Source organism: Aliarcobacter cryaerophilus ATCC 43158 (genome assembly GCF_003660105.1).
GTDB lineage: Bacteria > Campylobacterota > Campylobacteria > Campylobacterales > Arcobacteraceae > Aliarcobacter > Aliarcobacter cryaerophilus.
In genome coordinates this window covers 403,700-865,072 of sequence record NZ_CP032823.1, presented here as the reverse complement: position 1 = coordinate 865,072, position 461,373 = coordinate 403,700, and the positions used below count along the sequence as shown (strand labels likewise).

The window sequence follows — 461,373 nt, the reverse complement described above, 5'->3', positions numbered from 1 at the left end:
CAATAGCAAGAGCTTTATACAAAAATCCGAAAATATTAATTTTAGATGAAGCAACATCTGCATTAGATAATAAAAGTGAGTCTTTAATAAGTCAAGTAATAGAAGAAGTTAGCAAACAAAGAGTTACTTTTGTAATAGCTCACAGATTAAGTACTATTAAAAATGCTTCAAAAATTGCAGTCTTTAAAAATGGAGAAATTGTTGATATTGGAACTCAAAACGAACTTTTAGAAAATAGTAAAGAGTATCAAAGATTATATAATTCAGCAAATATTTGATTATTTTTTGCTACTATATTTGAATTTTGAAAAAAGGAAAGTCTTTGTTTAGTTATGAAAATTTGAAAAAAATACTATTCTTGTTTGAACCTGAAAAGGCTCATAATATTGCTGAATATGGTTTAAAATTTGTTGGAAAATGTAAGTTACTAAAGAACTATTATGAAAAAAAGAATTTTATAAGTGATGAAAGACTTCATCAAAAAATTTTTAATGTGAAATTTGAAAATCCTGTAGGTCTTGCAGCTGGATTTGATAAAAATGCAACAATGGTTAAAGCTATGAAAAGTATGGGATTTGGTTTTACAGAGATTGGAACAACTACTCCTATGCCACAAGATGGAAATCCAAAACCTAGAATGTTTAGATATCCAAATGAAAAATCTGTTCAAAATGCGATGGGTTTCAATAATTTAGGAGCTCACGAGGTTTTAAAAAATCTAAAAAAAGTTTACCCTTTTTCTATTCCTATTGGAGTAAATATTGGTAAAAACAAAACAACTCCAGAAGAGTATGCTTTAAATGACTATAAAAATTTAATCAAAAAGCTAGAAGCTTATGGTGATTATATTGTTATAAATATATCAAGCCCAAATACTCCAAATTTGAGAGATTTACAAAATGAAAAATTTATAAATGAACTTTTTTCTATGGCAAAAACTTTTACAAATAAACCAATTTTATTAAAAATTGCACCTGATATGGAAGTACAAACAGCTATAGAGCTATGCAAAACTGCTGTAAATAGTGGAGCAGCTGGTATTATTGCAACAAACACAACTATTGATTATAGTTTAGTTCCAAATTGTAAAGATTTTGGAGGATTAAGTGGTGCTTGTTTAAGTGAAAAATCGGCATTTTTATTTAAAGAAATTGCTCGTGAGCTTTATGGAAAAGCTATCTTAATAAGTGTTGGTGGAATTTCAAATGCAAATCAAGCTTATGAAAGAATAAAAAATGGAGCTTCTTTGGTACAAGTATATTCTAGTTTAATTTTTGAAGGACCTTCGATGGTTAGAAAAATAAATCAAGAGTTACTAGAACTTTTAAAAGCTGATGGTTATGATAATATTTCTGAAGCTATTGGAGCAAATTTAAGATAATGAGAAAATTCTTAAAAATTTTTATAATTTATATTTTTATTGGAGAGTTTATGAGTGCAAATAGTTTGCCAAATTATTATACAAAAAACTTAGACAATGGATTACAAATTGTTGCAATTCCTATGGATAACAACACAAATGTAGTCTCTGTTGATGTTTTTTACAAAGTTGGAAGTAGAAATGAGGTTATGGGGAAGAGTGGAATTGCTCATATGTTAGAACATTTAAACTTCAAATCAACAAAAAATCTAAAAGCTGGAGAGTTTGATGAGATTGTAAAGGGTTTTGGTGGAGTAAACAATGCAGGTACAAGCTTTGATTACACTCACTATTTTATAAAAACTTCATCAAAAAATACAGATAAATCTCTTGAACTTTTTAGTGAACTTATGCAAAATTTAACTTTAAACGATGAAGAATTTCAACCAGAACGTGATGTTGTAGCAGAAGAGAGACGTTGGAGAACAGATAATAATCCAATGGGATATTTACAATTTAGAGTTTTTAATAATACTTTTGTGTATCACCCATATCACTGGACTCCAATCGGATTTATGGATGATATTAAAAATTGGAGTATTGAAGATATAAAAGATTTTCACTCAACATATTATCAACCAAAAAATGCAATAGTAATAGTTGCTGGAGATATAAAAAAAGATGATGTTTTTTCAATGGTTGAAAAACACTTCAAAGATATAAAAAATACAAAAGATATTCCAAGTTCTATTCACACAGTAGAACCAAAGCAAGATGGTGAAAGAAGAGCTGTTATAAATAAAGAATCAAATGTACAAATGCTTGCTATGACTTATCATATTCCAAATTTTGAACATGAAGATCAATTAGCTTTAAGTGCTTTATCTCAACTTTTAAGTAGTGGTAAAAGCTCAATTTTACAACAGGTTTTAATAGATAAAAAAAGATTAGCAAATAGTGTTTATGCTTACAATATGGAGTTAAAAGATCCTGGAGTTTTTATGTTTATGGCTGTTGCAAATGAAAATGTTGATGCTTTAAAAATAGAAAAAGAGATTTTAGATATAATATCGAAAATTCAAAAAGGTGAAATACAAGAAAAAGAGTTAGATAAGCTTAAAATAAATACAAAAGCTGATTTTATCTACTCCTTAGAAAGCTCTAGTGATGTAGCTTCTCTTTTTGGAACTTATCTAGTTCGTGACAATATAAAACCACTTTTAGAATATGAAGCAAATTTAGAGAAACTAAAAGTTGAAGATATTGTAAATGTTGCAAAAAAATATTTAGTAAAAGAGAACTCAACAACTCTCATACTAAAAGAAAATAAACAATAAAAGGAAAAAGATGGATACCATTATTGGCTCTATGACTGCTTTGATTACACCATTTAAAAATGGAAAACTTGATTTAGAAAAATATGAAACTCTTATAAAAAGACAAATTGCAAATGGTGTAGATGCTGTTTCTCCAGTAGGAACAACAGGAGAAAGTGCTACACTTTCACATAAAGAGCACAAAGAGTGTATTGAAGTAGCAGTTGCTACTTGTAAAAATACAAGAGTAAAAGTTCTTGCAGGTGCTGGTTCAAATGCAACTAGTGAAGCATGTGATATTGCAAAATTTGCTCAAGAAATTGGTGCAAATGGAATTTTATCAATAGCTCCATACTATAATAAACCAACTCAAGAAGGACTTTATGCTCACTATAAAACGATAGCACAAGCAGTTGAAATTCCTTTTATGTTATACAATGTTCCAGGTAGAACTGGTGTTGATTTATTACCAGAGACTGCTATTAGACTTTTTGATGATGTAAAAAATATTTATGGTATAAAAGAGGCAACAGGTTCTTTAGAAAGAGCGACTGCAATAATATCTCAAAGAGAAGATTTTGTAGTTGTTTCAGGTGATGATAGTGTTGATTTTGCAATGTTAGCAAGTGGTGCAAAAGGTATTATATCTGTAACTTCAAATTTAGTTCCAGATTTAAAATCAAAACTTGTAAGCTCTGTTATGAGTGGTGATTTCAAAACAGCTTTAAGAATTCATAATGATTTGTTTGAATTAAACAAAGTATTATTTTGCGAAAGTAACCCTATTCCAATAAAAGCGGCTATGTATTTAAGTGGTTTATTAGATAGCTTAGAGTTTAGATTACCATTAACAAAACCAAGTAATGAAACTTTAGAAAAATTAGAAAAAATCTTAAAAAAATATGAGGTAGTAAAATAATGAATTGCAATATGAAAGGTAAAACTTTAGTAATTTCAGGTGGTACAAAAGGTATCGGTAAAGAGTGTGTATATAAATTTGCAAGTAATGGTGTAGATGTAGCTTTTACATATAATTCAAATGGTGATGTAGCTCGTGAAATTTGTAAAGATGTCGAAGCAAAATTTGGAGTTAAATGTCGTGCATACCCTTTTAATATCTTAGAGCCAGAATTTTATAAAGACCTTTTTGAAGAGATAGATAAAGATTTTGATAGAGTTGATTTTTTTATATCAAATGCTATGATTTACGGGCGTGCTGTTGTAGGTGGATATGGTAAATTTATGAAATTAAAACCTAGAGGACTTAACAATATCTACACAGCAACTGTAAATGCTTTTGTATGTGGTTCTCAACAAGCTGCAAAAAGAATGCAAAAAGTTGGTGGAGGGGCTATTGTATCCTTATCTTCAACTGGAAATTTAGTATATATTGAAAACTATGCGGGTCATGGAACAAATAAAGCTGCTGTTGAAACAATGGTAAGATATGCTGCAAATGAACTTGGTGAATTTGGAATTAGAGTAAATGCAGTTTCAGGTGGTCCTATTGATACAGATGCTCTAAAAGCATTTACAAACTATGAAGAGGTAAAAGCAAAAACAGCTGAATACTCTCCATTAAATAGAATTGGTCAACCAGAAGATTTAGCACAATCTTGTTATTTCTTATGTACAAGTGATGCTTCTTGGATTACTGGACACACATTAATAGTTGATGGTGGGACAACTTTTAGATAATGTCAAAAAATCTAAATCTTCCAAATATTTTAGCTCTGTTTAGAATAGCACTAGCTCCATTAATGTTATGGTTTTTTATTGATAGGAACAATTCATTATTCTCATCTTGGCATCCATCTTGGTTTGACTATTTTGCAGGACTTATATTTGTAATTGCTTCAGTTACTGATTTTTTTGATGGATTTATAGCAAGAGCTTGGAATCAAATGACAAAGCTTGGTGGTATTTTAGATCCACTTGCAGATAAAATGTTAGTTCTTGCTGGATTTTTAGGACTTATGGTTCTTGATAGAGCTAGCGTTTGGGCTGTATTTTTGATACTTTCTAGAGAATTTTTCATTACAGGGCTACGAGTTGTTGCAGTTAGTGAAGGTAAAAATGTAGAAAGTACTATGGCTGGAAAAATAAAAACAGTAGCTCAAATGTTTGCTATTGGATTTCTAATTATGAACTGGCCATATGCAACTACTCTTTTATGGTTTGCAGTAGCTTTAACTCTATACTCTGGTTTTGAATATACTAGAGATTACTTCAAAGCTTAAGGATTTTTTTGGGTACTATTACTTTTTTACTGGTTTTATCTTTTTTAGTATTTTTTCATGAGCTAGGACACTTCCTAGCAGCAAGATTTTTTGGTGTAAAGGTTGAAAAATTTTCAATTGGATTTGGAAAAGCAATTTATAGTAAATACTGGGCAGGTACTACTTGGCAGTTTGCAATTATACCACTTGGTGGATATGTACAAATGAAAGGTCAAAATGATTCAAAACCTACTTTAGTAGAGAGTGGAGATGACTCATACAATACAAAAAAACCTTGGCAAAGAATTATAATACTATTTGCTGGTCCATTTGCAAACTTTATTTTAGCAGCTATTTTATACTTTAGTATTGCGATTATGGGTGCAAAAACTTTGGCTCCTGTTATTGGAAATATTAGCCCTAACTCAGTTGCAGCAATTGCTGGTTTACAAACTAATGATGAAATTATAAGAATAAATGACAAAGATATAAAATCTTGGGATGAAATAGGTAAGGTTATCACAAGTTCAGAAGGTTCTTTACAGTTTTATTTAAAAAGAGATAATCAAATTATCCTAAAAACAATTAATCCTGTAATTAGTGATAGTCAAAATATGTTTAATGAAAATATTAAAAAAAGAATGATAGGAATAGCACCAAAAGGGGAAGTAGTAACTTTAGAATTAAGTTTTTTTGACTCTTTAACTTATGCTTATGAAAAAACAATTTTTGCTTCAACTATGATTTTTCAAGGTGTTCAAAAACTAATTTCTGGAGTAATTCCTAGCAGTGAGATTGGTGGAGTTATTACTATTGGAAAAGTTATAAGCGATGCTAGTGAAAGTTCTTTAATAGCACTTTTAACAATTACAGCTTTAATATCTGTAAATTTAGGGGTTTTAAATCTTCTTCCAATTCCAGCACTTGATGGTGGACATATTATGTTTAATCTATACGAAATGATTATGAGAAAAAAACCTAGTGATCAAGTTTTTATGTTTCTTACAATAATGGGATGGTTAATTTTAGGAAGCTTAATGTTACTTGGAATTTACAACGATATTAATAGAATATTTTTAAATAACTAAAGGCATTTTATGGAAAAAACTATTGCAACAAAAAATCTGGATAACTTAATTACAAAAGTTGAAGCGGCAAGACTTAAGGTTAGTGAGCATCATATAGTAAAAATTGTTGGTATTTCAAAATACTCAACGATTGAAGATATTACAACTCTTTATGAAGTTGGTCAGCGAGCTTTTGGAGAAAATAAAGTTCAAGATTTAAGAGATAAATCTCAAGCTTTAGAAGAATTTCCAATAGAATGGCACTTTGTTGGTACTTTACAAAAAAATAAAATAAATAATCTACTAGAGCTAAACCCTACTTTGGTTCACTCTTTAGACTCTTTACCTCTGGCTATTGAACTAAATAAAAAATTAGTTGAAAAAAATAAAAAACTATCTTGTCTTCTTCAAATAAACTCAAGTTATGAAGATAGCAAAAGTGGAGTTGATCCAAAAGATGCAATAGAAATATATAAAAATATTATTAATATGTGTCCAAATATTATTTTAAAAGGTGTTATGACTATTGGAGCAAATAGTGAAGATGAAAAAATAATAAAAGATAGTTTCATTATTACTAAAGAGATTTTCGATTCACTAAAACCTTTTGGTGCAAGATACTGTTCTATGGGGATGAGTGGAGATTTTGAACTTGCTATTGCATGTGGCTCAAACTTAATAAGAGTTGGATCAACTTTATTTAAAAACTCTTAAAACATCTATTTTATGGTAACTTTATAAATTTTACTTAAGATATATTTAAAAGTTATTTATCTATACTTCCAAATCTTACAAAAAAGGTTTTTAAATGTTTATGAATCTTACCTCAAAACAACGTTTTTTCTTAAATATGTTTTTAAGTCAAATTGGTTTTGCTGCTATTAGTACTGTTGCGATTTTAAGTGATCACAAAATATCTGCTATTATTGCTGTAAACATTGTCTTTGCTATTATAGTTGGCTATATAAACTACAACTCAATGCAAAGAGTTGTAGGTGGTATTAATAGAATAAAAGAGTACATAGAGAATCTTATGGATTATATGTTTTTTAAAACAAATAATATTAGAAAAGCTGAATATATAAAAAATGATGATATAGGAGCTATTCTTAAAGAACTGAACGAATATTTTGATAAGTATGACAGAATGAGAAAAGATGATATGCATGTTTTGGGAGAATTAGTAATAGCTCTTGATAAAGTAGCTCAAGGTATCTACTCTACACAAATAAATTCAAGTACTTCAAACTTTATGGTACATACTTTAAAAGAAGTTGTAAACAAAATGCTAGTTCGTGCAAATACAAATATTGAAGATTTGGTTGAGATTATAGGACTTTATTCTGAGCATGATTATAGAAAGCAAGTAAATATAAATCCTATTTTAAAAGGCAAAATGAAGCTTGCTATGGAACAGATTAATCAATTAGGTAGAGAATTAAACAGCAATGCAAAACACAATTTAGAAAATGGTACATTATTAGAGAAAAACTCTTTAACTATGAATAGAAGTGTTGAAAATTTAGCAAATAAAGCAAATGCACAAGCTGCAAGTCTTGAAGAGACAGCTGCTGCTCTTGAAGAGATTACAGGTATAACAAAAAATAACACTCAAAATGCTCATAAGATGTCAAATTTAAGTAAAGATGTAAAAGATAGTGTAGTTTTAGGTGAAAATCTAGCAAATAAAACAGCTTTTTCTATGGATGAGATAAATGCAAAAGTAGAAGCTATAAATGAAGCTATTGAAGTAATCGACCAAATAGCATTCCAAACAAATATTTTAAGTCTAAATGCAGCGGTAGAAGCTGCAACTGCAGGAGAAGCTGGAAAAGGTTTTGCAGTTGTTGCTCAAGAGGTTCGAAATTTAGCAAATAGAAGTGCAGAAGCTGCAAAAGAGATAAAAGATTTAGTTGAAAATGCAACAAGCAAAACAAATGATGGTAAAAAAATATCAGATGAGATGAAAATTGGATATAGTAATTTAAATAAATTAATCTCTGAAACTATAGATATTATCCAAGATGTAAGTATTGCTTCTAGTGAGCAACTAAAAGGGATAGAGCAGATAAATGATGCTGTATCTATTTTGGATAGAGTAACTCAAGAAAATGCCTCAGAAGCTAGTAATGTTGCATTAATTGCAAATGAAACTTTGGATATGGCAAAAATTTTAGTGGAAGATGCAAAAACAAAAAAAGTAAGTTGAACTAAGGAGTAAATTATGTCAAAAGAGATAGTACTTAATGATTACACTTTTTTAGTAAGTGAAACAGATGAAAAAGGTACCATAATGTTCGCAAATGATGATTTTTGCAAGATTGCTGGTTATGATATAGATGAGTTAATTGGACAACCACATAATATAATAAGACATAAAGATATGCCAAAAATTGCCTTCAAAGATTTATGGGAAACTATCAAAAAAGGAAATATTTGGACAGGATATGTAAAAAATAGTGCAAAAAATGGAGATTTTTATTGGGTTTATGCCACAGTATTTCCAACAGTTACTAGTGAAAACACAAAAGGTTTTTTATCTTGTAGAAGAAAAGCTAATGCCATTGAGATAGAAACTCACGAAAAACTATATAAGGAACTTCTAGAAAAAGAGAGATAAACTCTCTTTTACTTTAACTTATCAAAAAGATTATACTCACTCCAATAAATATCCAAGGCCTCTTTTAATTCAGTATCACTTAATCTTGTTTTTTTCTTTAAACCAAATCTTTTTATAATTGATTCAGACATTAAGCTCTTCTCTTTTGTAGGATTTTTTAAAAACTCAAACATAGCTTCTTTAACATCTTTTTCACTACTATACTCAAGTAAATATCTATAGAAATATTTATCTATACTAACAGGAATTCGATTGTGACAAGTAATACAATTTCTTTCATAGATATTTTTTGGATTTGAAAAAGAAAAAACAGAAATTAAACATAGAAAAATTACTAATCTTGCCATTTTATTTTTATCCTTGTTCCTACATCAATTTTTGAAATAACATCAATTTTAAAATCATACTCTTTTGCTATAAGAGATACAATATTAAGCCCTATTCCAAAGCCTCCTACACTTTTATCAAATCTTTTATATCTTGTAAAAAGATTTGATAAGTTATCTTTACTCATACCTTTTCCACTATCTTCAATTATTAAAATTTTATCTTTTAAAGTGACCTTTATAAAGCCTTGAAACTTATTGTATTTTATTGCATTTGAAAGAATATTATCTATTAGTTTTGATAATTTTTTTATATCACAAACTATAAAAATATTATCTTTTATATCTAAAATAAACTCAACTTTTTTACTAATAGCAATTGATTTAAAAAAATCAACTCTTTGATTTAAAACTTGAGAAAAATTCAACTTTTCATTATTTGAAATTATCTGATTATTCAAAGAGACAAAAGTTAAATCTTCATATATATTTGAAATTGTTTTTGCTCCTATTTCTATTCTGTTTATCTTTTTTGCTAATTTTTCATCAATATTATTTTTATTTATCATCTGTATATTTGATAAAATTGCAGCAATTGGAGTGTTTAACTCATGCGTTGTATCTTTGATAAATCTATCAAGCATTTCTATAGACTCTCTCATTGGTTTTAAAAATAGTTTTGCAATAAAATATCCAACAAAAAGAAGTAAAATAAATGAAAATAAAAACCAAAAAAGCATTTTATATTTAATATTTGTAAACCAAATATTATCATCTTCAATCTCTACGATAACATATTTACTACCTAAATAGTAAGATTCAGGCTCTTTTATTAAATGAATATATCCATCTTTTAAATATATAACTTCATCAAGTTTTACATCATTCATAAGTAGAGTTGAAAAAATTTTCTTTTTTGAGCTATCAAAAATAGCAGAATTAAATCTTTCATCTCTTGGATAAATATCTGATTTATCAATATTAATATGCAACTCTTTTAAATTTGCAATTTGAGTATTTGAGTAGTTCTGAAGAGTTTGCCTTTTATCTTGGAGCATTAAATCTTTTTTAAATTGATAATATAAAAAAGTAATAACACCCAAAATAACTAAAACTAATATTGAGTAAATTAAACTAAACCCAATAATGGTTCTAGTTTCACTCTTGGATAAATCTATACCCGAGCTTTTTAAAACTAACAATTTTATCTTTTCCCAAAATCTTTCTAAGGTTTTTTATATATGTTCTCAAGGAGTTATCACTATAATCTTCATCATAATCCCAAACAAAATCATAAATTCTATCGTGCGACAGTAGCTCATTTGGATTTTGAAGAAAAAATTTCAAAAGCTTCAACTCTTTTAGATTTAATTTTATCTCTTCATTATTTGATTTTAGTTCATTTGAGATTGTATTAAATGTAACATTAGCAGAAATTTCAACTACCTCATTTTTATTTGCAAACTCTTTTTTTATCAAAGTTTGGACTCTTAATAATAACTCTTTTATCTCAAAAGGTTTTCTAATATAATCATCACAACCACTTTCAAAACCCTCTTCTAATGAACTCATTGAGTTTAAAGATGTTATAAATATCGCTGGAGTTGTTTTTCCAGTAGCTCTAGCCTCTTTTAAGACTTCAAATCCACTTTTGTTTGGAACATTTACATCTAAAAGAAGTAAATCAAAGTTTTGTTCATATATTTTCGATAAAGCTTCATCTCCATCATGAACACAAACTACATCAAAACCCTCTTCTTCAAAATATTCGCAAACTGTTTCGCTTAAGTTATAATCATCTTCAAGCAGTAAAATTTTACTCTTCATCTTCAATTATCTTTCTTTCAGGTGTTTCAACTAATCTTTTTTCATATTGAGCTTTTTCATGAGTATTCATCTTTCCCAATCTTATTTCTAGCTCTTTTTGAAAATCTGCCATATCTTTCTCATCAACAAACCCTATAATTTCTATTAGCTCCTGATTACTCATTTGGCTAAAATTCTCTTTTGCAAAACCAAAAGTTATTAAAATAAAAAAACACAAAATCAACTTCCGCATAAATCCAACTCTTTTTTATTTTTACTTTACTCAAGAACTGTAGAATAATTGTTTATTGTAGCTAAAAATTGATATAATGGCTCTATGAATAATAAAATATCTTTAAAATCTATATATAAACTTCTATTAAAAAACAAGAAAGCTCTTATTTTTGGACAAATTTTCACAGTAATAGGAATTTTAATAAGTGTCCCTATTCCACTTTTACTTCCACTTTTAGTTGATGAAGTTTTACTCAACAAACCAGACTTTTTTGTAAATAATATAAATGAGTTCTTTGGTAGTGGAAGTGCTTTTTATTATGTTGCTATTGTTACAGTTGTTGTAATTACTTTAAGAGCTTTGCACTTTATTTTTGGAGTAATAAACACGAAAATATTTACAAAAATATCAAAAATAGTAATCTTTGATATTAGAGTAAAACTCTTAAATCATCTAAAAAAAGTAAATATGAATGAGTATGAAAGCTTAGGAAGTGGAAAGATATCTGCAAATTTAATAACAGATGTAAACACTCTTGATAGTTTTATTGTAAATGTTTCAAGTAAACTCATAACATCTTCTTTGACTCTTTTAGCTGTTGGTTTTATAATTATAAAAATAGATTTTATGTTGGGATTAATGATACTTTTAACACAACCAACAATTGCAATAATATCAAGAAGAATTGCTAAAAAAACAGGTGAGCTTAAAAAAGAGGAAAATGCTACTATTGAAGCTTTTCAAAATAATATAAATGAAACTTTAGATCTATTTTCTCAAATAAAAGCGAGCAATAAAGAAGATAGCTTTTTTAATACATCTATACAAAAAGCTGAAAATATAAAAATAGCTTCAAATGAATTTAACTACAAAAGTGTAGCGTATGAAAAGTTTTCATATACAATTTTTCTTTTTGCTTTTGAAATATTTAGAGCAACTGGTCTTTTATTAGTAGCTTATAGTGATTTATCAATAGGACTTATGTTTGCTATGTTTGGATATATTTGGTTTATAATGACTCCTGTTCAAGAAATTTTATCTATTCAATACTCTCTTGCTAGTGCAAAAGCAGCTATTGGAAGAATTAACAAAGTTTTAGAACTCAAAACTGAAAGTGATGGTAATAAAGAGTTAAAAGATAAAAAAATAGATATAACTCTTAAAAATCTTACTTTTTCTTATACAAAAGATAAAATAACACTAAAAGATATTAGTTTTTCTATAAAAAGTGGTGAAAAAGTTGCAATAATTGGAGCTAGTGGAAGTGGAAAAACTACTATTTCACAACTTATCGCTGGATTTTATGCAAAAAATAGTGGTGATATTTTATACAACGATATAAGTATTGATAATATTTCAAAAAAAAGTTTAAGAGAACATGTATTTTTAGTGCTTCAAATGCCTATTTTATTTAATAATACTTTACGATTTAATCTTACAATGGGTGAAAATATAAGTAATGAAAAAATAAAAGAAGCTTTAAAAATAGCTCAATTAAACTCTATGCTTGAAAATTTACCAGATGGTTTAGATACTGTTGTTGGAAAAATGGGAATAAGACTAAGTGGGGGTCAGCGACAAAGATTATCAATTGCTAGAATGATTTTGGCAAATCCTAGTGTAGTTATTTTTGATGAATCAACTTCAGCTTTAGATGTACAAACAGAGACAAAACTTTTTGAAAATCTTGAAAATATTTTAAAAGATAAAACAGTAATTACAATAGCTCACAGATTAAGCACTGTAAAAAATGCTTCAAAGATTTTTGTACTTGAAGATGGAGAACTAGTACAAAGTGGAACACATATGGAACTTGAAGATGAAATAGGACATTATAAAGAGTTTGTAAAACATCAACTACTAAATTAGATTTTTTTGTATTATATGAAAATTTTATATTTTTTTAGGGTTTAGGATATAGATAAAACTACTATACCCTATTTTATTTTTTAAGCTATATTTGTATAAACAGCTTGTACATCGTCATCATCTTCTAATTTTTCTATAAGCTTTCCAATATCTTCTTGTTGTGTTTCAGTAAACTCTTGTGGATTATTTGGAATTCTTTTTAACTCTGCTTTTGTAAGTTCAATTCCAATCTCTTCAAATTTTTGGTTCATATTTCCAAAATCAGTATAATTTGCATAAGCCAAACACAAACCATCTTCTTCTTCAAGCTCTTCAAGTCCTGCATCTATTAGTTCTAATTCAAGCTCTTCTAATTCATAATTAGCTGGTTTTGGGAACTCAAAAATAGCCTTTCTATCAAAGAAAAACTCTAATGAACCTGTAGGTACTACTTGTCCTTGTGTTTTATTAAAATACATTTTGATATTTGCAACTGTTCTTGTATTATTATCTGTTGCTGTTTCAACAAAAATCAAAACTCCATGAGGTCCTTTTCCTTCAAAGTTTACTTCAGAAAAGTTTGCAGAATCTTTTCCAGATGCTCTTTTAATAGCTGCATCTATATTTGCTTTTGGCATATTTTCAGCTTTTGCATTTAAAATAGCAGTTCTTAGTGCTGAATTTGTATCAGGATCTGGAACTCCCGCTTTTGCTGCAACTTCAATAGCTCTTGCTAACTTGGGAAATACTCTTGACATATTTCCCCATCTTTTCATCTTTGCTGCTTTTCTATACTCAAAAGCTCTTCCCATAAAAAACTCCATAAATTAATATTTTTTAGGAAATATTGTACCTAAAAGTAGATTAATAAAATAGTTAAAGTTTTCTCTTTATAAACTTTGGATACAATTTTATTTTTATTTTAAAAGGACATTTTTGAGAAAAGTATTATTTACATTATTATTATCAATTTTTTGCTTTGCTGATGAGGGAAATTTTCCTGAAGATTTAGAAAATGAGTTTAAACCAACAAACAGTGTGGTTTTTGACCCACTAAGTGGTTACAACAGAGTTATCACATCTTTTAATGATAGTTTTTATACTTATGTTCTAACGCCAACAGCAAAAGGTTATGCCTATGTTGTACCAGAAGTTGCAAGAACTGGTATAAATAATTTTTTCACAAACCTATTTTTTCCTATTAGATTTGTAAATAATCTTTTACAGTTTAAATTTGAGAATGCAGGAAAAGAAGTAGGAAGATTTTTAGTAAATACTATTTGGGGTTTTGGTGGATTTATGGATCAAGCAACAAATACTTTAGGTATGAAAATTTATAGAGAAGATTTTGGACAAACTTTAGGATATTGGGGAGTTGGTCAAGGTTTTCATATAGTTTTACCACTTTTAGGACCTTCAAATCCTAGAGATATATTAGGTCTTGGTGTTGATTTGATTTTAGCACCTACAAGTCAATTAGGGCATAACACCATACCTTATAAAATCCCACAAAATGCTCTACAAGAGTTTGGTATAGACGTATTGTATAAAGTAAATGAGTACTCTTTTAATCCTAATATGTATGAAATTATTAAAAAAGATGCTATTGATTTATATCCATATTTAAGAGATGCTTACAATCAAAAAAGAGAAAGAGAAATAAATGAGTAATATATTTAAAAATAGTTTATTAAAACTTTTAATAATTTTATTAACAATAACTTCAAGTAGTTATGGAATTCAAAAAGATGATATAAAAGCTCACATGGAGAGTAAAATTGACAATGTATTGTTAGTTTTAAAAAATAAAAGTTTGTCAAAAGAGGAGATGAAAAAAGAAGTTATTACTATTGTAGGTGATACTTTTGATTTTGATCTTATGGCAAAAATAGCTCTTGGAAAAGATGCTTGGAATAGCATAGATGAAGCAAAACAAAAAGAGTTTAGTGAAGTATTTGAAGATAAAATAAAAAAATCTTATAGTGATAAACTAGAACTTTATAATGATCAAAAAGTAAAAATCTTAACTCTTGAACCATATAATAATACAAGACTTCAACTAAAAACTGAGCTTGTAGGAAAAGAGGGAAATTATAGTATAAACTACAATTTTTATGAAAAAAATGGTGAATGGTTTATATACGATATTGATTTAATAGGTGTTAGTATTATACAAACTTATAGACAACAATTTGCTGGACTTCTAAAAGAGAAATCTTTTGACGAAATGTTTAAACAGTTTAAAAATCAGTAGTTTATGTATAAAAAAATCTATGATACTTTGATTTTTAAGTATCCTTTTTTATTTTTGATAGTATCTTCACTTTTTGTGGGATACTTATCTTACAATGCAAAAGATATGCAAATAGATGCAAGTGCAGAAACACTACTTCTTGAAGATGATGAGGATTTAAAGTTTTTTAGAGAGAGTTTTAAAAAATATGAAAGCTCAAATTTTTTGATAGTTACTTTTAGTCCAAAAAAGAATCTTTTGGATGATGAAACTTTAAAGATTATAAAAAATATTTCTGATGATTTTGCTAAAGTTGAAAATATTGAAAAAGTTGATTCAATCCTTACTGTTCCACTTCTTCAATCCCCAATCCGCCCTATTTCAGACTTAGTTGCAGGAGTTGATAGTTTAAGTTCAAAAGAGTTTGATAAATCTTTAGTTGAAAAAGAGTTTTTAAACTCTCCTTTGTACAAAAATGCTCTTGTGAGTTCAGATTTTAAAACAACTGCTTTGATACTTCATCTAAAAGATGATGAAAAATATTTTGAATTTATTGCAAAAAGAGAAAATCTTTTACAAAAACAAAATATTAAAGATTTAAGTGAAAATGAAAAAGAAGAGTTAGAAAAAAATAACTTAGAATTTAAAGAGTATAGAGCTAATTCAAGAGTAAAAGATAGCAAAAACATTGAAGAGATAAGAAATATTATCAAAAACTATGAAGGAGATGCAAAAATATTCTTAGGTGGAGTTAGCATGATAGCTAACGATGCTGTGCATTTTGTAAAAAATGATTTATTGATTTATGGTGTTAGTCTTGTTTTTATTTTTATTTTTATCTTATACTATATTTTTAGAAGCTTTAGATGGGTTTTTATAGTTTTATTTATCTGTTTTATATCAATATTAAGTACTTCTGGTATTTTAGGAATATTCTCTTGGGAAGTTACAGTAATATCTTCAAATTTTGTTGCATTGCAACTAATAATAACAATGTCCATGGTTGTTCACTTAGTTGAGAGATACAAAGAACTATACTTTAAATACAAAAATGCAAGTCAATATAAGCTAATTATAAATACAGTTTTATCAAAAATAATTCCATCTTTTTTTGCAATCATTACTACAGTTGTTGGATTTTCATCTTTGGTTTTATCAAATATTGAACCTGTTATAAATCTAGGACTTATGATGAGTGTTGGGATTTTGGTTTCTTTGGTTTTAACTTTTATATATTTTCCAATTTTTTTGCTACTTATTGGAAAAAAAGAAGAAGTTGAAAAAAAAGAAAAAAGAATATCTTTTATACAAAAACTACCAAATATTATAATTTATCGTGGAAAAATTATAATTATCATAGCAATTTTAACTACAGTTTTTTCTATTATTGGAAGTTCAAAAATTTTTGTTGAGAACTCTTTTATAAACTATTTCAAATCAAATACAGAGATTTATAAAGGTATGAAAGTAATTGATGAAAATCTAGGAGGAACTACTCCTCTTGATATTATTATAAAATTTAAAGAAGATAAAAATATAGTAAAAATAGAAGAAAATAGTGATTTTGATAATTTTGAAAATGAGTTTATATTAAAAAACGATGATAAACAATATTGGTTTTCACAAGATAAAATGGAATTAATCACAAAAGTACATGATTATCTTGATAATATTCCAGAGGTTGGAAAAGTTCAATCTTTAGCAACTTTACTTAAAATTGGAAAAACTTTAAATGACAATAGAGATTTAGATGGAATAACTCTAGCACTTATTTACAATCAACTTCCAGAAGATTATAAAAAACTCATATTAAGCCCTTTTGTAAATATTGAAGCTAACGAAGCTAGAATTAGTATGAGAATAATTGATTCAAATGATGAATTAAGAAGAAATGAGCTTATCAAAAAAATTAATAAAGATTTAGAAGAAATTATCACAAACAAAGATACAACTTTTAGACTTACAAACCTTATGATTTTGTACAACAATATGCTTCAATCGCTATTTGAGTCTCAAATTTCAACTGCTGGAGCTTCTATTTTTGTTTTAGGAATTATGTTTTTAATACTTTTTAAAAATATAAAAATGGCTTTAATAGCTTTAATTACAAATCTAATTCCTATTTCTCTTGTTTTTGGGATTATGGGTTGGCTTTTTATTCCACTAGATATTATGACTATTACAATTGCTGCTATTGCTTTAGGAATTGCTGTTGATGATACTATTCATTTTATGCATAGATTTGATTTTGAGTATAAACAAAGCCATGGAAACTATAAAATAGCAATAAATAAAGCAATAAATACAGTTGGTCATCCTATGTATCATACGACTATTATTGTTGTTATTGGATTTTCAATACTTATGCTTTCAAATCTAGTTCCAACTATATATTTTGGACTTCTAACAGCAGTTGTAATGATTAGTGTTTTAATAGCAAATCTTATTTTACTTCCAAGATTGATATTTATATTTAAACCATTTAAAACAAAAAATGAGGAGGATAGCTTATGAATGTAGCAATTTATTGCGGTTCTGCTTTTGGAAATAGTAAAATATATGAAGAAAAAACTATAGAACTTGCAGAAAAATTATATAAAAACAATATAAATATTGTTTATGGTGGTTCAAAACAAGGATTAATGGGAGTTATCTCAAATAAATCTTTAAGTTTAGGAAACAAAGTAACAGGTGTAATAACTTTTGATTTAGTTGGAAAAGAACTTGAAAATACAAATATTTCAAAAATCTATAAAGTAAATAGTATGAGAGAGAGAAAAGCAAAAATGGAAGAACTAAGTGATGCTTTTATAGCTCTTCCAGGTGGTTATGGAACATTTGAAGAGATTATTGATGTTATAGCTTCTTCACAAATTGGTTATCATAAGAAACCTTGCGCTTTTGTAAACATAAACGGATATTATGATAAATTAATTGAATTTTTCTACTCTTGTGCAAATAGTGGTTTTATGGATAGAAGATTTGTTGATATGTTGATTGTTAGTGATAATATTGATGAAATTATAGAGAAAATAAAAAATTATGAAGCTCCAAAAGCAAAATGGGACAAATAAGATAATATTGCTCTTATTTACTATTTATTAATTTTGTATTTATAAGAGGTTAATTATGAATTTATATAATTCTTTCGTAAGTTAATTAATTTTAACTTTTTCTCCTCCTATAAAAACAAAGGAAGCTTTAAACAGCTTCCTTTTTTTATTCTCTTTTTTAAAGGTTGTATATGAAAAATTTAAAAAAATATATTCTTTTTGATAATGATGGTGTTTTAGTTGAAACTGAAAAATGGTACTTTGAAGCAAATAAAAAATCTCTTGCTCTTTTAGGATTAAATCTTGAGATGGATTTTTATCAAAATATTATGGTAAAAGGCGGAAGTGCTTTTGAACTAGCACTTCTTCATAATATTGAAAAAGATATTATAGAAAAACATAGAAATCTAAGAGATGGTTTTTATCAAGAGTTTTTACAAACAAAAGATATAAATATACCAAAAGTAAAAGATATTTTAAAAAATCTATCAAAAAAATATAAAATGGCAATAATAACAACTTCAAGAAGAGTTGATTTTGAGTTAATTCACAAAAATAGAGGAATCACTGATTTTATGGATTTTGTACTTTGTGTTGAAGATTATGCAAAAGCAAAACCAAATCCAGAACCATATCTAAAAGGTTTAGAAAAGTTTTGTTCAAAACCTTTTGAAGCAATAGTTGTAGAGGATTCTCAAAGAGGATTAGAGAGTGCAAAAAGAGCAAATCTTGATTGTATTGTTGTAAAAAATGAGTTTACAATAAATCAAGATTTTAAAAAAGCAGATTTTTTTATAAATAACCTAGACGAGCTTGAAAAATTATTATGAATTATTACCCAAACAACTTTGAATTGAAACCTTTTATAAATTCTATTGATTTATCTTTATCTATATCCTCTTTTTTATCTGTAAGATAGTAGAAAAAACTTCCAGTTTTAACTTTTCCTACAATCATTAAAGAGAGTAAAATAATAAAAATAGGAATGAAAATATAAATAAGCAATTTTGTTTTTCTATTCATCTTTTTTTTGGGTTTAAGAAATTCTCTATCTATTTGAACTTTTAAATCTTGAAGAATATTTTTAGGAAGATTATTTATTAAAAATAGTTCTGATCTTTCATCTGTTTGACTTTGTAGTTTTTTTATCTCACCTTCATTTAAGATAGTCAAAAAATATACAATCTCAACGCCACTTGATGACATTTCACTATCTAATTCTCTCCAATTTGAAATATTTACGCCTAACTCCTCTTCAGATTTTCTTATTATTGTTTCAAGTGGAGTTGTATTTAATTCAACTTTTCCACCAATTCCATTGTATAATCCTTTTTGCCAATCTGGATTATTCTTTTTTAATAATAATATTTCTTTATTATCAGTTATTATACCTACAACCACTCTCATTTATACTCATTTCATTTTAAAGCTTTCTATATTTTTAAAAAAAGATAAAAAGATAATTTTTTTGTATTGTGACATATTAAAATATAATTGAGATTAAAAAACTTATTTTAAGACAAAATTAAGCTATTATTTTTTAGTTTTAAAATAAAAAATAGCTTTTAGTTATTTTTTATTATATTTTCTGCTTTATTTGTAAGTTTTTTCTTATTTAAAAGTTCAGTCTCTCTTTGAGTAAAACTATTTTTAATTTCAAATTTCTCTTTTTTTATATTACTCTTTTCATCATTTGTACTATTTTTAAAAAGTGTTAAAATTAAGTAAATAGATAGTAAAAAATTGAATATGATTATAAACCATTTTAAAGCTAAAACATATTTTAAATATTCAATATTTTGTGTAAGTTTTAAATATTCAACAACATCACCATATATAAATCCAGAAAATAGTGCTACTAAAAGAAGAAAAAAGATAAAAATAGCTCTTTTTCTAAACTTATATAAGTAGTACCAAAAAAGAGCTGATTTCACTTGTTTAAACATTTGTTATCCTTACACAAAAAAGTTGATACCCAAAGCCGCAAGAGCTACAACTAGGGATTTTGTTTTTAAATCATCAACTATTTTTCTCTCTTCATCAGCAATAATTATCTCTAAATCTTCATCGCTAAAATCATTTATATTTTTACTATTTTCTATTAATCTAGCTTTTGTTGCTATTATTGCTTTTTCTCTAATCTTTAAATTTATCATATCTTTTAGCTGTTTGCTTTTTATTTTTGGATAGTCAAAAAGCTTTGTTGTATTTTCACTTGCTATATCTACAAGCTCTTTTGATTTTGATTTTAAAATATCTTTGATTTTCATCTATTTTCCTATTTATTAGCAATTTATGGGAGCATTTTAACCTTTTTTTAATTATACTTAACATATTTTAGATTTTAAGGGAAAATATGAAAATAGTTTTAAGTATTGCAGGAAGTGATAGTAGTGGTGGAGCTGGTATTCAAGCTGACATAAAAAGTGGATTTTATCACAAAGTTTTTATGACAACAGCAATTACAGCAGTTACAGTACAAAATACTTTGGGTGTTAGTGATGTAGTTGTTTTAGAACCAAAATTTGTAGCAAAACAGATAAAATCTATAATAGAAGATTTTAAAGTAAATTGTATAAAAATAGGAATGTTAAGCTCAAAAGAACTGATTCTTGAAGTTTTTGAAACTATAAAAGAGTTAAATATACCAATAGTTTTAGATCCTGTTGCTATTTCAAGAGCTGGTTCAAAACTTCTTGATGATGAGGCTATAAATAGTTTAAAATCAAACTTTAAATATGCTTATTTAATAACACCAAATAGCTTAGAAGCTGAACTTTTTTTTGGTGTAAAAAATATAAATGATATAAAAAGTCTAAAAGATATTCCAACTAATATTATCTTTAAAAATATAATAAAAAGTTATAATCAAACAGTAGATGTTTTGTTGAAAAAAAATGGGAAAATTAAGATATTCAAAGGTAAAAAAGCTGATATTTCAAATACTCATGGAACAGGTTGCAGTTTTAGTGCTTCTATTGCTTCGCTTCTTGCAAGAGACAAATCTCTTTGTAAAAGTATAAAAAAATCAAAAAAATATATCTACAAAGCTATAAAAAATGCTCCAAATTTTGGAAGAGGAAATGGACCTATAAATCACATTTTATAAACAAAGCCTATACAAAGCCAAATTTTAGTATATTTACACAAAATTTTTAGGAAAAATCTATGAAAGAATTTCTACAAAAAGCAAAACAAAGCAGTCGTGTTGTAGCAACTCTTAGCACAGCTATAAAAAACCAAACCCTTCTACAATTTGCGGATGCACTTGAAGAGAACTCATTTTTAATTATTGAAGAAAATATAAAAGATATGAAACTAGCAAAGCAGCTTGATTTAAGCTCTGCAATGCAAGATAGATTATACTTAAACGATAGCAGAATTCAAGATATGGCAAATGCTATACGACAAATTGCTTCTCAAACAGAACCAGTTGGAAGGATTTTAGATGGTTGGCTTACTAAAGATAACTTAAATATTCAAAAAGTATCTATTCCAATTGGTGTTATTGCTATTATTTATGAGAGTCGTCCAAATGTAACAAGCGATACAGCAGCACTTTGTTTTAAAAGTGGAAATGTTTGTGTTTTAAAAGGTGGAAAAGAAGCTGAAAACTCAAACAAAGCAATAGCTAAAATAATACAAGATGTTTTAGAAAAAAATAATCTTCCAAAAGAGATAGTTTCTTTGCTTCCTGATAGTAGCAGGGAAGGTGTTGCAAAATTGATTGTTGAAGATAAATATGTAGATTTAATAGTTCCAAGAGGCGGTGAAGCTTTAATTAAATTTATCACTCAAAACTCTAGTATACCTGTAATCAAACATGACAAAGGAGTTTGTCATACTTTTATAGATAAAGATGCAAATGCAACAAAATCTATAAATATTGTAATAAATGCAAAATGTCAAAGACCAAGTGCTTGTAACTCATTAGAAACTCTTTTAGTTCACAAAGATATAGCTCCTTATATTTTAACAGGAATTCAAGAAGAGCTTAGCACTTATGGAACTATTTTAAAAGGTTGTCCAAAAACTTTAGAGTATATAAAAATTGCTCCAGCAAAAGAGGAAGATTTTTATATTGAGTATTTAGAAAATATTTTAAATATCAAAGTTGTAGAAAACCTAAATGAAGCAATAGAGCATATATCAAAACATGGTTCAGGACACTCTGAAGCAATTTTAAGTGAAAACTATACTGCAATAAATAAATTTTTAAATGAAGTTGATGCAGCTTGTGTATATGCAAATGCGAGTACTAGATTTACAGATGGTGGAGAGTTTGGTCTTGGTGCTGAAGTTGGAATTTCTACAAATAAACTTCACTCAAGAGGACCTATGGGAATAAATGATTTAACAACATTTAAATACAAAATTTACGGACAAGGACAAGTTAGAACAAAATGAGTACAAATAGACTTTTTTTAATATTTTGTAGTGTTATTGCAACACTATTTTTTTGGCACTATTTAGGTGAAAAGGCAATCTTAAAAGACAATTCAAATAGCTTTGATAAACTTCAATGTGTATCTTATGCACCTTATGGAAAAGATGAGTCACCATTTTTCTTTGAAAAAGGGATGGTTTTAAAAGAAGAAAACATAAGAAACGATATGGAACTTCTTTCTAAATATACTTCTTGTGTAAGAACTTATTCGACTGTTGGGCAAGAACTTGTTCCAAAAGTTGCAAAAGAGTTAGGAATGCAAGTTTTAATGGGGATTTGGATAGGTAAAGAAGAGAAGCAAGCAGTTGCTGAAATTGCTACTTTAAAAGAGTTAGCAAAACAATATCCTGAAGTTATAAAAGCAATTATTGTAGGAAATGAGGTTCTTCTAAGAGGAGACCAAACTGATGTACAACTAGCAAAATATATAAAAGAGGTAAAAGAGGCTCTTCCACAATATCCTGTAACTTATGCAGATGTTTGGGAATTTTGGCTTAAATATCCAAAAATAAAAGAACTTACAGATTTTGTAACTATTCATATTTTGCCATATTGGGAAGATGAACCAAAAAATATTCACGATTCAATTGAACATGTAAAAAATGTAAGAATTGAAGTAGAAAAAGAGCTTGGAACTTCAAATATTTTAATTGGTGAAACAGGATGGCCAAGTGAAGGAAGAATGAGAGAAGATGCAGCTCCTAGCAAGATAAATCAAGCAATTTATATAAGAGATTTTGTAAAACTTGCAAACGAACACAACTGGCAATACAATATAATTGAAGCAATAGATCAACCTTGGAAAAGAAAAAGTGAAGGTGCTGTTGGTGGTTTTTGGGGAATTTTTGATAAAGATAGAGCAGATAAAAATGTATTTAGTGGAGATGTTTCAAACTTTCCAAACTATCTATATTTAGCTTTTGGTTCTTTAGTTTTAATATTTGGATTTTTTATAAGATTCAAAAATGAACAAACATCAACAATTAGGCTTATAACTTTTAGTATTGTAAATACTATATTTGCATCTTTATTTATGCTTCAAGTTGAACAATATGTTGTAATTTCAAGAAATAATTTGGAAGCTTTTTGGGCTATTTTACTTTTAGGAACACAACTTTATGTATATTATGAACTTTTAAAACATATAGTTTCTAAAAATCAGTATGAGATTATTTCTAAAGTTGCTTTCTACTTTAGTATGATTTTTATATTTATTATGACTGTAAATATAGCTTACAATGGAAGATATGAGAATTTTGAAATTTATGGATTAATAATACTTGCTATTTCATTCTTATGGTCATATTTTGGTAAATTTGATAGATTAAAATTTGGAAATTTTGAAAGACTATTTGCTATTATTTTATTTATAAACACTCTTGTAATGGTTTACAACGAAACAACTCTAAATATTTTTAGCAATATTTTAGCTATTATAAATCTTGTGTTTGTAATTATTTTATGTGTTGGTTCTTTAAAAAATAGTAGTTTAAATGAGTTAAAAAAACCAATTATTTATATTGTAGCTATTTGTATTGCTATACTACTGTTTAAACATGGTTTTATTATGAATAGAGATATGGATATTTCTTGTAAACTAAATGGTGGTGGTTTCTTATGTTCAATTGTTGGAAATGTTTGGTATTTACTATATTTCAACTATATTGGAATTGCAGCGATTATAGCTTCTGCGTTTGCATTATTAGTAGATAAAAAACCATTTATCATCACTGCTTTAGTTTTAAGTATTTTAGCTTCAATGCTTACAAATACATTTTTAGGAGCTATTGCATTTATTATCGTACTTTATACTATAACAAAAGATAAAAATAAAAAACTATTAAACTAAAAAAATAGATTGAAGAAAATCTTCAATCTATTTTAATCCTCTTCACCCTCTGTTATAATTACATCTATAGCTTTTACTGGAAAATTTGGTAGTTTAAATTTATTATCTTTTATATCAATATTAAAGTTTGCATTTTTAGCAATTTGCATTTGCTCAACACCTAAAGATTTACTAATTTGCTTTAGAGGAACACTATTATAAACCCAAATTTTATACTCACCTAACTCCCAAATATCGCATTTATATCCTAAAATATTCTCATTACCCAAAAACTTTGCACCCATCTCTTTAAATGCTTCTCTATTTTTTGTATTTGCAATAGGATTTTCATCATCAACACTTAAATCTTGTGAATAAATTATCTCATCATTAAAATCTGCTGAATAGATTTTACCTTTTGAAATTTTATATGTATTTCTCTCTTCTTCAACTATAGAGCCTCTTTTTTGAGTAATAATCTCATCAAATAACTCTAAATTACCAAAATCTTTAAAGTACAAAGTACTACTTCCACTAAAAGTATGATCTTTTGAATTTGTAGTTCCTAAAATATCATATTCAACAATACCAGATTTTATATCATATCTGTTATTTTGAGCAAACAAAGAACAAGCACTAAACAATAAAATTACAACTGCTATTTTTTTCATATATTTTCCTAATAATAAATTAGCAAAATTATACATCTATATAAATAAATTTCCTATATACAAGCAAATAGAGAATATTTTTATTTTTTTAATATTTAAAACTAAATCTTATCTATGTTAAAATTTCTAATATGAAAGATTAGACTATTTATACAACAACTATTCAAACTGAAAAACTTTTAATGTTTGCTGCTAGTTTTGAAGAAAAACTAATACTATTTGTGCCTACTGTACCTTGCCATAGAGTAATAGCAAATAATTGAAATATAGGTGGTTACACTGGTGGAGTTTCAATAAAAGAGTATCTACTAAATTTAGAAAAAGGAAAAAAATGAACCTAATATCTCTTCAAATGAAAACTTGTGAAAATTTTGAAATAAATCTTGAAACTTTTAAAAGTTTAATTCTATCTTGTAAAAATGACTCGCTAATATTAGCACCTGAACTTTGTCTTGTAGGTTTTGCATACAATAACATGGAAGAAGCTAGTATATTTTCAATCAAAGCAATAGATGAGATAAAAGAGCTTTCAGAAAATAAAATTATAGCAATTACTACAATTATAAAAGAAGATGATAATTTTTATAATAGATTATTTATCTTTTTTAATAAAAATATTGTCCATACTCAAGATAAGATAAAACTCTTTCCTTTAGGAGATGAAGATGAATATTTTACTCCATCAAAAGAGAATCAAATAAAAATTATAGAGATAAATGGATTAAAAATAGCAACTTTAATATGTTTTGAGCTTAGATTCCCTACTCTTTGGGAACAAATAAAAGGTGCTGATATTATTTTAAATCCTGCTATGTGGGGAGTAAAAAGAAAAGAGCATTATGAAACTATTAGTAAAGCTCTAGCTTTAGTTAATCAAAGTTTTGTAGTTGCAAGCAATAGTTCAAATGATAATATGGCAAAAGGAAGTGCTATAATATCGCCTTTTGGAAATCTCATAAAAGATGACAACAAAACAATTTTAGAAGCAAAATTTGATAAAGATGAAATTTTAAAAGTTAGAAAGTATATAGATATTGGGTTAAATTAATTTTGTTTTACAATTATTACACAATTTTAAAATACTATTTATCCCTATTAAAAAAATTTAAAAAAGGAGAAAACATTGAAATTTAAATCTTTATTACTGATTTTACTATTTATTTCTAATGTTTTTGCATCTAACGTAGATATAAAGAACTTAACACAAGAGCAACTAGAAACACTAAAAGAGATAAAAAAGCATGGCGAAGATACTGGACTTAGTTATACTTTGATGGCAATAGCAATCAAAGAATCAAAACTTGGTGAGTATATGGTAAACCTTGACACAAAAGATTTTGGTCTTTATCAAGCAAATATCAAAACTGTTTTAAGTAGACAAAATATAAAAGATACTACTTGGAATAGGAATGTTTTTGCATCAAAATTAGTTTCTGATTTTCAGTTTGCTACAAAAAATGCAATAGAAGAACTTACTTTTTGGCAAAAAATTCATAGAAATGATTGGACAAAAGTTTGGGGAAGCTACAATGCTGGTTACAAATTTAATAGTAAACAAGCAAAAGAGTACTCAAAAGAGATTGCTCTAATAATTAAAGAACTAAAAAAATTCAATGTGTAAAAAATAAAGAGATAAATCTCTTTATTTTACATACTTTTATAAATATTTATTAACTCATTTTTATCGATTTTATGGTTTGAATTATATGGAAATTTATCTAACACAACAATATCAGCTGGAATCATATAATATGGAAGATTTTTTGAGATATTCTGTTTTAAAACTTCAATATCTAAAGATTTAGAACCTATAACAAAAGAGATAATCTTTGAAACATCATTTCCTCTTTTTAATGCAATTGTGATTGATTCATTTACAATTTTATCACTAAGAAGCTCTTTATCTATCTCTCCTAACTCTATTCTAAATCCATGAAGTTTTATAAGCTCATCTTTTCTATTTGCAAAAAAGAGTAAATTATCTTCAAAATAACCAAAATCTCCTGTTCTAAAACTTCGTTTTTCATACTTTTTTTCAAATTTTTGCTTATTTAACTCTTCATTTTTAAAATATCCAATAGATACATTATCTCCAACTATTTCAAGTTCACCAATATTTTGCTCATCAATATCTAGTAAATTTATATTTGAATTTTCTTTTACATAACCAACAGGTAAATTTTTTGAATATTTTTCTAAAATATCAAAAGTAATCTCTATCAAAGTTGTAGCAACAGTAGCTTCTGTTGGTCCATATGTATTTAAAACAATAGAAGATGGAAAACTATTTTTTATTCTTTTTACAGTATTTGAAGGTAAAACCTCTCCACAAAAAAGAAAAGTTTTTAAACTTTTTATATTTTCTTCTACAAACTCAGATGAAAGTAGAAGCTTACTAATAAATGATGGAGTTGAAACCCAAACATTACAAGAGTATTTTTTTAATCTTTCAAAATATAGAAGATGATTTTCTATAATATCTTTACTATTTAAAACAATAGTTGCTCCTAAAGATAAAAAACCAACTAACTCATAAACAGATAAATCAAAACTAAAAGGTGCTTGATTCATAAATACACTATTTTTTGATAATCCAAAATCGCTATTTAACCACTTTTCAAAATCCAAAATAGAGTTTTGTGTAATTTGAACACCTTTTGGCTCACCTGTACTTCCTGATGTAAAAATAATATAGATTATTTGGTCACTTAATAAATATGAAGTAGATATATTACTTTGGTTAAAATCTATTTTATTTTCTATCGTATCTATCTTAATAGCAGATTTTACAATACTTGCTATTTTTTCAACTCTATCTTTTGGATAAATTGTATCAATAGGAATATATGGAAATCCTAAACTCATACAGCTTATAATACTTACTATAAAATCTACTTCTTTATGTCCATAAATAAGAACTGGATGCCCTTTTGGAAGATTATAGTTTTGAAGTTTCTTCTTAAAAATATCTACTTCATTTTTTAACTCACTCCAAGTTAAATCTTTGTCACTTCCGCAAACAGCCAATTTGTCAAAATCTTTTTCACAATCAACAAAATCTAAAAGTTTAAAATCAAATCTCATAAAGGAACTCTCCCACTAAAAATATATAGAGCAAAAACTGCTGCATTTATCATCAAAAATCTTTTTAAATTTATACTTATAATATCTGGAAAAAATGAAAAATAATCATATCCTCCCTTTTTAACATACAAAACATAAGAGTTATGAATACTTGAATAAATTCCAAATAAAAAACCACTAAAAATAAAATACCAAGTTAAACCATTCCAAACTCCCATAAGTAAAAAAGTGCATGTTATTGCAATATTTTGTATAAGTAATTTTCTACCTTTTAGAAAAGTAAAATTATGAAGATATTTATATAATGGTTTAAAAAAGTAATCAGTTAGCCAACTTCCTAAAGTTATGTGAAATCTTCTCCAAAAATCTTGTGGATTTGGTGCAAGATATGGATGATTAAAGTTCATTGGAACAAAAATACCCATCATTATACTAAGTCCAACGGCCATTGCACTATAACCAGCAAAATCAAAAAAAAGATAAGTTGTGTATGCATATGCACTATTTGCCATATCAAAAAATAAAGTACTATTTTCATCTATTTTTCCAAGCCAAAACATAGTAACAAGTTTTGCAAAAACAAATTTAAATAAAACTCCAACAGCTAAAATCTCCCAACCTTTTAACATATTTACTAAAGTTAAATTTGTATAACCTTTTTGCAAATCCTCTTGAAATCTATATGATCTATCTATTGGACCTGCTAGTAGAGTTGTTGGAAATAGTAAAAATGATGTAAACTCAAAAAATGATAGTTTTCCATAGTTATGACTATCAACTATTGCTTGAATAGTTCTAAATGTAATATATGAAATACCAATAATCTTAAACATAGGATTATCTAAATCAATTTTATGTAACATCATAGGAAAAGCTATAACAATCATTGGGAAAAGTGTCTCTTTGTAATCATTTTTTACAAAAATATAATAAACAATATAAGTATAAATCAGAATTAAAAAAAGTCCATAAGACTCAGGAATTGCAAAAGATATATAAAGAACAACAGCTATAAAAATAACCATTTTATATGAGATGAATTTAGTTAAAATATTTTTAAATATATGTAAAAAAATAATAAATGCAAAACTTATTATAAAAAATCCAACTCCTGAAAAAGGAAAAAAATCATACATTAAAACTCCTCATATACAAATTCAACAGTAGAATCAACATCATTTCCACTTAAATCATTTATATTTTCATCAGCTAAAATATACAAAAGACCAACTATCAAAAGAAGATATATAAAAAAGAATTTAAAAAAATATCTCAAAAAATTTCCTTATTTAACAAAATAATCAACTATTTTTTGATTGGCTTTAACCCAACCTAACTCACCAAAATGAACAATATCTATTAAAGTTCCAATCTCATAATCCTCTTTTTTATATGTCCACATATCCATATATTCAAAATTATGTTCTAAAACTTTTGATTTTATTGTTTCCATAAGTAAGTTTGCATTTTCTCTATTCTTTATAAAAATATGAGGGTGTAAATCTTGCATGATAAAAAGAGGTTTTATTTTATAACTATCTAAAAAATCAAGTAAATCTAAAAAATCTTGATACTCTTCATTTTTCTCTAAAGATGGTGGTATTACTATTTCAAATGGAAAATTATTTTTTGCAATTTGTGGTTCAATATATTTTGAATAATATTCATTTTGAATTCCAAACTTATTATTTGAAGATGAAGTTTCTATACTTTTTGCTTCATTTTTTAAATTATCAAAATTCAAATCTTGCTTAAAATACTTAATATCTTGCAATTTAACATACTTTTCATCAAATTTTTCTATTATAAACTTTTTAATTTTATTATTTATATATTCATCTTTTATTTCTTTAAATGTTGTTTCATATATAAAAGTTGGTTCTTTAATATATGAGATATTATTTTGAATATAATCACTTATTAAAAATTTGTACTTATCTTGAGTTTGACCTTCAAAATAAAGTTTATTCATCATTCCCAAATTCATATATTCTAAAAATTTTGCCATAGTAAGACCATTATCACTACTTCCTGTAAACCAACTAGGAGACAACATAACTACAACTTTTGCATTTTGCCTTACTTTTTTATTATCAAACGCTGCTAATTGGGATAATATAACAAAGGATTGATGACCTTCATTCCCTTGAACTCTTAAAGGTATTTTTAAATCATTATTAAAAAAGTTTTGAGGTAAAAATTTTTGATTAGGATAAACTACTAATTCAGAAGAACCAAATAATACAATTTTTCCATTTTCTAAATCACTTTGTAATTCAACTGTTTTTTTAAGAGATTCTAAATAAGTAAAATAGTAGTCAAATAATTTATCTTTTATAAAAAAAAGTACAATAAAAACTACAAGAAATGCAAAAAATAGAGCAGAAATATTTAATACTAAACGATTATTCACCAATTCTACTTTTTATGTAGTTGACCAATTTACTAATGCTATCAAAATTACTTTCAATAATATCCCTAGTATCAATTTTTATACTAAACTCATCTTCTAACATCATTGCTAAATCAACTGTTCCCATACTATCAATTAAATTTGATGTATATAGTGGCTCATCTATCTCAACACTTTTAAAAGCAATCTCTTCAACCAAAGGTTTAATCCTATTAGCAATATCCATTTTATTTCCTAAAATTTTTTATGTAATCAAATGGAATTATATTAAATATTTTAAATTTTTGAGCAAAAAAATAAAAAATATTTGTAATTTTATTGCTACTTTTTTTAAATACAATCCAGATTTATATTTAGGAGTAAATTATGATACTAAAATTTAAAGAGTTTTATCCAAAAATCGCCTCTTCAGCTTGGATAGCACCAAGTGCAGATTTAATAGGAAATATAGAAATAGGAGAGAATAGTTCCATTTGGTTTGGTTGTGTAATTCGTTCTGATGTAAATGAAGTAAGAATTGGTAAAAATACAAATATTCAAGATTTATCTTGTATTCATACAGATACAAACTCAAAAACAACTATTGGAGATAATGTAACTGTTGGACATAAAGTAATGCTTCATGGTTGCAAAATTGAAAATAACTGTCTAATTGGAATGAGTGCTACAATTTTAGATAATGCTGTAATTGGTGAAGGAAGTATAGTAGGAGCAAACTCTTTAGTAACAGCTGGAAAAGTTTTTCCACCAAAAAGTATGATTATGGGAAGTCCTGCAAAAGTTGTAAGAGAACTGAGCGATGAGGAAGTTCAAGGTTTAATAAACCATGCTATGCACTATGTAGATTATAAAAACGAATATAGTTAATATTTTAAGAAAAAATAGATATAATTTCCGTCTATTTTTTCTATGCGGATGTGGTGGAACGGTAGACACGCTACCTTGAGGTGGTAGTGCATTACGTGTGTGCGAGTTCAAATCTCGCCATCCGCACCATTAAAATATCTAAATAATTACAAAATGAGTTAATATTGCTCTTTAAAATTTGCAAAAGCAACTTCAATACTTGGAATACTCTTATAGTGTGTTTTAAGAAATCTTACTTTTTTTGTTTTAAGATTACATACAGCAATTCTAAAATTTGAACCAATAAATGGTTCTACTACACAAATAATATTATCTTCAATTTGCCTTGTAGCATAAATAGTACCTTGAAGTTCTGAGAAAAAATATTTTGGATAACTCAATGGAGTTATCTCTACAATATCTATATTTTCTGAATTCTCAAGAGTTTGTGCAAGAGTTAGAGCATCTTCATAATTATCAAAAGAGACACACCAGTCATCAAATTTTTTATTAAAATGTTGTAAATCTTCATCTAAAAATCCACCTGCTAAATATTGTAAAGCAAAAATAGCCACATAAACACCTTTTAATTATATACAATTTTAAAAATTTATTCTAACATAATGAACTATAACAACAGATGAGCTTTTTAATAGCAAAACTATGATAGGCTTGTATGTTTTAAAAAATAATATACTAAATAAAGATAAAAAATTGAAAAAAATAGAACTTTTTACAGATTCAAGTGTAAATCCACAAAGCAAGATAGGTTTTGCTGCATTTTTAGTAAAAAACGATAAAGATATTATATTAGAAAAGTTAAATAAAAGCATAAAAATAAAAAAATTTGAAAATACTAGCTCCACAAGATTAGAGCTACAAGCTCTACTTTGGGCAATAAATCAGATAGAAAAAGAGAAAAATGATTTATCTAATATTTTAATTGACGTTTATACAGATTGTCAAAATATAGTTAATCTAAAAACTAGGAAATATAAACTAATAGAAAACAATTATCACTCAGGAACTGGAAAGTTAATAAAAAATTGTGATTTATATAAAGAGTTTTTTGAAAAAGAGAGTAAATTAAATCTTAACATTATTAAAGTAAAAGGTCATAAAAAAACAATTCTCAAAGATAATATTGATAATATTTTCAATCTTGTAGATAAGGCTTCAAGAAGTGCATTAAGGAATGAATTTAAAGATAAAAATACTTTACTTTAAAATACTCTTCAAATTTAGATTTATCCTATTTCCATCTTCAAAACTTTCAATATTTATTCCAATACTATTTTTATCACAAAACTCTTTTACAACAGCAAGTCCTATTCCATAACCTATATTTTGTGAATTTTCTTGAAAATATCTCTCAAAAACTAGCATAATATTTTTTGTATCAATTCCCAAACCTTTATTAAAAATTGACAATACACTATTTTCAAATAATATTTTAATATATGGATTTTCTTTACTATTATATTTAATTGCATTAGAAATAAGATTATCTAAAACTATTATAAAACCGTTGTAATCACTATGTAAAACTATATCTTTTGGAACAGAAACTTCAATATTTGTATCTTTTTTTATATCTTCAAATTTATCTAAAGAGTTATTTAAAGCATCAAACAAAGAAAAATCTTCTAAATCTATATTTTCAAACTCTTTTTTAAATTCGTACTCCATATTATTATACAAGGAACTTAAACTATCATTTGCTTTTTCTATTCTTTCTAGCCTTATTAAACTTTTTGTATCTGTTAAATCTTTTTTAAGAAGATGAAGATTTATTTTTATTGTAGATGTTGGAATATTTAATTCATGAAGCCTATTTTTTATACTATTTTTTATATTCTCTTCACTTTGAAAAATTGGTTTTAAAATTTTTGTAGATATTAATAAAAAAAAGAAAGAACCAAGAAGTGTTAGAAAAAGTATAAAAATAAAACTATTTTCTATAATTTTCATCTGAAAAATTAAAAAATAGTTTAAAAAAAGAACAAGTAAAATAGTAAAAAAAACTAAAATAAAACTTGAAATAAAAAAATATATTTTTTTAAAGTTCAAATCTATACCCTATTCCTTTTATATTTGTTATTACATTTTGTTTTTTTTCAAAAATATTTTTTAAACTATTTACATATACTCTAATTGACCCATCACTATGAGTTTGAGATTTACTCCACAATCTATCTACTATCATATCTTTTGAGATAATTTTTTTCTCATTTTCTATAAAAAGTTCCAATAACTCCAAAACTTTTATAGGAATTTTTAAATCTTTTTTATCTTTATATAATCTTTTCTCTTTTTTATTATAAATCAAGTTTTCTTCCAAAACTATATCTTCAAAACCTTTATTCTCTCTTTTAAATATAGCTTTTATTCTCAAAATTAGCTCATCTAAATCTACTGGTTTTTTCAAATAATCATCACAACCTTTCAAAAAAGCATCTTTTAAAGTATCTTTGTCTTTATATGAAGTTAAAAAAATAGTTGGTGTATTATCTGTGCTAGCTCTTAAATTTTCAAGAGTTTTTAATCCATTTATTTTTGGAACATTTATATCAAAAATATATAAATCATAATTTTTATGAAAAGTAAAATCGAATACCTCTTCACCATCTTTTGCAATATCTACACAAAATCCTTCACAAACTAAAAAATCTTCAATACTAGAAGCAAATAGTAAATCATCTTCTAAAAGTAAAATACTATACATTTTCTTTTTTCTTTTTAGATTTTTGTTTTGTTATATTTGAATATTTTTTTTCTATTTTTTTTCTCTCTTTTAGCTCAATTTCAAGAGATAATTTATCATTTTCTCTTATTCCTAATCTCTTTTCAATAGGAATTTTACCTTTTAGTTTTGGATTTAATCTAAAAAATTCATCAATATCTATATCAAAAGCTTGACCTTTATTATGAAGTTCTGCACTTTTTGGATAACTTATAATATAACAACCTTGAAAATCACTCTCAAGCCTTCCACCATAGGATATTTGCTTTAGTACATTAAATTTTTTTAGTATAAATAGTAAAATAAAAATTGATATTATAATAATGGTGCTATCGATCATACTTTTATCCTTCTATATTTTTTCTAATATTGTCATATATTCTTTTGTATTGAAAAGTTTCATCAAAAATTTTATTCCTATGATTTATTATAAAATCAAGCTTCTCTTCTATTGTTAAATTTTTTGAATCTAAACCAAAAATTTTTATTAGCATCCAAATAGGAACACCTTTTTGACCTAAAATATTATCAGAACTTGACTCATTTCTTATACTAATATAACTATAATTGTCATACCATTTACCATTAAAATCTATTTTCCATGTAGTTCCATTTCCAAAAGTTGCAATACAATCACTATCTTTTTCTAAAAAGAAATCAATTGTTAAAAGTTTATTTTTTGCTAACGACAACTCTTTTTTATATTTTTCATACATTAATTAATAATTCCCAAAAATATAGATTTTTTTAGTAAATATTTTAACTAAATCTTGCTTATTAACATTAATTTACTTTTAGATACAATCAAATCAATACAAAATTCACAAGGAGAATTAATTTGTTAAAAAGTGCTGCTATTCCTTTTTTCTTATTACTTTTAGGGTATGTAGTTATTGCTGATGAAAATTTCACTGTTATTTTAAGTGGAATCGCTATTTTTATAATTGGTATGTTTTTTATGCAAGATGGTTTCAAACAACTATCAGGTGGTGTTTTAGAGAAACTTCTAGAAAAGTTTACTAGCAATACTCTTTATGCTATTATGACTGGATTTTTATCAACTTCAGTGGTTCAAAGTTCAACAATTATTACTTTAATTGTTGTATCTTTTTTAAGTGCTGAACTTCTTACTTTAGTTCAAGCAGTTGGTATTGTTTTTGGTTCAAACATAGGAAGTACAACTACAGCTTGGATAGTTTCAAGTTTAGGAGTTGATGTAAAAATTTCAACTTATGCTTTTCCTATGCTTGTTTTTGGAGTTGTTTTAAGATTTTTTAAATCAAATGGAGTAAAAGGTACTGGAAATGTTCTTTTAGGTTTAGGATTTATTTTCCTTGGTATTTCATACATGAAAGATGGTTTCGATATTATGAAAAATTCTATCGATTTGGCATCTTACTCAATGGAAGGATATTTAGGAATTATTGTTTATATCTTAATTGGAATTTTTATTACTGTTGTTATACAATCAAGTGCTGCAACTTTAGCTATTGTTATTACAGCTTTAAATGCAGATAGTATTACTTATGTAAATGCAATAGCTTTGGCTATTGGAGCAAATGTTGGTACAACACTTACAACAATTTTAGCCTCATTTGCTTCAAATGAAAATGGAAAAAGAGTTGCTCTTATTCACTTCTTATTTAATATAATTTCAGCCACATTTATAACTATTTTTATCTATCAATTTATAGATTTAACAGATTTTATAGCACCATTTTTAGGAGTTAGTGATACAAATCATGGTATGAAACTAGCACTTTTTCATACTATTTTTTCTGTAACTGGAGTTATTTTATTAACTCCAGCAATATCTTTGTTAGTAAAATTATCAGAAAAGTTAATCCAAAAAAAGGTATCTTCTGCTTCAAAACCAAAATATCTTAATCCATCTGTTTTATCAAACCCTGATGCCTCTTTAGCAGCTTTGAGAAAAGAGATTATAAATCTATATGAAAATTGTCAAAAAGCTATGTTACATGCTTTAAATATACATACAACAGGACTTACAAGAGAAACTTTAAAAGTTCAATTATCAAAAGAATTAACTATTATAGACACAGATATTGATGAAATTTATCAAAAAAACTTAAAATCTCTTTATAGTGAAATTATAAAATTCTCATCTTTTGCACAAGAAAATATGTTTGATTTTCAACACAAAAAAACTGATGAACTTAAACGTGCAGCTGTTTTACTCGTAGAGGTTTTAAGAGATACAAGAGATATTCAAAGAAATGTAAACTTTTATTTAAAAAGTAAAAATGAGTATATTAAAGAAGAGTATAATATTCTAAGAAAAGAGTTAGCAGAAATGTTAATAGATATAAATACTCTTTCAAGTTTAGAAAATGATTCAGACCAATTAACTCAACTAGAACTTATAAAAACTGAGTTAGCGCAAAATGATTTAGCAAGTAGTGAAGAGCTAGATGCACTCATAAGGGAAGATAAGATAAAAGCAACAATGGCAACTTCATATATGAATGATAGTGCTACAGGTTACTCTATTCAGAAAAAACTTGTAAAAGTTGCTAATATTTTATTCTTAAATGATGGTATAGTTAAACAAATAGGAGATGAAAATGAAACTAAGTAAAATTGTTGATAAAGTAAAAAAGTATTTAGAAAAAGATAATCTAAAAGTTTCTCAAGAAGAGAAACTTTTAAATATAATAGAAGAGCTTGAAAATAAAAAAAGCAAAATAAAAGATGAATTAAAAACTATAGATAAAGATAATATTAAAAAAAGAGTTGAGCTAGAAAAAAAGTATAATGCTGTTTCAAAAGTTCTTAAAAAGAGCCGTTCTATACTTTAGAACGAACTCTTTTACTTTTAATTAAAAAACCTACACAACCAAAAAATATAGCTGGTAAAATCCATCCTAAACCCTCTTTTGATAGTGGAATATTTTCCATAAAAGATAATTTGAAATAACTATTTGATACAAGTTCAAAAATTGAGTAAACAATTGCTCCAAAGCTTGAAAATTTATAGATATTTAAATTATCTATATAGTTATCAAAAAATGCCAAAATAACTAAAATAATAGCCGCTGGATATACTATAAATAAAATTGGAGCTGCTAAGTTGATTATAGTTTCTAGTCCGAAGTTTGTAACAATTATTGCAAAAATAGATGTAATAATAACTAATTTTTTATAACTAAATCTTCCTTGGCTTACTTTTGAGAAATATTCAGCAGTTACACTTACAAGTGCAGCTCCTGTTGTAAAACAAGCCAGAAATACTACAAATGCTAAAATAATAGCTCCATTGCTTCCAAAAAGTTGGAATATTATATTATTTAAAAGTGTTACTTTTTCAATATCATTTTCATAAACTAAACTAGATGTTGCTCCTAGATATGTCAATCCAAAATATACAAGCATTATTCCAAAAGCAGCAATTAAAGATGCAAAACCAACTATTTTAAAGTTTGTTTTTTTATTTGTATAACCTTTTGTTTTTAATATCTTTATAATAATAATTCCAAATGCCAAAGCTGCTAAAATATCTAAAGTTTGATACCCCAAAAGAAGACCATCAAAAAAGAGTCTATCATTTGTAGTGTTTTGTGATATCTCTCCAATTGGTGTGAAAATTCCTTTTATTATTAAAATAATTAAAGATAAAAATAGTAAAGGAGATAATACCTTTCCTAATATTTCAATCATAGAAGTTGGTCTTAATGTAAAAAAGAGAATTAAACCAAAATAAATTATAGATGCGATTAAAGAGTTTAAAGTGCTAGCTCCAAAATAGGGAACTACTAGCATTTCATAAGTTACAGCTCCTGTTCTTGGAAGTGCTATTAATGGACCAATACATAAAATAGTTATTGCCATAAGTATTTTTCCGTTTATTGCTCCTAATTTAGAAGTTAAATTATCTACATTTCCACCAACTTTAAGTAAAGCAAACATAGCAAATGTAGCAAATCCAATATCAGCTAAGAAATATGCAAAAAATGATATTTTCCAATCACTAGAACTAATTAAACCCAAATATGGTGGAAAAATAATATTTCCAGCACCAAAATACATAGAAAAAATTGCAAAACCTAAAATTAAAGTATCTCTTGTTATGTTAGATGTTTTCATTTAAATAGCCTCAAAATTTATATAATTTTGTCTTAAAGCTTCATAACAAACAATAGATACAGAGTTCGAAAGATTCAAACTTCTTGCAATTTTTGCCATAGGAATTGTGATGCAAGTCTCTTTGTTTTTATCTAAAATATATTGTGGAAGTCCAGCATCTTCTCTTCCAAAATATATATAATCCCCTACTTCAAATTTTGCTTCAAAATATAGCTGTTTTGTCTTTGTTGTAGCAAAAAAATGCCTACTAGAAAATGGATTTTTTGCCCAAAAATCCTCTATATTTTCATACTCAAAAAGTTCTAAATCTTTCCAATAATCAAGTCCAGCACGTCTAACTTCTTTTTCAGTAATATCTCCAAATCCATAAGGTTTTATCAAATGAAGTTTACATTTCAAAGCAACAGCCGTTCTTCCAATTGTTCCTACATTTCCAGGCATTCGTGGTTCATGAAGTACAATATTAAACACTACAAAATCACCGTTTTATTTTTATGAATAAACACTCTATCATTTAAAAGTAGTTCAAAGGCATTTGAAAGTACTATTTTTTCAACATTTCTACCAGCATTTCGCATATCTTCCCAACTATAAGAGTGATCAACTCTTACAACATCTTGAAAAATAATTGGACCTTCATCTAAATCATTTGTTACATAATGTGCAGTTGCTCCAATAATTTTAACACCTCTTTCAAACGCTTGTTTATATGGATTTGCTCCAATAAATGCAGGTAAAAAAGAGTGATGAATATTTAGAACTTTTCCTTCATATTTTTCTACAAACTGTGAAGATAGTATTCTCATATATTTTGCCAAAACTATAATCTCTGGATTAAACTCATCAATTTTTTGTGAAACCGCTCTTTCATGTTCATCTCTACTCAAATTTGTAGCACTTATACAAAAAAATGGAATATCAAATTTTTCAACTAAATTTCTTAAATCTTCATGATTTCCAATAACTGCTTTGATATTTGCATTTAGCTCATTTGAGCTGTATCTTATAAGTAAATCACCTAAAACATGGCTCTCTTTTGTAACAAGAAGAACAACATCTTTTTTTGTATTTTTATTTAAAGTTATTTTTGCACCATCTGGCAGAACCTCTTTTAACTCTTTTTGTAAAATAGTTTGCATAACTTTCCCGCTAATTAAACTTCTCATAAAAAACTCATTTGTTTGTTCATCTACATATTCGGCGTTTTGGTCAATATTTAAATTATTTGCAAAAAGAACTTTAGAGATATTATAAATAAGTCCTTTTTCATCTTTTGTAGAAATTTTTAATATATATTCGTCCATTTTTATCCAATCTTTAAAACTTAAAACCTAGATTTTACCATTTTATTAATTATAGTTAATCTTTTAAAATAATTATTCCAGCAAATCTTCCAGTTTTTTTATCTTTTCTATATGAAAAGTATGGTTTATTTCCACATTTTGTACAAATATCTGAGATTTCTATATTTTTTATTCCTAAATCATTTAACTGTTTTTTATTTATTCCTTGTAAATCTATATGATTATTTTCTACAAACTCTTTTCCAAAGGAGTTTTCTACTATTTTTGATAACTCATCACTAACTTCATAACAACACTTTTGAATAGAAGCTCCCAAAACAATCCTTATATCTTTTGGATTTGAAGAAAAATTTTCAATAAAAACTTCAGCTGTTTTTTTTGAAATTTCTAAAAAAGTAGAGTTTCTTCCAGCATGAATGGCTGCAATTACTCCTTGTTTGTCATCAAACATCAAAATAGGAATACAATCAGCAACCATAACCATAAGTGGAAGATTTTTGCATCTTGTAATTATTGAGTCACAATCATCTATTAACTTAGGACTATTTTCATCTACAACTATAATATTTGCACCATGAACTTGATTCATGTAAACTAAATTTTCGTCTTTATAAGCTAATTTTAAAGCTAGATTTTGTCTATTTTTGATTACATTTATTTCATCATCTTCCACATGAAATGCTAAATTACCATCATTTTTATCTGTAAAAGTGTAAAAAACTCTATTTTTCATCTTCTCTTCTTTTTATTTGCTTTTGGTATAATTTAGCCAAAAAATCTTTAAGGATAAATTTTGAGCAGATTCGATGAAAGAGCAAAAGATTGGGACAAAAAAAATGTAAGTCTTGAAAAATCTGAAGCTTGTATAAACCATTTAAAAAATAATATAGATTTTAAAAATATAAAAGATATTTTGGATTATGGCTGTGGAACTGGTCTTATAGCCTTTGATTTAGTAGAAAAAAACAATCAAGTATTAGGTCTTGATAGCTCAATTGGTATGGTTGAAGAGTTTAATAAAAAAGCAAAAAATAGAAATCTTACAAATATAAAAGCAAAAAAGCATGATATTTTAAATGATAATTTAGGAGAAAACTGCTTTGATTTGATAGTTATTTCAATGTCACTTCATCATATAGAAAATCTTGAAATATTTTTTGAAAAAAGTTTTAAAGCTTTAAGAAATGGTGGTTTTTTGTGTATCAATGATTTGGAAAAAGAAGATGGAACTTTTCACAAAAAATATAATAATGAAGGAGTTTTTCACTTTGGATTTACACAAAAAGAGCTTGAGAAAATTTCTCAAAAAGTTGGTTTTTCTAACTTCATTTTTGAGAGAGTTTTTGTTTATAAAAGAGATAATGGAGATTTTCCTATATTTAATTTTTATGCAAAAAAACTTTAATTATAAAAAAGGCAATAAATAAAATGAAAAAATTTTGTATATTTGGCAATCCAGTTGCTCACTCGAAATCTCCACAAATGCAAAATGCAGGATTTAAGTACTTAAATTTTGATGCTTTTTATGAGAAATTTCACTTAGAAAATGGAAACAATATAAAAGAAGAATTTATAAAAAATAGTTTTTGTGGTGCAAATATAACTGTCCCACACAAAGAGATAGCTTTTAAACAAGCCGATATTGTAAGAGGAATTGCACAAAAAATAGAAGCTGTAAATACCTATATTATGGAAGATGAAAAAGTTGTAGCCTACAACACAGATGCACCTGGATTTTTAAAAGCAATTGAAAGCTTTGGTAATATAAAAAAAGTTTTAGTTTTAGGTGCTGGTGGAACTTCAAAAGCTATATCTTTGGTTTTACAAGAAAAAAATATTGATGTAGTAGTTTTAAATAGAAGCAAAGATAAACTAGAATTTTTTAAAAACAACGGTATAAAAGCTTTTAGTTTTGAAGATTTTGATTTTAAAAATGAAAAGTTTGATTTAATTGTAAACTCAACAAGTGCTGGTTTAAAAGATGATTTATTGCCAACTCCTAAAGAACTACTTGAAAATATTCTAAGTAAGTCATCATTTGCTTTTGATTGTATTTATGGAAAAATAACTCCATTTTTAGCCTTGGCAAAAAGTTTTAATAATGAAATTAAAGATGGAGAAGATATGCTTTTATTTCAAGGTGTCTTAGCCTTTGAACTTTTTACTAAGTCAAAAGCCAATAGTATGGTAATTGAAGCTATGAGACAAGGTTTGAAAGAATAGTAAAAAAGTCTATTTAAAAAATAGACTTTTTAGTTCTTATTTAGAAGATTAACAAATGAAAATCTATCTTTTACATCAAGCTTTAAATAGATATTTTTTATATGTGTTTTTACTGTATTTATAGAAAGCTTTAACTCTTCACTAATTTTTGTATTTGAGTATCCATCTTTTAACAATAATGCTACTTGTTGTTCAGCTTTTGATAGATGATTTAAAACATCCTTTTCTCTTAAAATAGCACTATTTAGTTTATTTAAAATCTCCATAGTTATATCTGGAATTAGCCATATTAAACCGTTGCTTATTGCATCAATAGCGGATTTTAGATAAATATCATTCATCATACTATTTCCATAGCCATGAACACCTAAAAGTAGCCAGTTTTGAGCATTTATAAGTTTTGGACTACTCTCAATTATTAGAATTTTATTTCTATTTTCTAGTAATATTTCAATAGTTTCTTCTTCTTTTTCAAGATTTACAGAAGTATTTATGATAACAATATTATCTTTTAAAGTAAGTAACTCTTCCCTATTTTCTATATTTTTTAAATCATAATCAACAAGGCCATTTTTCATTTTTTCATAATCAATCTTTAGATTTGTATATAAAGAAACTTTTTTCATACTCAAATACCCCCTATTTTTTAATATTATCTCTCTGTAAATGTATATGTTTTTGTTTTTAATATTGGTTTTAAAATATAATCAAGAACAGATTTTTTCCCAGTTAAAATATCAACATCTGCTATCATACCTGGAATAATATGTTTTTGATTTTTCTCATCACCTATATAGTTCTTCTCTGTTTCAATTCTTACAATATAAAAAGTTTTTTCATCTTTTTCAACTATTGTATCTGGACTTATATTTATTACATGTCCATCAAGTCCACCAAAAATAGAAAAATCAAATGCTGAAAATTTAACAATAGCCTTTTGCCCTTGATATATAAATGCTATATCTTTTGGCAAAATCTTTACTTCAACTATTAAATTACTATCGGTAGGAACTATTTCTAATAAATCTTGAGCAGGTTTAATACTTCCACCAACAGTATTTATATGTAGTTTTTGCACAATCCCATTTGAAGGAGATTTTACAACTGTTCTTGCAACTTGGTCACTTGAAGCTAATTTATTTGCTTCAGCATCTTTAAGATTATTAATTGCTTCATTTAATTTCTCTCTTACTGTTGCATCATTTATCTCATTTGTCTCATCTATTTTTTTATTTAACTCTAAAATCTCAGAGTTAATTTTATCAACAGATAAAATAACGCTTTGAAGTTTATTTTTAGCCTCACTCTCTTCTCTTTGTAACTTTAAAAAATCAACTTGAGATCTAATACCTCTTTCAACCATTGGTTTAGTCATAGTTACCTCTTTTGAGATAGCACCCACACTAAATTTCATATGTTCAATAGTCTGTTTTGCATCTTTTAAGTCATTTTCTTTTTGTTTTATCTGCTCTTTTAATATAGATATTTTTGACTCTAACTGCTTTTGATTTGTTATATACAGTTGGTTTTCATTATCTAAAAACTCATTTAACTCTTGATTTTCACCTTTAGTATATTCAAAAGGGGCTCGTTTTAACTCTGCTTCTAATCTTTGAATTTGAGCTTGTAGATAATAAGACTTTATCTCATTTGACATAGCTGTACTTGTACCTTTTTCGTTTGAAATTCTAATCAATACTTGGTCTTTTTCAACTATATCACCCTCTTTTACTAAAATCTCTTGAACAATTCCACCTTCAAGATTTTGAACTATTTGATTTTGACCATTTGGAACAACTTTTCCACTTCCTCTTGCTATTTCATCAATTTCTGCAAAAGCAGCCCAAGTAATAAATAAAAATATTGTAATACAAAAAGATATTAAAACCCAGTGCAGTTTTTTTGATGAGCTAAAAACAACAGCAGAACTTAAACTCTTCATATACTCATAATCATTTTTATTTAATGGAGTTTTTGGAAGTTTTAAGTTATCTTTATCATTGAATAGTTTAAAAATTTCTTTTAATCTATTTATTTCTGGACTATTTAAAAAATTCTTTATTTTATTCATTGTTTTTCACCACTATTACCAAGTTTATCAATAATTTCATCTTTTGGACCATCTAAAACTTTAGTACCAAAATTCATAACAATAATTCTATCAACTAAATCTACCATACTCATCTTTTGAGTAACTAAAAGTAGTGTTTTTCCTTCTACTTTACTCATTAAATTATTTAAAACTATACTTTCACTCATCTGATCCATAGCATTTGTAGGTTCATCAAACATCCAAATATCTGAGTTATTTATTAAAGCTCTTGCAATTCCTACACTTTGTCGTTGCCCTCCACTTAAACCAGCACCTCTTTCACCTAAAGGCATATCATAACCAGAAGGATGCATCCTTACAAACTCATCTGTTCCACTCATTTTTGAACACTCTAACATCCACTCATCATCTATAAATTTATGAATTCCTAAAATATTTTGTTTTATTGTTCCTCCAAAAAGATGAATATCTTGTGGAACATAACTAATCCCTTTTCTTAAATCAGCTGGATCTATTTGAGCTATATCTATACCATCTATTAAAATAGTTCCTTCTTCTGGTTCATATAGTTTTAAAATAAGTTTTGCAATAGTTGATTTTCCACTTCCAATTCTTCCAATAAAAGCAACTTTTTCACCCTCTTTTATACTAAAACTTACATTTCGTAAAGCATAAGATTCACTATTGGGGTATCTAAAACTTACATTTCTAAACTCAATGTTTCCATTTAAGCTTGTTTTTTTTACAAACTCTTTAGACATTGGTCTTTCTTGTGGTTTATTTATAATATCATCCAACATTTTAAAAGATTGTTTAGTATCTTCATAGTTCGTAATAAGTGAAACTATTTGCCCCATAGGTGCAATTGCTCTACCTGATAAAATCATAGTAGCAATTAAACCTCCCATTGTAAGTTGGAAATCTTGAATTAAATAAACTCCAAAAACAACAATTAACACTGTATTTAATCCAGTCAAAAGACCTGTAACTGTAGGAATAGAAGCAGATATTAGTTTTGATTTAAGCCCCTTATTTGCTATTTCACCAGTTGATTCTTCCCAAGAGTACTGAACATTTCCAGCCATTCCTTGAGCTTTTATTGTTTCAATATTATTTAAGCTCTCTATTAAAATACCATTTTTCTTTGCACTTGCTTCATAAGTTGCCTCAATACTTTTTTTAAGTGGGTCTTTTATTATTTTTGCATAAATTATAATTAACATAATAATAAAAATTGGAACTATCACCAAAAAACCACCTAAATATCCAATTACTATTAAAAATAAAATAGCAAATGGAAAATCAATTAATACAGTCAAAGTAGAACTTGTTAAAAAACCTCTTATACTATCAAAGCTCTTAAGATTATTTGCAAAACTTCCAACAGACTTTGGGTGTTCACTTAGTTTCATATCTAAAACTTTTTCAAAAATAATTGAAGACATTATGATATCACTTTTTTTCCCAGCCATTTCTAGAAAATAGGTTCTAATAAACTTTAGAACTGCATCAAGAATAAATACAACAACAATACCAATAGTAAAAACAAGAAGTGTCTCTTGTGCATTATTTGGAATAACTCTATCGTAAACATTCATAGTAAAAAGTGGAGTTGCAAGAACAAAAAGGTTTATTAAAATTGAAGCTATTATGCAATCAATATAAATATTTTTTGAAAATCCTAAAGTACTCCAAAACCAGTGTTTTTGATTATCAATTGCTAGAGTTTTTTTACCATTATCTTCTTCATATTCATAAACTTTTTTAAGCATAAAAGCATAGCCTAAATACTCATATTCAAGCTTTTGCACCTCAACCCACTCTTCAAGAGGATCATCAATTCCAGCAAAAATAATCTTTGCTTTTGTTCTATCTTCATTAAAAGAGTCCAAAATACAGCTATTTTCATTTGATAAAAGTAGTATTACAGGAAGTTGTATATTTAAAATATCTTTGATTGGTTTTTCAACAATAGTTGTCTTAAGACCAGCTCTAGCAGCTGCTCTACTAAACATAGATTTAGAGCTATTTTTTGAAAATAGGAGCTGATCTGCTTCATTATTACCAAGTGGTAAGCCTTGAAGTAAAGACTCAGCAGAAAACGGCTTATGAAAAAGCCTAGTGTAAAGAACTAAAGAGTCCAACAAAGTATCATTCTTACGTAAACTTTTATTTATCATTAACTTATGTCCTAATTTTTTATTTTTTTACTAAAATAGCCTCTATTCTTCTATTAGCCGTTCTTCCATCTTCTGTATCATTACTCATTATTGGCTCTTCAAAACCTTTTCCTGTAGCTGTAATTCTTGAAGATGGAACACCATTTTGAACTAAAATATTTTTAATAGCTTCTGCTCTTTTTAAAGATAGTTCTAAATTGTATTTCGCACTATTTTTATAACTGTTTTTATTACTTTCATTTGCACTTTGACTCGCATGTCCTACAATACTAGCTTCAAAATCATTATTTTCTAATAAATAATTAGCAAAAGCTTTAACTTTTTCTAAACTACTTCCTATTACTTTATCTGAATCATTTTCAAATAGTACTTGAAGATTAATACTATTTGCACAGCCTTTTTCATTTACCATTTGACCACTTGGAGTATTTGGACACTCATCAAGTTCATTTATAACTCCATCATTATCACTATCATTGTTTGTATTTGAAGATTTTGGAACATATAAAGCTGCTACAACAACATCATTTAAACTTCTATCACCTCTAACTGTTTGAGTATATGTTCTATCAAAATCAGCTCTTGATTGAGTAACTATTATTTTTTCATCTACACCTTTTTTTACAAGTTGGGCTTTAAGAGAGTTTGCATATTCTAAACCTTTATCGAAACTTGCTTCTTTATTTTTTGTAGCTCTTGTATTTCCTATTAAAGTTACAACTGCGTTTGTACCATTGTACTCTTTAAGATTTTTTGCCATTTCATCTATTTTTGCTTCATCTTTGTTGTTCATATTTACAAAGTCAAATCTTTTTATCATAGCAAAATCATCGTACATTAAATGCTTATCTAGTGTTGTAGATGCAATATTTTTATTTGCTGCAACATTAAACTCATAGTCATAAAGTCCAAGTTTTTCAGATTTTTTTGGACTATCTTCACCATAAGCTAAAACACTATTTATATACTCTCCACTTGTCATATTAAATTTATTTTCAGTTCCAACAGGACAACCATCTGCTCCTACAACTGCACCAAATGGAGTATCTGGACATTTGTCTTTATCATCACTAATTCCATCAAAATCACTATCTTTTTTCTCTTTATTACAACCATCAGGTCCAATATCATTGTTTCCTACAACAGAGTTATCACAAATATCAAGATGATCTACAACTTTATCGTTATCAATATCCAACAATACAGGAATTTCATCTTTTGCCAAATCAAGCGGATTTGTAGTTGTTTTTATAATTTTTGCATAATCCTTATCATCTAAAACTGAACTAACAAGCATTCCCATAGCATCTAAAATTCTATATTGTGCAAAAAGTCTATCCATTTGTGCATTTATAATTTGTGCTTTAGAGCTTATTAGGTCATTTTGAGCCGATAAAAGATCAAGAAGTGTTCTTCTTCCCATTTCATATTCACTTTGGTAACTAGAAAGAGTCTCTTCTGAATATTCATAATATTTATATAGTTCAGTTAGTTGTTTTCCTAGCATTTCATATGCACTCCATGAAAGTTCTAAACTCTCTATTGTTTGTCTTTTTAAATCTCTTTGAAGCTCAAGTTCTTTATTTATTGTACTTCTACTTTTTTGTAAATCAGCACTATGAGCTCCACCTTTAAATAAATTCCAATTTAAAACAGCATAAATTCTTTGTCTATCATCAGCACTATCAAAGCCATTGTCTTTTGTGTAGTCATTAAACATTTGTTCGGCTTCTATATCAACACTAGGCATAAATTTACTTTTTTTCTCTCTATAAAGTGCTTGAGCACCTTTTATATTATAACTACTTACAATCATTGAAGGATTATTTTGTATTGCTATCATTGTAGCTCTTGCTTTACTTTCAGGCATTGCAAGGTCTAGTTTTGGAACTTCAAGAGTTCCTACATTTATACTTCTTCCATAAAGTCTTTTAAATTTAAACTCTTTATCCATAGTGTTGTTTTGTTGAACAACCATATTTGAATTTGCCAAAGATAAAGATGCATATATTTTTGTCATCTCTGATTTTGTTGTAAGCCCTTGATCATAAAGAGATTGTACATCTTCATATATTTTTTTGTTTATTACAACATTATCTTTTGCATTTTGCAATAGTTGATAACTTCTTAAAAGATCAATATAAGCTTGTGTCATATTAAATGATATATCATTTGCATTTTCTAAATAGTGATAAGCAGCTCCGAAAAGTCTAGCTTCTTGATAATTTATTTTTTCAGTTGTACTAAAACCATTGAAAATATTTTGTGTAAGTTTTAATGAGTTTGTATAATGAGAGTATGAACTATCTCTTACAGTATGGTTAAAACTAGAATTTCCGCTATCTTTTAAATCACCACTATTATTTCTTCCAATAGTTCCTCTATAATCTAAAGATGGTAGCCATTCAGATTTTGCAATATTTAAATCTTCTCTAGTTTCATTTAGGTTTTTAAGCCTCTCTTGAACAACTGGATTTGTATCTAAAACTTCATTTAAAGTCTCTTTTAAAGTTAAAGCATTTAAATTTATAGAAAATAAGCAAGTAGCTGTAACCATACTTAAAATAACTTTTTTAACATTCATAACTCTCTCTCCTAATTATTTTCATATCCAATTTATAGCCGAAATAGTAGCAAAAACAATTTGTTTTTTTACTTAAAATATCTAGAAATATTATTTTATAAGAATATAATATTTATTATTCGATTTATAAAGATTTTATAGACATAAATAATTTTTTAAAATATTAATTATTATTAAATTTAGTAAAAAAATAGATACTAAACTTAAATCTAATTTCAACTTCGCTACAATATATAATATTTTTTACCAAAGGATTTTTTATAAAAACTTTTCAAAACTTAAAACTAAATGAAAATATTTTAAAAGCAGTTGATGATTTGGGATACACAACCCCAACTGCTATTCAAGAAAAAGCAATTCCTGTTGCATTGAGCAAAAGAGATATCATAGGAGTTGCAAAGAGTGGAACAGGAAAGAGTTGTGCATTTTTACTTCCTATTTTAGAAGATTTAATAAATGAAAAAGATAGCGAAATAACAAACGAGAAAAAACAAAATAGTGTTTTAAGGGCTTTAATCTTAGTTCCAACAAGAGAACTAGCAAAACAAATAGCAAATGCAGTTGATGATTATTCAAAATATATTGATATTAAAAAAGTTGCTATTTTTGGTGGAATTTCAATAAAAGACCAAGAAAAAAAACTAAATAATGGAGTTGATATTGCTGTTGCTACAACAGGAAGATTACTTGAACATATAAAAAATAATACTATAAATCTTTCAAGTGTGCAAAGAGTTGTAATTGATGAGCTTGATACAATGCTTGACATGGGATTTTTAGAAGAAGTTGAACAAATTTTGCCACATATTGGAAAAAATAGGCAAATTTCAATGTTTAGTGCAACAATAAATTCAACAGTAAAAAAACTTGCAAAAGAGTTTTTAAAAGAACCTGTTGTAATTGAAGTTACAAATCAAAGAGATCATGTTGAAAAAATTGAACACCAAATAGTTCTTGTGGATGAAGATAAAAAAAGCGAACTTCTTTCATATTTAATAGGTTCAAAAAATATATCTCAAGCATTAGTTTTTGTAAATAGAAAACTAGAAGCCGATGATTTAGTAAAAAATTTAAACCTTGATGGATTAAAAGCATCTTGTATCCACGGAGATGTAAGACAAAGTTCAAGAGCTTTGGCATTGAGAAAATTTAAAGAAAAAGAACTTAGAGTTTTAGTTTGTACTGATATTGCAGCAAGAGGAATTGATATTGAAAATCTTCCTTGTGTAATCAATTTTGCTCTACCTGAAACAATAAATGACTTCACGCATAGAGTTGGAAGAACTGCACGTGCTGGAAATGATGGAGTTGCTATAACACTTTTAAGTGTAAGAGATTATCAACTTATGGCAGAAATAGAAAAAGAGTTATTACTTAAAATTCCTAGAGTTGAGCTTGAAGGCTTTGCTACAAAAGAGAAAAAACCACGAACAAAAATAAGAGAAAAAAAATCTATAAAAGATAAAAAATTTGATTCAAAACAAAGAGAAAGTAAAGATAAAACAAAAAGTAAAAAACCAAATAAGACTAAATTTAGAAAAACAACAAAGAGAGGATAAAAATGCAAAATAAAAATATCAAAACATTAAAAGAGTTAGCAAAAAAAGGTGGTCTTGCTACATTTTTGATTTTAGGATTAAATGCTTGCAATGATAACTCAAACCAAAATAATCAGTCAAATGGAGCTTTTACAAATGCTAGTCAACAAGAGGGAGCTTTTGTTGTAGTAGAAAAAGGTAGTGATGGAAGCTACAAAATAGCAGATGAATTTCCAGCAGCAAAAACTACAATAGTTCTTAGAAATCCAGATGGTACTGAAAGAATTTTATCACAAGAAGAGATTGATAAACTTGTTAAAGAAGAAGAGTCAAAAATAGATGCTGGAAAATCAGCTCTTACAAATCCAGAAATGAGTAGTGGAGGAATGGGTCTTGGTGGAGTTTTACTATCTTCAATAGCAGGAGCCATGATAGGTTCTTGGCTTGGTAATAAACTATTTAATAATCAAAACTTCCAAAACCAAAAAGCAGCTCAATATAAATCTCCACAAACTTATAGTAAATCTCAAAGTTCATTTAATAAACCATCAAGTTCAGCTGGAGCTGGAAAACAAAGTGGTTTTTTTGGTGGAAATAATCAAAATTCAAGCCAAAGCAATAATACTACTAAATCTACAACTCAAAGTACAGGAGGTTGATATGAAATTAGAAAAATTAGAAGCACTAACACCTGAATATTTAGAAAGTATTGGCTTTACTTGGCACACAGATAGTGATGAGAGTTCATATATTTCTGATAGCTTAGTTGTAATATCTGAAAATGAAGCAAATGCTTACTATGAAGCAACAAATGAACTTTATGATATGTTTGTTGAAGCTGCTCAATTTGTAATAGATAATGAATTTTTTCATGAACTAAATATCCCTTTTAATCTAGTAGATCTTGTAAAGGAGTCTTGGGAAAATGATGTTCATTGGCATTTGTACTCAAGATTTGATTTAGCTGGTGGAATAGATGGGAAACCAATTAAACTAATTGAGTTCAATGCAGATACACCAACTTCACTTTTTGAAACTGCAATTATTCAGTGGGCAATGCTAAAACAAAATAGTTTAGATGAAGCAGCACAATTTAACAATCTTTACGATGCAATAAAAGATAATTTTAAAAGAATAATAACACTAAATAGTGATATAGAGAAATTTGATGAATATTACTCACAACTTGGTTGGAAAATACTATTTTCTAGTATTTCAACTTCAAGTGAAGATATAAATACTACAAAGCTATTAGAGCATATTGCACAAGAAGCTGGATTTAACACTGATTTTGAATTTATTGAAAATATCTCTTTTAGTGATGATGGTATTTTCAAAAATGATGAGCTTTTTGAATTTTGGTTTAAACTAATTCCTTGGGAAAATATTGGTATTGAAGAGAGTGATTTAGCTTTGCTTTTAACTGAAATAATAAAAGAGAAAAAAGCTATTATATTTAATCCTGCCTATACATTAATCTTCCAATCAAAAGCATTTATGAAGATTTTATGGGATTTATATCCAAATCATCCACTTTTACTTGAAACATCTTTTGAGCCACTAAAAGGTAAAAAATATGTAGAAAAAAGAGCCTTTGGAAGAGAGGGAGAAAATGTAAAAATCATAAATCAAGATGGTTCAACAGATATAGAAACTAATGGTGATTATGAAGGACATAAGCCAATTTATCAAGAGTATGTAGAGTTTCCAAAAGATGAAAATGGTGAGTTTTATCAAGCTGGAGTTTTCTACTCTTATGAAGCTTGCGCTTTAGGATTTAGAAGAGGTGGAAAGATATTAAATAATATGTCAAAATTTGTTGGACATATTATTAAATAAAAAGTGGGAGTTTAAAAACTCTCCCACTCATCTGAACTTATTTTAGTATCTTCTACTTTTTTGTTTTCTATTTTTTCTACTTTATTTTCACTATTATTTATATTTGAAAGATTATCTTTTTTACCATTTTTAAACATTTTTACAAAATCATCTTCAACACTATTTTTACCAGAAAACTCTTTTGAGTTTGCATTTTCAAGTATTTTTTTAGCCATAGAAGAAGCTTCTCCTGCAATATCACTAGCAACTCTAGCAATATTTGCATTCTCTTGAGTTTGTTTGTCTAAAGATGAAACAGCATCGTTTATCTGCTCAACACCTCTTTGTTGCTCTTTTGAAGAGCTTGTTATATCTTGTATTAATGAAATAGTTTGATTTATAGAGTTATTTAAACCTTTATATCCATCAATCATACTACTTGCTATTTGTTTCCCATCATTTGCTTTTGATGTAGCACTTTCAACTATATTTTTTATCTCTTTTGCAGCTTCTGCACTTCTACTTGCAAGATTTCGCACCTCTTGAGCAACAACTGCAAACCCTTTCCCTGCTTCTCCAGCAGTTGCAGCTTCAACTGCTGCATTTAGACTTAGAATATTTGTTTGGAATGCTATTTGGTCAATTACTGAAATGGCATCATTTACTAAGTTTACTTGAATATTTATCTCATCCATAGATAAAGCAGTTTTATTTGCCAAATCTTGCCCCAAAGATGCAGCATTTGTAACATTTTTTGCAATATTTGACATCTCATTTATTTTATTATTTGAATTTGCAATACTGCTTGTAACCTCTTCTAATGCAGCTGCTGTCTCCTCTAATCTTGCTGCTGCATCATTTGAACTATTGTTTAATTTATCAACATTTACCAACAACTCATTTGAAGATTTATCCAAAATAAGACCATTTAGTTTATCTTTTTTAAGCATATCATTTATAGCACTTCTTAGTTGATTAATATTATTTATTAAGGCTTCAAAAACTCCACTTTTTTCAATTCCATCTAACTTTAACTCTTCTCTATAGTTATATTTTACATACTCTTCTAAGATATTGTTTACTTGTATAAAGTTTTGTTTTGTAGAACTTATCATATCATTTATACTCTCTTTTAATGTAGACAAAATCTCATCTGAAGTATCTTCTTTTATTAACTGGCTGTAATATCCATGTTTAACTCTATTTACAACAACAAAAACATCATCTATAAGTTTTTTATCTTCTAAAGTTCTATTTTCTATAATCTTTATATTATCATTTACAACTTTTGCCATAGCTCCAAATTCATCACTATTTTGAATATCTATATACTCAACTTTTGAGTTGTGTTTATTCATAAAGTCAAAAAACGAAGTAAGCCCTTTTTTGAACTTATTTAACGATTTAATAATATCTCTTGATAAAAGCAATAAAGACAAAATAACTATTAAAATAATAACTAAAGACTCAATAATTATAATATTTTTCAAACCTTTCATCTGCTTGTTGTAAAGTTCTGATTGAACTGTATAATCTTCTTCTTTCTCTTTAATAAGCTTAGAGAAATTTTCCCTACTTTTATTTGCAAGTGGTGTTGCATCTTTTTTATAAGCTTGATACATTGCTGCTAAAACTTCTGGAGTTCTATCAACATTTTCAAGAGATTTCATCTTTTTATATCCATCTTCTATAAAATCAAGTACTGTTTTTTTTACTTCCAAAACAACATTTTTTTCAGCTTCATTTTGAGAAGTTTGAAGTAAACCATCAAAAGATTTTATAATATTTTCCCTACTCTTCTCTAAATTCTTTATATTATTTTCGTAAGCATTTCCAAGCATAATATCTCTTGAATTTCTAGCTACGAAGTTTAATTCTCTTTCAACTTCTAAAACATAAAATTTACCAGCAACTGCCCTATCTTTAAATATATTAAAGTTCTTTTCTGTGTTTAAAAGATTGTTAAACTTCAAAAGTCCTGTAATAAAAATTGTCACAAAAATAACGACAGCAAATAGCATCATCTTTTTTGCAATACTAAAATTTAAGCCTTCCATTGTATCTCCCCTTTGTGTTTTTATGAAAATTAAATATAACATAATTAAATAATTAAACTATAACAAATAATGTATTTTTAGATATTGCTTAGCAAAAAATGATACAATATTACTCAAAATTTATAGAAAAGATAAAATATGACAAAAGAAGAATATGAAAGAAATATAGAAAAATTAATATCTTGGGCAAAGGCTTATTATGTTGATGATGAACCAATAGCAAGCGATGAAGAGTATGATAAATTAGCAAGAGAGTGTTTAGAATTTGAAAATAAAAACCCAAATTTAATAGATCCAAATTCACCAAATAGAAGAGTTGGTGGAGCTGTTTTGAAAGGATTTAAAAAAGCAAATCATTTAAGTCGTATGTGGTCACAAGAAGATGTTTTTAATGACAAAGAGCTTGAAGATTGGATAAAAAGAGCTTCTAAGGTTGGTGAAAATTTAGAGTTTTTTTGTCAGCCAAAATTTGATGGCGCATCTTTAAATCTTATTTATGAAAATGGTATTTTAAAACAAGCAATTACTAGAGGTGATGGGGAAATAGGAGAAGATGTTACACAAAATGCAATGACAATACAATCTATACCTTTAGAAATTAGTGAAAAATCTCTTATTGAAATAAGAGGTGAAGTTGTAATAAAAAAAAGTGATTTTGAAACTATAAATATTGAAAGATTAAAAAATAAAGAAGCAACTTTTGCAAATCCAAGAAATGCAGCAGCTGGAAGTTTAAGACAACTTGATTCTTCTATTACTTCAAAAAGAAAACTATTTTTTAATGCTTGGGGAGTTGGTCAAAATAGTTTAAATTTTGAAAAAACATCTCAAATGATGGATTATATATTCTCTTTAGGATTTGTAAAAACTCCTATGCAAACTTTAGTAAAAGAGATAAATGATATAAAAAAATTATATGAAAATATGATAAAAAAAAGAGATACTTTTCCTATGCTTTTAGATGGAATGGTTATAAAAATAGATGATATTTCAACTCAACAAGATTTAGGTTTTACTCAAAAATTTCCAAGATGGTCATGTGCATATAAATTCCCAGCAGTAGAAAAAACTACAAAATTAAAAGATATTATTTTACAAGTTGGAAGAACAGGAGTTGTAACACCTGTTGCAATAGTTGAACCAGTTTTAATTGAAGGTGCAAATGTAGAACGTGCTACTTTACATAATTTTGATGAGATAAAAAGACTTGATTTAAAAATTGGTGATGAGATAATAATAATAAGAAGTGGAGATGTAATTCCAAAAATTACAAAGGTTTTAAAAGATAGAAGAACTGGAAATGAAAAAGAAATTTTAAAACCAACTATTTGCCCTGATTGTTCTAGTGAACTATTAATAGAAGATATTATGATTAAGTGTCAAAATCTTGATTGTCCATCAAGAGTTGTAAACTCTATCATATATTTTGCTAGTAAAAACTGTCTAAATATAGATGGATTAGGAGATAAAATAGTAGAATTTTTAGTAAATGAAAAAAAGATTTTTGATATTTTAGATTTATACTCTTTAAAATATGAAGATTTAGAAAACCTTGAAGGTTTTAAAGAAAAAAAGATAAACAATCTTTTAAATGCTATAGAAAACTCAAAAAATAGTGAGCTATATAGAGTTCTTACAGCTTTGGGAATTGAGCATATTGGTGAAGTTGCTTCAAAATCTATTTGTAGTAAATTTGGTTTAAATTTGGTAGACATTTCATTTGAAGATCTTATAAGTATAGATGGAATTGGTGAACAAATGGCAAACTCATTTTTAGAGTTTTTTAGAGTAAATCGTGAATTTGTTTTAAAACTTTTTGATATTTTAAAACCAAAAGTAACTATAAAAGAAGAAGCAAAAGATAATCTATTTAAAAACAAAACAGTGGTTATAACTGGAACGATGAGCAAAAGTAGAGATGAAATAAAACTATTTTTGGAAAATTTAGGAGCAAAAGTAAGCTCTAGCATATCTAAAAAAACAGACTTTTTAATATATGGTGAAGATGCTGGAAGCAAATATGATAAAGCTATAGAGCTTGGAATTGAAATTTTAACAGAAGATCAGATGTATTCAAAACTATAATCAATTTTATAAATACATAATTTTTTTAAGTATAAATGATATATTATTTCCTTGAAAAATAAAGAATATAGTAGTAATGTAATTTACAACAATCAAAAATAAGATTTTAAAATTTCAAAATCTATTTTATTTACTAGGAGTAAAAATGATCAAAAACTTAAAGATTAGAACAAAACTTATTGTTTTATCTTTTGTTTCTTTAGCTATTGTACTATTTTTAGGTATTACAAGTATCTCTAAATTAGAAAATACAAATGAAGGTTTAAAAAGAGTATACAATGATAGGGTAATTCCTTTAGTACAATTAAAAAATATTTCTGAAGCATATGCAGTTAATATTGTTGATACAGCAGTAAAATTAAGAAACAATAAAATACCTTTTGAAAAATGTGTTTTAAATATAACTGAAGCTAAAAATATTATTGATAAAAATTGGGATGAATATTTATCTACAAACCTAGATGAAGAAGAAAAAGCAATAGTAAAAAATACAAAAATTATTCTTTCTAATGCAAATAATACTACTGATAGTATCAAACAAGCTTGTACAAATAAAGATTTAGAAACAATTACTTCAATTGTCATGGATAGTATGTATGAGACTATTGAACCTGTTTCTAATAATATTGCTCAACTAATGGAACATCAACTAAAAGCTGCATCTGAAATAAATAAACAAGCAAACAAAGATTATGATAGTACTATACTTCAAACTATTGTTACAATAATAGTAGCTTTTTTATTGTTAATTTTTATCTCTTTCTTAATAATTTCAGATATGACAAATAAAATTACGAATTTCAAAAATGGTTTATTAGGTTTTTTTGCTTATTTAAATAGAGAATCTATTAATCCAGAGCTTTTAAAAGATGATTCAAAAGATGAATTTGGAGAAATGGCAAAAGTTGTAAATCAAAATATTTTAAAAACTCAAAAAGGTATTGAAGAAGATAGAAAACTAATAAATGAAACAATTGCTGTTTTAGCAGAATTTGAAAAAGGTGATTTATCACAAAGATTAAATTTAGATGTTGAAAATCCTTCTTTAGTAGAATTAAAAAAAGTTATAAACAATATGGGAAGTATTTTAGAAACAAATATTGAGAATATATTAAAAGTTTTAGAACAATATTCAAATTATAATTATTTAAATAAAATAGACCAAAAAGGTTTAAAGGAGCATTTATTAAAACTTTCAAATGGTGTTAATAATCTTGGTGATTCAATAACTAATATGTTAGTACAAAATAAATCAAATGGATTAACTCTAGAACAAAGTTCTAGCATACTGCTTTCAAATGTTGATAAACTGAATTTAAGTTCAAATGAAGCAGCAGCTTCACTAGAAGAGACAGCGGCAGCTCTTGAGGAAATTACAAGTAATATTAGAAACAACACAGAAAATATTGCAAAGATGGCTAAATATTCAGGTGAAATTACAAAAGCATCTAGTGATGGTGAAAAACTTGCTAACAAAACAACTTTAGCAATGGATGAAATAAACAATAAAGTAAACTTAGTAAATGATGCCATTTCAGTAATTGACCAAATAGCATTCCAAACAAATATTCTAAGTCTAAATGCTGCAGTTGAAGCTGCAACTGCAGGAGAAGCAGGAAAAGGATTTGCAGTTGTTGCTCAAGAGGTTAGGAATTTGGCAAGTAGAAGTGCAGAAGCTGCAAAAGATATAAAAAATATTGTTGAAGAGGCTACAAAAAAAGCAAATGAAGGTAAAGATATAGCAAATGAAATGATTGAAGGATATAAGAGTCTAAATGATTCAATAAGCTCAACAATCAATCTAATTTCAGATATTGAGATGTCAAGTAAGGAGCAATTATCAGGAATTGAACAAATTAATGATGCTGTAAATCAACTTGACCAACAAACTCAGCAAAATGCTGCAATATCTACACAAACAAATGATATAGCAATAACTTCAGATAAAATTGCTAAACTAATAGTTGAAGATGCAAATGCAAAAGATTTTCATGGAAAGAATGATATTGTTGCAAAAAATATAGAACAAAATTCAATAAAATCAGAGATTGATTTAAAAAATATAAAAACAGATATAAATAAATCTACAAGTATTAAAAAAGATTCAAAAATAGTTCAAAGTAGTAATCAAAATGATAATGCGTGGGAAAGTTTTTAAATTCTTATACTAAGAAAACGGATATAATTTCCGTTTTCTAGTCTTTTTTATACGTGATAGTTTGGAGCTTCATTTGTGATTGTTACATCATGAACATGAGACTCTCTAAGTCCTGCACTAGTTATTTCAACAAACTCTGCTGTATCTTGGAATGTAATAATATCTTTACTTCCTAAATAGCCCATAGAACTTCTTAATCCACCAACCATTTGATGAATAATATCAGCAATCGTTCCTCTATAAGCAACTCTTCCTTCAATTCCCTCAGGTACTAGTTTATCAGCAGCCGTTCCTTCTTGGAAATATCTATCAGTACTTCCTTTTGTCATAGCTCCAATACTTCCCATTCCTCTATAAGATTTGAATTTTCTTCCTTGATAAAGAATTACTTCACCTGGACACTCATCAGTTCCTGCTAATGCACTTCCCATCATAACACAACTAGCCCCTACGGCTAATGCTTTTGCTACGTCACCTGAATATTTAATTCCACCATCTGCAATTATTGGTGTTCCAGTTTTTTTAGCTTCAATAGCACATTCATCAATAGCACTCATTTGAGGTACTCCAACACCTGCAACAATTCTTGTTGTACAGATACTTCCAGGTCCAATTCCAACTTTAACACCATCAGCACCACAAGCAATTAAATCTCTTGTAGCTTCAGCAGTTGCAACATTTCCAGCTATTAACTCAACTTTTAATTCTGATTTTATAGCCTTAACCGTATCTAAAATACCTTTTGAATGACCATGTGCTGAATCTAAAACTAAAACATCAACGCCAACAGCAACTAAAGCTCTAGCTCGATCAAGTTGATTAACTCCAATAGCAGCTCCAACTCTTAATCTGCCAAACTCATCCTTACAAGCATTTGGATACTCGATTTTTTTATTTATATCTTTAATTGTAATAAGACCAATTAATTTATTATGATCATTTACAATTGGAAGTTTTTCTATTTTATTTTGGTGCATAATTTCAGCAGCTTGCTCTAAAGTTGTACCTTCTACTGCTGTAACAAGTGGCATTTTTGTCATTTTTTCATATGCTTTAAATCTAAAATCTTTAGTAAATCTCATATCTCTATTAGTTAAAATACCAACTAAAATACCATCATCATCAACAACAGGAACACCTGAAATTTTATATGTAGCCATAATATCTTCGGCATCTTGCAAAGTTTGATTAGGTTTGATTGTAATTGGATCAATTATCATTCCTGATTCAGATTTTTTTACTTTTTGACACTGTAAAACTTGTGCTTCAATATCCATATTTTTATGAATTATTCCAATCCCACCAAGTCTTGCCATTGCAATAGCAGCTTGATACTCTGTAACTGTATCCATTGCAGCACTTACAAATGGAACATTTAATTCAATATTTTTAGTTAATTTTGTTTTTGTACAAACCTCTTTTGGTAAAACTTCTGATTTTGCAGGAACAAGTAACACATCTTCAAAAGTTAAAGCTCTTTTTCTAATTCTCATCTTTATATCCTAATTATATTTTATTATTTTGTATATTTTACAGCTTTTTCCATAGATAAAGCACCATTGAATAAAGTTTGTTCTTCATAACTATTTGCAATTAATTGAAGTCCTATTGGAAGTCCTTCACTATCTTTTGCAACTGGTAAACTAATAGCTGGAAGACCTGCTAAATTTACACCTATAGTATATATATCTGCTAAATACATCTCCAAAGCATTTGAATATGAACCAAATTTTGGAGCAGTAGTTGGAGCAACTGGCGATAAAATCAAATCAGAACTTTCAAAAATTTTATCAAATTCAGCTTTTATAAGACTTCTTACTTTTTGTGCTTTTATATAGTAAGCATCATAATATCCTGAACTTAATACAAAAGAACCAAGCATAATTCTCTTTTTAACTTCATATCCAAAGCCTTGAGTTTTTGTATCTACATACATATCTTTTAGGTTTCCTTCACCTTTTCTTGCACCATATCTAACACCATCAAATCTAGCTAAATTTGCACTTGCTTCTGCTGCTGCAATAATATAATATGCTGAAATAATTTTATTTGTATCTATCATATTTGCATGAACAATTTCGTGTCCTTGCTCTTTTAAAAGTTCAACAGTTTTATTAAATGAAGTTTGTATTTCGCTAGAAGCTTGAGCAACAAAGTTATCAATAACTGTGATTCTAAATTTTTTATTACTATCTAAATTTGGAGTAACTTTTGGATAATCAATATTAGCACTAGTAGAGTCTCTTTTATCATAACCAGCTATTATATCGTACAAAATTGCAGCATCTTCAACATTTTGAGTAATTGGTCCACATTGATCTAAAGATGATGAGTAGGCAACTATTCCATATCTTGAAACTCTTCCATAAGTTGGTTTCATTCCAACAACACCACAATAAGCAGCTGGTTGTCTAATACTTCCACCTGTATCTGTTCCTAGAGCTGCAATAGCAATTCCTGCAGCAACAGCAGCTGCACTTCCACCACTACTTCCACCTGGAATTCTTGAATTATCAATAGGATTTAAAGTTTTCCCATGAGCTGAACTTTCTGTAGAGCTTCCCATTGCAAACTCATCCATATTTGTAAGTCCAAAAGGACTTAATCCAGAACTTTCTAAATTTTCTATAACAGTTGCATTAAAAGGAGAAACATACCCTTTTAAAATATTACTAGAGCAGTCAAGCTCCCAATTTTTAACATTTATATTGTTTTTAATAGCTATTGGAATTCCATTTCCATAACTATAAATATCTTTATTTTCTAACTGTTCAATATAAGCGCCAACATTACTATTTTTTATTTTTATTTTTAAATCATCTTTTAATTTTTCTATATCTTCACTACTTAATTTGAGTGCTTCTTTTAAAGTCATAAACTGGTTCTCCTAAGATTTCTAGGTATAATAAACGCCTGATTTTATCTAAATTTTGTTTAAAAAAAGTGTAAGTGGATTTTGTAAGGTTACTTTTTGGGGAAATAATAGTTTTTTGAAATAAAAAAAGGGATAGTTTCCTATCCCTTGAAAGATTAAATGAAAGAGATAAATGCCATTGGTGTAGCATCACCTTTTCTAATTCTTGTTTTTATAATAGATGTATATCCACCATTTCTACCTTCGTATTTTGGTGCTATTTCATTTATTAGTTTTTTAGTAGCTTCTTTGCTTTGTAATGCAGCAAATACATATCTATGTGTATTTAAATCAGCATTTCTTGCAGATGTTACTAATTTCTCAATATATCTTTTTAGTTCTTTTGCTTTTGGAACAGTTGTTTCAATTTTTTCTCTCTCAATAATTGCAATTGCTAAATTTTTTAACAATGCTTTTCTATGAGCAGAAGTTCTATTTAACTTTCTATAACCGTGCTTATGTCTCATATTAAACCCTTAATTTATGCTTTTAATTGCTCTAATTTTCTTCTTAAAGAAGAAGCAATATTTTCTGGAAGTGTATTTTCAACTGGATAACCTAATGACTCTAACTTTTCAGCTATTTCATTATAAGATTTTGTTCCAAGGTTTTTGATATTTTTAACTTCAACTTCACTCATAAGTACTAACTCACCTAAATATTTAATTCCATTTCTATCTAAAGCATTGTAGCTTCTAGCAGTTAAGTTTAAATCTTCAATTTTTACAACCAAATCTTTTAACTCAACATTATCATCACTTGAATCGCTAATTGATACTTCTGATAAATCAAAAACTTTATTAAATACTGACATTTGTGAATACATAACACTAACAGCTTCTTTAAATGCAGTAATTGGACTAATTTGCCCATTTGTAAGTACATTAAATACAGCTTTTTCAAAGTTTGGATTATCTTCAACCAACATTTTTTCAATACTATAAACCACTTTTCTAACTGGAGTAAAGAAAGCATCAATTGGTATAAAATCTGCTCCAACGATATCTCTAATATCTTCAGATGGCATATATCCAATACCTTTTTGAATAATAACTGTAAAAGTTAAATTACAATCACTATTTATAGTTGCTAAATGTTCATCTGTTGATACAACATCAACTTCAGAGTTAATTAAATCTTCACCTTTAATATCTCTAGGTCCGTTAAAAGAGTACTCAACAGAAACCTGATTTTTATCACCATTTATTTTAAATCTCATATTTTTAAGATTTATAACAAACATAGCAACATCTTCAAGCATTCCTCTTAATGAGTCAAACTCATGAGTTACGCTTTCAATCTTAACAGCAATTGGTGCATAACCAACAGATGAACTTAAAAGTAATCTTCTTAACGGATGAGCTAAAGTTATCGCAAATCCATCTTCAAATGGATAAGCTGTAATTTTAGCTTCATTAGCACTAATAGCCTCAATTTCAACTTCAGTTGGTAAAAACGGAGTTTCTGCAAACTTTTTCATTGGCTACCTTTTATTTTTTATTTAGAGTATAACTCAACAATTAATCTCTCTTCAACCGGAATAACTATCTCTTCTCTAGCAGGTATTCTTGTGAAAATTCCAAATACTTTATCTTTATCCACATTTACCCAATCAACCATTCCTGTTTGATTTGTAAGCTCGATAGCTCTTTTAATTTGTGGATTATTTTTTGATTTTTCTCTAATTTCAATTTTTTGCCCAGGTTTTACTATGTATGATGGAATATCAACTTTTTTACCATCTACTAAGATATGCCCGTGAGTTGTTATTTGCCTAGCAAATGCTCTAGTTGTAGCAAATCCCATTCTATAAACAACATTATCTAATCTTTGTTCAATTAGAGTAATTAAAATTGTTCCTGTATTTCCTTCTCTTCTAACTGCTTCTTTGAAGTAGTTACTGAATTGTTTTTCAGAAATACCATACATAAATTTAACTTTTTGTTTTTCTCTTAATTGTAATCCATACTCAGAAATTTTAGTTCTTCTTTGTCCATGTTGTCCTGGAGCAAATGGTCTTTTTTCTAAAGCACTTTTACCTGAAAGTCTTCTCTCACCTTTTAAACCAAGGTCTGCTTCAAGTCTTCTTTCGATTTTTTCTACTGGTCCTCTATATCTTGCCATATTTTACTCCTTACACTCTTCTTCTTTTAGGAGGTCTACAACCATTGTGTGCTAATGGTGTAACATCTTTTAACCAAGTAACTCTAATCCCGTTAATAGCACCAACTGATTTAACAGCTGTATCTCTTCCAGAACCAGGACCTTGAATTTTAATTCCTACATTTTTAATTCCATGCTCCATTGCTTTTGCCATAGCATCTTCAACTGCAGCTTGAGCAGCAAATGGAGTTGATTTTTTAGAACCCTTGAACCCTAAGTTTCCAGCACTTGACCATGCTATTGCATTTCCCATGTTATCTGTAACTGTAACCATTGTATTGTTAAAACTTGCAGCTATATGAACGATACCGTCAGCAATATTTTTTCTTACAATTTTTTTTCTAGTAACTTTTCTTTTTGCCATTATCTATCCTTATTTACTTGCTGCACCAATAGTTTTCTTTTTACCTTTTCTTGTTCTTGCATTAGTTTTAGTCTTTTGCCCTCTACAAGGTAAACCTTTTCTGTGTCTTAATCCTCTATATGAACCTAAATCCATCAAAGACTTAATATCCATAGCAACTTTTTTTCTAAGATCCCCTTCTACTAGGTAGTTTTCTTGAATCTCTTTTCTAATTAAAGCAGCCTCATCTTCTGTTAATTCAAATGCTCTTTTGTTGAAATCAACTCCAGTAGCAGTTAAAATTAGTCTTGAATGGTGTAACCCAATTCCAAAGATGTATGTTAAAGCATACTCCATTCTTTTTTTGTTTGGTAAATCAACACCTGCGATTCTTGCCATGTGTCTTATCCTTGTCTTTGTTTATGTTTTTTGTTTTCGCAGATTACTCTTACGATACCTCTTCTTTTGATAACTTTACATTTATCACACATTTTTTTAACTGAAGCTCTTACTTTCATAAGTCTCGTCCTTCTTTGTTTGTGTTTTTTTCCAATTTTCAACAGGAAAAATCTAAAATAAAACTCTTCCAACTCTCTATAAAATACAAATTTAATTGATTAATTTTACAAAAACTTCTTTCATGGTTGAAAAAATGGAACTGCATTGTATTTAATTATTACTTAAGGTTTGTTGAATATGATATAATTTTCCAAAATATAAATAGTAGGAGTAAAATATGCAAATATTTAAAAATAATTTAATAAATATAGAGATAGAAAATAGCGAAATTCCTTGGTTAAAAATTTTTACAAATAAAAATGTTAAAGAGTTTTCACAATGCGATAATGAAACAAAACAAGAAATTTGGAAATACCTTGATATTATAGAGAAAAAAATGATTAAATACTACAATCCTGAAAAGATAAATATTGCATCATTTGGAAATTATGTTCCTCATGTACATTTTCATGTAATGTCAAGATTTAAAGAAGATAGCTTTTTTCCAGAACCTATGTGGGGAAAAAAACAAAGAGAGGCAAACTTAAATTTACCCTCTTTTGAGATTTTTATAGATGAGTTAAAAAAAGATTTTTAGTTCTTTTTTAAAAAATCAATCAACCATCTTGATTGATTTTTTCTATTAATTCTTTTAAAACTTTTTCTGATTCTTCTTTATAAATTTGGCAAGCTCCAGCATTTTCATGTCCACCACCACCATATTTAAGCATTAGTTCACCAATATTTGTTTTAGAAGTTTTATTTGTAATAGATTTTCCTGTGCTGTATACAATCTTATCTTTATCTTTTGCATAGAAAATATGAATAGATATATTTTGCTCAGGAAAAAGTGTATAAACCATAAATCTATTTCCAGGATATATAATCTCTTCATCTCTATAATCTATTATCACTAAATTGTTATAAACTTTTGTACATTTTTTAAGCTGATCTTTAAATTGCTCTTCGTATTGAAAATATAAATCAACTCTCTCTTTTACATCTGGAAGTTCTAATATTTCATCAATATTATGTCTAGCACAATAGTGAATTAAATCCATCATTAATTGATAGTTTGATATTCTAAAGTTCCTAAATCTTCCAAGTCCAGTTCTACTATCCATTAAAAAGCTCAATAGTGTCCAAGCTCTTGGTCTTACAATATCTTCATATAAAAAATTTGCACTATCAGCTTTATTTGCCCCTTGCATCATAGATGTAAAATATCCAGGGAAAACTTCATCTCCATCATAATAATCATAAACAACCTGAGCAGCACTTGGAGCATCTGGATTTATAATATGATTATCTTTTTTCTCATTTCTTAATGTTTCTGAAAAGTGATGGTCAAATGCTAAATAAACTCCATCTACATAAGGAAGATTAGTTGTTATATCATTATTTGTTATCTCAATCAATCCATCTTGCATATCTTTTGGGTGAACAAAAGTAATTTCATCTATAATATCAAGATATTTAAGCAATGTACCGCAAACAAGTCCATCCATATCACTTCGTGTTACTAGCCTATACTTTTTTTCACTCATTTCATACCTTAATTATTGATATATTCTACTATTTTATCACCCATAGCAACACAGTTTAAAACTTCTTTAGCATCAAAAGCAGCTAAGTCTTTTGTTCTATATCCATCTTTTAAAGCATCTTTTATTGCTTTTTCTATTAAATCTGAAGCTTTTTGTTCATTTAAAGTATATTTTAACATCATAGCAGCACTTAAAATTGTAGCTATTGGATTTGCAATTCCAAGTCCTGCAATATCAGGAGCAGAACCATGAATTGGTTCATAAATTGCTGTTTTATCACCTGTTGATGCACTAGGAAGAAGCCCAATAGAACCAACAACCATAGACGCTGTATCACTTAAAATATCCCCAAATATATTTCCAGTTACTATAACATCAAACTGTTTTGGATTTCTAACTAGCTGCATAGCAGCATTATCAACATACATATGAGTTAATTCAACATCTGGATACTCTTTTGATAATTCATTCATAGTATCTCTCCAAAGTTGAGAAACCTCTAAAACATTTGCTTTATCAACAGAACAAACTCTTTTATCTCTCTTTTGTGCAAGCTCAAAAGCAGTTTTTCCAATTCTTATAATCTCAGGTTTTGTATATACCATTGTATTAAAAGCTTTAAATCCATCATTTTCTCTCGGTTTTCCAAAATAGATACCACCAATAAGCTCTCTTACAACCATAATATCACAACCTTTGATAACTTCTGGTTTTAAAGTTGAAGCATTTAAAAGCTCATCATAAACAATTGCTGGTCTTAAATTTGCATAAACACCCATTTTCTCTCTAAAATTTAAAAGCCCTGTTTCTGGCCTTAAATCTCTTGGAAGAGTATCCCATTTTGCTCCACCAATTGCACCAAATAAACAAGCATCAGAGTTTAAAACACCTTCAACAGTTTCATCTGGAAGAGGAACTCCTGTTGTATCTATTGCAATTCCACCCATTAAATACTCTTTATAAGATAATTCAAAGCCACATTTTTTAGAAACAGCATTTAAAACTTTTATAGCTTCATCAACTATTTCAGGCCCTATTCCATCACCTTTTATTATTGATATTTTATAGCTATTCATTATTTATTTCCTCTTCCCATTTCATCTTTTGCGTAATTAATTAATCCACCACTTGAAATTAGCTCTTGCATAAATGGAGGAATTGGTATAAATTTATAAGTTTTTTTAGTTGTATTATTTGTGATCTCTCCATTATCTAAATCAATTGAAATCTCTTCACCCTCTTTTATCTCTAAAGATTCAGGTAATTCAAAAATAGGAAGTCCCATATTAAAAGCATTTCTATAAAAAATTCTTGCAAAAGATGGTGCCACAACAGCAGCCACACCAGCAGCTTTTAGAGCAATTGGAGCATGTTCTCTACTTGAACCACATCCAAAATTTTCACCTGCAACTATAATATCACCTTTTTTTAGTTTCTTTGGAAACTCAGGATCTGCATCTTCCATAACATATTTTGCTAAATGTTCAGGATCTGAACTATTTAAATATCTTGCAGCTATAATAACATCTGTATCAATATTTGCACCAAAATTCCAAACTTTACCTGTGATTTTACTCATACCTAATTCCTTATTTTTATTAACCATTAAATATTAAGCAAAAATTTTATCCTAACTTTTAGTAAACTTTGTTTAAACACTACTCAATATAGTTCAATATAATCATATCTTTAAATAATTTGGGTATAATGTCCAACTATTTAAAAAGGAGGATTTCCTAAAACAATGAGTACAAAAGATATAAATAAAACTATCGAGCAGTTAATCAAAGAGTATAAAGACTCAATATTAACTTATGAGAAAATTATAAAAATTTTTCCAAAAGCTCCAACGGGTGCAACAATTAAAAAAATTCTTGCTCTTGTTCAGCTATATAATGTAAAAGTTATAAGTTCTCAAGAACAAGCTAAACTTCTAAATGATGAAGAGGCTAAAAAAAGAAAAGAGCAAAGAGAAAAACTAATCGAAGCAGAAGATGATGAGTTTGACTTACTAAAAAATAAAGAGCTTTTAGAGTGGTCAAGATCTGATTCACCTGTAAGAATGTATTTAAGAGAGATGGGACAAATTCCGCTTTTAACAAAAGATGAAGAGATTGAAATATCAAAAAGAATTGAGATGGGAGAGGATATAATCCTTGATGCTATTTGTTATGTTCCATACTTAATTGATTTTATTTTAGAATATAAAGAACCTCTTGTAAATAGAGAGAGAAAAGTAAAAGAGCTATTCAAAAACTTTGATGATGATACAGAAGAAGAGGAAGAAGAGGAAGAGATTGAAGATTATGAAGATGATTTATCTACCGATGCAGAAGATGATGAGAAAAAATTATCTGGTGCAAAACAAAAAAAACTAGATAAAAGAGCTCAAACAATCATAGAAGCTTTCAAAAATCTTGAAAAAACAAAAAAAGAGTGGCTAAAATTTCAAGCAAAAGAAGTAGCTAAATCTGATGATGAAGTTGATGTTATGACTTTTGATTTAGCAGTTGCATTTAAAAAGAGATTATTAAAAGATGCCCTTCTTGACTTAGGACCTACTTCAAAATTAATAACTGAAATAGTAAAAGCAATGGAAACATCTTTAAAATCTGACGTTGGTTTTGATAGTGAATTAAAAAGATTAGAGTATAAATTACCACTTTTTAATGAAACTTTACAAAAAAATCATCAAAAGATTCTAGACAATATAATCAATTTATCAAAAGCACAAATAACTTCAATGGTTCCTGAAGCTACAATGGTTTCAACATATATGGAGATAAAAAAGCTTTTCCAAACAGCAGAAGCTAGTAAAGATGGTTTTGATTTAACACCTGAAGAGTTAAAAGCTGTTTTAGAACAGATTAAAAGAGGGAAAAAAATAACAGATACCTCAAAAGATAGAATGGCAAAATCAAATCTTAGACTTGTTGTTTCTATTGCAAAAAGATACACAAATAGAGGTTTAGCTTTCTTGGATTTAATTCAAGAGGGAAATATTGGTCTTATGAAAGCTGTTGATAAGTTTGAGTATAAAAAAGGTTATAAATTCTCTACATATGCAACTTGGTGGATTAGACAAGCAATAAGTAGAGCAATTGCAGATCAAGCAAGAACGATTAGAATTCCTATTCATATGATTGAAACTATTAATAGAATAAATAAAATTATTAGAAAAGGTATTCAAGAAAATGGTAAAGAGCCAGATGTTGAAGAGATTGCAAAAGAAGTTGGATTACCAGTTGATAAAGTAAAACAAGTAATAAAAATCACAAAAGAACCTGTATCTTTAGAAGCTCCAATAGGAAGTGATGATGATGGTAAATTTGGAGATTTTGTACCAGATGAAAAAGCTCCAACACCAATTGATAACATTATGAAAGAAGATTTACAAGGACAAATTGACCAAATTCTAGGGCAACTAAACGAAAGAGAACAAGCAGTTATAAGAATGAGATTTGGTCTTATGGATGATGCTAGTGATAGAACTCTTGAAGAAATTGGAAAAGAACTTTCAGTTACAAGAGAGAGGGTAAGACAGATTGAATCAAGTGCTATTAAAAAACTAAAACACCCAAAAGTTGGGAAAAATCTTAAAAATTATGTAGAGAGTTAATCTCTACATAAAATCAAAATATATAAAACCTTAAATTGTTATTTCTTTAATATCTGCGATATTTCTAAATCCTAAATATACTTGTGCAATAAGATTTTTTCTATTTGTTTTTATTTTTTCATCTTCGTGATTTACAAAAACTTTTTCAAAAAAGCTATCAAGTTGTGGTTTTAAAGAAAATAAAGCATCAAGCTCTTCATCAAAAGTTCCAAAATTTGAAGTTTTTATTTTTTTAAAACTATTATATAAATTTCTCTCTTCATCTTGCTCGAATAGTGTTTCAACAATCTCTAAAGAATCATTTATTTCAATATCTTTCACAATATTTGCAACTCTTTTAAATGTAGCACTATAATCTTTAAAACTATCACTTTCAACAAATGGATTTAAAGCTTCTACTTTTTGATAAATTCTATATATATTTGTCTCTCCACTACTTATCACGGCTTTTAAAACAGTTGGATTTACACTATCAAAGATTTTATAAAGTCTTTCTATAAAAAATTCATTTAAAACTTTTAAATCAAGATTTTTATAATTTGTTTTTAAATCTTCAAAAATAGCTTTAAAATCAATATCTAATTTATGTTCGATTGCAATTTTTACAACTCCTAAAGATGCTCTTCTTAAGGCAAATGGATCTTTTGATCCTGTTGGGATTTTTCCAGCACTAAAAAGAGCCATAAGATTATCTATTTTATTTGACATAGCAACTATTGAAGAAAAAACAGAACTAGGAAGTTCACTATTCTCACCAATTGGAAGATATTGTTCTTTTAATGCTAGACTAATTTTTTCATCGTTATTTGCTATTTTTGAGTAGTAGTAACCCATTAATCCTTGAAGTTCTGTAAACTCATATACCATTTCACTCATTAAATCAGCTTTTGAAAGCATTACAGCTTTTTGCAATAGTTCAACATCTTTTTCATTTATTCTCAAAATCTCTGCCAAATATGAGGCAATTTTTGCCTCTCTCTCACATTTATCATAAACTGTTCCTAAACCTTCAACAAATACAAGTTTTTTAAGTCCTTCATTTGATAAACCATTTTTTATATCATTTTTATAAAAAAACATTGCATCTGCTAGCCTTGGTCTTAAAACCTTCTCATTTCCAGAGATTATATATCCAAAATCATTTGTTAATGCATTTGAAACAACTACAAAATTATTTGTAAGTTTTTCATTTTTATAAACTGCAAAATATCTCTGATTTGCTTTCATAGATGTAACAATTACTTCAGCTGGAAGTTCTAAAAACTCTTCATCAAATTTTCCTAAAAGAGCTGTTGGATACTCAGTAATTGCAACAACTTCATCTAATAATTCTAAATCTAACTCTATTTGAATATTGTGCTTAACCTCAATATCTTTTAGTTGCTTTAGAATTTTTGCTCTTCTTTCATCTTGATATAAAACTACTCCATATTTGTCTAACTTGCAAAAATAATCACCAACATCATTAAAAATAAATGGTTCATAACTATCCATTCTATGCCCAAATGATAAGTTTGAAGATTTTACTCCAAAAAGCTCTCCCTCTATTATTTCTTTATCTATCATCATAGAAAAAAATCTAATAGGTCTTATAAAACTATCACTTCTACTTCCCCATCTCATAGATTTTCCAAAGTTTAAACTTGCTACAAATTCGTTTACCATATTGTTTAAAAGCTCTTTTGAAAAAACTCCAGATATTTTTTGTTTATAATATAAAACTTCACCTTTTCCAAAATCTTTAAATGAAATTTCATCTACACTAATACCACATTTTCCTGCAAAACTAGCAGCTGCAGGAGTTGCTATACCATCTTTAAAAGCTATATTTTTTGGAGCACCTATATTTTCAACTTCACTATCTTCTTGTTTTACTTGAAACTCTCTATGCCATAAAACCAATCTTCTTGGAGTATAAAATAATTCAAAATTACAAAGTAAACTATTTTTTTCTAAAATATCACTCCATTTTTTCTCAATATTTGATAACTCCTTTAAAAATGGAATAGCTGGTAACTCTTCAACTCCAATTTCTATTAAAAGTGGTTTAAGCATTTTCTTTTTCCTTATCTTGGTTTTTGTTTTTTTCTATATCATCTAATTTTTCAAGTTTATCTGTGTGTTTTTTTATTTGTTGTCTATTAAAATTTATAATAAACATAGCAACCATAAAAACAAATAGAGCTAAAACTACAAAATTTAAAATATCTTTCATCCTTTTATCTCCAATATATCTTTATAAATAGCTCCATCTATCTCTTCTAAAGCAACTTTTTCTAAATCATCACTAGATTTTATAATAGTCAAAATTTTTGAATCCCACATATAGTTATCTGCTATTTTTTGTAACTTTTTAGCTAATTTATTTTTACAAACTATATATTTCGCATTAAAATTTGAAGCATAAAGAGCTTCTTTTATTGAGCTTACATATACCAAAAAGTTTAAATTTTCAGAATTAGAGTATTTTAAAAGTTCTTCATTAAAATCAAAAAAAAGCATTGAATTTGCTTTTGTATTTTTTATATCTTCAATACTTAAAACTTTAAAAAAATCTTCAAATGGGATTAAATTATCTCCAATTATCTTCATTTTAAGCCTTTTTGTTATTTAAGCAATCTTTTGAACAAAAAAACTTTCCGCTACTTACAATAGCATCTTTTTGAGAAACAAATGTACTACAAACAGGACACTCTACCATCTCATCAGAGATTAATTTATCATTTTTTTTAACACCATCAACTCTTTTGTTTTTAAAAAATAGCAAATATATAACAAAACCAGCCAAAACAACGGCTATTACTTTTATCAACATCTTTTTCCTTTAATATATAAATAATTTCGTTCACATCTTGAAACAACTTTATAGTTCGATATTTTAGAAGTTTCAATTTCATCTTCTAGCATACTTCCTTTATAAAAAAGATAAGATGTATGTTCCTTTTTTATCTTAGAAGTAATATTTAAAAGTAAATTTGTATTTGTTACAGCTCTACTTGTAATTAAATCGACTTCTAAGTCTTCTAAATCTTCTGCTCTTTTTTGTAAAATTATAAGATTATTCAAACCCAAACTTGCTTTTACAAAGTTTAAAAAAGCAACTCTTTTTACTCTTGGTTCTATTAAATAAGCTTTTACATCTTTTCTTGCAATTGCTAAAATTAAACCTGGGTAACCAGCTCCTGTACCAATATCTGCAAAACTATTAAAATCATCTATGAAGTTAATAGGATAAAGTGAATCTAATATATTTTCATATATATCATCTTTACTTAATCTTCCACTTAGATTATGAACCTTTCCCCACTTTTGCAAAAGTTCAACAAAAACTTCACAATCTTTATAAAAAACATCTTGAAAGTTTAAACTATTTTCTTGTAATAAATTTCTTAAACTCAAAGCATATGTCCCATTTGTTCTTTTTTTGTATTTAAATAGTTTTTATTATGACAATTGGGTTCAACTATTGTTGGAATTCTTTCTACAATCTCTACATCCAAAGTTTCAAGAAATTTCATTTTTGCAGGATTATTTGTAAGAACATTTATTTTTTTTATTCCTAAATCTTTTAAAATATATTCAACAATACTGTATTCTCTCTCATCTTCCCTAAAACCTAAAGCCAAATTTGCCTCAACTGTATTTTTTCCTGCATCTTGTAAACTATAAGCATTTACTTTATTGAGAAGTCCTATATTTCGACCTTCTTGTCTATGATATATTACTAAACCACTATTCTTTGCTATATAAGCAATTGCTAATTCTAATTGTTTTTGACAATCACATTTAATACTTCCAAAAACATCTCCTGTAAGACACTCTGAATGTATTCTCAAGTTCACAATAGCTTGTGGATTAAAATCTTCGCTCATCAAAGCTAAATGCTCTTGATTATTTTGTTTATATGCTTTTATCTTAAAATTTCCGTGTTTCGTAGGAAGGTTTGCTATATTTGATTCGATTATATTCATTTGTATTTAAACCTTAAACTGTTAAAATCCAAAGATTATATCAAAAAGAGGTAAATATTATGTTTAAACGATTTAGAAGATTAAGATTAAATGAAACTTTAAGAAATTTGGTTCAAGAGACAACTATTAGCAAAGATGATTTTATATATCCTCTTTTTGTAAAAGAGGGAAATGGTATTAAAATAGAGATTTCAAGTATGCCTGGTGTTTTTCAAATGAGTATTGATGAAATTTTAAAAGAGTGTGAATATTTGAAAAAAATAGGATTAAACTCTATTATCTTATTTGCCATTCCTGATATTAAAGATTCAGTTGGAAGTGAATGTTTATGTGATGAAAGTATAATCTCAAGAACAATAAAAGCAATTAAAGAAAAATTTCCAAATATGTTTATTGTTACAGATTTATGTTTTTGTGAATATACAGATCATGGACACTGTGGAATTTTAGATCCAAAAACACAAAGTGTACATAATGATAAAACACTTGAAATATCTGCACAACAAGCACTAGTTCATGCACGAGCAGGTGCTGATATGATTGCACCAAGTGGTATGATGGATGGAATTATTTCAACACTTAGAACTGCTTTAGATGAAAATGGATTTAAAGATTTACCAATTATGGCATACTCTACAAAATTTGCTAGTGGATATTATGGACCATTTAGAGATGTAGCTGAATCAACTCCATCTTTTGGAGATAGAAGAACTTATCAAATGAATGTAGCAAATAGACTTGAAGCTATTAGTGAATCTCTTGAAGATGAAAAAGAAGGTGCTGATATTTTAATGGTAAAACCAGCCTTATCATTTTTGGATATCGTAAGAGATATTAGAAATGAGACAAAACTTCCTTTATGTGTTTACAATGTAAGTGGTGAATATGCAATATTAAAACATGCAGGACTTGCTGGACTTATTGATTATGAAAGAGTTATGATTGAAACTATGATTGCTTTTAAAAGAGCTGGTGCAAATATTATAATATCTTATCATGCAAAAGAAGTTTGCGAAATATTAAATAGAAATAAGTAGTCATTTTTTAAATCGTATGTTAAATCATACGGTTTATAGTTTATATAAAGAGGAACTAAAAGCAATAAAAAAGCTTACCTTGACCTACTTAAATAGAGTAAGACAAGATAAGCTCTTGGTGGGTTGGGTGTTTAAAAAACTCAATGAGCTGGCAGCGACCTACGTTTCCACAAGGGGACCCTGCAGTATTATCGGCGATGAAGTGCTTGACTACCAGGTTCGGAATGGGGCTGGGTATTTCCACTTCTCTTTGACCACCAGCAAATTTGAGTGATAAAAGCTTGTAATAAACTCTTAACACTCAAATTGTGATTTGAGAAATTTAATGCTAAAGTCTTTATAGCTAAAAAAGCTAATTTCATATTTGTATAACTATATATAATCAACACAAATTAAACATAAGTAAATATGCTTAATAAGATAGTAAACCAAAGAAAATTGTTAAAAATAAGCCAAACGTTCTATTAGTACTGGTCAGCTAAAGGGCTTACACCCATTACACACCCAGCCTATCAACCAGCTAGTCTTGCTGGGAACTTCAGGGAAAGTTCATCTTAGAGTTGGCTTCGAGCTTAGATGCTTTCAGCTCTTATCACATCCCAACGTGGCTACCCAACGATGCTCTTGGCAGAACAATTGGTACACCAGTGGTTGGTTCATCCCGGTCCTCTCGTACTAGGGACAAATCTCTTCAACTTTCCTACGCCCACGGAAGATAGGGACCGAACTGTCTCACGACGTTCTGAACCCAGCTCGCGTACCGCTTTAAATGGCGAACAGCCATACCCTTGGGACCGACTACAGCCCCAGGATGCGATGAGCCGACATCGAGGTGCCAAACCTCCCCGTCGATGTGAGCTCTTGGGGGAGATCAGCCTGTTATCCCCGGCGTACCTTTTATCCTTTGAGCGATGGCCCTTCCACGCAGAACCACCGGATCACTATGACCGACTTTCGTCTCTGTTCGACTTGTAGGTCTCACAGTCAAGCTAGTTTATGCCATTATACTCAACAAGCGATTTCCAACCGCTTTGAACTAACCTTTGTAAGCCTCCGTTACTATTTAGGAGGCGACCGCCCCAGTCAAACTACCCACCAGACATTGTCCTGAATGAGGATAACTCATCGCAGTTAGTAACTCAAATATTCAAGGGTGGTATCTCAAGGATGGCTCCGACTCTACTTGCGTCTAGTCATCATAGCCTCCCACCTATCCTGCACATGAATATCCAAGCTACAGTGTCAAGCTGTAGTAAAGGTGCACGGGGTCTTTCCGTCTTTCCGCGGGTAGGAGGAATTTTCACCTCCACTACAATTTCACTGGATCCCTCTTTGAGACAGCTCCCATCTCGTTACGCCATTCATGCAGGTCAGTATTTAACTGACAAGGAATTTCGCTACCTTAGGACCGTTATAGTTACGGCCGCCGTTTACTCGGGCTTCAATCAAATGCTTCGCTTGCGCTGACATCATCAGTTAACCTTCGAGCACCGGGCAGGCGTCACACCTTATACATCCACTTACGTGTTAGCAAAGTGCTGTGTTTTTGGTAAACAGTCGGGAGGGACTCTTTGTTGCAACCTCTCTAGCTTTTTGGAGCAAGTCCATATACCAAAGTAGGCACACCTTATACCGAAGATACGGTGCTATTTTGCAGAGTTCCTTAAAGAGGGTTCTTCCACGCGCCTTAGAATACTCATCCCACCCACCTGTGTCGGTTTACGGTACGGGCAACATATAATAAACTTAGTGGCTTTTCTTGGCACGACAGTATCATCGATTCTCCATCTCCTCCGAAGAGTGTCAAGAGCCTGTAAGATCTCGGTCTAACGTTAAGCGGATTTGCCTACTTAACAACCTACGTCCTTCGACCCACTATTCCATCAGTGAGCTCGATTAACTCTATGCGTCCCCACATCGCGCTTATATGTTGGTATTGGAATATTAACCAATTTGCCATCGTCTACACTTTTCAGTCTCGACTTAGGACCCGACTAACCCTACGATGACGAGCATCGCGTAGGAAACCTTGGGTTTTCGGCGTTAAGGATTCTCACCTTAATTATCGCTACTCATGCCTGCATGCTCACTTCTATCCGCTCCAGCACTCCTTACCGGTATACCTTCAACGCTGAATAGAACGCTCTCCTACCACTCGAATAAATTCGAATCTAAAGCTTCGGTGTACATCTTAGCCCCGTTATATTTTCCGCGCAGAATCACTAGACCAGTGAGCTGTTACGCTTTCTTTAAAGGATGGCTGCTTCTAAGCCAACCTCCTGGTTGTCACAGTAACTCCACATCGTTTTCCACTTAGATGTAACTTAGGGACCTTAGCTGTTAGTCTGGGTTGTTCCCCTCTCGACGACGGATTTTATCACCCACCGCCTGACTCCTGTGATTCCACATATAGTATTCATAGTTTGATAGGGTTTGGTACCGCGGTAAGCAGCCCTAGCCCATTCAGTGCTTTACCCCTATATGCTACAACACAAGGCTATACCTAAATATATTTCGGAGAGAACCAGCTATCACGAAGTTTGATTGGCCTTTCACCCCTATCCACAAGTCATCCCGAGACTTTTCAACGTCAATGGGTTCGGTCCTCCACTGGCTCTTACACCAGCTTCAACCTGCTCATGGATAGATCACTTCGTTTCGGGTCTGCAGCATCTGACTATGTCGCCCTATTAAGACTCGCTTTCGCTACGGCTTCGCACTTGGCTTAACCTTGCCAGACACCACAACTCGCAGGCTCATTATGCAAAAGGCAGTCCATCACCCTGATAAATCATAGGGCTCTGAATGATTGTAAGCTAATGGTTTCAGGTTCTATTTCACTCTGCTCGCTGCAGTACTTTTCACCTTTCCCTCACGGTACTTGTTCACTATCGATCTGTAAGTAGTATTTAGGATTGGAGGGTGGTCCCCCCAGCTTCAGTCAAAATATCACGTGTTCCGACCTACTCAGGATACTATTAGTATTATTGAGAATTTTAATTACAGGAGTATCACCTTCTATGCTCTAGTTTTCCAACTAATTCATCTATTCTCTTTAATTACACATTATAGTCCTACAACCCCCAATGCAAGCATTGGGTTTGTCCTAATCCCAGTTCGCTCGCCGCTACTATGGGAATCTCATTTGATTTCTCTTCCTCTGGCTACTGAGATGTTTCACTTCACCAGGTTCGCTCCCCGTAGGGTAACATAGTTCTCACTATGCTGGGTTGCCCCATTCGGAAATCCTCGGATCAAAGCTCTTTGGCAACTCCCCGAGGCTTATCGCAGCCTAATACGTCCTTCATCGCCTCTTACAGTCAAGGCATCCACCATTAGCCCTTAATAGCTTATTATTAAATCTAAATAAATTTAGATCTACTTTTTTTGCCTAGAGTAATTAATTAAAATTACTCTAAATTTGATAATATTCTTTGGCTACTATCTTATTAAACATATAGTTTAACAATATAGTTGTGTTATCTATAGTTTTTAATATCTCTATTAAATTTTAGATATGAAATTTTTTATTTAAAATTAAATATTTCTATTTAACTTTACGAAAAAATTTTAAAGACTTTAACATTATATTTTTAAATATCATACTACTTTAAATAACTAAAGTTATTCAACGTAACGTTTCTGATTAAAACCAGATATAAACTCTTATTTATTTAAAAGCTTATATCTAATCTCTTATTCTTTATATACATATGGTGGAGAATAGCGGGATCGAACCGCTGACCTCCTGCGTGCAAAGCAGGCGCTCTCCCAGCTGAGCTAATTCCCCATAATGGTGGGCCTATCAGGACTTGAACCTGAGACCTCACGATTATCAGTCGAGCGCTCTAGCCAGCTGAGCTATAGGCCCATATTTACCTATAAATTATCTGTTGTTCTTCCAAATAATCTTTACAAACTAAATATATGTTGTTAAAAGTAGTTTTTTTCTTTTTTATTTATATTAAGAAACAAATCTTAATACTTTTTCTTTGAAAGGAGGTGATCCAACCGCAGGTTCTCCTACGGTTACCTTGTTACGACTTCACCCCAGTCGCCAAATCCACTGTGGAAGGTAGCTATTTTAGCATCCCCGCTTCGAATGAGTTCGACTCCCATGGTGTGACGGGCGGTGAGTACAAGACCCGGGAACGTATTCACCGTAGCATAGCTGATCTACGATTACTAGCGATTCCAACTTCATGTAGTCGAGTTGCAGACTACAATCCGAACTGGGAGATATTTTATAAGATTTGCTCCACGTCACCGTATTGCGGCTCTTTGTATATCCCATTGTAGCACGTGTGTAGCCCTGGACGTAAGGGCCATGATGACTTGACGTCGTCCTCACCTTCCTCCTACTTGCGTAGGCAGTCTGTTTAGAGTTCTCAGCCGAACTGTTAGCAACTAAACACGAGGGTTGCGCTCGTTGCGGGACTTAACCCAACATCTCACGACACGAGCTGACGACAGCCGTGCAGCACCTGTATATAAGTTTCTGCAAGCAGACACCAATCTATCTCTAGAAAGTTCTTACTATGTCAAGTCCAGGTAAGGTTCTTCGTGTATCGTCGAATTAAACCACATGCTCCACCGCTTGTGCGGGTCCCCGTCTATTCCTTTGAGTTTTAATCTTGCGACCGTACTCCCCAGGCGGTACACTTAATGTGTTAACTGCATTACTGCAAGATCAAGTCTCACAACAACTAGTGTACATCGTTTAGGGCGTGGACTACCAGGGTATCTAATCCTGTTTGCTCCCCACGCTTTCGCATCTCAGCGTCAATAATGTTCCAGTAGATCGCCTTCGCAATCGGTATTCCTTCTGATCTCTACGGATTTTACCCCTACACCAGAAATTCCATCTACCTCTCCCACATTCTAGATTAACAGTTTTCAAAGCAGTTCTATAGTTAAGCTATAGGATTTCACTTCAAACTTATCAATCCGCCTACATGCTCTTTACGCCCAGTGATTCCGAGTAACGCTTGCACCCCCCGTATTACCGCGGCTGCTGGCACGGAGTTAGCCGGTGCTTATTCATATAATACCGTCATTATCTTCTCATATAAAAGGAGTTTACGCACCGAAATGTGTCATCCTCCACGCGGCGTTGCTGCATCAGACTTTCGTCCATTGTGCAATATTCCCCACTGCTGCCTCCCGTAGGAGTCTGGACCGTGTCTCAGTTCCAGTGTGACTGATCATCCTCTCAAACCAGTTATGTGTCATTGTCTTGGTAGGCCATTACCCCACCAACTAACTGATACAATACAGGCTAATCTCTTACCAATAAATCTTTCCCTTATTAACTTAAGTTAACAAGGAGTATAAGGTATTAGCAATCGTTTCCAATTGTTATCCCTTAGTAAGAGGCATATTACCTATACATTACTCACCCGTGCGCCACTTAGCTGACAATTATAGCAAGCTATAATCCGTTCTCGTTCGACTTGCATGTGTTAAGCACGCCGCCAGCGTTCACTCTGAGCCAGGATCAAACTCTCCATAAATTTTTGATTAAATCTTACTCTAATCTTTATGTAGTGTTGAAACTGACATTTTTGTTTTTAATTACTTAATTACAAAATTATCACTCAAATTTATAGACAAGTAATAAATATTTTACTATTTATATCTTGTTTCATTTTTTTTACTTTTAACAATCATTATATTTAGTTTACAAAGATTACTTCTTAAACTTCATATCTATTTTAAAGAACTCTAATTTTAAACCCTTCGGTCAAATTGGACGGGAATTATAGTGCCTTTTTTTCCTTTTGTCAAGAGATTACTCTTAAAGTTTGGTTAAATTTTGAAATTTGTCACTTTTTTTGAGTTTTGTACAATTATGTAACGAGTAAATATATTAATCTTTTGTACAAATTTGACAATTGGTTGCTGACACGGAATTTTCTTATAACTTAAGTAAGTTTATTTATAATATTTAATCAAAAAACTATTGAGCTGGTTTGCAAACATTTGCGCATCTTTTTGTGAAAATGGTTTTGGTCCGCCTGTAATCTCACCACTCTCACGGATACTCTCCATTAGATTTCGCATCGCTAAGTATTGTTTGATATTATCAACACTATAAAGTTCACCTCGGTGATCAATTGCATGTGCATTTTTTTCTATCACCCTATCTGCTAGTGGTATATCAGCAGTAATAACCAAATCGCCCTCTTCTAACATCTCTACTATTTTATTGTCTGCTTCATCTGCTAAAGTATCTACGATGATGTACTTGACGTGACAAGACTCGCCTATATTTATCTTTTTGTTTGCTATTACATATGTTTTAATCTGTAATCTCTCTATTGAGCGTAGTAATATTGGCTTGAGCAAATTTGGAAAAGCATCACCATCGACATAAAGAGTAATCATCCATCAGCTCCATTTTTGATAGTATTTTAGTTTAAAGTTACTAGAAAATGACTTATAATATGCTAATTGATGGAAAATTATTTGTAAAATTTATTCCTCTTATGTATCTTTTATATATTAAAAAATATATGAAACAAAATAATTTGTTTAAAATTCATACTTTAGAATCACTATTAAATCAACATTCTTGATGTCATTCCAATATTTAAAATATATAAAAAGTAATCATGAGAAAAAACTCATATTTTTAGATAGTCAAAATTATAACTTTGCACAAATCTAACACAAGGCATCGTTAAATGCCTAAGCTATCGGTATATACAATTATTTAACGATTTTAAGATAAAATTCCACAATTTTTAATTATACAATAGGAGTTGTAATATAAATGAGTTCATCTATTTTTAGAGAATATGATATTAGAGGGATATTTCAAAAGGAATTAAACGAAGATATTGTAAAAAAAATTGGGTTTTATTTAGCAAAGGCACTATTAAAAAGAGTTCCAAATGCTTCTTTTTTGGCTGTTGGTTATGATGCAAGACTTCATTCACCAACTTTAAAAGGTTGGTTAAGTTCAGGAATAAACAAAGCTGGTTTAAAAGTTTTGGATATGGGATTAGTTCCAACTCCTGCAAACTACTTTGCTAATTTTAATGAAATAGATGGATACAAATGTGATGGTTCTATTATGATTACAGGTTCACATAATCCACCTGAATATAATGGTTTTAAAATAACATTAAATAAAGAGCCATTTTTTGGAGAAGATATTTATTCTTTAGGAAGAGATATTTTAGCGGATAATTCAAATATTGATGATAATGAAGCTGTTATAAAAATTGATTCAAAAAATAGATATATTGATTATATAGTTGAAAGCTTCAAACATTTAAAACTTGAAAATAAAAAGTTTATTTTTGATTGTGGTAACGGTGTTGCTGGTGTTGTTTTAGGTGAGATTTTAACAAAACTAAATATTAAAAATAAAATTTTATTTGAAGAGCCAGATGGAAATTTTCCAAATCATCACCCAGATCCAAGTGATGAGCATACTTTAGAAGATATCAAAAAAGAGTTAGCAAGTGGAGAGTTTGATTTTGGTTTTGCTTACGATGGAGATGCAGATAGAATTGCCCTACTTTCAAAAAAATATAACTTCAAAGGTGATATATTAGCGATATTCTTCTCTAAACATATGAAAAACCCAACAGTTATTGGTGAAGTTAAATGTTCACAAGTTATGTATGACACTATAAACTCTTATGGTAAAGCTATTATGTATAAAACAGGACATTCAAACTTGAAAGTTAAAATTAAAGAGATGAATGCAGATTTTGCTGCTGAAGTATCAGGGCATCTATTCTTTAATGATAGATATTTTGGATACGATGATGCTATTTATGCTACTTTTAGAGCTTTAGAGTTAATCGATGCTGGTTTTGATTTTGATAAAGAGTATGAAGCCTTACCACAAGTATATTCAACTCCTGAGATAAATATAACTGTAACAGAAGATACAAAATTTAAAATCATTGAAGAATTAAAAGTTGCTTTACAAAATCCACCTTCAGATTTTCCAAAAATCAAGGATATTATAACTGTTGATGGTGTAAGAGTTATTTTTGAAAAAGGTTGGGGACTTGTACGTGCTAGTAACACAACTCCAAAATTAGTAACAAGATTTGAAGCTGATAATCAAGAAAATGCAAAAGTATATGAAGATGCATTAATAAATCTATTTAATAAATTACAAGGAAAATAATATGAGCAATACAAACAATCCAATCAAAAAATGTCTGTTTCCAGCTGCTGGATATGGTACAAGATTTTTACCTGCAACAAAAGCAACACCAAAAGAGATGTTACCTGTTTTAACAAAACCACTTATTCAATACGGAGTTGAAGAAGCACTTGCTGCTGGTATTGAGAATATGTCTATTGTAACAGGAAGAGGGAAAAGAGCTATTGAAGACCACTTTGATATATCTTATGAGCTTGAGCATCAAATCAAAGGGACTAGCAAAGAACACTATTTAACAGAGATTAGAAGTGTTATTACAAAGTGTACTTTTTCATACACAAGACAAATAGAGATGAAAGGTTTAGGTCACGCAATATTATGTGGTGAAAACTTAATTGGAAATCAACCATTTGCTGTGCTTCTAGCAGATGACTTATGTGATGCACCTGATAAAGGTGTTTTATCTCAAATGGTTGAGCTATATAAAAAATATAACTGCTCAATTGTTGCTATTGAAGAGATACCAAAAGAAGATACAAATAAATATGGAGTAATTGCTGGAAATGAGATAGAACCAGGAATTTTCATGGTAAAAGACATGGTTGAAAAACCTGAACCAGAAGTTGCTCCTTCAAATTTAGCGATTATTGGAAGATATATTTTAACTCCAGATATTTTTGACATTATTAGAGAGACAAAACCAGGTAAAGGTGGAGAAATTCAGATAACTGATGCACTTTTAACTCAAGCAAAAAATGGTATGGTTTTAGCTTATAAATTTAAAGGTGAAAGATTTGACTGTGGAAGTATCGATGGATTTGTAAAAGCTACAAACTACTTTTATGATAAATCAATAAAAAATGTGAAAAAAGAAGAAAAAAAAGATAACGGGAAAAAGTAGTGAAAAATAATCTATATTATCCAAAAGTATCTCTAAGCGATGAAGATATTTTCTTAGAGATAAAAAAAGAGCGTGAAGAGATAGGTTACTACTCTTTGCCTCATAGTGATATAACAAATCTAAAAAAAGAGTTAGATTCTCTTGATTTTCAACAAAAAAATATTGCTATAATTGGAATTGGTGGAAGTACTTTAGGAACTTATGCAATATACAACTTCTTAAAATATCATAAACAAAAAAATAAATCTTTAAAAAAAGAGATTTTTTTCTTTGAAAGTACAGACCCTGTAAACTTAAATGGAACAATCTCTCAGTTTAATTTAGAAGATACTTTGTTTATAGTTATTTCAAAATCAGGTACAACTATTGAAACAATTTCTATTTTTAAATATTTAAGTTCAATTATAAAAATGGATAAATCAAATCTTTTAGTAATAACTGAAAATGATAGCAAACTAAATAGTTTTGCAAAAGTAAATGATATAAAAACTTTTGATATTCCAAAAAATGTTGGTGGAAGATTTTCTGTTTTATCAAATGTTGGATTAGTTCCTTTATATTTAGCTGGTTTTGATATTGATGAGCTTTTAAATGGAGCTAGAAGAATATCTACATCATTTTTTGAACAGTATGAACTTTTTACTCATTTAATAAAAAAAGCTAGAACTTACTATGAATACAAAGATATTTACAATATAAATGCAGTTTTTTCATACTCTCAACTTTTAGAAGGTTTTAATAAGTGGTATATACAACTTTGGGGAGAGAGCCTTGGAAAAATTGATGCAAATAACACAAACCAAGGTTTAACTCCAATTGGACTTTTAGGACCAGTTGATCAACACTCATTTTTACAGCTTATTGTAGAAGGGAAAAGAGATAAAACTGTAACATTTATAAAAATTAAAGATTTTAAAGATGATACAAAAATTGCTCCTATTAGTTTAAGTGGATTAGAAGAGCTTGATTATATAAATAATCTTGATTTTAAAGAGTTAATAAATCTTCAAGCAGATGCTACAATAGCATCAGTAAAAGAGTATAAAAAAGATATTCCTATTGATTTAATAGAAATAGAAGAGATAAGTGAATACGAAATAGGAAAACTTCTATTTTACTACGAACTTTTAACTTCAATTGTAGGAAAATTACTAAGAATAAACACTTATGACCAACCAGGTGTTGAAGGTGGAAAAATTATATTAAAAGAGATGTTAAAAAGCAAAAATTAAAAAATGGAACATATATTTTCTAGCCTCATTCCTATTTTTTCACTAATTATGATTGGGTACTTATTTAAAAAAATAAGTTTCCCTTCACCTGATTTTTGGCCAATGGCTGATAAACTAACATACTATATTTTGATGCCTGCATTATTAATTTTTACTTTATCTAAAGCTAAAATTGACTCAAATAGCATATCTTTTATAGCTGTTTGCCTTCTTGCAATATTTATCACTATGATAATTTTGATGATATTTAATAAATTAAGCCCTACACAAAACAGCTCTTTTACTTCAATAGTTCAAGGTGGAATAAGATTTAATACTTATGTATTTTTGGCTCTTAGTGGCTCTATTTTTGAAGATAAAGGTTTAGTATTAGCTGCAATTATTATAACTTTTGCAATACCTTTTTTAAATATTTTATCTATTTCTATATTTGCTTTGTACTCAAATAATAATAAAATTGATTTTATATATTTATTTAAATCTATTGTAAAAAATCCTTTAATAATTTCTTGTGTTTTAGGAGCTTTAATAAACTTTTCTGAAATAAAAATACCAATTAGCATAGAGAATCTACTAAAAATCTTAAGTAGTGCTGCTCTTCCATTAGGTCTAATATCTATTGGTTATACATTAGTTTTAAAAGAGATAAAAAGTGCAAAAAAAGATTTAACTGTTACTATGATTGCAAAGTTTATAGTTTTACCACTTATCATGTATATCTTAGCAATTTCTTTTTCACTAGATAATTTAATGATTGCTATATTAGTTCTATTTGCTATTATGCCAACTGCTCCTAGTGCATTTATTTTAGCACGTCAATTAGGTGGTGATTTATCTTTAATGACATCAATAATAACTGTACAAACAATAGTTGCTGCGCTATTTTTAATAATTTTCTTACAATATTTTAATTAAGCTTTTATACATTTTTTTGTGTAAAGCTAAGTTAATTTACTATTAACCTATAAACACTAAAATCCACTCCTAATTTAATAAAATTTAAAAGGATTTAAAATGAAAAAAAGTTTTGTAAGTTTATTTTTATCAGCTTCACTATTAGCTGGAATTTCACAAGCAAATGAAGAGACAAATTCAAATGTATATGATGCACAAAGAATTGCAGATATTTTTTATACATTAAATTATGACAAAAATAACCCAAAAGGAAAAGTAAATCATGCGGTTGGTTTTTGTGGAGATGGTTCTTTTATTCCATCAAAAGATATTACATCTAAATTAGATATTCCATTTTTAAATCAAAAAAATATAGATGCACAAGTTAGATACTCTTTGGGTGGAGCTTTAAAAACAGATAAAAGCAAACCAAGAGGACTTGCTATTAAACTTAATGGTGAAAATGAAGCTTGGACAATGGTTATGTTAAATACAGAGATTAACTTTGCAAAAAATCCACAAGAGTTTGGACAATTTTTTGAAATGAACATTCCTGTAAATGGAAAAGTTGATAAAGAAAATATTGCTAAACTTATGAAAGAAGTAGATTCTTATCGTAATTTTATTGACTACAACAGCAAAAGAGGAATAACTCCTAGTGTTTCAAATATTGAGTTTTACAGTATTCATACATTTATGTTTAAAGATAAAAAAAGTGGAGATATGATTCCTGCTAGATGGAAATTTGTTCCTGTTGATGGGATAAAATATCTTACAAAAGAGGAATTAGAGAAAAAAGGTGATAAATTTTTAGAAGATGATTTTAGTAAATATGTTAAAAATAAACCTGTATCTTATAAAATGTATTTAGTTTATGCAAATAAAAATGATGTAACAAATGATACAACAGCTTTATGGAGTGGAGAACATAAAGAGGAGCTTGTAGGAACACTAAATGTTTCGCAATATAGCGGAAATACATGTAATTCAGATGTTTATTTTCCATCAGAAATTCCAACAGGTGTAGGTGCTCCAAATGATCCACTGTTTGATATTAGAAATCAAGCTTATGCTATTACATTTGGAAAAAGACAATAAAAGATTAAAGAATTTTTAAGTATAAAAAAGAGTTTAAGACTCTTTTTTTATACTTTGAATAAATTGAATAAGAAATACTAAAAATATTGAAAGAATAAATCCAGTTATAAAAGCAACTGTTACAATTAAAGCTTTTTTAGGTTTATTAATAGCTTCTTCTGATATTTTAATATCTCCAATTTCTTTTGTCATAATTTTATTTTTATAAAATGAAGTATCATTTTCATGCTTTGTTATAATAAAATTTTTAACATCTTCTAAAATAGTTTTTATTCTTGCTTTATCTTCATTTGAATATTTTATTTCAAGAATAGAAGTTGTTCCTTTAGCAATAGTTGAATTAACTTTAAACTCTATTCCTAAAATATAAGATAAATTCTGAGGAGTTTCTATAATTCTATTTCCAAAATTTTCACTTTGTATTTCTCCTATTTGAACACTTAAATTTCCTTCATAAACTGGTGTTGGATTTTTTAGTAAAACATAAATAAAAGCGATTAAAGTTATTGTAAAAGTAAAAATAATTATAAAAAATCTTTTTTTCCAAATAGTTTCAAATAATTCCCTTAAATCTATCTCATCTTCATTTAAAATTTTGTTTTCTTGCATTTTTTGATTCCTTTTAGTTTTTAAGCTTGTGATTGTATCAAAACCATCTTTAAGAGGTCCATTCAACTGGAACATTAATTCAATCTATGATCAAATTCTGGAACTATCTCTTTTAATTTTGATATTTTATCTTCACAAATAAGTAACTCTTCTTCACTTTTTTTCATACCCTATTGGATTTTTACTTTGCCAATTCCAGCTAGATTTACACATATCATCTAAACTATGTTTTGCTTCCCAATTTAAAATCTCTTTTGCTTTTTGTGGATTTGAGTAGCAAATTGCAATATCCCCTGCTCTTCTATTTACTAGTTTATAAGGTATTTTTTCTCCACTTGCTTTTTCAAAAGCTTTTATAATATCTAAAACACTATATCCAGTTCCTGTTCCAATATTTAAAATAAGTGGAAATGAGACTTTAGTCTCATCTTTTTTATTTACAGGGAATAAAGTTCCTGTTCCAAAAAGATACTCTATAGCTTTTACATGAGCGTTTGCCAAATCAACTACATGGATATAATCCCTTACTCCTGTACCATCTTTTGTTTCATAATCACTTCCAAATACACTTAGCTCTTTTAATTTACCAACAGCAACTTGAGAGATATATGGCATAAGATTATTTGGAATACCGTTTGGATTTTCCCTTATAAGTCCACTTTCCTCTGCACCTACTGGATTAAAATATCTTAAAATAGCAATTTTAAAGCTATTATCACTTATATATAAATCCTCTAATATTCTTTCAATCATATATTTACTAGTTCCATATGGATTTGTAGTAGCTCCAATAGGAAAGCTCTCATCTATTGGACAAGTTTCTGGGTTTCCATAAACAGTAGCACTTGAAGAGAAAACTATTTTTTTACAGTTAAACTCACGCATAACTTCTAAAAGTTTAATAGTCCCTACAACATTGTTATCATAATACTTCAAAGGTTTTGCAACACTCTCTCCTACAGCTTTGAGTCCAGCAAAGTGAATAACAGAATCTATGGTATATTTTTTAAAAACTTTTCTCAAAGCTTTTTTATCTCTTATATCACCTTTTACAAATTTTACTTTTGAGCCAATTATTTTTTTAACTCTTTTTAGAGCCTCTTTTGATGAGTTTGAAAAATTGTCATAAACTACAAAATCAAAATTTGCTTTTTTTAGTTCTACTAAAGTATGAGTTCCAATATAACCTGCTCCGCCTGTTATTAGTATCATTTTTTTCCTTTTTTATATTATTTTGTTAAAATTTTTAAACTCTTCTTTATCTGTCTCTTTTGTCATACTTTCTTTCAGTTTTTCATATACTTTATTATTTTCTCTTTTTCCTACACTTAAAACTAATATAACTATTTGTTCTTCTTTTACTTCACATGCTAGCCTAAAACCAGAGCTTCTTAGCTTTATTTTATATATATTTTTATATCCACTTAATTTATTTTTTACTATTCTTGGATTATGTACAATTTTTTCTAATTTTTTTTTAAATTGTAGTTTAATAGCTGAATCAAGACTATTCCACTCTTTATATGAAATTGGAGTAAATTTTATTTTATAAATCATTTAAAGAGACCTCTATTAGCTCATCTTCTTTATAGCTTAATCTCTCTTCTAGCTCTTTTATTAAATAATAATCATCTATAATATCCATCATCTTTTCATATAAAGAACTTGGTACTAGATATGCACTAGTTATATTGTGATTTAAAATTGCTACTGCTTCATCTCCTGTATCTTTTAGTAGTTGTGAAGGTGATTTTTTAAGTTCTGTTATACTTGCTGTATATTTTGACAAGATTGGTTGCATTTAAGACTCCTTTTAAAATATCAAATATTGTACTATATTTAATACTTTATAGTCAAACCCTATCGCTTTTATAATCCTTTTTTACCTAAAACTACCAAAATAGTTTTAAAAATAATTTTAATATCCAACCAAAGGCTATAGTGTTTTATATAGTACAAATCATACATTAGTTTTTGTTTTGCATCTTCAACACCAGCTCCATATGGATACATAACTTGAGCCCAACCTGTAATTCCAGGGCGAATAAGATGTCGCTCATTGTAGTATGGAATCTCTTTTTCAAACTGTTCTATCCAAAATTTTCGCTCAGGTCTTGGACCAATTAGGTGCATATCTCCTTTTAATACATTTAGCATTTGAGGAAGTTCATCTATTCTTGTTTTTCTCATAATCTCACCCCAAGGAAAAACTCTAGGGTCGTTTTCGCATGCAAATTTAGCTCCGCTAATTTCTGCATCTAGTCTCATACTTCTATATTTGATACACTTAAACTCTTTGTTGTTTATTCCAACTCTTTCTTGCTTAAACATACTAGTTCCTGGGGATTCTTTTTTGATTCTTCTTCTTGAATAAGCCATTATAGGAAAAGTAAGAACATACAAACAAAAAATTCCTAAAAAATCAATAAATCTTTTCATAAAGTACTCAAAAATATTAAAAGGCTTGATATTTTGAAGGTAGTTTAAATCTGTGTGATCTTCTGGGATATAGCATTTGTGTAGATATTTTTCCATAAATTGCTCTATAGTGATGAGTTTGATATTTCTTTCAAATTGTAGGTTTGTAAGGTATTTTATAACTTCATTTGGTACAGTGTATCTTGTGTTTAGCACAATAATTTCAACTGCTGTTTTATCCAGCAAACACTTCAACTCTTCAAGAACTTCAAAAGGGTCTCGCTCTGAGTATTTGATAATAAACTGATTTTTAAACTTTTTATTAAGTCTTGTTTTTTCAAACTGCGTGAACTTGTATTTTCTACCTAAAACTATCATCTTCTCTTCCCTATAAAATAAAGCTAGATTTTAGCTAAGATTATATAAATATATCTTTTTAATTTAAAAATTTAATAATAGAAATAAGATAATACTTTTCATATTATTTCTTCTTCTATAATTTTAAAATATTTATTAATTACAATTTTCTCATCAAATTCTTTTATCATCTTTTTCCTCCCTGCTTGACCCATTCTTTTTCTTTCATCATTGCTCAGATTTAACATTAGTTCCATCTTAACAGCTAAATCTATGGAATCTTTAACATTACATAAAAATCCATTTACTCCATTTTCTATAAGTTCTTTACATCCTGGTACATTAGTAGCTATTAATGCTTTAGACATAGATGCTGACTCCATAAGTGACATACTTATTCCTTCTCTATAAGAAGGCAATACAATACAATCACTTCTTGAAATAAAACTTTTCACATCATCAGTAGAACCATAGAATACAATATTACAATCTTTTTGCCAAGCTATCATTTGTTCTTTTGATATAGCTCTAGGATTATCCACATCCAAATAACCAACTAATCCAAATTCTGCATCTGGGTACTTCTCTTTTAGCATATTAGCTGCTTCTACATATTCCTTAATACCTTTATCAAATAGCATTCTTGCTATAAGTAAAAATTTTATTGATACTCTTTTATCTTTAAAGTTTTGATCATCAAAAAAATCCGTGTTAACACCTTCACCTGGTAAGACCATAACTTTTTTGCTATTTACTAGATTATTTTCAATAAATTCTTTTTTATCATCATGATTTATAAATAGCACTCTTCTCGAAAACTGGAAAGAAAACTTATAGAGTACTTTTCCTATTTTAGAGACTATTGTATCGTTTATAAATATATACCCAAGTCCAGTTACCACAGCTATAGATTTTACCATAGCTAATTTTGCTGCTATAGTGCCATATATATTTGGTTTTATAGTGTAGTGAATAATTAAATCAGGATTAAGCTTTTTATACATATTTTTGAGTTTAAATAATAATTTTAAATCTTTCAAAGGATTTATCCCTTTATTGTCCATATCGATATTTTGATAAGAACATCCCAATAGTTTAATCTCTTCAACGTGTTTATCATAAGGAGCAATTATTGTAATCTTATAACCTTTAGATATAAGTTCTTTCATTAGTCCTAATCTAAACTTTATCATACTCCATGAACTATTTGAAACTAAAATTATTTTTTTCATTGCATTCTTCCTTATTTTATAATCGATTTTGCTAGATAAACTAAAAATCCAATAAAAAATTTAAATGATTTTTGATAAAAAGTTTCTCTAATCATATAGCCACAAATTTCGTAATATGCTAATTTATTCCCTCTAGCTTGATTTGTATGAATTCTATATAAAGTTAATTTTTCTTGCATATTGTAAAATTTTATCTTTTTATCTCTCATTAATCTTAACCACAAATCATAATCTTCACTTACTTTCCCATTCATATATCCTCCAACTTTTAAAATCGTTGATTTTTTATATATTATTGTTGGATGTGCCAATGGATTAGTATAAAATATCTTTTTTCTAATATCTATATTGTCTTCAGGATACTTTTTTTCTCCTATAAATTTTCCATATTCATCAATAAGTTCAACATTTGATCCTACTACATCAAAATTGTTATCTTCAATAAATTTAAATTGTTTTTCGATTCTAGTTGGTTCTGCAATATCATCTGCATCTATTCTTACTACATATTTACTATTTGATTTCATTAATCCATAATTTAAATTATAAGATAATTGGCATATGTTGGTTTGGAAAATCTTTATTCTATTATCATTAAAATCTTCTAAAATCTTTATCGTTGAATCATTAGTACAATTGACAATAACGAGAATCTCAAAATCTTTATATGTTTGTAACAATAGACTATTTATTGTTTCTTTAATATAAGATTCTCCATTGTAAACACAAATTAAAACTGAAATCACATTAAACTCCTTTATATAAGCTAAATTAATTATCTAAATTCTAAATAGATATCACAATATTCATATTAAAATATATAAGTACTATTACTGCACATAGTATAAAAAAAGGCACTAAATACAATAAATTATTATAGTACTTATATTTATGATTTTTCAGAATATATATTGACAGAAGCAAATAAATCGGCAGAAAAGGAAATAGATACCTTGGCATAATAAAAAAAGATTGGCTAACCATCAATAATGAAAAAATTTGAAAATAAAAAATTAATTTAAATTTGTATGTTATGTGAGTAGTCAAAATTCCATAAATATTTATGACATATGTTAATAATAGTACCCATCCTAGAAAATAATATCCAATTCCCAAAAGAAAAATACCATCAGTTGAAGTTACAAAAGCAGGTCTGAGACTTAAGGACACTATATTACCGATAATTTTATATAAAAAATAAAATATACCTTGTGCATCTTGTAAGATCTGAGATGAATGTTCAAATGAATTATTAGTAGAATCCAAATTCCTTTCAATTAAAGGGAAATCACTAAATTGAAATATAAAAAGTTGAACTACATATAATAATATGAAAGCAATCCATATCCCTATCTTAAAATTATTCTTGAAGATTATACTAAATATATAAAAGCCTAGCAAAATAGCCCCATAAGCATCTCTAATAAAAAATACAATTGTTGATAAGAATAAAATAGTTATTAGTTTTTTATCTTTAAAAAAATAATAAAAAAATAATATAATTAAAAATTGCAGCACTATCTCTTTATTTATATAATTAATTACTAATAAATTGTATGGGTTTAGTAACAATAAAAAAACAACTTTATTTGAATAATTTCCATATAGATTGAAAAATAGTTTATTTAAAAGTATAAAACTTAAATAAATAAACAATAAATTTGGAATCCAATAGTATCCTTCAAAAAAATAATATACATAATATAAACCCAAATAAGTATAATCTAAATCAAATATATTGAAATTATTTGATGCAAATAAATTATTGTATGTTGCAGTTAAAGATAATGCATCACTTACAAATAAGCCTTGTAAAAATGTGTCATTTAAAAATAAATTTTGTATTAATATAATAAAAATAGCAAATATTACATATGATAAGAAAGAAATATTATTTAAATAAAAAAGGTTTCTATTTAATTTCATTCAATTTATCACTCAAATTTTTGCAGATTATTTTCCAGTTTAGATTTGCTTTTACTTCTAAAAGCAAATCTGTAGAAAGTTTTTTATATTTAGAATCATTAGTTAACAAAACATCAATTTTACTTGCCATCTCATCAATATTATAAACAACTAATTCTTCACATAGTTCTTTTACATTCCCTACATCTGTACATAAAAATGGAATCCCTTTGCCCATACTTTCGACTATAACCATTGGAAAAACTTCTAATTTACTAGAGTGTAAAAAAATTGTTGCATCCTCTAAATATTTTTCTGTTTTATCTCTAGAAATATCATACAAAAAATGAACTTCTTTAACTCCATATTCTTTATCATATCCAGATTTCAGCTTCTTTAATTTATTTAAGTAATCTTTTAAAATTGAATTTCCTATAAGAATTAACTTATAATTAGTTTTAGCTTTATAGTAAGCTTCTAATAAGAATTCTTGGTTTTTTAATGGAAAATAGTTAGATATGTTTAAAATATATTTATCTTTTTTTTCTAGAATATCTTCAGCAATAAAATCTTCATTTACACCGTTAGGTAAATAGGAATAACTATTTATTCCATATTTATTAAGGTATGAAGTCTCTACGGTTTTATCATGAAGAAGAAAAATATGATCATATTTTTTTAAATATTTATATAAAGTCCAATAAAAAAACTTTCCTTTTATATATGCCCAAGGATTTTTTGTTCTATAAGCTAAAAGTGAAAAGCCATGAGAATGTAAAAACTTTTTTTTGGCTTTAAGAACATCTAAACTATCTAAAATTAAATCTGTACTCCATGTTTGCACACATTCGTTAATCATAACATCACATTCAAAATTTTTGATAAATTCTTTGTACTGTTCTGTTTCTCCTCTGTAATAATTACCAAATCCACCAAATACTTTAAATTCAATTATATTCACTCCATTATGAGTTAATTCTTTTCGATTTTCAAATCCAGTTGCTACATATACAGCATAATCTATTTTTACTAACTCTTCCGCAATAGCAGTGACAACGCTCGAAACACCAGATTTTATAGGATAATATTGTTCAGTAGTTATAAGAATTTTCATTTTAAATCTTTATCCAAGTATCTGGGATGATATCTTTTACTTGTTTTTGCATCTTTGTATTTTCAAACCATTTTTTAGGTGCAATTACAATTTTCTTTTGATTTTGATTAAGCCATGCTCCCCACCAACTAAAAGAGCTATTAGCTATAATATTATGATTACACAAACTCATTAAATAAATATCCTCATGAGGAAGTCTTGTTTCTTGGCTATCTATATATATAGCATTTTCTATTATTAAATTATTTTTTACCCATTCTATATCATCTGAAAAAATAAAATATACAATATCATTACCTAATTGATTTTTCATTACTTCTATAGCATTTTTATAATAATCTAAACTGCAAACCCCATGAATATTAGCATTTGATTTATGTGTATAATCTCCTCTTCTTATATGAAGGGAACAACTATTTTTAAATTTCAATATTTTTTCTTCTATTTCAAAAGTAAATGATGAGATAGGCTGATTTATTTTAAATTGTTCTATTAAAACTTTTTTAATATCAATAAAGTATTTTTCACACTGGAAATAACCCATGACATAACTATTGTCTTTGATTTCAAGCAATTCTTTACAAAAACTAATATCTCTTTCCTTTATTATTTTACGAGGCAATAAATTTAATTTATTTAAAATAGAAAAGAAAATGTTTCTTTTATAAAAAGTATCATTTTCTTGTGTTGAGGAGATTTGTAAATCAATATCGTACTTATCTAATTGAAAACCCCCATGTAATTTATAAGTATCAAATTCTGAAATATCTATATTAACTTCATAACCTTTTTGTTGTAAAGCTTTAGCATAAGCATACTCAAACATTTGATTTCCTAGTCCACCTATAATTTTGACTATTATCATTATCGTTGCCAACTACAAGGAATTAAAAATCGTATAAGAGCTTTATATAATTTTAGTCGAAATAAATTTTTTGGCTTCAACAATTTCGGAAGATATTTTGTAAAAGCAATTTTTTTATAACATAATGAAGTATTATGAAACCATCGAAGATTCCATTCATTTATTGCTTCTTTATAACACTCTTTATCCTTATATTGATTTATGATCATCTCTTCAGATTCTTGCATTTTTAGTATATTTCCAGACATATGATTATCATGTTTTCTATAATATGCTAAATATTCATCTATAAAACCTATTTTGTACTTACTTGCAACATATAACCAAATATTTAAATCATCAATATATTCTTGTTGTATAAACTTGTATTCTTTATAAATTGAAGATTTTATGATTGCAGATAATCCATTAATAAAAAAATCACCTCTTAATAAAAACTGAAAAATATTTCCTGAAATATAATTTTCGTTGATTTTTTCAATTTCTTGAGAATTGTTATTCACTAATATAATTTTTGAAAAGACCATCGCATAATCAATATTTCCCTCAAGATAATCTACTAATTTTTCTATTTTATTATTTACATAATAATCATCGGATGATGCGAAGGAAATATATTTTCCATTAGATAATGAAATCATTTCTTCATGAGTTTTAATTAAACCTCTATTTTCTCTATGGACATATTTAAATCTATATTTTTGTTGTAACTTCTCAATTATTTTTGGACTATTATCATTAGAACCATCATCGATTACTATCAATTCTATATTTTTATATGTTTGATTTACAACACTTAATATTGCTTCTTCAACATATTTTTCATGATTATAAGATGGTAAAAGAACCGATACAAGAGGTAAATTATTTGTATCCATTTAATACCTCTACAATTTTCATAGTATCTTCAAAACTTTGCACCCCACTTATAGGTAAACTTATTACCTCATTATGTATCTGCTCACTTGTAAGATAACTTTCATTATTCCATTCTTTATAGGCAGTTTGTTTATGTGGTGGTATTGGATAGTGAATCAATGTTTGGATGTCATTAACTAAAAGATATTTTTGTAATTCATCTCTTTTATTTGTTTTTATTACAAACAAATGCCACACATGATTATTTTTCGCTCGTACTGTTGGTAAAATAATATTATCATTTTTGATATTTTGTAGATAATAATTTGCTATTTCTCTTCGTTTCTCTACTTCATTATCAAGGTATTTTAGTTTTACTCTAAGCATAGCAGCTTGTATCTCATCTAATCTACTATTTACCCCTTTATAAAGATTTTCATACTTTTTATGGCTTCCATAGTTTCCTAGTGCTTTTATGGTATTTGCCAACTCTTCATCATTTGTAGTTACTGCTCCACCATCTCCCAAAGCTCCTAGATTTTTACCTGGATAAAAGCTAAATCCACTAGCATCTCCTAGATTCCCACTTCTTTTATCTTTAAAATATGCTCCATGAGATTGAGCTGAATCTTCAATAACTTTTAGATTATGTTTTTTTGCTATCTCATTTATTTTATCCATTTGGCAGGTTTGACCATAAAGATGTACTGGTAAAATAGCTTTTGTTTTTGAAGTGATTTTTTCTTCTATTTTTGAAGGATCTAGTAAATATGTATTTATATCAGGTTCAACTAAAACTGGTACTAAATTATTTTGAGAAATTGCTAAAATAGAAGCAATATATGTATTTGATGGAACTATCACTTCATCACCATCATTCATAATTCCCATTTCTTTATATGCTCTAAGTATCAAAATAAGAGCATCAAGACCATTTGCTACACCTATGGCATATTTCGTCCCACAATATTGTGCAAACTCTTTATCAAACTCTTTACATTCATTTCCTTGAACATACCAACCACTATCTATTACTCTGCTACAAGCTTCTATCAATTCAGCTCTATATTGAGCATTTAAACCTTTTAAATCTAAAAATGGAACCATCTTATTTTATCTCCAATTCATAAAAATCATGTACTACAGCTCTTGCTCCAAAACCTTCTTTTTGAGCTATTAATCCAGTATTTAAATATCTTCCTGCATCTTCATTTGATATTCCAAAATCAAAATACTTTTTATTTTTATAAATATCTTTGATTAGATAATCGATCAATAAATCCAATGCTCCTAATTCTCTTCCTTCTTCACTGTTAGCTAAATATTGAGTGTGAACAATATTTTGATTCTCATAGATTAAAGCTCCAGAAACAATTCTCTCATCTTTTTTAGCTAAAAAAAGTTTAATATATTTTGAAAACAAACTAGCTAGTTTTTTCATCTCTTCAAGTGTATGTACTGGTTTGGCTTCATGATTTGACTCTAGTACTCCTATTAGAAGTTCCCAAAATATTTCATAGTCATCTGACTCAAAAGTTTTTATTGATTCTTTTTTAGCTTTATTTACTGTCCACTTTCTCCCTTTGGAATATCTAACTTGTTCAGTTAAATCTATAGTTGAAGTCACATCTCTTCTTATAAGTTTTGCATCATTCCTAAATAAAGCATATCTATCTTCTTCAGATGGTTTAGCATGATAGATATATGGAATACATTTATAGACTACTTTTTGTATATTTTGCTCTTTTAGAAAATGTTTTAATGCTTCAAAAATCTCTAGCATAGTTTCTGTTTTCATTTTATCATCTACTAAAAATCCACCAAAAGTAAGCCCTTGATGAGAATATAGAATATTTTCTTTTATATTTGCAGGTAATATTGCTATTAATTTATCCGTTTCATCAAATATCATAAGGGAAAAATCTTCAAATCTATCACTATGATACTCCATATAATCTCTTTGAAAGAAGAAATGACTGTTTTTTGAATTTCTTACAAATTCATTCCAAATATTTTTATGATCTGTTGTATATTTAACTATTCTCATCTATTCCTCGATTAACTCGGCATAACCAAAGCCATCTTGTCCCATATTATTTCCATTATAAAACATATAAGTTTTATTTTTAGTGTGTACAATTGATGGATAACTTAAATGTATAGAATCCCAACCTTCTTTAGATAATTCAATTCCTAAACTTTTATCATCTCTATCCCAATTTACACCATCTGATGAATTAGCTTGTCCTGCTATATATCTTCCATCAGTTGTTCCATATGTGAAATTCATAATATATACATTATTCTTTTTGTATGTTCTTGGTCTGCCTATTCTGTATTCTAAATTTGTTTTATCATTTTCTATACACTTAATTCCGTTTTCTTTGAAATGAATTCCATCATTTGATTCAATATAATTAATATCATACTGAGGATAATCAACTCCATCAATATTTTCCCATCCACTACCTGTTGCATACCAAAATTTAAATTTATTATCTTCAAAAATCACAGAATGTATCGCTCTAATATATAAAGCTTCATCTTCTCTATCCATAATAGGAGTATTCTTATATCTTTGAAATGTTTCACCATTATCTTCACTAATTGCTAGTCCACTATATGCTAAAAATTTAGATTTTTTCACAAGTTGGAATCCAACATAGTACATATAGATTTTATTTTCTACTTTAATTAAATCTCCTAGTATTACACCATTATCATCAAACATACCATCTTTACCGATATCTAATACGGGATTTTCTGATATTTTCAAAATTTTAGAAGGATCATTAGCATCTACATCTACATATCCAATTCTACCCGTTCCTTGTGTATCTCTAAAACTTGCATATACTCTTATCGTATTTTCATCTAGTAAAAAAGCTGTTGGAGTTAATGCTGAATTATCTCTCCAACTATTGTCTTTTGGAGGCTGATAAATTAAACCTTTCTTTTGCCACTTCATTACTCATCTACCTTTGCTATGATTTTAACACCATCCCAAAAGAACCCTTCATTATTCACAAGGTACATCTTGTAGTTTAAATTTAAGCTTAATATAAACCTTACAATATTTGGTATATCATTATCTAGATGGTATGCAGATAATGATAATATAGGTCTATTTTTTTTGATAGTTTCTACACTACCTCTTAATACTTCCATCTCATAACCTTGTATATCCATTTTTATAAAGTCTATTTTTGTATCTTTTAAAAAGTCATCTACTTTAACTAATTCAATTTCTTGCCCAGTCCCATTCTCGGAGATATATGAACTTTGATTCTGCCCATGAAGTTTTACTATTTTATTTTCATTTCCCAAAGCTTTATTGTGTACAATAATGTTTTTATATTTTTTTACTTCTTCTTTTAATTCTACGAAACTTTCAATATTTGGTTCAAAACAAATTATTTGTCCATCAGTATATTTAACAAAATCTAGAGCACTATTATGCCCATATTTTTTACAAGAAGCACCGCAATCTAGTACATTATCATCTTTTTTCAATCTAATATCATTATAAAAATACATTAATTCTTCATTTGCGCAATATCTGTAAATACATTTATTTAATAAGTACCCATTTGTTATCGCATCTTTAAAATCATTTGCTTCAAAATAATTGATATAATTATCAATATATTTGTGTACTTCAAATAAGTCAATATTATCTAATAGGTTAAAAAATGCTTCATCAAAAGATATAATTTTTGATGTATATTTACTTAGTTTTTTGCTTATAATCTCTATACCTTTAATGCTTGGGGTAGCTATTAGAACAAAAAATTTGCTTATATCTTTCTCTCTACTTATTGTATTATCTAATGAGCTTATTTTTATACCATTTCTTACATCTTCTATAGTATCATCTATATAGTACTCAATATTTTTACCTAAAATTCTCAAAAGATATTCAAATTTATATCCAGTCCAACCAGAACCATAAACTACAAAACTCTTATTATTTGGGAGATATTTACATATCTCCTCTAAATTCTTTGTATACATCTATTAACCTTCAATATAATGGCTTGTCATCTAATCTATGCTTGAACTCATTTTCCTTAAATTGTTCATATTTAAATTTTCTCCACTCTATATCACTTATATAACTCTCAAACTCATAGCCAAGAACCGTTCGTAAATGTGTATCATCTTTGAATTTTCCACACATTGCCTTAGGAATATCTATAGTTTGTCTCATCATAGGTTTTCCATAGATGTGATTTACACCTCTACGAGTTAGAATAGTGTCTGATTCATTTACGCCAGCTTTATGCAATAAAATACTATCAAAGATGATTGCAGAACCTGCCTTTATACAAGCAGATAGTTTATTTTCTTCTATATACTTATCTGTTGGAATTTTTACAATTTTATGTGAAAATGGAACAACTTCAGTTGCACCGCTCTCAATAGTAAAATCATCTAATGCAATCATTACATTTATTGCAAGAGGTTCACTACACATATAGTTTTGATAAGCTAAATCTCTATGCCAATTTCTTTGATAGTGATGTTGTTTGCTTTTGTTAATGATACCATTTTGTGCAATCAATATATATTTTTCACCTATTACTTTTTTTAATACTTCTACTATAGGAGATAGTTGTAAAAACTCTACAAATGTGTCATCATGACAAAGAAGATTTCTAGCAACTAATCCATCTCTGATAGTATCAATTAAATCCTCACCTAATATTTGTACTTGTTTATCATAGACCGCATCTACTTTTACTCTTAACTCATCTAATCTATCTACTGGAAGTACATCTTCTATAATTGTAAACCCTCTATACAACAACTCCTCAGCTCTATAATCAGCAATACTTTCGCATACATTTTGTTCCAATAATCCATATTTTGACATTACTTTATCCTTTATTTTATTTTAAATAGCCTATGTGTATTTACCTTAGATAACTCCGTTTGTTTTACTTGATAAAAATCCTTTTCATTTGTATCTTTTTGTATTAAAGCTCCAGCACCTACAAAATTATCTTTTGCTATTTTAGTATTATCTTCTATAGTACAATTAACACCTAAAAAACAGTTTTCTCCAACTTCACAAAATCCCGAAATTACAGAATGAGAAGATACAAAACAATTATCTTTAATAATAGTATTATGTCCTATATGATTACCACTCCAAAGTGTTACATTATTACCTATTTTTACAAATGGTTGAAGCGTATTATCTTCAAATATAAAACAATTTTCTCCGACCTCTACATTTCTCCATACAAAGGCTTTGGAACTTATATAGCTTGCACACTTATAACCTTTTGATTTTGCTTCATTATAAACTTTGGTTCTATTTCTATTTAGTTTTCCTGAGCTTATAGCTACATATACTTCATACTCGTTTGGATTGTACTTCTCTTCTAAAGTTTCAAATGGAACTACAGGTAAGTCATATATAGTCGTTTCAGTAATGTATTGTTCATTTACACTAAATGCAACTACTTCATAACAAGAATCAAATTGAAAATATTCATAAGCAATCAAACCTGTCTCACCACTTCCTACTATTACTAATTTTTTAGTTTTTTCCATTTTCTACTTCCTTTTTAAAAATTTCATAATCTCTTATATAATCACTTTCATCATAATGCTCACTTGCCAAAACAACTAAAACACAATCAGTGCTGAAATCTTTCATCTCTCTCCAGATAAGTCCTTCTATAAAAAGTCCTTGGTTTGGATTGGTAAGCTTTATCTCTTCTCTTTTATCTCCATCATCAAGTACAAAAGTACAGCTACCTTTTACAGCTATACAAATTTGCTTAAGATTTATGTGAGCATGAAAACCTCTCTCAACTCCCTCTTTTGTATCAAAGATATAGTAAACTCTTTTTATATCAAAAGGAGCATTGTATCCATCTTCTATAGCTATAAGTGAACCTCTATCATCTCCCAATGTTTTAAAATCTACTAATTTATAACTTGTCATTTTGTCATTCCATATTTATTTAAATACCATTCTATAGTTTTAACAATCCCTGTATCGAAGTTCTCATCTGCTTTCCATCCTAGTTCAGTTTCTAGCTTAGTTGCATCTATCGCATATCTTCTATCATGACCAGCACGATCCTCAACAAAAGTTATTAAACTTTTGTATGAGGATAATGTTGAATGTTGAGTGTTTAATTCTGAATTATTTTTGATTGGGTGGACTTCGTCCAATATTTGGCAAATTCTATCTACGATTTTAAGGTTTGTTCTCTCATTTCTTCCACCTATATTATAAGTTTCTCCTTTTTTACCTTCATGGTAAACTAAATCTATTCCTTTACAGTGATCAAGCACATAAAGCCAATCTCTTATGTTTTTACCATCACCATAGATAGGAATACTTTCACCTGCTAAAGCTTTTCTTATAATAGTCGGGATGAGTTTTTCATCATGTTGTTTTGGACCATAGTTGTTTGAGCAGTTTGTTATAACTGTGTTCATGCCATAGGTTTCATTATAGGCTCTAATTATCATGTCACTTGATGCTTTACTTGCTGAGTAGGGAGAGTTTGGTGCGTAGGGTGTCTTTTCTGTAAATAAATCTTCAGGATTAAGGCTAAGTGTTCCATAGACTTCATCAGTTGAGATATGGTGAAATCTACAATCCTGATACTCTTCTTTGTATGTAAAAGGTTTTTCCATCCAATATTTTTTTGCTACATCTACAAGGGTATATGTACCATTTACATTTGTTTGTACAAATACCCCAGGATTTTTGATAGAGTTATCTACATGAGATTCAGCTGCAAAGTGAATAACACCTCTAATATCATATTCACTAAATATAAACTCAACAAGCTCACGATTGCAAATATCCCCTTTGATAAACTTATATCGAGGGTTTTGTTCACATTCAGTAAGGTTTTCTAAGTTCCCTGCATAAGTAAGAAGGTCTAGGTTTATGAGGTTATACTCTGGATATTTTTCTAAGAAATATGGTACGAAGTTTGACCCTATAAATCCTGCTGTTCCTGTTAAAAGTATTGATTTATTATTGTTATTCATTTTCTTCTCTTACTAAATCATATAAATATTGCCCGTAACCATTTTTAGAAAGTGGTTTTGCTATTTCTAGTATCTTTTCTTTATCTATCCAGCCATTGTTATACGCTATCTCTTCAAGACAAGCTATTTTATATCCTTGTCTATGTTCTATTGTTTGTACAAATTGACCTGCTTCTATGAGGCTATCATGAGTTCCTGTATCAAGCCATGCAAATCCACGACCTAATAGCTCAACTTTTAGTTTTCCTCTTTTTAGATACTCTTGATTTACCGTTGTGATTTCTAGTTCACCTCGTTCACTTGGCTTGACATTTTTTGCAATCTCAACTACATCATTATCATAAAAGTATAGCCCAGTTACTGCGAAATTTAATTTTGATTTTGTTGGTTTTTCTTCAATACTGATAGCATTTTTATCCTTATCAAATTCCACTACACCAAATCTTTCAGGGTCTTTTACTTGATATCCAAATACAACTGCTCCATATTTCAAAGATGCTGCATTTTTGAGTAGTGGTGTAAATCCTTGACCGTAAAAAATATTATCTCCAAGAACCAAAGCAACACTATCATTTCCAATAAATTCTTCACCTAAAATAAAAGCTTGAGCTAATCCATCAGGACTTGGTTGGATTTTGTACTCCAGTTGTATACCCCAGTCACTACCATCTCCCAAAAGTTCTTCAAATTTTGGTAAATCTTGTGGCGTTGAAATTATTAAAACTTCTTTTATTCCAGCAAGCATAAGTACTGAGAGCGGATAATAAATCATCGGCTTATCATATATCGGGAGCAATTGTTTACTTATACTTCTTGTGATAGGATAAAGTCTTGTCCCGCTACCACCTGCCAAGATAATTCCTTTCATCTTTTCCTCCTTATGCTGCCATTTTTAAGTTCATAAACACTATCACAATGTTCTATAGTTTTTAGTCTATGAGCTATCATTATCAAAGTCTTATCAGTACTTACTTTTAAAATTTCATCCATAATTTTTTGTTCCGTAGTTTCGTCTAATGCCGATGTTGCTTCATCTAAAACTAAAATTTCAGGATCCATATACAAGGCTCTTGCAATAGCAATTCTCTGTTTTTGTCCTCCGCTTAGTTTTACACCACTATCGCCAACTTCTGTTTCCAAACCTTCTTTAGTTAATAAAAGATCATAAATATTTGCTTTTTTCAATACATCAATAATTTTTTCATCATCTCTTTTATTACCCAAACAAATATTTTCTGCCACTGTACCGTCAAACAAATATACATTTTGAGGTATATAGCCAATTTTATTTCTTAAACTAAGTATATTTGAATCATTGATTTCTTGATTATCTACAAATAATATATTTTTGTTAATAGTTATAAGACCACATAAAATATCCACCATAGAAGACTTTCCACTTCCACTGGGACCTACAAACGCAACTTTTTCACCTTTATTAATAGATAAATTAATACTTTTAAGAATAGGTTTTTCAATCTCATAGCCAAATGTTAGATTTCTCAATTCTAAATTAGTTTTAAAGTCTATTTCTTTTTGATGTGAAAATTGTTCAGCATTACATTGATAAATTTCATATATAATGTCTAAAGATCGATGTGCATAAATAATTTGTCCATAAGATGTTAGTAATCTATTTGCTGATGGCATTAACCTATATAAACCTAAAAGAATTAAAGTTAACGATGGAACCTTATCCATCAAGTTTTCATAAGAAGTAAATACTAAAAAAAGTACAATTACAATGATCATAATAAATGTAATAGATTCTAAAAACACCCTTGGTAGTTGAGATATTGTTTCTGAAACTATATTTGAATTTGTAAAATTTATACTAGAATTTGTAAATCTATTTTGTATATTTGTCACATTATTAATAGAAAGCTTTATAAGCTTATAGCTTCCAAAAGTATTTGTAATAATATCATAAAAAGATTTTTGAGATATATCTCTTTGGACACCTGCTTTCTTAATCTTTTTCGATACCACTTTTATCAAAAATAACATACTTACCACTAAAATTGAAGTTATTAACATTGTTAATTCAAAATTTACATAAAACATCAAAGAATATATAAGTACAATCACAAAAACTTCTGTAATAATATTTAAAAACGCTATGATAACTGTAGTAAAGTTATATGCTTCATTTATAATACTCTTTGAATAATGTGAAGATTTTACATTCGTAAAATCAATATATTTCATATTTAGTATTTTCTGAAATATCTCTTTAGAAATCGCATTGTATTTTCCTCTTGCAAATTTTGATATCACATAAAAATACACCATAGTTAATATTGCTCTAATTATATAAAATCCAATTAAACAAATGCCAAAAAACAAAATAAAATCAATATTATTGGAAAAATTCAACACATCGTATATAAACTTTAAAAAACTATTTTCGTATATATAGTTATTATTGCTAATGATTGCTATAAATGGCATCACCGCTGAAATACCTATCATTTCAATAAAAGATATTATTAATGAAAACAATACAATGAAATATATTTTTTTTCTATCATCTCTATCTAAAATAAAATTAAATTTATTTAAAAAAATTTTCAATTTTGATTCTCTACGAAAATAAGATTATCTGACTTAAGAAATTCCAAAAATTTTTTGTTTAAAAAATCATCTTGAACCCACTTCTCTGGTGCTATCACTACTTTGTTTTTATTCTTATTTAACCAAGCTCCCCATGAACTAAAACCGCTATTTGCTATAATAGAATGTTTGCAAGTTGACATAAGTAATAAATCTTCATAATTATTATTTCCATCCATAAACTTCATGTTTATATCAAATTTTAGATTTTCTTTTGCCCATTTTATATCATCTGAAAAAATATAAAGTGAAGGTTCATCAACTTTTGACTTTACAATCTCAAGTGCTTTAGAATAATAGTCCAATCCACAAACTGAATGAAATTTTGCAGCTCCAGGATGAGACAAAAAATCTCCTCTTCTTATGTGTAAAAATACAGAATTCACACTTTGTATATCTTTTTTAATAAAATTAATATTGTCATTTAGTTTGATGGGATAGGTGAATAATTTTTTTATAGTATCTTTGTAGTTTTCTAAATATTGAAAACCTATCCATTCACCTTCTAAATAAATTTCAGATTCAAGATTGTTAAACTCATCAACAGATAGAAAACTAGTATTTATATAAGTCTTTTTATAAATATCTAATCCTAAATAATGTTTCACTCTTCTTGCAAAGGTGCAATATCTATCACTTCCCTTAAGTTTTTTAATCTCTTCTGGCGTAGCTATATCTTCTTTGATACCATAAAATTCTAATTGATAAGGCCATGCGGTATCAGTTTTCTCTTTATCATCAAACCACGACAAATCTAGTTTTAAAGGTACATTGTGTTTTAAAGCGAGAACCTTACCAAGTGCATATTTATGCATTTGGCTTGTGAGTCCACCAATTAATTTAACTATTATCAATTTAGTACCTCTGCTAAATACTTAATCTCATCTTCCAAACCAATCTGATGATTACCAACAAACAATCCATTTTTATGTAAATAATCAGCATTTTTAAGTTCACCATGTATTTCATAATCAAAATATTTCATTACATCATTTCTAGTAAAATTTCCAGTTACTATTGGTCTACAATCTATTTTTGCATCAATAAGCTTTTTAACTATATCAACTCTTTTAAGTTTTGAAGTAGGTTTAATGATAAGCGAAAATCCAAACCATGAACTATTACAAATATCTTTTTGAATAATAAAATCAGGATGATTCGAAAATAACTCTTGGAAAAGTTTTGCATTTTCTCTTCTTTTAGCTAAAAAATTTGGAAGTTTTTTAAGTTGTTCTATTCCTATTGCTCCACTCATCTCTACTGGTCGTACATTGTATCCTGGAAGTACAAATCTAAATGACTCTTCAAACCAATCTTCACTTTTTGTACATACTTTGTTTTCTTTAGGTAAGTTTCTTGTCCAACCATGAGCTCTAAGAGATAGTAAAATATGATAAAGTTCTTCATCATCAGTAACTACAAATCCACCTTCCATAGTTGCCATATGATGAGAGAAGAATGTTGAAAATGTTCCCATTATTCCAAAAGTACCCGCTTGTTTACCTTTGTATTCAGCACCCATAGATTCACAATTATCTTCTAAAACAATAATATCTTTATCTTTTATCATTTCAAAAATTTTATCAAAATCGTTTGGATTACCTAAAAGATTTACTACCATTATCATTTTTGTATTTTCTGTAATCACTTCTTTTAAAGCATCTAAATCATAGTTTAAAGTTTCTAAATCAATATCTACAAACTTTAATTTAAGTCCATATTGATAAAGTGGATAGTATGTAGTTGACCATGAAACAGCAGGAACTATTACTTCATCACCTCGTTTGAGTTTTGGATTTTTTGTATAAAAAAGTGCAGCCGTTGCTATTAAGTTTGCAGTTGAACCAGAACTTACCATAACAACATATTTACTTCCTGTAAACTTACAAAAATCTTTTTCAAAAGAAGCTACACTTTCACCCATAGTGTACATATCTCTGTTTATTACACTTTGAATCGCTTCTAATTCTTTTTCATCCCATGTTGATGTTGCTAATGGATAGCTATTTGTCATTTAATACCTCTTTTAAATAATATTCGTAAGTCTTAATAATTCCATCTTTTAAAGATGTTTTATATTTCCAACCAAAGCTTTGAAGCTTGGTATCATCTATAAGTTTTTGTTTCATTCCAACTGGTTTTGATAAGTCATGTACAAAGTTTCCTTCATATCCTATCACTTCTGCTATTGCTTTATAATATTCATTGATAGTATAGTCATGTCCTAACCCTACATTGATATTTTGAGGCATTGATTCAAAGTTTTCTAAAGAAAAGTATGTAAAATCAGCTAAATCTTCTGCATACATAAATTCTCTTCTGGCTTCTCCATCACCCCAAATATCAAGACTTTCTTGATTATTTACTTTTGCTTCATAAATTTTTTTAATAACAGCAGGAAGCATATGAGAGTGTTTTGGGTCAAACTTATCGTATCGTCCATATAAATTACACGGAATAATAGTTTTATATTGAAATTTTTTATCTTCTCTATTTATATATTCACAAAGTTTAGTTGTTGTAACTTTTGCTACAGCATATCCTTCATTTGTTGGTTCTAGTTCACCTTTAAGTATCAGCTCTTCACCTAAAGGATTTTTTGCATCTCTTGGATACATACAAGAGCTACTCATATTTATAAGTTTTCTAATTCCAGCTTCTTTTGAAGCCATGATGATGTTTAATCCAATTTGAGTATTTTGAACCAAAAAAGTGACAGGATTAGCCATATTAGCTTGAATACCTCCAACTCTTCCTGCACAATGAATTACAATATCTGGATTATTTTCTTTTATATATTTATCAACCGAACTTCTATCTAAAAGATTAAGTTCTTTACTTGATGGAGTTAGAAGAATATAGTTTTTTGATTTTTCAAATTTAACTATATTTTTTCCTACCATTCCATTTGAACCAGTTATTAGTATTTTTTGCATATTTAAGAAATCCTATTCAAAATAACTCATAGTTTTATATCCACCATCTTTTAGGTAAACATCTTTTGTCATCAGTTTTAAATCTGATTTCATCATATCATTTACTAAATCTTGTAAGTTATATTCTCTATTCCATCCAAGTTTTTGTTCAGCTTTTGTTGGGTCTCCTAAAAGTAAATCAACTTCTGTTGGTCTGAAATATCTTGGGTCTACACAAACTACATTTTGTCCAATAATTAAATGAGAAATATCTACATTTGAAGCTTTTGCTTTTTCTAAATCCAAAGAATCTACAATACCAACTTCATCTACACCAATACCTTCAAATCTTAAGTTTATTCCAGCATAAGCAAATGAGAATTTCACAAAATCTCTTACAGTTGTAGTTTGTCCTGTTGCTATTACCCAGTCTTCTGCAATCTCTGCTTGTAAAATCATCCACATCATTCTTACATAATCTTTTGCATGTCCCCAGTCTCTTTTTGCATCAAGATTTCCTAGATATAACTTATCTTGAAGTCCAAGAGCTATTTTAGAAGCTGCACGAGTGATTTTTCTAGTAACAAATGTTTCTCCTCTTACAGGAGATTCATGATTAAATAGTATTCCATTACAAGCAAACATACCATAAGCTTCTCTATAGTTTAAAGTTATCCAATACGCATACATTTTAGCAACTGCATATGGGCTTCTTGGGTAAAATGGAGTTGTTTCACTTTGAGGTGTCTCTTGTACTTTTCCATAAAGTTCAGATGTACTTGCTTGGTAAATTTTTGTTTTTTTTGTTAAGCCTAAAAGTTTAACAGCTTCAAGAATTCTTAGTGTTCCAGTACCATCTGCATTAGCAACATATTCAGGTGTTTCAAAAGAAACAGCAACATGGCTCATAGCTGCAAGATTATAAATCTCATCTGGTTGTGTCTCTTGAATAATTCTAGTTAAATTCATAGAATCTGTCATATCGCCAAAATGTAGATGAAGATTTACATTATTTTCATGAACATCTTGATAAAGATGATCTATCCTATCTGTATTAAACAAAGAACTTCTTCTTTTAATTCCATGAACTATATAACCTTTTTTTAGTAAAAATTCAGCAAGATAACTTCCATCTTGTCCTGTTATTCCTGTGATTAATGCTACTTTTTGTTGTGCCATTTATTCCTATTCTCCTATTTAAAATAATCTTTTACATACTTATGAACTTCATTTGAGTTCATAATTTCATCCTTACTTAACCATACATATTCATTGTGTTGTTTTGTTGGTAAGTCTTGCATATAAAATACCTCTATCTCATATCCAAGATTTACATAATGTGTTGATATATTATCATATACAAAACTATTTTCATAAAAGTGCTCAAACACTCCTATAAACTTTGGATTAAAATTTTCAATATTTAATCCAATTTCATCTTTTAATACTCTTTTTTTTGCTTCATTTATAGTTTCATTTTTATAAACTCTTCCACCAAGTGTAAAAAAGTAATCACAAGCTGGTTTATTGACTCTTTTTCCAAGAAGTATTTTATTGTCTTGATTTTTAATAATAAAATCTATTGAAACTAAAGGTGCGATATCTACTAAAGTTTTAAATTGTTCTAGCTCAAGCATTCTAATTTTTACACTCTCTACTAAAATCATCTTCAACTCTTACAATATCATCTTCACCTGTATATTCACCAACTTGTGCTTCTATTAAAACTACTGAAATTTTACCTTCATTTTCAAGTCTATGAAGCTCCCCTGCTTTTATATATGTACTCTCATTCGGTCGAACTAATCTTTTTTCATCTCCAACAGTTACAGTTGCAGTTCCTGATACCACAATCCAGTGTTCACTTCTATGGAAATGTTTTTGTAGAGATAATCTTTTCCCTGGGTTTACTTCTATTTTTTTTATTTTATATCCACTTGATTCTTCAAGTATTGTATAAGACCCCCAAGGTCTATATCCTGTTAAGTGAATATTATGCAGTTGTGAGTTTGACTCTTTTAGTTTTTCAACTACTTTTTTAACTTTTTGGCTAGAGCCTTTTTTTGATATCAAAAGTGCATCACCAGTATCAATAATTATTAAATCTTCTATATCGACAGTTGCTATTTTTCGCTCACTTCCATATATTAAATTATTTTTTGAATCAATTGAGATATGATTTTCATTTATAGTATTATTATTTTCATCTTTTGGAAGTTCTTCATAGAGTGAATCAAAGCTTCCTACATCACTCCACGATATATTTGAAGGAATTACTTTGACTATATTTGATTTCTCCATAACAGCATAATCTATACTATCCTCAGGAATATTTGCCATATCTTCATATTTTATTCTAATCAGGTTGTTTGTATTTGTTGCATTTTCAAAAGATATTTTTGAAGTTTCATATATCTCAGGTGAATAAATTTTAAGTTCATCAAGGAATACTCCTGCTTTAAAACAAAACATTCCAGAGTTCCAATAATAGTTTCCAGCTTTTAGATATGAAGTTGCCGTTTTAAAGTTTGGTTTTTCATGAAAGGCTTTTACATCAAACTCATTTATACTTTCAATATATCCAAATCCAGTTTCGGCAAATGTTGGAGTAATTCCAAATGTAACTAGTTTATTATTAGAAGCAAACTCTTTTGCTTTATTTATCACTTTTTCATACTCTTTTTCATCTTTTATTAAATGATCACTTGGAGTTACAAGAACTATTTCATCATAATCTAAAGCCATACAAGCAAGTGCAATTGCAGGAGCTGTATTTCTTGCTAGAGGCTCAAGAAGGTATTTATTATTATCAATACTAAGTTCTTCTAATTGGTCTAATGCAAGAAAATATTGCTCAGAGTTTGATACTATAAATTGTGATTTACATAATTTACTATTTCTCTCAACCGTTAATTGAAATAGTGACTTATTTGAAAAAAGTTTAACAAACTGTTTTGGCATAAGAGTACGACTAATTGGCCACAGTCTTGTTCCACTTCCTCCGCATAAAATAATATTTGTCATTTTAACTTTCCCCCAAACCTTTCAAAACTTCAAGCTCTTTTTGAAGCTCATCATACTCAGCTTTTTTTATAGAAATAAACTTTTCTGTGATTTCAATTTTTTCTTTTATACCTTTTGGTGTAAGTAAGTATTTATATTGGATTTTATTTTCTGAGTTTACAAATCTTTGAGTTTTTATAAAACCTTTATCAATTAAGTTTTTAAGTACATAGTTCACTTTTCCCAAGCTATAGCCTATTTCATCTGCTATTGTTCTTTGGCTTGTGACTTTATCTACACTTCTTAGAATTTTTAGTTCTATCTCTTCTTGATTCAAAATCTTAATTCCCCTTTAAAAATTGAACATGAAATATACTATGTTTATTCTTTGAACACTATTAATAATATTATAGAAAAACTAATTTATATAAAATTTTATTTAAGGTTAAAGTAGAAAATTAAAATTGGAATAAAGTGTGAGTGGCGACCCCAGCATGATTCGAACATGCGTCATCAAGAGGAAATCTTTTTGTTCTAATTATACCAATATATAATTTATCGTTTCAAATGTCCTTTTTATAGGCTATTTAAGTTTTTATATATTAGTATTATCTTTATAAATATACATATATTTACATTCAAAACCACACCCTAAACCACACCCTAAAAGGAAAAATTAGAATGGCTTTACCAAAACTTACAAAAACTAATTATGTAGGAATCTACTTTTTTAAAGACCCTTTAAAAGGTAAAGTATTTGTTGCTATTTTTGAATTAAATAAAAATAGATATAAAAGGATTGTTGGATATGAAAATGATTGTTATAGAACAAATGCAAAAATAGCATACTTAAAAAAAGAAGAGTTAAAAAATGATATTTCAAACAATAACTATGCTTCTAAAAATATAACATTTAAGCAATTATGGGAATTATATTATACTCATCTTGAAAATTCAAAATCAATTGCAAAAAGAACTTATGAAACTAAAAAAAGTAATTATAATACTCATTTTAAACCTTTATTTGATAATTATTTAATAAACAATATGCAAGTTTTTCATATACAAAATTTTGTTAATGATTTAATAAAAACAAGAGCTCCAAAAACAGTTGATAATCTCTTAGCAGATTTATCATCTATCTTTAAATTTGCTATAAAAAATAAAATGATGATTAATAATCCAGTTTCCCAAGTTGATAAACCAAAATATGATAATACAAGAGATTTTCCTCTTACTTTAGATGAATCAAAAAGGCTGTTTAAAACAATAATAAATTTTAAAGAGCAACTTTATAGAGAAATATTTACTTTTCTTTTGCACGGTCGCCGTAAAGAGGAAGTATTAAGTTTAACTTGGGATATGATAGACCTTGAAAAAAGAGTATATCAAATTGGATTTGAAATTAACAAAGCAAAAAAAAATATGATTTATGAAATAACAGATGAACTCTATGAAATTTTAATAAATAAAAATGAAAAAACAGGATATGTTTTTAAATCAAATGTTACAGGTGATAAAGTAAAAAATCTTAGATGGGCTTGGAAAAGAATTCTTGAAAATGCAAATATTAATAAGCAAATTAGAATACACGATTTAAGACATTTAATTGGTGAAATATCTTTAAATGAAACTGATAATAGTATGGAAGTTGTTTCAGCTATTCTTGGACATAGTTCAACACGACCTACAAAAAGATATGCAAAAGTTCAACAAAAAGTTGCTAGTGCTGGACTTAAAAAAGTTTTTGAAATTTTAAAATAAAAAGTAAAATTCAATAAATTTTATTGAATTAAATTTAATTAAAAATGATTTAAAAAATATATTTTTTGTACTAAATTAAAATATTTTTTTTCTAAAAAAAATCATAAAATCTTTTGTTTACAAAAGTTTTATACAAGAGCTTCGCAGAACAGGTCGGAAATCTAGGACAAAAAAGCCCTGCTTTTTGTGTCCTAGTTTCCTTTCCTGTAATACAAATATTTAAACAAAAATACATTTATCAATTTTTACAGCAACTAGCTAGAAAAGTTTTTTTAATAGCAAAAATAAATCTGTAACTTTTTAAAAAAGTTTGTTTGATTTTTCTCTTTTTATAGGCAAAAAAATAAAATGTTTTTGTGAGATTTCATAAAAATAAAAAGATTAATTTATGAGTTTTCTTTTTCAGATTCTTTTATATTTTTTTCTAAATTTTCTGAAATGATATTTTTACTATTTCTAATAATTTTCTAAATTTTTTCTGGAGCTTCAAAAATTATATTATCATTAAAAATATTTCTTCCATCTTCTGTTTTCGAATCTTTGTCATAAGTAGAATATTTTAAATACATCATACTTAATTCAGTTTTTAGTTCTTTCAATAAATTTTTTCTTTTAGCTATTGTAAAAAGATTTTGAATATGAAACATTGTATCTTCATCTATACTATTTTTTATTTCATCTTGTTGTTCTTTATTCAAAGCTTCTAATATTTTATTGTCTATATTCCCAAAAATATCATTATAAATATTAAGTTCTCTACAAGCTTTTTTTAATGCCGATATAGATTTTCTTTGATTCCAAGCAGATATGGTTGAAGCACCTATTCCAATTTTTTGTGATAGTTCTTTAATTGTTGAAACATTATAAAAATTAAAAAGTTTTTCAAAATAAGTATCAAAATCCATTTTTACCCTAATCAATAATAATTTTAAGCATATATTAATATATTACAATATATAGTAATACTTATAAATGCAAAATAATACATATTTGTGCTTTATTGTTTTTTTATATCTTAAAAACAATCATTAGTATATCAAATGTTGTATAAACTTACATTTATTTACATAAAAACTATAAAGGGAAAAAGATGGAAAACCAAATAGAAAGAAAAAATGAACAAAGTAAAAAAATTACTTTTGCAATAGATAGAAATACAAAAGAAATAGCAGAAAAAAAATTCCAAGATTATGGTATTGGTTTTGGTGGTGGATTAAATATTTTACTTAAATATTTTATTGATGGCAAAATCCAAATTTTCAAATAAGTTAGATTTTGGCTTTGCCCTTGTCTAGTTATTGAAGATTGTCCCATAGGAAAAAATGAGAATGAAAACAAACATAATTCAAGAAGAGCTTTTTGAACTTAGAATATACTCTGAAAAATTTGAAGCAAAACAAAAAGAGTTTATGAGTAATAAAAAGCTTTTAAATTTAAAAACTGGTGAAATAGAAGATTTAACTTTTGATTTAAAAAAAGAGTATGAACTAAGATACAATGATTTAATTTTTAAATCTATCTATTTTCAAAAAGAAATGCAAGAAAAGTATAAAGATAACTTTACAGCTCTTTTTATTACATTAACTGCAAACAGTCAATTCCATAAATATAAACTAGATGAACAAAAAAATCTTATTTCTAATCCATTACATAAAAAAGAAAACTCTCCAAAAGTAGCTTATGAACTTTTGAATAATGTAAAAAGAAATTTTATTAAAGAGTTTTCAAAAACTGATTTTGGTAGAAAAAAGATATTTTGCAGATATGTTCAAGTAGTAGAAAAACATATCTCACTAACTCCACACTTACACATAGTTTTATTTGTTCCAAATGAAGAGCTTGAAACTGCAATAAGTATTATTAAAAATAAAATGAAATGTACAGATGAAAAAAGATTTATTTCAAATAATAAAGAAAAACCCATCAACAAATATTTAATTAATTCTATTTATTCAAAAAATAAAGATAATGATATAGGAAGATGTGAAATAGAAATCTTGCAAGATAGTAAAAAAGCTGTTGGATATGTTTCAAAATATATTAAAAAACAGTTTAAAAGTGATGATATAAAATATATCCACGAGTTGGACGGTTGGAAAAGAAAAAATAAAATAAATTTAATTTTAACAAGTAGAACTCCAGTTCCAAAATATATTTATAAACATATATTTTCACATTTTCCAAAAGAGAATAAAGAGCAGTTTGAAGATTTATTTTATGATATTCAAAATAATAGCACTTTGGTAAAAACTGATATTAAAACGGGTAACACAAAAACTAAAGAAGCATTAAAAAAAGAGATATTTAAAGCAAATATACAAACAAGCACAATACAAATTATAAAAAAAGAGGTTACCAATGAAATAGCATTAATTAAAAAGCTCTGTATGAGAGAGCTGAAACAAAATCATACAGAACAAGAAGTAAACATAAATATAAAAATATTTAATTTGTTTATGTCAAATATTGACATATCAAAACTAAAAAAAGATTTAATGGTTGAGAATTTCTTTGTAAAAAAAGATAATTTCTATAAAGAATCTATTTATCTTGATGATATTCTAGCTAATAGATACGATAAGTGGTTAAATAAGCTTTTAAACCATATAGAAAACAATAATAAGCCTATCAACTTAACAAAAATAGAAAGATTGATTATATGGTGCCGTGAAGAGCTTATCTACGATAGTGATGATTGGGAATTAATAGAATATATAAATGAAAAAACAGCATAAAAGGAAATATAAAAATGGAAATTAAAAGTAATGAAATTATTGATGAGCGAGTAGAAGCTATTTTTCAAGAGTTTTTGAAAGATTTAGAAACTCTTTTTAAAGAGCTAGAAAATAGAGAGTTAGAAATTAGAAAGGAGCTTAAAGAGTTAAAAATTAAAGATGATGAGCTAGAAGCTCGTTTACAAGATATAAAAAATAATACAAACTTAAACAAGGAAAAATAAATATGAAAAAATATCTAATTAGTGCAGTTCTAAGCACTCAATTACTTTTTAGTTCAGGAATACCAACAGTTGATGTCCTTGCTATTGCTCAAACTTTAGCTCAAAACATCAAAGAGATAGCAGAGTGGAAAGAAACAGCCGAAAGATGGAGTGATACAGCTTCGCACTACTCTAGCCAATTAACAGCTTATGAAACTGAACTTATGAGTAAAACAGGTATTCGTGATAGTGTTGGATTTGTAAAAGATTTAAACAGATTACAACAATATGCGAAAGTATATGGTGATGACTATTTAGATTTAGCTAAAGCTATGGCAAACCCTAGTTCAAATATTGGGAATTTATCAAGAAGTTTATTTCAAAAATATAATGTTTTTGATAGATGTGAAAATCAAATTTACAAAGATTGGGAAAAAGAGAATTGCAAAATGAAACTTCAAAGAGAAGTTACACAAATTGCAACAGTTCAAGAAACTAAAAAGATGGTAGATGCATCAGCAGAAAATTTAGAAAAATTATCTAGCAGAGTTTCAAGCTCACAAGATATAAAAGATAGTCAAGATATAGCAAATGCTATTAATATGGAAATGGCTCAAATGCAAATTATCCAAATGAAAATTGATATGATGGAAAAAAACAATCAAGCTATGGCAAGAGCAGAAGAAGAGCAAAAACAAAGACAATTTGAAAGTACACTAAATAAACATAGTGATTTTTCAAAATTTAATTGGTCAATAAACAAGGAGAAGTAAAAAATGAAAAAAATTATATTTGGAATGGCTATAAGTTTAGCTTTTTTATTAAGTGGTTGTGGAGAGAGTGCAGAAGATAAAGCAAAAATTGAATATAGAGAAAAAATATTTGCTATACAAATTGTTAAAAATGATATTGAGCAACAAGCTAAAGCCATCACAAAAGAGTATGAAAAAGTTTATGGAATGAAAGCTAATGTATGGTTTGAAGAACTAAAACAAACAAATGAATGGAGTGCTATGAAGCAAAAAGCATACGATACAGTTAAAGGGAAGCATATAGATTTTTCAAAATTTGATTGGTCATTAAAACCTGATGATAAGGCAAAAAAATGAGTGAACAAAAAATTATATCTTTTATGAAAATAGCTTTTAATCCTTTTAGGATCATAAGCTTATTTTTTCTATACATATCAAGATTTTTTGGTTTTTTTGCAGATTTATTCGACAATATAAGTCAAAAAATCAATTTTAAAATAGAGCCTAAAAATAAACCTGATATTGGTGAAAACCAAGGCAAATTTATAATCATTTTACTTTTGATAGTTCTTATTGCTATTTGGAGTAATTATTTAAGTCAAAAGGGGATTTTATGAATTTCTTTCAAGGTTTAGGAGCTTTTGTTTCAAGTATATTTAATTTCTTAAATTCATCAGATATTCAAACTATTATTCAAGCTTTAGCTAGTTTATTTGGAATTACAGTTACTCTTTGGGTAATGTTTGAAGCTTATAAATCTTTTGCTGGTAAATCTCAAGAGCCTTTAAGAGAATTAGTTTGGAAAATTGTATCAGCTTCTCTTGTTATTTCAGTTGCTACTAATCAAGGTGGATTTATGGAAACTTTAAAGGTAGCTTTTGAGGGTCTTCATCATCTTATGAGTGGTGATATAAACTTATTTGCTAAATTAGATAAACTATTTGATGAAGCAATAAAACTAGCAAATATAACATATCAAGCCACTCCAAGTAGTATACCAGGGGCGATTTTAGGTACTTTATGTATGTTATTAATTTATTTAGGTTTTGTTATAGGTGCAGTTCCTACATTTTTAATAATTGTTTTTACAGAGCTTACTTTAAAATTACTATTATTACTTTTACCAATAGCTGTATTTGCTCTAGCTTTTGGTTTCTCAAAACAAATATTTAATCAATGGCTAAATATGTTTATTTCAAATGCTTTAACTATTTTAATAGTTGGTTTAATAATGTCAGCAGTAATGGGAACATACACAGATTTTCAAACATCATTAATTAGTAATGTAGGAAATAATATTGAGCCAATGGGAGTAGCTCTGCAATCTTTTATTATGGGGATAATAATGTTAGGACTTGTAAAAGTTGCTCATTCAATAGCTGAAAAACTAGGAACTGTTTCAATTGAAGCTATATCAAAAAGTGCTTTAGGTAGTCAAATATCAGGAAGTGCAACGAATACAGCAAATGTAGTAAAAGCTCCAAGTTCAATTATTAAAACTTTTCAACCAAAAAATCCATCAACTAATTAAAAAATAAATATGGGGTAGTATAAAATTTTTATACCACCCTAGTATAAAAAATTATATCTGTTCATTTCAATTAAATGTATTGAACATATATCTATACTCTTTTTTGGCTTCAACATTTTTTATTTAATAGAAATGTTTTAAAATGAAGTTTGGAAAATATATAAATGATATTATAATATATCAAATAAAGGAGCAAAAAATGACAAAAAAAGTAGATACAAATAACATAACAGAATATGGAATAAAAATAGTTATGGACGAAGAAAAAATCCTACGAGAGGGAAAATATAGTTTAGAAGAGATATATAAAAATATTGATTATTTAGCTGAATTTTCAAGAATGAAAAAAATAGATAAATTCTACTATGTATCAAAAAATGATAGTCCGTCTGATTTAGGTTGTTTTGTATGGAGTAATTTAGAAGAACAAGATTGGTTTATAGACAATGTAAAAGAGTGGCTTTGGCTAGATAAAGATGATGGAGTTCACGATATTTTTGCTCGTATCATAGAAAAAAGAAGATTAAATGAAAAAATCTCTTAATTTTGATTTAGATACAAATATTTATTAATATTTAGAGTAAAGAAAATATATCCATATCTTTTTTTGGCTTTATAACTCAATATTATTTGTTCAAAACCACACCCCAAACCACACCCTACTTTATTTCTTTTAGGCAATAAAAAATATTTATATAGATTAAACTACGATTATATAGTACTTTGAAATGGCGACCCCAGAAAGATTCGAACTTTCGTCATCAAGAGGAAATCTTGAGGTCCTTGGCCGCTAGACGACAGGGTCTTAAAAAAGAATTTTGATTATAGTTTAGTTTGCGTTTTATTTTGCTTAAAACAAGACAATGACTATCTTATTTTTTTTAATCTATTTTTACTTAATTTATAAATCTTTGAAGAGAAAGTTTCAAAAAATCCAACATTTCCTACAACTTCAACATCACATTTTTCAAAAGCAAAATCATAATCAAAACTTTCTTTTGTTTTATTTGCAGAGGTTGAAGATAAAACTCTGAATTTTTTTATAAAATCAAAAAAGCTAGAATCAGATTTTACAACCCTAAAAGAGTTTGAATTTGGATATATAAATGTAGTTTTAGAACTATTTCTCACGATTTTTCTAAACTTTTTTGGAACTCTTGCAAACTCTTTTAAAGTTACAAAACTATCCAAAGTTTTAAGAATTTTTTGATTGGAAGGTCTTTGTTTTATATTTGATAGTTTCTCATCATTAAATGATGAGAAACCAACAGTTGTATCTGTTTGTACCAAATATACTAAATCTGGATTCATTTTTAGTAGTTTAAATACTCTTGAATTGATTTCGGAGTTGAAACATCTGACGTTTTCATCTCTTTGATTGCATCTGTAGCAGCAAATGCAGCAGCAACAGTTGTAAAATAAGGAACACTCATTCTTAAAACTGCTCTTCTTATCTCTTTTCCGTCATCTTTTGAAGCTTCTTGTTCTCCACTTGTATTTATTGCCATTACTATATCACCATTTGTCAATAAATCTGTGATATTTGGTCTTCCTTCACTAACTTTTAAAACTTTCTCACAAGCAATTCCAGCTTCAGATATAATTTTTTCAGTTCCACCTGTTGCACATATTGTAAATCCACTATCAACTAAACTTTTTGCAATAGTTGAAGCAAACTCTTTGTCCAAATCACATAAAGAGATAAATACTTTTCCACTTTTTGGAAGAGAGTTTTTAGCTGCATTTTGTGATTTTGCAAATGCCATCGCAAAATTTGAAGCAATTCCCATAACTTCACCTGTACTTTTCATTTCAGGACTTAAAAGTAAATCTGCACCTACTAGTTTATTAAATGGGAAAACAGACTCTTTAACAGCAACATGATCTTTTAATCTTGGTTTTAAAACACCATTTTCTTCATATACAATATCTCTATCATATACTTTTAATGCCTCTTTTAAACTTTGTCCCCACATAACTCTAGTTGCTATTTTAGCAAGTGGCATTCCTGTTGCTTTAGATACAAAAGGAACAGTTCTAGATGCTCTTGGATTTACTTCGATTAAATAAATCTCTCCTTTATGAATTGCATATTGAGTGTTCATAAGCCCAACAACTCCAAGACCTAAAGCCATCTCTTTAGTTTTTGATTCTAATTCTTTAATTAAATCATCACTTATAGAAATTGGAGGAAGTGAACAAGCACTATCACCTGAGTGAATACCAGCTTCTTCAATATGTTGCATAATTCCACCAATATAAACCTCTTTTCCATCACAAATACAATCAACATCAAGTTCGATTGCTCTATCAAGGAATTTATCAATTAAAACAGGAGCATCATTTGAAACACTTACTGCTTCATCCATATATTGTTTTAACTCTTCAGTAGAGTAAACAATCTTCATACCTCTTCCACCAAGAACAAATGAAGGTCTTACTAATACTGGATATCCAATTTTTTCAGCTATTTTTATAGCTTCATCGAGTTTTACAGCTGTTCCATTTTCTGGTTGTAAAAGACCAATTTTTTCAACAAATGCAGAGAATTTTTTTCTATCTTCCGCTAAATCAATAACATCTGCTGTTGTTCCAATAATTTTTGCTCCAGCTTTCGTTAAAACTTGTGCAAGTTTTAAAGGAGTTTGTCCACCAAAATGAACTATTACACCATCTGGTTGCTCTTTTTCAACTACACTTCTTACATGTTCAAAATCAATTGGTTCAAAATATAAAACATCTGATGTATCATAATCTGTACTTACAGTTTCAGGGTTACAGTTATACATAATTGTTTTAACACCCATTTCAGTTAGTGCAAAACTTGCATGTACACAACAGTAGTCAAACTCAATTCCTTGACCAATTCTATTTGGTCCTCCACCAATAATCATAACTTTTTTCTGAGTTGATTTAGGAATTTCTACTTTTGGAATTTTTGAAACATTTGTAGTTGAATATAAGTATTGGTTTAGAGCTTTAAACTCTCCTGCACAAGTATCAACTTCATTGTATTCAAAATCTATATCCAAAGCTTTTCGTGCAAGATATACATCTTCTTCAGTTTTTCCAATAACATTTGAAATAAATTTATCGCTAAATCCATTTGATTTAACTTTTCTTAAAAGTGCTTCATCTTTTAAAATTGCAGGAGTCATAGAAAGTTCCATCTCGTACATCTCTCTAAACTTAGCTAAAAACCAAGGGTCTATTTTTGATAACTCAAAAATATCTTCATTTGTTAAACCTTGTCTCATACCATCCATTAGATATTGAAGTCTTTTATCATTTGGTCTTCTGATTTCTTTTTTGATTAATTCTAAATCTGTTGTTATACTATCAAATCCACTAAGACCAGTCTCTAATGAACAATAAGCTTTTTGAATAGTCTCATTAAAATTTCTTCCAATAGACATAACTTCACCAACACTTTTCATAGAAGTTGTCAAAGTAGAATTTGCTTTTGGGAACTTTTCAAATGTAAATCTAGGAACTTTTGCAACAATATAATCAACTGCAGGCTCAAAACTTGCTAATGTTCCTGTCATATCATTTGTAATCTCATCTAGTGTAAATCCAACTGCTAGAAGTGTTGAAACTTTTGCTATTGGGTAACCAGTAGCTTTAGATGCAAGTGCTGAGCTTCTTGAAACTCTAGGATTCATCTCAATTACAATCATTCTTCCTGTATTTGGGCACATAGCAAATTGCACATTTGAACCACCACTATTTACTCCCACTTCTCTTAAAATTGCAAAAGAAGCTTCTCTCATAACTGCATACTCTTTATCTGTAAGTGTAAGTGCTGGTGCAATAGTAATACTATCACCTGTATGAACTCCCATAGGATCAAGATTTTCAATAGAACAAACAACAATACAATTATCATTTGTATCTCTAATTATCTCCATTTCATACTCTTTCCAACCTAAAACAGACTCTAAAATCTCAATTTCATTAATTGGTGAAGCATCTAGTCCAGCTTGTGCCAAAGATTTAAACTCTTCCATATTATAAGCAACTCCACTTCCAGCTCCTGCAAGAGTAAATGAAGCACGACTAATAACAGGGAATCCTATATCTTTTGCAAGCTTCATAGCTTCTTCAAGAGTATAAGCATTTTCACTTCTTGGTAAATCTAATCCTATTTTTTTCATACTTTCAGTAAAAAGATGTCTATCTTCACCTTTTTTAATAGCTTCTGGATGAACTCCTAAAAAAGTAATTCCCTCTAAAAGCCCTTTTGAATACATTGATGTTGCTATATTTAATGCAGTTTGTCCACCCATTGTTGGCAAAATAGCATCTATATTCTCTTTTTTAATTATATTTAAAACAACCTCTTCTGTAATTGGTTCTATATAAGTTTTATCAGCAAATTCTGGATCTGTCATGATAGTTGCTGGGTTTGAGTTCACAAGAACAACTCTATATCCTAGCTCTTTTAAAGTTTTTGTTGCTTGAGTACCAGAATAATCAAACTCACACGCCTGTCCTATAACAATTGGTCCTGAACCAATCAACAAAATGTTTTTTATATCTTCTCTTTTTGGCATAACTTTCCTTTCACTGATTTAAAAATTTGGCAAGTTTATCTAAAAAGCACTTAAGGTTTCGTTATAAAGCCTCTATTGTATAAAGTTTTATAAGGAATTATTGCTTTGAGTAACAAAAATTAATTTTGCTTCTTCTAGCAACTTTTGAGCAAGTTCTAACTCTTTTAAACCATCGTTATATAACTTTAATGACTCATTTATTGTAATTTGTGGGTTTGAAAGTTTTTCTAAAAGCTCTTTTGCTTTTGCAATTTTATCTTCAAAATTAATATCTTCTTTATTTTTAATATCTTCCATTTTTAATCCTTTAAAATATCTTTTATATGTTCTTTAAATTTCTCAACTTCAACTAAAAAAGAGTCATGACCACTTGAACTATCTACTAATTTAAATGTAACTTGCTCTTTTTTACCTATTTTTATCATAATATCTCTAATCTCTTCCATCTCATTTGGAAAAAACAACATATCATCTTTAAAAGCAATTAAATGAAGTTTTCCTTCTATTTTTAAAAATGAATCCTCTAATTTATCTTTATTTCTTCCTGCATCAAAAATATTAATTGTTTTACAAATATAAAGATAAGATAATGGATCAAAAAATTTGGGAAAACTATAAGAGTTGTGTTCAAGATATTTTTCTATCTCAAATCTTCCAAAAAGTTCATAAAGTCCATCTGTTTCAACATAATCTCTTCCAAATTTGTTTATAAATAAATTTGGACTCAAATATGCTATTAATCCAGCCATTCTTCCAACAGCAAGTCCAACTAATCCTTTTGCTTTTAAATCATCTTTTTCATAATTTCCATTTTTAAAATTTATATCGTGTCTTATTGCCTCAATAGCTATTTTATTTAAAGCTATTGCCCAAGGTCTTGTATATGCAGTTGTTGCCATTGGAATATAGTGTTTTGCAAAAGTTGGATGTTCGATTGCATAACAAAGTGCTTGCATTCCACCCATACTTCCACCAACAACTGCAACTGCATTTTTTATACCCAATTTTTTATAAAGTCTCATTTGAGCATTTACAATATCTGAAATTGTTAGAACAGGAAATTTTAATCTATACTCTTTTTTTGTTGATGGATTAATACTCAAAGGACTCGTAGAACCATATGAACTTCCTATGTTATTTGAGCAAATTACAAAATATTTTTCTGTATCAATAGCTTTTTTATCTCCAATAAATTTATCCCACCAACCAGCTTTCGCCTCATTTTCATAACGACCAGCTGCGTGATGACTTCCAGATAAAGCATGACAAATAATTATAACGTTTGATTTATCTTCATTTAATTTTCCATAAGTTTCATAAACTATCTCAAACTCTTCAAGAAGTCTTCCACTTTCAAGATAAAGTGGTTCATTAAATTTCTCTTTTTTTGTCTCTATTTCCAAAATATATTCCAAATTTTTCTATTTTTTGGATTAAAGTCTATCTAAACTAAAATAAAAAAGCCTTTTAGTGACATATTTTTAAGAAATTTAAACATAAAAAACTTTTTACACATATAATATAAGTAAATTTTTATATAATTATAGTTAAAAATTATATAAAGGATTTTTGTGAATAAAATTGAAGAGTTAAAAAAACTTTTAGAAAAAGAGGTTTTACCAGAATTAAAAACTGAAATAGAAGCTTTAGAAAAGTTACTTTCAAAGAAAAATGATGAAGAGATAAAAGAGGAATTAAACTATTTTTTAGAAGTAAAAAAGTTTTATGATGAGGCTTTGAAACTTATAAATGAAAATAAATTAACTCAAAATGAAGCAGAAAATATTTTGCTAGATTTAGAAGACATGGAAGATGATGAGGAGGAAATTTAGTGTTTGATTTAGAAATTTATGAAATTGTTTTTATAGCATTTTTTGCTATTGCTTTTGTATTTGGTTTTTTTGCTCAACAAAAACAGTTCTGTTTTAGTGGAAGTTTAAAAGATTATATACAAATTAAATCAACAAAAAGAGCAGCTAGCGTAGTTATGGCTATGATTGTAGCTATTCTTTCTACTCAAATATTTGCATCTATTTTTGATATAGATTTGAGTTCTAGTAGTTATTTTAAAAATAATATTAACTACTTTGCTATTATTGTTGGTGGTGCTTTATTTGGTGCTGGAATGATGATAGCAGATGGTTGTAGTAGCAGAAGTATAGTAAAATTTTCTCAAGGTGATGCAAATGCTTTGGTAACTCTTCTTTTTATTGCAATTTTTGCATTTGCAAGTACAAAAGGGATTTTGTTTGGAGTTGTAAATGGTTTTATAAACAATCAATTTATGATAGATATTTCAAGTAATTTATCAAACTTTACTCTAAATATCTACTTTGTTTTAGTTATTTTAGTTTTACTTTTGGCATATTTTGTAAAAAAAGTAAAAAGAGTTTTTAGTTTATATGATGGTGTTATTATTGGATTTTTAGTTGGTCTTTCTTGGTTGATTTCTGGATATATTGGAGCTGAAAGTATTGAAAAAGAGATTCAAGTTCAAGCTTTAAGTTATGTATTTCCTAGTGCAAAAACTTTAGAATTTTTTACTTTTTTTGAAATAACAGAGTTATCTATTGGAGTTTGTATTGTTTTAGGTGCAATTTTTGGTGCATATTTTTCAACATTTTTTAATAAAAAATATAGTTTTGGATGTACATCAAAAATGAATTTTAATAAACTAAAATACAATATGATAGGTGGCTCTATGATGGGAGTTGGTGGAATTATGGCTATTGGATGTACTGTAGGGCAAGGTTTAAGTGGTATTTCTACTCTTGTGTTTAGCTCATTTTTAGCAATAATTTCTATAGGAGTATCTGGTTTTATAACTGGAAAAATACTTTATAAAAAAGATAAACTTCCTATGTGTTTCTTATTTGAGTGGGAAGATGATGATAAAAAACAAAAACCTTTGGATTACGAAATATAAATAAAAAAAGCATACAAGCTCAAATATTTGAGTTTGTATGCTTATATATTTTATTAAATGATTTTAGTTTTAGTGAAGAGGATACTCTACTGTATAACCTCTCATAAGAGGTGGAGTATCAAGAGTGCTTTCAACTGCTTCAACTTTTATAGCTTCAATCTCATTTTCATTGCTCTCTTTTTGTTCCTCTTTTATCTCATTTTTAGATTCAAATCCAGTTGCTATGATAGTAATTTTTACTTCATCTCTTTCAAAATCTGTATCTGTTGTAGTTCCAAAAATAATTTGAGCATTTATATCTACTCTTTGATTTATATTATTCATAACATCTTCTATTGCAAAAAGAGAGATTTCTGGACTTATTGTAAAGTGAATTAAAATTCCTTTTGCTCCATCCAAAGGCACTTTTTCTAGTAAAGGAGAGTTTATAGCATTATCCAAAGCTCTACTTGTAGCTTCATCGCCTTTTGCTTTTCCTATTCCCATTAAGGCGATACCTTTATGCTTCATAATAGTTTTAACATCTGCAAAATCGGCATTTATATCATTTCCACTACCTGGATTTAATATAACTTGGCTCATTCCATTTACAGCTTGATATAAAATATTATCTGTAACTTTAAAAGCATTTTTTATACCAATTGTCTCATCAACAGCTTCTCTTAGTTTATCATTTGCAATAACAATCAAAGAGTCACTAACTTTTTTAAGCTCTTCAAGACCTAAATTAGCCAAAGCGGCTCTCATTCGTCCTTCAAAACCAAAAGGCTTAGTAACAACAGAAACAGTCAAAGCTCCAACTTCTCTAGCTGCTTTTGCAATAATAGGAGCAGCTCCTGTTCCCGTACCTCCACCCAATCCAGCGGCAACAAAAACAATATCTGAACCTTTTAGTGTCTCTTTTATCTCATCATAACTTTCAAGTGCTGAGTTTCTTCCAACTTCAGGATCCATTCCAGCACCAAAACCATTTGTAAGCATAGGTCCTAATTCAATCTTTTTTGGAGCTTTTGAGATATGAAGAACTTTTAAATCTGTATTTGCAACTATTAAATCAATCATATGACTACCTTCTTCAATCATATAATTAATCATATTACAACCACCTCCACCAACACCTATTACAGCGATTTTTGGAAGATTGTTTGATAGTGCTTTTGTAGGCATATCCTCTTTTATTGTTATATCATCTACTCTAAATAGATTATGACTGCTACTATTTTCCATTAAAACCACTCCTCAATTTTTTTCCAAAGTCCAAGACCTTTTTTCTTTTTATCTTTTGGTAAAGGGTCTAAGATTGTATCATTTGTTCTTATTCTCATATCAGGTCCAGCTTGTCCAATATGTGAAGTTGGTGGAGCAATAAACTTATCATGAACTTGACCTTTTCTAATAGGTCTAATTAATTTTTTACTAGAATCTAATTGATAACCTCTATTCATTCCTAAAGCAAACATAATTAATCCAACAACTGTTGCCATATTTGGTTCATCAAAACTAACTCTAAATGAATTTGGAAGATTTTTTGGAGCTGAAACTGTTACTGGAATTTTCTCAAAGATATTTTTTGTAAGCTCTTTTATTCCACCTAGTTCACTCATTCCACCTGTTAGTACTATTCCTGAACCAATATTATCAAGTAATGCATTCTTTTTTAACTCATTTTTAACTAAAACCAAAAGTTCTTCTACTCTTGCATGAATAATTGTTTGAATATGTCCTAAAGGGAACTCTTTGAAATACTCTTCATCATTTATTTGTGAAACTCCAACATTTGAAGGTCCAACTTCTCCATTTCCAAAGTAATCTTTGATTAAAGAACCATACTCAATTTTTATTTTTTCAGCTGTTCTAAGAGGTGTATTTAACATCAAAGATAAGTCATTTGTAATATTTTTTGAACCAACTGGAATAAATCCATTATAAATTATAGAGTTTCCTTTGTGATATACAAACTCAGTTGTTGAAGCACCTAAGTTAATCACAACTGCACCTATTCTTTTTTGTTGTTCATCTAAAACTGCTAAAGATGCTGCATAAGAATCAAGTACAAATCTAACATCATCTATACCAAAAATTCTTAGTGCTGATTTTATATTAATTAGTGCATTTCTTTTTGCAGTTACAATATAAACAGATGCTTCAAGTTTTGAACCATTCATATTAAAAGGGTTTTCTACTTCTTGATCATCTACTTTAAAAAATAGTGGTATTACGTGAACAACATCATAATCAGGCAAAATTATAGAGTTTGAAAGAGCCATTTGCATTGCTTGATTTATATCAGTTTCAGAAACAAGTCCATTTGGAATAGTTACATATCCAGTTGCTTTGATTCCTCTTGTGTAATTTCCAGAAATAGATACAACAGTCGTTCCAATAGTCTCTGTTACACTCTCTTTTGCTTGAAGTATTGCATCTTTTATTGTTCTTGAAACATCTTCAATATTTGTTATAAGTCCTTTATTTACTCCAACACTATCTTGAACACCAAAACCTAAAATTTCAATACTATTATCTAAATCATATTTTGGTTTAGTTATTACTGCACTTGTAACACTTGAACCAATATTTATTGTAAGAAAAATATCATTTGTATTATTCAAAACTACTCCTTTGTTTGCATTGATGTTTTTATTGCAATACTATTTTCAAGTTTTTTAAGTAAATTTGATAATAAATCAGAATTCTGAACTTGTTTTATCTCATCTCTTACAAAACTATCTTTTGCCTTGTCATAAGAAGCCATTTTTGAGTCGTTTATTCTATATAAAACAACTTTTGAACCAACTTTTGCAATTCCATCTTTTGTAGAACTAGCAAAAAGTTGTCCAAGAAACTCTATTGCTTCTTGCTCGTTTAATCCTTTAATTTTAGCAGCACTTGCTCTATTTACACCAGTTGCTTCATTTCCTTTAAAATCTTTTAGACTATTTTTTGCTAATTCGTCTAATTTTTTTGCTTTCAAATTAAGCTTATAGTTTTCAATTACTTTTGCCCTTGCTTGTTCAAAAGTTAAATTAACAGAAGAGTTTAATTTTGATAGTTTTACTATATAAAATCTATTATTTTCAAAAAATGGTTTTAAAATCTCTTCTTTTTTTAACTCTTTAATTTTTTGAACATTTTCAGGTAAAAATGGAATTTTAGTCTCAGAATAAGTTGCTTTTTTATCAAAATTATCTTCAGATTTTTTAAGTTTTAAGTAAAGAGTAAGAGCCTCTTTTTTACTAAAACTCTCATCTAAATCTCTTATAATCTCATCTTTTGCCTCTTCAAAAGATTTTAACTTTCCATTTTCAAATTTATAGTCACTTTTAAATTTGTCAAAATGATTTTTTATATCTTCTTGCGTAGAGTTAGAAGAAGAAAGAGGAAACTCTTTTATCTCTAAATCATAAGAAACTTCACTTTTATATGCATTTTGATTTTCATCAAAATATTTTTTAAGTTCACTCTCATCTACACTGTTTACATCAACATCATCCAAAGTTAATATTTTATAAGTAATATCATCTTCTATAAATAATAGTTTGCTAATATTTTCTATCTCATTTGGAGTTGGTTCTATACTAAAAAGAGCTTGAACTTTTTGAAAAAGTATTGAATTTTTAAGACTATTTTCAAACTCTTGAGGTGACATTCTATTTTGTTGTAAAACATTTACATATTGATTTTTGTTAAATTTACCATCTACTTTAAACTCTTCATAATTAATCAACTCTTTTGCAATCTCTTCATCAGTTACCATCAAGCCTAAAGAGTTACCATAAGACATAAGAAGGTTTTTTTGTAAAAGTTGAGAAAATGCAACATCTTTTAATCTTAATTGCTCTGCTAACTCTTTATTAAAAGATGCTCCAAAAATTTGTGAATATTGATTATAAAGATTTGAATACTCTTGCTGGTACTCTTCTACACTAATCTCTTTATCTCCAACAGTTGCAACAACGCCACCTTTACTACCATAGTCATATGATCCCCAACCTACAAATCCAGCACCTACAAAGGCAATAGTACTAATCCAAATCGTAATAACCAACCACTTTTTATGTCTTTGCATCCAAGTTATCATAAAATAAACCCTTAAAAAAAATTTAGAGATTATGATACAAAAATCTTGCTTTTATGTTATTTAAACGCTTATGGATAAACTATTTGTTTCAATTTTTTTATCTTTATTGCACAATAAATCATTTATAACACTCTCTCTTATTGTTACTTCTATTTTTTTACAAGCACTTTTAAAAGCTTCTTCTTCTCCAACAATAAAACACATACTTTTTGCTCTTGTTATTGCTGTATAAAGTAGTTTTGTGTTGTGCATTATATAGTGTGAGAAACTCATAGGAATTAACGCATTTTCATACTCCATTCCTTGTGTTTTGTGAATTGTTAGACAATATGCTAAATTTAAAAGATGATGAATATTATCAAAGTCGTAAAAGACAACCATATCATCATTTGGATATAAAACTACACACTTTTTCTCATCAAAATCTAATTTTATTACTAATCCAAGCTGTCCGTTATAAACTCTTCTTTCCATAAATTCAGTAGAATTTGATTTATACATACTCATAGTCTGAGCTTTCATATTCTCATTTTTTATATGAATTACTTTATCTGTAAGCTTATATTCAATCTCTTTTATCTTCAAACTTTTATTTTTTGTATGATTAAATAATCTTTGAAGTTCTATATTTAAATTTTCAACTCCTAAAACTCCACCTTTCATAGGTGTAATTACTTGAAACAAAGTAAGTGCTTTTCCTATATTTTTCTCTTTTATAAAATCATAGTAATTTTGTATATAATTACTTGCAATATTTAAAATATTATTTAAAATATAATCACTATTTTCACCTCTCATATCTGAAAATTCATTTTGACTTAAAGAATTTTTCATAGAGTAGTAATTTCCTATTGATACATCAACAAACTTAAAATCCTCATACTCTTCTTTATAATTTGGTAATTCACCTTTTCTTATATCATTTGCAATTACTGCTATTGCTTGATTCTCATTTTGTCTATAAATTTTTGTAAGTTTACATATTGGGGCTAGTTCATATTTTATACTATCAGCTAATATATTTCCAGCTCCAATAGCTGGAAGTTGCCCATCATCTCCCACAATTATAAAAATTGTATCATCACTTATTTTACTTATAATTTGAGAAAAGGTAACAGAATTTACCATTGAAGCTTCATCTAGTAAAATAACTTTATATGGAAAAAAATCTTTCTCTTTATGTTTTACTAAAAGACTTTGAATTGTGCTTGAGTTATAACCTGTTGTATCACTTATTCTTTGACTTGCAATTCCACTTAAAGCAATAGCTATAATGTCATCATAACTAGCAATCTCTTCTAAAAGCTCTAAAATGGCTCTACTTGAAGTAGATTTTCCTGTTCCTGCATATCCTATTAAAAATAGCGTTTTTTCTCCAGAATTTATTAATTCAACTGCTTTTTGTTGTTCACTACTTAGAGTAAACCCCAAAGTTTTTTGTTTTTTTTCTAAATATTCATCAAAACTATCTATAATTTTTTTATTTTTACTATCTTTTCTTATATTAAAAAAATCTAATATTTTCTTTTCACAATAATATAACATTGAAAGAGCAATACGATTTTCAGTTGTACTATAAATCTCCTCTTTTGCTAACATTTCAACTAATATATTTTCATAAAGTAAATCCTCTTTAAAAAACCTCAAACTATCATCTAAAAGTTTATAAAGATGAAATTTATCTATTGAAGAGTTGCCGTTGTTATCGCAATACTCTCTTAAAGTATAATTTAAACAAGCTTTTATTCTAAAAGGTGATTTTACATCTATTCCTAAAGCTTTTGCTATCTCATCTGCTCTTTTAAATCCTATTCCTTTTATGTTTATCAACATATATGGATTTTGTTTTATCTTTTCAATTAAGTTTTCAACTTCACTAAAAGTTGAATATATTTTTGTAATTAGATTTGAAGTAACTCCAAATTTTCCTAAAAAAGCACCAAGTTCTCGAAGATGTTTAAAAGAGTGCCAAGAGTTTAAAATTGATTTTAGTTTTTTCTCTTTTATACCTTTAAAATTTAAAAGTTCATTTGGATTTTCATCTAAAATCTTTATTAAGCCTTCTTCTCCATATTTTTCTAAAATCTCTGTTGCTGATTTTTTTGTAAAACCTTTAATTATTTTTGTAAGGAAAAAAAAGAGTTCGTGCTCTTTTACCTGTAAAGTATTAAACTCAAATTGAACTCCATATTTACTATGAGTTATCCAATTTCCAGTTAATATTACCTCTTCTCCTACAAGTTTTTCAATATCTGCATCAAAATAGACTCCACAAATTTTTTGATTATTTTCTAAAACTGCAATAGTATATTTTGTTTCATCATTTTTGTATAAAACTTTTTTTAAAACTCCACTAAGATTGAAGCTTTTTTCACTAGTTTCCATCATCATACTTATCTTTTTTATGCTTATCTTTTTTATATGAACTCTTGTTTTTCTCTTTTTGAAGTAAATTTGCCTCTTTTAAAAGTATAGCTCTCTCATCTTCAAAACTTTCGCTAGGATTTTTTGTAAAAGCAATAGTCTTTTCAATAAAACTATTTAGTAAAGAGTAATAATCTGAATAAAGATCAACTTTTTGTGATTTACACATATCTTCATAATTTTTTGAAGTTCTTTTTAAAAAAAGTTCTTTATTGAAATTTTCCAGTTTCAACAAAGATATTGTTCTTGTTAGAAATTTCTCAACAACTCTTATATAACGAATTCTTAACTGTTTTTCGTTTATTTCAAAACCCATTTTTTAACTTTAATATTTTTTGAATCATATTATTTTTAATATCACTTTTTTTTAAATTATAAGATTATAACCAAATCTATTTTAAAATAGTTAAAATATTACAAATTGTGATATTTTAACTATAGTTCAAAAGCACTTTTAAATATATCTATTCCAAATTTTTCTCTTAGTTTTTGTATATTTTGACCCAATTTGTCTTTTTTTAAATCTTCTTCATACTCAAATAAATTATAAGTATGTTCTCCTTTTTTTGCAAAATTGAAAACTGTAATATATAATTGAATAACTCCATGATTTTTGTGCTTATCTGCTTTTATAAATAGATTAACTATAGAGTTTCTAAAATCAAATTCATTAAAAATTTTATTACTATTTTCTTGTGCTTTTGATTTAATATCGGACTCATATTTTATTTGAATTTGAAAAGAAAGAGGATTGTGTCCATCTTTTTTTACTATAAAACTCAAATATCTACTTAAAATTATAGTTCTTCTTTTAAGCTCATCTCTATTAAAAACTACATCAAAACTTCTTCCAATACCTATGCTTTTTTTCTCTTTTGTTATATTTAATTTACTATCTTTTATCCCACAAACTCTATTATATGTATCTACTCCAACTTTTCCAAAAGAGTAAAATAGATTTTTATTTTTTCTAATATCTCCTAAAGTTTTTATATTATAACCACTTAGTTTTTCACAAAAAGATTTTCCTATACCTGTGAAATTTTCTATTAAAATATTTTTTGTAAACTCTTCAATATTATCTTTTTTTAAAAGCTTTATATTGTTTGGTTTTGCCTCATTTGTCATAAGCTTTGATAAATATTTTGTATTTGCTAAACCAATAGAACAAGGAAGATTTAGCTCTTTAAATATCTTATCTTTTAACTTTATTGCAAACTCTTCTGCTTCATCTTCTTTTATATAACCACTTAAATCACCAAAAAATTCATCAATAGAAAACTGCTCTATTAGTGGAATTTCAAGTTCTAAAAGCTCTTTTAATTTTGAAGATAAATCGTCATAAAGATTATATTGTGGAGTTATCATCTTCAAGTGTGGACAAAGTTTTAAAGCTTCATTTACACTCATAGCTGTTTTTACTCCAAAAGCTCTTGCCTCATATGAAGCTGATGTTATAATTCCTCTTATTTTATTATTTTCATCAAGAAAATAATTATCTGAACTTTTTTCATCTTCGTTATCTAAGATTTTGCTTGAAAAACTGGCACGATTTGTTGCCATTGTTCTTTTTACTCTTGTATGTGAAAAAATATCTACATTACTTTTTCCACCAACAGCAACTGGAATATTGTGTAAACTTTTATCAAGAGTTCTGTGTGCTGATACAAAATAGCAATCTAAATCAATGTGAATAAACATAATGCAATATTACTATCTTTTTTATAAATTCATTAAAAAATATTGCATTTTGCAATGTTTTTATAATTTACCCCTTATTAAAAATTGAGAAGAATTTACACATAATTTTTTTTTATAATTCTATATAAGATATATTTAATATTTTAAATTTTTATTAAGTTTATTAAATTATCATTCATTTGTATTTGTTATATAAAAGGAGAAGATAAAATGAAAAAACTGGCATTTTTACTTGCAACTTTCGCAAGTTTATCGTTTGCTGTAGATTATGACCCTGTAAGAGGTGAGATGCTATCACTTTCTTGTGCAAACTGTCATGGAACTGATGGAAAATCTACTACTGCTATTCCAAAAATAGCTGGATTAGACAAAAATTATATGTATCAAACTTTACTTGAGTACAAAACTGGAAAAAGAGTTGATACACATATGATGCAAAAGCACACAAAAGGTTTCACTGATGAAGAGCTTGAGCAACTATCTTACTACTTTTCAAAAGTTAAATAAGCAAAAAGGATAAACGATGATAAATAGAAGAGATTTCGGAAAATTAGTTTTAGGAGCTACGGCTCTATCTTTTACTGCTTGTGGTAGTTTAGCGAGTGGTTTATCTACAATTCCTGCAAACAAAAAAAGAGTTGTAATTGTAGGTGGTGGTTTTGGTGGAGCTGCAACTGCTAGATATTTGAGAAAATTTGATTCAAATGTTGAAATTGTTTTGGTTGAACAAAATAAAGAGTATTACACTTGTCCATTTTCAAATGCAGTAATTGCTGGTATGGAAAAAATGGATTTCATAAAACGTGATTTATCTACTTTAGAAAAAAAACACAATATAAAAGTAGTACATGCTAAAGTTGCAAAAGTTGATGGAGCAAATCAAAATGTGATTTTGGAAAATGGAGAAAAAATCTCTTATACAAAAGCTGTTGTAAGCCCTGGAATTGATTTTAAATATGAAAAAGGTTATACAAAAGAGAATGAAAAACATGCACCACATGCTGTAAAAGCAGGAGAGCAAACTACAATTCTTCAAAAACAACTTGAAAATATGAAAGATGGTGGAACTTTTGTAATGGTAGCACCTGCTGATCCTTTTAGATGTCCTCCTGGACCTTATGAGAGAATTTCACTTGTAGCTCACTATATTAAAAATAACAAACCAAATTCAAAAATAATAGTTCTTGACCAAAAAGATAAATTCTCAAAACAAGCTCTATTTACAAATGGTTGGAAAGAGCTTTATGGTGATTTAATTGAATGGAGAGCAGCACAATTTGGTGGAAAAGTTGTAAGTGTTGATCCAGTTAAAAAAATAGTTGTAACTGAAGATGAAGAGCTTAAAGCAGATGTTTTAAACTATATTCCAAATCAAAAAGCTTCTCAATTAGCATTTGATTCAGGACTTGTATCTGAAGGAAAAGATTGGTGTGATATTCATCCAAAAACTTTTGAATCTAAATTAGTTAAAAATGTTCATGTTATTGGAGATGCTTCAAATGCAGCACCTATGCCAAAATCAGCATTTAGTGCAAGTACTCAAGGAAAAGTTGTAGCTCTTCAAATAGCAAGAATGCTAAAACAACAAGAACCTTTAAATCCTCCAAAACTAGCAAATACTTGTTATAGTTTATTAAGTCCAAACTACGGTATTTCTATTGCCGCTGTTTACAATGCACTTGATGATAAAATACAAAATGTTGATGGAGCAGGTGGAGTAAGTCCTGAAACTGATCCAGATGGTCATATTAGAATTTTAGAAGCAAAATATGCTTATGCTTGGTATGAGAGCCAAACAGCTGACATATTCAAATAAAAGTTTTAGCTTGGTGCTTTTTTGCACCTTGCTCATTTTTAATTAAGATAACTCACTCATTTTTTTGTCAAATTCACTGTTTATACTCTCAATTTTTTGCATAACTTCTAAAATCTCATTTTCTACTTTTGTTTTATCAAGACCCAAAAGTGTAGAAGCTTTATTTTCTAACTCTTCTATTTTAGCTTTTAGAGGTTTTAAATCTTGACTTTTTTTAGCAACCAATTGGGCTCTTAATTGTTTGCTCTCTTTTTTATTTATTTTTGGTTTATCGCTTTTTTCACTCTCTTTAGTTTTTGTTGGTTTTGAATCATCAATATCATCACCCCAACCTATTTTTTCTAAAAACTCATCATAAGTTCCATTAAAATAATCAGCTCCATCATTTGTAAAAACTATCAATCTATCACAAACTGCTCTTAATAACTCTTCACTATGAGTTACTATAATACTTGAACCAGCAAACTCTTTTATAGCAGTTGTAAGTGCTTCAATTGATTCAATATCAAGGTGATTTGTAGGCTCATCAAGGAAAAGAAGATTTACATCTTGTGCAATAATTTTTCCAAGCATTACCCTACTTTTTTCTCCACCTGAAAGAAGAGATATCTTTTTCTTTGCATTATCTCCACTAAACATCATAATTCCACAAATATTTCGTATAACTGACTCTGATATTTTGTTATTTACACTTTGTATCTCTTCTATAATCGTATGTTTTTGATTTAAATGATTTATATTTGTTTGACCAAAATGACCAAAAACTGTACTTGGATGAAAATCTACGCTTCCACTAAGAGCCTTTAATTCACCTGCAAGAACATTTAAAAGTGTAGATTTACCTTTTCCATTTTTTCCAATAATTCCCAAAGTTTCGCCACGGCTTAGTGCAAAAGTTATATCTTCAAAAAGAATATTACTTTTATCGTATCCAAAGCTTACATCTTTTACTTCAAGTAGATATTTTGCACTTGTATCTTTGTAATTGAAATCGAATTTCAAATCTTTTTCATACACAATATCTTCCAAAACTTCCATTTTCTCTAGAATTTTTACCTTTGATTGAGCCAAAGTTGCTGTAGAAGCACGAGCTTTATTTTTTGCAATAAACTCTTCGAGGTCTTTTATTTTCTTATCTTGAGCAATTTTTTGTTTTTCATAATGCTCTTCATTTGCTGCTAATTGTTCAAAAAATTTAGTTGTACTTCCAGCAATTATAAAAGCATTTTTTCTAATAATTCCCATAGTGTGAGTACAAACACTGTTCATAAAATCTCTATCATGAGTAATAAGTATAACTTCACCATCAAAAGATTTTAAAAACTCTCTTAACCATCTAATAGATAAAATATCCAAGTAGTTTGTAGGCTCATCAAGTAAAAGCATATTTGGTTCTGTTAAAAGAAGTTTTGCTAGATTTATTCGTATTTGGTAACCACCTGAAAAACTCTTTGGCTCTTTTTGTAAATCTTCTTCACTAAATCCTAGACCAAACAATATTTTTTCAGCTTTATAAATATTGTACTTATCATCTTCACTTAAAGCAGTTGCTGTTTCATCAAGTAAAGTCTTCTCTTTAAAGTCAAAATATTGTTTTAAAGCACCTATTTTATAATTTTTTGGAGTTGCGACATCTCCACTATCAGGTTGTTCTTCTCCTAAAATAAGTTTAAAAAGTGTTGATTTTCCTGTACCATTTCGCCCGACAAGCCCTACTTTATCGCCTTTATTTAGACGTAGATTTAAATCTTGATATAAAGTCTGTGTTGGGTATGATTTTTGTATGTTTATTAGCTCTATCATATGTTTTCTCTATTTTTTGAAATTTTTAAGGTGGGATTATATTATATTTTGTGTTAGAGGTTGGTTATTTTTATTATAACTCTTCAAGAGTTCTTGGTCTTCCTTTTGGTCTTAAAGAAAACTCAACACCTAATAAATCCAAAATTACCTCAATTTTTTTAATACCAACCTCATCTATAAAGCAATTTTCTATTTTACAAAGCACTTGCCATATTTAAATAGTGATGAGCCATATAAGAACTTCTTGCATATGGACTTGCTTTTACAAATTCAAAGCCCATAGAATAAGCTATTTTTTCGTACTTCTCAAATTGTTCTGGCTTTACAAATTCAATAACTTTCTCAAAATCTCCACTAGGAGCAAGATATTGTCCAATACTTAAAAACTTACAACCAACATCTAATAAATCTTGAAAAACTTGAATCATCTCATCTTGTGTTTCTCCAAGTCCTACCATCAAAGCACTTTTTGTTTTAATCTTATCACCACCCAACTCTTTTAATCTTTTTAAAACTTCTAAGCTTCTTCCATAAGTTCCATTTCTTCTTATACGATATAAAGAAGGAACTGTTTCTACATTGTGTCCAATAATTGTAGCACCTGAATCTATAACTCTTTTTAAACTCTCATCATTTCCTTTAAAATCAGGGATTAGTATCTCAACTTTTGTATCTGGAGATTTTTCAATAATATCTCTTGTAACTTTGTAAAACTGCTCTGCTCCACCATCAGGTAAATCATCTCTTGCTGGACTTGTAATAACTACAAATTTTAAGCCCAAAGTTAAAACAGAAGTAGTTACTTTTTTTATTTCACTTTCATCTACTTTTTTTGGCATTCCTGTTGTTACATTACAATAGGTACATCTTCTTGTACAAATATTTCCCAAAATCAAAAAAGTTGCATTTTTATTTGAAAAACATTCACTAATATTTGGACATTTTGCCTCTTGACAAATTGTATGAAGTCCACCAACATCTTTAAGTAAATTTTCCATCTCAACTTGTGTATGTGGAGTTAATTTTTTTCTTAACCACTGTGGCTTTTTATAAGCTACTTCATTTGTATTTATTGTTTGTGTCACTATTTTTCCTCTTCTATTTTTTCTAAAATATTTTTCTCTTCTTCATTTAAACTATCTTCAAATATTTCAACTTCAAAAACTTCTTTAAAAGCTTTTATTAAACCATCTTTTGCCTCTTCAAAGCTCAAATTTATTCCAAAATCTTGTAAAGAACTACCCATAAACTCAACTTTTGATTTACTAAAAAGTGGAATTGAACCATGCTGTAAAATAGAGTTTTTAGCTCTTTTTTGTGCATTTCCACCTATTTTTTTACCATCAATTATAATATCATATGCTTCAAATCCAACTTGACAAAAAGGACTTTTACTTAAAACTATACTTTCATCATCTTTTGCAAATTTTGGTTTTAATCCTAAATTCTCATAAAATTTTAATAAAAATTGACAAATAAAAAAATATGTCTCTTTTACATCACGATTTTCTATTGCACTTGGATTTAATAAAATTGTATATGAAATATCGTGTCCATGAAAAAGTACTCCTCCACCTGTTAATCTTTTTGAAACATTGTTTTTGTAATCACTTTGTAATTTTTTGTAATCATCAATATCTTGTCCTGCTCCAAAAGTAATACAATCCTCCCAAGAATAGACTCTTAATATTGGAATACTATCATTTTTGAAAGCTTTAAATAGTGCTTTATCTATATTTGAATTAATCTTAGAACTAAGATTTTGTGTTATAATCAATCTAAATTTATTGTTAATTTTCATCTATTTTAATCCTTAAAATATTTGATATAAGCGAATTATAATTTATTTTAAATTAAAATTACAAATTAGTTTTAAAAATTAAGAAAACTTTTATAAAGGATATTTATGCCAAAAATACAATTAGAAGATGTTAATCCGCTAGAAACTAAAGAGTGGATGGAAGCTTTAGAGGCTGTTATAGACGAAGAGGGAGTACAAAGAGCTCACTTTTTACTAGAAAAATTAATAGATAAATCAAGAAGAAGTGGTGCACACTTACCTTTTAGTGCAACAACTGCTTATATAAACTCTATTCCAAAAGAGGAAGAACCTAAAATTCCAGCAAATATGGATTTGGAAAGAAAAATAAGATCTATTATTAGATGGAATGCACAAATTATGGTTCAAAGAGCTTCAAATAAGCAACTTGAACTTGGTGGTCATATTGCATCTTTTCAATCATCTGCAACACTTTATGATGTAGCTTTTAATCATTTTTTCAAAGCACCAAATGAAAAAAATGGTGGAGATTTGATATTTTTCCAAGGACATATAAGTCCTGGTATTTATGCTAGAAGTTTTCTAGAAGGAAGATTTACTCAAGAGCAGATGGATAACTTCAGACAGGAAGCTTTTGCAGATGGATTATCTTCATATCCACACCCAAAACTGATGCCTACATATTGGCAATTCCCAACAGTTTCTATGGGATTAGGACCTTTGCAAGCAATTTATCAAGCGAGATTTTTAAAATACCTTACAAATAGAGGAATTAAAGATTGTAGTGCTCAAAAAGTTTACTGCTTTATGGGAGATGGAGAGTGTGATGAACCTGAGTCTTTAGGTGCTATTGGTATGGCTGCTAGAGAAGAGTTGGATAATTTAATTTTTGTAATAAACTGTAACTTACAAAGACTAGATGGTCCAGTAAGAGGAAATGGAAAAATTATCCAAGAACTTGAAGGTGAATTTAGAGGAGCTGGTTGGGAAGTAATCAAAGTAATTTGGGGAGGATTATGGGATAATCTACTTGAAAAAGACACATCTGGAAAACTTCTTGAACTAATGGAGCAAACAGTTGATGGAGAGTATCAAAACTTTAAACAAAAAGGTGGAGCTTATACAAGAGAAAATTTCTTTAATAAATTCCCAGAAACTGCAAAACTTGTTGAAAACCTAAGTGATAATGATATTTGGAAACTTAATCGTGGTGGACATGACCCTGTTAAGGTTTATGCAGCTTATAAAAGAGCAAATGAGACAAAAGGAAGACCTTCTGTAATTTTAGCAAAAACTGTAAAAGGTTACGGTATGGGAAGTGCAGCTGAGGGTATGAATATTGCTCACGGTGTTAAAAAAGTAGATGTAAATCAGTTAAAAGCATTTAGAGATAGATTTGATTTACCAATTAGTGATGAAGATGTTGAATCTTACTCATACTACAAACCAGATGAAAACTCTGCAGAAGTTCAATATTTAAAAGAAAAAAGAGCAGCTCTTGGTGGGTTTGTACCACAAAGAAGAGAGAAATTTTCAAATAAACTTGAAATCCCAGCTTTAAGTGAATTTGAAAGTATAATTGCAGGTAGTGGAGATAGAGAAATATCTACAACTATGGCATTTGTAAGAGTTTTAAATGCTTTACTAAAAGATAAACAAATAGGAAAAAATATTGTTCCAATAGTTCCCGATGAAGCTAGAACATTTGGAATGGAAGGTATGTTTAGACAATTTGGAATTTATTCAAGTGCTGGACAAAAGTATATTCCACAAGATAAAGACCAAGTTGCATTTTATAAAGAAGATATAAAAGGTCAAGTTTTACAAGAAGGAATAAATGAGCTTGGAGCTATGAGCTCATGGATTGCAGCTGCAACATCTTATTCTGTAAATGATTATCCAATGATTCCATTTTATATATTCTACTCAATGTTTGGATTTCAAAGAACTGGAGATTTATGTTGGGCAGCTGGTGATCAAAAAGCAAGAGGATTCCTTGTAGGTGGAACTAGTGGAAGAACAACACTAAATGGAGAAGGGTTACAGCATGAAGATGGACACTCTCATATTTTAGCAAATACTATTCCAAATTGTGTTACTTATGATCCAACTTATGGATATGAAGTTGCTGTTATAGTTCAAAATGGAATACAAAGAATGTATGGAGAAAATCAAGAAGATATTTTCTACTATATTACAACATTAAATGAGAATTATGCACAACCTGCAATGCCAGAAAATTCACAAGAAGGAATTATAAAAGGAATTTATAAAGTAAAAACTTTTGAGGCAAAAAATGACTACAAAGTTAAACTTCTAGGTTCAGGTTCTATATTCCAAGAAGCTATGAAAGCAGCTCTTATTTTATCAACAGAGTATGATATAAAAGTTGATATTTTCTCAGTTACTTCTTACAATGAATTAACAAGAGAAGCTCAAGATTTAGAAAGAGAGAATTTATTAAATCTTGATGCAAGTGCTAAAATTCCATATATAGAAAAAGTTTTAGGAAGTGATGAAGATAGTATTATTATAAGCGCAACTGACTATATGAAAGCTTATTCTGAACAGTTAAGACCTTATATCAAAGGAAATTTCAAAGCTTTAGGAACAGATGGTTTTGGAAGAAGTGATAGTAGAGCAAATTTAAGAAAATTCTTTGAAGTTGATACAAACTTTATCATTTATACAACATTAGCACAATTAGCAATAAATGGGAAAATAGATAAAAAAGTGGCTCTTGAAGCTAAAAATAGATATGCGATTGATACAAATAAAATCAATCCTAGAAATTCGTAAGGAGTAAAAAATGGCAAAAATATATGATGTTTTTATTCCAGACTTAGGTGCTGACAAAGATGTTGATTTAATTGATGTTATGATAAAAGTTGGTGATATTGTTGAGATTGAAGATGGTTTAATCACTCTTGAAACTGAAAAAGCATCTATGGATGTTCCAACTCCATACAAGGGTAAAATCGTTGAAATTTTAGTAAAAGTTGGAGATAAGGTAAATAGTGGAGACTTAATTGCTAAAGTTGAAGCAACGAATGAAGGTGAAGAAAATAGCAATCAAGCTGATGAAGTTGCTTCTAGTGCTTCAAAACTTGAAGAGCAAAAAGAAGAAGTTGTAGCTATTTCAACTCCTCCTCAATTTGTAAAAGAGCAATCTATTCAATCTGTTGTTGAAGAGGTAAGAGTTCCTGATTTAGGTGCTGAAAAAGATGTTGATTTAATTGATGTTATGATTCATGTTGGAGATATTATTGTAAAAGATTACAGTATCATAACTCTTGAAACTGAAAAAGCTTCTATGGATGTTCCTGCACCTTTTGGTGGAGAAGTGATTGAGATTTGTGTTCAAAAAGGTCAAAAAATTAATAGTGGAGATTTAATAGCAAAAGTTATTAAAACTGTTGTTATAGAAAACAAAGTTCCAACTCCAACTTTTGCTGCAAGCTCTACTCCTACAACTGTAGAAAAAGATATTAGTTCTAAACCAACTCTTCAAGAAGTAGCTGCAAGAAGTGCAGATATTGAAGAAGAGAGTAAAGTATTATCTAAAAAAGCTACAAAAGTATATGCAAGTCCAAGTGTAAGAAAAATTGCAAGAGAGTTTGGAGTTGATTTAGGTTTTGTAAAAGGTAGTGCAAAAAAAGGAAGAATTTTAGCAGAAGATATAAAAGCTTATGTAAAAGAGCAACTTAATAAACCTGCATCTGCTTCAAGCATTGGATTTGGGTTTAGTCTTCCTGAGTCAAAAGAGATAGATTTTTCTTTATTTGGAAAAGTAAATAGAGTTGAGCTTAGTCGTGTTCAAAAAGTATCAGGACCATTTTTACATAAAAACTATCTATCAGCACCTCATGTTACACAATTTGATGAAGCTGATATTACAGAGCTTGAAGAGTTTAGAAAACAACAAAATGAAAAAGCAAAAGATTTCAAACTTTCACCTATTGTATTTATAATAAAAGCAGTTGAAAAAGCTCTAAAAATTCATCCAAAATTCAACTCAAGCTTAAGTAGCGATGGACAAGAGCTAATTATGAAAGAGTACTTTAATATTGGAGTTGCAGTTGATACACCAAATGGACTTTTAGTACCTGTTATTAAAGATGTAGATAAAAAAGGTTTCAAAGAGATTGCAATTGAATTAGCACAACTATCACAAAAAGCAAGAGAAGGAAAATTAACTTCAAATGATATGAGTGGTGGATGCTTTACTATTTCAAGCCTTGGGGGAATTGGTGGAACATACTTTACACCAATTATAAACTCTCCTGAAGTTGCCATTTTAGGGGTTTCAAAATCTTCTATTAAACCAGTGTTTAATGGTAAGAAATTTAAACCTAGACTTATGCTACCAATTAGTCTATCTTATGACCATAAAGTAATAGATGGTGCAGATGGTGCTAGATTTACAACAACTTTATCACAACTTTTAAGTGATATTAGATTGTTAAGTCTATAATTAAGCGTAACTCGTTACGCCCTTTAGAATTTTGCTACTTTTAGCAATTTTTTATAAATTGTGTTAAAAAGTAGTCATTAAATAAAACGGTTCCCTTTTAAATGGGAACCATTTAAAAGGATAAGTATGAATGAAATAAAAACTCAAGTTTTAGTAATAGGAGCAGGACCTGGTGGTTATTCTGCTGCTTTTAGATGTGCTGATTTAGGATTTGAAACAACTATTGTTGAGAGATACTCAACTTTAGGTGGAGTTTGTTTAAATGTAGGGTGTATTCCTTCAAAAGCTTTACTTCATGTTGCAAAAGTTATTGAAGAGGCAAAACATATAAAAAATGCTGGTATATTTTACGAAGAACCAAAAATAGATATACAAAAAGTTGCACAATATAAAAGTGGCGTTGTAAAAAAACTAACTGGTGGTTTAGATGCAATGGCAAAAATGAGAAAAGTAAATCATATTCAAGGTTATGCTAAGTTTTTAGATGAGCATAGTGTTGAAGTAACTCTTACAAATGGTGAAAAATCAAAAGTAAGTTTTGATTACTGCATAATTGCAGCTGGAAGCCAAAGCTCTAAAATGTCATTTATTCCTCATGAAGACCCTAGAATTTGGGATTCAACAGATGCTTTAGAAGTAAAAGAAGTTCCTAAAAAACTTCTAATTCTTGGTGGTGGAATTATTGGTCTTGAGATGGGTACAGTTTATTCAACTTTAGGAAGCGAAGTTGATGTTGCAATTAGAGGTGAACAACTAATGACTGGAACTGATGCTGATTTGATAAAACTTTATACAAAATCAAATAAAGATAGATTTAATATTATCAGCAAAACTCAAACTCAAAGTATAATTCCAAAACAAGATGGAATTTATGTAGAGTTCAAAGGTGAAAATGCACCTAAAGAGGGAATTTTATATGATGCTGTTTTAGTAGCTCTTGGAAGAAGTGCAAATGGAAATAAACTAGGACTTGAAAATACAAATGTAGAAGTAGATGAACAAGGGCTTATCAAAGTTGATAATCAACTACGAACAAAAGTTTCTCATATATTTGCTATTGGAGATATTATTGGTCAACCTATGCTTGCTCACAAAGCCGTACATGAAGGGCATGTAGCTGCTGAAGTTATTGCTGGTCATAAAGTATATTTTGAACCAAAACAAATACCATCTATCGCATATACATTCCCTGAGATTGCATGGGCTGGTATGACTGAAATCGAGGCTAAAAAAGCTGGTATTAACTATGAAGTTAGCTCATTTCCTTGGAGTGCAAGTGGAAGAGCACTAGCTAGTGATGTTTCAAATACTGGTCTTACAAAACTAATTTTCAATAAAGATACAAACCAATTAATTGGTGGAGCGATTGTTGGAGAAAATGCAGGAGAGCTTTTAGGTGAAATCTCTCTTGCTCTTGAGATGGATTGTGATGCGCAAGATTTGGCACTTACAATTCATGCTCACCCAACACTACATGAATCTATTGGTATGGCTGCTGAGATTTATGAAGGATCTATAACAGATTTACCAAACGCAAAAGCTGTAAAGAGAAAGTGATTTTATTTTTAGTTGTCCGATTTTTTCGGGCAACTATGTTTTCTTAATTTAAAGACTAACTTATCAATCACTTTCCTTCTTCTTTTAATCTTTGTTTTAAATTATTCAAATATTTTTATAACTTCACTTGATTTCATTTTGACTCTTTAATATATTTTAGATTATATTAGAAGATAAACTTAAAAATATAAATAAATATTACAGAATGCAATAGTATTTTAATTCATATTTCAACACTATAAAAACAAGAAAAAAGCTCATCTTTTAGCAAAACTTGAATTCCTCTTTTATCTTCTAGATTTTGATTTGAATTTTCCTCATTTGCAACTCCAAACCAAGGTTCAATACAAACAAATGGTGGAAGATTTGGTTTTGACCAAACTCCTAAATATGGAAAATTTTTGAATTCTACTTTTAAAATTTTGTTATTGTTTTTATCTCTTAGAATAATAGAATTTATATTTTCATCATTAAAAATTAAAGCATCATTTTTAAATATTTCTTTATCTAAAATGAGCTTATTTTCTATAAAATTCATCTCTTGATTTTTATAAATCAAACCTTTATCATTTAAAAAATACCTTTTAGAAGTTCTAATATCTTCAAAATCTAAAAAATCACCACTTGAAATATTAAAAGCTGGATGAGCTCCAATTGAAAAATATAGTCTATCTTCACTTCTGTTTTTAACCTTATATGAAATTATTAGTTTTGTTTTCTCTAATTTATAAGAGATATTTAACTCAAACAAAAATGGATAAATTTCAAAAGTTTTTTCATCATTTTTTAGGCTAAATTCAATAAAATCTTCATCTTTTTTTATAAGTTCAAACTCTTTATCTCTTGCAAAACCGTGTTGAGATAAATTGTATTTTTTACCTTTATAAAAATAGTTATCATCTTTTAATCTTCCAACTATTGGGAAAAGTACAGGTGAATGTCTTGCCCAGTATTTTGAATCTGCTTGCCAAATATATTCAAAATCATTTTCTATTTTTTGTAAACTATTTAATTCAGCTCCAAAAGATTTGATTTTTGCTTTTACAAAACTATTTTTTATCTCATAATTCAAAATATTTTCCTATTTTTTAATATCTTTTAAAATTCTCATAGAGTTAAATATAGCTATTAAAGCTACTCCCATATCTGCAAAAATTGCCTCTTGCATGCCAATAACTGCACCTGCACCTAAAAATAAAAAACCAATTTTTACAAGCATAATAAATATAATATTTTGGTATACAATCACTTTTGTTTTTTTAGCTATTTTTATTGCATCAATTATTGAATTCAAATTATCATTTAAAACTATAACATCAGCAGATTTTATAGCCAAATCACTTCCTATTACACCCATTGCAAAGCCTATATCAGAATTTGCAAGTGTTGGGGAATCATTTATTCCATCTCCTACAAAAGCTGTTGTTTTTCTTGTTTCATTTTTTATATTTTCATAAATTTTTAGTTTATCTTGGGGTAAAAGTTCATATCTTACTTCATCTATTCCTATATTTTTTGCAACTTCTAAGGCTTGTTCTTTTTTATCACCTGTTAGCATATAAGTTTTTAAAATATTTAGTTTTTTTAACTCTTTTAAAAACTCTTTTGCTTCAGATTTTATAACATCACTTACAACAATATATCCAGCAAATTTTGAGTCTATTGCTACATAAACAACATTTAAACTATCGTTTAGATTTTGTGAAATTTCTACACCATATTTTTCAAGAAGTTTTTTGTTTCCTACTAAAATCTCTTTTTCATTTACAATAGCTTTTATACCTAAACCACTAAACTCTTGGCTAAAACTAAGCTCTTTTAGATTTAACTCCTCTTTACACTCTTTTACAACTGATTTTGCTATTGGATGATTTGAAAAGCTCTCAACTATTGCAACAACTCTTAGAAGCTCATCTTTACTCATATTAAAAGCTTTTATTTTTGTAACTTCAAAAACCCCTTTTGTCAAAGTTCCTGTTTTATCAAAAACGAAATTTTCAATTTCAGTTAGTTTTTCTATATAGTTTGCACCTTTTACTAATACACCTTTTTTTGAAACAGCTCCAATAGCACTAAAATATGATAGAGGAACAGACACAAGTAAAGCACAAGGACAAGAGATTACCAAAAAGACTAAAGCTCTTTCAATCCAGTCAGCATAAGAAGTATTTTGGATAAAAAGTGGTGGTAAAAATGCTAAAAATAAAGCTAGAATAACAACTATGGGAGTATAAACTGAAGCAAATTTTGTAATAAACTTTTCAGCATTTGCTTTTTTTAAACTTGCATTTTCAATTAACTCAATTATCTTTGCAATTGTTGAGTCTTTGTAAAGTGAATTAACTTTTAAATAAACAGCATTTGAAACATTTATATATCCACTTAAAACCTCTTCTTTCTCTTTTAGAGTTTTTGGTTTAAACTCACCTGTTATTGCACTTGTATCAAAAGAGCAAGAGTTTTCAAGCAAAATAGCATCAACTGGAACTTTCTCACCTACTTTTACTAAAATAGTATCATCTAGTTTTAACTCTTGGGGAATTTTTTGAACTATAGTTTCACCCTCTTTTACAAATGCAAATTCTGGTTTTATATCTATAAGTGCATTTATACTATCTCTTGAATTACTTACAGCAACTCTTTGAAACATCTCACCAACTTGATAAAAAATCATAACAGCAATTGCCTCAACAAAATCAAAAAGAGCAATAGCTCCAATTGTTGCAATTGACATTAAAAAATACTCATCAAAAACTTTACCAACAATAATATTTTTAAATGCCTTATATAAAACATCCCAAGCAACAATCATATATGCTATAACAAAAACTGCTATTTGTAATTGTATATTTTCTATATAGTTATAAGAGATATAAGTTAAAAAGAGTGATATTAAAGTAATAATTAAAAGCTTTTTGTCCAAATTTTGCCAAAATGTTTTTTTCTTTTTATTCTCTTGCTTTACTATAAAAACTTCTTTTTCTATTTTTTGAATCTCTTTTTCTATTATAAAAGTTAAATCTTTGTTTGTATTTTGTTCAAATGTTAAAGTTGAAGTTGAAAAATTAAGTCGTACATTTGATAGTTCTGGCATATTATTTAAAGTTTTCTCTATTTTTAAAGCACAATTTGCACAATCAAGATTTTGTAGTTTTATTTTATTCATATATAAATTCTTTCTATTTTACAATATTTTTAAAGAAAAAAGTATATCTATATGGCTATGAATTGAATATTAATTTTATGAAGCAAGTAAGATATTTTGAAATATCTTACTTTAACATTTGAGTTTATTTACTTTTTAAACTTGAGCTTACTCTTCTGTTTCTTGAGTTACTAGATGAAGTTTCACCTCTTTTTGAGCCAAATCTATTGCTATTTCCTCTTGGTTTTACACTTGATGGTGATTTTTCTTCATCTCTTTTCTTACCAAAAGTTCTTTTTGAGCTAGAAGTTTTATCTTCTGTTTTAGAAGCTCTACTTTGTGTTGCTCTGTTTCTACCATTTGAAATAGGTTCTGCTTTTATATTTGGATTTACTTTAAAGCCTTCGATTGCTATTTTATTTATTTTTTGTTTAATTAATTTCTCAATTCCAAACAAATAATCATGCTCATCAATACAAACCAAAGATATAGCATCTCCACTATTTCCAGCTCGTCCAGTTCTACCAATTCTATGAACATAATCTTCAGGAACATTTGGTAACTCAAAATTTATTACATGAGGAAGTTGGTCTATATCAATTCCCCTTGCAGCTATATCAGTTGCTACCAAAACTCTTACGCTTCCAGCTTTAAAATCATCCAAAGCTTTTGTTCTCGCACCTTGAGATTTATTTCCATGAATTGCAGCTGAAGTTATTTTATCTTTTATTAAAGCTTCACTTAGTTTATTTGCACCATGTTTTGTTCTTGTAAATACTAAAACTTGTCTCCAGCTATTTTTATTCAAAAGATGAATTAAAAGCTCTTTTTTTCTCTCTTTATCAACATGATGAACAGTTTGTTCAACTTTATGTGAAGTACTATTTGCTTTTGAAGCCTCTATTAAAGTTGGAGAATTTAGTAAACCATCTGCTAATTTTTTAATCTCTGGTGAAAAAGTAGCTGAAAAAAGTAAATTTTGTCTTTGTTTTGGCAAAATTGATAATATCTTTTTAATATCATGAATAAATCCCATATCAAGCATTCTATCAGCTTCATCTAAAACCAAAAACTCTACTTTTGATAAATCTAAACAATCTTGAGAAACCAAATCAAGCAATCTTCCAGGAGTTGCTGTAATAATATCAACACCTTTTTTCAAAATTGCTTTTTGAGGATTTATTCCAACTCCTCCAAAAATAACAGCTGATTTAAATGGAAGATATTTTCCATAAACTTCAACACTTTGTCCTACTTGAGTTGCTAACTCTCTTGTTGGTGTTAAAATAAGTGCTTTTACAACAATTTTTTTATCTTTTGAATAGTTTTTATTTAATAATTCCAATAATGGAAGTGTAAAACCTGCTGTTTTTCCAGTTCCTGTTTGAGCAGCCGCTAAAACATCTTTTTTTGCTAATATAACAGGAATAGACTCTGTTTGAATAGGAGTTGCTGTTGTATAGCCCTCTTCTTTTACTGCACGAAGAATTTGTGCACATAATCCTAAATTTAAAAATGACATAAGTACCTTTTGTTTTATGAACCTACAAAAGTTATTAGCTTAAGTTACGATCTAGGTTGAATAATTTGAGTTTAAATGAGTTGTAGAAAATCTACATAAACGAAGTCAGGCATAGACCGAAGTATGCCGAAATTGTGAGATTATATCACAATTTTTTCATTTTTATTCATAAAGTGTAAAGAATAGGTTTTTATAAAAATTAATTTGCTACAATCAATAAAAAATATATAAAAGGAAAAAAAAATGCAATATATAGAAATATCAAACAAAACAGTTCAAGAAGTAGTTGATAGCATAAAAGAGTTAGCCCCAAACCATGGTTTTGGAGTTCAACACATACACAATATAAAAGAGACTTTAAACTCAAAAGGTAAAAAATTAGATGCACAGTGCCAAATAGTTGATATTTGTAATCCAAATGTTGCTGAAACTTTTTTAAATGAAGATATTAGTTTAGCTTGTATTATGCCTTGCAAAATAGCAGTTTACACTCAAGATGGAGAGACAAATATAACTTTAAACTCTTTAGTTCAATTAGTAGATGATATAAACCCTGATTTAATAGAACTTGCACAAAAAACACAAGAAGGGCTTTTAAAAATAATTGAAGAAGCAAAATAGTGATAAATATAAATGAAATAAATTCAGTATCAAGTATGATTCAACTCTCTGTTGCACCTGTTTTTTTATTAGCAGGTGTTGCAGGGCTTCTAAATGTTTTTACAGGAAGATTAGTTAGAATCATTGATAAAGTTGATAAATTAGATAAATTTGAGAGTGAAAAAAAAGAGGAAAATAAAATAGATGATGAATTAAGAGATATGATAAAATCTAGAAGAGATTTTTTAACTATGAGAATGAATAATACGAACCGTGCAATATTTTTTGGGACAACTACTGGTCTTTTAATTGCTTTGGTTATTATCACAATATTTTTAAGTTCATTTTTTCATTTTGAACATACTTTTTTAATAGCAATTTTATTTATTTTGGCTATGAGTTGTTTAGTAGTTTCACTAATTTTATTTTTAAGAGAGCTTTTTTATACTACAAAATTTATAAACAATAAAGAGAGTTATATTCCATAAATATAACTCTTATTATTTCTTACTTTCCATCAAACTCTTTAGAGTTTACTTGTTCTATAATCTCATTTGATATTTCTAGTGTTTGTTTTGCAATTTCATTTGCTTCAGATGCACTTTGTGCATTTCTTTGAGTAATTTGATCAAGGTTGTTTACAGCATCATTTATTTGTACCATTCCAACTGATTGCTCTTTACTAGCTGTTGTTACATTTTGTATTAAGTCTAAAGTTATAGATATATTTTCATTTAAAGATGTGTATCCCTCTATCATACTATTTGCAATTTCACTACCCTCTTTTGTTTTGCTTGTAGCTAACTGTACTATTCTTTTTATCTCATTTGCAGCTTCAGCACTTCTACTTGCAAGATTTCGAACTTCTCCAGCAACAACAGCAAAACCTTTTCCAGCTTCTCCCGCAGTTGCAGCTTCAACAGCAGCATTTAGACTTAGAATATTTGTTTGAAATGCTATTTGGTCAATTACACCAATAGCTTCATTTATAGCCAATGCTTGTTTATTTATATCTTCCATAGAACTAACAGTTTTGTTTGCTAAATCTTGCCCAATTTTTATTGACTCTTTTACTTTTTCACCATAACTTGCCATCTTTGTAGTTGTTTGTGTATTATTTGTAATATTTGATGTTATCTCTTCTAAAGAAGCAGCAGTTTCTTCTAAAGATGCAGCTTGTGAATTTGCAGCTGTTGATATACTTTGCATATTAAAACTTAGAATATTAGCATTATCTTTTAAAGTGAACCCAACTTTTTTGTTATCAAGTAATGTTTGAGTAATAACATCTCTTAAAATATTTATATCTTTTTCCAACTCTTGAATAATTCCCTCAAGATCATTATCTTTCAATCTTGGTTTAAAATCTAGTTTTGAGTAAGAAGTTAGAACTTTTAAAATATTTAAAATATTACTGTTTAGAGTATTTAACATCTCATTTATAATGTCTTTAAGCTCATTTAATGCCGGATTATTTGAATTAACCATAATTTTTTGGTCCAAATGTCCTTTATTAATACTATTTGCAACTCTTATTGTATCTGCTATTAACTCTCTATCTTTTTGTATATTTGCTTTAGTATTTGAAATATTTTTATTAATAATTTTAGACATCATTCCTAACTCATCTGTTGAATCAACACCAATTAATTTAATATCATCTTTTTCAAAATTAATGAAAGCAAAAAACTCTTCTATTCCAGATCGTACACTAGCAACATCTATTAAGATTGTAAATGCAATAGTTCTTGCCAAAATCATCGTAATACCAATACCAAAAATACTTAATAGTGAGAAAAGTACTAGATGAAATGTTGCTTCATCTTTTTCTAGATTAATCTCATTTAAAAGATGAATAGAAATATGATCTTCAACATTTTTCAAAAGATTTATCTTTTTTGTAATTGTTTCAAACCAATAATTTGGATCTACTTCAAAGTTCTCTTCGATATTACTAAAAAGTGCTATTTTTCGCATCTTTTCAACCTCTTCTATATCTTTTCCAACAACTGTTTTTAAGTAAAAATCTACCATATCTTTTGAAGCAATTTTTGAAAAAATATCCAAATATGCAGTTTGTTCAGCTATAAGAGTATAAAATCTAGCTTTTAAACCTTCTGTAAACTTATTTTGTGCAAAAGTATTTGTACCAACTGCTCTTTCTATTCCAGTTCGCTCTTTTGCAAGTAAAAAGTTCATATAACTTCCCAGCTCTTTTGTAATATTTGGGCTATTTGAAAATTTTACAATAGTTCCTAAAGTATTAAGTAAAAGAGTATTTGCATCTGTATAATAAGCTATTGCAATAGGTGCTGCAATATTTAAACTATTTACACTATTTCTTACAGCTTGTAAATCTTTTAACTTTTCTAAACCACTATTTAGATTTTTTATAAATTCATCACTATATTTTGATTTATCAAAACTTGTTAAAAAATCATTTAAAAAAGTTATTTGTTTATTTACATCTTCTCTTTGTTTTGGTAATTCATCTTTAAATTTAACACCTTTACTTCCAATAAATCCAGCTGTCATACCTCTCTCTTTTTGAGTTTCATGAACCAAAGCACCAATTTTTGTAGATAAGATAACAACTTTATCTAATGATTTAAGGTTTTCCAAACTCTGATACGAGTCATAGGCTAATTTTGCTGCTAACAAAATCACAATAATCAGTGGAATAAGCATAATTGCTATTAGTTTTTGTTTTATAGATAGTTTTGAAATCATTTAAAATCCTAAGTTTTTGCGTAACTGTAGCATAATTTTGGCTATTTTTCATTAATTTACAACAACAATAAAGCCCTATTTTTGTACAATTTTCAAATATAAAAATTAATTATAAGTAAAAGTGATATGAAAATAGATAAAAATTTTTTAAGTAAGATTGATTACAATGGTACTTTAAATAAAAAACAGCTTGATATATTAAAGATAGATTTTAGTTTTGAGAAAAATTATGAAAATGAAGCTTTAGGAAAAGAGATCTCAAAAAATGACTCAAATTTACTAATGCTTCTAAAAGGTATTACTGATTTAGAATGCCAAGAGAAAATAATTTCAAACTATCATTTAGTATTAGAGCACAACAAAATAAAAGCAAATGTATATAAAAATATAGATAACAATATCTCAACACCAAATAATATTTTAAAAATATATTGTGATGGAGCTTGTAGTGGAAATCCTGGAAATGCAGGAAGTGGAATAGCAGTTTATTTTGATGACAAAAATCCAGTTTTATTATATGGAGATTTTGTTGAGATGGGAACAAACAATATAGCTGAACTAAATGCTCTATATAAAGCTTTGCAAATAGCAAATGAAACAAGTAGTAATAATGCTATATCAATTTTTACAGACTCTAGATATGCAATAGATTGTATCTCGACATGGGCTTACTCTTGGAAAAAAAATGGATGGAGTAAAAAAGGTGGCGAGATAAAAAATCTTCCTTTAATTATAAAATCACATGAACTCTTTGAAAAGTTAAAATCAAAAGTAAACCTAGAGTATGTAAAAGGTCATAATGGAATTGAAGGTAATGAACTAGCAGATAGAATGGCAATAAATGCAATAAAACAAAAATCTATCGATTATAAAAGCTTTAAATACGAAGAAATAGAGGAAGTTCTAAAAATAAAATAGTATTAATAAAAATTTTTGTTACATTTGGCTAATATTTAGAACTAAAAAAATTAAGGAAAAGAGATAATGCTAGAGAAAAAAGGAACTATACTTTCAGTTAGAGAAGATTTAAAAGTTTTTGATTGTACTATTAGAGATGGTGGACTTGTAAATAACTTCCATTTTAGTGATGAGTTTGTAAAAGCTCACTATGAAATGTGTGTTGCTAGTGGTGTTGATTATATGGAAATAGGAAAAAATGTATCTCCAACTTTAATGAGTGAAGAGGAGTATGGACCTTGGAATTTTTGTAAAGAAGAAGACATAAGAAGAATCGTAGGGGAAAATAATACAAATCTAAAAATTGCTGTTATGAGTGATATTGGAAGAAGTTTAAAAGAAGAACTTAGACCAAAAGAGCAAAGTGTTGTTGATATGATTAGAATTGCAACATATATTCACCAAATTCCAGCAGCAATTGAGCTAATAGAAGATGCTCATGCAAAAGGTTATGAAACAACTGTAAATATAATGGCTATTTCAAAATCATTTGATGATGAGCTAGATGAAGTTTTAGAACAACTTTCTAAAACAAATGTTGATGTAATTTATATAGCTGATAGTTTTGGTTCTTTTTATCCTGAACAAATACGAAAATTAACAGAAAAATATCTTAGTTTTGCTCAAAAATCAGGTAAAAAAGTTGGAATTCATGCACACAATAATCTTCAACTTGCATATGCAAATACATTAGAAGCAATGATTTATGGGGCAAGTTTTCTAGATGTTACTGTTTCAGGACTAGGAAGAGGAGCAGGAAATTGTCCACTAGAGCTTCTTTTAGGATTTTTAAAAAACCCAAAATATAAACAGATGCCTGTTTTAGAGTTTATTGAAAATTATATAGTTGAATTAGAGAAAAAACTTGATTGGGGATATAGTATTCCATACATGATAACAGGGCAATTAAATGAACATCCAAGAGCTGCTATGAAAGCTAGAGATGAAAAAGATACAAAATATAGAGAGTTTTTTAAAAATATCTCTTTTATGGAGTAGATAAAATCTACTCTAGAAAAATATATTACACTATGGTCTAAAATGTTAATTTCAAATGGATCAGCACTAAATATACTTTTAGCAAACAATAATAGAGTTTTAAATGATGCTTTAAAAGAAGCAGATAATAAAACTCTAAATAATATTTTAAAACAAGATAGCCAAAATTCTTCAAGCGCTACAAATACAAATGCTAGTTCTATTTTAAAAGAGGTTTTAAACTCAATAAAAGATGGTACAAAATCAAATAGTAGTTTAGAAAATATATTAAAAAACTCAACTGCTTTTAAAGATTTAGGAACTCTATCTTCAAATTTATCATCTTTATTGGAAAATATAAAAGATGAAGAATCACTTCAAAAATTCAAACCTCTTTTGGAGAGTTTTTTAAAAAATATAAAAGATATTACTGCTGATAATTTAAAAGAGCAAATAAAAAATAGTGGTATTTTCTTAGAAAATAAGTTATCTTCAAATCCAAATGCAAAACTAGAAAATCTTTTGCAAAATATCTCAAATCTTATAAAAACAATAGATACTCCAGAGGCAAAAAACAGCAGTCAAATAATTGATAATATTTTAAAAAACATACCAAAAGATAGCTCTTTTAAAAGTAGTGAGCTATTAAATAATATTAAAACTTTAGTAAGCTCTTTACAAAATTTAAGTAATTCTTTAAATCCAAATCAAACACAAACTCTAAATAACCTTGCAAATGAATTAAAAAATTTTATACAAAATGGCTCAATGATAGAGTCAAGAACTGAAAATATAGTACCAAAAACATTAATACAAACACCACAAACTGAAGATATAAATATAGAAAATACACAAATTAAAAACTTGATAAATAATCAAGTAAAAGAGCTCTTATCTCAAATAAAACAAGACTTTACACAAAATCAAAATATAGTACAAAATAAAAATATCTTACCTTTGATTGATAAATTAATCTCACTACCAGATCTATTTTCAAAAAGTGAAGCTATTTTAAATAGTGTACAAAATACAAATATCTCAAATTTTTCAAATAATTTTGCTACAAACTTAAACCCACTTTTAACTGCATTAAAAGAGAGCCTACAAGCTATTAATCCAAAAAATATAGAGATACAAAATCAGATAAACTCTTTGATAAAAAAAGTAGAAAATATTATTCAAGAATATACAAATAATAACTTGGACAATCCAAAAGATAATCAAAAGCTTGATAATGATTTCAAATCAATACTTCTTAAAATGCAAGAAGAAGTTGCACAAAAAACAGATATAAAGTCTCAAGATAGCTTAAAAACAATAAACAATCTTCTAACTCAAATCGATATGCAACAGCTAACTTCACTTGTTTCAAATTCAAATTTTGTATATATTCCATTTTTTTGGGAGATGCTAGAAGATGGCTCAGTTGAGATTAAACAAAAAGATGAAGATAAGTTTTTTTGTCAAATTAAACTTACCTTAAAAGATTTTGGTAAAATAGATTTAATGCTTTCAATGTATGATGACAATAAGCTTGATATGACAATTTATGCACAAAGAGAGCATTTTAAAGTAGCACTAAGAGATAATTTACAAAAATTAAAACTAGCTCTAAATGAAGCAAATATTATTCCTATGAATATTAAACTTCTTGATATGAAAGAAGAGAGTGAAACTAAAGAACAAAAACCAACAAATGTTTATCAAAACAACTATAACAACGATTTTATATCTAGTTCAAAAATAGATATAAAGGCATAATAAATGCAAGAAGATAATCAAAAAGTACAAAAAGCAGTAGCTTTACAATATGATAAAAATGCAAATAATGCTCCTAAAATAACTGCAAAAGGAAAAGGTGAAACAGCAAATAATATAATAAAAATTGCAAAAGATAACAAAATTCCTATTAAAAAAGATGAAGATTTGGTTGAATTATTGTCTAAAATAGATATAGATAAAGAGATACCAACTTCTATGTACAAAGCTGTTGCAGAAATTTTTGCATTTATTTATGAATTATCAAACAAAAGGTAAAAAATGATTTTAAAAAAAATTGTAATTAAAGACCAAAAAGAGTTATATAGACACAAAAACTATCTTATTGGCTTGGATTTAGAGTTTAATAGCACAAAAAAAGAGTATTCAAATAGTAGTGAAATAAGCTTTGATAATCTATTTGAGATAACTGAATTTTTAAAAAATCATAACTTTTCATACACTATGGTTGAAGAAAAAATCACTGATTTTAAAAAACAAATTTTGGCAAAATACAAAACTCTTCAAGTTGATATTAATAATATTTTTATTGTAGAAAAAAATAGTGAAAATAAAATATATCTTCTTAATCAAATAAAAAATAGCATAAATATAGTTGATTTAAAAAATTCAAATCTAAAAATGTATAAAATTCCAAAAAGTAGCTTGGAAAACTCAAATTTAAGTATAAAAGTTCTTGAAATATTGGCTTCAAATAAAGGCGATTTTGAAGAACTTTTTGATATTTTTGCAATACTAGAAAATCAAAATTCACAAACTATTCTTTATTTAGAAAAATTAAAGAAGTTTAAATATTTTTGTATTTCAAAGATAAATGAAGTACAAAAAGATATGTTCTTATGTAACTGCGTACCAAATTTTTTTCCTGAAACAAATTTTTATATAAAAGGGAATAGAGTTTTTTCTGACTATACTCAATATTTTCTAAATTATGAGCAAGAGATTAAAATTTGGAAATATCTATATTCAAATAAAGAGTTAGTAGGAGTTTACAAAGAGCCTAGTTTATATGAACTTTTTGTAGGAAGAAAGATTTATATTTTTGATGAATTTAAAAATAGAGTAAAAGTTATTATAAAAAATGCACAATATCTGGAAAATAAAGGGATAAGTATAACACTATCAAATGGTGTATCTAGTCAAAAAATATCCCAAATATTTACAAAAGAAGAGCTTCTAAAAAGAGTTATAGAAGCTAGAGATTAAAACTCAATATCCTTTACCATCGCTATTTCGTTACAAATTGGAAAAAGTTTACATTTAATGCAATCAGCCCATATTTTTTGTTCAGGAATATCTTCTTTTGGAATCTCTCTAAATCCACATGAAATGAAAAAATCTTTTTCATAAGTAAGAGATAAAACCTGTTTTATTCCATAAAATTTTGCCTCTTTAACACACTCATCTACAAGCTTTTTACCTAAGCCCAAACCTCTAAACTCTTCATTTACTATCAAACTTCTAACTTCTGCCATTCTAGCAGAGTGGATATGTGTAGCTGTAAAACCAGCCATCTTTCCATCTACTTCAACAATAATATATGATCTGATAGTTGTAGCCATCTCATCTTCTGTTCTTAAAAGAATTATTCCTTTTTCAACTTCTGGACGTACTAGCTCTTGCATTTTTGGAATATCAAGAACTGTTGGCTTATAAAATCTAATTTCCAAACAAATGCTCCGTAATTTTATTTTGAAGATCAATTATACCTTTTTTCTTTAAGTTTGAAACAAAAATTCCATCTGGAAAATCTCTTTTTAACTTATTAAGCTCTGCACTATTTAGTTTATCTATTTTAGTAAAAGCATTTATAATTATTTGATCGCCTCTTTTAATATGTTTTACAAACTCATAAACATTTTTATCAATTTCTAGATTAGTGTGTCTAGAATCTATTAAATGAACAAATATTTGAAGATTTGGTCTTTGTTCTAAATATTCTGTAAGATTTCTATTCCAAGCTGCTTTTAATGTTTTAGCAACTTTAGCATATCCAAAACCTGGTAAATCAACAAATCTTGTATAAACATAAGGCGTTTCAACATCTTGAGTTTTAAACTTAATCTCAAAATAGTTTATAAGTTGAGTTTTTCCAGGAGTTGAAGACGATTTAGCTAAACCTTTATGTTTTGTTAAAGAGTTTAAAACTGAAGATTTTCCAACATTTGATCTACCTAAAAAAGCAACTTCAGCTACTGATGGTGGTGGTGAATCTTCAATACTTTGAGCGGATTGTAAAAATTTTGCATCTATTAAATTCATACTATTTTTTTTCGCCTCGTTCAATATTTATAATAAACTTTACAGGTTTATTTTCGCTTCCTTTAACCTTTGCTTCACCTGTTAACTGATTGATATAAATATTATCTCCATAAATTTTTCTATCATCATTTTTCTCATGAACATATCCATTTCCAATAATTATATACTCCTCTTTTAAAGGTACATAAATAATTTTATCACCTTTTCCAACATAGTGTTTATCTTTTGAAATTACTTCAAAATCAGCATCTCCAGTAGCTTCATATTTAGTTGCTACTTTATTTTTTGTATCTTTATCTGTTTCAAAAAATACATCAACTTTTTGTGCATTTAACTTATCTTCTGCCATTCTTATTTTTACATTTCCTGTAAAAGTAGAAATTCCTTTATTATCATCTGCTTTGAAATCTAAAGCATCTATTACTAATGTTTCACTTTGTGCAAACAAAAGTGAAGAACAAAAAAACAAACCAACTAAAACTTTTATACTATTTTTTATCATCTTTTCCCTTTCTCTTTTCAATATCTATCTCAAAATGTGTATTTTTAGAATTTATAATATTTTTCTCACTTTCTAAATACAAATTTTCTCCATTGTACTTATGTGCATAATACTCTGCTTTAAAAGGAGAACTATTTTTTGCAATTTTATTTAAATCATCATAAATCATCTCTTTTGTATCTATTTTAATAAAATCATCTCTTTTATACTTAACATTATCTTTTAAGTTATAAATAGCACCCTTTTTTACTATAAAATCTGCTTTAATATTTTCACTTTTGAAATTTTTTGCAATATTATTGTTATTTAAAGTAATATCACCATAATACATCTCATCTCTAGTTTCATATCTTACGGCTTGTGCTGCAACAATTTTTTTACTAACCATATTTTCATCTAAACTATACATTACTGGATTTTCAAATATAAAAAGAGCTATATCCTCTTTTTTAAAATCCTTTTTTATTTTATCAACTGGCAAGAAATAAAAAATTATTGCTAAAACAAGAGATACAAAAACAAATATTTTTAAAGCCATAAGTTTAAAAACTCCTCTTCAAGTCCATCTTCTTTTAAGATATACTCAATCATCTCTCTTGCAGCTCCACTTCCACCACTTTTTTTGCAAACTACATTTACACTATTTTTTATAAGTTCATGTGCATTTTGTGGAGCAAAAGATAATCCAGCTTTTTTTAACATTTTTAGATCATTTAAATCATCTCCAATTGCAGCAACTTCATTGTAATTTAAACCCTCTTTTTTCAAAATTTCATCTAAAACTTGTAACTTATCTTTTACATTTTGGTATAGATACTCTATTTTTAACTCATTTGCTCTATACTCAACAATTTTTGACTCTCTTCCTGTGATAATTGCTGCTTTTTTTCCTAAATGTTTTGTCCAAAAAACTATTGCAAAACCATCATTTACATTAAAAGTTTTAAACTCTTCAAGGTTGCTTGAATATGTAATATCACCATTTGTTAAAGTTCCATCAACATCAAAAACTAAAAGTTCTATCATAAAACACCTTTTGTGCTAGGAATTCCAAGTTTTTCATTTTTTACCAAAGCACGTCTTAAAGCAACTGCAAAAGCTTTAAATGTTGCTTCAATAATATGATGTTTATTTCTTCCTCTTTCAGAAATTAAGTGAAGTGTGATTCCAGCATTTCCACTTAAAGCATGGAAAAACTCTTCTACTAATTCAACATCAAACTCTCCAACTTTTCCGCTAACATTTACTTCATAAACTAAAAATGGTCGATTTGATAAATCCAAAGCACATGTTGTTGCTGCTTCGTCCATAACAACAGTAGCATTTCCATATCTCTCAATTGCAGCAATAGGAAAAATAGCTTTTTTCAAAGCTTGTCCTAAAACTATTCCACAATCTTCAACTGTATGATGAGAATCAATGTGTAAATCACCTTTACACTCCAAATTTATATCAATTCCGCTATGTTTACTCAAAGCTTCAAGCATATGGTCAAAAAAACCAACACCTGTATTTATAGAAAATTTTCCACAACCATCTAAAGTCAAACTACACTTTATTTGTGTCTCTTTTGTATCTCTTTTTATCTCTACCATCTTTTAAATCCTTATTGAACTACAATTGCATTTGTTAAACTATTTTTTGCTTTAAAATTTTGTCCATCATCATAAGATGAAAAACCTCTTATATAAACTCTATAAATTCCACCATTTTCAACATACTCTATCTTTTTTGATGGAAATTTTGCTTTATACTCATCTACTGTTTTTAAAGCTCCTGCTTGTAAGCTAAATGCTCCTACTTGAACACTAAATTTTCCGCCAGAAGAAGATTTTGAGCCCTGATTTGAACTACTTTTTGAAGATATAACAGGTGCAGCCATACCAATATTAGTATTAATATTTGTAGCTACTATATCGTCTTCAACTACCTCAATTTTCTCAACTTCTGGTTTTTGCTCAATTGAGTTTACACTTGGAGCATTTTTATCATCAATTAATCCATTATAACCCAAAACAGTAACCTTAACCCTTGCTGTACCTTTTCTAACCATATCTATCTCATGAGCTGCTTTATTTGATAGGTCAATAATTCTTCCAGCAACAAAAGGTCCTCTATCATTTATTCTAACTATTGTACTTCTTCCATTGTCTAAGTTATCAACTCTTACAACTGTATTCATAGGCAAAGTTTTATGAGCAGCTGTCATAGCATACATATTATAAATTTCACCATTTGAAGTCTTTTTTGCATGAAAATCTGGTCCATACCAAGAGGCAATTCCATCAAATTTATCTCCAACATTTGCAACAAAAGGATAATATCTGATTCCAAAAACATTGTAAGGTCTCATTGTAGCTCTATGCATGGCTTCACTATTATTTATACTTTTATCACCCGTATCCTTACGATATGAGTTATAATCATAAGTTTGTTTAGTAGAACAACCAGTAAATAAAAAAGACGAACAAAAAATTAAAAAAGTAATACTATAAATTCTATTTGATAATCTCAATGTTCTCTCCTATTTTCAACTTACTACTACTTTTTTTATTATCAATTTTAAGTTTTTTTACACTAACTTTATATTTTTTTGCAATAGCTTCTAGTGTATCACCTTGTTTTACTTTATGAATAACTTTATTTGTAGCTAATTCTTTACTATTTGACTCTTTTTTTATTTTTTCTAAATTTACTTTATTTTCGATATAAGGTAAATCTTTCATATTTGCAACTTTATTATTAAATAACTCAATTTTTGTATGAGGAATGTATAAGTTATAACTATTTTTATCTGTTGGTATCATCTCTTTTAAAAGATGCTTATTTATAATTTTTAACTCTTCATAACTCATAGAAAGTTCATCTGCAATAGTTTTTAATCTTAAGCCTTTATTTGCATTGACTTTTTCTAAATCATACTTTGTTTTTTTATCTAAGTTTTTAAATCTATCACTATTTTCAAGAATTGAAAAAGAGACCAACATATTTATATAATTTACACTAGTTTTTGGCAAATAATCTCTTTTTGAATTATGCTTTAAAAGATAAAGATAGTCAAAATGCCCAGATTTTAAACCCAAATCTTTATATATCGTATATAAATTGTCTATACCTTTTTTATTTTTTGTATAATCCGCAATATATAAATTATAAATTTTTATAACCTTATCATGATACATAGTTGGATGCTCATCTAAATATTTATCCAAAGTAGCTCTTGCAACTCCATGAATAATTCTTCCTTCTCCTGCATTATAAGCCAAAACAGACAAATACCATTTTCCAAATTTTTTATAATATTTTCTTAAATAATTTGTAGCAGCATCTGTTGATTTTATTAAATCTAGTCTCTCATCAACAAACTCATTTCTTTTTAATTTAAGATTACTAGCAGTTAAAGGCATAATTTGCCAAAGTCCAGAAGGACCATTTTTATTAACTAAATTCTTAAAACTTGACTCTATTAAAGGTAGGAAAAAAAGAACCTTAGGAAGATTTTTTAACTCTAACTCTTCTTTTACTATTTTTGCATTTAATGATGATTTTTTTATTAAGTTATCGTAATACTGAATTTTTTTTGTAGTTGATAGTTCTTTATATTTTGATTTAAAAGATTGTTCATTCAAAAACTCTTTTGGAAGATTTAACTCTTCTAATATAACCATATTTTGCTCAAGATTATTTGCAAAAACAGAAGAAATTAAAATGATTATTGCTACTAAAATTTTTTTCAAGGTTTCCTCTTTATTTTAGAATTCTTTGATTATACCTAAGAAATATTAGAAAACTCTTTAAAAAGATTTTTGGCATTATTTGTAGTAATACTTTGAATCTCCTCATCACTCATATTTAAAATCTCCGCCATTTTTTGAGCTACATATTTTGTATAATATGGCTCATTTCTGACACCTCTGTAAGGATGTGGTGTTAAATATGGAGCATCTGTTTCTATTAGGAGTTTTTCTTTAGGAATTTGTGGCAAAATATCTACTAATTTTTTTGCATTTTTAAAAGTAATAACACCACCTATTCCGAAATAAAAATTCATATTTACCAAAGGAAGAAGATGTGGGCTTGCATTAAAACAGTGCAAAACTCCACCTAAATCTTTTGAGGCATATTTTTCCAAAATCTCTCTTGAATCATTTGAAGCCTCTCTAATATGAATAATTAGTGGTTTTTTGTACTTTTTTGCTAAATTTATTTGAGAAATAAAAACTTCTTTTTGTTTTTTTATATTCTCTTGCTTCTCAATTTCATCATCTGTAAGCCTATAATAATCTAATCCACACTCACCTATAGCTATACACTTTGGATGATTTATATATCTCTCTATTACTGCTTCATCATACTCATCTATATCATAAGGATGAATTCCAACAGCAAAAAAAACTTCATCATATTTTTCACTTAATTCTATAGCTTTGTGAATAGTTTCAAAACTTGCTCCTGGAATTAAAAAAGCATTAACTCCAGATTCTTTTGCATTTGTGATAACACCATCTATATCACTTAAATAAGCTTCATTATCAAGATGGCAATGAGTATCTATAATAATATTTAAACCTTTAAGACAAAAATCTTTTATTTAAAAGATTTATTAAATTGTTGATTTGAGAAATATCTGAATATTTTATCCAAGCATCTATTCCAAAGTTTTTGAAAGCATCATAATCGCTCTCATCTTCTATTATTGCAATAGATACATATTTTTCTTTGCAAACACTATGTTTATTTTCTTCATATTCAAAAATAGATTCTATGTCTATTATTGCTATATCAGCTTTACCTTCACCTTTTGAGTGAAAAGACTCAACATCGAATTCTGGATTAAAAAGCGACTCATCAATTTGACAAAAAGTTATGATTTTCATATATCCCCCGTATTTTTAATAATTTAGTATTCTATCAAAATAGTATTAAATTACAATATATATCTTGTAACATCAACATTATCAACAATCTTCTCAAGTTTTTCTGATACTAATTTACTCGTTACAACTACTTTTGAACCTTTTTTCTCATCTGCATCAAAAGATATATCTTCAATAACTTTTTCAATAACAGTATGAAGTCTTCTTGCACCTATATCTTCTGTTTTTTCATTTGCTGCAACACTATATTTTGCAAAAGCTTTTATAGCATCATCATCAAATTCAAGCTCAACATCTTCAACTTTTAAAAGAGCCTTATATTGTCTTAAAAGTGAATTTTTTGTATTTGTTAAAATTTTATAAAGAGCTTCTTCATCAAGACTTTCTAACTCAACTCTAAGAGGAAATCTTCCTTGTAGTTCTGGTATTAAATCACTAGGTTTTGATACATGAAATGCACCAGCAGCTATAAATAAAATATGATCAGTTTTTATTTGTCCAAATTTAGTTTGAACACTACTACCTTCAACTATTGGAAGTAAATCTCTTTGAACTCCCTCTTTTGATGGATCTTGTCCTTGATTTTTCTTTCCACTTGCAATTTTATCTATCTCGTCTATAAAAATAATTCCACCGTTTTCAGCTCTTTTTAAAGCTTCTATTTTAATAGCTTCAGTATCTAATAAACTCTCACTAGCAACACCTCTTAAAAGAATTTTTGCATCTTTTATGCTTACTTCTTTTTTTATTTTTTCTTTATTTAAGCTTCCTAACATTTTATTAAGACTCTCTTGCATAGAACTCATATCAAATGGTAAGCTAGAATCAATTATCTCAACATGAGCTTTTTTAGGTAATTCTATTTCAATTTTTTTGTCATCTAAATCACCATTTAATAACTTCTTTTCCATTAGATTATAAGTTTTTATAAATGACTCTTTTGCACTCTCACTTGCACTTTCAGGAAGTGGTGGTACTAATTTCTCAATTATTTTTTTATTTACTTCATCATCAATTTTATCTTTAATTTTCTCTTCAAACTCTTTTGTAACAAGATTTATACTTTCATAAAGAAGGTCTCTAATCATAGACTCAACATCTCTTCCTACAAATCCAACTTCTGTATATTTACTAGCTTCTACTTTTACAAAAGGAAGTCCCATCATTTTTGCCATTCTTCTTGCAATTTCAGTTTTACCAACTCCTGTACTTCCAATCATTAGAATATTTTTTGGCATAATCTCTTCTTGTAGATTTGGCTCAACTCTCATTCTTCTATATCGATTTCTTAAAGCAAGGGCAATGGTCTTCTTTGCATCATTTTGACCAATAATATAATCATCTAAATAAGCAACAATCTGCCTAGGTGTCATATCCATATTGTTTTTATTCCTCTATTTTTAATATTTTTATATTTTGATTTGTATAAATACAAAGCTCACCAGCAATCATCAAAGACTCTCTTACTAGATCTTCTTCATCAAGTTGTGAATGTTTTGCTAGTGCTCGTGCAGCAGATATTGCAAAATTTCCACCACTTCCAATACTTGCTATTTCTCCATCTTCAGGCTCAACAACATCTCCATTTCCACTTAAAATAAATATTTTTTCTTTGTTTAAAACTATCATCATGGCTTCAAGACGTCTTAAATACTTATCTTTTCTCCACTCTTTTGAAAATGCAATAACAGATTTTAATAAATCACCTTTACAAGTTTCAAGATGAGCTTCAAACATATCAAAAAGATTAAAAGCATCTGCTGTGCTTCCTGCAAAACCTGCTAAAATTTGACCTTTATACAAAGTTCTAATCTTTGTGGCATTTCCCTTTAAAACTGTGTTTCCAAAAGATACTTGTCCATCTCCACCAATAACAGCTTTATTTTTACCTTTGTAGGCTAAAATCGTAGTTGCATGAAACATAATTAACCAGCGATTATATCGATTTTTAAAATTGCATTTACAGAGTGTCCTAATTTACAAGATACTTCATAAATACCAATATTTTTTAATTTATTATCAACAACTATACTTTTTTTATCAACCATAATAGAGAATTGTTTTTCAAGCTCTTCACTTATCTCTTTATTTGTAACACTCCCAATAAGCTGACCATTTGCTCCAGCTTTATGTCTAATTGTAAGCTTTGTTGAATTTATTTTTTCTGCTAATTCTTTTGCAGATTTTATCTCTTCTTCTTCTTTAAGTGCTAACTTTTTTTGCTCTGCATTATGTTTTGCTATTACTTCATTTGTTGCTTGTAAAGCTAAGCCTTTCCCTATTAAAAAATTTTTACCATACCCATCGGCTACTTCTTTGATTTCACCTGCTTTTCCTAAAGTTTTTACATCTTTTATTAATAATACTTTCATTTACTATTCCTTTAATTTTTAACTCATCATTCTACTATTAATTTTTTTAAAGCCATATAAAAAATTTTAAAGCTACTTTTTATCAACTGCAATCGCTCTAATATCTCTCTTTTTTACATAACTATTTAAACCTATATGGTTGTTGTATCCTAAAAGTTTTGATATTTTTCTAACACTAAGACCCATAGCTAGCAATTCTTCAATTTTGCCTCTTTGCTCATCGAATTTTGATTTTTGAATAGTTCCTTTTGGTTTTCCAAGAGCAATACCATCTTCTTTTTTTGCATTTAATGCCTCTTTTGTTCTTAAGCTTTGAAGCTCTTTTTCTAAGGAGATAGTCATTTTTATAATATTTAAAATCATCAATGTGAGTTTATCATCGTTACTTAGCAAATCTAAATTTTGTTCAACAACAATTATTCTTATCTTATTTGATAATAAAAACTTTACAATTTCTAAAATTCTATCAATAGTTCTTCCAAAAACATTTAAGTTTGCAACAATTATTGTAGAGTTTTTTTCACAATTTTCTAAAAGTTGAATAATATTTTTCTCTTGAGAAGGTCTATTTATATCTATTTCAATATTTTTATAAATAGTTAATGAATTTTTTAAAATATATTTTGAAATAAGTTCTTTTTGCTCATCTGTATAACTCATATTATTTCTATTTTTTCTAATATATGTGAAATTTTTTGACATTCTTGTACCTCTTTTTGTAATAGTTTTATATATAAATTTATACAAAATGTTATCCTTTTAATATTTAATAAAAGCTTATACATATTTTAACATAAAATAAAACTTGAAGCTTTTATTTGCTACTATCAAGCTTTTTATAATTAAATAATTCAAGAGGTAAATATTGAGATTAACAGTTGGAATTTCAGGTGCTAGTGGAGTAAATCTAGCTTTGAAATTTATAAAACAAATACCAAAAGATATTGAGATTTTTGTAGTATTTTCAAAAAGTTCTAAAAAGGCTTTAAAACTTGAAAATGGTATAAAAACTAAAGAGATATTCAAAAATGATGAAAATATAACACTTTTTAAAGACAAAAATATAGGAGCTTCTTTAGCATCTGGCTCATTTAAAGTTGATAAAATGATTATTCTTCCTTGCAGCTCAAATACTTTGGCAAAATGCAGTATAGGAATAGCAGATAGCTTAATTACTAGAGCTTTTTCTGTAATGCTAAAAGAAAAAAGAGAGATTATAATAGCTCCACGAGAGTTACCTCTAAATACAATAATGCTAGAAAATATGCTAAAACTATCAAATTTAGGAGTTGTAATTGCACCTCCAATTTTGGGATATTATAGCTCTCAGCAAACTTTAGAAGATATGGAAAACTTTATTATTGGAAAGTGGATGGATTTATTAAAAATAGATAACAAACTATATAAAAGATGGAAATAGATATGAAAAATAACGATTATAACTATACTGGCTCATATAAAAAAGCTATATACAGTGGGACATTTGACCCTATTACTATTGGCCATTTAGATATTATTGAAAGAGCAATAAAAGTTTTTGATGAAGTAATTATAAGTGTTGCAAAAAGTGAACTAAAAAAACCTATGTTTTCTCATAATAAAAGAGTAGAATTTGTAAAAGCTGCTACAGCTCATCTTAAAAATGTAAGAGTTGTTGGTTTCGATACTCTTTTGGTTGATTTAGCAAAGGATTTACAAATTAACACTATAATCAGGGGATTAAGAGCTGTTAGTGATTTTGAATTTGAACTTCAAATGGGATATGCAAACTCTTCAATAAATCATAATCTTGAAACAGTTTACCTAATGCCAACACTAGAACATGCATTTGTAAGCTCTACTATTGTGCGAGAAATTATAAGATTTAAGGGAAAATTTGAACATCTAGTTCCTAAAGAGGTTTTAGAATGTATGTAGTTATTGAAGGAATTGATACAGCTGGAAAATCAACTCAGTTAGAAATTTTGAAAAATAAGTTTCAAAATGCAATTTTTACAAAAGAGCCAGGAGGAACTACATTAGGTACAAAACTAAGAGAGATGATTTTAAGTGGAGAAGCAAATAGTAGTTTAGCTGAAATGTTTATGTTTCTTGCAGATCGAGCTGAACACACTCAAGAGATAATCTTAAAAAATAAAAATAAATTAATTATTAGTGACCGTTCATTTATATCTGGAATTGCATATGCAAAAGATAAAAAAATAGAAGATTTAATAGAATTAAATCGGTTAGCAACTTCAAATAGTTTTCCACAAAAAGTAATCTTACTAGAGCTTAAAAAAGATGAATTACAAAAAAGATTGTCTCAAAAACAAAATGATAGTATTGAAAAAAGAGGTTTAGATTATCTTTTAGATATTCAAGCGAGACTAAAAGAGACTATTTTGAAACTAGATATAGATTATATTTTTATAGATGCTAGTTTAAGTATAGATGAGATTGCAAAACAGATTGAGGATTTTATAAATGAGTAACACAATTCAAAGTTTAAGAGGAATGAAAGACATTGTAGGAAGTGACAGTGAACTTTTTACATATTTTATAGAAAATGCCTCAAAAATTGCACAAAAATATGATTTTTCTTACATAGAAACTCCACTTTTAGAAGAAACAGCACTTTTTAAAAGAAGCGTTGGAGAAAGCAGTGATATTGTAAATAAAGAGATGTATCAATTTATTGATAAGGGTGAAAATGATGTATGTCTGCGACCTGAAGGAACTGCTGGAGTTGTAAGACATTTTGTTGAGAAAAAGCTAGATAAGGCTGGTGGAACTTATAAATGGTACTACTATGGACCTATGTTTAGATATGAAAGACCTCAAAAAGGAAGACTTAGAGAGTTTCATCAATTTGGTTGTGAAGTTTTTGGAGTAGCAAATGTTTATGAAGATGCAAATATTATTATGCTAATCAAAGAGATTCTTGACTATTTTGGTATTGGATTTACATTAAAACTAAACTCTTTGGGGTGTAGTGATTGTATGCCAAAATACAAAGAGAATCTAATAAATCATCTAAATAGCTTCAAATCTGAGCTATGCGTTGATTGTAATAGAAGAGTTACCACAAATCCAATTAGAGTTTTAGATTGTAAAAATGAGAAGTGCCAAACTCTTTTAAAAGATGCTCCAAAAATAACAAATAGTTTATGTAGCTCTTGTGATAGTGATTTTGAAAAACTAAAAGAGATATTAGATTTTAATAAAGTAAGCTATGAAGTTGACTCAAATTTGGTTCGTGGGCTTGATTATTACAACAAAACGGCATTTGAGTTTGTAAGCAATGAAATTGGTGCTCAAAGTGCAATTGCTGGCGGTGGAAGATATGATAGATTGGTTGAATTTTTAGGTGGAAAAAGTACTGCTGGAATTGGTTTTGCTATTGGTATAGAAAGATTGTTAGAGCTTGTAAAAATAAAAAAAGAAGAAAAAGAGTTTTTGTATATTGGTGTTTTAGATGAAATTAGTCTAAATAAAGCTTTTGAAATAGCAATTAAAAAAAGAAAAACAACAAAAACTCATATAGAATATACTCCAAGAGGTTTTGCAAAGCATTTTGGAATAGCCCAAAAGATAGGATGCAATATTGTTGCACTTATTGGAGAAAAAGAGCTAGAAAATGGAATGATTTATACAAAAAATTTAAATACAAAAGAAGAAAATAATATAATTTTAGAGGATTTTTAATATGAAAAACAGATATGGAATAGATATTTGGAGTGATGATAACTTTTTTATTGAAGATGGAGTTGTAAAAGTAAACTACAAACCATATCCATCTTTAATAAAAATTGTAAAAGATGTTAGAAAACAAGGTTTTAAAGGACCACTACTTTTAAGATTTCCACACATTACAAAAAAACAAGTTAAAACACTTTTTAACACTTTTAATGCGAGTATAAAAGAGTATGATTATAAAGGAAAATTTAATGCTGTTTTTCCTCTAAAAGTAAATCAGTTACCAAACTTTATTCATCCTCTAGTAAATTCTGGAAAAAAATACAACTATGGTCTTGAAGCTGGAAGTAAAGCTGAATTGATTATTGCTATGACTTACAACAATATGGGAAGCCCAATAACTGTAAATGGTTTTAAAGATAAAGAGATGATACATCTATGCTTCATTGCAAAATCTATGGGACACGATATTACTGTTATTATAGAGGGTTTAAATGAGCTAGAGATGATTTTGGAAGTTTTAAAAGAGACAAAAATGGAAGCTCCAAATATAGGTTTAAGAGTACGACTTCATAGTGGAGGAAGTGGTGTTTGGGCAAAAAGTGGTGGAATTGACTCAAAATTTGGACTTACATCAACAGAAATTTTAGAAGCTTTTGAGCTTATGCAAGAAAATGAACTTGAGGATTTATTAACAATGATTCATTTTCACATAGGTTCTGCTATGAATACTATTAAACCTTTAAAAAAAGCTCTTAGAGAATCAGGTCATATATATGCTGAGCTTAAAAATTTGGGTGCAAAAAAACTTAACTCTATAAATATTGGTGGTGGATTAAGTGTAGAATATAGTGCTTACGAGCAATCTAGATTTTACTCTCTAGCTGAATTTGCAAGTGATGTTGTATTTACTTTAAAAGATATTGCAAGACAAAAAGGAGTTGAAGAGCCAAATATTTTTACTGAATCAGGAAGATTTATAAGTGCAGCTTCAACTGTTCTTATAACTCCTGTTTTAGAGCTATTTTCAGCTGAATATGAACTTGACCACTTAAGACTAAAAGAGGTAAATCCTCCTTTAATAGAAGAGTTAAGAGAACTTTTCAAAGATATGACAAAGAAAAAAGCCTATGAGTTTATGCATGATAGTATTGACCATTTAGAATCACTTTTAACTCTTTTTGATTTAGGATATATAGATTTACAAGATAGATCAAATGCTGAAATATTGACTCATCAAATTATAAAAAAAGCCATTTCACTTCTTCAAGTTGATGATTATGAAGAGCTTAAAAGATTTGATAAAAATATTCAAGAAAAATATCTACTTAATTTCTCACTTTTCCAATCTTTACCTGATTATTGGGGAATAGACCAAGAGTTTCCAATTATGCCAATAACTCATTTGGATAAAAAACCAACAAGAAGTGCAAGTCTTTGGGATATAACTTGTGATAGCGATGGAGAAATTCCTTTTGATATGAAAAAACCTCTATATTTACATGATGTAAACTTAAATAAAGAAGATTATTTCTTAGGATTTTTCAATGTAGGAGCATATCAGGATACTTTGGGAATGAAACACAATCTTTTTTCTCATCCAACAGAAGTTAATGTTGTCTTTAAAGATGAAGAAGTAATTTTAGAAAAACTTTTGGAATCTCAAAAAGTTATAGATATTTTAGATGATATTGACTACGATACACAAGAGATACAAACAATTTTAAGCAGAAATCTTCCAAGTGAGACTTATGAGACCTTAAAAAAATATTTAGATGACAATAGTTATTTAAAAACAATCTGGAGTTATTACGATGACGAATGAAATAAAAAATGAAGAAGAAAAAATATCTTTGTGGAGTCAAATCAAAGAAGATTTTTCTGTTCCGAAACTAAATGACCCAGCTTTTAATTCAAGCTTTGAGATATTTTTTAATTACCCTGGAGTTTGGGCAATTATAAATCATAGAATTGCAAATAGATTATATAAAAAAGGGTTTGAGAAACTTTCTCGTGCTATTTCTGGGATATCATCTTTTTTTACAAAAACAGATATTCATCCTGCTGCAAGAATTGGAAGAAGAGTATTTTTAGACCATGCGATTGGAGTTGTTATTGGTTCAACTTCTATTATAGAAGATGATGTTTTAATCTATCAAGGTGTAACTTTGGGAGGAGTGAGTCTTGATAAAGGAAAACGACACCCTACGATTAAATCAAATGTTGTAATTGGAAGCGGAGCAAAAATTTTAGGAAATATTACAGTTGGTTCTAACTCAAAAATTGGAGCAAACTCTGTTGTAGTTACTGATGTTCCTGAAAACTCAACTGCTGTTGGAGTACCAGCAAGAATTATAAAAAAAGATAGCAAAAGAGATAAAATGGCTCATAATGAGCTACCAGATATAAATAAAGAGATGTTTAAATATTTAATAGAGAGAATTACAATTTTAGAAAATAATATAAAAAAAGAGCATGAGTGCGATTGTGATATAAATGAAAAAAATGAAATCTTGGAAAAAGAGTATCTTTGTTTCATAGATACATTAAAATCAAATAAAAAAGAGTAATTTTGGAATTTGAATTATTAGCCTTTGGTCTTATTACAGGATTTACATCTGGTTTTTTTGGAATTGGTGGTGGAAGTATTTTAATTCCAATGCTTTTAGTTGCTGGATTTGCTATGAAAGAAGCTGTTGCTATATCTATAATGCAAATGGTTTTTTCATCTATTTATGGCTCTTTTTTAAACTCAAAAAAGATAAAAGGTCTATTTCGTGATGGTATAATTTTAGGAGTTGGTGCTAGCGTTGGTGGACTTTTTAGTGGTTATTTTTTACCTTCAATTCCAGATATTTATCTTCAATATCTTTTTATTGCTGTGCTTATTTATACCATTTATACTCTATTTAAAGCACCTGCTTCTCAAGAAGTAATACAAGCAGATAAGAATATATTTTTACTTGCATTTATTGGTTTTTGTGTTGGAATTTTTGCAATGAGTATCGGAATTGGTGGATCTTTAATGCTTCTTCCAATATTAGTTCAATTTTTAAAATATGATTTAAAAGTAGCTACTGCTTTGGGACTGTTTTTTGTTATTTTTTCATCTATTGGTGGATTTATATCTACTTCATTATATGGAAATATGCTATATTATGAGGGAGCTATTATTGGTATTGGTTCTTTAATTGGAGTATATTTTGGAATAAAAATAAAAGAAAAAACAAAATCAACTTCTTATAAAAAATTTGTATTACTTTTAAATCTTTTTGTCTTAATAACTATGATTTATAAAACGGTGGAGTTTTAAAACACTATTTTAATACCATATTCAGGATCTAAAATAGCAATTTTGTAGTAATCTTTTCTATTTTCATTTTTAAACCCAAATCTTTTTTGGGTTTTTAATTTTATCTCTACTTCATTGTTACTCAAAAGTTCTCTTATTTCACTATGCTTTAGCCAATGTCCATAACGACTAAGCGAATTTTGCCAAATTTTAAATCCACATTTTGAAGTAGATGTTAATTCAAAGAATTCTCCATCTTCAGTTGTCCAAGAAGCATTGCTACAAGCATATAATTCAACTTTTTTTCCTCTTACCTCTTTTTTTCTAACTTCAATTTCTCCATCATCACAATATGGACATTTTCCTAGTAACATATAAAATACCTTTAATTTTTAGACATTATATAAACTTTTGATATATAAAAACCTAAAAAATTAACTAAAAATTAACTCATTTTTCATATACTTATATAATTTAAAATAAAGGGAAATTATGAGAAAAAAAATTCTTACTTCAATGTTACTTTTTAGTACAACACTTTTTGCAATGGAGCATTCTAATCACAATATGCAACATCAAAATAGAAATGAAGTATCTAATCAAAATAGTAGTTTAACTATCCAAAAAGATGAAAAATGCCCTGTTTGTGGTATGTTTGTAGCAAAATATGAGAAATGGATTGCTACTATTAAAACAGATAAAGAGAGTTACTATTTTGATGGAGTAAAAGATATGATGAAATTTTATTTTGAACCAACAAAATATATAAAAAATGCTGATTTAAAAAATTCAACTATAAGCGTTACTGATTACTACACTCTTGAGCAAATAGATGCAAAAAGTGCTTTTTTTGTAATTGGCTCAAATGTTATGGGACCTATGGGAAATGAATTAATACCATTTAAAGATGAAAATAGTGCAAATGAGTTTTCAAAAGACCATTTTGGAGTAAAAGTTTTGAAATTTGAAGATATAAATTTAGATACATTACCAAAAAAACATCACTAAACAATGCGATTTTCGCATTGTTTGATAAAATCAATCTTTAATAAAAGAGCAACAATAATCAACTAAACTGTGTACTCTTAATCTAAATTTTGTATTTGCAGGAATAATAAAAGATGCTGGACCTTCAAACTCTTGCCAATCAGAAGCAGGAAGTAATAAATCAATTTTTCCTCTTTGAATATCAATAACTTCTTTATTTACAGTATTAAGCTCATACTCACCTTCTAACATAATTCCTAAAGTTTTTTTGCTTCCATCTTCAAATGTAATAGCACGGCTTGTAATATTTCCATCGTATAAAATATTTGCTGCTTTTGCTATAGAAACACCTTTAAAATATGACATTATAGTCTCCTTAAAATTTATCGCAATATTATATCAAATCAATTATACGATATTATTGAAGCAAAAGGCTAGAAATCTTTTGATATAATTTGAAAAATTAAAGAAGGTAAGAAAATGAGTATCCAAGAAGAGCTTAAAGAGATAATAAATAATGAAGTTTTAGTTGAAATAGAAGATCACATAGATGATATTTTTGAAATAATTGCTGCAAAGAAAGACACTCCTGAGTTAAAAGAAGAGCTTGAAAATATGCAAGAGATGAAAAAAGATTTTGAGGAGCTTTTAAAAGATTTAGAAGCTGGTGAAATTGATGATGAAGAAGCAAAAGAGATTTATGATGAAATAGTTGATATGCTTGAAGGTTCAAACGAAGATTAACTCTAAGATTAAGATGTGCAAGGCTATATTATTGATATAAAAGCTGTAAAAGATGATGATTTAATTGTCACTATTATATGCGAAAATGAGTTGATTACAACATATAGATTTTATGGAGCAAGGCACTCAAATATCAATATTGGCTATAAAATAGACTTTGAACTTGAAAGTACAAAGTCTTCTATTTCAAGACTTAAAGATGTAATTCAACTAGGTTTTCCTTGGATTTTAAATAACCAGAAAATGTATGCTTGGCAAAGATATCTTAAACTTTTTTACACTCACTTAAAAGAGCTTCATGAGTTAGAACCATTCTACTTTTTTCTTTTAGAAAATTTAGTTTCAAAAATAGAGAAACAAAATATTTATAGAGCTATTATAGAATCATACCTCTCAATTTTAGAACATGAAGGAAGACTTCATACTGATTTTGAGTGTTTTATTTGTGAAGTTGAAATAAATAGTGACTTATCAATAGTAAGAGGTTTTTTACCTGTTCACAAAGCTTGTATAAGAGGGAAAGTGTTTGATTATCTGAAAATAAAAGAGCTTTTTATTACAAAAAAAACTATAAATCTAAATGATGATGAAGTAGAAAATCTTTTTGAAATTCTACTTCTTGGACTTTGAAATTAGCTTAATATAAATCTATTTTTGTTTTAAGATTTTCTATAGTTTGAGCTAATATCTTTGCATCAAAGCCATACTCTTTTGCCTTAATAATTCCCTCTTTAATTGATTTTTCGCTTAAAGGTTCTTTTATATTTGCAACTGTTTTGATTACACTTAAAATTTTTGCTTTTCTTTCAAACTCTACTGAAACATTTTTGATATCATCTACAAATTCAATACTATTTATTAAATTTGGGCTAAGCTTCCAATGTTTAAAAATTTGTGATGTTACATATGCGCTAGAAAATCCTAAAAACTCTTTTTCTACCTCTTCAATAGATAAAATTCCTTCATCTATTTTTGCTTTAAACTCTTTCTCTTTTTGTTCATTCATAATCATATCTGCAATAATATATTTACCAATATCAAGTAAAAGAGCCGGTAGAATAATCTCATCTCTTATACTTTCATCTATTTTACCTAACCATAAACTAGCCAAAACAGATGCAATATTTGATGAATTCATAAAATTATCATTTGTAAGTCCATATGGAGCCAAAGTTGTAACTAATAACTTTTGGCTACTAGCTGAAATAGCAACAGATATTGTAAAGTTTATTCCCAGCAGAGATATTGCTCTAAGAGGAGTTTCAACTTTACTTCTAAAACCAAACATAGCTGAATTTGCTATTTTTAAAAGGTTTGTTACAATCAAAGCATCTTTGCTTATAATATCATGAAGTTCGCTTATCTCTTTTTCATTTTTTCTTCTATACTCTTCTATTAAAATAATTGTTCGGGGAAGAGGTGGAAGGGACTCAACTCTTCTTAATAAATCATCAATTTGCAAAATATCCCCTTGAATTTTATCTAAACATTAAATCTAAAATGCATTACATCACCATCTTGAACAACATAATCCTTACCTTCTAGTCTTAATTTTCCAGCATCTTTACACTTAGATTCTCCACCAAATTTAATAAAATCTTCATAAGATATAACCTCAGCTTTTATAAAACCTTTTTCAAAATCGTTGTGAATTACTGCTGCTGCTTGTGGTGCTTTTGTATTTTTTCTTATAGTCCAAGCTCGAACTTCTATCTTTCCAGCTGTAAAGTAGCTTTGAAGCCCTAGTTTATCAAATGCTTTTTGAATAATTTGCTCTAGTCCTGACTCAGCAACTCCTAAATCATCCAAAAATGCTCTTGCTTCGTCATCTTCAAGACCAACAAGCTCTTCTTCTATTTTTGCACAAAGGACAATAACATCTGCATTAACTGTTTGGGCATACTCTTTTACAAGTTCTACATATTTGTTTGTTCCAGAGCTTAGAGTATCTTCATCTACATTTGCTCCATAAATCACATCTTTGTTTGATAAAAATCTAAGCTCTTTATCTAAAGCTATAAATGCTTCATTATCACTATTTTCAAAAGTTTTTACAGGTTGAAGTTCTCCTATGTGAGCATATAACTCTTCAGCAATTACAAGTTGAGCTGCTGCTTCTTTACTTCCTTTTGACTGTTTTTTAAGTCTTTCTATCTTTTTTTCAAGTTGTGAAATATCTGCATATATAAGCTCTGTTTCAATTATTTCAATATCTCTTAGAGGATTTACATCCCCCTCAACATGAACAATATTTCCATCTTCAAAACATCTAACCATATGCAAAATAACTTCAACTTCTCTAATATTTGATAAAAATTGATTTCCAAGCCCTTCTCCCTTACTTGCACCTCGCACTAAACCAGCAATATCAACAAAATCAATAGTAGAATGCTGAATTTTATCTGGATTAACGATTTTTGCTAATTCGTCTAATCTTTTATCAGGAACTGGAACTATCGCTTTATTTGGCTCAATCGTACAAAACGGATAATTTTCCGCTTGCGCATTTTGTGCTTTTGTTAAAGCATTAAAAGTTGTACTTTTTCCTACATTTGGAAGCCCTACTATTCCTACACCTAGTCCCATAATCATCCTTTTATCTTTATTTATAAATATCATACAATATCCATCAAATCGCTGTTTTAAATGTTTTGTTAGAGTATAATAAATTATCGATATTTAGCAATATTTATAAAATCACACGGACTAAATAAGGACTAAAAATGACAATTTAAAGTACTCTACCAAAAGAATTCCAACCAACGAATAGGGTATCTTCTATAAAAGTATTATAAACGAAAACAACAAAGAAATAGATAAAATCTATTTAATTAGATATAGAGTTTGTATTAATTAGCCCTACAACTGAATGAAAAAATGTAATACTTCACAATTAACTCTGTCAAATTGTTTTATAATGACTGGCTTATAGCTTTATTACACCTATACTTTTGTATTACAAAGATGTAGTGTATGAATATTACTATTTACAATTTTAAAGAATGTATATTTTATCTATCAACTCAAAATCTAATACTCTCTCCATCTTTTGGAATAATTATAAAATCTTCTATCTTCTTCTCTTTTACAAAAGATTTTAACTCATCTCTTGTAAGTGTCGCATGATTTACAGCTTCCATATGTACAGCTATAATTTTTGAAGTTGAAGAAATATTATGAGTTTTTAAAACTTCCTCTTTGCTCATAAGAATCGAGGCATTGTTTGCTAACTTTGCATCTCCTGAGTTTAGTATAATAATATCTGGATTATATTTTTTAACCACATCTTCTACATTTTTATTAAAAACTGTATCTCCTGCTAAATAGATTGTTTTACTATTTTTAGAAGAAAATATAACTCCACTAACAACCCCTAGAACCTCTTTTGCATAAAACATTACTTCATTTGAAGCATGTTCTCCAGAGGTAATAGATAATTTTACATCTCCAAGATAACTATTTTCTTGCATAATTTTAATATTTGTAAAACCAAAACTTTGTAAATACTCTTTATCTTTTTTATTTTGTGTAAAAATTAGCAAATCTTTTGGTATTGTTTCAAGTGCTACTTTATCTATATGATCTTCATGTGTGTGAGTTATAATTACAGCATCAACATCTTTTAATATCTCTTTTATATCAAAAGGTAGTTCAACTTTTGGCCATCTTATATGACTATTTAAAGTTCCAGCAAAACCTTCATAACTATTTTTTGGGGCAAATAGTGGATCGATTAAAAAAACTTTACCCTCATAAGTAATTTTTACAGTTGCATTTCTAATTAGCGTAATCTCTGTTTTATTAGAATCTATTGCAAAAGCATTTAAACTAAAAATAAAACCAATAAACAAAACTAAAATATTTTTTAACATATTTTTATCCTTTTTTAAATTTTGTAATTATTTCATATTATGTTACAATTTAAAATAGGTGTATTTGACATATAAAAGGTTATTTAGGACAAATTATGAATATTGCTATTTTAATATTAAAAGATGTTTTTAAATCTTCTGCTTATGGAATAGAAGAGCTGTTTTATATAAATAATATTAGTTGTAAATCAAAAGATGAAGTTGAGATTAAAACTATATTTGTAAGTGATGAAGAGACAAAGTATTTTGAAACTACTTCTATAAGCAATACTATTTATGATGTAGTTATTATTCCTCCAATACAAAAAGAAGAAGTGTTTGATATATCACCTAAAATTATTGATTGGCTAATCTATCAATATAATAATAGAGCTATTTTATCATCAGCTTGTATAGGAAGTTTTATCTTAGCAAAAACTCATTTACTAGATGGCAAATTTGCAACTACACATTGGGCTTATGAAGAGCTATTTAAAAAAGAGTATCCACTTGTAAATCTTGATATAGATAAAATATTAATAGATGAAAAAAACATTATAACTGTTGGTGGAGTTAATGCTTATTTAGATTTGTGTTTATATATTATTGAAAAAATACATAGTTGTAAAACGGCAACTCAACTTGCAAACTTAATGCTAATTGATAGAGGAAGAGATTCTCAAAAATCATATAAAGCATTTTCTACAATTTTGCTTTTTGATGATGAAGATATAAAAAGTTCTATATCATATATGAAAGATAATATAGATAAACAACTCTCTATTTTGGAAATAGCAAATAATATAAATCTTACGGAGAAAACATTTTATAGAAGATTTAAAAAAGCTCTTAATATCTCACCTTTACAATATTTGAAAATCTTAAAAGTTGAAAAATCAAAAGAGCTTTTAATCTCTACTAATAAAAGCTTTAGTGATATTACGTTTGAACTTGGGTATTTTGATGAAAATAGTTTTAGAAAACTTTTTAAACAAGAGACATCTTTAAATCCAAAAGATTTTAGAAAAAGATTTCAGCAGAATATAAAGTATTAAACAAAAAGTTTTAATATTATGATTAGTATAAATTTATCTACTCACTTAGGTATTTTATAACAATATATAAATAAATAATTCTGATGTTTTAAATATTTATAATGCTATTTCTTTGCATCTATTTTATGTTACTATATTTATATTATGATATTAATTATCAATAGTAACCTTATAAAACTTTGGAGTTCATACTATGTTAAATAATCTTTCTACAAAAAAGAAATTGATGCTTTTACCAATTACATTTGTAGTAATTGTAATTGTCTGTGGTTTAGTATTCAGTTATTTTAATCAAATAAGTAATCAAAGAATTAAAACTGCGACCCAAACAGATATTTTTATACAACAAGTATTAAAGGGGAGAATTTCTGTATATCAATTTTTAAGAGTTCCTTCAGAACAAAATGCTCAAAAAGTTAAGAGAGACTTTAAAGAGTTAGATAACTTTGTTGAAAACTTAAAACCTTTATTGACAGAAAAAGAGAATATTGATTTAAGTAATCAAATTTTAAAATTGTCTGCGGATTATATTTCTAATTTTGATAAGTTTTATCAAAAAAGAATTAGTGATTATAATAGTGGGATACAAAATGAGAGTGATGAAATCTCAACTATTATAAAACAAATGGTAAGTGTAGGATTAGAACTTGAAGAAAAATTGGCACTTATGAATAAAAATACTATAGAGCTAAAATCTAAATCAGAAAAAACCATGACTACTGTTTTAATCTTAATTGCAATAATTTCTATAATAATTTTTTTAACTTTTTCTATTATTTTATCAAATCAGTTAATTAACTCATTAAAAAACTTCCAAAAAGGTTTATTAAGTTTCTTTGGATATGTAAATAAAGAGAATACAAATGTTGAAATGTTAGATGAGAAATATGAAGATGAATTCGGAAATATGGCAAAAATTGTAAATGAAAATATTCTAAAAACAAAAAAAACAATTGATTCTGATAATAAATTTTTAGAACAAATAAATGAAGTTGTAGAAATTGTAAAAAATGGTTATTTAAATAAAAGACTTGAAGAAAAAGTTGAATCGCAAAGTATGGAAAAATTAAGAATTCATATAAATGAGATGTTATATAGTTTACAACTTAGAATTTGTACAAATGTAAATGATATCTCTTATGCTCTTGAAAAATATTCTAAACTTGATTTTACTCATAGAATAAAAGGTTGTAATAGTGGAGTTACTGTTGGACTAAATAATTTAGCAGATATTATAAATAGTATGTTAGTAGAAAATAAATCAAATGGTTTGACTCTTGATGTAAGTAGTGGAATTTTATTAAATAATGTAGATATTTTAAATAAAAATTCAAATGAAGCAGCAGCTGCATTAGAAGAAACAGCAGCTGCAGTTGAAGAAATTTCTAGTAATATCTCAAATAATACAGATAATATTATTCAAATGTCAAAATTAGCTTCAAATGTTACAAATTCTGTAACAAAAGGCGAAACTCTTGCAAATCAAACAACAGAATCTATGAATGAAATAGATAAAGAAGTAAATTCAATAAACGAAGCAATAACTGTAATTGATCAAATAGCATTCCAAACAAATATTCTTTCTCTTAATGCTGCAGTTGAAGCTGCAACTGCAGGAGAAGCAGGAAAAGGTTTTGCAGTTGTTGCTCAAGAGGTGAGAAATCTAGCAACAAGAAGTGCAGAAGCAGCACGTGAGATAAAAGCAATAGTTGAAAATGCTACAAAAAAAGCAGATCTGGGTAAAAAAATCTCTGAAGATATGATAAGTGGGTATAAAACATTAAATGAAAATATTATTCAAACTATTACTTTAATCAAAGGTGTTGAATCTTCTAGTAAAGAGCAACTTGCTGGAATTGAACAAATAAATCATGCAATTAACTCTTTAGACCAACAAACTCAACAAAATGCACAAATTGCTTCACAAACATATAATGTTGCAATGCAAACAGATACTATTGCAAAACTTATTGTTTCAAATGCAAATTCAAAAGAGTTTATTGGAAAAAATGAAGTAAAATCTAAAAACTTAGATGAAAATAGCACAAATAAATCTGTTTTAGATATCAAAAAACCTAATTTAAAAAAAGAGAAATCAAAAGATACTCCTTCAAAAAATGAAGATTCAGAAGAATGGACAAGTTTTTAAAACTTGCCAGACTAAATAAAAGATTTAATGTTCTACAAAAACATTGTGGAACCTCTTAAAAATAATAAGTTTAAAAAAACAGTTAAAAAACATAACCCACTTGCAACATAGCTCTACTATTGTAGTTTTTTTGTGAAGTTACTTCATTACCAATATTATAAGCTAAGTAACTATTTGCAAAGAAATTTTTGTAAGAAACTTTATATCCAAGACCTATATCTTGCAGTGTTCTTGATTTTTCTTGAGTAAAATTTTTACTCATATAAACACGACCTATATCATAAAACAGTGATATTTTATTATCAATTCCTGCGATTATTGGAAATGTATATATAAATTCTGTATTATAGATATATCCATTTTCAGCACTCTCTTCACCATCTTGATAAAATCTAACTCCATTTATTCCACCAACACTTAAATCTTGACTTCCATCTAAGTTTTTATTTCCAAGTGCGTATTGCATTTGTAAAGTATTACTCCATTTTAAACTAGTAAAGATATCTATATCTTTACCTAATTCAAGATTTATTTTTGAAAATTTTCCTTGAGTATTTGCTCCATTTTTATCATCTTCTTTGTCCTTTCTATCATTAAAACTTAGTCTTCCAAATGTAATTGAAACTCCTGCTCTTGTTTGAGAGTTTTTATTAAAAACAAGTGAGTCTTTTGTGTAATCAAGCCCAGTTGTTGCTACATATGAATCTTTTTTAACTTTTGAATCAACAGATTGAATTTCATCTTTCATTTTATTATATGAAACTTCTACATATGAGTCTAAATTCTCAACTCTTGTTTTTAAAATAGGATAAGTAACTCTTCCTGTTAAGCTATCAGATTTTCCAACAGCATCAAGCTCTTTATATGAACTTCCTAGTTCATAAGTAGTTTTTGAGTAACTAATTTCTCCTCTTGTTCCATTTGCATGAATTGGAAAATCATAAGCTAGCTTTCCACTTAAAAGTCCCTCTTTTTCAGATGTAAATCCAAAAGCAGATATTTTATCTCCAATATTAAAAGGAGAGTTAATATCAACTCCTGCCATAATTCTATGTTTCCCTGTATATTGTGAACCATAGTTATCACCTATTAAATATCCATTTACTCTATTTGTAGCTTCCGTTCCAATTAAAAAATCACTAGTTCCTACTTCTTTTCCAGGTCTTACATCTGCTTTTGTAACAACAGCTCCTGGAGTATCATTTATAATTAACATTGCACGTTCAAGTGTATTGGTTGAAACAATATCTTTATCTTTTATATCATCAAGGTTTGATTGAATAATAGAGTCTTTAACCAAAGATTTATTTTCTAATTTAAACTCTCCATAGTTTCCTTCAATAACATTTATTTTTAATCTATTATCTTGTGTCATTATATTTTGTTCAGGAATATAAGCCCTTGCGACAAAGTAACCTTTACTTCTATAGGCTTTTGTAATAAGAGTAGTTACTTCTTGAATTTGATTAAAACTCAAATCTTGACTTTCATAAGGAGCTACTATTTGTTTTAATTCTTCATTACTCATATGAGTTGCACCGCTTATAAAAAATCTTTCAATCCTTACTTTTTTATCATCTTCAAACTCTTTTGGAGTTGTTATTTGTTCTTGTTGTATTTTTGGTATTTGCTTTTGTTCACGCTCTATTTTAGGAGGAGTTACCTCCTTTAAAACATCACCAATTTTTGGTGGTATTGGATTTGCATAAATTGTACTTGCTAAAAGACTTGATAATAATATAGTGTTTTTAATTTTCATTATTTTCCCTCTTGTGTATTTGCATTTGCTAAATAAAACTCTTGTTCTACTCCACTTGGAAGATTAACTCCACCATCAACAAGCTGTATAATTGAGCTATTTGATAAAGGAACTATTACTTCTTCACCGCTTCCACCATTTTGTATTTGCATTTGTCTAGCTTCGCTTAAACTTACTCTTTTTGTAGCTTGTCCTTCAATTGGTCTTGAAACTAACATTTGATTCTCACCTTGAGAAAAAGAGATATTTGTATTTCTTCCACTATTATTTGGAGTAGTACTCGTTTCCATATTAGGTAAATTTACAGTTGTAGCTGTTTGATTTGCAATTGATCTTACTATTCTTTCTACACCTTTATTTGTATCTTGTGGTTTTGGATCAACTGGATTTGGTGTTGGCGGTGTTGCACCTTTAGTTCCTATTACCCATGTTTTTGTATAACTATTTCCTGCTGTTTGCCATGCTAAAAATGGTGTGCCTTTAGCAATTGTGCTATCTTCTTGGATATCCCAACCATCAAAAGTAGATTTATCTTGCATCTGTGCTGTTGTTTTACCTACTCCAACTGCTGAAGTTGCTTGCCCTGACGTTTGTGTATCCCAAAAAGATTTAGTTACGCTACTGCTAGTGTTCCTTCCTACTAAACCACCAACATTAGTAGCGCCACTAACTTCTCCCGTAGCATAAGAGTTTTCAATTGTTGAATATAAACTCATACCAACTAAACCACCGATATTTTTACTAGTACCTATTCCTGTTACTTTTCCAGTTGAATAGCTTTCTCTTATAGCACTATTATCTAATTGTCCTACAAGTCCACCTACATTTTCAATTCCAGTTACTTCAGCACTAGAATGACTTTTTAGTACTGTAATAGCCGAATCAGTCATATATCCAACTAATCCACCAACTTCTTCTTCTCCAACAACTTTTCCACTAGAACTTACATTTTCTATATGTGTTTCAATTGCAGATCCTACTAATGCCCCAACTTCATTATTACCTGTAATATTCACATTAATAAGATTTACATTCACAATACTAGCATCTTCAGTTTGTCCAAACAGACTTTGCCTGTTAAAGGGTCTATTTATATATAAGTCTGAGATGCTATGACCTAAGCCATCAAAGTTTCCAGAAAATGTACCTATAGGATTCCAACCCTCACCTGTACCCATATAACCAGCTGTTGTGCTACTTATGTTATTTAAGAGTTTGTAGTTTTTGTTTTTAGTAAACCATGCATAGTTTATATTTTGCAGTTGGTTCCAGTTTGTTATGGTGTAGGCATCGTTTACTGTTCCAAAACCACCTGCAAACAGTGTTGTTACAGAGGTGTTAAAAGTTTTCAGTGCTGGCAATGTTAGCTCGATTAAAGTGTATCCTTCATCTCTTGCACCACCAACTAGCCAAGCTTCCTTACCTGAAAATGCATCTAATATCTCTGCTTTTGTTCTTCCATAAGTAGCACTATCGCTCATAATAGCTGTGTTTGCTTCCTTGTCATAAAAAGATTTAGTAATATTGTTTTGTATATTACGAGATAATCCATATACTTCCTCAGTACCTGTTACACTGCCTGAAGCATAAGAGTAATCTATGCCACCTTCATTAGCATTTCCAGCTAGTCCACCTACAAACTTTGTTCCTTTTACTGTAGCATTAGCATAAGAATTTTTTATATAGCCAGGAACAGAAATGGTACCATTAAGTCCTACTAATCCACCCACATACTGAGTTCCTTCTATGCTCCCAGTGATGTATGAATTTCTGATAATACCTAAGTGCTTTCCAGCTAACCCACCTACATAATCTTTTCCTTTAATATCTACATTAACTAATCCAATATTTTGAATTGTTGCATATTCTGTATGACCAAAAAGCCCTATATAATCTGAAGAATTATCTATAATAGATAAGTTAGAGATAGTGTGACCTAAACCGTCAAACTTTCCTTTGAATTTGGCACTTAATGTTCCGATGGAAGTCCAGTTATTAGTACCACTTAGAGTTATATCTTCACCTAAAACATAGCTCTTTGTTTTATCTGTATTCATAGCTGAGTTCATATTTGAAGCATTTACTACTATCCAGTCTGTAGCAGTTCCATCACTTCCTTTTTTTGTGATGAAGTTTTGACCAGCTTTTAAATTTACTTTTGCATTTACATGATAATCTGATGTATTTCCAGCTGCTACTGCTTTTTGTCCATAAAGAAGTTCTAGTTTTCCATTTGCATGAGATGATGTAATCTCTTTATTTATGAAGATATCGTTTTGAGCGTTTAAAGTAAGCTTTTTATCACTACTCCATGTGATAGTATCGTTTACATTTATATCTCCTTTTGTTCCCTTAGCTCCACTTACACTTTGTATCTCTACATTTGCACCTGCTAAGGTATTTGATAGTGTAGCACCACTTATATCTCCACCACTAGCTGCAATTGTAAAGTCTGTTGGGTCTATAAGCCATTTATCCGCTTTTACTTTAAAACTATCGTCTATTTTTACTTTATCTCCACTAGTCTCCACAAACCCATCAGTAGCATTTATAGTCCCTGCAACATTTGCAGTTCCACCATGAGCAAAGAGTTCTACATGACCAGTTATCCCAGCTAAGCTATTTGCTTCAATAACTCCTGTATTATTAACTACACCTTTTAGTAGTTCATTTACAGCATTTGTTGTAAGATATATTTCTCCACCATTTGCAATAATAGTTCCTGAGTTTTGTACAAGAGCATCTAGTACTCCTTTATTTACTGTTAGATTTACAAGTGAGTTTCCATTTAGGTTTACTGAGTATTCATTTGCACCTACAAGGTGTATTTTTCCTTTTATAGCTTTTATTGTTCCTTCATTTCTTACTTCGTTTGCAGCAAGTATTACAGAACCACCATTTACTACATCTATGGTTCCAAGGTTTATAACTGATTCTTTTGAGTTACCTGTAAATTTATAGTTTCCTGCTTGAAAGTCTGCATCACTTATATCTTTTGTAGTTGCAAGAAGTCCACTTGTATTAATACTTGCACCTTTACCAAATAAAACACCATTTGAGTTTATAATCCAAACTTGTCCATTTGCATTTAAAGCACCATTGATAATAGACTTTTCATTTCCTACTACTCTATTTAGTGTAATTGAAGAAGAGTTTGGTTGTTTGAAGTTTACTGTTTCATCACTTGCTATATTAAACTTATTCCAGTTTATAGAGGCTTTTTGAGTAGATTGAGTTATATCGGTTACTTTTCCATTTTGAGATATATTTGCACTTCCACTTGTTACAGTTCCACCACTTGGGGCTGCAAAAGTAAGAGTTGTACTTGCTAGAAAAGATGATACTACTAGGCTTATCTTTCCACCTTTTAAGATACGGAAACTATTTTTATAGCTAGGTATAAAGTTCATTTTTTATCCTTAATAATATTTTTATGTATTTTATTAAGAAATTATCTTAAATCTGTCGGATTTTATATTTATTTTTTTAGATAAAAGTTGAGTTAAAAAATAAAAGTTAGAAATATATTAAAAGACTTATTTTTTTATAATAGAAATTTTTAAAAATCTATTGTATAACCACACAGTTTCTTCCGTTTTTTTTAGCTTCGTAAAGATTATCATCAGCTACTTTAAATAGTTCATCAATATTTTTTAACTCATCAGCTTGTTTAAAATTAACACCTATAGAAGTTGTTACATATTTTGATACTTTATTTCCTGAATGTTCAATTTTAAGATTTTCAATATCATTTTTTATAGCTTCCGCAAATTCAGAAATTCTATTTTTTTCTAAGTTTACAAGTATTGCAAACTCTTCACCACCAATTCTAAAAGCAAAGTCACTAGCTCTGTTTGTTCTATTTTTTAATACTTTTGAAATTTCTTGTAAAACAAAATCACCTTTTTGATGCCCATAAGTGTCATTATATTGTTTAAAAAAATCAATATCTAAAACCATTAAACAAAGATGTTTATTCTCCCTTTTTGCTCTATTTATCTCTTCTTCAATTTTTGAATTAAAAAATCTTCTATTATAAAGTTGAGTTAATTCATCAGTAATTGATAGATTTTGAAGCTCTTTTTCGAGATTGTTTTTATTTTCCAAAGTTTCATTTAAATTATTTGCAAGAATTACAAATTCTGTATAAGTTAATTTTTCTGTATCTATTTTTTTATTATCTAAAGATGCTTTTGAAAAAGCTTTTACTAAATTATTTATATTAATATTTATAAAATCTCCTATTTTTTTTGATATAAAATATATACCAATTAAAATAAGTAGAAATACAATTATCATTGAAGTAATTTGATTTCTGATATTTTGATAAAAAATTTCTTCTTTCTTTTTTAATTCATCATTAATTTCATCCAAATAAACTCCACAACCAATAATCCAATTATACTTTTCATATTTTTTTACAAAAGAAATTTTATCAAACTCTTCATTGCTATTTGGTTTTTTAAACTTATATTCAAAAAAATCACCATTAGGATTTTTTGCAGTTTCAAGTTGTTGATTAAATAGTTCAGGAAATGGATGAGGCTTTGGCTCAACTTTTTTTTCTTCAAAAATTAAAGTATATCCATCTGTAGTATTTAAAAAAGAGTAACTACTATTTTCATATTTTAAAGAAGAAATCCATGATAAAATTTCTTCTTTATTTTGTTCTAATAAATATTTTATTTCATCTTCTGTTTTTATATTTTTATTACTTTTATAAATATCCATAGCTAAATCATAATCTTGATTTACCTTCTCTTGTAATTTCTGTTCAAGATTTTTTATTAATAACTCTTCTTTATAATTTATTAATCCATAAATCATTAAAACTTCATTTTTTACCTCTTTCTTCTTTTGCTCTGTAAACTCTTTTTTATAGTGATTAAATTCATTTTTAAAATTTAAGTATTGAAAAATAATAGAGATTAAGAATGCTAATATAAAAGATGTAAATGCAGTAATAAATATAAATTTTGTTAAAAATTTTGATAATTTCAAATTTGTTCCCTAGTGATTTTATAAATGAATTTTTTATACTTGTATAATTAATGTTATATATTTTATTAAGAAATTATCTTAAATCTGTCGGATTTTATAGTTGTTTTTTATGTTAAAATCTTATCATTATAAATTAAGGCAATTTTTGAAATATCTTATATCTCTATTTTTATTTATTAATTTTTTATATGCAAACTCTTCAACACTTATATTAGAAGATGGTTTTAATTCTAATGAGAACTTTGAAATATCTTATTTGAAAGATTCAAGTAATGAATTAAATATACAAGAAGTATCAAATTCAAATTATTTTCAAAAACATTCAAATAAGTTCTCTTTGGGTTATTTACCAGATACTATTTGGATAAAAGTTGATTTAAAAAACAAAAGCTTTAAAGAAGATTTTATTTTATCAATCAACGAACACTTTTATGAAAAAGCGAATATGCACTATTTTGATGATTTAGAAAAATCATGGAAAGTATTAGAAAATGGTGTTTTCACACCAATAGAAAAAAGAGATATACAAACTTCTAAACTAGCTTTTAATTTTAAAATCCAACAAAATAACTCACAAACAATATTTATAGAATTAAAAGGAAAATATCCCTATTTTGGAAATATTGCTGTTTATTCAAAAGATTATTTCTTTACAAATAAGCTTTTGAATATTGATTCTTTTTTTATATTTCAATTTGGTATCTTATTTATTATTATTGTGTTTAATCTATTTTTATGGCTTAGTTTAAAAGAAAAAGTATATATTTATTATGTTGGATATACTTTTTTTGCACTCGTTTACTTTATAAATATTAGTGGATTTTTAATATATTTTGATTTACAACAATATATGTATAAGCTACATTTTGCAGTCTCTTTAAGTATTATATTTTTAGCTTTATTTTCTATTGAATATTTTGAAGCAAATAAATATTTTAAAGCCAGTGTTTTTATTATTAAAATATTAATATTACTTCTTTTTGTGTTTGCTTTTATGATGATAGTAATTTCGTATAGCCCTTGGAATAACTATATGAATCACATAATAACACTAATACTAATTACTTTAATAATCTCATCAATAAAAATTTATAAAAAAGGCCAATACTTTTTAAAGTACTATATTTTTGCTATTTCAATATATTTTACTTCTGTTATTATCTTTATTTTATTCTTAACAGGGGTTCTTGAATATAACTATTTTAATAGATATTCATATTTATATTCACTATGCCTTGAAATAATAGTTTTTGCATTAATACTTTCTAATCGTTATAATATTATAAAAAATGAGCAAATAAAAACTCAAAATGAGTTAATTTCTTTACAAATAAATCAAAACAAAATTCTTGAAGATGAAGTTGAGAAAAAGACTTTAAAACTAACAAGACTTGTAAAAGAAAGAGAACTTTTAGTAAAAGAGGTATTTCATCGTGTTAAAAATAATTTCCATGTAATAACTGCTTTTTTATGGTTTGAAAGCAAAAAAAACGATAACAAACATAGATTTACAGAACTAATAAATAGAATAAAATCTATGTCTTTAATTCATGAATATTTGTGCAACTCAAAAGATTTAATAGATATTGATTTAAAAGAGTATATAGATGAACTTGTAAAAACTATTGTACAAACATATAGTATTCCTACTTTACAGATTAACACAAATATAGAAAAGACAAATATTGAGTTTGAAAATATGATGTCATTGGGAGTTGTTGTAAATGAAATAATAAGCAATAGTATAAAACACCACCCAAAAGAAAAAGCTATTATTTTAGATATTACTTGCTATAAAAAGAACGATAGTGTAATTTTAATTATATTTGATAATGGGCTTGGATTTGATGAAAATATTCAAAAAACTGGATTAGGACTTGAACTTATAAAAGATTTTATAAATAAACTTCCAAATGCAAAATACTCTTTTTATAAAGAAAATGGAACAGTATTTGAGCTATCATTTAAGGAAAAAGATAATGAAAATTAAAAATTACTCTATCTTAATTGTAGAGGATGATTTTATAGCAACTGAATATCTATATCAAATACTTGACTCATTTGGAGCAGAAACTATTTTCAAAGCAAAAAACTCAAATGAAGCACTTGAACTTGTAAGCAATCATCAAATAGATTTAGTTTTTATGGATATAAATATTCAAGGTGGAGTTGATGGAATAAAATGCTCTGCTTTGCTAAATGAAAAATATTTTATTCCAATAATATTTGCAACAGCATATGCAGATACAGCAACAATAGATGAAGCAAAAGATGAAAATATTTTTGGGTATTTGATAAAACCTTTTCAAATATCAGATGTAGAAGCCACTTTAAGTGTTGCAATTTCAAGTATAAATCGTATTAAAAAACTTCAAGAACAAAAAAAAGATGAAGAAATAAATATAAAAGAGATTAACTTAGGTGAAAAATATATTTACTACTTTGATTCAAAAACTCTTACTTTTAAAAATTCTCCTGTATCTCTTACAAAAAAAGAGTTAGAAGTTTTTCATATTTTGTGCAAAAATATAAACAAAAACATCTCTTACGAATATTTAAAAAATATTATATGGATTAATAAAAGTGTTTCTGATTCAACATTACGTGATCTTGTTTCAAGACTTAAAAAAAAGTTAATTAATATAAATATAGAAAATATCTCTAATTTTGGTTATATATTAAAAAAGTAGAAAATTTATATTTATAAAAATAAAATTATTAAGGAGAAAAATATGACAAAATTCAAAATAGGAATAGTTGTTTCATTTTTAATGTTTCAAAGTTTTACAAGTCAAGCATTTGCTTGCTCTCGTGTAATATATGAAGGTGCTGATTCTAGATTTATAACAGCTAGAAGTATGGATTGGAAAGAAGACATTCCAACTTCTCTTTGGGTTTTCCCAAGAGGAATGAGTAAAGATGGTGGAATTGATGAAAATTCTATTAAGTGGACATCAAAATATGGAAGCGTTGTAACAGTTGGTTATGAAGCTGCTACAAATGATGGAATGAATGAAAAAGGATTAGTTGCGAACTTACTTTATCTTGTAGAGTCTGATTATGGATCATCTACAAATCCAACTATGTCAATAGCTGCTATTACTCAATATGTTTTAGATAATTTTGCTTCTGTAAAAGAAGTTGTTGAAACTTTGGAAAAACCACCATATTTTCAAATAGTTGCTCCATCAATGCCAAAAGGTGAAAAAGCAAGTTTGCATTTATCAATTTCTGATGCCAAAGGAGATTCTGCAATTATAGAATTTATAGAAGGGAAAATGGTAATTCATCACTCAAAAGAGTACAAAACTATGACAAATTCACCTATTTTTGAAGAACAGTTAGCAATTTCTGGATATTGGAAATTAGTTGATGGAAAACAGATGCTTCCAGGAACCTATAGAGCAGCAGATAGATTTGCAAGAGCTAGTTATTATACAAATACAATAACTCCTGCTATCACACAAAGAGAAGCTGTTTCAACAGCATTTAGTATTATTAGAAATGTAAGTGTTCCAAGAGGAATAAGTAGCCCAAGTGAACCAAACGTAGCATCAACTTTGTGGAGAACAGTATCTGATCAAAAATCACTTCAATACTACTTTGATTCAGCAACTTCACCATCTATTTTTTGGGTAGATATTTCAAAGCTTGATTTAAAAAAGGGTGCAAAAGTTAAAAAACTAGACCTTACAGATTATCCTACATACTCTGGAGAAGTATCAGCACAATTTAAAGATGCAAATCCTTTTAAATGGTTAAAATAAAATACTCGATAAGAGGGATATAAAAATTCCCTCTTACTTTAAGTAAATGTTATCAAAAAGGATTATACAAGTAATCTTGAAACCATCTGTTGGTTTATAAAATTTGCTTGAACTTGTCCAAAAGCACCCATTTTTGCCAAAATATTCTCTTTTGAAAAGTTTGAAGATTCTTTTGCGTAATCAGTATCAAACATTGAAGCTGCATTTAAAGTGTTTGTTCTTTGTGTCATTAGATTTCTTCCAGAGCTTTCAAGTTGATTTTGAACAGTACCTATTTCACCTCTAATACTATTCAAACTAGTAATAGACTTATCAACTGTTTCTAAAAAATCTCTAGCAGTTTGTGCTGTAAATGTTGAGGCATCTTGATTTACTAAACCACTAAGTCCAAATGCAGTTGTATTTGAAGCAATACCAGATGTTTCAATAATATCCTCACCTTTTAAACCTGATTGATATTGTTGTACATCTGAATTTGATTTATCAGTTGCACTTTTTTGAAGTAGCGTTTGACCATTGTAATTTGTACTACTTGCAATTTTATCAAACTGTTCTAGTTGAGATTTTATATCTTTTAAAATATTATCTCTTCCTTCTTGACTTGTAGTGTCTGTTGAAGCTTGAAGAAGTTTTTCTTTTACATTGTCCAATATTTTTGATTGTTCATTTGTAGAACCAGAAGCTATTTGAGTTGCTGCAATTGCTGAATTTGTATTTTCTAGTGCTTGTGAATATCCGTTTGATTGTGACAATAGACTATTAGCTATTGCTAAATTTGAGGCATTATCACTTGATTTATTCAATTCAAGACCAGTTGCAATCCTATTTAGCGATTGACTTGCATTTAAATATGAACTTTGATTAAAAAGAGGATTAGAATTTATTTGCATTTGAAACTCCTTATAATAATATTTCCATTGTATTACTTAAAAGTTTAAGATATTATAAAAAAATATTTTTTATTTTAATCTAATAATTGTTTGACACAATCCAATATTATCAGTTATTTCAACAATCTCAAAACCAACTTTTAGCAAGACTTTCTCAAAATCACTATACCTAAACATTTTACTATATCCATTTGCAATAGCCGTAAAATATGGACTTGTATTAATTACACAATATGAAGCTATTTCATTGTTTTGTCTATCCCAAAATGGCTCCATTATACAAACTTGACTATTTTTACCCATAGAGTTTTTTACTTTTAATAAAATCTGCTCTATTTGTTCATCTTCAAAACAATCTAAAAATTGGCTCATCCAGATAATATCTATATTTTCTGGTATATTAATATCATTAAGTAATACATTAGTCTCAATAAATGAAACATTTGTTAAATTTTTTTCATAAATATTTTTTTTTGCTAATTTTATTTGTTGCGGTAAATCCATTATTGTAATATCGATTTGTGGATAATTACTTGATAACTCCATAGCAAACTTACCTGTATTTCCACCAATATCCAAAATAGTTTTGATATTTAAATTATTCAAATATTCTATTGCCTTTGGAAATCCAGAATCAGAGTAAAAATGATCAAAATCAAACCAACTATCTTGAACTTTTTGTGGTAAGCTTGAAAGTGCTGGATATATAGTTTCCCAATCTCCAAAGACTTGTAAACCTTCAGGTTTTTTATTTTTTATTGACTCTTCTAAATTATAAAGTCCAAGATAGTTTACATAGTGATTATAATTCATATTTACTTTTGTCATCTTATCACTATTTATAAATATACCAATTTTTGAAATAAGAAGTCTATTATCTTTCTCATATAAAATATTTGCACTTATTGCCGTTTCACTTAAGACTTTTATAGCATAAATAGATAAATCAGAAAGCTTAGACAACTCTTCAATACTTAAACCATTTTTATTCTTTGATAAAATATTTAAAATATTTGTATCTCTTAAAACTCTAGCAACTTGAAACACTATTGGAGCAAAAGCTATTTTTTGTGCTTCGTATAAAGCCTCTACCGTTGATAAATTTTGCGCATCTTGAAAGAAACTGTTTTCCATATATTTTCCTAATATTTTTCTTTATTATTCATTGTTACTTTTTTATGAAATACTTTTTTTGTTACTGGACTTACAATAGTAGTTAAAGAAAAAATTATATCATTTATTCCTTGACTAAAAATAGCTGTGCTATTAGCTTCTATTTTTGAACCTGCAATATCAAGTTTTGAATTAAACAGATTTATTGCAGTATCACCTTTTATAATAGTAGATGTAATATTTATATTAGAGTTTATTGCTTGTATTGAGTTGGAACTTGAGCCTATATTTGAATCTATAATATAAACATCAGAGTTTTCAATTATAAGTTTTTCTATATTGCAATTATTTAAATATAAATTATTTGAATTAACAATTTTTAAGTATTTATAACTACAATCTTTTAATTCACCTTTACTATTTTTTAACTCTCTATTTAAACTACTTTGCTTATATATTTTTTCATCTTTTTTTATATCATCGATTAAAAAATAATCTAAATATCCAAAATAATCTTCTTTTGAATCAAGTATTGGAACATGCCCACTATTTTTTATTATAAATAGTTTTGAATTATCCAATAAAAAATTTAAAACGTATCCACTTCTTAAAGGAGTAACTCCATCATTTTCTCCCCATAATATCATTGTAGGAATTTTAATATTATGTAACTCAAACCAATCTTCAGTCATAAGTCCTAATGCTGCTATTGAAGTTGGTGAATTTAAAAATTTGGTTCTAATTCTTTCATCTCTTACAACGCTACTTAAATCCTTTGGTAAAATACTTGCTAAACTATTTGTGATATTTGTTGCAAATTGTGATATTTGACCATTTAATTCACTTCTACTATTTTCATCAACCATTTTACTAACTTGATTTTTTATCATAAATTCACCATAAGAATCTTTATGTAAAATCCCAGCAGAATCAATAACAAAAAGTTTTTTAATTTTATCTTGATGTAAAGTGGCATATTTAAGGCTAATAGCTCCACCCATAGAGTGTCCAACTAAATAAAATTGTCTATTATCTAAAAATTTAGAAACTAAAAAATCTAAAACTTGTGCATATTTTTCTGGTGTATATTCAACATTATCTTTTGATGATTTTCCAAAACCTGGTAAATCAAAAGTTATTACATAGTAGTTATCTTTTAATTTTAGAATAGTTTCTTGCCAAATAGTTGAAGCTTCATCACCTAAACCATGTACAAAAACTATTGGTTCATTTTCAATATTTCCATCAACATTTATATATACTTGAGAGTTTAAAATTGGTTCTTGTATATAAAACTCATCTGCAAATATCTTAGAAAACAGAAAAAATATTACAAAAATATATTTAATCTTGCAACTTAACAATAAAAGTTCCTTTTGCATAAATATCATTTTGATTTATAAATTCAAAACTAAACTCATTTAATAAATCAAAGCTTGTATCTTTTTTAATTTTTATTTGAAACTCCAAAATATTACAATCTTTTAAAAGTTCAACATCTTTAAGGCTAAGTAAAAATCCAATTTGTGGTTTTTCATTTTGTGAAAAAACAATACTACTTTGAGCTGCCGCTTCACATATCATTGGAAGTGTTGGAAAATAAGGAAAAGAGCAAGATACAAAAATAAAATCTCCATCTTTTTTTACAATTTCTTCTACAAATCTTATTGGTTTTTGGTGAGGTAAATTTTTCATATATCAACTCTTAGGATATTTTTTTTAGTTTTATCAAAATTTTGAGCAATAAACATAAGATGTTGTATAGAGTTAGAAAAACCTTTTAAAGGTATATTTTCAAGATTTATAGTGCTATTTTCTTCACTTATTTTTACTTTTAAAGCAACAACAGATTCCAAAAAATCGATACAAGAGTTTACTTCTTTTATATTTGGAATATTTAAAGTTTCACTACAAATCAAAACTACCTCATCTTTATCCAAAGCTTTAATTGCACCTGCTTTTAAAACTTTTAAAGAAGTTTCATCTCCACTTGAAATAGTGAGTATCTCATTTTTATTTTCAAATAAAATAGAAGCATAAGAAACTGCTGTATTATAAACAGAATTTTGAAAATCTGTTGGAGATAACATACTTTCATCTAAAATAGCTTTTAATATATTAGCTGTTGATAATAACTCTCCAAAAGATGTACCATATATAATTCTGCTATTTTTTGCATCTATTTTATGTAAGGCTTCAATTACAAGCTTTGAAGCTTTTGTTAATCTTCTTCTAAAAACCATTTGAGGTACTAACTCTTTTGTATTTAACTCTTCAATACTATCTTTATCAAAAAGATAAAAAGCATCTAATATTTCTAAATTAATCTTCATTACACAATCCAAAAATCAAAGATGTATTATTCCCACCAAATGCAAAAGAGTTACTAAGAGTATATTTTATATCTTGTTTAGAAGTAGTCATGGGATAGTTTATTCCATCTATTTCTATCTCATTTAAACTTTTATTTGGCAAAATAGTTTGATTTTTTAAAACCATACAACATATAATTGCTTCAATAGCTCCAGCAGCTCCTAAAGTATGTCCTGTAACTGATTTTGTAGAACTAACTTTTGGCTTAAACTTAGTATCTTTAAAAAGCTCTTTAATTGCTGTTAATTCTGAAAAATCATTTGCATAAGTTCCAGTTCCATGAGCATTTATGTACTCAATATCATCTGGTTTTAGTTTAGCATCTTTTAAAGCATTTTTCATGGCTTCAAATGCTCCTAAACCTTGAGGATGTGGTTGTGTCATATGGTGTGCATCTGAACTATATCCAGCACCTAAAATTTCTATTGAACTATCTTGTTTTTTATCTTGTAAAAATAAAATACCAAAACCTTCAGCTACATTCATACCCTCTCTATTTTTATCAAAAGGGGTACAAGGCTTTGAAGATAAGACACTTAAAGCTGAAAATCCACAAACAGTTGTATAGGATAAATCATCAATTCCAACAACTAAAACATTTTTATATACACCTTTTTGTATTACCTCTTTTGCATAACCAAGAGCATTTGCACTTGAAGTACAAGCAGTTGAAAAAGATATATCATCATAAAAAGTAAAGTGTGTTTTTAAAAAATATGCTATTGAATCTATTGGATGTTTTTTATAATCTATATTTTTATAGTTTTTATCTTTAAAATATATATTTTCAGTTTCACTCATTCCACCAACACTTGAACCTACAACCAAAAGAGTATCTTGAAAATCTTTTAAATTTAAGTTTTTCAAGAGTTCTTTTAATCTTTCAAGCAAAATATCATTTAAAGCGTTCTCTTTTTTTATCTTTCCAATAGCTACAACTCTATGTTTTACATAATTTGTATCTAAAGTTATAGTATCTTTTTTTTCACAAATTGAAGAGAAAAGCTCATTCGCATTATCTCCTGCACAAGAAATAGTGTCAAAATAGTTTATAAAAACCCTATTTTTAAAATTCATTAATTTTGGCTCTCACTCATCTCAACAAGTGCATCAATTCTTTGTTTTGTATTTTTTACAAAATAGTTATTTTCATCCCAAACATAGCCTGAAAGTATTGAAGCAATAGATTGTTTTATCTGTTTAGATTTATTTTTAGCATAAAAAATTTTTCTTAGTTTTCCACTATACCAAGCATATACAAACTCCCTAAAAACATTTATGCCCATCATCATATAATCTTCATAATCTTTTTGCCAATCTACTTCTTTTCCATTTAACTCATCAATAATCAAAGATGCAACTCTTGAAGATGACTCCAATGCCAATGTAACGCCTGAAGAGAAAACTGGATCTAAAAACTCTGTAGCATTTCCACTCATTGCAAAACCTTTTCCATACATCTTTTTAATAGATGCAGAGTAACCATTTATAATTCTTACAGGTGCCACTTGTTTTGCATTTTTATATTTTTCTTTTAAATATTTATGGCTATTTATAGCTTTTAATAAAAATTCTTCTTTTGAAAGTCCCGTATCCAAAAAATAGTTCTCTTCACAAACTATACCAATAGAAGTTACTCCATCACTAAAAGGAATTCCCCAAAACCAAGCTTTATTATCATCATGTATAACAATATCGATGAAGCCTTCATGCTCTTTATCTCTTCTTATTTCACCTGTCATTCTTGTTAGAATTGCATTTCTTAGTTTTAAATCAGATGGCTCATCAAGATTTAAAAGTTGCGGTAAAACTCTTCCATATCCAGAAGCATCTAAAACAAATCTTGCTTTAAAACTACTTTTTACTCCATCTTCATTTTGTGCGTATATAATATTTTTTTCATTATCATAATCTATAACTTCAACTTTATGTCTTACATCAGCCCCTAATTTAATAGCTGTTTGAAGTAAAACATTGTCAAATTCTTCTCTTTTTACTTGAAAACTTGTATTACACTTTTGACCTAAATTCTCTCTAAAATCAATTATCTCTTCAATTTTATCTTCATCAATAAAAATAGCTCCAGGTTTTAACATAAAACCCTGATCTTTTATTACATCTAAAATTCCAATACTTTCTAAAACTTCATTACATTTTGGAAGAAGTGACTCACCTATTACAAATCTTGGAAACTCTAATTTTTCCAAAATTGTTACACTAAACCCAGCTTTTAAAAGTTTACAAGCAGCAATAGAACCGCTAGGTCCTCCCCCAATTATAAGTACATCACAATTTTCTTCCATGACAACTTCTTATTTTAAATTTTCATTTATATAGTTTAATAAATTTTGAACTGATGAAAAAATAGTCTTATAATCAACACTATTACTAATTTTTACTCCATACTCTTTTTCAATAATTAAAACTAACTCTATTGAATCAACCGAGTCTAAACCAATCCCCTCTTCTCCAAACAAAGCCGAATTATTATCTATATCGTCAACTGTTATATCTTCTAGCTTTAAACCATCAATTAACACTTGCTTAAAATTATCTATTGAAATTCCCATATTTTGTATTCCCTTATCAAAAAATTAGGGAATTATTATATCGATATTACTCTTAAGCTTTAAAAAAATAATATTAAGAGAATTTATTATATAATCCCTACCAAAAATTTATCCTAGGTACATTATATTTTGAAAAATCTATTTAAAATTTTAGAGATAACAAAAAATGAGAATGAAAAAGAGATAACTGTTTTATTAACAAATAAAAGTCATCTTTTTTTTAAAGCCCATTTCCCAAAAAATGAAATTTTGGCTGGATTTTTACAAATAGATATTGTTGCAGATATTTTGAAACACAATATTAAAAAAATAAATAAGGCAAAATTTTTATCTATAATAAAACCAGATGATATTATTAAATATTGTATTAGTTCAAAAGACAATATATCGTATAAAATTATTATTAAAAACAAAGAAAATAAAAAAATTAGTGAGTTTAGTTATGAAATATAAAGATATTATAGTTATTGTCCCTACTTTAAACAATGATTTAACAATTCAAAATGTTGTGGATGATATTTTATCTTTTGGATATAAAGTTATTGTAATTGATGATGGGTACACAAATCCTGTATCAAATTTTTTAAAACAACATGATAGTGTGACTATAATTAGACATGAAAAAAATAGAGGCAAGGGTGAAGCTATATTAAGTGGAGCTAAAAAAGCAAAAGAGCTAGGTTATGAATATTTTGCTAGTTTAGATGGTGATGGACAACACATGGCAAGTGAAATAAAAAAGCTTCAAAATACAATTTCAAAAAATAATCAAATAATTATTGGGGCTAGAAATTTCGACATAGCAAATGTTCCAAATGGCTCAAAATTTGGAAGATGGTTTAGTAATTTTTGGGCTTGTTGGGATACTGGATATAAAATAACCGACTCTTTATCAGGATTTAGAATTTATCCTGTTTCTATACTAAATCTTCCATACAAAACTTCAAAATTTGATTGGGAAATGGAAGTTTTAGTAAGGCATGCTTGGGCTGGAAATGAGATAGTTGAAACAGTTATAGAGTGCTATTATCCAAAAGCCGAAGAGAGAGTTAGCCATTTTAGAAAATTTGAAGATACTATGGCTATTGTTTGGGTTCATGTACAAATGCTTCCAATAAAGTGGACAAATATGTTTTTAAATCTATTTAGAAGAAAAAATAAGTAATGTCTACTATTCAAAGAGGAAGCGGATGGAGTATAAAGTTAGTTTTTACTCTTTATAAATTTCTTGGTTATAAATTTACATACTACTTAATGTATCCTGTTACTTTTTTCTATTTTATTTTTGCAAATAATGTTTATAAATCTTTAAAAATATATTATGAAAAATTAAATATTCCATTTACAAAAAAAATTTACTACAATCACCTTTTTATGTTTGCTATGTGCATGGTAGATAGATTTATCTCAAAATATGATTGTGCTTCTTATACTTATAATTATGAAAATAAAGATTTTATAAAAGAAAGAGTTGATAATGGCTCTATTTTACTTCTTTCTCACTTTGGAGGATGGTCATCTTCTACTTGTAATACATTAAGTAATAATATTATTAATGTTGTAATGAAAGAGGTTATTTTAAATAGTATTAAGCAAATTGAAAATTCTATTAATAATCCTTTAAAAAATGTTAGAGTAATTGATCAATCCTTAAATCCAATAGAGGTCTCTATAAAAATAGCAAATGCAATTTCTAATAAAGAGTGTGTAGCATTTATGGCAGATAGAGCAGTAGATCCAAGATTTACACAAAAAGTAGAGTTTTTAGGAGAATTAGCATCTTTTAATACAAATCCATTTAAAGTTGCATATAAAACAAAAGCTCCTTTAACTTTATTTTTTATAGTACATAAAGGTTTACAAAACTACTATGTTCATAGTAAAGAGATAAAAATGGATTTTTCATTAGATGAAAATAGTGCTGTTACAAACTCTTTAAAAGAGTATGTAAAGAATTTTGAAGAGATTGTGAAAAAACATCCAAATCAGTGGTTTAATTTATATAATTTTTGGGAAAGGTAATTAAAATTGATAATAGATGAAAGATATATAACTCTAAGTGAGATTATAAATAGTGATAAAATAGAGATTTCAAATGATAATAATTTTGTAAATCATATAAATGAAACTCATAATTTCTTAATAAATGAGATAAAAGATGGGAAGCCAATATATGGTATTACAACAGGATATGGAGCTAGTGGGAAAAACTATGTAAGTTATGAAGATAGTAAGATTTTACAAACAAATCTTTTTAGATTTCATGGATGTGGAGTCGGTAAAAAACTATCTTATAAAGTTTGCAAATATGCTGTAATTGCTAGAACTATCTCTTTAAGTAAAGCAAAATCTGGGGTTAGTATAGAACTTCTTAAAAGACTTGAGATGTTGATACAAAAAGATATTATTCCTGTTATTCCATCTCAAGGTTCAGTAGGAGCTAGTGGAGATTTAACGCCACTTTCATATGTTGCTAGTGTTGTTGCAGGGGAGAGAGAAGTTTATTATAAAGGTGAGATAAAAGATGTAATGGAAGTTTATAAAGAACTAAACATTAAACCTTATACTTTTAAACCAAAAGAAGCACTTGCAATCATGAATGGAACAACAATAATGAGCGCAATCGCCCTAGATGCTATTGAAGAGTTTGAAACAATTTTAGACTCTATGGAATCATTTGTTGCAGGAATGTTTGAAGTTTTATTGGGAGATGACACACCAGTTGCTGATTTTGTACACCTTTCAAAACCTTTTAGCGGACAAATACAAAGTGCAAAAAATATACAAAGAAAAATAGAAGGCTCAAAATTAACTCATGGAAGAGATGATAGATATGATAAATTTTTTGCTGATAATGACTTAAATATTCAAGATAACTACTCAATGAGATGTGCTCCGCAGGTTTTAGGAGTAATTAGAGACAATCTTGAAATTTCTAAAAATTGGGTAGAGCAAGAGATAAACTCTGTAAATGACAATCCTTTAATTGATGGAGTAAATAAAAAAATATATACTTCTGGAAACTTCTATGGTGGTTATGTTGCTCATGCTATGGATACACTAAAAATTTGTGCTGGAAATTTAGCTGATTTACTAGATAAAGAGTTTGCACTTTTAATTGATCATAAATTCAATCGAGGTTTAGGTGAAAATTTAAAACTATCAACTGAGCCTTTTTATCATGGTTTTAAAGCTATGCAAATAACTCTTAGTTCGCTTAGTGCTGATGTTATGAAAAATACAACTGCTGCTTCAATATTTTCAAGACCAACAGAATCTCTAAACCAAGATAAAGTTTCTATGGGGACAACAGCTGCAAATGATTTTTCTAAAATGATTCCTGATTTATATAATATGCTTTCTATAGCTTTTATAGGAATGGCACAAGCTGTTGATATAAGAGGAAAAGATTTGGTTTCACCTCATCTTACAAATATTTATGAAAATATTAGAAAAGATGCAAAACCTTTATATGAAGATAGAAGAATGGATTTTGATATTGAAAAAATTTACACTCTAATTGAAATGAAAAAGTTTATATAAATGAAAAAAGTATTAGTTACAGGTGCTACTGGAAATATTGGCGAAGAGATTGTAAAAGAGTATGCAAAAAATGGTTTTTTTGTATATATTCATTACAATAGTAACCACCAAAAAGCTCAAAATTTACTAAAAGAGATAAATAACAACGGTGAGCTTATATCTTTTGATATTAAAGATAAAAACTCGATTAGAAATGCTTTAGAAAATCTTGATGTTGATGTTTTAATAAATAATGCTGGAATAATAAAAGATAATCTTTTTTTCTTTATGAGTGATGATGAGTGGGAAGATGTAATAAATACAAATCTAAATGGAAATTTTTATATTACAAAAATAATATCAAAAAATATGATGATGAATAAAAAAGGAAGTATTGTAAATATTGCATCTATTTCAGGAGTTAGTGGAAATGCTGGTCAAGCAAATTATAGTGCAAGTAAAGGTGCAATTATAGCTCTAACAAAAACGCTATGTATTGAGCTTGGTCGTTATAATATTAGAGTAAATGCTCTTGCACCTGCAATCATAGAATCAGAAATGACAAAAGATATACCAAACCTAAAAGAGATGAAAAAAGCAATTCCTCTAGGACGATTTGGAAAAGCTAGTGAAGTAGCAAAGTGTGCCTATTTTGTAGGAGTTGATGCAACTTATATTAGTGGCGAAGTTTTAAATATTAGTGGTGGTATGATTAGATAAAATGAATTTAATCATATCTTTAATCTATGCTCCAATAGTACTTTTTTCTTTAAAATATTTTGATATACAAACAGCATCTATTTATATTTTTATCTTCTCCTTTTTTTGGTTCTTGTTAAATGTAAAAAAAGGTTTAAAAGAGTATGGATTTTCCCTTCTTTATATGATTTTTGCTCTAGCGGCATACTTTGTAGAAGATAGCCTATTTCTTAAAATTACACCATCTATCCTTGCATTTATAGTTACTGCATTTGTTTTATACTCATATCTTACAAAAAATTCTTTTGTGATTTATTATATTGAGAAGTTCAAAAAAAATCTAAGCATAGAAGATAAGATTTATCTTCAAAACTCAACTCTATTTTGGTTTTTTGTGGCTCTTACAAATTTATTATTACACATTTTTATTTTATACTACAATGATATTGTGATTTGGACAATATACTCAAGTTTTGCTTGGTATTTTGTTTTTATTTTTGGTCTGATTATCCAAATAATTCATAAAAAACTATTCTTTAAAAAGGAAAACTATGCTTAAAATTTTTATATTTTTATCTATTTCTATTTTAAATATTTTTGCACAAAATATAACTTTTAAAGAAGAGAAGTTCCTAAATGCTTTGCAAACAAGTGTTTATAAAGATGGAAAAATAGATTTTAAAAAAGATTATATAGAGGTTTCATATAAAAATCTAAGTACCTCTTATCTTTTTTTTGATGATTATTTTATATCAAAAGATAATCAAACAGAGCAAAGATTAAACTATGAAGATAGAGTTGAATTAAACCTATTTTATAAATTAATAAATTTTATTTATAAAGATAAAAAAGATGGAATTGAAGAATTTTTTAAACTACAAGAGATTGAAAATAAAACTGTTCTAATTCCAAATGATTATTTATCAAACTCTATTTCTAAAATTGAGTTCAAAAAAGTTTCAAATAAACTAGAGTTTTTAAAAATATATTTCAAAAATGAGGATTATATTCAAATTGTTCAAAATTAAAAACTACTTCTCTTTAATAATATTTGCTTTTATATTAGCTTTAGTTTTAGCCTTTAACTCTTTTAAAACTATATCTACAAATTTAGAAGCCGTAGTTTCAAATAGTGAAAAAAAAGAGCTTTTAAAAAAATTCAATGAATTTAAGATTAGCAAAAAACTATTTTTGTATGTAGATAATTTAGATGATATATCTTTAAAAAAGATAAAAGAGATTGAAAGAGAACTTCTAAAAATTCCAACTCTAACTTTAGATAAACAAAAAGATAATCAAGCTTTAAATGAGTATAAAAAAGAGTATTTTTTATACCAAAATAGCTTAAACTTTGAGAAATTAAATAGATTAAATATAGACAAAGAGTTAGAGATTTTAAAATCAAATCTTATAAACTCACAATTTGGATATTTTGTAAATAGTAGCGATCCTTTTTCACTTTTTAAAAAAGAGGAAGAAAATAGTAATTTTTTTATAAAAAACAACCATTTAGCTGTTAAGCATAGAGGATATTTTTCTATTTTTTCAATTTCAAGTAGTGTAAACTCTATTGATGATTATGAAAATTTATACAATGAAATTTCAAATATAACAAAAAACGATAAAGATATAAAAATATTTTCATCAATATTCTATTTTGTAGAGAACTCAAAAATAATAAAAGATGATGTAAATAAGATAATCTATATTGCAACTTTTATTCTTGCACTTCTTTATTTGATTATTTTAAGAGATTTAAAACTTCTTTTTAATACTTTATTAACTCTTAGTTCTTCTATTTTATTTGCACTATTGGTTTGTTCTTTTATTTTTCCTGAAATAAGTATATTTGTAGTTGTTTTTGGAATATCTATATCAACTGTTGCTATTGATTATATGTTTCATCATTATGTTCATAAAGAGTATGAAGGAGAGTTTAAATTCAACAAAGATGTATTTTTAGGAATGGTTACAACTATTACAGCATTTTTTATACTATCATTTATCTCTTTTAATTTAATCAAACAACTAAGTATATTTACATTTTTTACTCTTATTTTTTCATATATTCAATTTTCTTTTATATATCAAAAAATAGGATTTACATATAAAGAAAACAATATTTTTAATATCAAAACTATAAACAATATATCTGCTAAATACATATTAGTTTTTACTCTCATTATCCTATTTTTAGCTATTTACAACTTTAAATTTGACTCAAATTTAAAAAACTTAGATGTTGAAAACAAAAAATTGAACTCTTTACAAGAGTTTTTTAATAAAGATATTGCAAACAATGACAAAGTTCCTTTTTTAATAAAAGCAAAAACTATTGATGAATTAATACAAAATTCTAAAACTTTAAAAGAGAGATTTCCATCTAGTTTAGCTCCTTTATCAACTCTTGTAAGTAAAGATGAGTTTTTAAAAAAACAAGAGCTTTTAAAAAATCAAAACATAGCTGATATAAACTTACAAATAGAAAATAAAGCAAAAGAGTTTGGCTTTAAAAATGGATATTTTAAAGACTCTTACAAAATTCCACAAAAAGAGCAAAACTATACTTTAGAATATCTTCAAAAATTAGATTTTGAAATTATAGAGTTTAAAGACTCATTTATTTCATATATAAATGTATCAAAAGAAGATATATTGCTTCTAAATAATTTTGATTTTGTTATAAACTTAAGTCTTAAATCTATGTTTGAAGATGAACTAGTTAAAATAGAAAAAGAGTTGATATTTTATGGAGCCTTATCAATATTTTTTATAATCTCAATTATTTCAATAAGTTACAGAAAAAATCTTCTAATCTATCTATCATTTCTATTTTTCCCATTTTCTATGATTTTATCATTAACACTATTTATAGAATTAAACATTTTACATATTTTTATTCTTTTTATTATATTATCCATCTCAATTGATTATGGAATTTATATAAGTTCATACAAAAAAGATAAAAATACCAACAAAGCAATATTTTACTCAATTCTTACAACATTTGCAGGATTTGGGGTTTTAATTTTTTCTAGTATTAATGCTCTTTTCTCAATAGGGATTTCAGCAACTATTGGAGTTTTATCGATTTTATTTTTACTAATATTTTTAAAAAAGGAAGAAAGTGCATCTAATAATCTATAATGATGATAAAACAATTAGCAAATATAAAATATCAAAAGAGCTATTTTTTGATAAAAACTTGCAAAATTGTGTTTCATATATAGCAAGTTCAAATAAAGAACAAAATGCACTAAAAATTTTTAAATCATACTTTAGTGATGCAAAATCAATACTATTTGATGATTCAAATAAGATTTTACAAACTGAGTTGGAAGATTTAAATATTCCAAAATTTTCAGATATTAAAAATGAAACTAAAGATTCAGAAAATATTTTTAAAGAACATAACTTCTCTTTTTTATATTACACTTCAGGAAGTACAGGATTTCCAACAGCTGCACTAAAAACAAAAGAGAATATTAGTAGTGAAATAGAAGATTTAACAGCTCTTTTAAGTAGCTATACTACCAAAAAAGTTATTGTTACTGTTCCATTTATACATATTTACGGCTCTTTATTTGGACTTTTTTATCCACTACATAACAATATTGATATTATTTTAAAAGAGCATTTTTTACCAAATGATTTATTAGATTTAATTGAAGATTACTCTTTGGTAATTACAACTCCACTATATATTAAAGCTTTAAATAAAACGGGCTCAAAAAAAGATTTAAGCAAAGCTATTTTTATAAGCTCAACAGCTCCACTATTAAGTGAAGATGCAAAGGAGTTTAAAGAGAAATTTAATTCAACTATTATTCAAATATTTGGTTCAACTGAAACTGGTGGAATTGCTTATAAATACAGTGATGAAGAGTTATGGACACCACTAAAAAGTGTGAAAATTTCTACAAATGAAGATAAAAAATTAAAAGTAAACTCTCCTTATGTATCAAATATAATATATGAAAAAGAGTTCAAACAAACAAATTATGAGATACAAACTTTTGATTACATAGAGGTTTATAATGATAAATTTAAACTTATTGGAAGAAGTTCTCAAATATTAAAAATTGCAGGTAAAAGATACTCTACAGTTCAAATAGAAAATATCCTAGAAAAAGAAGAAAATATATCTAAAGCATTAGTTTTAGTAAGTAGTAATAATAGCTCACTAAGAGGTGAAATTTTAGATATTACTTTGGAAACACAAAAAGAGTTTACAACAAAAGATATTCAAAATATTTTGAAAAAAGAGCTTTCAAATCTAAAGTTTTCTATAAATCTAAAACTAGTTGATAAAATAAAAACATCATCAACTGGTAAAAAACTGGCTATTCAATAAAATGTCAATTATTATAAAAAATTTAAATAAAACATATAAAGATACAAAAATTTTAGAAAATCTAAATTTAGAGATAAAAAGTGGCTCTATTTTTGGACTTTTAGGACCAAACGGAGCTGGAAAAACAACTTTAGTATCTATTTTAAATAGTTTGATAAAAAAGGATAGCGGAGAAGTTTTTATTTATGATTATAATTTAGACACTGAATTAAATAAAATAAAAGCTATATCATCTTTTGTTCCACAAACCTATGCTTTTTATCCAAATTTAACAGCATATGAAAACTTAGAGTTTTTTGGTTCTTTATATGGATTAAAACAAAAGATATTAAAAGATAAAATAGAAATTGCTATAAATGCTTGTGCATTGGAAAAATATGTAGATAAAAGAGCTTTAAATTTTAGTGGTGGTGTAAAAAGAAGACTAAATATTGCTATTGGTCTTTTAAATTCGCCAAAAATTTTGTATCTTGATGAACCAACAGTTGGAATTGACCCACATTCAAGAAGATATATTTTGGAGATAATAAAAGATATAAATAAAAATAGTAGTACAACTATTTTTTATACTTCACATTATATGGATGAAATTGAATTTTTATGTGAAGAAGTAGCTATTTTAGAAAATAAAAATATAGTTTTAAAAGATAGTATAAAAAATTTAAAACAAAATAACAATTTAACTCTTGAAGAGTTATTTTTAGATATCACAAAAAAGAGTTTAAGAGATTGATGTTTTACTATATTTTAAAAAAAGAGTTTAAATTAATTTTTAGAGATATTCATGCTTTGTTAGTTCTATTTTTGATGCCATCAATATTTATATTAATTATGTCTTTAGCTCTTAAAAATACATATTCACAAAATATTGAATCAAAATTAAAAGTTGCAATTATTAGCCACAATAGCAAAGATGTCGATATTTTAATAGAACAATTAAATAAAAATCCTTACTTTGAAGCTAAAATAGAAAATAGCATTTCAAATAAAGATTTAATTTATGAATTAAAATATGACTTTATTATTAAAATTGATGCAGATTTTAAAAATCAGATAAATAAAAACAGTAAAGATTTTTTTATAGAAATATTTAGCAAACCAAATATAAAATATGAGTTTTACACAATTTTAAAAAATGAGATAGTTAAAAATATTTCAAAATCAATAACAAAAGATTTTTTTATAAATTCACAAATTGATGCAAAAAATCTTGATAATCTTGATAATTTAATATCAAATAAATATATCTTTAAAAATGAAAAAGATAGCTCAATCATAAATTCAGTACAGCAAAGTGTTCCAGCTTGGCTAATTTTTTCTATGTTTTTTATACTTATTCCAATTTCAAATACATTTATAAATGAAAAAAATTTTGGAACAATTCAAAGAATAAAAAGTATAAATATTCCACTTTATACTCTACTTTTAGGGAAAATTTTACCCTACTTTATAATCAACCAAATACAGCTAATTTTTATGATTTTAATTGGAATTTATCTTGTTCCTTTATTTGGTGGTGACTCTTTAAAAATAGAAGGAAGCTATTTTTTAATTATTTTAATATCTTTTGCTATATCTTTTGCAGCTATTAGTTTTGCACTTTTAATTGCAAATATTAGTAAAACAACTGAAGAAGCTACATCAATTGGTGGAGTTATAAATATTATTTTTGCAGCAATTGCTGGAATAATGGTTCCTAAATTTGTTATGCCACAATTTATGCAAGATTTGAGTCTATTTTCTCCAATGTCTTGGGGGCTTGAAAGTTTCATAGAAATTTTAGTTAATAATGGTAACTTTGATGATATAAAATCATATTTGTTATACTTAATAATTTTTGGTACAATATGCCTCATTTTTGCAAATTTTATACTAAATAGAGGGAAAAACTAATGTCTGATTTAAAATATGAACTAAAAAAATTAATAATAGAAGAGTGTGAAAAAGATTGTAAAATCGAAGATATAAAAGATGATGAACCACTTTTTGGACCTGATTCTGTTTTAGAACTAGATTCTATGGATGCTTTACAAATATCTATGGCAATTCATAAAAAATATGGTTTAAAAACAACAGATAGTAAGGAACTGCGAAAAATAATGGAATCGATAAACACTATGGAAGAGTATTTAAGAAATAATGCATAAAGTTTTCATTACTGGCTCTTCAATAATTTGTGCTTTGGGAAATAATAAAAAAGAGTCTATAAATAAACTTAAAAATATTAATAATAAAAACTATAAAGAGTACCTAAAAGATAACTTTGAAGATATAAATTATTATAAAATAAAACAAAATTTTAAAACTCAAAAAGAGAAATTTTTCTCTATTTTAGAAAAAACTATTTTAGATTCTATTAATGATGCAAAACTATCAAAAGAAGATAGAGAAAAATTACATATTTATTTAAGTTCAACATCTATGAATATATCTTTAATAGAAGAGAGTTTTTCAACAAAAAATAGTATTCACGCTATTAATTTTGAAGAGATTTCAAACTTTGTAGAGAATATTATCTCTTCAAAATATCCTTGTGTATTTATTCAAACAGCTTGTACATCTAGTGCAAATGCAATTATTAAAGCTAGCAATGAGATAAAAGATGAAGATATCCAAAAAGCTATAATAATTGGTTTTGAATTTTTTAATCAATCAACATACAAGGGATTTGAATCTTTAATGCTACTTAGTTCTAGCGGTGAATATAAGCCATTTGATAAAAATAGTGATGGTTTGATTCTAGGTGAAGCTTGTAGCTGTGTAATCTTAGAGAATACTAAAAAAGCAGATGATGATTTTGAAATAGTTTCATATTCAAATAGCTTTGATAATTACTCAATCACTAGTTCAAATCCAGATGCAGTAGCTACTTTTAATTGCCTAAATCAAGCTTTAAAAAATGCTAATTTAGAAATTAGTGATGTAACTTGTCTAAAAGCTCATGCAACAGGAAGTGAAAATTCAAATCTTTCAGAAGTAAATGCAATAAACAATCTATTTAAGCATCATAAAAATAGTTGTGACGTGGTAGTTTTAAAACCATATATTGGTCATACTTTGGGTTCTTGTGGTACAAATGAAATAATTCTTTTATGTGAAAGTATAAAAAATGGAACTTTGCCAAAAACAATAAATTTTAAAAATGGATATGAAAATATAGATTTCAAACCTCTTTTAGAAGATAAAATTGTAAATAGTGCCACTATTTTATTTCATTTTGTTGGATTTGGTGGAAGTAATGCTTCACTTATTTTATCAAACAAAAGGTCTTAAATGTATATAAAATATTGTTTTAAACATGAAACTCCTTCAAAAAATGAAAAAGATTACAAAGCACTTTTAAAAGAGATTACAACTCTTGATGTAAGAAGAATATCAAAACTTAACCTACTTGCAATTTATGGTGCTATTAAAACTTTGAAAGATAAAGAGTATAAAAAAGATTTAAGCCTATATGCTGCATCAAATTTTGCTTGTATTCAAGAAACTTACAAAATATTAAAAGAGTTAAAATCTCAAAATCCAGTTATGCCTTTTGATTTTTTAAATATAAATACAAATAATATGGGTTTTTATATAAGTAAAGCTTTAAATACTATAGGAAATAACTACACTATATCATCAGATTTTTTATCTTTTGAAAAAACTCTATATACAATATTTTTAGAGTATAAAAATAGAATTAATAGTAGTTTTTTAGTAGGAGAAGTTGATAGTTCTTTAGAAAATCTTCCATATTTAGGAGATTTATCTACTTTTGAAAATAGTATTTCAAATGATATTTCATCATGGCTATATCTTGATGATATTTCAAATAACTCAATAGCAAAACTAGAATTTGTAAAATATTTTTATTCAATAGATGATTTAAATAATTTTTTAAATACTCAAAAATATGATGCAATATCTTTAAACAATTTTGCAACACTATTTAAAGATGAATTAAATATAAATAGTTCTTTAATCAAAACTTATCAAAACTTTTTTAGTTCTTCAAATATTATAAATCTTTTAAATGATGAATTTAGAAACTCAATATTTATTAGCTTAGATAATAAAAAAAGAGCCTATATCTTTTATTTTAGCAAATAGTTTTAAAAAGTAACCATCAAATGGTTACTTAGTAATTTATAAAAAATCTGAACAATCCTATTAAAAAAAACTTTTATAAAGTTATTAACCTTGCATTCCAAAAGTAGAGTTTTGTTTTGTTTTACAAAAACTTTTTTTTGCAACTACTATCTCTTTTTGTTTCTCTTTTTTTAGTGTATCTTTTTCAACAAATATTTTCTTCTTTGTAAAAGGATCAAGCTCTGTATAGTACATAACAGCAGAATAAGTTCCTGGAGTTGGCGTAAAAACTTGAGCTTGTTCTGGATTAATTTTAAGCTCATGGGTAGTAAATTGTTTAAGTTCGTGCATATGGCTCTCTTTACACCCTGGATGTGCTGCAATTAAATAGTATGTTAAAAACTGTTTTTTCCCAGTTTCCTTATTTAACTCATCAAACATTCTTTTAAAATCAATAAGAGTTTGCTTCCCTGGTTTTCCCATATGGTGAAGCACTTCATCACTTGTATGCTCAGGAGCTATTTTCATCTGTCCTGAAATGTGATGGTCTATTATCTCTTTTAAATACTCTTTTCCATGATTTTTATCAGCAGCTATAAAGTCATATCTAATACCTGAAGCTATAAATGCTTTTTTAACCTTTGGAATAGCTCTTATATCTCTTAAAAGTTTTATATTTCTGCTATGGTCTATCTTCATAGTGCGACAAAGTCTATGGGCATCTACACATCTTTTATTATCTATACAAGTTCCAAGATTAATCTTCTTTTTGCACTCATATCCGTACATATTTGCCGTTGGTCCTCCAACATCTGAAATAATTCCTTTAAAATCTTTGAGTGTTGTAAAATGTTTGGCTTCACTTAAAATATTTTGCTCACTTCTTGTTCTTATTGTTCTTCCTTGATGAGCAGCAATTGCACAAAAATTACACTCTCCCCAACATCCATGATGAGTCATAATTGAAAATTTTATAGTCTCTATTGCTTTTACTTTACCATCTTTTGCATGATATGGATGTAAATCTCTTTGATATGGAAAAGATGCAATTTTATCCATCTCATTTTCTTCTAAATGCCTGCTTGGTGGATTTTGAATTAAATATCTTCCATCTACTTCTTGACAAAGACCTTTTGAATACATTGGGTCATTATTGTCATAAAATGTTCTAAAAAGGTCTATATACTTCTCTTTGTCACTTAAACACTCTTTATGTGAAGGAATTTTAATATATTCATTTACAGGCTCTTTTGAGATATAACAAAGTCCAGAAATAGTTCTTACATCTTTACCATCTTTTAGAAAAAGACCTAAATCTATTATTGCTTGTTCACCCATTCCATAAATCATATAATCAGCTTTTGAGTCAAATAAAATTGGTTTTCTAAGAGTATTTGACCAATAGTCATAATGAGTAAGTCTTCTAAGGCTTGCTTCAATCCCACCTAAAACAATAGGAACTGTATTTTTAAAATATCTTCTTATAAGATTTGTATATACTAAAGTTGCCCTATCTGGTCGCTTATTATTTTTTCCACCTGGAGTGTAGTCATCATCGTTTCTAAACTTTTTTGTTGCAGTATAATTTGAAACCATAGAATCAATACTTCCACCACTAACTCCCCAAAATAGTTTTGGTTCACCAAGTCTTTTTATATCAACATCACTAGAAATATCTGGTTGTCCAATAATTCCAACTCTTAATCCAACACTTTCTAAAATTCTTCCAACAACAGCAATTCCCATAAAAGGGGAATCTATATAAGCATCTCCAGTGATTAAAACAACATCAAGCTCATCCCAACCACGGGCATTCATCTCATCTTTTGTTGTTGGTAAAAATTTGTTTTGTGGAAGATTTTCTAAAGAATTTTTTATATTTTGATTTTGCATGAAGTATCTGTTTTATTTAAAAGGCAAGAGCTATTTCTAGCTCTCAACACTTTTTCGCACACGAATATGTAACTCTTTTAGTTGAGCTTCATCAACACTTGATGGAGCTTGAGTTAGTAAACATTGAGCTTTTTGAGTTTTAGGGAAAGCTATAACATCTCTAATTGAATCTGTTCCAGCTAAAAGCATTATCATTCTATCAAGTCCTAGAGCAAATCCACCATGACTTGGTGCTCCATATTGTAAAGCATCAAGTAAGAATCCAAACTTCTCTTTTGCTTCTTCTTGACCTATTCCCATAAGTTCAAATACTTTTGATTGAATCTCTTCTTTGTGGATTCTTATACTTCCTCCACCCATTTCTGTTCCATTTAAAACGATATCATAAGCAATTGATTCAATCTCTTCTAAATCAGTTTTATTTAAATCTTTTGGCATTGTAAATGGATGATGAAGTGCTTTTGTTCTTCCATCTTCAACTTCAAACATTGGGAAATCTACAACCCATAAGAACTCATAAGCATCTTTTGGAATAATATTCATCTCATTTGCTAGGAATAATCTAAATCTTCCCATATAATCCCAAACAGTTTTTTTATCCCCTGCTCCAAAGAATACTACATCTCCAACTTCAAGATTTGTAACTTTTACAATCTCTTCTAAGTCAGCATCTGTAAAGAATTTAGTTAATGGACCTTTTAATCCATCCTCTTTCATTTGGAAGTATCCAAGACCTTTTGCTCCAAACTTTCTTACATAATCTTCAAAACCTTTCATCTGTCTTTTTGAGAAAATATTATCTCCATTTGGACATCTTAAAGCTTTAATTCTATTTGCTTTTTTATCTTTTGCAATATCAGTAAATATCTCATTTGAAGATTTTTCAAATATATCAATAACATCAATTAAAGGCATATCAAATCTTAAATCAGGTTTATCACTTCCATAACTCTCCATTGCTTCAGCGTATTTCATTCTTCTAAATGTTGAAGGTATATTCTTACCACATTTTGTAAAGATATCGTAAATCAATTTTTCAGCAACTGCTATAACATCTTCTTGTGTACAAAAACTCATCTCAACATCTATTTGAGTAAATTCAGGTTGTCTATCTGCTCTTAAATCTTCATCTCTAAAACATTTTGCAATTTGAAAATATCTATCAAATCCAGCAACCATTAAAAGTTGTTTGAATAGTTGAGGAGATTGAGGAAGCGCATAAAACTCACCTGCATGAACTCTACTTGGAACTAAATAATCTCTTGCACCTTCTGGAGTTGATTTTGTAAGAATTGGAGTTTCAACATCTAAAAAGCCTAACTCATCAAGTGAATTTCTAGCTTGAATAGTAGCTTTACTTCTTAATTGAAAAATATCAAAAGATTTTTTACTTCTAAGCTCTAAAAATCTATTTCTTAATTTTATCTCATCATTTACTTTTTCATCATTGATATCAAAAGGCATAGCTTTAGATCTATTTTCAATAACAAGATTTTCTAAAATAATCTCAATTTTTCCAGTCTCTAAGTTTGGATTTTCTAATCCTTCACCTCTAGCTCTTACCGTTCCAGTTGCTATTAAAACATACTCATCTCTAACAGTTTCAGCTACACTTAAAGCATCTTTACAATCTTGTGGATCAGCAACAAGCTGAACTAAACCACTTTTATCTCTTAAATCTATAAAAATAATTCCACCATGATCACGTCTACTATTAACCCAACCAGCTACTGTAACTTTTTGACCTATTAAATTCTCTTTTACACTTGTATTATAATGTGTTCTCAAAATTAAACTCCATTTTCTAAATAAGCGGTGATTTTATCCAAAATCTACTTAATTTCTACAAATCCATACTCTGTACTTTTAAATAGTCTTGGAGTATAAACAGCTTGATTTTCTACTATTTTAGTTGGTATTAAATTATTATTTCCATTTACTAAATAGTTTGCGCCAACCAAAGTTGAGTAATCAACCCACTCAAAATTTATATTTCCACCAAAATTTAAAATTTCATCTCTTAATTTGTTATCAATTTTTTCAATAGAGTTTGCAAGAACCATTTTTTCTCTATCTTTATCCTGAGTTAGCGTCATTAACATAGGATCAAAATTTATTTGTGTTGAAAATATAAACTTTGGATAAATGTCATTTGCTCTTAATTGAGACATTATAAGTGAGCTTTTTACTATATCTAGATTTAAAAATATTGAGCTATTTCTCAATCTTGAATCCACAACAATATTTTTAAAGTTAGTTTCACTACTTTTGATCTCTTTTCTTGCAGTTGTATAGCTAACAACATTTTCATAACTATTTTTTAACTTATTTCCTAAATATGTATTTTGATAAAATAATACATTTGGACCATCAGAGTAATAACTTAATTTTTTAAGTTGATCTTCATAAGAGATAGAACCAAAAATTAAATTATCGTTTTGTGCTAAAGAATCTTTTTTTTCTATTAGTGGAAGATAAACCATAATATCATTTAATTCCATTGTATTTAAATTATTTATTGAGTTTGGTGTATATAGTGCAATTACTTTTGTTATACCCTGCTCTTTAACTTTATTAAATGCATTATTTATACTATCAGCACTCTCATTTTGACTATCTATTACAATTAAATCGTAATTTGCATTTAAAAATGTTAAATACCCAGCAACTGTATTTATAGAATTTTTTGCATATTTAGATACTAAAGACGATGGATAAACAAAGGCAATCTTAAGATTTGCCTTTGTACTATCAAATTTTATTTCAGGTTCACTAGATGCTAAAACTTCATTATTATCTTCTTGAGTTATCTCATTGCTAGAACCATTATTGTTTATAATCTCTTCTTGGATTACACTATCGTTTGAAATAAACTCTTCTACAACTGTTTTTTTATCTTCCTCAACTTTTTTTACTGGCATATTTTGATTTGGCATTTTCAGTTTTACAACTTTTTGCGTACAACCTGCAATTAAAAAAGCCATAAAAATTAAAGTAAGTAAATGCTTCAATTTAACTCTCCTCATATAGATTTTTAATTTTTAACATATCAAGATAAGTATCTTTTTTTAAAGATGGATTTTTTAGTAGATAAAGAGGTGCAAAGATTGGTACTAAAATAGTAGAATTAAAGCTCAAAACTTTTCCTCTATTTTTGGAAAAGTCACCACTATTTTTTAACAAATAATCATAAACTCTCTCTCCCACAGCAACAATAATCTTTGGTTTTATAATATCTATTTGCTTTAACAAATAACAATTACAACTCTCAAAATTTTGAAAACTTGCCTCTTTTGTTCCTCTACATTTTACTAAATTAGTAGTATAAACTTCCTCTTTTTTTATTTTTAAGCTACCTTCAATCATTTTTGCTAACATTTCACCAGCATTTCCAACAAAAAAAGATCCCAAATCATCTTCACTTTTTGATGGTTCATCACAAATAAACATAATCTTTGAATTTTGATTTCCATATCCAAAAAGTGTATGTTTTCTAGTTTTTGATAAATCACACAAATAGCAGTTTGAAACTGATTTTTTAAGCTCTTCTAAACCATTTGGCAATGTAAAATCACAACTACTATAAAAGTTTATATTTAGTTCACTATGATATTTGATTCCAAAAAGTTTTTGATTATATAGGTATTTTAAAACTTGATTCTTAACTTTATTTGTCATACTTGATTTTACAAAAAATATGCTTTAGTATCAATTTTTAAGAAGATTTATTAAATAGAGAAGATTCTCTATTTAATAATTATTTTTTTCTATGAACAATTCTTCCCTTATCAAGTGAATAAGGTGTTATCTCAACTGTTACAGTATCATTTGGTAGTATTTTTATATAGTGCATTCTCATTTTTCCAGAGATATGACACAATACAACATGACCATTTTCTAACTGAACTCTAAACATTGCATTTGGTAAAGCTTCTATTACTTTTCCATCAACAACTATTACATCATCTTTTGCCACATTAGCCCCTTAATTTTCTCTATTACTTAAAATAACTGCTCGTCCATCAACTACAGCAACCGTATGCTCATAATGACTCCCTCTTAAACCATCGGCTGAAACAACATCCCAACCATTTTTAAGAATAACAGGGTTTCTATCTTTTTGACATATCATGGGTTCTATACAAAACACCATTCCATTTTTTATTTTTGGTCCAGATTTTGTACCACCATGTTCTAAGTAGTTTGGAATTTCAGGTTCTTCATGTGGTTTTCTTCCAATTCCATGTCCACAAAATCTTACTAATGGCTGATAACCTCTTGAAGTAATAAAATCTTCAATTGCTTTTGATAACTCTTTAAATCTCATACCATCTTCAATTATATCAATAGCATAATGCAAAGCATCTTTTGAACAAGCTATCAGCTCTTCATCTTTTTTCGAAATCTCTCCAATTGGCATAGTAATAGCACTATCACCATACCAACCATCAACTTCAGTTCCAATATCAAGACCTAAAATATCACCATCTTTTAAAATTGTATTGCTTGGAATTCCATGAATTATAACTTCATTTAGTGAAGTACAAACAGCATTTGGAAATCCATATAATCCTTTAAAAGCAGGTCTAGCTCCTAGGCTTAAAATGAATTTTTCGCCCATAGCATCAACTTCTTTTAAAGTCATTCCAGCTTTTACATTCTCTTCTAGGTATTTTAGCGTTTTTGCAACAGCTTGATTTGCAACATAAAGTTTTTCAATCTCTTCAGGTTTTCTAAGAGCAATAGACATTTTTATAGTCCAACTGCACTTAAAGTTTGATATTTATTTGAATATTGCTGAGCCTCTATTTTTCTCATAGTATCAATAGCAACTTGAACTACAATTAAAACTGAAACCCCTCCAAAATAAAAAGGAACACCCATTGCTTTTACAATTAACCAAGGAAGTGTAGAGATTAATCCCATATAAATAGCTCCCCAGAAAGTTAATCTACCAGCAACTGTATTTAAAAACTCAGCTGTACTAGCACCTGGTCTAACTCCAGGGATAAATCCACCTTGTCTTTTTAAGTTTTCACTTATATCTTTTGCATTAAATGTAATTGAAGCATAAAAAAATGCAAAGAAAACTACAAATAAAAACATAAATAAGTTAAATGTATATGAACTAGGATTCATATAATCAGCTATCATTACTAAGTATTTATTTTCACTTCCTTGCAAAACTGTTGCTGGAAACATTAAAATTGCACTTGCAAAAATAGCAGGAATAACTCCACTTAAATTTACTTTAATTGGAATATAGTTCATAACTCTTTTATTTTGGTTTTGCATAATTACTTTTCTTGAGTATGAAACAGGAACTCTTCTTTCTCCTAATTCAACATAAATAATAGCTCCAACCGTTGCAAAAATTACAAGTAAAATACCAATTACAGTTAAGAAGTGCATTTGACCGTTATTTACTAAATCTATAGTTCCACCAATAGCACTAGGAATTGCTGAAACGATACCTGCAAAGATAATCAGTGAAATACCATTTCCTATACCTCTTTGAGTTATTTGCTCACCTATCCACATTAAAAGCATTGTTCCTGTAAGCATTGAAATAGCTGAAACTGCGATGAATGTATTCATATCAATAGAAATTGCTGCTTGCCCATTTTGTCCAGTTAATGAATTAAGTCCAATAGATACTCCAATTGATTGTATTAATGTAATAACAATAGTTGTATATCTGATGATTTGCATATATTTTTGCATCCCATCTCTCTCTTTTTTCATTTTACCAAGTGCTGGGAAAGTTGCTGCTAGAAGCTCCATAATAATCGAAGCTGTAATGTAAGGCATAATTCCTAGTGAGATAATACTTAGTCTTTCAACTGCATTTCCACTAAACATATTTACAAGACCTAATGCATTATTTGCATTTGAATCAAAAAACTCTTTAACTACATCAATATTAACTCCAGGTACTGGCACATATGCCAGTAGTCTGTAAAGAAAAATAAAGCCTAATGTAATAAGAATCTTATTTACTAGATCTTTACTCATAACTATTTTCCAGTAGTTGTAACGTTTTCGTCTTTAATCTTAGCACTTAAATTTTTAGCTGTTGCACCAATAAGTTTTACTTTTACAACAGTTTTTGATAATTTATATACAGATCTAATTGATTCAACTGTAATTTCTGGTAATTCAGCAATTGCAGTTACTTTTTCAACATTAATTGTATATGGTTTAACTACTCTTGATACAAATCCAACTTTAGGAAGTCTTCTTAATAGTGGTTGTTGACCACCTTCAAAACCTCTTTTTACACTGTATCCAGATCTAGCTTTTTGACCTTTATTACCTTTTCCAGCAGTTTTACCGTTACCGCTTCCTTGACCTCTACCTTTTCTTTTTGGAGCTTTTGTGCTTCCGCAAGCTGGTTTTAAATTTTCTAATATCATATTCTTATCCTTTTATTCTTGCTAAAGCTTCAACTGTAGCTTGTACAAGGTTATTTGGATTATTTGAACCTAAAGATTTTGCAATAATATCTTTAACTCCAGAAAGCTCAAGAACAGGTCTTGCAGCTCCTCCAGCAATTAGTCCAGTTCCTTCAGAAGCTGGTCTTAATAAAATTTTACTTGCATTATATTTGTGTTCAATATCATGTGCAATTGTTGTTCCTTTTATAGAAACTGTCACTAAGCTTTTGAATGCATCATCTAAAGCTTTTTTAATAGCATCTGGAACCTCTTTTGCTTTTCCTGTTCCAAAACCTACTGTACCGTTTTTATCTCCAACAACAACTAAAGCTGTAAATCTGAATCTTCTTCCACCTTTTACAACTTTTGTTACTCTTCCGATTTTAACGATTGCTTCTTGAAAATCTTCTCTATTTACTGCCATCATTAATCCTTATAATTTAATACCATTTTCTCTTAATGCGTCAGCAAATGCTGCAACAACACCATGATAAAGATACCCGTTTCTATCATAAACAACTGTTTCAATACCAGCTGCTTTTAACTTAGAAGCAAACTCAGCTGCAACTTTAGCAGCACCCTCTTTATTTCCACCTAAACCCATAGTTTGTGAGCTAATTGCTGCCAAAGTTCTACCTTCAACATCGTTGATAGCTTGTGCACTAATGTATTTGTTAGATTTAAAAATCGATACTCTTGGTTTTTCAGCTGTACCAAAAATATTAGCTCTAACTCTTTTTTTTCTTTTTATTCTTAAAGCAACTTTTTTTGCTAAATCTTTTTCTCTACTCATAGTTACACCTTATTTCTTAGCAGTTTTTCCGGCTTTTCTAATGATTTTCTCATCAGAATACTTAACACCTTTACCTTTGTACGGTTCTGGTTTTCTAAAGCCTCGAATAATAGCAGCAGCTTGCCCAACTTGTTGTTTATCTGCACCTTTAACTGTAATAATGTTTTTCTCAACAGAAATATCTAATCCTTTTTGGATTTCGAAATTAATTGGATGAGAATAACCTAAGATTAACTCTAAAACATCACCTTTTACAGCTGCTTTATATCCAACTCCATTGATTTCTAAAGTTTTTGTGAAACCTTCATGTAAACCATTAACTGCATTTGCTGTTAATGCTCTGTAAGTTCCCCAAAACGCTGCAGATTCCTTTGTTTCACCAATTTTTGTTAAAACAACTTGGCTATCTGCAACTTCAATTCCAACTCTTCCATGAGTCTCAACTGTAGAAACATTGTTTCCTTTTTTAACACTAATTAGTGTACCGTTTACTGTTACTTCAATTCCAGCAGGAATTGCGATAGGTTTTTTTCCAATTCTAGACATTATTCTCTCCTACCAAACAGTACAAAGTACTTCTCCACCAACATTGGCAGCAAATGCTTCATCATTTGCAACAATACCTTTGTTAGTTGAAAGAATAATAGTACCGTATCCGTTTTTGAAATTTTTAATTTCAGAAGCTGGTTTATAAACTCTTCTACCTGGTTTAGAAACTCTTACAATTTCGTTAATTGCTGATTTCTCTTTATCATCATACTTTAATTCAACTTGAATTGTCTTTTTATTATTTTGTCCGTCAATAACTTTGAATCCAGCAATATACTCTTTTTGTAAAAGTACATTCATTACTCCAACAACTGTGTTTGAGTGTAATAATGTTGCAACTTCTAATCTTCTCATTGCAGCATTTCTAATTCTAGTTAAAGCATCTGCGATTAAATCATTCATCATAGCTTTTTTCTCCTACCAACTAGCTTTTCTAACACCAGGTAATAAACCTTCGTTAGCCATTTTTCTTAAACAAACTCTACATAGACCAAAATCTTTATAAACAGAGTGAGGTCTTCCACAAACAGAACATCTAGTATATGCTCTTACAGCAAACTTAGGTGTTCTTTGTTGTTTAGCGATCATAGATTTCTTTGCCATTACGCTCTTCCTTTTGTAAATGGAATTCCAATTAACTCTAACAATCTATATGACTCAGCATCACTTGTTGCACTTGTAGCAATAGAGATATTCATTCCGTGTGTTTTAATGATGTTATCATAAACTACTTCAGGGAACATCAACTGCTCATCAAGTCCGAAGTTAAAGTTTCCTCTTCCATCAAATCCATTCTTGTTAAGACCTCTGAAGTCTTTTACTCTTGGTAATGCAATGTTACATAATTTATCTAAAAAGTGATACATTTGCTCACCTCTTAAAGTAACTTTAATACCAACAGGCATTCCTTCTCTTACTTTAAATCCAGCAACAGATTTTTTAGCAATAACTTTAACTGCTTTTTGACCAGCAATTAAAGAGATTGTATCTTGCATATTTTGGATTAACTTAGTATCTTTCATAGCTTCACCAGCACCTACAGAGATAACAACTTTATCAACTTTTGCTGTTAAAGTTTTATTCTTTGCAAATTCTGCTTCAAGAACTGGCTTGATTTCAGCTTTATATTTTTCTAATAATCTTGATGCCATCTTTTACCCTTCCACTTTTGCCACATTTGAAATATCAATTGGCATCTCTTTGTTTACAAATCCACCATCTGGATTTTTTTCTTGATCAGGTTTAACAGTTTTTTTAGCAACTTTACAATCTTTTACGATTACTTTGTTTACTTTTGGTAATACTTGTAAAACTTCTCCAGTTTTTCCTTTGTCATCACCAGCGATGATTCTAACTGTATCACCTTTTTTTATTTTTAATTTAATAGCCATTATAGTACCTCCGGTGCAAGTGAAACGATTTTCATAAATCCTGAATATCTAACTTCTCTAGCAACTGGTCCAAAAATTCTTGTTCCAACTGGCTCTCTTTTAGCATCTAAAATAACAGCTGCATTGTCATCAAATCTAATTAATGAACCATTTTCTCTTTGAACTTCTTTATGAGTTCTTACAATTACAGCTTTAACAACTTGACCTTTTTTAATTTTTCCAGTTGGAAGAGCTTTTTTAACAGACGCAACAATAACATCACCAACAGTTGCATATCTTCTTTTAGAACCACCTAAAACTTTGATACACATAATCTCTTTAGCTCCTGTATTGTCTGCTACGTTTAATCTTGTAAAACTTTGAATCATTATTTAACTCCTGTAGCAAGGATCGTTTTTAATCTAAAAGATTTAGTTTTAGATAGTGGTCTGCACTCAACGGCAATAACACTATCACCAACATTTAACTCATTTTTTTCATCATGAACTAAATATTTTTTAAATCTTTTTACAGTTTTATGATACTTTGGGTGTAAAACTGATCTAGTTACTAAAACAGAAGCTGTTTTATCACCTGATCTTTTTACTACTACACCTTGAATCTCTCTTTTATGTGTCATACTTAGATCCTTAGTTAGCATTTAGAGCTGTCATAGCAGTCTGAATTTTAGCAATGTCTTTTTTTGCTATTCTTAACTCAGATGTATTTGTTAGCTGCATAGTTTTTAGCTTAGCTTTTAATTCAAAAAGAAGCACCTTTTTTTCTTTTAATAACGCTTGTAATTCGCTCAAGCTTTTATCTTTAATTTCAGTATAGTTCATTTTCGCTATCTCTTGTTACAAATTTAGTTTTAAATGGTAGTTTATGCATAGCTAAAGCTAAAGCTTCTCTTGCTAAACTTTCATCTACTCCAGCCATTTCGAAACAAACTCTTCCTGGCTTAATGTTCATTACCCATTTATCAACACTTCCTTTACCTTTACCCATTCTTGTTTCAAGAGGTTTAGCAGTTAGTGGTTTATCAGGGAATACCATAATCCAAACTTTCGCTTGTCTTTTTACTTTTCTTGTCATGGCAACCCTAGAAGCTTCAATTTGTCTTGAATCTACTCGTCCATGCTCAACAGCTTTAATTCCGAAATCTCCGTAAGCTAAAGAGTTACCTCTGTGAGCTTCACCTCGATTTCTTCCTTTCATCATTTTTCTAAATTTTGTTCTTTTAGGCATTAACATAATTATTTACCTCTTTTCTTTGCTGGTCTTCTTTTTGGTTTAGAATCAGCAGTTTCAGATTTTTCAGTTGGAATTCCTTTTGCAAGAACCTCACCTTTAAATATCCAAACTTTAATCCCAATACAACCATAAGCTGTATGAGCTTCTGCAAAACCATAATCAATTCTAGCTCTTAATGTATGTAAAGGAACTCTTCCTTCTAAATACCACTCAGTTCTTGCCATTTCAGCACCACCAAGTCTTCCTGAAACAGATACTTTAATACCTTTTGCTCCACCTTTTAGTGCATTTTGCATAACTCTTTTCATTGCTCTTCTAAATGCAACTCTTCTTTCTAATTGTTGAGCAACATTTTCAGCTGAAAGTAGTGCAGAAGTTTGAGGTTTTCTCTCTTCTTTAATATTTACAGCTATCTCTTTTCCTACAAGTTTAGATAAAGAGTCTTTTAGTTTTTCAACATCTGCACCTTTTTTACCAATGATAATTCCAGGTCTAGCAGCTACAACAGTAACTCTAACTTTTTTTGCAGTTCTTTCAATAACAGTTTGAGCAATTCCAGCATAATATAACTCTTTTTTAACAAACTTTCTTATTTTGTCATCTTCAGCTACATTTGCAGGCATTGTTTCAAATTTTGGAAACCATCTAGACTCCCAATTTCTATTAATACCTAATCTTAAACCTATTGGATTAACTTTTTGACCCATTACTTGTCTCCTTTTGTAGATGCAGCTACTTCAATCATAATATGTGCAGTTGGCTTATGCTTCGGTGAAGCTGAACCTCTTGCTCTTGGAGTAAATCTTTTAAGAACTGGTCCTTTATCTACTCTAGCACTTGTAATTACTGCATCAGCTGAATCTAATCCTGAGTTTGCAACAGCAGAAGCTATTACTTTAGATATAATTCCAGCAGCTTTGTTTGGAGTAAATTGTAAAGATGCAATTGCATACTCTGCATTCATTCCTTGAACTTCTCTTGCAATTAATCTTGCTTTAATAGGAGAAACTCTAATAAATTTTAATATCGCTCTTGCCATTATTACGCCTTTCTTTGAACAGAACCTTTGTGGCCCTTAAATGTTCTAGTTGGTGCAAACTCACCTAATTTATATCCAACATGGTTCTCTGTAACATTTACAGGAACAAAGTTTCTACCATTATGTACATTAAATGTTAGTCCAATCATATCTGGAAGAATTGTAGATCTTCTTGACCATGTTTTAATTGGTTTTTTATCTTTTGAACTATTAGCAGCCACAACTTTTTTTAATAAGTGTGCATCTACGAAAGGTCCTTTTTTTATTGATCTTGCCATCTTAAACCCTTACTTCTTTTTTCTTGAAATGATTAGTTTATCACTAGCTTTTTTCTTTCTAGTTTTATAACCTTTAGTTGGCATACCCCATGGAGTAACAGGATGTCTTCCAGAATTCGTTTTACCTTCTCCTCCACCGTGTGGGTGATCAATAGGGTTCATCGCAGATCCTCTTGTTTGAGGTCTAATTCCTAAGTGTCTTGTTCTACCAGCTTTACCAATTACCATATTTATATAATCCCCGTTTCCAACTACACCAATAGTAGCCATACAAACATTAAGGATTTTTCTCATTTCACCAGATGGTAATCTTAAGATAACATATTTATCTTCTCTTCCCATAATTTGTGCATATCCACCAGCTGATCTAGCAAATTGTGCACCTTTTCCTGGTTTTAACTCAATATTATGAACCATTGTTCCAATAGGAATATTTACCAATCTCATTGCATTTCCTGGTAAAATATCAAGTCCTGAAGCAGCAGCTTGAACTTTATCTCCTACTTTTAATCCAGCAGGTTGAATAATATATCTTTTATCTCCATCAGCATAAGAAATTAAGCTAATTCTACAATTTCTATATGGGTCATACTCAATAGTTGCAACAGTACCAACAACATCGAATTTATCTCTTTTGAAATCAATAATTCTGTATAGTTTTTTTGCACCTGCTTCTTTGTGTCTTGAAGTAATTCTTCCGTTATTATTTCTACCAGCATTTGCTTTTACTCTTACAAGTAAAGATTTAACTGTTGGTTTTGAAGTAATATCAGAGCTATCAATAACTGACATAAATCTTCTAGCAGGAGTTATAGGTCTAAATTTTTTAATTGCCATTTTTTACTCCTTATGCTGAAAGGTTCGCAATTGCTGCGCCTTCTGGTAATGTTACATAGAATTTTTTGAAGTCAACTCTTTTTCCAAGTTTTCCTTTAAATCTTTTAACTTTTCCTTCTTGTCTTAAAGAGTTAATTTTTGTTGGAACAACGCCAAAATACTCTTTGAAAACCTCTTTTAAACCCGTTTTAGTCATTCTAGGACTAGTTTGAACAACGATTACACCATTTTCTTGAAGCTCGATTGTTTTTTCTGTATATAAAATTGATTTAATATCTGTTATATCTGCCATCTTAAGCCTCTTTTGTTAATGCTTCTAGTACTGATTTTTCAATTAGTACAGAGTGATATACAGCAATTAAGTATGCATTTACTTCTTGCTTTTCAATCATATAACAGTTTTTAATATTTCTAAACGCTAAATAAGTTTTTTCATCAATTGTATCAACTACAATTAATGTATCTCTTTTGTTTAATTTACTTAAAACTGCAACCGCATCTTTAGTTTTACCTGATTCTAATTTAACTGAATCAACAGCAAAAAGTGAACCATTACTAGCTTGTGCATTTAAAGCATATTTAAGTGCTAAAGCTTTTTGTTTTTTGTTTACTTTTTGCTCGTAGTTTCTTTTTGTAGGACCAAAAGTAACTCCACCGCCAACAAATAAAGGTGATCTTTTAGATCCCCATCTTGCTGCTCCACTACCTTTTTGTGCTTTAGGTTTTTTACCACCACCACTTACTTGTGCTCTAGTTTTTGCAGCTGCTGTATTAGATCTTAAAGATGATAAATACGATTTTACATATAAGTATAAATTGTGTTTATTTATCTCTTCATAATTAGCAGGTAAAACTACTTCACCACTATTTTCAAATTTTGTATTTAATACTATTGCTTTACTCATTTAGCAACCTTTACTTTTCCTAATGAACCATTTGGACCAGATACTGAACCTTTAAGAACTAAAACTCCAGCTTCCGCATCAAATGATAAAACTTCATTTTTTACAGATACATTTGTATTTCCGTATTGTCCTGGCATTTTCTTACCTGGTTGAACTCTTCCTGGGAACTCACAGTTACCAATTGAACCTGTTCTTCTACCCATTCTATGTCCGTGAGAACCTCTTCCACCAGCAAAATTCCATCTTTTTACAACACCAGTAAAACCTCTACCTTTTGTTCTAAAAGTTGTTTTAACGATTTTTGCTTCACCTAAACCAGCAACATCTAAATCTCCAGCTTCACTATTTGCTACAGTAATTGTTGCAAATCTGTTAAACTCTTTAGATAGGTTATATTTTTTTTGTTGTCCCTCAATAGCTTTGTTAAATTTTTTACCGCTGCTATAAGAAACTAGTGCTACACCATCAGTTACTTGACATACTTTTGTATCAATAACTTTTAAAAGTGTAACCGCTGTACTAGGAACAGATACTGTTCTACTCATACCGATTTTTTGAACTATAAATTCCATCTTGTATTACCCTTTCTACTTATTCTTGACCCATTGATCTTACTTCAACATCAACCTCTGGAGCTAAGTCTAGTTTCATTAATGAATCAACTGTATCAGCTGTTGCTGAAATAATGTCTATAATTCTTGAATGAACTCTAATCTCAAACTGCTCTCTTGAATCTTTGTTTACGTGAGGACCTTTGATAACTGTATATCTTCTGATTTTTGTAGGAAGAGGAATAGGACCTCTTAAATCAGCACCAGTTCTTTTAACAGCTTCAACTATTGAAGCAACACTTCTGTCTAAAACTCTATGATCATAAGCTTTTAGCTTTAATCTGATTTTTTCCATATATTTTTTTCCTTTAAAGAACTCGTTAGACACCAAAAAATGGCTCTAACCACATTAAGTGGACGCGGATTATAACTTAAGTGCGGTTAAATGTCAATAATTATGGGACTTTTGGAAATAAATTATTAAATTTATTTCCTTTAATAAAGGAATAAAGTAGTGGTATTAGCTACTTAACAAGCTATAATTAAGCTTATAAATGAGCAATCTTATCTATAGATTTCATAATATTGTTTGTCATATAAAGTGCATTTATAACGCGATTATAGTGCTTCATATCGGCTCTGTTTAGTGTTCTTCCCACTCTATCTTTTAACCACTTTTGAGCAGGTTGATAACCACCTATATAAAACTCCCATGCAACCAAAGGAATATTTATAATACTAATTTCATCATTTAATCTAAGCTCTACCTGAGAATTTTCTACACTAAAATCTTTTTTATTTAGACTATTTTTGATAAGTAGTTCGCCCTCACCTTTTATATCTATGATCCTTTCATCTAAACTTGTATCTTCTAGTAAATGTAAGCTTCTTAATTTTCCTCCCAAACTAACCAGTTGCCAAAAAGTTTCAGGCTTTGGATATGGAACTCTTGGGAAGTCTATTTTTAGAAACTCTTTGTATTTTTCTCTATAATTTGGACTATGTAAAACTGCATAAATATAATCAAACAAATCAAGAGCTTGAAACTCTTTTTTTGGAAGTAAATCTTCAGTTCCATCTATTTTTTCTTTTGGAAGTAAAACTTCAGTCCCACCAGTTTTTTCTAGTGATTGGACTAAAGTCAAATTTCCGAAATTAAGATTTAAACTCTTCTCTATATCTTTTATAATTTCCATATTGAAATTTGGTATTGGTTCATTTGTTAGAGAGTTTTCATCTGGGTATAAATATAATGGGAAAGTATATGGATTTGCATTTGCTGTTTCTGTTATATGTAAATCATTCATAACTTTTGTAATAAATGTATGTTGATAATTTTCTGTTTGACATTGTCTATTTGTAATAAGTCCAATATTATCTTTAGTAAAATGTTTCATTACATTTTCTCTACTTCTTTCAATAAAACTACTACTATAATAAATATATCTAATATCAAAAGTTCTATACGAATAAGGTTTAATAAAAGAAAAATTTAAAGTTGATATTTCTTTTATTTTATCAATTTTGAAACTACTATTTTCTTTTACTTTCATTATATTTTGAACATATGCTTTATCATTATCAAAAAATTCTTGAAGTTTAGACTCTAATTTTTCTTTATTATCATCAATTACTAAGCCATCCCTAGAAGTTGCAATACCAACACAGTTTAAATGAAAAAAATCTTTTATATAAATATTCTTTTTATATTCATATTCCAAATCAAGGTTTTTGTTAAAGAAATAAAAATCAGGTTCACTATATTTTATTTGTTTAAAATCTAAGCTCTTCAAACTATTTTTATTCAAGAATTCATATTTAAAATCTCTTTTTCCATATAAATCATACATAAAAAGTTCTGCAAGTTTTTTTGATTTAGTTTTTTTCTTAATACCAATTATAATTGCAACACCTTGCATAATATCAAAGACATTTTCATCTTTACTTCCATCTGAACTTACTTCTTTTTTCTTACTATTTCCATGTAAATCTATAATATAAATTTTATCAAATGTACTTAAAAGATGGTATCTCATACCTCTAAAAGTTGGATTATCAATATAACTATGATTTGTAATAAATCCTAAAATTCCCTCTTCATTTTTTTGTATATAACTTTCAGAATATCTTATAAATTTTACATAATCATCATTTAGCCATTTTGAGTTTTTCTCTTGAAGTTTTCTTCCATCACTCTCTTTTTTATAATCTTCAAGTAGTTTATCAATAAAATCATTTTTATTTGAACTCTCTCCACTATATGGTGGATTTCCCATCACAACCATCACAGGCACATCTTTTTTTACTCTATCAGCCTCTTTACTCTCATTTGCCAAATAACTAGCAAAAAGATTTCCAGATGATTCATGATGCTCTTCAAGTGAGTTTGTAAGAAAGATATTAAACCTTTTTTGCTCTTTTGTTGGTTTATATCCAGTTTCAAGAAGAAGTAAATCTAGCTTTAAATGTGCCATAGCATAAGATGCCATAAGAAGTTCAAAACCATTTAGCCTTGGAATTAGATGCTCTTCTACATAAGAGCTCCAACTTCCTCCCCAAAAATCTTTTTTAATAAACTTTATAGTCTCAGCCAAAAATGTTCCAGTTCCTGTTGCTGGGTCAAGAATCTGCACTTTATGAACTTCAATATCTTTTTTTATCTTTTGCCCTGATTTTGTGTAACCTGCGTTTATATCATCTACTTTTATTTTGATTTTTGTCTCATCGCTTAATCCATCACTTAAATCAAACTCATCTTTAAGTACTTCATCACAAGCACGAACTATAAAGTTTACAACAGCTTGTGGAGTGTACCAAACTCCTCTACTTTTTCTAAGTGCTGGGTTGTATTCACTTAAAAAAGTTTCATAAAAGTGAATTATTGGGTCGTTCATTCCACTTTTTTGGCTAAAACCATCTAAAAGTTTTTTAACATCTGTTGCCAAAAATATCTCTGCAAGAGAGTCTATAATCCAAATAATTCTATCATCACACTCAGCACCAGAAACATAGTTAAATAATCCTCTTAAAAATGGATTTGATTTAGGTATTAAAAAAACAGCCTCTTGTCTTGAAAATGTATCCATAGTTGTATCATGAAGTCTTGCTGCAAACATTCCATAAGCAATAGTTTGAGAATAAATATCTGCAAAACTATCAGGTGTAATATCGTGAATTAAAGTAGCTTTAAAAACTTCTAACTGCTCTCTTAAAGAGTTGTTTGCATCGCTTTCATCTTCACTTATTATCGCTCTTTCAATTACATTTTGAAGAAGTCTTGCTTTTCCAGCCATCATTTTCGCTAGTTTACTAGGACTTGTGATTGTTTGTGAGATTTGTGTTGTAAAGCTTTTTATGTTGTTTGTAAATAACAAAAAATTTTCTTCAATAGCAATAATCTTATCATCTACTATTTTTGCTATTTTAATTTTATTTGTAAGTTCGCCACTTTTATAAAACCAAAAATCGATATAATCTGTGATTATAAGATTATCAAGAGCATTTTTATATCTATCAAACTGCTCGGTGTAATCCTTGCTATTTAGTGGTTTGTTTATATCTTTTGCTTCAATATATCCTATTGGAATATCTTTTTTTGTAATACTATAATCAGGAGCTCCAACATTTACTATTCTTGCTGGTTCGTTTGTTACAACTATATCTTTATCATTTATGATTTTGTTTAGTAAATCTTGTAAATCGCCTCTATAGCTGTGTTCTCTTGCATTTCCTGTAGCAAAAAGTCTATTTATGTTTTCTATGTAGTTATTTATTTGTTGCACTTTTATAGTTTCCCCTAAATTCTAAAGTGAATATTCTACTAAAATATATTAAAAGTAAGGTTTTTAATATATTTATAAAAGAGTTTAAAAATAAAATCTATAAAAAATATTTTAAAGCACTAGCTTTTAATTTCTCAAAAATATCATTAAAATCTGCTGGATAAACTCTTGTTTGAGCTATTGTTGTAATAAAATTTGTATCTCCAATCCATCTTGGAACTAAATGATAGTGTATATGTTGTTCTATTCCAGCACCTGCTACTTTTCCTAAATTCATACCAATATTCACACCTTCACATGGCATAACTTCTTTTAAAAGCCTCACTGCTTGTTGTACTCTCATACTCATTTTCAACCAAATAGTTTCATCCAAATCTTCAACATTACAAGTATGAAAATATGGAATAACCATAATATGTCCTGGACTATATGGAAATTTATTCATAACTACATAACAATATTCATCACTAAATATTACTTGTAGTTTTTCATCTTTTAAATTTTCTGCAATATGACAAAAAATACACCCTTTGACTTTTTCATCAGTTACATAATTATATCGCCAAGGGGCATAAATGTGTTCCATTTTTTATCCTATATAAAATTTGGTGCATCATTTGCAAATAATATTAAATCGCCACTTTTTGTAGTTCTTGCTAAAGTTGTTTCTAGCATTGTCTTATCTTTTAGTACAAAAACTTTATCTTCATTTATATTTGCTTTTAAAATATTTGCATTTAAAGTTCCAGTTATTATTATAAAATCAAAAACCTTATCTATTTGTTTTGCTAAAAGAATATTTGCACTATCAGTTGACTCTACAAGTCCTGGAGTTATTATTATTTTTCTTCCATTATAGTTTGAAGAAATATTAATAGCTTCTAACATTCCTTCAAGATTTCCATTAAAAGAGTCATCTATTATAATTTTTCCGTTTGCTTCAATTTTTTGAAGTCTGTGTTCTACTTGTGGTAAAGTTGTTAAAGCTTCATTTATCTCTAAAACACTCATTCCTAAATGAGTTGCTACTAAAACAACTGCTGCTAAATTTATAGCATTGAAACTTCCTAAAATTGGAGCATAAAAATGCTCAATTTTTCCATTTAATTCCATATCAAACCAAAGTCCATCAAGATTACTTTTTACTATATGAAGATTGTTTGGAAACTCCTCTATTTTTTCACTTTGAGTAACATTTGCACTACTATGAACAAATGCTTTTTGTAGTCTTGGAGACAACAAAAGCTCTTTTTTTGTATTTTTAATATTTTCTAAAGTTTTAAAATATTCAATATGCTGTTCTCCAACACTTCCTATAATAGCAATTTGTGGCTCTAAAAAGTTTGCTATCGTTTTTATATCACCTCTTACTCTTGCCCCTGCTTCTGCTATATATATTTGTGTATCTTTTGGTAAATCTTTATTTACATCAAGAACAAGCCCTACAATTGTATTTACACTTCTTGGAGTTTTATATGTTTTGAAGTGATTTTTTAAAACATGATGTAAAAAGTTTTTTATAGATGTTTTTCCATAAGATGCTGTAATTGCAATAATTTTTAAATCTTTGTTTTCTAATAATCTCTTTTTTGCTCTATTTTTAAAAGCTAAAAACAGTATCTTTTCTATAATATTTGAAAAAATTAATGTCACAATAAGAGTTAAAAACAGAGTTACTTTTGCACAAAAATCATCATCTAAACATAATGAAATTTGAGTAAAAAGTGTTATTAGTAAAATAGTCAAAAATCTTTTTACTCTACTTGTAAGAACTAAACTTCTATCAAGTTTTCTATTCCATAAAATAAAGCTTACAAAATATAAAACAAAAAAGTATATATCAAAATATGGGCTAGGAATTAGAAAAAACAGAACTATTGGAGAGATAAAAAATGTTAAATGCCACTGCCATTTGTGGTGTTTAAATATAACTCTGCTTAATTTATAGTTGTACCACTGTAAGTTAGTAATCAAATACCAACCCAAACTAAAACTTAAAACAATTTTAGTAACTATACTAAGATATTCCATTTTCTACTCTTTCACATATATTTTTTGCGTGTTTTAAGAAAAAATAGTGGTCACCACTATATGAAGTAAAAACTGATTTTTTAATCAAACTTGCTATTTTTTCTCCAGATTTTAAAGATGTAGCAATATCATCTTCTCCCCAAAAAATCAAAGCACTATTTTTGAAATTTGAAAAATATGAAGAGAAATCTTCATCTACAACATTTTTAAAAGTAGCATACATATTTTCACTCATTTTATCCACATCTTTACTTCTAAAAACTTTTGTAAAGTTTTTTAAACCTAAACTATTTAAAAGTTTTGCAAAAAATATTTTTATTTTTACCTTTATTGGCTTCTCTTCTAAAATTCCAGCACTACTTAATAGAACTAAATTTTTTGGATCCAATAAAGTAGCTACTTTGCCACCAAAAGAGTGACCAAAAATAACTTTACAATTTGAATTTATAGAGTTTAAAAACTCTTTTGTAATTTTTGAGTAATCATTTGTAGTCAAAACGTAGTTGTTTGGGCTTTTACCAAAACCTGACATATCAAGATAAATATGTCTATAATCTTTTAAATAATTTGAAAACGCACTTTTCATAATATCTTTATTTGAACCCCAACCATGTAAAAACAAAATATCTTCTGTTTTTGTAGTATTAATTAAATCATAAGATAAATCAAAATTTTTACCATCAACTACGATATTTTTAATAGCCAAATTTATTTTCCTTTTGCAACTTGGATTTTATTTACATACTCAAAGTTTATAGGTATCTCTTTTTTTGCAGGAAGAGTTGAAGCAACTTTTGTAAATAAATCTTGGAAATCAGAAAATAAATAGTTTGCCATAGATCCTGGAATTGAATTTATTTCATTTAAATAAACTTTATTATCTATTACAAAAAAATCACATCTTATTATTGAACCTTCAAAAAGTGTGTTATATAAATTCTTGAAACTCTCTTTAATCTCTAAATTTAATTTATCACCCAAATCAACCTCTTTTGCTTTTGAAGTTCTTGAAAAATCTAAATATTTTTTATCAAAATCTAAAAATTCAGCTTTTTGTGGCTCTTCAATAATTGAGAATATAAACTCTCCATTTACTTTTGTTCCAGCTAAATTATACTCTTTAACTCCACTAATAAATGGCTCGATTATAATAGCATCATCAAATTCAAAAGCAACATCAAGTGCATAAGATAACTCTTCTTGACTTTTTACAATAGAAACACCTATAGAACTTCCTAGTTTAACTGGTTTTAAAATAACTGGAAACATATCAACTTTTACACTATCTTTTTTTGTAAAATATTTGTAATCTAATACATTTACTCCAACACTTTTTGCATAACCTTTTGTGATGAATTTATTTGAACTAACAACACAAGCTTCAGTTCTTGGAGCTATAAAAGGGATATTATAGAAATCCAAAATAGATGATAAAACTCCATCTTCTCCATCTCCACCATGAGATAGATTTAAAACTACATCAAAATCTATATTTTGTTCTTTTTTAAAAAATCCAGAAATTTTATAAAAACCACCTTTTTTGAAATAAACTTTATCAAATTTTTTATACTCTCCACTACTAAAAAGTTTTGAATTTATCTTCTGTGTTGGAATTTCATAAATATCTCTTTTTGCATCAATATAAAAATATATCAACTCATCTTTTAAAACATCTTTCATAGCAATAGAACTCACTATTGAAATCTCATGCTCAAAACTCAAACCACCAAAAAGTATTGCTATTTTCATAATTATTTCCCTTTATCTATTTTTGTAATTTTCTAAGTGCTTCACGAACTAACTCAGCTGTAGTAGTGCTTGTACAAGATTTTAAAATTGTTGTCACAATATCTTTTTTAAATCCTAAACTTTCCAAAGCCAACGAAGCTTCAATATTTATATTTGTCGCTTCATCATTACTTGCTCCATCTACAATAAAACCACTAAGCTCAACCAAAATTCTACTTGCACCCTTTGGTCCAATTCCTGGAACTCTTTTTAGCATATTTACATCATTTGAAGTAACAATTTGGGCAAATGAACTAGGAGTAAATGTTGAACAAATTGCAAGTGCTACTTTTGGACCAACTCCATTTATTTTTATAACTGTATCAAATAATTTTTTCTCATTACTATCCAAAAAACCATATAAGTTGTGTGCATCTTCTCTTATTATCTCCGTTATTTCAAGAGTTATTTCATCTGAAATAATTTTTGAACTACAATTTAAAGATACAAAAACTTCATATATAACACCACCAACATTAAGCTGAAGCGATGTTGGTTCTTTTTTAACAACTCTACCAACTAATCCTACTATCACTATGTTCTCACTTTATTTTTTATTATCATTTTTATAAAGAGTGCTTAATTTAGAAAACTAAACTCCTATTTAATACTTTTTAAATATTTTAAAGTATATAATAATTCCACTTAAAAAATAAGGGTTTTAATATGCTTGATTTTATAACAAAAAAGATTAGCAGCAAGATTATATTTGCACTATTTTTACTGATGTCTATTAGCAGTTTAGTTATAGTTTATTCTACTACAACAAAAGTTACAAAAGATTCAATAGCAAATGCAAAAGATAGTTTAGAAATGTTAAATGCTTCCATATTTCAAACCTTAAGAAATACAATGAATACTGGAGATCCAGCACTTATCCAAAAAGCAGAAAATGAAGCAAGAGAAATAAGAGGTGTAAAAAATCTAACAGTCGCAAAAAGTAGAGAACTAATGGAGCTATACTCTGTTGATACTCCATTTACAGATGACCCACAAATATTAAAAAGTTTTGATTCAAAAGAGAATCAAATAATTCAAACAAATGATGAAAATGGTCATACTATAAGAATGATAAAACCAATGATTGCTACACCTGAATGTATGGCTTGTCATGCAAATCAAAATGTAGGAGATGTAATTGGAGTTATGGACCTTACTTTTTCTCTTGAAGAGACAGACAAAAGAATTCAATCACTTCTAAAAGAGATCTCTTTTACTTCTGCTATTTTAGGATTACTTACAATTATTTTAATATTTTTTATCGTAAAAAAAGCAACAAACTCTATAGAGATATTAAAAGAAGGTTTTAGTAATCTACTTCATTCAAATGATACAAATATTACTTTGAAAGTAAAATCTAATGATGAGATAGGAGATGTTGCAGCACTTTTCAACTCTTATATGGATAAAGTAAGAGAAGGTTTAAAACAAGATGAAATTGTAATTGAAGAAGCAAATGATGTAATAGAAAAAACTGCAAATGGGTTTTTTGTATATAAAGTTCATAATACAGCTTCAAATCATCATGTTGAAGATTTAAAAAATAAACTAAATGTTATGATTGAAAAAACAAAAGATACTCTTGATAATATAAATGAAGCATTAAGACAATATGCTGAATCAAAATATGATTATGTATTAAAAGATGATACTATTTTTGGAAATTTAGGCTCACTTACTAGTGGAATAAATCTAGTAGGAAATAATACATCAGAACTTTTAGCTATTGTTATGAATACTGGAAATAGTTTAAAAAATAGTACTCAAACACTTTCAGATACATCTTTGGAACTTAAAAGTTCTTCAAGCAAACAAGCTGCTAGTCTTGAAGAAACTGCAGCTGCTCTTGAAGAGATAACAGCAACAATTCAAGCAAATACTCAATCAACAATAAAAATGTCAAAACTGGCTCAAGAGCTAAGTGTTTCAGCACAAAAAGGTCAAGAATTGGCAAATCAAACTGCTAAATCTATGGATGATATTAATAAAGAAGTTAGCTCTATAAATGAAGCTATTGAGGTAATAGATCAAATAGCATTCCAAACAAATATTCTTTCATTAAATGCAGCCGTTGAAGCTGCAACTGCGGGAGAAGCAGGAAAAGGATTTGCAGTTGTTGCTGGAGAAGTTAGAAATTTGGCAAATAGAAGTGCTCAAGCTGCAAAAGAGATAAAAGATATAGTTGAAAAAGCAAGTTCAAAAGCAAACAATGGAAAAAGTATTGCAAATAATATGATAGATGGTTACTCTGAGTTAAATAGTAGTATTTCAAATACTTTAGTAACTATAGAGAATGTTGCAACTGCTTCAAAAGAGCAAGAAAGTGGTATTTTACAAATCAATGATGCAATTAGCTCTTTAGATGCTTCAACACAAAAAAATGCTCAAGTAGCTGAGCAAATATCTAATATGGCAACTTCTATTGCTTATACATCAAATTATTTAGTAACTGCTTCTTCAAGAACATCATTTATAAAAGATAGTTTAGATAAAGTTGATAATGTTGATTTAGTATATGATACTGCTTTGCTAAAAACAAATCTTTTAAAGAAAAAAGATGAAGTTTACTCAAAACTAGGAGATTATAAAAACTTTAATGTTATTGATGATAACTCTATAAAAGATTGGTTAAATTCAAACGATAATGCAAGTAAAATATTAGATAAAAAACTTTTAGAAAATATAAAAGTATTAGATACAACATTTTATAAAAATCTTCAAGACTTAGTAATATCAAACTCAAATGCTGATAAACCAGAAATTTTAAATATAAAAGCAAGTGCAGCTGAAAAGTGTACAACTGAAATATTTAAAAGTTTAGATGATATTAAGTTTAGTAAAAAAAGCTAATAAAACTAAAAAAGCATAAGCTTTTTTAGTTATTTTGCATACTTTGTATTAAGGCTGCTAACTCATCTTCACTTAGAGAATCTTCTGTAGCATCTATTATTTTTGCACTTGGTGCTAAGTTATATTGAGCTTTATCTATATCATTTTTGTCACAAACAAAATTTACAACTCTCTCAATTTTTTGTCTATGCAAATCTTGTCTTTGTAAAAGTCCATAGATATTTGATAACAAATCTTTAAGCTTTTCCCTTTTATGAATTGGAATTTTAATATTATCTATAATCTTTGAGATTTCATCAGCATTATCAAAAATTCCTTCTGCATCATTTTCTGTCTCTTTGATAACCTCACACAGCTCCGTAATCAGTTCCTCGTATCTCATTTTTATTCCCCTTGTGTAGTTTAAACTTGATACTAGCAAAAAAGCACTTAAAAAATTAGTGTAAAATCTCCGCTATTAACTCCGTAGCATACGAACCTTTTGGAAGATAAAAACTGAGTTCCATATGATTTTTGTCCTCTTTATAATTACTTTGCAAATTTTCTGGAAAAACAAAAGCAAATCTTCTAGCTCCATCTTCATTCATTTGTACTTCAAAATCTTTTTCAATATCATATGCAAGACCTTCTGATCTTTTTACTCTTTTTCCAGATAAAAGACCTGTTGGAACTCTATCTTTTTCAAAGAATTTTTGACTTTCAGTTTCTAAATCATCAATTATAAAAATCTTTCCAAATGGATAATGGCTTAATAAATCACCAGTTAATATTTTAAAAGGATGTGGTTGTTTTTTAGCTCTTTTTACCTCATCAAGTGGAAAATTTAGTTTTTCACAAATCTCTTTTGGCTCAAAAGCTTCAATTAACTTTGATATTTCTATTCTTTTTGATAACCATGAATTAAAAAGATAACTTTGATAAGCATTTATAAACATCTGCTTTAAATTTCTATTTCTCTCTTTTAAAGTTCCTTCAACTATCTCTTTTCCTTTTTTATAATTCTCTCCATCTATTCCGAATCTTTGGAAGCCAAAATAGTTTGGCATTCCAAAAACTGCAATTTTCGAAAATGCCTCTTCTATTTTTTGTTTTTCAACAAGTCCAACTCTTTTTAATCTTATAAAAAAGTTGTTTCCTTTTAAATGCCCTATTTTTATCTTATTATTGTGATAAGTTGTTTCAAGAATCTTAATATTTTCATGAGTAAAACTTTTCAAAGCATCTTCATATTTTCTATGTACAGAAATATGTTGAACTGTCATTGCATTTTTATCTTTAAGTCCAGCATATCCAAACTCTCTAGTACTACATTTTAAATAATTTGCCAAAATTTCTATGGCATCCCAAGTAGCTAAATCTTTTTTTCTAAGTTTTAAAATAAGGTGTTCACCTTCATTACTAAAATCATAAAGTGGTACTTCATTTACGACAAAATCATCTTTACTTTGCTTAAAATATACATCAATTTGTGAGTGATTTAGAAATCTTTGTGCTTTCAATTATTATCCTTTTATTAAGTTTTATATTTTTTTTAATCTTTAAAATGATGGTTTGAAAAACTACTTTTGTAGCTTCCTATTACTGCTTTTGCAAAAATATTTAATTTTATTTCATATTTTTTTGCAATATTTCCTATCTTTTTTAAATTTTTTTGATTACAAGAAAAAAGTATTTCATACTCTTCACCTGAAATTCCAACTTCTTCTTTTATCTCTTTAAAAAATTCAAATCCAACATTTGAAGAGTTTGAAAGTTTTTCTAAATCTAAAAAAAGACCATCTGAAATATCCATTGAAGCATTTATATATTTTGATGCTTCATAAAAAAAATCTGATCTTAAAGTTGGTTTTATAAATTTTGAAGACTTTTTTATCTTTTTTCCAGATAAAAGAGTCTCTAAATCTCTTTTACAAGAACCAAGTTTCCCAGTATAACAAAGATAATCACCCTCTTTTACACCATTTCTGAAAATAGGATTTTTTGTCTTTGAAACTATTGTTATACTAATATCTAGTTTTGAATTTTCAATAGTATCCCCACCAATAATTTCAAAATCAAAATCACTTGCAGCTTTTTTAAAACCACTTGCAAGCTCTTCTAAATCTTTATTTGTATAACTTTTTGGAATTGCTATTGAAATAAGTGCATATTTTGGTTTTGCATTCATAGCTATTGCATCTGAAATATTCACAAGCATTGACTTATAAGCTATTTGCTTTAGGCTAATAAAATTTTTATCTATCCAATCTTTTTTGAAGTGCACATTTTCAAAGAAAGCATCTTGTGAGTAAACATACCCATCTATAAATGCTCCATCATCACCATTGTATTTGCTATTTGATATTTGTTTTATAAAAAAATCTTCTTTATTCATAAGGCGAAGTGTATCAAAGTTTTGCAAAATATATTTAGATTTTATAATTTAGCTAGGCTTAAAACTACTTTTTGTTTTACAAACTTCTGGGAAGTAGCATTTATCACACTCTGGTTTAATTGCCTTACAAATATATCTTCCAAACAAAACCATAGCTTGATGAAAAATATGTAAATCATCACCTTTTAGTTTTTTTACTAAATCAGCTTCAGTTTTTTCTACATTTTTTGCATCACTAAGTCCCAATCTATGAGAAACTCTAAAAACATGTGTATCAACAGCCATAAGATTCTCTTGCTTATATTCAATCATAAAAACATTTGCTGTTTTATTTCCTACACCTGCAAGTTTCATAAGCTCTTTTTGATCATGTGGAATATTTCCACCATAATTTTCAATAACACTTCTTGCCATTTTAATAATATTTTGAGCTTTATTATTAAAAAATGAACAAGAATTTATAAGTTTTTTTACATCATCAAGATTTGCAAGGCTTAGGTCAAAAACCGTTGGATATTTTTCAAACAAAGCTGGAGTTATTATATTTACTCTTTTATCTGTGCATTGAGCAGATAAAATTATAGCAATTAAAAGTTCATAATCATTTTTATAATTAAGCTCTGTAACAGCATCACTATAATGCTCTATAAATGCTTCTTTTATAATATTTATATCATCTTTTGTTGCTTTTTTCACTTTTTAAAGCACTCCTCTTTTAAACTATTAAAGTTTACAAAAATATACTCATTTTTTATTTTATTAATTTCAACATTGCTTAGAGTACATAAAAATTCATTCTCTTCTTTTAAAACTGTGTAGATAAATTTATATACAAATTTATCTTTACTACTTACAACTTTATTATTTAGAAGCTCGTAATCTAAGCTTTTTATTGTAGTTTTGTACTCTTGCTCATATTTTTCAATAAACATATTTGGAAGATAATTTTCTTGTTTATTTTCATAATATAAAAAGGCAATTGTTGCCAAAAAAATCGTTGCTAAAAATATAATAAACTCTCTTTTTTCAAATTTATCATTTACTTTATAAATAATAACTGTAGCAATTATAAGTAAAAGTGAAATTGTAATAATAATCTGCATTTTAAACCTTTTTTTCTAATTAATTTGTAATGAAATACGATTATATCAAAGCTTTGCAAAATTTATAAATAATTAATAAAAAATTAACACATCTTTGCAATACTTCTAAAATTTTTAAAAAGGGAAAAATTATGAATGTAAAAAAAATTACTCTATTATCATTTGTTGTTGCTACAGTTTTAAATGCAAATGAAGCAACAACTTTAAACGAGATAACTATAGTAGAAAAATCAAACTCAAAACTTATAAAAGATATAAATAGTGAAGAGCTAAAAAGTGCTGATTTAGCTGAAGCTTTAACTAAAAACTCTGCTAACATTTCAGTTGTAAGAAGAAATGGAATTGCAAATGATATTATTTTACGAGGTCAAAAAAAAGATAATATTAATATCTTAATAGATAATGCAAAAATATATGGAGCTTGTCCAAATAGAATGGATCCACCAACTTCTCATGTGGTTACAAATAATATTAAAAGTGTAAAGATTATAGAAGGACCTTTTGATGTTGAAAATTTTGGAACTCTAAGTGGTCTTGTAAAAGTTGAAACAAAAGATCCAAAAGAGGGATTTCATGGTGAATTAAATTTAAATGCTGGAAGTTTTAACTATAAAAAAGCAAGTGCAACAATTGAAGGTGGAAATGACAAAGTAAAAGCATTAATATCAGCTTCAACAGAAGAGAGCAAAGCATATAAAGATGGAAATGGTGATAACTTTTTAGAACAACAAAGAAAAAGAGGAGTTCCTCTTGCAACTCAATATAGAGGTAGTAACAGTGATGCATTTGAAAAAAATAGTGTTTTAACAAAACTTCAATTTAATATTACAGATGATCAAGATTTAAGACTATCTTACACTGCAAATAGAAGTGATGGTATTTTATATCCAGCTGGTCCAATGGATGCTGATTGGGATGATAGTGATATTTATACACTAGGTTATACAATAAGAGATTTAGGTGCTTTTTCAAAACAGCTAGATTTAGATTACTACTACTCAAAAGTTGATCATCCTATGAGTGGGAAACTAAGAAATGGAAATGGAACTTCATACATGACAAACCATTTAAAAACTTCTATTTGGGGAACAACAGTTAAAAACTCTTTAGAAGTTGCAGATTCTTTAGTAACAGTTGGGCTTGATACAAGTGTTAGAAACTGGAGAGGTCAAATGCACTCTACAATCATAGCTACAGGTGTAGTTACTCCAAATGCTACAATGAATAGAATGTATGATACTGATACTACAAACAAAGCAATTTTTACAAAAGTTGAAAAATCTTTTGGAAACTTAGATTTAGAAGCTGGTTTAAGATATGACAATACAAATATAGATACGCAAAGACCAAATGTAGATGATAAAAAATATAATAGCTTAAATGGATATATTTTCACAGCTTATAATTTTGATGAGCAAAGTAAAGTTTTTGCAGGAGTTGGTAAATCTTCAAGAGTTCCAGATGCTAGAGAACTTTATCAATTAGGAGCAACTGGTGTAACAAATGCTACTTCAAATCCAAATTTAGATCAAACAAAAAACTATGAAGTAGATTTAGGGTTTGAAAAAACTATTGGTAATTTTTATATAAAACCAAAAATTTTCTACTCTGTTTTAAAAGATTATATCTATAATAGTACAATTGGAACTAATAGAACACAATTTCAAAATATTGATGCAAAAATTTATGGATTTGATATAAGTGGTCACTACTATTTTACAGATAATTTTGCCTTTGATTATGGAGTTGCTTACCAAAGAGGTAAAAAAGATGGAAACTTTGAAGATAAAGATTTAGCTGAAATTCCGCCTTTAAAAGCAAATTTGGGTTTAAGTTATGAATATGAAAAATCTAAATTTAAAGCAGAAGTTGTAGCAGTTGATAAATGGAGTAAATTTGATAATAGTGCAAAAGAGCAAGAAATAGCTGGATATGCTGTTACAAACTTAAAATATACTCAAGAGTTATTTAAACATTTTGAACTAACTTTAGGAGTTGATAATCTTTTTGATAAAGTTTATAACTCTACAAATACTTATCAAGATGTTAGATATGTTGAAGTTGGTGGTGAACAAATACTATTTAATGATCCAGGGAGATATGGATATGTTAATATAAAGTATAGTTTTTAATTAAATAATAAAAAAGCTAGAAATTCTAGCTTTTTTTGATAGAGTTTTGATTATCTAATAAGAAGTTTGTTTGTAATAGTGTATAATGCATTAATATCAGTTTTTCCAACAAATCCATCTATTCCTATTTGAGTCATTTTACCTTTTACTGCATCTGTTGTCATTGAAGAATTTACAACAACTGGAATATGCTCATATTTACTATTACTTTTTATAAAAGAGGCAACCTGATATCCATCAGTTCCTGGCATTTCTATATCTGTTATTACCAAACCTATTTTTTCAGGATCAAGCTCTTCGATTCTATCTATAAGCTCTCCACCATTTGGATATATTTCATACTCAACTTCTATTTGACTAAAAAATTTGTGTAAAACTTCTCTTGCAACTGCTGAATCTTCAGCTGCAAGTATCTTTTTAGAAGAGTGGATTTTCCCCTCAACATATTTTTTAATATCTCTTCCACCATCATCCGTCCACTTAATATCTCTTAAAAGTTGCTCAGCATTAAAAACTGTACAAAGCTCATCTTTGTTGTTCACTTTTACATATGTTGTGTAAGTTATTTTTGAGTTTGTTTCTTCTGTATGTCTTAACTCTTGAGTTGTTTTTTCAACAATATCAAGCATATCTTTTACTAAAAAACCTATTTTTTTATGATTAAATTCACAAAAAATAATAAGCTTATAGTCTTGAGTATCAAATGGTTTAAGCCCTAACCATGCATCAAGATTTATTAAAGTAACTGGTTCCCCTCTTATTGTAGCAATTCCTGCAATTATATTTGTATCTTTTGGAGTATCATTTATAGCAACCTCTTCAGTTATTATAAAAGCTTTAACTTTAGCTATGTTTATTGCATAAATATTATTATGACCAGTGTAAAATACTGCTAACTGTTGAACATTTCGTAAATGTCCCTGTGTCATTTGTTCAACACTACCACCAATACCGCTCATGAAAATCCTTTTTTAGTGTAAAGTCAATTATTATATATCTTTTTAACTTTGACTATCTTTAACTAAACTTAGCTTTTTTACAATTTTTTGAATAGTCACAGATGCCATCATAAGCCCAAAACTTGCAGTTACTCCTTCAAAACTACCTTTGTCTATACAAAGAGGAGCTTCACTTGAATATATAACTTTAAATTTCTTTTTAAAACCTTGTTTTTTTAGCTCTTCTCTTACTTTTTTAATAAATTTATCATTGTAAGTTTCCCAAATAGAACTATATTTTATTTGTAAAGGATCAATTCTTTTTGCTCCTCCTCCTGTGCTTATTATTTTTGTGAAGTGTTTTTTTATAAGATGAACTTTTGGTTTTACATCGTCTATTGCATCTAAAATATAATCATAAGATGAAAAATCAAAATTATCAATCCATTCAGGTGTTATTTTGACACAAATTGGTGTTACATTTGGATATCTTTCTTTTAAAACTTCAACCTTTTTTCTTCCAATATTCCCATGACTTCCTAATTGTCTATTTTGATTTGAAGCTTCATATTCATCAAAATCAACTATTGTGATATTTGTAACGCCTGTGTTATACAAAGCATCTAGGGCAAAGCTTCCTATTCCACCAACTCCAAAAAGTATTATTTTTGTATCTTGAAACTTTTTAAAAGCATCTTCTCCAAAAAGTATTTTAGTCCTACTGTATTGCATATTTACATCTTCTTTACAAATTTTTGGATATTATAACACAAAAATATTTATGGGAGATGTTATGGACAAAGAACCAATGACACTTGTAGGTTACAATAAAGTAACAAATGATTTAGAGTTTTTAAAAAGCGTTGAGCGACCAGAAACTGTAATTGCACTAGATGAAGCAAGACAACTAGGTGATTTAAAAGAGAATGCTGAGTATCACAGTGCAAAAGAAAAATTAAAACTTATAGATGTTCAAATAGCAGAATTAAGTAACACAATTTCAAAAGCAGTTATAGTTGATCCATCATCTTTATCACACGATAGAGTAAGTTTTGGTTCAACTATAAAGCTAGTAGATGTTGAAACAGATGATGAATTTACTTATACAATAGTTGGTGGAGTTGAGTCAAATGTAGAAAAAGGGCTAATTTCTTTTAACTCACCTTTAGCAAAACAGCTTATGGGAAAAGTTGAAGGAGATGAATTCATTGCAACACTTCCAGGTGGGACTAAAACTTTTGAAATTTTAAAAGTGTATTACAAAGAGTTAGAGCTATAAATTTGAGTTTTATTTTAAAAGATGAGGCTATTTTTATAGCCGATTCTCACTACAATAAGAAAAATCAAGAGTTTAAAATTATCTTAGAGAAAATAAAAAATAGTGAAATATTTTGTAGTCAAATTTTTTTAATGGGTGATAATTTTGACTTTTTATCTTATGAAATAAAATATTTTAAATATAGAAATAAGAATATTATAGAACTTTTAAATACTCTTTCAAATAGTTTTGAGATTTTCTATTTAGAAGGAAATCATGACTACAACCTTTCAAAAATATTTCCAAATATTAAAGTTATAAAAAGAGAAAAACAACCTTTACTTTTGGAATATGAAGATAAAAAAATAGCTTTATCTCATGGTGATAATTTTATAAATTGGCACTATAATCTATATTGTAAGATTATAAGAAATAGCTATTTTCTTTATTTTCTAAATCTTTTAGATATAAATTTTTTTATAAGTAAAAAAATAGAAAAAGCTTTAGAGAATAAAAAAATTTGTCACAATTTAACTTACTTTGAAGAACTTGTAAATAAAAGAGTTAAGAATTATAGTGAAGATATTGTTATTGAAGGGCACTATCATCAGGCAAAATCTTATAAAATAGGAAAGCAAGAATATATAAATATTCCATCTTTGTGTTGTCAAAAAAGTTTTACAAGATTTAAAAATAAAACTTTTTTAAATGAAAATTTATAGGAAAAAAAATGGCAAAATTTGAAGTAGTAAGTGAATATTCTCCAAGTGGAGACCAGCCAAAGGCTATTGAAATTTTATGTAAAAGTATAGAAGAAGGTAACCAGTACAATACACTTTTAGGGGTTACTGGAAGTGGAAAGACTTTTACTATTGCAAAAGTGATTGAAAAAGTTCAAAAACCAACCTTAATAATGACGCACAATAAAACATTAGCTGCTCAATTATATAGTGAATTCAAACAATTTTTTCCAAATAATCATGTTGAATATTTTATATCTTATTATGACTACTATCAACCAGAAGCTTATATTCCAAGAAGCGATCTGTTTATTGAAAAAGATAGCTCAATTAATGAAGAACTAGAGAGACTAAGACTAAGTGCAACTGCTTCTTTACTATCTTTTGATGATGTTATAGTTATTGCATCAGTTTCAGCCAATTATGGTTTAGGAAACCCAACTGAGTATAAGGCAATGGTGCAAAGAGTTGAAGTTGGTTTTTCATATTCTCAAAAAGAGTTTTTATTAAAACTTATAGAGATGGGTTACAAAAGAAATGATAAATTTTTTGATAGGGCTGATTTTAGAGTAAATGGTGATGTTATAGATATTTTTCCTGCATATTATGAAGATGAATTTATAAGAGTTGAGTTTTTTGGAGATGAAGTTGAAACTATATCAAAGCACGAATATTTAACAAATGATAAAATCAAAGAATTAAAAGAGGTAATTATATACTCTGTTAATCCCTTTGTTGTAACACAAGATAATCTTGCACGTGCCGTTAAAGAGATAGAAGAAGATCTTGAAAAAAGATTAAACTATTTTAAAAGTGAAAATAAACTTGTGGAGTATCAAAGACTTAAACAGCGAGTTGAATTTGATTTAGAGATGATTGAAGCAACTGGAATGTGCAAGGGTATTGAGAACTATGCAAGGCACTTAACAGGACAAAAACCAGGAGAAACTCCATATTCTTTACTAGATTATTTTGCTCAAATGGACAAAGATTTTTTACTAGTTGTTGATGAATCACATGTTTCATTACCACAATTTAGAGGAATGCATGCAGCGGATAGAAGTAGAAAAGAGGTTTTAGTAGAGTATGGATTTAGGCTTCCAAGTGCACTTGATAATAGACCTTTAAAATTTGATGAATTTATAAAAAAAGCTCCAAATTATGTATTTGTAAGTGCTACTCCAAATGAGCTTGAACTTGAACTTAGCTCTGCTGTTGCAGAACAAATTATTCGACCAACAGGTCTACTTGACCCTGTTATTGATATTATAGATAGTGAATTTCAAGTAGAAAAACTTCATGACGAAATTAAAAAAGTGACTGCAAAAAATCAAAGAGTTTTAGTCACAGTACTAACTAAAAAGATGGCTGAAGAGTTGGCAAGTTATTATGCTGATTTAGGAATAAAAGTGAAATATATGCATAGTGAAATTGATGCAATTGAGCGAAACCAAATAATAAGGGAACTAAGACTTGGAACTTTTGATGTTTTAATTGGAATAAATCTTTTAAGAGAAGGGCTTGATATTCCAGAAACTTCACTTGTTGCTATTTTAGATGCAGATAAAGAGGGGTTTTTAAGAAGTAAAACTTCACTTATTCAAACTATTGGAAGAGCTGCAAGAAATGAAGAAGGAAGAGTTATATTATTTGCAAAAAGAGTTACAGCTTCTATGCAGTTTGCAATAGATGAAACAAATAGAAGAAGAGAAATTCAAAAAAAACATAATATTGAAAATAATATAACTCCAAAATCAACTACAAGAAAACTAGACCAGAATTTAAAAGTTGAAGAGTACGATACGGTTGCTCTAAAAAAACAGCGACTTGAAAAAATGCCAGCAGGAGAGAGAAAAAAAATCTTAATAGAATTAAATAAACAGATGAAAAAAGCTGCAAGTGATTTAAACTTTGAAGAGGCTATAAGACTTAGGGATGAGATTGCAAAAATTAAAGAGATATAATCAATAAAAAGTGTAGTCTTAATTAACTACACTTTTTTATCAAACTTTTGATAACCACTCTTTAAAATAATCAATTTGAAATTTCGTCTGCTTTGTAGATGTTCCACCAAATGAGTTTCTACTATTCATAGAGTTTTCTAAGCTTAAATAAGAAACTATCTCTTCATCTATATTTTCAAGCTCTTTTGTAGAACTTCTAATCTCAAATATATTTAACTGACTTATATCTTTGTTTAGACTATTTGCTTTTTGTACAACTTCTTTTGTAATATAGTAAGCTGTTCTAAATGGCATATTTTGCTTTGCAACTAAATAATCAGCCAAATCAGTAGCTGTTAAATGTCCTATTTTAGAAGCGTTTTCCATATTTTCTTCTTTTACAATCATAGTTTTTATAACTTCATTTAAAATATTAAGTGAGATTTCAATAGTTTCAACAGAATCAAAAACTCCCTCTTTATCCTCTTGAGTATCTTTGTTATATGCTAGTGGAAGTGATTTCATAATTGTTAAAAGTGAGATTAAATTTCCATAAACACGACCTGTTTTTCCTCTTAAAAGTTCTGGAACATCTGGATTTTTCTTTTGAGGCATAATTGAACTTGTTGTTGCATACTCATCACTCATTTGTATAAATCTAAACTCATAAGAACTCCATAAAACAAGTTCTTCTGAAATACGGCTAACATGCATCATTGATGTAGAAATATTAAATAGCAATTCCAAAGCAAAATCTCTATTTGAAACACTATCCATAGCATTTTGTGTTGGTGCAAAAAATCCTAAAAGTTCTGCTGTTTTAAATCTATCAATATTATGTGGAGTTCCTGCCATTGCAGCACTTCCAAGAGGTGAGTAATTATTTCTTATATATGAGCTCTCAAATCTTTCAAAATCTCTTTTAAACATATTTGCATATGCCATCATGTGAAAACCAAAATTAATTGGTTGGGCATGTTGCAAGTGTGTCATTCCAGGCATTATTGTTGATGTATGTTTTGAAGCAATTTCAACAAAAGTAGAGATTAACTCTTTTATTTGTAGTTGAATAGATTTTGTTTTTTCTTGCACATAAAGAGTAAAATCTGTACAAACTTGGTCATTTCTACTTCTTGCTGTATGAACTTTTTTTCCAGCTTCTCCAATAATTTGAGTAAGTCTATTTTCAACTGCCATATGAATATCTTCATACTCTAAAGAAAATTCAAATTTACCACTTTGTATCTCTTCTAAAACTTGTAAAAGACCTTTTTCTATACTTTTTTGTTCATCATTTGTAATAATATTTTGTAAAGCTAACATTTTAGAGTGTGCAATTGAGCCTTTTATATCTTGAGAATAGAGTTTTTTATCAAACATTATAGAAGCATTAAACAAATCAAGTAGCTTTGAATTTGTATTTTTTAAAATCTGATTATTTGTATTTGGCATAAAATTTTCCTTTAAAGATTAAGTATTTATTATATCATAAGTGATATAATAGTTACAAAAAATTTAAGGCACTTTTATGAATGAAAATCTAAAAGAGATTACAAAAAATACTTTAGAGAAATTAAGACAAAAGAACCTTCCAACGACCCCTGAAAACTACTTTTTAGAGTTTAAAGAACAAGCTAAGATTTTTAAAACTGAATATAGTGATGTAACAATACTAAATGAAGCATTAACAAATCTAACAAATGATGAAAAAAAAGTTCTACACACAGAGTCAATCTTTGAAATAATACCTATTTTATTAAAAAGAGCAAATAATGATGAATTAAAATCACTCATTGGTACTTTTAGTGATCTTTTGGCACCTTCAGTAAATTTTGAGCTAAAAGAAGAAATTGAAGATTTTATTCTTGATTGTCTTAAAAATCCAATAAATGTAACATCAAAAGAGTCTATATTAAAAATAAAAAACTTTGCAAAAAATAGAATTGAAGCTGATAGAAGAGTTTTAAAAGAGAAAACAAACGATATTATAAAACTAACTTCTTTAATGAGTAGATATTATGATAAAACACTAAATGATAGCAATAGTTCAAATGAAGATATAAAAAAAATAAAAAAGGATTTAGAATCTTTAGAAATTTCTGATTTTTCACAAAGAGAGCTAACTGCGGTTCAAAAAAGATTGATTAATACTATTTACAAACTTGAGGACTCTTTACTTGAAAACAATAGAATTTTGTCCTCAAATATTGATAGATTTAAACAGTTAAATAAGCAAATTGAAGAGCTTGAAAGAGAGCTTCAAATGACAAAAGAGGATTATTTATTTGACTTTTTAACTTCTGTATTAAATAGAAGAGCTTATGAAGTTGAAGCAAAAAAGACTGAAAAACAATTCTTTATATTTGAAACAAATTTTGCAATTGTTTTTTTTGATATTGACCACTTTAAAAAGATAAATGATAGTTATGGTCATGCTTGTGGTGATGAAATTTTAAAATCTTTTGCAAAAATCTTAAAAGAACTTACAAGAAAAGAAGATATTGTTGCTAGATATGGAGGAGAAGAGTTTGTTGCATTAATAAACTTTAGAGATAAAATAGAAGTAATAAGATACATAAAAAGAGTAAAAAATGCTTTTTTAAATAGTACTTTTATATACAAAGAGAATAAAATAAATATTGCTTTTTCAGCTGGTGTTACTTTTAGAAATAATTACAACTGTATTGCAGATGCACAAACAAAAGCAGATGAACTACTTTATGAAGCAAAAAATCAAGGTAGAGATAAAGTTATTTTTGATGATGGAACAGTTTTATAAATAAAAAGTTATATCTTTCAAGACCAAAGCTGAAGCTTTGGTAAATTTGCAACGGCTTTTAAAATATCTGTTTTTGATATAATTCCCATCAAAATATCACTATCATCAACTATTGGAATTGCATCTAGCTTTAAATCTAACATTACTTTAACAACATCTCTAACATCTGAATCTGGATCAGCTGTTAAAACTTCTGGTAAATAAACATCATCGATTTTTCTTTTTAAAATAGTTTGTGTATCATCTAAATGATTCATAAGTAAAGTTAAAATTATTTTTTTGTTTACAATACCAATTATCTTTTTTCCAAAGCCAGTAATTGGGACTTGTGATACTTTTTTTTCTTTTATTAAATAGTATATATCTTCAATTGTAGAGTCATTTCTAGCATATATCACATCATGTGTCATAATATCTCTTGCTTTATAAACTGGTTCAAGATTATCTAAAGTTGCAACTTTTTTATAAGAGTTTAAAAATTGATCTTTTTTCTCTTTATTTAATTCATTTGAAAAATTTTGAATCAATCCCTCTTTTGGCTCAAACCTAGCAGATTCTAATTCCTCAACATTTTTCAAAGCATATAAATTGTCACTTGTACTTCTAAATCCTACTGTTCCATTATTGTATATAGCAAACATCAATATTCCTAAAAAAGTTTATTTTATTGTATCAAAATAACTAATCTTTTATCTTAAATTGGTAAAACTCTAATATTTTCATTTACTTTACTTTGTAAAATAGACTCAATAGCATATAAAGTTCCCATACTTCCAGAACTACACCCACTACAAGCACCTAAATATCTAATATATAAATCATGATGTGGTGGTGATTCTACAATATCTAAAATTTCCATATTCCCACCGTCCATAACAAGCATTGGTCTTATATCATCATCTAAAACATCTTCTATCAACTCTATTTTTTGCTCTTTTGTCATAGCTTCAAAACTTGTATTAATATACGATGGTTCATCTTTTTGTTTTTCATCTTCTATTTGAGCTCTGGTTTGTTCCAAAATATCACTTAAATATATCTCTTTTTCTTCAAGTCCACCCTCTTTTTGACAAGATTTACAAAATATTCCAGCTTTTGTAACATTTCCAATATCCTCAATAGTTAGTAAATCAAGATTTCTAATAGCATCTTTTATAGTTTTTAAGTTTGTTCTTGCACAATCGCAAACAACATAATCATCATCAAAATCGTTCATATCTCTTTTTTCAAAATTTAATGCAACTTTTTTTAATATCACAAAATTTAAAAAACTATTATGTAACTCTTCAATACTAAGAGCTGGTATTTGTGGCTCATCTCTTAAAGCAAATTCAACATCAGTTTTAAACAAATTTGCTACTTTTTCAATACTCTTTCCAATACATAACTCAATCATCATATCGTTTAAAGCAACTATTAAACCAGTTGCAAATGATTTAAATTTTGCATTAAAAACTGTTTTATCTTTAGTAATAGCAAAATATACTCTTAAAGTATCATTTGCATTTGATTCAAAGTCTGCAACAACTAGTTTACAGCCCAAACTTTGTGCCTCTTGTTTTGTTATCTCTCCAAAATTCTTTGGATTGTTAACTCTTTCATCTATTTTTTTTGAATAATTTTTCATTTGTATTCCATACTTTATAATATTTTTTTATTTTTATAATAAATTTTCTTGTATTTTATTTAAAATAGGATAAATTTTATCTTAATTTTAAATGCGATTTAATAGGCAATAAATTACTTTTTTTACTAAATACTTTTACTTTATTAGTATTTATGTCTTTACATTATATACTTATTTTGATATTATTCAAATCGGACAATATTAGTCTTAATTAAACAAATAAATTTTATGGAGAAGTCATGAGTGAAAATCAACAAATACATGACATTATAAACACAGATTATAAATTAGGTTTTGAAACTTTGGTTCAAAGCGATACCTTTGCAAAAGGTTTAAATGAAGATGTTATAAGAGCAATTAGTGCAAAAAAAGATGAGCCTCAATTTTTACTAGATTTCAGGTTAAAAGCATATGAAAAATGGTTAAAAATGGAAGAGCCAACATGGACAAATTTACAATATCCAAAAATAGATTATCAAGATTATGCATACTATTCAGCACCAAAAAAGGCTTTAAACTCTTTAGATGAAGTTGATCCTGAGATTTTGAAAACTTATGAAAAACTTGGAATTCCACTTGAAGAACAAAAAATGCTTGCTGGTGTTGCAGTTGATGCTGTTTTTGATTCAGTTTCAATAAAAACTACATATCAAGATGAACTTGAAAAACTAGGAATTATATTTTGCTCAATTAGCGAAGCAGCACATAGATTTCCAGAACTTGTAAAAGAGTATTTAGCAAGCGTTGTTCCTGTAACTGATAACTATTTTGCTTGTTTAAATAGTGCTGTTTTTACAGATGGAAGTTTTGTTTATATTCCAAAAAATACAAGATGCCCAATGGAGCTTTCAACATATTTTAGAATAAATGCTTTAAATACAGGACAGTTTGAAAGAACTTTAATAATTTGTGATGAAGGAAGCTATGTTTCATACAATGAAGGATGTTCAGCTCCAAGCAGGGATGATAGACAACTTCATGCAGCAGTTGTTGAATTAGTTGCACTTAAAAATGCTCATATAAAATATTCAACTATTCAAAACTGGTATCCAGGAGATGAAACTGGAAAAGGTGGAATCTTAAATTTTGTTACGAAAAGAGCCTTATGTAAAGGTGATAACTCAAAAGTATCTTGGACGCAAGTAGAAACTGGTTCAAGTATCACTTGGAAATATCCATCTTGTGTGCTTCAAGGTGATAATAGTGTAGGAGAGTTTTACTCTGTTGCCTTAACATCAAGAGCACAACAAGCAGATACTGGTACAAAAATGATACATTTGGGTAAAAATACAAAATCAACAATTATATCAAAAGGTATCTCTGCTATGAAAGGTATAAATGCCTATAGAGGATTAGTTAGAGTTGGTAAAAATGCTATAAACGCAAGAAATATCTCTGAGTGTGATTCTCTTTTGATTGGTCATAAATGTCAAGCACATACATATCCATATCATGAGATTAGAAATAGTAGTGCGAACATAGAACACGAAGCAACAACTTCAAAAATTTCAGATGAACAACTATTTTATTTAAATCAAAGAGGAATAGATGAAGAAGATGCAATTGCTATGATTGTAAATGGTTTTTGTAAAGAGGTTTTAAAAGAACTACCAATGGAGTTTGCTGCTGAAGCAAAAGAGTTATTAAATATTTCATTAGAAGGAAGTGTGGGTTAATTATGAGTACAAAAAATACATTATTAAAAATTGAAGATTTAAAAGTTAGTATAAATGAGAATGAGATTTTAAAAGGATTAAATTTAGAGATTAAAGAAGGTGAAATTCATGCACTTATGGGTGTAAATGGAGCTGGAAAATCTACTTTAGTTAAAACACTTGCAGCTCATTATGACTGTGAAGTCGTAAGCGGAAAAGTTACATTTAAAAAGAAAGATTTACTACAAATGGATGTAACAACAAGAGCAAATGAAGGTATTTTTATGAGTTTTCAAAGCCCTGTTGAAGTTGCTGGAGTAAACAATAGCTACTTTTTAAGAACTGCTATGAACGCAAAAAGAGCATATGAAGGTAAAGATGAACTAGATGCAATGGAGTTTTTAAAACTTGTAAAAGAAGAGACAAATAAATTTGATATTGATAGAAAACTATTACAAAGAGATTTAAATGATGGATTTAGTGGTGGAGAGAAAAAAAGAAATGAACTTGTACAACTTCTAATGTTAAATCCAGATTTAATAATGCTAGATGAGATAGATAGTGGACTTGATGTTGATGCTATCAAAATTGTTGCAAATGTTATAAACTCAATGCTTGATGGTAAAAAATCTATTTTAATGATAACTCACTATGACAGACTTTTAGAGCTTATAAAACCAGATTTTGTACATATTTTAAGTGATGGGAAAATAGCTAAAACTGGAGATTATAGTTTAGCTTTAGAACTAGATGAGAAAGGTTTTGAAGCATTAGGAATAAATAATGCAAATAGCTAATCTAAATATAAATCTTCCACAAAAAAAAGAAGAAGAGTTTTTAAAAATAGATTTTACTTCACTTTTTGATTTTGATTTTAAAGAGCATAAAACTTTAGATTTTGCTCTTGATTTAGAATCTATAAAAGATGATGAAATTTACGATTCAAAACTATTTTCTATAGCAAATAGTTTTGATAACAATAAAAAGGTTTTAACAATATCAAAAGATTTAGAAAAGCCTTTAATTATTATAAATAATACAAAAAATAGTGAAATTTTATATACAAATAATCTTTTAATAAATGTAAAATCTGGAGTAAAAGCAACTATTATTGAAATTTTTACTTCTAGCTTAAACAATTCAACAATTTTAGCAAATAGAACAATAGAAGTTGAAAAAAATGGCTCTTTAGAATACGTAAAAATTCAAGATATGAGTCTTTCTAACTCTTTAATTTTCGCTTGTAAAGTAAAACAAGATGATAAATCAAATTTAGAAATATCAAACTTTGAGTTTGGAGATGGATTTTGTGTAAATAGTTTTGAAAATAAAATTGATAGTTTAGAAGTAAACTATGAGTTAAATGGTTTAAATAAACTAAGAAATAGTGCAAATATATCAACTTTGGTAAAAACAACTCACAACAATCAAAGCTCAAGAAGTAATATAAATTATAAAAATTCACTTCTTAACAAAAGCCGAGCAGTTGTAAAAATAAGATCAATAGTTACACAAACTGGACTTTATTCAAAAGCTTTCCAAAACTGTAACTCAATACTTCTAAGTGATGATGCAGTTATTTTTGCTCAACCATTTCTTGAAATATTTATAGATGAACTTGAAGCTAGTCATGGAACAACAACAGGAACTTTAAATAAAGAGCAACTTTTATATCTTCAAGCAAGAGGAATAAGCAAAGAGAAATCATATGAAATGTTACTTGAAGCTTTTGAAAACTCAATAAAAAATAATATCAAAGATGAAAAAATAAAAGAGTTCTTAGAAGAGTATAAAAAAGAGAGTTTTATTTAATATGTATAAAAAAGATTTTCCATACTTTACAAATTCAAAAACTGTATATTTGGATAGTGGAGCTACAACTCAAAAACCACAAAGTGTAATTGATGCAACAGTTGAATACTACACAAAATATTGTTCAAATACTCATAGAAGTAGTTTCGGAGATGCAAATAAAGCCACAACTGAGTTTGAAAATACAAGAGAAGTTTTACAAAAATTTATAAATGCGAAAAAAAAAGAGGAGATAATTTTTACAAAAGGGGTAACTGAAAGTATAAATTTCATAGCTTCATCTTTTGCATATATGTTTAAAACAATTATTATCTCTAGCCTTGAACATCATGCAAATATTGTACCTTGGCATATGCAAGGAAGATTCTTAAACTCTGGACTTGAAGTTGTAAATTGTACTCTTAACTTAGATTTTGATTTTAATCATTTTGAAGAGATTTTAAAAAAGAACCCAAACTCTTTTGTAAGTGTTGCTCATGTTACAAATGCTTTTGGAAAAGTTCATGATATAAAAAAAATAATCTCTTTAGCTCATGATTATGGATGTGTTGTCCTAATTGATGGAGCTCAAAGTTTAAGTAGTTTTAAAATAGATGTACAAGAACTTGATTGTGATTTTTTTGCAATCTCAGGACATAAAACTTTTGGTCCAACAGGAGTTGGAGCTATTTATATAAAAGAGAAGTTTTTTGAAAGTGTAAAACCTTATCAAACAGGGGGAGCTGTTATAAACAGTGTTGATTTTAAAGAGGGAACTACTTTTTTGAACTCTCCATATAAGTTTGAAGCAGGAACACAAAATATTGCTGGAGTTATAGCTTTTAAAGAGGCATTAAAATATATTGAAAATATTGGATATGAAGAAATATCAAAGAAAAAAAATGAGCTTTTGAAATATCTAGATGATGAGTTAAAAAAATTTCCTGATATAATTTTTTATAATGATTTAAAAGATTGTAGTGGAACTCGAAGCTTTAATTTTAAAGGTATTATGCATGATGATATTTCAATACTTCTTGATAAATTACAAGTTGCCCTTAGAGTTGGGCATCACTGTGCTCAACCAATTATGAAAAAACTTGGAATAAAAGGAACTATTAGAGTAAGCCTTGCACTTTACAATGATTTTGAAGATATAAATAAGCTTATTGTTGCACTAAAAAAAGCATTAAGTATGTTGAAGGATTAAAAATGAGTATAGAAAAAAGATTAGAGATTATAAAAGAGGATTTAGAATTTTTTGATGAAGAGTTAGCAAAATATGAATATATTATTGATTTAGGTAAAAAACTACCATCTTTTGATGAGAAAAACCAAATTCCTGAAAATTTAGTTCATGGTTGTACTTCGCAAGTTTGGTTAATTTGTGAGAAAAAAGATGATAAGCTCTTTTTTTATGGAACAAGTGATGCGATAATTGTAAAAGGTTTGGTTTACATTATTTTAGAGATTTTCTCAAACTCTACAATAGAAGAGTTAAAAAATGTTGATATGGATATAGTAAGAGAACTAGGACTAAGCGAAGTTATAACTCCAAATAGACAAAGTGGAGTTATTGGAATGATTAAAAAAATAAAAGAGTATGCTTTAAAAGCTTAAGCAAAAGGATAAATTATGAGTGGAAATTTTAATAAAGATGCAATAAAAGAGAAAATTATAGAGAATTTAAAAAAAGTTTATGACCCTGAAATCCCTGTGGATATTTATAGTTTAGGGCTAATTTACAATATAGAACTAGAAGAGAGAGAAAACTATCTGTTTTGTGAAATAGATATGACTCTTACAAGCCCAGCTTGCCCAGTTGCTGATAGTCTGCTTGAGCAAGTAAGATATGTTGCTATGGCTGTTGATGAAGTTGATGAAGCAAAAGTAAATTTAGTTTTCGAACCTGTTTGGGAAATGCATATGATGAGTGAAGAGGCAAAAGAAGTTATGGGAGCTAGTGGAGCTGCTATTTCTTGGTAATATAAATTCACAATTAAATAAAAAATCTTTAGTTTTGTTAGCTAAAGATTTTTTTATTCAATAATATTAGCAATATCCAACTATTAAATTAACAAAAATTAAGAAGAATAAATCAAAAAAATACCCTAAAATCACGATATAAAATTTTAATAAGGTGAGTATATGAAAAAGATTAATAAAGTACTTATTGCAAATAGAGGAGAGATTGCACTACGAATAATAAGAGCCTGTAAAGAGCTTGAGATTAAAAGTGTTGCAATATTTTCTGAAGTAGATATTGAAGGTATTTGGGTAAGAAAAGCAGATGAGTGTTATCCAATTATGGGAGATGTTGTTCAAGCATATTTAGATTATGAAAAAATCATATCAATAGCTAAAAAATCTGATTGTGATGCTATTCACCCTGGATATGGATTTTTAAGTGAAAATGCTGATTTTGCTAGAGCTTGTGAAGAAAATGGACTTATCTTTATTGGTCCAAAACCAGAACATATAGAACTTTTTGGTGATAAAATGGCATCTAAAGTAGCTATGAAAAAAGTTGGTGTTCCAGTTCTTGAAGGTACTGATGAACCAATTACTGATATTGAAGAGGGTGCTAGAATTGCAAAAGAGATTGGTTTTCCTGTAATTATCAAAGCTGCATTTGGTGGTGGTGGAAGAGGAATGAGAATAGTAAGAGAAGAAAAAGAGTTCAAAGAACTATTTGAAAGTGCCTCAAATGAAGCAAAAAAATATTTTGGTCGAGGAGAAGCATTTATTGAAAAATATGTTGAAAATCCAAGACATATAGAAATTCAGGTTATTGCTGATAAATATGGAAATGTTTTGCACCTAGGTGAAAGAGATTGTTCTATTCAAAGAAGACACCAAAAAGTTATTGAAATTGCTCCATCACCACTATTAAACAATGAAGCTAGAAAAGAGTTATATAGAATTGCTACAAAAGCTATGTTCAAACTAGGATATGAAAGTGTTGGAACTGTTGAGTTCTTACTTGATCCAGATGACAACATCTACTTTATTGAGATGAATACAAGAGTTCAGGTTGAGCATCCTGTAACTGAAACTATTACTGGAGTTGATATTATTCAAAGAATGATTCAAATTGCAGAAGGTAGTAAAATGATTTTCTTACAAGAAGAGATTAATTTTAGAGGTTACTCTATTGAATTTAGAATAAATGCTGAAAATCCTCTAAAAGGATTTATGCCATCTGTTGGAACAGTTGAAAAGTATCTTACTCCAAATGGTCCAGGAGTTAGACTAGATTCTGCACTTTATACAGGATATAAAGTTCCACCAAATTATGATTCAATGGTTGGAAAACTAATCGTTTGGGCTTTAGACTGGGAAGGTTGTGTAAAAAAAGCAAAAAGAGCTTTAGATGAGTTCTATATTGAAGGTTTCCCAACAAATATTCCACTTCATAGAGAAATAGTTAGAGATCAAGATTTTAAAGATGGTAAATTTACAACAAATTACCTTGATAAAAAAATGGATATTTTTACTTTAAATAGTAAAGATAATATTCATGAAGAAGAGGGAAAAATTGAAAATCTTAAAAAATTAATAGCTACAATTAACTCAAAAAATATAGCAACAAGACACTAAAAACTTAAATATAGTAAGAAGTTTTAGCTTCTTGCTATATACATTTAAAGCTTCAATAATATATAATTCCAAAAATTAATTTTGAGGCTATTGTTTTGTCGATCTTTTTTACTCTATTAGGAAAAATAATCCCTTTATACATAAGTATTGTTTTAGGATTTTTAAGCACATATCTACTTAAATGCGATAAAGAAACTGTTGCAAAAATCTTACTTTTTTTATTATCTCCATTAATAATTTTTACAGCAACTATAAATATAAATTTAAGTGCTGCAACTTTATCTTTACCACTATTTTTCTTTATTTTTAGCTCAATTTTGAGTTTTACTCTTTTAGCATATTTTAAAAGAGTTTATAACGATAACAGTGCGAATTTACTAGCTTTTAGCACTTCAACAGGAAATACAGGGAATATAGGAATTCCACTTGCAATACTATTTTTAGAACCAAATATGGTTGATGTTTTTATATTTACTGTTTTAGCTTCACTTTTGTATCAAAATTCTGTTGGATACTATATTACTGCTAAAGGGAATTTTAGTGCAAAACAAAGCCTCTTAAAAATGCTTAAACTTCCAGTTTTATATGCTTTTATTTTAGGAGTTATATTTAATTTATGTGAGATAAAACTACCTGAGATATTTGTGAACTATAATGAATATATAAAAGGTGCTTATACTATTTTAGGTATGATGATTGTAGGAATGGGACTTGAAAAAGTTAGATTTGATAGCTCTTTTGATATAAAATTTATATCTTATGCTATGTTTATAAAATTTGTTGTGTGGCCTGTTTGTATATTAATCTTTATATTTATAGACAAAAACTATATTCAATTTTTAAATGATGGTTTATACACTGTCATGTTTTTATTTTCTATTGTACCACTTGCTGGAAATACCGTAACAGTAGCAACTTTATTAAATGTAAAACCACAAATTATGAGCGTGGCTTTGTTTATCTCAACTGTTATATCACTCTTTTATATTCCATTAGTTTTATATTTTTATATGAATTAAGTTTTTCTTTTTTTATATAAAGCTATAAAAATTCCTAAAAGTATAATAATAGTAGAAATAAAAAGTTCAAAAGTAAAAGTTTCATTAAGAAAAACAATACTTAAAACTATGGCTATTATTGGTACTATTAACTGAACTATACTTGCAGTCATAATCTGCATTTTTGGTAAAATTGCATACCAAATAAATACCCCAAAAGCAGTTGTTATTGAGCCTGAAAGAGTTGATAAAATAAAAGTATAAAAATCTATTTTAAGATTATTTCCAAAAAAGAAAAGATAAAAAATAACAAATATTATTGTAAAAATAAAAGCTTTAACAAAACTATCAGTTGCATTTAAAGTTGCATTGTTTGATTTTTTTCCAAGAACACTAAAAATTGCCCAACCAATTCCTGATAAAAACATCAAAAAAGTATGGAAGTATGATATTGCAAAATCACTTTTTGGATACAAAAGATATATTAATCCACCAAAAGCTATAGTTATTCCGATAATTTTATTTAAAGTTAATTTTTCATTTAAAAATAGAGCTAAAATAATCATAGATAATTGTACAACTGCAAATAAAATCAAAGTTCCAATACCAGCAGCCATATTTATATATGAGTATGAAAAACAAATTGCATATAAAAAAAACATAAATCCGCTAAGATAGTTAGTTTTTAAATCTATTTTTAGATTTTTATTTTTATAAAAGTATATAATTAAAAGAACAAACATAGCAGATATAATTCTTACAAAAGTAAAAGAAAAAGCATCAATATTTTGTGTGAAAATAGCCATTCTAGCTAAAATAGAATTTGAAGCAAAAAATAGTAAAACTATAAAAACTAATCCTATAAGTTTTAAATCAAAACTCAAAATTTTCATAGCTTACCTCTAAATTTAATTATATTTAAAATTTATCTACTATTTTATTACTTTTGCAACAACCCTTTTTACTAATGGCGCAACAACAGATATTATTGGAATTGCACAAACAGCTGCTTTAAAAAAAGCTTCCATCCACTTTAGGAAAAATCCATCAATAAATCCTAAATTTATAAATGAGATTATAAAGCTCATTATAAAACTCATAATTGTACCCATAATAACTGCAAAAACATATCTTTCGTACTTTTTATCTATCATTTTTAACCTTCATATAATACATCTATAAACTCATTTTATGCTATTTTAAAACATATCACTTTTATTTATTTTTTATCTATAAGATATTAAAGGGAAAAATCTTTTTTCAATAATTGCATATACAAAACCAATAAAAAGACCTATAAAGTGAGCATACCAAGCAATTGGAAGCCCTATTAAAAGAGGTGCAACTGAGATTAATAAAATCCAAGTTATTATTCCATTTCTTTGATACTTATCAAAGTATGCAATATAACCTAAAATAGCGCATATAGCACCACTAGCTCCAACTAAATTTACTTGAATATCAATATAAAAAATATATAAAAACGATAAAAGCGAAGTTAAAATACCTGTAAATAAATATAGTATTATAAATCTTTTTTTACCTCTAACTTTTTCTATAAAGTTTCCAAATTGCCATAAAACAAACATATTCATTCCAAGATGAGCAATTCCACCGTGAGAAAATATTGATGTAAGTGGTTGCCAATAAAATCCACCAACTAAAAAATATAGGTTTAATCCCATAAGAAGTGAGCCATTTTGTATATTTATTTGAATAATATAAGCTACAAGCGTGATAAAAATTATCACATTTGTAGCACTCAAATCTTTTTTAGATACAAAACTCATTAAAGTAGTGCCTCTTTTAAAACATCTTCGATTTTTTCTACTACTTTGATTTCTAAAGACTCTTTTACCTCTTGTGGAATATCATCCAAATCTCTCTCATAATTCTTTTTAGGGATTAAAACTTTTTTGATTTTTGCTTTATAAGCAGCTATTAGTTTCTCTTTTAAACCACCAATTGGAAGAACTTTTCCACTTAAAGTAAGCTCACCTGTCATTGCAACATCTGCTTTTATTTTTCTATTACTTAAAACTGAAGCCAAAGCCAAAGCCATTGTTATACCTGCACTTGGTCCATCTTTTGGTGTTGCACCTTCAGGAATATGTAAATGAATATCATATCTTTTATAAATTTCACTGCAATCAACTAACTCTTTTTCATCTTTTTCTTTAAAAGTTTTTGGAATATCTTTTTCATCTATTTTTAGAATTTTGTTGTCTATTAGATGTTTTACAACAGAATATGAGATAATTGAAGACTCTTTCATAACATCTCCTAAGTTTCCAGTTACTTTTAAGTCACCTTTTCCTTTTAGTTTTATTGCTTCTATTTTTAATATATCTCCACCAACAGCTGTCCAAGCCAAACCATTTGAAACTCCAACAACATCTATTTTATCGGCTGGTTCTATCTCAAAAATTGGATTATCTAAATATTCTTTTAAATCTTTTGTACCAATTGTTACTTTTGTAATAGTCTCATCTTCTAATATCTTTTTTACAACTTTTCTAAATATTTTAGAAAATACTCTTCGTAAATTTCGAACTCCTGCTTCTCTTGTATATTTTGCAATTATTAGCTCAATAGTTGCTTTATTTATACTAACCTCATCTTTTTTAAGTCCATGTTTTTCAAGTTCTTGAGGAATTAAATAATCTTTTGCAATATGATATTTTTCATTTGGAGTATAAGAATTTAGCTCTATAAACTCCATTCTATCTTTAAGTGGTGCTGGAATTTTTCTAATATCATTTGCAGTTGAAACAAAAATAACTTGTGACAAATCAACTGGAAAATTAAGATATAAATCTCTAAACTCATGGTTTTGTTCAGGGTCTAAAATTTCTAGCATAACAGCAGAAGGGTCACCTCTGTGGTTACTTCCTAATTTATCAATCTCATCAAGAACAATAACTGGATTCATTTTTTTTGCATCAATCAAACCTTTGATTAATCTTCCTGGCATTGCTCCAACATAAGTTCGTCTATGACCTCTTAATTCATTTACATCTTCCATTCCACCCAAAGCAACTCTTACAAGTGGTCTAGCAAGAGCTTTTGCTATTGAATTTGCTAGTGAAGTTTTACCAACTCCTGGAGGTCCTACAAAACAAAGAACTGTACCTTTTGCTTTTAAATCTTCAATATTTCTTTGTTCTAAAAGTTGTTTTACTGCAAAATACTCTGCTATTCTCTCTTTTGCTTTTTCTAAACAATAATGGTCTTTATTTAGTTGTTTCTCAACACTAGAAACTGAAAATTTAGAATTTGCAAACTCTCCAAAAGGAATATCCAAAACCATCTCAACATAAGTTTGAAGAAGTGAAGCATCTGGAGAGTCTGTATTCATTCGGCTTAGCTTTTCTACTTGCTTTTTTGTCTCTTTATAAGCTTCTTTACCCATAAAACACTTTTTCTCTTTTAACCTCTTTTTGAAAGATTTTATATCTTCCTCTTTTTGATTATCAGCTCCTAACTCTTTTTGAATAGCCTTAATTTGCTCTTTTAAAAAATAATCTTTATGACTTTTTTCTATTTTTGAATTTACTTTTTGAGTTATCTCTTTTTGTATTTTATATGACTCTATCTCATTTTTTACAATTTCAATAATACCTATAATTCTTTGTTCCAAATTCGTATTTGAAAAAATCTTATATGCTTCATCTTTTTTTATTTTTAAAACAGAAGATACCAAATCAGCAACTCTACTTGGTACATCGTTTTCTTCTATTGCTTTTATTAAATCGCTTGGGAATTTGTTATTTAGTCTTGATAATTTTTTGATATTGTCAATCAAAATATTTATTAATGATTTCAATTCAATATCATTTTGCGTCTCTTCAGCAAGAATATCAACAGTAGCAAATATACTAGAAGTTGGTTCAAAATCTATGATTTTTGCCTTTGAAACACCTTGAAAAAGAACTTTTACCTTACCATCTGGCAAAGATATTTTTCGCATAACATTTCCAACCACTCCAACATCATAAAAACTATCTTTTTCTCTAGAACCCTCTTTTCCTGCTTTAGAAACTGCTATCATAACAAGTTTATTGAACTCTATTGCATTTTCAACTGCTTTTATATTCTCTTGATTTTCTAAAAACAAAGGTGTAATCATAAATGGATATAAAAAAATCTCATCTTCTATAATCAATGGTATTGTTTGTGGAAAATTACCATAATTTTCTAATTGCATATCTTACTCTAACTCCCTTATTTTATACATTTTTTATATAATTTTTATTCAAAAATTGCTCTGTAGAATGGTACTTCTACTGGTTTTATTTCACTTGGATCTACCCAAGAATTTTTTGCTTTGTCCATATAAAGCTCTGCTGCTTTTGGCTTATCTCTTCTCTCGTACAAGCCAGCTATTTCTTTATCCATAGAAGCTTTTGCCATAAACAATCTTGCATTCATAGTATCAACAAGTGGCATATATGGTGAATTTGGATATTTGTATTTAAAATCTATAATATGTGATAAAGTATCATCTATTAGCTGTTGATCTCTAAATTGTTGCTTGAATCCCATAAAATTTGCTTTAATTTTCATATATCTTGCATAATCAATATCTTTGCTTAAGCTAAATCTTTTAATATATTCATCTAAATAAAAATTTGCCAAAGCATACTGCTCATCAGCCATGTGTGCATTTACAAGTATAAGTATAGCTGTTGGAATATATGGTGAATTTCTATGTTCACTCTCTAGAGATGTATAAGTATCATCTGCTTCATCTAAATCATTCATTCCTATTTGCATCATCATTTTATTGTACCAATAAAGTGCTGGTTTGTTGTACTCTTGCTCACTTTTAGATGCACAAGCACCGAATACAATAGCTGCTGTAAAAATCAGTAAAAGGTTTTTGATTTTTAGGTTTTTTAACATTTTTGTCTCCATTATCTAGCATAAAGTAATATGTTACCTAAAAAATACTTTATTTTTGAATTAAAAGAATTTAAGATTATGCTTTGTAATAGAAAAAATAGTGTTTTTTATAATATTTTAAAGTAATACTTATATTTATAAATTAAAAATGGCTATAATCTAAAAAAATATTTAAGGTGAACTATGAAATTAACACTTATTGGAAATGGAATTATGGCTCAATCTTTAGCTATTGGGCTTGTAAAAAAGCATGAAGTTGAGATGATAGGAAGAGAGATAGAGAAATTAAAACTTATCAAAGAAAAAATCCCAGAATTACAAATAAAAGAGTTAAGTGACAAAGAAGATATTAGTGGAAAAAACATAATCTTTTGTGTAAAACCTTATGCACTAGAGAGTGTTTCAATAAGACTAGTAGGTACTGCAAATTCTTTAATCTCCATTTTAGCTGGTACAAAATTAGATTATTTAAGAAAGCAAATTAGTGCAAAACACTACGCAAGAACAATGCCAAATATAGCAGCAAGTGTACAAAACTCTATGACAACAGCTACAGGTGATATTGAGATAAAAGATTTAACTCTTGAAGCTTTTGGAGCTATTGGTGAAGCTATTTGGGTGAATAATGAGAATCAACTAGATATCGCTAGTGCAATTACAGCTTCTGGACCTGCTTTTTTAGCTTTAGTTGCAGAAGCTATAGCAGATGGAGCTGTTAAAGTTGGACTTGAAAGACATTTAGCTCAACATTTAGTACAAGGGCTTTTTAGTGGAACTTCTTCGCTTTTAAAACACTCTCACTCAGCTATTATAAAAGATAGTGTAATGAGTCCAGGTGGAACAACAGCAGCTGGATATGCAAAACTTGAAGAAGGAAGAGTTAGAGATGCTTTTATTAAAGCTATTGAAGGCTCATTTCAAAAATCAAAAAATATTGCTGAAAAGTAGTATAACTCTTTTTGAGACAATAGTTAGTCTTTTAATCCTCATGGTAATTGTAGGTGGATTTTTGAAAATTCCATATAATAACTATGAAGATGAAGAGCTTTTTAATAGATTAAATGAACTTGAAAATAGTTTTGCTACAAAAGATTATCGATATTTTTTAAAACAAGAAGAGTTTTTAAAAATTATAAAAGATGGAAAAGAAGAAATTGTAAAAGTAGATAAATATAGCTTCAAAAATGAGAAAATAAATGTTTTTAAATATGAAAAATAGCTTCTCTTTATTTGAACTAATATTAACTCTAGCAATTTCAACAACTATAATCATCTACTCAACTTTACTTGTAAAAGATTTAGTTATTTTAAATAAAACATCACTTTCAAAAGAATTAGCAAGACTTGAATTAAACTCTACAAAAATATTTATTGAAAAAAACAAAAATGAGTTAAATAAATTTGGTTTAAATAATAAAATACTCTATTTTGATAACAATATTTTACTAAAAAATGTAAATGAATTTAATATTTACATAAGCGATGAAGTAGCAACTATTAATATATCTTTAGAAAATAGCTCTAAACAAGTATGGAAAATTGGATTATGAAAAAATCCTATGTACTTTTTATAACTTTGATTCTAGTAGTTGTTTTTTCTGTTTTAGCAAATTTTATGTTGGAGACAAATTCTCTAAAAAATGAGGTATTTACACAAAAATACCTATATTTACAAGCAAAAAATCATATTTCATTTCTAGAAGAGTATATTTTAAAGACCGATTTAGAAGATACAAAAAGAATCAAAATTGATAATGATTTATTTGAGATAATAGCAACAAAATATGGAGAGGAAAAAAGCAAACTCTTTTTTTTGAGTGTCCAAAATAAAAAGTTTGCAATAAGATTAACCAAACAAATTATTAAAGAATAACTTCTAAAACTTTTTTTGCCAATTTTAATGCCCTATTTCTATGTGAAAACTCTTGCTTTATTTCAAAATCTAACTCTCCTAAAGTTTTATCAAAACCATCTGGAATAAAAAGTGGGTCATATCCAAAACCATTTGTTCCTAACTCTTTATTTATAGCCATTCCATGCATAAAACCGTGAACTGTATATATTAAATTATTATATATTATTGCTATGCAAGCTGTATAAAAAGCTGGTGTTCTCTCTAAATTTAACTCATCTAATTTTGATATTAGTTTTGTATTATTCTCTTTATCACTTGCACCAACTTTAGCATATCTTGCACTAAAAATCCCAGGAGCATTTTGTAAAATAGGAAGAGAAATTCCACTATCATCGGAGATTACTATAAAATTTTTTTCTCCTATTTGTTTTAATTTTTCATTTACCTCACTAGCTTTTATTATTGCATTTTCTTTAAAACTAGTTCCAGTTTCATCTATATCAAATTTTCCTAAAATATCGCTATATGCAAAGACATTACTATTAGGAAGAAGTTTTTTAAACTCTTCTATTTTACCTCTATTTGCACTTGCTAAAATAATATTCATTTTTTGCCTTTTAAATAGTTCCTATTTAAAAGGAACCTTAGTATATAATCAATACTCAAATTATAATATATTTAGGATTATGTATGATTAAATCAGTTTTACCTTTGAGTTTTATTATATCTTTAAGATTTTTTGGACTTTTTATAGTTCTTCCTGTTATTTCTGTCTATGCTTTTAGCCTAGAAGGTGCAAATGCTACACTTGTAGGAATTGTTGTTGGTGGTTATGCCTTAACTCAAGTAATTTTTCAAACTCCTTTTGGAATTATGAGTGACAAATTAGGAAGAAAAGGAACAATCGTAACTGGTCTTTTACTTTTTGCTATTGGTTCACTTATTTGTGCCTTAGCAACAGATATTTTTGCTCTTCTTTTGGGAAGACTTTTACAAGGTGCAGGAGCTATTGGAGCAGTTGTAACTGCTATGATTAGTGATGTTGTAAAAGAAGAACAAAGATCAAAAGCTATGGCAATTATGGGTGGATTTATTGGTATTTCATTTGCTCTTGCTATGGGATTGGGTCCAATTATTGGTGGATATGCAGGGGTTCCAACACTTTTTTATATTACTATGGTTTTATCTTTAATTGCTATTTTTGTATTAATTAAAAAAGTTCCAAATCCACCAAAAATAACTCATACTTATAATGATAAACTAAATATAAAAGATGTTTTAGGAAATGCAAATATAAATAAAATGCACATTACAAACTTTTTACAAAAAGCGTTGATGACTTTTGCATTTTTAGTTATTCCAATAATTCTTACAAAAATATATAACTGGGATATAAAAGATTTATGGCAAGTATATATTCCATCTATGATTTTAGGGCTTCTTGCAATGGGACCAGCTTCAATTTTAGCAGAGAAAAAAGGAAAATATAGAGAAGTATTAGTTATAGGAATTTTATTATTTATAATCTCTTATTTATTGATGGGATTTAGCAGTAGTTCTATAATATTCTGTATTGGAGTTGTTCTATTTTTTATAGGGTTTAATATGCATGAACCAATTATGCAATCTCTTACATCTAAATTTGCAAAGGTTCACCAAAGAGGAAGTGTTTTGGGAGTATTTAACTCTTTTGGATATTTAGGAACATTTGTTGGTGGAGTTTTTGGTGGTATTTTATTGGATAATCTAGACTCTTATGAGATAGAAAGTTTCACTTTAGGAGTTGCTGTTATTTGTATTTTGTGGGCTATTTTAATAATTTTAATGAAAAATCCATCAAAAACAAAAAATCTATATCTAAGTTTAGATGAGTACAAGCTTGAAAATAGTGGAAAACTAAACGATAATTCAAATATCGAGGAATGGTATATAAACAATACAGAAAATATTTTAGTAGTAAAATATAGCCAAGATAAGATAAATGAAGATGATATTAAATCAATTTTAAAGTGATTTAGAATGATAAGATTTGTAGTTTACTTTTTTTTAATATCTATTTTACTAATAGGATTTGGATTTTCATTTTTAAACAACTTTGAAAAACAAAAAGAGCAAATTCTTACAAAATACCAATTAGAGACAAAAACTACATCTCTTTTTATTCAAGAGAATTTAAAAAAATATCTACAAACTAAAGATATTGAGATATTAAACACAATAAATTCTGTTTTTAATAACAATTTTTCATCAATATCTATTCAAAAAGCTCTTTTCTCAATAAAAGAAAAAGAGCTTATAGATCTTACAAATAACTTAGATAAATCTTTATCTTGGGAGATATCAAATCTAAAAATAGATGATAATTTTGGACAAATTATTCTATCTACTCAAAGTGATGATTTACAAAAAGAGCTTTTGACTATTGAAGGTTCTATTCCAAATGAGATAAATAAAAACATTACTCCTAGTATTGATATTTATACATTTGTTCCTAGCAAAAATTTCAGAAATTTATCGACTTTAATAATAAACTTTGATGCAACAAACCAATTTGATGAAACAAAAAGTTCAAGTGCGATTATAAGTTTTGAAAAAGATATTAGCTCTTTTACAAATAATCAAAATGAAAACATTGCCCCAAAATGGTTTAAACAATTAGTTCCTATATATTTTAATGAAGAAGCAAGTAAAGTAAATAATAGTTTACAAAATGATGCAATATTTTATATAAATACAAATATTGAAAAAATATATTTTGAACTGTTTAAAGAAGCAAAAAATGAGTTTCTTAACTACTTTTTCTGGTTTTTTATATCTTTTATATCTATATTATTTGTTGATATTTTATATAGAGTTATAAAATCAAAATCTTAGGATTTTAATAACAATAAAAAGTTTTTTTGATGTATAATTAAATTTTGAAGGGGAGATTAACAAATGTTTTTTAACAACAAAAATGACAAGATTTTAAGTGAAGCTATAAATAATAATTATGCAGTTATTTATTTTAAACCAGATGGTACAGTAATCAAAGCAAATGAAATTTTTTTGAAAACTATGGGATACTCTTTAGAGGAAATTGTAGGAAAACATCACTCTATATTTTGTGAAGATAAATTCACAAATACTCAAGAGTATAAAGATGGCTGGAATAATTTAAGAGCAGGAAAAACTTTAACAGCAGAGTTTCAAAGAGTAAAAAAAGATAAAAGCTTAATATTTTTAAGAGCTTCATATATGCCAGTTATAGAAAATGGCAAAGTTTTAGAAGTTATAAAATTGGCTCAAGATATTACAAAAAATAGATTAAAAAATCTATTTTTTATAGGACAAGTAAAAGCTATAAATAAGTCTAATGCGGTTATAGAATTTGATATGAATGGAAACATTTTAAATGCAAATGATAACTTCTTAAATACTTTAGGATATAAAAAAGAGGATATTATAGGGAAACATCACTCTATTTTTTGTGAAGAGAGTTACAAAAATTCAAATGAGTACAAAGAGTTTTGGAAAAAACTAAATCGTGGAGAGTTTGATAGTGGAGAATACCTAAGAATTGGAAAAAATGGTAACCATATTTGGATACAAGCAAGCTACAATCCAATATTTGATATGGATGGTAAAGCTTTTAGAGTTGTAAAATATGCAACAGATATTACACATAGAAAAAATACAATGTTTGAAGTTGAAAAAGAGATAAAAGAGTTTTCAAACTCTTTAAATACTCTTTTAAGTACTTCAATAAATATGTTAAAAGATGCAAAATTTTCAAACGAAAATTCTCAAAATGCTACTAACTCTTCACAAAATATAAACTCTTTAATTCAAGATTTATCAAATAAAATAGATGAGATGCAACAAGCAATAGTCGATATTGCTTCAAAAACTTCTAAAAATGAGCAAATAGCACAAGAAGCTAATATTCAATCAAAACATACGGCAACTGCAATGATAAAATTAAATGAAGAGAGCCAAAAAATAGGTGAAACAGTAAATATAATTTCTCAAATAGCATTTCAAACAAATATTTTAAGTCTAAATGCAGCAGTTGAAGCAGCAACAGCAGGAGAAGCTGGAAAAGGGTTTGCAGTAGTTGCTCAAGAAGTAAGAAATTTGGCTTCAAGATCAGATGATGCTGCAAAAAATATAACAGAAAGAATTGCACTTATTCAAAATTTGGTTAAAAATTCTCTTGATTCAATTCATGAAATAGATGAAACAATATCTGATATTAGCACTATTTCAAAAGAGATTTCAGTATCGATGAGTGAACAAAAACAAAACTCTTCTATAGTTTCACAAAATGCAAAAGATGGTTCTAAAAGTTTAAATGAAGTTACAAAAAATATGCAAGATGTTGTTTTAAGTACTGAAAATACTCTAATTGAAGCACAAAAAACACAAGATAGCTCAAACTCTTTAGTTGATATTTCAAATAAACTTATAAAAACTCTACAAGAGCTAAAATAAGACCTAGAATAATCTTCCAAAATTGGAAGATTATTTAAGTATTTTTTTAGCTTAAACTTTTAAGCTCAGCCTCTATTTTTTCAAGTCTAGATTTAACATCTTCAAGAGCTTTTGTATTTTCCTCTATTACATTTGCAGGTGCATTTGCAACGAATCTTTCATTTGATAACATTCCATTTAATTTATCAAACTCTTTTAAAGCTTTCTCTTTTTGTTTCTCTAGTTTTTCAACAATTGGTTTCATATCAATTTGTGAAGTTGGAATATAAACCTCAAGATTGTTTGAAACATCTGTTATACTATTTTCAACTTTGCTAGTTACAAACTCTACATTTTCAACTTTAGCAAGTTTTTCTATAAATGGTTTTGCAACATTGATATCAATTTTAGCATCAAGTTTCAAATATGCTTTTTCAATTTTAGAGTTACCCATATCTATTAGAGTTTTTGCTCTTCGTATAGCAATAATTGACTCTTCAATTATAGAGAACATATTTTCAATATTTTCATCTTTTTTAATATCTTTTGGGAAGTTCATAATCATTAAAGAGTCACCATTTTCAAGTGTAGTTCCACTAAGTTTATGATATAAGTAGTCAGAAATAAATGGCATAAATGGACTAACTAACTTTAAAGTCTCTTTAAAAATAGCTCCAAGTTCAACTATACTTTCTTTACTAGCTTTAGAGTACTCAATTCCCCAATCACAAAACTCCATCCAAACAAATCTATATAAAGCGCTTGCTGCTTCATTGAATTTATAAGTTTCAAGTGAATTTCTTACCTCATCAACAGCATGACTAAGTCTGCTTTGCATATAAAGACCAAGAGGCGTTTTAATAGTTATATCTTTTAAATCAGGGAATGTATCAACATTTAAAGTTAAAAAGTTTGAAGCATTATAAAGTTTATTTGTAAAGTTTCTAAACTGTTCAAGATTATTTTCACCAAGTTTTATATCTCTTCCTTGAACTGCTAAATATGCAAGAGTAAATCTAATAATATCAGCACTATGTGTTTCAACCATATCAAGAGGGTCAATTACATTTCCTTTTGATTTTGACATCTTAGCACCATGTTCATCTCTTACAAGAGCATGCATATAAATATCTTTAAATGGAAGTTGACCCATAAAGTGTTCACCCATCATCATCATTCTAGCAACCCAGAAAAACATAATATCAAAGCCAGTAATTAATAGTGAGTTTGGATAAAAATCTTTTAAATCACTATCATTAAAAGTATCTTTCATTTGACCATTATTTCCCCAACCAAGTGGTGAAAATGCCCATAAAGCACTACTAAACCAAGTATCAAGAACATCTGGATCTTGATGAATATGATTTTTACCACATTTTGGACACGCCTTTGGCTCATCTTCTTTTGTAGCCCATTGATGATTGCAACTATCGCAATAGAATACTGGAATTCTATGTCCCCACCAAAGTTGCCTAGAAATACACCAAGGTCTTAACTCGTCCATCCAAGCTCTATATGAGTTTAGCCAATGAGAAGGATGAAACTTAGCTTCACCTTCATAAGTTTTTCTAATAGACTCAGCTGCAACCTCTTTTTTTACAAACCACTGTTTTGAAATATAGGGCTCAACGATATTTTTACATCTATAACAGTGCCCTACTTGGTGATTATGGTCTTCAATCTTTACAATAAAACCTTCATCTTGAAGTTTTTTAACAATTATTGGTCTAGCTTTTAGTCTTTCAACTCCTTTGAACTCTCCACACTCTTCGTTTAAAATACCTTTTTCATCAAAGCATTTTATAAAATCTAAATTGTGTCTAAGCCCTACTTCATAGTCATTTGTATCATGGGCTGGAGTTACTTTTACAACTCCTGTTCCAAACTCCATATCAACATGAGAATCAGCAATAATTTTTATTTTTCTATTAATTAGCGGTAAAAAAACTTCTTTTCCAATTATATTTTTGTATCTTTCATCATCTGGATGTACCATAACAGCACTATCTCCAAAATATGTCTCAGGTCTTGTTGTTGCAACTGTTACAAATCCGCAACCATCAACAAAATGGTAATTCATATGATAGAATTTACCATTTACCTCTTCATGCTCAACTTCAATATCACTTAAAGCACCATCGTGAGTACACCAATTTACCATATAGTTATTTTGAGAAATCATTCCCTCATCATAAAGTTTAACAAAAGCCTCTTTTACAGCCTCTTTTAAACCCTCATCCATAGTAAATCGCTCTCTTGACCAAGCTGGACTAACTCCTAGTTTTCTCATTTGGTGAACTATTGTTCCACCACTAAACTCTTTCCATTTCCAAACTCTTTGCAAAAAAGCTTCTCTTCCTAACTCTTCTTTTGTAGTCCCTTCTTTTAAAAGTTGTTTTTCAACTACATTTTGAGTTGCAATTCCAGCGTGGTCAGTTCCTGGTTGCCAAAGAGTTTTAAATCCATCCATTCTTTTGTATCTTGTAATTATATCTTGCAAAGTAAATGTAAGTGCATGACCAATATGTAAACTTCCTGTTACATTTGGAGGTGGCATCATAATTGCAAAATTTTTATTTGGCTCTTGAATTGATCTGTTTCCATCAATCTCAAAGTAACCTCTATCTTCCCAAATCTTATAAAAACTATCTTCTACCTTTGATGGCTCGTACTTTTCACTCATAAATAATCCTAATTGTGTTACTAAAATAGCTTAGATTTTACCTAAATTTCACTTAAGTCCCTGATAGTTTGCCATTTTAAAAAGTTTTTGATAGAATCAAATTCGATACAATTTTAAAACAAGGAGAGTTTATGTTTAAAATAATTTTAGGAAGTTTACTTGTAGCAACTTCCCTATTTAGCGCTGATTTACAAAGTTCTGGAGTTGAAGTAACTTTAGAAAATGGGAAAAAAGCAATTATAAAAAGAGAGGCAAAACCAAAAGAGTGTGAAAGTGTTGCATTTGACCCAAAAGATATTTTTGGTGGGAAACACGAAGCATCTTCAACTGTAGATGAAAATTGCAAAAGAAGTTTTGTTACATATTTTGGAAAAATTGCACCAATAAAAGCATCAGATAAAATAGAGACTTATGGGGAATTAGAAGTTTTAGAGTTTATAGAAAAATCAAAAACAGATAAAAATCTTCTTTTAATTGATAGTAGAACTGAAAATTGGTACAACCACGAAACTATTGCAACAGCGATAAATGTTCCATATGTTTATACAAAAAAATCTCAATATCCAGATGAGTTTGCTGAGGCTTTAGAAACTTTTGGAGTAGTTGAAAAAAATGGAAAATATGACTTTACAAATGCAAAAACTCTTTTGATGTTTTGTAATGCAATTTGGTGTGGACAATCTCCTGAAGCTATGAAAGAACTAATAGCTATTGGTTATCCTCAAGAAAAAATGAAATGGTATAGAGGTGGTATGCAATCTTGGTTAAGTGTTGGATTATCAACGATTAAACCATAAAAAATATTGTTTTCGAGGCAAAAGCCTTGAAAACTAAAATATTTATACTTTCCATTTTGGCTTAAATTCCTCTTTTTTATTTTCATCTATTTTTTGAACTACTATTTCTGGTTTTTTATCATTTTCTAATAAAATAGAAACATACTTATAAGACCAAATAATTAGTGCAACTATTAATAAAATAGCACTTAACTCTATAAAAAAGATATAGTTTAATCCAAAATTTACACAAATAGATGCAAATATTCTAACTATAGCTAAAATCTGAACACTTATAAATATAGAAAGTGCAAAAAGTTTTGTCTCTATTTTTCTTCCAGAGTGACCAAGCACTACTCTAGTACCAAACCCTATCAAAACAGTAACAAAATATCCAATAGCCAAAGTATGAATTACAACTTTTTCAAAGTAAAAATTTGGATAAATAAAAGAAAAAATACCTTCAATAATAGATATAAAAAATGCTACAACAATCCAATATAAACCAAGGTGTAAAATCCAAACTATTGGTGGTGTTCTAAATGTTGGCATTTTCCAACGAACTAACTCTTTTACGATAAATAAGAAGATAGGAACATCTGCAAAAAGATTTAGCTTTGGATTATCAAAAGATAGTAAAATCACTTTTAAAAGAAGTAGAAAAAATATAGTATCCAAAAGCTTTGGACTCTTATTTATAATATATGTAGGAACCATAACTCTTGTAAAAAAAGGAATCATTCTTTGAGAAATTACAAAAATAATCATAAATAAAAATAGATAAAATCCACTATTTATAGCAATTTTTGAAACCAAATAAGATAAATTAAAATCAAATTCTGAAACTATATATAAAAAATGAGAAACGATTCCTGTACTAAATGCCATTAAAACCCATTTTGTATCATTTTTATCTTTCATAATACTTTTTTTATGAATACTATAAAGAAGTCTAAAACTCAAAATTTGAGCAAAAAGCATTAGAAGTTGGAATAAAATTGTAATTTTAGAGTAAAAAATAAGCGAAAGAAAAATACCTAAACTAGATATAAAATATAGAAAAAATTGTCCCATATAATCTTTTGAAGCTATTTCACTTTGCATCAAAAATTTTGGAAAAACAACAAATAAAAATCCCAAAAAAAACTGAATAAATACTACAAAAATAAGAGCATATGCATGATATTTCAAAAGTGTTGTATCTAATTTTATACTATTTGAATAAGCAAAAGCAAATAGAGTTATAAAAAGTATAAAAAATATTATACCATTTGTAAAAAATGGTTGATGTGGTTGCGAAGCAAACTTTTTGTACCACGAAGTCATTAAAATCTCCTAATATAAATTAAGAGATTTTAACTATTTTTTTTATAAATCAGCTTGATTTTAAACAATAATTCAAAGTTTTCCTAGCTCTTTGCAAGCATTGCTATAGCCAAGGTTGCAAGATTTTTCAAAATACTCTTTTGCTTTTATTTTATTTATAGCCAAAAAATCACCTTCAAGATACATAACTCCAATGTTATAACAAGCTTTTTGATGATTCATTTCACAAGCTTTTGTATAAAAATCAACTGCTCTAAAATCATCTTTTTCTACTCCATTTCCATTTTTATACATAATTGCTAAATTAAAACAAGAAGAGCTTACGCCATTTTTACAAGTTTTTATATATAAATCAACAGCTTTAAAGTTATCTTTTTCTACACCTAAACCTTTTTCATACATATTTGCTAAATTGTAACAAGCATTTTGATGTCCTTGGTTACAAGCTTTTGAAAAATACTCTTCTGCTTTTGTATAGTTTTTGGCGATATGTTCACCTTTAAAATACATTAAACCTAAATTATAACATCCAGCAAATGCACCTTTTTCACATGAAACTTTAAATATATTTGCAGCTTCTAAAACATTTCCTTTTTCAAGCTCAATATAACCATCTTCTACTAATGAAGCATTTGAAAAAGAGTAACTTAACATTAATACAAAGATAGTTTTAATTATTTTTTTCATAGAGTAACCTTTTTTTAGTATTTAAAATATTACAATTTTTTGGTTAATAGTAAACAAAATATTATTTAAAGCAAGAAGAATCTTACTTTAAATTTTTTTATTTTTAGTGACAACTTCCACAACAAGAAGTAGAAGATGCTTCAGTTATTGCTGCTAAAACAGCATCATAATTTGGCTCTTGAGTTATTTCAGGAACAATCTGTTTATATGTAATTTTTCCAGATGGATTTACTATAAATACAGCTCGTGCCATCAAGCCAGCTAAGGGACCATTTGCTTGTAAAACACCATAAGATTTTGCAAATGCTTTTGCTCTAAAATCAGATGCAACTTTTAGGTTTTCAATCCCTTCTGTTGTACAAAATCTTTTCATAGCAAATGGTAAATCCATAGATACAATAACAACCTCTACGTGATCTAATTTTGAAGCTTCAATATTAAATCTTCTTGCTTCTGCAGCACAAACACCAGTATCAAGAGATGGAACTGCAATAATAACTTGAGCCATTCCACGTTGTCCACCTATTGTAATATCACTTAAATCTGCTCCAACACCAGTTACAACAGGAGCTATATCTCCAACATTTAACTCTGTTCCGCTTAAATTTACTTCTAATTCACTTTTAAATTTTACTGTTGCCATTTTATTTCCTTTTTATATAAATTTCAATCAATTAAAAAATCTTATTTAAGATATTTAACTGAAATTATATTCAATTAGGATAAGATTTGTCTTAATTTAAATCAAACAAATTCTATCATCTTCCAAGTTTATTTTTTTCTCATCAATTAGCTTTGTCAAAGTCGCTTTAAAAGCTTTTTTACTCATAGCAAATAGATTCTTTATATCTTCAGCATCACTTTTATATGTGAAATTCAAAACTCCACCATTTGCTTTTAAAATCTCTAAAACTTTATTAGAATCTACTTTCTCACCTATTTTTTGTAATGAAATATCTAGCTTTTTATCTTCTCTTAGATTTTTTATATAGGCTCTTTTTTTATCCCCTATTTTTAAATTTTCAAAAATTTCAGAATGGAAAATCATACCTTCAAAAAGATTATTTACTATTACTTTAAATCCTAGTGGCGTTTTTGAATATAAAATAATCTCTACTTCATCACCTTGTTTTAGATTTTTTGGCTCTTCTTCTAGTATATATTTTTCACTTGCTATTAATCTACTTGTTCTTTCATCAAATTGCATTTGTAAAACTTTATATGAACCAATATTGTAAGTTCCTTTTTGTCTATTTTTAGGAACTAATAAATCTTTTGGTAAACCAATATCTACAAAATAACCAAATTTTGCACTATCAACAATCTTTAAATTTGCAAATTCATTTAAGTACAAATATGGTTTTAAAGTTGTTGCTACAAGTCTATCTTCACTATCTGTGTAAATAAAAACATCTAGTAAACTATCTACTGTCATATCTTTTTTTACATAAGCATTTGGTAATAAAACTTCTGTTTCATCTCCACTAATCAGATAAATTCCAGGTTCACTAACTCTATTTACTTTTAAAGTATTTACAACACCTTGTTTTATTTTTTCATCTATTTTTTTCATTGGTTTTTCCGTTCTTTCTTTTTTATTTTTTATATTTTATTAGCTTTACAACTCCTAAAGCAACAACTGCGACCATTATTATACTTGCCCCTGAACTTATATCATAAAGATATGAAACTACAAGACCAGATATTGTAAACATTGTAGCTAAAATTGAGCTAATAATCATCATTGAAGATAATTTTGTAGCAAAAGTTTCAGCTAAATATGTTGGAATTGTAAGAAGTGCAATTACCAAAATAAGTCCTACAGCTTTTATAGCAGCAACTACACATAAAGCAGATAATATAAGAATTAGTGTATAAAAGAATTTTACATTTATACCTCGTAAACTTGCAAATTCACTATCATAAGATACAGATAAAATCTCTTTATAAAAATATACAACAATTGCAATAATAAAAATATCTAAAAGCGTCATATAAATAATATCTTCGCTTGAAACAGCAATGATACTTCCAAATAAATAACTCATTAAATCTACATTGTATCCTGGAGTTAAATCTACAAATATAATTCCAATTGCCATACCACTTGCCCACATCATACCTATTATTGCATCTATTCGGCTTCTATTTTTCAAAGTAATAATAGCGATTAAAATTGCAGTTAGAACTGCAAAAATAGTTGCTCCAAATAAAACTGGGATTCCTAAAAATATCGCTATTCCTATTCCTCCATAAGCACTATGAGCTATTCCACCTGTAAGAAAAGTAATCTTATTTACCACAACCAAAGTTCCAATTATTCCAGCTGCTATTGAGATTAAAACTCCAGCTATCAAAGCATTTTGAATAAAATCATATTGTAAAATTTCAAACATTATATTTTTACCTTTTTAATGTACATGGTTACAACAAATTTGTGTTTTACCTAAAGCTGATAAAAGTTCAACCTCACACAAATGATCATCAGCTAAAGTAACATTTTTTTGAACCTCAGCAAGACTGTGATAAACCAAACCTCTATTAATATGAGCTACATTTTTTGCATAATTTAAAAGAATTGATAAATCATGACTTACAACAACAATACAAATAGTTTTATTTAACTCTCTTAAAAGTTCATAAATCTCTTGCTGCCCTTTTACATCAATACTTGCCGTTGGTTCATCCAAAAGCATAATTTTTGGATTTGAGCAAAGTGCCCTTGCAATGAAGACTCTTTGTCGCTGACCACCACTTAAATCACCTATTTTTTTATTTGCAAAATCTTTCATCCCAACTTGATTTAAAGACTCCAATGCACAAGAAATTTCATCTTTTGAATAACCAAATAATCTTTTTTTAGAACTTATATGACCCATTAAAACTACTTCCAAAGAAGTAATTGGAAAATCAATATTTAAATTTGTATTTTGTGGGACATAACCAACTTGACTATTTTTTATATTTTTTATTAATTTTCCACTTTGAAGAGGAAGTAACTCTAATATAAGTTTAAAAAGTGTAGATTTTCCACCACCATTTGGTCCAATAATAGCTAAAAAATCATCACTTTTAATTTCAAGATTTATGTTATCTAAAGCTTTTGTATTAGAATACGAGTAAGATAAGTTCTCTATTTGTATTAAATTCATATTAACCTTTATTTGCAACTTGGTTGCAATATTACCTAAATATGAATTAATATCTATTTATACATAAATTTTAATACTTAAAAATAGTAGCTCTTTATTTAGAATTAAAAGATAAAGTTATTGTCGTTTCTTTATTCTCTTCACTTTTTATAGTTATTTCTCCTTTGTGAATATCTACTATTTTCTTTAAAATTGACATACCAAGTCCAGTTCCTCCAGAGTTTTTATTTCTACTTTTATCTGTTCTATAAAATTTATCAAATATTTTTTCTTGTTCATTTAATGGAATTCCTATTCCAAAATCTTTAATTGAAACATTTAATAAATTATCTTTTTTAAATATTTTCACTATCACTTTTGAATTTTCAAAACTAAATTGAATAGCATTTTTCAAAACATTTTTTATTGCAATTTTTAATAAATTTGGAAAACCAAAAAACTCTAAATTATCTTGAACTTCAAAAACTATCTGAACTTTATGAAGTTTTGCAAAATTTTTTAGTTCATTTATTGATTCATCTACAATTTCATCTAAATAAAAAAACTCTTTTTTATCTGTAATAATCTCATTTTCATTTTTAGCTAAAAACAACAGATCATTTATTGTCTGCTCTATTCCTGAAAGTTCGCACAAAGATCTATTTATAGTATCTTTATATTCATCTATATTTCTATCTTTTCTTAATGAAATTTCTAATTCGCCTTTTATTATAGTAAGTGGAGTTTTTAATTCATGAGAAGCATCTGAACTAAACTGAGAAATTTTTTCAAATGAGTTTTCAAGTCTACTTAAAAGATTGTTTATTTCATTTACTAATTCAGAAATTTCATCTTTAGTATCACTTATTTTTAATCTTGATGATAAATCATTTGCATTTATCTGTTTTAACTCTTCTAAAATATTTTGAAAAGGAAAAAATGATTTATAAATTATAAAATTTCCACCAATAACTGCAAAAACTAAGATTATTGGAAGAATAAAATACAATATATAAAGGAGATTTTCTAGAGTTGTTGTTATAACATCTTTTGTTGTAATAGCTTCTATAATTACAGTTTGTTCTCCATGAAAATTAATCTTTATTCTACTAATAAAATAGTTATTTTGTTCTTCAAAATTTATAGTATTTAGTTTTAAATTAGATAAATATTTTTCATTTTTTATAATATCTTTTGGAAAATTATCTGTTTGAATTATTTTTTCAAAGTTTTTATCATTTAAAATTCTAATAAAAAGTGGCTCATATTTATACTCTTTTTCTTCATCTAAAAGAGTTTCTGTAATTTTATCTTTTTCTTGTAAATCATCCGTAATATCAAGGATTATAACTTTTAGAGTTGCTTCAAGTTTATCTATAGTTGAAATTTCTACAGCTTTATACAAAGAGAATGAAAAAATTACCAAAACAATAATTTGTATGAAAAAATGATAGACTAAAAGCCTTTTTTTTATTGATAAATTAATCTTCACTAATTTTAAATCCTATTCCTCTTATGGTTTTAATAAGTTTCTTTTCGAAATCTTTATCTATTTTATTTCTTAATCTATAAATATATACATTTACGATATTACTTATATTTGAATCTTCAAAAGATGATAAAGCCTCATTTATTGTTGTTTCACTTAAAACTCTATTTTTATTTTTAATTAAATATTCTAAAAGTGAAAACTCTTTTGCAGTTAGAGTTATATTTTTATTAGCTCTAACTGCTGTTTTGTTTAATAAATCAACTTCTAAATCTGCTATTGAAAGTTTTGTTGATGAAGAGTTTATAGTTCTTAGTTGAACTCTAATTCTTGCTAATAATTCAGCAAAAGAAAAAGGTTTCGCTAAATAATCATTTGCTCCAATATCCAAACCTTTTACTTTATCTTCAATTGAATCTTTTGCTGTTAACATAATAATTGGTGTTTGAATATTTGAACCTCTTAAGCTTTTACAAACTTCTATTCCATCTTTAATTGGAATCATTATATCAAGTAAGATTAGGTCATATTCATTTACACTAGCAAGATAAAGACCTTCATCTCCATTTGTAGCAAAATCAACTACATAACACTCTTCTTCTAAACCTTTTTTCAAAAAGTTTATTATTTTTAAGTCATCTTCTATTATTAATATCTTCATAAAGCTATTCTACTGTTTTTGAAATTAATTTCAATATAGTTATCTCTGCATTTGCTTTATATCTAAAATTTATACCCCAAGTTCCAACTCCTTTGTTTACATAAATAGCTGTATTTTTTCTGTAAAAAAGTCCAGCTAAAAAGGGTTGAACAAGCTTTACAAAATAGTGAAATGGATAAATTTGCCCACCGTGAGTGTGTCCACATAGAAAAAGAGAGGCATTTGATTTTGTAGCAATTTTATAATCTTTTGGTTGATGAGAAATAAAAATAGAAGGCGATTGTTTTAAATAATCTTTTATTTTTTCATCTTCTCTTTTGATTTTAAAAAATTTTGAAAATCTATCTGGAAGTCCAGAAATATAAATATTCTCATTTTTATGATTAATCATAAATGTTTTATTATCCATAAAAATAAAATTTTGTAACTCTTTTTTTAAATCTTCTAATCCATAAAATAGGTCATGATTTCCACTTATGTAAAAAACTCTATTTTTTAACTTATTTAAAACACAAAGTTGTTCTTTTATAAATTTTACTTTTGTATCTATTATGTCCCCAGTTATTACACAAAAATCAAAATCTAAAGTGTTGCAAAATTCTACTAAGTTAATAATTTTTTCATTTGAAGTTTTTTTATTTATGTGTAAATCACTTAAATGAAGAATTCTCAAATCATTTAATTTTTTATTTTCAACATTTATTTCTATAGTTTGAAAAATATTTTCTAAATTCATTTTAATAAATTACTTAGTTCATTTGCAGAAGATATAAATTTTATATCTTTTACTACTCCATTTTCAAAAGAATAAGTAGTTATTTTATCGTTTTGTTTTGCAAATCTTGTATTACTTTCATCATAAATTAATAAAATACTATATTTATAATCTCTTAATTTAGGAATTATAAACATTTTTGTAATAATTGTTGGAGTTGATGAGAGATTATTTATAAAAATTGCGTGATGCTCTTTTAAAAATAGTGAGCTCTTCGATGATAAAAAATCATTTACCATCATAAGAGTCTCTTTTTGGAAAGTTACAATTATAGTTTCAATATCACTAGTAATAGTATGGATTTCATCAAATTGATCTACAAGTGAAAAATTATTTACTTTAGCACCAAGTTTTAAATTCCCCGCAAACATAAAGTTTGTAATAATTACCAATAATAGAACTTTTTTTATCATTTCTTATCTTTTCAAATAAATTTTGTAAGTAATATCTATTTGATTTCTAACTTTAAAAAATAGCATTGAAGGTGGTTCTAAATTAAAATCTGTTAGATTAAAAGAAAATTTTCCATTAAGTAAGATATTACTCTTCTCTTCACTTATATCACTTTTAACAATAATATCTTTAGAAATACCATTTAATGTTAAAACACCACTTATGTCATAGTTAATTTCATTTTTTATGATATTTTTTATATCAAAAGATATTGTTTCAAATTTATCAACTCTTAAAAGTTTATACATATTCTCATCTCTATCTTTTTTATCACTAATAAGAGTAATTGTTTTAAAATAAATATTACCTCTTATTGATTCTAAACTATTTTCAATAGTTAGCTCACCTTTTATATCCCTTGTTATTGGAGTAATTTGACTATCTCCAAAAACTTCAGTTTGAGCCATAATAGCACTATTTGATACTGATAAATTACTTGCATATAAACTAAGACCTAAAGCCAAAGTAAAAAATAATTTTTTAAACATATTTAATCTCCTTATTATTTAGTGGATATTCTTTGCTAAGTACTTTAAATATTGCTAATAAAATTACAATTGGAACAATAAATATCATATTTGTTAACGCTACAAAAAGTCCAGAACCAGAAGCCATCCATCCAATTAATATCATAAAAAATGAGATAGTTCTAAAATCTTTATTTCTAATTGATTGAAGAATAACAACATTGTAATAAGATATTACAAATGGATAAATCATTGATAATATAAACCCCTCTCTTAAAAAATATAAAAGATATGAAAGAGCAAAAAGTATCAATATAAACAACTCATTTTGATTTTTCTCAATTTTAAAGTATAAAGCACAAACTAAACCAATAATATGAAATAAAGCTATTTCAAAAGTAAAACCACCTCTCCAAATAGAAACAGCTAAATCTCTTGAAAGAGATTCAAATAAAGAAGAATCTAAAAATACCCATAAAACCATTATGATTAAAGAGTGATTTACTTTATTTAAACTTTGTTCTTCTTTATTTTTAGGTAAAAATAAAGAACAAAATAAAGTAATAGTTGTAAGTACAACAGCAATAATTTCTCTTTGAGATACTTCATAATTAAATAAAATAGTTCCTGTAACATAAGATAAACTTAAAGCAAAACCAAGTTCTATAAGTGAAGTTTTTTTAATTTCATTTATTACCATGGGAGCGATACTACCAACTATAAAACCTAAAAAGAAAAGTGTTAAAAAATTATAATTTGGATATAAAAAACTTACAATTAATTGAGCTATTAAAAATAGTGTTATTTTATTATCTAATTTTATATATGAAATTAATAAAGAACCAATAACTCCTCCAATAGGAAGTGGTGCAATTAAAAATAAATCTGATGAAAAATATTCAACAATTCCTGTTTGTGCTATAAGTAGATAATAGCACAACTCGCTAGCTATAAAAAAGATTAATATTAATCTTTGCATAAATACTCCTTTGATTGAAAAAAGATTAAGTAAACGAAAATAAATGTTAGGTCAAAAAGTGAAATTAAAAGAGCTTCAATTCCAAGTTTTCCTGAAGCATACAAAGCAAAAAACATAGAACTAACAAATATTCTAATAACTAAACTAATTTTTGTTAGAATAGTTTCATAAGCTTCGTATTTTAAAGCAAAGTAGTGAATAACTCCCGTCATACTTACAAAAGTAAAAACAACATATTCATAAATTCCACTAAAACTAAATCCTAAAATTGGATATAAAAAGCTAGCAAGTAGTATTAAAAAAACTCCACCTAATCCATCACTTAAAACACCCATTAAATTATAAAAACTTAAGTTTGAATAAGATGTTTTTAATTTGATAAAAGCAAATATAAATCCAAAAGCAACAAGACCAAATATTGTTCTAAATATCCATAAATTATAAGTAGATATTGAAATAAATCCAGCTTGTGAAAAACCTGAAATACTAAGAGAAAAAAATATTCCTAAAATTCCAACTAAATATATATTTAGATATTTTGCTACGTGAAGCTCCTTTATATGATTTATAAACATAGCTATAACCATAAAAAACACTCCAATTCCCATTGCAACATGTGCATGTGCTACTATTAAATCATTTCTATGAAATAACCATCTAATTTCAGGAATAAATAAAATATTTCCTTCAATATCAACAAATAAGAAAGCTAATATTGAAATTAGAAGAGCTTTTTTAGCAGGAGCTAAAATATTGCTATCTTTATACCATCTGTATAAAAGTGGAATATATAAAAGAGTTAAATATTGAGCAAACAACTCTTGATTGTATGTTAAAGGTTCAAAAAATATTCTATACAATACTGTTCCAAGATAAAAGAGTGTTGGAATAATCCATAAAATATTCCATCTAGCTTTAAATTCTGTAATATTTAAAAGTTTTATGATTAAATAGTAAATAGGAATTAAAGCCAAACTCATTCCTAAAGTGTTATCTCCATGAGGACCACTTACTGTACTTTCAACTTGACCAATAGTTGGATTCATTAAAATCAAAAGGGCAATAGGAGCAATAACTACTATTTTCAAACATACTTTTATCCACAAAGGAATAACTTTATAAAGTTTTATAAATTTATATAAAGCTAGAATATAAAATAATCCTGCAAATGCTAGTAAAAAATTTAATTCATATGCAAAATCATAAAATGCTAAACCTCTATTTTTTCCTAAAAGTAGTGAAAATATCATAAAAATTAGAAATATATACCAAATTTGAGTGTAAATATTTAGATATTTTAATCCTTCTTTACAGATACCAACCTCTTTATTAATAAGTAAAAAAGGTAAATATGAAAGCATTAAAGGAACAAATCCATAAAGCATCAAACTAATATGTACAGCTCTTAAATTTGCAGGATTTAATGTTTGTGAATCAATAATAAATCCTATTAAATTTAATGAATATCCAATTCCAAAAAATAGTCCAATTGCAAAAAACACAATAGATATTTTAAAATTCTTGTTTATAAAATTCTCAAAATTAATTGATTTTTCCATCTTTTACCTCATAAATTTTATTTGCAATTTGTGCTAAATTTTTATCGTGAGTTGCTACTATTACAGTAACTTTCTCTTGACTTAATTTTTTAAATATTTCAAAAACATTTAAAGAGTTTTTTGAATCTAAGTTTCCAGTTGGTTCATCGGCAATAATTACTTTTGGTTTATTTATTAAAGCCCTAGCAATTGCAACTCTTTGTCTTTGTCCTCCTGAAATTTCATTTGGATATTTATTTGCTAAATTATCTATTCCTAAAATTTTTAGTAAGTTATAAATTTCATCAGTAGTTGATTTTTCATTTGCTAGTTTTATATTTTCTATAACTGTTAAATAGTTTATTAAATAGTGAAATTGAAAGATAAAACCAATATTTATTCTTCTAAAATCATCAATATCTTTAATATGTTTATAATTTAAATCTTCAAAAAATAGTTCACCTTTCGTTGGTTTTAATAGAGTTGAGATTATTGATAAAAGAGTAGATTTTCCACTTCCACTTTCCCCAACTAAACATATAAAATCACCTTTATTTATCTCTAAATTTATATTTTCCAAAGCTTTGTCATTATTATAATAATGACTTAAGTTTTTAATTTTTATCATATTTTATTTCCTTGGATTAAAAGAACTGGATCTGTTTTTGCTGCATTTAGTGCAGGTATTATTGAACCAATAATTACCATTAAAATAGATGTTATAAAAACATAAATAGTTAAATCAAAACTAATTTCACCATTTACATACCCTTGTAAAGTTTTTACATTTTTTATAAAAAATAGAACAATATTTGAAAAAATAAATGCACAAATAAAACTAAATAATCCAATAAAAAAGCTTTCAATTATTATTGAATAAACAATTTTATAAGTTTTTATACCTAAAGCTCTTTTAATTCCAAATTCACTTTTTCTTTGATTTACAGTTATACTCATAAGGCTTACAATTCCAAGTAATCCAAGAAAAAAAGCTATAAATGAAATAACATTTGATGATGTTTTTATTATTTTAAATTGATTATAATTATCCACAAAATTTTGTGTAGATTTAACATCAATCTCTTTTGATAAAGTTTTTATCTCTTTTATAATCTCTTCAATATCTGAATTCAAAGCTGCATTTACTAAAATAATTGAAGCAGATTTATTGAAAATCTCTCCAGCATCTACTATATTTAAAACTATTCCACCATTTTCAAATCCTATTTCACTTTTAAAAACACCAGAAATTTTAAAAGTTTTATTTCCAATTTGAACTTCTTTTTTATTTTCAAGTTGCTTAAAAATTGATTCACCAACAATAGCCTGATTATCAAAAGGATAGTTTCCTATTTCTAATTGATAATTTTTAAATCTATTTTGACTTGCTCCATAAATAGCTACAATAGGAAGTTTCTCAACAGGACTTGCACCAACTATAATTGCCCCAGCTTCTTTTACATTTTTTAAAGATTCTATTTCTTTAATCAAATTTATATCAACATTTGAAAAAAATGTATCAGAAATTTTAGCTTGAGTAACTATTATATCTCCATCACTTTTTAACATTGAAGAGTACATAGAGATAACACCATTTGAAATAGAACTAATTAAAAATATTGAAACAATAGAAAATATAAGACTTATTATGATTAAAAATGTTTTTAATTTATTTGCAATCAGTGCTTTATAAGCATGTAATATCAAAGACTCTCCTTTTAATTTTGGCAAGTTTAATCTTTGAATATGAATTTTTAATGAATTAAATATGAATATTTATTCATAAAAGAAAGATGGTTTAAAAAAATTATTAATAATGATATATTAAATGTAAACAGAGATTAAGAAGAGCCATAATAAGGCTCTTCATAAGTTATAGAAAGAGTACAGAATTTTAATTGTCAGATTTAGAGTTTTTAGTTTTCTTTGAATCTTTTATGTCATCACTCTTTGATTTTTCATCTTTTTTAGATGAAATAGGCTTTTCTTTTATATCCTTTTTTACATTGTCTATAATAGTATCGCCAAACCCTTTTATGTTTTTTAAGTCCTCAGCAGAGTTTATAGTGTTTGTTTTTCTATACTCAATAATAGCATCAGCTTTTTTATCTCCTACTCCCTTAATTTGCATTAACTCACTTTTTGAAGCAGTTTGAAGATCTATAGCCCCTAAAAATAAAGCAGTAAAAATAGCTAAAATAGCAACAAATTTTTTCATGTTCCCTCCTTGAAATTGTAGTGTAAAAAATTATATCATAAAAAAAACAAAAATATATATTAAATTATCTGTTAAAAAAAAGGAAGGGTGTATAAAAGATTTATTTGTATTGGAATAAAAAAGCAATAAAAAAGCTTACCTTGACCTACTTAAATAGAGTAAGACAAGATAAGCTCTTGGTGGGTTGGGTGTTTAAAAAACTCAATGAGCTGGCAGCGACCTACGTTTCCACAAGGGGACCCTGCAGTATTATCGGCGATGAAGTGCTTGACTACCAGGTTCGGAATGGGGCTGGGTATTTCCACTTCTCTTTGACCACCAGCAAATTTGAGTGATAAAAGCTTGTAATAAACTCTTAACACTCAAATTGTGATTTGAGAAATTTAATGCTAAAGTCTTTATAGCTAAAAAAGCTAATTTCATATTTGTATAACTATATATAATCAACACAAATTAAACATAAGTAAATATGCTTAATAAGATAGTAAACCAAAGAAAATTGTTAAAAATAAGCCAAACGTTCTATTAGTACTGGTCAGCTAAAGGGCTTACACCCATTACACACCCAGCCTATCAACCAGCTAGTCTTGCTGGGAACTTCAGGGAAAGTTCATCTTAGAGTTGGCTTCGAGCTTAGATGCTTTCAGCTCTTATCACATCCCAACGTGGCTACCCAACGATGCTCTTGGCAGAACAATTGGTACACCAGTGGTTGGTTCATCCCGGTCCTCTCGTACTAGGGACAAATCTCTTCAACTTTCCTACGCCCACGGAAGATAGGGACCGAACTGTCTCACGACGTTCTGAACCCAGCTCGCGTACCGCTTTAAATGGCGAACAGCCATACCCTTGGGACCGACTACAGCCCCAGGATGCGATGAGCCGACATCGAGGTGCCAAACCTCCCCGTCGATGTGAGCTCTTGGGGGAGATCAGCCTGTTATCCCCGGCGTACCTTTTATCCTTTGAGCGATGGCCCTTCCACGCAGAACCACCGGATCACTATGACCGACTTTCGTCTCTGTTCGACTTGTAGGTCTCACAGTCAAGCTAGTTTATGCCATTATACTCAACAAGCGATTTCCAACCGCTTTGAACTAACCTTTGTAAGCCTCCGTTACTATTTAGGAGGCGACCGCCCCAGTCAAACTACCCACCAGACATTGTCCTGAATGAGGATAACTCATCGCAGTTAGTAACTCAAATATTCAAGGGTGGTATCTCAAGGATGGCTCCGACTCTACTTGCGTCTAGTCATCATAGCCTCCCACCTATCCTGCACATGAATATCCAAGCTACAGTGTCAAGCTGTAGTAAAGGTGCACGGGGTCTTTCCGTCTTTCCGCGGGTAGGAGGAATTTTCACCTCCACTACAATTTCACTGGATCCCTCTTTGAGACAGCTCCCATCTCGTTACGCCATTCATGCAGGTCAGTATTTAACTGACAAGGAATTTCGCTACCTTAGGACCGTTATAGTTACGGCCGCCGTTTACTCGGGCTTCAATCAAATGCTTCGCTTGCGCTGACATCATCAGTTAACCTTCGAGCACCGGGCAGGCGTCACACCTTATACATCCACTTACGTGTTAGCAAAGTGCTGTGTTTTTGGTAAACAGTCGGGAGGGACTCTTTGTTGCAACCTCTCTAGCTTTTTGGAGCAAGTCCATATACCAAAGTAGGCACACCTTATACCGAAGATACGGTGCTATTTTGCAGAGTTCCTTAAAGAGGGTTCTTCCACGCGCCTTAGAATACTCATCCCACCCACCTGTGTCGGTTTACGGTACGGGCAACATATAATAAACTTAGTGGCTTTTCTTGGCACGACAGTATCATCGATTCTCCATCTCCTCCGAAGAGTGTCAAGAGCCTGTAAGATCTCGGTCTAACGTTAAGCGGATTTGCCTACTTAACAACCTACGTCCTTCGACCCACTATTCCATCAGTGAGCTCGATTAACTCTATGCGTCCCCACATCGCGCTTATATGTTGGTATTGGAATATTAACCAATTTGCCATCGTCTACACTTTTCAGTCTCGACTTAGGACCCGACTAACCCTACGATGACGAGCATCGCGTAGGAAACCTTGGGTTTTCGGCGTTAAGGATTCTCACCTTAATTATCGCTACTCATGCCTGCATGCTCACTTCTATCCGCTCCAGCACTCCTTACCGGTATACCTTCAACGCTGAATAGAACGCTCTCCTACCACTCGAATAAATTCGAATCTAAAGCTTCGGTGTACATCTTAGCCCCGTTATATTTTCCGCGCAGAATCACTAGACCAGTGAGCTGTTACGCTTTCTTTAAAGGATGGCTGCTTCTAAGCCAACCTCCTGGTTGTCACAGTAACTCCACATCGTTTTCCACTTAGATGTAACTTAGGGACCTTAGCTGTTAGTCTGGGTTGTTCCCCTCTCGACGACGGATTTTATCACCCACCGCCTGACTCCTGTGATTCCACATATAGTATTCATAGTTTGATAGGGTTTGGTACCGCGGTAAGCAGCCCTAGCCCATTCAGTGCTTTACCCCTATATGCTACAACACAAGGCTATACCTAAATATATTTCGGAGAGAACCAGCTATCACGAAGTTTGATTGGCCTTTCACCCCTATCCACAAGTCATCCCGAGACTTTTCAACGTCAATGGGTTCGGTCCTCCACTGGCTCTTACACCAGCTTCAACCTGCTCATGGATAGATCACTTCGTTTCGGGTCTGCAGCATCTGACTATGTCGCCCTATTAAGACTCGCTTTCGCTACGGCTTCGCACTTGGCTTAACCTTGCCAGACACCACAACTCGCAGGCTCATTATGCAAAAGGCAGTCCATCACCCTGATAAATCATAGGGCTCTGAATGATTGTAAGCTAATGGTTTCAGGTTCTATTTCACTCTGCTCGCTGCAGTACTTTTCACCTTTCCCTCACGGTACTTGTTCACTATCGATCTGTAAGTAGTATTTAGGATTGGAGGGTGGTCCCCCCCAGCTTCAGTCAAAATATCACGTGTTCCGACCTACTCAGGATACTATTAGTATTATTGAGAATTTTAATTACAGGAGTATCACCTTCTATGCTCTAGTTTTCCAACTAATTCATCTATTCTCTTTAATTACACATTATAGTCCTACAACCCCCAATGCAAGCATTGGGTTTGTCCTAATCCCAGTTCGCTCGCCGCTACTATGGGAATCTCATTTGATTTCTCTTCCTCTGGCTACTGAGATGTTTCACTTCACCAGGTTCGCTCCCCGTAGGGTAACATAGTTCTCACTATGCTGGGTTGCCCCATTCGGAAATCCTCGGATCAAAGCTCTTTGGCAACTCCCCGAGGCTTATCGCAGCCTAATACGTCCTTCATCGCCTCTTACAGTCAAGGCATCCACCATTAGCCCTTAATAGCTTATTATTAAATCTAAATAAATTTAGATCTACTTTTTTTGCCTAGAGTAATTAATTAAAATTACTCTAAATTTGATAATATTCTTTGGCTACTATCTTATTAAACATATAGTTTAACAATATAGTTGTGTTATCTATAGTTTTTAATATCTCTATTAAATTTTAGATATGAAATTTTTTATTTAAAATTAAATATTTCTATTTAACTTTACGAAAAAATTTTAAAGACTTTAACATTATATTTTTAAATATCATACTACTTTAAATAACTAAAGTTATTCAACGTAACGTTTCTGATTAAAACCAGATATAAACTCTTATTTATTTAAAAGCTTATATCTAATCTCTTATTCTTTATATACATATGGTGGAGAATAGCGGGATCGAACCGCTGACCTCCTGCGTGCAAAGCAGGCGCTCTCCCAGCTGAGCTAATTCCCCATAATGGTGGGCCTATCAGGACTTGAACCTGAGACCTCACGATTATCAGTCGAGCGCTCTAGCCAGCTGAGCTATAGGCCCATATTTACCTATAAATTATCTGTTGTTCTTCCAAATAATCTTTACAAACTAAATATATGTTGTTAAAAGTAGTTTTTTTCTTTTTTATTTATATTAAGAAACAAATCTTAATACTTTTTCTTTGAAAGGAGGTGATCCAACCGCAGGTTCTCCTACGGTTACCTTGTTACGACTTCACCCCAGTCGCCAAATCCACTGTGGAAGGTAGCTATTTTAGCATCCCCGCTTCGAATGAGTTCGACTCCCATGGTGTGACGGGCGGTGAGTACAAGACCCGGGAACGTATTCACCGTAGCATAGCTGATCTACGATTACTAGCGATTCCAACTTCATGTAGTCGAGTTGCAGACTACAATCCGAACTGGGAGATATTTTATAAGATTTGCTCCACGTCACCGTATTGCGGCTCTTTGTATATCCCATTGTAGCACGTGTGTAGCCCTGGACGTAAGGGCCATGATGACTTGACGTCGTCCTCACCTTCCTCCTACTTGCGTAGGCAGTCTGTTTAGAGTTCTCAGCCGAACTGTTAGCAACTAAACACGAGGGTTGCGCTCGTTGCGGGACTTAACCCAACATCTCACGACACGAGCTGACGACAGCCGTGCAGCACCTGTATATAAGTTTCTGCAAGCAGACACCAATCTATCTCTAGAAAGTTCTTACTATGTCAAGTCCAGGTAAGGTTCTTCGTGTATCGTCGAATTAAACCACATGCTCCACCGCTTGTGCGGGTCCCCGTCTATTCCTTTGAGTTTTAATCTTGCGACCGTACTCCCCAGGCGGTACACTTAATGTGTTAACTGCATTACTGCAAGATCAAGTCTCACAACAACTAGTGTACATCGTTTAGGGCGTGGACTACCAGGGTATCTAATCCTGTTTGCTCCCCACGCTTTCGCATCTCAGCGTCAATAATGTTCCAGTAGATCGCCTTCGCAATCGGTATTCCTTCTGATCTCTACGGATTTTACCCCTACACCAGAAATTCCATCTACCTCTCCCACATTCTAGATTAACAGTTTTCAAAGCAGTTCTATAGTTAAGCTATAGGATTTCACTTCAAACTTATCAATCCGCCTACATGCTCTTTACGCCCAGTGATTCCGAGTAACGCTTGCACCCCCCGTATTACCGCGGCTGCTGGCACGGAGTTAGCCGGTGCTTATTCATATAATACCGTCATTATCTTCTCATATAAAAGGAGTTTACGCACCGAAATGTGTCATCCTCCACGCGGCGTTGCTGCATCAGACTTTCGTCCATTGTGCAATATTCCCCACTGCTGCCTCCCGTAGGAGTCTGGACCGTGTCTCAGTTCCAGTGTGACTGATCATCCTCTCAAACCAGTTATGTGTCATTGTCTTGGTAGGCCATTACCCCACCAACTAACTGATACAATACAGGCTAATCTCTTACCAATAAATCTTTCCCTTATTAACTTAAGTTAACAAGGAGTATAAGGTATTAGCAATCGTTTCCAATTGTTATCCCTTAGTAAGAGGCATATTACCTATACATTACTCACCCGTGCGCCACTTAGCTGACAATTATAGCAAGCTATAATCCGTTCTCGTTCGACTTGCATGTGTTAAGCACGCCGCCAGCGTTCACTCTGAGCCAGGATCAAACTCTCCATAAATTTTTGATTAAATCTTACTCTAATCTTTATGTAGTGTTGAAACTGACATTTTTGTTTTTAATTACTTAATTACAAAATTATCACTCAAATTTATAGACAAGTAATAAATATTTTACTATTTATATCTTGTTTCATTTTTTTTACTTTTAACAATCATTATATTTAGTTTACAAAGATTACTTCTTAAACTTCATATCTATTTTAAAGAACTCTAATTTTAATAAAATTATAAAATGGCTCCGGCACCTGGGATCGAACCAGGGACCAAATGATTAACAGTCATCTACTCTACCGCTGAGCTATGCCGGAAATTAAAAATCATTAAAAAGAAAAAATGGCTCCGGCACCTGGGATCGAACCAGGGACCAAATGATTAACAGTCATCTACTCTACCGCTGAGCTATGCCGGAATCTTTCTTTATCGTTAATGGGGTGGAATTATAGTAAAAATAAAATTTATTGTCAAGAGTATTTGTAATAAATTTAGAATTTTATAAAATTTATTACAAATAAGATTAAAAGTAGCAACAACTACTACTTTTTACTCACCTTTTGACACTCTTTTACGAAATGAATTGCATTTTCAACTGGAACATCAGGTAAAATACCATGTCCTAAATTAAATATATGTCCTTCTCCACACATTACATTCTGAATCGCTTCAACACATTTTGTTGTCTCTTCTTTTGAATATAATCTACATGGCTCCATATTGCCTTGAAGCACATATTTGCTTCCAAGTTTCTCTTTTGCTAGTGCCATTGGTGTTCCCCAATCTACTCCAAATACATCAAAGTTACCATAAACTAGCCCTCTTTCAATAAAAGAAGCAACTCCTTTTGGAAACATAATAACTGGGATATGAGGATATTTATCTTTTATATATTCAGCTATTTCAACCATATATTTCCAAGAAAACTCATCATAACGACCTGGCTCTATAGCAGATGCCCAAGAATCAAATATTTGAACAACATCAGCACCAGCTTGGATTTGTTTTTCTAAATAAAATTTAATAACATCTGTTACTTTTCTTAAAATTTTATGTAAAAATTCTGGATTAGAATACATTATTTTTTTACAAAGATTATATGTTTTTGTTCCTTGACCTTCAATCATATAAGTTGCTAATGTCCAAGGTGCTCCTGTAAATCCTATTAAAGCTTTATCTTGTGGCAATTGTTCTTTTAAAAGTTTTATAGTTTCATAAACATAAGTTAATTTATTAGCAGCTTCTTCACCACCAATTAATTTATCCAAATCAGCTTCAGTTTTAATTGGATCTTTAAAAACAGGACCTTCTCCTTGTAAAAATTCAAGGTGCATTCCCATCTCATTTGGAATTACTAAAATATCACTAAATAAAATTGCAGCATCAACTCCTACAATATCAAGAGGCTGAATAGTAACTTCAGCAGCAAGTTTTGGATTATGGCAAAGATTTAAAAAATTTCCAGCTTTTGATCGAACTTCCATATACTCTTTTAGATATCTTCCTGCTTGTCTCATCATCCAAACTGGAGTATAAGGAGTTGGTCTTCTAAAACATGCATCTACAAAAATTTTTGACATAATTAATTCCTTTTTTTATTTTTTCCCAACTTTACCCGTGAAGTAAAGTCCAACAGCAAGTGCTACTATTGCTAATGCAAAATATAGTAACTCAAGTGGTGTTTCATATTTTGTATGTAAAACTCTTTGAAAGTAATTTACTACTAAAACCATAATAATAACTTTTGCTATTTTATCTTTTAGCTGATCAAGTGAGCTAATATTTAAAATAGAGTTACAATCTTCTGGAGTGCAAGCTGCATCTATTTTTGAAATAAATAGTTCATAAATTCCAAAAGAGAATATTAATAAAACAACAGCTATTAAATATAGATCAACTGCACCAATAATTCCAGCAACAATATCTTCATGAAAATGTTCAGGATGAGTTCCATTTATAAATGTTGTAAAAATAAATTTTGCTACATTAATTACATCAACACTTGCAACAATAAATAAAATTACTGATCCAAAAAAGCCAAAAATTACAGCAAGAATTACTATAAATCTACTTTTCCAAAGAGCATTTTCAAAAAATTTTTCAAACATTTACATATTGCTTTCTAACTCAATCCATTTCAAACCGATTCTAACTGCATTTGTAGCAGCTCCAACCCTTACTTGATCTGCAACATTAAAGTAGTGAACAATATTTGAAGCATAAACATCTTTTCTAATTCTTCCTACATAAGTGTAATCTGTATCAGTTGAGATTATTGGCATTGGGTATTTTTTATTTTCTAAATCATCTATTACTTTTACATTTTCAAAATTATCTAGTGCATTTCTAACTTCATTAACATCAACATCAACGTCATCATTAAATGTAACTGTTAAAGATTCACTATGAGATCTTAATACTGGAACTCTTACACAAGTTGCTGCAACTTGAAAGTTTTTATGCATAATTTTTTGAGTTTCATTTACCATTTTCATCTCTTCTTTTGTAAATCCATTTTCCATTGCAACATCTATTTGTGGAATTACATTTAAAGCTATTTGGTGTGCAAATGCTTTAATTTCTGTTTCATCTAATCTAAATGCAAAAAAATCTTGCATCTGTTTTACAAGCTCTTCCATTCCAGATTTTCCAGCACCAGAAACTGCTTGATAAGTTGAAACATCTACTCTTTTAATACCATATAAATCATCAAGCGGTTTTAAGCTTTGAACCATTTGAATTGTTGAACAATTTGGATTTGCAATAATTCCAGTTTCTCTCCAAAGTGCTATATCTTGAGGGTTAACTTCAGGAACAACAAGTGGAACTTTTGGATCCATTCTAAAATGACTTGTGTTATCAATTACAACAGCTCCTGCTTTTACAGCATGTTTTGCAAATTTCTCAGAGACACTTCCACCTGCACAAAAAAATGCAATTTCAACTTCTTGTTCTTCAAAAACAGTTTCTGTAAGTTCTAAAACTGTAACATCTTTATTTAAAAATTCAATTGTAGAACCAGCACTTCTAGCGCTTGCTAGTGGAATTACTTTATTAACTGGAAACTTTAACTCTTCCATAACTCTAAATACTTCTTCTCCAACAGCCCCAGTTGCTCCTACAACTGCAACATTAAACTTTCTCATTTTGCTATTCCTCTTCTTTGTTATCTATAATAATATCTAATAAATTTTCTTCTTCATCTTTTGAAGACTCTATTATTTCACCATCTTCGTTATATCTAATAATATTTCCATTTTCATCAAGTTCTATCTCTTCATCTTCTTTTGGACATTTTGCTATAGATACAACTTTATCATCTTTATCCATATTTACAATTATTACACCACTTGTATTTCTTCCAGCTTTTCTAATTGTCTGCATATCAACTCTAATCATTTTTCCAATTGAAGTTAAAAGCATTAAATCTTGAGTATCATCAACTAAAACTTCACCAACAATATTTCCAGTTTTTGGTGATAATTTCATAGCAATAACACCTGAACCTGCTCTATTTGTAAGTCTATACTCTTCTATTGTTGTTCGTTTTCCAATTCCTTTTTCAGAAACTGTAAGAATCTCTTGTTCTTCATTATCAATTACATCTGCATCAACAACAATATCTGTATCAATTTTAAACTTAATACCTCTAACTCCTCTTGTACTTCTTCCTTGATCTCTTGTTTTTTCAAGTTCAAATCTAATACATTGACCAAGGCTTGTAAATATCATAATATATTGAGTTTGTACATCTGCAATTTTAGCTGTCACAATCTCATCTGTATCATCAAGAACTATTGCTCTTACTCCATTACTTCTGATATTAGAGAACTCATTTAATGATGTTCTTTTTATAACTCCATTTCTTGTAAAGAATACTAAAGATTTAGATTCATCAAAATCTGGAGTTGGAATAATTGCCATAATTTTTTCATCAGCTCTTAGATTAATTAAATTTACAACAGCTTTTCCTTTTGCCGTTCTACTTCCCTCTGGAATTTTATAAACTTTTAACCAATAAAGTTGTCCCATATTTGTAACAAACATTAATGTATCATGAGTATTACTTACAAAGAATCTCTCGATGAAATCATCATCATGAGTTGTAACTGCAACTTTACCTTTTCCACCTCTTTTTTGTCTTTCATAAGATTTGATAGGAACTCTTTTCACATAACCATTATGAGTAATAGTAACTACCATTGGCTCATTTGGAATTAAATCTTCAATATCAATTTCATCATAAGAGTCTTCTATTTCTGTTTTTCTTGGAGTTGAGAATTTTTCTTTTATCTCATTTAACTCCTCTTTTATAATTTCGTTTAATTTTTCTTCACTTCTTAAAATTGCCTCTAATTCTGCTATTAATAACATAAGTTCAGCATATTCAGCTTCAAGTTTATCTCTTTGAAGACCTGTTAATCTTCCTAATCTCATATCTAATATTGCTTGAGATTGAATTGAACTTAGACCAAATCTTGAAGATAAATTATCTTTTGCTTCAGTATCATTTGCACTAGCTCTAATAATTTTTACAACTTCATCAATATTATCTAAAGCAATTTTTAAACCTTCTAAGATATGTGCTCTTGCTTTTGCTTTTTCTAAATCAAATATTGTTCTTCTAATAATTACAGTTTTTCTATGTGATAAGAAAATATTTAAAATTTCTGGAAGATTAAATACTTTTGGCTCTTTATTGTAAACTGCAAGCAATATAATTCCAAATGTTGTCTCCATAGGAGTTGATTTATAAAGATTGTTTAATACAATTTCAGCCATTGCATCTTTTTTTAGCTCAATTACAACTCTAATTCCATCTCTATCAGATTCATCTCTAACTTCTGCAATTCCTTCGATTTGCTTATCTTTTGCTAAATTTGCAATAAGTTCAATTAATCTTGCTTTATTGACTTGATATGGTAACTCATCAATAACAACAACATCTTTTTTTGCTTTTGATTCTATATGATGTTTTGCTCTAATTCTAACACGTCCTCGTCCAGTGTTATAAGCATCAATGATTCCTCTTCTTCCAAAGATTGTTCCACCAGTTGGGAAATCTGGACCTTGAATAAATTCCATTAAATCTATTGCTTCAGAACTTGGATTATCAATTAAATGTAAAATTGCATCTAAAAGTTCGCCAAGATTATGAGGTGGAATTTTTGTTGCCATTCCTACAGCTATACCTTCACTTCCATTTAATAAAAGAGTTGGAACACGTGTAGGAAGAACTGCTGGTTCTTTCATCGTATCATCATAGTTTGGTACAAAATTTACAGTATCTTTATCTAAATCTCTTAAAACTTCTTCTGCAATTCTAGTCATTCTAGCTTCTGTATATCTCATTGCAGCTGCACTATCACCATCAACAGAACCGAAGTTTCCTTGCCCATCAACCAAAGGTGCTCTCATAGAGAAACTTTGAGCCATTCTTACAAGTGCATCGTAAACAGAAGTATCACCATGAGGATGGTACTTTCCTATAACATCTCCAACAATCCTTGCAGATTTTTTATATGCAACTTTTGAAGTTAAATTTAAATCATGCATTGCATACAAAATTCTTCTATGAACTGGTTTTAATCCATCTTTTGCATCTGGTAATGCACGTCCAATAATAACACTCATAGAGTAATCTAAATATGAAGCTTTTACACTATCTTCAATATTTATATCTACAATATCTTGGTTCTCAAAAAGGTTTTCCATAAAATAAGGCCTTTAATATAAAGTTTTCTTAAAAAAATTGTTTTTATTTTAGCTAATTTATACTTAGGAATAGTTTTTTATAAAAAAAAGGAAGCAGAGAAAACTCTACTTCCTTTTTTAAATATTAAATATGCTTTTAAAACTATTTTTCAGCTTTATATTTTACTATCATAGAGTAAATTTCATCTTTAAGTTTTAATTTTTCTTTTTTCTTTGCCTCAATAGTAAATTGGTCAGCATGTGAATTTTCTAAGTTTGTGATTTCATGATCTAAGTCATTATGTTTATCAAAAACTTTAGTAAAGTGTGCATCTTTTTGTCTTAATTCTGCAATTACATCTCTGTGTTCGTGAAGCATTATCTATCCTTGTTTAAAATTTTAATCGAGATTATATATAAAAAGTTCTTAATATTAACTTCTATAATCAGCATTAATTTCTACATACTTGTATCCTAAATCACAACCATAAGCTGTAAAACTCTCATCTCCTAAACCAATATCACAAATAATTTTGTATTGGTCTTTTTTTAAAACATCTGCTGCTTTTTGCTCAATAATAGAGTCAAAACAGATTTCTCCTTTATTAAATACTACAACATCATTATATGAAATTACTAGTTTTTCATCATCACAAGCTATTTGAGAAGCTCCAATTGTTGAAGCAATTCTTCCAAAGTTTGGGTCTTCACCAAAAAGTGCTGTTTTAACTAAAAGTGAATTTGATAAAGCTTTTGCTGCTTTTATTGCATCTTCTTTCGTTGCTGCATTTTTTACTTCAAAAGCTGCAACTTTTTTTGCACCCTCCCCATCAGCTACCATTAACATTGCCATATCATGCATTACTAATCTTAAAGCTTCACTAAATGCTTCTTTATCATAAGCATTTGATTTTCCATTTGCTAATACCATTACAGTATCATTTGTTGAAGTATCTCCATCAACAGAAATTGCATTAAAAGTTGTCTCTTTATTTTTATTTAATGCCTCTTTTATATCTTCATAAGAAGCAGCCGCATCCGTACAAATAAAACAAAGCATAGTTGCTAAATTTGGATTTATCATTCCAGCACCTTTTGCAACAGCTCCTATTTTAAATGAGCTTCCATCTTCAAGTCTAACTTCATAAAGGCAAGTTTTAGGATATGCATCTGTTGTCATAATTGCTTTAGATAAATTTTCACCATTTTTAGCTGTTAAATCAAACTTTTGAGAACCAGCTACTAATTTTTCAATTGGTAATGGATTCCCTATAACTCCTGTACTGCTCATAAGTGGGTTTATCAATTTTTCATTAGCAAAGTCTAATTTAGAAAAAAGAGTATTTATATCTTCTATTCCTTTTCTTCCAGTCAAGGCATTTGCATTTTTTGAATTAATTAAAACAAAATTTGTTTTAAAATTTTCACCATATTGCAAAAAATGTTTTAATGGTGCTGCTTGAAATTTATTTTCTGTAAAAATTGCTGCAACTGTACAAGCCTCTTTTGTATATATAAATCCTAAATCATTATTTCCATTTGGTTTAAGTCCAGCATGGATTCCATCACAACAAAATCCATTTATTTGATCAATGTAACCTTTTATTGGTAAAATTGTAAACATTATTATAATTCCTTCGGTTGATTTGTTAAATTTAAAACTCTTTTTGCTTTAAAAAGACCTTTTTGTGAACCAACAATTAAAAGTTTAGAGTTTTTATTTATAACTTTGTCTCCATTTGGAAGTTGAACAAAAGCTCCACTTGATTCAGTTATTCCAATAATAGATATTCTAAGAGTATCTCTTAAATTTAGTTCTCGTAACTCTTTTCCAACTATCCAAGAATTCTCTTTTATTAAAAGATCTTCCATTGTTATTGGACTATCTTTTTTGTATAAAAATTCATCTAAAATATTTTCCATATCAGGGCTTATTGCCATAGCACTTACTCTTTTTGCCATTAAAGAAGGAGGTGCAACAACTTTATTCGCTCCTAGTTTTTTAAGTCTTACTTTTTCATTGTGAGTTTCAGCATTTGCTATAATCAAATATGGATTTCTTTCTAACTCTTTTTCATAAAGTCTTACAGATGCTATAAGCGTAATATTATCAGAGATATTTTTTGATAAAGTAATAACTCCTTTTGCCGAACTTAAATGAGATTTTAAGAAAGCTTCTTCTTTATATGGTTCTTCTTTTACAAAATATGGATAACCATGCTCTTTTGCAATAGCTTCAATATCATCACTTGAATCAACAACCACAAAAGGAATTTGATTTTCTCTAAACTGTTTTGCAACTTGTGCAGTATATTCATTGTGATAACACAAAACAAAGTGTCTTCTTAATCTTGCTATTTTGTAAAGCATTCTTCTCTCCCTTAAAAGTTCTCTTAAATTACCATTTGTAAAAACATCAATTACAACTCCAACTGCAAAGATTAAACTCATAAACCCAGCTAACATTAAAAATACAGTAAATAATATTGTCTCATTTTTAAAATTTGATTCATTTAAAGCACCAAAACCAGTATTTGTAATAGTATAAGATGTTTGAAAAATAGCTTGCATGATGGTATAGTCTTCTAAATAAACATAAGCCAAAGTACCAACCATCATAAGGATTTGAATTAAAATCAAAGGCGATCTAATTGGTTTTAGTTTTGAGTATATAATAGGATTTAGATCATATTGTGGAATATTTGAATTATATTCCCATTTGAAATATTTTTTGAGTTTTATGAAAATGCTCATTTAAGCACTTATTCTAGTGCTTAATTATGAGTGTTTTTTAAGAGTTCTTAACTCTTTTGCAGAAATTTTTAACTTAGTTGTTGTTCCATCTTCTAATGTAACTCTAACTGTTCTAATATTTGGTAAAAATCTTCTTTTAGTTCTGTTTTTAGCATGACTTACGTTGTTTCCAACCATAGGTCCTTTTCCAGAAATTGCACATCTTCTTGCCATTTTGGTATTCCTTTTTTATAGTGAAAAATAATTCAGAATTCTATCTTAAAATTCTTAAGTTAGAGTTAAATTTTTGTTAAAATATCATTAAATTTGTCAATATTTTTATCTAAACTCATTTCAAGTGCAATATTTCTATTTTGTTTTTTAATTTTTTTAAGTTCATTTTCATCAAATAAAATAGCATCTATTTTAAAAGATGTACTAGGGTCACTTGGATTTTCCATTGTCGCATAAACATCTAATATCTCTTTTGCATCATTATTCATAGTAGAAAAAACTACACATTTACAAAACATAGCTTTTATAACACTACTCGCAATATTCTTGTTATAGCTTGGAAGTAAAAAAACATCACTTATGAGATAGATTTCATCTAATCTCTCTTTACTTTCATCTAGCAATATAATTTTTGGTTCTAATTTTGAATATTTTGGTAATGTAAATTCCAAAGCTGCCAATTGTTGTTTTGTTCCTGCAATAATAACTTTAAAATCAATAAATGAAAGATTTGAAACTATTTGTAAAAACTCTTTTATTCCACTTGTTTTAAAATTTTTTGCTGTAAAAAATATAATTTTTGTGTTTACTGTAAGAGAAAATCTCTCTTTATATTTTTCTTTTAACTCTTTTGCTTTTTGATATTTTAAATCAACACTTGGATAAATAACTTTTATTTTTTCATGGCTTATTTTTGTTTTTGCTAAAATTAGATTTAGATTTGAAAATGAGTTTGTAACTACAAATTTGGAATTTTTTATAAAATCTATTGAATTTTCATCTAATTCTCCACTATGAAAATATATATCTGGATATCTTTTTTTTGAAAAAAACTTTGTAATAAAAGATGATTTTTTTAAAATTTTTATATCATCTCTAACTTTTAGTTTATTTATTAGAGTATTACTTGTTTTATAGTAGATAGTTGTTTGTTTCATAATTTAGTTTTCCTATTTTTAAAGTTGTAATTATAGTTAAAAGTGCTTTATGATATTATTTAAACTTAAATTGTAAGGATATGTTATATGCAAAAAAAGATTATCTATCTTGACAGAGATGGAGTTATAAATGAAGATTTTGGATATGTTAGTAAAATTGAGGATTTTAATTTTGTAGATGGAGTTTTTGAAGCTTGTAAAGAATTTTTAACTCTTGGATATGAGATTATTGTTGTTACAAATCAATCTGGTATTGGAAGAAATTATTATAGCGAAGATGAATTTTTAGAACTTACTAAATATATGAAAAATGAGTTTAAAAAAGAAGATATAGATATTTTAAATGTATATTATTGTCCACATAATCCAGATGAAGATTGCTCTTGCAGAAAACCAAAAGCTGGAATGATTTTACAATCTTTAAACGATTTTGAAATAGACTTAAATAATTCATGGCTAATTGGTGATAAAATAAGTGATATTGAGTGTGCAAAAAATGGTAATATACCAAATAGAATTTTAATAAGTGAAAATATTGTAGATAGTAAAGATTTTTTGCTTGCAAAATCATTGCTAGATTCAGTAAAATATATAAAAAAGTAGGAAAATATGAAATACAACAATATAAATTTTAATAAAAAAACGATTTTAATAACTGGTGGTGCTGGATTTATAGGTTCAAATCTAGCTTTTTATTTTCAAAAAAACTTTCCAGAATCAAAAGTAGTAGTTTTAGATTGTTTTAGAAGTGGAGAAACTTTTTCAAATGGAAATTTAAAAAGTTTTGGTCACTTTAAAAATCTTTTGGGATTTAATGGAGTTGTTATTAGTGGTGATATAAATGATAAAAAATTGTTAAAATCTCTAGAAAATAACTATAAATTCGACTATATCTTTCATCAAGCAGCAATTTCTGATACAACTGCAATTGAGCAAGATATTATGATAAAAACAAATGTAAACGCTTATGAAGATTTGTTAAAAATTGCAATAAAACACAAAGCAAATATGATTTATGCATCTAGTGCAGCAACTTATGGAGATAGTGATCGATTTGAAGTTGGTTTTGAAAAACCAAATAATGTTTATGGATTTTCAAAAGTTATGATGGATAACATTACTTATGAATATTTAAAAAAAGATTTACCAATATCTATTGTTGGGCTAAAATATTTTAATGTTTATGGTCCAAAAGAGTTTTTCAAAAATAAAACAGCTTCAATGGTAGTACAATTTGGTCACCAAATTTTAAAAGGAGTTACTCCAAAACTTTTTGAGGGAAGCGATAAGATTTTAAGAGATTTTATCTATATTGAAGATATTATTCAAGCAAATATTAAAGCTTGTAAACCAAAAAAATCTGGTGTTTATAATGTAGGAACTGGACATGCTAGAAGTTTTGAAGATATTGTAACTATTTTACAAAAAGAGCTTGAAATTGATAATGGAAAAGAGTATATACCAAATCCTTATATTGGTTCTTACCAATTTTTTACAGAAGCAAATATTCTAACAACTAAAAAGTTTTTAGATTATGAACCAAGATTTAGTTTAGAAGATGGAATTAAAGCTTATATTCCTGAAATTAAAAGATTGTTTGCTGAAGAGGTAAAATGATAAAATTAGATAAAAAACCAAATATTCTTGTAATTGGTGATTTAATGATAGATCACTATTTGTGGGGGTCTTGTGATAGAATTTCACCAGAAGCTCCTGTACAAGTAGTAAATGTAAAAAAAGAGAGCTCAGTTTTAGGTGGTGCGGGAAATGTTATTAACAATCTTGTTGCACTTGGAAGTAGTGTTGGTGTTATAAGTGTTATTGGAAATGACACCGTTGCAAATGAATTAAAAAGTTTATTAGAGAAAATAGATGTTCCAACATCAAACTTAGTGGTTGAAAATAGTCGAAAAACTTCTAAAAAAAGTCGTCTTATAGCATCTCAACAGCAAGTTCTAAGATATGACATGGAAAGTATTGATGATATAGATGAAAATAGTCACAAACAAATTATTCAAACTTTAGAGAAAAATATAAATAAATATAGTTCAATAATTTTATCAGATTACGGAAAAGGTGTTTTAACTGCAAAATTAACAAAAGATATAATAAAAATTGCAAATAAAAACAGTGTAAAAGTTTTGGTTGATCCAAAAGGAAAAGATTATAGTAAATATAAAGGTTCATATACTCTAACTCCAAACAAAAAAGAGGCTATGGAAGCTACAAATATTGATATAAAAGATGAAAATTCTTTAATAGAAGCTTTAAAAAGTTTAAAAAATCAATGTACTTTAGAAGTTTCTCTAATAACTTTAAGTGAACAAGGTATTGCAATTTTTGATGATAATTTAACTATTAAACCAACAGTTGCAAGAGAAGTTTATGATGTAACAGGTGCTGGAGATACAGTAATTGCTTCAATTGCTTTTGCTTTAGGAAATGATTTAGATATAAAAGATGCTATATATTTTGCAAATTTAGCAGCTGGAGTTGTTGTAGGAAAAATTGGAAGTGCAACAGCAACACTTGATGAAATTTATGAATATGAATACAGTTTACACAAATCAAACTCTACTTCACATATAAAAACTTTTGATGAGATTAGAACTTTAGCTTCAAAACTACATAATCAAGGTAAAAAAATAGTATTTACAAATGGTTGTTTTGACATTCTACATGCGGGTCATGTAAAATACTTAGAAGTTGCAAAAAGTTATGGTGATGTTTTAATTTTAGGATTAAATGCAGATAGTAGTGTAAGAAAATTAAAAGGTCCAAGTAGACCAATAAATACTCAAGATGATAGAGCATATATTTTAGCTTCGCTTGAAAGTGTTGATTACGTAGTTATTTTTGATGAAAATACACCTTATGAGTTAATAAAACTAATAAAACCCCATGTTTTAGTTAAAGGTGGAGATTATGAAGGTAAAGAAGTTGTTGGGCAAGATATAGCAGATGAGTTAAAGCTTGTTCAATTTGTAGATGGTAAAAGTACAACAAATACAATAAAAAGGATACAAAACGATGCAAAATGCAATAATTAAAGAATTTTTAGCTCACCAAGAGACAATAGTAAAAGTAATAGAAACTATGCAAGAGCCTCTTTTAGAGGCTTCAAAACTTGCAGTTGAAACATTAAGAACAGGCAATAAGATTTTACTTTGTGGAAATGGTGGAAGTGCAGCTGATGCGCAACATATTGCTGCTGAATTAACAGGAAGATATAAAACTGAAAGAAAAGGGCTTCCTGGAATTGCTCTTACAACTGATACAAGTGCATTAACAGCTATTGGAAATGATTATGGATATGATAGAGTTTTTGATAGACAAGTTGAAGCTTTGGCTTCTAAAGGCGATTTACTAATTGGAATTTCAACTTCTGGAAACTCTTCTAATGTAATAAATGCTTTAAAAGTTGCAAGAGAAATGGGATGTAAAACTTTAGGCTTAACAGGTCGTGATGGTGGAGCTATGAATGAGCTTTGTGATATAAACTTAGTTGTTCCTTCAAATGATACACCTAGAATTCAGGAGATGCATATACTTTTTGCACACACAATTTGTCAAATTATTGATAATGAATTAAGCTAATTTTAAAATTGCTTCTAAAACATCATTTGCTGTAACTAGTTTCATACAGTTGTGATGTTTTAGAGGACACTCCCTTTTCATGCATGGTGCGCACTCTAAATTTTTTGTTACAATCGAACCATTTTTATCATTTCTCCATTGATTTGTTTCAGTAAACTTTGTTGGTCCAAAAATTGATACAGTTTTTACTTTATAAGCAGCTGCAATATGCATAGGTCCACTATCATTTGTAATAAACAAATCTAATCCTGCAATTTTTTCTATAAGCTCTGGGATTGTTGTTAGTCCAGATAAATTTTGATAATTTGATATACCATTTTTTATTAATATATCTTCAATATCTTTTGCAATATCAGTTTCAGTTGGTCCCCCAAAAATTACAATATCATATTTTGAAGCTAAACTTATTGCAACTTTTGCAAACTCTTGGGGATACCATCTTTTTGCACTTCCATAAGTTGCACCTGGATTTATTCCTAAAGTTGGTTTTTGATATGCAAATGGCTTAAAATAGAGTTTTAAATCCCCTACTTCATTTTTTAAATTTAGAATTTTATTTATAAAATCATTGTATCTTACACATAAATGTATCTCTTTTTTTGTAAGTCTTTTATAGTTAAATTTCTTTTTTGATTTTATAAAAAACATCATAAATTTTGAAGAAAAACTTCTTCTAAAAGAGATTGCTAAATCAATTTTTCCAATAGATTTTGCTAAAACTATTAAATTTTTATATCTATTTCCACTTTTTTTTGTATTATCAACTATCATTTTTTCAATATTTGGATAATTAGCAAAAGCTTGTGTAGATACATATGAGCCCAAAAGTGTAATTTTTGCTTGTGGATATGTTTTTATTATATTTTCTATAGCTGGAGTTGCCATTATAGCATCACCTAGCCATGCAGGAATTTCTATAAATATATTTTTAACCATTTTTCAACATTTCCTTAAAAGCATAAAATTGTCTATATTTAACTATTTTTTCATCTCTATTATCAACTAAACCATATCCAGGAGAAATTAATTGATGCCAATAGACTCTTTTTATTTTTTTAGATTCTCGTGCAATTTTAAAATAATCCAACATATATTTTGTATAATCCTCACAACTAACACACTCCTTTTCACTAGTAGGTGCATATGGAGCTGTATTTGAAATTGGCCAATTAACTTCTGTAATATAAACATCATCACTTAAAGTTTTTGGACTTATTTTTACAAGTGAAAAAAGCATATCTATTTTATTGTTCAAATCAAAAATTCCATATTGGCTATTTTGTGGAGCACCCCTTCTATCTACATAAAGAAGTGACGAAGTTATATCATATTTTATTTTTTTTAGATTAAACATAGCCCTCGCATTGTAATAGTACTCAAAATCTATCACAGATGGTCCTAAAAGTTTTATATTTGGATATTTTTCTTCTTTTATTTTTTGAGCTATTATATAAAAATTTATAAATTCTGATGTACTAAAAAATCCCCATTTTAATCTATTTATTGTAGTTCCTATTTGAAATTCATTTGATATATCTTTAAATTTATCAAAAATTAAACTAATATTTTTTTTAAAAAGCTCTTTATTTTCAATATTTACTCTATCTTGAATTACATTTATTAAAATATTTTTTCTATTATTTTGATTAAAACTATTCGCAAACTCAAAATATAAATCAATATTTTTAATATCACTAAGAGGTAACCTAATAATTAGATTTTTAACACCTAACTCTTCAACCAATTCTTGCTGAATATTATTGCCATTTTCTTTATCTAGATTTACTCCAAGACCTATAAAATCAATATTTGAAACTTTAACATTTCCTTTAAAAAATTTCATAAAAATTATTGAAATAGGAAGAATAAAAATAGAAGTAAAAAGTAGTTTTAAATTGTCTTTAAATTCTCTTTTTCTCATAGCTTTTTTAAAAGATTTGTCTTTTATAACTTGCGGTTGATCTGAATAATTGTCCCAAATAAAATGATTATTTGACATCCAAAATCTCTTTTAATCTATTCTCTATTTGCAAATATTGCTCTTTTGTATAATTTTTGTTTATCATAAAATTATTTTGATATTTTTCATCACTTACTGTTGCCCATCTTTTACTACTTGCAAATAGGCTATCTCCAAAAAAAGACAAAGTCATAGTATTTGTTGCACCAGCAAGATGCATAGGTCCTGTTGAAGTACTTATAAATATTTTACTTTTTGCTATATATTTTGCAAAATCCATCAAAGTAACTTTTGACTCATAAATATATGCTTCAAAATCTAAATGAGCCTCAATATAATCTTTTGATTTCTCATCATCTGGACCAAAAGAGAAAACTATATCATACTCACTATTTTTAATACTTCTAGCCAAATTTATATAATCATCAATTTTTAAATTTCCATCACTACTACCACCAAAGCCAGTATGAAAAATAACTCTTTTCTCTTTTGTTTCTTTAATATTTAAAAGTGGTTTTGTGAAATCAAGCTTAATTTCTGGAAAAATCGCCTTTGCTAATTCAAGATTATATTGCCACTCTGTTTTTATAGCTTTACTTCTTCTTTGTCTTATTCGTTTATTGAAGAAAAATTGTGCTAATTTTGTTGCTGGAGCAACTCTTTTCTTAATACCACTTTTATAAAGTATTTTTCCTAATTGTGTATCTATATATGCACTAATACTTGCATCAAAATTTTTAGATTTTATCTCTTGCAGAGTTCTAGGAAAATCCTTTTTATTATATAAAATAACCTCATCTATAAACTCAATATCTTTTGCAAATTTATAATTTATTTTTGAAACCAAAGCTGTAATTTTTGTATCAGGATACTGCTCTTTTATAGCTTTAAAAAGTGGTAGAGTAACTACAAAATCCCCTATTTTATCGTGTCTTGTTATAAGTAAATTCATTTTTTTAACTCTTTATTTAATTCATATAATTTTATATATTTATAAAAATTCGTAACCATATGTGAAAAGGAAATTACAAGTCCCACATAACCATCTCTAAAACCTTGTTTTAAAATATATGTTCTAAAAAAAGAGTACATTCCATTAAAAAAAGCTTTTGTAGGACTTGAATTTTTCTTTCCTACATTATTTTGTGCAAATAAGCTTGAGTATCTATCTGCTTTTATAATAAATTCTGAAATTGTATGATAGCTATAGTGTTCAACATTTCCTTTTATCTCTTCTATTTTCAAGCTGTCAGTTATAATATCTTCATGAACATCATTTGAGTTATAAGAGGTTGTGTTTTTATTATATAATCTTTTGATTTTTTGATTATTCCATCCACAATGTTTTACTTGAATATCTTTGTAGAAAGCTTTAAAATTAAGTTTATAAACGGTTTTTTCATCAAGTTTTTTATTTTTTAACTCTCCTAAAAGCTCACTATCAACTACTTCATCGCTATCAATTATTAAAATCCAATCATTTTTTGCAAAAGAAGTTGCATGATTTTTAGTCCAACCAAAACCTTTAAACTCACCTTGTATTAAATTTACATTTGAAAATTTTTTTGCAATATTTATAGTTTCATCTGTTGAGCCATTATCGTAAACTACTACATCATCAAAATCTAATAAACTTTTTAAACTATTTTCTATGGTTTTTTCATTATTTTTTGCTAATACAACTACACTAATATTCATTTTTTACCTAATCTTTTTAATAAAGCTTTAAATTTATATTTTAATAGTTTTGTAGTTTTAAATATTTCATCAGGAGTTTTTAAACTATCACCATCAATTCTATAAATTGCTCCATTAATTCCACTAAAATCTTTATGTATTGCATTTCCAATTCTGAAATTGTATTTATAGTATTTTTTTGCTTCTTTTAAAATATTTTGATTGTATTTTCCAAAAGGGAATACAAAACTCTCTATTTTTGTATTTAACTTCTCTTCTAAAATCTCTTTTGAAACTCTTAATTCCAAATCTAAATCAACATCAATTTCTAGTAAATTTATATGTGAATGAGAATGCGAACCAAAAACAACTAATCCACTCTCTTTCATCTCATTCAATTCTTTATATGTACAAAATGTTGCTTTTTTATAGTTTTGAAACAGATCATTGTGCTCAAAATTCATTCTATTTTCTGGTAATTCATCTGTATCATCTAAAATATATTTTGAAGGAATTGCCAAAAGTGCTTTTAAATTATACTTTTTTAAAAGTGGAAAAATCAAAAAATAAAAATCTGCATAAGCATCATCAAAAGTCAAACAAACACTTTTTTGATTTGCTTCTTCACCTGGAAAAATAGTTTTAAAATTGTTTTTTATATATTTTAGATGCTCTTCAAAAATTGATAAATCATTTGAACATCTATCACTATTTACATGATGATACATAATACTAATCAACAACTTTTTTTCCTTTTAATCTTTTTTTGAAATTTATTTTTGCTTTATGTTTATGCGAAAAATCTAAAGCTTTAGAAACTAAATCTTTTTCATCTTTTTGTAAAACTCTTGCATACTCTTTTATAACAACTTCTAAATCTTCATCTTTTGCCCAAAGTTTTGAGAAGTTTTTAAGTCTATCATTTAGCTCTAAATCAAAAAATTTCATTCTGTTTATATCGACTATTTTAAAAATAAAATGATTATTCTCTTTTTTGATTAATATATTTCCAGGACTGTAATCAAAATGAAAAATTCCAGCTTGGTGTAAATCAAATGTAAATTTTGCAAAAGCTTTTAAAATCTCATTTTTATTGGGGAAATTCATGTCTAAAAGTGGCTCTCGAATAGTAAAATCGTATTCAAATTTTTCACTTACAAAATAGCTCTCATTTAATAATCCAAATTTGTAAAACTCTATATATCCTATGGGTTTTGGTGTAAAATCTTTTATTTTTAATGCATATTCATAAGATTTTTGTGCTTTTGATTTTTTGAAAAATGTATAGACAATTTTATTTATAAAATGAGGTATTTTAAAATATTTCACAACTAACTTTTTATTTTCATGCTCTATAACTTTTAGTTCATTTCTGGCTTTGTGTATGGTATTTGAATTTTTTTTGAAAAATTGTTTTATATTGCATAAAAAAAATTCAAATTTTTTGAATTCTTCATTTAAAATAAATTTATAGTTTGACAATTTTTACCTTTTTAAATTAATTCTTTAATGAAGATAAAAAAGAATCTAAATTATTCTTTATCTCTTCAAAACTTATTTCTTTTGTACAATTTTCTAATCCAAATACATCATATTCTTTTGGTTCTTTTATTTTATAACAAGCCTTATATATAATATCATCATTGTCTGGTTGAACTAATTTAGGATTTGTATATGTAAAAATACAAAAAGTTGGTGCTTTTAAAGACAATGACATATGAAACAATCCTGTATCAGGAACAATAAAAAATTTAGAATATTTTATAATTACAGCCATTTCATCTATAGATTTTTTATCTAAACTAATATAATTTATATTAGTTGGTATTAAAAATTTGTTTACTAACTCTAACTGTAAAAATTCTTGTCCTGGATTTAAAACTACTATGGGGATTAGTCTATAACTATTATACAAATATTCTATTAATTTATATGTTTTTTCTAAATCAATTATTTTTTTTAAATCTCCAGAACCTAAAGAAATCAAATAATTATTCTTATCTTTCAAATATAATGAAGAATTCAAAATAAATTTCTCGACTTTTTGATTAATAAAAAACTCTGGTTCTAAATACATAGTATTTTGTTTAAAATCCAATACATGAAGTGATTGAAATAATTGGTTTGTCAAATGAATATTATTTTTAAAATTATAAATTCTATCATTTGTATATTGAGTTGATACTTTGTTTTTTACAAAAGAAAAATTAAGCATATTCTTAGAAGATTTTCCATTATATAGATCAATAATTAAATCATATCTTGAAAATATAATTTTAGATTGTGTATAAAGCTTAGAAAAAAGGTACTTAATTATATTACTTTTATTTCTATTCATAATTATTATATTACTTATATTTGGATTATTGTAAAGAACATCATATCCAATTTTATCAACAATCACTGTAATGTTAGAATGTGGATAGTTTTGCTTAATACTTCTTATGATAGGTGTTCTTAGTAAAACATCTCCTAATAAACCTAACATTAAAATACATATTTTCATATTTTCTTTTTTTTCTATAAATTTCATATATTTTGTAACCTTCAATAATAAGCAATAATTATATCTAAAAACAATTTAATAGCTTTTTAACTGATAATAAATTAGAATATCAAGTTATTAAAAACAAAAGAGTCATATGAAAAAAATTTTAGAAGTTTGTCTATCTCCTGATTTAGGTGGACTTGAGCTGTATATGAAAAATATTACAAAATATTTAAATTCACCTGCTGTTATAAACAAAAAATCAAAACTAAAAAGTGTATTTGAAAATGAAGAAATAGATTATTTTGAGCTTTCAAGATATAGTTTTTTTAAACTAGCTCGTATCATAGATAAAGAAAAAATTGATATAGTTCATCTTCATTGGACAAAAGATACCACAACGGTTGTATTTGCGAAACTTCTTTCAAAAAGAAAACCAAAAATCGTTCAAACAAGACATATGCATATTACAAGATTTAAAAGCGATTTTTATCATAAGTTTTTGTATAAAAATATTGATATGATAATCGCTGTTACAAATCTAGTAAAAGAACAACTTGAAAAATTTATTCCAAAAGATATAAGACCAAAAATAGAGACTTCTTATATTGGGGCAAATACTCCTAAACTTTTAAGCAATGAAGAAAAAAATAGTTTAAAAAAATCTTTTAATATTACTGATGAATTTATTGTCTGTATTGTTGGAAGAATTGAAGAAGCAAAAGGACAACATATAGCTTTACAAGCAGTTGAGAATTTACGAAAAAATGGTATAAAAATAAAAACTTTAGTCGTTGGTCACTATATGGATGAAAACTACTTTAATAATCTAAAAAACAGTTATCCAAATGATATATTTACAGGCTTTGTTTCTAATCCTACTGATTTTATGCAAATTTCTGATTGTCTTGTGCTAGCAACAAAAAAAGAGACTTTTGGGCTTGTATTAATTGAAGCCATGAAATGTGGTGTTTGTGTTTTAGGAAGTAATAGTGGCGGACCTCTTGAAATCATCGATGATGAAAAAACTGGACTATTATTTGAAAGTATGAATAGCGATAGTTTATGTGGAAAATTATCTTTGATTATAGAAGATGGAAAATTAAAAGAGACATTAGCTTTTAATGGCAAGAATAAAGCTAATGAAGTTTTTGATAGTAAGAGGCAGTTTGAAGAGATAAAAGATATTTTGGAGAAAATATGAAAGTCAGTATTATTATTGCAGTTTATAAAGATGTAGAAGCACTTGAACTTATTATAGAGTCTTTAAAAAATCAAACATATAAAAATTTTGAAGTTATTATTTCAGAAGATGGGCAAGATGAGAAAATGAAAATGTTTGTTGAATCAATAAAAGATTTAGATATCAAACACATAAGTCAAGAAGATCTTGGTGTTAGAAAATCAAGATCTCAAAATAATGGAATAAAAACTTCTAATGGAGAATATTTGATTTTTATTGATGGTGACTGTATTTTATATAGTGATTTTATTGAAAAACACTTAAGTTTAGCTTCTCCATTATATATTATTTCTGGTAGAAGAGTAAATCTTGGACCTAAATACTCTTCTTTGTTAAAAAATAAAAACATTACTTCTGCATGGCTTGAAAAAAACTTTATAAATAAGTATTTTGATATATCAAAAGATGCAAAAGAAGAAAAACATACTGAAGAAGGTTTTAAAATAAAACCTTCTAGTTTTTTACATAAAATATTACATTTAAAATATAAAAAAAAAGATGTTTCTATATTGGGATGTAATTTTTCTTGTTATAAACAAGCAATGATTGATATAAATGGATTTGATGAAGGACTAGGTAATTCTGCATATGCTAGTGATACAGACTTAGAGTGGAGATTTAAAGGAGTTGGATACAAAATTATTTCTGCAAAATATATAGCAAACCAGTTTCATCTTTTCCATAAACGTAAAAATGGAATATTTGAAAGAGGTATGCTAGAAAAAATTAAAAAAAATCAAGAAAATAAAAAAAATTTCTGTGATTTAGGCTTGAATCAAAATTAATCTTTTAATTTTATTTCTTCATATTTTGAAATAGTTATAAAAACACTACTAAATAATGCAAATAAAACCATAGATTGATTTATATGAAAACTATTTCCTAACATTGAATGGCAAAAATAAAGTATTAAAAAAATCAATAACAAGTTTTTATATGTTTTATCTTTTATTTTTACTTTAAATATAAAATAAAATATTGTAATTAGAATAATCAATCCCAATATTCCTAACTGAACTAAATATTGAACAAACATATTATGGAAATCTATACTGTTTTCGGTATCTTGTTTAAAAGAATCATTCTTTATATTAAATTTTTGAAGCATATACTTTGCATTATCTCTTTCATCACCTATTCCAGAACCAAAAATTAAATTATCTTTTGAAGCTTCTAATCCACTTATCCATAAGGCAACTCTTAATGAAAAACTATTAGAAAAATCTTTTTCATAAACCATAACTTCAATATCATGTAAAAAATAATCAAATCTATATTTAAATACTGGACTTATGTTATATGCTGATATAAATATTGTAGTTCCCAAAATTAAAAATAAAATTGTAGCTCTAATCTTATTTTTAAAATTTAAAAACCCAATTAGAAATAAAGCTATAAGAAAAGAAAATTGACCAGTTCTTCCACCATTTAAGAATAAATTACTTGTAGAAAATAAGAAAAAAATTGAATAAGAAAATTTCCATTTTAAATCATCAGTATAAATAATTTTATGCATCAAAATAAAAACAGTAAAAGCTAAGTATGTGCTATAATTTGAATGATCCATAAATGGACTTGGGTCATTTGGAGATACTCCTTGTTTTGTCCAAAGTTCAAAAAATATACCATAAGATGTAATTTCACTTATTAACATCCCAAGTAAAAATGCAGAAAAAACTTTATCTATGTACTCTTTTTTTAATGACGTAAAAATTATAGGTATTATTAAAAAATGATAATATTTTTTTACATATTCAATAGCAAAAAATTTATCACTACTCCATAAAACTGCAATAATACTATATAATATAAAGATAAATATAGCTAAAATAAAATAATTATTCTTTATTTCAAAATACTTTCTTTTAAAATCAGTTCCCAAAACCCAAAATAAAAATATAAAAATAACAGCTAATGAAATTCCAGCTCTAGAAATTGGCAAACAAAAAGCATATAAAAGTATAAAATAATTTATATAATCTTCATAAAATGCTTTATTTATAGTTTTAATTTTTAAATAATTCAATTTATTTCCTTAGTAATCTTATACTTCACCAAATACGACTCAATAGTCTTAAATATCCCACTATCAAAGTTTTCATCTGCTTTCCAACCTAGTTCTTGTTCTAACTTTGTTGCATCTATTGCATATCTTCTATCATGTCCTGCTCTGTCTTCTACAAAAGTAATTAAATCTTTATAAGATTTATCTTTTGGAACTTGTTGGTCTAAGATAGTACAAATTCTATCTACTATTTGCAGATTTGTTCTTTCATTTCTTCCACCAATATTATATGTTTCTCCAGTTTTTCCATTATGGTAAACTAAATCTATTCCCTTACAGTGGTCTAAAACATAGAGCCAATCTCTTATATTTTTTCCATCACCATATATTGGAATTGGGTTATTATTTAAAGCATTTCGTATAATTGTTGGAATTAGTTTTTCATCATGTTGTTTTGGTCCATAGTTATTAGAACAGTTTGTAATAACTGTATCTAATCCATATGTTTCATTATAAGCTCTAATAATCATATCAGATGAAGCTTTACTTGCACTGTATGGTGAGTTTGGAGCGTATGGAGTAATTTCTGTAAAAAGGTCATTTGGATCTAGGCTTAGTGTTCCATACACTTCATCTGTTGAAATATGATGGAATCTACAATCTTTATATTCATCTTTATAAACAAATGGTTTATTCATCCAATATTTATATGCAACATCAATCAAAGTAAATGTTCCATTTACATTTGTTTGTACAAATACACCTGGATTTTTTATACTATTATCTACATGAGATTCAGCTGCAAAGTGAATTACACCTTTTATATCATATTCATTAAAAATAAATTCTATTAATTCTCTATTACAAATATCACCTTTGATAAATTTATATCGGGGATTATTTTCACACTCTTTAAGATTTTCTAAATCTCCAGCATAAGTTAAAAGGTCGAGATTTACTAGATTATAATTTGGGTATTTTTCAAGAAAGTATGGTAGAAAGTTTGAACCAATAAATCCAGCACATCCTGTTAATAGTATATTTTTATTTTGCATCTATTTTCTCTCTCCTAATCTTTTTAAACAATCATCCAAGCCATCTTTCCAATATGGTATTTCTAAATTGAATTTCGATTTTATCTTACTTTTATTTAAAAGTGAGAAATGAGGTCTAATTGCTGGAGTTGGATATTGGTATGTTTCTATTGCCTTTACTTTACAGTTTAATTTTGCCATTTTCATAATTTCTTTTGCAAAATCATACCAAGACAGAACACCCTCATTTGAGTAATTATATATTTCTACTTTAGTATTTTTTATTTGTGGAACAATATCAAGAATAGTCTTTGCTAAATGTGCGGCATAAGTTGGTGTTCCAACTTGATCAAAGATTACACCTAGTTCCTCTTTTTCTTTCCCTAGTCTTAACATTGTTTTTACAAAGTTATTTCCATAGTATGAATAAACCCATGAAGTTCTAATAATTATAGAGTTTAATGGATTTACATTTAAGAGTTCAAGCTCACCATCAAGTTTTGTTTTACCATAAACTGATTGTGGATTTGTTTGAAACTCCTCACAATAAGGCTTATAATTTTTTCCATCAAATACATAATCAGTTGAGATATGAATTAATTTTATATCTAACTCTTTTGCTACAATTGAAAGTTTTTTAACTGCTTTTCTATTTACTAAATCTGCATTTTCAATATAACTTTCAGCCTTATCTACTGCTGTATAAGCTGCACAGTTTATAATCACGTTTATACTATTTGTTTGACAGAAGTTTATTAGACTATCTTTAGAAGTAATATCTATATCGTCTCTAGTTGTAAAAAAGAAGTTATAGTTATAATCTTTACTTAACTCTTTTATTTCACTTCCAACTTGACCATTTGATCCTGTTACTAAAACATTTATATTTAATGAGACTAAAGCCCCCGTTCCCAAATTAGGCATAATAGTTTACTCCAAATTCAAATATCTCTTTATTATATTTTATATCAAAAAGTTTTGGTTGTTTTGTATCTTTAGCTGATAAATTTAATTCATCATGATTTAATAACCAATCTATATTTAGATTTTTATCATCAAAGGCTATTCCTCTATCACATTCTGGACTATAGTAATTATCTACTTTATATGCAAATATTGTATCATCTTCAAGAACTACAAATCCATGAGCAAATCCTCTTGGAATTAGAAGTTGTTTTTTATTTTCGCCACTTAAAAGAACTGCAACATGCTGTCCAAAAGTTGGAGAGTTACGTCTTATATCAACTGCAACATCAAGTACACGTCCTTTTATAACTCGTACTAATTTTGTTTGAGCATGTGGTGGTAATTGATAATGAAGTCCTCTTAAAACTCCTTTAGAGCTTTTTGATTCATTATCTTGACAAAAATTTATTTTATAACCTAGGAATTCTTCTAATTTATTGCTCACAAAAGTTTCAACAAAATAACCTCTACTATCGCCATGAACTTTTGGTTCAATAATTACAACATCTGGAATATTAGTTCTAATAAATTGCATTATTTCATTCTTCTTGGTTGATTTGCTCTAGAGATTAAGTATTGACCATATTGATTCTTTTTTAAAGGCTCTGCTAGTTCAAGAAGTTTTTCTTTACTTATATATCCCATCTCATAAGCTATCTCTTCAAGGCATGCTACTTTTAGACTTTGTCTATTTTCAATAGTTTGAATAAATGAACTAGCTTCAAGTAGTGATTCATGAGTTCCTGTATCAAGCCAAGCGAACCCTCTTCCCATTAGTTCTACTTTTAATCTATTTTCATTTAAATAATCTTGATTTAGTGTTGTAATTTCCAATTCACCTCTATGGCTTGGTTTTACATCTTTAGCTTTTTTTACAACATCATTTGGGTAAAAATATAATCCAACAACTGCATAGTTTGATTTTGGCTCTTTTGGTTTCTCTTCAATAGAGATTACATCTCCATTATCATTAAATTCTGCAACTCCATAACGTTCAGGATCACTTACATAGTAACCAAACACTGTTGCTTTATTTTCATCTTTAATATTTTTTATGCTTTTAGCTAGTAATTCAGTTAGACCATGACCATAAAATATATTATCTCCTAGAACTAAACAAGCATCATCACCATCAAGAAACTTTTCACCGAGAATAAATGCTTGTGCTAAGCCATCTGGATTAGGTTGTGCTACATATTCAAATCTCATTCCTAAATCTTTTCCATCACCTAAAAGATTTATAAAACTTTGTTGATCTTGAGGAGTTGTAATAATTAATACTTCTTTAATACCAGAAAGCATAAGTACTGAAAGTGGATAATAAATCATAGGTTTATCATAAATTGGAACTAGTTGTTTTGAAACACCTTTTGTGATTGGATAAAGTCTTGTTCCACTTCCACCTGCTAATATTATGCCTTTCATATATCTTCCCTCTAAAATAATTTGGCTTATATACTACAATATCTTAGCTTGATTTAATAAAGCCAAAACGTTTAAAGGCTTAATATTCTTCATGCAAATATTATCCTTACAAGCTTTCATAACTTCTGTTTTATAACAAGGACTACAAGATAATCCTGCATTTATAATATGCACTTCGTTAAAAGGTGTTTTATATGGTCCTGTTTGCTCCTCTGGAGTTGGTCCAATAAGACAAAAAACTGGGGTATTAACTGCAGATGCTATATGAGCTGTTCCTGTGTCAGTTACAACCAAAGCTTTTGCTTTTTCAATAATACTAACCATTTCAGGAATTGTTATTTTTCCTACTAAATCTATAATATTTTTGCTATAAGGCTTAAGAGGCTCAAAAAAATCCTCTTCTCCTTTTGCACCAATTAAAATAATATTATTATGATTTGGAACTAAATTTAAAAACTCTTTCCAATTTTTATGAGGCCAGGCTCTATAATTTAATCTTTTCTTTTTATTATGTGAATTACTTGGACTAACAATAATATAATCATTTGGTAAACTAAATTTAGTTTTAATTTGATTAAAATCTGAACCAAAAACTTTAGGAAATGATTTATCTAAATTTTCCTTTGAAATTATACTTGTGTAAAACTCTTTACAAATTTCAACCATATGAGATTTCGTGATTTTAATATCTTCACAAAACCAACCAACTTTTTTATTCGCAACAATTTTTTCAACTAAACTTTTAAATTGTTTTCCCATTTCAAAATTTATTAAAATATCATAAGGTTCTTTTTTTGAATAGTTTATTACTGCTTTTTTTTGTGAACTAAAAATTATTGGAATTTTTTTATGTTTTAAATGAAAAATTTTATTTACTCTTTTATCATATTCAAAAAGTTTTGAAGCTGCTGGAGTTGATACATAGTCAATAGTTACATCTTCTCCAAACTCCAATCTTAGTGCATCTAACACTGATGTAGAATATACTAAATCCCCTAAAGCTCCACATCTTATTATCAATATTCTTTTTATACTCTTCAAATTTTTCCCTTAATTTTAAAATATTATTTTATAAATTTCTTAATACTTTTATAAACTCAAAAAAATATTTTACATCACTACCAACTCTTTTTTTTATAAACTCTTTTTCATAAAGCCATAAAAAGAATCCAAGTTTTTTACTAAATTTTATTAACTTCTGTTTAAATTCAAAATTATTTGAAAGTTCACAATATTTATTAATTATTTTTTCATAATCTATTTTAAAACTAGCTTCTTTTAACTTTATAAATGATAATAAAAATAGTAAAAAATCTCTATATTGTAAAGTTTTGATATCTACATTAGACTCGAAACTCTCTTCAAAATCTAAAACAAAAACTTTATCATTTTTAAAAGTAAAATTTCTTAATTGACTTCCACCATGAAATTGTGAGAAATTATGAATTTTTGAGAGTTCAAATATTAACTTATCCACAAAAAAATAAAATTTATCTTCATTTATATCTTTGCTTCTTAAATAAGCATTTACACTATTTCCACTATCTTCTAAAACAAAAAAATCTTCACACTTATAAGCTATATTTGGAACATTTATTACTAGTTCTTTAAATTTTTCAAGCTTTGAAACTTCATAAAATAAGGCCTCTTTTGAATTTTTTACAATAGGAGGAATAAGTAGTTCAAAATGAAAAAACTTATAAAAAAAACTCTGAATTTTATCTGGTTTTGTAGCTCTAGATTTTTTTAACCAATACTGCTTTTCATCAAAAATAAAAGGGAAAATATCCTTATTTGATAACTCATACTCTTTTTTTGCTACATTTTCAAAACTGTTCAATTAATCTTCTTTTTTATAAATATCATTTTTAAAATCTTTAAATCTTTTATGTTGCCATAGCCAAAAATCTGGTTTTTCTAAAATTTGCTTAGACAAAATATCATTTTGAATTTGAGTTAACTCTTTTATTTTATCTTCACTTTTAAACTCAAAACTCTTAGTATCAATTGGCTCACAAACTTTTATAGTCCAATCTCTAAAATCATTACAAATAGTAAAAATTGGAATAATTACTGCATCAAATTTCAATGCCATTCTTGAAGTTGAATCTGTTGCTTTTGTAGTTTTTCCTAAAAACTCTATATCTATTCCGCTATTTAAATATTGGTCAATTACCACGCAAACTGTTTTATTCTCTTTAAAAGCTTTTATCATACCCTTTGCAGCACTCTCTTTTTCAAGCATTGTAATATGATTTTTACTTCTTGCTTTCTCATACTTTTTTTGAATATGAGGATTATTCATTCTTCTATTTACTATTGCAACATCTCCGAACATAAGTGCAATATATGGAACAGTTAGCTCCCAACCACCATAATGAGCAGAAATATAAATAATTTTTCTATTCTCTTTTATTGCATCTTCTATTATATGTTTATTTACAATATTTGCTTTTTTTAATAAATCCTCTTTTTCTATATTTTGATTCTCAATGAACTCATACATATTAAAAACCAAAGATTTATAAGAGTTATAAATAATCTCATTTTTTCTATCCTCACTTATACTCTTGCCATAGACAAAATCTAAGTTTGCACGAGCTACTTTTATATGTTTTTTATTAAATTTAAATGCAAAAAATGCAAAAAATTTCAAAATCTGTTTCATAAGAATTTTAGGAGTTATTAAAAATAAAAAAAGAAATGTGTTGTATAAAAAAAGTCTAAAATAATCTTTAATTTTTCTGTACACTTAAAAGCTCCTTTGCTATATCTATAATAATATTCTCATCAATCGTCTTTATTGAAAAATCTTTTTTGTCCAACTTAAAGGGATTTACAACAGAAGAAGACTTTACACTTTTATTAATTTTTGTTTCATAAGTATTTCTATAAGCTGGTGTATTTCCAAAAATTGTTATTGAAGGAGTATTTAAAGCCCAAGCCATGTGTGTTGGTCCAGTATCATTTCCAATTACTAAATCAACTTTGCTAATCAAAGCTTTTAATGTATTTAAATCTATTTTTGGTAAAACAATAGCATCTGAATTATCACAAATAAATTTTGCAATCTCTTTTTCTTCTTCATTTCCCCAAGCAATAAAAAAATTCTCTTTCAAATTTTGTACTATTTTAACAAACTTCTCTTTAGAATACATTTTACTCTTCCAACTAGCACCAACTACAAGAATAATATTTTTCCTATTTTTATCTAAATATTGATAAACTTTTTCATCTTCATTTTTAAAAAATAAGAAAGGTTTTTTATCTAAAATCTCATCTTTTGAAATATCAAAATTAAGTGCTTTTGAAAATAAATAACAGTTTCTATCTATAACATTTTTATCATAAGATATTGATATTTTTTTATTATAAAAAAAACTGGCTAATCCTTCTCTAGTTGAATTTTTACAAAAACCAACTCTATTTTTACCTAAAAATCTAGCAACTATTGCTGATTTTATTAAACCTTGAGCATCTATAATTAAATCATAATTTCTATTTTTGAAACTTTTTACTAGTTTTAATTGAGTTAAAATCTCTTTTTTTGAGTTTTTAATAGATTTTAAATTTAGTTTGATTATATTATTTATATCTGGATTATTTTCTAAAATTTTAGAAAAAGAATCTTCAACAAACCAATCAATTTGGATATTTGGATATTTTCTTTTTATAAACTGCAAAGCAACCATTGAGTGAATAATATCACCCATAGCAGATAGCTTTATAATAGCTATTTTTTGCACTATAAAATCTCTAAGGATAAATCTTTTGGCAGCTCTAGTTTTTCAATATATGAATTTATTAAAAATGATCTATTTGGAAGCTCCAATTTTAAAATATCATCATCTAAAATATAGTTTACTTTTGGACAAGAGAAATCAGTATTTACAGCAATATTTAGAGCAATCATAAATGAAAGCCATTGCATAGTTTCTAAATTTGGTAATAACTCTTTATACTCTTCTATATCACTTTGTTTTGGTAAAGATTTTTTTGAAAACTTTATAGTATGAGCAACTATAACTCTTGAAGTGTGTTGAAAATCATAATTTAAACCATTCAAAATAAACTCAAAGGCATTGTCATTTTTTTTATAAAAATTCAAACTAGAACCAACAGAGTGAAGTTTTGAAGATACAACCAAAAGTTCTTTAAATTTATCATCAAGATTGTGAAGAGGTTTTAAAACTTCAAATATTTTTTTTGCATTGTTACCAAAATAAGCACTTTGTTTCTCATTTAACTCAAATCTATCTAGTAAACTTTTTACACTTACATTAAAATTATTTGGAAATCTATGATTTGAATTCCTTAGTAAATCTGTAAGATAAACACCTTCTCTCACACCTACACCAGAAGTTACAACTTCTTTTATATTCAACTCATCAAGAATAGTTTTAAAAATAAATGTACCCTCTTTTATGGTATCAAATCTATCTTTTTTAACTCCTAATTCTTGAAGTTCTTCATTTGAATCTGCTTTTAAAATATTTTCAAAAAGTTTTTTCTCTTTATTTACATCATATGTAAATCCATGAATTGCATCTAATGGGTATTCATTTTTAACCATAATCATTTTTGATAAAGTTCTAATACTTCCACCAATTCCAACAGCTTTTGAAGGAATATCAATATTTTGTTCAAAAACTTTTTTTAAGTTCTCTAAAATATACTCTTTTGCTCCGTTTATATTGTCTTTGTTAAAATATAACTCTTTTATTCTTACAGTTCCAATATTTAAAGATATTGATTTTAATATTTTTTTGTCTTTTACAAAACAAAATTCTGTACTTCCACCACCAATATCAATAGTTATAAACTCGTCATCATGAAGTAAATTTGAAGTAGCAACACCACCAAAATATGACTCTTTTTCTCCATCAATTACTTTTATACTCAAACCCAAATCATTTTTAACTCTATTTAAAAAAACTTTTGAATTTGGAGCATCTCTTAAAGCAGAAGTTGCAACACACAAAACTTTTCTTGATTTTAAAGCATTTGAAATATTTAAAAAAGATTTTAAAGACTGGTAAGCTCTTTCCATAGGAATTTCTTGAAGATTTCCACCATTTTCATAGCAACCTTCAGAAATTTTTACCCTACTTTTTGTCTCATTTATTAAAGAAAAAGCAAAACGGCTAGATTTTTCTAAAACAACCATCCGCATTGAATTTGAGCCAATATCGATGACTGTTGTAATTTTAGACATTTTAGTTTTCTTCTTCCATTAACTGGTCATATTTAAATTTTAACTCTTCTAATGTCTCTTCGTTATCTGGGTCCAAAATAATACAATCAACTGGACAAACCTCAACACATTGAGGTTCTTCATAGTGCCCAACACACTCTGTACAACGATCAGCGTCGATTACATAAATTGGATCACCCTCTTCAATAGCCATATTTGGACACTCTTCCCTACAAGCATCACATGCAATACATTCATCCATAATTATTAAAGCCATATAATTTTCCTAATTTTTTTATTAATCTGGAGTTATACCTAAAAATCTTTAATAATTTCTTTAAAAATTGAAAATTGTTCTTTATATTTTGTAACAAATATAATATCTTCTTCTTTTTTTATATATAAATCTCTACTTATAAATAATCCAGCTTCAACATCAAATTCTCTTAAATCTCCTTTAAAAATAACAAACAAAAAATCTCTTGCATTTGCCAAAGATAGTGCTGTTGCACCAAGAACTCTAAACTTTACATTTTTATCATCTATATTTTTACAAATATTTGGATATTTATATCCTCTTTCAAAAACTGCAACTTTTGAACTATTATGCTCGATTCTTTGAAACTCTTTTTTATTTTCCAAACAAAAATATTTTATCTCATCATCTAAACTTCTATAAATTAAAGTTTTATTTGCCATATTTGCTACAAAACCAGCAATAATTTCATCACTCTTTTTAACTGCAACGGAAGTACCAAAATATGGGATATTTGACAAAAAGTTATTACTTCCATCAAGTGGGTCTATTATAAATGTAATATCTTTTTTGTTATCTATAAATCCGCACTCTTCACTAAAAATATTTCCAAAATCTTTTAGATTTTTTATAAATATATCTTCAAAAAAAATATCAATTTTTAGTGAATTATCCCCACCAAATCCAATCTGTTTTGTATATGTAAAATCGTCTTCTTTTAAACTATTTTTTATATATTCTACTATTTCAAGATTTGATTTTATTATTGCTTTTGTTATATTTTCCAAAACTACATATCCTCTTTTTTATCTTGATTTTTAGTTTTTTCAAGATTTTCTAGCTCTATAAAATAAGCATGTGATAGGAAAATAATATAAAAAATTGAAACAAAAAGTGTAACAAAAGGAATAGTAGTAATAAAATATAAAAAAAGTGTTCTAACTCTAAATGAACTAGAAGATTTAGAATAAATTTTTTCATACTCTTCTTTGCTCAAAATTGTTGAAGATACATCATAATTTAACATTTTGTGAAAAAAATAGTACAAAGGAAGATAAAGAGCTATAAAATTTATAAGCGGAATAAAATACAATGGAATAAATAAAATATATAGTAAAATCATCATAAAAAATGCTTTTAAAAATACCCCAAATGCTCCTAAAATAGTTCCATACGGTTTTAAATTTAAGTTTTTATAGCTAGTTTCATTTAAATATTTTATAACAAAAGGTGTCAAAAAACCAATAATTACCAAAGTTAATATAACACTTAAATGAAAAACAAAAATAGCTCCAATACTATAAAATAGGAATCCAGCAATCCAAGAAGTAATAGAATACTTAAATAAAAAAACTATAAAATATGTAAGCCAAACAAAATAAAATGGTGCATTTTCATCAATAACAACTTCACCACCAGCTTGTGATGTAAGAGCAACAGTTTTAAGAGCTTCTATACCAACACTTGCAACTCCAAAAAATAACATATATAAAATCAACATTGTTATAAAAAGTGGAATTAGAGCCAGTTTTAGCATTTTTGAACTAAAAAAATCTCTTATACTTCTTTGTAAAATTTCTACTTCATTCATATTTTATCTTTTATTTAATTTTTGCATATTCTACCTACAAATGGTTAAAAATCAAACCTTGTCCTATACTCACACTTTTGACAAAGCTCTTCTTTTAAAATATTATTTTTAAAACCCTCTATCATCTGTTTTGCTCTTTGTCCTTGCAAAATCTCTTTTATAGTTGATTTCTCAATATTTCCCAAATTTATATTTGCATCTAAATCCAAACAACAAGGAACTACAGTTCCATTTGATAAAATGCCAAAATGTGAGTTTAAACCATAGCAAAAACCTTTTTGACTTACAACTTCATTTTTTAAATTTGGCCAAACAAAATATTCATCAAAATTTATAAATATTTTTCTAGCAACTCTTATATTTTTTGGTTTATTTTCATAAATCTCATCTATATTTAAATTTGAAGAAAAAAAGTGATTTAATTTATCAAAAATCTTTAGATTAAACTCTTTTGCACTCTTTTTCTCATCTAAATTCCAAATTCTAAAGTTTATAAAATATTCATGTTTTTTATTTTGTGCAAACTTTACAAACTCTAAAATAGGCTCTATGTATTCATCAAAACTTTTTTTATGAGAGTTGGCATTATATGAGTTTAGTGAAAAATTTATCTGCTTGATTGTAGTATTTAGTAAAGTTTCATAATGCTTTTGTGAAATATTATTTGCTGTTGTTGTTATATTTACCTTTAAATTATGCTTTTTACTTATATTTAAGTATTCACTTAAATTTGTCAAAACTAAAGGGTCACCTACAATATGGTATGCTAACTCATTTGTGATATCTTTTAGCTCAAAATTTAATCTATCAAAAGTATTTAAATCCATAATCTTATTTGCTAATAGTTTTGGTGGACAAAAAGAGCATTTCAAATTACAAATATTTGTAAGTTCTATATGAACTTTTTTAAACTTTTTTATCTCTTTTCCTTAATTTTTTGCTGATTTTATCAAAATAAGCTAAAAATCACTGTTGCTCAAAAAAATCTTTAAACTTTTTTTCTTGTAAAGCTTGTGTATCTTCTATTTTATTCTCATTTTTTGATTTTAATTCAACTTTTAAATCACTCAAACTCTCTTCTAAATATCTCTCTTCTAGTGCTTTTAACTTTGTTAATTTATCTCTTATATATGTAATATCTTGGGTTTTTTGAATAATATATGGTGTTACAATTATTACTAAATTATTTTTTCTATTTAGATTTGATTCATTTTTAAAAAGTTCTCCTAACACTGGAATATCTCCCAAAACTGGTACTTTTTCCTCTACAATCTCATTTTTATTTTCAATTAATCCACCTATTATTACACTCTCTCCATTACTTAAAATTGCTGTTGTATTTATCTCTTTTTTAAGAGTATCAGGATTACTAGTTCCAACTGATCTTACTTTTAAATTTTCCAAAAGTGTATTAATCTCTAAGCTAAGTTTTGTGTCACTTGAAACTCTAGGTTTTACTTTTAAAGTCAATCCAATATCTTCTCTTTCATAATTTGTTCTTAAAGTTCCACCATCTGTTACACTACTTGAAGTTTGCATTGAAATTTTTTCTCCAACATATATAAAACTCTCTTTGTTGTTTAAAGCCAAAATTGATGGTTCAGAAACAATATCCAAAGCTCCTTGCTGTTTTAAAAGATTTAAACTTGCACCCAAAGCTAGTCCTGATTTTAAATTTAATTTTTTTACATCTATACCTAAAAGTGTTGAAGCATCTTCAATACTTTTTGAACCACCATTTAAGTTTGTTGATATTGCCATAATTCCATCACTTGAGCTATCTGCTTTTAAAATTCCATAAGATAAACCTATTTTATTTACAAGTTCGTTGTTTACTTCTATAATTTTTGCTTGAATATAAACTTGTTCTTTTTGTTTATCTAAATCTTTTAAAAGATTAAAAAGTGGCTCTAAAATATCTTTTTGACCTGTTAAAACAATTGAATTTGTCTCTTGTGCAAATGAAATATTTGGTTTTTCACCCTCTTCATAACTATTTTTTTCAATAATATTTTCCAATATCTTAGCTATATTTTCTGCATCGATATTTCTTAATTCATAAACTTTTGAGATAGAATTTTGTTTTTTTGGTGGTATTTTTTTACTAATTTTTAAAAAATCACCTTTTTGTTCCAAAATATAATTATGCTCATCTAAAATAGTTTTTAAAATTGTAAGCAAATCATCTTTCTTGATTTTTTTATTTGATACAAAGTTTAAATTTATATCCAAAGGTTCACTCACAAGAATATTTTTATTACTCACTTTTGAAACGATTTTTATAAATTCATCTAATTTTAAATTTGTAAAATTTACATCTATATAATCATTGGCAAAGCTTTGTACAGAAAAGAATAAAAGAAAAAAGAGATTTAAAAACCATTTCATTTGCTACCCCTAGAAATAATATGATAAGTTTTTTATATTATCTTAATTTCTCTTGGAAGTAAAGATTTTATAGTTTCTAATTCATCTTTTGTAATTTGGATTGTTATTTTTATACTATTTAAAAAATCTTTATTTATAATTTTTATACTATTTTGATTTAAAATATACTCAAGCTGTCCTAAAGAACTATATTCGCACTCTATTATATGATTCTCTAGTTTTTTATACTCAAAAAATTCTGCAATTTTTATAACTTCATTTAAAGAGCCACCATAAGCTCGAACTAATCCACCAGTTCCTAATTTTATTCCACCAAAATATCGAACTATTATTGCTGCGATATTTATAATACCTGCACCACTTAAAACAGCCAATGTTGGTTTTCCACTTGTTCCTCTTGGTTCTCCATCATCACTACTATTTTCAACAATTTGCTCAAACTCATTTAAATATCTATATGCATAAACAAAATGAACAGCTTTTGGATGCTCAACTCTTAATCTTTGCATTGTTTTATCAAAATCTTTATAAGGCATTAAAAAAGCTATAAATTTTGATTTTTTCTCTTCTACTGTTGCTGTAAACTCTTTTTGAACAAATTTCAACTATAATTTTCCTTATGAGATTAGATTTATACCTTAGCCAAAATTTTAATATTCAAAGTAGAAACAAAGCACTTGAACTAATTCTTTCAAATAAAGTAAAAATAGATGGTGAAATTGTATCAAAAGCTTCATTTTTAGTTTATGAAAATATGATTATTGAAATACTTGAAGAAGATTTTTATGTTTCAAGAGCTGCTTATAAACTAAAATATTTTTTAGATGAGCTAAAAAATGAGATTAATTTAAAAGATAAAACAGCTCTTGATATTGGAAGTAGTACTGGTGGATTTACACAAATTTTATTAGAATTTGATATTAAAAAAGTAATTTGTGTTGATGTTGGAAGTAATCAACTTCACGAAAGAGTAAAAAAAGATAAAAGAATAGAGTTTTTTGAAAACTGCGATATTAGAGATTTTAAAAGTGATATTTGTTTTGATATTGTAACTTGTGATGTATCTTTTATCTCTATTTTAAAAATTATTGATTCAATAAACTCTTTAAATTTTAAAAATATAATAATACTTTTCAAACCACAATTTGAAGTTGGAACTGGAGTAAAAAGAGATAAAAAAGGTGTAGTAAAAGATAAAAATGCGATTTTAAAAGCTAAAGAGAACTTCTTAAGCAAAGCATTTTCTTTGAACTGGAAATTAAATTATAACAGCATTAGTAAGCTTGTAGGAAAAGATGGAAATGAAGAAGAGTTCTTCTACTTTAGTAAATAGTAATTTTAATAAAAATATTATAGATTCAATTGCAATTGGTGGATTTGATGGTATGCATATTGCTCATCAAGAGTTATTTAAAAACTTAAACCAAAATGGGGCAATTATAAGTATAGAAACAGGTTATGCTTCAATTACTCCAAAAGATTATAGACAAGAGTACACAAGATACCCAATTTTTTATTATGATTTAGAAGATATAAAAGCTCTTGATGGAGCCGATTTTATAAAGATGCTAAAAAATGATTTTAAAAACTTAAATAAAATAGTTGTTGGTTTTGATTTTTGTTTTGGTAAAAATAGAGCATACAAAACAGATGATTTGAAAAAAATTTTTGATGGAGTTGTAGTTGTAATACCTGAAATAAAGCTAAATAATTTCCCAGTTCATTCACGATATATAAGAGAATTTTTACTAAATGGAGATATAGAAAAAGCAAATAGCTTTTTAGGAAAAGAGTATAAAATTTTTGGAAAACATATAGTTGGACAAGGACTTGGAAAAAAAGAGTTTGTAGCAACTATAAATCTAAATGTAAATGAGTTTTTATTACCACAAAATGGAGTTTATATCACAAAAACTATTGTAAATGATATTGAATATAACTCTATTAGTTTTTTGGGGCAAAGAGGTTCAACAGATTGTAAATTTGCAGTTGAAACTCATATTTTAAATCAAGAAAATATAGAAATAAAAGATGAAAACGTACAAATAAAATTTATAAGTCGTATAAGAGAAAATAGAAAATTCGATAGTTTTTTAGAACTAAAAAATCAGATTTTTAAAGATATAGATATTGCTAAAAAATATTTTTATTAATTTTTAGATAGAATATTAGAATGATTGATAAAGTATTTAATAAAACAATTTCAAAACAGTTTGAGTTTGATGAAGAGGTAGCTAGCGTATTTGATGATATGTTAGAGCGTTCTGTTCCTTTTTATAAACAGATGCAAAAACTATCAATATCTTTTGCCAATAATTTTTTAAAAGAAAATAGTAAGGTATATGATTTAGGTTGTTCAACTGCTTCAACTTTGATTGAACTTAGTAAAACAACTCCTTATAAATTAGATTTAATAGGAATAGATAACTCAACAGCAATGCTTGAACGAGCTAGTAAAAAAGCAAAAGCATTTGGGGTTGATATAGAGTTTTTAAACAGTGATATTTTTGATGTTGAATTAAAAAATGCAAATCTTGTTATTTCAAACTATACTTTACAATTTATAAGACCAATAAATAGAGAAAAATTAGTAAAAAAAATATATGATAGCTTAGAAGATGGTGGAATTTTTATCTTTAGTGAAAAACTAGTTTCACAAGATAGCTCTTTGAATAAACAGTTTATAGATGAGTATTATAGCTTCAAAAAAACTCAAGGTTATAGTGAGTTTGAAATATCTCAAAAAAGAGAGGCTTTGGAAAATGTACTTATTCCTTATACTGAAGATGAGAATAAAAAGATGATAAAAGATGCTGGATTTAAACATTGTGAAACTCTTTTTAAATGGGTAAACTTTGCAACTTTTATAGCAATTAAATAGTAAAACCAAAGGAGAATATATGTTAAAAACAGGAGATATGGCACCAGCATTTTGTGCTTTTAATCAAGATGATACAGAAATTTGTCTAAGAGATATTGTTGGAAATTGGATAGTTTTATACTTTTATCCAAAAGATTTAACTCCAGGGTGTACAACTCAAGCTTGTGATTTTACAGCAAACTTATATAAATTTGATAATTTAAAAGCAACAATTATTGGTGTAAGTCCTGATGATAGTGCAAAACATAGAAAATTTATAGAAAAATATGATTTAGGTATTACTCTTTTAGCAGATGAAAATAAAAAAATGTGTCAAGATTACAATGTTTGGCAATTAAAAAAATTTATGGGAAAAGATTTTATGGGAGTTGTTAGAACAACTTTTATTATAAATCCAAAAGGAGAAATTGCAGCAATTTGGGATAAGGTGAGTGTACGAAAAACAAAGAGTGTAAAAGGAAATAAAATCGAAGTTTTACATGTGGATGAAGTTAGAGAAAAACTAGAAGAATTACAATCAAAATATTAGGAAAAAATATGAAAAAAATGTTTACAAAGTTAGCTTTTGTTGGTGCTATTTTATTTGCTACAAATAGTTTAGCAGTTGAAACTGTTTGTTATAAAAATGGTTTAGATACACCATCACAAATTGAAACTGCAAAACTTGAAGGTGGAATTTGTGGTGGTAAAACTACTGTTGGAGAAATGTTAAAAAATGGTTGGCAAATTTTAGATATAAATGTAACAACTGAAAATGGGAAGTTAAGTTACTCATACTACTTTTATCAAAATGCAAAACAGGGTTTAAGTAGTGGAACTTATGCATCAAAATTAGATTATGGGAAAAAAGAGTTCTCTATTTCACCTATGGCATTTAAAATTGATAATTTAGAAAATAACAAAACAACTATTCCAAAAGGAAATTTGCTTATAGGTCAAAGTGGAATTGTTGTGCATATTTATGACAACGATAGAAGACTAATAGTTTCAAACGCAAAAGTAGTAAGCTCAAATGAAAAAAGTTCTGTTATTGAATATTTTGCTTTTGATGATTTAAAACAAGATGCAATTCCTAATACAAATAGAGTAGTTGAAAAAGGTGATATTTTACTTTTAAACTATATGTATGACCAATCTTTACTTATAGCTCCTGATTTTAATAACTATAAAGCAGTAAAAGATGATTTTGCTCAAAACAACTTTATACATCCAGATTTATTTGGGGCTGCTTTAAAATTTCAAAATCAACCACTTCCTAGAATTGAAGATTTCCAAAAATTTGCAATTGAGCAAAATTTAGGAACTATTTTTATTGTATTAAATAGAAAAATCTTTATATATGATGCAAAAACATTTACTCTACTAGATAGTTATAGTTTACAAATTGGTTCTTCAAAAAAACAGTTGCCATTCTTTACAAGAGTTGAAGAGATAAAAGGACCACTAATTGACCTTAAAAATATTCCTATTGTATCTGATGTTTTAGGTTTAAATGAAGATGGTATAGATGATTCAAGCTATGACAACTACTATAAACAACTTTTGGGAGTTAAATAGTGATTGATAAAAAACATTTGGATTACTTCATTTCTATTGTTGGTGAAGAGAATGTAAAATCAGACAAAGCTCATTTGATAGCTTTTTGTTACGATGCTACAAGAAGTCGTTTTGAGCCAGATGCTGTTGTTTTTCCAAGACACGAACAAGATGTAAGTGATATACTAAAATATTGTAATGAAAATAAAGTAGTAATTGTTCCACGAGGTGCTGGAAGTGGATTTACAGGTGGAGCATTGCCTTCAAATGGTGGAATTATTCTATCACTAGAGAGACATATGAATAAACTACTTGAAATTGATATGCAAAATATGGTTGGAGTTGTTCAACCAGGAGTTGTAAATATGCAGTTTCAAAAAGCAGTAGAAGAAGTTGGTCTATTTTATCCACCAGATCCAGCAAGTGAAGAGTATTCAACTCTTGGTGGAAATGTAAGCGAAAATGCTGGAGGTATGAGAGCTGCTAAATATGGTATCACAAAAGATTATGTGATGGCTTTAAGAGCAGTTTTACCAAATGGAGATATTATAGTTGCTGGTAAAAAAACTATCAAAGACGTAGCTGGTTATAATGTTGCTGGTATTTTAATAGCTAGCGAAGGAACTTTGGCAGTTATTACAGAGATTACTTTAAAACTTATTCCAAAACCAAAATTTAAAAAAACTTATATGGGAGTTTTTTCAGATGTAAATAGTGCTATGACAGCTGTTTTTAAATCACTTGCAAGTGGAGCAAATCCTGTTGCTATGGAGTTTTTAGATTCACTTGTAATAAAAGCTTTAAAACAAAAGTTTCCTCAAGTTTCATTGCCAGAAAATGCTGGTGGAATTTTAATAGGTGATGTAGATGCAAGTAGTATTGCTGAAATTGAAGACCAATTAAATATTTTGAAAAACTCTTTTAAAGAAAATGGCTCAATAGACTTTATTGTGGCACAAGATGAAGAAGAGAGTAAAAAACTATGGTTTGCAAGACGAAATGCAAGTCCAGCAACTATGGTTTATGGAACAAAAAAATTAAATGAAGATATAAGTGTTCCAAGAAGTAAGCTTCCAGAGGCTTTAGATGAGATTTATAAAATCGGTGACAAATATGGTTTCCAAGTGCCTTGTTTTGGACATGCAGGAGATGGAAATATTCACGTAAATGTTATGGTTAAAGATAAAAACAATGAAAAAGAGATGGCTGATGGTCACAAAGCTATTGAAGAAATTTTCCAGCTTGTTGTAGATATGGGTGGAACTCTAAGTGGTGAACACGGTATTGGTATATCAAAAGCACCATTTATGAATATAGCATTTACTGAAGCTGAAATGAACCTATTTAGAAATATCAAAAAAGCATTTGACCCAAATAATATTTTAAATCCTTTTAAAATGGGATTATAAATTGGAAAATAGTAAAAATACTATTTCCAAAAAGCTATTTGTAGCTGTTGAAACATTTTTTAATGATGACACAAGCTACTATGCTGCAAGTCTTAGTTTTTTTACTATATTTTCAATACTACCAATAATTGCTCTTGGAATTGCTATTATTTCACAATTTCAAGAATTCAACTCATATCTTGATATGTTTACAAATTTTTTACTAAACTTTTTAAATCCTACTCACTCTGACGAAATTGTAAATACCCTAAAGAATTTTATATCAAACTCTGATAAATTAGGCTTTATAGGAATATTTTATATGCTTTTTGTCTATATTATGTTTTTCAAAGATTATGACTATATTGTAAATAAAATACATCAAACAACTAGAAGAGCAATATATAAATCATTTTTTATATACACAATCTTTTTTATACTGTTTCCTGCTATTTTTATTGTATTAAATTTACTTTTTAGTTTTAATGATAGTAATTTTTTCAAAAAAATTCTACTATTTTTATTTACTTGGCTTATATTTTTTGCTTTATTTAAAGTAAGTGTAAATAAAATTATATCTACGAAAGCAGCTTTTATATCATCTTTTTTGACTTTGGCAACTTTAAGTATTACAAAAAATCTTTTTATATATTATGTCGTTTACAACAAAACATATACAACAATTTATGGCTCACTTTCAACTTTGCTTTTCTCAATTTTATGGATTTATATTTCATGGATAATCTATCTTTATGGTATAAAAATTTGTCATAAATTAAATATGAGATATCTAAATCAAGTCGTATAAATCATCTCTGATTCTAAGTGGGATTTCTGAAAAAATCTTATCTTGATTTTGTATAAGACTATAACAACTTGAACAAAGTAGTATAAGATTTTCAACATTATAACCTCCATTTTCATGACTTTCTTGGGCCAAAATTATAGAACTTTTTTGTATTTTATCCATAATATTCCCACATCTATTGCAAATTCCCTCTTCTCTAAAAAAAACCAACTCTTTTCTTCGTAAAAAGTCTTGTGGAATTTTTTTGTTTGGTTGAGAATTTATCCCATAACCACTCCAAATAAGCTCTTTTTTTACACTTTTTTGAGTTGTCTTTTCCCAGTGGAAATCTGCAAATTGTCTTATAACTTCATGAATAACCATAGCTTTTTGAACTTTTAAATTATCTTCTTCTTCCTTGTCTTCATACAAAGTTAAGTCAAAATGAATATTTGGATACTCTCTTTTTAAATAACTATTAACTAAATCCAAAAAGAGCTGAAATCTATTTAATTTCAACTCTTTTTCTTCTTCTTTAGTTTCAAATAGTTTTTTAATATTATCAAACATACATTATTTTTCTTTACATCTTTGAATACTTGCACCAATTTTTAAGAATTTTCCTTCTAAATCTTCATATCCTCTATCAAGATGATAAATTCTATGAATATTTGTCTCTCCTTGTGCAACCAAGGCTGCTAAAACAAGAGCTGAAGATGCTCTTAAATCTGTTGCCATAACATCTGTTCCACTTAAATTACCTTTTTCACCAATAATTGTAGCTATATTTCCATTTAAATGAATTTCAGCTCCAAGTCGAACAAGTTCACTTGCATGCATAAATCTATTTTCAAAAAGTCTCTCATCAATTGTGCTAGTTCCTTCTGCTTGAGTTGCAAGTGCCATAAACTGAGCTTGCATATCTGTTGGGAAACCTGGATATTCTGTTGTAATAATATTTACAGGTAAAATTTTTGATGTTGGAAAAATTGTAAGTTCATCTTCTTTTATATCTATTTCAAAATTCATCTCTTCTAGCTTTGAAATAACAGCTTCAAGATGAGCAGGTACAATATTTTTTATAGTTAATTTTTGGTTTGTAATAGCAGCTGCACACATATAAGTTCCAGCTTCTATTCTATCAGGAATTACGCTAAAAGGTTTGATATCAAGTAACTCTCCACCTGTTCCTTCAATAATAATTTTAGATGTTCCAATTCCATCTATTTTTACTCCAGCACTTGCTATTACTTCACATAATTGAACAATTTCTGGCTCTTTAGCTGCATTTATTATAGTTGTAACTCCAGAAGCTAATGCTGCTGCCATAACTATATTTTCAGTTCCACCAACTGTAACTTTATCAAATACAATTTTTGCACCTTTTAATCCATTTGGAGCTGTGGCTTTTATATATCCTTGAAGTATTTCAATTTTTGCACCCATGGCTTCCAAAGCTTTTAAGTGTAAATCAACAGGTCTTTGACCAATTGCACAACCACCAGGAAGAGAAACTTCACAATGCCCAAATCTTGCAAGTAAAGGTCCTAGAACCAAAATAGAAGCTCTCATAGTTTTTACTATATCATAAGTTGCAGTTGTATTATCTATGATACTAGTATCTATTTTTGCACTATTTTTATCTTTTTCAAAACTACCACCTAGCATTTTTATAAGCTTCAAAAAAGTGTTTATATCAGCAACATCTGGAAGATTGTTTATGATAGTTTCATTTTTTGCCAAAATAGTAGATGCTATTAAAGGAAGTGCCGCATTTTTTGCTCCAGAAATATATATATCTCCACTTAGCTTTTGATTTCCTATGATTTTTAAATAATCCATAAATTTCCTAAATAATGTTTAAAATGGTTAAGATTTTAACGAAATATTGCTTTAACACAAATTTTGCAATACTTTTGGTTTTTAAAAGGATTTTGGATTGGAAGAAAATGTAAATAAAGCTATAAAATATATGATTATTGCTTCTTTTTTATTTGCTTTAATGGGAGTTACTGCAAAAGAGCTAAGTGATAATTTATCTACAATAGAGGTTGTATTTTTTAGAAATATCTTTGGAGTCTTTTTTATACTATTTTCTATATACAAAAGTCCGCTTAATCAGTTGGGTGGAAAATTTTGGTTACTTATTTTTAGAGGAATTGCAGGATTTTCTGCTTTGCTTTTCTTCTTTTATAATATTGCAAATATTCCTCTAGGAGAAGCTATGACTTTTTCTAAAACATCTACAATATTTACAGCACTTTTAGCATATTTTTTTCTAAAAGAACATATTGGATTTAAAGGTTGGATTGGAGTTTTTATAGGATTTATTGGAATTTTATTTATTGCCCAGTTTGATGGAAGTAGCCTTAAAAAAACAGATTATTTAGGAATTTTATCTGGTGTTGGAGCAGCTTTAGCATATACATCTATACGAGAATTAAGAAAATATTATGATAGCAGAGCTATTGTTTTGAGTTTCATGGGCGTTGGTACAATCTTACCTTTGTTTTTTATGATAATAAGTGAGTTTTACACAAATCCAAACCTTGATTTTATGTTGGGTACTTTTGTAGTTCCACAAAGTAGAGATTGGATTTTTATAGCTTTCTTGGGAATTTTTTCTACTTATGCACAAATATATATGACAAAATCATACTCTCTTGCAAAAGCAGGCATTGTAAGCACTGTTTCTTATAGTAATATTGTTTTTTCAATAATTTTAGGACTTTTTATGGGAGATGCTTTTCCATCTTTTATAGTGCTTTTGGGTATAATTTTGATTGTAATTAGTGGAATAATGGTTAGTAAGAAATAATAAATTAGTTCAAGGCTTCGTTCTCGAAGCCCTTTAGAGTTTTGCTACTTTTAGGAATTTTTTATAAATTCCGCTAAAAAGTAGTTTAATATAATATGGTTCCTTTTATTTAATTGGAACCAATTAAATAAAAGGAAAATATATTATGTTGACAGTTATGACAGGACCTTGTGTTTTAGAAGATATGGATACAGTTTTAAAAATAGCAGAAAAATTAAGACCACTTAGTGAAGATAAAAGAGTTGATTTTTATTTTAAAGCTAGTTTTGACAAGGCAAACAGAACAAGTCTAAGCTCATTTAGAGGACCAGGACTTGATGAGGGTTTAAAAATTTTTGAAAAAATCAAAAAAGAGTTTGGGTACAAAGTGGTTACCGATATTCACGAATCATATCAAGCAGCTCCTGCTGGAGAAGTTATGGATATACTTCAAATCCCTGCTTTTTTGTGTCGTCAAACAGATTTGTTAGTTGCTGCTGCTAAAACAAAAGCAAAAATAAATATTAAAAAAGGGCAATTTTTGGCAGCTGATGCTATGAAGCACCCTGTTGAAAAAGTACTAAACACAAGAGGAATAAGTGAAGTAAGCTATGAAAGTAGCAAAAAAGCTGGTGTTTGGCTTTGTGAGAGAGGAAACACTTTTGGATATGGAGCTTTGGTTGTAGATATGAGAAACTTACTACTTCTGCGACAATATGCTCCTGTGATTTTCGATGCAACTCATAGTGTGCAAATTCCAAGTACTGGAGGAACAACTGGAGGGAACAGCTCATTTGTACCATATATGGCAAGAGCAGCTGCTAGTGTTGGAGTAGATGGATTTTTCTTTGAAACACATATTGACCCAAAAAATGCAAAAAGTGATGGACCAAATATGCTTAATATTGAACAACTTTATAAAACAATGGATGAGATTTTTGCTATAAAAGAGGCTTTAGGAAACTAAAACCTCTAAAGCAAAAAAACATTTAATACCCTTTATAAATCTTTTCCCAACAGCAACTATGATCAGCTTCATAAATAAAATATTTTATATTTTTTTTATTTTTAAATCTATTTTGATATGAAAAAAATATATCTTTTGGAATAATTTTGTCATTTGAACCTATTAAATGATATTGTTTTATATTTTCTAAATTTTTACTAAAATCTGCTGGATTTAAAGAACCATCTAATTTTGAAATATTTTTTATTTTACTCCACTCTTCTATGTTCAAATTTCCAGCTACTGTTGTAATACTATTTATATCATCTCGAAAAGATGCTAAAAGCGTTACAATTGCTCCTCCACCAGAATATCCAACTAAATCAAACTTAATATTTAGATACTCATTTTTTATCATATTTAAAGCATCTTCATAAGCTTTTATAATTTTTGTATTAAATCTATGACTTGTCCAATATTTTTCTTCACAAGACTCTGAACTTATGTATTGGCAAGGTCTTGCTAAATAAATTTTGCAAGAGCTATTATCCAAAAGCATTAATTTTAAAGCTATCGGATTTATAGGTGTTGGATTTGAAGATACAATATTTCTTGAAATCCAAGATAGACCATCTCCTTCTATATATATTTTTATACTATCTTTACAACTATTTGATATTTTTTGAAAAGAGAATAGATTAAATTGAGTTGTCTTTATATCTTTTTGAATAATATTTTTATCATTTATCAAAGAAAAGGCTAACTCTTTTCTATCATTTAAAGATGGAAGTTTATTTGAGCAACTGCTAAAAAATAAAATAAACACATTAAGTAAAATTATATATATATAATTATTCTTCAAATATATTACTCCTAATTATTGAGTTATCAAAAACTGTAAAACAGTTTTTACCTTTTGTTTTTGATAAATACATAGCTTCGTCTGCTTGTTTTTGTAGCGTTTTAGTATCGACATCATTATCTTTTGAATAAAAACTTATTCCAATACTTGCAGATACTTTCAATTTAATATTCTCATCCAATACTACAATTTTTTCAGCTTCTTGTAACAATCTATCTATTATTTTTTCATAAGGTTCTTTAATTGTACCTATATGAAAAATAAATGCAAACTCATCACCACCTATTCTTGCTATTGTATCTTCGGCTCTTATACAATCTTGAAATCTTAAAGATATCTGTTGTAAAATAGTATCCCCAGCATAGTGACCATAAATATCATTTATAGCTTTGAATCCATCTAAATCTATAATTGCTAATCCAAACATACAAAAATTTCTTTTTGAATATGAATAAACTTTTTGAAGTATATTTTCAAAAAATAGACGATTAGGAAGTTTTGTTAAAAAATCATTATTTGCTTGTAATTTAAGAGTTTGTTCCTCTTCAAATCTTTTTGTAATATCTATAGCCAATGAAACAACTTCAGAACTATTATCAGTAGTTGATTGTAATTTTGTATTGTACCATTCACATATTATTATACTTTTATCTTTTTTACAATTTTTATTTATAAAAATATGAAGTTTATTATCATCAAAAATACTTTTTAGTCTATCATCAAATTTAAATTTTTCATCTTGTGGTATTAAAAAATCTAAAAAACTTTTTCCTAATACTTCATTTGCACTCCAACCAAAAAGCTTCGTAGCTTGTTCATTCCACTCTGTAATAATATAATTTTTTTTCCAAACCAAGCCAGCAGATGCTGAATTTTTAAAAAGTATCTTATGTCTTTTCTCACTTTTTACTAATTTTTTATTTATTTTGTATATATAATAAACAATAGTTAATGCAATCAAAATAGAAATAGAAGAAATAAAAAAATAGATATAAAACCATGTTAAATTTACTTTTTTATTTTCAAGATAAAAAAAATCATCAAATTCTGGTAAATTTTGGACTAATCCTAAATCTTTATAAACTAAAGCTATATTTTCCCATCTACCACGATTTATATGACCTATTTCTACTAAATCATAATTTATAAGTTTACTTAGTGTATTTGCTTCATAAAGAAGGGCTTCTTTTGATTTATTTTGAGTATTATAATATTTTAATATTACATCTACACTCTCTTCTATATTCTCCAAAGCATACTCCCAACCTTTTAAAGTAGCACTTCTAAAAGCTGAAACCGTTTCATAATTATTGTTATAAAATAGTTTAGATGTAAATAAAGTATCTCCATAAAAGTCTAAACCATAATGACGAGGTTCTATAACGCTAAAATCAAATCCTTTTTGTTTCAAAACAAAAGGCTCATTTGAGATATAACCATTAATTGCTTCTACTTTACCTTCAATTAAATTTTCAATATAATTTTTATTTGTTACAAATTTTGCTTTTGATAAATCTATACCCTCTTTTTTTAGCATTGCTTTTAGTTCAATATCTTGATATCCTCCCATAAGAGCAATTTTCCCATCTCTTACTAAATCTACAGGACTTTGAAATTCTTTTTTTGTTAATAAAATATTTGGAGAGTGTTGAAAAATAGCTCCTAAAGTAACTACATCCAATCCTTTCATATAATCAAGAATTAAACTAGAGTTTGAAATACCAAAATCAGCTTTTTTTGATAATACAGCTTTTACAACATCAATATTTTCATCACCTTCTAATAATTTTACTTTAAGGTTAATATCTTCATAAAAACCTTTATGTAAAGCCATGTAATAACCTGCAAATTGAAATTGATGTTTCCAGCGAAGTTGAACTTTTATATCTTTTTGAGCTTGGAGTATTGAAAAAAATATTAAGACAATTAAAATTACTCTCATTTGTAAAAATTACCTTTTACTACATAGAATTAAAAAATCTTGTAAGTATATAAAACTAATATCATTTCTACATCATAATTTTAATAAAGAGAAGTTGGAAAAAAAGATTTACTCTTTAACTCCAACCTTTATTCTAGAATTTCAACACATATTTTGCTGATAATGTATTATTTGAAAAATCACTTCCTTGACCTTGATAATCATAAGATACGTTTATACTATTTGTTTTATTTATATCTAATTCATATCCTATACCAGCTTGATAAGACCATCTTCCATTATCTATTCCATCTGTATCAAATTTTACTCCAGTAGAGCCTTCAAATGCTGATGTTACTGTTTGATTTTTACCTTCTAAATCATAACCTACATTTACATTTGCTAATATTTTTGAATCATCTGTTAATTTATAGTGAGCAATAGTTCCTAATCCTACAATTAAATCTTTTGATGTAAATTTATCTACACTTAAATTTAATGCTCCTGCTCCATTTTCTTTATATGATGGGTTTGTAAAGTGTCTATATGTTGTTTCAACTATTGGTTGCAATAGTAAATTATCAGTTACTTGTACATCTCTCATTAATTTTAAATCTAAAGATGCTGTTTTACTTGTATATTCAGATGTTGCTGTATCACCTGTGAATATTTCTCTATTTCCATCTGTTTTTTGCCAAGAGTAACCAAGCTGATACAAGAAGTTTATTTTATCATCAATTATTGGCACATTTCCATATAGTAAAGTTGTAAATACATCAAGATCTGCTTTTTGATTTACATTATTTACATCTACTTTAGCATTTGTATAGAATAATCCAAATCCTATATTTTGATTATCTTTATACTCTCCATCAAGACCTAAACCAAATCCACCAGCTTTTACATCAAATCCTCTAATTCCATCTTTATCCTTTTGAGAACCTAATGAACCAAAAGGTTTAAACCAGAAGTTTTTTTGTGAAAACATTGTATCTCCTGAATTCAAACCACTACCAGAAATATTTGCATTTTGTCTTTGAGTTACTATTCCTGCTATTCCATTTGATATTTGTGTTGTAGCCCCAACTGCTGCTGTTGGTGTTAATGCTGTTGTACTTTGAACTGCATTAGCAACTGCTTGATCTGTTGTTAGGTTATTAAAAGCACTTTGTATTGCAGGATTATTATTATAAACATTTTGTAGTGCAGCAGCAGCTCTTTGTGAATTTTGGTTTCCACCTCCACCAACAGTACTATCTATTATATTATTTTCAGAAGCTTTAACTATATCTAAATGAATTGCTCCACTTCCTCCATTTGTCCAACTATTATTTGTTACATAATTGAAATTTAGAAGTGCTGAATTATCTGTTACATTTAGTTTTCCATCTATTGTTAGATTATTACTTGCTTTTACTACATTTTCAAGTCTTTTTCCAGCTAATAATGCTTGATTTGTAGAAGCACTTAAAACATTTACATTTAAAGTTGAACCACTATTAAAAACTGCGTTTTGTGTTTCCAATTTAGAATATGTAGTGTTATTTAAAGTTCCATCAGTTAGTACTCCAATTTTTAAAATACCATTTGCTTCATTGGTGAAGTTTTTGACATATCCACCAGCTTCTCCATCATTGTTATAATGAGGAAGTTCTATTAAACCACTGTTTGTTAGTGTTCCACTAACATTAAGATTTCCTTTTAAAGTACCTCTATTTATAGCTGTTACATCACCTAAACTATATAAAGAAAGCGAATAAGCATTGAGTCCAAGTTGACCATTATGATAGGCTTCAATAACTCCATTTGCTTCATTGATAAATTCAAAATTATTATTTCTATTTGTATTTAGCTGAACTCCATAAGCTTCTGCGTAATTAGCAGAAGAGATAGTTTTTGCACTTATTTTTCCTGTATTTGTAACACTTGTAGGCATCTCCCAATCTTCTTCTAATCCCAAAGAAATACCTGCAGCTTTAGTAGATGATACATTTCCTCTTTTACCATAAGCTTCAACCAAAATATCACCATTGTTTGTAATTGTAGAATCAGATGCTGATGCTTTAATACCATACGCTTCACCAAAAGAGTAATCAATATCTTGTGCATTTGCAACGACTTTAATAGTTCCATCGTTTGTAATATGTGAATTATTGATAAGTGTTCCAAAATTCATACCATAAACCAGCGATTTAGCTTCCGTATCGCCTATATTTGATTGGGCTTTCACATCAATAGTACCTGTGTTTGAATAATGAGAACCAAGAGCTTGGTTAATATCAATACCATAAGAGTAAGCATAAGAATAATATCCATTGACAGCATTTGAGCGAATCGTCATTGTTCCATCATTGGTTATCTGAGGGGCATCAAAAGAGTTTTCAGATTTACCACCTATATAGATTCCTTTACTTGTTACAGTGTCTTCATCTATTGCATTTACATTTAAAATGCCATTGTTTTTAATATTTGAGCCTAATAAATCTGTATTTATTTTTATACCAAAAGAGTCTTTGATTGAAGAAGCATTGATTACTCCATTGTTTATAATTTCAGCTGAATTAGCTGTTCCCCCATCTGTTAATGAATTTGCGTAAATTCCCCATGAAAAAGAGTTCATTCCTGAAGTAGATGAAGCAGTGATAGTTCCACCAACTTTATTTTCTATTGTTCCTTTATCAAGTAGTGTAGAGATATTTATACCAGCAGCACCACCATTAGCTTCAGTGCTTGAGATAGTACCAAAGTTATTAATAGCTCCAAAAATTGTTTGATTTGAAAAAACTGCACTTGCACCAGATCCATTTACAACTGATATTGTCCCATAATTGTCAAGTTTTTTATCAGATACTAAAGGTTTTGTATTAATATTAATAGCAGTCACACCACCTGAAACTGAAATTGATCCAGTAGATGTAATTATGGTATCTTCAACATCTCCATTAATATAATTGTATGTAGAATTTAAAGGTGAAGATATTACATTTGCAGCATTAGCAATATTTACGATACTTCCAATTAAAATTGTGCTAATAACTAATGAAACTTTCCCACCTTTTAAGATTCTAAATCTTGATTTATAATCAATATTATCTATATACCTGCTAAACATTTTTTCTCCTCAAAAAAATTAAATTATGAAAGTATATAAAACCAATATCATTTCAATATCATATTGCTAACTTTTTTAATTATTTTTTTATTTTAATTTTATTTGTGTAAAATAATAAAAAATCAAATTTTGGAACAAAATGAAAAGAGTGCTATTTTTATTAATATTTGTTTTATTAGGCTCTATCTTTTCAAATGAGATAGAACTAGAGGAAGAAGAAAAAGAGTATTTAAATAATAAAAAAATTATAAAAATGTGTGTTGATCCAGATTGGTTTCCCTTTGAAATAATAAATCAAGATAATGTTCATGAAGGAATTTCAGCAGATTTAATAAAAATAATAAAAGATAAACTAAATCTAAATATAGAACTAATACCAACTAAAAACTGGGATGAAAGTATAGAATTTTCAAAAAATAAGAAATGTGATATTTTAAGTTTTTTAAATGAAACTCCTAAAAGAAAAGAGTGGTTAGTTTTTACAAAACCAATTTTTACTGATCAAAATGTACTTATAGGAAGAGCTGAAAGAAAATATATAGAAGATATTTCAAAAGAGAATTTATCTATTGCACTTCCTAGACAAACAGCAATGAGTGAAAGATTTGCAAATGATTTCCCAAATCTAATAATTATTCCAACATCAACAGAAGATGAAGCCTTTAAACTTGTAGAAGAGTATAAAGCTGATTTAACTTTGCGTTCTTTGATAATTACAGCATATACTATTAAAAAAAATGGATTGTTTAATCTAAAAATTGTTGGTGAACCAAAAGATTATGAAAACTATCTTAGAATTGGGGTACGAAATGATGAACCTATTTTAAAAGATATTTTAAATAAAGCAATTGTAAAAATAACCAAAAAAGATGTAGATAATATTGTAAATAAATATGTAACAGTGGTTGTAAATAAAACAACAACACTTACTACAGCTTTTTGGGTATTAGGTATATTCATAATAATTATTCTTATAATTTTATTATGGAACTATCTTTTAAACAAAAAAGTGAAAATAGAACTCAAAAAAAATGAAGAACAACAACTAAAACTAATTGAACAAAAAAGAAAAGCTCAAATAGGAGAGCTTTTGGGAAATATATCACATCAATGGAGAAATGGATTAGCTCAAATATCATCTTTAAATTTAGAGATGATTTTAATGTATCAATTAAATAAAAATTTACAACAAAATAGTGAATTTTACCAAAGATTAAAAGATACAGAAAATTCTATAAAATTTATGGTTGAAACTATGAATACATTTTTAGGATACTACAAAGAGGAAAAAAATCATAAAGAATTTGAAATTAAAGAGAATATTGAAGATGTTTTAAAATTAATCGATATTGAAATAAAAAATTCAAACTTAAATATTAAAATTATAAAAAAATTTAATCTTAAAATAACAGCTAATAACAACGAATGGATGCATATTTGGCTAAATTTAATTACAAACACTATAAAAGCATCAAAAAATCAAAACATAACTCCTAAGATAAAAATAACTATAAATGAAAATAGTATTATCTACACAGATAACTGTAAAGGATTAGAAGAAAAAACTATAAAAGAGATTAAAAATAATAAACAAGAGGGATTAGGTCTTAAAATGACTAAAAAGATTTTAGAAAAAAATAGCTGGTTTTTTAGTATTGAAAATATTGATAATGGTTTAAAAATCATATTTTATAAAAAATAGTGAGAAAATATATTATTATTCTAAAATTTAATTAAGAGGAAAAAACATTGTTTAAAAATTTAACTATTTTAAAAAATTTAACTGTTCTTTATGCTGAAGATGATTTAGTAATTCAAGATAGTATTTCAAGAATTTTAAGAATGTTTTTCAAAGATGTAATTATTGCAAGTGATGGAAAAGAGGCTATTGAAATTTACAATAGTAGAAAAATTGATATTTTAATTTTAGATTATGTGATGCCAAATTTAAATGGATATGAAACTGCAAAAACTGTTAGAGAAAATAATAAAAAAATTCCAATTTTAATCACAAGCGCATATACTGATAAAGAGAAACTGCTAAATGCTATTGAGCTAAATCTAATAAAATATATTGAGAAACCTATTTTATATGATGATTTAATAAAAGTTTTTGAAAATATAATTAAATACATGCAAGAAAATAATTTACTACAAATAAAACTAGATGAAAATATTTACTACTCATTTGTTAATAAAAATATTATAAAAAATACAGAAGAGATTACTCTTACAAAAAATGAGGTTTTATTTTTAGAACTTCTTTTAGAAAAACCAAATCATTTAATTTCAAAATATATAATAGAAAATATTGTTTTTAAAGCTAGTGTAGATGAAAATACTCTTAGAAATATGGTTTATAGACTTAGAAAAAAAATTAATACAGATATTATTACTACAATCAAAGATTTAGGATATTTAATCAAGATTAAATAATTTAATTATAAAGAATTTAAATTATAAATCTTAGAAACTACTCTTTCAATGAAAGATTTATGATGAGAAACTATTATCATAGATTTATCTATATTACTTAAAATATCTAAAATTGTATTTTCACTCTCTTCATCTAGTGCATTTGTTGGTTCATCTAAAAGTAGAATTTTCGGCTCTTTTACTAAAATCGCAGCAAGTGCGACAATTTTTTGTTCACCACCACTAAGCTCATAAATAACCCTATTTTCTAAATGTAATATATTAAGATTTTTTAAAATCTCTTTACTTTTAGTATAAGCATCTTTTTTTTCAATTCCTAAAGTTTGTAACGAAAACATTATATCTTCAATCACAGTAATACATAGAAAAAAACTACTCACATCTTGTGGCAAATATCCTATATCATCTCTAAACTTTTCAAAATCTTTTTTACTTTTTATCAAATTATGAAATAGCTTAATTTCACCAAATGAAGGTTCAATTAATCCTGCCATAATCTTTAAAAGTGTTGATTTTCCAACTCCATTTGCTCCAACAATCGCAATTTTTTCTTTATGCCCTAAATCAATATTTATATCTTTAAATAATAGTTTTTCTTCTTTTACATAAGAAATATTTTTTAAATTTAATGAACAACTCATAAAAAAACCTTTAAGATAAAAATAAAGAATATCAAAAATAGTAAAACAATATCATATAAATATATTTTAGAATCATAATTCAAAAATATCTGCTCTTTGAAACCTCGAAGCAAAAGAGTATCTTTTAAATTATTTGATTTTAAAATCATCTTCAAAAATAGTATTCCAAATATATTTCCATATGTTTTATAAGTAAATATATCTGTTTTTGCTTTAAAATTTCTCGCTTTCAAAGATAATTTAATATTCTTTAATTCTAAATTTAGTTCAAAAATAAGTTTTACTGTGAAATATAAAGCCGATATAAATTTTTGTGGAAATCTTAGTATCATAAATCCCTTTACAATATCAAAACCATGTGAAGAAGAGAACAATAAAAGATTAAATAAAATAATCAAATTTATCTTAAAAAATAGATTTATTGCTTGATTAAAGTCTGTTTCAAAATAGAAAAAGAGTACTAAAAAAACTATAAAAAAGTTTAATAATAGTAGTTTTTTTAAAATTATTAAAATATATTTTAGATTTAAAAATATCAAAAAAACCACAGGAATAATAAAAATTACTTCTAAATTTGAAAAACTTAAAAGTAAACTAAAAACAATAGCACTAATAAGTCCAATAGCTGGATTTAAACTCAACTTTTAGCTCTTTTTAGAACTATAAAAATTAAAATAATTAAAATTAGACCAAAAACTATTTTGAAAATTTCAAAGTAATTTAATTGTTCTTCTAAAACATTTATTTGATTTTTAAGTACTCTATTTTCTTCTAATAATCTCTCTATCTCTTTATCTATTTTTTCTGTTTGTATTATTTTTTCTTCATTTTTTTGCTCTTGAAGTTTTATTTTTTTACTTACACTGTGACCACTTCCAGCATCTACAATAACTTTTAAATCATTTACAGATGTTTTATAGCTGTACTCACCTTTTTCATCTAAAATATCTTCAAAAATTACTTTTTCATTTGATTCTATTTTAAATTTACAATTCATACATGGTTTAGCATTTGCAAAATATGAATTTATATAAAGATTATCATCTTTTAAGTCTAAAAATAGATTTACTTTATGAGCAAATAAAAATATTGGTAAAACTAAAATTAAAAAAAATCTCATATATTTAATCCTTTTAATAAACTAGGCATTGTTCTTTTAATATATAAAAATAAAAAGAGTGTAACTAAACCTTCTAAAATCATAGTAGGTATATTTGCAAGAATAATAGTATAAGAAAGTTTTTCATACTCATCTTTTGAAAATATAAGATGTATAAATAAAATAAAAGTGGATATAAAAACCCCACTAAATCCAATTAAAAAAAACTTTATCTTTTCATTTAAAGCTCTTAAAAAATTTAATTTAAAAATAATATATACCAAATATGAAGCTAATCCCATAATTAATATATTTACTCCAATAGAACTAACTCCACCAAATCCTAAAAGTAAAGCTTGTAAAATAAGTGCTAAAGATACAGAAAATATTGCAACACTTCCTAAAAATATTCCAATAAATCCTAAAAGCATGAGATGAATTTGTGTTGGTCCAAATGGTATATGAATAAATGAAGCTACAAAAAAAAGAGCACTAAATGCCGATGCTAAAACTATCTTTTCATTATTTAAACTTCTAAAAGAGTAAGCAAAAAAACCAAAAGCTACAATAGTCGAAACTACTGTAACTTCTAAACTTAAAACACCATCACTAATATGCATTTTAGTAAGCTTTTAACCAAAATAATGCACCATTTTCAATAGGATATTTTTTACCATTTAGCTCTTTTTCTCCCTCAAGAATAAGTGCAGCAAATCCCCACCAACCTTTGTGATTCATCACAAAAGAGAAAACTCCATTTTTATCTGTTTTTACACTTTGAGTAATATGTGAAGAGCTTGGTGCTTCTAAACCAAACTCATTATAAAGTTCAACTTCTACTTCAACATTTGCTTGTGGTTTTCCATCTTTTAAAACAACACCTTGAAAAATATTTCCAGAATAAAGAGCAAAAGGTTTTGTAAGTGGAACTATCTCATATTTTAAACCAATTGGTTCATCCCATCCATCTTCAACACCAAATGCACTAACTATAACTTTTGGTACATGGCTTATAAATAAACCTTCTGACTCTTCAAAATATGGCTCTGGTTGTACAAAAAACTTATAAACTCCAGGTTTATTTATTGAATATGAAGTTTCCCAAGCTTTGTTATCAAATTTTTTTGTCTCTTTTAAAGGCAGAGAGTTTTTAGTGTTATTTACAAAAATACCTTTTGGCTTCTCCATATTCATACCACTTTGTTCAAAAGGGTGAATAAACATAGCATCTATTTTGATATTTGAATTTTTTTTATCTTCAATATTATCACTAGTTGGAAGAAGAGTTAAAAAATGTGCATTTGCAAAAAGTGCCATTAATGCTAAAGCTGAAATTACTTTTTTCATAAAAATTCCTTATTTTATTTTGTGAAATTATAATTATCTTTAGTTTATGTAAAATAAAATTTACTATTTCTTATATAAATTTAGAACCATATTATTCAAATTCTAAACTCATAAGATACATATCTTCTCCATCAGTTACTTTTAAATCAACACTTTGGCATTTTGGACAAGCAAATTCATTTTTTTGTAAAGTTGAATTAGTATTACATTTATTACAAAAAATCTCTATTTGTTGAACATTTATTATAAATTGTGTATCATTACAAACTGTTTGTTCTTTAAATGTATCAAAAGCTGTTTGAAGAAGCTCTGGCTCAACTCCGCTTAAAACTCCAATTTTTACAACTACTTTTGTAACTTTTTTTGCATCATTTTCTCTTGCGTGTTCTTCACAACTTTCTAACAGTGATTGAACAATACTATATTCGTGCATATTAGTTTCCTTTTTAATATTAAGTCTTCTTTTTTAACAAAGAAATAAATTCTGTTAAAAAGAAGCAAAAACTCTAAAGAGTGCAACTAGTTGCACTGAGTTTATCAACAAATTCTTGGAAGCAGTTCACCAGTTGGTGTATCTAAAAATCTTTTTGTTCCCCAAGAACTATTTAAAATAACTTTTTGTGGATATTGTTGAGTCACTTTTCCTATGATACAAGCGTTTGAAGCTTCTGGAAATTTATGTAAAATCTCTATCGCTTTGGCTACATCTTCTTTTTTTATTGCAAGTAGAAATGTTCCTTCATTTGCTAAATTTGTAGCTTCAAATCCTAACATCTCACAAATTCCTTTTACCTCATCACTTACTGGAATATTCTCTTCTTCTACTTCAATACAGATATTTGATTGTTTTGCCCACTCATTTAAAACAGCACTTACTCCTCCTCTTGTAGCATCTCTAAGAGCTGTTATTTTAACACTTGCGTCAATTAAAGCTTTTACTTGAGGATATAAAGAGGTACAATCACTTTTTAAATTTGAGTGCATATCCATACCTTCTCGTGCAGTAAAAATAGTAGCTCCATGAGCTCCAATGTCACGGTTTACAAGTATCAAGTCATCTTGCGTAATATTGTTTGAGCTTATTCCACTATAAAGTATCTCTCCAATACCAGTAGTATTTATAAAAATCTTATCAACACTTCCCTTTGGCACTACCTTTGTATCTCCACTTACAACAATAGCTTCATTTTTAGCTAACTCTTCTTTCATAGAGTTTACTATAAGTTCAAGTTGCTCAACTTCAAACCCTTCTTCTATAATAACTGAACAAGTAAGATATTTTGGCTTTGCTCCCATCATTGCTAAATCATTGCAAGTTCCACAAATAGCTAGTTTTCCGATATTTGCTCCATTGAAAAAAAGAGGACTTACGGTAAAAGAGTCTGTACTAAAGGCTAATTTTCCATTTTCTATAACTGCTGCATCTTCACTTTTTTCAAGTATCTCATTTTTAAAAGCTTCATAAAAAACCTCTTTTATCAACTCGTTATTTTCTGCTCCACCGTTTCCATGTGATAGTGTTATTGTTTTTGTCATTTATTTATCTTCCCTACTTTTACTATACTTTTTACTTCCACCTTGAGATGTTTCAACTGGATATTTTTTTTCATTTTTTATAATCTTATTCATAATGGCTTCTTCAAGGTTAATGTCAAGTTTCATACAGATTCTAAGAAGATAAATAGCAATATCTGCAACCTCTTCTTTTGCATGTTCTTTTACATCATCAGGTAAATTAATAGACTCTTCAAAGTTTAGCCATTGAAAAATTTCATTTAGCTCACCTACTTCGCCATTTAATGCCATAACTAAATTTTTTGGATTATGAAAACTTTCCCAATTTCTATCATCACTAAACTTTTGTATTCTTTGTTTTATTTTTTCTATATCCATCAAAAACCTTTATTCATAATATTTACAAATAGCTTGTGTTCCTAAATCACCATCACCATTTCTTTCGAGTGTTTCATACATATGTAATACATCTTTTAATACTTCTAAATTTGGCATCTCTTCTGATGCTATTTTTAAATCTTTTACCATATGTTTTATATAAAAACCTGGATCAAACTCTCTTTTATACATTTTAGGAGCATTGTTTGTAAGATGAAAACTTTGAGCTGATCCATTACTAATACTTGCTAACATAGTTGGTATATCAAGCCCCATTTTTTTACCATAAGCAATAGCTTCACTAACTCCTGCCATAACTCCTGCAATTGCTATTTGATTTGCCATTTTAGTATGTTGTCCACTACCTGAGCCTCCAGCATAAACGATAGTTTTTCCCATCGCCTCAAATAGTTTTTTACAAGCTTCAAAATCATCTTGCTCTCCTCCTACCATAATAGATAAAGTTGCATTTTTTGCTCCGACATCTCCACCTGAAACTGGTGCATCTAAAGCTTTTAGATTTTTCTTTTTTGCAACTTCATGAATTTTTACAGATAATGTTGGAGTTGTAGTTGTCATATCTATTAAGTATGAATTTTGTGAAGCAGAGTTTATAATCCCATCTTGTGAAAAATATAATTCCTCTACATCTTTTGGATAACCAACTATTGTGATAATCGCATCTTTGTTTTGTACACACTCTTTAATACTTTCACAAAAAATAGCACCCTCCTTTATAGTCTCTTCTACTTTTGATTTATTTCTTGCATAAATGCTTACTTCAAATCCATTTTTTAGCAAATTTGAAACCATAAATTTTCCAATAACTCCAACACCGATAAATCCTATTTTTTTCATTTTTTACTCTCAATATTTATTTCATTTATGTCTTTAATAATTTCTGGATCTGGATTAGTATTATTTTTAATTAAATCAACATTTTTACAACTAATAAATTTACATGTATTACATTCCATATCAATCAATTTTAAATTATTAAAATCAATTTGTTCAAATACACAACTTTTAAATTTAGTTTTTTCAAAATTCGCATTATGAAAATCTATTGATTTAAAATGGCACGATAAAAAACCACTATTAGATAAATTAGCATTTTTCATATCACATTCTGAGAAGTGTATATCCAAAAAATTTAAATTATTCATAAACTTACTATCTCTTAAATTACAATTTTGAAAAACTACTTTTTCAATCACAGTTCCATAGTCAAAAATATTTTTAATATGTTTTTGGTGAATGTTATTAAATACTGAAAGTTGTAAGTTACATTTTTTAAATTTTGTACCATATAATAAAGATTCTTTAAAATCAAAACCATTAAACGAATTTTTACTAAAAGGTACTTCTTCAAAATAACAATTTGATAAATCAATATCTGTTTTATTAAATTTATGAAGTCTTTTTATTAATCCAAATACTCTATAACTTGCTTCTTTTTCATTCCATCCACAATAATCTTCTAATTCTTCTAAATAACGAGTTATCGTTTCCTTTTTTTTCCAAAATATTTCATATATTGTTATAGCTATACCAAAAAGGAATATATCAGCTATAACACCAAAAGCTTCAATCATAATTCCCTGAGGTACATCACTATAATTAGAATAATTACGAACAAAAGTAAATTGTATTAATATAACAATAAATAAAACAAAGCAAAAAAAATATACTTTTTTAGATTCTATTGAATTATCCTCACTAAACATTTAAACTTTCCACTTTTAGTATATTTTCCTTTATTTCATTAATTATTAAACCACAATAGTTTTCATATTTTACAACAAATTCCCATACTTATAATAAGCACTACAAGCACCCTCGCTACTTACCATACAAGAGCCAATAGGATTTGATGGAGTACATACATTTCCAAAGATTTTACAATCTGTTGGTTTTGCAACTCCTTTTAAAATCTCAGGACATCTACATGCCTTATTATCTTTTACTTCTTTGGTTGGTAGAATTTCTTTATATACTATTTTGGCATTGTAGTTATCATATTCATTTTTTAGTTCATATCCGCTATTTTGAACCTCACCTATTCCTCTAAATTTAAAAGGAACTTTTTTGAAGTATTTGTTTATTAACTCTTGGGCTTTTAGGTTTCCCTCATATGAAACAAGTCGTTTGTACTCTACTTCTAAATCAGCTCTTTTTTCTTTGAACTGTTTTACTATCATAGAAAGTGATTGCATAACATCTACTGGTTCAAATCCACTCACAACTACTGGTTTATTATAATCTCTTGGAAACTCTTCATAAATTTTACTTCCACTTATGACACTTACATGAGATGGTCCTAAAAAGGCATCAATTTTGCAGTTCTCATCTTGAACTAAAACTTGCATTACTTCTGGAACTGTAATATGGTTTATATGAAATAATATATTTTTTATGTCGTTTTTGATTACTTGCTCTAGTAATGCACAAGTCATTGGCGTTGTTGTTTCAAATCCTATGGCAAAAAATACTACTGTTTTATTTGGATTCTCATTTGCTATTTTTATACACTCCATTGGAGAATAAACAAATCTTACATCTGCCCCTTGACTTCTTGCATTTTGTAAACTTCCATTACTTCCTGGAACTTTTATCATATCTCCTAAAGTTACAAGTATTACATTCTCTTGTAAACTCAAAGCGTATGCACTATCAATTCTCTCTTTTGGCATAACACAAACAGGACAACCAGGTCCGTGGATGAAATTGATTTTTTTATTTATTAGTTGTGGGATTCCATACTTCATAATAGTGTGAGTATGTCCACCACACACTTCCATGATATTTATGATTCCATCATAATCTTTTAAGTCTTCATCAATGATTTGTTTAAATGCTTTTATAGTTTTAGCATCTCTAAAACCATCGTATAAATCTTTTAGTTGTAGTTTTTCTTCCATGGTATTATCTATTTAGGCAATTTTCAGATTGTTCAATTGCTTCTAATCTATCTTGTTCTTCCATCTTTTCTATTATCTCTTGGTAAACTTTGAGTGATTCTAAGGCATCTTCTTCATCTATTTTATTCATAGCAAAACCAATATGAATTAATACATAATCGCCAACTACTACATCTTGGTCTATTAAATCTAAACTAGCACTCCTTTCAACTCCCATAGTATCAACCACACAACTGTTCATTTCAGTGTCTATACTTTTTATTTTTGAAGGAATTGATAAACACATTATCTCATTCTCCTTTTGAAATTAATCCAATCAATTACACTTTGAAGTGATTGTTTATCTTTTATATTTACTTCTAATATATCAACATTTGGTTTTAGTTTTCTAGCTTCTGCTTTCTCTTTTTCAATATCATACTCAAAATAAGGAAGTAAATCTGTTTTTGTAATAAGGATTAAATCAGCACATCTAAACATAACTGGATATTTTGCAATTTTATCCTCCCCTTCTGGAACAGAAACTAAAACAATATTCAAGTGAGTTCCCACATCATAAGAAGCAGGACAAACTAGATTTCCAACATTTTCCACAAAACAAACATCAATATCAGCAAGTTTAATATCATGTAAACCTTTATGAACCATAAAAGCATCTAAATGACATGCACTTCCTGTTTGGATTTGAACAGCATTTATTCCTTTTGCTTTTAATCTATCTGCATCCCTTGAAGTTTCTAAATCACCTTCAACTACTGCAAATTTAAAATCTACCATATCAACTAGATTTTCTAAAAGTGTAGTTTTCCCACTTCCTGGACTTGACATTAAATTTATTCCTAAAACTTTGTGTTGATCAAAATGAGCTCTATTATGTGTTGCTTCATGGTCATTTTTATCTAAAATCTTTTGAATTACTGATATAGTTTTTGAATCATTTAGTAAAGGATTAGTCTTTAAATTGTCATTTATAGGTTTAAACATAGTTCTGTTTTCATGATTATGGTGAGTATGTCCATGCTCATGGCTATGATTATGGTTGTGTTCCATTCCAGCTATTGTACATCCGCAGTCTTTACACATATTATTCTTCCCTTTTATTTTTCACAAGTCTAGCCCATTTCCTTTTAAAACTATTTGATATATTATAAACACCTATATGTTTTTAGAACAAATTTGTTAAAATCTATTCATGATATGCCCAAACTGTAAAAATAAAGATTTTTATACTCTTGCAAATGATTATATAAAATGTAAAAAATGTGCCAAAAAACTATCTTTAAAAAAGATTGAAAAAGATATTTTAATAATTCAAAAATTCTGTGAAAATAAGAGTGCTTTTGAAGTTTCAAATGAATTAAAATTAAATTATAAAACCGTAAAAGATAGGTTTGATGTTTTAAGACAAAAAATTGCAATTTACTCTGAAGATATTTATAACTCATCAATTAAAGATAATACTGAGTATGAAGAGTTTTATTACCTAAAAGAGAGAGAAAAAGTAAAGAAGAAAAAGAGTCTTAGTGAAGCTATAAATATTATTGGTTTTTATTCAAATCAGAAAGTTTACACACTTTTAATGCCAAAAATAGGTAATCGAGCATTTGATGTAGAAGATGGATTTATTCAATATTTAAGTTGGTATAAAATTCATTCTCAAAATGCACATCAAACAAAATTAAATAGATTTTGGAAGTTTTTAGAGAAAAATTTAAAAAAACACAAAGGTGTTTATGAAGATAATTTTTTTTACTATTTAAAAGAGTATGAATTTAAATTTAACTATAAAAAGTCTGAACAGCTAGAGATTTTAAAATCTCTTAGCTTTCTATAAAAATTAAAAATCAAAGTCAAAAATTTCAGATAAAAATCCCTCTTTTTTCTTTTTGTATGGAGCTTGTTGGCTTTTATCATAAGAGTTATATTGTTGGTAATTGTTATGTTTATTATATGAATTTCTATCATCATTTTTAGCATAACTTGCATGGTTATTTGATTGTTGATTATGTGACTGATAAGTTGAACTTTTCTCAATAATCTTATCCAACTCACCTCTATCAAGCCAAACTCCTCTACACGATGGACAATAATCAATTTCAACACCTTGTCTTTCGCTCATTACTAAATCTATATCTTTGCAAACTGGACATTTCATTATAAAACCTCTTTTATTTAATTTTCTAATTGGAAATATACTTGACCTAAACTTATAGATTCATCATTTGGACTATATTTTTCTCCTAAATAAACCTTTCTATTAATTTTTTGAAATCTTTTTAATAAAATCTCCACCAAAGTTTTATTTTGAAAAACTCCACCACTTAAAACTATAGGTAAATCTTTGTGTAAATTTGATATCTCAAGAACAATATTTGCAACTGTATTTATAAACTTTGAAGCAACGATTCTTTTATCTTTTTCTTTTAAAATCTCTTTTATCATTTTTGAAAAATCAATAGTATTATTGATAATCTCGTAAGAAAAAAACTCTTTTATATTTTCATCATATAAATTTTCTATATAAAGACCAGTTTGTCCTTCAAATTCTTGAATATGAAGAATATTAGCAAGTGAGCAAACTGCATCAAATAATCTTCCAAAAGAGCTACAAAGAGGTGAATTTAAATTCTTTTGCCAAAGAGTATATAGAATTTTTATCTCTGATTTTTCAAATGAGTTTAAAAAATCTAAAGGTAAATCTAAAATCTCTTCTAGAGTAAAATTATCAAAAAGTAAAGATAAAGCAACTCTTTTGGGCTCTTTTATTGCTAATTCTGCCCCTAAAAGTTTAAAATATTTTAGGTGATAAGCTCTTTTGTACTCTTTTTTATTTGCAATAAAAACTTCACCACCCCAAATATTTTTATCATCTCCATATCCTGTCCCATCAAAAACAAATGCCAAAACATCATCTTTTAAAGAATTTTCTGCTAAAACTGCTAAAACATGGGCATAGTGATGTTGAATTTGAACTAACTCTAAATTTGGATTTTTATCCAAAAGCCAAAAAGCGAATTTAGTACTCTCATATTTTGGATGCTTATCACAAACTATAATTTCAGGTACAAAATCATAAAAAGAGAGCAAATTTTCTACTGTTTTTTTATAGTTTTCTATAGAAGCAATAGAGTCTAAATCTCCTAAATATGGAGTTGTAATAATCTTATTATCAAAAGCTATACTAAAAGTTGATTTTTGATTTGCTCCTAAACTTAAAATTTTTTTACTAAATTTTCCAGCAACTTTTAAACTATTAGGAGCATATCCTCTACTATTTCTAAGTTTTATAATTTTTTCATTTACAACCTGTACTATTGAATCATCACAACTATTTAATATTTCTCTATTATAATCAAGTATAAAATCAACTAAATTATTTAGTTTTAAAAAAATATCCTCTTTTGTTGTAATTATTGGTTCACCATTTAAATTTGCGCTAGTTGCGATAATTGGCTTAGATAAGTTTTCAAATAAAAGATAGTGTAAAGCACTATTTGGTAAAAAACAACCAATTTTTTTTATATTTGGTGCTACAAAATTTGATATATTTTGATTTTCTTTTTTTTCTAATAAAACTATTGGTCTTTGTTTTGAAGTTAGAATATTTTCTTCTATTTGTGAATATTTTGTATATTCTTTTAAAATATTTGTATCTTTAAACATAACAGCAAAAGGTTTTGTAGCTCTTTTTTTAAACTCTCTTAATTTAATTATAGTTTTATCGTTTGAGGCATCACAAATTATGTGAAATCCCCCCATACTTTTTATAGCTAAAATTTTTCCATCATTTATATATTTTGAAGCTAAATTTATGGCGTCTATTTTTGAAGCAATTAAGGTTTGTTTACTATCATATAAAAAAGTTGTTGGTCCACAATCTTCACAAGATATTGCTTGTGCATGATATCTTCTATTTGTTGGATTTTCAAACTCATTTTGGCACTTTTTACAAAGAGAAAAATCTTTTAAAGAAGTATTAATTCTATCATATGGAACAGTTTTTATTATAGAGTATCTAGGTCCACAGTTCGTACAATTTGTCAAAGAGTAACGATATCTAAAATTGTTTTTATCAAAAATATCATCTATACAATCTTTACAAATAGCTATATCAGGAGGAATTGTAGTTGTTTTATTATCACAACTATTACTATTTTCTATTTTGAATTCAAAAAATTGTTTATTTGAATCTTCTATTTTGATATCTTCAATAACTACAAGAGGTGGCGGATTATTTTTTAACTCTTCTAAAAAACTAGAAATATCATTAGTTTTTCCAGATACTTCTATATTTACTCCAATATTATCATTATTTACATAGCCATAAAGATTGTATTTTATTGCTAGATTATATACAAAAGGTCGAAATCCAACACCTTGTACAGTTCCGTAAACTTTTATTTTTTTACTTATATGTAATCCATTGCATACTCTGTTGGTAAAATTAGATTATATTTTTTGTTAAGTTCTTTATAAACTTTATGAAAAACTTGTCTATTTGAAAAGATATCTCCACATAAAACTATATCTTTTACATCTATTTTTCTTGCTATTTCCCTTAAATAATCTATTATAAATTCTCCTAAAAATTCATAAAAAGAGAAACTAAGTGTCTCATTATCAACATTTGCCATTTTATATGACATTACAGATTGAATAGTTTTTCTATAATCTAAATAGTTTTTATTGTCAATTTTAATTAATTTCATATCAATTTGTAAAGCATCCACATATCCACTATTTAGTGCCAAATCTTCAAAATCTTTTACTGATTGTATATTTAAAAGTTTTGCAATAGCTTCTATAATAGTTGAAAATCCATTGTTATTTGAAAGTTTTATCTCTTTTGTATAAAGATACTTTTTTGAAAAATTATCCACTAATCTTTTACAATTTTCATCGATCAAAGATATATCTTCTAAAATTTGATTCATATTAGATTCAATATCAGGAATATATATTACTCTTTTTTCTTCTTCATTTAAAACTTTTATATCCACAAAACTATTTTTAGAATTTAATGAAAAATATACTCCAATAGAGTTTTTATCTAAAAGGTTATTCTCATGTAAACATGCATTATAAACATTTAAAAAAGAGTTCAAATATTCACTACTTGAATTAAATATCAAATCTTTTTTATAATCATATTTGGGATATAAAGTTTTATCATCACTAATAATAAGATTTAGTCCCTCAAAACTACAAGCTTTTAACTCATCTTTTTTATTTACATATAAAATATAATTAATATTTTGCTCTTTTAATGCTTTTGATAGCTCAACCTCTTTTGAAGAGTTTACAAGCCTTGTAAAAATATATCCACTATTTGAAATATTTTCATCTATATTTTTTAATTTCAATTTAACCAAAGGTCTCTCTATTGAACATAAAAGATTTATTTCAGACTCTTCTACTATAAATAGATCTGTTAAGACTTGGCTGTTTGTAACTATTAATTTAACTTCATAATTTTCTTTTTCAAAGTTTTCTTTTAAATTTTTATTTGGTAAAAAGAGATTTAATTCTTCAAATTCAACAACCAAATATTTATTTAAATTAACAATTTGTCTTAAAAAATCGAAATTAGAATTTTCTAAGATATCTTTAACTTTTGTATTTGTTAAAATCTCAAAATTCTCTTTTATATTTTTATCTTCTAACTCTTTAATCTCTTCATTAAAATCATCTATTAAATATGATTTTTTCAAAAACATAGAGTAAGGAAGATTTGTTTCTAAATTTAAAAAAAACTTTTCAATATTTTCAAGCTCATCATCAATAAATATTAAAATAAATCCAACATATTGTTTTGTATTTGCATCTATATTTGAGTTTTTTATCAACTCATCTATTAATCTTTTAAAATAAAAAGAAGTTGAGTTGTACTCTATTTTATAGATTAACTTCATGCGTAAAATCCTCTTCATTTGGGATTCTATTTAAATGAGAGCCATTGTAGCTTCCAATTAAACTTTTTACAATATCAGGAACAGCAATATCTGATTTTTTTGTAAGTTTAAACCCTAAACTTTCTATCTCTTTTATAGAAGTTTCTATAAAAAATGGAAATCTTTCTTCCATAAGTTTTGTAAGTCCTATTTCAACACTTTGTATATCTTGTGGAACTATTCCAATTATTGTAACATTTGCATGAGAATCTAAAACTGAAACAATTTCAAGCATCTCTACAATCTCTACTTCATGTGCTGTTTTTCTATATTTACCAAGTCCTAATAAAACATCACTAGGAAGCCTAAATATACTTCCAGCTTCATCATCAATAGACACAGTATCTAAAATAATGACATTTTTATACTCTTGAAAATATGCCATTAGTTTAAATCCTAATGTTCCACCATCAATAATCTCTAAATCTTCATCAAACTCATAATTTTGTTTGATATACTCACTAGTATAAATTCCTATACCCTCATCTTTAAAGAGCATATTTCCCACGCCTATAATAATTGTATCTTTCATATAAATATTTAAAAGGTTTAGAAGGCAAAGCCTTTTAAACCCCTATTTCTCCTCTTCTTTTACAAACTTACTTCCACCAAACACAATAGCAATATCACCCTCTTTCCAGAAGATTGTTCTCCAAATTTGATAATAAATATGAAACATTACCCAAACAAGTATAAAATACATACTATAATGATGAGCAATTCTAACTCCCATATTTCCACCAAAAACATATAAAGTCCAATCTGTAAACAAATGAAGCATTGCTGGCCACCAAGCTCCAATAGAGCTATGTCCAGATGCTAATCCATGAACATAAAGTTGAAGTCCAGTAAATAGCATAAACACTAAAAGTAGATGAAATATTGTAAAAAATACAATATTAAAACTATCGCTATGGCTTGAATCAAAATTTTTTCTTCTATTAAGTGTTATTAAATTTAATAATACTTCAAAAAATTCAACAATATTTTTCTTATTAGGAATTAGTTTTTTATAAGGCTTCTCAAATCTTGAAAAGAAATATAAATATCCAACCAAAATAGCTGTTACATCAAATATAATAGCAACTATAAAGTGTGCCCATCTATTCCATGCCATAACATATTTATCAACAGCAGGATCTGCTATAAATGTTTGATAATATGGATGACCAATATATAAGCCTGTGATTACAGCTGTTATCATACTAAAAAATGTAACCCAGTGAACTATTCTCATAGTTCCTGTCATTCTTTTTATTTCTATATTTTTTGACATGGTACTTTCCTTAAATTGGATTTACTTTATAAACACCAAGCTCTTTACCATTTGTATCAATTAGGTGAACCGCACAAGCAATACAAGGATCAAAACTATGGATAGTTCTTAATATCTCTAAAGGTTGCTCAACATTTGCAACTTTTGTACCAATTAAAGCAGCTTCATAAGCTCCCATTCTTCCTTTATAATCTCTAGGAGCTGCATTCCAAGTTGAAGGAACAACTGTTTGATAATTTACAACTTTACCATCTTTAATTTTTACCCAGTGCCCTAATGCTCCTCTTGGTGCTTCTTCAAGACCAATTCCTTTTACATCTTTTGCAACTGTATTAAAATCAAACTCTGTCCATGTTGATAAATCACCATTTGCAGCATTTAAAGCTAATTCATCCACCCAGTCCATCATAACATCAGCCATAAGTTCACTCTCTATTGCACGTGCTGCTGTTCTTCCAACAGTTGAGAATAAAACTGTTGCAGGAAGATTTGCATTAGTTAAAAAATTTGTAACATATTTTTTAATTAACTCATCATTACTAGCAAATCCAACAACCATTCTAGCAAGTGGTCCTACTTCCATTCTTTCATCATTATAAAGTGGGGATTTAATCCAAGAGTATTTATTTTGAGTATCTAAATAAGCAATATTATTCTCTTTTTTACCAAAACCTGTATAGTTTGGCTCTGTTACTCCATCAAATGGATGAAGATTTGTATTTCCTTTATACCAAGCATGAGTAACATCTTCAGTAATTTTTGCTTCATCTACTTCATAAACTTTACTTAAATCTTTATTTTTTACAATTCCAGCAGGGAATAATTTTTTAGATTTATAAAATGGTAAATCATCTAAATTAAATCCACCATAACTCATATAGTTTCCTAATCCACCACCTGTTCCATTTAATGCCTCTTCACCATACATTGTTCCAGCCATATAAACATCTGGTAAATAAGCCTCTTTAATAAACTTTCTTCCTCTTTTAAGAAGTTGTTTAAATTCAGCAATTCTTGCAGGATTTTTTATATCTTGAACACAAGTAACTCCACCAACTACAAAAGATTGTGGATGAGGATTTTTACCACCAAAAATAGCCATCATTTTTGCTAAATCTCTTTGTAATTCAAGAGCATCAAGATAGTGAGAAAGACCAATTAAATTTTGTTCAGGAGTTAATTTAAAACCTTCACTACCCCAATAAGCATTTCCAAAAATACCAAGTCTTCCTTGTTTTATATATTTTTGAACTCTCTCTTTTACTTGAATATATACATCTTCAGAAGCATTCCAAGCTCTTTGATTTGAAAGCCCCGCCCATTTTTGAGCTTCAGCAACCGTTTTCTTTGGATCTGCGTCAAGTGCTTTTGTAATATCAACCCAATCAAGTGCATGTAGATGATAGAAATGAACAACATGGTCGTGAAGATATAAAGCACCTTGGATAAGATTTCGTACCAATCTTGCATTTTTAGGAATAGTTACACTAAAAGCATTTTCAACAGCTTCAATACTTCTTTGATAGTGAGTTCCTGTACAAACTCCACAAATTCTCATTGCAAGAAGTCCACAATCTCTAGGATCTCTTCCTTTTAAAATCTCTTCAATTCCTCTAAACATTGTAGAAGAAGAGTAAGCATCTGTGATAACATTGTTCTCATCTATAATTGCTTCAATTCTAAGATGTCCTTCAATCCTTGTAATTGGATCTACTACTAAATGTTTTTTTGTCATTATCTCTCCTCATTTTCATTTGATTTTTTACCAGCAACTACACTTGCAATTGCATGAACTCCAATACCAACAGCAGTTGCTGTTAAAAGTCCTAGACCAAATTCATCAACAGTTTTTTCAACTCCACCTGTTGGTGGTTTAATTCTTGCAGTTGCCATTGGTCTTTCATAAGCATATTTGTCCCAAAAATCTGGTTCACTACATCCAATACATCCTCGCCCTACACCAACTGGCCAGTTTGCACCATCGTTATATCTAATAATTGAACAGTTATTAAATGTCATTGGTCCTTTACAACCAACTTTATATAAACACCAATTGTTTTTAGCTCCTTCATCTCCCCACTCTTCTACAAACTCTCCTGCATCAAAATGAGCTCTTCTTTCACAGTTATCATGAATTCTATATCCAAATGCAAATTTTGGTCTTAAAAGTGAATCAAGTTCAGGAACTTGACCAGTTAAAACATAATGTAAAACAACACCAACCATATTTGCTGGATTCGCTGGACAAGCTGGAATATTAACAATTGGTTTTCCTTTTACTAAATCCATAACTCCAACAGCACCAGTCGGATTTGGAGCAGCAGCTGGAACTCCACCAAATGTGGCACATGTTCCAACAGCTACAATAGCAGCTGCATCTTTTGACAATCTTGCTAAATGTTCTTGAAAAGTTTCACCTGATGGTCCAATTGTCCCATAATTTCCATTCATAGCAGTTGGAATAGATCCTTCAACAAAAAGTAAATACTTTCCTTTAAAATGTTCAATAGCATCATCTAATTGATGTTCTGCATCATTTCCTGCACATGCCATTAAAGCATGATGAAACTCTAAACTTAAAACATCAAAAAGTAAATCATCAACAGTTGGAGCAGAACTTCTTAAAAGAGCTTCTGTATTTCCAGCACAATCTTGTAACTCTATCCAAATTACTGGAACTCTATTCATTAGTTCAGTAGCTTCTGCAACTAAAGGAGCAAACATAGGTGGAAGCATAAGTGTTGCAGTTGTTGCACTAACCCACTTCATAAAATCTCTTCTGTTTACTCCTTCAGTTTCAATAACCTCAATCATATCTATATCTCTAAGAGGTTTTTGATCTCTTAAAAGTTTTAATCTAGCTTTTGATTTTTCAAATAATGAGTTATAAAACTCATCCCCTTTATTTGTATCAACTCTAGTTGATTTTTGAGTAAAAACTTCTCTTACTCGCTCAATGTTACCATTCATATTAACTCCTCCTACTTAAAAGTAAATATTAATAACAAATTATTGTAATCAAACTTATATTCGGATAAATAGTTATAAAGTAAAAGCTTATTTTTAAGTAACTTTGTTAAGAAATGTAAAAAAATATTTACCATTTTCAGGTACTCTTTTAGTTTAATTTGTTCTAAAAACAACTAAGTGAATAAGCATTTCAGTTTTATTTAAATATGTTACTTTTTTACACTATTTTGAGATTATTTTTCTCTGTATGATTTCACTAGTTTAAATATAGTAAAAAATATTTATAAGATAAAAACATTACAAATTGTAATTTTTTTAGATATTTTTAAATTTTCTTGATATTATTTAAAATATTTAAAATTTGGAGAATATCAATGAGTGAATCAGTTTTAATAATAGGAAGTTTATTTGCTTTTATTAGTTTCTTTACTTCTGTGTAGATATTAAAATTATAAGCCCTAAAAATGGGCTTATTAATTTAGCTTTTTGAAATAAGATTAGCCAAGCTACTCTTTTATTATTGTGATTACTAGCTCACCAACAACAAACCCAAATTTTTTCATTTTTGAGTGATTTATAATAACTCCATCATCTTGTAAATGAAGCCAATCTTGCACACTTAAATCAATAGTTGAGTTTTTATAAGGTGTTCTCATTACATAATCAATCATTACTGTATTTCCATTTGCTATCATAGGACTTTCCCCAACTATATCATCTGCTGTAGCAATAAATTTTTTATCAGAAGTTGGTTTCAAAGTCCAAACTCTTTTCATCTCTTCACCATCATCATAAACAAAAAACTCATCTAAAGTTCCAACACCGTTTTTATCCCAAGAGCCTATCATTGTTCCTTTAAAGCTTCTTATTATTTTTCCACTTCTATCTTTTACGATTCCATATGCTCTTAATTTTCCATTAAAATACTCTTGAGGAATAAACTCTGGTTTTGTATTGTTAAAATCTTCTATTTTCATACTTGTACATCCTGTTAATAAAATTGTTGTTAAAAAAAGCAATACTAAATTTTTCATTTATTTAATCCTTTATTTAAATTTATATTTTGATCTCTTGTAAAAACTAGTTGATGAAGATTTATATTTCTTGTAATAAATCCAGCTTCACAATAGTTTAGATACATTTTCCACATTCTTATAAAATATTCATCAAATCCAAGTTTTTTAACTTCATCTAAATTATTTTCAAAATTTTCATGCCAGATATTTAATGTTTTTGCATAATCTTCTGTAAACTCCTCAAGATGATTTAAATTCAATCTTGTGTATTTTGAAGTTGTTTGCAACAACTTTAAAATACTTGGCAAATGCCCACCTGGAAAAATATACTTTTGTATAAAATCACTACTTTTTGAGTAAGATTTATATCTTTGGTCTGGAATTGTAATTACTTGTAAAACTAAAACTCCACTTGGTTTTAATAACTCTTGACACTTTTTAAAGAATATATGAAAATACTCACTTCCAACAGCTTCAAACATCTCAACAGCAATTATTGAATCAAATTGCCCATTTAAATCTCTATAATCTTTTAGTAAAATATCAATTTTATCTTCAACTCCTTCTTTTTTAAATCTATTTTCACAAAGCTTTTTTTGCTCAACACTTAATGTTACAGTTGTAACATCACATTTTTTATCTTTTGCTAAATGAATAGCCATAGCTCCCCACCCTGAACCAATTTCAAGAACTTTTGAGCCCTCTTTAATATTTAATTTTCCTGATAGTTTTTCAAGCTTATTTTTTTGAGCATCATATAAATCTTGATTTTTATCTTCAAATATTGCGCTTGAGTACATCATTGTTTTATCAAGCATCAGTTTATAAAAATCATTTGATAAATCATAGTGAGCAGAGATATTTTTTCTTGCATTTGTTTTTGAATTTCTTCTTAAAGTATGTTTTAATCTATTAAAAAAAGGCATTAAGTTTATAAGTTTTCTTTTCTCATTTTCACTTGTAGTTCCAAGATATTTTGAATTTAAAAGAGCAAGTTCTATTAGTTTTGTTAGATTTGATGTTTCAAAATCTTTATCTATGAAACTTTCACAAAAACCAATATCTCCATAAAGAACTGTTCTTGTGAAAAATCTATTATTGTATATTTCTAAAGTGATTTTATCTTCAAGTTTTTTTTCACCATAAAGTTTTACTGTTTTATCTTTATAAATAACTTCCAAAGTTCCTATTTTAATCTTTGAAAATAGATTATCCCCAAATTTATTCCATAATTTTTTCATCTTTAATACCTTTTTATTTTGTCATTATCTCTTGGAGTATAGATTTTCAAACCCTTTAAATAAAGCCTAAAAGCATGATAAAATGTTCTACTTACTACTAAAAAAGTGCTAAATATATATCTTACAAATATTTTTAATATATTTTTAAAACTATATGGCTTTGATTTTGAGTTAAAAATTGCTGTTAATTTATGCTCTTTGTCTTCATATAAATCTATTTTAATAAAAAGTTTATTCTCATCATATTTTAGCTCAAACTCATAAACTCCCTCGCACTCAAAAAAAGGTGAAACATACATATCTTTTTTTACAACTCCAAAATATGAGTTATTCCTTTTTTCAAGTTTTACACAATAAACAATACGACCGCTATTGTAGTTATGAACTTCAGCTAAAATATGAGTTGGAAGATTTTGTTCATCAAATAAGACCAAAACACTAATTGGATTAAAAACAAAATTTAAAACTCGTGGAAGTGTTAAAAATCTCATTTTTGAAGTAGCTTTTAAATCAAATTTCTTTAAAAGTTCCTCTATATTTGTTAAAAAATCCGAACTGCTTCCAAAGTGATCAACACTTTTTAAACTCATTAAATTAAATCTATTTATAGAAAAAATCTTATTTTTTAAACTTTTTAAATCAAAAACATCAATATCAAGAAGGTAAAAATTGTATTTAAAATCATATTTTTTTGGAAGATATCTTTTATGATAAATTGTTCCTTCAAAAATATTGTGATTTGATTTTTTATTTATCATTTAAAACTCACTCATAAGTTTAGAAGCAACTTTTGTAGCACTTAAAAGTCCATCTTCATGAAATCCATATCTCCAATATGCTCCTGCATAATAGGTGTTATTAACTCCACATATCTCATCTTTTCTACTTTGCATCAAAATTGCTTTTAAATCAAATTGAGGATGCTCATATGAGATATTTTCAATCACATTTTTTATACTTTTTGTCTCATTTAAAGATACAAAATAATCTTTTTTTGTTTTTAAATTTTGTAAAGCATTTATCCAATAAGTTAAAGTAACAGCTTTATTCTCTAGATTTGAACTAGTATAGTTCCATGCTGCATACATTTTTCTATTTGGATGCAGGATATTATTATCACTATGTAAAACAGCTCTATTTTCTTTATATTTAAAAGCACTTAAAATCTCTACTTCTTTGGGTGATGCATCTTCTAAAATCTCTAAAGCTTCAGGTGCATGCATAGCTAAAACTACCTTATCATAAAAAGTTTTCCTACCATCTTTATGTATTAAATATACACCATTTTTAACTCTTTTTATCTTTATAACATCAGAATTTAAAAATATTTTTCCAGAAATTTTATCTTTTATCTTTTCAACATAATTTATACTCCCATTTGAAACAGTGAGCCACTGATGATGTGATGAAACTCCTAAAAGTCCATGATTTTTAAAAAAGTTTAAAAATGTTCTTGCTGGAAAATTATTCATCTCTTCACTTGGAGTTGACCAAATTGAAGCTCCCATTGGAAGAAGATATCTATTTTTAAAAGCGTATGAATAATCTTTTATATACTCACCTAAAGTTTTATCTAAATCTTTTGATTCAATCATTAAATCTCTATTTGCTTTCTTATTAAAAGATAAAATATCACTTATCATTTTATAGTGAGTAAACGAAAATAGGTTTCTTTTTTGAGCAAATATCCCTTTTAAAGATGAACCATTATAAGCTATATTTTTATTTATATCCCAAAATGCAAAACTCATATCAGAGTTCTCTATTTTTACATCAAGCTCTTTAAATAGCTTTGTTAAAAGCGGATAAGTTGCATAATTAAATACTAAAAATCCAGTATCAACTCCAAAAAAGTTATCATCTTGTTGAACTATAGTAGTTCTTGCATGTCCACCTAATCTATTCTCTTTTTCATACAAATCAACATCATGCTTTTTGCTTAAAATATAAGCACTTCCAAGCCCACTAATTCCAGCTCCTAAAACCGCTATTCTCATCTATATATTCCTTTTTGATGAAGTTTTGTAAAAGTTAATTTTAAGATATCAATCTTTTATTTTATAAATACTAGAATCTCTGCTCATAATAAAAATATTTGAGTAATTATAATATGTAAATTTATTATAAATAAATATAATTCTGTATATTTATTTTGTCATTTCATATCTATTTAAAAAAAATATTGCACAAATCTTAAAAATTATTGGAAGAGTAGAGTATAAAAAGATAATAGCAACGATTGAGTATTGGTTTATATCTTCTTTATCAAAGCCTGTAAACTCCAAAGTTATAAATGATATTGCAAGTGCTAAAGCAAGTGAAAGTTTTGTAAGCATAGCCCAAAAACCAAATAAAACAGAAGTTAAATCCTCTTGCTTTTTTATAAAATTTGCAACATCTGCTTGAATTGATGATGGAATTGCCATATCAGAACCAAGGCAAGCTCCCGTAACTATACAAATTATAGAAAAAGTTATAAAGTCACCCTCATTTAAAAAAGGGACAAAAATAAATGCACTAATAGCAATAAAAATTGACAAAATCCAAGTTGATTTTTTTGATATCTTTTTTGAAATTTTTATCCAAATAGGAAAAGCAAAAATTGCACTTAAAAAATAGATTATTAAAAATAAACCAGTATGCTGCTCTAAAACCAAAATATACTTAACAAAAAATAAGAATAGAGTTGCTGGAAGTGCATTTGCTAAATTATTAAACAAAAATGATAAAAAAAGTTTTTTTTGATTTGGATATTTTTTAAATAGATTTTTTAAAGACTTAAAAAAGTTATTATGAGATATATTTTTGTTTTTAATCTCCAAAAATTTTAGCTTATTATAAAAAAGTATCAAAACTATAGGAAAAACAATCAAAACAAAATAAAGTAATAGCTCTAAACTCTTTTTTGAATCATTAGATACTAAAAAAAGATAGGGAAGTAAAAGTGAAAGTAAAACACCAAATATTATAAAAATCTCTCTTGAAAAAGCAAGTTTTGTATTATCAAGTTCATTTTTACCTAAAATTGCATTTAAACTTAAATATGGAATCAATACAAAACTGTAGGAGATATATGTAATTATAGAAAAAATAAATAGATAAAAGTAGCTATTAGATATTGGTTTTATTAGAAAAAATAGACCAAGAGTTAAAAAAAGAGATGATATTAAAATAATCTTGAATTTTGAGCTATAAATATCACAAAATCTTCCTATAAATGGGTCTGCAATCATATCAATCAATCTTGCAATTAACAAAAGAGCTCCTACAAGCCCGATATTTAAACCAATATGCTGAACATAAAAAGGCGGTAAATAAATATACAAAGGAAATCCCAAAAAAGCAATTGGAATTCCTAAAATACCATAAAACAATAGTGTACTATTTTTCATTATTTTAGAAATTTACTTGTAATTTTTAGACTAATTGTATATGGTAAAAAAGATAAGAACTTTAAAAAGTTTGATAAAAATCTTGGAAAAGTTATCTCAAATCTATAAGATTTATTAAGCTCATCAAATATTTTTTTAGCAGCAAAATCTGCTTCCATAATTTGTGGCATCTTAAAATCATTTTTAGCAGTAAGTCTGCTTCTTACAAATCCATGGTTTATAACTTGAAGATAGATATTTTTTCTTTTTAATTCAGGCTGGATTGACTGTGCAAAGTTTAATAAAGCTGCTTTTGAAGCACTATAAGCTCCACCATAAGGCAAACCAAAATAACTTGCTAAACTACAATTTAAAACAACTCTTGATATATTTAATTGATTTTCCAAGTGGCTAATTATTGGCTTTAATACTCTAATTACTCCCAAATAATTACTATTTATCATCGATTCAAAGTTTTCTATATTCCATTGCTCATAACTCATTGATTCATAAATAGCAGCATTATAAAAACAGATATCTAAACCATTAAAGTTATTAAAAGCCTCATGTGCAACTTTTTTTGTATTTTGTTCATCTAAAACATCAATATTTAGAAGTTTTAAATTTGTACTATATTCTGATTTTAAATTCAAAAACTGTTCTGAATTTTCAACATTCCTTGAACTTGCAACTACTTTAAAACCACTTTTCAACCATAGTTTAACAAGTTCAAAACCAATAGCACCACTACAACCTATAATCCAAACTTTTTTTTCCATAAAAAACCTTTAAAAAATTTTAATAGTTTATTACAATAAAAAGTTTCTTTGTATTATTAATATGTTAATTGATAAAAATATAGTTTATTTTTATAGTAAATCTAAAATATCTTTTTCAATCTCACTTGGTTTTGTACTAGGAGCATATCTTTTTACAACATTACCATTTTTATCAACTAAAAATTTTGTAAAGTTCCATTTTATAGCTTCTGTTCCTAAAACTCCTTTTGAGTTTTCCTTTAAATATTTATATAAAGGATGAGTATTCTCTCCATTTACATCTATTTTACTAAACATATCAAATTTTACACCATAAGTTAAAGAGCAAAACTCTTTTATATTCTCTTCAGTTCCTGGTTCTTGTGATAAAAACTGATTACAAGGAAATCCTAAAACTGATAATCCTTTGTTAAAGTATTTTTCATTTAACTCTTCTAAACCCTCGTATTGGTTTGTAAAACCACATTTACTAGCAACATTTACAATAAGTATTACTCTATTCTCATACTTTTTCATAGTAAATAATTTACCATCAATATCTTTTACTTCAATATCATATATATTCATACTCTGCTCTCCTAATAAAGTTGTTATAAATAAAAATAGACCCAAAATAAATCTCATACCTTAATCCTTTTTACTAAAATATTTTTTTGTTTGAAGATGTCTATATTCAAACATATTTTTTATATCTTTTTTAACTATTTGTGAGATTATTTTTCCAAATATACCAAAAGGTAATTTAAATTTAATAATATCTTTTAATTCACATAAATTACCCTTTTGAGTAAATATATGACTGTGTTCCCAATAAGAAAAAGGCGATTTTAAACCAATATCAACCATTAGATTTGGATATTGTAATTTTTCTATTTTTATTATCCAATTCATGGAAATAAAAGCTCTTGTAGTTTTTATTTTTATGATTTTACCTTCGTAAGTATTATCTTCATAATCCAACAACTGTACTTTTGTATGCTTAGGAGTAATTAATTTTATATTATTTGTATCAAGATGAAAATCAAATAAATCTTTTGCTGTACAATCGATTAAAGTAGTTTTTTCAAATGTTTCCATTCTTAGCCTTTTATTGTTTTAAAAAATAGTTTTTATTTTACTCTAAAAGATCTTTGTAAATTACTTTAAAACTATTTAGTTTTATTTTAATTTATTAAATAATAAATATAAATTACCGTAAATTTTACCGTTATAATTTAATATAAAATCAGTACAATTATTTTATAAATACTTTAACTTAATAATCTTATGTTCTGAATCTATATTATTTATCACTTCTTTTAAGTTGAATCCTATATGAAGTAATATTAATTCAATATCTTCAATAATTTTAAGATACTTCTTTATATGTCCTATTGTGTAGCCAGATCATTTCCTATTTATATTACTTGTGATTCATATGTTTCATATTATTATTTTGCATATTTTTGTGCATTTCTTTCATTTCTTCTTGACTCATATTTTTATGCATATTTTTCATCTCTTCATCTGTCATTCCATTCATATTCATATGATTAGTCATTTTTCCATCATGTATATGATTCCCCATATGGTCATTATTATTTTCATATTCGTTTTTTGATTTACTAGATTCATTTGCATATAAGTTGATACTTATAAATAATGATATTATAAATAGTGAAATTTTTTTCATGTTAATCCTTTGATTTAATTTATATGGGAATTATAGTTTTTTTGTGAGTAGTTTGTGTGTAGTTAAAATATACAAAAATAGATATTTAAATAATATCTATTTGATATACTATATTATTTTACACCAATATTTAGTACCTAACTTTTATAGTTAGGCACTTTTTATATTAAGCTATTTAATTTTTCTTCAATTTTAGCTTTTGTAGTAGCACCAATTGTTTGATCTACAATCTTACCATCTTTAAAATATAGAATAGTAGGAATAGATCTTATTTCATATTTAGCAGTTAAATCTGCTTCCTCTTCTGTATTTACTTTACAAATTTTTGCTTTACCTTCAAACTCTTGTGCTAATTGATCAATTGCAGGTGCAAGCATTCTACAAGGTCCACACCAAGGAGCCCAGAAATCTACTAGTACAACACCTTCTTTAATAGTTTCTTCCATATTGTTTTGATTTAGTTCTATATATTTTCCCATTTTAAATTCCTTTTATAATTTATCTTGATTTTTAGCTAAATATTCAGCAACACCAGATTTATCAGCTTTCATTCCTTCGTCACCTTTTGACCATCCAGCTGGACAAACTTCACCATGCTCATTTGTAAATAACATAGTATCAACCATTCTAATCATCTCATCTATGTTTCTTCCTAGTGGTAAATCGTTGATAACTGCATGTCTTACTGTTCCATCTTTATCAATTAAAAAAGAACCTCTTAATGCAACTGAATCACCAAATAAAACATCAAAATCTTTTGAAATTTGTTTTGTAATATCTGCAACTAATGGAAATTTAACTCTTCCAATTCCACCATTTTCAACTGGAGTTTCTCTCCATGCAAAGTGTGAGAATTGAGAATCAACCGAACAACCAATTACTTGAATTCCTCTATCTTCAAAATCTTTGATTCTGTTTGAAAATGCAATTATTTCAGATGGACAAACAAAAGTAAAATCCAATGGGTAGAAAAATAATACTGCACCATTTTTCCCAATATTTTTATATAAGTTAAAATCTTCTGAAATTTGACCATCTGCTAATACAGCTGTTGCTGTAAAATCTGGAGCTTTTTTTGTTACTAACATATTTAATCCTTTTTATTTATTAATTTTTAATTTTGTGACAGAATTATATATATCATTTACTTAAAACTAAATTAATATTTTTATTAGAGGATAATTTTTATTATTTATGGAATTGAACTAAAGTTTTAGTAAAAGGAAAACCTTTTACTTATTTAAATCAAATCTATCAAGACTGATAGCTTTTGTGCAAGCTGAAATAAAATCGTTTACAAAAATTTCTTTTGAATCTTCTTGTGCATAAATCTCTGCAATGGATCTTAGCTGAGAATTCGAACCAAATACTAAATCAACTCTACTTGATGTAAATTTAACTTCACTATCTGTATGTAAACTAAATACTTTAGCTCTTATATGATGAGATTTTCATTAAACATAAATATAAATTACCGTTGATTTTTTAATATTTTTTTAGTATCTGATTTATAAAATATCATCCTCTATTAATACTATTTTAAAGGATTTAATTTACAAATTTATTTAATATATTGCAAATGGATTTTTTGGTTTTAAATAAGTTTTTGATAGATTAATACATAATCCAGCTTTTGAAGAAGCATCTTCTAAAGATTCTCCATTTTTTATAAGTCTTAATAAAACTGACTGTTTTATTTTTATATTTACATTTATTATTGACATTTCTCTCTTTTATATTTTGATTGTAGTTTGTTGTAGTTATACTATTTTAAAGAATTTAATATATTCCAAACTATATAGTCTGGAATATATTATAGTAAAAAGTTATATTGATCTAACGTTTTTTGCTTGAGGACCTTTTTCATTTCTTCCAATTTCGAAAGATACTCTTTGCCCTTCATCTAAAGATACTCTACCGTATCCAGAACTTTGAATTTCACTGTGGTGAATGAAGAATTCATCATTTCCATTTTCTATTTGGATAAATCCAAAACCTTTTTCCGAATTGAACCATTTTACTGTTCCGATATTTTGATCTGCCATGGCATTTCCTTTTAATTTATTTTTCTACTTTAATTAAAAAGTAATCTATAAAGTTTAAGTGGAGTTTTAATTTGTATTAAGTAAGTTAGTATCAATTCTTTGTAGTTATCAATAAAAGCAAACAAAAGATGTAGTCAAAAACCCTAAATCATCTTCAAGACAAAAATTATAACTGAATAAAAATATAAAAGCAAGTGTTTTTAATGTAATTAAATTTATTGTTGATTCTTTAAACTAATGAACAGGTTGTTGAACTTATACTTTTAAATTTTAGGTATGAATTTATGTTACTGCTCCAGTTAATTGAAAATACAGATTCTATTTTTTCTTTATCTAAGTAATATTTAATTATGTTTAGAGAATAATCATATTATAGATATTTAATATCTGCAATAGATATAAATGGAGAATTATGATGGCTTGTAACAAAAAAATATTTGTAGCAGGAGCAACTGGTGTAATTGGTAGATCATTATGTAAGATGTTAGTAAAAAATGGCTGGACAGTATATGGAACAACAAGAAGTGAAAATAAAATAGAGATACTTAAGCAAATTGGTGTGGAGCCAGTTATTGTTGATGTTTATGATGAAAAAAAACTTGAAGAAGTTTTAGGTTCTATTAAACCTAAAATTGTATTTCATCAATTAACAGATTTACCAGCAGGTCTTGATCCAACTAAGATTGAAGAAGCATTAGAAAGTAATGCAAGGCTAAGAGAAGTTGGAACAAAAAATTTAGTTAATTCATCTATTAAAGCAGGTGTGAAAAAAATGATTGCTCAAAGTATTGCTTTTGTATATGAGCCTTCATCTTTACCTCATACAGAAGAATCTGCTTTATTGAATTTTGAAGATCCAGTATATGGAAGTACTTCCAAAGCAGTAGCTAGCTTGGAAGAGCAAGTTTTAAATGCTCCTTTTGTAGGAATAGTTCTTAGAAATGGATTGTTATACGGCAATGGAACTGGTTTTGAAAATCCTGTAGATTTTGTACCTCCAGTTCATGTGGAAGCAGCAGCACATGCAGCATTTTTAGCAATAAACTGTATTACAAATAATATTTATAATATTTCTGATGTAGATAGTAGGATTTCTATCCAAAGAGCAAAAACTGAGCTTGAATGGAATCCAGATTATAGATTAAATTAAAGAGCTTAAATCAAAATATATTTTATACGAGGAATTAAAATGTTACTCACCCCAAGGTGTTAACTGAATAAAAAAGTGTCTACCAACTTGGGGTCATTCCATCTGAAGCTCTTTTTATACTTTTTGCTGATATAGGATTAATATTTTTTGATAATAACTCTCTAGCATCTTCTCTTTTTTCTCTGGCTTTTTTTAGTGTAGTTTTTGGATAAACTCAAAAGCTAGTAGATTTTCTTTTTCCACCATATGAAAAATCAAATCTGAAATACTTTGTACCATCAATTTTTACAATAACAAATAAACCTTTTCCATCATTTAATTTATAGTCCTTTTCTCTAGGTTGTACTGTACTAATATCTTTATCTGTTAGTGGTTTTACTAATCTTGCCATTTTTAGCGGTAATTCCTTTTTATAGTTTAAAAGTTACTGTAAATTATCCCGTTAAATTATTTGATTTTATTTAAATTTATATGTTTTAGTCTGTTTTTATTTAAGTACATATTATAGTAACAAGCCCTATAAAAAGGGCTTATTTGAATTAGTTTTTAGTTTTTTGGAAGTAGCTTTACAGGAACTATCTGTATCTCAATTAGATATTATAAATACTATAAAATAGAACTTTTATCAAAAAAAAATATTGATTACCGTATATTTTACCGTAATAATTTAATATCAATTACATTTATTGTTAAACTTATTAATAAACAATTCATTAATTATAACTTCTCCATATTTGTTTTTTAAATTATCAATATAAGTAGGTTCTATATAAACCAAAAAATTTAAATACCCTTTAAGATAATTAATTTGTTCATCTTCTAAACATTTATATTTATATGAATTAATTAAACTTTTTATATATTGTTTCTGTTTTCTACCTACAGAAATATTACCATCAGTAGTTATTGTTAAACCTGTAATTATTCTTCTATGTTTTTTAGAAGTATAAATATTTTTATCATAATTAATATGTAAATCTATTTTATATGAAAATATATAATTCTTTACATACTCCAAAATAGATGAAAGTATTCCTTCCTCATTTGTTGAGAAATATAAATCATCAGCATATCTAGAATATATAATATTTTGTTCTAAGCAAAATTTATAAACATCATCATCAAAACTAAATAATATTGCATTTGTTATCGATGGAGAGGAAGATGCTCCTATTGTTAGTTTATTATTTTTGCAAACAAACAAATTTATCAAAGTTATTTCTAAATCACTTAATTTTAAATTAGAATTTTTCAAAAATAATCTTATATTATCTCCCTTTATTGATGGAAAAAAGTCTTTAAAATCTATTCTTAATAAATATCTATTATTTTTATGTTTATCTGCTAAATTCTTAATTGAAATATTTTTTTTATATGAAAAAACTGCTTCATGTACAGGTAAATTGAGAAATATCTTTTCACTTATAAATTTTTGATATAATTTTAATTCTTGTGATGGTTGCTCAATTGTTCTTGTACCTGAAGTTCTTTTTTTTATTTTATATGTCTTATATCTTTTATTTGCTGTAGTCGAAAAATCAACAATCTGATTTAAATTTTTTTCAAATCTTTTACATATAGATTCTAAAAATATCATTTTAGATTTTTCCTTTTAGAAAATTCACTTGTATGCTTCAGTATTTTTAAATAATCATCTTCTGAATGCTCAAATTTGAAGCAAGAAAAATTATCATCAACTACTTTAAATAAATTGTTTGTTTTTTGATTGTATCTAAATTCTTCTCTCTCAATTAAATTTGATATAACTAATAAAGATATCATAGATTTTAAATATGTTTCTACATCATCAATCTTTATTGATAATTTATCAAAAAAATATCTTACTGTAAATAAAAGCTCTGTATAAATTAAACCTGGAAATAATCTTATGATTTCATATAAAACAGATAATTGATACATTTCATTACTAACCTTATCTTTAGCTTTAAAAATCTCTTCATTATAATCAGTATAATTATCTAATAACCTTTCTATATATTGATTAAAATATAATGTACTTTCAATATCTGTATATAATATTTCCTTTATTTCTTTATCTTGATGGATAATTTCAATTATTGAGTTAACATATGTTGACTTAATATTATATTTTAATTTATTTGAAACAATAATTTTTTTTCTCGTATCTTCTTTAGCTGAAAAGTAACCTAATTCAGCAAAAGAACCTGGGCTTTCTGGAAATATTAAAATAGAAAAAGCATTTTTTATTGCTATGTACTCAAGATGAGCCAATTTGATTTTTTCTGAACTAATCCCTTTTGTCTTAAATGCAAATGTTCTCAAATCTTTATATAGTTTTTCTATAGTAATAAATTTGAATGGGGTATCTTTCTCGTTAATATAATTCATAAATAAACTTCTTCCTGAATTTAGAGAATTATCAGCACTTCCAAAAACAAAAATAATATCTAAATGCTCTCTTATTAACTTAATATTATTAAATACAAATGAAATTTTAGAAAAATAATTGACTAATTCATCATCACTAATATAAAAACTCATATCTACCTATTATAAAAAGTTAACCACTTAATACTTTTAAGATGCAGAAATTTAAATAAATTCTCTGATTCGGATGGAGCTGAGAATTTATTTAAATTTCTGCAGCCAATACCATCAATATAATTCGACCTGATTAATCATCAGGCACAAGCTTTAATCAAAATTAGATTTAAGCCAGCTAAAAAGTGGTTATGTATCATTTTACCTAACTTTACATATTTTTTAAATAATAAAATCAACTTTATTAATATATTCATCAAATTCTTTTTCTTTTTCGATTTTAAAAGGGTAATCTTTTTCTAAAATTTCTTTTGGATGTATTTTAATAGGAATTAATCGAGAAAGAATAATTATTGGTGATTTTTCACTTAACCTAGGCATTTGAACTAATTTTCTTTCAAAAGAATGTTTATGCAAAATTATTGGTGGTGGATTTTTCAAATAAATCATAAAATTTTTATACATTTCTTCTAAATTATTGTAAAGAATAAAATATGCTATGTGGATAATTTGTTCATTTTTTTCCATTGATAAAATTGGGAATTTATTTTTTCTAAAATAATTTAACAATATTTCTTTATCAATTATAGGTATATCATTAATACTTAAACCTACTAAAGTTCTATTGCTATTAATAATAAATGTTATAATTTCATATTCAACATTAGGATTAAAATCCCACTTTAAAATCTCAAAAACTTTTCTCAAATCTTGTAATATAAACTCTTTTTTTCTATTAACTTGAATTGAAGCCTCATCCTTTAATCTTTTATAGGTATTAAATTCTCTCTGAGGAGAATCTGATGTAATAATACATTTTGTTTCAGCTAATAATATTTTATTACCTATTCTACAAAGAAAATCTATTTGTTCTTCTTTATTATTATTTAATTTGATTCTTTTACTAACTGATTTATTAAAATCTTTAATTTCTTTGTTATTTTCTATTACTTTATTAAAATCTTTTACAATTAATGTTTCATAGTAATCACCTCTTTTATCCAATGGAATATCTAGCTTTACAAGCCATTTCTCAACTGTTCGTAATAAATTAGGTGAGTCAATCGCTCCTGTTAATAAAATGTATTCATCTTTTGATATTGAAATTATTGGATTTACCCATAAATCATCATTTTTATTTCCTTCATATTCTAAAAATTTTAATATTATTTCAATTTTTAAGAATTTATATCCTGTAAGTTCACATAAAGATTTAATTAATTTTCTTTTTTTTATTATTGGACAGAATTGAAGAAGTTTTTCAAATTCATTTTCTTCAATATTTTCATCTACATAATTATCTTCAAATTGTAGAGCTAATAGCACTAATTGTTTAAAAACCTTTAAAATATCTAAAATGTTGAATTGATTATTATAGTAATTTTTCATAATCTCAGTAGGAATAAAATCACTTAAATATGCTTCTTGGGATAATAAAGATAAATAAGTACTCATAATTTTATTATTTTCACTAAATTTAACTACTTGAAAAGCTTTAGAATTTTTAATGTATTTAAATTCTTTTTTTATTTTTGTATATAAATAATCATCTCCTATTGCAAAAAATGCCCGTTGAGTAACTATTTTTTCTCTTCGTTGATTACTTATAAGAGAAATTTTTTCATATTCCGATTCTGCTTGGAATACAATATAATAAGTTTCTCCATTTTCACTTTTTTTTCTAAAGAATTGATAATCTAATAAAATAATTAAATTCCAATAATTTTCTAATGCACTATACATTCCTGATAAATAAGCTTCTTTTTTTACAAAAGAGAGTTTTGAAATAGGTTTATCTGAAATCTTTAATTTAATATTCTCATTCATTTTAATGATACAGTTGTGTATTGCATTCGATATGCTATCAACAGAACCGTGAACTATATCTTCTGCTATTAGTTCATTTTTCATAAAATTATTATTAAATGTTATATTAATTAAATTTGTTTCAGAGTTTTTAAATTTTTCTAACAATATTTTTTTCTCTCTATTAGAAATTGAAAAATAAAATTTTATTATTTCTTCATAAGCTAAAAATGGATTTTCATTATTATATAAATTTTTCAACTCTTCTCTTATCTCTTCTAAAAAAATACCAAATATTAATCCCGCAATAAAAATATTCAAATCCTGATCAAAATAAGAGCCTTCAGATTCAATATCTTTTTCATCTTCAAAAATGGTTAATTTTTTTGATTCCTCCTCTAAATATTTTTGAAAATCTTCAATCCATTTTTCAATCTTAAAACTTTTATGAAAGGGATGGCTAATACCACCTTTGTTTATTTTATTTAAAAAACTTTTTTTCATTTTATTTTACCAATCATTTTCTAAATCCACTAACAAGATTCAATAAATCCTGTTCTGTTGAATACATATTACTTTCTTTATTTTCAATTTTATTTACTGTATTAAATTGTTCTACATTTTCAACTTTTTTTTCTCTAACTTTTATAAAACTTTGCAAAGCAGTTAAACTTTTATCATTTTTTAAATTATAAGTATCTTCTAAAAATTGTGCAATTCTTGAAACAGAAAAGCCCTCTTTTTTTAGAAACAATATATCAGCTTCATAATCTTGATATTTAGATTTTTTACTATTTATTTGTTCTTTTTCTTTATTTTTTGCCAAAGCTAAAGCTTGTTTTGAAATTGACATATACATATATCCTAACTATATATTTTACTAATATAAAACTATATAATAAATTATATAAATCTATCTTTAACTAATATATTAACTATATTATTCTATATGTACACCAAATATAACTAATATATAAACTATCTATTAACTATTTTGAATGTAATTATATTAATCAGGTAATGACATAAAATATTTAAGCAATAAATTGCTACAATATTTTAATGTCTAAGCTATATGCTTAACTATCGTCAAGCTTTCTTTTAAAGGAGTATTATGAGCAAGAATGAATCATCATATAGAGTTGATTTACATATTTTAGACCATGCAGAAACTATTTATAATAGTATTGATGAATATAATCCTTTAAAACACAAAGCTCATTTTAAATGCTCTATTGATACAAGCCAATTAATTGCAAATGGATTTAATTCAAAAGATAAAATTAACAATGTAATGAAATTAATGCTTGATGAGATAATCAATACAAAATATACTTTTAGAGTAAAAACTAGAGAATACATAGATAAAAATGGAAATAAAAAAGAGTACTTTTCAAATAAGAGTTTTGAATTAAGTAGTGATACTTTAGCTGCTTATCACAATAGAGCTTTTAACAGTGATATAGATTTTGATAATATTGAGCCACACTTTCATCTTTTATTTAATTCTACAAAACATACTGGATTAAACTATTATCATTTAAAAAAGCATTTATCTAATATAGCAAGTAAATACAATTTAGTATTTCACTTTGATGAAGAGAAAGATAGAAGTGTAAATAAGTTTCAAGGTTTAATGGAAAAATGTAGTAGATTCTCTTGGTTCACTCAAAAGATGACAGATAAGCAAGTAATTAACTATGTTAATTCAAAAGGTGATGATTTAACAAAGAACTTAGAGCTTTTATATGATTATGCAACTGCAACTGGTAATTTACAGTTTTATATTAAAGCTATGAACAATATAAAAAAAAGATTAGATAGATTAAATTTGAACTTTGAGTTTAGAAGTAATAATATAAAAGATATCTACCCTATTCCAATTGATGAGATTACAAATGAGACTTTAATTGCAATAGCAAATAAAGATAAAGTAAAATTAAAAGAGCTTATGACTAGAGATAACTTTCTAGCAAGAGATTATATTAAATATACAAATGGCTTTCAATCTACAATAATTGAAGAGCTAAAGCAAAGAGATTATATCTTTCCTTTGATTTCATCAAATGATTTAGTAATGGAAAATATGAAAGGTAGAAGTAAATCATCATCTAATGTAAAAAGTGATAATAAATATCTATCTTTTAACAATGCTGTTAAAAATGATATATTAGAAGCTTTAAAATATGCAAAAAATGAAGTTGAACTAAAAGATATACTTTCAAACTTTGGATACAAAGATTTAGGATTTAGAAATCAAAATATTCAAGGTAAAAGAAAAAAGACTGGATTAAAATTTAGCTATGAAGATAAAAGCTATACCGTATATTTTAATCAAATAGGACTTGATGATAGTACTATCTTATTTCACTTACAAAACAATGCAAAAGCTAACATTGTAAATGATTTAGATTATAGTAAAAAATCAAATATTGAAAATCTAAAGTTCTTTAACTCATACCAAAATAAGATATTCAAAGATATTTACAATCTTGAAAGTGATATTGATTTATCAAGATATTATATTTCTCAAGAAAATGATAATGTTAAATTTAAAAGTAAAGATAAAAATATTGAGATTGAAGATAGAATTGAAGAGATATTATCAACTGAAAATATAACAGATGAAGATGCAAAATTAATTGCTAAATTGATGATTCAAAAAGGATGGACTGATATTAAGAAAGTTAACTTTAATGAATCTAGTAAAGAGTTTATTAACAAAATTAAAGACGAATTTGAAAAAGAAAGATAATATTTTTTGATATAATTAATAAGATATTTTTAAATTAGAAAAAAGGTAATATGCTAAAAATTATAAAAAAAAATATAACGTTCAAAAATAAAAAATTTTCTAATTTTAAAAATGAAATAAAAGATGATTTAACTAAAGTTGAAAAAATTAAATTTATTAATTGTACTTTTACTAATTGCTTTTCAGATAATTTAATAATAAATAAAAATTGTGAGGTGATTTTTGAAAAATGTACTATTAAAGGAGAATTTAGACACATATTTTGTGAATCAATTATTTTTAAAGATTCTGAAATTGAGAAGTATTATTTTAATAATCCTTCAGAAGATAAAATTAAAATAAAAGATTTATTATTTTTTAATTCAAAAATAGATAATTTAGAATTAGAAGGAGTTGTTCTTAAAGAACAACTTATAAAAAATAACAATAATATAAAAGAAAAATTTAAAGAGATTAAGTCTCTGATATTAAAAAATTGTTCAATAGAAAAAAATTTCATAATAGATTCATCAGAAAGAAAAAAGGAAAATGATTCTAAGCGATTCAAAATTACTAAATTAGATTTAACTAATTCCATATTTGAAGAAAATACAAAAGTAAAAATCCAATTCTGTGATGTAAATGATGCAATATTCTATAATACTAAATTTAAAGATTTAGCTGATTTTTATCAAAGTAAATTTGAAAAAGTTAATTTTGAGAGAACTGATTTTGAAAAAATATCAGTTTTTAGTGAATCAGAATTTAATTGTGACCTAGATTTTAAGTACACAAAGTTTTTGGGAAAAGCAATATTTAGGGATACTATAGTTTCTGGAAAGTTTGATTTAAGAAATTCTATTTTTGATGCCGAAGCAAATTTTTTAGATATTACATCGAAATCAAGAAAGAAGTATGATGAAATAACAAATGATTATAAATTTATTGGAGAACCAACTGATATAAATGTTGCCAATAGAGAGACAGCAAGAATTATTAAGAATTTTTATGATAATTCAAATAATATTATTGAGGCTAATAGATTTTATAAATTGGAAATGAAAAAAAGAATGGAAGAATATAATTCTTTGAAAAAAAGTGATTATAGAACATTTGAAAGATTAATATTCATACTACATGAATGGAGTTCTAATCATTCACAAAATTGGTTCTTGCCTTTTTTCTGGATTGTATCACTTACTTTTGGATATTCACTTTTTGCTTGTGATTTTACTAATAATTCTATTAATAATAAAATTATTTTAGATTTAATTGAATTAACATTTGACACTACAGGTGTTGTTACAATTACATTCATTATTAATTGTATTATATTAGCCTATCTTTCTTATTTAATATTAGAAAAAGACAACGTAATCATTCATCCTATACTTATTTATTTATTGGTTAGCTTTTATATGCTTTATGTGTATTTTTCATCTGATTTATATTTAAAATCTTTTGCAAATTCATTAAATCCATTTTCGCTAATGACTGGATCTGAAAAAATTACTATTTTAGGATTATGTTATAAAATAGCTATTGCATATCTAATTTATCAATTAATAGTTTCTATAAGACAAAATACAAGAAGGAAATAATCGATATGGTGGAAGAATTTAATCTTCCACCACTTCTTTAAAAGCCATCATAAATAATATAATTTATAATAAATAAAATAGGTAACAAAACTAGGATATAGTAAGTTATTCTTTTCTTCCAAAATAATTCAGTGATATCTCTTTTAAAATATTTTTGTTCAAAAATATCATACCCTATTATTAAAATTGACATAATAAAAGCACTTGCGATAGGTATATTAAAAAGAACAATAAGATAGAACAAAGTTCCAACTAATCCAAACATAATTCTAAACTTTTTCTTTTTATTTATATTTTCTTCATTTTCATCGCTATTTTGAACTTTAATAATATTTTCAATTTCTTCAATAGATGGTTTATACTCATCGCATTTTGCTTTAAGTAAATATCCATATTTTGATTGAGCTTTTAAAATTGCAAACATCATTACATATATTAGGAACAAGTTAATTGCGATTAAATATTGTGCATTAGCTTGTGAAAATACTCCAATAAAAAAATAGGTAAAAACAATAAAAGCAAAATATAATCCTGCTCTTTTAATCCAAAATTTAGCATCGTGCATTAATTTATTTTGATAAATATCATTTAAGACTATTAGATAAGGAGAAAAAATTATAGTCCAAAATAAAATTTTAGTTATTAAGTCATTCCATTCCTCAAAAAAACTATCTTTGATTGTTTTCTTAGTGATTAAATCAGTTGTGTTAAATCTCATTCTTTATTTTCCTTGTGTATATTTGTATTAAATAAATTACTCAATACATTAAAAGTAAATTCTATACAAATCAATATTAGCTTATTCTAAATTTATAAATAAGAATTTATTTTTGTTAAAATCTTTAACCAAAATCTTCTTGTTTTTTTTAGATTTTGTGTATCGTTTTTTAACTCAAAATCTAAATATTGAATTGTTTTATCTAAACTATTTTTTATTTTTTTTCTCATTTTAACTCCTTTTAAATATTGAAGCAAGAATTAAATTCTTGCTCCACCTAATGCTTGAACTCTTTCACCTAATTGATGTAATAATCCACTCTCTGTTTCATCTTTATATTTGAATTTAGCTAATATCATATCATCACCTTTTAGAATAATAAAATAAGCTAATATCATTCCTATAAAATAGATAAAAATATCCGAAAATCCAGTTATAACACTTTGTGTCACAAAAGATAAAGAAATACTTGAATCTTCATATAATGAATTTGATAAATTTAGTGTTGAAAAACAAATATCAAATATTAATGAGTAAACTCCAGTAATAATTTCAAAGCTAATAATAAACATAAAAAAAGAACTCACAATTAGTGTAGGCTTAATCACGTAAAGTATAAAACCATCCACCATATAAGAATTAACCCTATCTGTTTTTTCCTTGATTGTCATTTGCCAAAGAATCATAAATGGTGATACAAAAAAGTGCATGAAACAATCCCAAAAATATAGCCCTATTTTTAATATGGCTAATAGTGTTATAATAGCTGCAAAAATACCTTGTATCATAAGTTTATAGAAAATAACTGCTAATGAAAATGCCGTAACATAAATCATAAATGACTTAAATCCAGAACTTAAAAAATCTATACTTTGAGAAACTTTACTATTATCTTTCAAGCTTTTTTTAGTTTTTTGTTCGTTTGCTTCTTTTGTGAATTTATCTAATGATGATTTAGCGAAAGATAATAGTTTACCTTGTGGCATAAATATACCTGCAACTTCAAACAAAGATTCACCTGCTCCTTCAACTGCTTTTTCAAAAAATTGTCTAATTTCACCAAAATATGGCAACATATTATATATTTGATATGATGTTAATGTAGAAAAAGTATTTTTAATCCAGTTGCTTGTAACAGAGCCTAAAATTTCAGTATCAAGTGTTTGCTTAGATAAATTTTCATCTTCTTTTGTATATAAATCATTAGCTTTATTCACTAACATTGTTGTTACTGCTTCACCATTTGTTGTTCTTGATAATCCATCATAAGCATTGTTAATAATATTTGAATTTAGCATAAAAACATGACTTACTGGAAGAGTTGAAGCCATAAACCAACCAACATTTTTTACACCCAATAACTGAGTATCTACATATAATTGACTCATTGTAGTATATGAACTATTATTAGTTGTAACATTAAAATTTGAGTTTTTAGATAAATTGGTAATTGTTTTCTCGCTAACAGCCTTAGTTTTCTTCAAATATTCTCTGCCTATCATTAAAGATGTTTCAAGATTCTTACACATTAAAGGAGAAATTGTGCCTTTGCCATCAAAAATTTTACTACTTCCATTATCTAGATTCCAAAGTAAATCAATATGAGAATCTGCCATTTGAAAACCATTATATTTTTTATAACTTACTTCATGAGACGCTATACAATTGTCCTTAAAGAATGATTGAAGTACAGCTTGTTCAACAATTTCTCTTCTAGTTTGATTAAGAATATTTAATGTATCTTCATAGCTTCTTGTATGTGTTGCATTAAATAAATATCTCATATAAAAAACTGTTGCATTTGTAGCTGTAATATCAGCTATGGTTGCTCCAATATTACCTAAAAATCCAATTCCAATCTTAAACATAGTTGTTTGAGAATCTAATTGTGTAGCTTGATTATTATTTGTGGTAGTTATCTCAAATACTTTATCACTTTGATTATTATTAGAAGAAACTATTGATTCGGAATTCCCACTTGGAAAATGAATAAAAAATACTACTAACATAATTACAATAGCAGTCAATCTATTTGAGAAAGGGAAATCCCACTCTTTATTTTCATTGCTACTATTTAATTTAAACATTAAATATTTATATCCAATAATTCCACCTGTATATAAAAAAACCATAGCAAGAATTAAAATTCCTGCATAATCAAAAACAGCCTGCCAACCAAAAGACATAAACTCATAGTAAAGTCCAAATATTTTTTTATCAAAATATTGTTCAAAACTAAATACACTAGTATAGTTTACATTATCAACTTGACCACCAGTCATATTAGTATAAACTTCTGACACTTTATCTTTAAATGTTTCCCATATTCCTTTAGAATATTCAACAGAATCAAGAATTGTCATCTTTTTTTCAATTTCAGGATTTATGATTATATCTCCCGTTTGACTTACTCCTGATACAACATTACCATTTAAAGTTACTAGACCAGTTACAAATTGCGATACCGTAAAATTCTCTTTATCTTTGTTGTAATTAAGGTATTGTAGCCCTAAATCTTTTGCTCTTTTTTCAACATTATAGGAGTTTGTACTCAAACTATTTGTATCGTCTGTACTATTTCCAATTGTAAATATTTTCTTACCTAGTTTTTTAATTGCTTCCCAAGTTGTCTCATAATGACCATAATCAGGCATTACACTAAGATTTGAAGGCTTATATTCAGCATCAAACAGATTATATATATTATCTATCTCTAATGGAATATTAACAAGACTTGAACCTGATTTTGTGCCATCAATGTACCCTAACAGCAAAGTCCAGTTTGGAATTGAAAGAGTTATTGATTTACTAGCATCTCCAAATTCTTGTTCATTTATGTATGAGCAAGTAAAAGTTCCTTCTTTAAAGTTAAAATCTATTAGATATTTTTGAGCTTCAACTCTTGTTTTTGATTTTATATTTTCATTTTCATCATAAACGAATTTATATAAATCTTTACATATTGAAGTACTAGTATTAAAGTTTAAAGAATTTGATGTTGCACCTCTAATTATAGTAGCTGCCATTTTATCATCTAGCAAAGAGCTTCTATTTTCTGTTTGATACCTTATTATCTCTGCACCAATACTATTTGTTAAAAATAAAATAGTAAATAAAAATATATGTAATATATACTTCTTCATATTAGCTCTTTTGATAATTGCTAAGAAGATTTATAAATAATAAATCATTTATATCAAAATTTTCATTTTTAATATTTTTAAATTTCAAAGCTTCTGAAAAAAATATCAAATCATTAAAATTAATATGAAGTTTTTTTACGATTAAACCTAACATAACTATTTCATACTTACTTGGATTTGATATTTTTAAGTTATTCAGACTTGAAGCTGAAAGATTCTTTACACCACTCGTTAAATCCGTAGTTTTTTTTGCTCCAATCTTTTTAGCTATTTCTGGTGGAGTCAATAAACATAAATCATCCATTTCACATCCTTTATTTGTTATTTAAAGAACAATGCAAAAAGTAAAAATGCAATAACTATCATCAAATAGACAAATTTATTATTGTTTTTTGTTTTTTTATCATTCAACATTTTTTCAAACTGTAATTCAAACTCTTCCATTGATTTTGAGATACGAGCATTAATTTCAAGTTCACTTTGAGAGTTTAATTTTGCTTTTTGTTCACTTGCTTGTAAAAGAATAATTTCTTGAAGCTCTTCCATAATCTCAAATATATCTTTGATTTTTGATTCGTAAATATCAAGCTTTGAGACAACTTGTTTAATTATCTCATCGCCTAAAGCTTCGTGTAAAACTTCTAAATTACCTTTCGTTTTCTCTTGAGTACTCATGCTCATTTCCTTTTATATTTTCTGCTATATTTTCAGAACTTTGAGGATTAATATATTTCTCAAATTTCTTATCATCAAAAATTTCATACAAAGTATTACTATTTAAGAACTCTTTTAAATCAAGACTTTCAGCTTTTTCAATAATATTAATTCTCTCCCCTACTTGCTCAAAAAAATCATTGATTAATTTATCTTTTTGAGTAGTAGTATCATTTTGATTTTCTAGTCGATTTAACTCTTTTTTTGCTAACTCTTTTTTTGTTAAATAATAAATATCAACTAAAGCCATAAGCCCTAAAATATCGTGATTAGAGTTTTGAATCTCTCTTAATTTAGATGAAAAAGTTTTATACTCTTCATCTTTTAAATCTAATTTTTTCAAAAGCTCCGTTTTTGAAGCTCTTGTTCTTTCTTGCATATCTTTTATTTTTTGAATAAAATCTATTTTTCTAGCATTTGTTACCATTTTACAATCCTTTCTCTCGCCATCTTTGTCGTCTAGCTCGTTCTTTTTCATCTTCTGCTTCTTGATAAGTTTTATAGCTTTGTAGCTCTTCTTCTTTTTTTACATCTAAATCATTGCCATTAATTACACTTTTAATGGTTGCAATCTCTTTTTTTAAATTTGCCAACTCATCAACTTTTGAGTCAAGAGCTGAAAGTTTTAATTTATATTTCTCTAAAAAATCTAAAGCTTTTTGTTCATTCTCACCTACAAATTCACCTTTAGCTTTTCTCTCTTCAAAATCTTTAAATTCCTGTTTTAAATCGTATTGAGTTCCATAAACATCTTTTTTTAAACCATTCTCTTTAAACTCTTTTGTTATAAGTAAAAACTCTAAATCTGTAGAGTTTTCCCTCATTTTATGTAAATTAAGAAAATCTCTTGAAGTTCCATACTCACCTTTTCCAAACCATCTTTTAACTTTTTCTTTGATTTGCTCCCAAGCAGTTAAATTAAGTGTTTCTTTTTGCATTTAAGCTCCTAGTTCCATTTGTTTTTTTCTAATAACATCAACATCTACATATCTGTTTAGGACAACATCATCTTTGGCAGTTTTGTATAAGTTTTTTTGCACCATATACTTAGCCATAAATGGTGAAGCTATAGAGTTTCTAATTATGTACCCTTCCCCATTTTTAATGTTGCTTAACATTTCTGGTTTAAAAAAGTCTTCTTCGCTTTTTGAGAGTTTTGAATCTTCATTATTTTGAGATTTTTTTAGAGTTTTATCTCTTTTCATACTCTCTTCAAGTGTAATTTTTTCTACTTTTTGCACCTTAGAGTTGAGAAGTTTTATAAGTTCTACATCTTCTAATTTTAAAGATATGATTGTTTTTACATTAGCTATTATTTGCGAGTTATCAATACTTCCCATTGTCTCTTTTAAATCACTTTGAAAAGATAGTACTGCTCCCATATACAAACCTCTAATAACTGAGAGTAAATCTCCAATTTGATAGCTTTGATTGTTTTTTGTTTTTAACCATGAATTAATCTCATCCAAAATTACAAGTGTTGTAGTATCAGGGATAAAGTCCTTACCTCTTCTTTCGGCTAGTAGATTCAAAGTTGATACAAGAAGTTCCGCTAAAATTGGACTATAGATTTTATTTTGTCCAGGAAGATTTACAATAACTATTTTGTTTGAATCAATTGCATCCAAAATGTTTAAATCACTATTTACATTTTTTAGAATTGGTGCAAAAGAGTCAAAGAAATTAACTAAACTATCCATCAATCCTTGAGCAACTGAAAGGTCATAGAAAGTTCCACTTCTTTGTGGAAATCTCAAGCTTACTGCTTCAATGCCCTTAATAGTAGTTCCACCCTCTGTTGTTACTCCATTTAGATATGATTCTTTTAGCTTTTGCCAATCTGGAACATTTGAAAGCATAATTACAACATTCTTTAACTCATTATGAAATTGATTTTTTACACTATTATCAAGATGAGATAATGAGCTATTATTTTTACTTTCATCTTCAATAATCTTAATAAAGTTTGAATACAACTTAGCATTAATCTCATTTTTATTTGTCTCATAAATATCATCAAAAATTAGTAAAAATTTGATTAATAAATCTGTTTCGCTAAGAAGTCTATTAAATGAGAAATAATCAAGTTTCACTAAATGTTTTTGATACTCATCAACTTTATTACATGAATTAAAAACTTTATCAATTTTTGAAATGTCTAAAAAGAAATTTGCATCTCTTAAAGTTAATATTACTTTTAAAAGTGAAGATAAATAAAGCTTTGCTTTTCCATTCCACCCCCCGTCATCATTTCCCTCTAAATCAGCAATACTAGTTAGCATAGTAATAATGTCTTTTGAAGCTCCTAGCTCAAACAAATTAATTGTATTTGAGTTAAATTTACCTCTTTTATCTGGATTAAAGTCAAAAATTAATAAGTCTGATAACCTATTGTAAGTTGCACAAAGGCTTTGAACTCTTTGAAGCATTGAGTTGTCAGCTTTTCCAAAAATTGCAAATACTCCTGCTCCTCTTGATATACTTGATTCAATGTAAGCATTTAAAAGTAATTCAGTTTTTCCACCTCCACTTGTAGCCATTAAAGCACAATGCTCTTTTAAAATTGAATCATCAATTAATACTGGAGCTATTGCATTCTCTTTACTTGAAGTTCTTTTTTGAGATGGAATTGTTGTTTCTGTCTCATAATCAAGACCTAAAAATTTTCTAGCTTGATTGTAAATACTTAAAATATCTAAATCCTTTTTATGCCTTTTTACAATCGTTCCTAAGTGAACACTATATTTACTCTTTAAGTTATCATTATTTAAAAGGGGGGGGATAACTCCTTTATTTTGGCATCTTTAGTTTTATTTCTTAGTAAATTTTTTTGAAATTTAAAAGAGAAAAAATAGATAAAAAGTGCAAAAGCAAAAAAATGTATTTTTAAACTTATTGAAAAAACAAAAAATAGAATTATCCAAAGATACGAAGACCAAAAAACATCATCAATTAATTTCTCCTCATTATCATCAAGTTTTGTATAGGTATTAACCCTTATTTTATCGTTTATATTGTTTTCCATTTTATACCTCTTTTATATAAAAAATTGCATGTTTTAGGCTTAGACTAGAGTACTTGTCATGAGAGTAATCTCGCAAGAAATTTAAAAACTCTGTTTCTTCTGGATTGGCTATCTGAAAAAGTTGTGAAATACTTGGAAAGTATTGGTTTTCTTTAAAGATTTCAAATTTTGTAATAATTAGAAACTTTAGAGTTTTTACTGTTTTTATTTGTTGTAAATCTTCATCAGAGATTTTTTTATAATCAAAAGTTTCAGATTTTAAATTAATATACTCTATTAATTTTGAGTAAAATTGATTTATTTGAACTTGTTTATCTTGTAACTCATTAAACTCTTCCATATCAGCCTTTGAGATGTTAATTGTTACATTTTGGATAGTAAAATCTTTTGGACTATAATCATATGTTATCCCACTATAAAAATGAGAGTAGTCTTTTATCTTTTTTACAATTTTTTGAACAGAAGAAAAGTTGAATAATGGAGTCTCTTGATTAAGTTTTACCACTCGCTCATCTACCAACTCTAATTTACGATTATAAAAATAATTTACAACTAAAAAAACTAAGCCTATAGTGGCAAAAACTTGAAACTTAAATATACTCTCTGTTTGACTTATATTGTTTTGAAAATGTTCAAAAGTAAAAGTTAAGATGTGATTTAACCCCATAGAAATGGCAATTAAAACAACTAATATAATTCCTTGTTTTATAACAAAATTATTTCTGTTACTTCTTTGAAAATTAGTAAGTTTTTTATACTTTGTTAAGCCCCAAAGCATGGTAAGTAAAATAATTATTGATGAAAAAAATATGTAATAAAAAATTACTCTATCCGTCATAAGTTCCATTTATCGCTCCTTTTCGTTTTTATTTTCGAGTGTTTGATACTCTTGGATTTTTTTAGTATCTTTTGAATTTGAATAAGTGATTTTATTTTTTGAATCTGATTCAAATTCATTTTTTGAATTTTGAGTCTTATTTTTTAGGGATTCAAGCTTATCTTTTAAATTAGAATTTTCTTTTTCAAGTCCTGATTTTTGTCTCTCAATTTTATTTTTTTCAATCAGTAATTCAAGCTCTATTTTTAGATTTTGGTTCTCATCTCTTAGTTTTTCGACTGCTGATTTTAAATTTAAAATATCTTTTTCAATTTCTTCAAATAGTTTGTCTTTTTGTGTTTGAGTCAAATTATTAGTTGATAAATCATCGATTTTTAAATCAATCTTTTTACTTTCATTTCTTACATCTCCTATATCAGTTTCAATTTTTTCAGCTTCTTTTATTTTTTCTGAAAAATTATCATTATCAAACCCAATATTTGGGCTTAAATCTGATTTTACTTTATAAACCTTTTTTAAAAAATCGGTATTATCTTTTTCTTTTTCTAATTCGATTTTTATATCTTTATCTTTTTTTTGAAATTGATTAGATTTTAAATCTTTGATTTTTTGCTCTTGAAGTTCAATTTTTTCTGACACCTTTTGTAATTCAACTTCATTTTTCAAGCTCCATTTTTTAAGAGCTTGAAATTTATTTAATAATATATTTTTCATTTTTTACTCCATTTATAATTTTCTTGCTTTGGATTTAATTTAAATTGGGAAGAAAATGTTCTGATTGAAATCTGTTCAAAAAGACAAGGTTTATTTTTTGTGATAAAAATGAACTCCCACTCTTCTACAAAATCTATTTTTAATTTTTTTGAAATTGCAACACCTATTTTTTCGATATTAGTTGTATCTAATACACATTTTATATCTAAAAAAAAACCATCTATAACTACTTTTTTTCTAGAAAAATCATTTAAAAAAATAATATCTTCTGTCTCTTTTCCATTTAATGAATTAATCTCAATAGTTAGAATATATTCTTCGCTTAGTTCTATTTCATCTATTCTTGTATTTTCAATAATAATTTTCGATAAGAATTCAACTTTATTTTTCATTTTTAGACCTCTATTTTAAAATTATGAAATTCAATGCAGTTGTAACAACTGCGACAATTACTGATATCTTAACCACTGATAAACTAACTATCTTGTTGCTTATGTTTATGATTCTTTCTATTTTTTTTAAATCTTGATTTTTTCCTAAATCTTCGATTTTTTGGGCAAGAAAAGATAAATAAAGAGAGTAATTTCGAACCATCTCTTTTTCATCTTTTGATTCAAACTTGCTTATAATAGATGTATAATCTTTCATTTTTGAATTTAAATCTTGCAGTTGAGTAATGTTATTAATAACATCTTGATTTAAAACATCAAGTTTTAATATTGATGCTTTTAATTCGGCGGTAACTCTTTTTGCCTCACTTATAGTTACCTCATCATTTTTTTCCATTGAGTACCTCGTCCAGTGTTTGATGAGCTACATCAATAATTTCTTTTTTATAATTTTGAGAATCTTCAAAAATCTCCAAAATAAGACTGTATGAATATATTGAGTTTTTATCATTTTTATTGAAGGATTCTAATAATTTTTTATTTATATTTTCTTTTTCTTGCTCATCTTGAGCAAGCTCGTACACAGTTTTTTTAAGTTTACGGCTCAAATCTATACAATCGCTCTCTGGCAATATAATATATGGATATTTTTTTAACTCATCGTCATTCAAAAAATCACCGTATTGAAATTGAATTCTTTTTGGATTTCTCACCCGAGATAAAGCAAATAATACTTTTGCGTTTTTATCCATATCTAAAATAATTTTAAGGGTATTAACACCATTGAGCAAATCTTGTGAACCACCAGACATAGGGATTACAAACAAATCAACCATATTATACATATGTGTTGATTTTAGTGCTGATAAAAAATTAGAGGTAGTGGCATTACCCCCGATGTCCATTACTTTATTATTTTTATCTTCGCTCAAAAACAAATCCCTTACAGTTTGATTTAGGTCTTTTGCATTAGATTCAACATTTATTTGTTTTGTTTTTATTCTTGATTTTGAAAATATTTTTGCATCTTGGTTTTGATTATCTAACTCAAGCAACTCTACTTCTTGTCCTCGGGCAAGAAAATATGTAGCAATAGATTGCATTGAACTTGTTGATTTAGATGAACCACCTTTTGTGTTTGCCGTTACTATTTTTTGATTTTTCATTTTTAATCCTCTTTAATTTAAAAAAAGGTTGAATAATCATTACTATTATGAGTTATGATATAATTGCAATGGTTAAAAACTAATATTTATGGTTTTACCTACCTCTCTCTTTTGTCACTCGTCGAAAAGTTTTTTAAAGAGGGAGTTTTTTATATATGTCTTTTTTGTTTTTGTTCCTCCATCCAGTTTTTAATTTCTTCAACACTATATAGTGGATAACTAAAACCATCAATAAGAATAGGCTTCACAAATTTACCATTTTTTATTATTTCAGTTATTTTTGTTTTACCTATACTTATATATTTCTCTATCTCACCACTTTGAATAAATTTGTCTTCCATTTATTAACTCCTTATTGTAATATATACATTTATTTTATAAATAAATGTATAAAATGTATTATATACAATATTTTAAGTAGTGTCAATGTTTTTTACATTATTTTGATATTAATTGATAATATATTGTACTATTTACATTATTTTGATATAATCTAAAATCAAAATAAAAATATAGGTATAAAAATGAAAGAAAATATAAAAAAAATTTTAGATATTTCAGATAAAACATACTATAACTGGAAAAATCAAAATAGACCAATAATAGAACTTCTTCACAAATATTTTACAGATTCTGAAATTGAAGAGTTTTTACAAACTGGTGAAATTATTAATTTTGAAGCAACAAATTATATAAAAAATAATTTTATGAAAATAAATAAAAATAAATATATTCAAAGCTTTAAAAGTACTAGTTCATCACTAAGAAGTATTTATGAAGAATATATTAAAGACTTTTATTTTTACTTTTTAAGCAATTTAAAAAATAAAAAGAATTTCTTTTCTTCAACAGATTATGAGTATGAATCAAATTTGATTGAAAAATATGACTTCAATAAAGCACTAAGTGATTATATATTCAAAAATCAAGAAAAAGAGTTCGAAAAAGGTAACTTTGATAAAAGGTTATTATATTTAAAAGAAAAATTAGAAAAAGAACATACAAACTTTATAGAATTTACAGATGAAAACTTTTCAAATGAAGATAATGCTAAATCAAAAACTGATAATTTTAATTTTAATGAAAAAAAAGAGAAGCAAAATTTAATTAAAGAAATAATTGAGCATTCTCAAAAGCAATTTGAACACATATACAATCACTTATCATTCATACAATATTGGGATAATGATATGTACTTCTTTATTAATTATTTGATTAAAACTGATTTTGAATTATTCATAAATTCAAATAATGATGAATTGTTATATCATGCAATAGGTTTTTTAGTTTATTCAAATAATAACTTTAAAGAGGAAGATATTTTATATGACAATAAAGTATCTGTTGTAAATGAAATTTATGGATATTTTAGTGAAAATAAAAATGAAATAAATAAAGAACTAATAAAAGAAATATCATTAGAGTTTGAGAAATTAGATGAGTTTAAAAATTACAAAAGAATTAGTGAATATTTAAAAAAGATAAATAAAGAATTATCTAAAGAAGAAATATACAAAATAATTTTAGAACCTAAAAAGTTAGAAAAAATAAATAAAGAAATAGAAGAATTTGAGAGAAATAAATTTGGAGAAAAAATTTTAGAAAATTTAATTTCATAATATAAATCTTAACCACCTTTTTTGTCATCGTTGTCTCCTTTTTTAATCTAATTTTTAAGTGAAAAGAAAGAAGAGAAGGAAGATGATTTGATAGGGGAGAGAGGGAAGCGGAGACAACTTGCCCTTGCAACAAAATGAATTTAACACTTTGTTACAAGGGCAAGTTAAGTTATGACTCGACTTTTTCGGTCAGTCGCTTCGACTTAAGTAGATTATTGTTCAGCTCTTAATCTACAACACAATTACACTAGACGGTTCCCCTTATCTAGTAACCTATATCTTTATCAATCCAGTATTAGTATTTTACTAATTTAAAAACCTCTGTTTTATATCTTAACTGGTAAATCTATAGGAGTGTTCTTACTACTATATTAAAATAGTAGAACGGGCATCTCCAAGGTGAATCGTACCACATACACATCCTCACACCTTGCTGATTTGGTCTCTTATTTGGCTATGATTATTTTCAGTGAGTTCATTCTCACCTCATGCAAGTATTCCATTTATTGTAGGATTTCGCCTTACAGTGCAGTCCTTACATTCTACCGCTTAATAATAGTTTTATTTAGACAATATTTTATTCTCAACATTTAAGTTGCTTTTTTAAATTAGAATAAGGTTGATTTTATTTGTGATTTATGTTATTATGCTTTCACTTTTTTAGCAATTCTTGTAGTCGCCAAACTAACATGGAAAGAATTGCTAGGAACCTCCTTTTTAAACTTCAAAATATTCTCCAACAATTAAGTGGCTTTTATATTTTTTAATTTAACAATTGAATTATTTTAAGATTAATAAAAAATTAGAGTGCTTTTTGGCAATCTTACACTCAATTTAAATACTTAGAGCTTAGGCAAATTTATCGGGCGATAAATCTAACTAAGCAGTGTAAGCTTGCCAAAGCTCTAAATATTTATAAAGCTAGTATATAAGATTTTATAGGCTTTGTAAATAAAGAGATTTTATTAAAAGTTTATTTTAGTTTGATTTTTCTTGATTTGATTTGAGAAATAATTATTCGAAAGATAGACAAATAAACTTAAATTTATAAATTAACTTTTATATTTTATAATAAATTAATATTATAAAGAAAGTGTCTTGTAACAACTGGATTAACACCTTTTTGCTAATATTTTACCTAGCCAGTTGTTTGCTCACTTTTTGAAACGGATTTTTCTAAAAATCCTAAAAAGTCGAGCTATATAATTATACAATCTTAACTAAAGTTTCTACAGAAATATGTAAAGCTTGAGATAAATTTCGAACCATAGTTAAAGAAAGAGATATTTTTCTATTTAAAAGCTCAGATACTTTACTTTTATTTCCAATATAAGGTATTAAATCTTTTTGTTTTAAATTCATCTCTTCCATTCTATATTTTATAGCTTCTATTGGGTCTGGAGTTTCAATAGTCCAGTTTATCTCTTCATATTTTTCAACCAATAAAGCTAATATTTCAAGTTCATCACTTTGTGGAGTTCCTATTTTTGGATTTAGTTCCATTAACTCATCAATCCTATTTAGAGCTTTATCATAATCTTTTTCAGTTTTTAAAATTTTTAATTGCATTTTAGATTTCCTTTGCATTTATTTTGTTATATTCTGCATGAGTACCAATAAACTTAACTCTTACTATTTTTCTTAAATAATCAATATGAACTATAAGCCTATAATCATTGCCTTTGATATTAAAAACAACTCTATTGTCTTCTAAAAAAGAGGCACTAGAATAAATTTTTTTAATATCATCAGGAGTTTTCCACTCTGCTTTTTTTGCATCTTGATGCCAAACTTCTAAAGCAGTTTTAGCTTGTGTATGTTTTTCATAAAATTGTATTAATGTTCTTTTACTTATTATGTTCATTTGGAATACTATCCTTTGTTCCTTTATAGGGAACTTAATCTATTTATTTTACTAATTTATCTAACCAATCAGCCCACCATTGCATTAACTCTTTTTTTTCTTCAAAATATTTATATTTTGATTCTCTATTATAAGCTGCTTTCACTTTATTTTTTTCTTTATGTGCCAAACAAGATTCTATAATATCACTATGAAGTCCATGTTCTTTATAATATTCATAAGCTATTGTTGAGAACATACTTCTAAATCCATGAAAGGTATGCTTATTTTGATAACCTAATTTATTTAATGTATCTGATAATGTAGCTCCAGAAATTCCTCTATCAGATTTAAAAGGTGATGGAAATACAAATTCACTTCTATGTCTAGAATATGGTTCTATTTGTTTTATAATATCTACTGCTTGTCTTGATAAAGGACAAACAAAATCAATATGAGTTTTCATCTTTTCTTTAGGTATTTCCCAAATTCCTTTTTCTAAATCTACCTCATTCCATCTCATAAGCCTTATATTCTCGCTTCTTACAAAAACATAAGGAATTATTTTAAATATAAACATAACACTAATATCACATTTATATTTTTCTCCTATAGAATTAATGTCTTTAAGTAGTTCTTGTATTTCATTTGGAGATGTTATTGCTGGATGGTGAATATTTTTATTACTTGGAATTAATACAGATTTTTTATCAATATCAGCAATTATATTATGCTCTATATACTCTTTAGTAACAGCAAACATATATATTTTATTCATTAACGATAAAAGTCTATGAGCAGTTTCTATAACACCTTTATTTTGTATTTTTTCTAAAATATTTATAGTATCAACTCTTTTAATATCTTTGATTGCAATATTACCTAACCAATTTGTAATATTATTTAACATTCTTCTATTTTGGATTATTGTTGCTTCACTTGAACTTTTTTTTCTTAACTCTATCCATTCATCAACTACATTTTGTAAAGTCAAAGATTCAGAAGCTTTTTTAATTCGTTTAGCTGAAATTGGATTAATATTATTAGCTAATAACTGTCTAGCTTCTTCTCTCTTTTCTCGAGCTTCTTTTAAAGTTACTTCTGGATAAACACCAAAAGACATACTAAGATTTTTATTTCCATATCTAAAATCAAATCTCCATACTTTAGAGCTATTAGCTTTAATAATAAGATACAAACCTTTTCCATCTGCTAACTTATTTTTCTTTATTGCTTTTTCATTTGAATTTGATTCTTCTAATTTCTTTTTTAGTACTTCAAATTCTTCATCAGTTGTATATTTGGCATTTTTAATCTCTGTATCACTAAGAGGTTTTGATATTTTTGGCATTTTTAAGGTACTCATCTTTTAATAATTCTTATAATACCTGAAATATTACCTGAAAAAAACTTGAATTAGTCTAATTTATTATGATTTAATATGATGTAATGTGAGATTAAGAAGTAGAAACAAGCCCTATAAAAAGGGCTTGTTTGAATTAGTTTTTAGTTTTTTGGAAGTAGTTTTACAGGAACTATCTGTATTTCATCCATATTCCAAACTTTATTTGTAACATAAGGTTCATCTTCAAGCCATAAATCAAGTTCTTCATCAGTATCAAAATCGACAAATAAAGATGAACCAACCATTTTATCATCTTCAATTAAAGCTCCAGCAGATACAATATTCCCACTTTCCATCATTTTTTTTACATTAATTAAATGCTGATCTCTTGATTCCATTCTTCTATCAAAAGCATCATCGTAGTCATAAGCTATTATTAAAAATTGCATTTTTATCCCTTTAAATTTTTATTAATTTTATCACAAAATTTATAAAGTAGTAGCAAAAATAAAAAGTAGTGGATAAATTAGTACATTTAAATATCTAAGAATTGGAGTGATATTTGCGTCAAAAGGTATTATTTCATTTATATTTATACCATCAGAAAGTTTTTTCATAATAGAAAGTTTAAAAATAATATCAAAAAATTTTAAAGCTAAAATTGAACTCATCCAGAAACCAAAATTATTTGAAGAGATAGATATATAAATTGAATAAAAAAATGATATATGTAAAATAAAATAAAGAAAGATATTTTTCTTGTATACTAAAAAATTATTTTCTAGCATTCCATAAAGAGTAGAAGATTTTTGCCAATTTGACTCAAAAAGTTCAATAGCAATAAAGATAAAAAAAAAGTGAACTATTTCCATTTACATAAATAGGGCAAAGCCCTATTTATTTCTCTTCAGAAAAGATAATTTTTTGGTCTTTATAAAGCCCTGTTCCAACAGGAATTGTTCTTCCTATTACAACATTCTCTTTTAAATCCTCAAGCATATCCATTTTTGCACTAATTGCTGCTTCTGTTAATACTTTTGTAGTCTCTTGGAATGATGCAGCTGAAATAATACTATCAGATGTAACTGCAGCTCTTGTAATTCCTAAAAGTACAGGTTCTGCAATAGCTGGTTTCCCACCCATTCTTATTATTTTTTCATTTTCAATTTTAAATCTCTTTTTAGAAATCATATCTCCCATGATGAATTTTGTATCTCCACCATCGATAATTGAAATTTGTCTTAACATTTGAGATGTAATTACCTCAATATGTTTATCCGCAATATTTACCCCTTGAGATCTATATACTTGTTGTACTTCAGATACAATAAAGTAGTGTAGAGCTTTTTCACCTAATATTTTTAAAACATCATGAGGAGAAACTTGACCATCTGTCAAAGATTCACCAGCATGAACAAATTCACCTTCATGAACTAAAATTTGTTTACCTTTTTCTACTAAATATTCAGTTTGATTTCCTGCAATATCTGTAATAACTAGTTTTTGCTTATTTCTAAGTGGTTTTCCAAAAGTTATTATTCCATCAAATGAAGCTAAAATCGCAATATTTTTTGGTCGTCTAGCTTCAAATAACTCAGATACTCTAGGAAGACCCCCAGTAATATCTTTTGATTTTTGAGTTGCTTTTGGTGTTTTTGCAATAATATCTGCAATTTCTAGTTTTTTACCCTCTTGAATATTTAAAGATGCTTTTGGATCTAAGGCATATCTTATAATTTCATTTGAAGCAGTTGCTAATAAAACTGTTGGTTTATATCCAGCTGGAATATACTCATTTACAACTAGCTTTGAAGTTCCTGTTAGCTCATCAAACTGCTCTGAAACAGTAACACCTGGGATAATATCTTCAAATGTTACAATACCTGCTTGCTCTGCTATTGTAGGATTTGCATATGGATCCCACTCAGCAATAACAATTTGCTCCTTAGTTGTTGGTGCTGAAATTTGTGTACCTTTTTCAACTTCACTATTATCATTTAAAACTATTGAAGAACCTCTTGAAATATAGTGTCTTATAGCTTCTCTATCATCAGCGTCTGCAATAACAGCAAAAAGTCCTTTTTCAACAACTTCATCACCTGCTTTTATATCATGTCTTCTTTCTAAATAATCACCAGTTAATTTATAGTACTTAACTATTCCTTTTGCACCTGATAACACTTGAGAAGTAACAGGAGCACCATCTGAAACTTTTAATTCAGATGCATATGGAATCCTATTTGGTACATTCCATCCGTCTTTAATTATCTCAACAATAGAGTCGTTATTTTCAACCTCTTCACCATCTTTGTGTGGAATATAAAGTTTACCTTCAATTTTTCCAGAAATTCCAGCTAATTCGTTTACTTTTGCAACATCACTCTTTCTTAAGAAATACTGTTTTTTCTCTTTTGAATTTGCAATAGTTAAAACAACCTCTTCGTGAATAGTTTCAATTGTAACTTTACCTTTAAATGGTGCATTTATTTTTGGCTCAACTAGTAATACTCCAGCATTTCTTCTATTTGCTACAATAGCTTTTCCATCTTGAGTATCATATTTTTTGATATTATAGTATCTAATAAACCCTTCTTTATCAGCTTTTAACTCTCTTTCAGTTTGAGTTGCACTTGCAGTTCCTCCAACGTGGAAAGTTCTTAGAGTTAGCTGAGTTCCAGGCTCACCAATCGATTGAGCAGCAACAACTCCTACTGCTTCACCTGGTTTTGCTTTTCTTTGTTCACCAAGATTTAGACCATAACATTTAGAACATAGTCCATTTTCAGTTTTACAAGTTAGTGGTGTTCTAATTACTACTGATTTAACTTCACTATCTTTTACAACTCTTGCAAACTCTTCAGTTATTAAAGTACCTTCTGTAAATAATATCTCATTTGAAATTGGGTCAATTATATCTTCAGCAATAACTCTTCCTGTAATTCTCTCTTCTAAAGACTCAATTAATTCATTTCCAGAAGTAATATCTGTAATTTCAATACCTTCATGCGTTCCACAATCTTCATCAGTAATTCTTACATTTTGCGAAACGTCAATTAGTTTTCTTGTCAAATATCCAGCATTTGCTGTTTTAAGTGCTGTATCCGCAAGTCCTTTTCTAGCTCCGTGAGTAGAAATAAAGTACTCAAGAACATTTAATCCTTCTTTAAAGTTAGAGATAATTGGTGTTTCAATAATACTTCCATCAGGTTTTGCCATAAGACCCCTCATACCTGAAAGCTGTCTAATTTGTGTAGCACTACCTCTTGCCCCTGAATCTGCCATCATAAAAATAGAGTTAAACCCATTTTTATCTGTTTTTACAATTTCCATCATTTCAGAACCTAATTTATTGTTAGTTTCTGTCCAAATATCAATAGTTTTATTGTATCTTTCTTGCTCAGTTAAAAGTCCTTGAGAGAACTGTTTTTGAACTTCAATAACATCTTTTTTAGATTTTGCAATATGTCCTGCTTTACTTTCTGGAATAATAATATCATCAATTGATATAGACATTCCAGCAGATGTTGCATATTTAAAACCTAAATTTTTAAGGTTATCCAAAAATCTAGGAGTTACTTCATATCCAGCTTCTTTATAAATATAATCAACTAAAGCTCCAATATCTTTTTTCTTAAGAACTTTATTCCATAAACTCATTGGTACAAAAGATGGAAGTATCTCATGTATAATTAATCTTCCAACAGTTGTAGATACAACTCTTTCTTCAAGTTTTGTTCTAATTTTTGCATGTAAATCAATTTTACCCATATCAAGAGCAATTTTAACTTCATTTACATCAGTAAACAACTTATGTTCCCCTTTTACACCCTCTTTTACAAGTGATAAATAGTAAATTCCCAAAATCATATCTTGTGAAGGAACTGCGATTGCTCTACCACTTGCAGGTAATAAAATATTCATAGAACTCATCATTAAAACTTTCGCTTCAGCAACTGCTTCTTGAGAAAGTGGTACGTGTACAGCCATTTGATCCCCATCGAAATCCGCATTGAAGGCAGCACAAACAAGAGGATGAAGTCTTATTGCTTTTCCATCAATTAATACAGGGTGAAATGCTTGAATAGATAATTTATGAAGAGTTGGTGCTCTATTTAATAAAATTGGATATTCATCAACAATTTCACTTAAGCACTCCCAAACTTCATTTGTCTCAGATTCAATTAATCTTTTTGCAGCTTTAAGAGTTGTTGCATAACCTTTCTCTTCAAGTTTTGCCATTAAGTGTGGTTTAAATAGTTCAAGTGCCATTTTTTTAGGAATACCACATTGATCCATATTCAAATTTGGTCCAACAACAATAACAGATCTTCCTGAGAAGTCAACTCTTTTTCCAAGTAAGTTTTGTCTGAATCGTCCTTGCTTACCTTTAATAATTTCACTTAAAGATTTAAGAGGTCTTTTGTTCGCACCTTTTACTGCATTTGCTGTTTTACCGTTGTCAAATAAAGCATCAACTGCTTCTTGAAGCATTCTTTTTTCATTTCTAATAATAATTTCAGGAGCATCAAGTTCTGTTAATCTTTTAAGTCTGTTATTTCTATTTATAACTCTTCTATAAAGGTCATTAACGTCTGAAACAGCAAATTTTCCACCATCAAGAGAAACAAGAGGTCTTAAATCAGGCGGAAGAACTGGAAGCATAGTAAGCATCATCCACTCAGGTTTATTTCCACTATTTATAAAATTTTCAACTACTTTTAATCTTTTAATAATAGTTTTTCTTTTTGCTTCACTTTTAGTTGTTTGCATTTCATCTTTTAAAAGTGTTAAAAGCTCAAATAAATCAAGATTTTCTAAAAGTTCTCTAATAGTTTCTCCACCCATTTTTGCTTCAAAACCAGTATGCTCAAATAAATCAGAAACTGTTCTGTATTGTTCCTCATTTAAAATATCATACTTGTTGATTTTTTTAGTTTTCTCACCATCATAAAAAGCATCTCCAGAGTTCATTACTATATATGCTTCATAATATAAAACTCTCTCTAAATCTTTTAATTTAACACCTAAAATAGTTCCAATTCTTGATGGAAGAGAAGATACCATCCAAATATGAGCAACTGGAGATACTAACTCTATATGCCCCATTCTGTGTCGTCTAACTTTTGAAGAAGTTACTTCAACTCCACATTTTTCACAAACAACACCTTTGTATCTCATCTTTTTGTATTTACCACAAAGACACTCATAATCTTTTACAGGTCCAAAAATTTTTGCACAAAATAGTCCATCTCTCTCTGGTTTTAATGTTCTATAGTTTATAGTTTCAGGTTTTTTAACCTCTCCACAAGACCAAGATAGAATTTTCTCTGGACTTGCTAATTTTAATTGGAAAGCAGCAAAATCTCTTGGTCTTTCAAGCTCTTTTATATCAATTGGTGATAGTACTTTTTCATTATTACTCATTGTTTTCTACCTCTTCAAAAATCTCTACATCTAAAGCTAAGGCTTTTAACTCTTTTGTTAAAACAAAGAATGTTTCAGGAACTCCTGAAGGCGGAACATTTTCACCATTTGCAATTGCTCTATAAGCTCTTGTTCTTCCTTCAACATCATCTGATTTAGTTGTAAGCATCTCTTTTAGTACAGCAGTTGCACCATAAGCTTCTAATGCCCAAACCTCCATCTCTCCAAATCTTTGCCCACCAAATAGAGCTTTTCCACCAACTGGTTGTTGAGTTACTAAAGAGTATGGTCCTGTACTTCTAGCATGAACTTTTTCATCAACTAAGTGGTGAAGTTTAAGCATATACATATACCCAACGTTTACTCTTTCTTTCATTTTCTGACCTGTTTTTCCATCGTATAAAATAGATTTTCCATCGCTATCTATTTTCGCCATTTCAAACAGTTTTTCAAAGTCATAAGCTTCAACACCATCAAAGATTTGTGTTGCAAATTTAACACCTTTTGACCAATCTCTAGCATAGTCAAGAAGTTCATCATCACTTAATTTTTCAATAAAAGATTTAGCATTCATAAGTTTTGCAACTCCAGCAACTTCAATCATTTTTGCTCTTAAATCAGCAATATACTCATCTTTTTTTGCATCATAGATTTGTTGAATTTGTTTTCCAAGTCTTCTTCCTACAAGTCCTAAGTGAACTTCCATAATTTGACCAATATTCATCCTTGAAGGAACCCCAAGTGGATTTAAAATAATATCAACAGTTGTTCCATCTTCTAAATATGGCATATCAACTTTTGGAACGATATTTGAAACAATACCTTTGTTTCCATGTCGTCCAGCCATTTTATCACCAACTTTAATTTTTCTCTTAGTTGCAATATAAACTTTAACTTGTTTAATAACACCACTTGATAAAATATCATCATGTTCTAGAACATTCAATTTCTCTTCATGATCTTTTCTTAATTCAGCTTTTTGTCTAATAAAGTACTCTTTTGTATCATTATAAGCTTTTTCAACCTCTTTTGAATAAGAAGATACTACTTTTTTCATAGCAAATCTATTTACACTTAAAAGAGTATCAACAGTTAATGTATCACCTTTTTTATATACAGTTCCATCTAACTCAAGCTCTTTATCTAGTTTTGATTTTGTTAGAAGATTATTTATTTTTAAAGCCTCTTCTCTGTCTAGCATTAGAAGTTTATCAAGATGTTTTTGATTTAATTCATTTTTTTCTAGCTCAATTTCAGCTTTAGCTCTTTCGCACTTCTCATAACCTTTTTTAGTGAAAACCTTAACATCAACAACTGTTCCTTCCATTGATGTTGGACAATATAAAGATTTATTTATAACATGTCCAGCTTTATCACCAAAAATTGCTCTTAAAAGTCTCTCTTCAGGAGTTGGTTTAATCTCACCTTTTGGAGTTACTTTTCCTACTAAAATCATTCCAGAAGTTACATAAGTTCCAACTTTTACAATTCCAGAGCTATCAAGATGTGATAAATTTTCCTCTTTAACACCTGGTAAATCTCTAGTTATCTCTTCATTACCATGTTTTAACTCTCTACACTCAATCTCTTTTTCATAAATATGTACAGATGTAAATGCGTCTTTTTTAATAAGTCTTTCACTTAAAATAATAGCATCCTCATAGTTGTATCCATTCCATGGCATAAATGCAACCATAGCATTAATTCCAACTGCAAGTTCACCTTTATCCATAGATGGACCATCTGCAATTACTTGACCTTTTTCAATAATATCACCCTCTTTAATTGCAACTCTTTGCCCAAAAGATGTATTATTGTTTGTTTTTACATTTTTATTTACATCGTAATAATCAATAAATGGTCCATTTTCATCTTCACCACTAATATAGATATTTTTTGAATCTGCTTTTTCTACTACTCCGCCTCTTGAAGCTTTTATAGCCTCCCAAGCATCTCTTGCAACTGTTTTTTCTAAACCAGTTCCAACTATTGGAGCTGTTGGTTTAATCAATGGAACAGCTTGTCTCATCATATTTGAACCCATTAATGCTCTATTTGCATCGTTGTGTTCTAAAAATGGAATTAAAGAAGCCGCAACCCCCATTACCATTTGAGATGATATATCTATTAAATCAACTTTATTTTTATCCATTAAAATGATTTCACCATTTAATCTTACTTCTACAAGTGGTTCAATAATTTTTCCATTTTCATCAAGTTTTGTTGAACCAGGAGCAATTACAAGACCCTCTTCTTGAGTTGCAGTGTAGTATGAAATTTCATTTGTAACAACACCATCAACTACTTTTTTATAAGGAGCTTCAATAAATCCTAGCTCATTTACTTTTGAATAAGTTGAAAGAGTATTTATAAGACCGATATTTTGACCCTCTGGAGTCTCAACTGGACAAATTCTTCCATAGTGAGTTGGATGAACGTCCCTTACTTCAAATCCCGCTCTTTCTTTAACAAGACCACCCTCTCCAAGAGCTGATAATCTTCTTTTATGAGTAACTTCTGATAATGGATTTGTTTGATCCATAAATTGTGATAATTGTCCACTTGTAAAGAACTCAGTAATTGTTGATGTAATCATTTTTGAGTTGATTAAATCATGAGGCATGATATCTTCTAAAGTTCCTGATAGAGTTGTCATTTTATCTCTAATAGTTTTTTGCATTTTGATTAAACCTGCATGTAATTCATTTGCAAGTAACTCACCAATTGCTCTAATTCTTCTATTTCCTAAGTGATCTCTATCATCTATATGACCATGTCCTGCTTTAACTTTGATTAAGTATTGAACAGTTTTAATAACATCTTCATAAGTTAAAGTTGTAACATACTCAGGTACATTTACACCTAACTTATGATTCATCTTCATTCTTCCAACTTTTGTTAAATCATATCTTTCAGGATCAAAGAATAGTTTTTTAATAAACTCTTTTGCTGCCTCTTTTGTTACAGGCTCACCTGGTCTCATTACTTTGTAAATTCTAATTGCAGCTAAATCATTTTCATCTTCAATTTGTTCAGTTTGTTTTAATAATTTTAAACTTTCAGCATCTGCTTTAAATGCATTTATAATTGAAGCATCTGCTCCACTTGATAAATCATTTGCAATATCAAATGTTTCGAATCCTAAATCTAATAATTTTTTAAGTTTTAACTCATCAAGACTTGTTAAAGCATCAAATAAAACTTCTCCTGATTGCGGATCATAAATAGAACCAGCTGTGTGTCTATCCATTAAAAGCTCAAGTGGATATTCAATTAGTTTTAATCCACCTTCAATTAAAGCTTTAGCTTTTCTAGCAGTCAATCTCTTTCCAGCTTGAATAACTAAATTTCCTTTGTCATCTTTTATATCATAGTCAATTCTTCCCATAAAGTCATCAGGATTAAACTCTGTTAAAAATTTATTATTTTTAATTTTAATACTAATTACAGGATAAAATAGTTTAACAATATCCTCTTTTGAGTATCCTAATGCTCTAAATAGTATAGTAATTGGAACTTTTCTTCTTTTATTAATTCTTACATATAATACATCTTTTGCATCATACTCAAAATATAACCAAGAACCTCTATCTGGGATAATTTGTCCAGTGTAAAGAAGTTTATTGTTTGTAGTATTTGATTCGTCTTCTTTAAAAATAACACCTGGACTTCTATGTAGTTGGTTTACAACAACTCTTTCAACACCATTTACAATAAATGAAGTTCTTTCTGTCATAAGTGGAATTTCTCTAATAAATAAAGATTGCTCTTTAATATCTTTTACACCAATTTTCTCTCCAGTTTTTTCATCTAAATCCCAAAGAGTTAATCTTACATTTATTTTAAGAGGGATTGAATATGTCAATCCTCTAACCATTGATTCTCTAACATCATATCTAGGTTTTCCAACTTCACTTCCTAAATAATCAAGAGTTACTCTATTTTGAGCATCATGAATTGGAAAAATTGCTTTAAATACTTTTTCTATACCAGCACCAGATCTATCTTTTTGATCAATCATCAAGAAAGTATCATACGAAGTTTGTTGCAGTTGTAATAAATTTGGAATTTCAATTTTTTGTGGGTTTTTTGCGAAATCTATTCTTAGTCTATTACCAGATTTTAAAGAGTTTAACATCTTACACCTTGTTATAAAATTTGGTTATGTTTGCTTTATTTTCTTATAAAGCACAAAAGCATCCATAAAGGATAAGGTTAAAATTTATAAAAAAATCTTAACCTTAGCCCTCAAAGATGCCAAACTTATATAGGGAAAATCCCTATATACGATAAGTTATAAAACTTATTTAACTTCTACTTTTGCACCAGCAGCTTCAAGTTGAGCTTTGAATGCTTCAGCATCAGCTTTAGAAATTCCTTCTTTAATTGTTGAAGGAGTTTGCTCTGCAGCATCTTTTGCTTCTTTTAATCCTAAACCAGTAATTGCTCTAATTTCTTTAATTACATTGATTTTTTTGTCTCCTGAATCAAGAATGATAACATCAAATTCAGTTTTTTCTTCAGCAGCTTCAACAGCAACTGCAGCACCAGCAACTGCAACAGGTTGTGCAGATACTCCAAATTTTTCTTCAAATTCTTTTACTAATTCTGATAACTCTAATACAGATAAACCAGAAATAAATTCTAAAACGTCTTCTTTAGAAATTGCCATTTTCTATCCTTTTTATTTTTTTTAATTTAATATATTTTTAGCTTAAAATTAAGCAGCCTCTTCTTCTTTTTTTCTTCTAAGAGCATCAAGACCAATAGTAAAGTTTCTAACAGGTCCCATCCATACAGATGCAAGCATTCCAAGAAGTTCTTCTCTTGATGGTAATTTAGCAAACGCATTAACTCTTGCAGCATCGCAAATTTGACCTTCAATAATTCCTGATTTAATAGAGAATTTATCTTTTGTAGTAGTTGCAAATTTATCAGCTACTTTACAAGCTGAAATTTGATCATCAGACCACAAATAAATATTTGTTCCGCTTAAATCAATATCTCCTAAATCAGCTGATTTAACAGCTTTAGAAACTAAAGTATTTTTTACAACTTGAACTTTAGTTCCATTTTCTCTTGCATCTTTTCTTAAAACTTCTAACTCTTTATGAGTAAGACCTTTGTAGTCACAAACAACAACAGCTAAAGAGTTTTTAAATTCAGCAGATAAAAAATTTATAATTTCTGATTTTTCTTGTCTAGTCATTATATTTTCCTCCTTTCAAAACATCATCCTAGGCGGGACTTACAAAAGAACGAGGAGTTCTTTTACCAGCTGTCTTCAGTTTTATTTCAGTGCTTTGAACACTCAAAAATATTGAACAATTTCAATATTTTTGAATGCAAAAAAATTAGATAAGGATAACCTTATCTAATCTCTAATAATTCCATATTATCTAAAATAACAGATGGACTCATTGTTAAGCTAATTGCTGCATTAGCAATATATCTTCCTTTTGCAGTTGAAGGTTTAGCTTTGTTAATAGCTCCAATAAATGCTTCAGCATTCTCTTTGATAGCTTCTACACTAAAAGAAACTTTTCCAATAGCAGCTTGCATATTACCTTTTTTATCAACTCTATATGTAACTTGACCACCTTTAGCATCGTTTACTGCTTTTGTAACATCCATAGTAACTGTTCCAGTTTTTGGATTTGGCATTAAACCTTTTGGCCCAAGTATTCTTCCAACTTTACCTACAATTCCCATACAATCAGGAGTTGCAATTAAAACATCAAAATTAATTTTCCCAGCTTGAATATCATCAGCTAAATCATCATTACCAACAATATCAGCACCTGCAGCTTTTGCTTCATCCATTTTTACACCTTTTGCAAAAACAGCAACTCTTACAGTTTTTCCTGTACCATTCGGAAGAACAACTGCTCCTCTAATCATTTGATCTGCATGTCTTGGATCTACATTTAAGTTAAGTGCAATTTCAACACTCTCATCAAATTTAGCAGATTTTAAATCTTTTACTAAATTACAAGCATCAGCTAAAGAGTATTTTCTCTCTTCAACTTTTGCACTTAACGCTTTATATCTTTTTGAAACTTTTGCCATTTTATTCTCCGCAATTTTATTTTTTTTGCTTCCACTAATATTAATAAAGGTTAGTGGTTATACCTTAACATAAAAACAGAATTATAATTCTGTATCAATTCCTATAGATCTTGCACTTCCAGCTACAATTTTTGCAGCAACTTCTCTATCATCAGTATTTAAATCTTTGATTTTCATATCAACGATTTCCATAATTTGATCTTTTGATAGTTTTCCAATTTTTTGTTTAAGTGGATTACTACTTCCTTTTTTGATTCCTGAAATTTTTTTAATAAGTTCAGTCATTGGTGGTTGTTTTACTTCAAAAGTAAAGCTTTTATCTGTATAAATTGTAAGAACAACTGGTAATCTATATCCAGCTTTATCTTTAGTTTTTTCGTTAAATGCTTTACAAAATTCCATAATGTTAACACCTCTTTGCCCAAGAGCTGGTCCAACTGGAGGTGATGGGTTTGCTGCACCTGCAGGTATTTGTAGTTTTAAATATCCTTGAACTTTTTTAGCCATATTGCTATTCCTTTAAAAATTATAATGATTTTAATGATTAGACATTAGGCAAAAAAACTAAGTTGAAGCAAGTTTCTTTGCCTAATGCCTAAATTAAAATTTAAACTATTCTCTCTACTTGCGTATAAGAGATTTCAACTGGAGTATTTCTTCCAAATATAGATACATTTAATTTTAATACTCCAGAAACTAAATCAAAATTCTCAACTATTCCGTTGAAGTTTGCAAATGGTCCTTCATTTATTCTTACCATCTCTCCTTCATCAAAAGAGATTTTTGGTTTTGCTGCTGCTTTATTTTTAGCTTTTTCTAAAATAAGATTTATATCTTTATCACTTAAAGCTGTTGGTTTTTTTGACTCACCAATGAACCTTCCAACTTTTGGCATTGATTGGATTCTATGCCATAAAGCAGTATCTAAATCAATTTTTGCAAAAGCATAAGCTGGATACAAAGGTCTTTCTATAATAGTCTTTTTACCTTTTTTTACTTCAATTAGGTCTTCAGTTGGTACTAATACTTCAGCAATTCTATCATCAGCCATCTCATCTGCTAGTTTTAACATAGCTTTCTTAACAGATAATTCACTTCCCGAATATGTCTGAATTGCATACCATTTATGTGCCATTTTTTATTCCTTATTTAATTACTGAAGATAGAGTAAAAGACATTGCTCCATCAATCATAGCAAGATACAAAGCTATCACCGTAACAACAATAAAAACAGATATATAAGCTGTTTTTATTTGTGATTTCACTGGAAATATAACCTTAGCTAATTCTGATTTTACATTATTTATATAGTTACTAGCTTTGCTCACATCTTTCTCCATTTCAAATTTTAAACTAAATTTTTTAAAAAAACTTTAATAAAATCTCTTTAAAAAACTTTAATAGTGGCAGGCCAGGAGGGACTCGAACCCCCAGCACTCGGATTTGGAATCCGATGCTCTACCATTGGAGCTACTAGCCTACAAAAGCTTGAGAGAAACTCTCTCAAGCAAAATTGTTCTTAAGATTTTAACTTCACTTCTTTATGAGTAGTGTGTTTTTTCAATCTTGGACAATATTTTCTAACTTCAAACTTTTCAGTATGAGTTTTTGGATTTTTCCAAGTAGTGTAGTTAATATCTCCACTCTCTTGACATTTTAATCCTATTTTAATTCTTACAGCTGCCATAAAGAATCCTTATTTGATGATTTCTGAAATAACTCCAGCACCAACAGTTCTTCCACCTTCTCTAATAGCGAACTTTGTTCCTTTTTCAAGAGCGATTGGAGCAACCAAAGTAACAGTCATCTCAACATTATCACCTGGCATAACCATTTCAGTACCTTCATTTAATACACAAGAACCTGTAACGTCTGTTGTTCTAACATAGAATTGTGGTCTATATCCACTAAAGAATGGAGTATGTCTTCCACCTTCTTCTTTTGAAAGAATATAAACTTCGCATTTAAATTCTGTATGAGGTTTAATTGTTCCTGGCTTACAAAGAACTTGTCCTCTTTCAACCTCTTCTTTTTTAACACCTCTTAAAAGAACTCCACAGTTATCTCCAGCTTGACCCTGATCCATCTCTTTTCTGAACATCTCAACACCAGTAACTGTAGTTTTTCTAGTATCTCCAAATCCAACGATTTCGATCTCTTCACCAACTTTAATAGTTCCAAGCTCAATTCTTCCAGTAACAACTGTTCCTCTTCCTGAAATTGAGAATACATCTTCAACAGGCATTAAGAATGGTTTTTCTGTATCTCTTTCTGGAGTTGGGATATAAGAATCAACTGCATCCATTAATGCAACGATTTTTTCAGCCCATGGTCCAACAGCACCAGCTTTTGCTTCTTCTAATGCTTTAAATGCAGAACCAGCAACGATTGGAGTATCATCACCTGGGAAATCATAAGTAGAAAGTAATTCTCTAATTTCCATTTCAACTAATTCTAACATCTCATCTTTATCAGATGGATCTAACTGATCTTCTTTATTTAAGAATACAACTATATAAGGAACTCCAACTTGTTTAGAAAGTAAGATATGCTCTCTAGTTTGTGCCATTGGTCCATCTGTTGAAGCGATAACTAAAATAGCTCCATCCATTTGAGCAGCACCAGTAATCATGTTTTTAACATAATCGGCGTGACCTGGACAATCTACGTGAGCATAATGTCTTTTAGCAGTTTCATACTCAATATGAGAAGTAGCAATAGTAATTCCTCTTTCTCTTTCTTCTGGAGCGTTATCGATTTGATCGTAATCTTTCATCTCTCCACCATATTTTACAGCTAAAACTGCAGATATTGCTGCTGTTGTAGTAGTTTTACCGTGGTCAACGTGACCAATTGTACCGATATTTACGTGCGGTTTATTTCTTGAAAACTTTTCTTTTGCCATAGGAATTTCCCCTTCTAAATTTATTTTTATTTTTGCTTAATTGCCCTCTGAGTAGATAAGCCAATAAGGGCTTCTCTATTCAGAGGGGATTTGTTTTCACAAATTGTGATGAGTATTATATTAATAAAATACTAAAAATTAAATTAATTGGGAGTATAAATTGTAGAGTTATAAAAATAATGTGCAATTATAACTCAGCTCCCAGTAATCAATAAAAAAATGGAGCGGGAGACGAGACTCGAACTCGCGACAGTCTGCTTGGAAGGCAGAAGCTCTAGCCAACTGAGCTACTCCCGCAACATTTGCGTGGTGGTGAGAGAAGGATTTGAACCTTCGAAGCCGTAGGCGGCGGATTTACAGTCCGCAGGATTTGACCACTCTCCAACCTCACCATATAAAAGTATTGCTCTGGTCAAGCGCTGTTTTTTAAAACTTACGCACGACTAAAAAAATGGAGCTGGTGAAGGGAGTTGAACCCCCGACCTGCTGATTACAAATCAGCTGCTCTAGCCAACTGAGCTACACCAGCGCCATAAATAAATGGTGGTTCGAGACAGAATCGAACTGTCGACACAAGGATTTTCAATCCTTTGCTCTACCGACTGAGCTATCGAACCACTATAAATTGGAGTGAGATTATACAGAGTAGTTTATTAATTTCAACTTAAATTTTTTACAAATTTCTTAAATTCATCGCCTCTGTGAGCATAAGATTTAAATTGATCAAGCGATGCTGCTGCGGGTGATAGTATTCCTATACTATTCTCTTTTAAGTTTTTATCTATATTTTTAACTGCTTGTTCTAAATATTCGCACTTAACACAAGATATTTTAAACTCTTCACAATAATTTAAAACTCTTTGAGTATTACTTCCTATTGCATAAATAATAATGTCGAAATCTTTTATATTATTAAAAAGTGGTTTTAAACTTGCACCCTTATCATCTCCACCAATAATAATATGTATATTTTTATCTTTATATGGAACTAATGCATTTATTGTTGCATCATAATTTGTAGCTTTACTATCATCAATCCATAATCTATTTTTACTATCTCTAAACTCTTCAACTTTGTGCTTATCAATTTTATAAGAGTTTATTAAATCATAATCAACATCATCAAATATTATCTTTCTTGAAATAATTGCCATTATAGCATCTAGTAAAAATGGTTCATTAAACTTTATTTTAGTTTTGTCAATTTTAAAATGATTACACAAATCATCACTTGAATTATAATATATTGTATGAGCAGATGTTTTAAAATCTTTATATAAAGCCGGTATAATAGCAATATCAGTTTCACTCATAAGTTCTAAAGGTTTTAATTTTGCTTTTTTATATTCATCAAAACTTCCATGCCAAGTTATATGATCTTCTGTTATTGGTAAAAGAATATAGATATTTGGTTTTGCTTTTTTTGTATAGTGAAGTGTAAATGAAGATGTTTCAAGTATCCAAATTTTTTTATCTTTATTTAATCCACTCAAAGGAACACCAATATTACCACCATAACAAGAATCAAATTTCTCAAGTAGATACTGGCACATTTGAGTTGTTGTAGTTTTACCATTTGTTCCACTAATCCAAATAGTAAAAGGCATTTCATCATAAAATAAGTCATAATCACTAATGATATTTTTTGAAGCAAGCACAAGTTTATTATGTGGTGGCATTCCAGGGCTTACAATAGTTAAATCATTTGAATTTTTATCAAAAGATTCAAAATCATTGTCATCATATAAATCAGCATTTGGGAATCTTTTTTTCAAAGCAAGTGCTGTTTTCCCTTTTCCTAAAATTCTTAAATTTTGCATTTTTATCTCAACTTTAAACTTAATAGTGCAACAAGATTTGCCATAAAAGATATTATCCAAAATCGCACAATTATTTTATTTTCTTTCCAACCTTTTTGTTCAAAATGGTGATGAATAGGTGCCATTAAAAAAACTCTTTTTTGTCTTAATTTATATGAACCAACTTGTAACATAACTGAAACTGTCTCCAACACAAAAATAAACCCAATAGCTATCAGTAAAATTTCAGATTTTGCAACAATTGCCAAATACCCCATAAATGCACCCAAAGGTAAAGAACCACTATCTCCCATAAAAACTTCAGCAGGATAAGCATTAAACCACAAAAACCCAATCAAAGCACCAATAATTGCAGCTCCCATAATTGCTAACTCTCCAGCTATGCTAATACTTGGCATTAATAAATAGTTCGCAAAACCAATGTGACCAACAACATAAACCAAAATTGATAAAGTTGAAAATGCTAAGATTGAAGGAACAGTTGCTAAACCATCAAGCCCATCTGTAAGATTTACTGCATTTGATGATCCAACAATTATAAACATCCAAAAAATAATAGCTAAAATTCCCATTTCAAATATAGGAAATTTGTAAAATGGTATGTATAAATCACTTGTATGTCCAAGATAAAATAGTATTGCTACAACAAATCCTGCACTCAAAAACTGTAAAAGAAGTTTCATTCTTGCACTAAGCCCTGCACTATTTTTTGCTTTTAGAATTTTTGATAAATCATCTTTTATACCAATTAGTGAAAATAAAGCAAGAGTCAAAAGCCCGCCTACAATATAAAAATTGTTTAATTTTGCTGTTAGAATTGTTGCAATAATTGTAGAAAATATAAAAACTACTCCACCCATAGTAGGAGTTCCTGCTTTTGCTTGATGTGCTTGTGGTGCTAACTCATATATAGGTTGTGAAGCTTTTTTGCTTTTTGCCCAACTTATAAATTTTGGCATTAAATACATTGTAAAAACAAAAGCTAAAAAAAAGCTAATTCCTGCGCGAACTGAAATATATTGAAAAATGTTTATTTCTAAATGTCTGTAGAGCCAATAAAACAAAATTAAACCTTAGATTTGATAAAATATTGTGAGATTATATAATATTTAAGTTTTTAAAAGGTTTAAACAAGATGAGTAAAAAAACAGTTTTAATTATAACAGATGGTATTGGACATAATAGTTCTTGTACTTTTAATGCCTTTTGTAATGCAAAAAAACCAACATATGACTACCTTTTTTCAAATGTGCCTTATAGTTTAATCCATACTTATGGAGAGCATGTTGGATTACCAGAAAATCAGATGGGAAATAGTGAAGTTGGACATATGACTATTGGAAGTGGAAGAGTTTTATATCAAGATTTAGTAAAAATTCATTTAGCTATTAAAAATAACAGTTTAAAAGATAATGATGTTGTAAAAAATACAATATCAAACTCAAATAATATACATTTAGTAGGACTTTTAAGTGATGGTGGAGTTCACTCTCATATAGAACATATTATTGCTCTTGCAAAGATATGTGAAAACTATGGAAAAAAAGTTTGGCTTCACTTAATAACAGATGGAAGAGATGTAGCCCCTGATTGTGCAAAAATTTATATCAAACAAGTTATAGATATTTGTAATGATAATATCAAAATTGCAACAATTGGTGGAAGATATTATGGAATGGATAGAGATAATAGATGGGATAGAGTAGAACTTGCTTATAATGCAATAGCAAATGCGACTCCAAAAACTAAAGATAATATTTTAGATTTCATAGATAGTTCTTATAAAAGTGAAATATTTGATGAATTTTTAATACCAACTGCATTAGATGGTTATGATGGAATAAGAGATAAAGATGGAGTTATTTTTTGTAATTTTAGAAGCGATAGAGCAAGAGAACTTTCAAGTGTTTTTGCAAAAGATAATTTTAAAGAGTTTGCAAGAAAAGAGCTAAAACTTCAATTAGCAAGTATGACTCAATATGATAAAAATATTCCAATTCCTGTAATTTTTCCAAAAGACAATCCAACAAATACTTTAGCACAAGTTATTTCAGATGCTGGTTTATCTCAACTTCATACAGCAGAAACTGAAAAATATGCTCATGTTACATTTTTCTTTAATGGTGGAGTTGAAGAGCCATTTTTAAATGAAACTAGAGTTTTAGTTCCATCTCCAAATGTAGCAACATATGATTTACAACCACAAATGTCAGCTCCTGCTGTTGGAAAAGCTGTAAAACTTGCTATGAAAAATCAAACTGATTTTATAGTTGTAAACTTTGCAAATGGTGATATGGTAGGACATACTGGAGTTTATGAAGCAGCTGTAAAAGCTGTTGAGGCAGTTGATTATGAACTTGGGCTTATTTTAGAAGAGGCAAAAAAAGAGGACTATAATATAGTTTTAACATCTGATCATGGAAATTGTGAAATGATGAAAGATGAAGAGGGTAATACTCTTACAAATCATACAGTTGGAGATGTTTACTGTTTCATTATTGCACAAAATGTTACAAAAGTAAAAGAGGGAAGCCTAAATAATATTGCACCAACTGTTTTAAAACTAATGCAACTTCCTATTCCAAAAGAGATGGATGAACCATTAATTTGATAGATATAAAAGAGTTAAAAATTAGTTTAAATAGTAAAAACTTAGTTGATATTGCATTTACTATAAAAAGTTCAACAGCTTTAATAGGAGAGAGTGGAAGTGGTAAATCACTTACACTAAAAGCTATTTTAAATTTACTCTCTAGTTCGTTAGATGTAAAAAAGAATATAATTAGTGATTTTGAATTGAGTTTTGATACTATTGGATTTATTCCACAAAATCCTTTTACATCTCTATCATCTATGACAAAGATAAAAAATCAAATTTTCTGTAGTGATAAGAAAAAAGAAGAGGTTTTTAAACTTTTAGATTTACCTTTAGAAATCTTAGAAAAATATCCTTCACAAATTAGTGGTGGGCAAACTCAAAGAGTTGTAATTGCAATAGCGCTAAGCCGTGATATAAAACTTCTTTTACTTGATGAACCAACAACTGCACTTGATTTTGAAAATAAAACAAATATTATAAATATTGTAAAAGATTTAAAAGATAAGCTAAATATTAAAATACTTTTTGTAACTCATGATATTGAATCAATCAAAGATATTTGTGATGATATTGTGATTATAAAAAACGGGTATATTGCTGAGTTTGGGAAAACACAGGAAGTTCTAAATAACCCACAAAATGAATATACTAAAAAGCTTTTAAACTCAAGCTTTAAAAACAAAAAATTTAGGAATTAAGATGTTAAAATTTTTAACAAAAGCGATAATATTTTTAGGAGTAGTTCTTGGAGCTATTACATTTGTATATCTATACGATTTATATCAAGAGATAAAAGACGATATAGATAGTGTTGTAAACTACAATCCAAAACAAAGTACACAATTTTTTGATAAAAATGGAAAACTTTTGGCAAATACTTTTAAAGATGAAAATAGAGAGTATGTAAACTATGATGATATTCCAGCACGTGTAATAGAAGGACTTGTTGCTATTGAAGATACACAGTTTTTTGAACATTTTGGAGTAAATCCAGATGCTATTAGTAGAGCTGTTATAAAAAATATTCAATCAGGCGGATATAGTGAAGGTGCTAGTACTCTTACTCAGCAACTTATAAAAGTTTTACTTTTAAGCAGAGAAAAAAAGATTATAAGAAAAGTAAAAGAGGCTTTATTGGCTGTAAGACTTGAAACAATTCTTACAAAAGAGGAGATTTTAGAAAGATATTTAAACCATGTATATTTTGGTCATGGATATTATGGTGTAAAAACTGCTGCAAAAGGTTATTTTAAAAAGAATCTATATGAATTAACTCTAAAAGAGATAGCTATTTTAGTAGGACTTCCTAGAGCTCCTAGTTTTTATGACCCAACAAAAAATCTTCAAGTTTCACTTGCACGTGCAAATCAAGTTGTAACAAGAATGCATACTTTAGGTTGGATTAATAATGAACAATTTGAAGAGTCAATAAACGAAACTCCGACTATTTATAACCAGACTTTGACTCAAAATATTGCTCCATATGCTATTGATTATGCTGTTAGCGAGCTTGTAAATGATATTCCAGATATTTTATATGGTGGATACAAAGTATATTTAACAATAGATTTAGAGACTCAAGAAATTGCAAATGCTGCTATAAAAAAAGCATACGACGAAGCTATGCAAAGAGATAAAAATATAAGAGATGGTTCAAAAAATCCAGATAACGATGCATTTACAAAAGAACTAAATGCCGCTATGTTAACTTTAGAAAGTAGCACTGGAAGAATTTTGGCAATGGTTGGTGGAGTTGATTATAATCAATCAGTATTTAACAGAGCATTCCAATCAAAAAGACAAGCAGGAAGTGCAATAAAACCATTTTTATATCAAACTGCTTTAAATGAAGGATACAATCCAGCTTCACAACTTTTTGATATAGGTAGAACTTACACATATACAGTTGGTGGTGTTCAAAAAAAATGGCAACCAAAAAATTATGGTGGAAACTTTCAAGGAATTGTAAGTCTTAGAGATTCATTAGTACAATCAAGAAATCTTTCAACTTTAAATTTAGTAACAGATGTTGGAGTAAATACTACTACAGATGATTTAAAAAGATATGGATTTAAAGATATTGTTGATAATTTATCTGTAACTTTAGGTTCAATGAGTGTAAATTTAATAGAGTTTAGTCAAGCTTATACAATTTTTTCAAACAATGGAGTACAAGTAAAACCATATATTGTAGAACAAATTGTAAATAAAGATGGAAAAAGTGTAACTTTTGAACCACAAAGAAAAGAGCTTAACTCTCCTGAGCAATCATATTTAATAACTTCTATTTTAAAAGATGTTGTAACAAAAGGGACAGGAAGAAGAGCAGCAGTTGATGGGATAGAACTAGTTGGAAAAACAGGTACAACAAATGATAATATAGATGCTTGGTTTTGTGGTTATTCTCCATCTATTCAAACTATTGTTTGGTTTGGAAATGATAATAATACGCCAATGAGAAGAGCAGAAACAGGAAGCACAATAGCTGCTCCTGCATTTTCATATTTTTTCAAAAAGTATCTTGAAATTCATCCTGAAATACCAAGAACTTTTACAAAACCAAACAATGTTTATAGTGGCGAATTTATGGGTAAAGAAGAACTTTATACAGATGTATCACCACTTCCTGATATAGATTCTCAAATCATTATAGACCAAACATCTCCTGATGGAAATAGTATGGAATTTTAATATCTTTTTTTGTAAATCAAATCTATGCTTTGGGTCTTTTCCATAAGACCCAACTCCAAATTCCAAAGTTTTGTAAGCTCTCTTAAAAAAATCAACTCTCCATTTGTAGCTTTATCTTTAAGCATAATTTGATTTTTCTCACCTATTTTTTTACCAACTGTTGTCTCTATATATTGAGTTTTTGGGTCATAATCAAAGTGTAATATATCAATTCCTAACTCTTTTACATAATCTTTTGATAACTCATTTAATATAAATAAAGAAGCTTGAGCCTCTTTATTTTGTTCATTCATTGAACTATTTGAAAATTTTGTTCCAAAAATCAAATAAGACAAAATATCTTTTGAACTCATAGATGGATTTGATTTTAAGTTTAATCTAGGATTTTCCATAGAACCTGTAATATCAATAAAAATCTCTACATTATCAATTTTTGTATTTGCTTTAATATCTAAAATAGGATTTATACTTTCTAAACCTCTAAATTGCAAATTTGAATTCTCTACTTTATATTTTTTTCCAAGTTCACTAAAAACTCCATTTATATTTGAAACTCTTCCAAAAATTCTTAAATCCTCTTCAAACTCTTTTTTGATTTGTAAATCGGCATCTAGTTTTAGTTCTATATTTTTTGTAATATATTTAATCTCTTTTGAGATAAATTTTAAATCAAGTGCAATATTTTTAGTAAAAAAATCTTTTTTTATCTCATTATTTCCATTACTTACAATAATTATATCTTTATCATTACTAATATTTAAAGCCGGAATATTATAAGAACTTACTAATTTATTTGGATTTACAACTCCAGATATATAGATTTTACTATTTTCTTTAAAATTAATATCAACATTAGAATCTATAAATCCTTTTCCATACACAAGGTGCTCTATAAAGAAATCTTTTGTAGCTATTTTTAAAATCAAATCTTGATTACTTTTTGAACTATTTAAAGAAATATTTTCAAACTCAAAGTTTGAAGAAAGATTTGATATATTAAAAAAAGCCTTTTTTAATAGTGTAAATTTTTTATTAAAATTTATATCATATGCTTTTTTTATATGAAAATCTATCTTATCAAAACTAACCCTCTCTTCTTCAAAATTTCCTTTTATATCTATATTTTCTATATTTTGATTTTCAAAAGAAATTTTAGGAGTTAAAATATCAAAATTAACTCTATTTTTTAATATTTCTAAATTAATATTTGCCAAACCAAAAAGATTTAAATCTGGAATTTCTAAAATCTTTTTTAACTCTTTTTCGAATATATTAAGCTCTCTTATCTCTGTTTTTATATCTAAAATTTCACCGTTTTTATTTAAAATTGATTTAAAAGAGATATTTTGAAACTTTGCTTCAAGATTATTGTTTTTATTTTTTAGTTCAATATCTATATCAAAACTATCATTTAAAATAGTATTTGATTTTAAAATAAGATTATCTTCAAACTCTCCTTTTATATTTGAGCTTATCTTTGAAATTTTTATATTTTTATCTAATTTATAAATAGTATTTGGATTTAAATTTTTTATATTAAAATCAAACATAATCTTTTTGAGATTTTTTGTATTTAAATTCATATTTATATACTTTGAGTTTAAATCCACATTCAAAAAGTTTTTTTTGTAACTAGAGTTTATATTAATATTTCCCAATTCTTTTAAATTAAAATTATCATATCTTAAACTTTCAATAATAGATTTTGAATTTAAAGATAAATTTTCTAAATCATCTAAATTTAACTTTAAATCCAAATTAGATTTTTTATTTGCATAATTAGTAAAAATATCAAAAGTAGAAATAATCTCTATATTTTTATTATCTATTTTTGCAACTCCATTTAAATTTGAACTATCTATTTTTAAAATAAAATCATCTATTTTTAGCAAATTTGCTTCTAAAATATTTTTAAATTCTATCTGCTTTAAATCTCCAATGAAATTTGATTTTATATTTAAATCTTTATCTAAAGATTTATAAATACTCTTTTTTATTGTTGTGTAAAAATTTGCTTGAAATTTTAAACTATCTAAATCATTGTTTAAAAGATTCGCTTTTGCATCTAGTTTTGTAAAAATTTGCTCATAATTTAAAATAGATGTTAAACTTGAAATATCAAGATTAGAATTTTTAATATCATAATTTCCTATAAGTTTTATATCTTTTATCTCAATGTTCTCTTTTAAGTTTAAAACTTTTAAATCATCACTTTTTATAGAAAAACTAACTTTTTCTAAATCCCCAGTTGCATCTAAATAGATTTTTGATTTTGCATACTCTTTTAAATCAATATTTGAGTTAAGTTTATAGAAATTATTTTCTATCTCTACTTTTGCTTCAAGATTTACTAAGTTTGATTTGATTTTTGCAAATACATCGGCACTTATTTTATCTTTAAAATTTGAGTTGATATTTTTAGCATTTAAAACTATCTCATCTATTTTTTGATTTTCGTATGAAAAATCATACATTGAGAGTTCAAGATTTTTTATAAACAGAGAAAAAGGAGACTCAAAACTACTATTTTCATTTTTATTTTCATTTTGATTAATCTCTTTTATAAAAGAGATTAATTTATCTTCTATTCCTATACTTTCTACTTTTAAATCAGAAATATTTATCTCTTTTACTAAAAGTGAAATAATATTAGGTTTTATATATATACTTTTTGCTTTTACCATATCATCGTAGTTTAAATCATATATTTTAAACCCTTCATATATGGTTCCTTCAACTTTACTATATTTTATAGGAAATTCAACACTAAGATAGTTAAATATCTTTTGTGTAACATCTTTTGATGTAATAAGATATAAAAATGTTACTAAAAATAAAGATATTATTGTAAAAAGTATATACTTTAAAGCTTTTAAAATTATCAAAATACTTGCCCTATTCCTATATGAAATACAAATCCACCATCATCTTTTGGAAAACCAAAATCAACTCTAAACGGACCAATTGGAGTGTAATATCTACCACCAAACCCAAAAGAGTTGTAGAATTTATCATTAAAATTATTTGATTCTAAACTAAGCATTGTAGAATCAAAAAAAGTAACAATACCAATATTTTTATAAATATTATACTCAAACTCCAAACTACTATCTATCATACTAAGCCCACCATATGGGTTATCATCACTATCTTTTACACCAACTTTTTCATAAGCATATCCTCTATTGCTATATGCACCTCCAGCAAAAAAGTGTTTAAAAATAGGCAAATCTCTATCAAGAGTCCCTATTTTTGTTTTAAAAGACGCAGTAAGATTATCAAAAGTTTTAATATATTTTAAATCAGAAACAGTTTTTAAATAATCATACTCACTTCCTATAAATTTTGATCCATCTTCAATATAAAAAGATAAAAAATACCCATCTTTAGGATTTAAACTATCATCTCTTCTATCTAATTTAATCTCATAAAACAAAGAGTTCAAAAGATAAGTTCCACTTTGATACTCTTTTAAATCTGATTTAATTGTAGAGTGCTCAGCTAAAAATCCAACACTATTTGGTAAAGTGAAAATCTCTTTTGAAAAAGTCAATCTATCTTCTATCTTCTTTTGTGAATAACTTGTATAATTCATATTTTCATATGAAATATCGTTATTTAACGAGATATTATCTTTTATAAAATATGGATCAAAGATATTATTGTAAAGTTCATAGCCTTCACTATTTACCTTTGTTCCTACTGTAAATTGTTTTAAATCTCCTAAAAAGTTCTCATTTTTATGTTGAGCTTTAAATCTAAATTTTTTATCACTGTCGTATCCAAAACCAAACATATTTTCTTTGAAAAAGCCTTCTTCTAATTTTATATCTATAGGAATAAAATCACTATTTGAATTAAGATTTGGCTCAACTATTATAGTTTTATAAATGCCAAAGTTATATAGGTTTTCATAAGTTTTATCAATAAGTTTTGAGTTATATATAGCTCCTTTTTTAAACTCAATATTTTTTTGTAAAAACTCTTGACTAATATTTGCACTGTTTTGAATATTTATCTCACCAAAGTATTGAAGTTTGTTTTTTGTTATTATATAAATTAATTCAACTTTATACTCATCCAAATTTACATAAGCTTTAGCATTTATATCTGCTTTTGAATAACCATTTTCATTTAAATACTTTCTTATATTTTTTTTTGATTCAGTAAACTTTGAAGAGATAAAAACCTCATCTTTTGTAAAATTTACAAATTTTTTATACTCATTTTCTACTTTTATAGATGAAACTTTTATAGCTTCATTTCTAAATATATTTATTGTCGCAATATCATTTTTAATCTCATAATCAATTTTGGCTCTATAAAAACCTAAGCTTTGTGAATACTCTTTTAATAATTCACTACAATTTTCTATATCTTTAGGAGTAAAAGTTGGATTCTTTTTCCAAATTTTATAAATCTCTGGATATGAAAAACCACAAATAGTATCAAGATTTGATTTAGAAAAATCCCCTAAAACTAAATCTACATCGCCTTTATAGTCAATAGTTTTTATATCATTTGCAAAAGAGTTTAAAAATAGTATTGAGATAATTAGAAATATTTTAAACAATACTATCTACCTTAAAATATCTTTTTCTAAAACTACAAATTTTAACTCTTCATTAGTTCTAAAATCCCAAAGTTCAGATTTTGGAAACTCCAAAAAAGAGTTAGTAACTTTGTAGCCTCTTCTTTTATAAAACTCTATTAAATCAGTTCTTATTGAGATTACTTGCATTATAAATTTATCTGCATTGTATAACTTCATAGAAGATTTTTCAGTAAATTCTAAAAGCTTTTTTCCAACTCCACTTCCTTGAAAATAAGGATTTACAGCAAACAAACCTATATAAATAGAATTGTTTTCTAATTTTGCTTGAATAGTTCCTACAATTTTATCTTCAAATTTTGTAATATAAATTTTAGAATTTTTTTCTTCTAAAATCTCTTTTATCATATCTTCATTTACTCTAATTCCACTTAAGATTTTGCCTTCACTTGTCCAAGCCTTTCCAGAAATTTCCCCTCTATATGCTTTGTTTATAATCTCTACAACAGCATTTATATCATCTTTTTTTAATATTGAAAATTTTAGGTTTTGCATATTCTGTTCTTTTTCATAAAAATTCAACTTTTATCTCCTTTTAAATTTTTTATTTGATTATATAAGTCTTTTGTCATTTTTGATAATGGATTTTTATTAAAATCTTCTTCTTTATAATAATTTCTAAATACTTTTTTATAATCATCTTCGGTTAATATTTTAAATGTATCTAAAAATTCTTTATTTTTTCGTGTATATTTTAAATCATTTTCAAAAATATCATTTATATATCTACTATGAACTTCATTATATAAAGATTCAAGATGTAGAATTTCTGAGTTTTTACAATCAGTTTTTGATATTAGTTTCACTTTTTTTACCTGATTTAATTCTAAACAAAAATCAAATCTAAAATCACTATTTTTTATCTCATAAGGACTTAAACAATTATGTTTGTATGTATCAACATCACTTTTTATTTTATTACAAAATGCACAAGATGGCAAAAGATTTGAAATACTAAGTGATAAAAAGGGATAAATTGATTTTGGAAAAAAATGTTCAATATCAGGTGATTGATTTTTATTATCTGTACCTATACTATTTTCTTTATAAATTGGACTTACAAAATTTCTATTACAATATGGACAAACGTTTAAATTTTCAAATAAATTGAAAAATTGTTTTTTTAACTTTTCATTTCCACTTAATTGCTTTTCATATAAATCTTCAAAAATATCTTTATATTTTTTAAAATCAGGTAATTCAGGATTCCTTTGGGCTAAAATATATTCATTATTTTGTATTAGTTCTTTAATCTCTTCAAAATTTCCAACTAATACTTTGAACCATTCTAAATTTTCTAATTGGTTTTTAATTATGTGATTTGAAATTTTTGATATTTGACTTTGAATTTTTTCATAAAAAATAAAAACTGAAAATTGCTTTGCATATTCATTATCTTTTAATGTATGTAAATTAGAATAATCATTATTTCTTATACTTTCAATAATTTCATTTTTAAATTTTATAAAATTTGGCTCATTTTCTTTTCCTGATAAATGAAAAATTCTTTTTTCTACACTATTTTCGACACTAATCATATTCTAATTTCCAATAATTTCATCAATACTTTTGTTTGAGTAAATTGAGAATACTTCTCTAACTCTTTTTCAATTTCTTCATTTTTCATATATTTTAAATTATTTACAATCTCCATTATGTCATCTTTAACTAAAGATTTTATTTCATCTTCTAATTTATTTCTTAAAAGTGGTTCTCCAATATTCTTTATTATTTTTAAATTATTCAAAGCTTTTTCATTAGGCATAAATTCATCAGGATTTTTTCCTTTTTTCTCTTTATATTCATAAATTATTTTTATAACTTCATTTATTTTATTTTGTGCAAATTCACCCATAAAATTATTTACAAAAAAACTATCACTATAAATATCATAAATATTTGAACCAAAAGTGCTTTTTGTAAAATCTTGTTTATCTTCTGAAAAATTTGCATTATCTTCTCTTTTTTTCAAAAATACAACTCTATCATTTGTAATATCTGATAATATCATCGGTGAATGTGTGGCATAAAGTACATAAAACTTATTATTTGAATAACTATTTAAAAACTCTATTAAATCATATAAAAACTGTCTTTGCCACTCTAAATGAAGTTTTAAATCTGCTTCATCTAAAAGTATTAAAATATTTTTATTTGAGTTTTCTTGATTAATTTTTTGTATTGCATCATTTATTCTTGAATTTATAACTTCTTTTGCTTTTTGACCAGAAGAAATTGGAGGATGATAGGTAAAACTAAAAGGAGGAATTGTTTTTTTTATAAATTCATAGTATGTAACAAAATCTATTTTAGGTGATGGATTTAGTTTAATTATAGGACTAATATCTTTACATTTTTGATTATGTAATACTAATAATTCAAATATTAAATCTCTTTCTTTTTCTAGTTTCTTATGTAAAAATTCTTTTTCATAATTTTCAAGAAATTTACTTTTTAAAAGGTATGATAAATAAACATAAATTGTCATATAACTATTATCTTTTTTATCTTTATTTTCTCTTAGGAATTTTTCTACTTTTTTTAATATTAATAATTTAAGTATCTCAACATCCAAATTTTCAAAATCATTTATAACTTCATCATAAAACAAAGAATACTTATTTTCAATAATTTGCTTAATTTCATTTATTGTTTTTTCTTTAGGGTATTCAATACGGTCTAATTTAATAACAGCTTTTTTATCCTTGTGATTAAGAAATACTAAATCATTTATCTTATTTTCCATAAATAATTTTTTAATAAACTCATCTAAAATACCAAATTCTATAGATAAATAATAAATTTTATATAAATTAAATGTTTTCTTTATTTCTTTGATATTTCTTGTTTTAAACTCTATTATTTCAATACATGTTTCGAGATTTTTTTTGATATTAAAATACCTAAATATTGTTTCTTCATCTTTATCTTTATCTTTAAATGGAGAATGAAATATTTTAAATAATTTCTTTATTTCATCTAAAATTATTTTTATTTCTTCATTACTTTTCTTAGAAATATTAAAATCAATTTTTAAGAGTTTATTTATAAATTCATCATCAAATAATTGATTTTTATGAATTTTCATTCTTTGTTCTACTTCTAGAAATATCTCATTTTTATCTTTATTCTCAATAATAAAAAAACGCTCAAATTCTTTTTCATATTTTTCTAAATATTCATTTAGTAATACTTCATCATTTTTAAATTCATTTATATGTAAATTTTTTTCATTCAAATAAAATTCAATGATATCTTTTCTAATAAAATCAGATAATTGATGATAAATCTGTTCAAATTTTTCAGAATCTTTTTTATTTCTTATTTCATCCATTGTTCTTTCAAAAAGTAAAATATATGAATTTTTTATAAATTCTTTTGCATCTTCAAAAAATGTTTCTGATAAATCTGTTTTAATATCATATTTAAAATTATTCATCTTATGTAAATCATTGATTTCTAATGATTCTAATTTTTTTTCTAAACTATTTTCTTCTATTTTATTGAGTAAATACATATTTGAAATATCAAAATCATCATTTAGATTTTTATTTATTTTTTCTAGTATTGAACTATAATAAATTGACTTAAAAGCTCTACATTTATTTACTTTTTTATTATTTATCTCAACTGTAAAATGATTATCTTCATTAAAAGGAATATCTAATCTTTTACATACTTCATTCTTTTCAATTTTAAACAAATCATTTTCTATCATATAAAAACTATTATTTTCTTCATAAACTACTATTGAATAATCATTTTTTTTATCTCTAATAGAGTTTAAAAGTACACTTTTCCCTGTACCATTTTCACCAATAAGTACACCAATATCAATATTTTTATTTTCTGAATAAAAATCATCAATAAAATTTGGATTTTCTTCTTTATTAAAATAAAATTCATTTAGCGTAGATTTTTCTTTATCAATGCTAAATTTATATTTTTTTGATAGATGAATTATCGAACCTTTTTCAAAAGTTCCAAAATCTTTGTAAAAGTAGATCAAAAGTAGTCGCATTGTGTTTCCAATTTTTTAAATAATAAATTATTTTATCAAAACAATTGTTTATTTATCATCTACAACTCATCCAAACTAGGAAGTCCAAAGTTTTGTTTAGTTTTAAACTCTATTTCAAAACCTAAACTATCTAAAATCAAATCCAAAGTTTTAACACTTGTATTACCAAGTTCACCCTTTTCAATTTTGCCTAAAGTTACTCTACTTATTCCACAAATATTTGATAATTCTTCTTGTGTTAGTTTTCTTTCTTCTCTTAAAACTTTAATTTTTTGCCCTATTTCATACAGTTTCATTTGGTATCTCCTTATACGTTTTTTCATCAAGAGATAGCTTCCAAATATTTAACATTTTTGTTCCAATCTCTTCAAAATTTTTATCACTTTTTAAATACTCTTCAAGTTCAAATATAGAATTTCTAAAAGATTTGATACAAAGTTCATATATTTCATTTGCTTCATTTTGATTTAAATAACAGCTTTGTATCCCAAACTTAACAAGCTCTTTTTTTCCAAACCAAACTTTTTTACCAAACATACTTAAAGCTGGTCTATCTTTATGAAAATATACAACTGTATTTACCACATCATAAGCTGGTGCAAAATATATTTTTGAAAAATCACTATTATAAAGTATTCCAAAATTCTTTAGATGAGCATCACCATTTTTAAGTAAATAATTCATGATTATTAGTTTATAAAAGCTTTTCATATCTTCAAGTTTTTGAGTACTAACACTATAAATCACTTTTGATATTTGTTCATAACTTCCACTATATTTTTCATCTTTATTTTTTCCAAGTAAACAAAGTATCTCTTCAAAGCCTAAAAAACTATCAGTTTGTTTATCATAATTAAATCGCTCTACCAATAAAAACTTACCATTTTTAGAAACTTTTATATTTGGGATTTTCACTCCAGTTTTAACAATAGCTTTTAGACAAAAATATTCATTTAGTGCAAGTTGTGGATATTCATCTGCCCAAGTTTTTATGATATATTCTTTTAAGATTAAACTCTCTTTATCTTCTAAAATCACCAAAGATTTTGGCTGTATTCCTGAGATTGCATTTTTATTTAAAAAAGTTGTAACGATTTTATAAAATGTCTCTTGTGTATCATTTTGCAAAACTTCATCCAAATCAAAAGAAAAAAACTCTTTTTTTTCAAACTCATTTTTGTATGTTAATCTACTTTGAATATTTGAACAAATATGAGAAAAAACTAAAAAATCATCAATATATCCATACTCTTTTGTTAAATAGTTTTTAAAAAATTCAAAAAGATAACCTTCTGGCATATTCATATCAAAGATTGGGTGAAGTTTATATTTCCAAATATAAGAAGAGCTTTTATAAGGCATAATCAATGAGATTGGTTTATAGTTGGCTAAATAATTAAATCCATATTTATTTTTATCTTTTTCAAAAAATAACTCACCTACATTTGTATTATCTATATTTACATATATTTTTTTCATCTTTAACTCATAATGATAAATTTACTTATCATTATAAAGTTTTTTAGTAAAAATGTAAAGAAATTTTATCATTTTTATATTTTAAGAGTTTAGATTTTTTCTCTTGCAAACTAAATAGCATTTAAAACAGCTTTTTTAGCTTAACGGGAGTTTTCTAAAGAGTCAATTCCTATTTGTTCAAATCTTTTTATTACAGTTTCACCTAAAAACTTGACTTTTAAAAGTTCTTCTTTTTCTTCTTTTTAAAATGCCATATTTTATCCTTTTTTCTAATCTGAGTTTAATAACTAGAAATTTTATTTTATAGCTAAGATTTATTATACTTATTCTACAAATTTTTTATAATTCTTATTGAGTTAGTCTTTTTCTTATTTTATATTTATAATATTTTACTATATTTCATTTAGTTTCAATTTTTATCCTTATATTTATTTTCATGATAAATTTAACTATTTATTGAATTGTATATTTAATTTTCATTTACCAATAATGGCTCTAAATGTAACTTAAAAATTAAATCTTTTGCTTCTTTAATAGAATTTTTACTAAGTTCTCCATTTGTAGAAATATATGTTTGCCAATAGGCTGAAATAAACCAACTTACTTTTGAAATCATTTTAATTTCTTCGTTTGATATGCTTCTGATAATATTTTTTGAAATTAAAAATTCAACAAGAATTTCTATTTGTTTTATTCTTTTTTCTTGATTTTTTATAAATAAATCTTTCAAATTTTTGTCAAGAGATATTAATAAAGTAGAGTCTCTCATCAAAAATCTATATTTCCAAAAAAGCTCACCAATTAAATCAAACATCAATGATAATTCAGTAAAAGGAGTTTTACTTTTCATTACATTATCAAATATATTTAAATCTTCAAATTCTGATGACATTTGCAAATATATATCTTTAATTATGTCCTCTTTGTTTTTATAATGATAATATAAATTACCAACTGAAATTCCCAAAGATTTTGCAATATGATTAGTTGTTATGCTTAATGTTTCATTTGAATTAAAAAGTTCTAAAGAGATACTTTTAATTTTTTCTTTTAATAAAGATACTTTTTTCTTATTCATAAGAAAATTATATCATATTAATTTTAGAGTAAATACTCTAAAATTAAGCTATAGTTAATATTTATAAAATTATAATTTAAAAAAGGATTAAAATGAAATTACAAAAACCTGGTTCTGGGCTTCCTAACATTGAAAGACTTTTTATAAAAATTTTTTTTGTTCCAGCCTTAAGAACATTTTTTACATGGAATATTGCACTATTTTTATTAAAAAGAGAAGTATCAATAATTAGAAAATTAACAAAAGAATTATCACAAAATGAATTACAAAAACAGATTATCATAAATAGAACTTTTGCTATTGAAGATGATAGTAGGCAATTTTCAATTTCCATGGTTTTAGAACATCTTATAATAGCTGGTTCTTTAGTTAAAAGCACTATAGAATCATTAAGTAAAGAAAATATCCCTCAAAATGATATTAAAATAGAAGATGTAAAACCTTTTAAAAATGATAAAGAGATACTAGAGAGCTTCTTTAAGTTTTATGACTCTTATTATAATATGATTAATAATTTAGAGAAAAAACAATCAATATCAACAAAAAAACACCCTTGGTTTGTGAATTTCAATAATTTTGATTGGAGTATTTTTATGTACATGCACACATTTATTCATAGAAGGCAAATTCAAGAAATAATATTAAATTTGAAAAAGAGTAACAATGAATAGTTCAACAGGTACAATAATTAGAGGATTTTTTGTAATGTCCATTTTAATTATTTTTTGGTATTCTCTAGCATCATGCATATACTATTCTGTAACATTATTTTTTAATTTTGAGTTTGATTTTAAAATAAACATTATTATTTGTTTAATATTAACTTTAATTAGAATGTTTTATCCAAAAAATGTGTTTATATAATATTTGAAAAGTTTTATTTATAATCTAAATCCAAAAAAGCATTCCATAAATAAAACTATCTGTCCATTAACCTTTACTATAAAAATCTTTTATAAAATGAGCTTCTCTTCTCATTCCTATTTTTTCACAAAACTTAGCTGATAGTAAATTTCTTGCATCCATATTTGCTTGTATTCTATGAATATTTTTGTTTCTAAATAGATATTTTACAACAGTTTTTAAAGCTTTCATTGCATAAACTTTATTGCCATACTTAGTATTAAAGTAATAACCTATTTCAACACACTCTTTAATCTGTATATTCCAAAATTTATCTCTCCAATTACTACATCATCTAAAGTACAAGCTAAATTTATAGCAAAAACATCATTTAAATCACTATTTTGAAGAGTTCTTATTTTTAATATTTGTGTTTTTATTTTCAACTCTTTTTTTCAACTCTTCATTCATAGCTGGATTCCAGTTTTTATACTCTTCAAAATTTATTAGTTCTTGCCAAATACTTTTTGTATTAGAATCAATATTTATTTTTGTTTCAATACTATTTTTAAACACAATTTTTCCCTAGAAATCTATTTTCTTAAATACTCCAAAGTGGCACTTATAATATCATCATCATCTTTGCTTCTAGATTTGATTGTCTCTTTTACACCATTGGATTTGACAAAAGTTATATTCATCTCATAAGAGCTTATTTGATTTATTTCTTTAGCAATAGCTAGAATTTTTATTAAAATTAACTCTAAAAACTGTTTTGTTGGAATATCTAGTTTACCAAATCTATCTTCCATCTCTTCTTCAATTTCATATAAAGTCTCTTTACTTATAGCACGACTTAGTCTTCTATAAAGTTCAAGTCTTATTCTATCTTCACTAATATAATCTTCACTAATATATGCAGAAATTGCTAGTTTTATATCAATATTTTGCTCATTTGTTTTTATTTCTCCACTTAAAACTGCCAAGGTATCTTCAAGCATTTTAAGATATAAACCATAACCAATCTGTTTTATATGTCCACTTTGCTCAGCACCTATAATATTTCCACCGCCCCTTATTTCCAAATCTTGATGAGCAAGTGCAGTTCCACTTCCCAAATATGAGTTAGACTCCAAAGCAACAAGCCTTTTTATAGCTTCAGGTGTTATTTTGCTCTTATCTTCAACTACATAGTAACAAAAACCTTCTTTGTTACTTCGTCCAACCCTTCCTCTTAGTTGATGTAAATCAGCAATTCCAAATCTATCTGCTCCATCAATTATTATTGAGTTTGCATTTGGTAGGTGAATTCCACTTTCAACTATTGAAGTTGCAAGTAAAATATCAAACTCTTTGTTTTCAAAAGCTTCAATTATTTTTTCTGTAGCATCTGCTTTTATTTGAGAGTGAATAATCTCTATTTTTATATTTGGGACAATTTGAAGTAAATCTTTTTTCTTAGCTTCTATAGAAGCTATATTGTTGTGAACATAAAAAAGTTGTCCACCTCTTCTTTTTTCTCTTAAAATAACCTCTTTGATTAAAGCATCACTATACTCTTTTACAAAAGTTCTCACTCCCAATCTTTCACTAGGAGGTGTCAAAAGAGTACTCATTCCTTTTAGTTTTGATAAGGCTAGATTTAAAGTTCTTGGAATTGGTGTTGCACTCATTGAGAAAATATGTACATCTTCTCTTAAAGCTTTTAGTTTCTCTTTTTGCTTTACTCCAAACTTATGCTCTTCATCAATTATTACAAGTGCAAGATTAGAAGTTTTTACATCAAGTAAAGAGTGAGTTCCAATTACAAGTTTTATAGAACCATCTTCTAAACCATTTCTTATACTGTTTTTATCTTTTGCACTAGTTTTTCCGTCTAGTTTATAAACATCTATTCCAAACTCTTTAAATCTTTTTGAAATTGAGTGATAGTGTTGAGTTGATAAAAGTGTAGTTGGACATACAAAAACTGTTTGATATCCACTATTTATAACAGCAAGTAATGCATTCATAGCGACTTCTGTTTTCCCAAATCCAACATCTCCACTTAAAAGCCTATCCATAACTTTTCCACTACTTAAATCAGCTAATATCTCATTTATACTTCTAGTTTGATCTTTTGTATATTTAAATCCAGCAGATGCTTGAAAATCTTTTATCAAATAGTCATCTACAAAGATTTTTATTCCATTTACAAGTTCACGTGCCGCTGCGAGTCTTATAATATCATTTGCAATTTCAAAAAGTCTATCTTTTACTTTCTCTTTTAATTTTGCAAAACTTCCACGACCAAGTTTATCAACTATCGCATAACTCTCACCATCTGCAATATATCTATCAATAGTATCAATATTTTCAACAGGAATTAAAAGTCTATCTTCGCCTTGATAATTTATTACTACAAAATCTCTTTTTGCCCCCATTATAGTAACTGGCTCAATTCCTTTGTAAACTCCAATTCCATGTTTTTCATGAACTACAAAATCATTAAGAACCAACTCATCAACAACTAGTTTTACTCTTTTTTTTCTCTTTTTCTTTATCTCTTTATTTAAAGAAATTATTAATTCATTGTTACCTAAAAGATTTATTATCTCATCACTAAAATGATACTTTATAGCTTTATCATCAAGTGGCAAATCAAGAGCTTTTACTCTTGCTTCACTTGTAGTTATTAAAGTAATCTTTTTATCTTTATGAAAAGAGATAAACTCTTTTATATTTGAAGGGCTTATCTCTTTATACTCTTTACTTGAATATATTTGTGGGATAGTTAAAAACTTATCTTTATTTAATCTTCTTTCTTCAAAAATATATGCTTCATCTAGTTCATTTAATGCCTCTTGTGTAATAAATGAATCCATATTTTGTGGTAAATAGTGTGCTAAATCATCTAAATACCAAAATCCTAAAGAGTGAATATCTTTTACAAAAGCATCACTTGAAGAGAGTTCTATTTTAGAACTTAGTTCTTCAAAACTATCTTCGTTTAAAGCCAAAAAAGCAGGTGTTATTGTAAAACTTTCAAGCTCCTCTTTTTGTGATTTTTGATCTTCAATATCAAACTTTCTAATACTTTCAACTTCATTATCAAACAAACTTACTCTATATCCAAAATCACTTCCAAGTGGTGCAATATCAAAAATATCTCCTCTTAAAGAAACCTCTCCAGAACTTGTAACAATATCTACAAAATAGTATCCCCAATTATAAAGTTTATCTTTAAACAAAGCTAAATCAAGATTATCAGCAAAACTAATTTTCAATTCATCAAAACACTCTTTTTTTGGCATAGGAAATGATATTGTTCTAAGAGGTGAAATAAGTATTTTGTCCTCTTTTTTATATGAGTAGAAATCTTGTAAAGATTTTGTAATATCTTGCAACTCATCACTAAAAGAGAGTAAATCATCCTTAAAATTTGCTCTAAAATCAGCTAAAACAAATGGTTTAAAACCTAGAAAAGATACTATATTTGAAGCTATTTGAGCTTGTGAGTCATCATTTACTATTAGAAGTTGACACCTTTTTAAACTCTTTTGATCTTTTAGATTTTTTAAAAATTCATATATATTTTTCACTATTTATTAGCTTCACTTAATTCAAAATCATTTGTATTTTTATCATAAATATATGTTGGATATGGAGTTTCATTTAGTAAAAAAACTAAAGAGGCAGCTTCAAAACCACTTTTTTGTAAACCTTTTTTAAAAACTTCCAAAATATAAGATTTTGTAGCAAAAGTTGTAGTTGTAGAGTTTCCTGTATATACAAAATCTTCATTAGGAACTCTTATAAAACCCTCTTTTTTTACATGCTTTTCAAACTTATCTCTATCTTCTAAACCAACAACAGCTAACAAAACTAAAACATCAATTGTAATCATCATAAACCTTGAAAAAAAATTGCAAGATTTTAGCATAATATACTTTTATGCTAAATTACCTATTTTTTTGCTATGATTATGCCAAACAATATAATATTAATCTTTATTAAAGGATTTTTGATGAACTATGAACTTCTAAGCCGTCTTGCTATGCAAGATTCAGAAAGGCTAAAGAGTGAAAATCTTATTTTGGTAAAAAAAATTGTTCTTCTTGAGCAAGAGAATAAAAATTTAAAAGATTTTAACAATATTATCGAAAAAGAGAGAAATGCCTATAAAGAAAGAATGGGGCAAATCAAGAATGAGGCAAATGGCTTAATTATAGAAAAAAACCTTCTTTTAGATGAGATTATTATACTTGAAAGCAGACTAAAAAAACTAGAAGAAAAATTATTAGCAAAAGAAGAAGAGAAACAAGAATCAAACCATCAAAGACAAAAAATAAGAATTGATGAAGATGGTGAAATTGTAAAAAATAAAGATGAAATAAGAGCCAAAAACATATCAAAATCTGTTGAGTTTTATTCATAAACTACTAAAAAATAATTTTATTATCACTTATAGTGCATATTTTTGTATCCTTCAACTCTTTTTTTATAAGTTGAATTTAGCATAGCATTTTTACTATCAAGAAAATCTATAGCTAAACACTCTTGATTTCCTCTTCCAATTCGTCCTAAATATTGAATTAATCTTCCATAAAAAGATATAGGAGTTGCAAAAATAATTGTGTTTAAATGAGGAAAATCTATGCCTTCTCCAAAAAATGAGCTAGTAGCAAGTATAAGTGAACTAGTTTTAACTTTTTGCATATTTTCTACTTGCTCTTTTTTATTTTGGCTTCCATGAACACTAACAAAATCTATTTTTTCTTCTTTTAAAATATTTTCTAAAAGATTCAAGTGTTCTATTCTATCGCTTAAAAGTAAGATTTTTCTATTTATATTATCTTTTATAGTTTCAACTATTTGTCTATTTCTATCTTCGTTTGAAACCAACTCATTTATAATTGTTGCATAATTATCAGCACTACTTGTAAATTGAGTTTTTATTACAAGAAGTCTATTTGTATGAGTTCTTGGCTTTTTGTACTCGTAAGATATATTTCCTAATTGCTGATAAAGTATAGGATCAAGTTCATCTTTTCTATTTGGTGTTGCACTAAGTCCTAAGATATACTTTCCTTTAAAGTTTTTCACAATCTGTTCAAATGTAAGTGCTGGAATATGGTGACACTCATCAACTATTACTTGTGTGTAATTTTTTACTAATTCAGGACTATTATTCAAACTTTGCATTGTAGCTATATCTATATTTCCATTAAGCCTATTTTGACTTTTTCCAAAAAATCCAATATCACTTTTTTTATATCCAAAATAGTCTACAAAACGACTAATCCATTGGTCAAGTAACATATTTTTATTTACGATAATAAGAGTTTTTACAGCTCTTTGTTCAAATATTTTTGCACCTATTAAAGTTTTTCCAAATCCTGGAGGTGCTACACAAATAGAGCTATCATACTTTAAAATCTCTTTTATAGCATCTTCTTGTTCAGCTCTTAGAGTAAACAAAATTTCATTTGTCGCTATTTTTTCAAAAACTCTATTATCTATTATTTTATATTTAACCAAATTATAATTTAAATATTCAAATAGTTTCTCTTTTAATCCTCTGGGAAGTGTTAAAAACTCACTACTCTCTTCATAACCTTTTAGATATTTTGGAGTATTGTATAGTGGTTTTCTAAGACTAAGCAGTAGTTTTATTTGAGGATTTTCAAAACTAGCAAATGATTTTAGTTTACTTATAAAACTTTTTGATAGGCTTTGTATTGGAAAATTAATCCCACTATCTAAAACTATATCTATACTATTTTGTGGGAAATCCACAGTTTTTAAATCTCTTTGTATATTTTGTGGTTTTAAAACTTGTGCAAAACTATAGATTTGTTCCTTACTTGCTTTTTTTATATTTGCTAAATAATTCCACTGATCATGAAAAACTTTTTTTGTATTAATATCCAAAAAAACTGTACGGTTTTTGTTTCTATAAAAAAGTTGTAAAGGAAGTTCTATATAAGAGCCTAATTTTTCTTGTGTTGAAAACTCACTATTTGGATAGAGTTTTACACTAATATTTGCTTTTTTTTGTAAAAAATATAAAAATGAAAAAGATATATTTGATGAAATTTTTTCTTTAAAAAATATCCAAGCAAAAATACTATTATATGAGCTTAGACTGTAAGAAGCCCCTATATTTAACTCTAGCAAAGCTCTTTGAAGCTTAAAAACATCTTCACTGTTTAACTCTAAAACAACATATTTACACTCTTGATTTTTATCTATTAAATATGAAGCTAAAAAAAGATTTCCTCTTAAATGTTCTTCTAAATCTTTGTTTGTAAGAGGCAAAAAATCATCACCCATAAATGTTTTACTAACAGCAGAAAAACCCTCTTTACTTCCATCTTTACTCTTCCACTTTTTAGAATAAATATCGGCTCTACTTATAAAAAGTTCTTTAAAAAGCTCTATTTTCTCATCTTTTGAAAACTCTTTTTTATCTTTTAATTTTTCATTTTTTAAAGAGTTTTCTAACTCTTTTATTTTTTCTTCAAGCTTTTGTTTTTGAAAGTATAACTCTTCTAACTCTAGCTCAACTGTTTTCATAGCCTATTAGTCCCAAAAAATTCTCAACAACTAAAAAAGATCCAAAGACCAAATAATCATTTTCTAAATCCATTGCTAGTTTTTCAATCTCGATAAGTTCTAACTCTTTTATACACTTTTTCAAAATATCTTTTTTCACAATTCGTTTATCATCTAAAGGCAATATAAAAATCTCTTTTATGATAGGTTTTAAAACTTTTAAAACTTCAACATAATCTTTATCTTCATAAGAGTTATAAATTAAAGTTATTTTTTTATCTTTAAACTCTTCTTTTATAACTTTAGCAGCCAAAGAGTTGTGTCCAACATCTATATATAAGTTTTTTGCTATTTTTTGACATCTTCCAAATAGTGGAGTTGTATTAAAAATATCAAGATTTATAGGATTATTTTTAAAAAATGGTAACTCTTCTAAACATCTAATACTAAGTGCCAAATTTCTTTTTAAATATGAAGCAAAAACAAAATCATAATCTATATCAAATTTTTCAACTTTTAAAATTTCAATATCTGTATTAAACTCTTTTTTTAACTCTTCTTTTACTTTTTGTGCAACTTCAAAAACTTCTTTAAACTCTTGATAACCTATTATCATTTTTCTGTTTGTTGCTCTCATTTTTGTTCTTGCAATTTTTTCTATACTATTTCCCAAAAATGAGATATGGTCAAGCCCTATAGTTGTGATTAAACTTATATCATTTTTTACCACATTTGTAGCATCAAACTCTCCACCTAATCCTGCTTCAAGAACTAAATATTCACAATCTTTACTTAAATAAAGAGCTAAGAGAGTTGTATATTCAAAATATGTTAGTTTTTGAAGTAACTCTTCATCATAAATACCAAGAAGAAAATCATGAGCATTTTGTAATAAATTATCACAAACATCAGCTCCATTTATCCAAATTCTCTCATTAAATTTTTTGATATGAGGAGAGCTATAATGAAGAGTTTTAAAGCCAGTCTTATATAAATAATGAGATAAAAATCTTCCCGTACTTCCTTTTCCATTTGTTCCAACAATATGAATAACAAAAGGTATTTTTATCTCTTTTTCCAAAATAGAGAAAGCTTTATTTACAAAGCTAAAATCTATTTTGTCATAGTACATAGTTTTATGTTCTAAAAAACTACTTAAAGATTTTGTTTTTAAACTCATTTTTATTTAAAATAACCAACAGCAACTCTTGAAAGAAGATCAGTAATTGCCATATCACTAGCTTTTGAAATAGCTTCGAATCTTTGTGTATCATTAATAGTACTTCCAATATCAACAGCAAAATCATACTCACCATCAACTGTAAAACTCTTTGTTTTTGATGTAGATTTATCAAAATACTTAACGCCTATTTTAACATTTGCCTTATACAATTTATTGTAACCATCTTTATCATATTGTAAAGTAGAGAAACTAACACTTGCAATTCTTAAATCCATTATAATATCAGCTTGTGCTTCACTATTAACAAGATTAGAACCAACTCTTTGAATTAATATCTTTGTTACTGCATCTTTTACTAAAACAGAGTTTTTAGGATCAGATGGTGCTACATCTAATCTTACAAATAAATCTTTTCCTAACTCTTTATTTGCATAATATGCAGATGGTCTATATCCACAAGATGCAAAAAATAAAATAGCTATTAAAAGTAAAGAAATTGATTTTAAAAGTCTCATTTTATACCTTAATTACAATATTTACAAGTTTATTTGGTACAACTATCTCTTTTATAATTGTAGAATTTTCTAACCATTTTTTTGCACTTTGTTTAGCTAATGATAAAACCTCTTCATTTGAAGCATTTAAAGCTACCTCTATTTCGCATCTTTTTTTACCATTTACTGTAACAGCTAAAACTATACTATCTTTTTCAAAAACTTCATTTTTTATCTCTAGAGGTTTTTTAAAGTTTTGAAGTTCAAAATATTTGTTTGAGATATCCCAACAAGTATGAGGGATAATTGGCTCTAAAATATTTGTTAAAATATAGTAAGCTTCTGCCCAAATAGCCTCATTTTTTTGAGATGATAAATAATTCATAGCTTCCATACAAGAAGCAATTAAAGTATTAAAAGCATATGTTTTTGTTAAAACTTCATTTGATTTATTTAAAGCTTCATAAACTTTTTTTCTAGCCTCTTTTTCATCTTTGCTTAAACTATCTTGAGATATATTTTTAAACTCTTTTAATCCATTTGAAGTTATATTAATAGCTCTTTCATAAAATCTTTTTATAAATTTATAAGCTCCTTCAACTGCACTATCATTCCACTCTAACTCTTTTGTTGGTGGTGCTGCAAAAAGTATAAACATTCTTGCTGTATCTGCTCCATATTTTTCAATTAAAATATCAGGATCTACAACATTCCCTTTACTTTTACTCATTTTTGCACCATCTTTTAAAACCATACCTTGTGTTAAAAGCCTTTTAAATGGTTCATTTGAGTTTGTATAACCTAAATCTTTTAAAACTTTTGTAAAAAATCTTGCATATAAAAGGTGTAAAATAGCATGTTCTATTCCGCCAATATATTGATCAACATCCATCCAATAATCACTATCTTCTTTTGAAATTCCTTCAGTTTGCCACTTTTTATAATTTGTTGCGTATCTTAAAAAATACCAAGATGATTGCACAAAAGTATCCAAAGTATCTGTTTCTCTTATTGCATCTTGATCACATTTTGGACAAGAGCAATGTTTCCAAGTAGGATGAATATCAAGAGGATTTCCCTCTCCTGTAATTTCTACATCATCTGGAAGAGCTACAGGAAGATTTTCTAATTTTTCAGGAACTAAACCACAAGTTTTACAATGAACAAATGGAATAGGAGCACCCCAATATCTCTGTCTTGAAACTCCCCAATCTCTAAGTTTAAAATTTACTTTTTTACTTCCATTTGAATTTTGTTCAAAATGGTAGATTATTGCATTTTTTGCATCACTATTTTTTAATCCAGTAAAACTTTCACTATTTATTAAAATTCCATCATCAGTATAAGCAACTGTCTGTTTTTCTATTAAGCCATCATCTCCAACAATAACTTGTTTTATTGGTAAATCATACTTTTTTGCAAACTCAAAATCTCTTTGGTCATGTGCAGGAACTGCCATAACAGCACCTTCACCATAAGAACTTAATACAAAATTTGCAACCCAAACTGGTACTTTTTGCCCAGTTAATGGATGAATTGCTTCAATTTCTAAATCAATTCCCTCTTTTTCTTGTATTGCTCTATCTTTTTGTGCTACTTTTTGCATATTTTTAATAGCATTTAACTTATTTTTTGGCAATAACTCTTTTTCTAATATATATTTTACAATTGGATGTTCTGGAGAAAGTGCTGTATATGAAACTCCATAAATAGTATCAGGTCTTGTTGTAAATACGCTAAAACTTGCAAACATTTTATCAAGTTTTGCTCTTGTCTCTTTTGTTACATCAAATTTAAACTCTAATCCTTCGCTTCTTCCAATCCAATTTTCTTGCATTGTTAAAACTTGAGAAGGCCATGAATTTTCAAGTGTTTTTAAATCATCAAGCAAAGTTTGTGCATATTTTGTGATAGCTACATAGTATCCTGGCATCTCTTTTTGTATAATTTCATTATCACATCTCCAGCAACAACCCTCAACAACTTGCTCGTTTGCTAAAACTGTTTGACAATCATTACACCAATTTACAGTTGCACTTTTTCTATACAAAATTCCAGCTTCGTACATTTTTATTATAAACTCTTGTTCATATTTTGTATAAAGCTCATCACTTGTTGCAAACTCTTGATTTTCACTAAAAGAAAGACCTAAGCTTCTAAGCTCTTCTCTCATGTAATCTATATTCTCATAAGTCCATTTTTTTGGATGAAGTTTGTTTTTAATAGCTGCATTTTCAGCAGGCATTCCAAAACTATCCCAACCAATTGGATGAAGTACATTAAAATCATTTTTTCTAAAATGTCTAGCAAAAGCATCACCTAAACAGTAGTTTCTAACATGTCCCATGTGAATTCTTCCACTAGGATAAGGAAACATACTTAATATATATTTCTTTGGTTTTGAAAAATCGTAACTTGGTTCAAAAGATTTATTATCTACCCAAAATTTTTGCCATTTTTTTTCAATATCTTTTGCCAAATACTCCATTAATAATCTTCCTTTTCTTTATTTTTTGCACTCTCTATCATAGAAAGTATCATTGATACAATATTTGCAATTACAGCACCAATTGCAAGAGCAATAACTAAGTTAATATTTCCTGTAAAAACAAATACCAAAAACGCAGGAATCAAGTGTAAATCAGCCACTAAAGAACTAGCTAGTAGTTCAGCTGCTAAAAGATTTTTTACACCAATTTTTAAAATTGTAGAGATAACATTAACTCCAGCTGCTATAAAAAGGGCTATAATATTTGGTTCATATAAAAAACCCGCTGTTGTTGTTAAAGACATCAATGTTAAGAAAATATAGGTTACCTTACCCCAGTCCATTTTTTTCCTTTTAAGTATTTAATATAAAGTTTGCATATTAGCTAAAATTGTATAAAAAACTAATTTTAAGCATATTAGAATCTTTCTGTAAATATTACAGCACTTTTTTAATTTACTTTAGATACTATAAACTAATTTTTTTTTAGGAAAACAAATGGATTTATCTGTACTGTTAGGATTAATAGGTGCTATAACATCTATTTCTGTGGGGGTTATTTTAGAGGGTGGAAATCCCGCTGGAGTTCTTCACATCTCTTCATTTATTATTGTTATACCAACTGCAATACTAGCAGCGGTAGTAGCAACTGATTCCAAATATGTAAAAGCAGCTTTTAAAGAGTTTAAAAATATATTCAAAAAATCACCTGTAAATTTTGAAGCAAGGATTGATGAACTTGTTGAATATGCAATAACTGTAAAAAAACAAGGGGTTTTGGCTTTGGAAAAAGATGTTCAAGGTTTAAATCATCAATTTTTAAAAGAGGCTTTAAGCATGGTTGTTGATGGAAGCAAAGAAGAACAAATCGAAGAGCAACTAGAACCTGTAATTGAGGCAACAGAGGAGTACTATCATGGGGCTAGCCACTTTTGGTTGCATGCAGGTGAAACATCTCCTACTATTGGACTTGTTGGTGCTGTTTTTGGTTTAATTTTAGCTTTACAAAAATTAGATGATCCTCCCGCTATGGCAGCTGGAATTGCTGGAGCATTTACAGCAACTGTTATGGGAATTGCTGGTTCATATATTTTCTTAGGACCTTGGGGGGTTAAATTAAAAGCAAAAGGACATTTAGTTGTAAAAGAGCAATACCTTATTCTTGCTGCTTGTAAAGGAATGGCAAGAGGTGATGCACCAGGTGAACTTAAATTGAAGTTATCAAAAATGATAACTCCTATGCCTTTATAGGATTTTTTTTAGATGTCTAAAAAAAAGAAATGTGAGTGCCCAGCTGGTGAGAAATGGGCAGTTCCATATGCAGATTTTTTAAGTCTTCTTTTAGCACTTTTTATTGCTTTATACGCTTTGGCATCTGTAAATATAGAGAAGCAAAAAGCTTTAAAGGAAGAGTTTATAAAAATTTATAAATTCCCATCTGCAAATATAGTTGAAGAGCAAACAAAACAAGAAAAAGCTATGACAGATGAACCTATTGATGATAATGTTGAGGGTAAAAAAGTTATAGTTCATACTCTAGAAAATAAAGAGGAACAAGAACAAAATAAAAATAAAGGTGCAAATTTAATAGAGCTTCCAAATGGTTCTTTAATGAGTGTTCCAGCACATTTAGCTTTTGAGAGTGGAAAATCAGAGATTACATCTGTTTTTGCAAATGATTTTTTAAGTAATTTAGCTCAATTAATAAATGCAATGCCTGAAGAAACTGAAATAAATGTAAAAGGTTATGCACAAGAAAGTGAAGTTAAAAACTCTAAACACAAAGATGCTTTAGAACTTTCAACAGCAAGAGCAAACAACGTAATAAGAGAGTTAGTAAAATACAATGTAAAACCTTCAAGATTATACTCTAGCGGTTTTGGAAGTAATAAAGAATCAACTCTAAAAGATAAAAGTGTTGTTGTATTTGAACTACATTCAAATGGTGAAATTGCAAGTGAAGAAGACTTAAATTTAGAGACAATTTTTAATAGAATGAAAGAGTAATGCAAAGTAAAAAAAAGTTTAATACTCTTCTTCCTACTTTAAAAAAGAGATGCTGTTTTTTAAAGTTTATAGATTTTGAACCAATAGTAAAATATGGTTCAATATTTATAATCTTACTATCAATTTTTATTCAATCTTCAAATATCATTCAAAATAAAAACTTAATATTAAGTACTTTTTCACTATTTTTTAATCTATTTTTTCTATTAATTATTTTACAAAAACTAGAGATGATAAAAATTGATTTTTTGAATATTTATATAAAAAGTTCTTTACAGTTTTTAATATTTATATATATTTTAAACTCTTTCTTATATCTTTTTATTAATAATTCAGTTTATTCTTATATATATGCACCTATAAATCTTTTTGGTGCATATTTTATATTTTTACTTTTAAGAAAAGAGGATATCACTTAAACATCCCTTTTAATGCATCTCTTCTTTCTTGAATAGAGCTAGGGTTTTCATTTATCTTTTTTTCCTCTTTTGTATCATTTTCTAAGACTACATTAAAAAGTATATAAACAGCAATAAATAAAACCACTATTATAGAAATTAAGACTTTTATTGAAGAATCCATTTTAAATTACCTTTTAAACTCTTCCTTGTTCATACATAGCTCTTAATTTCTCTTTCTCTTTTCTATTTGCCTCTTTTATAGCTTGTTTACTTCTATAACTATCTGTACTAAATCCTAAGAATTTAATAAATGGAGAAACCACGAAAATAGAAGAGTAAGTTCCTATTATAATTCCAACAAATAGTGTAAATGAAAATGCATAAATAATCTCTCCACCAAATAAAAGCATAGTAAGTACTGCAAATTGAGTAGTTGAAGATGTAAGAATTGTTCTTGAAAGAGTTTTACTTACTGAATCGTTTATAAGAGCATCTAGGTCTCTCTCTTTTGTTGTTTGTAAACTCTCTCTAATTCTATCATTTACAATAATAGTATCATTTATTGTATATCCAACTAGAGTTAAAATTGCAGCAATCATATCGAGGTTTACATCAATTTTAAATAGACTAATAATCCCCAAAGTAATAATAACATCGTGGATAAGTCCAATAATAGAAGCAACAGCAAATCTCCACTCAAATCTTATTCCAATGTAAATAAGCATAGCTAACAAAGCCATCGTTAAAGCCATAATACCTTTTTCTCGTAGTTCAGCTCCAACTTTTGCACCAACCATATCTATCTTTCTTATCTCAAAATTTCCAGTTGGTACTAATATTTTGTTCATATCATCACTAGCATCATTTGTTACACTACTTGAAGTACCTGTAAATCTTATAGTTATCTCATCAGCACTTCCAAACTCTGTTACATTTGAACCAGCATATTTACTATTTTCTAAAACTTCTCTTATCTTATCCAAAGGGGCAGCTTGTTCATATTTTACTTGAACAATTGTTCCTCCAACAAAATCAATACCATAGTTTAAACCTCTTGTAAATAGTAAAACAAGTGAAGCTATAATTAAAATTCCAGATATACTTAAAAAAGGAACCTTTTTACCCATAAAATCATAAGTTTTATTGTTGTTAAAAATCTCCATTATGCTACTCCAAACCATTTTTTATTGTTTTTATCTTTTGCAATTTTTGGCATTATTGCTTTATAAATACCATGAGTTCCAACTATTGATGTAAGCATTGAAGTTAATATTCCAATTGAAATTGTTACTGCAAAACCTTTGATAGCTCCGCTTCCATAAGCATATAATACAATAGCAACTAAGAAAGTTGTAATATTTCCATCCATAATAGCTCTAATAGCATTTGAATAACCATCTTCTATAGCTTTTTGAACACTTGCTCCTGTTCTTAAAACTTCTCTAATTCTCTCATTTATAATAACATTTGCATCAATTGCCATACCTAATGTAAGAATAATTCCAGCCATACCAGGAAGTGTTAAAGTTGCACCAAAAAGAGCAATTACTGCCAAAAGAATAAATACATTTGCAACTAAAGCTATATTTGCAATAATCCCAGCTCTTCTATAATAAAACATCATAAATATAAAAATTAAAGCTGTTCCAGAAACCAAAGCTATCATTGAAGCTTTAATACTATCAGCTCCCAAAGATGGTCCAACACTTCTTTTTTCTAAGAGAGTTACACTTGCTAAAAGTGCTCCACTTCTTAAAGCAATAGCAACATTTCCAGCTTCTTGCACTGTAAATCCTCCAGAAATTTGCCCACTTCCTCCACCAATTCTTTCATTTATATTTGGAGCTGAATAAACTTTTCCATCTAAAACAATTGCTAACCTTTTTCCTACACTTTTAGCAGTAAAATCACCAAAAATTCTAGCTCCTGCACTATTTAATGTAAAATTAATAATGGGTTGATTTGATTGACTAAAAGCAACTTGAGCATCTACAACTTGGCTTCCATCTAAAATTGGTATCTCTTTTACAAGATATTTTTTATTTGAATCATTTGTATCTTCTAAGATAACATCACCAAATGAAGCAGCCTCTTTACTTGTCATTTGATGAACTCTATCCATTCTTTCTTCATCAACCGCCATAAGCTCAAGCTTTGCAGCTTTTGAGATTAAATCTCTTGCTGCTTTTTCATCACTAGCTGTTTTAATTCCTGGAAGTTGAACAACTATATCACTATCACCTTGTCTTACAACTGTTGGTTCACTAAGTCCAAATTGGTCAAGTCTATTTCTAATAGTCTCAACAGCTTGAGCAACAGAGTAATCTTTTGTTTTTATTATCTCTTCACTATTTAGAGAAACTTTATACTCTAAATCTTCTTTAACTATATCTAAACCCTTTATTTCTGAGAGCATTTTATCCATTTTAGCCATTTCATCAATATCTAAAATTGAAAAATAAATAGAGTTATTACTCACAGTTAATCCATCAATAAGTAGTTCTTCATCATCACTAAAATATTTAATAGCAGTTGCGATTGATTTTATTTTTGAAGTTACAGCTTCTTCAGTGTTTACACCCAAAAGCATATGAAGTCCGCCTTGAAGGTCAAGACCCAAATTTACTTTTTTACCATAATCTGTTTGCATTAAAGATGGAATAGCAAAAACAACACCAAATATAACACTGATTAAAAAAATTGTGAGTTTAAAATTAAAAATTTTCAATATAAATCCTTATTTGTAGGGGGAGAATTTAAGATATGAAAATCATATCTTAAATAATAAATTATTCAGTAATAAGTCTAGTAACAAACTCTTTAGCTAATTTCATCTCAGAGTTATCGCTATTTTTTACTACAAAAAATGCATCTTCAACTTTTACTACTTCTACCATTAAGCCACCATTTGTTACAATCTTATCACCTTTTTTAAGGTTTATGATCATCTCTTTATGAGCTTTTGCTTGTTTTTGTTGTGGTCTAATTATTAAAAAATAGAATATTGCAAAAAGTGCAACAAGAGGTAGTAATGAAGTCAATAAATCGCTTTGCATCGAATTTCCTTTTTATTGGGGGTTTAATATGTTTTTGTTAAAAACTCAACATTTTAACAAAAATTTAATAATAAAAGGCTTGATTACTGCTTGTTTACTTAGCTCTTTTATATATTTATCATATTTTGGATTTGAGTTTAAATTAATAAATACAATATTTGGACTAGGTGGAATATATCTTTTACTAACAATTCCAAGGATTTCACTATTTTATGCAGGATTTTTCACAGGAATTTTTTGGTGCTATTGGATGAGTGTTAGTTTACAATACTACGATATTAGTTATATAGCTCCATTTTTACTTTTAGGAATTGGTCTTGTTTTTGGAACTATTTTTGCTCTTTTTGCAGTTATAAATAAACTATCTTTTAGAATTTTAATGATTTTTGGATTTTTATTTATTGCTCCATTTGGTTTTAATTGGTTAAAACTAGAGCTTATATTTATTGATTCATATTTAAGCACTACAAAATTTGCATTTGGCTTAATTCTTATATCACTTTATCTTGTAATAAAACTAAAAAGAGCAAAGATACTAGCTATTTTACCACTATTATTTGCTTTTCATAGTGAAAAAGGTGAATTTATAGATACTCCAAAAGCAAAAATTTATATGCCACAAATGTATATAAATCAATCTTTAAAGTGGGATAAAGAGTATTTAAAAATATTAAACGATGAAAACTTTAAACAAATTTTTGACGCCATAGACAAAGGCTATAGTTTGGTTGTTTTACCTGAAACTTCATTTTCAGTTGCTCTAAATAAATACCCTAGTTTAAACAATATGCTTTTAGAACTATCAAATAAGATAGATATAGTAACTGGAGCTTTATATGTTGAAGATAATCAAATTTTTAATGCTTCATATTTTTATACTAAAAATAGTGTTACTGTTGCAAAAAAAGTTGTTTTAGTTCCTTTTGGAGAAGAGATACCTCTTCCTAAATTCTTTGTTGATTTGATTAATGATATTTTTTATAATGGAGCTAGTGATTACTCAAAAGCAAGCTCTCCAACAGATTTTATAATTCAAGGAGAAAAATATAGAAATGCAATTTGCTATGAAGGAACAACGGATAAAATATTTGAAAATTTAGGTGATACTAAATATATGATTATGATTTCAAACAATGCTTGGTTTACACCATCAATAGAGCCAACTTTACAGCATCTGCTTTTAAAATATTACTCAAAAAAATATGGAGTTACAATATTTCATGTTGTAAATGGAAGTGAAAATAGAGTATATCGACCATAAGAAGATTATATAAATATTATTTTAAAAATTCTTCTTAAGTCTTTGTTTTAAATCATCTTTTGAAAGATTTTCTTTTATTTGTAAATCCATTGCAAAATTTAACATATTTCTAAAATCACCACTAGGAGTAAAACCTAAATCAAGTAAATCAACTCCCATAATATGTGGTTTTAATCCTTTGCTTAAAATATCAGACTCTTCACATTTTTTTATAATAGCTTCAATATCTTTATTTCCAAATGCAATCTCAACTAAAATTAAATCTTCCAAAACTATATTTAAAGATTGTTTTTTTAAGCTTACAATATCATCTTCCAAACTCTCTTTACACAAAGATATTATAGAGTTTATAAACTTTTTATCACTACTTATTTTTGATAAAAATTCAAGAATATCATCCTCTTTTTCATCTTTTAGCAAAACAACAAAGTATAAAATTAATACTCTTTTTAAATCTATATCTCTATTTTTCAAAATTTTTGATAACTTATCTATGGCTTTATATTTTTTTAAAAAAGATATTTTAAATATTTTAAACTCATCAAAAAGTTTTAAACCAACACTTGGTTTTTTCGATTTCAAAAGAAGTTTTTTTAACTCTTCAAAAACTCTCTCTTTTGATAAATTATTTAATTCTCCACTTTTGATAATAGTTTTTAAAAGTTGTTTTGTCTTTTTTGTTATTTTAAAATTAAATCTTGAAGCAAATCCAAAAGCTCTAAAAACTCTTAAACTATCCTCTATAAAACTTTTTTTATCTATATATTTAATTTTTCTTTTTTTTAAATCTTTTATCCCTAAAAAAGGGTCTATAAAACTATCTTTAAAATAGTCGTAATATATAGAATTTATAGTAAAATCTCGTCTTTTTGCAGCTTTTTTTATATTTATATTTGAAAGAAGTTTTATCTCAAAACTTTTGTGAGTTTTTCCTACTTTTTTCTCTACTCTAGGAATAGAAAAGTCAATATCTAAATCATCGATATTGACTTTTAAAACACCAAAAGATTTTCCAATATCATGAACTTTTGTATATTTTTCTAAAATTGTTTTTAATTTTTCTAAATTTTCTATACCAAATACTTCAATATCAAAATCTTTAACTGGTTTACTCAGAAGAAAATCTCTAACACAACCACCAACAAGATATGGCTTATAGCCACTATCTTGCAATGTTTTCAAAATATCAATAAGTAGTTTTGGTATATTAATTTTTGATTTGTTGATACACATTCTTTGGATATGGAATTGTAATTCCAACCTCATCAAATTTTGTTTTAATCTCTTCTAAAAGTTCAGCTTTTAAAGAACCATAATCAGATGATTTTGCCCAAACATTAACACCTAATTTTACACTATCAAGAGCTAAATCAGTAACCAATATCCCAAATCCTTTATCTTTTAAAACCTTTGGATTTGAATTTATAATATTTGTCAAAACCTCTTTTACATTTTTGATATTATCTTCATAAGAGATAGCTACAACAATATCAACTCTTCTTGTATTGTTAGCATTCACATTTGTTATACTTCCACTTGTAATTGAAGAGTTTGGTACAATTATTTTTTGATTATCAGCAGTTAAAAATACCGTATTAAAAATTGTAACTTCAGTAACAGTTCCACTAACACCACCAGCAACTACACTGTCCCCTGCTTTAAATGGTTTAAATAAAACTATCATAACACCTGAAGCAAAATTTCCTAAAGAGTCTTTCAAAGCTAAACCAATAGCTAAACCAGCTGCTCCTAAAATAGCTAAAAATGAAGTTGTAGCAATTCCTAATTTGTTTAATGCAGCAATTATAACAACAGTTAATAAGGCATAATAAACAATATTTTCCAAAAACTTAACCAAAGTTTCATCAACTCCACCAACTTTTCTTAAAGCTTTACCTAAAAGTTTAACTATATTTTTTGATATCCACTTTCCTACAAAAAATATTAGAAGTGCAACAATAAAAGACATAGAGTATCCTATAGCTATCTCCACAATATTATCTGGAATAAACGATTTAAAATCTCTTGTTATTTGATCAACATTTTGATCAACAACTTTTTCAATATTTTTTTCAATACTCATATTTTCGCCTTTTTATTTGATTAAATTTAAAATTTCAACAACAACATCTTGTACTTTTACTTCTGTTTTAATAAGAGTTTTTCTATCAACTATTTCAACTATTCCATCTGTTAGTTTTTTCCCAATAATTATCGCATAAGGAAAACCTAAAAGCTCAAAATCTCCAATTTTAAATCCAAATCTAGCATTTATTCTATCATCTAAAATAACTTCCACATTTGAAGCTTTTAGCTCTTCATAGATTTTTTCACCCATATTTTTTTCATCTTCATTTTTTAAATTTGAAACAATAATATCAACCATAAAAGGAGCAGTTGATTTTGTCCAGATACAACCTTTTTCATCATGGTTTTGCTCAATTACAGCAGCAACAAGTCTTGATACTCCAACTCCATAACATCCCATAATAAATGGTTTTGCTTTCCCATTTTCATCTAAAAATGTAGCATTCATTGCTTTTGAGTATTTATCACCTAACTGAAAAATATGTCCAGCTTCAATTCCTTTTGTATGTGAAAGTTTTCCACCACAACAAGTACAAATATCACCCTCTTTGACAGCAACCAAATCAAAGTATTTAATATTTTCAATAGCTTTTAAATCAACATTTACAAAGTGAAAATTCTCTTCATTTGCACCACAAACCAAAGCTTTTGAATTTTCTAACTCACTATCGATAACTACTAAAATATCTTTTGGTAAATTTAAAACTCCACAATATCCAGCAACTATTTCTGCATCTTTTATCTCATCAAAAGTTGCATCAATAATTTCTAAAGCATCTATACTATTTACAGCTTTAGTCTCTTCAAGTTCATCACTTCCTCGTACAAAAAATACTACAATTTTAGAAGCATCTTTAAAAATAGCTTTTTTTATAACTGCTTTTATAGTTTGTTCTTTTTTTACTTTTAAAAAATTTGCAACTTCTTCTATTGTTTTACAATTTGGAGTCTCTATTTTTTTTAAATCTCCTGCTTCAAAATTATAAATCTTTGCTTCTCTTTTTGCAGCTTCAATATTTGCAGCATAAGAGCAACTATCACAAACAACAATTGTATCCTCTCCGCTAGTTGCTAAAACATGAAACTCTTTACTTCCACTTCCTCCAATTGCTCCACTATCAGCTTCAACAACCCTAAAATCAAGCCCTAGTTTTGTATATATTTTTTTGTAAGTAGCTTCCATAAGATTAAATTCTCTTACTAAATCCTCTTCGTTAGAGTGAAAAGAGTATCCATCTTTCATCAAAAACTCTCTTCCTCTCATAAGTCCAAATCTAGGTCGTGCTTCATCTCTAAACTTTGTATTTATTTGATATAAATGAAGTGGTAAATCTTTATATGAAGTAACTCTATTTTTTACCATATTTACAACAGCTTCTTCGTTTGTAGGACTTAAAACAAATTCACCATTTTTTCTATCTTTAAATCTTAGAAGCTCATTTCCCATAGTTAAGGCTCGTCCAGATTCTTGCCAAAGACTAAGAGGTGTAACAAATCCAAATTGAACTTCATTTGCTCCAGCTTCATCCATCTCTTTTTTTACAATAGCTCTAATTTTTTCTAAAACAATTTTTCCCAAAGGCATAAAATCATAAATTCCAGCACCAGTTTGTGCTACAAATCCACCACGAACTAAAAATTGATGAGAAGGTAAAGAGGCATCACTTGGCATCTCTTTTGTTGTTGGAATAAAAAGTTTACTAAATTTCATATATTTTTCCTATATTTTTAAAATAATTTTTGATTTTCTAATTTTTTGATAAATGCTCACATTTAAAGTTTGTATCGCTATTTTGTTTTGTAAACATACTTTGAACAGAGCTTACAACCAAATCACACTCCATATTTCTTGAAATATTTTTAAGTTGTTTTGATGGATTATGAAGATATTCACTCATTATAGTTTGGCAAAGTTTTTTGATATTATCTTCATGCTCTTTTGGTATAAAACCTTTTTTTATAGCATTTTGAAGTTTTTTCTCTATTATACTATCGCCTTTTAGATACAAATTCTTAATAATTGGTTCAATATCAAGACTTTTTAACCAATCAAAAAATTCCAAAGTAGAGCGACCAACTATTGTGTAAGCCTCTTTTGCTTGTGCTGACCTTTGTGTCATATTTGAATTTACAATCTCTTGTAAATCATCTACAGAGTAAATATCTAAATCAAACATTGATATATTCTCATCAATATCTCTTGGAACTGCTATATCAAACCAATATCTTGAAATAGATGAACTAGGAGTATTTTCTTGTGTAATTATTGGATATGGAGCAGATGTTGCCGTTATCATTACAGGAATAATTTCAAGCAACTCTTCAAGTTTAGAATATGGCTCTACTTTTATAGAAGCCTCAAAACTATCTGCTAGATTTTGAGCTTTTTTCATATCACGGCTAGTTATCGTTACATCAAAACCAGAGCTTATTAGGTGCTTAACTGCCAATTCACTCATAAGCCCAGCGCCTATAACCAAAGCATTTACACCTTTTGTATTTCCTACTAGCTCTTTTGCTTTTGCAACAGCAGTAGATGCAACTGAAACAGAACCTGTTCCCAAACTTGTAGCAGTTCTCACTTGTGCAGCACATTTAAAAGCATAGTGCATAACTTTACTAATAGACTCTCCACAAAAACCAAAACTTTGGGAAAATCTAAAAGCATCTTTTAGCTGTCCAACAATTTGAGTTTCACCAATAACTAAACTATCAAGTGCAGAAGCAACGGAAAAAAGATGATGCACAGCAACATCTCCATCATAAATATCAGCCCTATCATATAAAAAATCAAAATCCAAAGATGAATAACTAGCTAAATTTTCAATAATATTTTTACTACTTTGTTTTATATTTGAACTTTTTGCAATAATTTCAACCCTATTGCAAGTAGAAAGTAAAACCAACTCACTTGTTGTAGGTGCTTCTAAAAGTTTTTTTATAAATCTTGCTTTCTCTTCATCGCTATTAAAAGCTAATTTTTCTCTCTGTTTTATATCTAAATTTTTATGCGAAAAACTGATTACTAAATAACTCATCTTAAAAATCTCTTTCTATCATAGCTTTCATAATATTTATTAAATCTTCACTATTTATTTCATCTTCTATAGAGTTTATTGCTTCAAGCCCTCTATTTTTTGCCTCTTTTATAGCATCACTCAAAGCATTTGTACTATTTAGTTTCTCTTTTAGATACTCCAACTCTTCTTGTTTTAATTCTTTTTTATACAAAGATTTTAAATACTCTTTATCTTCAACTCTTTCATATAAATATAGATATGGAATAGTTACTTTTCCCTCTTTAAAATCAAGCATAGAAGGTTTTCCAAGAGTTTGGCTACTTTGTGTAATATCTAAAATATCATCAACCATCTGAAAAGCAAGACCTAAATTCTTTCCATAAGAGGCATATTTTTCATCATCAAGACCTGCTATTATTGCAGCACTTCTCGCACTAGCTTCTATTAGTGATGCTGTTTTTTTATATATCATTGTTATGTATTTATCATGTGAACTGTTAAATGATTCAGTCAAATCAACATCCATCATCTCTCCAATGCTAAGTTGCGTTACAGCATTTGAAACATGATATGCAACTCTCTTATCCATTTGTGATAGTTCTGTAAAGGCTCTTGAGTATAAAATATCTCCAAACATTATAGAAGTTTTATTATCATACAAAGCATTAATAGATGGTTTTCCTCTTCTTGTATCTGATTCATCTATAACATCATCGTGAAGTAGTGAAGCCGCATGAATCATCTCAACAACAGCACAAAGCTTTATACTCTCATCGCTCTCTTTAGCAATTTTAAGTATCAATTTACTTCTTAGCATCTTTCCAGTTGCCAACTTTTCAAGCAAATCCAAAGCCTTTGGATATTGGCAAACTTCTACAAAATCTCTTATTTGATTTTTTACTTTTTCTAAAACTTCCACCTAGCTATCCAACCTACTAATAATCTCTCCAGAAAATTCCATATAAAGCCCTTTTTTCATTGAGTTTACATCTTCTTGATTTTTTTCTTTAAAATCTTCTAAATATGAGTTTATATCAAAATCCTCATCTTTATCTTGACTTACAATAAGCTCCAAAATTGCTAACTTTTCAATAACTTTATCAATCTCATCTTCAACTAAATCTCTGTGAGTTTGTTCCATAATATCAAAAAACTTAGACTTTGGACTTCCAAAAAATATATCATCGTCATCTTCTGTAAACCAATCTTTAAATTTACTC

General features: G+C 27.5%; 464 protein-coding genes, 13 tRNA genes, 6 rRNA genes and 2 pseudogenes (2 of these 485 only partly in view). 146 read left to right on the top strand and 339 right to left on the bottom strand.

Annotation, left to right across the window (positions count from 1 at the left end):
• The 10 genes and pseudogenes from ACRYA_RS04360 to ACRYA_RS04315 all read left to right on the top strand — a co-directional run.
• On the top strand, positions 1-278 hold the final stretch of the coding sequence (locus tag ACRYA_RS04360) for an ABC transporter ATP-binding protein (RefSeq protein WP_105917350.1). The gene continues 1,432 nt to the left of window position 1, outside the view; only the last 278 of its 1,710 coding nucleotides appear in the window; the start codon falls outside the window, past its left edge; it ends in the stop codon at positions 276-278.
• Positions 279-322: 44 nt separating this feature from the next.
• A complete protein-coding gene (locus ACRYA_RS04355) occupies positions 323-1,381 on the top strand; it encodes a quinone-dependent dihydroorotate dehydrogenase (RefSeq protein WP_105917349.1) in 1,059 nt (352 codons plus the stop codon).
• Between the two features lie 50 nt (positions 1,382-1,431).
• The gene (locus ACRYA_RS04350) at positions 1,432-2,697 is read left to right on the top strand and encodes a M16 family metallopeptidase (RefSeq protein WP_228199784.1); all 1,266 of its coding nucleotides are present in this window, start codon (positions 1,432-1,434) and stop codon (positions 2,695-2,697) included.
• Positions 2,698-2,707: 10 nt separating this feature from the next.
• Positions 2,708-3,595, top strand: coding sequence for a 4-hydroxy-tetrahydrodipicolinate synthase (dapA, locus tag ACRYA_RS04345; RefSeq protein ID WP_105917347.1), 888 nt, complete (start codon positions 2,708-2,710; stop codon positions 3,593-3,595).
• Complete coding sequence (locus ACRYA_RS04340) at positions 3,595-4,374, top strand: enoyl-ACP reductase (protein WP_105917346.1); 780 nt, start codon at positions 3,595-3,597, stop codon at positions 4,372-4,374. The genes dapA and ACRYA_RS04340 overlap by 1 nt, the downstream gene beginning before the upstream one ends.
• The gene (gene pgsA / locus ACRYA_RS04335) at positions 4,374-4,916 is read left to right on the top strand and encodes a CDP-diacylglycerol--glycerol-3-phosphate 3-phosphatidyltransferase (protein WP_105917345.1); all 543 of its coding nucleotides are present in this window, start codon (positions 4,374-4,376) and stop codon (positions 4,914-4,916) included. Before ACRYA_RS04340 ends, pgsA begins: the two co-directional genes overlap by 1 nt.
• 8 nt (positions 4,917-4,924) lie before the next feature.
• Positions 4,925-5,983 (top strand): RIP metalloprotease RseP, encoded by a 1,059-nt coding sequence (gene rseP, locus ACRYA_RS04330; RefSeq protein ID WP_105917344.1) that lies wholly within the window; start codon positions 4,925-4,927, stop codon positions 5,981-5,983.
• A 9-nt stretch (positions 5,984-5,992) separates the two neighbouring features.
• Positions 5,993-6,676 (top strand): YggS family pyridoxal phosphate-dependent enzyme, encoded by a 684-nt coding sequence (locus ACRYA_RS04325; RefSeq protein WP_105917343.1) that lies wholly within the window; start codon positions 5,993-5,995, stop codon positions 6,674-6,676.
• Positions 6,677-7,421: 745 nt separating this feature from the next.
• Positions 7,422-8,171, top strand: a pseudogene (locus tag ACRYA_RS10950) (methyl-accepting chemotaxis protein); the annotation flags it as partial.
• A 15-nt stretch (positions 8,172-8,186) separates the two neighbouring features.
• The gene (locus ACRYA_RS04315) at positions 8,187-8,582 is read left to right on the top strand and encodes a PAS domain-containing protein (protein WP_105917341.1); all 396 of its coding nucleotides are present in this window, start codon (positions 8,187-8,189) and stop codon (positions 8,580-8,582) included.
• A gap of 8 nt (positions 8,583-8,590) precedes the next feature.
• Here the strand turns inward: ACRYA_RS04315 and ACRYA_RS04310 are convergent, their stop codons facing one another.
• From ACRYA_RS04310 to ACRYA_RS04295, 4 genes are all read right to left on the bottom strand, one after another.
• Positions 8,591-8,929, bottom strand: a complete 339-nt coding sequence (locus ACRYA_RS04310) for a hypothetical protein (RefSeq protein WP_105917340.1) — start codon at positions 8,927-8,929, stop codon at positions 8,591-8,593.
• Positions 8,917-9,966: a sensor histidine kinase gene (locus ACRYA_RS04305; protein ID WP_228199783.1), complete on the bottom strand. Its 1,050-nt coding sequence runs from the start codon at positions 9,964-9,966 to the stop codon at positions 8,917-8,919. Before ACRYA_RS04305 ends, ACRYA_RS04310 begins: the two co-directional genes overlap by 13 nt.
• Before the next feature lie 100 nt (positions 9,967-10,066).
• Positions 10,067-10,735, bottom strand: coding sequence for a response regulator transcription factor (locus ACRYA_RS04300; protein WP_105917338.1), 669 nt, complete (start codon positions 10,733-10,735; stop codon positions 10,067-10,069).
• A complete protein-coding gene (locus tag ACRYA_RS04295) occupies positions 10,725-10,967 on the bottom strand; it encodes a DUF1104 domain-containing protein (RefSeq protein ID WP_105917337.1) in 243 nt (80 codons plus the stop codon). Before ACRYA_RS04295 ends, ACRYA_RS04300 begins: the two co-directional genes overlap by 11 nt.
• 84 nt (positions 10,968-11,051) lie before the next feature.
• Between ACRYA_RS04295 and ACRYA_RS04290 the strand changes: the two genes are divergently transcribed.
• Positions 11,052-12,818 carry an ABC transporter ATP-binding protein gene (locus ACRYA_RS04290; RefSeq protein ID WP_105917336.1) on the top strand — a complete coding sequence of 589 codons (1,767 nt, stop codon included), beginning with the start codon at positions 11,052-11,054 and terminating at the stop codon, positions 12,816-12,818.
• An 80-nt stretch (positions 12,819-12,898) separates the two neighbouring features.
• Here the strand turns inward: ACRYA_RS04290 and ACRYA_RS04285 are convergent, their stop codons facing one another.
• Positions 12,899-13,609, bottom strand: coding sequence for a YebC/PmpR family DNA-binding transcriptional regulator (locus ACRYA_RS04285; RefSeq protein WP_105917335.1), 711 nt, complete (start codon positions 13,607-13,609; stop codon positions 12,899-12,901).
• Positions 13,610-13,733: 124 nt separating this feature from the next.
• Between ACRYA_RS04285 and ACRYA_RS04280 the strand changes: the two genes are divergently transcribed.
• The 5 genes from ACRYA_RS04280 to ACRYA_RS04260 all read left to right on the top strand — a co-directional run bounded on the left by ACRYA_RS04280 (position 13,734) and on the right by ACRYA_RS04260 (position 18,913).
• Positions 13,734-14,468, top strand: a complete 735-nt coding sequence (locus ACRYA_RS04280; protein ID WP_105917334.1) for an MlaA family lipoprotein — start codon at positions 13,734-13,736, stop codon at positions 14,466-14,468.
• Positions 14,461-15,051 carry a Tgt2/MlaC family protein gene (locus ACRYA_RS04275; RefSeq protein WP_105917333.1) on the top strand — a complete coding sequence of 197 codons (591 nt, stop codon included), beginning with the start codon at positions 14,461-14,463 and terminating at the stop codon, positions 15,049-15,051. Before ACRYA_RS04280 ends, ACRYA_RS04275 begins: the two co-directional genes overlap by 8 nt.
• A gap of 3 nt (positions 15,052-15,054) precedes the next feature.
• Complete coding sequence (locus ACRYA_RS04270) at positions 15,055-17,544, top strand: efflux RND transporter permease subunit (protein ID WP_105917332.1); 2,490 nt, start codon at positions 15,055-15,057, stop codon at positions 17,542-17,544.
• Positions 17,541-18,104 carry an LOG family protein gene (locus ACRYA_RS04265; protein ID WP_105917331.1) on the top strand — a complete coding sequence of 188 codons (564 nt, stop codon included), beginning with the start codon at positions 17,541-17,543 and terminating at the stop codon, positions 18,102-18,104. The genes ACRYA_RS04270 and ACRYA_RS04265 overlap by 4 nt, the downstream gene beginning before the upstream one ends.
• Before the next feature lie 170 nt (positions 18,105-18,274).
• Positions 18,275-18,913, top strand: coding sequence for an HAD family hydrolase (locus ACRYA_RS04260; protein ID WP_105917330.1), 639 nt, complete (start codon positions 18,275-18,277; stop codon positions 18,911-18,913).
• Positions 18,914-18,917: 4 nt separating this feature from the next.
• On the opposite strand, the gene ACRYA_RS04255 is transcribed toward ACRYA_RS04260, so the two are convergent.
• The 3 genes from ACRYA_RS04255 to ACRYA_RS04245 form a co-directional block, all read right to left on the bottom strand.
• Positions 18,918-19,490, bottom strand: a complete 573-nt coding sequence (locus ACRYA_RS04255) for an NUDIX domain-containing protein (protein ID WP_121443280.1) — start codon at positions 19,488-19,490, stop codon at positions 18,918-18,920.
• Positions 19,491-19,648: 158 nt separating this feature from the next.
• Positions 19,649-20,029: a hypothetical protein gene (locus ACRYA_RS04250; RefSeq protein ID WP_121443279.1), complete on the bottom strand. Its 381-nt coding sequence runs from the start codon at positions 20,027-20,029 to the stop codon at positions 19,649-19,651.
• Positions 20,030-20,038: 9 nt separating this feature from the next.
• Complete coding sequence (locus tag ACRYA_RS04245) at positions 20,039-20,353, bottom strand: DEAD/DEAH box helicase family protein (RefSeq protein WP_105917493.1); 315 nt, start codon at positions 20,351-20,353, stop codon at positions 20,039-20,041.
• A gap of 86 nt (positions 20,354-20,439) precedes the next feature.
• Between ACRYA_RS04245 and thiD the strand changes: the two genes are divergently transcribed.
• The 3 genes from thiD to ACRYA_RS04230 are packed head-to-tail and all read left to right on the top strand — an operon-like array spanning position 20,440 to position 24,379.
• Positions 20,440-21,192, top strand: a complete 753-nt coding sequence (gene thiD, locus ACRYA_RS04240) for a bifunctional hydroxymethylpyrimidine kinase/phosphomethylpyrimidine kinase (RefSeq protein ID WP_105917494.1) — start codon at positions 20,440-20,442, stop codon at positions 21,190-21,192.
• 59 nt (positions 21,193-21,251) lie between these two features.
• Positions 21,252-22,490: a glutamate-5-semialdehyde dehydrogenase gene (locus tag ACRYA_RS04235; protein ID WP_105917495.1), complete on the top strand. Its 1,239-nt coding sequence runs from the start codon at positions 21,252-21,254 to the stop codon at positions 22,488-22,490.
• A complete protein-coding gene (locus ACRYA_RS04230) occupies positions 22,487-24,379 on the top strand; it encodes a glycoside hydrolase family 17 protein (RefSeq protein WP_105917496.1) in 1,893 nt (630 codons plus the stop codon). Before ACRYA_RS04235 ends, ACRYA_RS04230 begins: the two co-directional genes overlap by 4 nt.
• 32 nt (positions 24,380-24,411) lie before the next feature.
• Here ACRYA_RS04230 and ACRYA_RS04225 read toward each other — a convergent pair whose 3' ends face one another.
• Entirely contained in the window at positions 24,412-25,029 is a 618-nt protein-coding gene (locus ACRYA_RS04225; RefSeq protein ID WP_105917497.1) for a hypothetical protein, read from the bottom strand.
• 331 nt (positions 25,030-25,360) lie between these two features.
• Here ACRYA_RS04225 and ACRYA_RS04215 point away from each other — a divergent pair, with 331 nt between their 5' ends.
• Together ACRYA_RS04215 and ACRYA_RS04210 are read left to right on the top strand one after the other, a co-directional pair.
• Positions 25,361-26,077 carry a carbon-nitrogen hydrolase family protein gene (locus ACRYA_RS04215; protein ID WP_105917498.1) on the top strand — a complete coding sequence of 239 codons (717 nt, stop codon included), beginning with the start codon at positions 25,361-25,363 and terminating at the stop codon, positions 26,075-26,077.
• Positions 26,078-26,152: 75 nt separating this feature from the next.
• Positions 26,153-26,650 (top strand): transglycosylase SLT domain-containing protein, encoded by a 498-nt coding sequence (locus tag ACRYA_RS04210; RefSeq protein WP_105917499.1) that lies wholly within the window; start codon positions 26,153-26,155, stop codon positions 26,648-26,650.
• A 26-nt stretch (positions 26,651-26,676) separates the two neighbouring features.
• On the opposite strand, the gene ACRYA_RS04205 is transcribed toward ACRYA_RS04210, so the two are convergent.
• From ACRYA_RS04205 to ACRYA_RS04190, 5 genes are read right to left on the bottom strand one after another with little or no spacing between them, the layout of a single operon-like run.
• On the bottom strand, positions 26,677-28,113 hold the full coding sequence (locus ACRYA_RS04205) for an AMP-binding protein (RefSeq protein ID WP_105917500.1): 1,437 nt from the start codon (positions 28,111-28,113) through the stop codon (positions 26,677-26,679).
• Positions 28,110-29,249, bottom strand: a complete 1,140-nt coding sequence (locus ACRYA_RS04200; RefSeq protein ID WP_105917501.1) for an MBOAT family O-acyltransferase — start codon at positions 29,247-29,249, stop codon at positions 28,110-28,112. Before ACRYA_RS04200 ends, ACRYA_RS04205 begins: the two co-directional genes overlap by 4 nt.
• Complete coding sequence (locus ACRYA_RS10735) at positions 29,249-29,389, bottom strand: hypothetical protein (protein ID WP_164071300.1); 141 nt, start codon at positions 29,387-29,389, stop codon at positions 29,249-29,251. Before ACRYA_RS10735 ends, ACRYA_RS04200 begins: the two co-directional genes overlap by 1 nt.
• A gap of 9 nt (positions 29,390-29,398) precedes the next feature.
• Entirely contained in the window at positions 29,399-30,526 is a 1,128-nt protein-coding gene (locus ACRYA_RS04195; RefSeq protein ID WP_105917502.1) for a D-alanyl-lipoteichoic acid biosynthesis protein DltD, read from the bottom strand.
• Positions 30,519-30,752 carry an acyl carrier protein gene (locus tag ACRYA_RS04190; protein ID WP_105913847.1) on the bottom strand — a complete coding sequence of 78 codons (234 nt, stop codon included), beginning with the start codon at positions 30,750-30,752 and terminating at the stop codon, positions 30,519-30,521. The genes ACRYA_RS04195 and ACRYA_RS04190 overlap by 8 nt, the downstream gene beginning before the upstream one ends.
• 140 nt (positions 30,753-30,892) lie before the next feature.
• Between ACRYA_RS04190 and ACRYA_RS04185 the strand changes: the two genes are divergently transcribed.
• Both ACRYA_RS04185 and ACRYA_RS04180 read left to right on the top strand, forming a co-directional pair.
• Complete coding sequence (locus ACRYA_RS04185; protein WP_105917503.1) at positions 30,893-31,393, top strand: gamma carbonic anhydrase family protein; 501 nt, start codon at positions 30,893-30,895, stop codon at positions 31,391-31,393.
• Between the two features lie 44 nt (positions 31,394-31,437).
• A tRNA-Leu gene (locus ACRYA_RS04180) sits at positions 31,438-31,522 on the top strand.
• 29 nt (positions 31,523-31,551) lie between these two features.
• Here ACRYA_RS04180 and ACRYA_RS04175 read toward each other — a convergent pair.
• Positions 31,552-31,947, bottom strand: coding sequence for a hypothetical protein (locus ACRYA_RS04175; protein ID WP_105917504.1), 396 nt, complete (start codon positions 31,945-31,947; stop codon positions 31,552-31,554).
• Between the two features lie 139 nt (positions 31,948-32,086).
• Between ACRYA_RS04175 and ACRYA_RS04170 the strand changes: the two genes are divergently transcribed.
• Positions 32,087-32,599 carry a ribonuclease HI gene (locus ACRYA_RS04170; protein ID WP_105917539.1) on the top strand — a complete coding sequence of 171 codons (513 nt, stop codon included), beginning with the start codon at positions 32,087-32,089 and terminating at the stop codon, positions 32,597-32,599.
• Here the strand turns inward: ACRYA_RS04170 and ACRYA_RS04165 are convergent.
• From ACRYA_RS04165 to ACRYA_RS04150, 4 genes are read right to left on the bottom strand one after another with little or no spacing between them, the layout of a single operon-like run.
• On the bottom strand, positions 32,591-33,442 hold the full coding sequence (locus ACRYA_RS04165) for a sensor histidine kinase (protein WP_105917505.1): 852 nt from the start codon (positions 33,440-33,442) through the stop codon (positions 32,591-32,593). The genes ACRYA_RS04170 and ACRYA_RS04165 overlap by 9 nt on opposite strands.
• A complete protein-coding gene (locus ACRYA_RS04160) occupies positions 33,432-34,097 on the bottom strand; it encodes a response regulator transcription factor (protein ID WP_105917506.1) in 666 nt (221 codons plus the stop codon). Before ACRYA_RS04160 ends, ACRYA_RS04165 begins: the two co-directional genes overlap by 11 nt.
• Positions 34,090-34,455, bottom strand: coding sequence for a hypothetical protein (locus ACRYA_RS04155; protein WP_105917507.1), 366 nt, complete (start codon positions 34,453-34,455; stop codon positions 34,090-34,092). Before ACRYA_RS04155 ends, ACRYA_RS04160 begins: the two co-directional genes overlap by 8 nt.
• Before the next feature lie 4 nt (positions 34,456-34,459).
• Positions 34,460-34,831 (bottom strand): hypothetical protein, encoded by a 372-nt coding sequence (locus ACRYA_RS04150; protein ID WP_105917508.1) that lies wholly within the window; start codon positions 34,829-34,831, stop codon positions 34,460-34,462.
• Positions 34,832-34,953: 122 nt separating this feature from the next.
• On the opposite strand from ACRYA_RS04150, the gene ACRYA_RS04145 reads away from it, so the two are divergent.
• Together ACRYA_RS04145 and ACRYA_RS04140 are read left to right on the top strand one after the other, a co-directional pair.
• Positions 34,954-36,714, top strand: coding sequence for a Na/Pi cotransporter family protein (locus ACRYA_RS04145; RefSeq protein ID WP_165786086.1), 1,761 nt, complete (start codon positions 34,954-34,956; stop codon positions 36,712-36,714).
• Entirely contained in the window at positions 36,701-36,934 is a 234-nt protein-coding gene (locus ACRYA_RS04140) for a hypothetical protein (protein WP_105917509.1), read from the top strand. The genes ACRYA_RS04145 and ACRYA_RS04140 overlap by 14 nt, the downstream gene beginning before the upstream one ends.
• On the opposite strand, the gene brnQ is transcribed toward ACRYA_RS04140, so the two are convergent.
• From brnQ to pgeF, 4 genes are read right to left on the bottom strand one after another with little or no spacing between them, the layout of a single operon-like run.
• A complete protein-coding gene (gene brnQ / locus ACRYA_RS04135; RefSeq protein ID WP_105917510.1) occupies positions 36,924-38,219 on the bottom strand; it encodes a branched-chain amino acid transport system II carrier protein in 1,296 nt (431 codons plus the stop codon). The two genes, ACRYA_RS04140 and brnQ, sit on opposite strands and share 11 nt — an antisense overlap.
• The gene (locus tag ACRYA_RS04130) at positions 38,220-38,690 is read right to left on the bottom strand and encodes a tRNA (cytidine(34)-2'-O)-methyltransferase (protein ID WP_105917511.1); all 471 of its coding nucleotides are present in this window, start codon (positions 38,688-38,690) and stop codon (positions 38,220-38,222) included.
• Positions 38,690-39,523 (bottom strand): formyltetrahydrofolate deformylase, encoded by an 834-nt coding sequence (gene purU / locus ACRYA_RS04125; RefSeq protein WP_105917512.1) that lies wholly within the window; start codon positions 39,521-39,523, stop codon positions 38,690-38,692. The genes ACRYA_RS04130 and purU overlap by 1 nt, the downstream gene beginning before the upstream one ends.
• Positions 39,524-39,578: 55 nt before the next feature.
• Positions 39,579-40,256 (bottom strand): peptidoglycan editing factor PgeF, encoded by a 678-nt coding sequence (gene pgeF / locus ACRYA_RS04120; protein WP_105917513.1) that lies wholly within the window; start codon positions 40,254-40,256, stop codon positions 39,579-39,581.
• A 60-nt stretch (positions 40,257-40,316) separates the two neighbouring features.
• Between pgeF and ACRYA_RS04115 the strand changes: the two genes are divergently transcribed.
• Together ACRYA_RS04115 and ACRYA_RS04110 are read left to right on the top strand one after the other, a co-directional pair.
• Positions 40,317-40,928: a class I SAM-dependent methyltransferase gene (locus ACRYA_RS04115; RefSeq protein ID WP_105917514.1), complete on the top strand. Its 612-nt coding sequence runs from the start codon at positions 40,317-40,319 to the stop codon at positions 40,926-40,928.
• Positions 40,929-40,951: 23 nt separating this feature from the next.
• Positions 40,952-41,746: a shikimate dehydrogenase gene (locus ACRYA_RS04110; RefSeq protein WP_105917515.1), complete on the top strand. Its 795-nt coding sequence runs from the start codon at positions 40,952-40,954 to the stop codon at positions 41,744-41,746.
• 29 nt (positions 41,747-41,775) lie between these two features.
• Here ACRYA_RS04110 and ACRYA_RS04105 read toward each other — a convergent pair whose 3' ends face one another.
• From ACRYA_RS04105 to ACRYA_RS04090, 4 genes are read right to left on the bottom strand one after another with little or no spacing between them, the layout of a single operon-like run.
• A complete protein-coding gene (locus tag ACRYA_RS04105; RefSeq protein WP_105917516.1) occupies positions 41,776-42,372 on the bottom strand; it encodes a helix-turn-helix transcriptional regulator in 597 nt (198 codons plus the stop codon).
• 26 nt (positions 42,373-42,398) lie between these two features.
• The gene (locus ACRYA_RS04100; RefSeq protein ID WP_105917517.1) at positions 42,399-43,817 is read right to left on the bottom strand and encodes an HlyD family type I secretion periplasmic adaptor subunit; all 1,419 of its coding nucleotides are present in this window, start codon (positions 43,815-43,817) and stop codon (positions 42,399-42,401) included.
• Entirely contained in the window at positions 43,814-45,979 is a 2,166-nt protein-coding gene (locus ACRYA_RS04095; RefSeq protein WP_105917518.1) for a type I secretion system permease/ATPase, read from the bottom strand. The genes ACRYA_RS04100 and ACRYA_RS04095 overlap by 4 nt, the downstream gene beginning before the upstream one ends.
• Positions 45,980-45,998: 19 nt before the next feature.
• Entirely contained in the window at positions 45,999-48,563 is a 2,565-nt protein-coding gene (locus tag ACRYA_RS04090) for a TolC family protein (protein WP_105917519.1), read from the bottom strand.
• 317 nt (positions 48,564-48,880) lie between these two features.
• On the opposite strand from ACRYA_RS04090, the gene ACRYA_RS04085 reads away from it, so the two are divergent.
• Genes ACRYA_RS04085 through ACRYA_RS04075 form a run of 3 tightly spaced genes read left to right on the top strand, consistent with a single transcriptional unit; the run spans position 48,881 to position 51,940 of the window.
• Positions 48,881-50,122, top strand: a complete 1,242-nt coding sequence (locus ACRYA_RS04085) for a DEAD/DEAH box helicase (protein ID WP_228199782.1) — start codon at positions 48,881-48,883, stop codon at positions 50,120-50,122.
• A 2-nt stretch (positions 50,123-50,124) separates the two neighbouring features.
• The gene (locus ACRYA_RS04080; RefSeq protein ID WP_105917520.1) at positions 50,125-50,760 is read left to right on the top strand and encodes a UPF0323 family lipoprotein; all 636 of its coding nucleotides are present in this window, start codon (positions 50,125-50,127) and stop codon (positions 50,758-50,760) included.
• Position 50,761: 1 nt separating this feature from the next.
• On the top strand, positions 50,762-51,940 hold the full coding sequence (locus ACRYA_RS04075; protein ID WP_105917521.1) for a glutathionylspermidine synthase family protein: 1,179 nt from the start codon (positions 50,762-50,764) through the stop codon (positions 51,938-51,940).
• An 11-nt stretch (positions 51,941-51,951) separates the two neighbouring features.
• Here ACRYA_RS04075 and ACRYA_RS04070 read toward each other — a convergent pair whose 3' ends face one another.
• On the bottom strand, positions 51,952-53,976 hold the full coding sequence (locus tag ACRYA_RS04070; RefSeq protein ID WP_165786087.1) for a methyl-accepting chemotaxis protein: 2,025 nt from the start codon (positions 53,974-53,976) through the stop codon (positions 51,952-51,954).
• 138 nt (positions 53,977-54,114) lie between these two features.
• Between ACRYA_RS04070 and ligA the strand changes: the two genes are divergently transcribed.
• Both ligA and ACRYA_RS04060 read left to right on the top strand, forming a co-directional pair.
• Positions 54,115-56,061: an NAD-dependent DNA ligase LigA gene (gene ligA, locus ACRYA_RS04065; RefSeq protein ID WP_105917523.1), complete on the top strand. Its 1,947-nt coding sequence runs from the start codon at positions 54,115-54,117 to the stop codon at positions 56,059-56,061.
• 145 nt (positions 56,062-56,206) lie between these two features.
• A complete protein-coding gene (locus ACRYA_RS04060; RefSeq protein WP_105917524.1) occupies positions 56,207-58,219 on the top strand; it encodes a HAMP domain-containing methyl-accepting chemotaxis protein in 2,013 nt (670 codons plus the stop codon).
• A gap of 47 nt (positions 58,220-58,266) precedes the next feature.
• On the opposite strand, the gene guaB is transcribed toward ACRYA_RS04060, so the two are convergent.
• The 8 genes from guaB to rpmJ all read right to left on the bottom strand — a co-directional run bounded on the left by guaB (position 58,267) and on the right by rpmJ (position 64,157).
• Positions 58,267-59,712 (bottom strand): IMP dehydrogenase, encoded by a 1,446-nt coding sequence (gene guaB, locus ACRYA_RS04055; protein ID WP_105917525.1) that lies wholly within the window; start codon positions 59,710-59,712, stop codon positions 58,267-58,269.
• Positions 59,713-59,735: 23 nt separating this feature from the next.
• On the bottom strand, positions 59,736-61,094 hold the full coding sequence (gatA, locus tag ACRYA_RS04050) for an Asp-tRNA(Asn)/Glu-tRNA(Gln) amidotransferase subunit GatA (RefSeq protein WP_105917526.1): 1,359 nt from the start codon (positions 61,092-61,094) through the stop codon (positions 59,736-59,738).
• 155 nt (positions 61,095-61,249) lie between these two features.
• Entirely contained in the window at positions 61,250-61,600 is a 351-nt protein-coding gene (rplQ, locus tag ACRYA_RS04045; protein WP_105910829.1) for a 50S ribosomal protein L17, read from the bottom strand.
• A 14-nt stretch (positions 61,601-61,614) separates the two neighbouring features.
• Complete coding sequence (locus ACRYA_RS04040; protein ID WP_121443278.1) at positions 61,615-62,613, bottom strand: DNA-directed RNA polymerase subunit alpha; 999 nt, start codon at positions 62,611-62,613, stop codon at positions 61,615-61,617.
• Positions 62,614-62,630: 17 nt separating this feature from the next.
• Positions 62,631-63,257 carry a 30S ribosomal protein S4 gene (gene rpsD / locus ACRYA_RS04035; protein WP_105917528.1) on the bottom strand — a complete coding sequence of 209 codons (627 nt, stop codon included), beginning with the start codon at positions 63,255-63,257 and terminating at the stop codon, positions 62,631-62,633.
• Positions 63,258-63,267: 10 nt separating this feature from the next.
• Positions 63,268-63,660, bottom strand: coding sequence for a 30S ribosomal protein S11 (rpsK, locus tag ACRYA_RS04030; protein ID WP_105915943.1), 393 nt, complete (start codon positions 63,658-63,660; stop codon positions 63,268-63,270).
• A gap of 9 nt (positions 63,661-63,669) precedes the next feature.
• Positions 63,670-64,038, bottom strand: a complete 369-nt coding sequence (gene rpsM / locus ACRYA_RS04025; RefSeq protein WP_066164441.1) for a 30S ribosomal protein S13 — start codon at positions 64,036-64,038, stop codon at positions 63,670-63,672.
• 5 nt (positions 64,039-64,043) lie between these two features.
• On the bottom strand, positions 64,044-64,157 hold the full coding sequence (gene rpmJ / locus ACRYA_RS04020; RefSeq protein WP_004509205.1) for a 50S ribosomal protein L36: 114 nt from the start codon (positions 64,155-64,157) through the stop codon (positions 64,044-64,046).
• Between the two features lie 218 nt (positions 64,158-64,375).
• On the opposite strand from rpmJ, the gene ACRYA_RS04015 reads away from it, so the two are divergent.
• Positions 64,376-64,735 (top strand): HIT family protein, encoded by a 360-nt coding sequence (locus tag ACRYA_RS04015; RefSeq protein WP_105917529.1) that lies wholly within the window; start codon positions 64,376-64,378, stop codon positions 64,733-64,735.
• 19 nt (positions 64,736-64,754) lie between these two features.
• Here the strand turns inward: ACRYA_RS04015 and ACRYA_RS04010 are convergent, their stop codons facing one another.
• Genes ACRYA_RS04010 through ACRYA_RS04000 form a run of 3 tightly spaced genes read right to left on the bottom strand, consistent with a single transcriptional unit; the run spans position 64,755 to position 67,263 of the window.
• Complete coding sequence (locus tag ACRYA_RS04010) at positions 64,755-65,684, bottom strand: DHHA1 domain-containing protein (protein ID WP_105917530.1); 930 nt, start codon at positions 65,682-65,684, stop codon at positions 64,755-64,757.
• A gap of 8 nt (positions 65,685-65,692) precedes the next feature.
• Positions 65,693-66,760, bottom strand: coding sequence for a 3-isopropylmalate dehydrogenase (gene leuB / locus ACRYA_RS04005; protein WP_105917531.1), 1,068 nt, complete (start codon positions 66,758-66,760; stop codon positions 65,693-65,695).
• Positions 66,760-67,263 carry a 3-isopropylmalate dehydratase small subunit gene (locus ACRYA_RS04000; protein WP_105915939.1) on the bottom strand — a complete coding sequence of 168 codons (504 nt, stop codon included), beginning with the start codon at positions 67,261-67,263 and terminating at the stop codon, positions 66,760-66,762. The genes leuB and ACRYA_RS04000 overlap by 1 nt, the downstream gene beginning before the upstream one ends.
• Before the next feature lie 165 nt (positions 67,264-67,428).
• On the opposite strand from ACRYA_RS04000, the gene rpoD reads away from it, so the two are divergent.
• Positions 67,429-69,303 carry an RNA polymerase sigma factor RpoD gene (gene rpoD / locus ACRYA_RS03995; protein ID WP_105917532.1) on the top strand — a complete coding sequence of 625 codons (1,875 nt, stop codon included), beginning with the start codon at positions 67,429-67,431 and terminating at the stop codon, positions 69,301-69,303.
• A 30-nt stretch (positions 69,304-69,333) separates the two neighbouring features.
• Here rpoD and glyS read toward each other — a convergent pair whose 3' ends face one another.
• From glyS to ribA, 6 genes are read right to left on the bottom strand one after another with little or no spacing between them, the layout of a single operon-like run.
• A complete protein-coding gene (gene glyS, locus ACRYA_RS03990) occupies positions 69,334-71,358 on the bottom strand; it encodes a glycine--tRNA ligase subunit beta (protein WP_105917533.1) in 2,025 nt (674 codons plus the stop codon).
• Entirely contained in the window at positions 71,351-71,518 is a 168-nt protein-coding gene (locus ACRYA_RS10730; protein WP_165786088.1) for a hypothetical protein, read from the bottom strand. Before ACRYA_RS10730 ends, glyS begins: the two co-directional genes overlap by 8 nt.
• Positions 71,515-71,895, bottom strand: a complete 381-nt coding sequence (locus ACRYA_RS03985; RefSeq protein WP_105917534.1) for a hypothetical protein — start codon at positions 71,893-71,895, stop codon at positions 71,515-71,517. Before ACRYA_RS03985 ends, ACRYA_RS10730 begins: the two co-directional genes overlap by 4 nt.
• A gap of 1 nt (position 71,896) precedes the next feature.
• On the bottom strand, positions 71,897-72,118 hold the full coding sequence (locus tag ACRYA_RS03980; RefSeq protein WP_105917535.1) for a PP0621 family protein: 222 nt from the start codon (positions 72,116-72,118) through the stop codon (positions 71,897-71,899).
• Positions 72,112-72,702 (bottom strand): 16S rRNA (guanine(527)-N(7))-methyltransferase RsmG, encoded by a 591-nt coding sequence (gene rsmG / locus ACRYA_RS03975; RefSeq protein WP_105917536.1) that lies wholly within the window; start codon positions 72,700-72,702, stop codon positions 72,112-72,114. The genes ACRYA_RS03980 and rsmG overlap by 7 nt, the downstream gene beginning before the upstream one ends.
• Positions 72,699-73,274, bottom strand: a complete 576-nt coding sequence (gene ribA, locus ACRYA_RS03970; RefSeq protein WP_105917537.1) for a GTP cyclohydrolase II — start codon at positions 73,272-73,274, stop codon at positions 72,699-72,701. The genes rsmG and ribA overlap by 4 nt, the downstream gene beginning before the upstream one ends.
• Positions 73,275-73,333: 59 nt before the next feature.
• Here ribA and hemB point away from each other — a divergent pair, with 59 nt between their 5' ends.
• Positions 73,334-74,311: a porphobilinogen synthase gene (gene hemB / locus ACRYA_RS03965; protein ID WP_105917538.1), complete on the top strand. Its 978-nt coding sequence runs from the start codon at positions 73,334-73,336 to the stop codon at positions 74,309-74,311.
• Between the two features lie 146 nt (positions 74,312-74,457).
• Here the strand turns inward: hemB and rrf (ACRYA_RS03960) are convergent.
• The 6 genes from rrf (ACRYA_RS03960) to ACRYA_RS03935 form a co-directional block, all read right to left on the bottom strand.
• Positions 74,458-74,573 (bottom strand): 5S ribosomal RNA (rrf, locus tag ACRYA_RS03960).
• A gap of 181 nt (positions 74,574-74,754) precedes the next feature.
• Positions 74,755-77,667: ribosomal RNA gene (locus ACRYA_RS03955) — 23S ribosomal RNA — on the bottom strand.
• A 358-nt stretch (positions 77,668-78,025) separates the two neighbouring features.
• Positions 78,026-78,101, bottom strand: a tRNA-Ala gene (locus tag ACRYA_RS03950).
• 4 nt (positions 78,102-78,105) lie between these two features.
• A tRNA-Ile gene (locus ACRYA_RS03945) sits at positions 78,106-78,182 on the bottom strand.
• A 124-nt stretch (positions 78,183-78,306) separates the two neighbouring features.
• Positions 78,307-79,824, bottom strand: a 16S ribosomal RNA gene (locus ACRYA_RS03940).
• Together the 16S, 23S and 5S rRNA genes with 2 tRNA genes alongside form the textbook arrangement of a ribosomal RNA operon.
• A 421-nt stretch (positions 79,825-80,245) precedes the next feature.
• The gene (locus tag ACRYA_RS03935) at positions 80,246-80,698 is read right to left on the bottom strand and encodes a YaiI/YqxD family protein (RefSeq protein WP_105917673.1); all 453 of its coding nucleotides are present in this window, start codon (positions 80,696-80,698) and stop codon (positions 80,246-80,248) included.
• Between the two features lie 388 nt (positions 80,699-81,086).
• Here ACRYA_RS03935 and ACRYA_RS03930 point away from each other — a divergent pair, with 388 nt between their 5' ends.
• From ACRYA_RS03930 to ACRYA_RS03910, 5 genes are all read left to right on the top strand, one after another.
• Entirely contained in the window at positions 81,087-82,463 is a 1,377-nt protein-coding gene (locus ACRYA_RS03930; RefSeq protein ID WP_105917674.1) for a phosphomannomutase/phosphoglucomutase, read from the top strand.
• Position 82,464: 1 nt separating this feature from the next.
• Complete coding sequence (gene galU, locus ACRYA_RS03925) at positions 82,465-83,343, top strand: UTP--glucose-1-phosphate uridylyltransferase GalU (RefSeq protein ID WP_105917675.1); 879 nt, start codon at positions 82,465-82,467, stop codon at positions 83,341-83,343.
• Positions 83,343-84,575 (top strand): glucose-6-phosphate isomerase, encoded by a 1,233-nt coding sequence (locus ACRYA_RS03920; RefSeq protein ID WP_105917676.1) that lies wholly within the window; start codon positions 83,343-83,345, stop codon positions 84,573-84,575. Before galU ends, ACRYA_RS03920 begins: the two co-directional genes overlap by 1 nt.
• Before the next feature lie 3 nt (positions 84,576-84,578).
• A complete protein-coding gene (locus tag ACRYA_RS03915; RefSeq protein ID WP_105917677.1) occupies positions 84,579-85,490 on the top strand; it encodes an AEC family transporter in 912 nt (303 codons plus the stop codon).
• A gap of 99 nt (positions 85,491-85,589) precedes the next feature.
• Positions 85,590-86,567, top strand: a complete 978-nt coding sequence (locus ACRYA_RS03910; protein ID WP_105917678.1) for a catalase — start codon at positions 85,590-85,592, stop codon at positions 86,565-86,567.
• 33 nt (positions 86,568-86,600) lie between these two features.
• Here ACRYA_RS03910 and ACRYA_RS03905 read toward each other — a convergent pair whose 3' ends face one another.
• The 27 genes from ACRYA_RS03905 to ACRYA_RS03770 all read right to left on the bottom strand — a co-directional run bounded on the left by ACRYA_RS03905 (position 86,601) and on the right by ACRYA_RS03770 (position 111,819).
• On the bottom strand, positions 86,601-87,176 hold the full coding sequence (locus ACRYA_RS03905; RefSeq protein ID WP_165786095.1) for a Wzz/FepE/Etk N-terminal domain-containing protein: 576 nt from the start codon (positions 87,174-87,176) through the stop codon (positions 86,601-86,603).
• A gap of 153 nt (positions 87,177-87,329) precedes the next feature.
• Positions 87,330-88,388, bottom strand: a complete 1,059-nt coding sequence (gene galE / locus ACRYA_RS03900) for a UDP-glucose 4-epimerase GalE (protein ID WP_105917680.1) — start codon at positions 88,386-88,388, stop codon at positions 87,330-87,332.
• A 12-nt stretch (positions 88,389-88,400) separates the two neighbouring features.
• Positions 88,401-88,733 carry a type II toxin-antitoxin system RelE family toxin gene (locus tag ACRYA_RS03895; RefSeq protein ID WP_105917681.1) on the bottom strand — a complete coding sequence of 111 codons (333 nt, stop codon included), beginning with the start codon at positions 88,731-88,733 and terminating at the stop codon, positions 88,401-88,403.
• Positions 88,723-88,977 (bottom strand): type II toxin-antitoxin system Phd/YefM family antitoxin, encoded by a 255-nt coding sequence (locus ACRYA_RS03890; RefSeq protein WP_105917682.1) that lies wholly within the window; start codon positions 88,975-88,977, stop codon positions 88,723-88,725. Before ACRYA_RS03890 ends, ACRYA_RS03895 begins: the two co-directional genes overlap by 11 nt.
• 68 nt (positions 88,978-89,045) lie before the next feature.
• Positions 89,046-89,972 carry a sugar transferase gene (locus ACRYA_RS03885; protein WP_105917683.1) on the bottom strand — a complete coding sequence of 309 codons (927 nt, stop codon included), beginning with the start codon at positions 89,970-89,972 and terminating at the stop codon, positions 89,046-89,048.
• A 98-nt stretch (positions 89,973-90,070) separates the two neighbouring features.
• Complete coding sequence (locus ACRYA_RS03880; protein WP_105917684.1) at positions 90,071-91,183, bottom strand: glycosyltransferase family 4 protein; 1,113 nt, start codon at positions 91,181-91,183, stop codon at positions 90,071-90,073.
• An 11-nt stretch (positions 91,184-91,194) separates the two neighbouring features.
• Positions 91,195-91,929 (bottom strand): glycosyltransferase, encoded by a 735-nt coding sequence (locus tag ACRYA_RS03875; RefSeq protein WP_165786096.1) that lies wholly within the window; start codon positions 91,927-91,929, stop codon positions 91,195-91,197.
• Between the two features lie 1,166 nt (positions 91,930-93,095).
• Positions 93,096-94,202 carry a glycosyltransferase family 4 protein gene (locus ACRYA_RS03865; RefSeq protein ID WP_105917687.1) on the bottom strand — a complete coding sequence of 369 codons (1,107 nt, stop codon included), beginning with the start codon at positions 94,200-94,202 and terminating at the stop codon, positions 93,096-93,098.
• A 1-nt stretch (position 94,203) separates the two neighbouring features.
• Entirely contained in the window at positions 94,204-95,028 is an 825-nt protein-coding gene (locus ACRYA_RS03860; protein ID WP_207796773.1) for an alpha-1,2-fucosyltransferase, read from the bottom strand.
• Between the two features lie 38 nt (positions 95,029-95,066).
• Positions 95,067-95,945, bottom strand: a complete 879-nt coding sequence (locus ACRYA_RS03855; RefSeq protein ID WP_105917689.1) for a glycosyltransferase — start codon at positions 95,943-95,945, stop codon at positions 95,067-95,069.
• Entirely contained in the window at positions 95,932-97,032 is a 1,101-nt protein-coding gene (locus ACRYA_RS03850; protein WP_105917690.1) for a DegT/DnrJ/EryC1/StrS family aminotransferase, read from the bottom strand. The genes ACRYA_RS03855 and ACRYA_RS03850 overlap by 14 nt, the downstream gene beginning before the upstream one ends.
• Position 97,033: 1 nt before the next feature.
• Positions 97,034-97,972 carry a GNAT family N-acetyltransferase gene (locus tag ACRYA_RS03845; protein WP_105917691.1) on the bottom strand — a complete coding sequence of 313 codons (939 nt, stop codon included), beginning with the start codon at positions 97,970-97,972 and terminating at the stop codon, positions 97,034-97,036.
• Entirely contained in the window at positions 97,973-98,893 is a 921-nt protein-coding gene (locus tag ACRYA_RS03840; RefSeq protein ID WP_105917692.1) for a glycoside hydrolase family protein, read from the bottom strand.
• Complete coding sequence (locus ACRYA_RS03835) at positions 98,893-99,939, bottom strand: FkbM family methyltransferase (protein WP_105917693.1); 1,047 nt, start codon at positions 99,937-99,939, stop codon at positions 98,893-98,895. The genes ACRYA_RS03840 and ACRYA_RS03835 overlap by 1 nt, the downstream gene beginning before the upstream one ends.
• Before the next feature lie 10 nt (positions 99,940-99,949).
• Positions 99,950-100,801, bottom strand: a complete 852-nt coding sequence (locus tag ACRYA_RS03830; RefSeq protein ID WP_105917694.1) for a phytanoyl-CoA dioxygenase family protein — start codon at positions 100,799-100,801, stop codon at positions 99,950-99,952.
• 11 nt (positions 100,802-100,812) lie between these two features.
• A complete protein-coding gene (locus ACRYA_RS03825) occupies positions 100,813-101,487 on the bottom strand; it encodes an acetyltransferase (RefSeq protein WP_105917695.1) in 675 nt (224 codons plus the stop codon).
• Positions 101,474-101,884, bottom strand: coding sequence for a sugar 3,4-ketoisomerase (locus ACRYA_RS03820; protein WP_105917696.1), 411 nt, complete (start codon positions 101,882-101,884; stop codon positions 101,474-101,476). The genes ACRYA_RS03825 and ACRYA_RS03820 overlap by 14 nt, the downstream gene beginning before the upstream one ends.
• Positions 101,881-102,951 carry a dTDP-glucose 4,6-dehydratase gene (gene rfbB / locus ACRYA_RS03815; protein WP_105917697.1) on the bottom strand — a complete coding sequence of 357 codons (1,071 nt, stop codon included), beginning with the start codon at positions 102,949-102,951 and terminating at the stop codon, positions 101,881-101,883. The genes ACRYA_RS03820 and rfbB (ACRYA_RS03815) overlap by 4 nt, the downstream gene beginning before the upstream one ends.
• A complete protein-coding gene (gene rfbA / locus ACRYA_RS03810; RefSeq protein ID WP_105917698.1) occupies positions 102,944-103,819 on the bottom strand; it encodes a glucose-1-phosphate thymidylyltransferase RfbA in 876 nt (291 codons plus the stop codon). Before rfbA (ACRYA_RS03810) ends, rfbB (ACRYA_RS03815) begins: the two co-directional genes overlap by 8 nt.
• Positions 103,816-105,402 (bottom strand): ABC transporter ATP-binding protein, encoded by a 1,587-nt coding sequence (locus tag ACRYA_RS03805; RefSeq protein ID WP_228199795.1) that lies wholly within the window; start codon positions 105,400-105,402, stop codon positions 103,816-103,818. Before ACRYA_RS03805 ends, rfbA (ACRYA_RS03810) begins: the two co-directional genes overlap by 4 nt.
• A gap of 119 nt (positions 105,403-105,521) precedes the next feature.
• On the bottom strand, positions 105,522-106,418 hold the full coding sequence (locus ACRYA_RS03800; RefSeq protein WP_105917700.1) for an alpha-1,2-fucosyltransferase: 897 nt from the start codon (positions 106,416-106,418) through the stop codon (positions 105,522-105,524).
• A complete protein-coding gene (locus tag ACRYA_RS03795; RefSeq protein WP_105917701.1) occupies positions 106,415-107,578 on the bottom strand; it encodes a DegT/DnrJ/EryC1/StrS family aminotransferase in 1,164 nt (387 codons plus the stop codon). Before ACRYA_RS03795 ends, ACRYA_RS03800 begins: the two co-directional genes overlap by 4 nt.
• The gene (locus ACRYA_RS03790; protein WP_105917702.1) at positions 107,568-108,500 is read right to left on the bottom strand and encodes a GDP-L-fucose synthase family protein; all 933 of its coding nucleotides are present in this window, start codon (positions 108,498-108,500) and stop codon (positions 107,568-107,570) included. The genes ACRYA_RS03795 and ACRYA_RS03790 overlap by 11 nt, the downstream gene beginning before the upstream one ends.
• 12 nt (positions 108,501-108,512) lie before the next feature.
• Positions 108,513-109,658 carry a GDP-mannose 4,6-dehydratase gene (gene gmd / locus ACRYA_RS03785; RefSeq protein WP_105917703.1) on the bottom strand — a complete coding sequence of 382 codons (1,146 nt, stop codon included), beginning with the start codon at positions 109,656-109,658 and terminating at the stop codon, positions 108,513-108,515.
• A 14-nt stretch (positions 109,659-109,672) separates the two neighbouring features.
• Entirely contained in the window at positions 109,673-110,146 is a 474-nt protein-coding gene (locus ACRYA_RS03780) for a GDP-mannose mannosyl hydrolase (RefSeq protein ID WP_228199781.1), read from the bottom strand.
• Entirely contained in the window at positions 110,118-111,503 is a 1,386-nt protein-coding gene (locus ACRYA_RS03775; protein ID WP_105917704.1) for a mannose-1-phosphate guanylyltransferase/mannose-6-phosphate isomerase, read from the bottom strand. The genes ACRYA_RS03780 and ACRYA_RS03775 overlap by 29 nt, the downstream gene beginning before the upstream one ends.
• A 1-nt stretch (position 111,504) precedes the next feature.
• Complete coding sequence (locus tag ACRYA_RS03770) at positions 111,505-111,819, bottom strand: MarR family EPS-associated transcriptional regulator (protein WP_105917705.1); 315 nt, start codon at positions 111,817-111,819, stop codon at positions 111,505-111,507.
• A 344-nt stretch (positions 111,820-112,163) separates the two neighbouring features.
• Between ACRYA_RS03770 and ACRYA_RS03765 the strand changes: the two genes are divergently transcribed.
• Positions 112,164-113,246, top strand: coding sequence for a tyrosine-type recombinase/integrase (locus ACRYA_RS03765; RefSeq protein ID WP_105917706.1), 1,083 nt, complete (start codon positions 112,164-112,166; stop codon positions 113,244-113,246).
• A 467-nt stretch (positions 113,247-113,713) separates the two neighbouring features.
• Here the strand turns inward: ACRYA_RS03765 and ACRYA_RS03760 are convergent, their stop codons facing one another.
• A complete protein-coding gene (locus ACRYA_RS03760) occupies positions 113,714-114,151 on the bottom strand; it encodes a helix-turn-helix domain-containing protein (RefSeq protein ID WP_105917707.1) in 438 nt (145 codons plus the stop codon).
• A 185-nt stretch (positions 114,152-114,336) separates the two neighbouring features.
• On the opposite strand from ACRYA_RS03760, the gene ACRYA_RS10725 reads away from it, so the two are divergent.
• The 8 genes from ACRYA_RS10725 to ACRYA_RS03725 all read left to right on the top strand — a co-directional run bounded on the left by ACRYA_RS10725 (position 114,337) and on the right by ACRYA_RS03725 (position 119,011).
• Complete coding sequence (locus ACRYA_RS10725) at positions 114,337-114,513, top strand: hypothetical protein (RefSeq protein WP_165786097.1); 177 nt, start codon at positions 114,337-114,339, stop codon at positions 114,511-114,513.
• A 61-nt stretch (positions 114,514-114,574) separates the two neighbouring features.
• On the top strand, positions 114,575-115,981 hold the full coding sequence (locus ACRYA_RS03755) for a replication endonuclease (RefSeq protein ID WP_165786098.1): 1,407 nt from the start codon (positions 114,575-114,577) through the stop codon (positions 115,979-115,981).
• Between the two features lie 14 nt (positions 115,982-115,995).
• Positions 115,996-116,205, top strand: coding sequence for a hypothetical protein (locus ACRYA_RS03750; RefSeq protein ID WP_105917709.1), 210 nt, complete (start codon positions 115,996-115,998; stop codon positions 116,203-116,205).
• A 2-nt stretch (positions 116,206-116,207) separates the two neighbouring features.
• On the top strand, positions 116,208-116,957 hold the full coding sequence (locus tag ACRYA_RS03745; protein ID WP_105917710.1) for a type IV secretion system protein: 750 nt from the start codon (positions 116,208-116,210) through the stop codon (positions 116,955-116,957).
• Positions 116,958-116,960: 3 nt separating this feature from the next.
• Positions 116,961-117,293: a lipoprotein gene (locus tag ACRYA_RS03740; RefSeq protein ID WP_105917711.1), complete on the top strand. Its 333-nt coding sequence runs from the start codon at positions 116,961-116,963 to the stop codon at positions 117,291-117,293.
• The gene (locus ACRYA_RS03735; RefSeq protein WP_105917712.1) at positions 117,290-117,553 is read left to right on the top strand and encodes a hypothetical protein; all 264 of its coding nucleotides are present in this window, start codon (positions 117,290-117,292) and stop codon (positions 117,551-117,553) included. Before ACRYA_RS03740 ends, ACRYA_RS03735 begins: the two co-directional genes overlap by 4 nt.
• The gene (locus tag ACRYA_RS03730) at positions 117,550-118,467 is read left to right on the top strand and encodes a TrbL/VirB6 family protein (RefSeq protein ID WP_105917713.1); all 918 of its coding nucleotides are present in this window, start codon (positions 117,550-117,552) and stop codon (positions 118,465-118,467) included. The genes ACRYA_RS03735 and ACRYA_RS03730 overlap by 4 nt, the downstream gene beginning before the upstream one ends.
• A gap of 199 nt (positions 118,468-118,666) precedes the next feature.
• A complete protein-coding gene (locus ACRYA_RS03725) occupies positions 118,667-119,011 on the top strand; it encodes a hypothetical protein (RefSeq protein WP_105917714.1) in 345 nt (114 codons plus the stop codon).
• A gap of 185 nt (positions 119,012-119,196) precedes the next feature.
• Here ACRYA_RS03725 and ACRYA_RS10685 read toward each other — a convergent pair.
• The 5 genes from ACRYA_RS10685 to metX form a co-directional block, all read right to left on the bottom strand.
• A tRNA-Glu gene (locus tag ACRYA_RS10685) sits at positions 119,197-119,272 on the bottom strand.
• A 62-nt stretch (positions 119,273-119,334) separates the two neighbouring features.
• A complete protein-coding gene (locus ACRYA_RS03720; RefSeq protein ID WP_105917715.1) occupies positions 119,335-119,778 on the bottom strand; it encodes a Sua5 YciO YrdC YwlC family protein in 444 nt (147 codons plus the stop codon).
• Positions 119,779-119,780: 2 nt separating this feature from the next.
• Entirely contained in the window at positions 119,781-123,023 is a 3,243-nt protein-coding gene (gene carB / locus ACRYA_RS03715; RefSeq protein WP_105917716.1) for a carbamoyl-phosphate synthase large subunit, read from the bottom strand.
• Between the two features lie 87 nt (positions 123,024-123,110).
• Positions 123,111-123,320: an exodeoxyribonuclease VII small subunit gene (xseB, locus tag ACRYA_RS03710; RefSeq protein ID WP_105917717.1), complete on the bottom strand. Its 210-nt coding sequence runs from the start codon at positions 123,318-123,320 to the stop codon at positions 123,111-123,113.
• Positions 123,321-123,322: 2 nt separating this feature from the next.
• The gene (gene metX / locus ACRYA_RS03705; protein ID WP_105917718.1) at positions 123,323-124,426 is read right to left on the bottom strand and encodes a homoserine O-acetyltransferase MetX; all 1,104 of its coding nucleotides are present in this window, start codon (positions 124,424-124,426) and stop codon (positions 123,323-123,325) included.
• Between the two features lie 168 nt (positions 124,427-124,594).
• Here metX and ACRYA_RS03700 point away from each other — a divergent pair, with 168 nt between their 5' ends.
• Positions 124,595-124,855, top strand: coding sequence for a hypothetical protein (locus ACRYA_RS03700; RefSeq protein WP_105911956.1), 261 nt, complete (start codon positions 124,595-124,597; stop codon positions 124,853-124,855).
• Positions 124,855-125,949, top strand: coding sequence for a YeeE/YedE family protein (locus ACRYA_RS03695; protein WP_105917719.1), 1,095 nt, complete (start codon positions 124,855-124,857; stop codon positions 125,947-125,949). Before ACRYA_RS03700 ends, ACRYA_RS03695 begins: the two co-directional genes overlap by 1 nt.
• 69 nt (positions 125,950-126,018) lie before the next feature.
• Here ACRYA_RS03695 and ftsZ read toward each other — a convergent pair whose 3' ends face one another.
• The 6 genes from ftsZ to ACRYA_RS03665 all read right to left on the bottom strand — a co-directional run bounded on the left by ftsZ (position 126,019) and on the right by ACRYA_RS03665 (position 134,152).
• The gene (ftsZ, locus tag ACRYA_RS03690) at positions 126,019-127,128 is read right to left on the bottom strand and encodes a cell division protein FtsZ (RefSeq protein ID WP_370684718.1); all 1,110 of its coding nucleotides are present in this window, start codon (positions 127,126-127,128) and stop codon (positions 126,019-126,021) included.
• 47 nt (positions 127,129-127,175) lie between these two features.
• Entirely contained in the window at positions 127,176-128,558 is a 1,383-nt protein-coding gene (gene ftsA, locus ACRYA_RS03685; protein WP_105917721.1) for a cell division protein FtsA, read from the bottom strand.
• 2 nt (positions 128,559-128,560) lie between these two features.
• Positions 128,561-130,027, bottom strand: a complete 1,467-nt coding sequence (locus tag ACRYA_RS03680) for a peptidylprolyl isomerase (RefSeq protein WP_105917722.1) — start codon at positions 130,025-130,027, stop codon at positions 128,561-128,563.
• A 60-nt stretch (positions 130,028-130,087) separates the two neighbouring features.
• Positions 130,088-132,418: an AAA family ATPase gene (locus tag ACRYA_RS03675; protein ID WP_228199780.1), complete on the bottom strand. Its 2,331-nt coding sequence runs from the start codon at positions 132,416-132,418 to the stop codon at positions 130,088-130,090.
• On the bottom strand, positions 132,402-132,767 hold the full coding sequence (locus tag ACRYA_RS03670; protein ID WP_105917723.1) for a hypothetical protein: 366 nt from the start codon (positions 132,765-132,767) through the stop codon (positions 132,402-132,404). Before ACRYA_RS03670 ends, ACRYA_RS03675 begins: the two co-directional genes overlap by 17 nt.
• A gap of 119 nt (positions 132,768-132,886) precedes the next feature.
• The gene (locus ACRYA_RS03665) at positions 132,887-134,152 is read right to left on the bottom strand and encodes a Y-family DNA polymerase (RefSeq protein ID WP_105917724.1); all 1,266 of its coding nucleotides are present in this window, start codon (positions 134,150-134,152) and stop codon (positions 132,887-132,889) included.
• A 210-nt stretch (positions 134,153-134,362) separates the two neighbouring features.
• Here ACRYA_RS03665 and ACRYA_RS03660 point away from each other — a divergent pair, with 210 nt between their 5' ends.
• Positions 134,363-134,659: a c-type cytochrome gene (locus ACRYA_RS03660; RefSeq protein ID WP_081560523.1), complete on the top strand. Its 297-nt coding sequence runs from the start codon at positions 134,363-134,365 to the stop codon at positions 134,657-134,659.
• Positions 134,660-134,675: 16 nt separating this feature from the next.
• The gene (locus ACRYA_RS03655) at positions 134,676-135,968 is read left to right on the top strand and encodes an NAD(P)/FAD-dependent oxidoreductase (RefSeq protein WP_105917725.1); all 1,293 of its coding nucleotides are present in this window, start codon (positions 134,676-134,678) and stop codon (positions 135,966-135,968) included.
• Between the two features lie 42 nt (positions 135,969-136,010).
• Here ACRYA_RS03655 and ACRYA_RS03650 read toward each other — a convergent pair whose 3' ends face one another.
• From ACRYA_RS03650 to ACRYA_RS03640, 4 genes are all read right to left on the bottom strand, one after another.
• On the bottom strand, positions 136,011-137,771 hold the full coding sequence (locus tag ACRYA_RS03650) for an ABC-F family ATP-binding cassette domain-containing protein (protein ID WP_105917726.1): 1,761 nt from the start codon (positions 137,769-137,771) through the stop codon (positions 136,011-136,013).
• Positions 137,772-137,844: 73 nt separating this feature from the next.
• The gene (locus ACRYA_RS10875) at positions 137,845-137,976 is read right to left on the bottom strand and encodes a hypothetical protein (protein WP_265735140.1); all 132 of its coding nucleotides are present in this window, start codon (positions 137,974-137,976) and stop codon (positions 137,845-137,847) included.
• Positions 137,966-138,856, bottom strand: a complete 891-nt coding sequence (lipA, locus tag ACRYA_RS03645) for a lipoyl synthase (protein ID WP_228199779.1) — start codon at positions 138,854-138,856, stop codon at positions 137,966-137,968. The genes ACRYA_RS10875 and lipA overlap by 11 nt, the downstream gene beginning before the upstream one ends.
• Positions 138,856-139,572, bottom strand: a complete 717-nt coding sequence (locus ACRYA_RS03640) for a lipoate--protein ligase family protein (protein ID WP_105917727.1) — start codon at positions 139,570-139,572, stop codon at positions 138,856-138,858. Before ACRYA_RS03640 ends, lipA begins: the two co-directional genes overlap by 1 nt.
• A gap of 105 nt (positions 139,573-139,677) precedes the next feature.
• Between ACRYA_RS03640 and aceE the strand changes: the two genes are divergently transcribed.
• The 3 genes from aceE (at position 139,678) to lpdA (ending at position 145,582) form a co-directional block, all read left to right on the top strand.
• A complete protein-coding gene (gene aceE, locus ACRYA_RS03635) occupies positions 139,678-142,350 on the top strand; it encodes a pyruvate dehydrogenase (acetyl-transferring), homodimeric type (protein WP_105917728.1) in 2,673 nt (890 codons plus the stop codon).
• 10 nt (positions 142,351-142,360) lie between these two features.
• A complete protein-coding gene (locus tag ACRYA_RS03630) occupies positions 142,361-144,025 on the top strand; it encodes a dihydrolipoyllysine-residue acetyltransferase (protein WP_105917729.1) in 1,665 nt (554 codons plus the stop codon).
• A gap of 126 nt (positions 144,026-144,151) precedes the next feature.
• Entirely contained in the window at positions 144,152-145,582 is a 1,431-nt protein-coding gene (gene lpdA / locus ACRYA_RS03625) for a dihydrolipoyl dehydrogenase (RefSeq protein ID WP_105917730.1), read from the top strand.
• Positions 145,583-145,805: 223 nt separating this feature from the next.
• On the opposite strand, the gene ACRYA_RS03620 is transcribed toward lpdA, so the two are convergent.
• The 3 genes from ACRYA_RS03620 to ACRYA_RS03610 all read right to left on the bottom strand — a co-directional run bounded on the left by ACRYA_RS03620 (position 145,806) and on the right by ACRYA_RS03610 (position 150,249).
• A complete protein-coding gene (locus ACRYA_RS03620) occupies positions 145,806-146,654 on the bottom strand; it encodes an aldose 1-epimerase family protein (protein WP_105917731.1) in 849 nt (282 codons plus the stop codon).
• 9 nt (positions 146,655-146,663) lie between these two features.
• Positions 146,664-148,748 (bottom strand): heavy metal translocating P-type ATPase, encoded by a 2,085-nt coding sequence (locus ACRYA_RS03615; RefSeq protein ID WP_105917732.1) that lies wholly within the window; start codon positions 148,746-148,748, stop codon positions 146,664-146,666.
• Between the two features lie 124 nt (positions 148,749-148,872).
• Entirely contained in the window at positions 148,873-150,249 is a 1,377-nt protein-coding gene (locus ACRYA_RS03610) for a DEAD/DEAH box helicase (RefSeq protein ID WP_105917733.1), read from the bottom strand.
• 243 nt (positions 150,250-150,492) lie between these two features.
• Here ACRYA_RS03610 and ACRYA_RS03605 point away from each other — a divergent pair, with 243 nt between their 5' ends.
• On the top strand, positions 150,493-150,870 hold the full coding sequence (locus ACRYA_RS03605; protein ID WP_105917734.1) for a DUF302 domain-containing protein: 378 nt from the start codon (positions 150,493-150,495) through the stop codon (positions 150,868-150,870).
• Positions 150,870-151,337, top strand: a complete 468-nt coding sequence (locus tag ACRYA_RS03600; protein ID WP_105917735.1) for a DUF2721 domain-containing protein — start codon at positions 150,870-150,872, stop codon at positions 151,335-151,337. The genes ACRYA_RS03605 and ACRYA_RS03600 overlap by 1 nt, the downstream gene beginning before the upstream one ends.
• A gap of 19 nt (positions 151,338-151,356) precedes the next feature.
• On the opposite strand, the gene ACRYA_RS03595 is transcribed toward ACRYA_RS03600, so the two are convergent.
• Positions 151,357-153,579, bottom strand: a complete 2,223-nt coding sequence (locus tag ACRYA_RS03595) for a methyl-accepting chemotaxis protein (protein ID WP_105917736.1) — start codon at positions 153,577-153,579, stop codon at positions 151,357-151,359.
• A 126-nt stretch (positions 153,580-153,705) separates the two neighbouring features.
• Here ACRYA_RS03595 and ACRYA_RS03590 point away from each other — a divergent pair, with 126 nt between their 5' ends.
• From ACRYA_RS03590 to ACRYA_RS03570, 5 genes are all read left to right on the top strand, one after another.
• Entirely contained in the window at positions 153,706-154,497 is a 792-nt protein-coding gene (locus ACRYA_RS03590) for a ribonuclease H family protein (RefSeq protein ID WP_105917737.1), read from the top strand.
• 66 nt (positions 154,498-154,563) lie between these two features.
• A complete protein-coding gene (locus tag ACRYA_RS03585) occupies positions 154,564-155,535 on the top strand; it encodes an aldolase catalytic domain-containing protein (protein ID WP_105917738.1) in 972 nt (323 codons plus the stop codon).
• A gap of 42 nt (positions 155,536-155,577) precedes the next feature.
• Entirely contained in the window at positions 155,578-157,275 is a 1,698-nt protein-coding gene (fliK, locus tag ACRYA_RS03580; RefSeq protein ID WP_105917739.1) for a flagellar hook-length control protein FliK, read from the top strand.
• A 3-nt stretch (positions 157,276-157,278) separates the two neighbouring features.
• Positions 157,279-157,551, top strand: a complete 273-nt coding sequence (locus ACRYA_RS03575; RefSeq protein ID WP_066155184.1) for an EscU/YscU/HrcU family type III secretion system export apparatus switch protein — start codon at positions 157,279-157,281, stop codon at positions 157,549-157,551.
• Positions 157,552-157,554: 3 nt separating this feature from the next.
• The gene (locus tag ACRYA_RS03570) at positions 157,555-158,499 is read left to right on the top strand and encodes a hypothetical protein (protein ID WP_105917740.1); all 945 of its coding nucleotides are present in this window, start codon (positions 157,555-157,557) and stop codon (positions 158,497-158,499) included.
• Here ACRYA_RS03570 and ACRYA_RS03565 read toward each other — a convergent pair.
• The 14 genes from ACRYA_RS03565 to ACRYA_RS03500 form a co-directional block, all read right to left on the bottom strand.
• Positions 158,496-158,963 carry an N-acetyltransferase gene (locus ACRYA_RS03565; RefSeq protein WP_105917741.1) on the bottom strand — a complete coding sequence of 156 codons (468 nt, stop codon included), beginning with the start codon at positions 158,961-158,963 and terminating at the stop codon, positions 158,496-158,498. The two genes, ACRYA_RS03570 and ACRYA_RS03565, sit on opposite strands and share 4 nt — an antisense overlap.
• Positions 158,953-159,555, bottom strand: a complete 603-nt coding sequence (gene yihA, locus ACRYA_RS03560; RefSeq protein ID WP_105917773.1) for a ribosome biogenesis GTP-binding protein YihA/YsxC — start codon at positions 159,553-159,555, stop codon at positions 158,953-158,955. The genes ACRYA_RS03565 and yihA overlap by 11 nt, the downstream gene beginning before the upstream one ends.
• 1 nt (position 159,556) lies before the next feature.
• Positions 159,557-160,057: an LptA/OstA family protein gene (locus ACRYA_RS03555; RefSeq protein WP_105917742.1), complete on the bottom strand. Its 501-nt coding sequence runs from the start codon at positions 160,055-160,057 to the stop codon at positions 159,557-159,559.
• Complete coding sequence (locus ACRYA_RS03550; RefSeq protein ID WP_105917743.1) at positions 160,044-160,595, bottom strand: hypothetical protein; 552 nt, start codon at positions 160,593-160,595, stop codon at positions 160,044-160,046. The genes ACRYA_RS03555 and ACRYA_RS03550 overlap by 14 nt, the downstream gene beginning before the upstream one ends.
• Positions 160,586-161,083 (bottom strand): KdsC family phosphatase, encoded by a 498-nt coding sequence (locus tag ACRYA_RS03545; RefSeq protein WP_105917744.1) that lies wholly within the window; start codon positions 161,081-161,083, stop codon positions 160,586-160,588. Before ACRYA_RS03545 ends, ACRYA_RS03550 begins: the two co-directional genes overlap by 10 nt.
• Entirely contained in the window at positions 161,080-161,652 is a 573-nt protein-coding gene (gene hisB / locus ACRYA_RS03540; protein ID WP_105917745.1) for an imidazoleglycerol-phosphate dehydratase HisB, read from the bottom strand. The genes ACRYA_RS03545 and hisB overlap by 4 nt, the downstream gene beginning before the upstream one ends.
• Before the next feature lie 11 nt (positions 161,653-161,663).
• On the bottom strand, positions 161,664-162,572 hold the full coding sequence (locus ACRYA_RS03535; RefSeq protein WP_105917746.1) for a septal ring lytic transglycosylase RlpA family protein: 909 nt from the start codon (positions 162,570-162,572) through the stop codon (positions 161,664-161,666).
• Positions 162,556-163,794, bottom strand: coding sequence for a lytic transglycosylase domain-containing protein (locus ACRYA_RS03530; protein WP_105917747.1), 1,239 nt, complete (start codon positions 163,792-163,794; stop codon positions 162,556-162,558). Before ACRYA_RS03530 ends, ACRYA_RS03535 begins: the two co-directional genes overlap by 17 nt.
• A 35-nt stretch (positions 163,795-163,829) precedes the next feature.
• Positions 163,830-164,555, bottom strand: coding sequence for a TatD family hydrolase (locus tag ACRYA_RS03525; RefSeq protein ID WP_306307909.1), 726 nt, complete (start codon positions 164,553-164,555; stop codon positions 163,830-163,832).
• 73 nt (positions 164,556-164,628) lie between these two features.
• Positions 164,629-164,934, bottom strand: coding sequence for a hypothetical protein (locus ACRYA_RS03520; RefSeq protein WP_105917749.1), 306 nt, complete (start codon positions 164,932-164,934; stop codon positions 164,629-164,631).
• Between the two features lie 50 nt (positions 164,935-164,984).
• Positions 164,985-166,313, bottom strand: a complete 1,329-nt coding sequence (gene hslU / locus ACRYA_RS03515) for an ATP-dependent protease ATPase subunit HslU (protein ID WP_105917750.1) — start codon at positions 166,311-166,313, stop codon at positions 164,985-164,987.
• Positions 166,314-166,320: 7 nt separating this feature from the next.
• Positions 166,321-166,857, bottom strand: coding sequence for an ATP-dependent protease subunit HslV (gene hslV, locus ACRYA_RS03510; RefSeq protein ID WP_105917751.1), 537 nt, complete (start codon positions 166,855-166,857; stop codon positions 166,321-166,323).
• Positions 166,858-166,859: 2 nt separating this feature from the next.
• Entirely contained in the window at positions 166,860-167,306 is a 447-nt protein-coding gene (gene rplI, locus ACRYA_RS03505) for a 50S ribosomal protein L9 (protein ID WP_105917752.1), read from the bottom strand.
• A 72-nt stretch (positions 167,307-167,378) separates the two neighbouring features.
• Complete coding sequence (locus ACRYA_RS03500) at positions 167,379-168,053, bottom strand: recombinase family protein (protein WP_228199778.1); 675 nt, start codon at positions 168,051-168,053, stop codon at positions 167,379-167,381.
• Between the two features lie 118 nt (positions 168,054-168,171).
• Between ACRYA_RS03500 and ACRYA_RS03495 the strand changes: the two genes are divergently transcribed.
• Genes ACRYA_RS03495 through ACRYA_RS03465 form a run of 7 tightly spaced genes read left to right on the top strand, consistent with a single transcriptional unit; the run spans position 168,172 to position 174,297 of the window.
• A complete protein-coding gene (locus tag ACRYA_RS03495) occupies positions 168,172-168,726 on the top strand; it encodes a UbiX family flavin prenyltransferase (RefSeq protein ID WP_105917753.1) in 555 nt (184 codons plus the stop codon).
• Between the two features lie 2 nt (positions 168,727-168,728).
• Complete coding sequence (gene coaD / locus ACRYA_RS03490) at positions 168,729-169,223, top strand: pantetheine-phosphate adenylyltransferase (protein ID WP_105917754.1); 495 nt, start codon at positions 168,729-168,731, stop codon at positions 169,221-169,223.
• On the top strand, positions 169,214-169,780 hold the full coding sequence (tmk, locus tag ACRYA_RS03485; protein ID WP_105917755.1) for a dTMP kinase: 567 nt from the start codon (positions 169,214-169,216) through the stop codon (positions 169,778-169,780). Before coaD ends, tmk begins: the two co-directional genes overlap by 10 nt.
• Positions 169,773-170,993 (top strand): histidine--tRNA ligase, encoded by a 1,221-nt coding sequence (gene hisS / locus ACRYA_RS03480; RefSeq protein ID WP_105917756.1) that lies wholly within the window; start codon positions 169,773-169,775, stop codon positions 170,991-170,993. Before tmk ends, hisS begins: the two co-directional genes overlap by 8 nt.
• A 1-nt stretch (position 170,994) precedes the next feature.
• The gene (speA, locus tag ACRYA_RS03475) at positions 170,995-172,809 is read left to right on the top strand and encodes a biosynthetic arginine decarboxylase (protein WP_105917757.1); all 1,815 of its coding nucleotides are present in this window, start codon (positions 170,995-170,997) and stop codon (positions 172,807-172,809) included.
• A complete protein-coding gene (cysE, locus tag ACRYA_RS03470) occupies positions 172,799-173,554 on the top strand; it encodes a serine O-acetyltransferase (protein WP_105917758.1) in 756 nt (251 codons plus the stop codon). The genes speA and cysE overlap by 11 nt, the downstream gene beginning before the upstream one ends.
• 2 nt (positions 173,555-173,556) lie before the next feature.
• A complete protein-coding gene (locus ACRYA_RS03465; RefSeq protein ID WP_105917759.1) occupies positions 173,557-174,297 on the top strand; it encodes a sulfite exporter TauE/SafE family protein in 741 nt (246 codons plus the stop codon).
• Here the strand turns inward: ACRYA_RS03465 and ACRYA_RS03460 are convergent.
• A complete protein-coding gene (locus tag ACRYA_RS03460) occupies positions 174,294-174,650 on the bottom strand; it encodes a hypothetical protein (protein WP_105912134.1) in 357 nt (118 codons plus the stop codon). The genes ACRYA_RS03465 and ACRYA_RS03460 overlap by 4 nt on opposite strands.
• A gap of 118 nt (positions 174,651-174,768) precedes the next feature.
• Here ACRYA_RS03460 and ACRYA_RS03455 point away from each other — a divergent pair, with 118 nt between their 5' ends.
• The gene (locus tag ACRYA_RS03455; RefSeq protein WP_105917760.1) at positions 174,769-175,284 is read left to right on the top strand and encodes a nitrous oxide reductase accessory protein NosL; all 516 of its coding nucleotides are present in this window, start codon (positions 174,769-174,771) and stop codon (positions 175,282-175,284) included.
• A 30-nt stretch (positions 175,285-175,314) separates the two neighbouring features.
• On the opposite strand, the gene ppnP is transcribed toward ACRYA_RS03455, so the two are convergent.
• Positions 175,315-175,629: a pyrimidine/purine nucleoside phosphorylase gene (gene ppnP / locus ACRYA_RS03450; protein ID WP_105917761.1), complete on the bottom strand. Its 315-nt coding sequence runs from the start codon at positions 175,627-175,629 to the stop codon at positions 175,315-175,317.
• 114 nt (positions 175,630-175,743) lie between these two features.
• Here ppnP and ACRYA_RS03445 point away from each other — a divergent pair, with 114 nt between their 5' ends.
• A complete protein-coding gene (locus tag ACRYA_RS03445) occupies positions 175,744-176,007 on the top strand; it encodes a hypothetical protein (protein WP_105917762.1) in 264 nt (87 codons plus the stop codon).
• A 15-nt stretch (positions 176,008-176,022) separates the two neighbouring features.
• Positions 176,023-176,637, top strand: coding sequence for a recombination protein RecO (gene recO / locus ACRYA_RS03440; RefSeq protein WP_105917763.1), 615 nt, complete (start codon positions 176,023-176,025; stop codon positions 176,635-176,637).
• 7 nt (positions 176,638-176,644) lie between these two features.
• Here the strand turns inward: recO and ACRYA_RS03435 are convergent, their stop codons facing one another.
• The 3 genes from ACRYA_RS03435 to ACRYA_RS03425 all read right to left on the bottom strand — a co-directional run bounded on the left by ACRYA_RS03435 (position 176,645) and on the right by ACRYA_RS03425 (position 179,879).
• Positions 176,645-177,469 (bottom strand): HDOD domain-containing protein, encoded by an 825-nt coding sequence (locus tag ACRYA_RS03435; RefSeq protein ID WP_228199777.1) that lies wholly within the window; start codon positions 177,467-177,469, stop codon positions 176,645-176,647.
• A 20-nt stretch (positions 177,470-177,489) separates the two neighbouring features.
• On the bottom strand, positions 177,490-178,593 hold the full coding sequence (gene ychF, locus ACRYA_RS03430; protein WP_105917764.1) for a redox-regulated ATPase YchF: 1,104 nt from the start codon (positions 178,591-178,593) through the stop codon (positions 177,490-177,492).
• A 437-nt stretch (positions 178,594-179,030) separates the two neighbouring features.
• A complete protein-coding gene (locus tag ACRYA_RS03425; RefSeq protein WP_105917765.1) occupies positions 179,031-179,879 on the bottom strand; it encodes an MBL fold metallo-hydrolase in 849 nt (282 codons plus the stop codon).
• 95 nt (positions 179,880-179,974) lie between these two features.
• On the opposite strand from ACRYA_RS03425, the gene ACRYA_RS03420 reads away from it, so the two are divergent.
• Both ACRYA_RS03420 and ACRYA_RS03415 read left to right on the top strand, forming a co-directional pair.
• A complete protein-coding gene (locus ACRYA_RS03420; protein ID WP_105917766.1) occupies positions 179,975-180,913 on the top strand; it encodes a GlxA family transcriptional regulator in 939 nt (312 codons plus the stop codon).
• A gap of 193 nt (positions 180,914-181,106) precedes the next feature.
• Positions 181,107-183,062 carry a methyl-accepting chemotaxis protein gene (locus ACRYA_RS03415; protein ID WP_105917767.1) on the top strand — a complete coding sequence of 652 codons (1,956 nt, stop codon included), beginning with the start codon at positions 181,107-181,109 and terminating at the stop codon, positions 183,060-183,062.
• A gap of 82 nt (positions 183,063-183,144) precedes the next feature.
• On the opposite strand, the gene ACRYA_RS03410 is transcribed toward ACRYA_RS03415, so the two are convergent.
• The 3 genes from ACRYA_RS03410 to ACRYA_RS03400 form a co-directional block, all read right to left on the bottom strand.
• Complete coding sequence (locus tag ACRYA_RS03410) at positions 183,145-184,821, bottom strand: ShlB/FhaC/HecB family hemolysin secretion/activation protein (protein ID WP_105917768.1); 1,677 nt, start codon at positions 184,819-184,821, stop codon at positions 183,145-183,147.
• Entirely contained in the window at positions 184,821-188,231 is a 3,411-nt protein-coding gene (locus tag ACRYA_RS03405; RefSeq protein ID WP_105917769.1) for a two-partner secretion domain-containing protein, read from the bottom strand. Before ACRYA_RS03405 ends, ACRYA_RS03410 begins: the two co-directional genes overlap by 1 nt.
• 157 nt (positions 188,232-188,388) lie before the next feature.
• Complete coding sequence (locus ACRYA_RS03400; RefSeq protein ID WP_121443277.1) at positions 188,389-189,822, bottom strand: sensor domain-containing diguanylate cyclase; 1,434 nt, start codon at positions 189,820-189,822, stop codon at positions 188,389-188,391.
• 145 nt (positions 189,823-189,967) lie between these two features.
• Here ACRYA_RS03400 and ACRYA_RS03395 point away from each other — a divergent pair, with 145 nt between their 5' ends.
• Genes ACRYA_RS03395 through ACRYA_RS03385 form a run of 3 tightly spaced genes read left to right on the top strand, consistent with a single transcriptional unit; the run spans position 189,968 to position 193,589 of the window.
• On the top strand, positions 189,968-191,812 hold the full coding sequence (locus ACRYA_RS03395; protein ID WP_165786067.1) for a 7TM diverse intracellular signaling domain-containing protein: 1,845 nt from the start codon (positions 189,968-189,970) through the stop codon (positions 191,810-191,812).
• Positions 191,802-192,512 carry a response regulator gene (locus ACRYA_RS03390; protein ID WP_165786068.1) on the top strand — a complete coding sequence of 237 codons (711 nt, stop codon included), beginning with the start codon at positions 191,802-191,804 and terminating at the stop codon, positions 192,510-192,512. The genes ACRYA_RS03395 and ACRYA_RS03390 overlap by 11 nt, the downstream gene beginning before the upstream one ends.
• Before the next feature lie 42 nt (positions 192,513-192,554).
• Positions 192,555-193,589: a linear amide C-N hydrolase gene (locus ACRYA_RS03385; protein WP_105916357.1), complete on the top strand. Its 1,035-nt coding sequence runs from the start codon at positions 192,555-192,557 to the stop codon at positions 193,587-193,589.
• A gap of 62 nt (positions 193,590-193,651) precedes the next feature.
• On the opposite strand, the gene ACRYA_RS03380 is transcribed toward ACRYA_RS03385, so the two are convergent.
• The 8 genes from ACRYA_RS03380 to ACRYA_RS03345 all read right to left on the bottom strand — a co-directional run bounded on the left by ACRYA_RS03380 (position 193,652) and on the right by ACRYA_RS03345 (position 200,535).
• Positions 193,652-194,479: a flagellin N-terminal helical domain-containing protein gene (locus tag ACRYA_RS03380; protein WP_105916358.1), complete on the bottom strand. Its 828-nt coding sequence runs from the start codon at positions 194,477-194,479 to the stop codon at positions 193,652-193,654.
• Between the two features lie 69 nt (positions 194,480-194,548).
• Positions 194,549-195,613 (bottom strand): class I SAM-dependent methyltransferase, encoded by a 1,065-nt coding sequence (locus ACRYA_RS03375; protein ID WP_105916359.1) that lies wholly within the window; start codon positions 195,611-195,613, stop codon positions 194,549-194,551.
• Between the two features lie 8 nt (positions 195,614-195,621).
• Positions 195,622-196,956: an alpha/beta fold hydrolase gene (locus tag ACRYA_RS03370; RefSeq protein WP_165786069.1), complete on the bottom strand. Its 1,335-nt coding sequence runs from the start codon at positions 196,954-196,956 to the stop codon at positions 195,622-195,624.
• Positions 196,937-197,287, bottom strand: coding sequence for a hotdog family protein (locus ACRYA_RS03365; RefSeq protein ID WP_105916361.1), 351 nt, complete (start codon positions 197,285-197,287; stop codon positions 196,937-196,939). Before ACRYA_RS03365 ends, ACRYA_RS03370 begins: the two co-directional genes overlap by 20 nt.
• Positions 197,284-197,925 carry a beta-ketoacyl synthase chain length factor gene (locus ACRYA_RS03360; RefSeq protein WP_105916362.1) on the bottom strand — a complete coding sequence of 214 codons (642 nt, stop codon included), beginning with the start codon at positions 197,923-197,925 and terminating at the stop codon, positions 197,284-197,286. Before ACRYA_RS03360 ends, ACRYA_RS03365 begins: the two co-directional genes overlap by 4 nt.
• Positions 197,915-199,042: a beta-ketoacyl-[acyl-carrier-protein] synthase family protein gene (locus ACRYA_RS03355; RefSeq protein ID WP_105916363.1), complete on the bottom strand. Its 1,128-nt coding sequence runs from the start codon at positions 199,040-199,042 to the stop codon at positions 197,915-197,917. Before ACRYA_RS03355 ends, ACRYA_RS03360 begins: the two co-directional genes overlap by 11 nt.
• The gene (locus ACRYA_RS03350) at positions 199,042-200,268 is read right to left on the bottom strand and encodes an NAD(P)/FAD-dependent oxidoreductase (protein ID WP_105916364.1); all 1,227 of its coding nucleotides are present in this window, start codon (positions 200,266-200,268) and stop codon (positions 199,042-199,044) included. The genes ACRYA_RS03355 and ACRYA_RS03350 overlap by 1 nt, the downstream gene beginning before the upstream one ends.
• A 9-nt stretch (positions 200,269-200,277) precedes the next feature.
• Positions 200,278-200,535 (bottom strand): phosphopantetheine-binding protein, encoded by a 258-nt coding sequence (locus ACRYA_RS03345; protein WP_105916365.1) that lies wholly within the window; start codon positions 200,533-200,535, stop codon positions 200,278-200,280.
• A 129-nt stretch (positions 200,536-200,664) separates the two neighbouring features.
• Here ACRYA_RS03345 and ACRYA_RS03340 point away from each other — a divergent pair, with 129 nt between their 5' ends.
• From ACRYA_RS03340 to ACRYA_RS03275, 14 genes are read left to right on the top strand one after another with little or no spacing between them, the layout of a single operon-like run.
• Positions 200,665-200,988: an ApeI family dehydratase gene (locus tag ACRYA_RS03340; protein ID WP_105916366.1), complete on the top strand. Its 324-nt coding sequence runs from the start codon at positions 200,665-200,667 to the stop codon at positions 200,986-200,988.
• Positions 200,978-201,700: a glycosyltransferase family 2 protein gene (locus tag ACRYA_RS03335; RefSeq protein WP_105916367.1), complete on the top strand. Its 723-nt coding sequence runs from the start codon at positions 200,978-200,980 to the stop codon at positions 201,698-201,700. Before ACRYA_RS03340 ends, ACRYA_RS03335 begins: the two co-directional genes overlap by 11 nt.
• On the top strand, positions 201,700-202,557 hold the full coding sequence (locus tag ACRYA_RS03330) for a lysophospholipid acyltransferase family protein (protein WP_105916368.1): 858 nt from the start codon (positions 201,700-201,702) through the stop codon (positions 202,555-202,557). The genes ACRYA_RS03335 and ACRYA_RS03330 overlap by 1 nt, the downstream gene beginning before the upstream one ends.
• A gap of 6 nt (positions 202,558-202,563) precedes the next feature.
• Positions 202,564-204,078, top strand: a complete 1,515-nt coding sequence (locus ACRYA_RS03325) for an HAL/PAL/TAL family ammonia-lyase (protein ID WP_105916369.1) — start codon at positions 202,564-202,566, stop codon at positions 204,076-204,078.
• Entirely contained in the window at positions 204,079-204,777 is a 699-nt protein-coding gene (locus ACRYA_RS03320) for an SDR family NAD(P)-dependent oxidoreductase (protein ID WP_105916370.1), read from the top strand.
• A gap of 1 nt (position 204,778) precedes the next feature.
• The gene (locus ACRYA_RS03315) at positions 204,779-205,315 is read left to right on the top strand and encodes a hypothetical protein (protein WP_105916371.1); all 537 of its coding nucleotides are present in this window, start codon (positions 204,779-204,781) and stop codon (positions 205,313-205,315) included.
• Positions 205,308-205,784, top strand: coding sequence for a hypothetical protein (locus tag ACRYA_RS03310; RefSeq protein ID WP_105916372.1), 477 nt, complete (start codon positions 205,308-205,310; stop codon positions 205,782-205,784). The genes ACRYA_RS03315 and ACRYA_RS03310 overlap by 8 nt, the downstream gene beginning before the upstream one ends.
• Positions 205,771-207,903: an MMPL family transporter gene (locus ACRYA_RS03305; protein ID WP_105916373.1), complete on the top strand. Its 2,133-nt coding sequence runs from the start codon at positions 205,771-205,773 to the stop codon at positions 207,901-207,903. Before ACRYA_RS03310 ends, ACRYA_RS03305 begins: the two co-directional genes overlap by 14 nt.
• Positions 207,884-209,110, top strand: coding sequence for an AMP-binding protein (locus ACRYA_RS03300; RefSeq protein ID WP_105916374.1), 1,227 nt, complete (start codon positions 207,884-207,886; stop codon positions 209,108-209,110). Before ACRYA_RS03305 ends, ACRYA_RS03300 begins: the two co-directional genes overlap by 20 nt.
• A gap of 1 nt (position 209,111) precedes the next feature.
• Positions 209,112-209,843, top strand: a complete 732-nt coding sequence (locus ACRYA_RS03295; protein WP_105916375.1) for an ABC transporter ATP-binding protein — start codon at positions 209,112-209,114, stop codon at positions 209,841-209,843.
• Complete coding sequence (locus ACRYA_RS03290; protein ID WP_105916376.1) at positions 209,843-211,003, top strand: ABC transporter permease; 1,161 nt, start codon at positions 209,843-209,845, stop codon at positions 211,001-211,003. The genes ACRYA_RS03295 and ACRYA_RS03290 overlap by 1 nt, the downstream gene beginning before the upstream one ends.
• Positions 211,003-211,257: a phosphopantetheine-binding protein gene (locus ACRYA_RS03285; RefSeq protein ID WP_105916377.1), complete on the top strand. Its 255-nt coding sequence runs from the start codon at positions 211,003-211,005 to the stop codon at positions 211,255-211,257. Before ACRYA_RS03290 ends, ACRYA_RS03285 begins: the two co-directional genes overlap by 1 nt.
• Positions 211,250-212,383 carry a beta-ketoacyl synthase N-terminal-like domain-containing protein gene (locus ACRYA_RS03280; RefSeq protein ID WP_105916378.1) on the top strand — a complete coding sequence of 378 codons (1,134 nt, stop codon included), beginning with the start codon at positions 211,250-211,252 and terminating at the stop codon, positions 212,381-212,383. The genes ACRYA_RS03285 and ACRYA_RS03280 overlap by 8 nt, the downstream gene beginning before the upstream one ends.
• The gene (locus ACRYA_RS03275) at positions 212,384-213,202 is read left to right on the top strand and encodes a hypothetical protein (RefSeq protein ID WP_105916379.1); all 819 of its coding nucleotides are present in this window, start codon (positions 212,384-212,386) and stop codon (positions 213,200-213,202) included.
• An 84-nt stretch (positions 213,203-213,286) separates the two neighbouring features.
• On the opposite strand, the gene ACRYA_RS03270 is transcribed toward ACRYA_RS03275, so the two are convergent.
• From ACRYA_RS03270 to ruvA, 33 genes are all read right to left on the bottom strand, one after another.
• Positions 213,287-215,074: a YgiQ family radical SAM protein gene (locus ACRYA_RS03270; RefSeq protein ID WP_105916380.1), complete on the bottom strand. Its 1,788-nt coding sequence runs from the start codon at positions 215,072-215,074 to the stop codon at positions 213,287-213,289.
• Between the two features lie 36 nt (positions 215,075-215,110).
• Entirely contained in the window at positions 215,111-216,862 is a 1,752-nt protein-coding gene (gene aspS, locus ACRYA_RS03265; RefSeq protein ID WP_105916381.1) for an aspartate--tRNA ligase, read from the bottom strand.
• Positions 216,863-216,906: 44 nt separating this feature from the next.
• Positions 216,907-218,085, bottom strand: coding sequence for a hypothetical protein (locus ACRYA_RS03260; protein WP_105916382.1), 1,179 nt, complete (start codon positions 218,083-218,085; stop codon positions 216,907-216,909).
• Between the two features lies 1 nt (position 218,086).
• Positions 218,087-218,752, bottom strand: coding sequence for a uracil-DNA glycosylase (locus ACRYA_RS03255; protein ID WP_105916383.1), 666 nt, complete (start codon positions 218,750-218,752; stop codon positions 218,087-218,089).
• A 79-nt stretch (positions 218,753-218,831) separates the two neighbouring features.
• Entirely contained in the window at positions 218,832-219,050 is a 219-nt protein-coding gene (infA, locus tag ACRYA_RS03250; RefSeq protein ID WP_105912153.1) for a translation initiation factor IF-1, read from the bottom strand.
• A 9-nt stretch (positions 219,051-219,059) separates the two neighbouring features.
• A complete protein-coding gene (gene map / locus ACRYA_RS03245; protein WP_105916384.1) occupies positions 219,060-219,824 on the bottom strand; it encodes a type I methionyl aminopeptidase in 765 nt (254 codons plus the stop codon).
• A 2-nt stretch (positions 219,825-219,826) separates the two neighbouring features.
• On the bottom strand, positions 219,827-221,089 hold the full coding sequence (gene secY / locus ACRYA_RS03240; RefSeq protein ID WP_105916385.1) for a preprotein translocase subunit SecY: 1,263 nt from the start codon (positions 221,087-221,089) through the stop codon (positions 219,827-219,829).
• 2 nt (positions 221,090-221,091) lie between these two features.
• Positions 221,092-221,490 carry a 50S ribosomal protein L15 gene (rplO, locus tag ACRYA_RS03235; RefSeq protein ID WP_105916386.1) on the bottom strand — a complete coding sequence of 133 codons (399 nt, stop codon included), beginning with the start codon at positions 221,488-221,490 and terminating at the stop codon, positions 221,092-221,094.
• Between the two features lie 4 nt (positions 221,491-221,494).
• Positions 221,495-221,935, bottom strand: a complete 441-nt coding sequence (gene rpsE / locus ACRYA_RS03230) for a 30S ribosomal protein S5 (protein WP_066154638.1) — start codon at positions 221,933-221,935, stop codon at positions 221,495-221,497.
• A 9-nt stretch (positions 221,936-221,944) separates the two neighbouring features.
• A complete protein-coding gene (gene rplR / locus ACRYA_RS03225; RefSeq protein ID WP_105909392.1) occupies positions 221,945-222,304 on the bottom strand; it encodes a 50S ribosomal protein L18 in 360 nt (119 codons plus the stop codon).
• A 9-nt stretch (positions 222,305-222,313) separates the two neighbouring features.
• Positions 222,314-222,850, bottom strand: a complete 537-nt coding sequence (rplF, locus tag ACRYA_RS03220; protein ID WP_105914441.1) for a 50S ribosomal protein L6 — start codon at positions 222,848-222,850, stop codon at positions 222,314-222,316.
• A 9-nt stretch (positions 222,851-222,859) separates the two neighbouring features.
• Entirely contained in the window at positions 222,860-223,258 is a 399-nt protein-coding gene (rpsH, locus tag ACRYA_RS03215) for a 30S ribosomal protein S8 (protein WP_105914442.1), read from the bottom strand.
• Between the two features lie 12 nt (positions 223,259-223,270).
• Positions 223,271-223,456: a type Z 30S ribosomal protein S14 gene (locus tag ACRYA_RS03210; protein WP_024776091.1), complete on the bottom strand. Its 186-nt coding sequence runs from the start codon at positions 223,454-223,456 to the stop codon at positions 223,271-223,273.
• A complete protein-coding gene (rplE, locus tag ACRYA_RS03205; protein WP_105916387.1) occupies positions 223,456-224,004 on the bottom strand; it encodes a 50S ribosomal protein L5 in 549 nt (182 codons plus the stop codon). The genes ACRYA_RS03210 and rplE overlap by 1 nt, the downstream gene beginning before the upstream one ends.
• 3 nt (positions 224,005-224,007) lie before the next feature.
• Positions 224,008-224,244, bottom strand: coding sequence for a 50S ribosomal protein L24 (gene rplX / locus ACRYA_RS03200; RefSeq protein ID WP_105916388.1), 237 nt, complete (start codon positions 224,242-224,244; stop codon positions 224,008-224,010).
• Entirely contained in the window at positions 224,244-224,612 is a 369-nt protein-coding gene (gene rplN / locus ACRYA_RS03195) for a 50S ribosomal protein L14 (RefSeq protein ID WP_024776088.1), read from the bottom strand. The genes rplX and rplN overlap by 1 nt, the downstream gene beginning before the upstream one ends.
• Positions 224,612-224,863 (bottom strand): 30S ribosomal protein S17, encoded by a 252-nt coding sequence (rpsQ, locus tag ACRYA_RS03190; RefSeq protein WP_105912162.1) that lies wholly within the window; start codon positions 224,861-224,863, stop codon positions 224,612-224,614. The genes rplN and rpsQ overlap by 1 nt, the downstream gene beginning before the upstream one ends.
• Positions 224,864-224,873: 10 nt before the next feature.
• Positions 224,874-225,065, bottom strand: coding sequence for a 50S ribosomal protein L29 (rpmC, locus tag ACRYA_RS03185; protein WP_105912163.1), 192 nt, complete (start codon positions 225,063-225,065; stop codon positions 224,874-224,876).
• Positions 225,052-225,477 (bottom strand): 50S ribosomal protein L16, encoded by a 426-nt coding sequence (gene rplP / locus ACRYA_RS03180; protein WP_066154618.1) that lies wholly within the window; start codon positions 225,475-225,477, stop codon positions 225,052-225,054. Before rplP ends, rpmC begins: the two co-directional genes overlap by 14 nt.
• Positions 225,478-225,479: 2 nt before the next feature.
• On the bottom strand, positions 225,480-226,184 hold the full coding sequence (gene rpsC / locus ACRYA_RS03175; RefSeq protein WP_105916389.1) for a 30S ribosomal protein S3: 705 nt from the start codon (positions 226,182-226,184) through the stop codon (positions 225,480-225,482).
• Entirely contained in the window at positions 226,184-226,516 is a 333-nt protein-coding gene (gene rplV, locus ACRYA_RS03170; RefSeq protein ID WP_066154612.1) for a 50S ribosomal protein L22, read from the bottom strand. Before rplV ends, rpsC begins: the two co-directional genes overlap by 1 nt.
• A 2-nt stretch (positions 226,517-226,518) precedes the next feature.
• Positions 226,519-226,794 (bottom strand): 30S ribosomal protein S19, encoded by a 276-nt coding sequence (rpsS, locus tag ACRYA_RS03165; RefSeq protein ID WP_105916390.1) that lies wholly within the window; start codon positions 226,792-226,794, stop codon positions 226,519-226,521.
• A gap of 9 nt (positions 226,795-226,803) precedes the next feature.
• On the bottom strand, positions 226,804-227,631 hold the full coding sequence (rplB, locus tag ACRYA_RS03160; RefSeq protein ID WP_105914445.1) for a 50S ribosomal protein L2: 828 nt from the start codon (positions 227,629-227,631) through the stop codon (positions 226,804-226,806).
• A 10-nt stretch (positions 227,632-227,641) separates the two neighbouring features.
• The gene (locus ACRYA_RS03155) at positions 227,642-227,923 is read right to left on the bottom strand and encodes a 50S ribosomal protein L23 (protein WP_105912168.1); all 282 of its coding nucleotides are present in this window, start codon (positions 227,921-227,923) and stop codon (positions 227,642-227,644) included.
• A 1-nt stretch (position 227,924) separates the two neighbouring features.
• Complete coding sequence (gene rplD / locus ACRYA_RS03150) at positions 227,925-228,536, bottom strand: 50S ribosomal protein L4 (protein ID WP_105916391.1); 612 nt, start codon at positions 228,534-228,536, stop codon at positions 227,925-227,927.
• On the bottom strand, positions 228,533-229,108 hold the full coding sequence (gene rplC, locus ACRYA_RS03145) for a 50S ribosomal protein L3 (RefSeq protein ID WP_105914447.1): 576 nt from the start codon (positions 229,106-229,108) through the stop codon (positions 228,533-228,535). Before rplC ends, rplD begins: the two co-directional genes overlap by 4 nt.
• A 19-nt stretch (positions 229,109-229,127) precedes the next feature.
• Positions 229,128-229,442: a 30S ribosomal protein S10 gene (gene rpsJ / locus ACRYA_RS03140; protein WP_066154595.1), complete on the bottom strand. Its 315-nt coding sequence runs from the start codon at positions 229,440-229,442 to the stop codon at positions 229,128-229,130.
• Positions 229,443-229,635: 193 nt separating this feature from the next.
• Positions 229,636-232,869 (bottom strand): type ISP restriction/modification enzyme, encoded by a 3,234-nt coding sequence (locus tag ACRYA_RS03135; RefSeq protein ID WP_207796765.1) that lies wholly within the window; start codon positions 232,867-232,869, stop codon positions 229,636-229,638.
• Positions 232,870-232,966: 97 nt separating this feature from the next.
• A complete protein-coding gene (locus tag ACRYA_RS03130) occupies positions 232,967-233,455 on the bottom strand; it encodes an HIT family protein (protein ID WP_105916392.1) in 489 nt (162 codons plus the stop codon).
• A gap of 8 nt (positions 233,456-233,463) precedes the next feature.
• Positions 233,464-234,900: a Mur ligase family protein gene (locus ACRYA_RS03125; RefSeq protein WP_105916393.1), complete on the bottom strand. Its 1,437-nt coding sequence runs from the start codon at positions 234,898-234,900 to the stop codon at positions 233,464-233,466.
• Complete coding sequence (estV, locus tag ACRYA_RS03120; RefSeq protein WP_105916394.1) at positions 234,887-235,606, bottom strand: EstV family lipase; 720 nt, start codon at positions 235,604-235,606, stop codon at positions 234,887-234,889. The genes ACRYA_RS03125 and estV overlap by 14 nt, the downstream gene beginning before the upstream one ends.
• 2 nt (positions 235,607-235,608) lie before the next feature.
• Complete coding sequence (locus tag ACRYA_RS03115; protein ID WP_105916395.1) at positions 235,609-236,649, bottom strand: D-alanine--D-alanine ligase; 1,041 nt, start codon at positions 236,647-236,649, stop codon at positions 235,609-235,611.
• 16 nt (positions 236,650-236,665) lie between these two features.
• Positions 236,666-237,223 (bottom strand): Holliday junction branch migration protein RuvA, encoded by a 558-nt coding sequence (gene ruvA / locus ACRYA_RS03110; RefSeq protein WP_105916396.1) that lies wholly within the window; start codon positions 237,221-237,223, stop codon positions 236,666-236,668.
• A gap of 131 nt (positions 237,224-237,354) precedes the next feature.
• On the opposite strand from ruvA, the gene ACRYA_RS03105 reads away from it, so the two are divergent.
• Positions 237,355-239,538 carry a methyl-accepting chemotaxis protein gene (locus tag ACRYA_RS03105; RefSeq protein ID WP_105916397.1) on the top strand — a complete coding sequence of 728 codons (2,184 nt, stop codon included), beginning with the start codon at positions 237,355-237,357 and terminating at the stop codon, positions 239,536-239,538.
• Positions 239,539-239,563: 25 nt separating this feature from the next.
• Here ACRYA_RS03105 and ACRYA_RS03100 read toward each other — a convergent pair whose 3' ends face one another.
• From ACRYA_RS03100 to ACRYA_RS03080, 5 genes are read right to left on the bottom strand one after another with little or no spacing between them, the layout of a single operon-like run.
• Complete coding sequence (locus ACRYA_RS03100; protein ID WP_105916398.1) at positions 239,564-239,920, bottom strand: hypothetical protein; 357 nt, start codon at positions 239,918-239,920, stop codon at positions 239,564-239,566.
• A 55-nt stretch (positions 239,921-239,975) separates the two neighbouring features.
• Positions 239,976-241,037, bottom strand: coding sequence for a tRNA pseudouridine(13) synthase TruD (gene truD / locus ACRYA_RS03095; protein ID WP_105916399.1), 1,062 nt, complete (start codon positions 241,035-241,037; stop codon positions 239,976-239,978).
• A gap of 32 nt (positions 241,038-241,069) precedes the next feature.
• Complete coding sequence (locus ACRYA_RS03090; RefSeq protein WP_105916400.1) at positions 241,070-241,912, bottom strand: thiamine-phosphate kinase; 843 nt, start codon at positions 241,910-241,912, stop codon at positions 241,070-241,072.
• A gap of 48 nt (positions 241,913-241,960) precedes the next feature.
• Positions 241,961-242,608, bottom strand: coding sequence for an endonuclease III (gene nth / locus ACRYA_RS03085; protein WP_105916401.1), 648 nt, complete (start codon positions 242,606-242,608; stop codon positions 241,961-241,963).
• On the bottom strand, positions 242,605-243,015 hold the full coding sequence (locus ACRYA_RS03080) for a hypothetical protein (RefSeq protein ID WP_105916402.1): 411 nt from the start codon (positions 243,013-243,015) through the stop codon (positions 242,605-242,607). Before ACRYA_RS03080 ends, nth begins: the two co-directional genes overlap by 4 nt.
• Positions 243,016-243,146: 131 nt before the next feature.
• Between ACRYA_RS03080 and ACRYA_RS03075 the strand changes: the two genes are divergently transcribed.
• Complete coding sequence (locus ACRYA_RS03075; RefSeq protein WP_105916403.1) at positions 243,147-245,147, top strand: TonB-dependent receptor; 2,001 nt, start codon at positions 243,147-243,149, stop codon at positions 245,145-245,147.
• 50 nt (positions 245,148-245,197) lie between these two features.
• On the opposite strand, the gene ACRYA_RS03070 is transcribed toward ACRYA_RS03075, so the two are convergent.
• Together ACRYA_RS03070 and ACRYA_RS03065 are read right to left on the bottom strand one after the other, a co-directional pair.
• The gene (locus tag ACRYA_RS03070) at positions 245,198-246,106 is read right to left on the bottom strand and encodes a chemotaxis protein CheV (protein ID WP_105916404.1); all 909 of its coding nucleotides are present in this window, start codon (positions 246,104-246,106) and stop codon (positions 245,198-245,200) included.
• Between the two features lie 42 nt (positions 246,107-246,148).
• Positions 246,149-246,817, bottom strand: a complete 669-nt coding sequence (locus ACRYA_RS03065; RefSeq protein ID WP_105916405.1) for a tRNA threonylcarbamoyladenosine dehydratase — start codon at positions 246,815-246,817, stop codon at positions 246,149-246,151.
• Positions 246,818-246,878: 61 nt separating this feature from the next.
• Here ACRYA_RS03065 and greA point away from each other — a divergent pair, with 61 nt between their 5' ends.
• From greA to uvrB, 3 genes are read left to right on the top strand one after another with little or no spacing between them, the layout of a single operon-like run.
• Positions 246,879-247,364 (top strand): transcription elongation factor GreA, encoded by a 486-nt coding sequence (greA, locus tag ACRYA_RS03060; RefSeq protein ID WP_105916448.1) that lies wholly within the window; start codon positions 246,879-246,881, stop codon positions 247,362-247,364.
• Between the two features lie 2 nt (positions 247,365-247,366).
• Positions 247,367-248,065: a UDP-2,3-diacylglucosamine diphosphatase gene (locus ACRYA_RS03055; protein ID WP_105916406.1), complete on the top strand. Its 699-nt coding sequence runs from the start codon at positions 247,367-247,369 to the stop codon at positions 248,063-248,065.
• A gap of 8 nt (positions 248,066-248,073) precedes the next feature.
• Positions 248,074-250,047, top strand: coding sequence for an excinuclease ABC subunit UvrB (gene uvrB / locus ACRYA_RS03050; RefSeq protein WP_105916407.1), 1,974 nt, complete (start codon positions 248,074-248,076; stop codon positions 250,045-250,047).
• A 39-nt stretch (positions 250,048-250,086) separates the two neighbouring features.
• Here uvrB and argH read toward each other — a convergent pair whose 3' ends face one another.
• Complete coding sequence (argH, locus tag ACRYA_RS03045; RefSeq protein WP_105916408.1) at positions 250,087-251,478, bottom strand: argininosuccinate lyase; 1,392 nt, start codon at positions 251,476-251,478, stop codon at positions 250,087-250,089.
• A 76-nt stretch (positions 251,479-251,554) separates the two neighbouring features.
• Here argH and ACRYA_RS03040 point away from each other — a divergent pair, with 76 nt between their 5' ends.
• Positions 251,555-252,805: a GGDEF domain-containing protein gene (locus ACRYA_RS03040; RefSeq protein WP_105916409.1), complete on the top strand. Its 1,251-nt coding sequence runs from the start codon at positions 251,555-251,557 to the stop codon at positions 252,803-252,805.
• A gap of 17 nt (positions 252,806-252,822) precedes the next feature.
• Here ACRYA_RS03040 and ACRYA_RS03035 read toward each other — a convergent pair whose 3' ends face one another.
• Together ACRYA_RS03035 and ACRYA_RS03030 are read right to left on the bottom strand one after the other, a co-directional pair.
• Positions 252,823-253,446, bottom strand: a complete 624-nt coding sequence (locus ACRYA_RS03035) for a CBS domain-containing protein (RefSeq protein WP_105916410.1) — start codon at positions 253,444-253,446, stop codon at positions 252,823-252,825.
• Positions 253,447-253,499: 53 nt separating this feature from the next.
• A complete protein-coding gene (locus ACRYA_RS03030; protein ID WP_105916411.1) occupies positions 253,500-254,432 on the bottom strand; it encodes a NifU family protein in 933 nt (310 codons plus the stop codon).
• Between the two features lie 239 nt (positions 254,433-254,671).
• Between ACRYA_RS03030 and sufB the strand changes: the two genes are divergently transcribed.
• The 8 genes from sufB to ACRYA_RS02990 all read left to right on the top strand — a co-directional run bounded on the left by sufB (position 254,672) and on the right by ACRYA_RS02990 (position 262,497).
• Positions 254,672-256,108, top strand: coding sequence for a Fe-S cluster assembly protein SufB (gene sufB / locus ACRYA_RS03025; RefSeq protein WP_105916412.1), 1,437 nt, complete (start codon positions 254,672-254,674; stop codon positions 256,106-256,108).
• 2 nt (positions 256,109-256,110) lie between these two features.
• A complete protein-coding gene (sufC, locus tag ACRYA_RS03020) occupies positions 256,111-256,884 on the top strand; it encodes a Fe-S cluster assembly ATPase SufC (protein WP_105916413.1) in 774 nt (257 codons plus the stop codon).
• On the top strand, positions 256,871-257,899 hold the full coding sequence (locus ACRYA_RS03015; protein WP_105916414.1) for a SufD family Fe-S cluster assembly protein: 1,029 nt from the start codon (positions 256,871-256,873) through the stop codon (positions 257,897-257,899). Before sufC ends, ACRYA_RS03015 begins: the two co-directional genes overlap by 14 nt.
• Position 257,900: 1 nt before the next feature.
• Positions 257,901-259,088: an aminotransferase class V-fold PLP-dependent enzyme gene (locus ACRYA_RS03010; RefSeq protein WP_105916415.1), complete on the top strand. Its 1,188-nt coding sequence runs from the start codon at positions 257,901-257,903 to the stop codon at positions 259,086-259,088.
• A gap of 2 nt (positions 259,089-259,090) precedes the next feature.
• On the top strand, positions 259,091-259,498 hold the full coding sequence (locus ACRYA_RS03005; protein WP_105916416.1) for a SufE family protein: 408 nt from the start codon (positions 259,091-259,093) through the stop codon (positions 259,496-259,498).
• Positions 259,499-259,513: 15 nt separating this feature from the next.
• A complete protein-coding gene (locus ACRYA_RS03000) occupies positions 259,514-259,864 on the top strand; it encodes a metal-sulfur cluster assembly factor (protein ID WP_105916417.1) in 351 nt (116 codons plus the stop codon).
• A gap of 162 nt (positions 259,865-260,026) precedes the next feature.
• Entirely contained in the window at positions 260,027-261,478 is a 1,452-nt protein-coding gene (locus tag ACRYA_RS02995) for an acetyl-CoA carboxylase biotin carboxylase subunit (protein ID WP_105916418.1), read from the top strand.
• A gap of 95 nt (positions 261,479-261,573) precedes the next feature.
• Entirely contained in the window at positions 261,574-262,497 is a 924-nt protein-coding gene (locus ACRYA_RS02990) for an AEC family transporter (protein WP_105916419.1), read from the top strand.
• Here the strand turns inward: ACRYA_RS02990 and ACRYA_RS02985 are convergent.
• The 5 genes from ACRYA_RS02985 to ACRYA_RS02965 form a co-directional block, all read right to left on the bottom strand.
• Entirely contained in the window at positions 262,494-263,369 is an 876-nt protein-coding gene (locus ACRYA_RS02985; protein ID WP_105916420.1) for a DMT family transporter, read from the bottom strand. The two genes, ACRYA_RS02990 and ACRYA_RS02985, sit on opposite strands and share 4 nt — an antisense overlap.
• Before the next feature lie 39 nt (positions 263,370-263,408).
• On the bottom strand, positions 263,409-263,630 hold the full coding sequence (locus ACRYA_RS02980; protein WP_105916421.1) for a DUF2798 domain-containing protein: 222 nt from the start codon (positions 263,628-263,630) through the stop codon (positions 263,409-263,411).
• A gap of 72 nt (positions 263,631-263,702) precedes the next feature.
• Positions 263,703-264,266, bottom strand: coding sequence for a rhomboid family intramembrane serine protease (locus tag ACRYA_RS02975; protein ID WP_105916422.1), 564 nt, complete (start codon positions 264,264-264,266; stop codon positions 263,703-263,705).
• Positions 264,266-266,683: an endopeptidase La gene (gene lon, locus ACRYA_RS02970; protein ID WP_105916423.1), complete on the bottom strand. Its 2,418-nt coding sequence runs from the start codon at positions 266,681-266,683 to the stop codon at positions 264,266-264,268. Before lon ends, ACRYA_RS02975 begins: the two co-directional genes overlap by 1 nt.
• 44 nt (positions 266,684-266,727) lie before the next feature.
• A complete protein-coding gene (locus tag ACRYA_RS02965) occupies positions 266,728-267,381 on the bottom strand; it encodes an outer membrane protein assembly factor BamD (RefSeq protein ID WP_105916424.1) in 654 nt (217 codons plus the stop codon).
• Between the two features lie 183 nt (positions 267,382-267,564).
• Here ACRYA_RS02965 and ACRYA_RS02960 point away from each other — a divergent pair, with 183 nt between their 5' ends.
• The 4 genes from ACRYA_RS02960 to ACRYA_RS02945 all read left to right on the top strand — a co-directional run bounded on the left by ACRYA_RS02960 (position 267,565) and on the right by ACRYA_RS02945 (position 269,254).
• Entirely contained in the window at positions 267,565-268,329 is a 765-nt protein-coding gene (locus tag ACRYA_RS02960) for a pyrroline-5-carboxylate reductase (RefSeq protein WP_105916425.1), read from the top strand.
• Positions 268,330-268,390: 61 nt separating this feature from the next.
• Entirely contained in the window at positions 268,391-268,600 is a 210-nt protein-coding gene (locus ACRYA_RS02955; protein ID WP_105916426.1) for a hypothetical protein, read from the top strand.
• Entirely contained in the window at positions 268,578-268,931 is a 354-nt protein-coding gene (locus ACRYA_RS02950; RefSeq protein WP_170144472.1) for a hypothetical protein, read from the top strand. Before ACRYA_RS02955 ends, ACRYA_RS02950 begins: the two co-directional genes overlap by 23 nt.
• A complete protein-coding gene (locus ACRYA_RS02945) occupies positions 268,928-269,254 on the top strand; it encodes a hypothetical protein (RefSeq protein WP_105916427.1) in 327 nt (108 codons plus the stop codon). The genes ACRYA_RS02950 and ACRYA_RS02945 overlap by 4 nt, the downstream gene beginning before the upstream one ends.
• On the opposite strand, the gene ACRYA_RS02940 is transcribed toward ACRYA_RS02945, so the two are convergent.
• Entirely contained in the window at positions 269,244-269,843 is a 600-nt protein-coding gene (locus ACRYA_RS02940; RefSeq protein WP_105916428.1) for a non-canonical purine NTP pyrophosphatase, read from the bottom strand. The two genes, ACRYA_RS02945 and ACRYA_RS02940, sit on opposite strands and share 11 nt — an antisense overlap.
• A gap of 83 nt (positions 269,844-269,926) precedes the next feature.
• Here ACRYA_RS02940 and ACRYA_RS02935 point away from each other — a divergent pair, with 83 nt between their 5' ends.
• The 3 genes from ACRYA_RS02935 (at position 269,927) to ACRYA_RS02925 (ending at position 273,709) form a co-directional block, all read left to right on the top strand.
• Complete coding sequence (locus tag ACRYA_RS02935; protein ID WP_105916429.1) at positions 269,927-271,249, top strand: MFS transporter; 1,323 nt, start codon at positions 269,927-269,929, stop codon at positions 271,247-271,249.
• A gap of 6 nt (positions 271,250-271,255) precedes the next feature.
• Positions 271,256-272,110, top strand: a complete 855-nt coding sequence (locus ACRYA_RS02930; RefSeq protein ID WP_105916430.1) for a hypothetical protein — start codon at positions 271,256-271,258, stop codon at positions 272,108-272,110.
• 63 nt (positions 272,111-272,173) lie between these two features.
• Positions 272,174-273,709, top strand: coding sequence for a methyl-accepting chemotaxis protein (locus ACRYA_RS02925; protein ID WP_105916431.1), 1,536 nt, complete (start codon positions 272,174-272,176; stop codon positions 273,707-273,709).
• A 46-nt stretch (positions 273,710-273,755) separates the two neighbouring features.
• Here the strand turns inward: ACRYA_RS02925 and ACRYA_RS02920 are convergent, their stop codons facing one another.
• Complete coding sequence (locus tag ACRYA_RS02920) at positions 273,756-276,371, bottom strand: valine--tRNA ligase (RefSeq protein WP_105916432.1); 2,616 nt, start codon at positions 276,369-276,371, stop codon at positions 273,756-273,758.
• A 131-nt stretch (positions 276,372-276,502) separates the two neighbouring features.
• On the opposite strand from ACRYA_RS02920, the gene ACRYA_RS02915 reads away from it, so the two are divergent.
• Entirely contained in the window at positions 276,503-277,168 is a 666-nt protein-coding gene (locus ACRYA_RS02915; RefSeq protein ID WP_105916433.1) for a rhodanese-like domain-containing protein, read from the top strand.
• 42 nt (positions 277,169-277,210) lie between these two features.
• Here ACRYA_RS02915 and ACRYA_RS02910 read toward each other — a convergent pair whose 3' ends face one another.
• The 32 genes from ACRYA_RS02910 to ACRYA_RS02755 all read right to left on the bottom strand — a co-directional run bounded on the left by ACRYA_RS02910 (position 277,211) and on the right by ACRYA_RS02755 (position 306,037).
• A complete protein-coding gene (locus tag ACRYA_RS02910; RefSeq protein ID WP_105916434.1) occupies positions 277,211-278,473 on the bottom strand; it encodes an NnrS family protein in 1,263 nt (420 codons plus the stop codon).
• A gap of 72 nt (positions 278,474-278,545) precedes the next feature.
• Positions 278,546-279,160, bottom strand: a complete 615-nt coding sequence (locus tag ACRYA_RS02905) for a tetratricopeptide repeat protein (RefSeq protein ID WP_105916435.1) — start codon at positions 279,158-279,160, stop codon at positions 278,546-278,548.
• Between the two features lie 103 nt (positions 279,161-279,263).
• The gene (gene prx-suh, locus ACRYA_RS02900) at positions 279,264-279,803 is read right to left on the bottom strand and encodes a thiol peroxidase Prx-SUH (protein ID WP_105916436.1); all 540 of its coding nucleotides are present in this window, start codon (positions 279,801-279,803) and stop codon (positions 279,264-279,266) included.
• Positions 279,804-279,899: 96 nt separating this feature from the next.
• The gene (locus ACRYA_RS02895; protein ID WP_105916450.1) at positions 279,900-280,724 is read right to left on the bottom strand and encodes a CvfB family protein; all 825 of its coding nucleotides are present in this window, start codon (positions 280,722-280,724) and stop codon (positions 279,900-279,902) included.
• A gap of 31 nt (positions 280,725-280,755) precedes the next feature.
• Complete coding sequence (locus ACRYA_RS02890) at positions 280,756-281,556, bottom strand: metal ABC transporter permease (RefSeq protein WP_105916437.1); 801 nt, start codon at positions 281,554-281,556, stop codon at positions 280,756-280,758.
• A gap of 15 nt (positions 281,557-281,571) precedes the next feature.
• The gene (locus tag ACRYA_RS02885) at positions 281,572-282,312 is read right to left on the bottom strand and encodes a metal ABC transporter ATP-binding protein (protein WP_105916438.1); all 741 of its coding nucleotides are present in this window, start codon (positions 282,310-282,312) and stop codon (positions 281,572-281,574) included.
• Positions 282,313-282,406: 94 nt separating this feature from the next.
• Positions 282,407-283,783 carry a sensor histidine kinase gene (locus ACRYA_RS02880; protein WP_105916439.1) on the bottom strand — a complete coding sequence of 459 codons (1,377 nt, stop codon included), beginning with the start codon at positions 283,781-283,783 and terminating at the stop codon, positions 282,407-282,409.
• A complete protein-coding gene (locus ACRYA_RS02875; protein WP_105916440.1) occupies positions 283,773-284,441 on the bottom strand; it encodes a response regulator in 669 nt (222 codons plus the stop codon). Before ACRYA_RS02875 ends, ACRYA_RS02880 begins: the two co-directional genes overlap by 11 nt.
• A 4-nt stretch (positions 284,442-284,445) precedes the next feature.
• Positions 284,446-285,177 carry a metallophosphoesterase gene (locus tag ACRYA_RS02870; protein WP_105916441.1) on the bottom strand — a complete coding sequence of 244 codons (732 nt, stop codon included), beginning with the start codon at positions 285,175-285,177 and terminating at the stop codon, positions 284,446-284,448.
• Positions 285,174-285,629 (bottom strand): hypothetical protein, encoded by a 456-nt coding sequence (locus ACRYA_RS02865; protein ID WP_105916442.1) that lies wholly within the window; start codon positions 285,627-285,629, stop codon positions 285,174-285,176. The genes ACRYA_RS02870 and ACRYA_RS02865 overlap by 4 nt, the downstream gene beginning before the upstream one ends.
• Positions 285,630-285,632: 3 nt before the next feature.
• Complete coding sequence (locus ACRYA_RS02860) at positions 285,633-286,157, bottom strand: YceI family protein (RefSeq protein WP_105916443.1); 525 nt, start codon at positions 286,155-286,157, stop codon at positions 285,633-285,635.
• Positions 286,150-287,115, bottom strand: a complete 966-nt coding sequence (locus ACRYA_RS02855) for a hypothetical protein (protein ID WP_105916444.1) — start codon at positions 287,113-287,115, stop codon at positions 286,150-286,152. The genes ACRYA_RS02860 and ACRYA_RS02855 overlap by 8 nt, the downstream gene beginning before the upstream one ends.
• Complete coding sequence (locus ACRYA_RS02850) at positions 287,103-288,674, bottom strand: hypothetical protein (protein WP_105916445.1); 1,572 nt, start codon at positions 288,672-288,674, stop codon at positions 287,103-287,105. The genes ACRYA_RS02855 and ACRYA_RS02850 overlap by 13 nt, the downstream gene beginning before the upstream one ends.
• Positions 288,658-289,281, bottom strand: a complete 624-nt coding sequence (locus tag ACRYA_RS02845; RefSeq protein WP_105916446.1) for an ABC transporter ATP-binding protein — start codon at positions 289,279-289,281, stop codon at positions 288,658-288,660. The genes ACRYA_RS02850 and ACRYA_RS02845 overlap by 17 nt, the downstream gene beginning before the upstream one ends.
• Positions 289,278-290,360: an ABC transporter permease gene (locus tag ACRYA_RS02840; protein ID WP_105916451.1), complete on the bottom strand. Its 1,083-nt coding sequence runs from the start codon at positions 290,358-290,360 to the stop codon at positions 289,278-289,280. Before ACRYA_RS02840 ends, ACRYA_RS02845 begins: the two co-directional genes overlap by 4 nt.
• A 187-nt stretch (positions 290,361-290,547) precedes the next feature.
• Complete coding sequence (locus ACRYA_RS02835) at positions 290,548-290,871, bottom strand: ComEA family DNA-binding protein (protein ID WP_121443276.1); 324 nt, start codon at positions 290,869-290,871, stop codon at positions 290,548-290,550.
• Between the two features lie 207 nt (positions 290,872-291,078).
• A 5S ribosomal RNA gene (rrf, locus tag ACRYA_RS02830) occupies positions 291,079-291,194 on the bottom strand.
• A 181-nt stretch (positions 291,195-291,375) separates the two neighbouring features.
• Positions 291,376-294,289: ribosomal RNA gene (locus tag ACRYA_RS02825) — 23S ribosomal RNA — on the bottom strand.
• Between the two features lie 358 nt (positions 294,290-294,647).
• Positions 294,648-294,723: transfer RNA gene (locus tag ACRYA_RS02820), tRNA-Ala, on the bottom strand.
• Between the two features lie 4 nt (positions 294,724-294,727).
• Positions 294,728-294,804, bottom strand: a tRNA-Ile gene (locus ACRYA_RS02815).
• Between the two features lie 124 nt (positions 294,805-294,928).
• Positions 294,929-296,446 (bottom strand): 16S ribosomal RNA (locus ACRYA_RS02810).
• A 234-nt stretch (positions 296,447-296,680) separates the two neighbouring features.
• Positions 296,681-296,755 (bottom strand) — tRNA-Asn (locus tag ACRYA_RS02805).
• Between the two features lie 26 nt (positions 296,756-296,781).
• Positions 296,782-296,856, bottom strand: a tRNA-Asn gene (locus ACRYA_RS02800).
• Between the two features lie 124 nt (positions 296,857-296,980).
• Positions 296,981-298,018 carry a uroporphyrinogen decarboxylase gene (gene hemE / locus ACRYA_RS02795; protein WP_105916705.1) on the bottom strand — a complete coding sequence of 346 codons (1,038 nt, stop codon included), beginning with the start codon at positions 298,016-298,018 and terminating at the stop codon, positions 296,981-296,983.
• A 15-nt stretch (positions 298,019-298,033) separates the two neighbouring features.
• The gene (locus tag ACRYA_RS02790; protein ID WP_105912468.1) at positions 298,034-298,546 is read right to left on the bottom strand and encodes a YqhA family protein; all 513 of its coding nucleotides are present in this window, start codon (positions 298,544-298,546) and stop codon (positions 298,034-298,036) included.
• Positions 298,547-299,584, bottom strand: coding sequence for an aspartate-semialdehyde dehydrogenase (locus ACRYA_RS02785; protein WP_105916706.1), 1,038 nt, complete (start codon positions 299,582-299,584; stop codon positions 298,547-298,549).
• 4 nt (positions 299,585-299,588) lie between these two features.
• On the bottom strand, positions 299,589-302,153 hold the full coding sequence (gene gyrA, locus ACRYA_RS02780; RefSeq protein WP_105916707.1) for a DNA gyrase subunit A: 2,565 nt from the start codon (positions 302,151-302,153) through the stop codon (positions 299,589-299,591).
• 142 nt (positions 302,154-302,295) lie between these two features.
• Positions 302,296-302,511: an HP1242/YdcH family protein gene (locus ACRYA_RS02775; protein ID WP_105916708.1), complete on the bottom strand. Its 216-nt coding sequence runs from the start codon at positions 302,509-302,511 to the stop codon at positions 302,296-302,298.
• Between the two features lie 54 nt (positions 302,512-302,565).
• Complete coding sequence (gene argJ, locus ACRYA_RS02770) at positions 302,566-303,756, bottom strand: bifunctional glutamate N-acetyltransferase/amino-acid acetyltransferase ArgJ (RefSeq protein WP_105916709.1); 1,191 nt, start codon at positions 303,754-303,756, stop codon at positions 302,566-302,568.
• A gap of 2 nt (positions 303,757-303,758) precedes the next feature.
• Positions 303,759-304,886 carry a potassium channel family protein gene (locus ACRYA_RS02765; RefSeq protein ID WP_105916710.1) on the bottom strand — a complete coding sequence of 376 codons (1,128 nt, stop codon included), beginning with the start codon at positions 304,884-304,886 and terminating at the stop codon, positions 303,759-303,761.
• A 24-nt stretch (positions 304,887-304,910) separates the two neighbouring features.
• A complete protein-coding gene (gene rpmB / locus ACRYA_RS02760; protein ID WP_066152839.1) occupies positions 304,911-305,099 on the bottom strand; it encodes a 50S ribosomal protein L28 in 189 nt (62 codons plus the stop codon).
• A gap of 65 nt (positions 305,100-305,164) precedes the next feature.
• Entirely contained in the window at positions 305,165-306,037 is an 873-nt protein-coding gene (locus ACRYA_RS02755; protein ID WP_105916711.1) for a glycosyltransferase, read from the bottom strand.
• Between the two features lie 87 nt (positions 306,038-306,124).
• Here ACRYA_RS02755 and gmhB point away from each other — a divergent pair, with 87 nt between their 5' ends.
• Genes gmhB through gmhA form a run of 4 tightly spaced genes read left to right on the top strand, consistent with a single transcriptional unit; the run spans position 306,125 to position 309,634 of the window.
• Positions 306,125-306,640 carry a D-glycero-beta-D-manno-heptose 1,7-bisphosphate 7-phosphatase gene (gene gmhB / locus ACRYA_RS02750; protein WP_105916712.1) on the top strand — a complete coding sequence of 172 codons (516 nt, stop codon included), beginning with the start codon at positions 306,125-306,127 and terminating at the stop codon, positions 306,638-306,640.
• Between the two features lie 6 nt (positions 306,641-306,646).
• Complete coding sequence (gene rfaD / locus ACRYA_RS02745) at positions 306,647-307,654, top strand: ADP-glyceromanno-heptose 6-epimerase (protein WP_105916713.1); 1,008 nt, start codon at positions 306,647-306,649, stop codon at positions 307,652-307,654.
• Positions 307,651-309,087: a D-glycero-beta-D-manno-heptose-7-phosphate kinase gene (gene rfaE1, locus ACRYA_RS02740; protein ID WP_105916714.1), complete on the top strand. Its 1,437-nt coding sequence runs from the start codon at positions 307,651-307,653 to the stop codon at positions 309,085-309,087. The genes rfaD and rfaE1 overlap by 4 nt, the downstream gene beginning before the upstream one ends.
• Positions 309,068-309,634, top strand: a complete 567-nt coding sequence (gmhA, locus tag ACRYA_RS02735) for a D-sedoheptulose 7-phosphate isomerase (RefSeq protein WP_105916715.1) — start codon at positions 309,068-309,070, stop codon at positions 309,632-309,634. The genes rfaE1 and gmhA overlap by 20 nt, the downstream gene beginning before the upstream one ends.
• Here gmhA and ACRYA_RS02730 read toward each other — a convergent pair.
• From ACRYA_RS02730 to ACRYA_RS02700, 7 genes are read right to left on the bottom strand one after another with little or no spacing between them, the layout of a single operon-like run.
• Complete coding sequence (locus ACRYA_RS02730; RefSeq protein WP_105916716.1) at positions 309,626-310,570, bottom strand: glycosyltransferase family 9 protein; 945 nt, start codon at positions 310,568-310,570, stop codon at positions 309,626-309,628. The two genes, gmhA and ACRYA_RS02730, sit on opposite strands and share 9 nt — an antisense overlap.
• Entirely contained in the window at positions 310,563-311,633 is a 1,071-nt protein-coding gene (locus tag ACRYA_RS02725) for a hypothetical protein (RefSeq protein ID WP_105916717.1), read from the bottom strand. The genes ACRYA_RS02730 and ACRYA_RS02725 overlap by 8 nt, the downstream gene beginning before the upstream one ends.
• Positions 311,623-312,546, bottom strand: coding sequence for a glycosyltransferase family 9 protein (locus ACRYA_RS02720; protein WP_105916718.1), 924 nt, complete (start codon positions 312,544-312,546; stop codon positions 311,623-311,625). The genes ACRYA_RS02725 and ACRYA_RS02720 overlap by 11 nt, the downstream gene beginning before the upstream one ends.
• Entirely contained in the window at positions 312,543-313,292 is a 750-nt protein-coding gene (locus tag ACRYA_RS02715; protein WP_105916719.1) for a glycosyltransferase family 2 protein, read from the bottom strand. The genes ACRYA_RS02720 and ACRYA_RS02715 overlap by 4 nt, the downstream gene beginning before the upstream one ends.
• On the bottom strand, positions 313,289-314,014 hold the full coding sequence (locus tag ACRYA_RS02710) for a polysaccharide deacetylase family protein (RefSeq protein ID WP_228199776.1): 726 nt from the start codon (positions 314,012-314,014) through the stop codon (positions 313,289-313,291). The genes ACRYA_RS02715 and ACRYA_RS02710 overlap by 4 nt, the downstream gene beginning before the upstream one ends.
• Positions 314,004-314,753: a lipopolysaccharide kinase InaA family protein gene (locus ACRYA_RS02705; RefSeq protein WP_105916720.1), complete on the bottom strand. Its 750-nt coding sequence runs from the start codon at positions 314,751-314,753 to the stop codon at positions 314,004-314,006. Before ACRYA_RS02705 ends, ACRYA_RS02710 begins: the two co-directional genes overlap by 11 nt.
• A gap of 16 nt (positions 314,754-314,769) precedes the next feature.
• Positions 314,770-315,804: a glycosyltransferase family 9 protein gene (locus ACRYA_RS02700; protein ID WP_105916721.1), complete on the bottom strand. Its 1,035-nt coding sequence runs from the start codon at positions 315,802-315,804 to the stop codon at positions 314,770-314,772.
• Positions 315,805-315,913: 109 nt separating this feature from the next.
• Between ACRYA_RS02700 and ACRYA_RS02695 the strand changes: the two genes are divergently transcribed.
• Entirely contained in the window at positions 315,914-316,963 is a 1,050-nt protein-coding gene (locus ACRYA_RS02695; protein ID WP_105916722.1) for a glycosyltransferase family 4 protein, read from the top strand.
• Complete coding sequence (locus ACRYA_RS02690; RefSeq protein WP_105916723.1) at positions 316,960-317,787, top strand: glycosyltransferase; 828 nt, start codon at positions 316,960-316,962, stop codon at positions 317,785-317,787. Before ACRYA_RS02695 ends, ACRYA_RS02690 begins: the two co-directional genes overlap by 4 nt.
• Here ACRYA_RS02690 and ACRYA_RS02685 read toward each other — a convergent pair.
• The 16 genes from ACRYA_RS02685 to ACRYA_RS02610 all read right to left on the bottom strand — a co-directional run bounded on the left by ACRYA_RS02685 (position 317,784) and on the right by ACRYA_RS02610 (position 332,466).
• Entirely contained in the window at positions 317,784-319,028 is a 1,245-nt protein-coding gene (locus ACRYA_RS02685; RefSeq protein ID WP_105916724.1) for an O-antigen ligase family protein, read from the bottom strand. The genes ACRYA_RS02690 and ACRYA_RS02685 overlap by 4 nt on opposite strands.
• On the bottom strand, positions 319,025-320,062 hold the full coding sequence (gene rfbB / locus ACRYA_RS02680) for a dTDP-glucose 4,6-dehydratase (protein WP_105916725.1): 1,038 nt from the start codon (positions 320,060-320,062) through the stop codon (positions 319,025-319,027). Before rfbB (ACRYA_RS02680) ends, ACRYA_RS02685 begins: the two co-directional genes overlap by 4 nt.
• The gene (gene rfbD / locus ACRYA_RS02675; protein ID WP_105916726.1) at positions 320,063-320,965 is read right to left on the bottom strand and encodes a dTDP-4-dehydrorhamnose reductase; all 903 of its coding nucleotides are present in this window, start codon (positions 320,963-320,965) and stop codon (positions 320,063-320,065) included.
• Positions 320,958-321,542 carry a dTDP-4-dehydrorhamnose 3,5-epimerase gene (gene rfbC / locus ACRYA_RS02670; RefSeq protein WP_105916727.1) on the bottom strand — a complete coding sequence of 195 codons (585 nt, stop codon included), beginning with the start codon at positions 321,540-321,542 and terminating at the stop codon, positions 320,958-320,960. Before rfbC ends, rfbD begins: the two co-directional genes overlap by 8 nt.
• Positions 321,542-322,432, bottom strand: coding sequence for a glucose-1-phosphate thymidylyltransferase RfbA (gene rfbA, locus ACRYA_RS02665; RefSeq protein WP_105916728.1), 891 nt, complete (start codon positions 322,430-322,432; stop codon positions 321,542-321,544). Before rfbA (ACRYA_RS02665) ends, rfbC begins: the two co-directional genes overlap by 1 nt.
• Positions 322,433-322,465: 33 nt before the next feature.
• Positions 322,466-323,473 (bottom strand): glycosyltransferase family 9 protein, encoded by a 1,008-nt coding sequence (locus tag ACRYA_RS02660; protein ID WP_105916729.1) that lies wholly within the window; start codon positions 323,471-323,473, stop codon positions 322,466-322,468.
• Positions 323,474-323,501: 28 nt separating this feature from the next.
• A complete protein-coding gene (locus ACRYA_RS02655) occupies positions 323,502-324,272 on the bottom strand; it encodes a BUD32 family EKC/KEOPS complex subunit (RefSeq protein ID WP_105916730.1) in 771 nt (256 codons plus the stop codon).
• On the bottom strand, positions 324,273-325,184 hold the full coding sequence (locus tag ACRYA_RS02650; protein ID WP_105916731.1) for an LpxL/LpxP family acyltransferase: 912 nt from the start codon (positions 325,182-325,184) through the stop codon (positions 324,273-324,275).
• Complete coding sequence (gene waaC / locus ACRYA_RS02645; protein ID WP_370684712.1) at positions 325,168-326,178, bottom strand: lipopolysaccharide heptosyltransferase I; 1,011 nt, start codon at positions 326,176-326,178, stop codon at positions 325,168-325,170. Before waaC ends, ACRYA_RS02650 begins: the two co-directional genes overlap by 17 nt.
• Positions 326,178-327,647: a Ppx/GppA phosphatase family protein gene (locus ACRYA_RS02640; RefSeq protein ID WP_105916733.1), complete on the bottom strand. Its 1,470-nt coding sequence runs from the start codon at positions 327,645-327,647 to the stop codon at positions 326,178-326,180. The genes waaC and ACRYA_RS02640 overlap by 1 nt, the downstream gene beginning before the upstream one ends.
• A 1-nt stretch (position 327,648) precedes the next feature.
• Positions 327,649-327,903, bottom strand: coding sequence for a YfhL family 4Fe-4S dicluster ferredoxin (locus ACRYA_RS02635; protein WP_066165984.1), 255 nt, complete (start codon positions 327,901-327,903; stop codon positions 327,649-327,651).
• A gap of 38 nt (positions 327,904-327,941) precedes the next feature.
• The gene (locus tag ACRYA_RS02630) at positions 327,942-328,670 is read right to left on the bottom strand and encodes an inositol monophosphatase family protein (protein ID WP_105916734.1); all 729 of its coding nucleotides are present in this window, start codon (positions 328,668-328,670) and stop codon (positions 327,942-327,944) included.
• Positions 328,671-328,672: 2 nt separating this feature from the next.
• Complete coding sequence (locus ACRYA_RS02625; protein ID WP_105916735.1) at positions 328,673-329,473, bottom strand: EI24 domain-containing protein; 801 nt, start codon at positions 329,471-329,473, stop codon at positions 328,673-328,675.
• 44 nt (positions 329,474-329,517) lie between these two features.
• A complete protein-coding gene (locus ACRYA_RS02620; protein ID WP_265936544.1) occupies positions 329,518-330,345 on the bottom strand; it encodes a radical SAM/SPASM domain-containing protein in 828 nt (275 codons plus the stop codon).
• 94 nt (positions 330,346-330,439) lie between these two features.
• On the bottom strand, positions 330,440-331,861 hold the full coding sequence (locus ACRYA_RS02615; protein ID WP_105916737.1) for a type II secretion system protein GspD: 1,422 nt from the start codon (positions 331,859-331,861) through the stop codon (positions 330,440-330,442).
• A 32-nt stretch (positions 331,862-331,893) separates the two neighbouring features.
• Positions 331,894-332,466 (bottom strand): YigZ family protein, encoded by a 573-nt coding sequence (locus ACRYA_RS02610; RefSeq protein WP_105916738.1) that lies wholly within the window; start codon positions 332,464-332,466, stop codon positions 331,894-331,896.
• 14 nt (positions 332,467-332,480) lie between these two features.
• On the opposite strand from ACRYA_RS02610, the gene tlyA reads away from it, so the two are divergent.
• Genes tlyA through ACRYA_RS02575 form a run of 7 tightly spaced genes read left to right on the top strand, consistent with a single transcriptional unit; the run spans position 332,481 to position 338,474 of the window.
• Positions 332,481-333,194 (top strand): 23S rRNA (cytidine-2'-O)-methyltransferase TlyA, encoded by a 714-nt coding sequence (tlyA, locus tag ACRYA_RS02605; protein WP_105916739.1) that lies wholly within the window; start codon positions 332,481-332,483, stop codon positions 333,192-333,194.
• The gene (locus ACRYA_RS02600) at positions 333,163-334,014 is read left to right on the top strand and encodes a bifunctional riboflavin kinase/FAD synthetase (protein ID WP_105916755.1); all 852 of its coding nucleotides are present in this window, start codon (positions 333,163-333,165) and stop codon (positions 334,012-334,014) included. The genes tlyA and ACRYA_RS02600 overlap by 32 nt, the downstream gene beginning before the upstream one ends.
• A 20-nt stretch (positions 334,015-334,034) precedes the next feature.
• Positions 334,035-334,742, top strand: a complete 708-nt coding sequence (cmoA, locus tag ACRYA_RS02595) for a carboxy-S-adenosyl-L-methionine synthase CmoA (RefSeq protein ID WP_105916740.1) — start codon at positions 334,035-334,037, stop codon at positions 334,740-334,742.
• Between the two features lie 19 nt (positions 334,743-334,761).
• Positions 334,762-335,271, top strand: coding sequence for a thioredoxin-dependent thiol peroxidase (gene bcp / locus ACRYA_RS02590; RefSeq protein ID WP_105916741.1), 510 nt, complete (start codon positions 334,762-334,764; stop codon positions 335,269-335,271).
• Between the two features lie 8 nt (positions 335,272-335,279).
• Positions 335,280-336,299, top strand: coding sequence for a plasminogen-binding N-terminal domain-containing protein (locus tag ACRYA_RS02585; protein WP_105916742.1), 1,020 nt, complete (start codon positions 335,280-335,282; stop codon positions 336,297-336,299).
• Complete coding sequence (locus ACRYA_RS02580) at positions 336,299-337,687, top strand: FAD-binding oxidoreductase (protein ID WP_105916743.1); 1,389 nt, start codon at positions 336,299-336,301, stop codon at positions 337,685-337,687. The genes ACRYA_RS02585 and ACRYA_RS02580 overlap by 1 nt, the downstream gene beginning before the upstream one ends.
• A gap of 1 nt (position 337,688) precedes the next feature.
• Positions 337,689-338,474 (top strand): YihY/virulence factor BrkB family protein, encoded by a 786-nt coding sequence (locus ACRYA_RS02575; RefSeq protein WP_105916744.1) that lies wholly within the window; start codon positions 337,689-337,691, stop codon positions 338,472-338,474.
• Here ACRYA_RS02575 and ACRYA_RS02570 read toward each other — a convergent pair.
• Entirely contained in the window at positions 338,457-339,023 is a 567-nt protein-coding gene (locus ACRYA_RS02570) for a hypothetical protein (protein ID WP_105916745.1), read from the bottom strand. The two genes, ACRYA_RS02575 and ACRYA_RS02570, sit on opposite strands and share 18 nt — an antisense overlap.
• A 3-nt stretch (positions 339,024-339,026) precedes the next feature.
• Positions 339,027-340,295, bottom strand: a complete 1,269-nt coding sequence (murA, locus tag ACRYA_RS02565) for a UDP-N-acetylglucosamine 1-carboxyvinyltransferase (RefSeq protein ID WP_105916746.1) — start codon at positions 340,293-340,295, stop codon at positions 339,027-339,029.
• Positions 340,296-340,425: 130 nt separating this feature from the next.
• Here murA and ACRYA_RS02560 point away from each other — a divergent pair, with 130 nt between their 5' ends.
• Entirely contained in the window at positions 340,426-341,271 is an 846-nt protein-coding gene (locus ACRYA_RS02560; protein WP_370685183.1) for a DMT family transporter, read from the top strand.
• Positions 341,272-341,419: 148 nt separating this feature from the next.
• Positions 341,420-342,217, top strand: a complete 798-nt coding sequence (kdsA, locus tag ACRYA_RS02555) for a 3-deoxy-8-phosphooctulonate synthase (RefSeq protein ID WP_176549277.1) — start codon at positions 341,420-341,422, stop codon at positions 342,215-342,217.
• A 22-nt stretch (positions 342,218-342,239) separates the two neighbouring features.
• Here the strand turns inward: kdsA and ACRYA_RS02550 are convergent, their stop codons facing one another.
• The 3 genes from ACRYA_RS02550 to ACRYA_RS02540 form a co-directional block, all read right to left on the bottom strand.
• Positions 342,240-343,058: an alpha/beta hydrolase family protein gene (locus ACRYA_RS02550; protein ID WP_228199775.1), complete on the bottom strand. Its 819-nt coding sequence runs from the start codon at positions 343,056-343,058 to the stop codon at positions 342,240-342,242.
• Positions 343,048-345,000, bottom strand: a complete 1,953-nt coding sequence (locus tag ACRYA_RS02545; protein ID WP_105916749.1) for an ABC transporter substrate-binding protein — start codon at positions 344,998-345,000, stop codon at positions 343,048-343,050. Before ACRYA_RS02545 ends, ACRYA_RS02550 begins: the two co-directional genes overlap by 11 nt.
• A gap of 133 nt (positions 345,001-345,133) precedes the next feature.
• A complete protein-coding gene (locus ACRYA_RS02540; protein ID WP_105916750.1) occupies positions 345,134-348,091 on the bottom strand; it encodes an autotransporter family protein in 2,958 nt (985 codons plus the stop codon).
• A 139-nt stretch (positions 348,092-348,230) separates the two neighbouring features.
• Between ACRYA_RS02540 and ACRYA_RS02535 the strand changes: the two genes are divergently transcribed.
• Together ACRYA_RS02535 and ACRYA_RS02530 are read left to right on the top strand one after the other, a co-directional pair.
• Positions 348,231-349,793: a transporter substrate-binding domain-containing protein gene (locus tag ACRYA_RS02535; RefSeq protein WP_105916751.1), complete on the top strand. Its 1,563-nt coding sequence runs from the start codon at positions 348,231-348,233 to the stop codon at positions 349,791-349,793.
• A gap of 47 nt (positions 349,794-349,840) precedes the next feature.
• Positions 349,841-350,527 carry a response regulator transcription factor gene (locus ACRYA_RS02530; protein ID WP_105916752.1) on the top strand — a complete coding sequence of 229 codons (687 nt, stop codon included), beginning with the start codon at positions 349,841-349,843 and terminating at the stop codon, positions 350,525-350,527.
• 5 nt (positions 350,528-350,532) lie between these two features.
• Here the strand turns inward: ACRYA_RS02530 and ACRYA_RS02525 are convergent, their stop codons facing one another.
• The 13 genes from ACRYA_RS02525 to hypB all read right to left on the bottom strand — a co-directional run bounded on the left by ACRYA_RS02525 (position 350,533) and on the right by hypB (position 359,511).
• Positions 350,533-351,168: an energy-coupling factor ABC transporter ATP-binding protein gene (locus ACRYA_RS02525; protein ID WP_105916753.1), complete on the bottom strand. Its 636-nt coding sequence runs from the start codon at positions 351,166-351,168 to the stop codon at positions 350,533-350,535.
• Positions 351,165-351,809, bottom strand: a complete 645-nt coding sequence (locus tag ACRYA_RS02520) for a CbiQ family ECF transporter T component (protein ID WP_121443275.1) — start codon at positions 351,807-351,809, stop codon at positions 351,165-351,167. The genes ACRYA_RS02525 and ACRYA_RS02520 overlap by 4 nt, the downstream gene beginning before the upstream one ends.
• Positions 351,806-352,288 (bottom strand): hypothetical protein, encoded by a 483-nt coding sequence (locus ACRYA_RS02515; RefSeq protein WP_105918074.1) that lies wholly within the window; start codon positions 352,286-352,288, stop codon positions 351,806-351,808. The genes ACRYA_RS02520 and ACRYA_RS02515 overlap by 4 nt, the downstream gene beginning before the upstream one ends.
• The gene (locus tag ACRYA_RS02510) at positions 352,285-352,887 is read right to left on the bottom strand and encodes a CbiM family transporter (protein ID WP_105918073.1); all 603 of its coding nucleotides are present in this window, start codon (positions 352,885-352,887) and stop codon (positions 352,285-352,287) included. The genes ACRYA_RS02515 and ACRYA_RS02510 overlap by 4 nt, the downstream gene beginning before the upstream one ends.
• A 1-nt stretch (position 352,888) precedes the next feature.
• Positions 352,889-353,614 (bottom strand): DUF4198 domain-containing protein, encoded by a 726-nt coding sequence (locus ACRYA_RS02505; RefSeq protein WP_105918072.1) that lies wholly within the window; start codon positions 353,612-353,614, stop codon positions 352,889-352,891.
• Positions 353,615-353,705: 91 nt separating this feature from the next.
• Positions 353,706-354,047, bottom strand: a complete 342-nt coding sequence (gene hypA, locus ACRYA_RS02500; protein WP_105918071.1) for a hydrogenase/urease nickel incorporation protein HypA — start codon at positions 354,045-354,047, stop codon at positions 353,706-353,708.
• Positions 354,048-354,151: 104 nt separating this feature from the next.
• Positions 354,152-355,150, bottom strand: a complete 999-nt coding sequence (hypE, locus tag ACRYA_RS02495; protein ID WP_105918070.1) for a hydrogenase expression/formation protein HypE — start codon at positions 355,148-355,150, stop codon at positions 354,152-354,154.
• Positions 355,151-355,507, bottom strand: coding sequence for a nucleotide pyrophosphohydrolase (locus ACRYA_RS02490; RefSeq protein ID WP_105918069.1), 357 nt, complete (start codon positions 355,505-355,507; stop codon positions 355,151-355,153).
• A gap of 9 nt (positions 355,508-355,516) precedes the next feature.
• On the bottom strand, positions 355,517-356,365 hold the full coding sequence (locus ACRYA_RS02485; protein ID WP_105918068.1) for an NAD(P)-dependent oxidoreductase: 849 nt from the start codon (positions 356,363-356,365) through the stop codon (positions 355,517-355,519).
• The gene (locus ACRYA_RS02480) at positions 356,362-357,102 is read right to left on the bottom strand and encodes a pentapeptide repeat-containing protein (RefSeq protein ID WP_165786107.1); all 741 of its coding nucleotides are present in this window, start codon (positions 357,100-357,102) and stop codon (positions 356,362-356,364) included. Before ACRYA_RS02480 ends, ACRYA_RS02485 begins: the two co-directional genes overlap by 4 nt.
• Before the next feature lie 201 nt (positions 357,103-357,303).
• Entirely contained in the window at positions 357,304-358,428 is a 1,125-nt protein-coding gene (gene hypD / locus ACRYA_RS02475; RefSeq protein ID WP_105918066.1) for a hydrogenase formation protein HypD, read from the bottom strand.
• A gap of 4 nt (positions 358,429-358,432) precedes the next feature.
• Positions 358,433-358,714, bottom strand: a complete 282-nt coding sequence (locus ACRYA_RS02470; RefSeq protein ID WP_105918065.1) for a HypC/HybG/HupF family hydrogenase formation chaperone — start codon at positions 358,712-358,714, stop codon at positions 358,433-358,435.
• Positions 358,714-359,511, bottom strand: a complete 798-nt coding sequence (gene hypB / locus ACRYA_RS02465) for a hydrogenase nickel incorporation protein HypB (RefSeq protein WP_105918064.1) — start codon at positions 359,509-359,511, stop codon at positions 358,714-358,716. The genes ACRYA_RS02470 and hypB overlap by 1 nt, the downstream gene beginning before the upstream one ends.
• A 109-nt stretch (positions 359,512-359,620) precedes the next feature.
• Between hypB and ACRYA_RS02460 the strand changes: the two genes are divergently transcribed.
• Positions 359,621-360,262 (top strand): hypothetical protein, encoded by a 642-nt coding sequence (locus ACRYA_RS02460; RefSeq protein ID WP_105918063.1) that lies wholly within the window; start codon positions 359,621-359,623, stop codon positions 360,260-360,262.
• Between the two features lie 3 nt (positions 360,263-360,265).
• Here ACRYA_RS02460 and ACRYA_RS02455 read toward each other — a convergent pair whose 3' ends face one another.
• The 20 genes from ACRYA_RS02455 to ACRYA_RS02365 all read right to left on the bottom strand — a co-directional run bounded on the left by ACRYA_RS02455 (position 360,266) and on the right by ACRYA_RS02365 (position 378,749).
• A complete protein-coding gene (locus ACRYA_RS02455) occupies positions 360,266-360,583 on the bottom strand; it encodes a TFIIB-type zinc ribbon-containing protein (RefSeq protein ID WP_105918062.1) in 318 nt (105 codons plus the stop codon).
• A gap of 17 nt (positions 360,584-360,600) precedes the next feature.
• Positions 360,601-362,829 carry a carbamoyltransferase HypF gene (gene hypF, locus ACRYA_RS02450; RefSeq protein WP_228199793.1) on the bottom strand — a complete coding sequence of 743 codons (2,229 nt, stop codon included), beginning with the start codon at positions 362,827-362,829 and terminating at the stop codon, positions 360,601-360,603.
• 8 nt (positions 362,830-362,837) lie between these two features.
• Positions 362,838-364,340: a Kae1-like domain-containing protein gene (locus tag ACRYA_RS02445; RefSeq protein WP_105918060.1), complete on the bottom strand. Its 1,503-nt coding sequence runs from the start codon at positions 364,338-364,340 to the stop codon at positions 362,838-362,840.
• The gene (locus tag ACRYA_RS02440) at positions 364,324-364,911 is read right to left on the bottom strand and encodes a HyaD/HybD family hydrogenase maturation endopeptidase (protein ID WP_105918059.1); all 588 of its coding nucleotides are present in this window, start codon (positions 364,909-364,911) and stop codon (positions 364,324-364,326) included. Before ACRYA_RS02440 ends, ACRYA_RS02445 begins: the two co-directional genes overlap by 17 nt.
• Positions 364,912-364,953: 42 nt before the next feature.
• Complete coding sequence (locus ACRYA_RS02435) at positions 364,954-365,655, bottom strand: cytochrome b/b6 domain-containing protein (RefSeq protein WP_105918058.1); 702 nt, start codon at positions 365,653-365,655, stop codon at positions 364,954-364,956.
• Positions 365,656-365,665: 10 nt separating this feature from the next.
• Positions 365,666-367,390 (bottom strand): nickel-dependent hydrogenase large subunit, encoded by a 1,725-nt coding sequence (locus tag ACRYA_RS02430; RefSeq protein ID WP_105918057.1) that lies wholly within the window; start codon positions 367,388-367,390, stop codon positions 365,666-365,668.
• Positions 367,390-368,625, bottom strand: coding sequence for a hydrogenase small subunit (locus ACRYA_RS02425; RefSeq protein ID WP_105918056.1), 1,236 nt, complete (start codon positions 368,623-368,625; stop codon positions 367,390-367,392). The genes ACRYA_RS02430 and ACRYA_RS02425 overlap by 1 nt, the downstream gene beginning before the upstream one ends.
• A 506-nt stretch (positions 368,626-369,131) precedes the next feature.
• Complete coding sequence (locus ACRYA_RS02420; protein ID WP_105918055.1) at positions 369,132-369,659, bottom strand: DUF3833 domain-containing protein; 528 nt, start codon at positions 369,657-369,659, stop codon at positions 369,132-369,134.
• Positions 369,656-370,882 (bottom strand): SAM-dependent methyltransferase, encoded by a 1,227-nt coding sequence (locus ACRYA_RS02415; protein ID WP_105918054.1) that lies wholly within the window; start codon positions 370,880-370,882, stop codon positions 369,656-369,658. Before ACRYA_RS02415 ends, ACRYA_RS02420 begins: the two co-directional genes overlap by 4 nt.
• A 2-nt stretch (positions 370,883-370,884) precedes the next feature.
• Complete coding sequence (locus tag ACRYA_RS02410) at positions 370,885-371,640, bottom strand: DUF1365 domain-containing protein (RefSeq protein ID WP_228199774.1); 756 nt, start codon at positions 371,638-371,640, stop codon at positions 370,885-370,887.
• Positions 371,641-372,879 carry an NAD(P)/FAD-dependent oxidoreductase gene (locus ACRYA_RS02405; protein WP_105918053.1) on the bottom strand — a complete coding sequence of 413 codons (1,239 nt, stop codon included), beginning with the start codon at positions 372,877-372,879 and terminating at the stop codon, positions 371,641-371,643.
• Between the two features lie 150 nt (positions 372,880-373,029).
• On the bottom strand, positions 373,030-374,274 hold the full coding sequence (locus tag ACRYA_RS02400; RefSeq protein WP_105918052.1) for an MFS transporter: 1,245 nt from the start codon (positions 374,272-374,274) through the stop codon (positions 373,030-373,032).
• A complete protein-coding gene (locus ACRYA_RS02395) occupies positions 374,274-375,032 on the bottom strand; it encodes an SDR family NAD(P)-dependent oxidoreductase (RefSeq protein ID WP_105918051.1) in 759 nt (252 codons plus the stop codon). The genes ACRYA_RS02400 and ACRYA_RS02395 overlap by 1 nt, the downstream gene beginning before the upstream one ends.
• A gap of 90 nt (positions 375,033-375,122) precedes the next feature.
• The gene (locus ACRYA_RS02390; protein WP_105918075.1) at positions 375,123-375,599 is read right to left on the bottom strand and encodes a glutathione peroxidase; all 477 of its coding nucleotides are present in this window, start codon (positions 375,597-375,599) and stop codon (positions 375,123-375,125) included.
• A 60-nt stretch (positions 375,600-375,659) separates the two neighbouring features.
• Positions 375,660-376,109, bottom strand: coding sequence for an SRPBCC family protein (locus tag ACRYA_RS02385; RefSeq protein WP_105918050.1), 450 nt, complete (start codon positions 376,107-376,109; stop codon positions 375,660-375,662).
• 325 nt (positions 376,110-376,434) lie between these two features.
• The gene (locus ACRYA_RS02380; RefSeq protein WP_105918049.1) at positions 376,435-376,704 is read right to left on the bottom strand and encodes a hypothetical protein; all 270 of its coding nucleotides are present in this window, start codon (positions 376,702-376,704) and stop codon (positions 376,435-376,437) included.
• A 161-nt stretch (positions 376,705-376,865) separates the two neighbouring features.
• Complete coding sequence (trxA, locus tag ACRYA_RS02375; RefSeq protein ID WP_105918048.1) at positions 376,866-377,183, bottom strand: thioredoxin; 318 nt, start codon at positions 377,181-377,183, stop codon at positions 376,866-376,868.
• A gap of 12 nt (positions 377,184-377,195) precedes the next feature.
• Positions 377,196-377,792, bottom strand: coding sequence for a peroxiredoxin (locus ACRYA_RS02370; RefSeq protein ID WP_121443274.1), 597 nt, complete (start codon positions 377,790-377,792; stop codon positions 377,196-377,198).
• A 477-nt stretch (positions 377,793-378,269) separates the two neighbouring features.
• Positions 378,270-378,428 carry a hypothetical protein gene (locus tag ACRYA_RS10720; RefSeq protein ID WP_165786125.1) on the bottom strand — a complete coding sequence of 53 codons (159 nt, stop codon included), beginning with the start codon at positions 378,426-378,428 and terminating at the stop codon, positions 378,270-378,272.
• Positions 378,429-378,530: 102 nt separating this feature from the next.
• Positions 378,531-378,749 carry a cold-shock protein gene (locus tag ACRYA_RS02365; RefSeq protein WP_066163762.1) on the bottom strand — a complete coding sequence of 73 codons (219 nt, stop codon included), beginning with the start codon at positions 378,747-378,749 and terminating at the stop codon, positions 378,531-378,533.
• A 412-nt stretch (positions 378,750-379,161) separates the two neighbouring features.
• On the opposite strand from ACRYA_RS02365, the gene ACRYA_RS02360 reads away from it, so the two are divergent.
• On the top strand, positions 379,162-379,899 hold the full coding sequence (locus ACRYA_RS02360; RefSeq protein ID WP_228199773.1) for an NAD-dependent epimerase/dehydratase family protein: 738 nt from the start codon (positions 379,162-379,164) through the stop codon (positions 379,897-379,899).
• A gap of 79 nt (positions 379,900-379,978) precedes the next feature.
• Here ACRYA_RS02360 and ACRYA_RS10940 read toward each other — a convergent pair.
• The 5 genes and pseudogenes from ACRYA_RS10940 to ACRYA_RS02335 form a co-directional block, all read right to left on the bottom strand.
• Positions 379,979-380,290 (bottom strand): annotated as a pseudogene (locus ACRYA_RS10940) (Arm DNA-binding domain-containing protein).
• 282 nt (positions 380,291-380,572) lie between these two features.
• Entirely contained in the window at positions 380,573-381,496 is a 924-nt protein-coding gene (locus tag ACRYA_RS02350; protein ID WP_121443273.1) for a retron St85 family RNA-directed DNA polymerase, read from the bottom strand.
• Positions 381,493-382,422 carry a retron St85 family effector protein gene (locus ACRYA_RS02345; RefSeq protein ID WP_105918133.1) on the bottom strand — a complete coding sequence of 310 codons (930 nt, stop codon included), beginning with the start codon at positions 382,420-382,422 and terminating at the stop codon, positions 381,493-381,495. Before ACRYA_RS02345 ends, ACRYA_RS02350 begins: the two co-directional genes overlap by 4 nt.
• 222 nt (positions 382,423-382,644) lie before the next feature.
• A complete protein-coding gene (locus tag ACRYA_RS02340) occupies positions 382,645-384,732 on the bottom strand; it encodes a hypothetical protein (protein ID WP_105918132.1) in 2,088 nt (695 codons plus the stop codon).
• A gap of 13 nt (positions 384,733-384,745) precedes the next feature.
• The gene (locus ACRYA_RS02335; RefSeq protein WP_105918131.1) at positions 384,746-385,081 is read right to left on the bottom strand and encodes a hypothetical protein; all 336 of its coding nucleotides are present in this window, start codon (positions 385,079-385,081) and stop codon (positions 384,746-384,748) included.
• A 261-nt stretch (positions 385,082-385,342) separates the two neighbouring features.
• Here ACRYA_RS02335 and ACRYA_RS02330 point away from each other — a divergent pair, with 261 nt between their 5' ends.
• Both ACRYA_RS02330 and ACRYA_RS02325 read left to right on the top strand, forming a co-directional pair.
• Complete coding sequence (locus ACRYA_RS02330) at positions 385,343-386,983, top strand: hypothetical protein (protein ID WP_105918130.1); 1,641 nt, start codon at positions 385,343-385,345, stop codon at positions 386,981-386,983.
• Positions 386,984-387,033: 50 nt separating this feature from the next.
• Positions 387,034-388,563, top strand: coding sequence for a pentapeptide repeat-containing protein (locus tag ACRYA_RS02325; protein WP_105918129.1), 1,530 nt, complete (start codon positions 387,034-387,036; stop codon positions 388,561-388,563).
• Between the two features lie 37 nt (positions 388,564-388,600).
• On the opposite strand, the gene ACRYA_RS02320 is transcribed toward ACRYA_RS02325, so the two are convergent.
• The 14 genes from ACRYA_RS02320 to ACRYA_RS02260 form a co-directional block, all read right to left on the bottom strand.
• Positions 388,601-389,281 (bottom strand): hypothetical protein, encoded by a 681-nt coding sequence (locus tag ACRYA_RS02320; protein ID WP_105918128.1) that lies wholly within the window; start codon positions 389,279-389,281, stop codon positions 388,601-388,603.
• 92 nt (positions 389,282-389,373) lie between these two features.
• The gene (locus tag ACRYA_RS10715; RefSeq protein WP_165786113.1) at positions 389,374-389,511 is read right to left on the bottom strand and encodes a hypothetical protein; all 138 of its coding nucleotides are present in this window, start codon (positions 389,509-389,511) and stop codon (positions 389,374-389,376) included.
• 30 nt (positions 389,512-389,541) lie between these two features.
• The gene (locus tag ACRYA_RS02315; protein WP_105918127.1) at positions 389,542-392,424 is read right to left on the bottom strand and encodes a hypothetical protein; all 2,883 of its coding nucleotides are present in this window, start codon (positions 392,422-392,424) and stop codon (positions 389,542-389,544) included.
• A 1-nt stretch (position 392,425) separates the two neighbouring features.
• Positions 392,426-392,728 (bottom strand): hypothetical protein, encoded by a 303-nt coding sequence (locus ACRYA_RS02310; RefSeq protein WP_105918126.1) that lies wholly within the window; start codon positions 392,726-392,728, stop codon positions 392,426-392,428.
• A gap of 17 nt (positions 392,729-392,745) precedes the next feature.
• Positions 392,746-393,099, bottom strand: a complete 354-nt coding sequence (locus ACRYA_RS02305) for a hypothetical protein (RefSeq protein WP_105918125.1) — start codon at positions 393,097-393,099, stop codon at positions 392,746-392,748.
• The gene (locus tag ACRYA_RS02300; RefSeq protein WP_170144471.1) at positions 393,071-393,616 is read right to left on the bottom strand and encodes a hypothetical protein; all 546 of its coding nucleotides are present in this window, start codon (positions 393,614-393,616) and stop codon (positions 393,071-393,073) included. Before ACRYA_RS02300 ends, ACRYA_RS02305 begins: the two co-directional genes overlap by 29 nt.
• A complete protein-coding gene (locus tag ACRYA_RS02295; RefSeq protein WP_105918124.1) occupies positions 393,567-394,076 on the bottom strand; it encodes a hypothetical protein in 510 nt (169 codons plus the stop codon). Before ACRYA_RS02295 ends, ACRYA_RS02300 begins: the two co-directional genes overlap by 50 nt.
• Positions 394,077-395,678, bottom strand: coding sequence for a type IV secretory system conjugative DNA transfer family protein (locus ACRYA_RS02290; RefSeq protein WP_170144470.1), 1,602 nt, complete (start codon positions 395,676-395,678; stop codon positions 394,077-394,079).
• A 486-nt stretch (positions 395,679-396,164) separates the two neighbouring features.
• Positions 396,165-397,010: a hypothetical protein gene (locus ACRYA_RS02285; protein ID WP_105918123.1), complete on the bottom strand. Its 846-nt coding sequence runs from the start codon at positions 397,008-397,010 to the stop codon at positions 396,165-396,167.
• On the bottom strand, positions 397,011-397,715 hold the full coding sequence (locus ACRYA_RS02280; RefSeq protein WP_105918122.1) for a hypothetical protein: 705 nt from the start codon (positions 397,713-397,715) through the stop codon (positions 397,011-397,013).
• Positions 397,712-398,107: a hypothetical protein gene (locus ACRYA_RS02275; RefSeq protein ID WP_105918121.1), complete on the bottom strand. Its 396-nt coding sequence runs from the start codon at positions 398,105-398,107 to the stop codon at positions 397,712-397,714. Before ACRYA_RS02275 ends, ACRYA_RS02280 begins: the two co-directional genes overlap by 4 nt.
• A 10-nt stretch (positions 398,108-398,117) precedes the next feature.
• Positions 398,118-398,501, bottom strand: a complete 384-nt coding sequence (locus ACRYA_RS02270; RefSeq protein ID WP_105918120.1) for a hypothetical protein — start codon at positions 398,499-398,501, stop codon at positions 398,118-398,120.
• Positions 398,488-399,270 carry a division plane positioning ATPase MipZ gene (locus tag ACRYA_RS02265; RefSeq protein WP_105918119.1) on the bottom strand — a complete coding sequence of 261 codons (783 nt, stop codon included), beginning with the start codon at positions 399,268-399,270 and terminating at the stop codon, positions 398,488-398,490. Before ACRYA_RS02265 ends, ACRYA_RS02270 begins: the two co-directional genes overlap by 14 nt.
• A gap of 149 nt (positions 399,271-399,419) precedes the next feature.
• Positions 399,420-399,611, bottom strand: coding sequence for a helix-turn-helix transcriptional regulator (locus ACRYA_RS02260; protein ID WP_105918118.1), 192 nt, complete (start codon positions 399,609-399,611; stop codon positions 399,420-399,422).
• 183 nt (positions 399,612-399,794) lie between these two features.
• Here ACRYA_RS02260 and ACRYA_RS02255 point away from each other — a divergent pair, with 183 nt between their 5' ends.
• Positions 399,795-400,889: a hypothetical protein gene (locus ACRYA_RS02255; RefSeq protein WP_105918117.1), complete on the top strand. Its 1,095-nt coding sequence runs from the start codon at positions 399,795-399,797 to the stop codon at positions 400,887-400,889.
• Positions 400,890-402,095: 1,206 nt separating this feature from the next.
• On the opposite strand, the gene ACRYA_RS02250 is transcribed toward ACRYA_RS02255, so the two are convergent.
• From ACRYA_RS02250 to mraY, 22 genes are all read right to left on the bottom strand, one after another.
• A complete protein-coding gene (locus ACRYA_RS02250) occupies positions 402,096-402,458 on the bottom strand; it encodes a helix-turn-helix domain-containing protein (RefSeq protein ID WP_105918116.1) in 363 nt (120 codons plus the stop codon).
• Position 402,459: 1 nt separating this feature from the next.
• Positions 402,460-402,753 carry a type II toxin-antitoxin system HigB family toxin gene (locus ACRYA_RS02245; RefSeq protein WP_105918115.1) on the bottom strand — a complete coding sequence of 98 codons (294 nt, stop codon included), beginning with the start codon at positions 402,751-402,753 and terminating at the stop codon, positions 402,460-402,462.
• 43 nt (positions 402,754-402,796) lie between these two features.
• Positions 402,797-404,098, bottom strand: a complete 1,302-nt coding sequence (locus ACRYA_RS02240) for a tyrosine-type recombinase/integrase (protein WP_228199772.1) — start codon at positions 404,096-404,098, stop codon at positions 402,797-402,799.
• Between the two features lie 140 nt (positions 404,099-404,238).
• Positions 404,239-404,526 (bottom strand): YciI family protein, encoded by a 288-nt coding sequence (locus tag ACRYA_RS02235; RefSeq protein WP_105918113.1) that lies wholly within the window; start codon positions 404,524-404,526, stop codon positions 404,239-404,241.
• Positions 404,527-404,565: 39 nt separating this feature from the next.
• Positions 404,566-404,949, bottom strand: a complete 384-nt coding sequence (locus ACRYA_RS02230) for a hypothetical protein (protein ID WP_105918112.1) — start codon at positions 404,947-404,949, stop codon at positions 404,566-404,568.
• A 25-nt stretch (positions 404,950-404,974) separates the two neighbouring features.
• The gene (gene rpoC / locus ACRYA_RS02225; protein WP_105918111.1) at positions 404,975-409,501 is read right to left on the bottom strand and encodes a DNA-directed RNA polymerase subunit beta'; all 4,527 of its coding nucleotides are present in this window, start codon (positions 409,499-409,501) and stop codon (positions 404,975-404,977) included.
• Complete coding sequence (rpoB, locus tag ACRYA_RS02220; protein ID WP_105918110.1) at positions 409,494-413,639, bottom strand: DNA-directed RNA polymerase subunit beta; 4,146 nt, start codon at positions 413,637-413,639, stop codon at positions 409,494-409,496. Before rpoB ends, rpoC begins: the two co-directional genes overlap by 8 nt.
• 165 nt (positions 413,640-413,804) lie before the next feature.
• Entirely contained in the window at positions 413,805-414,173 is a 369-nt protein-coding gene (gene rplL / locus ACRYA_RS02215) for a 50S ribosomal protein L7/L12 (protein WP_105915732.1), read from the bottom strand.
• A gap of 48 nt (positions 414,174-414,221) precedes the next feature.
• Positions 414,222-414,710, bottom strand: coding sequence for a 50S ribosomal protein L10 (gene rplJ, locus ACRYA_RS02210; RefSeq protein ID WP_105918109.1), 489 nt, complete (start codon positions 414,708-414,710; stop codon positions 414,222-414,224).
• A 161-nt stretch (positions 414,711-414,871) separates the two neighbouring features.
• Positions 414,872-415,570 (bottom strand): 50S ribosomal protein L1, encoded by a 699-nt coding sequence (gene rplA / locus ACRYA_RS02205; protein ID WP_105918108.1) that lies wholly within the window; start codon positions 415,568-415,570, stop codon positions 414,872-414,874.
• An 81-nt stretch (positions 415,571-415,651) separates the two neighbouring features.
• Complete coding sequence (gene rplK, locus ACRYA_RS02200) at positions 415,652-416,077, bottom strand: 50S ribosomal protein L11 (RefSeq protein WP_105918107.1); 426 nt, start codon at positions 416,075-416,077, stop codon at positions 415,652-415,654.
• 100 nt (positions 416,078-416,177) lie between these two features.
• The gene (nusG, locus tag ACRYA_RS02195; protein ID WP_105915729.1) at positions 416,178-416,705 is read right to left on the bottom strand and encodes a transcription termination/antitermination protein NusG; all 528 of its coding nucleotides are present in this window, start codon (positions 416,703-416,705) and stop codon (positions 416,178-416,180) included.
• Between the two features lie 10 nt (positions 416,706-416,715).
• A complete protein-coding gene (secE, locus tag ACRYA_RS02190) occupies positions 416,716-416,898 on the bottom strand; it encodes a preprotein translocase subunit SecE (protein ID WP_176549270.1) in 183 nt (60 codons plus the stop codon).
• 76 nt (positions 416,899-416,974) lie between these two features.
• Positions 416,975-417,050: transfer RNA gene (locus ACRYA_RS02185), tRNA-Trp, on the bottom strand.
• A 39-nt stretch (positions 417,051-417,089) separates the two neighbouring features.
• A complete protein-coding gene (rpmG, locus tag ACRYA_RS02180; RefSeq protein WP_066166734.1) occupies positions 417,090-417,257 on the bottom strand; it encodes a 50S ribosomal protein L33 in 168 nt (55 codons plus the stop codon).
• Positions 417,258-417,266: 9 nt separating this feature from the next.
• A complete protein-coding gene (gene tuf / locus ACRYA_RS02175; RefSeq protein ID WP_105918105.1) occupies positions 417,267-418,475 on the bottom strand; it encodes an elongation factor Tu in 1,209 nt (402 codons plus the stop codon).
• Between the two features lie 220 nt (positions 418,476-418,695).
• Positions 418,696-418,772, bottom strand: a tRNA-Gly gene (locus ACRYA_RS02170).
• A 10-nt stretch (positions 418,773-418,782) separates the two neighbouring features.
• Positions 418,783-418,867: transfer RNA gene (locus ACRYA_RS02165), tRNA-Tyr, on the bottom strand.
• A 60-nt stretch (positions 418,868-418,927) separates the two neighbouring features.
• Positions 418,928-419,004: transfer RNA gene (locus ACRYA_RS02160), tRNA-Thr, on the bottom strand.
• Positions 419,005-419,016: 12 nt separating this feature from the next.
• Positions 419,017-419,092: transfer RNA gene (locus tag ACRYA_RS02155), tRNA-Phe, on the bottom strand.
• A 42-nt stretch (positions 419,093-419,134) separates the two neighbouring features.
• Positions 419,135-420,295 carry a UDP-N-acetylmuramoyl-L-alanine--D-glutamate ligase gene (gene murD, locus ACRYA_RS02150; protein WP_105918134.1) on the bottom strand — a complete coding sequence of 387 codons (1,161 nt, stop codon included), beginning with the start codon at positions 420,293-420,295 and terminating at the stop codon, positions 419,135-419,137.
• A gap of 2 nt (positions 420,296-420,297) precedes the next feature.
• A complete protein-coding gene (gene mraY / locus ACRYA_RS02145; protein ID WP_105918104.1) occupies positions 420,298-421,359 on the bottom strand; it encodes a phospho-N-acetylmuramoyl-pentapeptide-transferase in 1,062 nt (353 codons plus the stop codon).
• A gap of 71 nt (positions 421,360-421,430) precedes the next feature.
• On the opposite strand from mraY, the gene gpmI reads away from it, so the two are divergent.
• From gpmI to ACRYA_RS02130, 3 genes are read left to right on the top strand one after another with little or no spacing between them, the layout of a single operon-like run.
• Positions 421,431-422,906 carry a 2,3-bisphosphoglycerate-independent phosphoglycerate mutase gene (gene gpmI / locus ACRYA_RS02140; protein WP_105918103.1) on the top strand — a complete coding sequence of 492 codons (1,476 nt, stop codon included), beginning with the start codon at positions 421,431-421,433 and terminating at the stop codon, positions 422,904-422,906.
• Positions 422,903-423,592, top strand: a complete 690-nt coding sequence (locus ACRYA_RS02135; protein WP_105918102.1) for an ATP-binding cassette domain-containing protein — start codon at positions 422,903-422,905, stop codon at positions 423,590-423,592. Before gpmI ends, ACRYA_RS02135 begins: the two co-directional genes overlap by 4 nt.
• A 1-nt stretch (position 423,593) precedes the next feature.
• The gene (locus tag ACRYA_RS02130; protein ID WP_105918101.1) at positions 423,594-425,585 is read left to right on the top strand and encodes a transglycosylase domain-containing protein; all 1,992 of its coding nucleotides are present in this window, start codon (positions 423,594-423,596) and stop codon (positions 425,583-425,585) included.
• On the opposite strand, the gene ACRYA_RS02125 is transcribed toward ACRYA_RS02130, so the two are convergent.
• The 8 genes from ACRYA_RS02125 to ACRYA_RS02090 all read right to left on the bottom strand — a co-directional run bounded on the left by ACRYA_RS02125 (position 425,582) and on the right by ACRYA_RS02090 (position 436,775).
• Positions 425,582-428,470, bottom strand: a complete 2,889-nt coding sequence (locus tag ACRYA_RS02125; protein WP_121443272.1) for a translocation/assembly module TamB domain-containing protein — start codon at positions 428,468-428,470, stop codon at positions 425,582-425,584. The genes ACRYA_RS02130 and ACRYA_RS02125 overlap by 4 nt on opposite strands.
• Positions 428,467-430,158, bottom strand: a complete 1,692-nt coding sequence (locus ACRYA_RS02120; protein ID WP_105918314.1) for an autotransporter assembly complex protein TamA — start codon at positions 430,156-430,158, stop codon at positions 428,467-428,469. Before ACRYA_RS02120 ends, ACRYA_RS02125 begins: the two co-directional genes overlap by 4 nt.
• Before the next feature lie 6 nt (positions 430,159-430,164).
• Positions 430,165-430,719, bottom strand: coding sequence for a GNAT family N-acetyltransferase (locus tag ACRYA_RS02115; protein ID WP_228199771.1), 555 nt, complete (start codon positions 430,717-430,719; stop codon positions 430,165-430,167).
• A complete protein-coding gene (locus tag ACRYA_RS02110) occupies positions 430,716-431,735 on the bottom strand; it encodes a hypothetical protein (RefSeq protein WP_105918315.1) in 1,020 nt (339 codons plus the stop codon). The genes ACRYA_RS02115 and ACRYA_RS02110 overlap by 4 nt, the downstream gene beginning before the upstream one ends.
• Entirely contained in the window at positions 431,732-434,218 is a 2,487-nt protein-coding gene (locus tag ACRYA_RS02105) for a hypothetical protein (RefSeq protein ID WP_121443271.1), read from the bottom strand. Before ACRYA_RS02105 ends, ACRYA_RS02110 begins: the two co-directional genes overlap by 4 nt.
• Positions 434,219-434,277: 59 nt before the next feature.
• Positions 434,278-434,514, bottom strand: a complete 237-nt coding sequence (locus ACRYA_RS02100; RefSeq protein ID WP_105918351.1) for a helix-turn-helix domain-containing protein — start codon at positions 434,512-434,514, stop codon at positions 434,278-434,280.
• Positions 434,501-435,697: a type II toxin-antitoxin system HipA family toxin gene (locus ACRYA_RS02095; RefSeq protein ID WP_105918352.1), complete on the bottom strand. Its 1,197-nt coding sequence runs from the start codon at positions 435,695-435,697 to the stop codon at positions 434,501-434,503. Before ACRYA_RS02095 ends, ACRYA_RS02100 begins: the two co-directional genes overlap by 14 nt.
• Positions 435,698-436,166: 469 nt before the next feature.
• Positions 436,167-436,775, bottom strand: a complete 609-nt coding sequence (locus ACRYA_RS02090) for a TetR/AcrR family transcriptional regulator (protein WP_105917667.1) — start codon at positions 436,773-436,775, stop codon at positions 436,167-436,169.
• A 92-nt stretch (positions 436,776-436,867) separates the two neighbouring features.
• Here ACRYA_RS02090 and ACRYA_RS02085 point away from each other — a divergent pair, with 92 nt between their 5' ends.
• Positions 436,868-437,446: a hypothetical protein gene (locus tag ACRYA_RS02085; RefSeq protein WP_105917666.1), complete on the top strand. Its 579-nt coding sequence runs from the start codon at positions 436,868-436,870 to the stop codon at positions 437,444-437,446.
• Between the two features lie 259 nt (positions 437,447-437,705).
• Here the strand turns inward: ACRYA_RS02085 and ACRYA_RS10830 are convergent, their stop codons facing one another.
• The 4 genes from ACRYA_RS10830 to ACRYA_RS02065 all read right to left on the bottom strand — a co-directional run bounded on the left by ACRYA_RS10830 (position 437,706) and on the right by ACRYA_RS02065 (position 441,504).
• On the bottom strand, positions 437,706-437,870 hold the full coding sequence (locus ACRYA_RS10830) for a GNAT family N-acetyltransferase (RefSeq protein ID WP_265735139.1): 165 nt from the start codon (positions 437,868-437,870) through the stop codon (positions 437,706-437,708).
• A 147-nt stretch (positions 437,871-438,017) separates the two neighbouring features.
• Entirely contained in the window at positions 438,018-438,194 is a 177-nt protein-coding gene (locus ACRYA_RS10710) for a hypothetical protein (protein WP_165786094.1), read from the bottom strand.
• A gap of 17 nt (positions 438,195-438,211) precedes the next feature.
• The gene (gene mfd, locus ACRYA_RS02070; RefSeq protein WP_105917664.1) at positions 438,212-441,199 is read right to left on the bottom strand and encodes a transcription-repair coupling factor; all 2,988 of its coding nucleotides are present in this window, start codon (positions 441,197-441,199) and stop codon (positions 438,212-438,214) included.
• The gene (locus tag ACRYA_RS02065; protein ID WP_105917663.1) at positions 441,199-441,504 is read right to left on the bottom strand and encodes a hypothetical protein; all 306 of its coding nucleotides are present in this window, start codon (positions 441,502-441,504) and stop codon (positions 441,199-441,201) included. Before ACRYA_RS02065 ends, mfd begins: the two co-directional genes overlap by 1 nt.
• Before the next feature lie 120 nt (positions 441,505-441,624).
• On the opposite strand from ACRYA_RS02065, the gene ACRYA_RS02060 reads away from it, so the two are divergent.
• Complete coding sequence (locus tag ACRYA_RS02060) at positions 441,625-442,035, top strand: hypothetical protein (protein ID WP_105917662.1); 411 nt, start codon at positions 441,625-441,627, stop codon at positions 442,033-442,035.
• Between the two features lie 23 nt (positions 442,036-442,058).
• Here the strand turns inward: ACRYA_RS02060 and ACRYA_RS02055 are convergent, their stop codons facing one another.
• The 5 genes from ACRYA_RS02055 to ACRYA_RS02035 are packed head-to-tail and all read right to left on the bottom strand — an operon-like array spanning position 442,059 to position 448,664.
• On the bottom strand, positions 442,059-444,176 hold the full coding sequence (locus ACRYA_RS02055; protein ID WP_105917661.1) for a DEAD/DEAH box helicase: 2,118 nt from the start codon (positions 444,174-444,176) through the stop codon (positions 442,059-442,061).
• On the bottom strand, positions 444,163-445,335 hold the full coding sequence (locus tag ACRYA_RS02050; RefSeq protein WP_228199770.1) for a Mur ligase family protein: 1,173 nt from the start codon (positions 445,333-445,335) through the stop codon (positions 444,163-444,165). The genes ACRYA_RS02055 and ACRYA_RS02050 overlap by 14 nt, the downstream gene beginning before the upstream one ends.
• A gap of 2 nt (positions 445,336-445,337) precedes the next feature.
• Positions 445,338-445,853 carry an LPS assembly lipoprotein LptE gene (gene lptE, locus ACRYA_RS02045; protein ID WP_105917659.1) on the bottom strand — a complete coding sequence of 172 codons (516 nt, stop codon included), beginning with the start codon at positions 445,851-445,853 and terminating at the stop codon, positions 445,338-445,340.
• Position 445,854: 1 nt separating this feature from the next.
• Positions 445,855-448,320: a leucine--tRNA ligase gene (gene leuS / locus ACRYA_RS02040; RefSeq protein WP_105917658.1), complete on the bottom strand. Its 2,466-nt coding sequence runs from the start codon at positions 448,318-448,320 to the stop codon at positions 445,855-445,857.
• Positions 448,320-448,664 (bottom strand): DUF6394 family protein, encoded by a 345-nt coding sequence (locus ACRYA_RS02035; RefSeq protein ID WP_105917657.1) that lies wholly within the window; start codon positions 448,662-448,664, stop codon positions 448,320-448,322. The genes leuS and ACRYA_RS02035 overlap by 1 nt, the downstream gene beginning before the upstream one ends.
• Positions 448,665-448,818: 154 nt before the next feature.
• Here ACRYA_RS02035 and motA point away from each other — a divergent pair, with 154 nt between their 5' ends.
• The 3 genes from motA to ACRYA_RS02020 are packed head-to-tail and all read left to right on the top strand — an operon-like array spanning position 448,819 to position 450,746.
• Entirely contained in the window at positions 448,819-449,571 is a 753-nt protein-coding gene (gene motA, locus ACRYA_RS02030) for a flagellar motor stator protein MotA (protein ID WP_105917656.1), read from the top strand.
• Between the two features lie 12 nt (positions 449,572-449,583).
• Positions 449,584-450,327 carry a flagellar motor protein MotB gene (gene motB / locus ACRYA_RS02025; RefSeq protein WP_105917655.1) on the top strand — a complete coding sequence of 248 codons (744 nt, stop codon included), beginning with the start codon at positions 449,584-449,586 and terminating at the stop codon, positions 450,325-450,327.
• Positions 450,327-450,746 carry a hypothetical protein gene (locus ACRYA_RS02020; RefSeq protein WP_105917654.1) on the top strand — a complete coding sequence of 140 codons (420 nt, stop codon included), beginning with the start codon at positions 450,327-450,329 and terminating at the stop codon, positions 450,744-450,746. Before motB ends, ACRYA_RS02020 begins: the two co-directional genes overlap by 1 nt.
• On the opposite strand, the gene ACRYA_RS10705 is transcribed toward ACRYA_RS02020, so the two are convergent.
• The 4 genes from ACRYA_RS10705 to yajC form a co-directional block, all read right to left on the bottom strand.
• Positions 450,739-450,909 carry a hypothetical protein gene (locus ACRYA_RS10705; RefSeq protein WP_165786093.1) on the bottom strand — a complete coding sequence of 57 codons (171 nt, stop codon included), beginning with the start codon at positions 450,907-450,909 and terminating at the stop codon, positions 450,739-450,741. The two genes, ACRYA_RS02020 and ACRYA_RS10705, sit on opposite strands and share 8 nt — an antisense overlap.
• Before the next feature lie 13 nt (positions 450,910-450,922).
• Positions 450,923-451,891, bottom strand: coding sequence for a protein translocase subunit SecF (gene secF / locus ACRYA_RS02015; RefSeq protein ID WP_105917653.1), 969 nt, complete (start codon positions 451,889-451,891; stop codon positions 450,923-450,925).
• Positions 451,891-453,456: a protein translocase subunit SecD gene (gene secD, locus ACRYA_RS02010; protein ID WP_105917652.1), complete on the bottom strand. Its 1,566-nt coding sequence runs from the start codon at positions 453,454-453,456 to the stop codon at positions 451,891-451,893. Before secD ends, secF begins: the two co-directional genes overlap by 1 nt.
• A gap of 61 nt (positions 453,457-453,517) precedes the next feature.
• Positions 453,518-453,784 (bottom strand): preprotein translocase subunit YajC, encoded by a 267-nt coding sequence (gene yajC / locus ACRYA_RS02005; RefSeq protein ID WP_105917651.1) that lies wholly within the window; start codon positions 453,782-453,784, stop codon positions 453,518-453,520.
• Positions 453,785-453,812: 28 nt separating this feature from the next.
• Between yajC and ACRYA_RS02000 the strand changes: the two genes are divergently transcribed.
• Positions 453,813-455,045, top strand: a complete 1,233-nt coding sequence (locus tag ACRYA_RS02000) for an apolipoprotein N-acyltransferase (RefSeq protein ID WP_105917650.1) — start codon at positions 453,813-453,815, stop codon at positions 455,043-455,045.
• A gap of 21 nt (positions 455,046-455,066) precedes the next feature.
• On the opposite strand, the gene ACRYA_RS01995 is transcribed toward ACRYA_RS02000, so the two are convergent.
• The 6 genes in view from ACRYA_RS01995 to ACRYA_RS01970 are tightly spaced (at most 37 nt apart) and all read right to left on the bottom strand, a layout consistent with a single transcriptional unit that may run on beyond the window.
• The gene (locus tag ACRYA_RS01995) at positions 455,067-456,278 is read right to left on the bottom strand and encodes a CCA tRNA nucleotidyltransferase (RefSeq protein WP_170144469.1); all 1,212 of its coding nucleotides are present in this window, start codon (positions 456,276-456,278) and stop codon (positions 455,067-455,069) included.
• Positions 456,253-457,128 carry a mechanosensitive ion channel family protein gene (locus ACRYA_RS01990; RefSeq protein ID WP_105917648.1) on the bottom strand — a complete coding sequence of 292 codons (876 nt, stop codon included), beginning with the start codon at positions 457,126-457,128 and terminating at the stop codon, positions 456,253-456,255. Before ACRYA_RS01990 ends, ACRYA_RS01995 begins: the two co-directional genes overlap by 26 nt.
• Before the next feature lie 12 nt (positions 457,129-457,140).
• On the bottom strand, positions 457,141-458,844 hold the full coding sequence (locus ACRYA_RS01985; protein ID WP_105917647.1) for a proline--tRNA ligase: 1,704 nt from the start codon (positions 458,842-458,844) through the stop codon (positions 457,141-457,143).
• A 37-nt stretch (positions 458,845-458,881) separates the two neighbouring features.
• On the bottom strand, positions 458,882-460,171 hold the full coding sequence (gene hemA / locus ACRYA_RS01980; protein WP_105917646.1) for a glutamyl-tRNA reductase: 1,290 nt from the start codon (positions 460,169-460,171) through the stop codon (positions 458,882-458,884).
• A 1-nt stretch (position 460,172) separates the two neighbouring features.
• On the bottom strand, positions 460,173-461,072 hold the full coding sequence (locus ACRYA_RS01975; protein ID WP_105917645.1) for a polyprenyl synthetase family protein: 900 nt from the start codon (positions 461,070-461,072) through the stop codon (positions 460,173-460,175).
• Positions 461,073-461,373 carry the 3' portion of a DUF2018 family protein gene (locus ACRYA_RS01970; protein ID WP_105917644.1) on the bottom strand. It continues 2 nt past the right edge of the window, so only the last 301 of its 303 coding nucleotides appear in the window; the start codon is cut by the window's right edge — 1 of its three bases falls inside, at position 461,373; it ends in the stop codon at positions 461,073-461,075.

Bases quoted from the DNA above. Each gene is read 5' to 3' on its own strand.
- ACRYA_RS04350 (WP_228199784.1), top strand. From the start codon at position 1,432: ATGAGTGCAAATAGTTTGCCAAATTATTATACAAAAAACTTAGACAAT.
- dapA (WP_105917347.1), top strand. From the start codon at position 2,708: ATGGATACCATTATTGGCTCTATGACTGCTTTGATTACACCATTTAAA.
- ACRYA_RS04340 (WP_105917346.1), top strand. From the start codon at position 3,595: ATGAATTGCAATATGAAAGGTAAAACTTTAGTAATTTCAGGTGGTACA.
- pgsA (WP_105917345.1), top strand. From the start codon at position 4,374: ATGTCAAAAAATCTAAATCTTCCAAATATTTTAGCTCTGTTTAGAATA.
- ACRYA_RS04325 (WP_105917343.1), top strand. From the start codon at position 5,993: ATGGAAAAAACTATTGCAACAAAAAATCTGGATAACTTAATTACAAAA.
- ACRYA_RS04315 (WP_105917341.1), top strand. From the start codon at position 8,187: ATGTCAAAAGAGATAGTACTTAATGATTACACTTTTTTAGTAAGTGAA.
- ACRYA_RS04310 (WP_105917340.1), bottom strand. From the start codon at position 8,929: ATGGCAAGATTAGTAATTTTTCTATGTTTAATTTCTGTTTTTTCTTTT.
- ACRYA_RS04305 (WP_228199783.1), bottom strand. From the start codon at position 9,966: ATGCTCCAAGATAAAAGGCAAACTCTTCAGAACTACTCAAATACTCAA.
- ACRYA_RS04300 (WP_105917338.1), bottom strand. From the start codon at position 10,735: ATGAAGAGTAAAATTTTACTGCTTGAAGATGATTATAACTTAAGCGAA.
- ACRYA_RS04295 (WP_105917337.1), bottom strand. From the start codon at position 10,967: ATGCGGAAGTTGATTTTGTGTTTTTTTATTTTAATAACTTTTGGTTTT.
- ACRYA_RS04290 (WP_105917336.1), top strand. From the start codon at position 11,052: ATGAATAATAAAATATCTTTAAAATCTATATATAAACTTCTATTAAAA.
- ACRYA_RS04285 (WP_105917335.1), bottom strand. From the start codon at position 13,609: ATGGGAAGAGCTTTTGAGTATAGAAAAGCAGCAAAGATGAAAAGATGG.
- ACRYA_RS04275 (WP_105917333.1), top strand. From the start codon at position 14,461: ATGAGTAATATATTTAAAAATAGTTTATTAAAACTTTTAATAATTTTA.
- ACRYA_RS04270 (WP_105917332.1), top strand. From the start codon at position 15,055: ATGTATAAAAAAATCTATGATACTTTGATTTTTAAGTATCCTTTTTTA.
- ACRYA_RS04265 (WP_105917331.1), top strand. From the start codon at position 17,541: ATGAATGTAGCAATTTATTGCGGTTCTGCTTTTGGAAATAGTAAAATA.
- ACRYA_RS04260 (WP_105917330.1), top strand. From the start codon at position 18,275: ATGAAAAATTTAAAAAAATATATTCTTTTTGATAATGATGGTGTTTTA.
- ACRYA_RS04255 (WP_121443280.1), bottom strand. From the start codon at position 19,490: ATGAGAGTGGTTGTAGGTATAATAACTGATAATAAAGAAATATTATTA.
- ACRYA_RS04250 (WP_121443279.1), bottom strand. From the start codon at position 20,029: ATGTTTAAACAAGTGAAATCAGCTCTTTTTTGGTACTACTTATATAAG.
- ACRYA_RS04245 (WP_105917493.1), bottom strand. From the start codon at position 20,353: ATGAAAATCAAAGATATTTTAAAATCAAAATCAAAAGAGCTTGTAGAT.
- thiD (WP_105917494.1), top strand. From the start codon at position 20,440: ATGAAAATAGTTTTAAGTATTGCAGGAAGTGATAGTAGTGGTGGAGCT.
- ACRYA_RS04235 (WP_105917495.1), top strand. From the start codon at position 21,252: ATGAAAGAATTTCTACAAAAAGCAAAACAAAGCAGTCGTGTTGTAGCA.
- ACRYA_RS04230 (WP_105917496.1), top strand. From the start codon at position 22,487: ATGAGTACAAATAGACTTTTTTTAATATTTTGTAGTGTTATTGCAACA.
- ACRYA_RS04225 (WP_105917497.1), bottom strand. From the start codon at position 25,029: ATGAAAAAAATAGCAGTTGTAATTTTATTGTTTAGTGCTTGTTCTTTG.
- ACRYA_RS04215 (WP_105917498.1), top strand. From the start codon at position 25,361: ATGAACCTAATATCTCTTCAAATGAAAACTTGTGAAAATTTTGAAATA.
- ACRYA_RS04205 (WP_105917500.1), bottom strand. From the start codon at position 28,113: ATGAGATTTGATTTTAAACTTTTAGATTTTGTTGATTGTGAAAAAGAT.
- ACRYA_RS04200 (WP_105917501.1), bottom strand. From the start codon at position 29,249: ATGTATGATTTTTTTCCTTTTTCAGGAGTTGGATTTTTTATAATAAGT.
- ACRYA_RS04190 (WP_105913847.1), bottom strand. From the start codon at position 30,752: ATGGATATTGCTAATAGGATTAAACCTTTGGTTGAAGAGATTGCTTTT.
- ACRYA_RS04185 (WP_105917503.1), top strand. From the start codon at position 30,893: ATGATACTAAAATTTAAAGAGTTTTATCCAAAAATCGCCTCTTCAGCT.
- ACRYA_RS04160 (WP_105917506.1), bottom strand. From the start codon at position 34,097: ATGTATAGTATTTTACTTTTAGAAGATGATTTACTATTTGCTTCTAGT.
- ACRYA_RS04155 (WP_105917507.1), bottom strand. From the start codon at position 34,455: ATGATCGATAGCACCATTATTATAATATCAATTTTTATTTTACTATTT.
- ACRYA_RS04150 (WP_105917508.1), bottom strand. From the start codon at position 34,831: ATGTATGAAAAATATAAAAAAGAGTTGTCGTTAGCAAAAAATAAACTT.
- ACRYA_RS04140 (WP_105917509.1), top strand. From the start codon at position 36,701: ATGAAACTAAGTAAAATTGTTGATAAAGTAAAAAAGTATTTAGAAAAA.
- brnQ (WP_105917510.1), bottom strand. From the start codon at position 38,219: ATGAAAACATCTAACATAACAAGAGATACTTTAATTTTAGGTTTTGCA.
- purU (WP_105917512.1), bottom strand. From the start codon at position 39,523: ATGGACGAATATATATTAAAAATTTCTACAAAAGATGAAAAAGGACTT.
- pgeF (WP_105917513.1), bottom strand. From the start codon at position 40,256: ATGAAAAATAGAGTTTTTTACACTTTTACAGATAAAAATGATGGTAAT.
- ACRYA_RS04110 (WP_105917515.1), top strand. From the start codon at position 40,952: ATGAAAAAATTTTGTATATTTGGCAATCCAGTTGCTCACTCGAAATCT.
- ACRYA_RS04105 (WP_105917516.1), bottom strand. From the start codon at position 42,372: ATGAAAAAAGTTTCTTTATATACAAATCTAAAGATTGATTATGAAAAA.
- ACRYA_RS04100 (WP_105917517.1), bottom strand. From the start codon at position 43,817: ATGAATAAAATAAAGAATTTTTTAAATAGTCCAGAAATAAATAGATTA.
- ACRYA_RS04095 (WP_105917518.1), bottom strand. From the start codon at position 45,979: ATGATAAATAAAAGTTTACGTAAGAATGATACTTTGTTGGACTCTTTA.
- ACRYA_RS04090 (WP_105917519.1), bottom strand. From the start codon at position 48,563: ATGAATGTTAAAAAAGTTATTTTAAGTATGGTTACAGCTACTTGCTTA.
- ACRYA_RS04080 (WP_105917520.1), top strand. From the start codon at position 50,125: ATGCAAAATAAAAATATCAAAACATTAAAAGAGTTAGCAAAAAAAGGT.
- ACRYA_RS04075 (WP_105917521.1), top strand. From the start codon at position 50,762: ATGAAATTAGAAAAATTAGAAGCACTAACACCTGAATATTTAGAAAGT.
- ACRYA_RS04070 (WP_165786087.1), bottom strand. From the start codon at position 53,976: ATGGAAGGCTTAAATTTTAGTATTGCAAAAAAGATGATGCTATTTGCT.
- ligA (WP_105917523.1), top strand. From the start codon at position 54,115: ATGACAAAAGAAGAATATGAAAGAAATATAGAAAAATTAATATCTTGG.
- ACRYA_RS04060 (WP_105917524.1), top strand. From the start codon at position 56,207: ATGATCAAAAACTTAAAGATTAGAACAAAACTTATTGTTTTATCTTTT.
- guaB (WP_105917525.1), bottom strand. From the start codon at position 59,712: ATGAGAATTAGAAAAAGAGCTTTAACTTTTGAAGATGTGTTACTTGTT.
- gatA (WP_105917526.1), bottom strand. From the start codon at position 61,094: ATGACTTTAAAAGAAGCACTCAAATTAAGTAGTGAAGATATAGAAAAA.
- rplQ (WP_105910829.1), bottom strand. From the start codon at position 61,600: ATGAGACATAAGCACGGTTATAGAAAGTTAAATAGAACTTCTGCTCAT.
- ACRYA_RS04040 (WP_121443278.1), bottom strand. From the start codon at position 62,613: ATGAAAAAGTTTGCAGAAACTCCGTTTTTACCAACTGAAGTTGAAATT.
- rpsD (WP_105917528.1), bottom strand. From the start codon at position 63,257: ATGGCAAGATATAGAGGACCAGTAGAAAAAATCGAAAGAAGACTTGAA.
- rpsK (WP_105915943.1), bottom strand. From the start codon at position 63,660: ATGGCAAAAAGAAAAGTTACTAGAAAAAAAATTGTAAGAAAAAATATT.
- rpsM (WP_066164441.1), bottom strand. From the start codon at position 64,038: ATGGCAAGAATCGCAGGTGTTGATTTACCAAACAAAAAAAGAATGGAG.
- rpmJ (WP_004509205.1), bottom strand. From the start codon at position 64,157: ATGAAAGTAAGAGCTTCAGTTAAAAAAATGTGTGATAAATGTAAAGTT.
- ACRYA_RS04015 (WP_105917529.1), top strand. From the start codon at position 64,376: ATGCAAATATTTAAAAATAATTTAATAAATATAGAGATAGAAAATAGC.
- ACRYA_RS04010 (WP_105917530.1), bottom strand. From the start codon at position 65,684: ATGAGTGAAAAAAAGTATAGGCTAGTAACACGAAGTGATATGGATGGA.
- leuB (WP_105917531.1), bottom strand. From the start codon at position 66,760: ATGAATAGCTATAAAATATCAATAATAAAAGGTGATGGAATAGGGCCT.
- ACRYA_RS04000 (WP_105915939.1), bottom strand. From the start codon at position 67,263: ATGAGTAAAATCACAGGTAAAGTTTGGAATTTTGGTGCAAATATTGAT.
- rpoD (WP_105917532.1), top strand. From the start codon at position 67,429: ATGAGTACAAAAGATATAAATAAAACTATCGAGCAGTTAATCAAAGAG.
- glyS (WP_105917533.1), bottom strand. From the start codon at position 71,358: ATGCTTAAACCACTTTTAATAGAAATTGGAGTTGAAGAGTTACCAGCT.
- ACRYA_RS10730 (WP_165786088.1), bottom strand. From the start codon at position 71,518: ATGAAAGATATTTTAAATTTTGTAGTTTTAGCTCTATTTGTTTTTATG.
- ACRYA_RS03985 (WP_105917534.1), bottom strand. From the start codon at position 71,895: ATGAAGATAATTGGAGATAATTTAATCCCATTTGAAGATTTTTTTAAA.
- ACRYA_RS03980 (WP_105917535.1), bottom strand. From the start codon at position 72,118: ATGTTGATAAAAGTAATAGCCGTTGTTTTGGCTGGTTTTGTTATATAT.
- ribA (WP_105917537.1), bottom strand. From the start codon at position 73,274: ATGAATATAATCGAATCAAATATAGCAAACCTTCCTACGAAACACGGA.
- hemB (WP_105917538.1), top strand. From the start codon at position 73,334: ATGTTTAAACGATTTAGAAGATTAAGATTAAATGAAACTTTAAGAAAT.
- ACRYA_RS03935 (WP_105917673.1), bottom strand. From the start codon at position 80,698: ATGATTACTCTTTATGTCGATGGTGATGCTTTTCCAAATTTGCTCAAG.
- ACRYA_RS03930 (WP_105917674.1), top strand. From the start codon at position 81,087: ATGAGTTCATCTATTTTTAGAGAATATGATATTAGAGGGATATTTCAA.
- galU (WP_105917675.1), top strand. From the start codon at position 82,465: ATGAGCAATACAAACAATCCAATCAAAAAATGTCTGTTTCCAGCTGCT.
- ACRYA_RS03915 (WP_105917677.1), top strand. From the start codon at position 84,579: ATGGAACATATATTTTCTAGCCTCATTCCTATTTTTTCACTAATTATG.
- ACRYA_RS03910 (WP_105917678.1), top strand. From the start codon at position 85,590: ATGAAAAAAAGTTTTGTAAGTTTATTTTTATCAGCTTCACTATTAGCT.
- ACRYA_RS03905 (WP_165786095.1), bottom strand. From the start codon at position 87,176: ATGCAAGAAAACAAAATTTTAAATGAAGATGAGATAGATTTAAGGGAA.
- galE (WP_105917680.1), bottom strand. From the start codon at position 88,388: ATGATACTAATAACAGGCGGAGCAGGTTATATTGGAACTCATACTTTA.
- ACRYA_RS03895 (WP_105917681.1), bottom strand. From the start codon at position 88,733: ATGATTTATAAAATAAAATTTACTCCAATTTCATATAAAGAGTGGAAT.
- ACRYA_RS03890 (WP_105917682.1), bottom strand. From the start codon at position 88,977: ATGCAACCAATCTTGTCAAAATATACAGCAAGTATAACAGAACTTAAA.
- ACRYA_RS03885 (WP_105917683.1), bottom strand. From the start codon at position 89,972: ATGATAGTTTTAGGTAGAAAATACAAGTTCACGCAGTTTGAAAAAACA.
- ACRYA_RS03880 (WP_105917684.1), bottom strand. From the start codon at position 91,183: ATGAAAAAAATAATTTTAGTTTCAAATAGTTCATGGAGTATGATAAAG.
- ACRYA_RS03865 (WP_105917687.1), bottom strand. From the start codon at position 94,202: ATGAAAATTCTTATAACTACTGAACAATATTATCCTATAAAATCTGGT.
- ACRYA_RS03860 (WP_207796773.1), bottom strand. From the start codon at position 95,028: ATGTTTGAGTATGCTTATGCTAAAGCTTTACAACAAAAAGGTTATGAA.
- ACRYA_RS03855 (WP_105917689.1), bottom strand. From the start codon at position 95,945: ATGGATACAAATAATTTACCTCTTGTATCGGTTCTTTTACCATCTTAT.
- ACRYA_RS03850 (WP_105917690.1), bottom strand. From the start codon at position 97,032: ATGGTTCCATTTTTAGATTTAAAAGGTTTAAATGCTCAATATAGAGCT.
- ACRYA_RS03845 (WP_105917691.1), bottom strand. From the start codon at position 97,972: ATGAGAATAGTTAAATATACAACAGATCATAAAAATATTTGGAATGAA.
- ACRYA_RS03840 (WP_105917692.1), bottom strand. From the start codon at position 98,893: ATGAAGTGGCAAAAGAAAGGTTTAATTTATCAGCCTCCAAAAGACAAT.
- ACRYA_RS03835 (WP_105917693.1), bottom strand. From the start codon at position 99,939: ATGTATACAAAGAATTTAGAGGAGATATGTAAATATCTCCCAAATAAT.
- ACRYA_RS03830 (WP_105917694.1), bottom strand. From the start codon at position 100,801: ATGTCAAAATATGGATTATTGGAACAAAATGTATGCGAAAGTATTGCT.
- ACRYA_RS03825 (WP_105917695.1), bottom strand. From the start codon at position 101,487: ATGGAAAAAACTAAAAAATTAGTAATAGTAGGAAGTGGTGAGACAGGT.
- ACRYA_RS03820 (WP_105917696.1), bottom strand. From the start codon at position 101,884: ATGACAAGTTATAAATTAGTAGATTTTAAAACATTGGGAGATGATAGA.
- rfbB (WP_105917697.1), bottom strand. From the start codon at position 102,951: ATGAATAACAATAATAAATCAATACTTTTAACAGGAACAGCAGGATTT.
- rfbA (WP_105917698.1), bottom strand. From the start codon at position 103,819: ATGAAAGGAATTATCTTGGCAGGTGGTAGCGGGACAAGACTTTATCCT.
- ACRYA_RS03805 (WP_228199795.1), bottom strand. From the start codon at position 105,402: ATGCCATTTATAGCAATCATTAGCAATAATAACTATATATACGAAAAT.
- ACRYA_RS03795 (WP_105917701.1), bottom strand. From the start codon at position 107,578: ATGACAAATAGCTATCCATTAGCAACATCAACATGGGATGAAAAAGAA.
- ACRYA_RS03790 (WP_105917702.1), bottom strand. From the start codon at position 108,500: ATGCAAAAAATACTAATAACTGGTTCAAATGGAATGGTAGGAAAAAAT.
- gmd (WP_105917703.1), bottom strand. From the start codon at position 109,658: ATGGCACAACAAAAAGTAGCATTAATCACAGGAATAACAGGACAAGAT.
- ACRYA_RS03780 (WP_228199781.1), bottom strand. From the start codon at position 110,146: ATGATTTTAGTAGAGAGTGTAAAAATTAGAATGCTTGAGCTAGAACAA.
- ACRYA_RS03775 (WP_105917704.1), bottom strand. From the start codon at position 111,503: ATGACAAATATTATTTTATGCGGAGGAAGTGGAACAAGACTGTGGCCA.
- ACRYA_RS03765 (WP_105917706.1), top strand. From the start codon at position 112,164: ATGGCTTTACCAAAACTTACAAAAACTAATTATGTAGGAATCTACTTT.
- ACRYA_RS03760 (WP_105917707.1), bottom strand. From the start codon at position 114,151: ATGGATTTTGATACTTATTTTGAAAAACTTTTTAATTTTTATAATGTT.
- ACRYA_RS10725 (WP_165786097.1), top strand. From the start codon at position 114,337: ATGGAAAACCAAATAGAAAGAAAAAATGAACAAAGTAAAAAAATTACT.
- ACRYA_RS03755 (WP_165786098.1), top strand. From the start codon at position 114,575: ATGAAAACAAACATAATTCAAGAAGAGCTTTTTGAACTTAGAATATAC.
- ACRYA_RS03750 (WP_105917709.1), top strand. From the start codon at position 115,996: ATGGAAATTAAAAGTAATGAAATTATTGATGAGCGAGTAGAAGCTATT.
- ACRYA_RS03745 (WP_105917710.1), top strand. From the start codon at position 116,208: ATGAAAAAATATCTAATTAGTGCAGTTCTAAGCACTCAATTACTTTTT.
- ACRYA_RS03740 (WP_105917711.1), top strand. From the start codon at position 116,961: ATGAAAAAAATTATATTTGGAATGGCTATAAGTTTAGCTTTTTTATTA.
- ACRYA_RS03735 (WP_105917712.1), top strand. From the start codon at position 117,290: ATGAGTGAACAAAAAATTATATCTTTTATGAAAATAGCTTTTAATCCT.
- ACRYA_RS03730 (WP_105917713.1), top strand. From the start codon at position 117,550: ATGAATTTCTTTCAAGGTTTAGGAGCTTTTGTTTCAAGTATATTTAAT.
- ACRYA_RS03725 (WP_105917714.1), top strand. From the start codon at position 118,667: ATGACAAAAAAAGTAGATACAAATAACATAACAGAATATGGAATAAAA.
- ACRYA_RS03720 (WP_105917715.1), bottom strand. From the start codon at position 119,778: ATGAATCCAGATTTAGTATATTTGGTACAAACAGATACAACTGTTGGT.
- carB (WP_105917716.1), bottom strand. From the start codon at position 123,023: ATGCCAAAAAGAGAAGATATAAAAAACATTTTGTTGATTGGTTCAGGA.
- xseB (WP_105917717.1), bottom strand. From the start codon at position 123,320: ATGGAAGATATTAAAAATAAAGAAGATATTAATTTTGAAGATAAAATT.
- ACRYA_RS03680 (WP_105917722.1), bottom strand. From the start codon at position 130,027: ATGATAACTTGGATGCAAAGACATAAAAAGTGGTTGGTTATTACGATT.
- ACRYA_RS03675 (WP_228199780.1), bottom strand. From the start codon at position 132,418: ATGATGATGGAAACTAGTGAAAAAAGCTTCAATCTTAGTGGAGTTTTA.
- ACRYA_RS03670 (WP_105917723.1), bottom strand. From the start codon at position 132,767: ATGGGTTTTGAAATAAACGAAAAACAGTTAAGAATTCGTTATATAAGA.
- ACRYA_RS03665 (WP_105917724.1), bottom strand. From the start codon at position 134,152: ATGTTTATTCACATTGATTTAGATTGCTATTTTGTATCAGCACACAGA.
- ACRYA_RS03660 (WP_081560523.1), top strand. From the start codon at position 134,363: ATGAAAAAACTGGCATTTTTACTTGCAACTTTCGCAAGTTTATCGTTT.
- ACRYA_RS03655 (WP_105917725.1), top strand. From the start codon at position 134,676: ATGATAAATAGAAGAGATTTCGGAAAATTAGTTTTAGGAGCTACGGCT.
- ACRYA_RS03650 (WP_105917726.1), bottom strand. From the start codon at position 137,771: ATGATAGAGCTAATAAACATACAAAAATCATACCCAACACAGACTTTA.
- ACRYA_RS03640 (WP_105917727.1), bottom strand. From the start codon at position 139,572: ATGAAAATTAACAATAAATTTAGATTGATTATAACACAAAATCTTAGT.
- aceE (WP_105917728.1), top strand. From the start codon at position 139,678: ATGCCAAAAATACAATTAGAAGATGTTAATCCGCTAGAAACTAAAGAG.
- ACRYA_RS03630 (WP_105917729.1), top strand. From the start codon at position 142,361: ATGGCAAAAATATATGATGTTTTTATTCCAGACTTAGGTGCTGACAAA.
- lpdA (WP_105917730.1), top strand. From the start codon at position 144,152: ATGAATGAAATAAAAACTCAAGTTTTAGTAATAGGAGCAGGACCTGGT.
- ACRYA_RS03615 (WP_105917732.1), bottom strand. From the start codon at position 148,748: ATGAATAAAATAAAACTACAAAATCTTGATTGTGCAAATTGTGCTTTA.
- ACRYA_RS03610 (WP_105917733.1), bottom strand. From the start codon at position 150,249: ATGTCATTTTTAAATTTAGGATTATGTGCACAAATTCTTCGTGCAGTA.
- ACRYA_RS03605 (WP_105917734.1), top strand. From the start codon at position 150,493: ATGCAATATATAGAAATATCAAACAAAACAGTTCAAGAAGTAGTTGAT.
- ACRYA_RS03595 (WP_105917736.1), bottom strand. From the start codon at position 153,579: ATGATTTCAAAACTATCTATAAAACAAAAACTAATAGCAATTATGCTT.
- ACRYA_RS03590 (WP_105917737.1), top strand. From the start codon at position 153,706: ATGAAAATAGATAAAAATTTTTTAAGTAAGATTGATTACAATGGTACT.
- ACRYA_RS03585 (WP_105917738.1), top strand. From the start codon at position 154,564: ATGCTAGAGAAAAAAGGAACTATACTTTCAGTTAGAGAAGATTTAAAA.
- fliK (WP_105917739.1), top strand. From the start codon at position 155,578: ATGTTAATTTCAAATGGATCAGCACTAAATATACTTTTAGCAAACAAT.
- ACRYA_RS03575 (WP_066155184.1), top strand. From the start codon at position 157,279: ATGCAAGAAGATAATCAAAAAGTACAAAAAGCAGTAGCTTTACAATAT.
- ACRYA_RS03570 (WP_105917740.1), top strand. From the start codon at position 157,555: ATGATTTTAAAAAAAATTGTAATTAAAGACCAAAAAGAGTTATATAGA.
- yihA (WP_105917773.1), bottom strand. From the start codon at position 159,555: ATGAATTTAATAGATGCAAAATTTTTACAATCCGCTCAAAGTATTGAA.
- ACRYA_RS03555 (WP_105917742.1), bottom strand. From the start codon at position 160,057: ATGATAAAAAATAGTATAAAAGTTTTAGTTGGTTTGTTTTTTTGTTCT.
- ACRYA_RS03550 (WP_105917743.1), bottom strand. From the start codon at position 160,595: ATGGCTTTAAAAATATTTGTTTTTGTATCTCTTGTTTTAGCAATAATT.
- ACRYA_RS03545 (WP_105917744.1), bottom strand. From the start codon at position 161,083: ATGATAGAACTTTTAGTTTTTGATGTTGATGGAACTTTAACAAATGGT.
- hisB (WP_105917745.1), bottom strand. From the start codon at position 161,652: ATGGTAGAGATAAAAAGAGATACAAAAGAGACACAAATAAAGTGTAGT.
- ACRYA_RS03520 (WP_105917749.1), bottom strand. From the start codon at position 164,934: ATGAAAATCATAACTTTTTGTCAAATTGATGAGTCGCTTTTTAATCCA.
- hslU (WP_105917750.1), bottom strand. From the start codon at position 166,313: ATGGATATGACACCTAGGCAGATTGTTGCTTATTTAGATGATTATATT.
- hslV (WP_105917751.1), bottom strand. From the start codon at position 166,857: ATGTTTCATGCAACTACGATTTTAGCCTACAAAGGTAAAAATAAAGCT.
- rplI (WP_105917752.1), bottom strand. From the start codon at position 167,306: ATGAAAGTATTATTAATAAAAGATGTAAAAACTTTAGGAAAAGCAGGT.
- coaD (WP_105917754.1), top strand. From the start codon at position 168,729: ATGAAAAATAACGATTATAACTATACTGGCTCATATAAAAAAGCTATA.
- tmk (WP_105917755.1), top strand. From the start codon at position 169,214: ATGTATGTAGTTATTGAAGGAATTGATACAGCTGGAAAATCAACTCAG.
- hisS (WP_105917756.1), top strand. From the start codon at position 169,773: ATGAGTAACACAATTCAAAGTTTAAGAGGAATGAAAGACATTGTAGGA.
- speA (WP_105917757.1), top strand. From the start codon at position 170,995: ATGAAAAACAGATATGGAATAGATATTTGGAGTGATGATAACTTTTTT.
- cysE (WP_105917758.1), top strand. From the start codon at position 172,799: ATGACGAATGAAATAAAAAATGAAGAAGAAAAAATATCTTTGTGGAGT.
- ACRYA_RS03460 (WP_105912134.1), bottom strand. From the start codon at position 174,650: ATGTTACTAGGAAAATGTCCATATTGTGATGATGGAGAAATTGAAGTT.
- ACRYA_RS03455 (WP_105917760.1), top strand. From the start codon at position 174,769: ATGAGAAAAAAAATTCTTACTTCAATGTTACTTTTTAGTACAACACTT.
- ppnP (WP_105917761.1), bottom strand. From the start codon at position 175,629: ATGTCATATTTTAAAGGTGTTTCTATAGCAAAAGCAGCAAATATTTTA.
- ACRYA_RS03445 (WP_105917762.1), top strand. From the start codon at position 175,744: ATGAGTATCCAAGAAGAGCTTAAAGAGATAATAAATAATGAAGTTTTA.
- ychF (WP_105917764.1), bottom strand. From the start codon at position 178,593: ATGGGACTAGGTGTAGGAATAGTAGGGCTTCCAAATGTAGGAAAAAGT.
- ACRYA_RS03425 (WP_105917765.1), bottom strand. From the start codon at position 179,879: ATGTTAAAAAATATTTTAGTTTTGTTTATTGGTTTTATTTTTAGTTTA.
- ACRYA_RS03420 (WP_105917766.1), top strand. From the start codon at position 179,975: ATGAATATTGCTATTTTAATATTAAAAGATGTTTTTAAATCTTCTGCT.
- ACRYA_RS03415 (WP_105917767.1), top strand. From the start codon at position 181,107: ATGTTAAATAATCTTTCTACAAAAAAGAAATTGATGCTTTTACCAATT.
- ACRYA_RS03410 (WP_105917768.1), bottom strand. From the start codon at position 184,821: ATGAAAATTAAAAACACTATATTATTATCAAGTCTTTTAGCAAGTACA.
- ACRYA_RS03405 (WP_105917769.1), bottom strand. From the start codon at position 188,231: ATGAACTTTATACCTAGCTATAAAAATAGTTTCCGTATCTTAAAAGGT.
- ACRYA_RS03390 (WP_165786068.1), top strand. From the start codon at position 191,802: ATGAAAATTAAAAATTACTCTATCTTAATTGTAGAGGATGATTTTATA.
- ACRYA_RS03385 (WP_105916357.1), top strand. From the start codon at position 192,555: ATGACAAAATTCAAAATAGGAATAGTTGTTTCATTTTTAATGTTTCAA.
- ACRYA_RS03380 (WP_105916358.1), bottom strand. From the start codon at position 194,479: ATGCAAATAAATTCTAATCCTCTTTTTAATCAAAGTTCATATTTAAAT.
- ACRYA_RS03375 (WP_105916359.1), bottom strand. From the start codon at position 195,613: ATGGAAAACAGTTTCTTTCAAGATGCGCAAAATTTATCAACGGTAGAG.
- ACRYA_RS03365 (WP_105916361.1), bottom strand. From the start codon at position 197,287: ATGAAAAATTTACCTCACCAAAAACCAATAAGATTTGTAGAAGAAATT.
- ACRYA_RS03360 (WP_105916362.1), bottom strand. From the start codon at position 197,925: ATGAAGATTAATTTAGAAATATTAGATGCTTTTTATCTTTTTGATAAA.
- ACRYA_RS03355 (WP_105916363.1), bottom strand. From the start codon at position 199,042: ATGAATTTTAAAAATAGGGTTTTTATAAACTATTTTGACACTATTTCT.
- ACRYA_RS03350 (WP_105916364.1), bottom strand. From the start codon at position 200,268: ATGGAAGAAAATTGTGATGTACTTATAATTGGGGGAGGACCTAGCGGT.
- ACRYA_RS03345 (WP_105916365.1), bottom strand. From the start codon at position 200,535: ATGGGAATTTCAATAGATAATTTTAAGCAAGTGTTAATTGATGGTTTA.
- ACRYA_RS03335 (WP_105916367.1), top strand. From the start codon at position 200,978: ATGAAATATAAAGATATTATAGTTATTGTCCCTACTTTAAACAATGAT.
- ACRYA_RS03330 (WP_105916368.1), top strand. From the start codon at position 201,700: ATGTCTACTATTCAAAGAGGAAGCGGATGGAGTATAAAGTTAGTTTTT.
- ACRYA_RS03320 (WP_105916370.1), top strand. From the start codon at position 204,079: ATGAAAAAAGTATTAGTTACAGGTGCTACTGGAAATATTGGCGAAGAG.
- ACRYA_RS03315 (WP_105916371.1), top strand. From the start codon at position 204,779: ATGAATTTAATCATATCTTTAATCTATGCTCCAATAGTACTTTTTTCT.
- ACRYA_RS03310 (WP_105916372.1), top strand. From the start codon at position 205,308: ATGCTTAAAATTTTTATATTTTTATCTATTTCTATTTTAAATATTTTT.
- ACRYA_RS03295 (WP_105916375.1), top strand. From the start codon at position 209,112: ATGTCAATTATTATAAAAAATTTAAATAAAACATATAAAGATACAAAA.
- ACRYA_RS03290 (WP_105916376.1), top strand. From the start codon at position 209,843: ATGTTTTACTATATTTTAAAAAAAGAGTTTAAATTAATTTTTAGAGAT.
- ACRYA_RS03285 (WP_105916377.1), top strand. From the start codon at position 211,003: ATGTCTGATTTAAAATATGAACTAAAAAAATTAATAATAGAAGAGTGT.
- ACRYA_RS03280 (WP_105916378.1), top strand. From the start codon at position 211,250: ATGCATAAAGTTTTCATTACTGGCTCTTCAATAATTTGTGCTTTGGGA.
- ACRYA_RS03275 (WP_105916379.1), top strand. From the start codon at position 212,384: ATGTATATAAAATATTGTTTTAAACATGAAACTCCTTCAAAAAATGAA.
- ACRYA_RS03270 (WP_105916380.1), bottom strand. From the start codon at position 215,074: ATGCAAAATCAAAATATAAAAAATTCTTTAGAAAATCTTCCACAAAAC.
- ACRYA_RS03255 (WP_105916383.1), bottom strand. From the start codon at position 218,752: ATGACAAATAAAGTTAAGAATCAAGTTTTAAAATACCTATATAATCAA.
- map (WP_105916384.1), bottom strand. From the start codon at position 219,824: ATGTCTATTGCTCTTAGAAAACCTGAAGAGATTGAAAAACTTTATGTT.
- secY (WP_105916385.1), bottom strand. From the start codon at position 221,089: ATGAGTAAAGATCTAGTAAATAAGATTCTTATTACATTAGGCTTTATT.
- rplO (WP_105916386.1), bottom strand. From the start codon at position 221,490: ATGATATTAGAAAATTTAAAACCAGCTTGCGGAAGCACAAAAGCTCCA.
- rpsE (WP_066154638.1), bottom strand. From the start codon at position 221,935: ATGGCAGTAAATAGAGAAGATTTTCAAGAAGCAATCGTTAAAATCGGA.
- rplR (WP_105909392.1), bottom strand. From the start codon at position 222,304: ATGAGTAGAGAAAAAGATTTAGCAAAAAAAGTTGCTTTAAGAATAAAA.
- rplF (WP_105914441.1), bottom strand. From the start codon at position 222,850: ATGTCTAGAATTGGAAAAAAACCTATCGCAATTCCTGCTGGAATTGAA.
- rpsH (WP_105914442.1), bottom strand. From the start codon at position 223,258: ATGATGAATGATTTAATCGCAGATGCTTTAACTAGAATTAGAAATGCT.
- ACRYA_RS03210 (WP_024776091.1), bottom strand. From the start codon at position 223,456: ATGGCAAAGAAATCTATGATCGCTAAACAACAAAGAACACCTAAGTTT.
- rplE (WP_105916387.1), bottom strand. From the start codon at position 224,004: ATGGCATCAAGATTATTAGAAAAATATAAAGCTGAAATCAAGCCAGTT.
- rplX (WP_105916388.1), bottom strand. From the start codon at position 224,244: ATGGCTATTAAATTAAAAATAAAAAAAGGTGATACAGTTAGAATCATC.
- rplN (WP_024776088.1), bottom strand. From the start codon at position 224,612: ATGATTCAAAGTTTTACAAGATTAAACGTAGCAGACAATACAGGAGCT.
- rpsQ (WP_105912162.1), bottom strand. From the start codon at position 224,863: ATGACACATAAAAGAGAGATTCAAGGTGTAGTAGTAAAAAGATCAGGT.
- rpmC (WP_105912163.1), bottom strand. From the start codon at position 225,065: ATGAACTATACTGAAATTAAAGATAAAAGCTTGAGCGAATTACAAGCG.
- rplP (WP_066154618.1), bottom strand. From the start codon at position 225,477: ATGTTAATGCCTAAAAGAACAAAATTTAGAAAAATGATGAAAGGAAGA.
- rpsC (WP_105916389.1), bottom strand. From the start codon at position 226,184: ATGGGTCAAAAAGTTAATCCAATAGGTTTAAGATTAGGTATTAATAGA.
- rplV (WP_066154612.1), bottom strand. From the start codon at position 226,516: ATGGCAAGAGCGATATTAAAATTTATTAGAGTTTCTCCTATTAAAGCA.
- rpsS (WP_105916390.1), bottom strand. From the start codon at position 226,794: ATGGCAAGATCAATAAAAAAAGGACCTTTCGTAGATGCACACTTATTA.
- rplB (WP_105914445.1), bottom strand. From the start codon at position 227,631: ATGGCAATTAAAAAATTTAGACCTATAACTCCTGCTAGAAGATTTATG.
- ACRYA_RS03155 (WP_105912168.1), bottom strand. From the start codon at position 227,923: ATGGCAGATATAACAGATATTAAATCAATTTTATATACAGAAAAAACA.
- rplD (WP_105916391.1), bottom strand. From the start codon at position 228,536: ATGAGTAAAGCAATAGTATTAAATACAAAATTTGAAAATAGTGGTGAA.
- rplC (WP_105914447.1), bottom strand. From the start codon at position 229,108: ATGGAATTTATAGTTCAAAAAATCGGTATGAGTAGAACAGTATCTGTT.
- rpsJ (WP_066154595.1), bottom strand. From the start codon at position 229,442: ATGGAAAAAATCAGATTAAAGCTAAAAGCTTATGATCATAGAGTTTTA.
- ACRYA_RS03130 (WP_105916392.1), bottom strand. From the start codon at position 233,455: ATGGAACACATTTATGCCCCTTGGCGATATAATTATGTAACTGATGAA.
- ACRYA_RS03125 (WP_105916393.1), bottom strand. From the start codon at position 234,900: ATGGAATATCTTAGTATAGTTACTAAAATTGTTTTAAGTTTTAGTTTG.
- ACRYA_RS03115 (WP_105916395.1), bottom strand. From the start codon at position 236,649: ATGAAAATAGCAATACTTTTTGGTGGTTTGAGTTTTGAGCATGAGATT.
- ACRYA_RS03105 (WP_105916397.1), top strand. From the start codon at position 237,355: ATGCTTGATTTTATAACAAAAAAGATTAGCAGCAAGATTATATTTGCA.
- ACRYA_RS03100 (WP_105916398.1), bottom strand. From the start codon at position 239,920: ATGAGATACGAGGAACTGATTACGGAGCTGTGTGAGGTTATCAAAGAG.
- ACRYA_RS03090 (WP_105916400.1), bottom strand. From the start codon at position 241,912: ATGAATAAAGAAGATTTTTTTATAAAACAAATATCAAATAGCAAATAC.
- ACRYA_RS03080 (WP_105916402.1), bottom strand. From the start codon at position 243,015: ATGCAGATTATTATTACAATTTCACTTTTACTTATAATTGCTACAGTT.
- ACRYA_RS03075 (WP_105916403.1), top strand. From the start codon at position 243,147: ATGAATGTAAAAAAAATTACTCTATTATCATTTGTTGTTGCTACAGTT.
- ACRYA_RS03070 (WP_105916404.1), bottom strand. From the start codon at position 246,106: ATGAGCGGTATTGGTGGTAGTGTTGAACAAATGACACAGGGACATTTA.
- ACRYA_RS03065 (WP_105916405.1), bottom strand. From the start codon at position 246,817: ATGCAATACAGTAGGACTAAAATACTTTTTGGAGAAGATGCTTTTAAA.
- greA (WP_105916448.1), top strand. From the start codon at position 246,879: ATGGACAAAGAACCAATGACACTTGTAGGTTACAATAAAGTAACAAAT.
- uvrB (WP_105916407.1), top strand. From the start codon at position 248,074: ATGGCAAAATTTGAAGTAGTAAGTGAATATTCTCCAAGTGGAGACCAG.
- argH (WP_105916408.1), bottom strand. From the start codon at position 251,478: ATGCCAAATACAAATAATCAGATTTTAAAAAATACAAATTCAAAGCTA.
- ACRYA_RS03040 (WP_105916409.1), top strand. From the start codon at position 251,555: ATGAATGAAAATCTAAAAGAGATTACAAAAAATACTTTAGAGAAATTA.
- ACRYA_RS03035 (WP_105916410.1), bottom strand. From the start codon at position 253,446: ATGTTTGCTATATACAATAATGGAACAGTAGGATTTAGAAGTACAAGT.
- ACRYA_RS03030 (WP_105916411.1), bottom strand. From the start codon at position 254,432: ATGAAAAATTATTCAAAAAAAATAGATGAAAGAGTTAACAATCCAAAG.
- sufB (WP_105916412.1), top strand. From the start codon at position 254,672: ATGAGTGAAAATCAACAAATACATGACATTATAAACACAGATTATAAA.
- sufC (WP_105916413.1), top strand. From the start codon at position 256,111: ATGAGTACAAAAAATACATTATTAAAAATTGAAGATTTAAAAGTTAGT.
- ACRYA_RS03015 (WP_105916414.1), top strand. From the start codon at position 256,871: ATGCAAATAGCTAATCTAAATATAAATCTTCCACAAAAAAAAGAAGAA.
- ACRYA_RS03010 (WP_105916415.1), top strand. From the start codon at position 257,901: ATGTATAAAAAAGATTTTCCATACTTTACAAATTCAAAAACTGTATAT.
- ACRYA_RS03005 (WP_105916416.1), top strand. From the start codon at position 259,091: ATGAGTATAGAAAAAAGATTAGAGATTATAAAAGAGGATTTAGAATTT.
- ACRYA_RS03000 (WP_105916417.1), top strand. From the start codon at position 259,514: ATGAGTGGAAATTTTAATAAAGATGCAATAAAAGAGAAAATTATAGAG.
- ACRYA_RS02995 (WP_105916418.1), top strand. From the start codon at position 260,027: ATGAAAAAGATTAATAAAGTACTTATTGCAAATAGAGGAGAGATTGCA.
- ACRYA_RS02985 (WP_105916420.1), bottom strand. From the start codon at position 263,369: ATGAAAATTTTGAGTTTTGATTTAAAACTTATAGGATTAGTTTTTATA.
- ACRYA_RS02980 (WP_105916421.1), bottom strand. From the start codon at position 263,630: ATGATAGATAAAAAGTACGAAAGATATGTTTTTGCAGTTATTATGGGT.
- ACRYA_RS02975 (WP_105916422.1), bottom strand. From the start codon at position 264,266: ATGAGTTTTGTATCTAAAAAAGATTTGAGTGCTACAAATGTGATAATT.
- lon (WP_105916423.1), bottom strand. From the start codon at position 266,683: ATGCAATTAGAAAATTATGGTAATTTTCCACAAACAATACCATTGATT.
- ACRYA_RS02965 (WP_105916424.1), bottom strand. From the start codon at position 267,381: ATGTTAAAAAACCTAAAAATCAAAAACCTTTTACTGATTTTTACAGCA.
- ACRYA_RS02960 (WP_105916425.1), top strand. From the start codon at position 267,565: ATGAAATTAACACTTATTGGAAATGGAATTATGGCTCAATCTTTAGCT.
- ACRYA_RS02950 (WP_170144472.1), top strand. From the start codon at position 268,578: ATGTTTTTAAATATGAAAAATAGCTTCTCTTTATTTGAACTAATATTA.
- ACRYA_RS02945 (WP_105916427.1), top strand. From the start codon at position 268,928: ATGAAAAAATCCTATGTACTTTTTATAACTTTGATTCTAGTAGTTGTT.
- ACRYA_RS02940 (WP_105916428.1), bottom strand. From the start codon at position 269,843: ATGAATATTATTTTAGCAAGTGCAAATAGAGGTAAAATAGAAGAGTTT.
- ACRYA_RS02935 (WP_105916429.1), top strand. From the start codon at position 269,927: ATGATTAAATCAGTTTTACCTTTGAGTTTTATTATATCTTTAAGATTT.
- ACRYA_RS02930 (WP_105916430.1), top strand. From the start codon at position 271,256: ATGATAAGATTTGTAGTTTACTTTTTTTTAATATCTATTTTACTAATA.
- ACRYA_RS02925 (WP_105916431.1), top strand. From the start codon at position 272,174: ATGTTTTTTAACAACAAAAATGACAAGATTTTAAGTGAAGCTATAAAT.
- ACRYA_RS02920 (WP_105916432.1), bottom strand. From the start codon at position 276,371: ATGAGTGAAAAGTACGAGCCATCAAAGGTAGAAGATAGTTTTTATAAG.
- ACRYA_RS02915 (WP_105916433.1), top strand. From the start codon at position 276,503: ATGTTTAAAATAATTTTAGGAAGTTTACTTGTAGCAACTTCCCTATTT.
- ACRYA_RS02910 (WP_105916434.1), bottom strand. From the start codon at position 278,473: ATGACTTCGTGGTACAAAAAGTTTGCTTCGCAACCACATCAACCATTT.
- ACRYA_RS02905 (WP_105916435.1), bottom strand. From the start codon at position 279,160: ATGAAAAAAATAATTAAAACTATCTTTGTATTAATGTTAAGTTACTCT.
- prx-suh (WP_105916436.1), bottom strand. From the start codon at position 279,803: ATGGCAACAGTAAAATTTAAAAGTGAATTAGAAGTAAATTTAAGCGGA.
- ACRYA_RS02890 (WP_105916437.1), bottom strand. From the start codon at position 281,556: ATGTTTGAAATTTTACAATATGATTTTATTCAAAATGCTTTGATAGCT.
- ACRYA_RS02885 (WP_105916438.1), bottom strand. From the start codon at position 282,312: ATGAATTTAATACAAATAGAGAACTTATCTTACTCGTATTCTAATACA.
- ACRYA_RS02875 (WP_105916440.1), bottom strand. From the start codon at position 284,441: ATGAAGATATTAATAATAGAAGATGACTTAAAAATAATAAACTTTTTG.
- ACRYA_RS02870 (WP_105916441.1), bottom strand. From the start codon at position 285,177: ATGAATTTAGAAAATATTTTTCAAACTATAGAAATAAATGTTGAAAAT.
- ACRYA_RS02865 (WP_105916442.1), bottom strand. From the start codon at position 285,629: ATGATAAAAAAAGTTCTATTATTGGTAATTATTACAAACTTTATGTTT.
- ACRYA_RS02860 (WP_105916443.1), bottom strand. From the start codon at position 286,157: ATGTTTAAAAAATTATTTTTTACTTTGGCTTTAGGTCTTAGTTTATAT.
- ACRYA_RS02855 (WP_105916444.1), bottom strand. From the start codon at position 287,115: ATGCAAAGATTAATATTAATCTTTTTTATAGCTAGCGAGTTGTGCTAT.
- ACRYA_RS02850 (WP_105916445.1), bottom strand. From the start codon at position 288,674: ATGGAAAAATCAATTAATTTTGAGAATTTTATAAACAAGAATTTTAAA.
- ACRYA_RS02845 (WP_105916446.1), bottom strand. From the start codon at position 289,281: ATGATAAAAATTAAAAACTTAAGTCATTATTATAATAATGACAAAGCT.
- ACRYA_RS02835 (WP_121443276.1), bottom strand. From the start codon at position 290,871: ATGAAAAAATTTGTTGCTATTTTAGCTATTTTTACTGCTTTATTTTTA.
- hemE (WP_105916705.1), bottom strand. From the start codon at position 298,018: ATGTCAAAAATTTTTGTAGATGCATGTTTTAGAAGACCAACTCCTTAT.
- ACRYA_RS02790 (WP_105912468.1), bottom strand. From the start codon at position 298,546: ATGTTTGAAAAATTTTTTGAAAATGCTCTTTGGAAAAGTAGATTTATA.
- ACRYA_RS02785 (WP_105916706.1), bottom strand. From the start codon at position 299,584: ATGAGAAAGTTTAATGTTGCAGTTGTAGGAGCAACTGGGGCTGTTGGA.
- gyrA (WP_105916707.1), bottom strand. From the start codon at position 302,153: ATGGAAAACCTTTTTGAGAACCAAGATATTGTAGATATAAATATTGAA.
- ACRYA_RS02775 (WP_105916708.1), bottom strand. From the start codon at position 302,511: ATGCTTCACGAACACAGAGATGTAATTGCAGAATTAAGACAAAAAGAT.
- argJ (WP_105916709.1), bottom strand. From the start codon at position 303,756: ATGTTTACAATTTTACCAATAAAAGGTTACATTGATCAAATAAATGGA.
- ACRYA_RS02765 (WP_105916710.1), bottom strand. From the start codon at position 304,886: ATGAGCATTTTCATAAAACTCAAAAAATATTTCAAATGGGAATATAAT.
- rpmB (WP_066152839.1), bottom strand. From the start codon at position 305,099: ATGGCAAGAAGATGTGCAATTTCTGGAAAAGGACCTATGGTTGGAAAC.
- ACRYA_RS02755 (WP_105916711.1), bottom strand. From the start codon at position 306,037: ATGAAACAAACAACTATCTACTATAAAACAAGTAATACTCTAATAAAT.
- gmhB (WP_105916712.1), top strand. From the start codon at position 306,125: ATGCAAAAAAAGATTATCTATCTTGACAGAGATGGAGTTATAAATGAA.
- rfaD (WP_105916713.1), top strand. From the start codon at position 306,647: ATGAAATACAACAATATAAATTTTAATAAAAAAACGATTTTAATAACT.
- rfaE1 (WP_105916714.1), top strand. From the start codon at position 307,651: ATGATAAAATTAGATAAAAAACCAAATATTCTTGTAATTGGTGATTTA.
- gmhA (WP_105916715.1), top strand. From the start codon at position 309,068: ATGCAAAATGCAATAATTAAAGAATTTTTAGCTCACCAAGAGACAATA.
- ACRYA_RS02730 (WP_105916716.1), bottom strand. From the start codon at position 310,570: ATGGTTAAAAATATATTTATAGAAATTCCTGCATGGCTAGGTGATGCT.
- ACRYA_RS02725 (WP_105916717.1), bottom strand. From the start codon at position 311,633: ATGTCAAATAATCATTTTATTTGGGACAATTATTCAGATCAACCGCAA.
- ACRYA_RS02720 (WP_105916718.1), bottom strand. From the start codon at position 312,546: ATGAATTTACTTATAACAAGACACGATAAAATAGGGGATTTTGTAGTT.
- ACRYA_RS02715 (WP_105916719.1), bottom strand. From the start codon at position 313,292: ATGAATATTAGTGTAGTTGTATTAGCAAAAAATAATGAAAAAACCATA.
- ACRYA_RS02700 (WP_105916721.1), bottom strand. From the start codon at position 315,804: ATGAAATTTATAGAAAAAAAAGAAAATATGAAAATATGTATTTTAATG.
- ACRYA_RS02695 (WP_105916722.1), top strand. From the start codon at position 315,914: ATGAAAAAAATTTTAGAAGTTTGTCTATCTCCTGATTTAGGTGGACTT.
- ACRYA_RS02690 (WP_105916723.1), top strand. From the start codon at position 316,960: ATGAAAGTCAGTATTATTATTGCAGTTTATAAAGATGTAGAAGCACTT.
- rfbB (WP_105916725.1), bottom strand. From the start codon at position 320,062: ATGCAAAATAAAAATATACTATTAACAGGATGTGCTGGATTTATTGGT.
- rfbD (WP_105916726.1), bottom strand. From the start codon at position 320,965: ATGCCTAATTTGGGAACGGGGGCTTTAGTCTCATTAAATATAAATGTT.
- rfbC (WP_105916727.1), bottom strand. From the start codon at position 321,542: ATGCAATTTATTAGAACTAATATTCCAGATGTTGTAATTATTGAACCA.
- rfbA (WP_105916728.1), bottom strand. From the start codon at position 322,432: ATGAAAGGCATAATATTAGCAGGTGGAAGTGGAACAAGACTTTATCCA.
- ACRYA_RS02640 (WP_105916733.1), bottom strand. From the start codon at position 327,647: ATGTCTAAAATTACAACAGTCATCGATATTGGCTCAAATTCAATGCGG.
- ACRYA_RS02635 (WP_066165984.1), bottom strand. From the start codon at position 327,903: ATGGCTTTAATAATTATGGATGAATGTATTGCATGTGATGCTTGTAGG.
- ACRYA_RS02625 (WP_105916735.1), bottom strand. From the start codon at position 329,473: ATGAATGAAGTAGAAATTTTACAAAGAAGTATAAGAGATTTTTTTAGT.
- ACRYA_RS02615 (WP_105916737.1), bottom strand. From the start codon at position 331,861: ATGAAATGGTTTTTAAATCTCTTTTTTCTTTTATTCTTTTCTGTACAA.
- tlyA (WP_105916739.1), top strand. From the start codon at position 332,481: ATGAGATTAGATTTATACCTTAGCCAAAATTTTAATATTCAAAGTAGA.
- ACRYA_RS02600 (WP_105916755.1), top strand. From the start codon at position 333,163: ATGAAGAAGAGTTCTTCTACTTTAGTAAATAGTAATTTTAATAAAAAT.
- cmoA (WP_105916740.1), top strand. From the start codon at position 334,035: ATGATTGATAAAGTATTTAATAAAACAATTTCAAAACAGTTTGAGTTT.
- bcp (WP_105916741.1), top strand. From the start codon at position 334,762: ATGTTAAAAACAGGAGATATGGCACCAGCATTTTGTGCTTTTAATCAA.
- ACRYA_RS02585 (WP_105916742.1), top strand. From the start codon at position 335,280: ATGAAAAAAATGTTTACAAAGTTAGCTTTTGTTGGTGCTATTTTATTT.
- ACRYA_RS02570 (WP_105916745.1), bottom strand. From the start codon at position 339,023: ATGTTTGATAATATTAAAAAACTATTTGAAACTAAAGAAGAAGAAAAA.
- murA (WP_105916746.1), bottom strand. From the start codon at position 340,295: ATGGATTATTTAAAAATCATAGGAAATCAAAAGCTAAGTGGAGATATA.
- ACRYA_RS02560 (WP_370685183.1), top strand. From the start codon at position 340,426: ATGATTATTGCTTCTTTTTTATTTGCTTTAATGGGAGTTACTGCAAAA.
- ACRYA_RS02545 (WP_105916749.1), bottom strand. From the start codon at position 345,000: ATGAGAGTAATTTTAATTGTCTTAATATTTTTTTCAATACTCCAAGCT.
- ACRYA_RS02540 (WP_105916750.1), bottom strand. From the start codon at position 348,091: ATGTTTAGCAGGTATATAGATAATATTGATTATAAATCAAGATTTAGA.
- ACRYA_RS02535 (WP_105916751.1), top strand. From the start codon at position 348,231: ATGAAAAGAGTGCTATTTTTATTAATATTTGTTTTATTAGGCTCTATC.
- ACRYA_RS02525 (WP_105916753.1), bottom strand. From the start codon at position 351,168: ATGAGTTGTTCATTAAATTTAAAAAATATTTCTTATGTAAAAGAAGAA.
- ACRYA_RS02515 (WP_105918074.1), bottom strand. From the start codon at position 352,288: ATGAGATTTTTTTTAATTTTAGTTTTACCAATATTTTTATTTGCTCAT.
- ACRYA_RS02510 (WP_105918073.1), bottom strand. From the start codon at position 352,887: ATGCATATTAGTGATGGTGTTTTAAGTTTAGAAGTTACAGTAGTTTCG.
- ACRYA_RS02505 (WP_105918072.1), bottom strand. From the start codon at position 353,614: ATGAAAAAAGTAATTTCAGCTTTAGCATTAATGGCACTTTTTGCAAAT.
- hypA (WP_105918071.1), bottom strand. From the start codon at position 354,047: ATGCACGAATATAGTATTGTTCAATCACTGTTAGAAAGTTGTGAAGAA.
- hypE (WP_105918070.1), bottom strand. From the start codon at position 355,150: ATGACAAAAACAATAACACTATCACATGGAAACGGTGGAGCAGAAAAT.
- ACRYA_RS02490 (WP_105918069.1), bottom strand. From the start codon at position 355,507: ATGGATATAGAAAAAATAAAACAAAGAATACAAAAGTTTAGTGATGAT.
- ACRYA_RS02485 (WP_105918068.1), bottom strand. From the start codon at position 356,365: ATGAAAAAAATAGGATTTATCGGTGTTGGAGTTATTGGAAAATTTATG.
- ACRYA_RS02480 (WP_165786107.1), bottom strand. From the start codon at position 357,102: ATGATTGAAGCTTTTGGTGTTATAGCTGATATATTCCTTTTTGGTATA.
- hypD (WP_105918066.1), bottom strand. From the start codon at position 358,428: ATGGAAGAAAAACTACAACTAAAAGATTTATACGATGGTTTTAGAGAT.
- ACRYA_RS02470 (WP_105918065.1), bottom strand. From the start codon at position 358,714: ATGTGTTTATCAATTCCTTCAAAAATAAAAAGTATAGACACTGAAATG.
- hypB (WP_105918064.1), bottom strand. From the start codon at position 359,511: ATGTGTAAAGACTGCGGATGTACAATAGCTGGAATGGAACACAACCAT.
- ACRYA_RS02460 (WP_105918063.1), top strand. From the start codon at position 359,621: ATGATATGCCCAAACTGTAAAAATAAAGATTTTTATACTCTTGCAAAT.
- ACRYA_RS02455 (WP_105918062.1), bottom strand. From the start codon at position 360,583: ATGAAATGTCCAGTTTGCAAAGATATAGATTTAGTAATGAGCGAAAGA.
- ACRYA_RS02445 (WP_105918060.1), bottom strand. From the start codon at position 364,340: ATGAAGTTAATCTATAAAATAGAGTACAACTCAACTTCTTTTTATTTT.
- ACRYA_RS02440 (WP_105918059.1), bottom strand. From the start codon at position 364,911: ATGAAAGATACAATTATTATAGGCGTGGGAAATATGCTCTTTAAAGAT.
- ACRYA_RS02435 (WP_105918058.1), bottom strand. From the start codon at position 365,655: ATGTCAAAAAATATAGAAATAAAAAGAATGACAGGAACTATGAGAATA.
- ACRYA_RS02430 (WP_105918057.1), bottom strand. From the start codon at position 367,390: ATGACAAAAAAACATTTAGTAGTAGATCCAATTACAAGGATTGAAGGA.
- ACRYA_RS02425 (WP_105918056.1), bottom strand. From the start codon at position 368,625: ATGAATGGTAACATTGAGCGAGTAAGAGAAGTTTTTACTCAAAAATCA.
- ACRYA_RS02420 (WP_105918055.1), bottom strand. From the start codon at position 369,659: ATGAAAAATTTAGTATTGCTTTTTTTAACAACAATTTTATTAACAGGA.
- ACRYA_RS02415 (WP_105918054.1), bottom strand. From the start codon at position 370,882: ATGAAAAAATTATGGAATAAATTTGGGGATAATCTATTTTCAAAGATT.
- ACRYA_RS02410 (WP_228199774.1), bottom strand. From the start codon at position 371,640: ATGATAAATAAAAAATCAAATCACAATATTTTTGAAGGAACAATTTAT.
- ACRYA_RS02405 (WP_105918053.1), bottom strand. From the start codon at position 372,879: ATGAGAATAGCGGTTTTAGGAGCTGGAATTAGTGGGCTTGGAAGTGCT.
- ACRYA_RS02400 (WP_105918052.1), bottom strand. From the start codon at position 374,274: ATGAAAAATAGTACACTATTGTTTTATGGTATTTTAGGAATTCCAATT.
- ACRYA_RS02395 (WP_105918051.1), bottom strand. From the start codon at position 375,032: ATGGAAAAAAAAGTTTGGATTATAGGTTGTAGTGGTGCTATTGGTTTT.
- ACRYA_RS02390 (WP_105918075.1), bottom strand. From the start codon at position 375,599: ATGAATATATATGATATTGAAGTAAAAGATATTGATGGTAAATTATTT.
- ACRYA_RS02385 (WP_105918050.1), bottom strand. From the start codon at position 376,109: ATGGAAACATTTGAAAAAACTACTTTAATCGATTGTACAGCAAAAGAT.
- ACRYA_RS02380 (WP_105918049.1), bottom strand. From the start codon at position 376,704: ATGAAAAAAATTTCACTATTTATAATATCATTATTTATAAGTATCAAC.
- trxA (WP_105918048.1), bottom strand. From the start codon at position 377,183: ATGGGAAAATATATAGAACTAAATCAAAACAATATGGAAGAAACTATT.
- ACRYA_RS02370 (WP_121443274.1), bottom strand. From the start codon at position 377,792: ATGTTAGTAACAAAAAAAGCTCCAGATTTTACAGCAACAGCTGTATTA.
- ACRYA_RS10720 (WP_165786125.1), bottom strand. From the start codon at position 378,428: ATGTCAATAATAAATGTAAATATAAAAATAAAACAGTCAGTTTTATTA.
- ACRYA_RS02365 (WP_066163762.1), bottom strand. From the start codon at position 378,749: ATGGCAGATCAAAATATCGGAACAGTAAAATGGTTCAATTCGGAAAAA.
- ACRYA_RS02360 (WP_228199773.1), top strand. From the start codon at position 379,162: ATGATGGCTTGTAACAAAAAAATATTTGTAGCAGGAGCAACTGGTGTA.
- ACRYA_RS02350 (WP_121443273.1), bottom strand. From the start codon at position 381,496: ATGATATTTTTAGAATCTATATGTAAAAGATTTGAAAAAAATTTAAAT.
- ACRYA_RS02345 (WP_105918133.1), bottom strand. From the start codon at position 382,422: ATGAGTTTTTATATTAGTGATGATGAATTAGTCAATTATTTTTCTAAA.
- ACRYA_RS02340 (WP_105918132.1), bottom strand. From the start codon at position 384,732: ATGAAAAAAAGTTTTTTAAATAAAATAAACAAAGGTGGTATTAGCCAT.
- ACRYA_RS02335 (WP_105918131.1), bottom strand. From the start codon at position 385,081: ATGTCAATTTCAAAACAAGCTTTAGCTTTGGCAAAAAATAAAGAAAAA.
- ACRYA_RS02330 (WP_105918130.1), top strand. From the start codon at position 385,343: ATGAGCAAGAATGAATCATCATATAGAGTTGATTTACATATTTTAGAC.
- ACRYA_RS02325 (WP_105918129.1), top strand. From the start codon at position 387,034: ATGCTAAAAATTATAAAAAAAAATATAACGTTCAAAAATAAAAAATTT.
- ACRYA_RS02320 (WP_105918128.1), bottom strand. From the start codon at position 389,281: ATGAGATTTAACACAACTGATTTAATCACTAAGAAAACAATCAAAGAT.
- ACRYA_RS10715 (WP_165786113.1), bottom strand. From the start codon at position 389,511: ATGAGAAAAAAAATAAAAAATAGTTTAGATAAAACAATTCAATATTTA.
- ACRYA_RS02315 (WP_105918127.1), bottom strand. From the start codon at position 392,424: ATGAAGAAGTATATATTACATATATTTTTATTTACTATTTTATTTTTA.
- ACRYA_RS02310 (WP_105918126.1), bottom strand. From the start codon at position 392,728: ATGGATGATTTATGTTTATTGACTCCACCAGAAATAGCTAAAAAGATT.
- ACRYA_RS02305 (WP_105918125.1), bottom strand. From the start codon at position 393,099: ATGAGTACTCAAGAGAAAACGAAAGGTAATTTAGAAGTTTTACACGAA.
- ACRYA_RS02300 (WP_170144471.1), bottom strand. From the start codon at position 393,616: ATGAAAAAGAACGAGCTAGACGACAAAGATGGCGAGAGAAAGGATTGT.
- ACRYA_RS02295 (WP_105918124.1), bottom strand. From the start codon at position 394,076: ATGCAAAAAGAAACACTTAATTTAACTGCTTGGGAGCAAATCAAAGAA.
- ACRYA_RS02290 (WP_170144470.1), bottom strand. From the start codon at position 395,678: ATGGCTACAAGTGGAGGTGGAAAAACTGAATTACTTTTAAATGCTTAC.
- ACRYA_RS02285 (WP_105918123.1), bottom strand. From the start codon at position 397,010: ATGGAACTTATGACGGATAGAGTAATTTTTTATTACATATTTTTTTCA.
- ACRYA_RS02280 (WP_105918122.1), bottom strand. From the start codon at position 397,715: ATGAAAAATATATTATTAAATAAATTTCAAGCTCTTAAAAAATGGAGC.
- ACRYA_RS02275 (WP_105918121.1), bottom strand. From the start codon at position 398,107: ATGAAAAATAAAGTTGAATTCTTATCGAAAATTATTATTGAAAATACA.
- ACRYA_RS02270 (WP_105918120.1), bottom strand. From the start codon at position 398,501: ATGGAAAAAAATGATGAGGTAACTATAAGTGAGGCAAAAAGAGTTACC.
- ACRYA_RS02265 (WP_105918119.1), bottom strand. From the start codon at position 399,270: ATGAAAAATCAAAAAATAGTAACGGCAAACACAAAAGGTGGTTCATCT.
- ACRYA_RS02260 (WP_105918118.1), bottom strand. From the start codon at position 399,611: ATGGAAGACAAATTTATTCAAAGTGGTGAGATAGAGAAATATATAAGT.
- ACRYA_RS02255 (WP_105918117.1), top strand. From the start codon at position 399,795: ATGAAAGAAAATATAAAAAAAATTTTAGATATTTCAGATAAAACATAC.
- ACRYA_RS02250 (WP_105918116.1), bottom strand. From the start codon at position 402,458: ATGCAATTAAAAATTTTAAAAACTGAAAAAGATTATGATAAAGCTCTA.
- ACRYA_RS02245 (WP_105918115.1), bottom strand. From the start codon at position 402,753: ATGAACATAATAAGTAAAAGAACATTAATACAATTTTATGAAAAACAT.
- ACRYA_RS02240 (WP_228199772.1), bottom strand. From the start codon at position 404,098: ATGAGTACCTTAAAAATGCCAAAAATATCAAAACCTCTTAGTGATACA.
- ACRYA_RS02235 (WP_105918113.1), bottom strand. From the start codon at position 404,526: ATGCAATTTTTAATAATAGCTTATGACTACGATGATGCTTTTGATAGA.
- ACRYA_RS02230 (WP_105918112.1), bottom strand. From the start codon at position 404,949: ATGGAAATAGTTCACTTTTTTTTTATCTTTATTGCTATTGAACTTTTT.
- rpoC (WP_105918111.1), bottom strand. From the start codon at position 409,501: ATGAGTAATAATGAAAAAGTACTATCACCAATTGATATAAAAGAGCTT.
- rpoB (WP_105918110.1), bottom strand. From the start codon at position 413,639: ATGTTAAACTCTTTAAAATCTGGTAATAGACTAAGAATAGATTTCGCA.
- rplL (WP_105915732.1), bottom strand. From the start codon at position 414,173: ATGGCAATTTCTAAAGAAGACGTTTTAGAATTTATTTCTGGTTTATCT.
- rplJ (WP_105918109.1), bottom strand. From the start codon at position 414,710: ATGACTAGACAAGAAAAATCAGAAATTATAAATTTTTTATCTGCTGAA.
- rplA (WP_105918108.1), bottom strand. From the start codon at position 415,570: ATGGCAAAAGTTTCAAAAAGATATAAAGCGTTAAGTGCAAAAGTTGAA.
- rplK (WP_105918107.1), bottom strand. From the start codon at position 416,077: ATGGCTAAAAAAGTTCAAGGATATTTAAAACTACAAATACCTGCAGGT.
- nusG (WP_105915729.1), bottom strand. From the start codon at position 416,705: ATGGCACATAAATGGTATGCAATTCAGACATATTCGGGAAGTGAATTA.
- rpmG (WP_066166734.1), bottom strand. From the start codon at position 417,257: ATGGCAGCTGTAAGAATTAAAATAGGATTAAAATGTCAAGAGAGTGGA.
- tuf (WP_105918105.1), bottom strand. From the start codon at position 418,475: ATGGCAAAAGAAAAGTTTTCAAGAAATAAACCGCACGTAAATATCGGT.
- murD (WP_105918134.1), bottom strand. From the start codon at position 420,295: ATGCAAAATTTAAGAATTTTAGGAAAAGGGAAAACAGCACTTGCTTTG.
- gpmI (WP_105918103.1), top strand. From the start codon at position 421,431: ATGAGTAAAAAAACAGTTTTAATTATAACAGATGGTATTGGACATAAT.
- ACRYA_RS02130 (WP_105918101.1), top strand. From the start codon at position 423,594: ATGTTAAAATTTTTAACAAAAGCGATAATATTTTTAGGAGTAGTTCTT.
- ACRYA_RS02110 (WP_105918315.1), bottom strand. From the start codon at position 431,735: ATGATTAGTGTCGAAAATAGTGTAGAAAAAAGAATTTTTCATTTATCA.
- ACRYA_RS02105 (WP_121443271.1), bottom strand. From the start codon at position 434,218: ATGCGACTACTTTTGATCTACTTTTACAAAGATTTTGGAACTTTTGAA.
- ACRYA_RS02100 (WP_105918351.1), bottom strand. From the start codon at position 434,514: ATGAAACTGTATGAAATAGGGCAAAAAATTAAAGTTTTAAGAGAAGAA.
- ACRYA_RS02095 (WP_105918352.1), bottom strand. From the start codon at position 435,697: ATGAAAAAAATATATGTAAATATAGATAATACAAATGTAGGTGAGTTA.
- ACRYA_RS02090 (WP_105917667.1), bottom strand. From the start codon at position 436,775: ATGAATAAGAAAAAAGTATCTTTATTAAAAGAAAAAATTAAAAGTATC.
- ACRYA_RS02085 (WP_105917666.1), top strand. From the start codon at position 436,868: ATGAAATTACAAAAACCTGGTTCTGGGCTTCCTAACATTGAAAGACTT.
- ACRYA_RS10830 (WP_265735139.1), bottom strand. From the start codon at position 437,870: ATGAAAGCTTTAAAAACTGTTGTAAAATATCTATTTAGAAACAAAAAT.
- ACRYA_RS02065 (WP_105917663.1), bottom strand. From the start codon at position 441,504: ATGATTACAATTGATGTTTTAGTTTTGTTAGCTGTTGTTGGTTTAGAA.
- ACRYA_RS02060 (WP_105917662.1), top strand. From the start codon at position 441,625: ATGAACTATGAACTTCTAAGCCGTCTTGCTATGCAAGATTCAGAAAGG.
- ACRYA_RS02055 (WP_105917661.1), bottom strand. From the start codon at position 444,176: ATGAAAACAGTTGAGCTAGAGTTAGAAGAGTTATACTTTCAAAAACAA.
- ACRYA_RS02050 (WP_228199770.1), bottom strand. From the start codon at position 445,335: ATGAGTTTAAAAACAAAATCTTTAAGTAGTTTTTTAGAACATAAAACT.
- lptE (WP_105917659.1), bottom strand. From the start codon at position 445,853: ATGAGACTTTTAAAATCAATTTCTTTACTTTTAATAGCTATTTTATTT.
- leuS (WP_105917658.1), bottom strand. From the start codon at position 448,320: ATGGAGTATTTGGCAAAAGATATTGAAAAAAAATGGCAAAAATTTTGG.
- ACRYA_RS02035 (WP_105917657.1), bottom strand. From the start codon at position 448,664: ATGGACTGGGGTAAGGTAACCTATATTTTCTTAACATTGATGTCTTTA.
- motA (WP_105917656.1), top strand. From the start codon at position 448,819: ATGGATTTATCTGTACTGTTAGGATTAATAGGTGCTATAACATCTATT.
- motB (WP_105917655.1), top strand. From the start codon at position 449,584: ATGTCTAAAAAAAAGAAATGTGAGTGCCCAGCTGGTGAGAAATGGGCA.
- ACRYA_RS02020 (WP_105917654.1), top strand. From the start codon at position 450,327: ATGCAAAGTAAAAAAAAGTTTAATACTCTTCTTCCTACTTTAAAAAAG.
- ACRYA_RS10705 (WP_165786093.1), bottom strand. From the start codon at position 450,909: ATGGATTCTTCAATAAAAGTCTTAATTTCTATAATAGTGGTTTTATTT.
- secF (WP_105917653.1), bottom strand. From the start codon at position 451,891: ATGGAGATTTTTAACAACAATAAAACTTATGATTTTATGGGTAAAAAG.
- yajC (WP_105917651.1), bottom strand. From the start codon at position 453,784: ATGCAAAGCGATTTATTGACTTCATTACTACCTCTTGTTGCACTTTTT.
- ACRYA_RS02000 (WP_105917650.1), top strand. From the start codon at position 453,813: ATGTTTTTGTTAAAAACTCAACATTTTAACAAAAATTTAATAATAAAA.
- ACRYA_RS01995 (WP_170144469.1), bottom strand. From the start codon at position 456,278: ATGTGTATCAACAAATCAAAAATTAATATACCAAAACTACTTATTGAT.
- ACRYA_RS01990 (WP_105917648.1), bottom strand. From the start codon at position 457,128: ATGAGTATTGAAAAAAATATTGAAAAAGTTGTTGATCAAAATGTTGAT.
- ACRYA_RS01985 (WP_105917647.1), bottom strand. From the start codon at position 458,844: ATGAAATTTAGTAAACTTTTTATTCCAACAACAAAAGAGATGCCAAGT.
- hemA (WP_105917646.1), bottom strand. From the start codon at position 460,171: ATGAGTTATTTAGTAATCAGTTTTTCGCATAAAAATTTAGATATAAAA.